Source organism: Amycolatopsis lurida (assembly GCF_900105055.1).
In the GTDB taxonomy this organism is placed as follows: domain Bacteria; phylum Actinomycetota; class Actinomycetes; order Mycobacteriales; family Pseudonocardiaceae; genus Amycolatopsis; species Amycolatopsis lurida.
The window spans coordinates 5,073,372-5,524,781 of record NZ_FNTA01000004.1; the positions used below are offsets into that span (position 1 = coordinate 5,073,372).

At 68.7% G+C, this 451,410-nt stretch carries 440 protein-coding genes, 4 tRNA genes, 3 pseudogenes and 1 riboswitch (1 of these 448 cut by a window edge); of the genes and pseudogenes, 248 read left to right on the plus strand and 199 right to left on the minus strand.

Going from position 1 to position 451,410, the window contains the following annotated elements:
- Positions 1-64 precede the first annotated feature (64 nt).
- Both mihF and BLW75_RS29405 read left to right on the plus strand, forming a co-directional pair.
- The gene (mihF, locus tag BLW75_RS29400) at positions 65-376 is read left to right on the plus strand and encodes an integration host factor, actinobacterial type (RefSeq protein ID WP_005155963.1); all 312 of its coding nucleotides are present in this window, start codon (positions 65-67) and stop codon (positions 374-376) included.
- 107 nt (positions 377-483) lie between these two features.
- Complete coding sequence (locus BLW75_RS29405) at positions 484-1,623, plus strand: isochorismate synthase (RefSeq protein ID WP_034308625.1); 1,140 nt, start codon at positions 484-486, stop codon at positions 1,621-1,623.
- Between the two features lie 85 nt (positions 1,624-1,708).
- Here the strand turns inward: BLW75_RS29405 and BLW75_RS29410 are convergent, their stop codons facing one another.
- Both BLW75_RS29410 and BLW75_RS29415 read right to left on the minus strand, forming a co-directional pair.
- A complete protein-coding gene (locus tag BLW75_RS29410) occupies positions 1,709-2,398 on the minus strand; it encodes a 4'-phosphopantetheinyl transferase family protein (RefSeq protein ID WP_034308627.1) in 690 nt (229 codons plus the stop codon).
- On the minus strand, positions 2,395-3,735 hold the full coding sequence (locus BLW75_RS29415; protein WP_034308629.1) for a cation:dicarboxylate symporter family transporter: 1,341 nt from the start codon (positions 3,733-3,735) through the stop codon (positions 2,395-2,397). The genes BLW75_RS29410 and BLW75_RS29415 overlap by 4 nt, the downstream gene beginning before the upstream one ends.
- Positions 3,736-3,872: 137 nt before the next feature.
- On the opposite strand from BLW75_RS29415, the gene BLW75_RS29420 reads away from it, so the two are divergent.
- Complete coding sequence (locus tag BLW75_RS29420) at positions 3,873-5,042, plus strand: acyl-CoA dehydrogenase family protein (RefSeq protein ID WP_034308631.1); 1,170 nt, start codon at positions 3,873-3,875, stop codon at positions 5,040-5,042.
- Positions 5,043-5,137: 95 nt separating this feature from the next.
- Here BLW75_RS29420 and BLW75_RS29425 read toward each other — a convergent pair whose 3' ends face one another.
- Genes BLW75_RS29425 through BLW75_RS29440 form a run of 4 tightly spaced genes read right to left on the minus strand, consistent with a single transcriptional unit; the run spans position 5,138 to position 8,448 of the window.
- On the minus strand, positions 5,138-5,473 hold the full coding sequence (locus BLW75_RS29425; RefSeq protein ID WP_034308634.1) for a hypothetical protein: 336 nt from the start codon (positions 5,471-5,473) through the stop codon (positions 5,138-5,140).
- Between the two features lie 58 nt (positions 5,474-5,531).
- The gene (locus tag BLW75_RS29430; protein WP_034308635.1) at positions 5,532-6,167 is read right to left on the minus strand and encodes a TetR/AcrR family transcriptional regulator; all 636 of its coding nucleotides are present in this window, start codon (positions 6,165-6,167) and stop codon (positions 5,532-5,534) included.
- Positions 6,164-7,708, minus strand: coding sequence for an ATP-dependent acyl-CoA ligase (locus tag BLW75_RS29435; protein WP_034308638.1), 1,545 nt, complete (start codon positions 7,706-7,708; stop codon positions 6,164-6,166). The genes BLW75_RS29430 and BLW75_RS29435 overlap by 4 nt, the downstream gene beginning before the upstream one ends.
- Positions 7,705-8,448 (minus strand): enoyl-CoA hydratase/isomerase family protein, encoded by a 744-nt coding sequence (locus tag BLW75_RS29440; RefSeq protein WP_034308640.1) that lies wholly within the window; start codon positions 8,446-8,448, stop codon positions 7,705-7,707. The genes BLW75_RS29435 and BLW75_RS29440 overlap by 4 nt, the downstream gene beginning before the upstream one ends.
- Positions 8,449-8,495: 47 nt before the next feature.
- Here BLW75_RS29440 and BLW75_RS29445 point away from each other — a divergent pair, with 47 nt between their 5' ends.
- From BLW75_RS29445 to BLW75_RS29475, 8 genes are all read left to right on the plus strand, one after another.
- The gene (locus BLW75_RS29445) at positions 8,496-10,124 is read left to right on the plus strand and encodes an amidohydrolase (protein WP_034308642.1); all 1,629 of its coding nucleotides are present in this window, start codon (positions 8,496-8,498) and stop codon (positions 10,122-10,124) included.
- A gap of 5 nt (positions 10,125-10,129) precedes the next feature.
- Positions 10,130-10,579, plus strand: coding sequence for a GNAT family N-acetyltransferase (locus BLW75_RS29450; RefSeq protein WP_034308645.1), 450 nt, complete (start codon positions 10,130-10,132; stop codon positions 10,577-10,579).
- A 35-nt stretch (positions 10,580-10,614) separates the two neighbouring features.
- On the plus strand, positions 10,615-11,298 hold the full coding sequence (locus BLW75_RS29455; protein WP_034308648.1) for a metal-dependent transcriptional regulator: 684 nt from the start codon (positions 10,615-10,617) through the stop codon (positions 11,296-11,298).
- A 180-nt stretch (positions 11,299-11,478) separates the two neighbouring features.
- Positions 11,479-11,859 (plus strand): hypothetical protein, encoded by a 381-nt coding sequence (locus BLW75_RS29460; protein WP_034308650.1) that lies wholly within the window; start codon positions 11,479-11,481, stop codon positions 11,857-11,859.
- A gap of 9 nt (positions 11,860-11,868) precedes the next feature.
- Positions 11,869-12,927 (plus strand): alcohol dehydrogenase catalytic domain-containing protein, encoded by a 1,059-nt coding sequence (locus BLW75_RS29465; RefSeq protein ID WP_034308653.1) that lies wholly within the window; start codon positions 11,869-11,871, stop codon positions 12,925-12,927.
- 86 nt (positions 12,928-13,013) lie between these two features.
- Positions 13,014-13,151 carry a hypothetical protein gene (locus tag BLW75_RS42960; protein ID WP_158005370.1) on the plus strand — a complete coding sequence of 46 codons (138 nt, stop codon included), beginning with the start codon at positions 13,014-13,016 and terminating at the stop codon, positions 13,149-13,151.
- Positions 13,139-13,768, plus strand: coding sequence for an alpha-ketoglutarate-dependent dioxygenase AlkB family protein (locus BLW75_RS29470; RefSeq protein ID WP_034308656.1), 630 nt, complete (start codon positions 13,139-13,141; stop codon positions 13,766-13,768). Before BLW75_RS42960 ends, BLW75_RS29470 begins: the two co-directional genes overlap by 13 nt.
- A gap of 125 nt (positions 13,769-13,893) precedes the next feature.
- A complete protein-coding gene (locus tag BLW75_RS29475; RefSeq protein WP_091598546.1) occupies positions 13,894-15,150 on the plus strand; it encodes an HNH endonuclease signature motif containing protein in 1,257 nt (418 codons plus the stop codon).
- A gap of 226 nt (positions 15,151-15,376) precedes the next feature.
- On the opposite strand, the gene BLW75_RS29480 is transcribed toward BLW75_RS29475, so the two are convergent.
- The 5 genes from BLW75_RS29480 to BLW75_RS29500 are packed head-to-tail and all read right to left on the minus strand — an operon-like array spanning position 15,377 to position 19,659.
- Positions 15,377-16,234 (minus strand): 5-oxoprolinase subunit C family protein, encoded by an 858-nt coding sequence (locus tag BLW75_RS29480; RefSeq protein ID WP_034305883.1) that lies wholly within the window; start codon positions 16,232-16,234, stop codon positions 15,377-15,379.
- Complete coding sequence (locus tag BLW75_RS29485) at positions 16,231-16,836, minus strand: 5-oxoprolinase subunit B family protein (protein ID WP_034306038.1); 606 nt, start codon at positions 16,834-16,836, stop codon at positions 16,231-16,233. Before BLW75_RS29485 ends, BLW75_RS29480 begins: the two co-directional genes overlap by 4 nt.
- On the minus strand, positions 16,836-17,594 hold the full coding sequence (locus BLW75_RS29490) for a LamB/YcsF family protein (protein ID WP_034305881.1): 759 nt from the start codon (positions 17,592-17,594) through the stop codon (positions 16,836-16,838). Before BLW75_RS29490 ends, BLW75_RS29485 begins: the two co-directional genes overlap by 1 nt.
- Positions 17,594-18,388 (minus strand): putative hydro-lyase, encoded by a 795-nt coding sequence (locus BLW75_RS29495; RefSeq protein WP_034305879.1) that lies wholly within the window; start codon positions 18,386-18,388, stop codon positions 17,594-17,596. The genes BLW75_RS29490 and BLW75_RS29495 overlap by 1 nt, the downstream gene beginning before the upstream one ends.
- 26 nt (positions 18,389-18,414) lie before the next feature.
- On the minus strand, positions 18,415-19,659 hold the full coding sequence (locus BLW75_RS29500; protein ID WP_034305876.1) for an MFS transporter: 1,245 nt from the start codon (positions 19,657-19,659) through the stop codon (positions 18,415-18,417).
- A 182-nt stretch (positions 19,660-19,841) separates the two neighbouring features.
- Between BLW75_RS29500 and BLW75_RS29505 the strand changes: the two genes are divergently transcribed.
- Entirely contained in the window at positions 19,842-20,489 is a 648-nt protein-coding gene (locus tag BLW75_RS29505) for a GntR family transcriptional regulator (RefSeq protein ID WP_091599994.1), read from the plus strand.
- A 72-nt stretch (positions 20,490-20,561) separates the two neighbouring features.
- Here the strand turns inward: BLW75_RS29505 and BLW75_RS29510 are convergent, their stop codons facing one another.
- The 3 genes from BLW75_RS29510 to BLW75_RS29520 all read right to left on the minus strand — a co-directional run bounded on the left by BLW75_RS29510 (position 20,562) and on the right by BLW75_RS29520 (position 25,000).
- A complete protein-coding gene (locus BLW75_RS29510) occupies positions 20,562-22,400 on the minus strand; it encodes a ricin-type beta-trefoil lectin domain protein (RefSeq protein WP_241783271.1) in 1,839 nt (612 codons plus the stop codon).
- Entirely contained in the window at positions 22,397-23,623 is a 1,227-nt protein-coding gene (locus BLW75_RS29515; RefSeq protein ID WP_034305871.1) for a glycoside hydrolase family 16 protein, read from the minus strand. The genes BLW75_RS29510 and BLW75_RS29515 overlap by 4 nt, the downstream gene beginning before the upstream one ends.
- Before the next feature lie 132 nt (positions 23,624-23,755).
- Positions 23,756-25,000, minus strand: coding sequence for an ROK family protein (locus tag BLW75_RS29520; protein ID WP_198935656.1), 1,245 nt, complete (start codon positions 24,998-25,000; stop codon positions 23,756-23,758).
- An 85-nt stretch (positions 25,001-25,085) separates the two neighbouring features.
- Between BLW75_RS29520 and BLW75_RS29525 the strand changes: the two genes are divergently transcribed.
- Both BLW75_RS29525 and BLW75_RS29530 read left to right on the plus strand, forming a co-directional pair.
- Positions 25,086-26,474 (plus strand): GH1 family beta-glucosidase, encoded by a 1,389-nt coding sequence (locus BLW75_RS29525; protein WP_034305866.1) that lies wholly within the window; start codon positions 25,086-25,088, stop codon positions 26,472-26,474.
- 112 nt (positions 26,475-26,586) lie between these two features.
- On the plus strand, positions 26,587-27,300 hold the full coding sequence (locus BLW75_RS29530) for a DUF2306 domain-containing protein (RefSeq protein ID WP_241783269.1): 714 nt from the start codon (positions 26,587-26,589) through the stop codon (positions 27,298-27,300).
- Here the strand turns inward: BLW75_RS29530 and BLW75_RS29535 are convergent.
- On the minus strand, positions 27,272-28,414 hold the full coding sequence (locus tag BLW75_RS29535; RefSeq protein ID WP_034305861.1) for an acyl-CoA dehydrogenase family protein: 1,143 nt from the start codon (positions 28,412-28,414) through the stop codon (positions 27,272-27,274). The genes BLW75_RS29530 and BLW75_RS29535 overlap by 29 nt on opposite strands.
- Positions 28,411-30,762, minus strand: coding sequence for a bifunctional salicylyl-CoA 5-hydroxylase/oxidoreductase (locus BLW75_RS29540; protein WP_034305859.1), 2,352 nt, complete (start codon positions 30,760-30,762; stop codon positions 28,411-28,413). Before BLW75_RS29540 ends, BLW75_RS29535 begins: the two co-directional genes overlap by 4 nt.
- A 48-nt stretch (positions 30,763-30,810) precedes the next feature.
- Here BLW75_RS29540 and BLW75_RS29545 point away from each other — a divergent pair, with 48 nt between their 5' ends.
- A complete protein-coding gene (locus BLW75_RS29545) occupies positions 30,811-31,212 on the plus strand; it encodes a RidA family protein (RefSeq protein WP_034305855.1) in 402 nt (133 codons plus the stop codon).
- 86 nt (positions 31,213-31,298) lie between these two features.
- Here BLW75_RS29545 and BLW75_RS29550 read toward each other — a convergent pair whose 3' ends face one another.
- On the minus strand, positions 31,299-32,147 hold the full coding sequence (locus BLW75_RS29550) for a PaaX family transcriptional regulator (RefSeq protein ID WP_034305853.1): 849 nt from the start codon (positions 32,145-32,147) through the stop codon (positions 31,299-31,301).
- A gap of 73 nt (positions 32,148-32,220) precedes the next feature.
- Here BLW75_RS29550 and BLW75_RS29555 point away from each other — a divergent pair, with 73 nt between their 5' ends.
- Genes BLW75_RS29555 through BLW75_RS29565 form a run of 3 tightly spaced genes read left to right on the plus strand, consistent with a single transcriptional unit; the run spans position 32,221 to position 33,736 of the window.
- Complete coding sequence (locus BLW75_RS29555) at positions 32,221-32,892, plus strand: cytochrome P450 family protein (protein WP_091598549.1); 672 nt, start codon at positions 32,221-32,223, stop codon at positions 32,890-32,892.
- A gap of 37 nt (positions 32,893-32,929) precedes the next feature.
- The gene (locus tag BLW75_RS29560; protein ID WP_034305851.1) at positions 32,930-33,280 is read left to right on the plus strand and encodes a PLDc N-terminal domain-containing protein; all 351 of its coding nucleotides are present in this window, start codon (positions 32,930-32,932) and stop codon (positions 33,278-33,280) included.
- Between the two features lie 39 nt (positions 33,281-33,319).
- Positions 33,320-33,736: a nitroreductase family deazaflavin-dependent oxidoreductase gene (locus tag BLW75_RS29565; RefSeq protein WP_034305849.1), complete on the plus strand. Its 417-nt coding sequence runs from the start codon at positions 33,320-33,322 to the stop codon at positions 33,734-33,736.
- Positions 33,737-33,811: 75 nt separating this feature from the next.
- On the opposite strand, the gene BLW75_RS29570 is transcribed toward BLW75_RS29565, so the two are convergent.
- Positions 33,812-35,146 carry an FAD-binding oxidoreductase gene (locus BLW75_RS29570; RefSeq protein WP_034305847.1) on the minus strand — a complete coding sequence of 445 codons (1,335 nt, stop codon included), beginning with the start codon at positions 35,144-35,146 and terminating at the stop codon, positions 33,812-33,814.
- A 70-nt stretch (positions 35,147-35,216) separates the two neighbouring features.
- Between BLW75_RS29570 and BLW75_RS29575 the strand changes: the two genes are divergently transcribed.
- On the plus strand, positions 35,217-36,101 hold the full coding sequence (locus BLW75_RS29575) for a LysR substrate-binding domain-containing protein (protein ID WP_034305844.1): 885 nt from the start codon (positions 35,217-35,219) through the stop codon (positions 36,099-36,101).
- Here BLW75_RS29575 and BLW75_RS29580 read toward each other — a convergent pair.
- From BLW75_RS29580 to BLW75_RS29590, 3 genes are all read right to left on the minus strand, one after another.
- Positions 36,070-37,134 (minus strand): methyltransferase, encoded by a 1,065-nt coding sequence (locus BLW75_RS29580; protein ID WP_034305843.1) that lies wholly within the window; start codon positions 37,132-37,134, stop codon positions 36,070-36,072. The genes BLW75_RS29575 and BLW75_RS29580 overlap by 32 nt on opposite strands.
- A 125-nt stretch (positions 37,135-37,259) precedes the next feature.
- Complete coding sequence (locus BLW75_RS29585) at positions 37,260-38,084, minus strand: NAD(P)H-binding protein (protein ID WP_034305841.1); 825 nt, start codon at positions 38,082-38,084, stop codon at positions 37,260-37,262.
- Positions 38,081-38,689 carry an antibiotic biosynthesis monooxygenase gene (locus BLW75_RS29590; RefSeq protein WP_241783266.1) on the minus strand — a complete coding sequence of 203 codons (609 nt, stop codon included), beginning with the start codon at positions 38,687-38,689 and terminating at the stop codon, positions 38,081-38,083. The genes BLW75_RS29585 and BLW75_RS29590 overlap by 4 nt, the downstream gene beginning before the upstream one ends.
- Positions 38,690-38,741: 52 nt before the next feature.
- On the opposite strand from BLW75_RS29590, the gene soxR reads away from it, so the two are divergent.
- Complete coding sequence (gene soxR / locus BLW75_RS29595) at positions 38,742-39,188, plus strand: redox-sensitive transcriptional activator SoxR (RefSeq protein WP_034306027.1); 447 nt, start codon at positions 38,742-38,744, stop codon at positions 39,186-39,188.
- On the opposite strand, the gene BLW75_RS29600 is transcribed toward soxR, so the two are convergent.
- The 3 genes from BLW75_RS29600 to BLW75_RS29610 all read right to left on the minus strand — a co-directional run bounded on the left by BLW75_RS29600 (position 39,178) and on the right by BLW75_RS29610 (position 42,345).
- Positions 39,178-40,395 (minus strand): RNA polymerase sigma factor, encoded by a 1,218-nt coding sequence (locus tag BLW75_RS29600; RefSeq protein WP_034305839.1) that lies wholly within the window; start codon positions 40,393-40,395, stop codon positions 39,178-39,180. The genes soxR and BLW75_RS29600 overlap by 11 nt on opposite strands.
- Positions 40,386-40,751 carry a YciI family protein gene (locus tag BLW75_RS29605; protein WP_034305837.1) on the minus strand — a complete coding sequence of 122 codons (366 nt, stop codon included), beginning with the start codon at positions 40,749-40,751 and terminating at the stop codon, positions 40,386-40,388. The genes BLW75_RS29600 and BLW75_RS29605 overlap by 10 nt, the downstream gene beginning before the upstream one ends.
- 76 nt (positions 40,752-40,827) lie before the next feature.
- Complete coding sequence (locus BLW75_RS29610; RefSeq protein ID WP_034305834.1) at positions 40,828-42,345, minus strand: S1 family peptidase; 1,518 nt, start codon at positions 42,343-42,345, stop codon at positions 40,828-40,830.
- A gap of 173 nt (positions 42,346-42,518) precedes the next feature.
- On the opposite strand from BLW75_RS29610, the gene BLW75_RS29615 reads away from it, so the two are divergent.
- A complete protein-coding gene (locus BLW75_RS29615) occupies positions 42,519-43,277 on the plus strand; it encodes an SDR family oxidoreductase (RefSeq protein WP_034305831.1) in 759 nt (252 codons plus the stop codon).
- Here BLW75_RS29615 and BLW75_RS29620 read toward each other — a convergent pair whose 3' ends face one another.
- Positions 43,278-43,814, minus strand: a complete 537-nt coding sequence (locus BLW75_RS29620) for a TetR/AcrR family transcriptional regulator (protein ID WP_034305828.1) — start codon at positions 43,812-43,814, stop codon at positions 43,278-43,280.
- An 80-nt stretch (positions 43,815-43,894) separates the two neighbouring features.
- Between BLW75_RS29620 and BLW75_RS29625 the strand changes: the two genes are divergently transcribed.
- Both BLW75_RS29625 and BLW75_RS42965 read left to right on the plus strand, forming a co-directional pair.
- On the plus strand, positions 43,895-44,389 hold the full coding sequence (locus BLW75_RS29625) for a DoxX family protein (protein WP_034305825.1): 495 nt from the start codon (positions 43,895-43,897) through the stop codon (positions 44,387-44,389).
- Between the two features lie 51 nt (positions 44,390-44,440).
- Positions 44,441-44,602 carry a hypothetical protein gene (locus BLW75_RS42965; protein WP_158005348.1) on the plus strand — a complete coding sequence of 54 codons (162 nt, stop codon included), beginning with the start codon at positions 44,441-44,443 and terminating at the stop codon, positions 44,600-44,602.
- A gap of 2 nt (positions 44,603-44,604) precedes the next feature.
- Here BLW75_RS42965 and BLW75_RS29630 read toward each other — a convergent pair whose 3' ends face one another.
- The 3 genes from BLW75_RS29630 to BLW75_RS29640 form a co-directional block, all read right to left on the minus strand.
- On the minus strand, positions 44,605-45,312 hold the full coding sequence (locus tag BLW75_RS29630; protein ID WP_034305823.1) for a hypothetical protein: 708 nt from the start codon (positions 45,310-45,312) through the stop codon (positions 44,605-44,607).
- A 704-nt stretch (positions 45,313-46,016) separates the two neighbouring features.
- Positions 46,017-47,240, minus strand: a complete 1,224-nt coding sequence (locus BLW75_RS29635; protein ID WP_034305821.1) for an HNH endonuclease signature motif containing protein — start codon at positions 47,238-47,240, stop codon at positions 46,017-46,019.
- A gap of 258 nt (positions 47,241-47,498) precedes the next feature.
- A complete protein-coding gene (locus BLW75_RS29640; RefSeq protein ID WP_198935652.1) occupies positions 47,499-48,353 on the minus strand; it encodes a DUF4394 domain-containing protein in 855 nt (284 codons plus the stop codon).
- Positions 48,354-48,481: 128 nt separating this feature from the next.
- On the opposite strand from BLW75_RS29640, the gene BLW75_RS29645 reads away from it, so the two are divergent.
- Positions 48,482-48,904 (plus strand): hypothetical protein, encoded by a 423-nt coding sequence (locus tag BLW75_RS29645; RefSeq protein ID WP_034305815.1) that lies wholly within the window; start codon positions 48,482-48,484, stop codon positions 48,902-48,904.
- On the opposite strand, the gene BLW75_RS29650 is transcribed toward BLW75_RS29645, so the two are convergent.
- The 5 genes from BLW75_RS29650 to BLW75_RS29670 all read right to left on the minus strand — a co-directional run bounded on the left by BLW75_RS29650 (position 48,901) and on the right by BLW75_RS29670 (position 59,092).
- Positions 48,901-51,900: an AfsR/SARP family transcriptional regulator gene (locus tag BLW75_RS29650; protein ID WP_091598555.1), complete on the minus strand. Its 3,000-nt coding sequence runs from the start codon at positions 51,898-51,900 to the stop codon at positions 48,901-48,903. The two genes, BLW75_RS29645 and BLW75_RS29650, sit on opposite strands and share 4 nt — an antisense overlap.
- An 87-nt stretch (positions 51,901-51,987) precedes the next feature.
- A complete protein-coding gene (locus BLW75_RS29655; protein WP_091598558.1) occupies positions 51,988-55,971 on the minus strand; it encodes a TIGR02680 family protein in 3,984 nt (1,327 codons plus the stop codon).
- Entirely contained in the window at positions 55,968-57,188 is a 1,221-nt protein-coding gene (locus BLW75_RS29660; protein ID WP_034305810.1) for a TIGR02678 family protein, read from the minus strand. The genes BLW75_RS29655 and BLW75_RS29660 overlap by 4 nt, the downstream gene beginning before the upstream one ends.
- Positions 57,185-58,678 carry a TIGR02677 family protein gene (locus BLW75_RS29665; RefSeq protein ID WP_034305808.1) on the minus strand — a complete coding sequence of 498 codons (1,494 nt, stop codon included), beginning with the start codon at positions 58,676-58,678 and terminating at the stop codon, positions 57,185-57,187. The genes BLW75_RS29660 and BLW75_RS29665 overlap by 4 nt, the downstream gene beginning before the upstream one ends.
- Positions 58,679-58,765: 87 nt before the next feature.
- Complete coding sequence (locus BLW75_RS29670; protein WP_034305805.1) at positions 58,766-59,092, minus strand: hypothetical protein; 327 nt, start codon at positions 59,090-59,092, stop codon at positions 58,766-58,768.
- Between the two features lie 108 nt (positions 59,093-59,200).
- On the opposite strand from BLW75_RS29670, the gene msrA reads away from it, so the two are divergent.
- Positions 59,201-59,695 (plus strand): peptide-methionine (S)-S-oxide reductase MsrA, encoded by a 495-nt coding sequence (gene msrA, locus BLW75_RS29675; RefSeq protein WP_034305803.1) that lies wholly within the window; start codon positions 59,201-59,203, stop codon positions 59,693-59,695.
- Positions 59,674-60,144 carry an MOSC domain-containing protein gene (locus BLW75_RS29680; protein ID WP_034305801.1) on the plus strand — a complete coding sequence of 157 codons (471 nt, stop codon included), beginning with the start codon at positions 59,674-59,676 and terminating at the stop codon, positions 60,142-60,144. Before msrA ends, BLW75_RS29680 begins: the two co-directional genes overlap by 22 nt.
- Here BLW75_RS29680 and BLW75_RS29685 read toward each other — a convergent pair.
- On the minus strand, positions 60,115-60,693 hold the full coding sequence (locus BLW75_RS29685) for a TetR/AcrR family transcriptional regulator (RefSeq protein ID WP_034305799.1): 579 nt from the start codon (positions 60,691-60,693) through the stop codon (positions 60,115-60,117). The genes BLW75_RS29680 and BLW75_RS29685 overlap by 30 nt on opposite strands.
- Before the next feature lie 78 nt (positions 60,694-60,771).
- On the opposite strand from BLW75_RS29685, the gene BLW75_RS29690 reads away from it, so the two are divergent.
- The 6 genes from BLW75_RS29690 (at position 60,772) to BLW75_RS29710 (ending at position 64,004) form a co-directional block, all read left to right on the plus strand.
- Complete coding sequence (locus BLW75_RS29690; protein WP_034305796.1) at positions 60,772-61,158, plus strand: cupin domain-containing protein; 387 nt, start codon at positions 60,772-60,774, stop codon at positions 61,156-61,158.
- Between the two features lie 144 nt (positions 61,159-61,302).
- Positions 61,303-62,022: a hypothetical protein gene (locus BLW75_RS29695; protein WP_143055367.1), complete on the plus strand. Its 720-nt coding sequence runs from the start codon at positions 61,303-61,305 to the stop codon at positions 62,020-62,022.
- 59 nt (positions 62,023-62,081) lie between these two features.
- A complete protein-coding gene (locus tag BLW75_RS29700) occupies positions 62,082-62,378 on the plus strand; it encodes a hypothetical protein (protein WP_034305792.1) in 297 nt (98 codons plus the stop codon).
- Entirely contained in the window at positions 62,378-63,202 is an 825-nt protein-coding gene (locus tag BLW75_RS29705; protein ID WP_241783262.1) for a hypothetical protein, read from the plus strand. The genes BLW75_RS29700 and BLW75_RS29705 overlap by 1 nt, the downstream gene beginning before the upstream one ends.
- Positions 63,199-63,555: a DUF6973 domain-containing protein gene (locus BLW75_RS43640; RefSeq protein ID WP_241783260.1), complete on the plus strand. Its 357-nt coding sequence runs from the start codon at positions 63,199-63,201 to the stop codon at positions 63,553-63,555. Before BLW75_RS29705 ends, BLW75_RS43640 begins: the two co-directional genes overlap by 4 nt.
- Before the next feature lie 2 nt (positions 63,556-63,557).
- Positions 63,558-64,004: a hypothetical protein gene (locus BLW75_RS29710; protein ID WP_241783258.1), complete on the plus strand. Its 447-nt coding sequence runs from the start codon at positions 63,558-63,560 to the stop codon at positions 64,002-64,004.
- Here BLW75_RS29710 and BLW75_RS29715 read toward each other — a convergent pair whose 3' ends face one another.
- Both BLW75_RS29715 and BLW75_RS29720 read right to left on the minus strand, forming a co-directional pair.
- A complete protein-coding gene (locus BLW75_RS29715) occupies positions 64,005-64,715 on the minus strand; it encodes a hypothetical protein (protein WP_241783256.1) in 711 nt (236 codons plus the stop codon). It lies immediately after the preceding gene.
- 70 nt (positions 64,716-64,785) lie between these two features.
- Positions 64,786-64,858, minus strand: a tRNA-Arg gene (locus BLW75_RS29720).
- 371 nt (positions 64,859-65,229) lie between these two features.
- Here BLW75_RS29720 and BLW75_RS29725 point away from each other — a divergent pair.
- The 5 genes from BLW75_RS29725 to lspA all read left to right on the plus strand — a co-directional run bounded on the left by BLW75_RS29725 (position 65,230) and on the right by lspA (position 69,237).
- Positions 65,230-65,883 carry a response regulator gene (locus BLW75_RS29725; RefSeq protein ID WP_034305786.1) on the plus strand — a complete coding sequence of 218 codons (654 nt, stop codon included), beginning with the start codon at positions 65,230-65,232 and terminating at the stop codon, positions 65,881-65,883.
- Positions 65,883-66,497: a trimeric intracellular cation channel family protein gene (locus BLW75_RS29730; RefSeq protein ID WP_034305784.1), complete on the plus strand. Its 615-nt coding sequence runs from the start codon at positions 65,883-65,885 to the stop codon at positions 66,495-66,497. The genes BLW75_RS29725 and BLW75_RS29730 overlap by 1 nt, the downstream gene beginning before the upstream one ends.
- Before the next feature lie 85 nt (positions 66,498-66,582).
- A complete protein-coding gene (locus BLW75_RS29735) occupies positions 66,583-67,275 on the plus strand; it encodes a response regulator transcription factor (RefSeq protein WP_034305782.1) in 693 nt (230 codons plus the stop codon).
- Positions 67,272-68,696, plus strand: coding sequence for a HAMP domain-containing sensor histidine kinase (locus BLW75_RS29740; RefSeq protein WP_091598561.1), 1,425 nt, complete (start codon positions 67,272-67,274; stop codon positions 68,694-68,696). The genes BLW75_RS29735 and BLW75_RS29740 overlap by 4 nt, the downstream gene beginning before the upstream one ends.
- A gap of 22 nt (positions 68,697-68,718) precedes the next feature.
- Entirely contained in the window at positions 68,719-69,237 is a 519-nt protein-coding gene (lspA, locus tag BLW75_RS29745) for a signal peptidase II (RefSeq protein WP_034305780.1), read from the plus strand.
- On the opposite strand, the gene BLW75_RS29750 is transcribed toward lspA, so the two are convergent.
- Positions 69,215-69,598 (minus strand): VOC family protein, encoded by a 384-nt coding sequence (locus BLW75_RS29750; protein WP_034305778.1) that lies wholly within the window; start codon positions 69,596-69,598, stop codon positions 69,215-69,217. The genes lspA and BLW75_RS29750 overlap by 23 nt on opposite strands.
- Positions 69,599-69,691: 93 nt before the next feature.
- On the opposite strand from BLW75_RS29750, the gene BLW75_RS29755 reads away from it, so the two are divergent.
- Both BLW75_RS29755 and BLW75_RS29760 read left to right on the plus strand, forming a co-directional pair.
- On the plus strand, positions 69,692-70,492 hold the full coding sequence (locus BLW75_RS29755; RefSeq protein ID WP_034305775.1) for a DeoR/GlpR family DNA-binding transcription regulator: 801 nt from the start codon (positions 69,692-69,694) through the stop codon (positions 70,490-70,492).
- Positions 70,493-70,577: 85 nt separating this feature from the next.
- Positions 70,578-71,996, plus strand: a complete 1,419-nt coding sequence (locus BLW75_RS29760) for a S1C family serine protease (RefSeq protein ID WP_034305772.1) — start codon at positions 70,578-70,580, stop codon at positions 71,994-71,996.
- A gap of 123 nt (positions 71,997-72,119) precedes the next feature.
- Here the strand turns inward: BLW75_RS29760 and BLW75_RS29765 are convergent, their stop codons facing one another.
- Genes BLW75_RS29765 through BLW75_RS29785 form a run of 5 tightly spaced genes read right to left on the minus strand, consistent with a single transcriptional unit; the run spans position 72,120 to position 75,532 of the window.
- The gene (locus BLW75_RS29765) at positions 72,120-72,560 is read right to left on the minus strand and encodes a hypothetical protein (RefSeq protein WP_241783275.1); all 441 of its coding nucleotides are present in this window, start codon (positions 72,558-72,560) and stop codon (positions 72,120-72,122) included.
- A 5-nt stretch (positions 72,561-72,565) separates the two neighbouring features.
- Positions 72,566-73,633, minus strand: coding sequence for a molybdopterin-dependent oxidoreductase (locus BLW75_RS29770; protein ID WP_034305770.1), 1,068 nt, complete (start codon positions 73,631-73,633; stop codon positions 72,566-72,568).
- Positions 73,630-74,238 carry a class I SAM-dependent methyltransferase gene (locus BLW75_RS29775; protein WP_034305767.1) on the minus strand — a complete coding sequence of 203 codons (609 nt, stop codon included), beginning with the start codon at positions 74,236-74,238 and terminating at the stop codon, positions 73,630-73,632. The genes BLW75_RS29770 and BLW75_RS29775 overlap by 4 nt, the downstream gene beginning before the upstream one ends.
- Positions 74,235-74,879: a TIGR04282 family arsenosugar biosynthesis glycosyltransferase gene (locus BLW75_RS29780; protein ID WP_034305765.1), complete on the minus strand. Its 645-nt coding sequence runs from the start codon at positions 74,877-74,879 to the stop codon at positions 74,235-74,237. Before BLW75_RS29780 ends, BLW75_RS29775 begins: the two co-directional genes overlap by 4 nt.
- Positions 74,876-75,532 (minus strand): glycosyltransferase family 2 protein, encoded by a 657-nt coding sequence (locus tag BLW75_RS29785; protein WP_034305763.1) that lies wholly within the window; start codon positions 75,530-75,532, stop codon positions 74,876-74,878. Before BLW75_RS29785 ends, BLW75_RS29780 begins: the two co-directional genes overlap by 4 nt.
- A gap of 131 nt (positions 75,533-75,663) precedes the next feature.
- Here BLW75_RS29785 and BLW75_RS29790 point away from each other — a divergent pair, with 131 nt between their 5' ends.
- From BLW75_RS29790 to BLW75_RS29805, 4 genes are all read left to right on the plus strand, one after another.
- The gene (locus BLW75_RS29790; protein WP_034305761.1) at positions 75,664-77,016 is read left to right on the plus strand and encodes a hypothetical protein; all 1,353 of its coding nucleotides are present in this window, start codon (positions 75,664-75,666) and stop codon (positions 77,014-77,016) included.
- Between the two features lie 185 nt (positions 77,017-77,201).
- Positions 77,202-77,900 (plus strand): response regulator transcription factor, encoded by a 699-nt coding sequence (locus tag BLW75_RS29795; protein ID WP_034305757.1) that lies wholly within the window; start codon positions 77,202-77,204, stop codon positions 77,898-77,900.
- Positions 77,897-78,946: a sensor histidine kinase gene (locus BLW75_RS29800; RefSeq protein ID WP_034305754.1), complete on the plus strand. Its 1,050-nt coding sequence runs from the start codon at positions 77,897-77,899 to the stop codon at positions 78,944-78,946. The genes BLW75_RS29795 and BLW75_RS29800 overlap by 4 nt, the downstream gene beginning before the upstream one ends.
- Before the next feature lie 54 nt (positions 78,947-79,000).
- Positions 79,001-80,167, plus strand: a complete 1,167-nt coding sequence (locus tag BLW75_RS29805; RefSeq protein WP_034305752.1) for a serine hydrolase domain-containing protein — start codon at positions 79,001-79,003, stop codon at positions 80,165-80,167.
- A 1-nt stretch (position 80,168) separates the two neighbouring features.
- Here BLW75_RS29805 and BLW75_RS29810 read toward each other — a convergent pair whose 3' ends face one another.
- Together BLW75_RS29810 and BLW75_RS29815 are read right to left on the minus strand one after the other, a co-directional pair.
- Positions 80,169-80,972 carry an MBL fold metallo-hydrolase gene (locus tag BLW75_RS29810; protein WP_034305749.1) on the minus strand — a complete coding sequence of 268 codons (804 nt, stop codon included), beginning with the start codon at positions 80,970-80,972 and terminating at the stop codon, positions 80,169-80,171.
- Between the two features lie 70 nt (positions 80,973-81,042).
- Entirely contained in the window at positions 81,043-82,104 is a 1,062-nt protein-coding gene (locus BLW75_RS29815; protein WP_034305747.1) for an NAD-dependent epimerase/dehydratase family protein, read from the minus strand.
- Between the two features lie 128 nt (positions 82,105-82,232).
- On the opposite strand from BLW75_RS29815, the gene BLW75_RS29820 reads away from it, so the two are divergent.
- Positions 82,233-82,733, plus strand: coding sequence for a MogA/MoaB family molybdenum cofactor biosynthesis protein (locus BLW75_RS29820; RefSeq protein ID WP_005155592.1), 501 nt, complete (start codon positions 82,233-82,235; stop codon positions 82,731-82,733).
- A 19-nt stretch (positions 82,734-82,752) separates the two neighbouring features.
- On the opposite strand, the gene BLW75_RS29825 is transcribed toward BLW75_RS29820, so the two are convergent.
- On the minus strand, positions 82,753-83,037 hold the full coding sequence (locus tag BLW75_RS29825) for a hypothetical protein (RefSeq protein WP_034306014.1): 285 nt from the start codon (positions 83,035-83,037) through the stop codon (positions 82,753-82,755).
- A 55-nt stretch (positions 83,038-83,092) separates the two neighbouring features.
- On the opposite strand from BLW75_RS29825, the gene BLW75_RS29830 reads away from it, so the two are divergent.
- Positions 83,093-83,266 (plus strand): hypothetical protein, encoded by a 174-nt coding sequence (locus BLW75_RS29830; RefSeq protein ID WP_198935651.1) that lies wholly within the window; start codon positions 83,093-83,095, stop codon positions 83,264-83,266.
- A 6-nt stretch (positions 83,267-83,272) separates the two neighbouring features.
- On the opposite strand, the gene mscL is transcribed toward BLW75_RS29830, so the two are convergent.
- The 3 genes from mscL to BLW75_RS29845 all read right to left on the minus strand — a co-directional run bounded on the left by mscL (position 83,273) and on the right by BLW75_RS29845 (position 84,840).
- Entirely contained in the window at positions 83,273-83,677 is a 405-nt protein-coding gene (mscL, locus tag BLW75_RS29835) for a large-conductance mechanosensitive channel protein MscL (protein WP_034306011.1), read from the minus strand.
- Positions 83,678-83,770: 93 nt separating this feature from the next.
- On the minus strand, positions 83,771-84,412 hold the full coding sequence (locus BLW75_RS29840; protein WP_034305742.1) for an SAF domain-containing protein: 642 nt from the start codon (positions 84,410-84,412) through the stop codon (positions 83,771-83,773).
- A 116-nt stretch (positions 84,413-84,528) separates the two neighbouring features.
- Positions 84,529-84,840, minus strand: a complete 312-nt coding sequence (locus tag BLW75_RS29845) for an FmdB family zinc ribbon protein (RefSeq protein WP_034305740.1) — start codon at positions 84,838-84,840, stop codon at positions 84,529-84,531.
- 918 nt (positions 84,841-85,758) lie between these two features.
- Between BLW75_RS29845 and BLW75_RS29850 the strand changes: the two genes are divergently transcribed.
- The 3 genes from BLW75_RS29850 (at position 85,759) to BLW75_RS29860 (ending at position 88,467) form a co-directional block, all read left to right on the plus strand.
- On the plus strand, positions 85,759-87,183 hold the full coding sequence (locus BLW75_RS29850; protein WP_091598570.1) for an AAA family ATPase: 1,425 nt from the start codon (positions 85,759-85,761) through the stop codon (positions 87,181-87,183).
- A gap of 73 nt (positions 87,184-87,256) precedes the next feature.
- Complete coding sequence (locus BLW75_RS29855; protein WP_158005347.1) at positions 87,257-87,814, plus strand: RloB family protein; 558 nt, start codon at positions 87,257-87,259, stop codon at positions 87,812-87,814.
- Between the two features lie 29 nt (positions 87,815-87,843).
- The gene (locus tag BLW75_RS29860) at positions 87,844-88,467 is read left to right on the plus strand and encodes an HD domain-containing protein (RefSeq protein WP_091598577.1); all 624 of its coding nucleotides are present in this window, start codon (positions 87,844-87,846) and stop codon (positions 88,465-88,467) included.
- Here the strand turns inward: BLW75_RS29860 and BLW75_RS29865 are convergent.
- Entirely contained in the window at positions 88,458-88,931 is a 474-nt protein-coding gene (locus BLW75_RS29865) for an NUDIX hydrolase (RefSeq protein ID WP_034305738.1), read from the minus strand. The two genes, BLW75_RS29860 and BLW75_RS29865, sit on opposite strands and share 10 nt — an antisense overlap.
- 10 nt (positions 88,932-88,941) lie before the next feature.
- Complete coding sequence (locus BLW75_RS29870; protein ID WP_143055368.1) at positions 88,942-89,826, minus strand: hypothetical protein; 885 nt, start codon at positions 89,824-89,826, stop codon at positions 88,942-88,944.
- A gap of 161 nt (positions 89,827-89,987) precedes the next feature.
- Between BLW75_RS29870 and BLW75_RS29875 the strand changes: the two genes are divergently transcribed.
- The 14 genes from BLW75_RS29875 to BLW75_RS29930 all read left to right on the plus strand — a co-directional run bounded on the left by BLW75_RS29875 (position 89,988) and on the right by BLW75_RS29930 (position 101,864).
- A complete protein-coding gene (locus tag BLW75_RS29875) occupies positions 89,988-90,458 on the plus strand; it encodes a hypothetical protein (protein WP_034305736.1) in 471 nt (156 codons plus the stop codon).
- A 295-nt stretch (positions 90,459-90,753) separates the two neighbouring features.
- Positions 90,754-91,017, plus strand: coding sequence for a hypothetical protein (locus BLW75_RS29880; protein WP_091598584.1), 264 nt, complete (start codon positions 90,754-90,756; stop codon positions 91,015-91,017).
- Positions 91,001-91,258: an AMED_5909 family protein gene (locus tag BLW75_RS42415; RefSeq protein ID WP_034305732.1), complete on the plus strand. Its 258-nt coding sequence runs from the start codon at positions 91,001-91,003 to the stop codon at positions 91,256-91,258. The genes BLW75_RS29880 and BLW75_RS42415 overlap by 17 nt, the downstream gene beginning before the upstream one ends.
- A gap of 176 nt (positions 91,259-91,434) precedes the next feature.
- On the plus strand, positions 91,435-91,563 hold the full coding sequence (locus BLW75_RS44220; RefSeq protein ID WP_425266435.1) for a helix-turn-helix domain-containing protein: 129 nt from the start codon (positions 91,435-91,437) through the stop codon (positions 91,561-91,563).
- A gap of 349 nt (positions 91,564-91,912) precedes the next feature.
- The gene (locus tag BLW75_RS29885; protein WP_091598587.1) at positions 91,913-93,496 is read left to right on the plus strand and encodes an FtsK/SpoIIIE domain-containing protein; all 1,584 of its coding nucleotides are present in this window, start codon (positions 91,913-91,915) and stop codon (positions 93,494-93,496) included.
- Positions 93,493-95,163: a replication initiator gene (locus tag BLW75_RS29890; RefSeq protein WP_395766726.1), complete on the plus strand. Its 1,671-nt coding sequence runs from the start codon at positions 93,493-93,495 to the stop codon at positions 95,161-95,163. Before BLW75_RS29885 ends, BLW75_RS29890 begins: the two co-directional genes overlap by 4 nt.
- Before the next feature lie 13 nt (positions 95,164-95,176).
- Positions 95,177-95,380, plus strand: a complete 204-nt coding sequence (locus tag BLW75_RS29895) for a helix-turn-helix transcriptional regulator (RefSeq protein ID WP_034306001.1) — start codon at positions 95,177-95,179, stop codon at positions 95,378-95,380.
- Positions 95,377-96,765, plus strand: coding sequence for a tyrosine-type recombinase/integrase (locus BLW75_RS29900; RefSeq protein WP_034305729.1), 1,389 nt, complete (start codon positions 95,377-95,379; stop codon positions 96,763-96,765). Before BLW75_RS29895 ends, BLW75_RS29900 begins: the two co-directional genes overlap by 4 nt.
- A 448-nt stretch (positions 96,766-97,213) precedes the next feature.
- Positions 97,214-97,522 (plus strand): ANTAR domain-containing protein, encoded by a 309-nt coding sequence (locus BLW75_RS29905; protein WP_034305726.1) that lies wholly within the window; start codon positions 97,214-97,216, stop codon positions 97,520-97,522.
- Positions 97,523-97,663: 141 nt separating this feature from the next.
- Entirely contained in the window at positions 97,664-98,896 is a 1,233-nt protein-coding gene (locus BLW75_RS29910) for a sensor histidine kinase (RefSeq protein ID WP_158005346.1), read from the plus strand.
- Complete coding sequence (locus tag BLW75_RS29915; protein WP_034305724.1) at positions 98,893-99,537, plus strand: response regulator; 645 nt, start codon at positions 98,893-98,895, stop codon at positions 99,535-99,537. The genes BLW75_RS29910 and BLW75_RS29915 overlap by 4 nt, the downstream gene beginning before the upstream one ends.
- 80 nt (positions 99,538-99,617) lie before the next feature.
- Complete coding sequence (locus tag BLW75_RS29920; RefSeq protein ID WP_091598594.1) at positions 99,618-100,070, plus strand: DUF6463 family protein; 453 nt, start codon at positions 99,618-99,620, stop codon at positions 100,068-100,070.
- On the plus strand, positions 100,067-101,431 hold the full coding sequence (locus tag BLW75_RS29925; RefSeq protein ID WP_091598597.1) for a pyridoxal phosphate-dependent decarboxylase family protein: 1,365 nt from the start codon (positions 100,067-100,069) through the stop codon (positions 101,429-101,431). Before BLW75_RS29920 ends, BLW75_RS29925 begins: the two co-directional genes overlap by 4 nt.
- A gap of 25 nt (positions 101,432-101,456) precedes the next feature.
- Entirely contained in the window at positions 101,457-101,864 is a 408-nt protein-coding gene (locus BLW75_RS29930) for a VOC family protein (protein ID WP_034305988.1), read from the plus strand.
- A gap of 2 nt (positions 101,865-101,866) precedes the next feature.
- Here BLW75_RS29930 and BLW75_RS29935 read toward each other — a convergent pair whose 3' ends face one another.
- Positions 101,867-102,424 (minus strand): helix-turn-helix domain-containing protein, encoded by a 558-nt coding sequence (locus BLW75_RS29935; protein ID WP_034305722.1) that lies wholly within the window; start codon positions 102,422-102,424, stop codon positions 101,867-101,869.
- Between the two features lie 77 nt (positions 102,425-102,501).
- Between BLW75_RS29935 and BLW75_RS29940 the strand changes: the two genes are divergently transcribed.
- The 4 genes from BLW75_RS29940 to BLW75_RS29955 are packed head-to-tail and all read left to right on the plus strand — an operon-like array spanning position 102,502 to position 105,433.
- Positions 102,502-103,662, plus strand: a complete 1,161-nt coding sequence (locus tag BLW75_RS29940; RefSeq protein ID WP_034305718.1) for an MFS transporter — start codon at positions 102,502-102,504, stop codon at positions 103,660-103,662.
- Between the two features lie 9 nt (positions 103,663-103,671).
- Entirely contained in the window at positions 103,672-103,833 is a 162-nt protein-coding gene (locus BLW75_RS29945; protein WP_034305716.1) for a hypothetical protein, read from the plus strand.
- Positions 103,830-104,177 carry a VOC family protein gene (locus BLW75_RS29950; RefSeq protein ID WP_034305713.1) on the plus strand — a complete coding sequence of 116 codons (348 nt, stop codon included), beginning with the start codon at positions 103,830-103,832 and terminating at the stop codon, positions 104,175-104,177. Before BLW75_RS29945 ends, BLW75_RS29950 begins: the two co-directional genes overlap by 4 nt.
- Positions 104,174-105,433 (plus strand): MFS transporter, encoded by a 1,260-nt coding sequence (locus tag BLW75_RS29955; protein ID WP_034305710.1) that lies wholly within the window; start codon positions 104,174-104,176, stop codon positions 105,431-105,433. The genes BLW75_RS29950 and BLW75_RS29955 overlap by 4 nt, the downstream gene beginning before the upstream one ends.
- 1 nt (position 105,434) lies before the next feature.
- On the opposite strand, the gene aroF is transcribed toward BLW75_RS29955, so the two are convergent.
- Complete coding sequence (gene aroF, locus BLW75_RS29960; protein WP_034305708.1) at positions 105,435-106,484, minus strand: 3-deoxy-7-phosphoheptulonate synthase; 1,050 nt, start codon at positions 106,482-106,484, stop codon at positions 105,435-105,437.
- 211 nt (positions 106,485-106,695) lie between these two features.
- On the opposite strand from aroF, the gene BLW75_RS29965 reads away from it, so the two are divergent.
- Both BLW75_RS29965 and BLW75_RS29970 read left to right on the plus strand, forming a co-directional pair.
- Positions 106,696-107,877, plus strand: a complete 1,182-nt coding sequence (locus tag BLW75_RS29965) for an acyl-CoA dehydrogenase family protein (protein WP_091600006.1) — start codon at positions 106,696-106,698, stop codon at positions 107,875-107,877.
- Between the two features lie 28 nt (positions 107,878-107,905).
- Entirely contained in the window at positions 107,906-108,322 is a 417-nt protein-coding gene (locus tag BLW75_RS29970; protein ID WP_034305703.1) for an SgcJ/EcaC family oxidoreductase, read from the plus strand.
- Positions 108,323-108,370: 48 nt separating this feature from the next.
- Here BLW75_RS29970 and BLW75_RS29975 read toward each other — a convergent pair whose 3' ends face one another.
- The 5 genes from BLW75_RS29975 to glp all read right to left on the minus strand — a co-directional run bounded on the left by BLW75_RS29975 (position 108,371) and on the right by glp (position 112,564).
- Complete coding sequence (locus BLW75_RS29975) at positions 108,371-109,366, minus strand: phage baseplate protein (RefSeq protein WP_034305701.1); 996 nt, start codon at positions 109,364-109,366, stop codon at positions 108,371-108,373.
- 130 nt (positions 109,367-109,496) lie between these two features.
- Positions 109,497-109,569 (minus strand) — tRNA-Ala (locus tag BLW75_RS29980).
- 72 nt (positions 109,570-109,641) lie between these two features.
- Entirely contained in the window at positions 109,642-110,460 is an 819-nt protein-coding gene (gene sepX / locus BLW75_RS29985) for a divisome protein SepX/GlpR (RefSeq protein WP_034305697.1), read from the minus strand.
- A gap of 161 nt (positions 110,461-110,621) precedes the next feature.
- Positions 110,622-111,293: a GNAT family N-acetyltransferase gene (locus BLW75_RS29990; protein ID WP_034305695.1), complete on the minus strand. Its 672-nt coding sequence runs from the start codon at positions 111,291-111,293 to the stop codon at positions 110,622-110,624.
- On the minus strand, positions 111,293-112,564 hold the full coding sequence (gene glp / locus BLW75_RS29995) for a molybdotransferase-like divisome protein Glp (RefSeq protein ID WP_034305692.1): 1,272 nt from the start codon (positions 112,562-112,564) through the stop codon (positions 111,293-111,295). Before glp ends, BLW75_RS29990 begins: the two co-directional genes overlap by 1 nt.
- Before the next feature lie 218 nt (positions 112,565-112,782).
- Between glp and BLW75_RS30000 the strand changes: the two genes are divergently transcribed.
- Both BLW75_RS30000 and BLW75_RS30005 read left to right on the plus strand, forming a co-directional pair.
- On the plus strand, positions 112,783-113,355 hold the full coding sequence (locus tag BLW75_RS30000) for a 5-formyltetrahydrofolate cyclo-ligase (RefSeq protein WP_091600008.1): 573 nt from the start codon (positions 112,783-112,785) through the stop codon (positions 113,353-113,355).
- A gap of 205 nt (positions 113,356-113,560) precedes the next feature.
- The gene (locus BLW75_RS30005; RefSeq protein WP_034305985.1) at positions 113,561-114,934 is read left to right on the plus strand and encodes a UTP--glucose-1-phosphate uridylyltransferase; all 1,374 of its coding nucleotides are present in this window, start codon (positions 113,561-113,563) and stop codon (positions 114,932-114,934) included.
- Here the strand turns inward: BLW75_RS30005 and BLW75_RS30010 are convergent.
- Together BLW75_RS30010 and BLW75_RS30015 are read right to left on the minus strand one after the other, a co-directional pair.
- On the minus strand, positions 114,931-115,653 hold the full coding sequence (locus tag BLW75_RS30010) for a class I SAM-dependent methyltransferase (protein ID WP_034305688.1): 723 nt from the start codon (positions 115,651-115,653) through the stop codon (positions 114,931-114,933). The two genes, BLW75_RS30005 and BLW75_RS30010, sit on opposite strands and share 4 nt — an antisense overlap.
- A gap of 41 nt (positions 115,654-115,694) precedes the next feature.
- The gene (locus BLW75_RS30015) at positions 115,695-116,447 is read right to left on the minus strand and encodes a GNAT family N-acetyltransferase (RefSeq protein WP_091598600.1); all 753 of its coding nucleotides are present in this window, start codon (positions 116,445-116,447) and stop codon (positions 115,695-115,697) included.
- Between the two features lie 50 nt (positions 116,448-116,497).
- Here BLW75_RS30015 and BLW75_RS44225 point away from each other — a divergent pair, with 50 nt between their 5' ends.
- A complete protein-coding gene (locus BLW75_RS44225) occupies positions 116,498-116,785 on the plus strand; it encodes a CPCC family cysteine-rich protein (RefSeq protein ID WP_241783248.1) in 288 nt (95 codons plus the stop codon).
- Here BLW75_RS44225 and BLW75_RS30025 read toward each other — a convergent pair.
- The gene (locus BLW75_RS30025; RefSeq protein ID WP_034305686.1) at positions 116,782-117,516 is read right to left on the minus strand and encodes a DUF2786 domain-containing protein; all 735 of its coding nucleotides are present in this window, start codon (positions 117,514-117,516) and stop codon (positions 116,782-116,784) included. The genes BLW75_RS44225 and BLW75_RS30025 overlap by 4 nt on opposite strands.
- A gap of 95 nt (positions 117,517-117,611) precedes the next feature.
- Here BLW75_RS30025 and BLW75_RS30030 point away from each other — a divergent pair, with 95 nt between their 5' ends.
- Positions 117,612-119,045, plus strand: a complete 1,434-nt coding sequence (locus tag BLW75_RS30030; RefSeq protein ID WP_034305684.1) for a phytoene desaturase family protein — start codon at positions 117,612-117,614, stop codon at positions 119,043-119,045.
- Here BLW75_RS30030 and BLW75_RS30035 read toward each other — a convergent pair.
- The gene (locus BLW75_RS30035; protein WP_034305682.1) at positions 119,033-119,590 is read right to left on the minus strand and encodes a TetR/AcrR family transcriptional regulator; all 558 of its coding nucleotides are present in this window, start codon (positions 119,588-119,590) and stop codon (positions 119,033-119,035) included. The two genes, BLW75_RS30030 and BLW75_RS30035, sit on opposite strands and share 13 nt — an antisense overlap.
- Entirely contained in the window at positions 119,569-120,369 is an 801-nt protein-coding gene (locus BLW75_RS30040; protein ID WP_034305680.1) for an SGNH/GDSL hydrolase family protein, read from the minus strand. Before BLW75_RS30040 ends, BLW75_RS30035 begins: the two co-directional genes overlap by 22 nt.
- 94 nt (positions 120,370-120,463) lie before the next feature.
- On the opposite strand from BLW75_RS30040, the gene BLW75_RS30045 reads away from it, so the two are divergent.
- A complete protein-coding gene (locus tag BLW75_RS30045) occupies positions 120,464-121,051 on the plus strand; it encodes a DinB family protein (protein ID WP_034305677.1) in 588 nt (195 codons plus the stop codon).
- Here the strand turns inward: BLW75_RS30045 and BLW75_RS30050 are convergent.
- Positions 121,014-122,504 carry a helix-turn-helix domain-containing protein gene (locus BLW75_RS30050; protein ID WP_091598603.1) on the minus strand — a complete coding sequence of 497 codons (1,491 nt, stop codon included), beginning with the start codon at positions 122,502-122,504 and terminating at the stop codon, positions 121,014-121,016. The genes BLW75_RS30045 and BLW75_RS30050 overlap by 38 nt on opposite strands.
- Before the next feature lie 105 nt (positions 122,505-122,609).
- Here BLW75_RS30050 and exaC point away from each other — a divergent pair, with 105 nt between their 5' ends.
- Both exaC and BLW75_RS30060 read left to right on the plus strand, forming a co-directional pair.
- Complete coding sequence (gene exaC, locus BLW75_RS30055) at positions 122,610-124,133, plus strand: acetaldehyde dehydrogenase ExaC (protein ID WP_034305675.1); 1,524 nt, start codon at positions 122,610-122,612, stop codon at positions 124,131-124,133.
- Positions 124,133-124,516 (plus strand): DUF779 domain-containing protein, encoded by a 384-nt coding sequence (locus BLW75_RS30060; RefSeq protein WP_034305673.1) that lies wholly within the window; start codon positions 124,133-124,135, stop codon positions 124,514-124,516. The genes exaC and BLW75_RS30060 overlap by 1 nt, the downstream gene beginning before the upstream one ends.
- Here BLW75_RS30060 and BLW75_RS30065 read toward each other — a convergent pair.
- Complete coding sequence (locus tag BLW75_RS30065) at positions 124,470-125,042, minus strand: TIGR03086 family metal-binding protein (protein WP_034305671.1); 573 nt, start codon at positions 125,040-125,042, stop codon at positions 124,470-124,472. The two genes, BLW75_RS30060 and BLW75_RS30065, sit on opposite strands and share 47 nt — an antisense overlap.
- A 40-nt stretch (positions 125,043-125,082) precedes the next feature.
- Between BLW75_RS30065 and BLW75_RS30070 the strand changes: the two genes are divergently transcribed.
- Together BLW75_RS30070 and BLW75_RS30075 are read left to right on the plus strand one after the other, a co-directional pair.
- Entirely contained in the window at positions 125,083-125,778 is a 696-nt protein-coding gene (locus BLW75_RS30070; RefSeq protein WP_034305669.1) for an MOSC domain-containing protein, read from the plus strand.
- Entirely contained in the window at positions 125,768-126,376 is a 609-nt protein-coding gene (locus BLW75_RS30075; protein ID WP_034305668.1) for a TetR/AcrR family transcriptional regulator, read from the plus strand. The genes BLW75_RS30070 and BLW75_RS30075 overlap by 11 nt, the downstream gene beginning before the upstream one ends.
- 52 nt (positions 126,377-126,428) lie before the next feature.
- Here BLW75_RS30075 and BLW75_RS30080 read toward each other — a convergent pair whose 3' ends face one another.
- Entirely contained in the window at positions 126,429-128,009 is a 1,581-nt protein-coding gene (locus BLW75_RS30080; protein ID WP_034305666.1) for a family 20 glycosylhydrolase, read from the minus strand.
- 109 nt (positions 128,010-128,118) lie between these two features.
- Positions 128,119-129,990, minus strand: coding sequence for a propionyl-CoA synthetase (locus BLW75_RS30085; protein WP_091598606.1), 1,872 nt, complete (start codon positions 129,988-129,990; stop codon positions 128,119-128,121).
- 185 nt (positions 129,991-130,175) lie between these two features.
- Here BLW75_RS30085 and BLW75_RS30090 point away from each other — a divergent pair, with 185 nt between their 5' ends.
- Positions 130,176-131,957 (plus strand): serine/threonine-protein kinase, encoded by a 1,782-nt coding sequence (locus BLW75_RS30090; RefSeq protein WP_034305663.1) that lies wholly within the window; start codon positions 130,176-130,178, stop codon positions 131,955-131,957.
- Positions 131,958-132,036: 79 nt separating this feature from the next.
- Here the strand turns inward: BLW75_RS30090 and BLW75_RS30095 are convergent, their stop codons facing one another.
- The gene (locus BLW75_RS30095) at positions 132,037-132,378 is read right to left on the minus strand and encodes a hypothetical protein (protein WP_241783245.1); all 342 of its coding nucleotides are present in this window, start codon (positions 132,376-132,378) and stop codon (positions 132,037-132,039) included.
- Positions 132,379-132,388: 10 nt separating this feature from the next.
- Between BLW75_RS30095 and BLW75_RS30100 the strand changes: the two genes are divergently transcribed.
- Positions 132,389-132,646 (plus strand): hypothetical protein, encoded by a 258-nt coding sequence (locus tag BLW75_RS30100; protein WP_034305976.1) that lies wholly within the window; start codon positions 132,389-132,391, stop codon positions 132,644-132,646.
- Between the two features lie 37 nt (positions 132,647-132,683).
- Here BLW75_RS30100 and BLW75_RS30105 read toward each other — a convergent pair whose 3' ends face one another.
- Entirely contained in the window at positions 132,684-133,727 is a 1,044-nt protein-coding gene (locus BLW75_RS30105; protein ID WP_034305658.1) for a DUF3558 domain-containing protein, read from the minus strand.
- Positions 133,728-133,811: 84 nt separating this feature from the next.
- Entirely contained in the window at positions 133,812-135,383 is a 1,572-nt protein-coding gene (locus BLW75_RS30110) for a dolichyl-phosphate-mannose--protein mannosyltransferase (protein WP_034305655.1), read from the minus strand.
- Between the two features lie 68 nt (positions 135,384-135,451).
- Here BLW75_RS30110 and rsmI point away from each other — a divergent pair, with 68 nt between their 5' ends.
- Entirely contained in the window at positions 135,452-136,288 is an 837-nt protein-coding gene (gene rsmI, locus BLW75_RS30115; RefSeq protein WP_034305653.1) for a 16S rRNA (cytidine(1402)-2'-O)-methyltransferase, read from the plus strand.
- Here the strand turns inward: rsmI and BLW75_RS30120 are convergent.
- Positions 136,285-136,761 (minus strand): QsdR family transcriptional regulator, encoded by a 477-nt coding sequence (locus BLW75_RS30120; RefSeq protein ID WP_244175789.1) that lies wholly within the window; start codon positions 136,759-136,761, stop codon positions 136,285-136,287. The genes rsmI and BLW75_RS30120 overlap by 4 nt on opposite strands.
- 177 nt (positions 136,762-136,938) lie before the next feature.
- Between BLW75_RS30120 and BLW75_RS30125 the strand changes: the two genes are divergently transcribed.
- Positions 136,939-137,898 carry a quinone oxidoreductase family protein gene (locus BLW75_RS30125; RefSeq protein WP_034305972.1) on the plus strand — a complete coding sequence of 320 codons (960 nt, stop codon included), beginning with the start codon at positions 136,939-136,941 and terminating at the stop codon, positions 137,896-137,898.
- Positions 137,899-137,908: 10 nt separating this feature from the next.
- On the opposite strand, the gene BLW75_RS30130 is transcribed toward BLW75_RS30125, so the two are convergent.
- The 5 genes from BLW75_RS30130 to BLW75_RS30150 form a co-directional block, all read right to left on the minus strand.
- Complete coding sequence (locus tag BLW75_RS30130) at positions 137,909-139,186, minus strand: aminodeoxychorismate synthase component I (protein WP_034305648.1); 1,278 nt, start codon at positions 139,184-139,186, stop codon at positions 137,909-137,911.
- 109 nt (positions 139,187-139,295) lie between these two features.
- Complete coding sequence (locus BLW75_RS30135; RefSeq protein ID WP_091598614.1) at positions 139,296-139,916, minus strand: glycoside hydrolase family 25 protein; 621 nt, start codon at positions 139,914-139,916, stop codon at positions 139,296-139,298.
- A gap of 86 nt (positions 139,917-140,002) precedes the next feature.
- Positions 140,003-140,767, minus strand: coding sequence for an ABC transporter permease (locus tag BLW75_RS30140; protein WP_034305645.1), 765 nt, complete (start codon positions 140,765-140,767; stop codon positions 140,003-140,005).
- Entirely contained in the window at positions 140,757-141,767 is a 1,011-nt protein-coding gene (locus BLW75_RS30145; RefSeq protein ID WP_034305643.1) for an ATP-binding cassette domain-containing protein, read from the minus strand. Before BLW75_RS30145 ends, BLW75_RS30140 begins: the two co-directional genes overlap by 11 nt.
- A gap of 87 nt (positions 141,768-141,854) precedes the next feature.
- Positions 141,855-142,448: a PadR family transcriptional regulator gene (locus BLW75_RS30150; RefSeq protein ID WP_034305640.1), complete on the minus strand. Its 594-nt coding sequence runs from the start codon at positions 142,446-142,448 to the stop codon at positions 141,855-141,857.
- Between the two features lie 62 nt (positions 142,449-142,510).
- Between BLW75_RS30150 and metG the strand changes: the two genes are divergently transcribed.
- From metG to BLW75_RS30165, 3 genes are all read left to right on the plus strand, one after another.
- Positions 142,511-144,304: a methionine--tRNA ligase gene (gene metG / locus BLW75_RS30155; protein WP_167373537.1), complete on the plus strand. Its 1,794-nt coding sequence runs from the start codon at positions 142,511-142,513 to the stop codon at positions 144,302-144,304.
- A gap of 7 nt (positions 144,305-144,311) precedes the next feature.
- Entirely contained in the window at positions 144,312-145,148 is an 837-nt protein-coding gene (locus BLW75_RS30160; RefSeq protein WP_034305634.1) for a TatD family hydrolase, read from the plus strand.
- A gap of 413 nt (positions 145,149-145,561) precedes the next feature.
- Positions 145,562-146,941, plus strand: coding sequence for a resuscitation-promoting factor (locus BLW75_RS30165; protein WP_034305632.1), 1,380 nt, complete (start codon positions 145,562-145,564; stop codon positions 146,939-146,941).
- A gap of 56 nt (positions 146,942-146,997) precedes the next feature.
- Here the strand turns inward: BLW75_RS30165 and BLW75_RS30170 are convergent, their stop codons facing one another.
- Positions 146,998-148,002 (minus strand): DUF222 domain-containing protein, encoded by a 1,005-nt coding sequence (locus BLW75_RS30170; RefSeq protein ID WP_091598617.1) that lies wholly within the window; start codon positions 148,000-148,002, stop codon positions 146,998-147,000.
- 146 nt (positions 148,003-148,148) lie between these two features.
- Positions 148,149-148,733 carry a GNAT family N-acetyltransferase gene (locus tag BLW75_RS30175; protein ID WP_091598620.1) on the minus strand — a complete coding sequence of 195 codons (585 nt, stop codon included), beginning with the start codon at positions 148,731-148,733 and terminating at the stop codon, positions 148,149-148,151.
- Between the two features lie 40 nt (positions 148,734-148,773).
- Here BLW75_RS30175 and rsmA point away from each other — a divergent pair, with 40 nt between their 5' ends.
- The 5 genes from rsmA (at position 148,774) to BLW75_RS30200 (ending at position 155,815) form a co-directional block, all read left to right on the plus strand.
- Complete coding sequence (gene rsmA, locus BLW75_RS30180; RefSeq protein ID WP_034305628.1) at positions 148,774-149,610, plus strand: 16S rRNA (adenine(1518)-N(6)/adenine(1519)-N(6))-dimethyltransferase RsmA; 837 nt, start codon at positions 148,774-148,776, stop codon at positions 149,608-149,610.
- A 221-nt stretch (positions 149,611-149,831) separates the two neighbouring features.
- Positions 149,832-149,922: riboswitch (SAM riboswitch) on the plus strand.
- Between the two features lie 212 nt (positions 149,923-150,134).
- Positions 150,135-151,145, plus strand: coding sequence for a methionine ABC transporter ATP-binding protein (locus BLW75_RS30185; protein WP_034305962.1), 1,011 nt, complete (start codon positions 150,135-150,137; stop codon positions 151,143-151,145).
- Positions 151,146-151,265: 120 nt separating this feature from the next.
- Entirely contained in the window at positions 151,266-152,231 is a 966-nt protein-coding gene (locus BLW75_RS30190) for a 4-(cytidine 5'-diphospho)-2-C-methyl-D-erythritol kinase (RefSeq protein WP_034305626.1), read from the plus strand.
- Between the two features lie 68 nt (positions 152,232-152,299).
- Entirely contained in the window at positions 152,300-154,072 is a 1,773-nt protein-coding gene (locus BLW75_RS30195) for an ABC-F family ATP-binding cassette domain-containing protein (protein WP_034305623.1), read from the plus strand.
- Positions 154,073-154,123: 51 nt separating this feature from the next.
- Positions 154,124-155,815 carry a fatty acyl-AMP ligase gene (locus BLW75_RS30200; protein WP_034305621.1) on the plus strand — a complete coding sequence of 564 codons (1,692 nt, stop codon included), beginning with the start codon at positions 154,124-154,126 and terminating at the stop codon, positions 155,813-155,815.
- Positions 155,816-155,876: 61 nt separating this feature from the next.
- On the opposite strand, the gene BLW75_RS30205 is transcribed toward BLW75_RS30200, so the two are convergent.
- From BLW75_RS30205 to BLW75_RS30220, 4 genes are all read right to left on the minus strand, one after another.
- A complete protein-coding gene (locus tag BLW75_RS30205) occupies positions 155,877-156,206 on the minus strand; it encodes a DivIVA domain-containing protein (protein ID WP_034305619.1) in 330 nt (109 codons plus the stop codon).
- Positions 156,206-156,565, minus strand: a complete 360-nt coding sequence (locus BLW75_RS30210) for a DivIVA domain-containing protein (RefSeq protein WP_034305616.1) — start codon at positions 156,563-156,565, stop codon at positions 156,206-156,208. The genes BLW75_RS30205 and BLW75_RS30210 overlap by 1 nt, the downstream gene beginning before the upstream one ends.
- A 159-nt stretch (positions 156,566-156,724) precedes the next feature.
- The gene (gene pth, locus BLW75_RS30215) at positions 156,725-157,321 is read right to left on the minus strand and encodes an aminoacyl-tRNA hydrolase (protein WP_034305613.1); all 597 of its coding nucleotides are present in this window, start codon (positions 157,319-157,321) and stop codon (positions 156,725-156,727) included.
- Positions 157,322-157,331: 10 nt separating this feature from the next.
- Positions 157,332-157,943 (minus strand): 50S ribosomal protein L25/general stress protein Ctc, encoded by a 612-nt coding sequence (locus tag BLW75_RS30220; protein WP_034305960.1) that lies wholly within the window; start codon positions 157,941-157,943, stop codon positions 157,332-157,334.
- Between the two features lie 340 nt (positions 157,944-158,283).
- Here BLW75_RS30220 and BLW75_RS30225 point away from each other — a divergent pair, with 340 nt between their 5' ends.
- Both BLW75_RS30225 and BLW75_RS30230 read left to right on the plus strand, forming a co-directional pair.
- Positions 158,284-159,405 carry a hypothetical protein gene (locus BLW75_RS30225; protein WP_091598623.1) on the plus strand — a complete coding sequence of 374 codons (1,122 nt, stop codon included), beginning with the start codon at positions 158,284-158,286 and terminating at the stop codon, positions 159,403-159,405.
- 96 nt (positions 159,406-159,501) lie between these two features.
- Positions 159,502-160,119: an NAD(P)-dependent oxidoreductase gene (locus BLW75_RS30230; protein WP_034305610.1), complete on the plus strand. Its 618-nt coding sequence runs from the start codon at positions 159,502-159,504 to the stop codon at positions 160,117-160,119.
- Here the strand turns inward: BLW75_RS30230 and BLW75_RS30235 are convergent.
- The 5 genes from BLW75_RS30235 to BLW75_RS30255 all read right to left on the minus strand — a co-directional run bounded on the left by BLW75_RS30235 (position 160,113) and on the right by BLW75_RS30255 (position 165,489).
- Positions 160,113-160,988, minus strand: coding sequence for a TIGR03621 family F420-dependent LLM class oxidoreductase (locus BLW75_RS30235; protein WP_034305608.1), 876 nt, complete (start codon positions 160,986-160,988; stop codon positions 160,113-160,115). The genes BLW75_RS30230 and BLW75_RS30235 overlap by 7 nt on opposite strands.
- 128 nt (positions 160,989-161,116) lie before the next feature.
- Positions 161,117-162,097: a ribose-phosphate diphosphokinase gene (locus tag BLW75_RS30240; protein WP_007028782.1), complete on the minus strand. Its 981-nt coding sequence runs from the start codon at positions 162,095-162,097 to the stop codon at positions 161,117-161,119.
- Complete coding sequence (gene glmU, locus BLW75_RS30245) at positions 162,094-163,581, minus strand: bifunctional UDP-N-acetylglucosamine diphosphorylase/glucosamine-1-phosphate N-acetyltransferase GlmU (protein WP_034305604.1); 1,488 nt, start codon at positions 163,579-163,581, stop codon at positions 162,094-162,096. Before glmU ends, BLW75_RS30240 begins: the two co-directional genes overlap by 4 nt.
- A 44-nt stretch (positions 163,582-163,625) precedes the next feature.
- On the minus strand, positions 163,626-165,374 hold the full coding sequence (locus tag BLW75_RS30250; RefSeq protein ID WP_034305602.1) for a GGDEF domain-containing protein: 1,749 nt from the start codon (positions 165,372-165,374) through the stop codon (positions 163,626-163,628).
- Positions 165,375-165,417: 43 nt separating this feature from the next.
- Positions 165,418-165,489, minus strand: a tRNA-Gln gene (locus BLW75_RS30255).
- A gap of 173 nt (positions 165,490-165,662) precedes the next feature.
- Here BLW75_RS30255 and BLW75_RS30260 point away from each other — a divergent pair.
- Positions 165,663-166,613 carry an acyl-CoA desaturase gene (locus tag BLW75_RS30260; RefSeq protein ID WP_034305599.1) on the plus strand — a complete coding sequence of 317 codons (951 nt, stop codon included), beginning with the start codon at positions 165,663-165,665 and terminating at the stop codon, positions 166,611-166,613.
- A 98-nt stretch (positions 166,614-166,711) separates the two neighbouring features.
- A complete protein-coding gene (locus tag BLW75_RS30265; RefSeq protein ID WP_034305955.1) occupies positions 166,712-167,305 on the plus strand; it encodes a TetR/AcrR family transcriptional regulator in 594 nt (197 codons plus the stop codon).
- A gap of 1 nt (position 167,306) precedes the next feature.
- Here the strand turns inward: BLW75_RS30265 and BLW75_RS30270 are convergent, their stop codons facing one another.
- Together BLW75_RS30270 and BLW75_RS30275 are read right to left on the minus strand one after the other, a co-directional pair.
- Positions 167,307-167,699, minus strand: coding sequence for an NUDIX hydrolase (locus BLW75_RS30270; protein WP_034305597.1), 393 nt, complete (start codon positions 167,697-167,699; stop codon positions 167,307-167,309).
- A gap of 3 nt (positions 167,700-167,702) precedes the next feature.
- Entirely contained in the window at positions 167,703-168,224 is a 522-nt protein-coding gene (locus BLW75_RS30275; RefSeq protein ID WP_034305595.1) for an isochorismatase family protein, read from the minus strand.
- Between the two features lie 31 nt (positions 168,225-168,255).
- On the opposite strand from BLW75_RS30275, the gene BLW75_RS30280 reads away from it, so the two are divergent.
- Positions 168,256-168,981, plus strand: coding sequence for an SDR family NAD(P)-dependent oxidoreductase (locus tag BLW75_RS30280; protein WP_034305592.1), 726 nt, complete (start codon positions 168,256-168,258; stop codon positions 168,979-168,981).
- Here BLW75_RS30280 and BLW75_RS30285 read toward each other — a convergent pair.
- On the minus strand, positions 168,978-170,162 hold the full coding sequence (locus BLW75_RS30285; RefSeq protein WP_034305589.1) for a PQQ-dependent sugar dehydrogenase: 1,185 nt from the start codon (positions 170,160-170,162) through the stop codon (positions 168,978-168,980). The two genes, BLW75_RS30280 and BLW75_RS30285, sit on opposite strands and share 4 nt — an antisense overlap.
- Before the next feature lie 47 nt (positions 170,163-170,209).
- The gene (locus tag BLW75_RS30290) at positions 170,210-170,974 is read right to left on the minus strand and encodes a helix-turn-helix transcriptional regulator (protein ID WP_034305952.1); all 765 of its coding nucleotides are present in this window, start codon (positions 170,972-170,974) and stop codon (positions 170,210-170,212) included.
- Between the two features lie 86 nt (positions 170,975-171,060).
- Here BLW75_RS30290 and BLW75_RS30295 point away from each other — a divergent pair, with 86 nt between their 5' ends.
- The 9 genes from BLW75_RS30295 to BLW75_RS30335 all read left to right on the plus strand — a co-directional run bounded on the left by BLW75_RS30295 (position 171,061) and on the right by BLW75_RS30335 (position 181,876).
- Complete coding sequence (locus BLW75_RS30295; RefSeq protein ID WP_034305586.1) at positions 171,061-171,975, plus strand: LLM class flavin-dependent oxidoreductase; 915 nt, start codon at positions 171,061-171,063, stop codon at positions 171,973-171,975.
- A gap of 56 nt (positions 171,976-172,031) precedes the next feature.
- A complete protein-coding gene (gene mfd, locus BLW75_RS30300) occupies positions 172,032-175,586 on the plus strand; it encodes a transcription-repair coupling factor (RefSeq protein ID WP_034305584.1) in 3,555 nt (1,184 codons plus the stop codon).
- A 103-nt stretch (positions 175,587-175,689) separates the two neighbouring features.
- The gene (locus BLW75_RS30305; RefSeq protein ID WP_034305582.1) at positions 175,690-176,694 is read left to right on the plus strand and encodes a hypothetical protein; all 1,005 of its coding nucleotides are present in this window, start codon (positions 175,690-175,692) and stop codon (positions 176,692-176,694) included.
- Positions 176,691-177,614 (plus strand): nucleoside triphosphate pyrophosphohydrolase, encoded by a 924-nt coding sequence (locus tag BLW75_RS30310; RefSeq protein ID WP_034305579.1) that lies wholly within the window; start codon positions 176,691-176,693, stop codon positions 177,612-177,614. Before BLW75_RS30305 ends, BLW75_RS30310 begins: the two co-directional genes overlap by 4 nt.
- Positions 177,615-177,761: 147 nt before the next feature.
- Positions 177,762-178,304: an RNA polymerase sigma factor gene (locus BLW75_RS30315; RefSeq protein ID WP_034305577.1), complete on the plus strand. Its 543-nt coding sequence runs from the start codon at positions 177,762-177,764 to the stop codon at positions 178,302-178,304.
- Entirely contained in the window at positions 178,301-179,116 is an 816-nt protein-coding gene (locus tag BLW75_RS30320) for a zf-HC2 domain-containing protein (RefSeq protein ID WP_034305575.1), read from the plus strand. The genes BLW75_RS30315 and BLW75_RS30320 overlap by 4 nt, the downstream gene beginning before the upstream one ends.
- A 17-nt stretch (positions 179,117-179,133) precedes the next feature.
- A complete protein-coding gene (locus tag BLW75_RS30325; protein ID WP_034305949.1) occupies positions 179,134-179,937 on the plus strand; it encodes an ABC transporter ATP-binding protein in 804 nt (267 codons plus the stop codon).
- On the plus strand, positions 179,934-181,307 hold the full coding sequence (locus BLW75_RS30330; protein WP_034305573.1) for a hypothetical protein: 1,374 nt from the start codon (positions 179,934-179,936) through the stop codon (positions 181,305-181,307). Before BLW75_RS30325 ends, BLW75_RS30330 begins: the two co-directional genes overlap by 4 nt.
- Entirely contained in the window at positions 181,304-181,876 is a 573-nt protein-coding gene (locus tag BLW75_RS30335) for a hypothetical protein (protein WP_034305570.1), read from the plus strand. The genes BLW75_RS30330 and BLW75_RS30335 overlap by 4 nt, the downstream gene beginning before the upstream one ends.
- Positions 181,877-181,927: 51 nt before the next feature.
- On the opposite strand, the gene BLW75_RS30340 is transcribed toward BLW75_RS30335, so the two are convergent.
- Positions 181,928-182,338 carry a PPOX class F420-dependent oxidoreductase gene (locus tag BLW75_RS30340; protein WP_034305568.1) on the minus strand — a complete coding sequence of 137 codons (411 nt, stop codon included), beginning with the start codon at positions 182,336-182,338 and terminating at the stop codon, positions 181,928-181,930.
- 142 nt (positions 182,339-182,480) lie between these two features.
- On the opposite strand from BLW75_RS30340, the gene BLW75_RS30345 reads away from it, so the two are divergent.
- Positions 182,481-183,185 (plus strand): lysozyme family protein, encoded by a 705-nt coding sequence (locus tag BLW75_RS30345; RefSeq protein ID WP_034305565.1) that lies wholly within the window; start codon positions 182,481-182,483, stop codon positions 183,183-183,185.
- On the opposite strand, the gene BLW75_RS30350 is transcribed toward BLW75_RS30345, so the two are convergent.
- On the minus strand, positions 183,158-184,078 hold the full coding sequence (locus BLW75_RS30350; protein ID WP_034305563.1) for an NAD(P)/FAD-dependent oxidoreductase: 921 nt from the start codon (positions 184,076-184,078) through the stop codon (positions 183,158-183,160). The genes BLW75_RS30345 and BLW75_RS30350 overlap by 28 nt on opposite strands.
- A 55-nt stretch (positions 184,079-184,133) precedes the next feature.
- On the opposite strand from BLW75_RS30350, the gene BLW75_RS30355 reads away from it, so the two are divergent.
- Positions 184,134-184,703, plus strand: a complete 570-nt coding sequence (locus BLW75_RS30355) for a helix-turn-helix domain-containing protein (protein WP_034305561.1) — start codon at positions 184,134-184,136, stop codon at positions 184,701-184,703.
- Between the two features lie 30 nt (positions 184,704-184,733).
- Here BLW75_RS30355 and BLW75_RS30360 read toward each other — a convergent pair whose 3' ends face one another.
- Positions 184,734-185,147 (minus strand): tetratricopeptide repeat protein, encoded by a 414-nt coding sequence (locus tag BLW75_RS30360; protein WP_034305947.1) that lies wholly within the window; start codon positions 185,145-185,147, stop codon positions 184,734-184,736.
- 71 nt (positions 185,148-185,218) lie between these two features.
- Between BLW75_RS30360 and BLW75_RS30365 the strand changes: the two genes are divergently transcribed.
- From BLW75_RS30365 to BLW75_RS30420, 12 genes are all read left to right on the plus strand, one after another.
- Entirely contained in the window at positions 185,219-185,707 is a 489-nt protein-coding gene (locus BLW75_RS30365; protein WP_034305558.1) for a VOC family protein, read from the plus strand.
- A gap of 162 nt (positions 185,708-185,869) precedes the next feature.
- Positions 185,870-187,156, plus strand: coding sequence for a phosphopyruvate hydratase (eno, locus tag BLW75_RS30370; protein WP_034305556.1), 1,287 nt, complete (start codon positions 185,870-185,872; stop codon positions 187,154-187,156).
- A 186-nt stretch (positions 187,157-187,342) separates the two neighbouring features.
- The gene (locus tag BLW75_RS30375) at positions 187,343-187,705 is read left to right on the plus strand and encodes an FtsB family cell division protein (protein WP_091598626.1); all 363 of its coding nucleotides are present in this window, start codon (positions 187,343-187,345) and stop codon (positions 187,703-187,705) included.
- An 18-nt stretch (positions 187,706-187,723) separates the two neighbouring features.
- Positions 187,724-188,239, plus strand: a complete 516-nt coding sequence (locus BLW75_RS30380; protein WP_370641842.1) for a DUF501 domain-containing protein — start codon at positions 187,724-187,726, stop codon at positions 188,237-188,239.
- A 183-nt stretch (positions 188,240-188,422) separates the two neighbouring features.
- On the plus strand, positions 188,423-189,586 hold the full coding sequence (locus tag BLW75_RS30385) for a lytic transglycosylase domain-containing protein (RefSeq protein ID WP_034305550.1): 1,164 nt from the start codon (positions 188,423-188,425) through the stop codon (positions 189,584-189,586).
- Positions 189,587-189,609: 23 nt separating this feature from the next.
- Positions 189,610-190,563, plus strand: a complete 954-nt coding sequence (locus BLW75_RS30390) for a Ppx/GppA phosphatase family protein (RefSeq protein WP_034305548.1) — start codon at positions 189,610-189,612, stop codon at positions 190,561-190,563.
- Between the two features lie 257 nt (positions 190,564-190,820).
- A complete protein-coding gene (locus tag BLW75_RS30395; protein ID WP_034305943.1) occupies positions 190,821-192,440 on the plus strand; it encodes a peptide ABC transporter substrate-binding protein in 1,620 nt (539 codons plus the stop codon).
- Between the two features lie 87 nt (positions 192,441-192,527).
- Positions 192,528-193,454, plus strand: coding sequence for an ABC transporter permease (locus BLW75_RS30400; protein ID WP_034305545.1), 927 nt, complete (start codon positions 192,528-192,530; stop codon positions 193,452-193,454).
- Positions 193,447-194,400 (plus strand): ABC transporter permease, encoded by a 954-nt coding sequence (locus BLW75_RS30405; protein ID WP_034305542.1) that lies wholly within the window; start codon positions 193,447-193,449, stop codon positions 194,398-194,400. The genes BLW75_RS30400 and BLW75_RS30405 overlap by 8 nt, the downstream gene beginning before the upstream one ends.
- A gap of 6 nt (positions 194,401-194,406) precedes the next feature.
- Positions 194,407-195,399: an ABC transporter ATP-binding protein gene (locus tag BLW75_RS30410; protein WP_034305540.1), complete on the plus strand. Its 993-nt coding sequence runs from the start codon at positions 194,407-194,409 to the stop codon at positions 195,397-195,399.
- Positions 195,392-196,390 (plus strand): ABC transporter ATP-binding protein, encoded by a 999-nt coding sequence (locus tag BLW75_RS30415; protein WP_034305538.1) that lies wholly within the window; start codon positions 195,392-195,394, stop codon positions 196,388-196,390. The genes BLW75_RS30410 and BLW75_RS30415 overlap by 8 nt, the downstream gene beginning before the upstream one ends.
- 53 nt (positions 196,391-196,443) lie before the next feature.
- On the plus strand, positions 196,444-198,189 hold the full coding sequence (locus BLW75_RS30420) for a S8 family serine peptidase (RefSeq protein ID WP_167373539.1): 1,746 nt from the start codon (positions 196,444-196,446) through the stop codon (positions 198,187-198,189).
- 124 nt (positions 198,190-198,313) lie between these two features.
- Here the strand turns inward: BLW75_RS30420 and BLW75_RS30425 are convergent, their stop codons facing one another.
- Positions 198,314-198,814 (minus strand): hypothetical protein, encoded by a 501-nt coding sequence (locus BLW75_RS30425; protein WP_034305535.1) that lies wholly within the window; start codon positions 198,812-198,814, stop codon positions 198,314-198,316.
- 430 nt (positions 198,815-199,244) lie between these two features.
- On the opposite strand from BLW75_RS30425, the gene BLW75_RS30430 reads away from it, so the two are divergent.
- Positions 199,245-202,907 carry a chemotaxis protein gene (locus BLW75_RS30430; protein WP_158005345.1) on the plus strand — a complete coding sequence of 1,221 codons (3,663 nt, stop codon included), beginning with the start codon at positions 199,245-199,247 and terminating at the stop codon, positions 202,905-202,907.
- A 2-nt stretch (positions 202,908-202,909) separates the two neighbouring features.
- Positions 202,910-203,233, plus strand: coding sequence for a hypothetical protein (locus BLW75_RS30435; RefSeq protein ID WP_034305532.1), 324 nt, complete (start codon positions 202,910-202,912; stop codon positions 203,231-203,233).
- A gap of 75 nt (positions 203,234-203,308) precedes the next feature.
- Here BLW75_RS30435 and BLW75_RS30440 read toward each other — a convergent pair whose 3' ends face one another.
- The 3 genes from BLW75_RS30440 to BLW75_RS30450 form a co-directional block, all read right to left on the minus strand.
- Positions 203,309-204,376: a glycoside hydrolase family protein gene (locus BLW75_RS30440; protein ID WP_034305530.1), complete on the minus strand. Its 1,068-nt coding sequence runs from the start codon at positions 204,374-204,376 to the stop codon at positions 203,309-203,311.
- A gap of 19 nt (positions 204,377-204,395) precedes the next feature.
- Positions 204,396-205,895 (minus strand): S1 family peptidase, encoded by a 1,500-nt coding sequence (locus BLW75_RS30445; RefSeq protein ID WP_167373540.1) that lies wholly within the window; start codon positions 205,893-205,895, stop codon positions 204,396-204,398.
- A 258-nt stretch (positions 205,896-206,153) separates the two neighbouring features.
- On the minus strand, positions 206,154-207,650 hold the full coding sequence (locus BLW75_RS30450; RefSeq protein WP_034305527.1) for a S10 family peptidase: 1,497 nt from the start codon (positions 207,648-207,650) through the stop codon (positions 206,154-206,156).
- 28 nt (positions 207,651-207,678) lie between these two features.
- Between BLW75_RS30450 and BLW75_RS30455 the strand changes: the two genes are divergently transcribed.
- The 5 genes from BLW75_RS30455 (at position 207,679) to BLW75_RS30475 (ending at position 211,130) form a co-directional block, all read left to right on the plus strand.
- Positions 207,679-208,359 (plus strand): endonuclease V, encoded by a 681-nt coding sequence (locus tag BLW75_RS30455; RefSeq protein ID WP_034305525.1) that lies wholly within the window; start codon positions 207,679-207,681, stop codon positions 208,357-208,359.
- Complete coding sequence (locus tag BLW75_RS30460) at positions 208,356-209,048, plus strand: uracil-DNA glycosylase (protein ID WP_034305522.1); 693 nt, start codon at positions 208,356-208,358, stop codon at positions 209,046-209,048. Before BLW75_RS30455 ends, BLW75_RS30460 begins: the two co-directional genes overlap by 4 nt.
- A gap of 84 nt (positions 209,049-209,132) precedes the next feature.
- Complete coding sequence (locus BLW75_RS30465) at positions 209,133-210,461, plus strand: NAD(P)/FAD-dependent oxidoreductase (protein ID WP_007028829.1); 1,329 nt, start codon at positions 209,133-209,135, stop codon at positions 210,459-210,461.
- Between the two features lie 77 nt (positions 210,462-210,538).
- Positions 210,539-211,030, plus strand: a complete 492-nt coding sequence (locus tag BLW75_RS30470; RefSeq protein ID WP_034305936.1) for an SLATT domain-containing protein — start codon at positions 210,539-210,541, stop codon at positions 211,028-211,030.
- A 23-nt stretch (positions 211,031-211,053) separates the two neighbouring features.
- Positions 211,054-211,130: transfer RNA gene (locus BLW75_RS30475), tRNA-Leu, on the plus strand.
- 18 nt (positions 211,131-211,148) lie between these two features.
- Here the strand turns inward: BLW75_RS30475 and BLW75_RS30480 are convergent.
- Positions 211,149-211,535, minus strand: coding sequence for a tyrosine-type recombinase/integrase (locus BLW75_RS30480; protein ID WP_241783239.1), 387 nt, complete (start codon positions 211,533-211,535; stop codon positions 211,149-211,151).
- An 11-nt stretch (positions 211,536-211,546) separates the two neighbouring features.
- On the opposite strand from BLW75_RS30480, the gene BLW75_RS43980 reads away from it, so the two are divergent.
- The 5 genes from BLW75_RS43980 (at position 211,547) to BLW75_RS30500 (ending at position 216,495) form a co-directional block, all read left to right on the plus strand.
- Complete coding sequence (locus BLW75_RS43980) at positions 211,547-211,681, plus strand: hypothetical protein (RefSeq protein ID WP_277814935.1); 135 nt, start codon at positions 211,547-211,549, stop codon at positions 211,679-211,681.
- Positions 211,682-212,423: 742 nt separating this feature from the next.
- A complete protein-coding gene (locus BLW75_RS30485; protein ID WP_103746160.1) occupies positions 212,424-213,365 on the plus strand; it encodes a phosphotransferase family protein in 942 nt (313 codons plus the stop codon).
- 489 nt (positions 213,366-213,854) lie between these two features.
- Entirely contained in the window at positions 213,855-215,102 is a 1,248-nt protein-coding gene (locus BLW75_RS30490; protein ID WP_034305931.1) for a sulfite oxidase, read from the plus strand.
- Between the two features lies 1 nt (position 215,103).
- Positions 215,104-215,619, plus strand: a complete 516-nt coding sequence (locus BLW75_RS30495) for a winged helix-turn-helix domain-containing protein (RefSeq protein WP_034305517.1) — start codon at positions 215,104-215,106, stop codon at positions 215,617-215,619.
- A 39-nt stretch (positions 215,620-215,658) separates the two neighbouring features.
- Entirely contained in the window at positions 215,659-216,495 is an 837-nt protein-coding gene (locus BLW75_RS30500; protein ID WP_034305515.1) for an alpha/beta fold hydrolase, read from the plus strand.
- A 15-nt stretch (positions 216,496-216,510) separates the two neighbouring features.
- Here BLW75_RS30500 and BLW75_RS30505 read toward each other — a convergent pair.
- Positions 216,511-216,921: pseudogene (locus BLW75_RS30505) on the minus strand (response regulator transcription factor); the annotation flags it as partial.
- A 237-nt stretch (positions 216,922-217,158) separates the two neighbouring features.
- Positions 217,159-217,605 (minus strand): heavy metal-responsive transcriptional regulator, encoded by a 447-nt coding sequence (locus tag BLW75_RS30510; RefSeq protein ID WP_034305512.1) that lies wholly within the window; start codon positions 217,603-217,605, stop codon positions 217,159-217,161.
- A 129-nt stretch (positions 217,606-217,734) separates the two neighbouring features.
- On the opposite strand from BLW75_RS30510, the gene BLW75_RS30515 reads away from it, so the two are divergent.
- Together BLW75_RS30515 and BLW75_RS30520 are read left to right on the plus strand one after the other, a co-directional pair.
- Positions 217,735-218,532: a TIGR03084 family metal-binding protein gene (locus BLW75_RS30515; protein ID WP_034305510.1), complete on the plus strand. Its 798-nt coding sequence runs from the start codon at positions 217,735-217,737 to the stop codon at positions 218,530-218,532.
- A gap of 95 nt (positions 218,533-218,627) precedes the next feature.
- Entirely contained in the window at positions 218,628-219,269 is a 642-nt protein-coding gene (locus BLW75_RS30520; protein ID WP_034305508.1) for a histidine phosphatase family protein, read from the plus strand.
- Here the strand turns inward: BLW75_RS30520 and BLW75_RS30525 are convergent.
- From BLW75_RS30525 to BLW75_RS30540, 4 genes are all read right to left on the minus strand, one after another.
- On the minus strand, positions 219,266-220,471 hold the full coding sequence (locus BLW75_RS30525; RefSeq protein WP_034305506.1) for a cytochrome P450: 1,206 nt from the start codon (positions 220,469-220,471) through the stop codon (positions 219,266-219,268). The genes BLW75_RS30520 and BLW75_RS30525 overlap by 4 nt on opposite strands.
- A 35-nt stretch (positions 220,472-220,506) precedes the next feature.
- The gene (locus tag BLW75_RS30530) at positions 220,507-221,211 is read right to left on the minus strand and encodes a TetR/AcrR family transcriptional regulator (RefSeq protein ID WP_034305504.1); all 705 of its coding nucleotides are present in this window, start codon (positions 221,209-221,211) and stop codon (positions 220,507-220,509) included.
- Positions 221,212-221,319: 108 nt separating this feature from the next.
- On the minus strand, positions 221,320-222,258 hold the full coding sequence (locus BLW75_RS30535; RefSeq protein WP_034305500.1) for a CE1 family esterase: 939 nt from the start codon (positions 222,256-222,258) through the stop codon (positions 221,320-221,322).
- Positions 222,259-222,430: 172 nt separating this feature from the next.
- Positions 222,431-223,666, minus strand: a complete 1,236-nt coding sequence (locus BLW75_RS30540) for a glycoside hydrolase family 3 N-terminal domain-containing protein (RefSeq protein WP_034305498.1) — start codon at positions 223,664-223,666, stop codon at positions 222,431-222,433.
- A 267-nt stretch (positions 223,667-223,933) separates the two neighbouring features.
- Here BLW75_RS30540 and BLW75_RS30545 point away from each other — a divergent pair, with 267 nt between their 5' ends.
- From BLW75_RS30545 to BLW75_RS30555, 3 genes are read left to right on the plus strand one after another with little or no spacing between them, the layout of a single operon-like run.
- A complete protein-coding gene (locus BLW75_RS30545; protein ID WP_034305496.1) occupies positions 223,934-224,284 on the plus strand; it encodes an ArsR/SmtB family transcription factor in 351 nt (116 codons plus the stop codon).
- Positions 224,285-224,313: 29 nt separating this feature from the next.
- Positions 224,314-224,808 (plus strand): SRPBCC family protein, encoded by a 495-nt coding sequence (locus BLW75_RS30550; protein WP_034305494.1) that lies wholly within the window; start codon positions 224,314-224,316, stop codon positions 224,806-224,808.
- Complete coding sequence (locus tag BLW75_RS30555; RefSeq protein ID WP_034305491.1) at positions 224,805-225,380, plus strand: TIGR03086 family metal-binding protein; 576 nt, start codon at positions 224,805-224,807, stop codon at positions 225,378-225,380. Before BLW75_RS30550 ends, BLW75_RS30555 begins: the two co-directional genes overlap by 4 nt.
- Positions 225,381-225,386: 6 nt before the next feature.
- Here BLW75_RS30555 and BLW75_RS30560 read toward each other — a convergent pair whose 3' ends face one another.
- The gene (locus BLW75_RS30560) at positions 225,387-225,800 is read right to left on the minus strand and encodes a MerR family transcriptional regulator (RefSeq protein ID WP_034305489.1); all 414 of its coding nucleotides are present in this window, start codon (positions 225,798-225,800) and stop codon (positions 225,387-225,389) included.
- Between the two features lie 66 nt (positions 225,801-225,866).
- On the opposite strand from BLW75_RS30560, the gene BLW75_RS30565 reads away from it, so the two are divergent.
- The gene (locus BLW75_RS30565) at positions 225,867-226,961 is read left to right on the plus strand and encodes an alkene reductase (protein WP_034305487.1); all 1,095 of its coding nucleotides are present in this window, start codon (positions 225,867-225,869) and stop codon (positions 226,959-226,961) included.
- 28 nt (positions 226,962-226,989) lie between these two features.
- A complete protein-coding gene (locus BLW75_RS30570) occupies positions 226,990-228,315 on the plus strand; it encodes an amidase family protein (RefSeq protein ID WP_034305484.1) in 1,326 nt (441 codons plus the stop codon).
- Between the two features lie 84 nt (positions 228,316-228,399).
- Here the strand turns inward: BLW75_RS30570 and BLW75_RS30575 are convergent, their stop codons facing one another.
- The 4 genes from BLW75_RS30575 to BLW75_RS30590 all read right to left on the minus strand — a co-directional run bounded on the left by BLW75_RS30575 (position 228,400) and on the right by BLW75_RS30590 (position 233,904).
- Positions 228,400-229,521 (minus strand): coiled-coil domain-containing protein, encoded by a 1,122-nt coding sequence (locus BLW75_RS30575; protein ID WP_034305928.1) that lies wholly within the window; start codon positions 229,519-229,521, stop codon positions 228,400-228,402.
- A gap of 118 nt (positions 229,522-229,639) precedes the next feature.
- The gene (locus tag BLW75_RS30580; protein WP_034305482.1) at positions 229,640-231,631 is read right to left on the minus strand and encodes an SDR family oxidoreductase; all 1,992 of its coding nucleotides are present in this window, start codon (positions 231,629-231,631) and stop codon (positions 229,640-229,642) included.
- A 99-nt stretch (positions 231,632-231,730) separates the two neighbouring features.
- On the minus strand, positions 231,731-232,423 hold the full coding sequence (locus tag BLW75_RS30585) for a class F sortase (RefSeq protein WP_034305479.1): 693 nt from the start codon (positions 232,421-232,423) through the stop codon (positions 231,731-231,733).
- An 11-nt stretch (positions 232,424-232,434) separates the two neighbouring features.
- Positions 232,435-233,904, minus strand: a complete 1,470-nt coding sequence (locus BLW75_RS30590; RefSeq protein WP_034305476.1) for a SpaA isopeptide-forming pilin-related protein — start codon at positions 233,902-233,904, stop codon at positions 232,435-232,437.
- Positions 233,905-234,218: 314 nt separating this feature from the next.
- Between BLW75_RS30590 and BLW75_RS30595 the strand changes: the two genes are divergently transcribed.
- From BLW75_RS30595 to BLW75_RS30610, 4 genes are all read left to right on the plus strand, one after another.
- Positions 234,219-235,055 carry a Bax inhibitor-1/YccA family protein gene (locus BLW75_RS30595; RefSeq protein WP_034305474.1) on the plus strand — a complete coding sequence of 279 codons (837 nt, stop codon included), beginning with the start codon at positions 234,219-234,221 and terminating at the stop codon, positions 235,053-235,055.
- A 72-nt stretch (positions 235,056-235,127) separates the two neighbouring features.
- The gene (locus BLW75_RS30600) at positions 235,128-235,661 is read left to right on the plus strand and encodes an LppU/SCO3897 family protein (RefSeq protein ID WP_034305471.1); all 534 of its coding nucleotides are present in this window, start codon (positions 235,128-235,130) and stop codon (positions 235,659-235,661) included.
- 138 nt (positions 235,662-235,799) lie between these two features.
- Positions 235,800-237,068 (plus strand): YeeE/YedE family protein, encoded by a 1,269-nt coding sequence (locus tag BLW75_RS30605; RefSeq protein WP_034305469.1) that lies wholly within the window; start codon positions 235,800-235,802, stop codon positions 237,066-237,068.
- A gap of 229 nt (positions 237,069-237,297) precedes the next feature.
- Positions 237,298-238,830, plus strand: coding sequence for a DHA2 family efflux MFS transporter permease subunit (locus tag BLW75_RS30610; protein WP_034305467.1), 1,533 nt, complete (start codon positions 237,298-237,300; stop codon positions 238,828-238,830).
- A 97-nt stretch (positions 238,831-238,927) separates the two neighbouring features.
- On the opposite strand, the gene BLW75_RS30615 is transcribed toward BLW75_RS30610, so the two are convergent.
- The gene (locus BLW75_RS30615; protein ID WP_034305463.1) at positions 238,928-240,148 is read right to left on the minus strand and encodes an acetyl-CoA C-acetyltransferase; all 1,221 of its coding nucleotides are present in this window, start codon (positions 240,146-240,148) and stop codon (positions 238,928-238,930) included.
- A 178-nt stretch (positions 240,149-240,326) separates the two neighbouring features.
- Here BLW75_RS30615 and BLW75_RS30620 point away from each other — a divergent pair, with 178 nt between their 5' ends.
- From BLW75_RS30620 to BLW75_RS30640, 5 genes are all read left to right on the plus strand, one after another.
- Entirely contained in the window at positions 240,327-241,697 is a 1,371-nt protein-coding gene (locus tag BLW75_RS30620) for a cystathionine beta-synthase (RefSeq protein WP_034305925.1), read from the plus strand.
- A 233-nt stretch (positions 241,698-241,930) separates the two neighbouring features.
- A complete protein-coding gene (locus BLW75_RS30625) occupies positions 241,931-243,337 on the plus strand; it encodes a DUF4064 domain-containing protein (protein WP_034305462.1) in 1,407 nt (468 codons plus the stop codon).
- 113 nt (positions 243,338-243,450) lie between these two features.
- On the plus strand, positions 243,451-244,047 hold the full coding sequence (locus tag BLW75_RS30630) for a hypothetical protein (RefSeq protein ID WP_241783235.1): 597 nt from the start codon (positions 243,451-243,453) through the stop codon (positions 244,045-244,047).
- Between the two features lie 43 nt (positions 244,048-244,090).
- Positions 244,091-244,687, plus strand: a complete 597-nt coding sequence (locus BLW75_RS30635) for a hypothetical protein (RefSeq protein ID WP_034305460.1) — start codon at positions 244,091-244,093, stop codon at positions 244,685-244,687.
- Positions 244,688-244,738: 51 nt separating this feature from the next.
- Positions 244,739-245,896 carry a cystathionine gamma-synthase gene (locus BLW75_RS30640; RefSeq protein ID WP_034305458.1) on the plus strand — a complete coding sequence of 386 codons (1,158 nt, stop codon included), beginning with the start codon at positions 244,739-244,741 and terminating at the stop codon, positions 245,894-245,896.
- A 131-nt stretch (positions 245,897-246,027) separates the two neighbouring features.
- Here BLW75_RS30640 and BLW75_RS30645 read toward each other — a convergent pair whose 3' ends face one another.
- The 8 genes from BLW75_RS30645 to hppD form a co-directional block, all read right to left on the minus strand.
- A complete protein-coding gene (locus tag BLW75_RS30645; protein ID WP_034305455.1) occupies positions 246,028-246,306 on the minus strand; it encodes a hypothetical protein in 279 nt (92 codons plus the stop codon).
- A 109-nt stretch (positions 246,307-246,415) separates the two neighbouring features.
- Entirely contained in the window at positions 246,416-247,282 is an 867-nt protein-coding gene (locus tag BLW75_RS30650) for a ferredoxin (RefSeq protein WP_034305453.1), read from the minus strand.
- A 27-nt stretch (positions 247,283-247,309) separates the two neighbouring features.
- Complete coding sequence (locus BLW75_RS30655; protein ID WP_034305450.1) at positions 247,310-247,765, minus strand: hypothetical protein; 456 nt, start codon at positions 247,763-247,765, stop codon at positions 247,310-247,312.
- 63 nt (positions 247,766-247,828) lie between these two features.
- Positions 247,829-248,269 (minus strand): hypothetical protein, encoded by a 441-nt coding sequence (locus BLW75_RS30660; protein WP_034305449.1) that lies wholly within the window; start codon positions 248,267-248,269, stop codon positions 247,829-247,831.
- Positions 248,266-252,291 (minus strand): hypothetical protein, encoded by a 4,026-nt coding sequence (locus BLW75_RS30665; protein WP_241783233.1) that lies wholly within the window; start codon positions 252,289-252,291, stop codon positions 248,266-248,268. The genes BLW75_RS30660 and BLW75_RS30665 overlap by 4 nt, the downstream gene beginning before the upstream one ends.
- Positions 252,291-252,605: a type VII secretion target gene (locus BLW75_RS30670; RefSeq protein ID WP_034305447.1), complete on the minus strand. Its 315-nt coding sequence runs from the start codon at positions 252,603-252,605 to the stop codon at positions 252,291-252,293. The genes BLW75_RS30665 and BLW75_RS30670 overlap by 1 nt, the downstream gene beginning before the upstream one ends.
- A gap of 32 nt (positions 252,606-252,637) precedes the next feature.
- On the minus strand, positions 252,638-253,195 hold the full coding sequence (locus tag BLW75_RS30675; RefSeq protein ID WP_034305445.1) for a YbaB/EbfC family nucleoid-associated protein: 558 nt from the start codon (positions 253,193-253,195) through the stop codon (positions 252,638-252,640).
- A 240-nt stretch (positions 253,196-253,435) separates the two neighbouring features.
- Positions 253,436-254,635: a 4-hydroxyphenylpyruvate dioxygenase gene (gene hppD, locus BLW75_RS30680; protein ID WP_034305918.1), complete on the minus strand. Its 1,200-nt coding sequence runs from the start codon at positions 254,633-254,635 to the stop codon at positions 253,436-253,438.
- A 122-nt stretch (positions 254,636-254,757) separates the two neighbouring features.
- Here hppD and BLW75_RS30685 point away from each other — a divergent pair, with 122 nt between their 5' ends.
- Positions 254,758-255,231 (plus strand): Lrp/AsnC family transcriptional regulator, encoded by a 474-nt coding sequence (locus BLW75_RS30685; RefSeq protein ID WP_034305441.1) that lies wholly within the window; start codon positions 254,758-254,760, stop codon positions 255,229-255,231.
- On the opposite strand, the gene BLW75_RS30690 is transcribed toward BLW75_RS30685, so the two are convergent.
- The 3 genes from BLW75_RS30690 to BLW75_RS30700 form a co-directional block, all read right to left on the minus strand.
- Positions 255,228-256,031, minus strand: a complete 804-nt coding sequence (locus tag BLW75_RS30690) for an MBL fold metallo-hydrolase (RefSeq protein ID WP_034305439.1) — start codon at positions 256,029-256,031, stop codon at positions 255,228-255,230. The genes BLW75_RS30685 and BLW75_RS30690 overlap by 4 nt on opposite strands.
- A gap of 195 nt (positions 256,032-256,226) precedes the next feature.
- Positions 256,227-256,727, minus strand: a complete 501-nt coding sequence (gene greA, locus BLW75_RS30695; protein ID WP_016337198.1) for a transcription elongation factor GreA — start codon at positions 256,725-256,727, stop codon at positions 256,227-256,229.
- A gap of 199 nt (positions 256,728-256,926) precedes the next feature.
- Positions 256,927-257,382 (minus strand): DUF4307 domain-containing protein, encoded by a 456-nt coding sequence (locus tag BLW75_RS30700; protein ID WP_034305436.1) that lies wholly within the window; start codon positions 257,380-257,382, stop codon positions 256,927-256,929.
- Between the two features lie 145 nt (positions 257,383-257,527).
- Here BLW75_RS30700 and mca point away from each other — a divergent pair, with 145 nt between their 5' ends.
- Both mca and BLW75_RS30710 read left to right on the plus strand, forming a co-directional pair.
- Entirely contained in the window at positions 257,528-258,424 is an 897-nt protein-coding gene (gene mca, locus BLW75_RS30705) for a mycothiol conjugate amidase Mca (RefSeq protein ID WP_034305434.1), read from the plus strand.
- Complete coding sequence (locus BLW75_RS30710) at positions 258,421-258,747, plus strand: hypothetical protein (RefSeq protein WP_034305432.1); 327 nt, start codon at positions 258,421-258,423, stop codon at positions 258,745-258,747. The genes mca and BLW75_RS30710 overlap by 4 nt, the downstream gene beginning before the upstream one ends.
- Positions 258,748-258,805: 58 nt before the next feature.
- On the opposite strand, the gene BLW75_RS30715 is transcribed toward BLW75_RS30710, so the two are convergent.
- Together BLW75_RS30715 and BLW75_RS30720 are read right to left on the minus strand one after the other, a co-directional pair.
- Entirely contained in the window at positions 258,806-261,298 is a 2,493-nt protein-coding gene (locus BLW75_RS30715) for a polynucleotide kinase-phosphatase (protein WP_034305430.1), read from the minus strand.
- The gene (locus BLW75_RS30720) at positions 261,295-262,662 is read right to left on the minus strand and encodes a 3' terminal RNA ribose 2'-O-methyltransferase Hen1 (RefSeq protein WP_034305427.1); all 1,368 of its coding nucleotides are present in this window, start codon (positions 262,660-262,662) and stop codon (positions 261,295-261,297) included. The genes BLW75_RS30715 and BLW75_RS30720 overlap by 4 nt, the downstream gene beginning before the upstream one ends.
- Before the next feature lie 63 nt (positions 262,663-262,725).
- On the opposite strand from BLW75_RS30720, the gene BLW75_RS30725 reads away from it, so the two are divergent.
- Positions 262,726-264,744: a thioredoxin domain-containing protein gene (locus BLW75_RS30725; protein ID WP_034305424.1), complete on the plus strand. Its 2,019-nt coding sequence runs from the start codon at positions 262,726-262,728 to the stop codon at positions 264,742-264,744.
- Here BLW75_RS30725 and BLW75_RS30730 read toward each other — a convergent pair.
- A complete protein-coding gene (locus BLW75_RS30730; RefSeq protein WP_034305422.1) occupies positions 264,725-265,267 on the minus strand; it encodes a hypothetical protein in 543 nt (180 codons plus the stop codon). The two genes, BLW75_RS30725 and BLW75_RS30730, sit on opposite strands and share 20 nt — an antisense overlap.
- Positions 265,268-265,447: 180 nt before the next feature.
- Here BLW75_RS30730 and BLW75_RS30735 point away from each other — a divergent pair, with 180 nt between their 5' ends.
- The 3 genes from BLW75_RS30735 to BLW75_RS30745 all read left to right on the plus strand — a co-directional run bounded on the left by BLW75_RS30735 (position 265,448) and on the right by BLW75_RS30745 (position 269,385).
- Positions 265,448-266,008 carry a hypothetical protein gene (locus tag BLW75_RS30735; protein WP_034305916.1) on the plus strand — a complete coding sequence of 187 codons (561 nt, stop codon included), beginning with the start codon at positions 265,448-265,450 and terminating at the stop codon, positions 266,006-266,008.
- A 69-nt stretch (positions 266,009-266,077) separates the two neighbouring features.
- Positions 266,078-267,433 carry a glycoside hydrolase family 28 protein gene (locus tag BLW75_RS30740; RefSeq protein ID WP_034305418.1) on the plus strand — a complete coding sequence of 452 codons (1,356 nt, stop codon included), beginning with the start codon at positions 266,078-266,080 and terminating at the stop codon, positions 267,431-267,433.
- 65 nt (positions 267,434-267,498) lie between these two features.
- Complete coding sequence (locus tag BLW75_RS30745; RefSeq protein ID WP_034305416.1) at positions 267,499-269,385, plus strand: acyl-CoA dehydrogenase family protein; 1,887 nt, start codon at positions 267,499-267,501, stop codon at positions 269,383-269,385.
- 5 nt (positions 269,386-269,390) lie between these two features.
- On the opposite strand, the gene BLW75_RS30750 is transcribed toward BLW75_RS30745, so the two are convergent.
- Together BLW75_RS30750 and trhA are read right to left on the minus strand one after the other, a co-directional pair.
- Positions 269,391-269,840 (minus strand): pyridoxamine 5'-phosphate oxidase family protein, encoded by a 450-nt coding sequence (locus tag BLW75_RS30750; protein ID WP_034305914.1) that lies wholly within the window; start codon positions 269,838-269,840, stop codon positions 269,391-269,393.
- Between the two features lie 189 nt (positions 269,841-270,029).
- The gene (trhA, locus tag BLW75_RS30755; RefSeq protein WP_034305414.1) at positions 270,030-270,671 is read right to left on the minus strand and encodes a PAQR family membrane homeostasis protein TrhA; all 642 of its coding nucleotides are present in this window, start codon (positions 270,669-270,671) and stop codon (positions 270,030-270,032) included.
- Positions 270,672-270,803: 132 nt separating this feature from the next.
- On the opposite strand from trhA, the gene BLW75_RS30760 reads away from it, so the two are divergent.
- The gene (locus BLW75_RS30760; RefSeq protein ID WP_034305410.1) at positions 270,804-271,580 is read left to right on the plus strand and encodes an isoprenyl transferase; all 777 of its coding nucleotides are present in this window, start codon (positions 270,804-270,806) and stop codon (positions 271,578-271,580) included.
- A 60-nt stretch (positions 271,581-271,640) separates the two neighbouring features.
- On the opposite strand, the gene BLW75_RS30765 is transcribed toward BLW75_RS30760, so the two are convergent.
- On the minus strand, positions 271,641-271,889 hold the full coding sequence (locus BLW75_RS30765; RefSeq protein WP_016337182.1) for a hypothetical protein: 249 nt from the start codon (positions 271,887-271,889) through the stop codon (positions 271,641-271,643).
- 727 nt (positions 271,890-272,616) lie between these two features.
- Between BLW75_RS30765 and phoH2 the strand changes: the two genes are divergently transcribed.
- A complete protein-coding gene (gene phoH2 / locus BLW75_RS30770; protein ID WP_091598642.1) occupies positions 272,617-273,903 on the plus strand; it encodes an RNA 5'-3' helicase PhoH2 in 1,287 nt (428 codons plus the stop codon).
- Positions 273,904-273,955: 52 nt separating this feature from the next.
- On the opposite strand, the gene guaB1 is transcribed toward phoH2, so the two are convergent.
- The gene (gene guaB1 / locus BLW75_RS30775) at positions 273,956-275,395 is read right to left on the minus strand and encodes a GMP reductase (RefSeq protein ID WP_034305402.1); all 1,440 of its coding nucleotides are present in this window, start codon (positions 275,393-275,395) and stop codon (positions 273,956-273,958) included.
- 35 nt (positions 275,396-275,430) lie between these two features.
- Here guaB1 and BLW75_RS30780 point away from each other — a divergent pair, with 35 nt between their 5' ends.
- A complete protein-coding gene (locus tag BLW75_RS30780) occupies positions 275,431-275,901 on the plus strand; it encodes a DUF309 domain-containing protein (protein WP_034305400.1) in 471 nt (156 codons plus the stop codon).
- Here BLW75_RS30780 and BLW75_RS30785 read toward each other — a convergent pair.
- Positions 275,887-276,291, minus strand: coding sequence for a winged helix-turn-helix transcriptional regulator (locus BLW75_RS30785; protein WP_034305396.1), 405 nt, complete (start codon positions 276,289-276,291; stop codon positions 275,887-275,889). The two genes, BLW75_RS30780 and BLW75_RS30785, sit on opposite strands and share 15 nt — an antisense overlap.
- Between BLW75_RS30785 and BLW75_RS30790 the strand changes: the two genes are divergently transcribed.
- Positions 276,283-276,657 carry a YybH family protein gene (locus BLW75_RS30790; RefSeq protein WP_034305393.1) on the plus strand — a complete coding sequence of 125 codons (375 nt, stop codon included), beginning with the start codon at positions 276,283-276,285 and terminating at the stop codon, positions 276,655-276,657. The genes BLW75_RS30785 and BLW75_RS30790 overlap by 9 nt on opposite strands.
- A gap of 74 nt (positions 276,658-276,731) precedes the next feature.
- Positions 276,732-277,961: an NADH:flavin oxidoreductase/NADH oxidase family protein gene (locus tag BLW75_RS30795; RefSeq protein ID WP_034305392.1), complete on the plus strand. Its 1,230-nt coding sequence runs from the start codon at positions 276,732-276,734 to the stop codon at positions 277,959-277,961.
- On the opposite strand, the gene BLW75_RS30800 is transcribed toward BLW75_RS30795, so the two are convergent.
- Complete coding sequence (locus BLW75_RS30800; protein ID WP_034305391.1) at positions 277,905-278,606, minus strand: Pr6Pr family membrane protein; 702 nt, start codon at positions 278,604-278,606, stop codon at positions 277,905-277,907. The genes BLW75_RS30795 and BLW75_RS30800 overlap by 57 nt on opposite strands.
- A 117-nt stretch (positions 278,607-278,723) precedes the next feature.
- Between BLW75_RS30800 and BLW75_RS30805 the strand changes: the two genes are divergently transcribed.
- The 3 genes from BLW75_RS30805 (at position 278,724) to BLW75_RS30815 (ending at position 280,429) form a co-directional block, all read left to right on the plus strand.
- Positions 278,724-279,533, plus strand: a complete 810-nt coding sequence (locus BLW75_RS30805; RefSeq protein ID WP_034305389.1) for an NBR1-Ig-like domain-containing protein — start codon at positions 278,724-278,726, stop codon at positions 279,531-279,533.
- Between the two features lie 180 nt (positions 279,534-279,713).
- Complete coding sequence (locus BLW75_RS30810) at positions 279,714-280,055, plus strand: hypothetical protein (RefSeq protein WP_034305388.1); 342 nt, start codon at positions 279,714-279,716, stop codon at positions 280,053-280,055.
- Complete coding sequence (locus BLW75_RS30815) at positions 280,052-280,429, plus strand: hypothetical protein (protein ID WP_034305385.1); 378 nt, start codon at positions 280,052-280,054, stop codon at positions 280,427-280,429. Before BLW75_RS30810 ends, BLW75_RS30815 begins: the two co-directional genes overlap by 4 nt.
- 56 nt (positions 280,430-280,485) lie before the next feature.
- Here BLW75_RS30815 and BLW75_RS30820 read toward each other — a convergent pair whose 3' ends face one another.
- On the minus strand, positions 280,486-282,003 hold the full coding sequence (locus BLW75_RS30820) for an ATP-dependent DNA ligase (RefSeq protein ID WP_034305382.1): 1,518 nt from the start codon (positions 282,001-282,003) through the stop codon (positions 280,486-280,488).
- A gap of 114 nt (positions 282,004-282,117) precedes the next feature.
- Positions 282,118-282,960 (minus strand): helix-turn-helix transcriptional regulator, encoded by an 843-nt coding sequence (locus tag BLW75_RS30825; RefSeq protein ID WP_034305380.1) that lies wholly within the window; start codon positions 282,958-282,960, stop codon positions 282,118-282,120.
- A gap of 229 nt (positions 282,961-283,189) precedes the next feature.
- On the opposite strand from BLW75_RS30825, the pseudogene BLW75_RS30830 reads away from it, so the two are divergent.
- A pseudogene (locus BLW75_RS30830) lies at positions 283,190-284,020 on the plus strand (DMT family transporter); the annotation flags it as partial.
- Here BLW75_RS30830 and BLW75_RS44230 read toward each other — a convergent pair.
- A complete protein-coding gene (locus BLW75_RS44230) occupies positions 284,018-284,518 on the minus strand; it encodes an SRPBCC family protein (RefSeq protein WP_425266431.1) in 501 nt (166 codons plus the stop codon). The pseudogene BLW75_RS30830 and the gene BLW75_RS44230 sit on opposite strands and share 3 nt — an antisense overlap.
- On the opposite strand from BLW75_RS44230, the gene BLW75_RS30835 reads away from it, so the two are divergent.
- Complete coding sequence (locus BLW75_RS30835) at positions 284,517-285,098, plus strand: TetR/AcrR family transcriptional regulator (protein ID WP_034305375.1); 582 nt, start codon at positions 284,517-284,519, stop codon at positions 285,096-285,098. The genes BLW75_RS44230 and BLW75_RS30835 overlap by 2 nt on opposite strands.
- On the opposite strand, the gene BLW75_RS30840 is transcribed toward BLW75_RS30835, so the two are convergent.
- On the minus strand, positions 285,095-286,492 hold the full coding sequence (locus tag BLW75_RS30840; RefSeq protein ID WP_034305372.1) for a class II fumarate hydratase: 1,398 nt from the start codon (positions 286,490-286,492) through the stop codon (positions 285,095-285,097). The genes BLW75_RS30835 and BLW75_RS30840 overlap by 4 nt on opposite strands.
- A gap of 114 nt (positions 286,493-286,606) precedes the next feature.
- On the opposite strand from BLW75_RS30840, the gene BLW75_RS30845 reads away from it, so the two are divergent.
- Complete coding sequence (locus tag BLW75_RS30845; RefSeq protein ID WP_034305370.1) at positions 286,607-287,596, plus strand: NAD(P)/FAD-dependent oxidoreductase; 990 nt, start codon at positions 286,607-286,609, stop codon at positions 287,594-287,596.
- Between the two features lie 2 nt (positions 287,597-287,598).
- Here BLW75_RS30845 and BLW75_RS30850 read toward each other — a convergent pair whose 3' ends face one another.
- The 6 genes from BLW75_RS30850 to BLW75_RS30875 all read right to left on the minus strand — a co-directional run bounded on the left by BLW75_RS30850 (position 287,599) and on the right by BLW75_RS30875 (position 292,071).
- On the minus strand, positions 287,599-288,366 hold the full coding sequence (locus tag BLW75_RS30850; protein WP_034305367.1) for a S1 family peptidase: 768 nt from the start codon (positions 288,364-288,366) through the stop codon (positions 287,599-287,601).
- 9 nt (positions 288,367-288,375) lie between these two features.
- A complete protein-coding gene (glpX, locus tag BLW75_RS30855) occupies positions 288,376-289,446 on the minus strand; it encodes a class II fructose-bisphosphatase (RefSeq protein WP_034305363.1) in 1,071 nt (356 codons plus the stop codon).
- An 84-nt stretch (positions 289,447-289,530) separates the two neighbouring features.
- Positions 289,531-289,752, minus strand: a complete 222-nt coding sequence (locus BLW75_RS30860) for an exodeoxyribonuclease VII small subunit (RefSeq protein ID WP_034305361.1) — start codon at positions 289,750-289,752, stop codon at positions 289,531-289,533.
- Entirely contained in the window at positions 289,749-290,150 is a 402-nt protein-coding gene (locus BLW75_RS30865; protein WP_034305358.1) for a hypothetical protein, read from the minus strand. The genes BLW75_RS30860 and BLW75_RS30865 overlap by 4 nt, the downstream gene beginning before the upstream one ends.
- Entirely contained in the window at positions 290,147-291,412 is a 1,266-nt protein-coding gene (gene xseA / locus BLW75_RS30870) for an exodeoxyribonuclease VII large subunit (RefSeq protein WP_034305355.1), read from the minus strand. The genes BLW75_RS30865 and xseA overlap by 4 nt, the downstream gene beginning before the upstream one ends.
- Complete coding sequence (locus tag BLW75_RS30875; RefSeq protein WP_034305352.1) at positions 291,409-292,071, minus strand: lipid droplet-associated protein; 663 nt, start codon at positions 292,069-292,071, stop codon at positions 291,409-291,411. The genes xseA and BLW75_RS30875 overlap by 4 nt, the downstream gene beginning before the upstream one ends.
- A gap of 152 nt (positions 292,072-292,223) precedes the next feature.
- Between BLW75_RS30875 and BLW75_RS30880 the strand changes: the two genes are divergently transcribed.
- Positions 292,224-293,237 carry a 4-hydroxy-3-methylbut-2-enyl diphosphate reductase gene (locus tag BLW75_RS30880; RefSeq protein ID WP_034305349.1) on the plus strand — a complete coding sequence of 338 codons (1,014 nt, stop codon included), beginning with the start codon at positions 292,224-292,226 and terminating at the stop codon, positions 293,235-293,237.
- Between the two features lie 107 nt (positions 293,238-293,344).
- Here the strand turns inward: BLW75_RS30880 and BLW75_RS30885 are convergent, their stop codons facing one another.
- Positions 293,345-294,232, minus strand: coding sequence for a DUF6542 domain-containing protein (locus BLW75_RS30885; RefSeq protein WP_034305347.1), 888 nt, complete (start codon positions 294,230-294,232; stop codon positions 293,345-293,347).
- Positions 294,233-294,479: 247 nt separating this feature from the next.
- Positions 294,480-295,394: a DNA recombination protein RmuC gene (gene rmuC / locus BLW75_RS30890; RefSeq protein WP_016337155.1), complete on the minus strand. Its 915-nt coding sequence runs from the start codon at positions 295,392-295,394 to the stop codon at positions 294,480-294,482.
- A 179-nt stretch (positions 295,395-295,573) separates the two neighbouring features.
- Here rmuC and BLW75_RS30895 point away from each other — a divergent pair, with 179 nt between their 5' ends.
- Entirely contained in the window at positions 295,574-296,725 is a 1,152-nt protein-coding gene (locus tag BLW75_RS30895; RefSeq protein WP_034305341.1) for an exonuclease SbcCD subunit D, read from the plus strand.
- A complete protein-coding gene (locus BLW75_RS30900; protein ID WP_034305338.1) occupies positions 296,722-299,673 on the plus strand; it encodes an AAA family ATPase in 2,952 nt (983 codons plus the stop codon). The genes BLW75_RS30895 and BLW75_RS30900 overlap by 4 nt, the downstream gene beginning before the upstream one ends.
- Before the next feature lie 59 nt (positions 299,674-299,732).
- Here BLW75_RS30900 and BLW75_RS30905 read toward each other — a convergent pair whose 3' ends face one another.
- Entirely contained in the window at positions 299,733-300,233 is a 501-nt protein-coding gene (locus BLW75_RS30905) for a methylated-DNA--[protein]-cysteine S-methyltransferase (RefSeq protein WP_034305336.1), read from the minus strand.
- A complete protein-coding gene (locus BLW75_RS30910; protein ID WP_034305334.1) occupies positions 300,233-301,690 on the minus strand; it encodes a DNA-3-methyladenine glycosylase 2 family protein in 1,458 nt (485 codons plus the stop codon). The genes BLW75_RS30905 and BLW75_RS30910 overlap by 1 nt, the downstream gene beginning before the upstream one ends.
- Before the next feature lie 105 nt (positions 301,691-301,795).
- Here BLW75_RS30910 and ychF point away from each other — a divergent pair, with 105 nt between their 5' ends.
- Genes ychF through BLW75_RS30925 form a run of 4 tightly spaced genes read left to right on the plus strand, consistent with a single transcriptional unit; the run spans position 301,796 to position 304,767 of the window.
- Positions 301,796-302,878: a redox-regulated ATPase YchF gene (gene ychF / locus BLW75_RS30915; protein WP_034305330.1), complete on the plus strand. Its 1,083-nt coding sequence runs from the start codon at positions 301,796-301,798 to the stop codon at positions 302,876-302,878.
- A gap of 53 nt (positions 302,879-302,931) precedes the next feature.
- Positions 302,932-304,026, plus strand: a complete 1,095-nt coding sequence (locus BLW75_RS30920) for a hypothetical protein (RefSeq protein WP_034305327.1) — start codon at positions 302,932-302,934, stop codon at positions 304,024-304,026.
- A gap of 31 nt (positions 304,027-304,057) precedes the next feature.
- Entirely contained in the window at positions 304,058-304,204 is a 147-nt protein-coding gene (locus tag BLW75_RS42970; protein WP_158005344.1) for a hypothetical protein, read from the plus strand.
- Positions 304,201-304,767, plus strand: coding sequence for a hypothetical protein (locus BLW75_RS30925; protein WP_034305325.1), 567 nt, complete (start codon positions 304,201-304,203; stop codon positions 304,765-304,767). The genes BLW75_RS42970 and BLW75_RS30925 overlap by 4 nt, the downstream gene beginning before the upstream one ends.
- Before the next feature lie 240 nt (positions 304,768-305,007).
- Here the strand turns inward: BLW75_RS30925 and BLW75_RS30935 are convergent, their stop codons facing one another.
- Positions 305,008-305,376, minus strand: coding sequence for a hypothetical protein (locus BLW75_RS30935; RefSeq protein ID WP_034305320.1), 369 nt, complete (start codon positions 305,374-305,376; stop codon positions 305,008-305,010).
- A 42-nt stretch (positions 305,377-305,418) separates the two neighbouring features.
- Here BLW75_RS30935 and BLW75_RS42430 point away from each other — a divergent pair, with 42 nt between their 5' ends.
- Together BLW75_RS42430 and BLW75_RS30945 are read left to right on the plus strand one after the other, a co-directional pair.
- Positions 305,419-305,754 carry a hypothetical protein gene (locus BLW75_RS42430; RefSeq protein ID WP_143055371.1) on the plus strand — a complete coding sequence of 112 codons (336 nt, stop codon included), beginning with the start codon at positions 305,419-305,421 and terminating at the stop codon, positions 305,752-305,754.
- A 10-nt stretch (positions 305,755-305,764) separates the two neighbouring features.
- Positions 305,765-306,826 carry an ankyrin repeat domain-containing protein gene (locus BLW75_RS30945; protein ID WP_034305315.1) on the plus strand — a complete coding sequence of 354 codons (1,062 nt, stop codon included), beginning with the start codon at positions 305,765-305,767 and terminating at the stop codon, positions 306,824-306,826.
- Positions 306,827-306,872: 46 nt separating this feature from the next.
- On the opposite strand, the gene BLW75_RS30950 is transcribed toward BLW75_RS30945, so the two are convergent.
- Positions 306,873-308,234, minus strand: coding sequence for a M20/M25/M40 family metallo-hydrolase (locus BLW75_RS30950; RefSeq protein WP_034305314.1), 1,362 nt, complete (start codon positions 308,232-308,234; stop codon positions 306,873-306,875).
- 104 nt (positions 308,235-308,338) lie between these two features.
- Positions 308,339-308,971 carry a TetR/AcrR family transcriptional regulator gene (locus BLW75_RS30955; RefSeq protein WP_034305311.1) on the minus strand — a complete coding sequence of 211 codons (633 nt, stop codon included), beginning with the start codon at positions 308,969-308,971 and terminating at the stop codon, positions 308,339-308,341.
- Positions 308,972-309,092: 121 nt separating this feature from the next.
- On the opposite strand from BLW75_RS30955, the gene BLW75_RS30960 reads away from it, so the two are divergent.
- The 3 genes from BLW75_RS30960 to BLW75_RS30970 are packed head-to-tail and all read left to right on the plus strand — an operon-like array spanning position 309,093 to position 311,666.
- Positions 309,093-310,469: a DHA2 family efflux MFS transporter permease subunit gene (locus tag BLW75_RS30960; protein WP_034305308.1), complete on the plus strand. Its 1,377-nt coding sequence runs from the start codon at positions 309,093-309,095 to the stop codon at positions 310,467-310,469.
- Complete coding sequence (locus BLW75_RS30965; protein ID WP_034305306.1) at positions 310,466-311,296, plus strand: SDR family NAD(P)-dependent oxidoreductase; 831 nt, start codon at positions 310,466-310,468, stop codon at positions 311,294-311,296. The genes BLW75_RS30960 and BLW75_RS30965 overlap by 4 nt, the downstream gene beginning before the upstream one ends.
- Before the next feature lie 31 nt (positions 311,297-311,327).
- A complete protein-coding gene (locus BLW75_RS30970) occupies positions 311,328-311,666 on the plus strand; it encodes a winged helix-turn-helix transcriptional regulator (RefSeq protein ID WP_034305911.1) in 339 nt (112 codons plus the stop codon).
- Positions 311,667-312,051: 385 nt separating this feature from the next.
- Here the strand turns inward: BLW75_RS30970 and BLW75_RS30975 are convergent, their stop codons facing one another.
- Positions 312,052-312,342, minus strand: a complete 291-nt coding sequence (locus tag BLW75_RS30975; protein WP_034305303.1) for a 4a-hydroxytetrahydrobiopterin dehydratase — start codon at positions 312,340-312,342, stop codon at positions 312,052-312,054.
- Between the two features lie 75 nt (positions 312,343-312,417).
- Between BLW75_RS30975 and BLW75_RS30980 the strand changes: the two genes are divergently transcribed.
- From BLW75_RS30980 to BLW75_RS30990, 3 genes are read left to right on the plus strand one after another with little or no spacing between them, the layout of a single operon-like run.
- Entirely contained in the window at positions 312,418-313,470 is a 1,053-nt protein-coding gene (locus tag BLW75_RS30980) for a thiamine ABC transporter substrate-binding protein (RefSeq protein ID WP_034305301.1), read from the plus strand.
- Positions 313,446-315,092: an ABC transporter permease gene (locus BLW75_RS30985; RefSeq protein WP_395766724.1), complete on the plus strand. Its 1,647-nt coding sequence runs from the start codon at positions 313,446-313,448 to the stop codon at positions 315,090-315,092. Before BLW75_RS30980 ends, BLW75_RS30985 begins: the two co-directional genes overlap by 25 nt.
- On the plus strand, positions 315,092-316,117 hold the full coding sequence (locus tag BLW75_RS30990) for an ABC transporter ATP-binding protein (protein WP_034305299.1): 1,026 nt from the start codon (positions 315,092-315,094) through the stop codon (positions 316,115-316,117). The genes BLW75_RS30985 and BLW75_RS30990 overlap by 1 nt, the downstream gene beginning before the upstream one ends.
- Before the next feature lie 100 nt (positions 316,118-316,217).
- On the opposite strand, the gene BLW75_RS30995 is transcribed toward BLW75_RS30990, so the two are convergent.
- Genes BLW75_RS30995 through BLW75_RS31005 form a run of 3 tightly spaced genes read right to left on the minus strand, consistent with a single transcriptional unit; the run spans position 316,218 to position 319,173 of the window.
- Positions 316,218-317,099 carry an ABC transporter permease gene (locus tag BLW75_RS30995; protein WP_034305297.1) on the minus strand — a complete coding sequence of 294 codons (882 nt, stop codon included), beginning with the start codon at positions 317,097-317,099 and terminating at the stop codon, positions 316,218-316,220.
- On the minus strand, positions 317,096-318,091 hold the full coding sequence (locus tag BLW75_RS31000) for an ABC transporter ATP-binding protein (protein WP_034305294.1): 996 nt from the start codon (positions 318,089-318,091) through the stop codon (positions 317,096-317,098). The genes BLW75_RS30995 and BLW75_RS31000 overlap by 4 nt, the downstream gene beginning before the upstream one ends.
- Entirely contained in the window at positions 318,088-319,173 is a 1,086-nt protein-coding gene (locus tag BLW75_RS31005) for a LolA family protein (protein WP_034305292.1), read from the minus strand. The genes BLW75_RS31000 and BLW75_RS31005 overlap by 4 nt, the downstream gene beginning before the upstream one ends.
- A 144-nt stretch (positions 319,174-319,317) precedes the next feature.
- On the opposite strand from BLW75_RS31005, the gene BLW75_RS31010 reads away from it, so the two are divergent.
- The 3 genes from BLW75_RS31010 to BLW75_RS31020 all read left to right on the plus strand — a co-directional run bounded on the left by BLW75_RS31010 (position 319,318) and on the right by BLW75_RS31020 (position 321,890).
- Positions 319,318-320,046, plus strand: a complete 729-nt coding sequence (locus BLW75_RS31010) for a response regulator transcription factor (RefSeq protein ID WP_034305291.1) — start codon at positions 319,318-319,320, stop codon at positions 320,044-320,046.
- On the plus strand, positions 320,043-321,371 hold the full coding sequence (locus BLW75_RS31015) for an ATP-binding protein (RefSeq protein ID WP_034305288.1): 1,329 nt from the start codon (positions 320,043-320,045) through the stop codon (positions 321,369-321,371). Before BLW75_RS31010 ends, BLW75_RS31015 begins: the two co-directional genes overlap by 4 nt.
- Positions 321,372-321,500: 129 nt before the next feature.
- Positions 321,501-321,890, plus strand: a complete 390-nt coding sequence (locus BLW75_RS31020) for a (deoxy)nucleoside triphosphate pyrophosphohydrolase (RefSeq protein ID WP_034305286.1) — start codon at positions 321,501-321,503, stop codon at positions 321,888-321,890.
- Positions 321,891-321,941: 51 nt separating this feature from the next.
- Here the strand turns inward: BLW75_RS31020 and trpS are convergent, their stop codons facing one another.
- Positions 321,942-322,907, minus strand: coding sequence for a tryptophan--tRNA ligase (trpS, locus tag BLW75_RS31025; RefSeq protein WP_034305283.1), 966 nt, complete (start codon positions 322,905-322,907; stop codon positions 321,942-321,944).
- Between the two features lie 278 nt (positions 322,908-323,185).
- Between trpS and BLW75_RS31030 the strand changes: the two genes are divergently transcribed.
- Positions 323,186-323,485, plus strand: coding sequence for a YciI family protein (locus BLW75_RS31030; protein WP_034305281.1), 300 nt, complete (start codon positions 323,186-323,188; stop codon positions 323,483-323,485).
- A 7-nt stretch (positions 323,486-323,492) separates the two neighbouring features.
- Here BLW75_RS31030 and BLW75_RS42975 read toward each other — a convergent pair whose 3' ends face one another.
- A complete protein-coding gene (locus tag BLW75_RS42975; RefSeq protein WP_007028942.1) occupies positions 323,493-323,651 on the minus strand; it encodes a hypothetical protein in 159 nt (52 codons plus the stop codon).
- Between the two features lie 195 nt (positions 323,652-323,846).
- Between BLW75_RS42975 and typA the strand changes: the two genes are divergently transcribed.
- The 5 genes from typA to BLW75_RS31055 all read left to right on the plus strand — a co-directional run bounded on the left by typA (position 323,847) and on the right by BLW75_RS31055 (position 332,294).
- Complete coding sequence (gene typA, locus BLW75_RS31035) at positions 323,847-325,769, plus strand: translational GTPase TypA (protein WP_034305906.1); 1,923 nt, start codon at positions 323,847-323,849, stop codon at positions 325,767-325,769.
- A gap of 600 nt (positions 325,770-326,369) precedes the next feature.
- Entirely contained in the window at positions 326,370-328,079 is a 1,710-nt protein-coding gene (locus tag BLW75_RS31040) for an ABC transporter family substrate-binding protein (RefSeq protein WP_034305278.1), read from the plus strand.
- A gap of 287 nt (positions 328,080-328,366) precedes the next feature.
- A complete protein-coding gene (locus tag BLW75_RS31045) occupies positions 328,367-330,172 on the plus strand; it encodes an ABC transporter family substrate-binding protein (protein WP_034305276.1) in 1,806 nt (601 codons plus the stop codon).
- Positions 330,173-330,352: 180 nt separating this feature from the next.
- Complete coding sequence (locus BLW75_RS31050) at positions 330,353-331,369, plus strand: ABC transporter permease (protein ID WP_034305904.1); 1,017 nt, start codon at positions 330,353-330,355, stop codon at positions 331,367-331,369.
- Positions 331,362-332,294 (plus strand): ABC transporter permease, encoded by a 933-nt coding sequence (locus tag BLW75_RS31055; RefSeq protein ID WP_091598657.1) that lies wholly within the window; start codon positions 331,362-331,364, stop codon positions 332,292-332,294. The genes BLW75_RS31050 and BLW75_RS31055 overlap by 8 nt, the downstream gene beginning before the upstream one ends.
- A gap of 389 nt (positions 332,295-332,683) precedes the next feature.
- Here the strand turns inward: BLW75_RS31055 and BLW75_RS31060 are convergent, their stop codons facing one another.
- A complete protein-coding gene (locus BLW75_RS31060; RefSeq protein ID WP_167373543.1) occupies positions 332,684-334,462 on the minus strand; it encodes an ABC transporter ATP-binding protein in 1,779 nt (592 codons plus the stop codon).
- Between the two features lie 158 nt (positions 334,463-334,620).
- On the opposite strand from BLW75_RS31060, the gene mshB reads away from it, so the two are divergent.
- The 3 genes from mshB to BLW75_RS31075 are packed head-to-tail and all read left to right on the plus strand — an operon-like array spanning position 334,621 to position 336,666.
- Complete coding sequence (gene mshB, locus BLW75_RS31065) at positions 334,621-335,463, plus strand: N-acetyl-1-D-myo-inositol-2-amino-2-deoxy-alpha-D-glucopyranoside deacetylase (RefSeq protein ID WP_034305268.1); 843 nt, start codon at positions 334,621-334,623, stop codon at positions 335,461-335,463.
- Positions 335,460-335,867: a hypothetical protein gene (locus BLW75_RS31070; protein ID WP_034305266.1), complete on the plus strand. Its 408-nt coding sequence runs from the start codon at positions 335,460-335,462 to the stop codon at positions 335,865-335,867. Before mshB ends, BLW75_RS31070 begins: the two co-directional genes overlap by 4 nt.
- On the plus strand, positions 335,860-336,666 hold the full coding sequence (locus BLW75_RS31075; protein WP_034305264.1) for a hypothetical protein: 807 nt from the start codon (positions 335,860-335,862) through the stop codon (positions 336,664-336,666). Before BLW75_RS31070 ends, BLW75_RS31075 begins: the two co-directional genes overlap by 8 nt.
- Here the strand turns inward: BLW75_RS31075 and BLW75_RS31080 are convergent.
- A complete protein-coding gene (locus BLW75_RS31080; RefSeq protein WP_034305261.1) occupies positions 336,650-337,411 on the minus strand; it encodes a site-2 protease family protein in 762 nt (253 codons plus the stop codon). The genes BLW75_RS31075 and BLW75_RS31080 overlap by 17 nt on opposite strands.
- Positions 337,412-337,582: 171 nt before the next feature.
- Between BLW75_RS31080 and BLW75_RS31085 the strand changes: the two genes are divergently transcribed.
- Positions 337,583-337,966 (plus strand): WhiB family transcriptional regulator, encoded by a 384-nt coding sequence (locus tag BLW75_RS31085; RefSeq protein ID WP_007028952.1) that lies wholly within the window; start codon positions 337,583-337,585, stop codon positions 337,964-337,966.
- A gap of 133 nt (positions 337,967-338,099) precedes the next feature.
- Positions 338,100-341,372, plus strand: coding sequence for a glycosyltransferase family 2 protein (locus BLW75_RS31090; protein ID WP_034305259.1), 3,273 nt, complete (start codon positions 338,100-338,102; stop codon positions 341,370-341,372).
- Between the two features lie 409 nt (positions 341,373-341,781).
- On the opposite strand, the gene BLW75_RS31095 is transcribed toward BLW75_RS31090, so the two are convergent.
- On the minus strand, positions 341,782-342,213 hold the full coding sequence (locus tag BLW75_RS31095) for a metallopeptidase family protein (protein WP_007028954.1): 432 nt from the start codon (positions 342,211-342,213) through the stop codon (positions 341,782-341,784).
- Positions 342,214-342,329: 116 nt separating this feature from the next.
- Between BLW75_RS31095 and BLW75_RS31100 the strand changes: the two genes are divergently transcribed.
- The 6 genes from BLW75_RS31100 to BLW75_RS31125 all read left to right on the plus strand — a co-directional run bounded on the left by BLW75_RS31100 (position 342,330) and on the right by BLW75_RS31125 (position 347,443).
- On the plus strand, positions 342,330-342,683 hold the full coding sequence (locus tag BLW75_RS31100; RefSeq protein ID WP_073848429.1) for a DUF3499 domain-containing protein: 354 nt from the start codon (positions 342,330-342,332) through the stop codon (positions 342,681-342,683).
- Between the two features lie 72 nt (positions 342,684-342,755).
- Positions 342,756-344,111 (plus strand): phosphomannomutase/phosphoglucomutase, encoded by a 1,356-nt coding sequence (locus BLW75_RS31105; protein WP_034305253.1) that lies wholly within the window; start codon positions 342,756-342,758, stop codon positions 344,109-344,111.
- Positions 344,112-344,162: 51 nt separating this feature from the next.
- Positions 344,163-344,384, plus strand: coding sequence for a Trm112 family protein (locus BLW75_RS31110; protein ID WP_034305251.1), 222 nt, complete (start codon positions 344,163-344,165; stop codon positions 344,382-344,384).
- Positions 344,368-345,459, plus strand: coding sequence for a hypothetical protein (locus BLW75_RS31115; protein WP_034305902.1), 1,092 nt, complete (start codon positions 344,368-344,370; stop codon positions 345,457-345,459). The genes BLW75_RS31110 and BLW75_RS31115 overlap by 17 nt, the downstream gene beginning before the upstream one ends.
- Positions 345,460-345,525: 66 nt before the next feature.
- A complete protein-coding gene (manA, locus tag BLW75_RS31120; RefSeq protein ID WP_034305249.1) occupies positions 345,526-346,749 on the plus strand; it encodes a mannose-6-phosphate isomerase, class I in 1,224 nt (407 codons plus the stop codon).
- Between the two features lie 190 nt (positions 346,750-346,939).
- A complete protein-coding gene (locus BLW75_RS31125; RefSeq protein ID WP_034305246.1) occupies positions 346,940-347,443 on the plus strand; it encodes a hypothetical protein in 504 nt (167 codons plus the stop codon).
- Positions 347,444-347,501: 58 nt separating this feature from the next.
- On the opposite strand, the gene BLW75_RS31130 is transcribed toward BLW75_RS31125, so the two are convergent.
- On the minus strand, positions 347,502-350,501 hold the full coding sequence (locus tag BLW75_RS31130) for an AfsR/SARP family transcriptional regulator (protein ID WP_034305244.1): 3,000 nt from the start codon (positions 350,499-350,501) through the stop codon (positions 347,502-347,504).
- 143 nt (positions 350,502-350,644) lie between these two features.
- On the opposite strand from BLW75_RS31130, the gene BLW75_RS31135 reads away from it, so the two are divergent.
- From BLW75_RS31135 to BLW75_RS31145, 3 genes are all read left to right on the plus strand, one after another.
- Positions 350,645-351,559: a cation diffusion facilitator family transporter gene (locus tag BLW75_RS31135; RefSeq protein ID WP_034305241.1), complete on the plus strand. Its 915-nt coding sequence runs from the start codon at positions 350,645-350,647 to the stop codon at positions 351,557-351,559.
- Between the two features lie 481 nt (positions 351,560-352,040).
- The gene (locus BLW75_RS31140) at positions 352,041-353,561 is read left to right on the plus strand and encodes an amino acid permease (protein WP_034305238.1); all 1,521 of its coding nucleotides are present in this window, start codon (positions 352,041-352,043) and stop codon (positions 353,559-353,561) included.
- 224 nt (positions 353,562-353,785) lie between these two features.
- Positions 353,786-354,490, plus strand: coding sequence for an LPXTG cell wall anchor domain-containing protein (locus BLW75_RS31145; RefSeq protein ID WP_091598660.1), 705 nt, complete (start codon positions 353,786-353,788; stop codon positions 354,488-354,490).
- 81 nt (positions 354,491-354,571) lie between these two features.
- On the opposite strand, the gene BLW75_RS31150 is transcribed toward BLW75_RS31145, so the two are convergent.
- A complete protein-coding gene (locus BLW75_RS31150; RefSeq protein WP_167373647.1) occupies positions 354,572-356,866 on the minus strand; it encodes a hypothetical protein in 2,295 nt (764 codons plus the stop codon).
- A 92-nt stretch (positions 356,867-356,958) separates the two neighbouring features.
- Here BLW75_RS31150 and ahcY point away from each other — a divergent pair, with 92 nt between their 5' ends.
- Positions 356,959-358,431 carry an adenosylhomocysteinase gene (gene ahcY / locus BLW75_RS31155; RefSeq protein ID WP_034305234.1) on the plus strand — a complete coding sequence of 491 codons (1,473 nt, stop codon included), beginning with the start codon at positions 356,959-356,961 and terminating at the stop codon, positions 358,429-358,431.
- A gap of 67 nt (positions 358,432-358,498) precedes the next feature.
- Here ahcY and BLW75_RS31160 read toward each other — a convergent pair whose 3' ends face one another.
- Positions 358,499-359,467 (minus strand): hypothetical protein, encoded by a 969-nt coding sequence (locus BLW75_RS31160; RefSeq protein ID WP_034305898.1) that lies wholly within the window; start codon positions 359,465-359,467, stop codon positions 358,499-358,501.
- 355 nt (positions 359,468-359,822) lie between these two features.
- Between BLW75_RS31160 and BLW75_RS31165 the strand changes: the two genes are divergently transcribed.
- From BLW75_RS31165 to BLW75_RS31175, 3 genes are all read left to right on the plus strand, one after another.
- Complete coding sequence (locus BLW75_RS31165; protein WP_034305231.1) at positions 359,823-360,392, plus strand: papain-like cysteine protease family protein; 570 nt, start codon at positions 359,823-359,825, stop codon at positions 360,390-360,392.
- Positions 360,389-361,156 (plus strand): hypothetical protein, encoded by a 768-nt coding sequence (locus BLW75_RS31170; protein ID WP_034305228.1) that lies wholly within the window; start codon positions 360,389-360,391, stop codon positions 361,154-361,156. The genes BLW75_RS31165 and BLW75_RS31170 overlap by 4 nt, the downstream gene beginning before the upstream one ends.
- Positions 361,157-361,239: 83 nt before the next feature.
- On the plus strand, positions 361,240-361,872 hold the full coding sequence (locus tag BLW75_RS31175; protein ID WP_198935654.1) for a dTMP kinase: 633 nt from the start codon (positions 361,240-361,242) through the stop codon (positions 361,870-361,872).
- Positions 361,873-361,901: 29 nt separating this feature from the next.
- On the opposite strand, the gene BLW75_RS31180 is transcribed toward BLW75_RS31175, so the two are convergent.
- From BLW75_RS31180 to BLW75_RS31195, 4 genes are all read right to left on the minus strand, one after another.
- Positions 361,902-363,014, minus strand: a complete 1,113-nt coding sequence (locus tag BLW75_RS31180) for an aromatic ring-hydroxylating oxygenase subunit alpha (RefSeq protein ID WP_034305224.1) — start codon at positions 363,012-363,014, stop codon at positions 361,902-361,904.
- The gene (gene solA, locus BLW75_RS31185; protein WP_034305221.1) at positions 363,011-364,156 is read right to left on the minus strand and encodes an N-methyl-L-tryptophan oxidase; all 1,146 of its coding nucleotides are present in this window, start codon (positions 364,154-364,156) and stop codon (positions 363,011-363,013) included. The genes BLW75_RS31180 and solA overlap by 4 nt, the downstream gene beginning before the upstream one ends.
- Positions 364,153-366,591: a GcvT family protein gene (locus tag BLW75_RS31190; RefSeq protein ID WP_034305219.1), complete on the minus strand. Its 2,439-nt coding sequence runs from the start codon at positions 366,589-366,591 to the stop codon at positions 364,153-364,155. Before BLW75_RS31190 ends, solA begins: the two co-directional genes overlap by 4 nt.
- A 228-nt stretch (positions 366,592-366,819) precedes the next feature.
- Positions 366,820-367,605 (minus strand): IclR family transcriptional regulator, encoded by a 786-nt coding sequence (locus BLW75_RS31195; protein ID WP_034305217.1) that lies wholly within the window; start codon positions 367,603-367,605, stop codon positions 366,820-366,822.
- Between the two features lie 153 nt (positions 367,606-367,758).
- Here BLW75_RS31195 and BLW75_RS31200 point away from each other — a divergent pair, with 153 nt between their 5' ends.
- From BLW75_RS31200 to secA, 8 genes are all read left to right on the plus strand, one after another.
- Positions 367,759-368,076 carry a bifunctional 3-phenylpropionate/cinnamic acid dioxygenase ferredoxin subunit gene (locus BLW75_RS31200; protein WP_034305214.1) on the plus strand — a complete coding sequence of 106 codons (318 nt, stop codon included), beginning with the start codon at positions 367,759-367,761 and terminating at the stop codon, positions 368,074-368,076.
- Positions 368,073-369,209 carry an NAD(P)/FAD-dependent oxidoreductase gene (locus BLW75_RS31205; protein ID WP_034305212.1) on the plus strand — a complete coding sequence of 379 codons (1,137 nt, stop codon included), beginning with the start codon at positions 368,073-368,075 and terminating at the stop codon, positions 369,207-369,209. Before BLW75_RS31200 ends, BLW75_RS31205 begins: the two co-directional genes overlap by 4 nt.
- A gap of 222 nt (positions 369,210-369,431) precedes the next feature.
- Positions 369,432-370,109, plus strand: a complete 678-nt coding sequence (mtrA, locus tag BLW75_RS31210; RefSeq protein ID WP_005150760.1) for an MtrAB system response regulator MtrA — start codon at positions 369,432-369,434, stop codon at positions 370,107-370,109.
- 7 nt (positions 370,110-370,116) lie between these two features.
- Entirely contained in the window at positions 370,117-371,832 is a 1,716-nt protein-coding gene (gene mtrB / locus BLW75_RS31215) for an MtrAB system histidine kinase MtrB (RefSeq protein ID WP_034305210.1), read from the plus strand.
- Positions 371,829-373,556, plus strand: coding sequence for an LpqB family beta-propeller domain-containing protein (locus tag BLW75_RS31220; protein WP_034305208.1), 1,728 nt, complete (start codon positions 371,829-371,831; stop codon positions 373,554-373,556). Before mtrB ends, BLW75_RS31220 begins: the two co-directional genes overlap by 4 nt.
- Positions 373,557-373,988: 432 nt before the next feature.
- Positions 373,989-374,627 (plus strand): ComF family protein, encoded by a 639-nt coding sequence (locus tag BLW75_RS31225; protein ID WP_034305206.1) that lies wholly within the window; start codon positions 373,989-373,991, stop codon positions 374,625-374,627.
- Positions 374,628-375,179: 552 nt separating this feature from the next.
- A complete protein-coding gene (hpf, locus tag BLW75_RS31230; RefSeq protein WP_007028981.1) occupies positions 375,180-375,869 on the plus strand; it encodes a ribosome hibernation-promoting factor, HPF/YfiA family in 690 nt (229 codons plus the stop codon).
- A 234-nt stretch (positions 375,870-376,103) separates the two neighbouring features.
- The gene (gene secA, locus BLW75_RS31235) at positions 376,104-378,935 is read left to right on the plus strand and encodes a preprotein translocase subunit SecA (protein ID WP_034305201.1); all 2,832 of its coding nucleotides are present in this window, start codon (positions 376,104-376,106) and stop codon (positions 378,933-378,935) included.
- Between the two features lie 66 nt (positions 378,936-379,001).
- On the opposite strand, the gene BLW75_RS31240 is transcribed toward secA, so the two are convergent.
- Positions 379,002-379,505 carry an Rv3235 family protein gene (locus BLW75_RS31240; protein WP_034305200.1) on the minus strand — a complete coding sequence of 168 codons (504 nt, stop codon included), beginning with the start codon at positions 379,503-379,505 and terminating at the stop codon, positions 379,002-379,004.
- Between the two features lie 112 nt (positions 379,506-379,617).
- Here BLW75_RS31240 and BLW75_RS31245 point away from each other — a divergent pair, with 112 nt between their 5' ends.
- Positions 379,618-380,022: an HAD-IA family hydrolase gene (locus BLW75_RS31245; protein ID WP_034305198.1), complete on the plus strand. Its 405-nt coding sequence runs from the start codon at positions 379,618-379,620 to the stop codon at positions 380,020-380,022.
- On the opposite strand, the gene BLW75_RS31250 is transcribed toward BLW75_RS31245, so the two are convergent.
- Complete coding sequence (locus BLW75_RS31250; RefSeq protein WP_034305196.1) at positions 379,997-380,776, minus strand: TrmH family RNA methyltransferase; 780 nt, start codon at positions 380,774-380,776, stop codon at positions 379,997-379,999. The two genes, BLW75_RS31245 and BLW75_RS31250, sit on opposite strands and share 26 nt — an antisense overlap.
- A gap of 34 nt (positions 380,777-380,810) precedes the next feature.
- Between BLW75_RS31250 and BLW75_RS31255 the strand changes: the two genes are divergently transcribed.
- Positions 380,811-382,217 carry a WS/DGAT/MGAT family O-acyltransferase gene (locus BLW75_RS31255; RefSeq protein ID WP_034305194.1) on the plus strand — a complete coding sequence of 469 codons (1,407 nt, stop codon included), beginning with the start codon at positions 380,811-380,813 and terminating at the stop codon, positions 382,215-382,217.
- Positions 382,214-382,705 (plus strand): DUF6912 family protein, encoded by a 492-nt coding sequence (locus tag BLW75_RS31260; RefSeq protein ID WP_091598663.1) that lies wholly within the window; start codon positions 382,214-382,216, stop codon positions 382,703-382,705. The genes BLW75_RS31255 and BLW75_RS31260 overlap by 4 nt, the downstream gene beginning before the upstream one ends.
- Before the next feature lie 76 nt (positions 382,706-382,781).
- Here BLW75_RS31260 and BLW75_RS31265 read toward each other — a convergent pair whose 3' ends face one another.
- The 5 genes from BLW75_RS31265 to rsgA form a co-directional block, all read right to left on the minus strand.
- Positions 382,782-383,666: an NAD-dependent epimerase/dehydratase family protein gene (locus tag BLW75_RS31265; protein WP_034305192.1), complete on the minus strand. Its 885-nt coding sequence runs from the start codon at positions 383,664-383,666 to the stop codon at positions 382,782-382,784.
- Positions 383,667-383,727: 61 nt separating this feature from the next.
- Positions 383,728-384,522, minus strand: a complete 795-nt coding sequence (locus BLW75_RS31270; protein ID WP_034305190.1) for an SCO4651 family lipoprotein — start codon at positions 384,520-384,522, stop codon at positions 383,728-383,730.
- A 71-nt stretch (positions 384,523-384,593) separates the two neighbouring features.
- A complete protein-coding gene (locus BLW75_RS31275) occupies positions 384,594-385,274 on the minus strand; it encodes a hypothetical protein (protein WP_034305187.1) in 681 nt (226 codons plus the stop codon).
- A gap of 184 nt (positions 385,275-385,458) precedes the next feature.
- A complete protein-coding gene (locus tag BLW75_RS31280; RefSeq protein WP_034305185.1) occupies positions 385,459-386,358 on the minus strand; it encodes an SCO4651 family lipoprotein in 900 nt (299 codons plus the stop codon).
- A 60-nt stretch (positions 386,359-386,418) separates the two neighbouring features.
- Positions 386,419-387,429 carry a ribosome small subunit-dependent GTPase A gene (rsgA, locus tag BLW75_RS31285; RefSeq protein ID WP_034305184.1) on the minus strand — a complete coding sequence of 337 codons (1,011 nt, stop codon included), beginning with the start codon at positions 387,427-387,429 and terminating at the stop codon, positions 386,419-386,421.
- Positions 387,430-387,530: 101 nt separating this feature from the next.
- Between rsgA and BLW75_RS31290 the strand changes: the two genes are divergently transcribed.
- Complete coding sequence (locus BLW75_RS31290; protein ID WP_034305182.1) at positions 387,531-388,289, plus strand: SOS response-associated peptidase; 759 nt, start codon at positions 387,531-387,533, stop codon at positions 388,287-388,289.
- A complete protein-coding gene (locus BLW75_RS31295) occupies positions 388,286-388,894 on the plus strand; it encodes an alpha/beta hydrolase family protein (RefSeq protein WP_034305179.1) in 609 nt (202 codons plus the stop codon). The genes BLW75_RS31290 and BLW75_RS31295 overlap by 4 nt, the downstream gene beginning before the upstream one ends.
- Here BLW75_RS31295 and BLW75_RS31300 read toward each other — a convergent pair.
- Together BLW75_RS31300 and ybaK are read right to left on the minus strand one after the other, a co-directional pair.
- Positions 388,844-389,407 carry a hypothetical protein gene (locus BLW75_RS31300; protein ID WP_034305177.1) on the minus strand — a complete coding sequence of 188 codons (564 nt, stop codon included), beginning with the start codon at positions 389,405-389,407 and terminating at the stop codon, positions 388,844-388,846. The two genes, BLW75_RS31295 and BLW75_RS31300, sit on opposite strands and share 51 nt — an antisense overlap.
- Before the next feature lie 143 nt (positions 389,408-389,550).
- Entirely contained in the window at positions 389,551-390,027 is a 477-nt protein-coding gene (ybaK, locus tag BLW75_RS31305) for a Cys-tRNA(Pro) deacylase (protein WP_034305175.1), read from the minus strand.
- A 190-nt stretch (positions 390,028-390,217) separates the two neighbouring features.
- Between ybaK and BLW75_RS31310 the strand changes: the two genes are divergently transcribed.
- A complete protein-coding gene (locus tag BLW75_RS31310) occupies positions 390,218-390,856 on the plus strand; it encodes a sigma-70 family RNA polymerase sigma factor (protein WP_026466946.1) in 639 nt (212 codons plus the stop codon).
- Entirely contained in the window at positions 390,853-391,176 is a 324-nt protein-coding gene (rsrA, locus tag BLW75_RS31315) for a mycothiol system anti-sigma-R factor (protein WP_034305173.1), read from the plus strand. Before BLW75_RS31310 ends, rsrA begins: the two co-directional genes overlap by 4 nt.
- Positions 391,177-391,244: 68 nt before the next feature.
- On the opposite strand, the gene BLW75_RS44235 is transcribed toward rsrA, so the two are convergent.
- Positions 391,245-391,319, minus strand: a complete 75-nt coding sequence (locus tag BLW75_RS44235; RefSeq protein ID WP_369299112.1) for a 50S ribosomal protein bL37 — start codon at positions 391,317-391,319, stop codon at positions 391,245-391,247.
- 106 nt (positions 391,320-391,425) lie between these two features.
- Between BLW75_RS44235 and BLW75_RS31320 the strand changes: the two genes are divergently transcribed.
- Positions 391,426-392,949, plus strand: a complete 1,524-nt coding sequence (locus BLW75_RS31320) for a sensor histidine kinase (protein WP_034305170.1) — start codon at positions 391,426-391,428, stop codon at positions 392,947-392,949.
- Positions 392,950-393,245: 296 nt separating this feature from the next.
- On the opposite strand, the gene BLW75_RS31325 is transcribed toward BLW75_RS31320, so the two are convergent.
- Both BLW75_RS31325 and BLW75_RS31330 read right to left on the minus strand, forming a co-directional pair.
- On the minus strand, positions 393,246-393,500 hold the full coding sequence (locus tag BLW75_RS31325; RefSeq protein WP_007028999.1) for a WhiB family transcriptional regulator: 255 nt from the start codon (positions 393,498-393,500) through the stop codon (positions 393,246-393,248).
- A 273-nt stretch (positions 393,501-393,773) separates the two neighbouring features.
- The gene (locus BLW75_RS31330) at positions 393,774-394,700 is read right to left on the minus strand and encodes a diacylglycerol/lipid kinase family protein (protein ID WP_034305167.1); all 927 of its coding nucleotides are present in this window, start codon (positions 394,698-394,700) and stop codon (positions 393,774-393,776) included.
- 282 nt (positions 394,701-394,982) lie between these two features.
- Here BLW75_RS31330 and BLW75_RS31335 point away from each other — a divergent pair, with 282 nt between their 5' ends.
- Positions 394,983-395,486, plus strand: coding sequence for a hypothetical protein (locus tag BLW75_RS31335; protein WP_091598666.1), 504 nt, complete (start codon positions 394,983-394,985; stop codon positions 395,484-395,486).
- 84 nt (positions 395,487-395,570) lie between these two features.
- Here the strand turns inward: BLW75_RS31335 and BLW75_RS31340 are convergent, their stop codons facing one another.
- Positions 395,571-396,053, minus strand: a complete 483-nt coding sequence (locus tag BLW75_RS31340) for a GNAT family N-acetyltransferase (protein WP_034305165.1) — start codon at positions 396,051-396,053, stop codon at positions 395,571-395,573.
- A gap of 2 nt (positions 396,054-396,055) precedes the next feature.
- A complete protein-coding gene (locus BLW75_RS31345) occupies positions 396,056-396,649 on the minus strand; it encodes an acid phosphatase (RefSeq protein WP_034305163.1) in 594 nt (197 codons plus the stop codon).
- A 62-nt stretch (positions 396,650-396,711) separates the two neighbouring features.
- Here BLW75_RS31345 and BLW75_RS31350 point away from each other — a divergent pair, with 62 nt between their 5' ends.
- Complete coding sequence (locus BLW75_RS31350) at positions 396,712-397,182, plus strand: hotdog fold domain-containing protein (protein WP_034305160.1); 471 nt, start codon at positions 396,712-396,714, stop codon at positions 397,180-397,182.
- Positions 397,183-397,490: 308 nt separating this feature from the next.
- Here the strand turns inward: BLW75_RS31350 and BLW75_RS31355 are convergent, their stop codons facing one another.
- The gene (locus tag BLW75_RS31355; RefSeq protein WP_034305159.1) at positions 397,491-398,168 is read right to left on the minus strand and encodes a hypothetical protein; all 678 of its coding nucleotides are present in this window, start codon (positions 398,166-398,168) and stop codon (positions 397,491-397,493) included.
- A gap of 168 nt (positions 398,169-398,336) precedes the next feature.
- Here BLW75_RS31355 and BLW75_RS31360 point away from each other — a divergent pair, with 168 nt between their 5' ends.
- Positions 398,337-399,944, plus strand: coding sequence for a GMC oxidoreductase (locus BLW75_RS31360; RefSeq protein WP_034305157.1), 1,608 nt, complete (start codon positions 398,337-398,339; stop codon positions 399,942-399,944).
- Position 399,945: 1 nt separating this feature from the next.
- On the opposite strand, the gene BLW75_RS31365 is transcribed toward BLW75_RS31360, so the two are convergent.
- Positions 399,946-400,551: a dTDP-4-dehydrorhamnose 3,5-epimerase family protein gene (locus tag BLW75_RS31365; RefSeq protein WP_034305156.1), complete on the minus strand. Its 606-nt coding sequence runs from the start codon at positions 400,549-400,551 to the stop codon at positions 399,946-399,948.
- A gap of 377 nt (positions 400,552-400,928) precedes the next feature.
- Between BLW75_RS31365 and BLW75_RS31370 the strand changes: the two genes are divergently transcribed.
- Complete coding sequence (locus BLW75_RS31370; RefSeq protein WP_034305154.1) at positions 400,929-402,104, plus strand: NAD(P)-dependent malic enzyme; 1,176 nt, start codon at positions 400,929-400,931, stop codon at positions 402,102-402,104.
- A 97-nt stretch (positions 402,105-402,201) separates the two neighbouring features.
- Here BLW75_RS31370 and BLW75_RS31375 read toward each other — a convergent pair whose 3' ends face one another.
- Together BLW75_RS31375 and BLW75_RS31380 are read right to left on the minus strand one after the other, a co-directional pair.
- Positions 402,202-402,936, minus strand: coding sequence for a DUF4190 domain-containing protein (locus BLW75_RS31375; RefSeq protein ID WP_034305151.1), 735 nt, complete (start codon positions 402,934-402,936; stop codon positions 402,202-402,204).
- Between the two features lie 46 nt (positions 402,937-402,982).
- Positions 402,983-404,386 carry a bis-aminopropyl spermidine synthase family protein gene (locus BLW75_RS31380; RefSeq protein ID WP_034305149.1) on the minus strand — a complete coding sequence of 468 codons (1,404 nt, stop codon included), beginning with the start codon at positions 404,384-404,386 and terminating at the stop codon, positions 402,983-402,985.
- Positions 404,387-404,477: 91 nt separating this feature from the next.
- On the opposite strand from BLW75_RS31380, the gene BLW75_RS31385 reads away from it, so the two are divergent.
- From BLW75_RS31385 to BLW75_RS31400, 4 genes are all read left to right on the plus strand, one after another.
- Entirely contained in the window at positions 404,478-405,566 is a 1,089-nt protein-coding gene (locus tag BLW75_RS31385; RefSeq protein WP_034305147.1) for an ABC transporter ATP-binding protein, read from the plus strand.
- Positions 405,566-406,249, plus strand: a complete 684-nt coding sequence (locus BLW75_RS31390; protein ID WP_034305146.1) for an ABC transporter permease — start codon at positions 405,566-405,568, stop codon at positions 406,247-406,249. The genes BLW75_RS31385 and BLW75_RS31390 overlap by 1 nt, the downstream gene beginning before the upstream one ends.
- Entirely contained in the window at positions 406,246-406,935 is a 690-nt protein-coding gene (locus BLW75_RS31395; protein WP_034305143.1) for an ABC transporter permease, read from the plus strand. The genes BLW75_RS31390 and BLW75_RS31395 overlap by 4 nt, the downstream gene beginning before the upstream one ends.
- 92 nt (positions 406,936-407,027) lie before the next feature.
- Positions 407,028-407,927: an ABC transporter substrate-binding protein gene (locus BLW75_RS31400; protein ID WP_034305889.1), complete on the plus strand. Its 900-nt coding sequence runs from the start codon at positions 407,028-407,030 to the stop codon at positions 407,925-407,927.
- A 27-nt stretch (positions 407,928-407,954) separates the two neighbouring features.
- Here the strand turns inward: BLW75_RS31400 and BLW75_RS31405 are convergent, their stop codons facing one another.
- Positions 407,955-408,470, minus strand: a complete 516-nt coding sequence (locus tag BLW75_RS31405) for a GNAT family N-acetyltransferase (RefSeq protein ID WP_034305140.1) — start codon at positions 408,468-408,470, stop codon at positions 407,955-407,957.
- Between the two features lie 393 nt (positions 408,471-408,863).
- On the opposite strand from BLW75_RS31405, the gene BLW75_RS31410 reads away from it, so the two are divergent.
- Entirely contained in the window at positions 408,864-410,429 is a 1,566-nt protein-coding gene (locus tag BLW75_RS31410; protein WP_091598669.1) for a S8 family peptidase, read from the plus strand.
- A 132-nt stretch (positions 410,430-410,561) separates the two neighbouring features.
- Positions 410,562-411,278, plus strand: a complete 717-nt coding sequence (locus BLW75_RS31415) for a hypothetical protein (RefSeq protein ID WP_034305138.1) — start codon at positions 410,562-410,564, stop codon at positions 411,276-411,278.
- On the opposite strand, the gene BLW75_RS31420 is transcribed toward BLW75_RS31415, so the two are convergent.
- Together BLW75_RS31420 and BLW75_RS31425 are read right to left on the minus strand one after the other, a co-directional pair.
- Positions 411,275-412,063: an SMP-30/gluconolactonase/LRE family protein gene (locus tag BLW75_RS31420; protein WP_034305135.1), complete on the minus strand. Its 789-nt coding sequence runs from the start codon at positions 412,061-412,063 to the stop codon at positions 411,275-411,277. The two genes, BLW75_RS31415 and BLW75_RS31420, sit on opposite strands and share 4 nt — an antisense overlap.
- A gap of 125 nt (positions 412,064-412,188) precedes the next feature.
- Positions 412,189-415,920, minus strand: coding sequence for a multifunctional oxoglutarate decarboxylase/oxoglutarate dehydrogenase thiamine pyrophosphate-binding subunit/dihydrolipoyllysine-residue succinyltransferase subunit (locus tag BLW75_RS31425; RefSeq protein ID WP_091598672.1), 3,732 nt, complete (start codon positions 415,918-415,920; stop codon positions 412,189-412,191).
- A 361-nt stretch (positions 415,921-416,281) separates the two neighbouring features.
- On the opposite strand from BLW75_RS31425, the gene BLW75_RS31430 reads away from it, so the two are divergent.
- Positions 416,282-416,548: a hypothetical protein gene (locus BLW75_RS31430; protein WP_034305130.1), complete on the plus strand. Its 267-nt coding sequence runs from the start codon at positions 416,282-416,284 to the stop codon at positions 416,546-416,548.
- Here BLW75_RS31430 and BLW75_RS31435 read toward each other — a convergent pair.
- From BLW75_RS31435 to ald, 5 genes are all read right to left on the minus strand, one after another.
- The gene (locus tag BLW75_RS31435; RefSeq protein ID WP_034305129.1) at positions 416,545-417,114 is read right to left on the minus strand and encodes a DUF4291 domain-containing protein; all 570 of its coding nucleotides are present in this window, start codon (positions 417,112-417,114) and stop codon (positions 416,545-416,547) included. The genes BLW75_RS31430 and BLW75_RS31435 overlap by 4 nt on opposite strands.
- A 499-nt stretch (positions 417,115-417,613) precedes the next feature.
- Entirely contained in the window at positions 417,614-421,336 is a 3,723-nt protein-coding gene (locus tag BLW75_RS31440) for an ABC transporter ATP-binding protein (RefSeq protein ID WP_091598675.1), read from the minus strand.
- Between the two features lie 124 nt (positions 421,337-421,460).
- Positions 421,461-422,345 carry an ABC-2 transporter permease gene (locus tag BLW75_RS31445; RefSeq protein ID WP_034309250.1) on the minus strand — a complete coding sequence of 295 codons (885 nt, stop codon included), beginning with the start codon at positions 422,343-422,345 and terminating at the stop codon, positions 421,461-421,463.
- Positions 422,345-423,508 carry an ABC transporter ATP-binding protein gene (locus tag BLW75_RS31450; protein ID WP_034309248.1) on the minus strand — a complete coding sequence of 388 codons (1,164 nt, stop codon included), beginning with the start codon at positions 423,506-423,508 and terminating at the stop codon, positions 422,345-422,347. Before BLW75_RS31450 ends, BLW75_RS31445 begins: the two co-directional genes overlap by 1 nt.
- A gap of 595 nt (positions 423,509-424,103) precedes the next feature.
- The gene (ald, locus tag BLW75_RS31455) at positions 424,104-425,219 is read right to left on the minus strand and encodes an alanine dehydrogenase (RefSeq protein WP_034309245.1); all 1,116 of its coding nucleotides are present in this window, start codon (positions 425,217-425,219) and stop codon (positions 424,104-424,106) included.
- Between the two features lie 166 nt (positions 425,220-425,385).
- Between ald and BLW75_RS31460 the strand changes: the two genes are divergently transcribed.
- From BLW75_RS31460 to BLW75_RS31470, 3 genes are all read left to right on the plus strand, one after another.
- Positions 425,386-426,327, plus strand: a complete 942-nt coding sequence (locus tag BLW75_RS31460; protein ID WP_091598678.1) for a zinc-binding dehydrogenase — start codon at positions 425,386-425,388, stop codon at positions 426,325-426,327.
- Entirely contained in the window at positions 426,327-426,746 is a 420-nt protein-coding gene (locus BLW75_RS31465) for a pyridoxamine 5'-phosphate oxidase family protein (protein WP_034309243.1), read from the plus strand. The genes BLW75_RS31460 and BLW75_RS31465 overlap by 1 nt, the downstream gene beginning before the upstream one ends.
- Positions 426,747-426,838: 92 nt before the next feature.
- On the plus strand, positions 426,839-427,066 hold the full coding sequence (locus BLW75_RS31470; protein ID WP_034309241.1) for a hypothetical protein: 228 nt from the start codon (positions 426,839-426,841) through the stop codon (positions 427,064-427,066).
- Between the two features lie 122 nt (positions 427,067-427,188).
- On the opposite strand, the gene BLW75_RS31475 is transcribed toward BLW75_RS31470, so the two are convergent.
- The 3 genes from BLW75_RS31475 to BLW75_RS31485 are packed head-to-tail and all read right to left on the minus strand — an operon-like array spanning position 427,189 to position 429,563.
- Entirely contained in the window at positions 427,189-428,742 is a 1,554-nt protein-coding gene (locus BLW75_RS31475) for a helix-turn-helix domain-containing protein (RefSeq protein WP_034309238.1), read from the minus strand.
- 36 nt (positions 428,743-428,778) lie between these two features.
- Positions 428,779-429,216 (minus strand): VOC family protein, encoded by a 438-nt coding sequence (locus BLW75_RS31480; protein WP_034309236.1) that lies wholly within the window; start codon positions 429,214-429,216, stop codon positions 428,779-428,781.
- Positions 429,213-429,563 carry a PadR family transcriptional regulator gene (locus BLW75_RS31485; RefSeq protein WP_034309234.1) on the minus strand — a complete coding sequence of 117 codons (351 nt, stop codon included), beginning with the start codon at positions 429,561-429,563 and terminating at the stop codon, positions 429,213-429,215. Before BLW75_RS31485 ends, BLW75_RS31480 begins: the two co-directional genes overlap by 4 nt.
- 56 nt (positions 429,564-429,619) lie before the next feature.
- Here BLW75_RS31485 and BLW75_RS31490 point away from each other — a divergent pair, with 56 nt between their 5' ends.
- From BLW75_RS31490 to metX, 3 genes are all read left to right on the plus strand, one after another.
- Positions 429,620-430,018: a VOC family protein gene (locus tag BLW75_RS31490; RefSeq protein ID WP_034309232.1), complete on the plus strand. Its 399-nt coding sequence runs from the start codon at positions 429,620-429,622 to the stop codon at positions 430,016-430,018.
- A gap of 78 nt (positions 430,019-430,096) precedes the next feature.
- A complete protein-coding gene (locus BLW75_RS31495) occupies positions 430,097-431,398 on the plus strand; it encodes a bifunctional o-acetylhomoserine/o-acetylserine sulfhydrylase (RefSeq protein ID WP_034309229.1) in 1,302 nt (433 codons plus the stop codon).
- Complete coding sequence (metX, locus tag BLW75_RS31500; protein WP_034309227.1) at positions 431,395-432,489, plus strand: homoserine O-acetyltransferase MetX; 1,095 nt, start codon at positions 431,395-431,397, stop codon at positions 432,487-432,489. The genes BLW75_RS31495 and metX overlap by 4 nt, the downstream gene beginning before the upstream one ends.
- 141 nt (positions 432,490-432,630) lie before the next feature.
- Here metX and BLW75_RS31505 read toward each other — a convergent pair whose 3' ends face one another.
- On the minus strand, positions 432,631-433,128 hold the full coding sequence (locus tag BLW75_RS31505) for a hypothetical protein (protein ID WP_034309225.1): 498 nt from the start codon (positions 433,126-433,128) through the stop codon (positions 432,631-432,633).
- Positions 433,129-433,185: 57 nt separating this feature from the next.
- On the minus strand, positions 433,186-433,776 hold the full coding sequence (locus BLW75_RS31510) for an SACE_7040 family transcriptional regulator (protein ID WP_034309221.1): 591 nt from the start codon (positions 433,774-433,776) through the stop codon (positions 433,186-433,188).
- Positions 433,777-433,927: 151 nt separating this feature from the next.
- Between BLW75_RS31510 and BLW75_RS31515 the strand changes: the two genes are divergently transcribed.
- The 8 genes and pseudogenes from BLW75_RS31515 (at position 433,928) to BLW75_RS31550 (ending at position 442,819) form a co-directional block, all read left to right on the plus strand.
- Positions 433,928-434,737, plus strand: coding sequence for an SGNH/GDSL hydrolase family protein (locus BLW75_RS31515; protein ID WP_091598684.1), 810 nt, complete (start codon positions 433,928-433,930; stop codon positions 434,735-434,737).
- Positions 434,738-434,913: 176 nt separating this feature from the next.
- Positions 434,914-436,527, plus strand: a complete 1,614-nt coding sequence (locus BLW75_RS31520; RefSeq protein WP_034309219.1) for a carboxyl transferase domain-containing protein — start codon at positions 434,914-434,916, stop codon at positions 436,525-436,527.
- 2 nt (positions 436,528-436,529) lie between these two features.
- Positions 436,530-438,515, plus strand: coding sequence for an acetyl/propionyl/methylcrotonyl-CoA carboxylase subunit alpha (locus BLW75_RS31525; protein ID WP_034309216.1), 1,986 nt, complete (start codon positions 436,530-436,532; stop codon positions 438,513-438,515).
- Positions 438,512-439,666, plus strand: coding sequence for an acyl-CoA dehydrogenase family protein (locus tag BLW75_RS31530; protein WP_034309213.1), 1,155 nt, complete (start codon positions 438,512-438,514; stop codon positions 439,664-439,666). Before BLW75_RS31525 ends, BLW75_RS31530 begins: the two co-directional genes overlap by 4 nt.
- Positions 439,667-439,773: 107 nt before the next feature.
- Positions 439,774-440,180 (plus strand): annotated as a pseudogene (locus tag BLW75_RS31535) (M24 family metallopeptidase); the annotation flags it as partial.
- A 9-nt stretch (positions 440,181-440,189) separates the two neighbouring features.
- Positions 440,190-440,696: a GNAT family N-acetyltransferase gene (locus BLW75_RS31540; RefSeq protein ID WP_034309210.1), complete on the plus strand. Its 507-nt coding sequence runs from the start codon at positions 440,190-440,192 to the stop codon at positions 440,694-440,696.
- 86 nt (positions 440,697-440,782) lie between these two features.
- Positions 440,783-441,646 carry an SDR family oxidoreductase gene (locus BLW75_RS31545; RefSeq protein ID WP_034309207.1) on the plus strand — a complete coding sequence of 288 codons (864 nt, stop codon included), beginning with the start codon at positions 440,783-440,785 and terminating at the stop codon, positions 441,644-441,646.
- 117 nt (positions 441,647-441,763) lie between these two features.
- On the plus strand, positions 441,764-442,819 hold the full coding sequence (locus tag BLW75_RS31550; protein ID WP_034309206.1) for an alpha/beta fold hydrolase: 1,056 nt from the start codon (positions 441,764-441,766) through the stop codon (positions 442,817-442,819).
- Here the strand turns inward: BLW75_RS31550 and BLW75_RS31555 are convergent.
- The 5 genes from BLW75_RS31555 to BLW75_RS31575 all read right to left on the minus strand — a co-directional run bounded on the left by BLW75_RS31555 (position 442,783) and on the right by BLW75_RS31575 (position 449,097).
- Positions 442,783-443,787: an MASE1 domain-containing protein gene (locus BLW75_RS31555; RefSeq protein ID WP_034309204.1), complete on the minus strand. Its 1,005-nt coding sequence runs from the start codon at positions 443,785-443,787 to the stop codon at positions 442,783-442,785. The genes BLW75_RS31550 and BLW75_RS31555 overlap by 37 nt on opposite strands.
- Before the next feature lie 120 nt (positions 443,788-443,907).
- Positions 443,908-445,116 carry an acyl-CoA dehydrogenase family protein gene (locus BLW75_RS31560; RefSeq protein WP_007033833.1) on the minus strand — a complete coding sequence of 403 codons (1,209 nt, stop codon included), beginning with the start codon at positions 445,114-445,116 and terminating at the stop codon, positions 443,908-443,910.
- Positions 445,117-445,134: 18 nt separating this feature from the next.
- On the minus strand, positions 445,135-446,439 hold the full coding sequence (locus BLW75_RS31565; protein WP_034309199.1) for an acyl-CoA dehydrogenase family protein: 1,305 nt from the start codon (positions 446,437-446,439) through the stop codon (positions 445,135-445,137).
- A 223-nt stretch (positions 446,440-446,662) separates the two neighbouring features.
- On the minus strand, positions 446,663-447,871 hold the full coding sequence (locus BLW75_RS31570; RefSeq protein WP_091598687.1) for a low temperature requirement protein A: 1,209 nt from the start codon (positions 447,869-447,871) through the stop codon (positions 446,663-446,665).
- A gap of 38 nt (positions 447,872-447,909) precedes the next feature.
- Complete coding sequence (locus BLW75_RS31575) at positions 447,910-449,097, minus strand: TetR/AcrR family transcriptional regulator (protein ID WP_034309192.1); 1,188 nt, start codon at positions 449,095-449,097, stop codon at positions 447,910-447,912.
- Between the two features lie 145 nt (positions 449,098-449,242).
- Here BLW75_RS31575 and BLW75_RS31580 point away from each other — a divergent pair, with 145 nt between their 5' ends.
- Positions 449,243-450,454 carry an acetyl-CoA C-acetyltransferase gene (locus tag BLW75_RS31580; protein ID WP_034309190.1) on the plus strand — a complete coding sequence of 404 codons (1,212 nt, stop codon included), beginning with the start codon at positions 449,243-449,245 and terminating at the stop codon, positions 450,452-450,454.
- A gap of 10 nt (positions 450,455-450,464) precedes the next feature.
- Positions 450,465-451,410, plus strand: the beginning of a protein-coding gene (locus BLW75_RS31585) for a 3-hydroxyacyl-CoA dehydrogenase NAD-binding domain-containing protein (protein WP_034309188.1). It continues 1,226 nt past the right edge of the window; the window shows 946 of its 2,172 coding nt (coding positions 1-946); its start codon is at positions 450,465-450,467; its stop codon lies off the right edge, out of view.

The window sequence follows — 451,410 nt, forward strand, 5'->3', positions numbered from 1 at the left end:
TGCAAGCATGGTTTAAAGGCCGTCGGCCGCGAAAGCGGAGACCTGAGATGAAAGGACTACTACGTTGGCTCTGCCCACGTTGACTCCGGAGCAGCGCGCCGATGCCCTCGCCAAGGCGGCTGAGGCTCGCAAAGCGCGCTCCGAGCTGCTTGCGTCGATCAAGTCCGGCAAGGAGAGCATCGACAAGGTGCTCAAGCAGGCCAAGGAGAACAAGACCATCGGCAAGACGAAGGTCACGCAGCTGCTGAAGGCCGTGCCCGGCCTGGGCGCGGTCAAGGTCGCCGCCCTGCTGGAGCAGGCCGGGATCGACCCGGACCGGCGTGCCGCCGGCCTGGGCGAGCGGCAGCGTGAGGCCCTTCTCGAGGCGCTGAAGTAACGCTTCCGCCCAGGTCACGGGCTGTCCGGGGGAAGGTGTTGCCTGAGAGGCTGTTGCCCGGGCAACACTTTCCCCTGGTCTCAGCCGGAGCCTGGGACGCTGGTGGGGTGACGACCAGTACCGCACCGGCGACCCCGGCAGACCTGGCCGCCCGCTACGAGCGGGGCGACTTCCTCCTGGCCACGGCACGGCACGCGCTCCTCGCGAGCGGAGTCGTGGCCACCGCGACCGAGGCCGAGCCGTCGCGGCTGTCCGGGGTGCTCCCCGGGCTGTTCACCGACTCGGGCGCGTCGATCGCGGTTGGTGTGCTGCCCTTCGACACCACCTCGATGCCGGGGCATCTGGTCCTGCCCCGTGCGATCCATCGCGCGTCTTCCGAGCACGCGGCCGTCCCGCCGCGCACCGCGCTTCCGCGGCCGGTCAAGGTCACTCCCGTGCCCGAGCCGGAGGCGCATCTGGCCGCCGTCCGCGCGGCCGTCTCCGCACTGAGCGACCGTGACCTGCGCAAAGTCGTCCTGGCCCGCGCGCTCGATCTCGACTTCGACGACGCCGTCCCGGTCGCCGAGGTGGTCCGGAACCTGGCGAACGGGAACCCCCGGCACACCACCTATGCCGCGCAGCTGCCCGGCGGGCGCACCCTGGTCGGCGCCACTCCCGAACTCCTGCTCTCCCGCACCGGCGGCGCCGTCGTGTCCCGCCCGCATGCCGGGTCGATGCCCCGGTCCGCGGACCCGGCGATCGACAAGGCGAACGGTGAGGCCCTGCTGGCGTCCGAAAAGGACCACGTCGAACACGCCGTCGTGGTGGAGTCCGTCGTCGAGATCCTGCGGCCGTTCTGCCGCACGCTCGACGTCCGCGGCCCGGAACTCGTCTCGACCCCGGCGATCTGGCACCTCTCGACCACCGTCACCGGTGAGCTGATCGACCAGGACGTCACCGCGCTGGACCTCGCCGCCGCTTTGCATCCGACCCCCGCCGTCTGCGGTACGCCGACCGAGGCCGCGCGCTCCCTGGTCCAGGAGCTGGAGCCGTTCGACCGCGAGTACTACGCGGGCGCCGTCGGCTGGGTCGACGCGGCCGGGGACGGCGAATGGGCCGTCGGGATCCGGTGCGCGGAGATCGCCGACACCTCCATGCGGCTGTACGCCGGCGGCGGCATCGTGCCCGCGTCCGACCCCCGGACCGAACTCGACGAGACCTCGGCGAAGTTCCGCACCCTGCTGGCCGCCATGGGCCTGGAGATCTAGAACCCCGCAATTCGTCACCTACTTGCGCCCGATCGATGCCCGGCGCCGGTAAGCGCCCACGCGAGTAGGTGACGAATTGCGAGGGTCAGAGGGTCGCGAAGGTTTCGGTGACCGCGATGTCGTCCGAGGTCAGCAGCGCGACGGCGGCCCGGTAGCCCTCGGCCGCCTTCAGGTCGGCGAGCCGGGTCCGGTCCGGGTCGAGGGCCTGGTGGCTCGACCGCACCAGCCGCGCCTGTTCGTCGTGGCCGGAGAACGTGATGCTCTGCAGCGGGATCTTGAGGCCCTTCCCGGTCGCCTTCATGACGGCTTCCTTGCGCGTCCAGTAGGTGAAGAACGCCGTCGTGCGCTCGTCGTCGGGGAGCCCTGAGATCGCGGCCAGCTCGGCGGGGGTCAGCGCGTACTCCATGAGCGAGTCCTCGGCCCGCCTGGCCGCCGTCTCGACGTCGAGGCCGACCGGGGTCCCCGCGGTGGCCGCGACGCCGATGAGATCGCCGGAATGCGAGATCGACAGCATCAGCGGCGCGCCGGGGACCCTGGGGCGTCCGTGCGGTTTGCCGCAGTCGTCACAGGTCGCGTCGAAGCTCACGTCCTCGACGGCCATGCCGAGCCGCTCGGCGGCGACCGTCTTCGCCAGGACCCGGCCGGTCAGGAACCGGCGTTTGTCGATGTCCTGGCGGTAGTTTCCGAATCGGCCCTGCTCCAGCTCGTCGAGCAGAGCCAGGAACCGGGGTTCGGCGGACAGGGGCTCCGACCAGCGGACCGCACATTCGATCACGTGTCCTTCATACCCGATCCGGCACTGGCATCACTCGCGTTTTCGTCGAGCAGCGTCGCTTCATCGAACGGCGATCGGCCGTTCAGGGTCCGGTCCAGCTGCTCGCGGTCGATCTCGTTGGTCCAAGTGCCGATCAGCACGGTCGCGACGGCGTTGCCCGCGAAGTTCGTCAGCGCGCGGGCCTCGGACATGAACCGGTCGATGCCGACGATGAACCCGACGCCGTCCACCAGCTCCGGCCGGTGCGAGGACAGCCCGCCCGCCAGTGTCGCGAGCCCCGCGCCGGTGACCCCGGCCGCGCCCTTCGACGCGATGATCATGAACACCAGCAAGGAGATCTGCTCGCCGATGGTCAGCGGTTTGTCGAGCGCGTCCGCGATGAAGATGGACGCCATCGTCAGGTAGATGGCGGTGCCGTCGAGGTTGAACGAGTACCCGGTCGGCACGGTGATGCCGACGACCGGTTTGGAGACGCCCGCGTGCTCCATCTTCGCGATCAGCCGCGGCAGCGCCGACTCCGACGACGACGTCGACAGGATCAGCAGGAACTCACGGCCGAGGTATTTCAGCAGTTTGAAGATGTTGACCCTGGCGAGCAGGCCGAGGATCAGCCCGAGCACCACGAACACGAACAACGCGCAGGTGATGTAGAAGCCGAGCATGATCACCGCGAGGCTCTGCAGCGCCTTCCAGCCGGTCTCGCCGACGACGGCGGCGATCGCGCCGAACGCGCCGACCGGGGCCGCCCACATGATCATCGCCAGAATGCGGAACACGAGCCGCTGGATGTGCTCGATGCCGCGGCGGATCGGCTCGCCCTTCGTGCCCAGTTTCTGCAGCGCGAACCCGGCGAGCAGCGCGACCAGCAGCGTCTGCAGCACCTCGCCTTCGGTGAACGCCGAGACCAGCGTCTTCGGGATGATCCCCAGCAGGAAGTCGACGGTGCCTTCGCTCTTGGCGATCTGGTCCTGTCCCTTTTCGGCGATCTCGGGGGTCAGGTGCAGCCCGGTGCCGGGCTGGAGGATGTTGCCGACGACCAGGCCGATGACCAGCGCGACCGTCGACATGATCAGGAAGTAGCCGAGCGCGAGCCCGCCGACGCGGCCGACCTTTGCCGCCTTCGCGACCGAGCCGACGCCGAGCGCGATCGTGCAGAAGATGATCGGCGAGATCATCATCTTGATCAGGTTCACGAACCCGGTCCCGAGCGGCTTCAACTCCTTGCCGACCTCGGGGAACAGGATGCCGACCGCGATGCCGAGCGCCACCGCCGCGATGACGGCGATGTAGAGGTAATGGGTGCGATCCCGCTTCGCCGCGGGTGCTGCCGTGCTCATGGGTGCCCTTCGACGAGGTGGGGACGGATTGCGAAAACTTATGACAACTCCTCGGCGAACGACAACCGAAGCGGTACGCTGGACTAAGCGAGCGCTTAGTCAGCGCTAGGGCACTGTCGAACAGGAGCGGGCTGACCATGGATTTCTCTCTGAGCGTCGAGGAACGCGAGGTGCGCGACTGGGTCCGCACGTTCGTCCAGCGTGACCTCATGCCGCGTGAGCAGGAGGTGCTGCGCCGCGAACGCGCCGGTCAGCCCGGCCTGACCGCCGACGAGCTGCGCGAACTGCAGCTGAAGGCCAAGGAATCCGGCTTCTGGGGGGTGCAGACGCCCGAGGAGTACGGCGGCATGGGCCTGTCCGCGGTGATGACCGCGCTGCTGGAGGCCGAACTCGGCCGCACCTTCGTGCCGTTCCGCTTCGGCGGCGCCGCGGACAACATCCTGTACTACGCCAACGACGAGCAGAAGGAGCGCTACCTGCTCCCGACGATCTCGGGCGAACGCAAGTCGTGCTTCGCGATCACCGAACCCGGCGCGGGCTCGGACGCCAAGGCCATCCGGACCTCCGCCCGCAAGGACGGCACCGACTGGGTGATCAACGGCGAGAAGACCTTCATCACCGGCGGTAACGAGGCCGACTTCGTGATGGTCTTCGCGATCACCGACCCGGAGAAGGGCGCGAACGGCGGCGTCACGTGCTTCCTCGTCGACCGCGACGCCGGCTGGAAGTCCGAGTACATCGACACCATGGGCGAATGGGGCCCGGCGTCACTGGTCTTCGAGGACGTCCGCGTGCCGGAGACGCAGATCCTGGGCGAGCTCGGCCACGGTTTCGACCTGGCCATGCAGTGGATCGGCGCCGGCCGCTACCTGCTGCCCGCCCGCGCGATCGGCTCCTGCGAGCGGCTGATCTCCATGGCCATCGAGCACGCGAACACGCGGGAGACGTTCGGGCAGAAGATCGCCGAGCGCCAAGCCATCCAGTGGATGATCGCGGATTCCGGCACCGAACTGGAGGCCCTGCGCTGGCTGGTGCTGCACGCCGCCTGGCAGGTCGACCAGAAGCTGGACTCGCGGCACGCGCAGTCGATGGCGAAGCTGTACGGCGGCGTGAAGGCGAACGAGATCGTCGACCGCGTCCTGCAGATCCACGGCGGGATGGGCTACACGCGGGAACTGCCGGTCGAGCGGTGGTACCGCGAACTGCGGCTGCTGCGGATCTACGAGGGCACCGACGAGATCCAGCGCCGGACCATCGCGCGCAACCTGCTCAAGGGGCACGTCAAGGTCGGCGGCACCTTGGGCTGACACTGCCTGACGCCGCCTGAGGCTGCCCGCATGCGATGAAGGGGCCTTTCCTCGCAGATTTCGCGAGGAAAGGCCCCTTCATTGCGTCGGTCTCTCTAGTCCTCGTCCTCGTCCTTCTGGTTCCGCATCGCGATCGGGACCCCGGCGAGGTCCTCCTCGTTGCAGAGAAGTTTCACGTCGTAGTACGGCGAACCCTTGCGGTCGTCGTAGTCGAGATGGACGGCCAGCACATCGACCGGTTCCCCGAGCCACTCCTGAGCCTGGCGTAGCCATGTCGCGCACCGTTCGAGCGCCGTGGGCAGGTCGTCGTCGCGGAAGCCCACCGGGCGGTAGGGGACGTCCTGCACCTGATCACGGGGGTTCGAAGGCACCGGCAACGCCGGCGAGAGACCCGAGTCGTCCAGTTCGAGTTGGATCGTTTGCTCAGTCACCCTTCGAGCGTCCCCCAGAGAAGCCGTCTGAGCAAGGCGTACGGGGTATGAGTCGCCGCTAAACGGGCACTCGCCACACTCCTGAGACCACTTCACGGCAGTTTTGCAACGCCCTGACGTCCAGCCGGCCTTCGCAGGCGAGCGCCCGCAGCGCCAGCTCCGCGTAATGCGCGGCCAGCTGATCCAGGGTGAGCGGTCCCGACGGCGAATACCAGCGCGCGACCCCGCTGCACATCTCCACCAGTGCGAGCCGGGTGACCGACGGCTGGTCGGTGTGGAAGACGCCGGCCGCGACACCGTCCTCGATGGCGTCCGCCCACAGCCTTTCGTAGGCGTCGCGCAGCCCCACCACTTCGCTCCTGGCGCCGGGGGTGAGCGCGTGGACCTCGTTGTCCACCACGCGGGTGTCATCCGGCTGGATGGCGTGCGCGAGCACGTGCAGCGCCACCAGCGAGCCGAGCCGTGACACGGGATCGGTGAGCCCGGCGGTCGCCCGCTCGGCCGCGTCGAGCAGGCGCCGCAGGGACTCGTTCATGATGGCGACCAGCAGATCCTCTTTGGTGCCCATGTAGTGGTACAGGCTGGCGGACGACAGCTCCGCCTCCTGCGCCAGATCCCGGATGCCGGTGCCGTGGAACCCCTTGGCGGCGAACAGTTTCACCGCCGCCTGCCGGACGCGTTCGCGGGTGTTCACAACCAGGTCTCCGTGGTCCTGTCCCAGGTACCGGCGCGGAGGTCGCCCGCCTTCTTCAGCTCGCCCTTCGCGACCCGTTCCGACGGTGTCATCGGCAGTTCCGCCGCGATGGCCCAGAACCGGGGAACCTTGAAGTAGGCCAGTTTCGCCGAACAGAACTCCGCCAGTTCGGCCGGTTCACACCGGTGCCCCTCGTTCTCGTCGAGGACGATGTACGCCTTGACCTCCTCGCCACGGATGTCGTCCGGCACCGCGATGACGGCGGCGAGTTCGACCGCCGGATGCAGCTGCAACGCTCGTTCGACCTCGTCCGCGGAGATGTTCTCGCCGCTGCGGCGGATCATGTCCTTGGTGCGGCCCACGTAGTACACGCGGCCTTCGGCGTCCATTGTGGCCAGGTCGCCGGTGTGGAACCAGCCGCCGTCGAACGCGCGCCTGGTCGCTTCGGGATCGTCGTGGTAGCCGTGCATCAGGCCGACCCCGCGGATCAGCAGCTCGCCGGTTTCGCCGCGCGGCAGCGGTTTCCCGTCCTCGCCGGCGATCACCACCTCACGGGCGGGCGTCGGCCTGCCGAGGCAGCCGGTCCCGACGGTCTCGTCGTGATCCGCCGGGTACATCCGGATGTCGCCGCCGGTCTCGGTCATGCCGAAGGCCTCGTACCACGGCACGCCCCAGCGTGCTTCGAGCGCGGCGTGCAGGTCGCGCGGGATGGCCGAAGCGCAGATCGCGCGGACCTGGTGCGCCTTGTCCAGCTCGCTTTCCGGCTGCCGCAGCAGGAGGGTGGGCATCAGGCCGAGGCAGTAGAACCAGGTGACGCCGTGTTCGCGGATCTTGTCCCAGAACGTCGACGGGTGGAACCGGTCGAGTACCACCAAGGTCGCGCCGCCCGCGAGCCCCAGCGCGACGTTCCACTGTGGATCGATGTAGTGGAACGGCTGCGCGGTCAGGATGACGTCGTCCGTGCCGACCGACGGGTAGTCCGAGGCCAGGCCGATCGCGAGGGTCGTCCAGTACCGGTTCGGCAGTACGCAGCCCTTGGGCGCGCCCGTCGTTCCCGAGGTGTACTGGATGTTGACCGGGCGTTCGGCTTCGGTCGCGAAGACCGGGGTGGCGCCGGACGCGGTGAGTTCGCCGGGCGTGAGCACGTGTTCCAGCGAGGTCTCCGGCGCGATCTTGTTCAGCAGCTCCAAGAATTCCTCGGCGGCCACGGCGAACCTGGCGCCGGAGTGCCGGAGCACGTGGGCGCCGTCGAACTCGCGGTACCCGGTGTTGACCGGGACGAGCACCCCGCCGATCTTGGCCAGTGCCAGCCACAGCAACGGGAACTCGGGCTGGTTGCGCAGCATCACCGCGACCCGGTCGCCCGGTTCCACGCCGAGCTCCAGCAACGCGCGGGCGAACTCGGTGCTGCGCGCGTCGACGTCGGCGAACGTGAAGCTCTCCCCGGTGGAGTCGAAGATCCACGCCGTCTTGTCCGGCCAGAGCGCGGCGGCCCTGGTGGTCAGGCCGAGGAGGGTGTCGATCCCGGCGAGCGACGTCATGTCCGGCTCCGGAACGCCTCGGCCGAGGCGGCGACCTCGGCGGAGTGCTCGGTGATCAGCGCGTGGCTGACTTCGAGTTCGAGGGCGGCGTCGAGGGAGCTGTCGATGCCGGAATCGAGGGCGCGTTTGGCCATCGTGGCCGCGGCCGCCGGATGCGCGGCGATCTTGGCCGCCCAGGCGAGGGCGGTGTCCATCAGGTCGTCGACGGGTAGGGCGGCGTTGACCAGGCCGAGCCCGGCCGCCTCCGTGCCGCTCACGCGTTCTCCCAGCAGCAGGAGCTCCTTGGCCTTCAGCGGGCCGACCAGCAGCGGCAGCAACCGCGACGCCGCGCCCGTGACGCTCAGGCCCAAGGAGACCTCGGGGAAGGCGAACACGGCGTCCTCGGCGGCGAGGATCAGGTCGCAGCCCATCGCGAACTCGGCGCCCGCTCCGATCGCGTAGCCGTGGACCGCGGCGATGACGGGCTGGCGCAGCCCGCGAAGGCGGCGGGTCACGTCCTGTAGCCGGTCGAGCCGCGGGCGTGAATCCCCCTCGGGGGTGGGTTCCTTGAGGTCATGACCGGCGCAGAACGCCCGTCCCCGCCCGGCGAGCACGACGGCGCGCGCGTCCGACTTGGCGGCCGCGTCGAGCGCCTCCAACAGGTCGTCGACCAGTTCGGCGACCACCGCGTTGAGCCGCTCCGGGCGGTTCAGCCAGATGACCGCGATGCCGTCGTCGAGTGCGTAGTCCACGGTGCTCATGACGCCGAGCCTAGACGACCGATCGATCGATCGATAGGGTCGGATCCATGCGGGTCGACACGGTCTACGAGAACGCCCGGTTCCTCACCGGAACGGAGGACTCCGTAGCGCTTGCGGTGCTGAACGGACGAATCGTCGCTTTAGGCGACGACGCGGCCGCACTTTCCGCGAAGCGACGCGTGGATCTCGGTGGGTCGGTGGTGGTGCCCGGATTCCACGACGCGCACAACCACATGGCCTGGTTCGGCATGGCGCTCGACGACGTGGCCCTCTCGGATTGCCGCAGCGTCGACGAGGTGTACGACGCCGTCGCGCGGCGCGCGGCCGAAACGCCGCCGGGTGGCTGGATCATCGGCAGCGGCTATGACCAGAACAAGCTCGTGGGCGGCCATCCGACGAGGCAGGGGCTGGATCGCGCCGCCCCGGGGCACCTCGTGCGGCTCAAGCACACGTCCGGGCATATGACCGTGGTCAACTCCGCGGTACTGGAGCGCCTGGACCTGGAGAACGTGCCGTTGGGCGGCGACGTCGTCCGCGACGAGGACGGTTCGCCGACCGGACTCCTGCGGGAACAGGCCCAGCTCATGCTGCGGCCGCTGACCTACCCGACGCCGGTGGAGCGGGTCGTCCGCGGGCTGGACAGGGCGAGTGAGCGATACCTGGCCGAAGGCATCACGAGTGTCCAGGAGGCCGGGATCGGCGGGGGCCTCGTGGGGGAGACCCCCGCCGAGCTCGCCGCGTACCAGCTGGCACGCGAGCGCGGGGTGTTGCGCGTGCGGAGCACGGTGATGGTCGCGGCGAGCGTGCTCCACGACCTCGACGCGGGGGCACGCTCCGAGGCACGCTTTCCCGCCGAGGAGCCATCAGCGCTGTACGGTCTCGACCTGGGGATGCGCACCGGGTTCGGTGACGAATGGCTGCGGATCGGCGCGATGAAGCTGTTCGCCGACGGATCGCTGATCGGCCGGACCTGCGCGATGCACGAGCCGTTCGCGGGTGAGCCGGACAACGTCGGCTACTTCCAGGTGCCCGAGGACGAGATCGCGCGGACGATCGCCGCCGCGCACAAGGCGGGCTGGCAGATCGCGACGCACGCCATCGGCGATCGGGCGATCACCGTCGTCCTCGACGCCTACGAGGCCGCGCTCAAGGCCGACCCGCGGCCCGATCACCGGCACCGCATCGAGCACTGCGCGGTGCTGCGGCCAGGGGAGCTGAAGCGGCTGGCGTCACTGGGGCTGATCGCGTCGCCGCAGGGCCGGTTCGTCAACGAGATCGGCGACGGCATGCGGGCCGCGCTGGGCCCCGAGCGCGAGCCGTGGTGCTACCGCCTCAAAAGCCTGCTCGACGCCGGATGCGTGCTCCCGGCCAGCTCGGACCGCCCGGTCGTCGAGGGCGCGCCACTGCTCGCGCTGGCCGACATGGTGCGGCGGAAGACCGCGTCCGGTGTCGTGCTGGGTCCCGATGAGCGGCTCACGCCCGCCGAGGCGCTGCGCGCATACACGTACGGATCGGCGTACGCCGCTTTCGCCGAGAAGGACCTGGGCACGCTGGAGATCGGCAAGCTCGCCGACTTCGCCGTCCTCTCGGCCGACCCGACCGACGAGTCCACTTGGGATTCGATCCACGTCGTCGCCACCGCCGTCGGCGGCGACATCGTCTACGAACGGAGCTGAGACCCATGCCGGTGCGGGACGCGGTCGCGGACGACATCGAGGAGATCTGCGCGCTCATCGAGGAGCACGCGGTCTACGAGGACAAACATGATCTGAAGCTCGACAGGCAGGAGATGGCCGGGTTCCTCTTCGGACCCGACCCGAAGGCCTGGGTGCTGCTGGCCACCCCTCCGGGTGAGCCGGGCAAGGTCGCGGGCTTCGCCTTCTGCAGCTGGAACTTCTCCACCTGGGAGGCCAGGCCGGGGATCTGGCTCGACGACCTCTTCGTGCGCCCGGAACACCGCCGCTTCGGCCTCGGGAGGGAACTGCTCGACGAGCTGGCCGCGCGGTCGCCCGGCCGGGTCGAATGGGACATGCAGGAGGGCAACGAGAAGGGCGAGGCGTTCTACGCCCAGCTCGGCGCCGAACCCGTCCCTGGCTGGATCCGGTACCGCTGGCGACCGCACGCTGGGTGAGTCGCACGGGAGCGGCAAGCCGTAAACTCGCACCCATGGGTGAAGGGGCAAGCCGCAGGTCGTCGTCCGTGGAGGACTACGTCCGGGTGATCTACGGGCTGGTGGAACGCGGTGAGGCCGTCACCAACACGTCGCTGGCCGGACGGCTGGAGGTCAGCCCGTCGTCGGCGTCCGGCATGGTCACCAAACTGTCCCAGCTAGGGCTGGTCGCGCACGTCCCGTACCGGGGGATCGAGCTGACCACCGACGGCAGGCTGCTCGCCCGCTCGGTGCTCCGCCGCCACCGCCTGATCGAGACCTACCTGGTGTCCGAACTCGGCTACACCTGGGACGAGGTCCACTCCGAGGCCGACGCGCTCGAACACGCCGTGTCGGACAGGCTCGTCGAACGGATCGCCGCGAAGCTCGGCAACCCGGTGCGCGACCCGCACGGCGACCCCATCCCCGCGCCCGACGGCAGCGTCGAGGAGATGCCGATGCGCATCCTCGACGACCTCCCGCCCGGCGCGGTCGGCGAGATCGTCCGCGTCTGGGACACCGATCCCGAGCTCCTGCGCTACCTCACCGAGCACTCCATCGGCCTCGGCGAGCGCATCGAGGTCGTCGAGCGCCAGCCGTTCGGCGGCCCGATGGTGGTCAAGGTCGGCTCGCCGCCGGACGCGGCGACCCACGCGATCGGCAAGGAGATCGCGCAGGCGCTGTCGGTCGCGCTGCGCTGAGCCCCGGCAAGTCCACTGTGGACACCTATCGGCCGGGGCGCGCGGTGGGAATTTTCCCTACGTCTCTGCATAATTACGTCACCCGCCTGCCGCGCCGATAGGTGATCGAAGACCCTTCCGATCATGTGATCCCGCGCCTAGGCTGCGCTATTCCGGGTGGCTAGCGAGCGTGCGAAGGCGATGACGATGACCGGTCAGCGGACACACACCATCGACCGGGGGGTGGCGGAAGGACGTGAGCTCAGGCGGCTGCTGGAGACGGGGCCGTTCGCGAACGCCCTCAGGGCGGCGATCAGGGCGAGGGGCCTCGGTCTCGATCGGATCCGGTACCGGCTCAGAGGGCGGGGGTGTTCGGTCAGCCTCGCGACATTGAGTCACTGGCAGTCCGGCCGCTGCCGTCCGGAACGGCCGGAATCCCTGCTGGTGCTCAAGAATCTCGAGGAGATCCTCGGGGTACCGCCGGAGTCCCTGTCACGGCTTCTGGGACCGCCGCGAGGGCGGGCGGCCCGGTGTACGGTGCCCGGCGAGGGCATCGTGATGCAGCGAGGCCGGGAGACGTAGGGAGTACGGGTGCGGGCGGTCGTCTTCGAGGAGTTCGGGGTGCTGCCCGAGGTACGCGAGGTGCCGGATCCGGTCGCACCACCGGGCGGGGTGGTGATCGCCGTCGAGGCGACCGGGGTGTGCCGCAGCGACTGGCACTCCTGGCAGGGGCACGACACGTCGGTGAAGCTGCCGCACGTCGCCGGGCACGAACTCGCCGGCCGGATCGCGTCCCTCGGCGAGGGCGTCCGAGGCTGGTCGGCCGGCGACCGGGTGACGGTGCCGTTCGTCTGCGCCTGCGGCACCTGCGCCCAGTGCGCGGCCGGTGACCAGCAGATCTGCGACCGCGAGTTTCAGCCGGGCGCGACCCATTGGGGCTCGTTCGCCGAGTACGTCGCCATCGAAAACGCCGAGGTCAATCTCGTGGCCCTGCCCGACTCGCTCTCCGCTGCCGAAGCGGCGGCGCTGGGCTGCCGGTTCGGCACGGCTTTCCGGGCCGTGCTGCGCCAGGGCGGGGTCCGGCCGGGGCAGCAGGTCGCGGTCTACGGCTGCGGTGGTGTCGGCGTCTCGGCGATCCTGCTGGCCGTCGCGGCCGGTGCGTCGGTCGTCGCCGTCGACCCGTCCCCGCAGGCCAGGGCGCTCGCTGTGCGGATGGGGGCTTCTTCGGTCGTCGATCCGTCCGCGTTCGACGGCCACGAAGCCGTCGCTCTTCATGTCCGGGAGTTGACCGGCGGCGGTGCGCACGTCTCCCTCGACTGCCTCGGTTCGCCGACCACCTGCGCCGCCTCGATCGGCAGCCTCCGGAAGCGGGGGAGGCACGTCCAAGCCGGGTTGATGCCGCCGGCGCAGGGCGTCGCGCCGATCCCGATGCACCGGGTGATCGGCGGGGAACTGGAGATCGTCGGCATCCACGGGCTGCAAGCGCACGAGTACCCCGAGATGCTGCGGGTGGTGGAGACGGCCGGAATCGACCTCGAAGGCATGATCGGCAGGCGGGCCGGCCTCGACGACGTCCCCGCGGTACTCGCGGAGATGAACGACCCGGTGCCCGCGCGCGCCGGGGTGACGGTGGTCGAATTCGGACGGTGACCGGGTGAACGCGGTGCGGTCAACCGGCCGATCGGAGTAGTCCGAAAGGTGGCTTCCGCCGGCAGTTTGTGGCAGCTTCCTAGGCCGTGACAGTCATGGATGCTCCGTCCCGGCCGCGGTTCGGCCGGTCCATGCTGCGCTGGTTCGTCGCGGCGGGTGTCCTGGTACGGGGCCACCGGATCGTCGGCGCGCGCCCTGGCAAACTCGACGTGTGGACGCGCTGATCCCTCGCCCGCGTAACGAAGTCGCGCCCGGTGCGGTGCATGTTCCCGACTGGCTCGACCTCGACGAACAACGCCGTCTGGTCGAAGCGTGCCGAGGTTGGCGTGGCTACCGGCGGACGCGGTTGCCCAACGGCGGTGTCATGTCGGTGCGGACGGTCTGCCTCGGCTGGCACTGGCACCCGTACCGGTATTCGAAGGTGACCGCGGACGGCTCGCCGGTGCTCCCGTTCCCTTCGTGGCTGGGCGATCTGGGACGGCGGGCGGTTTCGTCCGCTTATGGCCCGTCGTCGTACGAGCCGGACATCGCGCTGGTGAACTTCTACGACTCCGCGGCGAAGATGGGGCTGCACCAGGACAAGGACGAGGCCTCGCTGGAGCCGGTCGTGTCGCTGAGCCTGGGGGACGCGTGCGTCTTCCGGTTCGGGAACACGGTCGATCGCGGGCGGCCGTATACGGATGTGGATCTGCGGTCGGGGGATCTGTTCGTGTTCGGCGGGGAGTCGCGGCTGGCCTTCCACGGGGTGCCTCGGATCTTGCCGGGGACCGCTGATCCGGCGCTGGGGCTGGTGGGGCGGCTGAACATCACTTTGCGGGTTTCGGGCCTTCCTGCGCCCTAGGGGTCATTCCGGCGCGGTTGGTCTTTTGCTCATTGGCGGCAATGAATCTTTATTCATATTCGGAGTGTGGCCTAGTCTGAATATGCTATAGCACGGGTGTTCGATTCAGGGGTAACGTCGACGTCGTGGCCAGCGACGATGCATCCCAGAGGACGTCCACCGAGTGGTGGCGCGTCGATACCGCGACGCTGCATGCCCGTAAACAAGAGCTGGAAGTCTTGAAGCGCCGGTTGGATGCGGAGCAGAACGCGATCCTGGCGGAAATCAATTCCCGCGGGGTTCGCGGGTGTAGTGGTCATTCGACGTTGGCGGCGCTGATTTTCGAGGACTTCCTGGTGACCGACAAGGAAGCCTCCGCCCGCGCTGACCGGGTGCTGGCGTTGCATCCCGGCCCGTCCATCGGCGGGGACCCCGAACCACCCTTGGCGCCCCTCACGGCCGAGGCCGCGGCGGAGGGCGCGATCGGCGGGTCGCAGATCGACGCCATCATCAAGACTCTCGCCCGTATCCCGTCCACTGTGCCGGAAGAAGACGTGCGGGCGGGGGAAGCGATCCTGGTCGAGTTGGCCCGCCGCGCCGGACCCCGCCAGATCGCCCGCGCCGGACGCCGTCTGCTCGACGAACTCGACCCCGACGGGAAAGAACCCCGTAACGAGGACCCGAAAGACACCCGCCCGGAGTTGCGGTTCGTCAAGCACCGCGACGGCACCCTCGGCCTGAAAGGCACCCTCGATCTGGAGACCTACGCCCGGTTGAAATCCGACCTGGATCCGATGGCCAAACCCCATAAGGCGATCGACGGGGTGCGGGACTCCCGCAGCCAGGACGAACGCTATGGGGACGCGTTCACCGACTACGTCCGGTTGAAGACCACCAGCCGCAACCTCCCCGGCCAAGCAGGCGAAGCCACCCACATCCTGGTCACCATGTCCTACGACGACTTGATCCGGGACATCGGCGAAGCGCACCTGGACCTCGTGGGGCCGATCAGCGCCACCGACGCCCGCATCCTCGCCTGCGACGCCCGCGTCCGACCAGGTGTTCTCGGCACCGCAGGCGAGCCCTTGGACATCGGCCGGTCCAAACGGACCGTGTCCCTGGCCCAGAAATACGCGTTGACCCTCCGCGATGGCGGTTGCGCGTTCCCGGGCTGCGACATGCCCGTACCCCGCTGCACCGCACACCACATTGTCTTCTGGCGACACCACGGCGAAACGAAAATCGACAACCTCGTGTTGCTGTGCACCAAACACCACCGGTTGATCCACCACAGCGAATGGAAAGTCCAGATCGCCCAAGACGGACTCCCCGACTTCACCCCGCCCAGCTACCTCGACCCCACCGGGACGCCGAGGCGGAACACCATGCACCTCAGGACATAGGCCGACCCCGTGAACGCATTCAGCTGACTAAATGCGAGACAGGCGCCGGTCCCTCTAACGAGCCGGAACCGCACCCGCTGCCCCGGCCGCACCTGCGCGGCCAGGGCCAGTTCGCCCCGCTCGCCTACCCACCGGGACGCCGAGGCGGAACACCATGCACCTCAGGACATAGGCCGACCCCGTGAACGCATTCAGCTGACTAAATGCGAGACAGGCGGCCGGTCCCTCAAACGAGCCGGAACCGCACCCGCTGCCCCGGCCGCACCTGCGCGGCCAGATCCAGATCCGCTTCCTCCACCACCGCGATCACCGGGTAGCCCCCCGTCACCGGATGGTCGGCCAGGAACAGGATCGGCCGGCCCGAAGGAGGGACCTGCACCGCGCCCGGCACGGCGGCCTCGGGCGGCAGTTCGCCGTCCCGCCCCCGCGACAGCACAGGGCCGTCGAGCCGTACCCCCACCCGATCGGCGTCGGACGTGGCGACATAACCGGAAGAGACCAAAGTGGACAGTGCGCCGGGAATGAACCAAGAAACCCGAGGCCCTGGAGCGGCCCGCAGAACCGGTTCGCCGGGCAATGAAGCAAGAGGAGCGAGATCCACTCCGGGATGGGTCAGCACCTCCTGCCCCACCGGCAAGGTCATCCCCGCCGAAAGCGCGGGCGGGCCGAGTTTGCCGAGGGTGTCCGTCGCTCGCGCCCCCAGCACCGGAGGGACGTCGATGCCGCCGCGCACCGCGACATAGCAACGCAAACCGTGAGAGGCCATCCCGAGAACGAGTTCTTCGCCCGCTCGCAAGTAAATCGGCGAGCCGGGACCGAAAGCCCGCCCGCCGGCGGTGACCGGGCAGGGCGCGCCGGTGACGGCGACGGTCGCCGGAGCGGAGAACCGCAGGACGAGACCGCCGAGAACGCATTCCAGGGCCGCGTGGCTCTCGGGGTTCCCGACCAGCCGGTTCGCCAGCCGCAGCGAACCGCGGTCGGCGGCGCCGGACCGGCCGACGCCGATCGCGGCCAGTCCCGGTCGCCCGAGATCCTGCACGGTGGTGAAGACGCCGGGCTGGATCACTTCGATCTTCGCGGTCATGAAGTGAACCGGATCCGGGTGCCGGGTGCCAGCAGGTTCGGCGGCTCCCGCTCGACGTCCCACACCGGCAGCGAGGTCCGCCCGATGAGCTGCCAGCCGCCGGGCGAGGCGTTCGGGTACACCGCCGTGTACTCGCCCGCGATCGCGACCGAACCGGCGGGGACCCGCGTGCGCGGGCTCGTCCGGCGCGGCAGGTGCAGCGCGGGGTCGAGCCCGGTCAGGTAGGCGAATCCGGGGGCGAAGCCGCAGAACGCCGAGACGTAGGTCCCGTCCTCGTGCCGCCGGACCACCGCTTCCGCCGACATGCCGGAGGCGGCTGCGACGTCGGCGAGGTCGGGGCCGTCGTAGCGCACCGGCACGACGATCTCGGCGGCCTCGCGCGGTTTGACGTCCACTGTGGACCGATCGAGGACGTCGCCGGCGAGCCGGTCGTGGTGGGTCCGGCCCGGGTCGAAGCGGATGAGCAGGGTCCGCGCGGCGGGGACCAGCTCGACGACCCCGTCCGGCGGGTCCTGCTCCAGTGACGCGTGCAGCCCGAGCACCTCCGACGGATCGTCGAAGTCGACCATGGCCGCACGCGCCCCGTAGGGCAGCACGCGCATCATGCGGCCTCGATGAAGGGGCCGATGTGGACACCGGCGCCGTCGAGTCCCGCACGGATCCGGCGCGCCAGTTCGACGGCGCCGGGAGTGTCGCCGTGCACGCACAGCGAATGCGGCTGAAGGGCCAGCTCGGTCCCGTCGGCGGCGACGACCTTGCCGGTGGTCGCCATCGCGACCGCCCGCGTGGCCACTTCGTCGGCGTCGTGGAGGACGGCGCCGGGCAGTTTCCGGGAGACCAGCAGGCCTTCCGGCGTGTACGCGCGGTCCGCGAACGCCTCGGCGTACGCGGGGAACCCGGCCTTTTCCGCTTGCTTGGCCATTTCCGACCCCGGCGGGCACAGGAGCGCGAGCCCGGGGTGGAATCGCCGGACCCCTTCGACCACCGCGGCCGCTTGGTCCGGATCCACCGCGGCCGTGTTGTACAACGCCCCGTGCGGTTTGACGTACCGCACCCCCGAGCCCGCCGCGCGGGCGAACGCCTCCAGCGCGCCGATCTGGTAGAGCACGTCGTCGGCCAGGTCGGCGGGGGCGACGTCCATCGCCCGCCGCCCGAATCCGGCGAGATCGCGGTAGGCGACGTGGGCGCCGATGACGACACCGCGCTCCGCCGCGCGCTCGCAGACGCGCCGCATCACCGACGGGTCGCCGGCGTGGAAGCCGCAGGCGACGTTCGCGCTGGTGACGATGTCGAGCATGGCGTCGTCGTCGCCCATCTTCCAGGCGCCGAAACCCTCGCCCAAATCGCTGTTGAGATCCATCAGGCCACCCTGAACTCACTGTCGAGCTTGTCGGTCACGAACATGTAGCCCGGCGCGTGCGTGATCGCGAACGGCGGCCGCGAGGCCATCAACGCCGCCTGCGGGGTCACGCCGCACGCCCAGAACACCGGCACGTCACCGGGTTCCGCGTCGACCGGGTCACCGAAATCGGGTTTGCCGAGATCGGTGATGCCGAGTGCGGCCGGGTCGCCGATGTGCACCGGCGCACCGTGCACGGCGGGCATCCCGCGGGTGATGCGCACGGCGTCGTCGACGCGGTCTTCGGGGATCTGCCGCATCGAAACGACCATGGGCCCGTGCAGGCGCCCGGCCGGGACGCACTCGCGGTTCGTCACGTACATCGCCACGTTGCGGCCCTGGTCGACGTGCCGCAGCGGGATGCCCTCCGCGGCCAGCGCCGATTCGAAGGTGAAACTGCACCCGATCGAGAACGCCACCATGTCGCTGCGCCACAGCCCGCTCGCGTCCGTGAGCTCACCGGACAGCGCGCCGTTCTGCCAGACGCGGTACCGCGGCAGGTCGGTGCGCAGATCCGCGCCGGGCGCCAGCCGGGTCGACGGGTCGCCGGGGTCGCTGACGTCGAGCACCGGACAGGGCTGCGGGTTCCGCTGGCAGAACAGCAGGACGTCATAGGCCCAGTCCTCGGGGACGGCGATCAGATTTGTCTGGGTGAACCCGTTCGCCCAGCCGGTGGTCGGGCGGGCCGTGCCCGCGCGGAACAGGGCGCGGGCCTCGCCGGGGGACAACGTCGCCGGTTCGTCGAAGGTGGTCATCGCGGTGCCTCCTCTTCCGATTGTGGTCACAGCAGTTCGCGGCCGCGAGTCTCGGGCAGGCCGAGCAGCGCCAGCACGGCGATGCCGTAGCCGACCGCGCCGAACACCATCGCGCCGCCCGCGCCCAGGAAACCGACCACGGCGGGGAAGGTGGCGCCGATGGCCCGGCCGAGGTTGTAGGTGAAGCCCTGCCCGGTCCCGCGCAGCGCCGACGGGTACAGCTCGGCGAGGAACGCGCCGAACCCGCTGAAGATCGCGGACATCGAGAATCCGAGCGGGAAGCCGAGGAACAGTACGAGCGTGTTCGCGCCCGCCGGGATCTGCGTGTAGGCGACGATGAGACCCGCCGACAGCACCGAGAACAGCAGGAACGTCTTCTTCCGGCCGAGGAGATCCGTCAGATAGCCACCGGTGACGTACCCGATGAAGGCGCCGGAGATCAGGAACGCGAGGTAGCCGCCGGTCCCGATGACGGTGAGGCCGCGGGTGGTCTTCAGGTAGCTCGGCAGCCAGGTCGCGAGGGTGTAGTAGCCGCCCTGGACACCGGTGGCCAGCAGCGCGGCGAAGAACGTCGTGCGCAGCAGGTCCGGCTTGAAGATGCCCGCCAGCGAACCGCGTTCCTTCTTCGTGGCGCGGGCCGCTTCGGCGACCGGCGCGTCCTGGACGTTGCGGCGGACCCACAGCACCAGCAGCGCCGGGATGACGCCGGTCCAGAACATGACGCGCCACGCGATGTCCGGGCTCCAGATACTGAAGACGACCGTGTAGACGACGACCGAGAGCGCCCAGCCGACCGCCCACGCACTTTGCACGAAGGCGACCGTGCGGCCGCGGTACTTCGCCTGCGAGTACTCCGCCACCAGTGCGGCGCCGGCGGCCCATTCGCCACCGAAGCCCAGGCCCTGCAGGGCGCGGAAGATCAGGAGCGTCTCGAAGTTCGGCGCGAACCCGCAGAGCACGGTGAAGATCGTGTACATCGCGATGGTGAGCTGGAGGGTGCGGACCCGGCCGATGCGGTCGGCCAGGATGCCCGCGCCGATCCCGCCGATCGCCGAAACCACCAGCGTGGTGGTGCCGAGCAGGCCCGCCTCACCCCCGGAGAGGCCGTAGTAGGCGGTGATCGCGGCCAGGCCCAGCGGCAGGGTCTGGTAGTCGAACGAATCGAGCCCGTATCCGCCGAACGCGCCGACGAAGGCCCGGCGGCCTCGCGAACCGAGCGTGCGGAACCAGGCGAAGGGGCGTGTGTCTTCGGTAGTGGCTGTCGCGTTCATCGGCACCTCCAGAGGGTGAATCTCAGGGTGGCACGGGTCACATGGCTAGCAACTGTAGGTATTGTTCAACAATTCCACAAGAGGATCCTTGGCTGAGTCTCTTGTGCCTAGGTAGGATCGGTCACGTGACGATCGCGGAGGGTGGTCCTGCCTCGGTAGAAGGACTCGAGGCGGATCGCGGCATGATCAGCCGGACCAGCACGGCCGAAAGGGTCGCGGGCGTCCTCCGCACGCGTATCGCGGAAGGTTTCTTCCTGCCCGGCGTCCGGCTGTCGGAGCAGGACATCGGCTCGGCGCTCGGCGTCTCCCGCAACACGCTGCGCGAGGCGTTCCGCCTGCTCACGCACGAACGCCTGCTGACCCACGAGCTCAACCGCGGTGTGTTCGTGCGGGTGCTGCCGGTCGAGGACGTCGTCGACCTCTACAAGGTGCGCAAGGTCGTCGAGTGCTCCGCGGTGCGGGCGGTGACGGAGAAGCCGCCGACGTTCGGGAAGCTCGCGCGCCTGGTCGAGGACGGCAGGATCGCCGAGCGGGGTGAGCGCTGGCAGGACCTCGGCACCGCGAACATCCGGTTCCATTCGGCGATAGCGGAGCTGAGCGGCAGCGAACGGATCGACGAGCTGATGCGCGGCATCCTCGCCGAGCTGCGGCTGGTGTTCCACATGATGGCCGACCCGCGGCGCTTCCACGAGCCGTACCTCAAACGCAACGCGGAGATCCTCGAGCGCATCGAAGCCGGCGACGGCCTTGGCGCCGAAAAGCTCCTCGCGCAATACCTCACCGACGCCGAAAATCAGCTCGTCGAGGCCTACGCCGAGCGCTCCTCCTGACGCGATTCGTCCTCTGAACGCGGTGGTTCGCACCCGAACTACCGCATCCAGAGGACGAAATGCGAGGCGTTGCTAGGGAATGACCCACTTCTGATTCGCGGCGCCGGTGCAGGACCAGATCTGGAGGCGGGTGCCGTTGGCCGAGGAGTTCCCGGTCGCGTCCAGGCATTTGCCCGAACCGGAGTTCACCAGGTCGCGGGCGGCGTTGGCCGCCCATCGCTGATTCGGTCCGCCCGCGCAGTCCCACAGTTGCAGTTGCGCGCCGTCCGCCGTGGACATCCCGGTGACGTCGAGACATTTGCCCAGCGCGCGCACCGTGCCGTCGGCCTGGAACGACCACTGCTGCGCACTGGAGCCGTTGCAGTCGTAGAGCTGCACCGCCGTCCCGTTGGCACTGTTCGCCCCGGCGACGTCGACGCATTTGCCGCCGGGCCCGGTGATCGCGCCGGTGCGGACGCCGCCGCCCGACTGCGTCCCCGACCACGTGAACGTCGCCGACGTCGACGCGGGCAGCGTGTACGTGAAGGACTGCCCGCCCCAGTTGACGCGCACGTTCTGGCTCGCGCCACTGGTGTTGTAGGCGATCAGCGCCTTCGACCCGTCCGGGTTCTTCCACGCCACGTTCCGTACGGCGGAATTGTCGTTGGACGAGATCCGGTACGCGCCCGGCTTCACGAACTTCGTCAGGTGACCCATCGTGTAGTACTCGACGGTGTAGTCGACCTGGCCGTGCCGTGAATCTCCATTGTGGACGGTGATGAGGCCGGTGCACGTACCGCAGCCGCCGTTGTGCGGCCCCATGTTCTGGTCGACCGCGAGGCTCCACTTGATGAAGCTCTTGCTCCAGTTCCGCGTGTAGTCGACGATGTTCGCCATGTCTTCGGCCTGCTGATGGCTCACCCACGTCCCGCCGGAATGCTCCGTGCTGTACGCGGGCACGTTCGGGTACTGGTTGTGCACGACGGTCTGCTGAGCGACGTCGCCGCCGTAGCCGTGCCAGGCCATCCCGCCGAAGTTCGGATCGGTGCGGATCGCCGCGTCGTCCATCGTGGGCGCGCCGAATTCCGTGTACTTGTCCCAGTTCCAGTCCAGTGCGAGGACCTTTGTGGACAGTCCCTTCAAAGCGGGCAACAGGTTGGTCTTCGTGAAGTACTGGAGGCCGGCACCGTTCCAGTTCATCGACGGATAGCTCGCGCAGCACGTCGGCTCGTTCTGCACCGACACGTAGTGGATCGGGACGCCTTGCGCCTGGTACGCCTGGATGTACTTGACGAAGTACTGCGCATAGGCCGGGTAGTACTCGGCCTTCAGCCAGCCCAATTTGAAGTCGCCGTTGTCCTTCATCCACGGCGGCGCGCTCCACGGCGACGCCATCACCTTGGTCGCCGGATTGATCTCCCGCGCCTGCTTGGTCAGCGGCAGGATGCTGTCGAGGTCGTGGGCGATCGAAAACTTCGCCAGGCTCGGATCGGTCTGCCCGGCGGGGAGATCGTCGAACGAGTAACTGAACCGCGCCAGATCCGAGGAACCGAGCGGATTGCGGATGAAGGTGACGCCGATCCCCGAAACCGGATCGAACAGCTTCCGCATGGTCTCGTCGCGGGTCGCCTGCGACAACGCGCCGCTGCCCTTCATCAGCCACGCCGCGGTGTCGGTGAACGACGCGCCCGCGCCCTCGAACTGCTGGTACGTCGTGTTCTCGTCGACGGTGATGGTCTGCTGGCCGGTCCCGGTGCCCGCGGCGAAGGTGATCGGCGACTGCTGCTGGAGCCCGCGCGTGACGTTCACCCCGCGCGAGTCGTTCGTGGTGGTGAGCCAGATGTTCACGGTCTCACCGGCGGCCTGCGCCGGGGTCGCGACGAGCGTGGCCGCCGCGATCACCGCGGCGCCGAGCAGCGGAAGCCTTTTCACGGCGTCGTCCACTTCTGGTTCGCGCCACCGCCGCAGGTCCAGATCTGGAGTCTCGTCCCGTTCGCGGAGCTGTTCCCGGTGGCGTCGAGACATTTGTTCGCCTGCGGGTTCACGATGTCGCGTGCGCCGCTGATCGCCCATTTCTGCGCGCCGGAGCCGTTGCAGTCCCACAGTTGCACGGCCGTGCCGTCCGCGGTCCCGCCGCCGGAGACGTCCAGGCATTTGCCGAGCGCGCGGATCGTGCCGTCGCCGCCGACGGTCCAGTTCTGGGCGGCGTTGCCGTTGCAGTCGGTGATCTGGATCGGGGTGCCGTTGGCGGTGTTCGCGCCCGCCACGTCGACGCACTTTCCGCCGATCCCGGTGATCCGGCCGGTCCGCCCGGCCGTGTCGCTGGAATTCACGTGCACGTAATCGACGACGAGACGCTGCGGGAAGACCGTGCTGGAGTTCGGGTCGCCGGGCCAGTAGCCGCCGACGGCGAGGTTCAGGATCAGGTAGAAGGGGTGGTCGAAGACCCAGCGATTGCCGTTGAGGTCGGCGGGTGTGCGGGTCTGGTAGAGGTTCCCGTCCACATACCACTTGATCTGGTTCGGTGCCCAGTCGACGGCGTAGGTGTGGAAGTCGTCGGAGAAGTTCGGGCCGTTGTAGGCCGCGCCGATGCCGCCCGCGCCGGAGTAGCCGGGGCCGTGGAGGGTGCCGTGCACCGTGTTCGGCTCGAAGCCGACGTTCTCCATGATGTCGATCTCGCCGCTGTCGGGCCAGCCGACGTTGCCGATGTCGGCGCCGAGCATCCAGAACGCGGGCCACATCCCCTGCCCGCGCGGAAGTTTCATCCGCGCTTCGAACCGGCCGTAGGTCTGGGTGAACTGACCCTGCGTGGACAGCCGCGCGGAGGTGTACTCGCAGCGCCCGTACCAGCAGTTGTAATTCCCCGGGTTCTCCTTCTTCGCGGTGATGACGAGGTTGCCCTGGCCGTCGAGCGCCGCGTTGTTCGTCCCGGACGTGTACCACTGCCGCTCGTGGTTGTTGACGTTGTCGCCGGTCTCGAAATGCCACTTCGACGTGTCGATACCCGCGCCGGCGGGCCCGTTGAAGTCATCGGTGAAGGTCGCGGCCATGACCGCGGCCTCGGAGGCCGGGGCCTGGGCCGTGGCCGGGAGCGAGCCGAGGAGGACGCCGACGGCGAGGAGTGCCGTCCAGCGGAAACGAGCTGAGATGGACATCGTTGTCGCCTCTCTGACCGTGGGGGACCCGAGGAGAAGGCATCCGGCGGAACTACTTTGTTGCGCCTGGCAACAAAGTATGCATGGTCTCCACCACGGCGACAAGACGTATTTTTCGACCTCGAATTAAGGTCAGGCGGCCGTGCCCCGCTTCGACCCGGCCGTGCGCGGGTCCGCGCCCTGCTCCAGGAGGGCGGCGACCGGGAGGGTGGCGGCTCCTATGGCGACGGCGTCCGGGCCGAGCTGTCCGAGCTCGATCTCGGTCTGGTCGAACACGTGCGCCAGGGCGTGCTCGCCCGCCACCCGGCGGATCTCGGGCAGGTACTTCTCGCCGAGCGTCAGCCCGGCCCAGCCGCCCACCACGATCCGCTCCGGGTTGAACAGGTTGATCAAATTGCCGATGCCGGCGCCGAGATAGCCCGCGGTCTCTTCCAGTACCTTGGCCGCGGTCTTGGACTTGCCCGCCGACTCCAGCAGCGCGGCGAACTGCGTCTGCTCGTCCTCGTCCGACGCCTTTCCGCCGCGCGCCTTGCGATAGCGGGCGAGGACGCCCTCCGCGCCGACGTAGGACTCCAGGCAGCCGCGGGATCCGCAGCGGCATTCCTGCCCGCCGAAGACGATCGTCGTGTGGCCCCATTCGCCCGCGCTGCTGGTGGAACCCCGGTAGGTGGTGCCGTCGGCGACCACGGCCGCGCCGACGCCGGACCCGATCAGGGCGATCACCGCGTGTCGCGCGCCGCGGCCGGCGCCGAACCACATTTCGCCCTGGCCCTGGGTTTTCGCGCCGTTGTCCACGAACAGTGGCAGCTCGACGCCCTCCGCGCGCAGGAGGTCGGTGAGGGGGACCTCCTGCCAGCCGATGGTGGGCGCGTGCACACGCAGCGCCTCGCCCTGCTCGACGGTGCCCGGGACGCCGACGCCGACACCGAGCACGGTCGCTTCGTCGATGCCCGCCTCCGTGATCACTTCCCGGAGCCCGGACGCCACCTGGGTCACCGCCGCGGCCGCGTCCGGCCGGGGCGAGGCGAGGGGATGCTCGACGGTGGCGAGCCGGTTCATGGTGAGGTCGAACAGTTCGACCTTCACCCCGGTCTCGCCGATATCGACGCCCGCGACATGCCCGTACGCCGGGTCGACGCGGAGCAGGACGCGCGGCCTGCCGCCGTCGGACTCGACCAGTCCGGCCTCGATGATGAGGCGTTCTTCGCCGAGTTCGGCGGTCACGTTGCTGACGGTCGCGGCGCTCAAGCCGGTCAGACCGCTCAATTCGTGGCGGCTGAGCGGGCCGTCGAAGTAGAGTTTCGACAGCAGGAGGGAACGGTTGTGCCGCCGCAGGTCACGGACGGTGGTGCGCTTGGCAGGCATGCGGATACCCATCTTGTGGCGGCGGACCTTTCCAGGATGCCCCACGACCTTAGCCTCCGCCATGTATCAACTGGTGAAATAAGGGGGAAGAGGGGCCATGACCGGGGATGACGAGCTCATCGGCACCTTGCCGCCGGACTTCCGGTGGGGTGTCGGCAGCTCGGCGTACCAGGTCGAAGGCGCGGTCGCCGAAGACGGAAGAACACCGTCCATTTGGGACACCTGGGCCCGGTCCCCGTGGTCGGTCGACAACGGGGACACCGGCGAGGTCGCCTGCGATCACTACCACCGCATGCCCGCCGACGTCGCACTGCTCAAGGAACTCGGCGTCGACACCTACCGCTTCTCCGTTTCCTGGCCCCGTGTGCAGCCGCGCGGGCGCGGCGGCGTCAACCCGGCAGGGATCGCCTTCTACGACCGGCTGGTCGACGAACTGCTCAACAACGGCATCGACCCCTGGCTGACGCTGTACCACTGGGATCTGCCGCAGCACCTCGAAGACGCGGGCGGGTGGCCCGCGCGCGACACCGCCGTCCGGTTCGCCGACTACGCGATGCTCGTGTTCGAGCGCCTGAGCGACCGGGTCCGCCACTGGACCACGCTGAGCGAGCCGTGGTGCACGGCCATGCACGGTTACGTCCACGGGGTGATGGCGCCCGGCCGCCGGGACGCGAAGGCGGGTATGGCGGCGGCGCATCACCTGCTGCTCGGCCACGGCCTCGCCGTGCGGCGGATGCGGGAACTCGCCCCGGCCGGGACGAAGTTCGGGATCACGCTCAACCTGAGCACCGCCGACCCGGCCACTTCGAGTGAGGCCGACCGGGCCGCCGCCCGCTTCGAGGACGGGCTCGGGACGAGGTTCTACCTCGACGCGCTCGTCCACGGCCGGTACCCCGAGGACGTCCTCGAGACCCTCGCCCGGCAGGGCATCCGCCTGCCGTCCGAGCCGTGGGATCCGTCGATCATCGCGGCCCCACTTGATTTCCTCGGCGTCGACTACTACTTCGGGACGCGGTACTCCGGGGTGGAGGAGAACGGGGACGCGGTGGAGCATTTCGGGATGCCCGCGTTTCGCAAGGTCCCGTTCGGGGCCCCGTCGACGGTGCTGGGCTGGGAGATCCTGCCGCACAAGCTCACCGAACTGCTCGTCCGGATCAGCCGGGACTATCCCGGCCTTCCGCTCTACGTAACGGAGAACGGGGCCGCGTTCGCCGACGTCCCCGACGAGACCGGCTTCGTCCGCGACGACGACCGCGCCGGCTACCTGTCCGCGCATATCGCCGCCACGGCCGCCGCGCGGCAGGCGGGCGCGGACGTCCGCGGCTGTTTCGCCTGGTCCTTTTTGGACAGTTTCGAATGGGCGTACGGCTACGAGAAGCGGCTCGGCCTGGTGCGGGTCGACCGCGAGACGCAGGCGCGGACGATCAAGCAGAGCGGGCTGGCGTACCGCGACATCGTCGAGCGGGTGCGTGGCGGACGGCGGTAGGGCCTGCTCCACCATCGAACCGGCGGCCCGCTCCATTCTTCCCGGCCACCCCGCGTCCTAGGTTCGGCAGCGGAAAGTTGTTTGCCGCTACCGGAAAACGTGGGGGACAGTGATGACCGTCAGGCTCGAACAACGTGACCAGCGGGAGGCGCCACGGAAAGCGTGGTGGCGGAGGCCGTGGGTAGGGCCGTTGGCCGTCGTCGTCGTGGTCTTCCTGGCCTTTTCGATGCCGCCGTATCTGTCGTTGGATCCGGCGCGGTCACGGGTTCCGCAGCCGCCCGGGTTCACGACGCACTACTGGTTCCTCGCGGCGCACGTGCTGTTCGGCTCGATCGCGATGGTCGGCGCGCTGCTGCAGATCTGGCCGTGGTTCCGGGCGAAGTATCCGGCGGTGCACCGGAAGATCGGCCGGGTGTATGTCTTCGCCGGGGTGCTCCCCGCCGGGCTGCTGGCGCTGACCGTCGGCGCGATGAGCCCGTTCGGCCCGGCGACGCGGGTGGCCAACGTCGTGGCCGGGGTGCTGTGGCTGGCGTGCACGTTCGCCGGCTGGCGCGCGGCGAGGCAACGCCGGTTCGGCGACCACCGGCGCTGGATGATCCGCAGTTTCGCGCTGACCATGTCGATCATCGTCAGCAGGGTGGTCGGGCCGATCGCGCTGATCACGTTGCAACCGCAGCTGGAGACCACGTTCGGGGGCAGCGAGATCGCCTTGACCCAGTCGGTCGCCGCGATCACGGCCTGGCTGAGCCCGACGCTGGTCATCATCGCGACGCAGTGGTACCTGGATCGCCGCCCGGCTAAGAAGAAGTCAGCGATCGCGCGATGATCGTCCGCTGCACTTCGGACGCGCCTTCGTAGATCCGCGGCGCGCGGACCTCGCGGTAGAGGTGTTCGAGCAGATGCCCTCGCCGCAGCGCCCGCGCGCCGTGAATCTGCACGGCCGAGTCGACGACGTACTGCGCGGTCTCGGTGGCGAACAGTTTCGCCATCGCGGCCCGGCCCGCGAGGTTCCGCTCGCCCGCGTCGTAGGCGGCGGCCGCGGCGTAGACCAGCAGGCGGGACGCCTCCGTGCGGGTCGCCATTTCGGCGAGGGTGTGCGCCACGGTCTGCTGCTTGAGCAACGGCCCGCCGAACGCGACCCGGGACTGGGCGTGGGCGACGGCGGCGTCGAGCGCGGCCTGCGCCATCCCGACGGCGAACGCTCCGACACTCGGCCGGAACAGGTCCAGGGTCCGCATCGCCACACCGAAACCGCGATCCTGCTCGCCGAGCAGTTCGTCCCGTTCGACACGGACGCCGTCGAAGACCAGGGTGCCGATGGGATGCGGGCTGACGAGGTCGAGGTGCTCGCCCGAGAGCCCGGCGCGGTCGGCCGGGACGACGAACGCGGACACGCCGCGAGAACCCGCGTCCGGGGTGGTGCGGGCGAAGACGCTGTAGAAATCGGCCTCGGGGGCGTTGGAGATCCACATCTTCTCGCCGGTGAGACGCCAGCCGTCGCCGTCGGGCTCGGCGGCGAGCTCCAGTGCCGCCGCGTCCGAGCCCGCGTTCGGCTCGGTGAGCGCGAACGCGGCGACGGCGTCGCCCGCGGCCACGGCGGGCACCCACTTCGAGACCTGCGAATCCTGCCCGGACTGCAGTACCGGATACGTGCCAAGGCCCTGGAGCGCCAAAGCGGTCTCGGCTTCGGTGCTCTGGCTGGCCAGGGATTCGCGCAGGATGCAGAGATCCGTCGCGGCGGCCTCCCGGCTCGGGCTGCCGCCCTCGACGCCGGGGAACAGCCGGGAGAGCAGGCCGAGTGCGCCCATTTCCTTGAGCAGAGGCCGGTTCACCGCGCCTTCGGTACCGGAGCCGGCCAGCGGGCGGAGCTTTTCGGCGCCCAGCCGCCGGACCTCCGCGGCGAAGATCTGCTGTTCGGGACTCAGCGCGAAGGCGGTCATCGGTCGCTCCCAGGTCGCCAGCGGGCGTGCGCGGTGCCGGTTTCGCCGGAGCGAAGGAGTTCCAGCCGTGGTTTCGGCCCGTCGGCCCGGCCGCCCTGCGGTTTCCGGCTGCCCGCCGCGAACTGCTTCGGCCACGGCATCGGATAGCCCTGTTCGGCGGCCGCATGCAGTGTCCACTGTGGATCGTAGAGATGTGTCCTGCCGAGTGCGCAAAGATCCGCACGGCCGGCCAGGATCAGCGAATTGACGTCGTCGTAGGACGAGATCGCGCCGACGGCGATCACCGCGATCCCGTACTCGCGCCCGATCTCGTTGCGGATCCGGTCGGCGTACGGCGTCTGGTAACTGCGGCCGTACGCGGGTTTCTCCTCGCTGACCACCTGACCGGTCGACACGTCGATGCCGTCTGCCCCGTGCTCGGCGAACGCGCGGGCGATCTCGACGGCGTCGTCGACGTCGATTCCGCCTTCGTGCCAGTCGGTCGCCGAGATGCGGACCGTCATCGGCCGTTCGGCGGGCCACGCCGCGCGGACGGCGTCGAAGACTTCGAGCGGGAAACGCAGCCTGTTCTCCAGAGAGCCGCCGTACTCGTCGGTGCGCCGGTTGGTCAGTGGCGACAGGAACGAAGACAGGAGATAGCCGTGCGCGCAGTGCAGTTCGAGGAGGTCGAACCCGGCGCGCGCGGCGGCTCGGGCGGATTCCGCGAACTGTTCGCGGATCTCTTGTAGCTCAGTGACCGTGAGTTCACGTGGGGTCTGATTCGCTTCGCTGTACGGGATCGCCGACGGCGCGCAGATCTCCCAGTTGCCCTCGGGGAGCGGCTGGTCGATGCCGTCCCACATCAGTTTCGTGGAGCCCTTGCGTCCCGAATGTCCCAGCTGGACACCGATGCGCGCGGGAGTGTGGCCGTGGACGAAGTCGGTGATCCGTGCCCAGGCGCGCTCCTGCTCTTCGGTGTACAGGCCGCCGCAACCCGGCGTGATGCGGCCGGTTTCGGAGACGCAGACCATCTCCGTCATCACCAGCCCGGCGCCACCGAGTGCCTTGCTTCCCAGGTGTACCAAGTGGAAATCGGTCGGGACGCCGTCTTCGGACGAGTACATGTCCATCGGCGAGACGACGACGCGGTTCGGCAGGTCGAGGTTCCCGATCCGGAACGGCTGGAACATCGGGGGCCGGGCGCCGGAGTCCAAAGTGGATGCGAACCAGGTGTCCAGTTCCGCGGCGAACTCGGGGTCGCGCAGCCGGAGGTTGTCGTAGGTGACGCGGCGGCTGCGGGTGAGGATGTTGAACGCGAACTGGGCCGGATCCTGGTGGGTGTACTGGCCCATGTTCTCGAACCACTCCAGGCTCGCCTGCGCGGCGCGCTGAGTGGAGTCGACGACAGGGCGGCGCTCGGCTTCGTAGGCTTCCAGCGCGGTGTCCATATCGGACTGCTCGTGCAGGCAGGCGGCCAGCGCGAGGGCGTCCTCCATGGCGAGCTTCGTGCCGGAGCCGATGGAGAAATGCGCGGTGTGCGCGGCGTCGCCGAGCAGGACGACGTTCTCGTGCCGCCAGCTCGCGCAGCGCACGGTGGCGAACGCGGTCCACTTCGAGTTGTTGGCGAACACCTGATGGCCGCCGAGGACGTCCGCGCACAGTTCGCGGATGACCTCGATGGACTTCTCGTCGCTTTCACCCGGCGCCAGCGTCGTGGCGGCGATCTCGCCGAAAGCGCGCTCCCAGACGTCCTCGTGCAGTTCGAGGATGAACGTGCTCGCGGTGTCGCCGTACGGGTAGCCGTGGATCTGCATGATCCCGTGCGGGGTTTCGAGGACGTAGAACTTGAAGGCGTCGAAAACAAGATCCGTGCCGAGCCAGATGTACTTGCAGCGCCGGGTCTGGAGGCTCGGCCTGAAGCTTTCGGCCAGGGCGTTGCGGGTCGGGGAGTTGACGCCGTCCGCCGCGACGACGAGGTCGTACTCGGCGCTCGCGGCCGCCGCGCTCGGCGCCTCGGTGCGGAAACGCACGTCCACACCGAGTTCCGCACAGCGTTCCTGGAGGATGCCGAGCAGCCGTTTGCGGCTCATCGCGGCGAAGCCGTGCCCGCCCGAGGTGTGCACCGTGCCGCGGAAGTGGACGTCGATGTCGTCCCAGCGCGCGAACTCGCGGCGCATGGCGGCGTGGATCACCGGGTCGGCGTGTTCGATCCCGCCGAGCGTCTCGTCGGAGAACACCACCCCGAACCCGAAGGTGTCGTCGGGCGCGTTGCGCTCCCAGACGGTGATCTCGTGATCGGGATGGAGCTGTTTCGCCAGCGTGGCGAAGTAGAGCCCCGCCGGGCCGCCGCCTAACACCGCGATACGCACGTCGCTCAGGGTATGTCGCGGTATGTACGATCGTCAACGATACGGGATATGCTGACCCGTATGGAGCGCATCAACCCGCCCGGACTCGGCCGTCCCTCCGGCTTCTCGCACGCCGTCGCCGCGACCGGGAGATTCGTCTTCCTCGCCGGTCAGACGGCGTTGGACGAGGAGAACCGCATCGTCGGCGAAGGCGTGGTCGAGCAGTTCGAACGCGCGCTGTCCAACTTGCTCACGGCGTTGCGCGCGGCGGGCGGGACGCCGTCGGACCTGTGCAGCGTGACCGTCTACATCGTCGACATGGACGACTATCGTGCCCACGCGCGCGAGATCGGCGCGGTGTGGAAGCGCCTGGCCGGGAGCGAGTACCCCGCCATGGCGGGGATCGGCGTCAGCCGGCTGTGGGACGCGGAGGCGCTGGTGGAGGTGCAGGGCTTCGCGGTGGTGGCGTAGGCCCGCCGGTGCCGTGGGTCGTGAGTGGTAAGTGTCGTTCTAACGACACTTACCACTCACGACCCCACCGCCCCCCGGCACGTGCGTCAAGGCAGTGTGCGTGAGACGTGCGCGGCCGCGGCCTCGCCCAGCCGCGCGTGCAGCGTGAAGAACAGGTCCGCCGCGCGGATCCCCGCCCAGCCCGGTGGCAGCAGTTCGGCGGGCAGACCGGGGTCGAGGTAGGGCAGCCGGCGCCAGTCGGTCAGCACGCGGACGTAGTCGGCGAACGCTTCGGCCTCGTCCGTGGTCTTGCGCCGCTGCCACCGCCGCAGCGCGGCCGCGTGCTCGTCGAGGAACGCGGTGTACAGCGACTCGAGCTGATCGAGGTCCCACCATTCGCGGATCTTCTCCCGCACGTCGCCGAACGCGAGGTGCTCGGCGTGGAAGAGATCGGCGTAGCCCTCGAGGTCGAGCCGTCGCAGCATGTCGGAGGTCGCGTCGCGCAGATGCGCGGGCGCGATCCAGACCCCGGACGACGCCGTCCCGAAGCCGAGCCGGGCGAGCTGTGTGCGAAGAACGTGCCTTTTGTGCCGTTCGGCTTCCGGGACGGAGAACACCGCGAGCAGCCAGCCGTCGCCGGGGGTGGCGCGTTCGCGGCGGAAGATCCGCTCGTCGCCTTCGCGCAGGATCGCCAGCGCGGTTTCGGAAAGTTCGTAGCCCGCGGCCCCGTTCCGGCGTACCGCGGAAAGGATCCCGCGCCGTTTCAGCCGGGAGATAGACGACCGGACGGCCGGTTCCTCGACGTCCACGCCCGCCAGCAGATCGATCAGGGACCGGACGGAGAGCCAGCCGCCCTCGCCGCGGGAATAGAGTCCGTACACGGTCACGATCAGCTGGCGCGGTTGCGCCGTCCGCCCCGCGCCGTCGACTTCGGTTGCCTCCGACACGGCCGTCACCCGATCACCATAACAACGACGCCGTGCTCATGTTTCGGCCGTGACCGAAGCGTTCCGCACTTAGCGTCACGGTATGGAGAATCCGCTGATCGAAGCCCCCGTCCCGCCGGTGCCCCAGGACGTCGAGCCGGGTGGTGTCCGGTGGTTGCGGGCGAACGTCGCCCGGTTCAGCCGGCCGGAGGACCACGCGCGGCGCCGGACGCTGGTGCTCGCCGAACTCGCGCCAATGGATTCCTTGCGGGACAAGGCTTTCGCGCTCGCCAGGGAAATGCGGGACGCGCCGGTGGAGCGGACTGTGTGGACGGTCCCGGTGGCCGTGCTGGCCGCCGAGCTCGGCCTGCCGGACGTTTCCCGCGACGTCGCGACGGTTTCCGGCGCCTACCATCCGCACACGGAGATCGGGGCCGACGCCGAGGAGGCCATGCGGCGGCTGATCGAAACCTGCGGCGAAGTCGACGAGCGGACGGCCGCGCGGATCGGGCTTCTGGTGCAGGCCTGTGACGCGACGGCCAAGCTGCTCGGCAAGGCGCTGGCCGCCCACCTGCCCGGTGAGGACGTCGAAGATCTGCTCGACCGGGTCCTGCGTGAGGATCCGCCGGTCCGGGTCACCCGGCGGTGGTCCGGTGGCGAAGTGGTCGAGGTGGACCTGGCGGAACGTCCGTTCGGAGCAGGGCCCAAGCGGTGCCCCGGGGAAACGCAGGCGCGGCAAGTGGCCGCGGGGATTCTCGACGCGCTCCTGTGCTAAGACTTACCCCGGTCATCTGGAACTGGGGAGTCTTTCGATGCTGTATTTCAATGGTTTCTTCGGCGTTCTCACGCTCGGTCTGTGGATCTTCTGCATCGTCGACGTGATCACCACCGACGAGGGATCGTGCCGCAACATGCCGAAGGGGATGTGGCTGCTGCTGGTGCTGCTCGTCCCGTTGATCGGCTCGATCGTCTGGCTGGTCGCCGGTCGTCCGCAGCACGCCGCCCGCGCCCCGCGCGGCCGCTTCGAGCGTGAGACCCCGGCGTTCCCGGAGTACGACCGGCCGGGCCGCTTCGCCGCGACGAGCGCCGAGGACGACGAAGAATTCCTGCGCAAGTGCCGGGAGCGCGCCGAAGAACAACGCCGCAAGGCCCGTGAAGGCTGAGTAGCCTCGGTATCGAGAAGATCGACACTGGAGGAAAAGTTGTCCGAAGCGCTCGACTGGAACAAGAACATCATCAAGGAGTTCCGCGAGAACGAGGGGAAGGTCGGCGGTCCGTTCGAGGGCGGTTCGCTGCTGCTCCTCACCACCACCGGGGCGAAGAGCGGCGAGCCTCGCACGTCGCCGCTCGCGTACGCGGAGGAGGACGGCAAGTACGTCGTCGCCGCGTCGTACGCCGGGGCGGACAAGAACCCGGCCTGGTACCACAACATCCTGGCGAACCCGAAGGTCACCGTCGAGGTCGGCACGGAGAAGTTCGAGGCGACCGCGACCGTCGTACTCGAAGACCGCGCCGAGCGTGACCGGCTCTACGCCAAGATGGTCAGCCTGATGCCGGGCTTCGCCGACTACGAGAAGAAGACCGATCGGGTGATCCCGATCGTCACGATCTCCCGCTGATCTCCCGCATTCAGCCCTCTGGATGCGGTACTCGCGCCGGCGACTACCGCATCCAGAGGACGAAACGCGGGAGGATCACCCCGCGTCACGCGCCGGTGCGACGTTATGGGTCAGCCGGAACCGGTTCGCCGGGTCGACGGCCGCCTTGACCTCGGCCAGCCGCCGCAGATCGGCCGGGGAGTACACCTTGGCCGCCTCCTCGCCCGCCGCGCTCTCGCCGTAGACGAAGGTCAGCAGCTTGCCTGTCGACCAGGGCTTCAGCGCGTCGAACAGCTTCGCGTGCGCGCTCCGGATCTCGGTGATCGAAGCGTCGTCCACCACGGACAGCGCCCGGACGGTGAAGCTCGCCTCACGGTCCCAGCCGACGCCGGGGTGCTCAGGTGCGTCGGACAGCGCGCCGCCGAGCAGATCCAGCAGGACGACGGTCGGCACCGGGGCGTCCGGGCCGGCGTGTTCGAGGATCGCGTCGAGCATCGTGTCGTTGAGTTCGGACACGGTGGCGTTGTCGGCGCGGTAGCCGTGCGGGAAGGGCGGCTCGTTCGCGATCTTGCCCGATTCGGTGAACGGGATTTCGGCGAGCGTGTCACCCAGCACGGGGGCGGCGGCGCGCAGCGGGGCGACGAGGCGCTCGCCCTCGGCGGCGTCGCCGAGATAGGCGACCCGGATCTGCGCGACGTGCTGCCCGCGCAGCGGTTCGGGCACCATCGGCAGGTCTGGCATCGGGACCATGCCCAGCGACGACGTCATCTCGCGCGGCATCCCCGCCGCCCAGTCGCGCCACGCGTGGAGCACCGCGGACAGCGATTCGGTGCCGAATTGCAGGCTGCCGCCGTACAGCCGGGTGACCGGGACGAGCCGGAACTCCAGCGCCGTGACGATCCCGAAGTTGTCGCGACCGCCGCGCAGTGCCCAGAACAGGTCGCTTTCGGTGTCCGGCGTGGCGCGGCGCAGCTGTCCGTCGGCGGTCACCACCTCGATCGCGGTCACCTGGTCCGCGGCCAGGCCGTACTTGCGGCCGAGCAGGCTGAACCCGCCGCCGAGGGTGTAGCCGACGACTCCGACGCCGGGGAAGGAGCCGCTCAGTGGCGCGAGCCCGTGCTCCGCGGCCGCTTCGATGACCGCACCCCAGCGCACGCCCGCTTCGACGCGTGCGACGCCGTCTTCGATCCGGATCCCGGTCATGCGGGGCGTGGTGACGAGGACACCACCCGCGAAGGGGACGCCCACGCCGTGCCCCGTCGAGTGGACCGCGATCGGGAGGTCGTGCTCGACGGCGTGACGGACGGCCTCGACGACGTCGGCGGCCGAAGCGGCGGGCACGATGACGTCGGGACGGCGGGGCACTGCGGTCTGGAAACCGGCGAGTTCGTTGTCGTAATCCGGGTCGCCGGAGCGGAGCATCGTGGTCATGTCCCCAGCTTGATCCCGATTCGGTCAGAAGTCCAAGATCTGGTTCATCTGGCAACTAGAATCATCGGTTATGGAACTTCGCCAGCTCGAATACTTCGTCGCGGTGGCCGAGGAAGCGAACTTCACCCGAGCCGCCGAGCGGCTGCACGTCGCGCAACCCGGCGTCAGCGCCCAGATCCGCCGCCTCGAACGCGAACTCGGGCAGCCGTTGCTCGACCGGTCGGCCAGGGCGGTGCGGCTGACCGAGGTCGGCGCCGCCGCGCTCCCGCACGCCCGGGCCGCGCTCGCCGCCATCGCCGGCGTGCGGCAGGCGGTCGACGATCTGACCGGGCTGGTCCGCGGTCAGGTCGCGATGGGCATGGTGTCCTCGCGTGGCCCGGTCAACCTGCCGGATCTGCTCGCGCGGTTCCACGAGCGTCACCCGGCGGTCGACATCACGCTCGCCGAGGCGACCTCCGACATCCTGCTCGCGGGGGTCGCCGACGGCCGGTTCGACGTCGCGCTGATCGGGGTCTCCGGCGAACCGCCGCCGGGGATCGGCCTGGAGGTCGTCCTCGACGAGCCGCTCGTCGTCATCTCCGGGCCGGAGGATCCGCTCACCGGGCAGGCCACGATCACGCTGTCGGAGCTGGAAGGCCGTTCCCTGGTGAGCCTGCCGAAGGGCACCGGCATGCGCGCGATCGTCGACGCGGCGTTCCTCGCCGACAGCGCCCAGCCGAGGGTGACCCTGGAGGCGGGCGACCCGAACGTCGTCGCCGAACTGGTCGGGCGCGGGCTCGGTGTCGCCGTGGTGCCGATGTCTCTGGCGACGCACTACACGGAACTGCACGCCATGGAGATCACGCGGCCCGCCGGGCTGCGCGCGAAACTGGCGCTGGCTTGGCGGACGGAGGGGCCGGTCAGCCCCGCCGCCCGCGTGTTCATCAGTCAGGCACGGGCGCTGCTCGGGTTGTGAGCCGCCACAGCGATGTGACCTCCTTCGCGTCGGCTCGCGGATGCCGCGGGCGGATGTCCTCCCGCCCCCGGACTTCGAGGCCGGACCGCTCGAACCCGCCGAGGAGTTCTTCGCGCGTGCGCAGACCCAGCAGTTCCGCGAGGTCGGACAGGATCAGCCACGCCTCCCCGCCGGGTTCGAGGTGCCGGGGAAGCCGGTCGAGGAAAGCCTTGAGCATCCGGCTTCCCGGGTCGTAGACGGCGCGTTCGAGCGGGGTGTGCGCGCGGACGGGCAGCCACGGCGGATTGCAGACGACCAGCGGCGCGCGGCCCGGCGGGAACACGTCCGCGTGGCGGGTTTCGATCCCGCCGAAACCGAGACGCGCGAAGTTCTCCCGCGCGCAGGCTAGCGCCCGCGGCTCGTTGTCCGTCGCGACCACGCGCTCGACCCCTCGACGCGCGAGGACCGCGGCGAGCACCCCGGTGCCGGTGCCGATGTCGAACGCCAATCGCTTGGCGGGCAACGGAGTTCTCGCCACCAGATCGACGTACTCGCCGCGGACGGGGGAGAAGACCCCGTGATGCGGATGGATCTTCGCGCCGAGCGCCGGGATCTCGACGCCCTTCACCCGCCACTCGTGCGCGCCGATGACGCCCAGCAGCTCACGCAAGGAAACCAGCGACGGGGTTTCGGACGGGCCGTACACCTCGGCGCAGGCTTCGCGCACGTCGGGCCCGCGGCGCAACGGCAGGACGTGGCCGGGGTCCAGCGGGACCAGCAGCCTGCCGAGGATCCGCGCCCGGCGCGCCCGATGGTTCAGCTGGTCCCGAAAGGGTTTCCCGGCGGCCGTGCCGCAACGCCGGGACATCGCGGCGAGGAGGTTCCGCGCGCCGGGGAAATCGCCGTGCCAGGCGAGACCGGTGCCGGACGCGGCGAGCCGGAACGCCTCGCCGGCGGTGATGCGATCGTCGACGGCGACGACGGGACGGGGCATTTTCGTGCCGACGGTGGTCAGCCAGCGCCGACCACCGTCCTTTGTGGACAGGGGGTTCATGATTTCCGTTCCTGGATCCGCCCGCGGCGAAGTAACCCCGCGGGCGTGGCTCGTCGGGGGACAAGGTCAGGAACGGCGGCTAGCGGACCACCGCGGCATGAACCGGTGTCGACACGAACCCGAGTTTACCGGAACGCCGCGGCGTGCTCGGCCACCCAGACCTCGAAGTCCAGCCCCGGCCTGCCGGTGACGTCCTGGACGGTGGAGGTGACCTCGCCCGGTTTCGTCACCAGCTCCCGCAATCCGGCCAGCATCGTTTCGACGATGAACTCCGGCATCTTGGCGAGCATGGCCGCACGTGCTTCTTCGAGCGGGATCTCTTCCCAGCGCGCCGGGCGTCCCGCGGCCTCGCCGATGATCCGGACCTGCTCGGCCTGCGTCATCGGGCGGGTGCCGGTGAGCGTGTACTTCGCCCCCGCGTGCCCGTCGCCGGTCAGCGCTTCGACGGCCACCGCGGCGATGTCCTTCTCGTGGATCAGCGGCATCGACGCCTCGCCGTACGCGCCGCGGACCACGCCGTCCGCGCGGATCGACGACGCCCAGCCGAGGGTGTTGGCCGCGAATCCGTGCGGCCGCAGGAAAGTCCATTCCAGCCCCGCGGCTTCGATCGACTCCTCGACGGTGCGATGCCAGGCGCCGATGGCGTTGTCCTGCTCCGCCGGCGAATCGTCGACTGCGCCCGAGGAAAGGAACACCACGCGCTTCACGCGCTCCCCGAGCAACGACACCGTGGGGACCAGGGCCTCGGCGGAGCCGGAGAGCATCAGGAACACGGTGTCGACGCCGTCGAGTGCCGGTGCGATCGTTTCCGGTTTCGCCAGGTCACCGCGGACGCCGTCGGCAGGCGGATTCCGGCTCAGCGGCCGGACCGGGACGTCTCGCGCCCGCAACTGGGTTACCACCTGCGAGCCGACGTTGCCCGTGGCGCCCGCGACCAGGATCGGCTTCATGCCGCCACCGCCGAGAAGACCGGGCGGTACCGCTTGACCGACCCGCCCGACATCCCCGGGTAGGTCTGCACCTTCTTCCACAGGTCCGTCGTCCCGATGCCGTCGGCGCCGGGTGCCGCGAGCGCGGCGAGGTGGGCTTCGGCGCTGGCCCATTCGGCGTAGTTCAGCACCCTGGTCCCGTCGGTGCTCACGTGGAAGAACCCCGAGATCCCGCCTTCGGGACGCGCGGGTTCGGACGCCAGCGCTTCGAAGACGAGGTCGATCCAGTCGCGTTGCCGCTGCTCGTCGGGTCCTTCGAACTCGACCGAGACGATCACGAGGCAGCCGGGCGCGCCCTCGCCGCGCTGTCCGCGGTAGAGGCGGAACACTGGCGCGCCATCCAGGCCCTGGATGGCGTCTTCGCTGGTCCACTGCTCGTAAGTGAAGGCGCCGTCGTGGTCGATGCCTTCGTACGCGGTGAAGGAAACGAGTCCGTCGTGGCTCTTGAACGCCGCCCGTGCCGCGTCGGCGTCCGGCCATTCCCGCGCCACCACCACCGTCGACTCGTCCGGTGTCGGCCAATGTCCGTTGTGGATGGTCATTTCGGAGGTCCCCTGTGCGGTCATGGCTCCAGCATGAAACTTAAACAAGGGTTCAAGTCAAGCTAGGATCGTGACCATGTCCGAACTGCCGGCCGAACTCACCATCGGCGAGCTGTCCCGGCGCAGCGGCGTCGCCACCTCCGCCCTGCGGTTCTACGAACGCCAGGGCCTCATCAGCAGCAGGCGGACCAGCGGGAACCAGCGCCGCTACCCCCGCAGCGCGCTTCGTCTCGTCGCGTTCATCCGCGCGTCGCACCACCTCGGCATCCCGCTGGAGGTGATCGGCGGCGTGCTCGACTTCCTGCCGGAGGGCGCCGCCCCGGACCAGGCGTTCTGGCAGCGGGCCTCCCAGTGCTGGAGCGCCGAACTGAACAAGCGCATCGAGCAGCTGGAGTGCATGCGGGACCGGTTCACCGAATGCATCGGCTGCGGCTGCCTGTCCTTCGAACAGTGCGTGCTGGTGAATCCCGGTGACGTCCTCGCCGCCAAGGGGCCCGGCGCGGCCCGGCTGATCACGGACTGACCGCGGCCAGCTTCCGTTCCAGCAGCCGCCGTTCGGTGCTGTTTTCCGCCCGTCGGATCGCCGCTTCGTAGGACCGCGCCGACTCCTCCCGGCGGCCGAGACGATGCAGCAGATCCGCGCGGATGGCGTGGTACAGGTGGTATTCCTCCAGCTCGAGGCCGTCGATCACGGTGAGCGCCGCGTCGGGGCCGTCCACCTCGGCGACCGCGACGGCCCGGTTGAGCGCGACGATCGGCGTCGGATTCGCCGCCAGCAACAGGTCGTACAGCTGGACGATCTGCGACCAGTCCGTGCTCGCCGCGTCGGCGGCGTCGCTGTGGACGGCGTTGATCGCCGCCTGGATCTGGTACGGACCCGGCTGGTTCCGCCGCAGGCAGGCACGGACCAGCGCCTGCCCTTCGGCGATCAGCTCGCGGTCCCACCGCGACCGGTCCTGCTCCGCCAGCAGCACGACCTCGCCGTCCGTGCCGGTGCGGGCGGCACGGCGGGACTCGGTGAGCAGCATCAGCGCCAGCAGCCCGGTGGCCTCCGGTTCGTCGGGCATGAGGCCGGTCAGCAACCTGCCGAGCCGGATCGCTTCGGCGCACAGGTCTTCCCGCACCAGCCGATCGCCCGACGTGGCCGTGTACCCCTCGTTGAACACGAGGTAGATCACGGCGAGCACCGAACGCAACCGGTCCGGCAGGTCGGCGTCGTCCGGGACGCGGTACGGGATCTTCGCGGCGCGGATCTTGCCCTTCGCCCGGACCAGCCGTTGCGCCATCGTCGTTTCGGGGACGAAGAACGCGTGCGCGATCTCGCCGGTGGTCAGCCCGCCCAGCAGTTTCAGCGTCAGCGCGACCTGCGCGGTGACGGCCAGCGCGGGGTGGCAGCAGGTGAAGATCAGCCGTAACCGGTCGTCACGCACGGGACCCTCCTCCACCGGTTCCTCACTCGCGCTGATCAGCGCGGCCTGGGCGTGTTTGTCGTCGCGCGCGGCTTCCCGGCGCAACCGGTCGATGGCCTTGTTGCGCGCGGTCGTGATGATCCAGCCCGCGGGGCTGGGCGGTGGACCGCTGGACGGCCAGCGGTCCACCGCCTCGGCGAAGGCGTCCTGCACCGCTTCCTCGGCGATGTCGATGCTGCCGAAGACCCGGACCAGTACGGCCACCGCACGGCCGTACTCCTCGGTGAAGACGCGTCCGATTTCCTCGGTGGTCACACGCACGAAGGGCCTTCGTCGCCCTGGAACGGCCGGACCTCGACCGGAAGGTAGGTGATCTCGGTGACGCGGCGGCCCCATTCGAGCGCGGCGTCCAGGTCCGGCGCCTCGATGATGGTGAAACCGCCGAGATGTTCCTTGCCCTCGACGTACGGCCCGTCGGTCATCGCGATCTCGCCGTTCTCCTTGGCCCGCAGCACGGTCGCCGTGGTCGGCGGGTGGAGACCGCCGGCGAAGACCCAGACACCCGCGGCCTTCATCTCGTCGTCGAGCGCCTGGATCTTGCGCGCGATCGGCTCCAGGAACTCCGGCGGCGGAACGGGACCGTCGGGCTGGTACAGGCTGATCAGGTACTGGGTCATGGCGTCCTCCTGAAGTCGGAGCGGCTTGTCATCACCTACACGAAGAGCGTCCCGCCGATTCGACAGCCGGTGGGAATTATTTTTCGTGGCCACATCGTCGCAGGTCGAGCCGGGATCCCTGGATGAGACAGGCCGCGATCCGGTGGACCTGCTGGCCGTAGCTGCGGCCCTTCAGCACCTTCACGGTCCCGTTCCGGCCGACCTCGCACGGGTTGCCTTCGGTGCAGCGCTCACCGTCACGGTTGTGGGTGTTGTTGATGCCCATGACCGTGTTCCCGTCGCGGGACAGCAGCACGGAACCGGAGTAGCCGGGGCCGCTCACGCAGGTGTCGCCCGGGGCGTAGCGAACCGCGTCGTCCTGCTGGTATCCGGCCTCTCGCAGGTGCGGCACCACGGCCTCCACGGTGCAACTCGGCCTGCTGCTGGAGTAGGCCATGAGGAGCCGGTCTCCGGCGCGCATCGGGGTGGTGGTCAGCCGGAAGACCTTCGCGCCCTCCCTGGCCAGCTGCGCGTAGGTCTTGTCCAGCCGGTAGAGCGCGATGTCGGTGCCGGTCATCGTCGCGTAGACCAGCCGGGTGGCGCGGGCGCTGGTTTTCGGATAGCCCTCCCGGTCGGCGATGGTGACCGGACGCGGCAGGTCGGCGGGCCGGTCGACCAAGGCCTTCCCCGGTGCGGGCCGCCCGCTCGGCACGCAGTGGCCGTTGGTCAGCGCCAGCGCCGGGTCTTCGGGACGCGCGGTGGCGGCCCGTACCACCGCGCCCTTGCAGTCGCCCACCGCGGCCGTGCCCTCCACGTTCGGGACCGGGGTGTCCGGGGGAACGTCGGTCCCGGTCACGATGCCGTTGATCCACGCGGCGTTCTTCGAGACGTCGGTGTACATGTCGGGGAAGTCGGCGCCCCTGATGCCGGGGCCGATGACCGTTCCGGCCAGCGCCCAGCCGTCGCCCGAACGGATCAAGGCGGGTCCGCCGGAGTCCGTCGTGCCCGGGCCGACGGGCGGCTCGGCGCGGCCGACGCACAACGGCAGGGTGTGCCCGTCGTCGTCCCAGCACCGGTCGAGCGGCACGACCTCGGTGTCCGCTTCACGCAGCTTGCTCGGAAAACACTTCGGGTCCTTGAAGTCGTCGCAACCGGTCGCGGCCGCGCCCCAGCCGAGGATGCGGACCGGGGTGCCGACGCCGGGAGTGGCCCCGGCGAGGCGAATGGGCTTGGCGCGCACCGGGTTTCGCAGATGCAGGACCGCGATGTCCTCGCCGGCCGGGTTGTACGAGTTGTGGCGCCGGTAGAACTTGTCGACCACGGTGACTTCGCCGCCGGTGGTGGTGTCCAGCGAACCGACGCGGACCTTCCAGCCGCGCGGGACCCCGGCCGTCGAACCCGTCGGAGTGTTGGCGCAATGCCCGGCCGTGACCGCCCATTGGGGCGCGATGAGCACCGCCCCGCACCGGTGTCCGTCCGGGCGGGGCGAGTCGTACTGGAGCGAGACCATGAAGTCGTAGGGCCGGGTGGACTCGGTGCCGCCGATGACGGCCGACGCGGGGGCCGCCGTGGCCGTCATCATGGCCAGCGCGAGCGCGAGGGATCGGATTCGCATACCGATCACGCTGGCCGGTCCGTGTCCGCGGAACTCGATGAGCGCGTAACAGTTCCGTGCCCGCCCTGGCTGGTACTGCCGGACCCAGGCTGAACAGACCGTGCCATCTCCGGGCGGGGCCCGGTTTTCTGGACTCGTCACCTCGTGAATGAGTCCACTTAGGAGAAAAAGAAATGTCGAACTCGCACGCGAACAGGGTCGCCGTCGTCACCGGAGCGTCCAGCGGCATCGGCGAGGCGGCCGCTCGGCGGCTCGCCGCCTCCGGTGCTTCGGTCGCGCTGATCGCCCGCCGGGCGGACCGGTTGGAAACGCTGGCCAAGGAGATCGAGCGCGACGGCGGTACCGCGCTCGTGCTCGCCGCCGACGTCGCCGACGCCGCGGCGATGCGGGCCGCGGCGGCCGAGGTCGAAGCGAAACTGGGCCGCGCGGACCTCTTGTTCAACAACGCCGGCGTGATGCTGGCCGCGCCGATCGACGAACTCGCCACCGACGACTGGCAGCGCATGATCGACGTCAACATGACGGGCCTGATGAACGCGATCGGGGCGTTCGTCCCGCATCTCGTCGCTTCGGCGGACGAGAAGGGCGTCGCGGACCTGGTGAACACCTCGTCCATCGGCGCGCAGGCCATCTTCCCGTCCTTCGCCGTGTACGTCGCCTCGAAGGCTTACGTGACGCACCTGTCGAAGAACCTTCGCGCCGACCTCGGGCCGAAGGGCGTGCGGGTCGCGGCGATCGAGCCGGGCCTGGTCGAGACCGAACTGCAGGGTCATGTCACCGACGCCGGCGCTCTGCAGTGGCTGGACGGCGTGCGGGAGTCGCTGACCTGGCTGAAGCCCGAGGACATCGCCGAGACCGTGGCGTTCCTGACCTCGCTACCGGCTCGGGTGAACCTTCAGCAGGTCACCGTCATGCCCACGGCGCAGGTCTGATCACGGGAACAGGATCCGGGCGATCGCGCGGGCGGCGGTGTCCGGATCCTCGAGGAGCTCGGCACGAAGTGCGCCGGTGAGCCACAGGTTCGCGAAGCCGTGCATCAACGACCACGCGGCGACGCCCGCCATCGCGTCGTCGCTCACCGACGACGCGCCGCTGGTCAGCAAGGCTCCCGCGCGGTCACGAGCGGCGGCCAGCGCGGCGTCGTCCGCGCGGTGGAGTTCGGGGCGGAACATCACCTCGAAATGCGCGCGATGCTCGATCGCGAAGCGCACGTAAGCCACCCCGACCTCGACGAAACCGCGATCGCCCTCGGCCGCGAGCGCGTCCGCGAGCAGGTCGAAGCCCTCGGCCGCCAGCGCGGTCAGCACCCCGGCCTTGTCGCCGAAGTGGTGCATCGGCCCGGCGTGCGAGACCCCCGCGCGCCGGGCGAGGTCGCGGAGGCTGACCCCGGCCGGGCCGTGTTCGGTGATGGCCGCGACGGCGGCGTCGAGCACGGCCCGGCGGAGGTCGCCGTGGTGGTACGGACTCATGCCGATGAATCTAGTCATTGACAAGATGGCCCGCAACGGCGCATCTTGTCAGTGGAAAGATTCGCTGCTGCTCGGAAGGCATGGTCATGGATCCCGGTCTCGCGCCCGTTCTGATGCTGATCGCCGTCACGGCGACGTTGTTCCTGCTGGGCGTCTTCGGCGTCCAGCGGTTCAAGCCCTGGCCCGTCGCGGTGCGTGGTGGTGTCGCGGCACTGTTCGTCACCACCGGTCTCGCGCATTTCATCGGCATGCGCGAGGAACTCATCGCGATGGTGCCGCCCGCGCTGCCCGCCCCGGGACTGCTGGTCACCGTCACCGGCGTCCTGGAACTCGTGGGTGCGGCGGGCGTGTTGTGGTCGCGCACGGCGCCGTGGGCGTCCGCCGGGCTGACGCTGTTGTTGCTGGGGATGTTCCCGGCGAACGTGTACAAGGCACTGCACGGGCCGGTGACTTCGACGATGGACGAACTCGTGCCGCGGAGCCTGATGCAGGTGGTGTTCCTCGCCGCGACGGTGTCGCTGGTGGTGTATTACGCGCGTACTCCGGACAGACCCTTTGCCCAAAGGAGACCTTAAGTCTTTCCCAAGTTCGGGCCCCGCTCTCGGGAACGGCACTACTCTCTGAGAATGAAGATCTCATTGTGGATCGGATTCTGTGGGCTGTGCATCCTCGCCGGGCACATGCTTCTCGGTGCGGTCGGTCTCGTACTGCTGATGAGCTGTCTCCCGGCGGGGCGCGAACACGAATCCGGTGACAGAAAAGGGAAAACGTCCGCGCGGCTGGCCTGACGTCAGCCCAGTGTGCTCGCGAAGGCGAGCGCGCCCAGAACCGGAACGGTGATCGCGGTGAGCATCATCGTCCGGCGGCTCGGTTTGGGACTTTCCAGTAATGCCCGGATACCGGCCGGAATCAACGCGACACAAAGCCCGGCGGTGCCGATGATCGACACGAATTCGGTACCTTTCAGAACGCCGAGTGGCAGAAGTCCCATCGTCGCCAGCCCGATCGACCCGACGACGCCGAGCACTTTCGCCCGATAAGCGGCGAAGGCGAGGACGTACCAGCCGAACATGATCGTGAACGACAGAAAACTGAACAGATGCAGGTCCTGATACGACTCGCTGACCACGCCCTCGGCGAATCCGGCGCCGCGGCGTTCGGCGAGTCCCAGCGCCGCCTGATCGATCCCGGCATGGAAGGTCCGCCCGAAGAGTCCGAAGAGGACGAACAGCCCACCCCAGGCGGCCAACGCCGGCCTGGTACGGCCGATTCTCGTGGCGAGCGCGACGATCGCGGGCCACAGCACGACATTGCCGGCCAGGAAACACGTGTACGCGGCGGTCATCAGCGCGGGATGCTCGCTCATCGCCCTGAGCTGGCTCGGGAAGAAGAAGTCGAAGCGCGCCCGCAGCAGCGTCCCGATGAGCAACAAGACCGGGCCGAGGACCATCGAGACCGCGGCGACGCGGCGGCCGGGGAAGACGTAGTCGGTTTCCATACCCGGTGAGCCTGCCGATCGCGGTGATGGTGCGGATCGGATCACGGTCCGGTCTTCGGGCTCAGCCCGTGGGTGGAGTCTTGGGGTTCTGGAGGGGACTGGTCGGGTTTCGGCTGGAAGCGGGGCGGGTGGCAATCTCGCCGTGGCATGGGCGGGTGGTTGCCGCTTTTCGGCGAGGTTGCTGGGACTCGGGCTGTACTCGCATCAGAGGGCGTGGACGGGCTGTCTCCGTCTTTTGGCTGGGTGCGGGGGTGTGTGTCGACAATTCGGCAACTGACGAGCGCTCCCGCCGCATACGGTGCTGTTGCTGCTGGTGGGCGCCCGTGTAGTTCGGCACCTGGGAGACCTCTGGGGCGTGACTGGGCCGTCGCCGTTTCCTGGCGAGGGGTGGGGCGGGTGGTGACAATCCCGGCACTGGCGAGCGCGTCACCGTGCTGGCAGGGCTGTCGCCGGTTTCCGGCAACGCTGTTGGCGCCCGGACTGCGATCGCCCCCTGGACGGGGGCCGTTGCCGGTTTTGGTCAGGGCGAGGTGTCTTGTTGCCGCATGGCTGAGTTGTTGTCGTTTTCCGGCAACGCGGTTGCCGGCCACCGCCCGAATGCGGCATCGCCGGTTTCCGGCAGGTGATGGTGTGTGGCGGCAGCCCCAGGCGCTCGGGGAACTCACCGCCCGGTGGGGATTGTTGCCGTTTTCTGGCGACAGTGCTCAGAACGGTGGCGGTTGGTCGGCTGGTGGCCGGGGTTGGTGGAGCGGCGGAGGCGTGCTGTCGTAGGCCTGGCCGGTGGGGGTGATGATGGTGAGGGTGCCGTCCGATGCGAACTGGTAGGTCCAGCCAGGTTCGTCTTTCAAGCGGTGGTCGCGGCGGCAGAGATCGATCAGTTCGGTGTCGGCGGTGTGACCGCCGTGCTGCCACGGCAGCGAGTGGTCGAGGTCGCAGGCTTGGGCGGGGCGGTGGCAGCCGGGTCTTCGGCATTCCCGGTCTCGCACCCGCACGAACTCGTCCAGCCCCGCTGTCGGCCGATAGCGGTCCCGGCCGAGATCGAGTACTTGCCCGGAGAGCGGGTCGGTGATGATCCGCCGCAGCACCGTGTTCTCACCGCGGGCGATGTGGCGGGCCAAGCCCGCGGGAACAGCACCGTGCCCGGCCAGCTCTGCCGGCTCGTCGTTCAGGCCGAGATAGGTGAACAGATCCATGTACAGAAACACCTCGCTGCGTTCACTCGCACCACCCTGGCCACCAAGGAGGAGAACGAGAGCGACATCGGCACGCAACTGGTCCAAAGTACGGCTCTCGCCACCGGTTTTCAGGGCTCGCGCTTCACGGTCGATGCGCTGGTAGGCGGCGGCCGCCTTCTCGGCAGGAGCGTCTTCGACCTCGATCGAGGCGACCCCGGTTTCGCCGTGGCGCAACGTGAGACGACGGCCGTCCCGATGCCCCTCGGCCCGCCTGCCCGCACCGTCCGGATCGATGGTGTTCGCCGCGTGATTGGCGGCTTTGCGGATCTGGCCGGGGTTCTTGTCCGCGATCCGGTCCTCCAGGACCGCGTCAACAGCGCGCGCGTCGGTATCCGACAGCCACGCGGTGGCCGCGGCGACCTTCATCGCACCGAAGCCGCCGAGTTTCCCTTGGTCCATCAACCCGAGGGTGCGGGGCAGGCGGGTGGTCAACGCGTCGGCTGCGGCGACCACCGCACCCGCGTGATTGTCCACAAAGGACAATGCGAACGCCACCTCCTGAACAACGCTGCGGGCGCCGGAACGGTGCCGGTTCAGCTGCGCCACAGCCCGGAACCGGATCGCTTCCAGCCGTGCGATCCCCGCCGACGCCGCCTGCGCGACAGCGACGGAATCCTTGTCGTCCAAGGAATCCACCACATCGTTCACCGGGGCCAGCACGGCCGGGTCGGTGAGATTTTCCAGAAGCGCCACAGGCGCGGAATGAGTGTCCACCTCACGAACATACGACTCGCCACCGACAAATCCCGGCCCCGCGGACACGGAGGGCATCGCCGATTTTCGGCGACCAAGCCTCGGTCGGGCAAGCGAGGCTCGGTAGAAGAGCTACGCCGGCCGACAAGGCATCTCGACCTCCGAAGGTTCTATGGCATTGCCGTTTCCCGGCGAAACCCGAACACCGCTGTTCGGTGCCCGGCCAAGACCGGGCACCGAACAGTGGCGTTCCCCGCCTCAGTTGGTATCGAGTGCGACGGCGATATCCCCGATCGGCAAGGGGAATTCGCCGACCTTGGTCGCCGCGCCGGTCAGCAGATTGACCGTGTGGAAGGTCGACGGGCCGGAGGCCGGGTTGAGCACGGCGAACGCGCTCACTGAACTCGTCTTGCCGTTGGTCAGGTCGCTGTAGATGTCGAAGCCCGCGATCGGGCCGGTGTCGACGCCGAGCGCGCCGGTCGGGCTGAGGAGTCCGGCGTTGGCGGGTGACTGGATGAGCACCTGGTCGGTGGCCGTGCCGATGTCGAAGAGCGTGGTCGCGGTGTCGGGGTTGAGGTCGTTGTTCGTGTAGGCGGCGGCCGTGACGCCCCTGGTCGGCCCGCCGGCGGGTGGCGTGGTCAGGATGGTGTCTTCGACCGTGACGTGGTCGGCGAGGTTGTGCCGCAGGTTCTGGCCGTAGTCGCTGATCACCCGCAGCCGATCGGCGGCCGGGTTGAAGTCGACGCCGAAGTTCGTGCCGTACAAAGGAACACTCAGTTGCGAGACTTTCGTGACGATGACGTCCGCTGCCGCGGGCGGGAATTTGATCGTGTAGATACAGCCTTTCTCGCCCACGCCGTACAACAAACCGTTCTGTACCCGGAAATCGATCCCGATCAGACGGGGCTCCCCGCAGGTGAGGCCCTGTACGACCCGGACCCAGTCGAGGACATGGGGCTGGGCGGTGGTGAAGGTGGCCATCAGCTTGCCGTCCGACGAGATCGCGAACGCCCGCGGCGTGGCCGCCTGTGCCGAGCCGGCGCTCGCGGTCCCGACGACGAGCGCCGCCGTGGTGGCCGCCGCGATCATGGCCTTCATGAGTCGTGCCCTCATCCGTACTCCCCTCAGCGGAAACTGTGCGAGCACAAGCTATTCGGCGGCACTGGACGGGCATTGGACGTCGGTTGGATCCGGCGTCCGGCGGCTTGCGGGCAGTGGGTACCGACGGAACAGTGTGAGTGATGACGGCCAAGAAAATCCTTGCCTGCTCGGCGGTCCTCTGCGCCGGTTTCGCGATCACCACACCGGCCGAGGCGCACGCGGCCCCGGACTGCGCTTCCGGCGTCAAGGTCATCAAGCCGGTGGTGCTCGAAGACCCGGGGAGGTGGACCTACACGTTCGACCTTTCGTGGTGCGCGGACGGCGGGACGATCAGCTGGGCCGAGCCGTCGGTGACGGCGCGGGTGCACAGTCCGGCCTGTCGCTGGGTCGGCCGGATCGAGGAGTCGCTGACGAAAACACCGGACAAGGCGTGGAGCGCGTTCGACATGAGCGAGTTCTCCTGCCGGGACGGCGCGGGCAAGGAGCACGGCGTCAACCCGTGGGTCGTCGTCACGTTCCATCCGGCGGGCGCGTACGACACCAGCAGCGACATCGCGGCTTAAGTCCGGCGAATTGCTTCGATCGTGGCCGCCGCCCGTTTCCGCAACGCGCCATACCCCGCCCGCTCGGCCAGGGCGAGCGCCCGGCGGGCCTGCCCGAGGTCGCCGGTCGCGGTGGCGAGCCCGATGATCGCGTCGACCTCGGGGTACCGGTCGCCGGTCTCCCGCAGCAGGGTCACCGCCTGCCGGTACCGGCGGACGGCGTCCTGCCGGTGCCCCACGCGCTGATGCACGCCCGCGAGCGCGACGAGCGCCTCGCCCTCACCCCGCGGCTCACCGGTCTCCCGCGCGAGCCGCAGCCCTTCGCGCGCGTGGTCGAGCGCGTCGGTGAGACGGCCGAGATCGCAGTACACCGAGGCGAGCCTGCCGAGCGTTTCCGCTTCCCCGGCCCGGTTCCCCGCCTCTCGATGCAGCGCGAGGGCCTTGGCGAGCAGGCTGGCCGCCTCGCCGGCCCGGCCGCGGGCCTGGTGCGCCTGCCCGAGGTTGGACAGGTTGATCGCCTCCCCGTAGCGGGAGCCGATTTCGCGATACCGGCGCAGCGCCTGGCCGTACTGCCTCGCCGCACCGGGCAGATCGCCCATCTCCCAGTGGACGAGCCCCAGATTGCCCAGCGCGACGGCTTCCCCGGCCGGGCTTCCGGCGCGTCTGCTCAGCTCCAGACCCCGGGAGAACCGCACCGCCGCGGCCGGGAGCCGCCCCGACTGCCAGTACACGCAGCCGAGGTTGCCCAGCACCGCGGCCTGCGCCTCTACCCATCCGGCCCGCCGGGCGAGCACGAGCGCGCCGGTGTGCTCCCGGACGGCCTCCCGGTACCGCCCTTGGCGAAAACCCAAGTCCGCCAAGCTGAACCGGGCGGACACACGGGCGCGGAGATCGCCGTCTTCCTCGGCGGCGGACAACGCCGCCGCGGCGGCCGCCCGCCACTCCACTTGCCGTGACGACATCCAGAAATAGCCGCGCAGGGCGTCGGCCAGCAGCCAGGCCACCGGACGCGGACCGGTCCGCGCCGCGTCCTCGACGACGGCGACGAGGTTGCCCAGTTCGGCTTCCAGCCATTCCGCCGCGTTCTCCTTGGCCCCGGCGGGAACCGGGCCGTCCGGCACGGACAGCGGGAAACGGAACATGTGCGGGTAAACGATTTTCGCCGCCTGGTCGGCTCCACGCAGATACCACTCGTGCAGGCGGCGCCGGGCGGATCCGGTCTCGGCCGGGGATTCCCGCAGGCGATCGGCGGCATAACGGCGGAGCAGGTCGTGGAAGTGGTAGCGGTCCGGCGCGTGTTGTTCGACGAGATGCGCGCTCGCGAGGGTGTCCAGCATCGGGCCCGCCCGTTCTTCGCCGGTCAGGATCTCGACCGCTTCGACGCCGATGTCGTTGCCCGGCACCAGGCTCAGCAGCCGGAACAACCGGCGCGTGGCGGTGGGCAAGGCCGCGTACGACAGATCGAAGGCGGTCCGGACGGCGATCTGCTCGTCGCCCGGCACGGCCAGCGCGGCGAGCAGATTGCCTTTGCGCAGCTCGATGGCGTAGTCCTCGATGCCGCTACCGGGATCTTCGGCCAGGTTCGCCGCGGCGATCCTCAGCGCCAGCGGCAGATACGCGCACAGCCCGGCCACCTCGGCGGCCGCTGCGTATTCGGCTCGGACCCAGTCGGCACCGAGCACACGCGCGAGCAGTTCCAGCGCCTCGCCGGGTTCGAGCATGCCCAGCGTGAGCCGCCGGGCGCCGTGGAGGGCGACCAGCCCGGCCATCCGGTCCCTGGCGGTGACCAGCACGAGGCATCCCGGCCCGGCGGGCAGCAGCGGCCGGACCTGATCGACGTCCACGGCGTTGTCCAGTACCACCAGCGCCTTCCGGTCGGTCATCAGCGTCCGGTACAGCGCGGACGCGGTCTCCGTGTCCGCGGGCAGGCGTTCGGCGGGGACGTCCAGCGCGGCCAGGAACCGGGTGAGCACTTCGAGCGCCGTCGCGGGCGCTCCGGCGGAATGGCCGCGCAGATTCGCGTAGAACTGCCCGTCCGGGAACCGGTCCTTCACGCGGTGACCCCAGTGCACGGCCAACGCGGTCTTCCCGGCCCCCGCGGGCCCGGTGACGGCCGCCAGTGCCACGGCGCCGCCGGAGTTCCCGGCCCGTGGCATCAGTTGGTCCAAAATGGACAGTTCGAGTATCCGGCCGGTGAACCCGGACGGTTCGGCGGGCAACTGCCGGGGAACGCGGGCGGCCGGGCGCGGATCCGGAAGCGGTTCCCCGTCTTCGAGCAGCGCGGCATGCGCCGCGGCGAGTTCCGGCCCGGGTTCGACGCCCAGTTCCTCGACGAGCCGCTCGCGAACCTCCTGGAAGAGCCGGAAAGCCGTCGCCCGCTGGCCCGTGGCGTGGTACGCGCGGATCAACCGGGCCTGTGCGGGCTCGTCCAGCGGCTGGTCCGCCGCGGCTTCGGCCAATTCGGTCACTACGTCGTCGGCGGCGCCGATCGCGAGCATGGCGTCGCCGTAGCGGGCGAGCAGCGCGCGGCGTTCCGCGAGTAACGCCATGACCTTCGGATGCGTTGCGAGCGAAGGGATATCGGCCAGTGGCCTGCCACGCCACCAGCGCAGGGCCTCGCCGAACAACGCCGCGGCACGGCCGCTCTCTCCGTCGCGCTGGGCGTCGTTCGCCTCGGCGACAAGCCCGCGCACGTGGGGCAGGTCGATCTCGACGGCGTCCCAGCGCACCGCGTAGCCACCGCCGACATGCGGCAGGATCTCGCTCCCGGACCGCGACGGACGGCCGGGTTCCAGCAGCCGCCGCAGGTGTTTGACGTGCGTCTGGAGCACGTTCACCGCGCTGCGCGGCGGTCGTTCGCCCCACAGCGCGTCGAGCAGTTCCTGCTTGGACATCGCCTCGCCACCGGCGAGCACCAGCAACCCCAGGACGGCACGGCGACCCGGTGGGCCGAGGTCGACTTCCTTCCCGGCCAGCCAGACGCGCAGCGAGCCCAGTACCTGGATCCGCACAGCCACCGGCAGGAACGTAGCGAGCGGTCCCGCGCCGCACAAGGACGAACGGCGGAAAGAACCCCGCTGCGCCCGGCTTTGGGGCCGCTCAGGCTAATGCCCCGCGGGCGCGAGGTCGTGACCGTTCCAGGTGAACCGGGCCGTGGTGACCGCGTCGTCACCGTCGCCGCCGGTGATGAGCTGGTGGATTCCGACGCCGCCGAGTTCGGCGTAGGTGCACCATTCGTGGTCCGACGTCAGCATCAGGTCCAGGTCGAGTTCGGACAGCAGGCCGAACACCTGCCCCCGGTTGGTGGTGTCGACGCCGACGAACACCTCGTCGAGCAGGATGACCCTCGGTGCTTCGGGCGCGGCCTGGTAGTGCGCGGCGACGGCGGCGAACAGCGGCAGATGCAGCGCGATCGCCTTCTCCCCACCGGAAAGCGCGCCGTGCAGTTTCTTGGTCAGCAGCTGCCATCCCGCGCCGTTCGCGCGGTCCACCTTGACCACGAACCGGTGCCAGGACGTGTAGTCGAAGACCTGCGCGAGCTGCTGTTCCCAGCTGGTCGCCGTGTCGTCCGCCTTCGCCTGTTCGACGCGTTCCCGGAAGAACTTGTGCAGGGACGCGCGATCCTCGGCGGTCAGCTGATCCGGATCCTTCAGCAGCAGATCCCGCGCGGTCTTGGTGCCCGGCGGCAGATCGGGGGAGACCTGCCAGACCAGCCGGACGGCGACCCTGGACGCGGTCCGCACGCGTTCCAGCCGCGCGTTCATGCCGTCGACGAGGTCGTTGGCCTGCCGGATCCGGGCCGCGAGATGGCGGCGCGTGTCGCCGGTCAGCGTCTTGTCGAACAGGTCGCTTTCCCGGTCGGTGATCTCGTGCCTGCTCTGTTCCGCTTCCGCGTAGAGGATCTTCAGCAGTTCGGCCGCGCCGACCCGCAGCCCGTCGACGACGGCGGTGAAGATCTGGACGTCCTCGTCGGTCTCCAGATCGAGTTCCGCCCGCGAGCTGAGAGTGTTCCGGCAGGTGTGCACGGCCTCGGAGAGCCGGTGCAGCGCCTCGCCGAGGTTCCTCGGCGCGTGTGGCACGGACGGCCACGCCGCGGCCACCAGCCGCGCCGTTTCGAGCGCCGACCGCACCCCGTCGGAGGCGGACAGGGTGGCCTGGAACTTCGGCAGATCCTCGATCCCGCCGTCGGCGGGGAAGACGCCGGTCGCGAGCTTCCGGAACCGGTGCGCGGCCGCGTCCTGCTTCTTGGCGGCGTCCTCGCGGGCCCGTGCGTCGGTCGTGCGGCGGACGCCGAGCGCGCCCAACGACACCGCGAGCTCCTTGGCGTCGGCGTTCGCGGCGCGGAGTTCGCCCGAGAGTTCACGCAGTTTCGTGCGAAGCCCCTCGATTTCGGCGAGCACCTCGCGCTGACCGCTGCCCGCGGTTCCTTCGATCGCTTCGAGCATCGCCGTGAGCTTGACGCGTTCGGCCTCCGCCTCGGAAGCCTCGTCCTCGCGCCGGGCCGCGTTCGCCTCCGACCGGTCCGCCTGTTCGGCGCACAGCTCGGCCCGTTGGGTCGCGGTGAGCAGGTTCCCGTGCTCGTACAACCAGTTCTCGCCCTGGTCGGAGTAGGTGCGCAGGGCCGGGGCGAGCGCGGCCAGCGGCGCGCGTTCGGAGGGCAGCCCGCTCTCCGACGCCTGGGCGGTCAGCTCGTGCAGCGCGGTCTTCGCCTCGATCTCCAGCGCGGAGACGGCGGTCTCCAAGTGCCGGACGGCGGCGTCGGCGGCGGTCAACTCGGCCTCGGCCGCGGTCAGTTCTCCCGTCGCGGCAAAGAGATCTTCGTGACTGGGGCGGGCGGCGCGTTCGATCTTGATCAGCTCGCGCCTGCCGCGCAGCGCGGCCAGCTCACTCTCCAGCTCGGCGATGGTCTTCTCGCGGAGAGAGATTTTGTCCCGCAGTCCGGCGATCCGGCGCTCCCGCGCGCGAAGGCGGACGGGCGCGCCGATGTACGCCGGGGCGTCCTTCGCCCAGCTGCCCGACAGGCCGCCCATCCGCCAGGCGCCGTCCGCCCCGATCGCGGCGGGCCCGGCGGGGAGCGTGTCGTCGAAGGCGATCACTTCCAGGATCCGGCGGATCTTCGCCGGGGAAAGCTCCGCGTCGGGTTCGGGTACGAGGACGTCGGCGAGTGACCTGCCGGTGGCCACCGGCAGCGTCCCGGTCTCCGCGAGCACGTCGTGTCCGTCGACGACGCCGTGGGAGTTCACCCAGGCGTCCAGCAGGCCGGCGCCTTCGAGCGCGGCCTCGATCCCCGCCCGGGCGCTTTCCGGGACCGTGCCCGCGAAATCGACCAGGCGCCACAGCGGCGCGCCGCTCATCTCGGTGCGGTCCGTCGTGCGGGTGCGCGGCGGTTCGGGCGTGAGGACGTCCTCCGTTTCGAGCACGCCGGCCTCGACGAGGAGTTCGTCGTGCTCGGCGCGCGCGGTGGCCAGCGCGGCACCGGTCGCCGTCTCCCGCCGGACGATGTCTTCGAGCACCGTCTCGGCGACGACGCCGAGCCTGCTCACCAGCGAAACCTCCGCCTCGGCATCCCGGACGACCGCTTCCACGTCGGGGAACCGCAGCTCGCGGCAGCCGATCGCCCATTCGGCGAGCCGGGTGCGCAGATCGCTCAGCGCGAGTTCCCGCGTCGCCGTCGTGAGGTCCAGCCGCTCCTGCGCGGCCGAGAAATCCGACCGCGCGCGGTCGAGATCCGCCTCGGCCGCGTGACGCCGCCCGACCGCGAGTTCGTGCCTGTCCAGCGCCCGGCCGAGCGTTTCGACCTGGTCGCGCTTGCCGCGGACGGCGGCCTGCAGCAACGGACGGAGCCGGGCCGGTTCACCCAGCCCGGCGACGAGTTCGTCGTGCACCCCGGCCAGGTTCGCGCGGGTCGCGGCGGCACGGACCTCGGTCTCCAGCGAGCGCACGAGATCGGCCTGCCGTTTCGCGACCTGCTTCGCCGCCCGTGAACGCTCCTCGTCGGCGTCCGCCTCGGCACGGAGCCGATCCGCGTCCGCGCGCAGTGCTTCCGCCTTTTCGCGCGTGGACAGGGCCCGTTGCCGCAGCTTGTCGAGCTCCTGGCCCTTGCGGTACGACTCGGATTCGGTCAGCCCGGACAGGCGGGCTTCGGTCTCCTCGACGTCCTTTTCGAGCTTCGCCGCCCGTTCCTCGGCGGCTTCCTTCTTCGCGGCGACCTCGTCGTACTCCTCCGCCGAACGGCGGGCGGCCGCGGCGAGTTCGTCGAGTTCGGTGGTCGCGGCGATGAGGTTCGCGGCGCCCGCGCGCAGCACACGCTGGGCGTAGGTCTTCTGCCGCGCGGCGAGCGCGCGGGTCGCGTCGACTTCGGTCTCCAGCGAGCCCAGCCGTTCGCGTTGCGCGTCGAGCCGCTCGAAACCCTCGGCGAGATCCGCGATCTCCTGCTGCCCCAACGGAGGAAGCGCGCGGGAGAGCAGATTGGACAGCAGGCTCGGGTCGAGCCGCTGCGAGAGCTTGGGCATCCGCAGCTGGAGCAGCGCGGTGATCAGCGCGTCGTAGCGCTGTTCGCTCAAGGTGGGGAACAGTTTCGCGCGGATCGCCGCGCGGTACTCGGCCGCGCCGTCGTGCACGGTGCCGTGGTCGCCGAGGGCTTCCTCCAGCGCGTTCTTGGTCAGCGGCTGGCCTGCCTCGTTGACCAGCGGCAAACCGTCGCCCACGCGCAGATCGGTGGTGAAGAAGTCGGCGTGCACCGTGCTGGTGTGCGTGCTGGCCTGAAGCCGCGCGCCGCAGGTGAACCATTTCTCGCCCGCCATGCCGAATTCGAGCCAGACGTACCCGACGCGGGTGGCGCCGGAAGCGCCCTCGCCCATCAGGTTCCAGTGCATGCTGCGTTCGCTGGTGCCGAAGGTCGACAGCCGGTTGGCGCGCAGGCTCGCGTCGAACAGGAACGGCAGCAGCAGCTCCAGCGCCTTCGACTTCCCGCTCCCGTTGGGCCCGCGCAACAGCAGGCGCCCGTCGTGGAACTCGAAGATCTCGTCGTAGTAGCGCCAGATGTTGAGAATGCCCGCACGGGAGGGCATCCACCTCGTCACGGTCACGGCGCCTCCTCGGTGCGGTCGGTGTACCTCGCGGCGGCCGGGAGCGGCCGGACGAGTTCGGCTTCGGTGCGGATCAGGCCGAAGCCGGTCAGCACGGCGAGCGCGTCGACGGTCAGCCGCCGCACACCGTCCTTGCCCCGGTACGTCTTGGCCCAGCGCGGGAAGCGTTTCAGCAGCTTGGCGGTGGCCTTCTGCAGGTAATCGGTGGTCCTCGGCTCGTCGAGCGCGTCGAGCAGGAGGAGCGCGGCGACCTTGGCGTTGCTGCCGTCGTCCGGGAACCGCTCGTCGGTGGCCAGCCCGTCGACGTCGACGAGCAGCACCCCCTCCGCGCGTTCTTCGAGGACGAAACCGCCTTGCTCCGCGGCTCGCCGCAGCAACTGGCGTCCGGTCGGCGTCCCGAGGTACGCGCGCTCTTCCGCGGTCAGTTCGGCGAAGTACAGCACCGGGTCGTCGACCAGACGGCGGAAGACCGTGTGCCGGAGCCACAGGTTCCGCTGGACGTCCGACGCGCTCGGCGTGTCCTCGTGGCGGCCCGACGAGAGGCCGTAGCGCTGCTCGTGCGACACCGCCTCCAGCAGTTCCTCGAACCGCAGCGCGACGTCGTCGGCGGGCACGGCCAGCTGCGACGGTCCGACCGGCGCGGCGAGCAACCGCAGCAACAGGGTCGCGTCCACCCGGAACAGCACCTTCGCCGCCGGATCGTCCACAAAGGACTCCGGATCGCCGTCGGCGGCTTCGAGGACGCCGTAGGACTCCAGCAGCTTGAGGACGTCCACGAAGGCGAGGCGCTCCGCCCTGGTGGCGACGTCGAAGGTGGTGACGAGATCGTCGGCGGCGCTCGCCTGCGCGACGCGGCCGGCGAGCAGGCCGATGGTGGTCACCGGCACGGTCAGCAGTTCGGCGGCCACCACGCACAGCAGGACGTAGCGGCGGCGGTCGAACGCGGCGCGCCCGGAGCGCAGCCGCCTCGCCGGACGCGTGGGATCGGTGGCCGCGCGGACCTTGACCAGCCGCGCGTAGCCGAGCCGCGGTTCGACGGTGAGCGTCCAGCCGCAGTAGTAGTCGAACCACTGCCGGATGGGCTCGCGGCGGCGGCGGATGAGGTCGAAGGTCTCGGGGGAGCCGCGTTCGCCGATCAACGGGGTGGCCAGCAGGGCCCGGATCCCGCGCGCGACCTCTTCGCGCTCCGCGATGACCAGTTGGTTGGTGAGGCTCACGCACCGCCTCCGGCCGTACTGATCTCGATCTCGTAGTCGGGGCCCCGGAAGACACCGCTCGTGGTGGTCAGGCGCGCGACCGCGCCGTTCTGCGGCGGCCGCAGGACGATCTCGATCTGGCCGTCGGACGTCGTGCTCCGCCGGGTGCCGTCCGCGCCGACGGCACTGCCCAGCGCTTGACCCAGCAGGTCGAGCAGCCGCTCGAAAACGCTGTGGTCCAGCTTCTCGAACGCCGAAAGCCGCACGACGCCGCCGGTGTCGAGCATGTTCCACGCCGCTTCGAGTTCGGCGCGCTCCGCGATCGCCTGCTGGACCCGTGCCGCCCTGATCGCGCTGACGTCGCGGACCCGTCCGGTCCTGGTGAACCGCTCGGTGCGGCCCGCGGAGCGCAGCAGTTCCGACACCTCGACCGGCGGCGCGTCGAGCCACGACGCCGTCGTGCTGACCACTTCCGGATCCGCGTGGGCGAGATGCGCGTGCCGCGCGGAGCTCAGCCCGAACATCGTGGACCACAGGCGGTGCAGGTCCTCCTGCGCCGGGACGACGGTGAACCATCGCGCCAGCTCGCGGAAATCCGCGACCGCGCTGCTCGCGCGCCGCCTCGATTCGGTGATCCGGTCCAGGACCTGGAGAAGCGTGATGATCGCCCGCCGCGCGAGGCGATGAAGGTCCTCGACCCGCGGCGTCGCCCCGTCCTCGGGCAGGAACCACGCGCGAAGGCCGTCCCAGCGCGCCTTGCGGACGTCGATCCAGCGCGCATCGGGGTTCGGCAGCGACGCTCCGTTGAGCGCCCGCCGGTGCACCCGCTCGACGCCGTGGTCGTCGATCTCCTTGATCCGGGTGGCGATCGTGTGCGTGTGATGCTCCAGGTCGTTCAGGAACTCCTGCAGATACGTGACCGTGGCCGCCTTGACCTCGTGGAACGTCGCGAGGTCGGCTTCGGCGTGCAGGAGGCGCTGGAGGTCGCCGTTGAAGCGTTTGGTGTTGTCGCGGAACGCTTCGAGGTGGCTCTCGACCTCGGTGAGCGTGCTGAACACACGCCGGTCCGTGCCGTCTTCGAGCTGCTTCGCGAGCTCGCCGAGCCGCTCACCCAGCGCCTCGAGCGTCGCCGTCTGGAGCGCCCCGGACGCGTTGAGCACCTCGTTCGCACGGACCACCCCCGCGTACGCCGCTTCGCCCTGCCGGCTGAGCGAGTACTGGAGGTTGCGGCGCTCGTACTCCGACGCGGTCCGATAGTCGCCCGCGTGGCTCTGGACGACGTCGAGGTGGCCTTGGCTCCTCAGCTGGTCCAGCGCTTTGACGAGGTCTTCGTCGTCCAGCGTCTCCAGCCAGCCGACCTCGCGCAGCCTCGTGCGGACGTCGTCGATCCCGAGCGCCGTCTCGAGCCGCTCGTTCGCCTCGCCGAAGGCGTGCAGGATCGCCAGGGGGAGCCCGGATCTGCTGCCGTCGGTGAAACGGAACATCTCGGGCGGAACACGGATCGGATCCATGCGTCCTCCGGCGGCTGGTGCGTGGAGCTACACGTTAGGGGGTCACCCAGGCGAGTTCGAATGGCCCATCTTTTTCACGCAGAGTGCTCACGTCGTGAACATCTCGAGGCGCACTGTGGTCCCCTCGACGGTGACCTTGCGGTAGACGTGGCGACCGTCGACGACCCGGTCGTCCTCCAGGTCACCGGGCGCGAAGTTCGACGCTTCGAGCAGCTTGGGCACGTCCTCCGCCGGAAGGGTGAGGATGACGACGTATCTCGAGTCGATGCCGCGGTCGTACTGCGTCTCCAGCACCTTGCCGCTCGACGGCATGGAGATCCCGCCGAACCGGAAGGCGTCTTCCGGTGTCGGGCTTGGCGGGGTCGTCGCACAGCCTGCGAGAAGGAGGGCAAGGACCGCGAGCAGGGTTTTCACCTACCGTGAGACGCACGGTGGACGTAAGCGTTCCGTCACACTCGGACGGGGATGACAGGGACGGTGCGACACGTTGTACTGGGTGTCAACGACCGAAGGAGATCCACAGTGACGGAAAAGGCTGTTCTCGCGGGCGGCTGCTTCTGGGGTATGCAGGACCTGTTCCGCCGGCACCCCGGGGTCGTCTCCACCAGGGTCGGCTACACCGGCGGCGACGTGCCGAACGCGACCTACCGCAACCACGGCTCGCACGCCGAAGGCATCGAGATCGTCTTCGACCCGGCGCAGCTCTCGTACCGGCAGATCCTGGAGTTCTTCTTCCAGATCCACGACCCGACGACCCGCAACCGCCAGGGCAACGACATCGGCACGAGCTACCGGTCGGCGATCTTCTACACCGACGACAAGCAGAAGCAGGTCGCCGAGCAGACGATCGCGGACGTCGACGCCTCCGGCAAGTGGCCGGGCAAGGTCGTCACCGAGGTGACCCAGGCCGGTGACTTCTGGGAAGCCGAACCGGAGCACCAGGACTACCTGGAGCGCATCCCGAACGGCTACACCTGCCACTACGTGCGGCCGGAATGGCAGCTCGGCGAGCGCTGATCGTCGCGCTGCACGTCTCTTCGGTGCATGCGTACGAGGGCCGTCCCTCCTCGGGGCCGCGCCCTGATCCGTCCCCGGTCTCGCGCGACCATGTCGAGGTTCGCGCGGGACTGGGGCTGGTGGGGGACCGGTACTTCAACCACCCCGCGCATCGTTCCGCCGCGGTCACGCTGTTCTCCGCGTCCGTGCCTGGTGATCCGCTGCTGGCTAGGCGGAACATCGTGCTTTCGGGGTTCGACGTCGATGCTCTGCCGCGGGGTTCGGTGGTGGCTTTGGACTCGGGCGACGGTCCGGTGCGCTTCGAGGTCCACCGGCCCGCGAATCCCTGCGCTTGGATGGACGTCGTCTACCCTCGCGGGACTTTCGCCGCTTTGCGGGGCCGCGGCGGGAAGCGGTGCGAGCCACTGGACGACGGCGTCTTACGCGTTGGGCCGGTAGAGATCTACTAGGCCCCTTTTGATCTGTTCCGTTGTCATGCTTTGCCGCTGGTAGGCGTACTGCGCCGCCGCCAGTGGCGCGAGCAGCGCGTCGGCCCTGAAATGCGCGTCCGTTTCCGGCTCGATTTCGCTGATCAACGCGACCAGGTGACTGTGGTGCAGCCGGTACGCGCCGGTCACGAACCGGGCCATCGGCGTCTCGGTCTCCGCGACCATCAGCAGCTCGCCATGAGTCTCGAGCCTGTCGACGTACCTTTCGAGAAACGCCCCGAGCCTCTCGGCTGCCGGCGCTCCGGGCCCCAGTGGCGGCGGCCCGCTGATGAACGCCTCCTGGAACTCGCGCTCGTTCTCGTCGAGCAGCGCCTGCGCCAACGCGCCCTTGTCCGGGAACCGGCGATACACGGTCCCGATCCCGACGCCCGCCTCCGCCGCGACCTCGTCCAACGCGAGCCCGTCGATCCCTTTGGCCGCAACGAGCTTGGCCGCCGCGCGGACGATCTTCTGCCGGTTGCGAGCCGCGTCCGCCCGCTCTATCGGCCCGGAGCCTGCGATGGGAAGCACTCGGTCAGCCTAACCGGTGGACAAGTGGAACTTTCTCCAGTTAACTAAGTGGAAGAACTTCCACTTAAGGAGATGCGGATGCCCGTCGAACACTTCACCAGCGACGACGCTTCGACCTGGTTCCAGCGGCTCGACCAGCAGATCTTCCTGGCCGACGTCCTCGCGCAAGACAGCGGCGCGGCCATGTCCGTCGGCTTCGCCCGCTACGGGAAGGGCGAGAAGAACCCGTGGAAGATGACCTACGACGAGACCCTCGTCATCACTTCGGGCGTCTTCACTGTCGAGGGCCCTTCGGGTTCGGTGACGGCTCGCGCGGGCGAGGTGATCTATCTGCGGGCGGGGACCGAGCTCATCTACGTGGCCGATGAGGACACGGAACTGGTCTATGTCACCTATCCGCATTGGTTGGCGGCTACGGAATCTTCAGCCGAAGCCCATCGCCTCGACGACTTCCACAAGGCCTGAAGTTTCGAAAATCGTGGTATCGGTCGCTGTTTCTTGCGGATTCATATGATTTCGACACCCGCTTGGCGTACCTGGAATACCTGATCCGAGCTTGTGACCCATTGCTATCCTGCGGCGTACGTTGATCGCCGGAGGGGGTTCGGAATGAGGAAGAAAACGAAAGCAAGCGGCCCTCCTCCGTGGACCCAACGCGACGAGGTGCTGCGCTACACCTGCTATCTCGCGGCCATGCTGGCGGGCGGCCACGATCTCAGTCAGACGCCCGAAGTGCTCGCTCCCTTTCCGGCGGTCAACGCCGATGACGAACGGCTGTGGGCGGTAGGGCAATTCATTCTGTCCGACTTTCGAGCGCTGGGCGACGGGAGCTGGCAAGTCAATACGCCGATGGTCTTCGGTACTGGAGCGGTGGGGCTGGGTTTGGTCGCCGGCTCGCTGATCGGTGGCGCCGTCGCCAAGTCTCGGGCACGTACGGCCGCGCAGGCGGCTGCGGTGCCCCGATGGGTGCCGATGACCCGGGGTTCCCTCTATGTCAGCAGTTACGGCTTCTACATGTACACGCCACAGGTGCTCAGGTGGCACTGGAGCGCTATCACCTCGGCGAGCATCGTGGCCCCGGCGACTTTGCATTTCACGGGGGAGAGCACCCAAGGCCCCATTTCGCGGCTTCTGCAGTCGGACTATGCGGAGCTGGTGTTCGTCAGCTGGGCGCTCGATCAGCATCGGCAGCATCCGCAACTGGTGACGGGTGGCTGGCTGCCGCAAGGCTGGCTCCACCACGCCGATTTCCACGGCAGGCAACCTGACGCGGTTCCAGGGCTCCTGCCCGCTTTGCCGTCGGCGGAAACTTCGGTGACTGCCGACTGAATCGAACCCTTGAACCTCTCAAACAGGACAAGTAGCCTCAAATCGAGGGGGAGGGGTAAATGACGGGGTTCGAAGCTGATCCAAAAGCCCTGCGCGACGCGGCCGATCAGGCCAAACGAGCCGCGGGAATCGTTCGCGAGCTGGATCTGGAACGCGTGGCGGCGCTTTCCGGCGCATTGACCGGAAGCGAGTCGGCGAAGACCGCCGCCGAGCTCGGTCCACATTGGGAGAACTCGATCGGTGTCTGGGCGAAGGGGGTGGATTCCTACGCGGCATCGCTGACCACCGCCGCGACCGCGTACCGGGTTCGGGACGACGCCGGTGAACAGGAATTCGACGGGACAGGTGGTCGATGATGGTCACGTGGGCCGATGTCAGCCAATGGAAGGCTGATGGGGTAGGACAGATCGGTGACCACTTGGCCGCGCAGAACCGCCAGGTGCTCGGGTTGCAGGACGAGATCGACGGTGCCAAGCCCGTCGGTTGGGCCGGGGAAGCAGCGGACGCGGCGGCCGAGAACCTTCGCGCCCGATGCCAGGAACTCGAGGATCTGGCGGCGCGCTTGTCCGCGGCCGTGAAGATCATCGACGACACGGAGCAGGCTGTGCGCGATCTGGTGCGCAGCGTCGAGACGACCGAGGACTTCGCCGCCAAGAACGGTTTCCGGATCGACAACGGCAAGGTCGTCGAGACCGAGGAAGCCACCGGGTTTCTCTCCAGCGTGCTCCTGCAAGTCGAGGTGGAAGCCATCCTGGCCCGCGCCGGCCAGATCGACACCGAACTGAACTCCGTGCTCAAGCGCATCATGGCAGGCGAGATCGGTGACGCCGGCGCGACAACCTTGGCTGCGGCCGCCGCGGCAGGCGAAGACCGCATCGCCGACGAACAACGGCATCGAGATCTCCTGGCGAAATACCAGGTCAAGACAGACGGCACGACTGTGTGGCCGAGCGGCTTGACCGGCTGGCTCGCGGAACGGGCGGGTTTCTCGAAGGAGAAGATCACCCAGTCCGAAGCCAAGTTGCTCGACGACCTGCAAATGCGCAAGGGCTTGCTCGGGCTCAAGGAATTCGCTGACATCCGGCAGGACGCCCTGCACGTCGCCGAAGGCAAGTTCGAGGGCAAAGGCCTGACCGACGGCCACGCCGACGCGTTCCGTCACCTTATTGGAACGCGATGATGACGCAGCGGTACGGAGAAGAATGGGCCCGCGACTTCGCCACCGCGCACGAGCGGAACCCGAGCAGCCACCATGTCCCGGTGGCCATGGACCTGCACAACAACGAAGTCGGCCGCGCGATCGCCCGGGCCAACCCGGACGCCAGTCCCGAGCAGATGGCGACCCTGATCGAACAAGCCGTCAAGGACGGCAAAATGGTGGTCCTCGACAAGAACGACACACTGGTATCGTCCAACGAATCGCCTCCAGGCGAGACCCGCGAAACCAAGAACAAGCCTTGGCCCACGGACAATCCGGGGCGCAACGACGACCACGACCCCGGCGACCCGTCGGCGTATCCGGACCAATACTGACCATGCGCTTGATAGTGACTCTGCTCGCCCTGCTCGCCTTCATGGCGGGCTGTGGCCCGAGCACCCCAGGAGTGACAGTGGAATTCGACGAAGGTCTCGAAAAGGCGATCGGCGATCTCGCCAGGACAGACGGCTCGCGACCGCTCAAGGAGCTGGCACCCGGCGACTGGACGTCGGTGCACATACTCACCGGCCCCGCTTCAGGCGCGCGAATCGAACGCGAGCTCGGCAGGCCCGTCACCGTCGAGGGCGATGGCACGCACAGCGGGGACTACGTTCAGGACGGCAATCTGCTGGTGTTCGACCGGGACGGTGCCACCACTCGGATGGTCAGCCTCGGCACTCTCGCCGCTCTCGGTGAGGGGAAGTATCGGGCCGATGTCGTGCTGCGGGCGCAGGGTGGGGCGATCACGATGACGGACCCGGACGGGCGTCCCGCAGGCGGCTGATCAGAGCGCGTCAGGGTTCGGAAGCCAAACCGCGACTTCGGTCAGCACATCGAGATCAGTGTTGTCGAGGTGGCCGTTCATAATCTCCGCTTCCGCCACAGTCACCACACGGCCGTCTCGACAGGAGTCGAAGTGGTGTCCGGTGAAGCGGACGTCGGCCAGATTCAGCGCCGTGGGGGCCAGCGGTTTTATGTCGCCGTTTCCATGTACCCTTTCCACTCGCTCGAAGGCCGTTGCGTCGGCTCGGTCGTGAAAAGAGACCCAGACGACCGAGATCGCCGCGGTGTTGCCGCGGTCATCGCCGACCAGCAGCAGAGATCGGGTGAGCGACTCACATGGTGTGCGCAGGAGGAATTCCCGGACCTTGTCAGTGGACGCAGCAAGGCATTTGACATCGCTCTTCAGGGTTTTCTTGATTGATCGCAAGCCAAGACGATTCCATGCCTCGTCCGCTCTCCCTTTCTTGGCGGACTTCTTGCCTGCATTCTTGCGAGTGTTCAGATCGCGTGAGAAGGCACTGTCGACCGCGGTGCCGCTTCCGGTTGCTCCGCCGCCGATGCTGATCGCTCCGGTGGTGCCCCCCGCGACAACGAGAACGAATGCGGTCGCCGCGACAAGCGTTCCCGTGCCCTTGCCTTTTCCCGGATCCGAACCGCCGCCCGCCCCGCCGATTCGTCGGCCCACTATTCCACCCTCCGCGACCATGGTCACGTTCCCGAAGAGAGGCTATGTAAGAGGAAGCCGTCTGGCTGCCGCCGATCGGGCAATCAGTTCAGCGATGTGCCCCCGGCAGGATTCGAACCTGCGACACCCGCTTTAGGAGAGCGGTGCTCTATCCCCTGAGCTACGAGGGCATGTACTGCCACGCGCAGCCTACCGGGTGGCCGGAGCCGCCCGAGCGCGAGGTCGCAAGTCACACCCGGGCGGAGCAGCGGCCGGCTCGGTGAAACCCCCGAATGCCCCGAACGGCGGTTGCCCAAGAGCCCGCAAGCGGGCATGTGGCCGAACCGCGACACTGGCCGCTCAGTGACACTCGACCTGCGGATCCATCCAGGAGCAGCGACACTCAAGCCCGGCAAACCAGGGTCTGAATCGAGCGCTAGATCGACACAGATGACCCGCGCGGGTCACTCGTCCGTGTCTGGTTTCGAAACCCTGAACAACAGTAGGTAATCTTCGTTAACGGGACGCGAGACGCCGCTCCCCCGGCTGCCGGAGGGCTTCGTTGATCAAGCTCATGTTCGCCGACGACGAGGAACTGGTCCGTTCGGGCCTGCGTGCCATGATGTCGGGCGCTGCCGATATCGAGATCGTGGGCGAGGCGAGCGACGGGAGATCAGCGGTCGAGGTCGCCCGGCGGTACCACCCCGACGTCGCGTTGCTCGACATCAAGATGCGGGCGCCTGACGACGGCATTCGCGCGCTGCGGGCCATCCTCGCGCTGCCGGATCCGCCGACCGTGGCCATGTTGACCACGTTCGACATCGACGACTACGTCAGTCTCGCGCTCAGGCTCGGGGCCAACGGCTTCCTCCTGAAGGACATCGACCCGGCGGCGCTGCTCAGGGCCGTGCGCGATCTCGCCCGCGGCGGCGCGGTGCTCGACCCTGGTGTCGCGGCGCGCATGGTGCAGTCGCATCGGGACGAGCAGCGGGCCGCGCAGCCGGCGCGCAAGCTGCTCGCGTCGCTGTCCGACCGGGAGCGTGAGGTCGTCGGGCTGATCGGGCAGGGGCTGTCCAACGCGGAGATCGGCGGGCGCCTTCACCTGTCCGAGGCCACGGTCAAGGGTTACGTCTCGGCCGTCCTGTCCAAGATCGGCGCGGCGAACCGGGTGCAGGCCGCGCTGCTGGCCTACCGCGGTGGCCTGCTCGACCAGTAATGATCCTCACCGCGCTCGAGTTCCTCGGCTTGATCGCGTTCGCGGCTTCGGGGGCGCTCGCGGCGGTGCGGTCCAGGTTGGACGTCTTCGGGGTGGTCGTCGTCGGATTGACGACCGCGCTCGGTGGCGGGGTCATCCGTGACGTCCTGCTCGGGATCACGCCGCCCACGACGCTGCGGACCTGGCCGTATCTCGCGGTGTGCGGCGGCACGGCGCTGGTCGTGTTCGTCTTCCATCCGCAGATCGCGAAGCTGCGGCGTGCCGTCCTGCTGGCCGACGCGCTCGGGCTCGGGGTGTTCGCGACGGCGGGGACCACCATCGCGTTGAACGCGGGCGCCACTCCCTACGCGGCGTGCCTGATCGGCATGACGACGGGTATCGGTGGCGGCGCTGTGCGTGACCTTCTGCTGCGGGAAATCCCGCTCGTGCTGCGGAAGGAGATCTACGCGGTCGCGGCGCTCGCGGGGGCCGTGCTCGTCGTGATCGGTCACGCTCTGCGACTGCCGCCGGGGGCGGTGACGCTGGTAGCAGCCGCCGCCGTGGTGGGGGTCCGGATGCTCGCTTTGTGGCGGAGATGGAACGCACCTGTTGCGAAAGGACCCGAGACCGGCTGAAACGTCTTCCGGATCGCCGGATTTCCTTTGTTGGTTCTGTGTGTGTTCTTAGGCGAGTCTCAGCACTCTGCGTAAGACTGTCGCCATGCGCATCCTCGTAGTGGACGACGACAGGGCCGTCCGTGAATCACTCAGGCGATCCCTTGAGTTCAACGGCTACCAGGTGGAGCTGGCCGGGGACGGCGCGCAGGCCCTTGAAGCGATCATCGCCAACAGACCCGACGCGATGGTGCTGGACGTGATGATGCCGCGGCTCGACGGCCTGGAAGTCGCCCGGCGGCTGCGAAGCACCGGAGACGACCTGCCGATTCTCGTCCTCACCGCGCGGGACACCGTCTCCGACCGGGTGTCCGGCCTCGACGCCGGCGCCGACGACTACTTGCCGAAGCCCTTCGCGCTCGAAGAGCTTCTCGCGCGCCTTCGCGCGCTTCTGCGCCGGGCGGTCCCGGATCCGCAGGCCGCACAGAACGCCGAGGTCCTCTCGTTCGCGGACCTCACCTTGGACCCGGGGACGCGCGAGGTGCGCCGGGCTGGGCGGGAGATCAGTCTCACGAGGACCGAATTCGCCCTGCTGGAGCTGTTCCTCTCCTACCCGAAGCACGTTCTGACCCGCAGCCGGATCCTGGAGGAAGTGTGGGGATACGACTTCCCGACGTCGGGCAACGCGCTGGAGGTCTACGTCGGTTACTTGCGCCGAAAGACCGAGGCTGGGAACGAACCGAGGCTGATCCACACGGTGCGGGGAGTGGGCTACGTGCTGAGGGAAACCCCGCCGTGACCGAACCGGTCCCGGTCGTCGACGTGTCCGAAAAGGATCCGCGCGGCGACCGCTGGAGCACGCGACGCTTCTCGCTCCGCGGCCGGGTTACGTTGCTCGCGGCCGCTTCGGTGGCGGGCGCGGTGGCGTTGGTGTCCCTCGGTGCTTATCTCGTCGTGAAGGACAACCTCTACCAGCAGGTGGACGACAACCTGCTCGCCCGCGCGCAGGCCGCGGTCGATTCGCCGCAGGTGCAGACCGAGTTGCAGCAGGTGCCCGGCGCCTTCCTGGCCAGCGCGGACCTGCAGATCGGCCAGCTGACGGTCGGCGAAAAGATCCGGCTGACCTTCCCGCAGTCCGGCAGCCGCCCGCCGTACGGCGCGGACGAGATCGCGGTCGCCACCGGCGACAAGGCGTTCTCCCTGCGCACCGACCCGAAGACCGACAGCCGCGTCGTCGCCCTCCCGCAGGGGGACGGCCAGGCGATGGTGCTCGCCCAGTCGCTCGGGCCGACGAAGCGCACCCTGAACGAGCTTTCCGTGGTCCTGTTCCTGATCGGCGGCGCCGGGATCCTGGTCGCCGCGGCCGCGGGAACGGCCGTCGCGAGAGCGGGCCTACGGCCGGTCGATAGACTCACGTCGGCGGCGGAACGCGTCGCCACCACGGGTGATCTGCGCCCGATCCCGGTCAGCGGCGACGACGAACTCGCCCGCCTCACCCAGACTTTCAACACGATGCTGGGCACGGTCGCCGAATCGCAGGAACGGCAACGGCAACTCGTCGCCGACGCGGGCCACGAACTCCGCACCCCGCTGACGTCGCTCCGCACCAACCTGGAGCTGCTCCTGTCCGCGAGCAGGCCGGGCGCGCGGACGCTGTCCGACGAGGACCGCAGCGACATCGAGGCCGACATCCGCGGCCAGCTCGACGAGCTGACCCAGCTGATCGGCGACCTCGTCGAACTGGCGCGCCAGGACGAGCCGCGGATCGAGCACGAGCGGGTCGAGATGGTCGACGTCGTCGAGCGCGCGCTGGACAGGGCGCGTCGCCGCGCGGGCGAGATCGAATTCGACGTCTCGCTCCAGCCGTGGGTCCTGACCGGTGACACGAGCGCGCTGGAACGCGCGGTGCTGAATCTGCTGGACAACGCGGTGAAGTTCTCGCCGGAAGGATCGACGGTCGGGGTCCGGCTGTACCCGATCGGCGACGGCACCGCGGTGCTCGAAGTCGAAGACTCCGGGCCGGGGATCGCCGACGAGGACCTGCCGAAGGTGTTCGACCGCTTCTACCGCTCGTCGGAGGCGCGGACGCTGCCCGGTTCCGGGCTCGGTCTCGCCATCGTCCAGCACGCGGCGCAGCGGCACGGCGGCGACGTCTACGCGGGCCGCGCGGCCACCGGTGGCGCGCTGATGACCTTGCGGCTCCCGGGAGCTCCCGCCTGACAGGTGATTACTCTGACGGGTGATGAGCACCGAGAACGCGCCTGAGCTGCCGCCCCGCCGTCTGCTGTGGACACTGCTGGTGGCCGCGGTGCTGCTGGCCGCCGACCAGCTGACCAAATGGTGGGCCGTCGACGCCCTCACCGACCGGGCGCCGATCCCGGTGATCGGCGACTTCATCCGGTTCCGGCTGCTCTACAACCCGGGCGCGGCGTTCTCGCTGGGCGCCGGCTCCACCTGGATCTTCGCGATCCTGGCGGCGGCCGCGGTGGTCGCGCTGCTGTGGATCTCCCGGAAGGTCCGTTCGGCGGGCTGGGCGATCTCGCTCGGGCTGCTGCTCGGTGGCGCGACGACGCATCTGGGTGACCGTTTGTTCCGCGAGCCCGGCTTCGCGCGCGGCCACGTCGTCGACTTCATCGACTACAACGGCTGGTTCGTCGGGAACGTCGCCGACATCGCGCTGTTCTTCGGCGCCGTCTCGCTTTTCGTGCTGAGTTTCCGCGGTGTCCCGATCGAGGGTGTCAAGGAGACGGCGGAGGAGTAACGAGGCAGAACTCGTTCCCTTCCGGATCCGCGAGCACGACGAGCCCGTCTTCGGGACGCGCGAGTACGCGCGCACCCAAGAAAACGAGGCGTTCGACGTCGTCTCCGGTCAGGTCCAGGTGCACCCGGTTCTTGACGACCTTGGATTCCGGGACCAAATTGAAGAAGAGCCGCGGTCCCGACGGCGCTTCGACCAGGACCGAAGGATCGTCCTCGGGGCCCGAAAATCCCAGCGAACGAAGGCGATCAAGCTCTTCTTCGTCATAGGGTGCGACCTCGTAGCCGTCGAGCACGGACGCCCAGAAACGGGCGAGCGAAGCCGGATGACGGCAGTCGAAGACGATGTCGCGAAGCCTGGCCATGGCCCTCATGGTGGCAGGGTGCTCAGCTCGTCTCGCCATGTTTGATCGTGTAGGATTTTGTGTAGTTGATCCAGTGTGGTTATCGGAGGCTTCGTGCTCGCGCGGCAACGACAGGCGGTGATCCTCGAGGAGGCGCGCCGGACCGGCGCGGTCCGGGTCAGCGATCTCGTCGCGAGGCTCGGCGTCTCCGATATGACGGTGCGCCGCGACCTCGACGTGCTCGCCGGCCGCGGACTGGTCGAGAAGGTCTACGGCGGCGCCACCTCCGTCGTCGGCAAGAGCACCGACGAGCCCGGGTTCGAGGCCAAATCCGTGCGCCAGCGCGCGCAGAAGGAGGCCATCGCCGCCCTCGCCGCCGGGCTGGTCCGGCCGGGCACCGCGATCGGTATCTCCGCGGGCACCACCACGTGGACGCTGGCGAGGGCGCTCGACGAGGTCCCTGGCCTGACGATCGTCACGAACTCCATCCAGGTCGCCGACGTGCTGCGCGGCGTGAACCAGCCGGATCGCACGGTGGTCCTCACCGGCGGCGTCCGCACCCCGTCGGACGCGCTGGTCGGGCCGGTCGCCGTGCAGAGCCTGCGGTCGCTGCACCTGGACCTCGTCTTCCTCGGCGTGCACGGGATGGCCGAGGGGCCCGGGTTCACCACACCGAACCTGACCGAATCCGAGACCGACCGCGCGCTGGTCGAAGCGGGCCGCAAGCTGGTCGTGCTGGCCGACCACACCAAATGGGGCATCGTCGGCATCTCCACGATCGCCGGGCTCGAAGAGGCCGACGTCGTCGTCTCGGACGACGGTTTGTCCGACAAGGCAAGGGAAACGCTCACCGAGCAGGCGGGTGAGCTGATGATCGCCGAAACAGGAGAGGCGGCAGAAGCCGAAGAAGCGTGAAGTCGACGGCCGGGGACGCCATACTCATGTGCGATGCACAGCTTTGGCTCAGGAACTTCTCAGGACCATCCCGCAAGGTGAAGACATGACCGAGAACGACCCCAGCGGCCAGGACGCCGAGAAGGCGCGGCCCGCCGGCGCTCAGCCGGACGCGGAGCAGAGCGCGAGCTGGGCGGCCCAGCCCACGTCGCAGCAGCCTGACGCGACCGGCCTCGGCGGCCATGCCACTCCGCACACCGGAGCGCAGCAGGCCTACAACCCGTGGGCTCCCCAGTCGCAGACTCAGACTCAGCAAGCGCCCGCCCAGGAGCACCACACCCCGGGCCAGTACACCCAGGGACACCAGATCCCCGGCCAGCAGACGCCGTTCACCCAGCCGGGGCCGTCGATGTACGCGGTCCCGCAGCAGCGGCAGGCGCAGAAGTCCACGCCGGGCAAGCTGCTCGCCGGTGTCGCGGCGATCGCGCTGGTCGTCGGCGGTGTCGCGGGTGGCACGGTCGGCTACCTGACCGGTGACGCGTCCGGCGGCTCTTCCGTGAACGCGCTCGACGCGCCGAAGCCGGCCCAACAGACGGGCAATCTGCCCGCTGGTTCCGTCGAGGCGGTGGCACAGAAGCTGTCGCCGAGCGTCGTGGAGCTCCAGGTGTCCGGGCGATCGGGCGCGGGTGAGGGATCCGGCTTCGTGCTCAGCACCGACGGCTACGTGCTGACCAACAACCACGTCGTCGAGGTCGCCGCCGGTGGCGGGCAGATCCAGGCGGTGTTCCAGGACGGCAAGAAGGGGACGGCGACCGTCGTCGGCCGTGACCCGACGACCGATATCGCCGTGGTGAAGGTCAGCGGCGTCAGCGGCCTGACCCCGGTGGAACTCGGCCGCTCCGACGATCTGCGCGTCGGGCAGCCGGTGGTCGCCATCGGTTCGCCGTTCGAACTGACGGGCACGGTCACCTCGGGCATCGTCAGCGCGCTGAACCGGCCGGTGAGCGCCGGCGGCAACGGCGACCAGACCACGGTGATGTCGGCGGTGCAGACCGACGCGGCGATCAACCCCGGCAACTCCGGCGGCCCGCTCGCGAACATGGCGGGCCAGGTCATCGGCATCAACTCGGCGATCTACAGCCCGAAGTCCGCGCAGGGCCAGGGCGGCGAGAGCGGCGGCAACGTCGGCATCGGCTTCGCGATCCCGATCGACCAGGCGCGCCGCACGGCCGACGACATCATCAACACCGGCCAGGCGACGCAGACCTTCATCGGCGCGCGAGTGCAGACGGCGCCGACCGGCGGAGCGCAGCTCGGGGAGATCTCGCCGGGCAGCCCCGCCGAGAAGGCGGGCCTCAAATCCGGTGACGTCGTGACGAAGCTGGACGACCGCTCGATCCCCAACGCGGACGCGCTCGTCGCCGAGATCCGCACCCGGGCGCCGAACGACAAGGTGAAGTTCACGCTCAGCGGGGACAAGGTCATCGAGGTGACCCTCGGCGGGCAGCCCGTCACCCCGAACTAGCCCTTCCAGAAACGCTCGGCCGCAGTGCGCGGCCGAGACCAGCTCCGGCTCGAACCCCCAGCGGGCCGGACCCCAAGAGGCCACGCGCGACCGGCTGCCAATCCCGGTCGCGCGTGGCCCCTTTCAGTCTCGTGAGTGGTAAGGACGGTTAGAACCGTCCTTACCGCTCACGAGACGCTTCCAGAAGACGGCCACGAGCACGCCGAGCCAGACGACCGCCAGGCTCACGAGCAGGCCGGTGACGGTGTCGGCGTCGTGCAGGCCCGGGTTCCGGGCGGCGCCGAAAGGCCGCCACAGCAACGGGAACGCGAGCAGCGTCAGCACACCGGTGAGCACCGCGCCCGTCGTGACCGGCGTCTTCCAGCGTTCCGGGAGGAACCTGCTCAGGGCGAATCCCACGGCGCCGACCAGCGGCGCGATTAGCAGGTCGTGCGCCAGCGGGCCGCCGACCAGCCACCCGAGGGTCCCGAGGACGTCCGGGCGCAGCGGGAAGGCGTACTCCGAGAACAGCACGGCGCCCCACGCGAGCGCGGCGAGGCCGGGCAGGAAAAGCAGTAGCCGCATCGTCTTCACAGCGTCTCCAAGCGGGTGACCCATTTCGTCTGCAGGACGCCGGGCCGGTTCGGGGCGATGATGCGGCACGGGAAGCCGTGGTCGGCGTCGAGCACTTCACCGTTGAGTTCCAGCGCCAGCAGGGTGAGGTCGTCCGCGGTGTGCTCGCCGGGGAGATCGCTGATGCCGTAAAGCCCGGCCTTCTCCAGCGAGAACACGCGGACCGGAGCGCCCGGGGTGCTTCCGGCGTGCCGCAACAACTCCGGTAGGGAGACGCCGCTCCAGCGCGCGGATTCGCTCCATCCTTCGACGCACGCGATCGGCAGCTCGGCCGAAGTTCGCGGGAGGGCACGGAGTTCTTCCAGCGAATAGACCTTCGTGCCATTCGGGGTCACCACCGAAAGCCGCCAGCCGGGGTCGTTCACCGCGCCCAGGACGCCCGCCGCCGCGGCGGTCCGGTTCACCGGCAGGCCTTGCGGCCCCTTGTCACTGCGCCACGAAAGGCCGGAAACTCCGCGCAGCGAAGGAACCGTGGCCCCGGCCGTCGCCACGACGCCGACGCCCGCGGCCAGCCAGGTCGTGCGGAGGAAGGCGCGCCGTGAGGGGTCCGGCCTCCGAGTGAGCGAGCGGCGGACGATGGGGAGTTTCACCGCGACGTGCACCAGGATCGAACCGATCGCCACCCACGCGACCGCGTAGTGCACCTGCGGGAAATAGAACGTCCACGGATAGTTCTGCGCGACGTTGAACAGGCCGGTGACGAGTTCGAAGAAGGCGGCCGCGGACAGCAACAGGATCGACAGGCGTTCGAGCGCGTGCGGCAGGGAACGGATCACCGGACGCTCGAACAGTTTCGGGTAGACACTCCACAGTTTGGCCAGCAGCAAGGGAATCGACGCGATACCGGAGATCACGTGCGTGCCCTGTGTGACCCGGTACAACCAGACCGGGCGGCTCGGCCAGCCGAACCACGACGGCGGATGCTGGATGAGATGACTGATCAGTCCGGTGACGAAGCACAGCGTGAACGTGACGGCGAGCGCGAGCCCGATCCGCGACGTCACCCGCTCCGAAGGGGTGTTCATGCTTTCTCCAGGCAGGCGAACCAGCGGTGGCCGTGGCTGGTGGACCACGCGACGCGGAAGGCGGTGCGGGCGGCGAGGTCCGCGATCGCCTCGACGCCGACCCAAGCCCAGGTGAACCAGGCGCCGTCGTCGGGACGCAACCGGACCCGGTCCTGGCGGAGTCCGCGGCCCGGCGGGTCGAGTTCGACGAGCACCGTCCCGCCGTCGGTGATCAGTTCCGCCATCCGGGCGAGGAGACGGTGCGGATCGCCGCCGATGCCGATGTTCCCGTCGGCGAGCAGGGCATGCCGCCAGCGCCCTTCGCCGGGGAGCCGGTCGAACACGTCCCGGTGGAGCGCGGCGGCGCCACGGGCTTGGGTGAGCCGCACGGCGGTGGCCGAAATGTCGACGCCGAGCGAGGCGACGCCGCGTTCGGTCAGCGCGGCGGTCAGCCTGCCGGGCCCGCAGCCGACGTCGAGGGTCGGGCCGTCACAGGCGGCGAGGAGGACGTCGTCGCCTTCGCAGGGGATGGCGGTCCAGCGGTCGACCGGCAGGTCGACGCGTTCCCCGGTCGCCAGTTCCAGCCAGCAGCGGTGGCCGAGCAGGCCGCGGTCGAAGGCGGTCACCGGACTTCGGCCACCACTCGGGCGAACCGGCCGTGCGGAGCCGCCGCGGCGACCCGGTGCGCGTCCGGGACAGTGTCCACATCGGACAGTTTGGGCAGGATGCCGGGATGTAGTCCGATGTCGGCCAGTGCGCGCAGGGTCTGCCTTCCGGTGTCGTCCCGCGACATCGGAACCCCGGCGAGAACCTTGGCGTGCAACGGATCCTTGAGGCCCAGCGCCCACCAGCCGCCGTCCTCGGCAAGCCCGAGGACGGAGTCTTCGGGCCGGTCGGCGGCGTCGGCCAGGAGCGCCGGGGTGACTTGCGGGGTGTCCATCCCGATCTGCAGCACCGGTTCCCCCGGACGGGGCGCGTCGGCGTGGGCGTTGACGAGCCGCGTGTCGAACCCTTCCCCGCGCTGGGAGATCACCGCCGTTTTTCGGAGCACTGAAGCGATTTCCGCGCCGCGGGTGGCCCTGCCGAGTTCGCCGGTCATGGCGACGACCACGCGTGCCTTCGGGGTCAGGAGGGCGGCTTCGAGGGTGTCGAGCAGGGACGCCGCCGCGATCTCGGCGGCCTGCTCCGGCGTCGCGGGTGGGCACAGGCGCGTCTTCGCGAAACCGGGCACGGGCGCCTTGGCGACGATCAGCAGGCAGAAGGTCATCGGCTCAGTACCCGCCCAAAATCCCGCGCCGCGCGGAGCGTTCCCCGCAGCGAGCCGGAGACCTTCGACTTGGTGCCTTTGGCGCGTTCGCCGTAGGACACGTCGAACTCGGTGACCCGCCAGCCCGCCCGCCTCGCCTTGATCAGCAGTTCGAGCGGGTAGCCGAAGGCGCGATCGGTGACGTCGAGATCGAGCAGCGCCCGCCGCCGGACGGCTCGCAGCGGTGCGATGTCGCGGACCGGCAATCCCTTGTACCGCAAGAGCGACGAGATCACGGCGTTGCCGGCTCTCGCGTGCCACGGCCAGACGCCGGGACCGGTCGGCATCCGCCGCCCGACCGTCAGATCGGCGTCGGCGAGGCCGCCGACCAGCATCGGCAGTTCGGCGAGGTCGAGGGAACCGTCGGCGTCGGCGAAGCAGACGACGTCCGCCGTGGCCGCCTCCAGCCCCGTGTGCACCGCGGCGCCGTAGCCGCGCCGGGGTTCGTGGACGACCTTCGCCCCGAGCCCGGCCGCGATTTCGGCGGACCCGTCCGTGGAGCCGTTGTCGACCACGATCGCCCGATACCGCTCGGGCAGGGCCGCCAGCACCCCGGGGAGGGCGCCGGCCTCGTCGAGACAGGGGAGCACGACGTCAACCTGGTCATCGTTCACGCAACGCACGTTAAGTCCGGGGTGGACGGACGAAAACCCTTGCGCTGCTTACCGAATTCTGACGTCGGGGCAGTTCTTACCGAGTTCTGACGGACCGTGCCGCCAGGCCGCCGGGCAGCGGAAACGCGGTTATGGTGCCGGTGATGTCCACTGTCACCGCCCCTTCCCGCACCGGCCGCCGGGCCGATCTGATCGCCGTGGGGCTGGCGATGCTCGTGGTCGCCGCCGCGATCGCGGTCGGCCTCCACTACAACCGGCCCGGTTCCGGCGTGGTGATCTACGCCTTCGCGCCACCGCTGTTCGGGTTGTGGCTGCCGCATGTGGGTCCGGGATCGGTGGCCGCGGTCGTGCTCGCGCTCCTGGTCGTCACCAAAGGTCCCTTGCTCGCCGCCCGGCTGAGCTGGCGTCCGCTGCTCGCGCTCGGCTACGTGACCGCGCTGGCGTGGACGTTCTCGCTGGCGATGATCGACGGGTGGACGCGCGGATTCACCGGCAGGCTCGCCACGGAACACGAGTACCTGCACGAGGTCCCGGGGATCACCGACATCCCGAAGATGCTGGGCGAGTTCTCCTCGCGCATCCTGGATTTCCAGCCGGACTCGTGGACGACGCACGTTTCCGGGCATCCACCGGGAGCGACGCTGGTCTTCGTCTGGCTCGACCGGCTCGGTCTGCAGGGCGGCGCGTGGGCCTCGACGGTCGTGGTGCTGGTCGGCTGTCTCGCGGTGGTCGCGGTGCCGGTGACGCTCTCCGCGCTGGGCAGGCAGGACGCCGCGAGGACGGTCCTGCCGTTCGCGGTCCTGACCCCGGGCGCGATCTGGATCGGGGTGTCCGCCGACGGTCTCTTCGCCGGTGTCACGGCGACCGGGATCGCGCTGCTCGCGCTCGCCACGCGACGGCGGATCCTCGCGCTCCCCGGTGGCCTGCTGCTCGGGTTCGGGCTCTTCCTCTCCTACGGTCTCGTGCTGCTCGGCGTGATCGTGCTCGCCGTCGTCGTTTTGACCCGCGAGTGGCGGATCCTCTTGACGGCCACGGTGGGGGTGGCCGTGGTCGTCGCGTCGTTCGCGCTGGCCGGGTTCTGGTGGCTGGACGGCTATCACCTGGTGGTCGAGCGCTACTACCAGGGCATCGCGACCCTGCGCCCGTACTCCTACTGGGTGTGGGCGGATATCGCGGCGGTGCTGATCGCGCTCGGCCCGGCCGTGATCGCCGGGACGCGGCGAGCCGGCGCGGAGTTCCTCGCCGAGCCGAAACGGTCGTTCGGCGAGCCAGTCACGCTGATCGTACTGGCCGCGGTGCTGACGATCGCCTTCGCCGACCTGTCCGGCCTGTCGAAGGCGGAGGTCGAACGCATCTGGCTACCGTTCGAGGTGTGGCTGCTGCCCGCGGTGGCGCTGCTGCCGTCGAAGGGGCGGCGGTGGTGGCTCGCCGCGTCGGCGGCCACGGCGCTGATGGTGAACCATCTGGTGCTGACGAGCTGGTGAGTTCCTGTTGGCGGAGCCGCGACGAATTCGGAAAGGTGACAATACGCGTGAACCCGCCCGGCCGAAGGCCCCGCTATCGCGGTGGCAGGGCGCCCTCGCGGTCCGACGTGAGTTGCTCGACCAGGCAGCGTCCTGCCGACGTCGATCGCGGCCGCGGGTTCACTGACAGACGATGAGGTGGCTGCATGACAGAGCAAGGGCGGGTGCTCGTCGTCGACGACGACGAGACCGTGCGGGACGTCGTCCGGAGGTACCTGGAGGTCGCGGGCTTCGAAGTCGACGTCGCCGGTGACGGCACCGAGGGGCTCCGGCTGTTCTCGGCGACCGGGCCGGATCTCGTGGTCCTCGACGTCATGATGCCGGGGCTCAACGGGCTCGAGGTGTGCCGCCGCCTGCGGCAGGTGAGCCAGGTGCCGGTCGTGATGCTGACCGCGCTCGGCGAGGAGGAGAACCGGATCGCCGGGCTCCAGCTCGGCGCCGACGACTATGTCACGAAACCGTTCAGCCCCAAGGAACTCGCGTTGCGCGTGGCGTCGGTCCTGCGGCGGGCACGGATGCCGCGGCCCGAACCGGCGGCGCGCGTGATCACCGACGGCGACCTCGCGTTGCAGATGTCCGCGCGGCAGGCGGCCCTCGGTGGCGTGGAACTTCCCCTGACCAGCCGGGAATTCGATCTGCTCGCGTTCTTCCTCACCCATCCCGGGGTGGCGTTCTCCCGCGCCGACCTGCTGGAGAAGGTCTGGGGCTGGGACTTCGGCGACCAGTCCACGGTGACCGTCCACGTGAGACGGTTGCGGGAGAAGATCGAGAAGAATCCGGCGAAACCCGTCCGCGTCGCCACCGTGTGGGGCGTGGGCTACCGGTATGACCCGGTGCGGCGATGATCGGCTCCGGTGAGTCGTTCGGCGAGATGCTGGCGCACGCCTGGCATATCCTGCCGTTCGCGCTGATGTTCGCGTTGCCGGTGATGCTGCTCGGCGGTTTGGCGCTGTACCTGCTCCGGCGCGGTTCGCTGGCCAGCACGATGACGATCCTCGTGCTGATCCCGGTGCTCGCGACGCTGATCGCCGTGCTCGGGATCAGCGGGTTCATGTTCACCCCCGCGCTGACCACGATGACGCTGGTCTGTGTGCTGGTCGCGCTGGTGATCGTGCCGACGGCGCTCGTGTTCGGCCGCGCGATCGCGCGCCGCAGCGTGTGGGAACGGGAGGCGCGGGAACGGGAGCGCGCGGCCGAGGCGTCGCGACGCGAACTGGTCGCGTGGATCAGCCACGACCTGCGAAGCCCGCTGGCCGGGATCCAGGCGATGGCCGAGGCCGTCGCGGACGGCGTCGTCGCCGACCCGATCGAGGTCACCGGCTACGCGCGGCGGATCAGCGGCGAGACCACGCGACTGTCCGGCATGGTCGGCGACCTGTTCGAGCTCTCGCGGATCACCGCGGGCGCGCTCCAGCTGACCATGGCCGCCGTGCCGCTGCGCGATGTCGTGAGCGACGCCGTCGCCGCGCAAGCGCCGCTCGCCGAGCAGAAACGCGTGCGGATGATCGAATACGCCGAAGTGTGGCCGGTCGTCTCGGGCAGCGACCCGGAACTGGCGCGGATCGTGCGCAACCTGGTGTCCAACGCCGTGCGGCACACACCGCCGGACGGGACGGTCGCGGTCCAGATCGGCATCGACGGAGGCGAGGCGCTGCTCGCGGTCTCCGACGGCTGCGGCGGGATCCCCGACGACGAGATCGGGCGGGTCTTCGACGTCGCGTTCCGCGGGACGACGGCGCGCACCCCCGAGCGCGGCGGGCTGGCGAGCGGCGGCGGGCTGGGGCTGGCGATCGCGAAAGGCCTTGTCGAAGCCCATCGCGGCCGCATCGGCGTCCGGAACGACGGGCCCGGCTGCCGGTTCGAGGTCCGGCTTCCGCTCGCCATGCCCTGACCGTGTCAGCGGCGTGTCACCGCGGTGTCAGCGCGGGCCGCGATCGTTGCCGCCATGACGACTTCAGCGAGCACATTCTTCCGGCGGGCGGGGATCACCGCGGTGGCGGCCGCGCTGCTGGCCGGGGTCATGCCCGGCGTGGCCGCCGCGGACAGCGGACGGGACCGCCCGGATCTGCGGGCGATGGTCGAGGAGATCGCCGGCTCCGGTTTCGCCGGGGCGCAGCTGCGGGTGCACGACGCGCGGGGTGACTGGACCGGCAGCGCGGGGGTGCGCGAGCTGGGCTCGGCCGCCAAGCCGCCGACGAACGGGCGGTTCAGGATCGGCAGCAACACCAAGACCTTCGTGTCCACCGTCGTGCTGCAGCTGGTGGGGGAGGGCAAGGTCGGCCTGGACGCGCCGGTGGCCGGGTATCTGCCCGAGTTCGGCCTCGACCGGCGGATCACCGTGCGGATGCTGTTGCAGCACACCAGCGGTCTGGTGGACTACACCGGCGCGATCCGGCCGGACGGCACCGTGGTGCCGGGAATCCCCTTGATGGGTAAGGAATTCCTGGACAATCGCTACCACACGTACCGGCCGGAGGAGCTGGTGCGGTTCGGGCTGTCCAAGCCGCCGCTGTTCGAGCCGGGAACGGACTGGACCTACACGAACATCAACTACGTCCTGGCCGGACTGGTGATCGAGAAGGTCGCAGACCGCCCCTACGGCGACGAGCTCCAGCGGCGGATCCTGCGGCCGCTCGGACTGCGGGACACCCTCGTACCGGGCACGTGGCCGGGTATCCCCGGGCCGCACGCGCATGGCTACTACCGCTACGAAGAGAAGCCCGGGCAGTGGAAGACGGTCGACATCACGAACCAGAACCCGTCCTGGGCGTCGAGCGCCGGTGAACTGATCTCGACCACCAAGGACCTCCACATGTTCTTCTCCGCGCTGCTGGGCGGAAAGCTCCTGCCCGCCCCGCTGCTCGCCGAGATGCGCAAACCGCATCCGAAGGGCGGCTACGGACTTGGCCTGTACGTCCAGGAAGCGAGCTGCGGCACCGTCCTGAAGGGCATGGGCGGATTCCACGGCTACGGGACGCTGATGGCCAGTACCCCGGATGGCAGCAGGACCTACGAGCTGTCCATGACCTACGGGGACTCCGCGGCCGATCTGGGGCAGGCCTACTACAAGGCGGATCAGCTGCTCACCGACAAGGTGCTCTGCGGCAAGTAGCTCAGAGCCGCAGGAATCCCATGTCCGGGAAGTGGGCCGGCGCGATGATCGCGCCGGTCTCTTCCGCTTCCGCGAGGAACCGCTGCCGGGTGCGGAGCGCGAGTTCCGGGTCGACGTCGCCGAGGAAGCCCACTCGCGTGTCCGTCAGCTGCGCGGGCGTGTGCAAGACGTCGCCGAGCAGCAGCAGGCGCTCGTCGTCCGCGGTGATGTCGAGGACGTAGTGGCCGGGCGTGTGACCGGGGGCGTGCCGCGCCACGATCCCGGGCGCGATCTCGACGACGTCGCCGCTGATCGCCTCGGTCAGTCCCGCGCCGCGGGCGGCCTCCATGCCGACACGGCTCCATTCGCCCGTCCCGGCCGGCGCGATCAAGGCGTCCCAGTCGAGTTGGCCGAAGACGACCTGAGCACTGGGGAAGGTCAGGTCGCCTTCGGGGGCGATCCAGCCGATGTGGTCGTTGTGCAGGTGTGTGAGGAAGACGGTGTCGATCTCGTCGACCGGGCAGCCCGCCTTGTCCAGCGCGGCGGCGAGGTCGCCGCCCGCCCCCATCGGCGGGGTGGGGTCGCCCTTGGCGGGCGTCATCCCCGGCGGGAAGGCGAATTCGCGCGGGCCGAGGCCGGTGTCGACGAGGATGGTGCGGCCGTGGCCGCGGATCAGGTACGCGCCGGTGGGGACGTGCACGGTACCGTCCTCGTCGAAGACGTCCGGGTGGGCTTCGGGGTCGAGACCCGGGAAGAACGCGAGCGGCAGCCTGATCAGACCGTCCCCGATCGCTTCGATCTCGATGTCTCCGACGGTGATGCCCACCAAAACCCCCAAAAAGTCGATTCCGCTGCCGGGAACGACAACTCGTCGGGGGCCCGGTCTGTTCCCGGTTTCAGAGACCGACCGGTTCCCGCAGCTCAGCGGTGGCGAATCCGGCGATGCCCTCGGCGAACCCGGTTCGCGCGGTGAAGCCGAGCAGCCGCCGGGCGCGGGCCGGGTCGGCGACGACATGCCGGACGTCCGCCGGCCGGGCACCCCCGGCGATCTTCGGAGCCGGTCCGCCGCAGGCCTTCGCGAGTTCCTCGGCGAGTTCGCCGACGGAGTGGGGTCGCCCGGAACAGATGTTCAGCGGGGTCAGGTCACCTTCGGGCCCGTCAGTGCGCAGCGCCAGGATGTTCGCCCTCGCCACGTCGTGGACGTGCACGAAGTCGCGCTGCTGTTTCCCGTCCTCCAGCACGATCGGCGCCTCACCGCGCAAAAGCGAGGACCGGAACAACGACGCGACGCCCGCGTACGGGGTGTTCTGCGGCATCCGCGGCCCGTAGACGTTGTGGTAGCGCAAAGCCCAGACCGTTCCGCCGGTTTGCCGAGCCCATGCCGCCGCCAGATGTTCCTGCGCGAGCTTCGTGGCCGCGTAGGTGCTTCGCGGCCGCAGCGGCGCGTCCTCGGGGACCAGCCGCCAGTCGAGTTCGGCGCCGCAGGCCGCGCACGCGGGCTCGAAGCAGCCGGCGTCCACATCGGACTGTTTCCGCGGCGACGGCGGCACGATCCCGTGGATGGGACATGCGTAGCGGCCTTCGCCGTAGACGACCATCGACGAGGCGAGCACCAGCTTCCGGACTCCGGCCCGGTGCATCGCGGCGAGCAGGACCGCGGTCCCGTAGTCGTTGTTCAACGCGTACGACGGCGCGTCGGACGGATCGACGCCGTGTCCGACGACGGCCGCCTGGTGACAGACCGCGTCGACGCCGTCCAGCAGCTCGGCGACCAGCTCCGTGTCGGTGACGTCGCCACGCAGGAACCGGTGGCGGCCGGTGTACCCGGGCGGTCGCGACGAACCGTGCGCGGTGCTCAGGAGGTTGTCGAGGACCACCACCTTGTCGCCTCGGTCGGACAGCAGGTCGGCGATGTGGGAGCCGATGAACCCGGCCCCGCCGGTTACCAGTGTTCGCACCGTTCCGAAGCTAAGGGCGATCGACGGCGGCGGCGCCGGATCGCGGGCTCATGTCAGGGAATCGTCACAAGTCGTGGCCCTCGGCACCGCGGGAGCGAAGATCGACGGAAACCGGATACGGTGTGCCTATGGAACGGAGCGCACAACGGCTGGGCCGCGCACTGGTGGTCATCGTGGACGATCGGGTCGCCCACGGCGAACACGAGGACAACACGGGACCGCTGGTCACGGAGCTGCTCGAAGAGGCCGGGTTCATCGTCGACGGCGTCGTCGTGGTCGAGGCCGAGACGGCCGCGATCCGCAACGCGCTCAACACCGCGGTGATCGGCGGTGCCGACCTGGTGATCACCGTCGGCGGCACCGGGGTCTCCCCGCGCGACCGCACCCCCGACGCGACGGCCGGTGTGCTCGACCGCCCGATCCCGGGCATCGGCGAAGCGCTGCGCGCGTCCGGCCTGGCCGCCGGCGCGGTGGACGCGGGCATCTCCCGCGGGCTCGTCGGCGTCTCCGGCAGCACGCTGGTGGTCAACCTCGCGGGTTCCCGCGCGGCGGTCCGCGACGGCATGGCGACGCTCTCGTCGCTGGTGCCGTACGTGATCGACGAGCTGTCCGGGCTCGAAGAGGCCTAGTTTTCAGAGGGCCTGGCCTTCAGGCCTGGTTCTTCGGGGCGGGTCCGGGTTCGGTCCCGGGCTCGCCCTTTTTGTCCTGGTGCAGCACCCCTTCCACCTTTTCGGTGACCTGGCCGATCTTGTGCTCGAACCGGCCGCCGGTGACCTTGTTCGCCCCGGCCGACGCCGCCGAGACACCCTTGGCCGCGACGTCGCCCGCCTTCTCGGCCAGCGGCCCGGCCTTCTCGCGGACCTCGCCCGCGACCTCTTCCGCTTTGTGGATGGCCTGCGCGGCCAGCCCTTTCGCTTTGTCGACGATGCTCATGCGCTGATGGTCCCACCGGCGGGCGGCCCCCGCGACCGGTGCGAAAATGGGTGTCATGCCAGGTGAAGACGAGGACAAGCGTTCCTCCGCGGCGGAGAAACGGCGGGCCGACGAGATCTTCGGCGACGTCCTGCCGGACACGACCTCCGACGAGCGAGAGCCGGGGCAGCGCTCCCCGGACTCCGACTCGTGGTTCCTGGAGAACCGGCCGCCTCACCACGACCGGTGATCCGGATCAGCTCGCGCGGTTCTGCTGCGCGCGCAGCAGGTCGCGGATCTCGGTGAGCAGTTCGACGTCGGTCGGCTCCGCGGGGCCCGCCTCTTCACCGCGCTTGCGCCGCTCCTGGACGTGCTTGACCGGCAGCACGATCACGAAGTAGACGACGGCCGCCACGATGACGAAGTTGATCGCCGCGTTGATCACGCCGCCGAAATCCATGAACGTCGAGTCGTTCGCACTGAGGATGTTGAAGCCCAGCCCCTTGGCGGCGTCCGAACCGCCGATGGCGTTGATCAGCGGTTTGATCAGGCCGTTCGTGAAGGCCGTGACGATCGCCGTGAACGCGGCGCCGATGACCACCGCGACCGCCAGGTCGACGACGTTCCCGCGCATCAGGAAGTCCTTGAAGCCCTTGATCAAGACGCTCTCCTCTTTCACCTGGGACGGTTCGCCGACCGTCCCTTTTCCGTACCGGGGGGACGCAGGCGCCCGCCGCCACAGGGCAGGCGCGAGCTAGCGGAGGGTAACCGTTATGGACCGTTCCAGCGAGGTGGCCGCGACCCGTGTCGCGATCGCGGACGGCAGGGAAAGCAGCACCAAAGGTCCCTTGCTCCCGGCACCGGAGGCCTTCGGATCACGAGTGCCCTGATCGCCGACCGCCGCCACGACGGCCGCGCTGGCCAGCACAGACGCCTCGTGCCCCGCTTCGGTGGCCGCGACGACGTCGACCCGACGCCCCGGCCTGAGCAGCTCCGCGACACCGGCGTCGGCGAGCCTCACCGGGACAGTCGAACTCTCGGGATCACCCGATCCGGGGATGCCCGCGTCCAGCAGACGGACGTCCGTCAATGGTTCACCCGCCCGCGCCGCACCGACGAGCATCCGTCCCTCCACCGAGGACGGCAGGCCGGTGGCGCCCTGTGGACGGACGTCGTCCGGGAGGTCGACGAGGCTGACGTCCTCGGCGCGGAGCACTGAGCCTGCCGGGAGGTCGCGGGCGGAGACGACGGTCGCGGTGCCGGGCGTGCCGCGGGCGGACGCGGGCAGGAACAGCGTGATCAGGCCGCTGAGCAGCAGGGACAGGGCCAGCCAGCGGCGGAGCAGCCGGGCGGGCCTGCCCTGGAGTCTTCGCGGGACGGGCAGATGATGGAGCACGGGATTCCCCCTCGTCGATCGGTGATGATCTCGACGTTAGGGGCGGGCGCGCTGCCTTGGAAAGAACGAAAACCCCCGGCTGTGGATAACCGGGGGCCTGTGGACAACTCGGGACGTCAGGAAGCGGCGGCGGCCGTTTTCGTCGTACCCGTGGACGAGGATGCGGCGCTCTTGGTCTCCGACTTGGACTCGGTCTTCGACTCCGACTTGGTCTCGGTCTTGGCCGGGGCCGAGGTCGTGTTGGCCTTCGAGTCGCGCGAATCGTTGCGGTAGAAACCGCTGCCCTTGAAGACCACGCCGACCGAGCTGAAGACCTTGCGAAGCGGGCCCGAGCACTGCGGGCACACGGTCAAGCTCGCGTCGGAGAACGACTGCACGGCCTCGAAAGCGTGGTCGCATTCCTTGCAGGCGTATTGGTAGGTGGGCACTGCTGCTCCTTCGTGCATTGGCACTCAGCCGACAAGAGTGCTAACGCCTAACGGTACCGGGGCATTCCGCCGCAGGTCAAACAAGGTTTCCCAAGGTCACATGAGGACCTGGTCACGCCCTCTGTTCCGTACCTGTTCCGTGCCGGACCGAGATCGGCTCTGGTCCAGGGTACGAGCCGTCATGAGCTGGGCGGTCTCCGAGCGTGCTGCCTGACGGCCTCGCCTTCCTGCTCCGTGCTCACTCTGGCGGCCTCTCCGGCTGCCCCGTGTGCCTGTTTGCTCCGCTTCCCTCGCCCCCGCCATCTCTAGCGCCGGGTCGGTCGTGTCAAGGCACGCTTTCCCGCCTTGATGCGGGCGGGCCGGTGTTAGACGCTGAGAAGCGAGGGACCACCTGGTGACCACTGCGCGTCGGCTGGGTGGGTCGGGTGATCTGGTCGTGTGGCTCCTGGGTCTCCGTCGTCGTTGGCGGCGCGCTGCGGGTGCTGCCCTGCGGCGGGCTCGCCCGGCGGCGCCTGCCGGAGCGGAGCGGGAGGCCGGCGTCGCCTCCTGGGCGTAGCCCGCCGGACGGGCGGTGACCCGCGCGCCGCCAACGGCGGCGCCTTGATCCCATAGAGCCAAATTCGGCAAGGCTACGAGAGCGTTCTACAGTGTCCCGAATGTCCGGAGAAAGACGCGAATCTGTCACGCGGCCATTACGGTGTGGTCACAGTTCTTAGTAAGGTGTTGCAGTCCGAACGGGACGACACTGCCGCCTGTGTCGCTCTACCTGCACATCAAGTGCTTGTGGGCAAGGTGACCTGGGTGTCGACGGTGCTGCATCCGACAGTCATCATGCAGTTTAAAGGTGGTTTACGGCAAGTTTTGTACCTATCCTAGCTTGTGACTGCATGCTAAGGGCTACTGACAGGGGTGTAAGAGATGTTGCTCCGCTTTCGGGTGGCCAACCATCGATCGATCAGGGACGAGCAAGAGCTCTCGCTCGTGGCAGTGCCGCGTCAAGGCGCTGAGGGGTCGGCAGACAAGGTTGTTCCTCCTGCCGTGCGAGTAGCGGCAATATATGGGCCAAACGCTTCGGGTAAGTCGAGTGTAATAAGCGCGATGTACTATATGATCGTTGCGCTTAGGGACTCTTATCGATCATGGGATCCGTCTAACGAGATTCCGCGCCAACCTTTTTTGCTCAATATTCACTCGCGCAAACAGCCGAGCCTATTTGAAGTTGACTTTCTTATTGATGATGTTAGATATAACTATGGCTTCGAGCTTGACTCGCATAAAATTCTGTCCGAGTGGCTCTTCTCGTACCCGTACGGCAAGAAGCGTGCGCTCTTTGAGCGGTCTGAGGGAAACCATTTTCGATTTGGTCGCAGTTTAAGGGGTGAGAATTCTACAACCGCCCGCCTGACAAGGCCAAACGCACTTTTCCTATCTGTGGCAGCCACGACGGCGCATGAGGTTCTGACTCCGGTATTTGATTACCTTACAAGGTCAATAGTGTATGCGGACAGTACGCATAATCAGGAGACTTCGAGGCTGCATTGGCTTAGGGATAAGCTCGCTGACCCAGAATTTGCTCGTGATGTCGGCGACATGCTGCGGCTTGCAGATCTTGGCCTAGTCGGAATCGAACTAGTTCCGGATGCAAATTTTGCAGATCTGCCTCACCCTGAAGATGGTGAATCTGATGAGCCCTTCTCGACTATCGAACTTGATTTCGGTGACTTCGCTCAGACTCCTAAGGGGGCAGTCGAGGCGCTGAAGAAATTTGTAAGCGTATCGGGTGGCAGGATACGAACGAGTCGAATGAAAATTGAGCTACTTCATTCGGCCGAAGATCCAGAGTCTAGATTTTCTGTGCCACTTTCGCAGGAAAGTGCGGGGACTAGGTCGTGGCTTTCGCTTGCTGGGCGCATTCTATTCGCGCTGCGATACGGAGAGGCTTTGATTGTTGATGAGATTGACGCAAGTCTTCATCCTAGATTGAGTGCCACGCTGATTCACATCTTTAAAGATGAAGAGTTCAACAGGTATGGCGCTCAGTTAATATTCACTACTCATGATGTAACCTTCTTGGGTGGCCTTGTTGACGATAACCTCCTCTCTCGTGACGAGGTATGGTTTACTGAAAAGGATCACTACGGTGCAACCTCGCTCTATTCGCTAGTCGAATTTAAGCCACGGAAGGCTGAAAATATAGAGCGAGGTTATATGCAGGGTCGATATGGCGCCTTACCAATTATTGATGTGCATCAGATCAAAAAGGTTCTATCACGCATAGCATGGCCCGACCGCGATGACTATATGAAGGCTGGTCACCGCGGAGGTGCGCGTGTCGAGTCGTAGAAGTCCGGGAAAGCGTGGCGATGACCTCTCAAGAAGAAGCGGATTTCGTAATCGCAAACCTCGCATACTTATTGTGTGCGAAGGCAAGAAGACTGAGCATCAGTACTTTAGCAGGATTGCGGCCTTCTTTCGTGCAAGCTCCGTGAATGTTGCAACTTGTGATATTGAGGGGATGGGAAAGGATCCTGTTAGTGTAGTGAAGCGCGCTATTGAAAAGCGTGACAAAGCTGCTAAGAATGTGGATGAGAAGTATAGTCAGGTCTGGTGCGTAGTCGATGTCGACGAGCACAAAAACCTTGAAGATGCTTTGCTGTTAGCAAAGCAAAATCGTATCGGCGTCGTGGTTTCAAACCCCTGTTTTGAAATTTGGGCACTTTGGCACTATGAAGATCATAATGCGCATATCACGACGAAGGCGGTGCAGCGGAAACTAAAGCGTTGGATACCAGAATACGATAAGGATCTTCCGGGGAACTTCCCGTATGCTAATTGTGATGAAGCGAAGAAGCGTGCGGTAGCTCGGCAGAAAAATACCGAAGGCTCGATTAGTCAAAACCCTGGTTCGGCCGCATGGCTTGTCGTGGACGCTGTGAAAAGAGCAAAGTCCTTCAACTTCAAGCAGCGTCGGTAGCTCGCTGACTACTTGTAGTTCGTTACTAGATGCGTCCGGAATACCGATGGGCTTACTTGAGAGGGTCTTGCTGCGGTCGATACCGTAAACGAGTGGAGCTAACAACATGGGCCGGTGAGTTAGCGGCTAGACGTCTCAGTCAGAGGTTGCCGCGCCGGTGGGCGCATGTCCAGGGGGTTTGTCGGCGGGTGCGAGCGGCAGGTCGATTGTTCGCCCCGACAGACGCGGACTTGCTCGCTGCGGCTGGGCTGGTACATGACATTGGATACGCGCCGGAGCTGGTGGATACAGGGCTGCACTCGCTAGACGGTGCGCGATACTTGAGGTCGGTTGAAGCTCCGCAGCGGCTGTGTGCGTTAGTGGCACACCACTCAGCGGCCTATCTCGAAGCAGGCTTACGCGGGTTGGGCGATGAGCTGGCTGATTGGGCTGACGAGCGGACGGCGCTAAGAGACGCACTTTGGTGGGCTGACATGACCACTTCGCCAGATGGAGACGTGGTCAGCTTCGAGGAGCGTGTGATCGAGATCCGGCAGCGCTATGGACCGGATGAGGTCGTGTCGAGGTGTGTCCAACTGGCGCGACAGGAGTTAGAAGGTGCGATCAATCGGACGGAAGATCGGTTGTGGGAGGCAGGTGTCGACTATGTGTAGAACGGCTGGTCAAGACCCTCGAAGCCGCGGGCGATCCTGAGCTGGATGGCGGGGTGAATGTTGAGGTCGTCCAGCTCAGCTGGTTCGACCCACAGAACCTCTTTGCTCTCGCTGCTCGTGCGCAGCTCGCCGGAGACCGGCCGAGCGCGGAAGCAGAGCGAGAACTCCTGACGGACCTCGCCGTCGTCGTACTCGATGACGTAGCCGGGGTCGGAGAAGATCCCGATGAAGCCGGTGACCTCGACGACCAGGCCGGTCTCTTCCTGGACTTCACGGACCACTGCCTGGGTCACCGACTCGCCGAACTCCTGCCCGCCACCGGGGATGGCGTACCGGTCGTTGTCGGTGCGCCGGATCATCAGCAGCCGGCGGCCAGCCTTGTCCAGGACAAACGCGCTGACGGCGACCCTTAGTGAGTTCGCCTTTGGCGCGTTCGGTTCGTGGTAGTGGTCTCGGCGTGCCATAGCTCCTTGCTTACCAGGTCAGCGGCTTGGCGGCACTCCAGACGGTCTCGAAGCTCTCCATGTAGGTCTCGAACATGTCGCCCTTTGGCGTGTGTCGGATGTGCAGCGCGGGGGCATGCGCACCCGGGAGTCCGTACACGTGTGTGTTGATGACCATTTCATGGTCGAACCGGAACACCGAGTTGTAGAGCGTGGCTGTGTGCAGCCGTGCTTCTATGCCGGGTACGCCATCGAGCGGACGCAGGAACGCTAGGGCATTGCGGATGCGAGCGGAGACGGTGCGCGCGTCAAGCTGTTCTTCTTTGCTGCGCTTGGTGGCCTCGTCTGCTTCAGGATCGCCAAACAGGAGTCGGATCTTGGCTCCTTCGCTGGCTTTTTGCCTGATCTGCTTCGCAAAAGTGGGTCGCTCGACGAGAAACAGGGCGGCCAGGCACAGAATGTCGATGCGTTCACAGCAGTTGTCTAGTAACCGGGTCCATAGGTTGGCCGGGATTGCACTGCGGTGGGGGAAAACCTCGAAGACTTCCGGGTTGCCGTTCGGCTCCATTGCGGAGCTCGGCGGGGTCGCGGTTTCGGTTGTTGGAGACGTGTGCGGTTCGGGTACGAACTCGATTCCACCATCATGTAACTCAAAGAGCTGTTCGGCCTGCCAGCCGGGAAGCATTGCTTCAAGGATTCGGCAGTGGTCGGCGTAGGGCAGGCCGACGAGTTCTCCGGATAGCCATCGGTAGAACTGGGCTTTGCTGGGAAAGCTGCCCCTGAGGCTCTTGTCGATCTTCTCGGCCACCTTGTCGTACTCGCGGCAGAACGCGCGGTAGCTCTGCAAGTGTCGTCCTCTGAGCAGGACTTTGAGGACGATCGGCCGGGCTTCCTGAGCTGCGGTGTCGGGGCTCATGAGACCAAGCTAGCACGGGAGACGAGACAAGACGAGACAAGGTGAGTGCGAGACGCTGTGAGGCGAGACCGAGACGGTGTCGTGACGGGACACTCATTTGGCCGATTGTTGTAGGTACGCCGGTAAAGGCGTATCCGACAAGCGGGAAGGTTCAACACGATATGGCGATCGAAAAGGGCATCCGATTCAGCGTTGAGCACGACGATGCGTTTCCCCAGGGGCTGGTGATGGTGGGCGAGGTGTCGCCGGACAACGAGTATCAGTCGCGTGAGGACAAGGCGCAGGGGCGCCCGGTGCGGCAGCGAATCGACGAGACCACTGGAAAGCGGCAGTGGAAGTTCATGGCGACGGACCTCGGGGAGACGAAAGCGAAGCGCGCTTCGTTTGAGATCACGCTGTTGGCCGATGTGCAGCCTGTGCCGACGACGGCTGAGGTGATGCCGGGAATGCGGCCTGTGGAGCTGGACGGGCTGACGGCAGAGCCGAAGGTGACCGGGCAAGGTGAGTTCAAGTACCTGTCCTACGTGTTCCGCGCGACCGGGTTCAAGGCGGCGGCGAGTGGCGCGGGCTCGGCCTCGGGCGGGAAGGCGCCTCGGTCGACGGCGGGTGAGTCCTCGGCCAAGGCCGCGTGACGGCACTGACTTCTACAGGGAAGCGATGTCGTGATGCCGAACAAGCAGGTGTCAGCGTGGGAGGCGGCTTACCGCGCCTATCGGGACGCGTCGGACGCGGATGCGCGGTCGCGGGGTGCGAATCCGGATGTGGCGCGGGAGATGGCAGCGGCGTCGCGGGCGGTCGCTCAGGCATGGCGTGCTCTGGCTGGTGATCATGACCAGCCGTGGTGGGTGGTCGCTGCCGTGGGGTCGGCTGCGCAGGCGTTCGAGGAGCAGGCGCGTGTGTGGGAGCGCAGGGCGGGAGGTGACGAGTATGCGGGAGGCGCTCAGTTCTACATGGGTGATGAGTCCGTGGGACGAGGTGACGGTGGAGGAGACTGGTTCGGGTCCGGGATCGCCCCCGGTGCTGGTGCTGTCGGGCACGGCGGGATTGCTGACGATCCGCCCGCCCGAACATCGCGGCGGCTGGCCGGACCGGGCGGCCTTCCTTCGCCGACTCCGCGATTGCGCGGACGAACTGGCGGCACTGCTCGAAAGCCGCGCACGGAACGGGGCCTGTGATGGCGACCCCGGGTAGGAATGAGCCGCAAACACTCAAGGATGCACACAACATCGCGGCGGCCACTCGACCTCAGCCTGGCGCGAGTCTCGCAACGTGGCTGAAATGGCGGAAGGCCAACGCAAAGATGTACCGCGCGGTGTCCGATGTGGACCGTTTCCATCATCACGAACTGCGGTACTGGGTCGCGCACGAGGACAGCGAAGCGGAGGCACTGACGGCGCAGATCGCTAAGGAAAAGACGGAAGGCCGCTCATGACACTTGACCGGGAGGTGGTCGCTGACCTTGTCGACCGTTATGTGAATGAAGGCAGAACGATCGAGGGCCTGGCCGCGCAGTATCAGTTCAGCTATCGGGCGGTCCGTATCGCTCTCCTGGGGGCAGGAGTCACGCTCCGTCCCCCAAAGATCCCGCTGCCACCAACGCCTCCGGGAATGGTCAACGCCTACAACGCTGGCCGTTCGATCCGGCAACTGGCTGCCATGCATGGCATGAGTTATTGCCAGACCCGGCGGGTTCTGCTGGCTGAGGGGGTTCAGCTTCGCCCGCGCGGTCGGCAGTAGAAAGCTGGCGGTAAACAACAGACGAAAATCGATATAGAAACAAGAAACGCACGTGGGACGTGTGGCGAACAAACACGTCCCCACGTGGCTAAAAGTGTCCCTAAAAACGCAGAACCGGCCGTCTGGCTACCAACCTAAACCGGTTCTGCGCCTGTCCACTGGAGCAGTGAACAATGACGAAGATAAATGACGGCACACAGTGCGAGTCAACGGGGGTCACCCGAACGCGCTGTCCGGAATGCAAACGGTTCGCTCGGCTGCTGCCGGGTGAGGAGAAGTGCTCCCCGTGCATGGGGATGCTGCCGCTGCCGATCGTGGTTCCCGCCGCTGGTAAGCGGGGTGGTCGGCGATGAACGCACAAGAGATCATGGCCACCCTTGTCGTGGGTGGCGGCCTGGCGGTGGTGCTGTGGGTGCTGGCCAAGGTCGGTCGTGTCCTGGCGAGTGTGTTCGAGGCGCTGGCCGCGTTGGCGGTGCTCGGCGTGGCGCTGTGGGGCCTGCTGCGGGCGGTCGGCTGGGCTGTTCGGCAACTCGTCACGCGCTGGCGAACCTGCCTGGCACTGCTGGGATTGTGGGCCTGGTGCACGGTGTTGGGCTGGGTGTCTCTCGTCGTCACGGTCGGCGTGCTGGCGGTCGTGCTGCTGGCGTGGTGGCGGCTCGACGCGGTCGGCTATGACCAGTGGTGCGGGCGGTGGCTGCGGGCGTGGTGGCTGCGTTGGGCGCTCTACGGTCGAAAGCTCGCCGGTTGGCTGCACGCCTGCGGGCTGACGGTCCGGGACGACGCGATTCCCGTTGATGTGACGGTGAACCTGGTGTCCCGACGTCGTCGGCGTGAGGCGGTCGCGAAGGCTCGTCAGGCGTCCGGGGTGGCGGTGCCGAAACTGCTGTCGGTCCGCTCGGGTCCGTCGTGGGATGAGGTCCGCGTGCGGCTGGTTCCGGGTCAGAAACCGGAAGACTTCGACGAGGTCGCGCGGGAGCTGGCGGTGGCGCGCAAGGTGTCCCGCTGTCAGGTGCGGGAGCTTGAGCCGGATGTGGTGTCCATCGACTTCATGCGGCGGGATCTGCTCGACGCGGCGGTGACGTGCCTGCCGGTTCCGGAGATGGTGTCCGTGGACGGTTCGGGGGTGGATCTGCGGGCGGTCTATGCGGGTTCGACCGAGTACGGCACGCCGTGGACGCTGCCGCTGGTCGGTGGTGGGGCGCACACGCTTGTGGCTGGTGCGTCGGGGTCGGGGAAGGGCTCGGTCCTGTGGGCTCCGCTGGTGTCGGCTGCGGCACCGATCCGCGCCGGTCTCATCCGGGTGTCCGGGATCGACCCGAAGGCGGTCGAACTTGCCTATGGGCGCGGGATCTTCGCCCGCTACGGGGTGTCCGGCAAGGAAGCGCTGGAAGTCCTGGACGCGCTGATGGAGGAGCTGGAGAACCGGAAGCGCGTCTTCGCCGGGAACACTCGTCAGGTCCCGGTCTCGACGGAGTATCCGGTGGAGCTGCTGGAGTTCGACGAGATCGGCGCTCTGACCCGCTACACCGACCGCAAGACCCGTGACGCGATCGTGGAACGGGTGGCGATCCTGACCACGCAGGGGCGGGCGCTCGGGTTCGCGGTCCGGGGCTATGTCCAGGAGCCGACCAAGGAAACCGTTCCGGTGCGGGAGCTGTTCACTCGCCGTATCTGCCTGCGGGTGACCGCGAAGAGTCAGGTCCCGATGGTCCTCGGGGACGGCGCGTACGAGCGTGGGGCGTGGGCGAACCGGATTCCGGAGTCGGCGGCCGGTGTCGGCTACGTCTGGGGCGAGGGCATCCGCGAACCCCTGCGTGTGCGGGCCGGGTGGGTTCCGGACCAGACCATCAAGCACCTGGAGCACTACGTCACCAACGGCGGCGCCTCGGTGATCCACCTGTCAGACCGGCGCGGCGAGAGGGGGACGGCATGACCAGCACAACCACAAATCCCCAGGTCGAAGCAGGTGCGGTTGCCCGGCCGGCACCCCCGAATGGAGTAGGGATCAAGGTAAGCCGCGGGGCGCTCTCTGCGGAGGTCGTGAAGGCCACTGCGGAGAAGCACGGCGTGTGTGTTCGGCCGTTCACGATGGAGGTCGGGGACACCGAAACCGGCGAGATCCGCTACGTGCCCGTGCCCTGTGGTTCGACGGTCGAATCGGTGTGCCTTCCCTGTGCTCGCAAGGCAAAGGCGCTCCGGCAGGCGCAGTGCCGTGAGGGCTGGCACTTGACCGAGGAACCCGTCATCGAACGGGAAAACCCGTCGGAGACGCAAACGGAGTTGCTGGAGTTCCGGGCTGATCTGGCGGCGCACTACCGGGACGCTGTGGCGGCCGGTGATGAGGTCGAAGTGGAGGAGCTGCGCGCGGAGGTCGCGTCGGTGGATGAGGAGTTGCGGGCGTCCGGGATGACGGGTCGCCTGCCTGCTCTCGACGTCCCGGAGAAGCGTCCGGTGAAGCGGTCCACGAAGCGGCGGCAGGACGCACCGAACCTGCCACGCCGCAAGGTCGCCAAGACCACCGTGGGCCGTGAGTACGCGGGGAAGTTCCGGCCGTCGATGTTCGTCACGCTCACCTGTGACACCTACGGCCCCGTGCGGTCCGATGGTTCGCCGGTGAACCCGTCGACGTATGACTACCGGCGGGCGGCTCGGGACGCGGTGCACTTCTCGGCGCTGGTGGACCGGTGGTGGCAGAACCTGCGGCGCGTGGTCGGCTGGGATGTGCAGTACTTCGCCACCGTGGAGCCCCAGCGGCGGGCGGCTCCGCACCTGCACACCGCGCTCCGTGGCTCCATCTCTCATGAGGTCATCAGGATGGTCACGGAGGCCACCTATCACCAGGTGTGGTGGCCCAACCATGACGAGATCGTCTACACCGACCGGGAACCGTTGTGGGACATGGATTCCCGCTCCTTTGTGGACCCGGATACGCGGGAACCTCTGCCGTCGTTCGACGAAGCTCGGGAGGCGGTGGAGGAACCCGCGCACGTCGTCACGTTCGGCCGTCAGGTGCACTCCAAGGGCATCCTGGGCGGCACGGAAGAATCCGGCCGTCACATCGGCTATCTCACCAAGTACCTGACCAAGTCCACGGGTGAGGTGGTCGAGGCCGATTCTGCGGCGCAGCGGGATCACCACGACCGGTTGCACGCGGAGCTGTCGGTGACCCCGTGTTCGCCTCGGTGCGCGGTGTGGCTGCTGTACGGCATCAACCCCCAGGGAGCCAACGGAAAGACCGTCCCTGGACGCTGCAAGGGCCGTGCTCACCGCCGAACGACGCTCGGACTGCCGGGGCGGCGAGTGCTGGTGTCCCGCAAGTGGTCGGGCAAGACCGTGGCCGATCACAAGGCGGACCGGAAGGGCTTCGTCCTGGACGCGCTGGCCGCTGTCGGGATCACCAAGGAACAACCCGAACCTGACCGGTTCGTCTGGCGCAAGGTCGAACCTGGCGACACCCATTGCCCGCCACGGGATCACCTCGTGATGCGCGCCATCTCCGAACGGATCACCTGGAGAGCGGAGTACGACCGAGCGCTACTCGCTGCACAAGGGCCACCTAGCGACCGTCCGGAAACTTCGGCAACTCCGCTAGCGGCCTGAATTGGGGGACAACATGAACAACCACGCGATTCAGCTAGAAACTCTTCTCAGCACACCGGAGCTGTGCAAGTTCCTGGGTATTAGTCGAGACACCTTGTACGAGTGGCGGGAGATCAACACGGCGCCTCCGGCTATCAAGCTGCCTAACGGTCACCTTCGCTTTTCGCTCACGGCGGTGCGAGAGTGGCTGAACGGCAGGCAGGAGCGTGCGGCATGAAACCGACGCGCCAAGTCCGGCTGTGGGAGATCAAGACCATGCCGCCGGACAAGAAGACCGGCAAGAAGCGTCGGCGGCCTTACGGTGTCCGCTGGATCACGGCGGGCAAAGAACACTCGGAATGGTTTGCCACCAAGGCATTGGCGAAGGCTGAACTGTCCAAGCTTCAGCAGGCTATGAATCGTGGCGAAGCCTTCGACATTGAGACCGGACTACCCGAATCGATCTACCGGGAGGAACGATCTCCGACGTTGCTGCGGGTGGCGCGTGAGTACCTTGCGCAGGTCTGGCCGGACATGTCGCCTCGCTCACGTGATCGGCTCGTAGATGGCCTTGCTGTTGCTGTACAAGGGTTTCTGTCCGATGAACCGGGGATTGAACCGGCCTTGGTGCGGCGTGCGCTGACAACGTTTGTGCTGCCGCCTGAGGTTTCCCGGGTTGAGCCGTCGGACGAGATTCGAGACGTAGCGGCCTGGCTTGAGGGTCACTCGCGGAAGGTGGGTGACCTTGCGAGTGAAGACGGGATCTTGGAGCTTGGGCGGGCGCTTCGACGGAAGCTCGATGGTCGGCAGGCGGCTACGCGGACAGTCGACACCCGTAAGAGCGCGGTGCTTCCGGCTCTCGACTTCGCCGAGCGGCGTGGCTACCTCGGAGGGAATCCGCTGTCTGGGGTGAAGTTGGTTCACTTCGGTAGTGAGCGAGAGGTTGACCCTGGAGTGGTCGTGAACCCGGTCCAGGCTCGAGAGTTGCTGACTGCGGTCACCTACGTTCGCCCGCGCGGCGGGAACCGGTCGTGGCGGCCCTTCTTCGCCACGCTCTACTACGCCGCGCTTCGGCCTGGTGAGGCTCGCTTTCTTGCTGACGTGCATTGCAAGCTGCCCCAGTCGGGTTGGGGTGAGTTGGTCCTGCCGAGTTCCCTAGGGAGTTCCGCCGCGCGGTACAGCGACGACGGCGAGACGTACCAGGTTCGATCGTTGAAGCACCGTCCGGAGGAACATCGGCGAACCGTCCCGATCCCTCCGGTACTTGTTCGGATCTTGTCCGAGTACATCGACAGGGAGGGCCTGGCGGCGGATGGTCGGCTGTTCCGAACCAGCGAGGGCGGTCCGATCAGCCAGTCTTCTTACAGCGACATTTGGAGGTTGGTCCGGCCGCTGGCGCTGCTGCCGGGAGAGGTCGCCTCGCCGCTGGCCGCTCGGCCGTACGACCTTCGCCATGCGGCGGTCTCGTCGTGGATCGCTGCGGGTGTCGCTCTGCCTGACGTCGCGGAGCGAGCTGGGCACACGGTCGACATGCTGACGAAGATCTACGCGAAGTTCGTCCACGGGACGCGAGACGCCGCGAATCGCCGGATCGAAGGCTTCCTGGACGATGGCGGCGAGTAGCGAGCTAGAGTGGATATGCCCTCGGACAAACACCAGGTCCGGGGGCATATCCGCGTTCCGGATCTGTTCCGTACCTGTTCCGTGGACGCCACCAAGCCGCCGGAGACAGTCACAGACGGTGCCAGACGCTGATACTTCGGCAACGGGGCGCTTCTGTTGCGAGACAAGGAAATGTGCCCTGAACCTGCTGGGCGGGCGGTCGCAGAGTGTAACTGGATTTTCGTCGGGACTCTGCCGACAAGAGTGCTAACGCCCTACGGTACCGGGGCATTCCGACGCAGGTCAAACAAGGTTTCCCAACGTCACATGACGGCCTGGTCACGCGGTTCGTCCCGTACCTCTTCCCCGCCGGGCGCGGCCAGGGATGTGATGTGGCCGACCGAGCGAGAGTTGATCTTCACTGGCGTGGGATGTGGTGTTGCGAGTCCGGCTGCGGTGAGATGACCGCATGAGGTCGCACGACGAGTTCGAGGGGGCGGCGGAACTCGGGCAACTGAGAGAAGCCATGTACTCACTGCCCGTGATCGAGCAGGCCAAGGGCATGTTCATGGTGTTGCGTACGTGGGGGCCCGATGAAGCCTTCGAAGCGCTCGTGGACATCTCTCAGCACACGAACGTGAAGCTGCACGACGTAGCGGCGGTAGTGGTAGCCGCGGGTAGCGGCAGCGGGGCGTCCGGGCTTGATCCGCGCGTGTACGACCGCGTTCTCGCAGAGGTCAGGCCGTTCTTCGGCGGACTGTCCGAGGGCAGTGCGTAGCTCGCCAGTTTGCGGACCACAGGCTCGTGTGGACGACTCCCAAGCTGTAGTGGTACAAGGGTTGGGATAGCTGTTTCGGTTCAACCAGTAGCCGGGCAGCTATCCCGTCGTGAGCCTGCTGCGATGTCTACGATCGTGGCCGTGACGTGGACCGACCGCGTGGACCGGTGGACGCGCACACACCCGCTCGTCTTGGACGTCCTTTTCGCCCTGGCCGTCGCGGCACTGCTGGGGCCGCCTTCGCTCGACATCCTCCTGGTGGCCGATTCCCCGGCCTGGGTGCTGTGGGTGGCCGGCCTTTGCGGATGCGCGGTGCTCGCTGGCGTCGCGGTGCGGCGGATCGCCACCGTGCCCGCGTTCGCCGCCGCCGGACTCGCGATGGCGGTGACCGTCGCGTTGCCGAACACGGTGGTCCGGCCCGCGCCATTGGGGCTGGCCAGTGACGGCGACAGCATGGAGATCCCGCTGTTCTTTCTCCCGGCGTCAGCGGCCTATCTGGTGCTCCTGTACGCCGTCGCCGCGCGCCGCCCGCGGCGCGAGAGCCTGCTCGCCCTCGGGATCAGCGTGCTCGGCGCGTTGCTGTGCACCGCTCGGACGGCGACGGCCTACGGCGCGCTCCCCGCGGGGTGGCTCACGCTGCTACTGGCCGTTCTCGCACTGGTCGCGGCGGTGGCGGGCACCTGGGCCGTCGGCCGGTTCCGGTTCGACCGGCGGCGGCGCCTCGCCGACGAGGCCGCGGAAGCCGCCGAGCGTGCCGCGGCCGGCGAACGACAGCGCATCGCCCGCGACATGCACGACATCGTCGCCCATTCACTGGCGGTCATCGTGCGTCAGGCCGAAGGCGGCTCCGCCATCGCCTCCCGAGCGCCGGACCGCGCGGCGCAGGCGCTTTCCGTCATCGCCGGGACCGCCCGCGAGGCGCTGGCCGACATGCGGGACACGCTGCGGGTGTTGCAGGAGACCGAGCCGCGGCCCTCGCTCGCCGGGATCCCGGCGTTGGTGGACCGGGTCCGCGCGACGGGCGTCGATGTCCGGCTGACCGAGCGAGGGCGGCCCGGCGCGCTGACGGCGAGCGCCGCCATGGCCGCGTACCGGCTGGTCCAGGAGGGTTTGACCAACAGCGTCAAGCACGCGGGCCCCCGCACGGGTGTCTCTGTCACGATCACGCACACTCCGCAGGCGTCGGTGTTCGTCGTCGAGGACGACGGAGCCGGCGCCGGCGAACGGCCGTCGCTTCCCGGCACGGGCGCCGGCCTGAGTGGCGTCCGGGACCGCGTGCGCGCCGCGGGCGGTACGTTCGAGGCCGGTCCGGTCGACGGCGGTTTCAAGGTGCGCGCGGAGTTCCGCGTCGGCGAACAGGGAGCTTCGAGATGACGATCGACGTGGCACTGGTCGACGACCAGGAACTGGTCCGGACCGGCTTGGCCATGGTCGTCGACGCGACCGACGACATCCGGATCGTCGTCCAGGCCGCCGATGGCGTGGAGGCGGTCTCGAAGCTCGCCGAGACCAAGGTCGACGTCGTGCTGATGGACGTCCAGATGCCGCGGATGGACGGGGTCGAGGCCACCGGAGTGGTCGCCGCCCGCGAGAACGCGCCCAAGGTGATCCTGCTGACGACGTTCGACCTCGACGAGTACGCCATCGCCGGTCTGCGCGCCGGCGCGAGCGGGTTCCTGCTCAAGGACGCTTCGGCCGGCGAGGTGCTGCACGCCATCCGCGCCGTCCATGCCGGCGATGCCGTGATCGCGCGCTCCACGACCCGGCGCATGCTGGATCAGCTCGCGGTCGCACGCGACACTTCTTCGTTGCTGAAGCGGCTCACCGCGCGCGAACGCGACGTGTTGCTCGAGATCGCGCAGGGATACTCCAACGCCGAGACCGCGCAGCGGCTCTTCCTCTCCGAAGCCACGGTCAAAACGCACGTCGGTCATCTGCTCGCCAAGCTCGAGGTCCGTGACCGGGTGCAGGCGGTGATCTTCGCGTACGAGAACGGACTCGTGCGTCCGAGCTGAGCCGATCTCATCATTTCGGTGGAGGTACCGGCGACCTCAGGGCGAGGATTCCCGCCGAACAGGCGAGCAGCCTGATGCGCATGACGACAACAGACACAACCGCCGAAGCGACCATCACCCGCGCCCGGTGGCGCGACCCTGCCACCTGGGGCGGGATTCTCGCGCTGGGCGGCGGCCTCTTCCACACCGTCGTCGCCGGCTTCATGCGCCAGGACGTCTGGGCGCGGATCTTCGACGAAGGATTCTTCAACACGGTCACGCTGGACCCCACGCCCGACCGGCTGCCCATGGCCGAGGCGTTCTGGCTCAGCCCTGGCAGTTTCGGGGTGCCGCTGCTTCTGCTCGGCGGGCTGGTGCTCCGGCACACGCGGCGCGGCGAACGCGTGCCCGCCTGGCTGGGCTCGGGCGTCCTCGCGTGGGCGGTCCTGCTCGGACTGCTGGGCGGTTTCGACGCCGGAACGATCGCCCTGCTGCTCGTCGGCTCGCTTTTTCTGGCAGGAGCCCGGCGCGGTCGTGGAATCATGAACGAATGACCGAACTGGGGGATCTGCTGGCCGATGTCGCCGCCCGTGTCACCCGTTACCGCGAAAGCGTCGCCGACGTCCCGGTCTTTCCCGAAGACACGACGGGCGTCCGGGAGAAGCTCGGCGACCTGCCCGAGAAACCCGCCGCGCCCGCCGACGTGATCCGGCGGCTGGCCGACGCCGTCGAGCCGGCGCTGGTGGCGAACACCGGGCCGAGGTACTTCGGTTTCGTCACCGGTGGCGCGCTGGACGCCGCGACGGCGGCCGACATGCTGGCGACCGGCTGGGACCAGCCCGCGTTCAACAAGATCACCTCACCGGCCGCCGCGATCGTCGAGGAGGTGGCGGGCGAATGGCTCAAGGACGTCCTCGGCCTGCCGTCCGGCGCCTCGTTCGGTTTCGTGACCGGCGGGCAGGGCGCGAACACGGTCGGCCTCGCCGCCGCCCGGCATCACGTCCTGGCGCGGGCCGGGTGGGACGTCGAGCGCCGCGGGTTGCACGGGGCGCCGCCGCTGCCGGTCGTCGCCAGTGAGGAGCGGCACGCGACGATCGACCGATCGCTCCGCTTGCTCGGCCTGGGCACGGACGCGGTCAGGCCGGTGCGCGCGGACGGCCAAGGCGCCATCGACATCGCCGATCTCGAACGGAAGCTCGACGGGCCCGCAATCGTTTGCCTCCAGGCCGGGAACGTGAACACGGGCGCGTTCGACGACGTCGCCGCGGCGACGGAGATCGCCCACCGTCATGGAGCTTGGGTGCACGTCGACGGCGCGTTCGGGCTCTGGGCGGCCGCCGCCCCCTCACTCCGACGGCTGACCACGGGGCTGGCGAAGGCCGACTCCTGGGCGGTCGACGGGCACAAGTGGCTCAACGTGCCCTACGACTGCGGGTACGCCTTCTGTGCCCATCCCGAGTCGCACCGGGCCGCGATGGCGCTCACCGCCGCGTACCTGACCGGCCAGGGGGAGGGTGGGGTGCGGGCGCCGAGCGACTTCGTGCCGGAATCCTCCCGCCGGGCGCGAGGGTTCGCGACGTGGGCGGCGCTCAGCGAACTCGGCCGCTCGGGGATCGCCGAGCTGATCGACCGGTGCTGTGCGCTGGCCAGGAGGTTCGCCGAGAAACTCGATGCGTGCGAAGGCGTCACCGTCGTGAACGACGTGGTGCTGAACCAGGTGCTCGTCAGCTTCGGCGACGACACGGACCGGGTCGTCGAGGCCCTTCAGCGTTCCGGCGAATGCTGGATGGGCGCGACCACCTGGCACGGCATGCGCCTGATGCGCGTCTCCGTGTCCAACTGGAGCACGACCGAAGCGGACGTCGACCGCAGTGTCGCCGCGATCGAGGCGATCAGGAATCGAGAAGCGTCGTGAACCGGCCTCACCTAGCGTGACCGTCATGGACATCGCCATTCACGGGAGCTTCCTCCCGCAGACCGACCCCGAAGCCGCACTGGCCTTCTACCGCGACACCCTCGGCTTCGAGGTGCGCAACGACGTCGGCTACGACGGCATGCGCTGGATCACCGTCGGCCCGCCGGGACAGGCGGTGTCGATCGTGCTGCACCCGCCCGCCGTCGACCCGGGTATCACCGAGGACGAACGCCGCGTCATCGGCGAGATGATGGCCAAGGGCACCTACGCGAGCATCCTGTTCTCCTCCGACGATCTCGACGGTCTCTTCAAGCACCTGCAGGAGTCGGGCGCCGAGGTCATCCAGGAGCCCACCGACCAGCCGTACGGCCTGCGTGACGGCGCCGTCCGCGACCCGTCGGGGAACTTGATCCGTATCCAGCAGCGCGTCTGAGCTCACCGGGTGCGGGCGCGGACGTGGACCCGTTCGCCCTGTTCGCCGAACAGGCTGAGCACCTCGACCCGCCCGCGGCCGGTGGCGCCGAACCAGTGCGGCGTCCGGCAGTCGAACTCGGCGGCCTCGCCCGCGCCGAGCACGACGTCTTGGTCGCCGAGCACGAGCCGGAGCCTGCCCCGCAGCACGTAGAGCCACTCGCGTCCGCCGTGCGTTCGCGGATGGGGTTCGTCGTCGCTCGCCGGAATCGTCATCTTGTAGGCGCGGGGCCCGTCCTCGTGCCGGGTGAGCGGGATGAGAACCCGGCCGTCCGCGGGTGCTTCGAGCACTCTCGGTGAGAAGACGATCTCGTCGACGCGCAGGCCCAGCGCGGCGATCACCGGCAGCAGCAGTTCGAGGCTCGGTTTGCGCTGCCCGGATTCGAGACGGGACAGGGTGCTGGTGGAGATGCCGGTGGCGCGGCTGAGTTCCACGAGCGTGGTGCCCTTCTTCTCGCGGGCGCGGCGCAACCGGGGCGCGATCTGTTCGATCGCCGCGGTGACGGTGGGTTGGCTCTCCATGCCGCCAGCTCAGCATCTCGTCCCGATTCCGGCAAAGTTCTTTGCCGAAACAGCCAGAATCTTCCGATGCTGGCGGCATGATCGAGACGAAACGCCTTCCCGCCGGGGTCTACCTCCTGGCTTTCAGCCTGTTCGCGATGGGGAGCGCCGAGTTCCTGATGGCCGGCGTCCTGCCCGCGGCCGCCGCCGATCTCGGCGTCTCCCTGTCGTCCGCGGGCGCGCTCATCACCGCGTTCGCCCTCGGGGTCGTCCTCGGCGGCCCGCCGTTCGCCGTGCTGAGCCTGAAGTGGCCGCGGCGGACGGCCTTGCTGACCACGCAGGCCGTCTTCGCCGCCGCCATCGCGGTCGGCCTGCTCGCCGACGACTACTGGATCCTCCTGGTCACCAGGTTCCTCGCCGGTCTCGCCTACGCCGGTTTCTTCGCCGTCGCCGCCGTGACCGCGATCAGCCTGGTGACACCCGACCGCAACGCCCGTGCCTCGGGGGTCGTCGTCGCCGGGCTCAGTGTCGCCATGGTGGCCGGGGGACCGGCGGGCACCCTGCTGAGCAACCTCACCGACTGGACCGGCGGCTTCTGGGGTGTCGTCGCGCTCACCGCACTGGGTGTGGTCGCCTGTGCCGTCGGCCTGCCTGCCACCACGTCCGCCGCCCCGAGCCTTTCGGGTGAACTGCGCGCCATGCGGACGCCGCGCCTCTGGGGCGTTTACGCGGTCACCATCCTCAGTACGGCCGCGTACATGGTGTCCTTCAACTACCTGGCGGCGATGCTCGCGGACGTCTTGCCCGCGGTCTGGATCCCCGCGGTCCTCGCGCTGTTCGGGACCGGCGCCTTCGCCGGACTGTCGCTCGGCGGCCGGATCTCGGATCGTCGTCCGCACCACGCGCTGCTGGGCGGCGGCGCCGGTATCGCGGTCTTTTCGGTACTGCTCGCGCTTTTCGCGACTTCCGCCTGGGTGGTCGTGCCGACGGTGTTCCTGCTGGGTGTCGCGGCCTTTGTGCTCAATCCGGCGCTCTACGGGCGGGTCTTCACGATCGCCGCTTCCGCTCCGACCCTCGCCGGCGCGACCACGGTCTCGGCGTTCCAGCTGGGCATCAGCCTCACCCCGGCCTTCGCCGCCGGGGCGCTGAATCTGGGGGCCTCGCTGACCGCGATCCCGTGGATCGGCGCGGCGCTGGCGCTGGCCACGATCCCGCTGGTCCTCCTCGATCGCTCGCGTGATCGCATGCTCACTTGCTAGCATGCGAGCATGGCTGAGGTCACCAAGCGGCAATTCAACGTCTACCTGCCGAACGACCTCATCAAGCGGGTGAAGCACGCGTCCGTCGACGCCGACGAGTCGCTCTCGTCGTTCGTCGAACGGGTGCTGGAGGAGTACCTGCTGCGGACCAGTGAGGAACGTGAGCGATGAAGGTCATGCCGATCCGCTACAGCGCGGACGTCGAGGCGATGACGCGGTTCTACGAGGCGCTCGGCCTCGGCACCGGGCCCGTGTCGCGGCCCGGCGGCTGGGTCGAGATGCCCGCCGCGGGCGGGATGCTGGCCATCCACCGGTCCTCCGGCGACGACGTCGGCCGTTGCGAGCTGGCGTTCGAGGCCGAGGAACCGTTGGAGGAGGTCGCGGAACGCCTGCGGGCGGCCGGGTTCGAGCCGGGACCGCCGATGGACGAAGGTTTCGGTCACTCGATGCGCGTCCAGGACCCGGACGGGGTGTGGGTGCAGCTCAACCTGTACGACCGCGACCTCTACACGTGACCGAGACCCGGCGCGCGGGGCCGCTGTTCCTCGCGGTGGGCATCGTCGCGCTCGAGTTCGCGGCGGCAGTCACCGGTTTCGTCGCTTCCAGCCTGCTGCCGATCGTCGCCGCCGATCTCGACGCGAGGAACGATCTCGGGCTCCTGATCGCCGGCTCGACACTGGGGTTGTTCGTCGCGCTTCCCTTGGCGAGCCGCGTTCTCGGCAGGCTGGGGCCGCGCGGCACGCTCGCCGCCGGGATGGCCGCGTACCTCGGCGGGCTGCTCCTGGCCGCGACGGCGAGGACGGCGTGGATGTTCGCCCTCGGCCAGTTCTCCGCCGGGCTGGCCAGCGGGCTGTTGGCGATTTTCGGCATCAGCTCGGCGATCCGGCATCTCGACGACCGGTTGCGGATCCGCGTGGTCGCGGCGGCCTCGGCGATGTGGATCGTGCCCGCACTGGTCGGCCCGGCCGCGACCCTCGGCCTGGAACAGCTCGTCGGCTGGCGGTGGACCCTGCTGGTCCCGGTGCCGTTCGTCCTTTTCGGACGATTGCTGGTCGTGCGCGCCGCCCGCGGCGAACCGTCCACAGAGGACGGGCAGCGGCCGCTCGCGAAGACACTGACGGTACCGCTGGGAGCGGCGCTCGTCGTGTTCAGCGGGGGTTCCTGGCCGCTCGCGCTCGCCGGGGCGGCGATCACCGTCGCCGGGATGATCGCGATCCTGCCGGCGGGGACCGCGCGGCTCCGGCCGGGAACCCCCGCCGCGCTCGGCGCGATGGTGCTGTTCGCCATCGGTTATTTCGGCGCGGACAGTCTCATCACCGTGCTCCTGACGAGCGGGTTCGGGGTGAGCCTCGGGCAGGCGGCGATCGTCCTGAGCGCCGCCCCGCTCGGCTGGGCGGTGACGAGCCTGGTGGCCGCCAAGTTCACGTCGGCCCGCTTTCCCGTCGTGGGCTTGGGCATGACCGCGCTCGGCACCGCCGTCTTGACCTTCGGCGGTTCGTTCGCCACGGCTCTCGCCGCCTGGGCCGTCGCCGGGATCGGCGTCGGACTCGCTTATCCCGGCCTGTACATCAGAGCCACCACCGCGGGTTCGAGCGGTTTCACCGCCGCGGAACTGGCGACCGCCGTCATCACCGCGGAATGCGTCGGGCAGCTGCTGGGCCGGGCCGTCGGTGGCGCGTTGAGCTCCTCCGGCACCGGCTTGTTCGCCTCGTACGCCCTTTTCGCGGCCTCGCTGGCGGCCGCCGCCTACGCCGCGGCCCGCCGGGAATGAATCAGCTGGCTCGAAGATGGCGCCACGGCTCGATCATCGAACGCCTGCCCATCAGCGTGCCCAGCGCGTCCAGCGCCTGCGACAGTTCCTGAAGATCCTCGGTCACCAGCGCCTGCGGCCCGTCGCAGAGTGCCTCCTCCGGGTGCGGATGCACGTCCACGAGCACGCCGTCGGCGCCGACGGCGATCGCGGCCCGGCTCAGCGGCAGCACGAGATCACGGCGACCGCCGGAATGCGACGGGTCGATCATCACCGGCAGATGCGAAAGACGCTGGACCACCGGCACCGCCGACACGTCGAGCGTGTTGCGCGTCGAGGTCTCGAAGGTCCGGATCCCGCGCTCGCACAACACGATGTCGAGACAGCCGCGCTGCGCGATGTACTCGGCCGCCATCAGCCATTCCTCGATGGTGGAGTTCATCCCGCGTTTGAGCAGCACCGGTTTCCCGGCCCGGCCCGCCGCCTGCAGCAGCCCGAAGTTCTGCATGTTCCGGGTGCCGATCTGCAGCATGTCGGCGTACTCGGCGACCATGTCGACGTCGTGCGGCGCCACCACTTCGGTGACCACCGGGAGCCCGGTCTCTGCTCGGACGTCGGCCAGAATCCGGAGCCCGAGTTCCCCGAGCCCCTGGAAGGCGTACGGCGACGTCCTGGGCTTGAAGGCGCCGCCGCGGAGGAGAGTGGCACCCGCTTTCTTGGCCATCAGCGCGGCTTCGAGGGTCTGCTCCGGTGTCTCCACCGCGCACGGCCCGGCGACCAGGGTCGTGGTGTCCGGCCCGATCGACACCCCGCCGACCACGACCGTCGACCGGCCTTCCGGCCGGTGTTCGCGGCTGACCAGCTTGTACTTCGCGGAAATCCGCGTCACCCGTGCGACGCCGGGGCGCCCGCTGAGATTCAGGGTTTCGAACAGGTCGACATCGCCGATCAGCCCGATGATCGTCCTGCTCACCCCACGGCTGACGAAGGCGCTTCCACCGACGGATTCCACCTGGTCGACGATCGCCCACACCTCTTCGTCGGTGGCGTCCGGCGTCATCACGATGACCATATCCACGATCTCCTCTGGGTCGGCGGGCGAGCCTGAAGTTCTCCCGGCCCGACTCATGGTCTCCGTGCCGCCGGGCACCCCACGTCCTCAAACCTGCCGCAATCGGAGAGACGTCACGCCGTCGTCCGGCTGGGATCGTCGGAACAGGTTCACGCGAGGACCGGTGTCCTCCCGCTACCAGCTCACCCGGTTCCACGGCTAGGAGGAAATGGTGTCGAACACCGAGAACCCGACTCGCGAACAGCTCGTCCAGCGGGCCACCGATCTGGTTCCGACGCTGCGGAAGCACGCGGCCTGGACGGAGGAGAACCGGCGGCTGCACGACGAGTCGATCGAGGCGATCACCGAGGCCGGTCTCTTCCGGCTGCGGGTGCCCCAGCGGTACGGCGGCTACGAGGCCGACACCCGCACACTCGTCGAGGTCGCCGCGGAACTGGGCCGCGCCGACGCGTCCCCGGCCTGGACGACCGCGGTCAGCTGGATCACCAGCTGGATGACCGGTCTCTTCCCGGACGCGGTCCAGGACGAGGTCTTCTCCCGGCCCGACATCCGGGTGTGCGGGACGCTCAGCCCGACGGCGATCGCCGGGCCCGCCGAGGGCGGCATCGTCGTCAACGGCAAATGGGGCTTCATCAGCGGCGCGCGGCACGCCCACTGGCAGGTCGTCATCGCGGTCCTCGTCGAGGAAGGCGCGGAGCCGTACCCGGTCATGGGCGTCGTCCCCATGACGGATCTGCTGATCGTCGACGACTGGACGACCAGTGGCCTGCGCGGCACCGGCAGCGTCAGCACGGTCGCCAAGGATCTGTTCATCCCGAGCGAGCGGATCATCAGCCTGCCGGCGGTCCTGCAGGGGCAGTACTCCTCGACGGCCAACGCCGGGCTGGAGATCTTCCGCGCACCCCTGCTCCCGGTCGCCGCGGCGTCGTCGGTCGGCAGTGTCCTCGGTCTCGGACGGGCCGCGAAGGAGCTGTTCCTCAAGCGCCTGCCGAACCGCAAGATCACTTACACCGCCTACGAAAGCCAGCGCGAAGCGCCGCTGACGCACCACCAGGTCGCCGACGCGACGCTGAAGCTGGACGAGGCCGAGTTCCACGCCACCCGGCTGACCTCGCTCGTCGACGGCAAGGCGGCCGACGGCACGCCGTGGAAGCTCGAAGAGCGCGTGCAGGCGCGCGCCGACATGGGCGCGACGGTGAAGCTGAGCAAGGAAGCCATCGACATCTTCGCCAACGCCAGCGGTGGGTCGTCGATCTTCTCCGACGTCCCGATCCAGCGCATCGTCCGCGACATCCAGGCGGTCAACCTGCACGCGCTCATGCACCCCGACACCAACAACGAGCTGTACGGGCGCGTGCTGTGCGGGCTCGAGCCGAACACCCTCTACATCTGACGCCCAGAGACCTCCAGGAAGGAAAGTCATGACGACCACCGAAACCGCCAAGGTCACCGACGCGGACAAGGCGGCCATCGCGGCCCTCACCCAGAAGGTCATCGCCGCTTGGGCCTACCACGACGCGGACGCGTTCGCCGACGTCTTCACCGAGGACGGCACGATGATCCTCGCCGGCAGCTTCGCCAACGGGCGCGAAGAGATCCGGGCATTCCTCAAGGACGCTTACGCCACCAACTACAAGGGAACGCAGGTGACCGGCAAGCCCGTCAGCCTTCGCTTCCTCTCCGCGGACTCCGCGGTGCTGCTGACCCAGGGCGGCGTGCTGTACAAGGGCGAGTCCGAGGTCGCCGACCACAACGCGATCCGCGCCTCGTGGACCGTTGCCCGCCAGAACGGCGAGTGGCGTCTCGCCGCATACCAGAACACCCCGCGCGACAAGTGATCGTCCGAAGAGGCCTGTCCTTCCCCGGGGACAGGCCTCTTCGATGTCTCAGTCGATGAGGACGTTCTTGTAGAAGAGGTTCGCGTAGCGATTGATGTTCTCCATGCTGCTGCGCGACCCGAAACCCATGTACAGCCGGGTCTCCCCGGCCAGGCTGCGGTAGATCCCGAGCCCCTCCGGCTCGCGGAACACCAGCGACTTCCCCGCCCTGGTCAGCGCGCGGCTCTTCACCGTGCCGGTGTTCATGTCGATGCACGTGACGTAGGAGTTGATGTCGGCGGGATCGGCGTGTCCTTCACCGTCCAATGTGTACAGATACTGGCCGTAGATGGCGTACCCTTGGAAGGTCACCGGCACGGTGGACAGCGCGGGCTGAGCGAAATGCGCCAGTGGTGAGCTGAAGTTGCCCGCGGCGGCGGACGCGAGCGGGTAGACGCTGTAGAACATCTTCCCGCCTTCCTTGCGGCGTACCGCGATCCGCTTGTTGATCGGGTCGGTGGCGCAGGTGATCGTGTCGCTGCCGGTGAGGAACTTCTTCACCGACGGCGTGCCACCGTTGACGAACTTGAACCTCGCCAGCGCCGTCCCGCGGCCGGTGCCGGTCGGCCCGTCCGAGTCGCATTCCATCCAGATGTAGGAGTCGGTGCCCACCGGTTCGACGCCGATCGACACCCCGTGCCCGGCGTTGTTGAGATGCATCGAGCCCTGGATCTCGCCGGAGAAGTTGACCTGCGTGACACACAGGTCGTCCCCGGTCCCGCCGTTGCGGGCGTTCACGATGAAGATGCGCACATTCTGGTTGTCGAAGGTGAAGCCCTGCATCACGTGGTGCGACTCGTGCAGGATCTTGCTGCGGAACTCGTCGTAGGACGGCTGGGTGAGGTCGAACCGCTTGGACGCCGGCACCGCGGCCGAAGCCGGCCCGGCGAACACCGCGCCCGTGCCGAGCAGTGCCGTCGTCGCGGCGAGACCACCGCCGGCGCGCAGCAGCGAACGTCGGGAGAACGGGGATCGGGGAAGATCCGGGGGCACCTGCTCGGACATGAGCGCTCGCCTTCGTCGGGTTTCGGTCCGATCGAAGGTTGTTCACGCTCATACAAGATCCGTACAACGCGGCAGTGCGGACAGCAAAAAGGCCCTTCCCATATCCCTGGAAAGGGCCTTCGAACTGCTGTGGAGCTGAGGGGAATCGAACCCCTGACCTTCTCGATGCGAACGAGACGCGCTACCAACTGCGCTACAGCCCCTGGCGAATCTTGCCCCTCATTTGAGGCTCCATGAGCTTAGCAGTGGCTCACGGAGCCTCGAACGAGGGGGGGTCACTCTCCGGAGGCCCGGCGGAAAGGCCTGGTCCCGGGCTCGTCGAGCTCGTGGAAGGCCGGGTCCTCGTCGTCGAGGTCGACGACGACGGCCTGGCGCCGGAGGCGGGACATCGGGGACGGCTTGCGCTCCACGACGGCCGGGCGTTCGGTGGCGACGACCTCGATGTCCTCGGGGGACTCACCGGACTCGTGGATTTCGTCGTCGCCGACCGCCGGGCGGCGCGGGGCGCGGGTGCTGTTGAAGCGGGCGAGGCGGCGCTGCCGGATCTCGTTCTCGATGCGGACCTGGCGGCGCAGGTACACGAGGTAGCCGATGAGGACGGCGTCGACGACACCGTTGGCCCACCAGACCGTCGGGGTCAGGAAGCCGGCGACGGCCGCGGTGGTGACCACCAGCACCAGGAGGGCGATGACGATCCGCTGCCGGAACGCGTATTTGGCGCGCGCGGCGATGTCCGCCGCCTCCGGGTCGAATCCGCCCCGGCCGGGCCGGTAGCCGGTGGCTTGGCGTTCTCTTTCGGGCCGGGCCGTGCGCGAGGGCTGGGGAAGCGGCTCGGCCTCCGGTGCCTCGTCTTCGAGGTCGGCGTCGAGCTCCGCCTCGAGTTCGGCCAGGTCGTCTTCTACCGATGGTTCCGTGTTTTCCGCCATCGCGAACTCCTCCGGTCCCTCGTGGCGTGTGCTCCCGCTCCGCACGACTCGCGCCGCCAAGGCCGAGTCCGTCGTCCGTGCGACCTGCTGGCGCTTGCGGGCGACCATGGGCACGAGAACGACGAGCCATGCCGCTGCGAGCGCGACGATGATCACCGAACTGGGCATCTCCCGTCACCTCCCCCGATCCACTGCTGTAGTCACGCTAGCCACAACAGTCACACACGCCGCGCAGACTCGCCGGTTTCGATCACGGAAAATGCATCACCAAATTAGGTGAATCTCACAGCTTGTGGTAACGCGGTCACCGGAACGACCCGGTGACGGGGTCAAACGCGCTCCGCGAGGCCCTTCGCGACGAGCCGTGAGACCAGTCCGTCACCGGTCTCCTCCTTGGTGACGGCGTAGCAGAAATGGTCCCGCCAGCCGCCGGCGACATCGAGATAGCGCTCGAAAAGACCCTCTTGCCGATAGCCCGCTTTGGCGAGAACCCGCAGGCTGGGGGTGTTTTCGGGGCGGACGGTCGCCTCCAGCCGGTGCAGCCCGCCGAAGTCGAAGACATGGTCGGTGACGAGGGCGACGGCGCCGGTGGCGACACCGCCGCGGACGATGTCCGACGACACCCAGTAGCCGATCCAGGCGGATCGGAGCGACGCCCGGATGACGTTACCCACAGTGATCTGTCCGGCGAAGCGTCCATCCACCGTGATGGTGAACGGGAGGCATTGCCCGCGCCTGGCGAGGCCGCGCAAGGCCAGCCACTGGGACGGCCACGACCAGTACGCATTGCGATCCGGCCACGGTCCGACGCCGGTCGGTTCCCACATTTCGAGGTGTTCGCGATCCCGCAGCCGGACGCGGCTCCAGTCGCCGGCGTCCCGCAACCGGACCGGCCGGACGGCGAGGATCCCGGCGGGCACCCGGAGCGGGCCCAGCTTCGCGGGCCACCCCGGATGCCTGCTCTCGATCGGATACGCGACGCCGGAAATCGGTGCGCCCATTACGCCCGCTGGGCGAGAAAGGTCACCTTGACCTGCTCGCCCGCGGCGACCTCGGTGAGGTCTTCGTCGATGTTGATCAGGCAGTTCGCCTCGGCCAGTGACGCGAGCAGATGCGCGCCGGAGGTACCGAGCGGCTGCACCAGGTATTCGCCGTTGCCCTCGTCACGCAGCAGCTGGCCGCGCAGGAAACCCTTGCGGCCCTTGGTGGAGGTGATCGGGGAGAGCAGCCGCGCGCCGACGATGCGGCGGTGCGGGTTGCGGGTGCCGCGCGCGGCGCGGATCAGCGGGCGGACCAGGACCTCGAACACCACCAGCGCGCTCATCGGGTTGCCGGGGATCAGGAACGTCGGCACCGAATCGGGGCCGAGCCTGCCGAAGCCCTGTACGGAACCGGGGTGCATGGCGACGCGGGTCATGTCGATGTGGCCGAGGTCGGACAGCGCCGCGTGCACCTCGTCACCCGCGCTTCCGCCGGCGCCGCCCGCGACGACGACGATCTCCGACATCAGCAGGCGGCCTTCGACGACCTCCCGCAGCCGTTTCGGGTCGCCGGGGACGATGCCGACGCGGCTCACCTCAGCGCCCGCGTCCCGTGCGGCCGCGGACAGCGCGTAGGAGTTGACGTCGTAGACCTGCCCGACCGACGGGGTGCGGTCGATGTCGACCAGTTCGTCGCCGACGGACACGATCGAAACCCGGGGCCGCGGGTAGACCAGCACCTTCGCCCTGCCGACCGCGGCGAGCAGGCCGACCTGGGCCGAGCCGATGGTGTCGCCCTTGCGTACCGCGACGTCACCGATCTGCACGTCCTCGCCGGTCCGGCGGACGTAGCCCGCCGACGGTACCGACTTGTGCACGGTGACCTTGGCCTGGTGGCCGTCGGTGTAGGCGGTCGGGACGACGGCGTCGGCGAGCGTGGGCAGCGGCGCGCCGGTGTCGACCCGCACGGCCTGACCCGGCTGCAACCGGCGCGGCTGGCGTGAGCCGGCGGCGATCTCACCGACCACCGGCAACTGCACCGGCTCCTGTCCCGCGGCGCGGACGTCGACGCTTCGCACCGCGTAGCCGTCGACGGCGGCCTGGTCGAAACCGGGCAGCGCGTGTTCGGCGACGACCTCTTCGGCGCACAGGAGGCCTTGGGCCTCGGAGATGGCGACCCGGACCGGGCGCGGGCGCACCGCGGCGTCCAGGGTCAGCGCGATCTGATCCTCGACGGAACGGAACTGTCCCGCGTCTTCGGTCTCGGCCGCTTCGGCGATGGGCTCCGTCATGACTGGGGGATCTCGATCCGTTCGTTCGACCAGGCACGCGATGTGGGCCCGTCGGTGAACTGAAGTTCACCACCGTTACCAGGAGTGATGCGGTCCGAAGCCGTGGAAATCGCCCGATCGGGCAAGCTCCTCGTGGTCCGTGCCGCCGGGGTGGTCGCTGCGCCTGTCATAGGCGTGAAGCCTAACCTGACCGCGTGGTCGAGCCTGGCAATGAACACCTGAGCAAAGCGGAGTGGCGTTCCCGGATAACCGCCGAACGACGTTCGCTGGTGTCCGAAGTGCGAGTGCGGGAGGCGGTGGCGCTCGCCGCCACGGCCGCCCGGTTGCCGGGGGAGGTCGTGTGCGCCTACGTCCCCTTCGGTACCGAGCCGGGTTCGACAACGCTGCTTGATCAACTTGTCGACCAGGGGAAACGCGTGCTGCTGCCGATCGTCCCCGACACGCCGGGGCCGCTGGAATGGGCCGCGTTCGAGGGGCCGTCGAGTCTCGGGCCCGGCAAGCTGCGGGGTCTGCTCGAACCGACCGGGCGGCGCCTCGGTCCCGACACGCTGGGGACGGCCGATGTGGTGCTGATCCCCGCGCTCGCCGTCGACGACGAAGGAATTCGGCTCGGCCGGGGCGCCGGGTACTACGACCGGTCGCTCTCCTTCGCCGCGCCCGACGCCGCGCTGATCGCCGTCGTCCGCGACGCCGAACTCGTGCGGGAGTTGCCCGCGGAACCGCATGACGTCCGCATGACCGGGGTACTGACCCCGGAGCGCGGCCTGGCGCCGCGACCGGTAATAGACTGACGCCTGTTCGCGGAGCTGAGACGTAGCCGGGAAAGTGACCCTGAGCGTGAACCCGCCCCGGCCGCAGGCCCCGCTATCGCGGTGGCAGGGCGCCCTGCTCGTCACCGTCACAGGTATGACGAGGCCGCGTCCCGCCGACGTCGATCGCGGTCGCGGGTTCACCAACGACACTGACGCCCCGACGCAGTGGTTCAGAAAGGGCACAATGAGCTCTGACGCGCACCTGTCCGATCAGTTCGCCGAAACGCTGTCGAAAATGCGTTCCGCGGGGGCCCACGCCATGGAGCTGGCGGCCCTGCGGCGGCGCCTCGAGCAGTTGTCCGAACCCGGCGCCGGCCAATTGCCGGGCAGCGAACTCGAACCGCTCGAGGACATCAGCAGGCTCGTCGACCTGCCCGAGCCGAACGCCGAAGAAGGGCGCCGCGTCCTGGACCGCACCGCGGTTCTGAAGCTCAACGGCGGGCTCGGCACGAGCATGGGGCTCACCGGGCCGAAGTCGCTGCTGGAGATCAAACCGGGCAAGACGTTCCTCGACGTCATCGCCATGCAGGTGCTCTCCATCCGCGAGAAGTACAGCGCGCGGCTTCCGCTGATCCTGATGAATTCGGCGGGCACCCGCGGACCTTCGCTGGAGCTGCTGAAGAAGTACCCCGATCTCGCCGACGATGTCATCCCGGCCGACTTCCTGCAGGGCCGCGAGCCGAAGATCACCGCCGACGGCAGGCCCGCCGAATGGCCGTCGAACCCGGAACTCGAGTGGTGCCCGCCGGGGCACGGCGACATCTACATCGCGCTCGCGGTGAGCGGGATGCTCGAAACGCTGCTGGCGGAGGGCATCCGCTGGTGTTTCGTGTCCAACGCCGACAACCTCGGCGCGCTGCCGGACGCGCGGATCGCCGCGTGGCTGGCGAAGGAGAACATCCCGTTCGCGATGGAGACGGTGCTCGGCACGGCGGCCGACCGCAAGGGCGGGCACCTCGCGCGGCGCGCGGGCCGGATCGTCCTGCGGGAATCCGCGCAGGTCCCCGATGGCGACGACTCGTTCGGCGACGTCGGCAAGTGGCGGTTCTACAACACCAACAACATCTGGGTCGACCTCGAACGGCTGAAGGGGCTCCAGGACACCGACCCGGCCGCGCCGCGGCTGCCGCTGATCGTGAACCGGAAGACCGTCGATCCGGCCGACGCGGCCAGCACGCCGGTGATCCAGCTCGAAACGGCGATGGGCGCGGCGATCGGCTCCGTCGAGGGCGCGCGGGCCATCGAAATCCCGCGGACCCGGTTCGCGCCGGTCAAGACCACCGACGACCTGCTCGTCGTCCGGTCCGACGCGTACGTGCTCGACGAGAGCGGGGAGATGATCCCGGAGTTCACCACCACCCCGCCGGTCGTGTCGCTGAGCAAGGAGTTCTACAAGCTCCTGCCGGACTTCGACGCGCGTATCCCTTCCGCGCCTTCGCTGAAGGAGTGCTCGAGCCTCTCGGTGGACGGTGACGTCACCTTCGGGAAGAACGTCGTCGTCCGCGGAGACGTGAAGATCACCGGGTCGAAAACCGTTCCGGACGGCGAAGTCCTCTAGCGCCGCTGGGCGATGAACACGTATTCGCGTCCTGGACGATCCGGGGCGTCCCGGACGTCCAGGACGCGAAAACCGTGCTCCGCCAGCAAGGTTTCCAGTTCTTCGCGTTCACGGAACCACAGCGTCGAGTCCGAGGTGACGACCTCGCCGTCGGGGAACCGGTAGCTGTACCGGAACGACACGAACGGGAGGTTCACCTCGGTGACCTCGCGCCACTGCTCGACCTCGCCGACGCCGGGGACGTCGATGACGTCGTGCGCGGTGTCGGCGGCCCAGTCCTCCCACACGCGGCGCCCGGGGCGCCGGATCTCGAAGACCAGGTGACCGCCCGGCACCAGCGCGGTGCGGATGCCTTCGAGCGTCCGGCGCCATTCGACGTCGGTCAGGAAGACCTGGGCCACGTTCCCGGTCATCACCGCGAGATCGGCGCCGGCGTCACCCGCCGCTTTCGCGTCGCCGTGGATCCAGGTGATCTTCCCGCCCGGGTCTTTGGCCCTCGCGATCTCCAGTGACGCTTCCGCGGGATCAACCCCTACGACCTCTATCCCGCGTTCGGCGAGGAGAACGGCCAGGCAGCCGGTGCCGCAGCCGACGTCGAGCACTCTCTTCGCCCCGAGTTCGCCGATGATGCCGAGGTAGTGCTCCAGATCGTCGCGAGCGCCGTCGAAGGCGTCGTAGATCGGTGCGAGCCGGGCGTGGGCGAAGAGCGCGTCAGGCATTGGACGACGATAGTTCCGGGACGGGTTCGCGGGCCACGGATTTACGGTCTCGCCGGACCCACCAGGTGCTCGAACCAGACATTCGGTTCGACGTAGACGCCGATGTCCAGCGCCGAGGAGGCGAGAACCGGCGCGATCCCGCCCGGCACAGCCGTGAGGCCGTCCCGGAGTTCGACGCCGGTCCACGCCTTCCACTGAGCGAAGGTGCCCGTGACCGTCATCGCGAACGGCGCCACCTTCATGAACCGTGCGCCGAGCCGTTCATGCGTGCGCAGCCACGGATCCTCCGGCAGCCCGTCCGCGCGACGGCGGGCGATGTAGTCCTGAAAGGACAGTCTTGGTTCGTTCTCCTTCCCGGCCGGGCGGACCGGCACGACGAGCTTGCGCATACCTGTTTCTGAGGCGCGTTTTTTCAATGCCTGCAACGCTTTGGCGGCCAGGCCGCCACCGCGGCGGCCTGGCGCGACCAGTACTTCGAGTGCGACCAGTGTCTTCGTCTCACGGGTGCTCATCAGATCTTCCGCGGCCCAGATCAGGGCTGCGTCCCAGCCGTGGTCCGGCAGCTCCGGGCGTTCGGCCGTCGGGAAGCCGACCGGGACGGCGGCGGTTCTCGCCACCGGTACGCCGTCTTCCAGCAGTACGAGGAAGTACTCCGGCCAGCGGGCCGCCAGGTGGGACGATTTCGCCAGCAGGCCCGCCAGGCCGTGCTGGAGGAATTCGCCGCCGACACCGCCGAGGGCGAGCGCGGGTTCACGCAAGTCGGGCCGGGTGGCCAGGTCTTCGATCACGATCATGCCCTCAGTAGACCCGAGGACACGCTTTTCTCACGAGATAGATTTCAGGTATGCGAGGGGAGCGCGGGTCAGGCGACGGGGTGCACGCCTGTCCTTGCTGTGGCTGTCTCACGGTGGGCGAGCGCGGTGCGTATGAGATCTGCCCTGTCTGCTTCTGGGAGGACGATGGGCAGGATGATCACGACGCGGACGTCGTCCGAGGCGGCCCCAACGGACGCCTGTCACTCACGGTTGCTCGGCTGAACTTCGAACTTCACGGTGCCTGCGAAGAGGCGCATGTTCACCATGTCCGGCCGCCGGAACCGGACGAGTTCTCTCCCGGCGGAAGCGCTGACTAGCGCACGGGCAGCGCGCGGCGCCGTCCTGCGATACCGGTGGTGTTGAGGTTGGCGCGCTCGCCGGCGGAATGCCCGTCGAGGTAGCCGCTGCCGGACAACCGCCTCGGCGGCGCCGAGCGCAGATCTCCGTATTGCTCGTCGTACGCCTGCTTGACCATCGCCGTCCGGTCCCGGATCACGAGTTCGGCCGACCGGTGACCGGCGGCGGCCGTATGCGTCCTGGCGGCGGTGTCCTCACTGTTGCGAAGCCGTTCGTAGACCGCGCCGGAGAACCCGTGCAGCCAGGTGCGCCGGTACGCCGCCAGCGATTCGCCCGCGAACACCCGGTTCTCCGGGCGGACCCGGGTCAGCTGGGTGGTCGCCTGCAGCAGCAGGCTCGTGTACAGCAGCTCCGTGCGTTCCAGATCGGAGCGGAAACCGAACACCGTCACCGCGGTGACCGACTGGCCGAGCCGGTGGAGCAGGGCCCGGCAGCGCAGCGGATGCGCGATGTTCGTGAGCAGCCCCGCCTTGTCCCGGCTGTACGGGTTGTCGAGCGGGATCATGATCTGGGTGATCTCGTCCGCGGTCGCCCCGGAGGCGGCCAGCAGCGCCTGATCGATGCCGTACCGGGCGATCAGTTCGGCGGCCTTGGTGTTGTACGACTCGGCTTCGGCCTCGGTGACCGCCGGGTCCTCCGCCTTCGCGAGGAGTTTCCGGACGCGCGCGAGCAGCGTGTCATGGTCGGGCATGGCCCTCCTTCCTGATTGGGTTGGAACGGATCAATCTAGGAGAGAGGTCCGACAATATTCGGGTGAGCTGTCGCCGATCCCGGCAAGGGGGCACTATGGCGGTCGACGTGTCGGTGGTCGGTTCCGGTCCGAACGGGCTCGCGGCGGCGGTCCTGCTGGTCAGAGCGGGGCGGACGGTCGAGGTGCACGAGGCGGCGGAGGAGATCGGCGGCGGGACGCGCACGGCTTCGCTGTTCGATGACGAGGTCCGTCACGATATTTGCGCCACCGGGCATCCGCTGGCCGCGGCGTCCCCGTTCTTCCGCTGGTTCGATCTCGCCGCGCACGGTGTCGATCTCCTGCGGCCGGAGATCGCGTACGCGCATCCTCTGGACGGTGGCCGCGCCGGGCTCGCCTACGAAGATCTCGACCGGACCTGTGACGCTCTCGGCACGGACGGCCCCCGATGGCGTCGTCTGCTGGGGCCGCTGGCCGAACACAGCCGCGAGCTGGCCGAGCTCCTCCTCGGGGACCTTCGCCATCCTCCCCGCGATCCTCGGGCCGCCGCCCTTCTCCCGGCCAGGATCGCGATGCTCGCCGCCGGTCTGGAGCGCCACCTGTTCACCGGCCCGGAGGCGCCCGCCCTTCTTGCCGGAGTCGCCGCGCACGTGATGGGCCGCCAGCCCTCGCTCGCCGCGGCGGGCGCGACACTCCTGCTCGGTCATCTGGCGCACTCGACCGGCTGGCCGATCGCCCGTGGCGGCAGCCAGACCATCACCGAGGCGCTCGCCGCCGACGTCCGGGCGCATGGCGGACGGATCCACACCGGCAGCCGGATCACCGATCTGCGGCAACTCGCGAAATCGCGCACGGTGATCCTCGACATCGCCCCGCGCGGTTTCCTCGAAATCGCCGGCGATCTGCTGCCGCCGCGATACCGGAAGGCGCTGGTGTCCTATCGCTACGGACCCGGCGTGGCGAAGGTCGATTTCCTCGTTTCCGAACCGGTCCCGTGGGCGGTGCCGGAGGTGGGCAAGGCGGGCACCGTCCATCTCGGAGGCACGCGGGACGAGGTCTACGCCGCCGAAAACGCCATCGCGCGCGGGAAGGACGCGGACGACCGGTTCGTGCTCGTGTCGGATCCGATGGCGCTCGACCCGTCCCGCGGGCTGCCGGGCAAACGGCCGGTGTGGGCGTATTGCCATGTGCCGCGAGGGGATCCGCGAGACGCCACGGAACTGATCCGGCGGCGGATCGAACGCTTCGCGCCCGGATTCTCCGACACGGTCCTGTCGAGCCGTTGTCTCACCGCGCCGGAACTCGAGGCGTACAACGCGAACTATCCCGGCGGTGACGTCGCCGCCGGCGCGGTGGATCTGCGGCAGATCCTCGGACGGCCGGTCACCCGGTGGAATCCGCATCGCACTCCGCTCGACGGGGTCTTCCTGTGTTCGGCGTCGACGGCGCCGGGGCCGGGCGTGCATGGCATGGGTGGCTGGCATGCCGCGAAATCCGTCTTGGGCAAGGACTTCCCGGTTCAGCCCAGATAGGCGTCGAGGGTGACGGCCAGTGCCCTTTCCGGTGACGGCGCGAAGCTCGCGCCGGCCAGCCCGCCCCACAGCCACAGCTGGGCGAGACCGTGCAGCGACGCCCACAGCGAGGAAGCGAGCAGCCGCGGATCGGTCGTGGGATGCCAGCCTCCTTCCTGGAGTTCGGCGACCATTCCGGCGAAGAAGTCGAACACCGCGCTACTCACCCGGGTGAGTTCGGGATCGTCCGCGTCGATGAGGTCGCGGCGGAACATCAGCTCGAACATCGCCGGATTGGCCAGCGCGAAATCGAGGTAGCCGTGGCAGGCCGCGATGAGCCGTTCGCGCGGTGTCCCGTCCGGCAGGCCGGTGCCGCGATCGAGCAGTTCGGTGTAGCCGCGAGTGGCGACCGCCGAAAGCAAGGCCGCGCGGCCGGGGAAATGCCGCAGCGGCGCACCGTGCGAAACGCCGGCGGCCTTGGCGATCCCGCGCAGTGTCACGGCGCCGACGCCCTCTTCGGCCAGCAGGTTCGCCGCGGTGTCGATCAGGCGGGTTCGGGCGCCCACGCCAGGGTCTCCTCGTGGACGGGAAGGAGTTCGGGGCGCTTCGGCAGGAAACCGTCGCCCGGCTGACGCCCGATGAGCCGGTTGCGGAACCGGCTGACCGCCACCGGGAGGACCTCTCGCGTCAGCCACCGCAGATCCGCGCGCACACCGGGGCGTCCCGCCGATCCGGGCAGCGGGGCGAGCCAGGCCGGGTCGTGGGAGACGCCGAGCCTGCCGAGGACGTGCCCGGCCAGGCGTCGATGGCCCTCCTCGGACAGGTGCAGCCGATCCGGGCCGAAGTAGCGGGAATCGTGCGCGGCGTCGTCCGGCCAGAGGTCGACGAGGGTCGCGCCGTAGCTGACGGACGCCTCGCGGACGGCGTCGTTCAGCGCGGTGAGCCGCGGGCGCATGCGGTGGCCCATCGGCATGCGGTGGGAGATGTCGCTGAGGGTGAAGGTGACGACGCGCGGCGCGATCTCGGTGCAGGCGCGGACGGCCGTGTCGACGCGGCGGGCGACCGTGCGCGCGTCCCAGCCGCGGCTCATCACGTCGTTTCCGCCGCCGAACAAGGCGATCAGGTCCGGCTGGAGCCTGCTCGCCGCCGGGGTCTGTTCGGTGTGGATCTGGTCGAGCCTGCGGCCGCGGACCGCGAGGTTGGCGTAACGGAAACCGGGCTCTTCCTCGGCGAGGCGTGCCGCGACGAAGTCGGCCCAGCCACGGTAGAAGCCGCCCGACGGATGCGGATCGGCCAGCCCTTCGGCGCAGCTGTCGCCGAGCGCGACGAAACGTTGATAGCCCATCCAGATCTCCGTAACCACGAGTTCACCTTGTGGACACTGTCTATCAAACTGATGTAGACGCTGTCTACTCAGCCCGGTCTGGCAGGCTCGGGTCATGATCGATGACGTCGCGAAGGAGCACTTGCACGGCGATCTGCGAGAGCTCCGCGAGGTGCTGCTCCAGAAGATCGAAGGGCTGGGTGAGTACGAGATCCGCCGTCCGCTGACCCGGACCGGGACCAACCTTCTCGGTTTGGTCAAGCATCTGGCGCTCTGGGAATCCCGGTACTTCGGGGAGGTTTTCGACCGCCCCTTCCCTGAGCCGCTGCCCCGGTGGGATGACCTCGGGCAGCGGGGCGCCGACCTGTGGGTCACCGAGCACGAGACCCGCGAGGAGATCGTCGGCCGCTACCGCCGCGCTTGGGCGCACTCGGACGCGACGATCGCGGCTCTGTCCCTCGATTCGCCTGGTCACGTGCCCTGGTGGCCGCGACCGGGGGTGACGTTGTTCGCCGTCCTGGTCCACATGCTCACCGAGACCGCCCGCCACGCCGGGCACGCCGACATCTTGCGCGAACAACTGGACGGCTCGATCGAGGCGGCCACCGGGGAGCGCGACGAGGCCTTCTGGGAGGCCAGGCGCGACCGGATCGAGCGAGCAGCCGTCAAGGCCGCCCGGACAGAACGCGGGCACGATGCGTAAAGGCGACGGCGCGTCGTGGATCGCCCTCGGGGAGGATCCGGCACAGCGCGTCGACGATCTCCAGGTCGTCGGCTCCGCTGGGGGTCTCCCAGTACGACCACAGCGCAGCCGCGTCCCCGCCGCCGAGCACGACCCGGCGAACCGACGCGGTGACCGACTCGCGCTCTTCGCGCACGGCCGGTGACTCCGATTCGGGCAGTAGCGGCCCGCGGAACGCGTTCGCGGCCACAGTGACGTCGCCCCGTTTGAGCGCCGCGCGGACGCGCAGGAAGTCGGCGTCGACCTCGGCGGAAAGCCGGTACGGCCGGGTCTGCACGATGTCGGAGCCGAGCTGCGTCCGCAGCCGGTGGATCTCCGCGCGGACGGTCACCGGGTTGCCGCTCTCGCCGTAGAGCAGCAGGGCCAGCCGCTCCGCCGAGAGGCCGCCAGGATTCAGCGCGAGCAACGTGAGGATCTCCGCGTGCCGCAAGGTGAACGGCACCTCGCGACCGTCCACTGTGGTCGATGGTGGCCCGTCGGTGAGGAACTCCAGCGCGAGCCGTGGGCGCCTCGACGGGCCCCGGCTTCGCAGGCGCAGCAGGTAGCCCTCGCGCAACGGCTCCACCGTGCCGAGCCGTCCGTCGGGCAGGGTGACCGCGCCGCCGCCGGGCCGGATGTCCACAGTGGAGGGAAGATCGCCGCAGGCTTCGGCCGCCAGCACGCGTCCCTTCGCGGAAAGCAGGGCACCCGGCGCGCCGCGCAGCGCCTCCAGATGGGACATGTTCGCGGCCCGCAGCCGCTCGTCGCGCATCGCGAGCCGGGCCCGCAACTGGCCTTCGGCGAGCTGCGCGGCCGCCGTGACCAGCGCGAGCATCGCGGGATGGACCGTCCGCAACGGGCCGCTGACGTCGATCGACCCGAGCAGCGCGCCGGACTCCGGGTCGCGCACGGGCGCGGCCGCGCAGGTCCAGCCGTGATAGGTGCGCACCAGGTGCTCGGCCGAGTAGATCTGCACCGGTTCCCCGGTGGCGAGCGTGGTGCCCATCGCGTTCGTCCCGATGACGTCTTCACTCCACCGGGTGCCTTCTGCGAGCATCACGCCGTCCGCGCGCCGCAGCACGCCCGCCGCGCCCTCGCGCCACAGGATGTGCCCGGCGGCGTCGGTCACGATCATCATGTGCTCGGCGTCGTCGGCGATGCTCACCAGCGTCTGCCGCAGGGTCGGCAGCACCGGCGCCAGCGGATGCTCCTCCCGGAGGCCGCTCACCTCGCCGGAGTCGTAGACCAGGGGCGCGACCCCCTTGTCCGGGTCGACGCGCGCGGCGAGCGAGCGATTCCACGAAGCCGACACGACCGACCTGGGGGAACGCGGCGCGGGAACACCGGAGAGGACGGCGTCGTGGACGTCTTTCAGCAGCCGCGCGTACGCCTGAGGGTCACGCGGCGACGCTTCACCTCCGGGCAGCTCCGCCACGTTTCCGAGAATAGGTGACCGCGCTCACTTCGGTGCAACGTGCGTGCAACCCCGCCAGCCCTAGCTTCGCCGTCATCCGTCACCCCTAGCGATGAGGCAGGAAAGATGGCCAAGTACGCGGCACCGAACACCGAAGGCAGCGTCGTCAGCTACGAATCGCGCTACGACCACTACATCGGAGGCGAGTACGTACCGCCCGCGAGCGGTCAGTACTTCGAGAACCCCACCCCGGTGACCGGACAGGTGTTCACCGAGGTCGCCCGCGGCACCGCCGCCGACATAGACCGCGCGCTCGACGCGGCCGAAGGCGCGGCCGCGGCCTGGGGCCGGACGTCGGTGGACGAGCGGTCGAACGTGCTGCTCCGGATCGCCGACCGGATGGAACAGAACCTCGAGGCGATCGCCGTCGCCGAATCGTGGGAGAACGGCAAACCGGTCCGTGAGACCCTCGCCGCCGACATCCCCCTCGCGATCGACCACTTCCGCTACTTCGCCGGCGCCCTGCGCGCCCAGGAGGGCGGCATCTCCCAGATCGACGACAACACCGTCGCCTACCACTTCCACGAGCCGCTCGGCGTCGTCGGCCAGATCATCCCGTGGAACTTCCCGCTGCTGATGGCGGTCTGGAAGCTCGCGCCCGCGCTCGCCGCGGGCAACGCGATCGTGCTCAAACCCGCCGAGCAGACCCCGGCGTCGATCCACCTGCTGATGTCGCTCATCGGCGATCTGATCCCGCCGGGCGTGCTGAACATCGTCAACGGTTTCGGCGTCGAGGCGGGCAAGCCGCTCGCGTCGAGCAACCGCGTGCGGAAGGTCGCCTTCACCGGCGAGACCACCACCGGACGGCTGATCCTGCAGTACGCCAGCGAGAACATCATCCCGGTCACCGTCGAACTCGGCGGCAAGAGCCCGAACATCTTCTTCGACGACGTCGCCGCGGCCAACGACGCGTTCTACGACAAGGCGCAGGAAGGGTTCGCGCTCTTCGCGTTGAACCAGGGCGAGGTCTGCACCTGCCCGTCGCGGACGCTGATCCAGTCCGGTATCTACGACCGGTTCCTCGGCGACGCCGTCGAGCGGGTCAAGAAGATCAAGCAGGGGCACCCGCTCGACACCGAGACGCAGATCGGCGCGCAGGCCTCCAACGACCAGCTGGAGAAGATCCTTTCCTACATCGACATCGGCCAGAAGGAAGGCGCGAAGATCCTCACCGGCGGCGAGCGCAGCGACCTCGGCGGTGACCTGTCGGGCGGCTACTACGTGCAGCCGACGGTCTTCGAGGGCGACAACAAGATGCGGATCTTCCAGGAGGAGATCTTCGGGCCGGTCGTCTCGGTGGCGAAGTTCGACGACTACGCCGACGCGCTGAAGATCGCCAACGACACGCTGTACGGCCTCGGCGCCGGTGTCTGGTCGCGCGACGGCAACACCGCCTACCGCGCCGGCCGCGACATCCAGGCGGGCCGGGTGTGGGTCAACAACTACCACGCCTACCCGGCGCACGCGGCCTTCGGCGGCTACAAGGCGTCCGGGATCGGGCGCGAGAACCACAAGATGATGCTGGACCACTACCAGCAAACCAAGAACATGCTCGTGTCCTATTCGGACAGTGCGCTCGGGTTCTTCTGATGGCCGAGCGGGTCGGCTTGACACCGGCCGCCGCGGAGCTGCTGCGGCGGCTGGTGTCACTCCACGGGCAGGTGATGTTCCACCAGTCCGGCGGATGCTGCGACGGGAGCGCCCCGATGTGCTACCCGGCGGGCGAATTCCGCATCGGGGCGTCCGACGTCCACCTTGGTGACCTGAGCGTCGAGGGCATCGACGACGTTCCGGTGTGGATGTCGGGCCCCCAGTTCGAGTACTGGAAGCACACGCATCTGACCATCGACGTCGTTCCGGGCCGGGGGAGCGGATTCTCCTTGGAGGCGCCCGAAGGGGTCCGCTTCCTGGTCCGGTTCCGGCTGTTCAGCGATGCGGAGTCGGCTGAGCTGAACGGCCCAGCAACGCGATGAGCCGGTCGCCCGGTCCGGCGCCCGGCGGTGCCTCGACAGCGTGGTCGAAGGCGCCGCCGGGCCCGCGCACCGGCATCACGTCGGGGTAGCGGGTCGCCACTTTCAACGCGGCCTCGGCGAGCTCGTCGTCCCAGTGGTGTTCGCGGCCCAGGGCGGTGTCGAGGTCCCAGTGGTGGGTGAGGGTGTCGACGAACAGCACAGCCAGCGCGTTCTTCCCGGGGAGCGTGCCGAAGCTCCCGAAGTCGAAGGTCTTCTCCAGCGCTTCGCCGTCGAAGGCCGCGAGGAACTCGGCGGAACTCTCTTCGTAGGACCTGGCGAGGTCGTCGTCGGCTGACGGCCGGCTCTTCATCGGGTGGCCGGTCGCCTGCGCGGTGCGGGAATCGTGCCCTTCGATCAGGTGTTTCACGATGTCGCGGACGGTCCACTCGGCGCAGGGGGTCGAGCGGTCCCAGTCGTCCGCGCCGATTCCGGCGATTGTGGTCCCGGTGGCGCGATGTGCCCTTGTCGTGAGCGAGATGAGATCCATGGCGGCAATGTATACGAACGGTCGTGCTATCTTCTAGGGTGTGAGCACTCTCGAAGTGAACGAGGTCTTCGTCGGGCGACCGTCGGTGCTGGGGATGAAGCGCGACGTCCCGGTGTACAGCGCCATCGCGAAGTCACGGGTGGAAGCGCCGTCTTTGAAATTGGACGAGATCAACTTGGCCGGTGACGACCAGTCGGACCGCACGGTCCATGGCGGGGTCGACAAAGCGGTTTACGTCTATCCGGCGACGCACTACGCGGCCTGGGCCGAGCAGGGCTTCCCGGTGGGCGCGGGCGATTTCGGGGAGAACGCGTCGGTGACTGGCGCCGACGAACACGACGTGCGCGTCGGTGACATCTGGGCCTGGGGAGACGCGCTGGTCCAGGTCTCGCAGCCGCGCACGCCGTGTTTCAAGCTCGCGATGAAGACCGGGCGCAAGGACGTCATCCCGGCCATGATCGATTCCGGGCGCAGCGGCTGGTACCTGCGGGTACTCCGGGCCGGCGAGGTGCCCACTACGGGGCGCATGACGCTCGAAGAACGCGATCCGGTGAATCCGACGATCGCCGAGGTCTACGTCGCCTCGTTCACCAATGTCGCCCAGCTGGATGACGACCGTCGCGACGCGTACTGGTCGCTGCTGGACCGGGTGCTCGCGGCACCGGCGCTTTCCCGGCAGTACCGTGACGGCCTGGAATCGGCGAAGAGGCGGCGAGAGGAACGGAATGCCGGTTGACGGCCGGGTGGCCCGAGGCGACGCGACGAGGCGGATCGTGCTTCGGCGCGCCGTCGACATCGCGTCCGTCGAAGGGCTCGACGGGTTGTCCCTCGGCAGGCTCGCCGCCGAACTGGAACTGAGCAAATCCGGCGTGTTCGCGTTGTTCGGTTCCAAGGAGGAACTGCAGCTCGCGGCGGTCGAGACGGCGAGCGCGATCTTCGCGGAGAACGTCGTCGAGCCGACATTGCGCGTCGAGCAGGGGATCGCGCGGTTGCGCGCGCTGTGCGCGAACTGGCTCGACTACTCGGAACGCCGGGTGTTCCCGGGCGGCTGTTTCTTCTTCAACACCGGCGCCGAGTTCGACGCGCGGACCGGCCGGGTCCACGACGCGGTCGCGAACGCGAGCCGGGCCTTCGCCCAGTTCATCCGGTCCACCGCGGTCGAAGCGCGGAAAGCCGGGCATCTGCGCGAGTCGGTCGACGTGAACCAGCTGGCCTTCGAACTGAACGCGCTCGGGCGGGCCGCGAACGCCGATTCGGTGATGTTCGGCGGGACCGAGCCCTACGCGCTGGCCCGGGCCGCCATCACCGCCCGTCTCGACGCCGCTGCCGTGTGATGAGAGGCCCCTTCATCGCAAATTTCGCAATGAAGGGGCCTCTCATGGCGCGCTACTTCCAGTCGACCTGCGTGGACCGATAGAAGTCGATGTCCTGCTGAACCCAGCGCGGGCTCTGCTTCGCCAGCCGGAGCCGGTAGGCGTCCCAGGTCCGGGAGTCCTTCGGCGACCAGCCGATCTCGGCGTACCCGGGAAGTCTCGGGAACGCCATGAATTCGATGTGGTCACTGGTGATCAGCGTTTCCGACCACAGCGGAGCCTCGACGCCGATGACGTTCTTCTCCGACACACCCTGCAGATACGTGGCCGGATCCCAGTCGTAACCGGTCTTGACCTCGATCAGCCCGGCCCAGCTCAGCCCGAGCGGCGTCTGCGGGTGGTACTTCATGTCCAGGTACGCCTTGTTCGCGGGCGACATCAGGATCTTGTTGCCGCGCGCCGCCGCCTCGGCCACGTGGGCGTCCGTCCCGGTCGTGCCCCAGAACTGCGGGACGGCCGAAACCGGCGGTTTCGTCTTGGCGATGTCGTGCCAGCCGGTGATCGTCTTGCCGTACTTCGCGACGATCGGGTGCACCTTCGTGGCGAAGGTCTGGTAGTCCTCCGGCGTGGTCGAGTGGGCCTCGTCGCCGCCGATGTTGATGTACTTCCCGGGGGTGATCGCCGACAGTTCGCGGATGACGTCGTCGACGAACTTGTAAGTGATGTCCTTGCCGATGCACAGCGAGCTGTAGCCGACCTCGATATCCGTGCGCGGCGGTATCGGCTTGCCGTCGCAGTTCAGTTCGGCGTAGGAATACTGCGCCGCGTTGGTGTGCCCCGGCATGTCGATCTCGGGAACGATCGTGATGTGCCGCGAAGCCGCGTAGCGCACCAGGTCCTTGTACTGCTCCTGCGTGTAGTAGCCGCCGGGAGCGCCGCCGACGGCCGTCTGGCCGCCCACGGTCGCCAGTTTCGGCCAGCTCTTGATCTCGATCCGCCACCCCTGGTCGTCGCTCAGGTGCAGGTGGAGGTTGTTGATCTTGTACTGGGCGATCTGGTCGATGTAGAGCTTGACCTGGTCCGGCGTGAAGAAGTGCCGGGCGACGTCGAGCATCGCGCTGCGGTACCCGAAGCGCGGATAGTCGAGCACCGTGCCGCCCGAAACCACCCACGATCGCTTCTGGACGGTCTTCGCCTCGATCGCGGACGGGAGCAGCTGGCGCAGTGTCTGCACGCCGAGGAACAGGCCCTCGTCGGTGTTCGCCTTCAAGGTCACGCCGGATCTCGACACCTTGAGCTGGTAGCCCTCGGTGCCCACGCGGCCGCTCGCGTGGCCGGTCTCGAGCGAGATGGCGGGGCCGCCGCCGCGGTGACCGCTGACGACGGGCAGCCGGTAACCGGTGGCGGGCCGGAGCAGGCCTGCCAGGTACTCGGCGACCTGCCTGCCTTCGCGGTCGGTGCGGATGACGGTCGCGGGACCGAGCCGGAAGTCGGAGCGGGGATCGGGTTTCGCGTCGACCGGCGCCGGGACGACGTCGGCGACGGTCCGTTCGGCCTTGACGTGCTGCCCCGCGCTCGCCGTCGCGGGCAGGCCGAGCGTCACGAGGCTCAGGACCGCCACGCCGAGCACGGTTCTGGACAGGCGTTTACTCATGGAGCACCTCCGGTCGGATACCTGGAGACTCTCTTCCCTGAGAAGGTATAGACCAATAGGGCAAACACGACAACACCCGATCGGACCAGTACGCCGTACCGATCACCGGTCACTCGCCGCGCAGAACCGCTTTCAGGGCATCGAGAACGCTCGCGTCTTCGATCGTCGAAGGCACCTGCTCGTCGCGGCCGTCGGCGATCCCGCGCATGGTCTTGCGCAGGATCTTCCCGGACCGTGTCTTCGGCAACGCGTCCACAATGGACACGTCGCGGAACGCGGCGACCGGGCCGATGTCGCGGCGTACCAGCGCTACCAACTCGGCCTTGAGCGTTTCCGCGTCGACGTCGGTGCCCGATTTAAGCACCACGAAACCGCGCGGAAGCTGCCCCTTCAGCTGGTCCCGGACCCCGATCACCGCGCATTCGGCGACGGCGGGGTGCGACGCCAGCACGGCCTCCATCGAACCGGTCGAAAGCCGGTGGCCGGCGACGTTGATGACGTCGTCGGTGCGGCCCATGACGAACAGATAGCCGTCTTCGTCGACGTATCCGGAGTCACCCGTCAGGTAGTGGCCTTCGTACCGTGAAAGGTACGCCTCGAGATACCGCTCGTCGTCCTGCCACAACGTCGGCAGCGACCCCGGCGGGAGCGGCAGTTTGAGGGCGATGGCACCTTCCCGCCCGGCGGGGAGTGGGTCACCCGCCTGGTCCAGGATCCGCACGTCCCAGCCCGGCACCGGCTTCGTCGCGGAACCGGGTTTGACCGGCATCGGTTCCAGTCCGCGCGGATTCGCCGCGATCGGCCAGCCGGTCTCGGTCTGCCACCAGTGGTCGATCACCGGCACCCCGAGCTTCCCATGCGCCCAGTGGTAGGTCTCCGGGTCGAGCCGTTCACCTGCCATGAACAACGTCTTGAATCCGCTGAGCTGGTATTTTCCGATTTCGGCCGCGTCCGGATCGACCTTCTTGATCGCCCGCAACGCCGTCGGCGCGGTGAACAACGCCTTCACCCCGTGATCGGCGATGACCCGCCAGAACGCGCCCGCGTCCGGGGTCCCGACCGGCTTGCCCTCGTACATGACCGTGGTCGCCCCGATGACGAGCGGCGCGTACACGATGTAGGAATGGCCGACGACCCAGCCGACGTCGGACGCCGTCCACCAGACGTCACCGGGCCGGATGTCGTAGATCGCGCCCATCGACCAGGCCAGCGCGACCGCGTGCCCGCCGGTGTCGCGCACGACGCCTTTCGGCTTTCCCGTGGTACCGGAGGTGTACAGGATGTACAGCGGATCGGTGGCCGCGACCGGCACCGGGTCGGCGGGGGAGGCCTTCGCGACGAGTCCGGCCCAGTCCGCGTCGCGCTCTCCCATCTCGGCGCGAGCACGCTCCCGCTGCAACACCACGACCTTGTCCGGTTGATGGACGGTGCCCGCGAGCGCCTCGTCGATGATCGGCTTGTATTCGACGACCCGCGTCGGTTCGATCCCGCACGAGGCGGCCACGATGACCTTGGGTTTCGCGTCCTCGATCCGCGCCGCGAGCTCCTTGGGCGCGAAGCCGCCGAACACCACCGAATGCACCGCGCCGAGCCGGGCGCACGCCAGCATCGCGACCGCGGCCTCGGGGACCATCGGCATGTACACGATGACGCGGTCGCCCTTCCCGACGCCGAGAGACGCGAGTGCGCCGGCGAACCGTGCGACTTCGTCCAGCAGTTCCGCGTAGGTGAACCGGCGTACCGAATCGGTGACGGGAGAATCCCAGATCAGCGCGGTCTGCTCGCCGCGGCCGTCCCGCACGTGCCGGTCGAGCGCGTTGAACGCGGTGTTCAGCTCCCCGTCCGGGAACCACCGGTAGAAAGGAGCCTTCGACGCGTCGAGCGCCCGCGTCGGCCGACGGGTCCAGTCGATCGCCTGCGCGGCTTCGAGCCAGAAACCCTCCGGGTCATCGAGGCTCCGCTGGTACGACTCGGCGTGCATCGAATGCTCCTTCGCGTTCGGGTACCGGACCCCATCATGGACTTCCGGCAGGGCCGATGCCCGGTGGTAACGGCGGAGAGACGGCCGCGACAACCCGGCAACCCTGTGCGGGCATGGAGCGTCCTAAGCTGGACTAAGGGAAAAACCGCCGGAAACGGCCTAACCGAGCGAGGGGAGCAGGGTCCATGGGACTAGCGAGCGCGCTGCTTTCGTTCGCGCACAGCCTGTTCGGACCAGGGATCTGGCCTGGGGACTGGGTGTGGGCGACGAGCACCGCGGGAGCGCTGGTCGCGCTGCTGCCCGCACTGGGAGCGATGGTCGTCGCGATCATCCGCAAAGGCACCGGCAACCGCTACGACGTGGTGACCCTGTCCATCTTCGGCGGGATCGGCGTCGTCGCCGTCTTCCTGCTGCCGTGGCTGCTGGCCACCGGGGTTTCGCAGACGTACCAGGAGGCCGCGTCCAAATCGGGCGGTAAGTCCGGCTTCTCCAGCAGTGACCTGGCGACCTTCAATGCCGACTACAGCCCGCTGATCGGGAAGCAGAGCGAGTACCTCGGCCGCGGCCAGAACGTGTACGAGGTCCTGTTCTACCCGAACGGGATGCAGCTCAGTTACATCTTCTACCTGATCCTGCTGGTCGGGCTGCCGGCGCTGTCGCTGCTGTTCGTGATGCTGCAGGCGCGCACCGCGTTCCGTCGCGGCCCGAAGTGGCCTTCGCGGTTCTTCTGGATCCCGTTCGTGCTGATGGTGCTGGCGAGCGTCGGCATGGGCGCGAACACGGCCGTGCACTTCTGGCTCGGTTTCCTCCCGTTCAGCGTGCTGGGCTTGATCCCGGTCGCGCTCGTCGGCCCGCCGCCGTGGTCGGTGATCAACCGGCCCGACCCGCAGCCCCGGCAGAAGATCGAGCCGTACCGCCCGGAGCCGCCCGCCCCGAAACCGCAGCCGCAGCTGCCGCCCCCGCCCGCCAAGCAGTACCCGGCGACCGCGCTGGCACAGGCGCCCGAACCTCCCGCGCTGGCCGCCGTTCCGGGTCCGGTCCCGGCGCCGCCGGGATCCCGCAACTCCGGTGGCAGCCGCTACAAGCGGGTCCGCCGGCTCGGCCACGGTGGCTTCGGCACCGTGTGGGAAGCGGTCGACACCCAGCTCAACCGCACGGTCGCGCTGAAGATCGCGCACGCGCCGGACCGGGACACCGAAGAGCGCATGCAGCGTGAGGCCAGGGCGCTGGCCGTGGTGAACCACCCCAACTGCGTGAAGGTGTACGACCTCGTCGAGGAACCCGACGGGCTCGCGCTGGTCATGGAGTACCTCGAAGGGCGCTCGCTGGCCGAGATCGTCGACTCGCAGGGCCCGCTCGACGACATCGCCGCCGGACGGCTCTGGTCGACCATGGCCGGCGCGCTCGCCGCGGCGCACGAGAAGGGCGTGCTGCACCGGGACCTCAAGCCGTCGAACATCATCCTCGACCGCAACGGGCTCGCCCACCTCATCGACTTCGGCATCGCCCGCAGCCAGGGCGATTCGAAGATGACCGCGACCGGGATGATGATCGGCACGCCGGACTTCGTCGCTCCCGAGCAGGCGATGGGCTCACCGGCCAGCCCGGCTTCGGACGCTTGGCAGCTCGCCGCGACGGTCAGCTACGCGCTCTCGGGCCAGCCTCCGCGCGGCACCCGGGAGACCCCGATGGCCGCGCTGATGGCCGCCGCCCGCGCCGAACCGGTGTCGAAGCTGCCGAACCGCAGCGCGCACGCCCGGATCCTCATCGCGTCGCTCGACCAGGAGCCCCGCCGCCGTCCGACGCTCACCGCCGTGCGGCGTGACGTCGAAGGCTGGCTCGCTCGCGCGGGCAAGTCGCCGGACGGCCCGGTGACGCAGATCGTGCCGCGCCGCCCTCCGCAGCAGCAGCCGCAGCCTCACCAACAGCCCCAGAAGCAGGCCCAGCCCCAGCGTCACCCACGCTGACCTGCGAAAGAGAGCAAGGGACCTTTGCTCCCGTTAGTTAGCGTGCTAACGAACGCGAGCAAAGGTCCCTTGCTCTCCCTCAGTCGATGATGACCCAGGTCCCGCCCCGCCAGCCCATGGTGAAGATCTTCGGGTCCCCGTCCATGATCGTCGCCTTCGGCGCGATCGCGTTGGGCGGGATGGTCACCTGGTCGGGCCCCTTGCTCTTCACCTTCGCGCGGTCGACCCGGGTGGCCTTCAGGTTCTTCAAATCCGCGGGTGTGAACATCTCGAACAGCATCGGCGTGAGGCTGCGGCATTCCTTCATCCCGCCGTCGTAGGCGGGCGCCGAAATCCGGCACACGGTATCCAGGTCCTTGGCGCCCAGCGCGTGATGGAACTCCTCCATCACGCTCGCGGCGCCGTCCGGTGTGTGCGCCACCGCTCCGCCGGTGGCGGGTTTGGTGACCGTCGCGGCGGTCGCCGAAGGGGCTGTAGCGCTGGCGCTCGTAGTCGACGTAGGCGCGCTCGAGCTGCTGCTCGGCGCTTCGGAAGTGCTCGGAACGGCCGAAGTCTGCGGCGCCGCTGTCCCCGGCGTCTGCTCCTCACACCCCGCGATCAAGAACAACGCCGCGGCCGCGCAGGCCGCTCCGAGCGGTCGGATCGTCATGATGCCCCCTGTCGAACTGCTGTTGACCAGGGAAGAGTAACAACTCGGAGGCAAGTGTCACATCCGAATCCGGAAAATCAGGAGTCTCCGGTGATCAGGGCCAGCATCGAAACGGACAAGATGAGCTGAGCGGAGACGCAGGTCCGCGGCATCGCTTCCTTCTTCTTGCCCACGAAGTCGACCTGCACGACCTGGCCGTTGCTCAGCTGGACACTCAGGGTGCAGGCCTCCGCGGTCTGCTCGAACCTGGCCTTCAAGGTGCCGAACTGTCCGCTCCGGACTTCCGCGCCCGCTTTCGGCGGCACGGCTTCGAGACCGCCTGTGCCGTTCGTGTACATGCCGACAGCCCTCGCGTACGGGACTTCGTGAGTGCAGGTCGGTCCCAGCGGTCCTTCGCCCTTTTGAGCGCCTTCGCGGCCCGCGTTGACTCCGGCGTAATTCGCGTGAGTGAACTTGACGACTTCGCAGATGTCCGCGTTCTTCAGCGCTTCGGCCGGAGGCTCCTGAACGGTGCTCGGCGCCGGTGTGCCGCCGGCGAGCGGGACGAACTTCTTCAGCACCACTTCGGCGACCTTCTTCGCCAGCTCGCAGTGTTCCGCACGAGCGCCGCCTTCGTCATTGTCGACGTCGTAGGCGTCGACGGCGATCGAGGCGTAGGCGCGGACGTCCATGTTGACCGAACAGAACGTCGCAGGTTCCGGGTCGAAGGCGTAGGTCCGGCCCTTGATCCCGGCGATCTCCACCGGCTCCATCACCGGGGAGTCCTGGGTGATCCAGCTGTACGGACTGTAGGCGTGCACCTGCGCGCCCTTGTTGTTCGGGAACACGAACTGGCAACCGCTGAGCGTGCCCTTGGTGCTGACCAGGCCGAGCGGTTGCAGATCGGGTTTGATCGACTCCAGCCAATCACAGCCTTCCTCGCCCTGTTCGACAGGCAGGGCCAGCGGCTGGTCGAGCACCTGATCACTGAAACCCGACCCGTCGGCGGGCGGGGTGTAGCGCGGAAACTTCGTATCGCTCGCACCCGGTGCCGAGCCCTCGCGGAAAGCCTTCCCGTCGATGGCGCCGGAACACCCGGTGAGCAGCAGGGCAACGGCCACGAAAACCGGCCAACGAGACATGACGACCCCCAGAAATCCTCAATTCGGACGGGAGTCTAAGTCGCTTCCGGGCGCCTCGCTGGATCTTCGCTCAACCGGGCGAGGTCACTTCCAGGACGGAAGCCACAACTCGGCGTTCCAGTGATCGTTGGTGATCGCGTTGCCGTTGAGAATCGGCCACAACCAGGCGAAATTGGCCACGACGAGACCCACGTAGAGCGCGACGACGAGCATGCCGGTGCCCCGTCGTTCGAAACCGCGTTTCGCGCTGCCGAGGATCTGCCCGAGGACCAGCGTCAACCCGAGTACCAGGAACGGCGCCAGCGGCGTCGCGTAGAAGTAGTACATCTGGCGGTCGAGGTTGGTGAACCACGGCAGGAACCCGGCGAGGTAACCGACGAGCACGGCTGCGTAGCGCCAGTCCGCTCGGAAGACCGACCGCCACACGCTCCAGCCGAGCATCGGCAGGGCCAGCCACCACATGGCGGGCGTGCCGATCAGCATCGTCGCCCGCACGCAGGTCGACTCGCCGCAGCCGGTCGCGTCGGTACCGCCCGCGTACGCGTAGAGCATCGGCCGCAGGCCCATCGGCCAGGTCCACGGCTTCGACTCCCATGGGTGCGGTTTGTCCTTGGGCGTCACCAGGTTCGCGTGGAAGTCGAGGACGTTCATCGTGTAGTCGCCGAGCGACCGCAACGCAGGCGGCATCCAGGCCCAGAAACCGGGATCGATGTCCTTGATGGCCACGTAGTTGCGGTCGGTCGCGGTCTCGCTCGCGAACCAGGCCCAGTAGCAGGCGAGGTACACCAGGATCGGGATGACGACGATCGCCCACAGCGCGGGCAGCACGTCGCGGCGCAGCGTGCCGACCCAAGGCCGCTGCACCCCGGCCGCCCTGCGCGCGGCGACGTCGAAGAAAACGGTGAGCAGGCCGAACGCGGCGATGTAGTAGAGCGCCGACCACTTGACGCCGAAGGTCAGCCCGATCATCAGGCCGCCGGCGAACCGCCACCACCGGAAACCCAGCTTCGGTCCGAACCGCGACTCGTCGATCCAGCCTTCGCGGACGGCCACGGCGAGCCGCTGCCGCACCTGGTCCCGGTCGCAAAGCACGCAGGCGAACGCGGCGAGGACGAACAACGCGATGAAGATGTCGAGCATCCCCATGCGGGACTGCAGGTGCAGGACGCCGTCACTGATCACCAGGATCCCCGCGACCGCGCCGAGCAGGGTCGAGCGGGTGAGGCGCCGGGCGATCCGGATCGTGAGGAACACGATCAGCGTGCCCGCCAGCGCGGGCATGATCCGCCAGCCCCAGGCGTTGTAGCCGAACAGCCATTCGCCGATCGCGATGAGATGCTTCGCCAGCGGCGGGTGGACGATCAGCTCGTAGCCGTAGTTGTCCTCGTAACCGCCGTTGCGCAGCATCTGCCACGCCTGGGGGACGTAGTGCTTCTCGTCGAAGACGGGTGTGCCCTTGTCCGTGGGCGTTCCCAGGTTCTGGATCCGGACGATGCCGCCGATGAGCGTCAGCACCAGCGTGACGATCCAGCCGCGCAGGCGATCGGTCGGCATGCCGCGGCCGAGGAGGGTGGCCTCCCGGTCACTCGGTGGCCTGAGCGCGTCGACCGGATCCGGCCGCACGCTCTCGTTGTCCCGGGTCAGCAGTGCGGTCACGGGGCATGATCCTACGGGCGGAAGAGTGAACTCGGTGTCCGGATCTGCGAACCGGTTAACCTTCGGGAATGACCGAAGGACGCCTCGTGCTGGCAGCCACCCCGCTCGGAGACGTCCGTGACGCTTCGCCGCGCCTGTCCGAAGCCCTCGCGACGGCAGACGTGATCGCCGCCGAAGACACCCGGCGCCTGCGCTCCCTCACCACGGCTCTCGACGTCTCGCCGGTCGGGCGCGTCGTCAGCTTCTACGAGGACGTCGAGACGGCTCGTCTGCCGAAACTGCTCGAATCGCTCCAGTCGGGCGAAACGGTCGTCCTGGTGACCGACGCCGGCATGCCGAGTGTTTCGGATCCCGGATTCCGCCTGGTGGCGGCCTGTGTCGAGGCGGACGTGCCGGTGACCTGCCTGCCCGGCCCGTCGGCGGTGACCACGGCACTGGCGCTGTCCGGCCTGCCTTGTGACCGTTTCTGTTTCGAAGGTTTCGCCCCGCGCAAGCCCGGCGAACGCGCGAAATGGCTCGGTTCGCTGAAGGACGAACCCCGTACGGCCGTGTTCTTCGAATCTCCGCACCGCCTCGCGAGCACGCTCGCCGATGCCGCCGAAGTCCTGGGGCCCGACCGTCGCGCCGCCGTCTGCCGTGAACTGACCAAAACCTACGAAGAGGTCAAACGGGGCACTCTGCCGGAGTTGGCGGGCTGGGCCGCCGACGGGGTCAAGGGCGAGATCACCGTCGTTCTGTCGGGTGCGCCGCCGCGTTCGGTGAGCGTCGAGGACCTGGTCTCGGAAGTCTCGTCGCGGGTCGCGGCCGGTGAACGCCTCAAGTCCGCCGCCGCCGAGGTCGCCGAAGCGACCGGTGTGTCGAAGAAGGAGCTTTACGACGCAGTGCTCGCGTCTCGTAAGAGCTAGGACAGCAAGGCCGTCACGGCCGCGTGCGCCTTCCCGGCATCGGGCTCCGCGCCGGTGATGACGTCCGTATAGATGAAGGACTCGCCGATCCGCACGAGCAGGTAGGCGAGGTCCTCGACCGGCAGTGGCGGGGAGAGCCGACCCGCCATGACCTCCTCGTCGAGGAACTCGCGCATTTTCGCGATCGCGCGACTCTGCACCACGCTGGCCTTCGTCGTCAGGATCCGCAGCGCCCGCTCGGGCTCGGTGCGCAGGAACTCCCGGAACGGTTTCGAGCCGTTCACGGTCCGGACGAAGGTGCCGACGAGGTCCGCGATCCCTTCCGCGCCGCGGCCGAGCTTGCCGGAAACCCGCGCTTCGAAGACCTCGACGGTCATCGACCACAGGATCTCGCCGAGCAGCTGATCCCGGCCGCCGACCCACCGGTGCAAGGTCGCCCGGCTGATCCCCAGCTCACCGGCGAGTTCGCCCATGTCCACCCGGCGCCCTTCCAGAAACCGGGCGCGCGCGATCGTGAACGCGCGCAGGGCGTCCGGGCGCGGCGAGGTCAGCTGGCGTTCGAGTGCGGTTTCGATGGGTGAAACATATCACGCCATGTCTCAGGGATGAGACATATGCAAGAATGTCTCATCTCGACGAGGAGGATGCGGATGCGCGCAGTACAGGTGACCGAATTCGGCGGACCCGAGGTGCTCAACCTCGTCGATCTCCCCGATCCCGTCCCGGGCCCAGGTCAGCAGCTGGTCGAGGTCGACCGGATCGGCGTCAACTACGCCGACACCCACCAGGCCGAGAACTCGTACCTCGCCCCGAGCAAGCTCCCGCTCGTCCCCGGCGGCGAGATCGTCGGCCGCACCGCGGACGGCAAGCGAGTCGTCGCGCTGCTCAATGGTGGCGGTGGTTACGCCGAGCGTGCGGTCGCCGACGAGGTCACCAGCTTCGGCGTGCCGGACGGCGTCGACGACCTGACCGCGCTCTCCTTCATCGTCCAGGGCACCACCGCCTCGCTCCTGCTGCGCAAGAGCGCCCACCTCGAACCCGGCGAATCCGTCGTCGTGCACGCGGCCGCGGGCGGGGTCGGCTCCATCGCGGTACAGCTCGCGAAAGCCTGGGGAGCGGGCCGGGTCATCGCGACCGCCAGCAGCGACGAGAAGCGTGCCCTCGCCCTCGAACTCGGCGCCGACGTCGCCATCGATTCGCGCGCCGAGAACATGACGGACGCCCTTCGCGAGGCGAACGGCGGCAAACGCGTCGACATCGTGCTCGACATGACCGGTGGCACGGTCACTGACCAGAGCATCGCCGCCCTCGCGCCGTTCGGCCGTCTCGCGTTCTACGGGATGGCCAGCCGCGAGAACCCGAAGCCGATCGAAGCCCGCAACCTGCTCGGGCACAGCACCACCGTTGCCGGGATGTGGCTGCCACACGCATTCAAGCTCCCCGGAAACGTCTTCGGGCGCGCGCTCGACGAGCTTTTCGAGCTGGCTCTCGCCGGCCGGGTCCGCGCCATCGCCGGCGGCGAGTACGCGCTGTCCGACGCGCGCGCCGCGCACGAGGCCCTGCGCTCGCGCGGCACGATGGGCAAGCTTCTGCTCGACCCCGCCAAGTAGTACCGAGTAGTCAGCCGAGCAGGCGCTCCAGCGGAGCGGACTTGTGCAGGCATTCCTGCCATTCCGCGTCGCTGTCGGAGTCGGCGGTGATCCCGCCGCCGACACCCAGCTCGATCGTGTCTTCGTGGATTTCGAAGGTTCTGATCGCGACGTTCAGTTCCAGCCCGGCGATCGGCGAAGCGAGCCCGATCGCGCCGGTGTAGACGCCACGCGCGGCCGGTTCCAGTTCGGCGATCAGATCCAGCGCGCGGATCTTCGGCGCGCCTGTGACCGAGCCCGGCGGGAAGGTGGCCGCCAGCAGGGCCGCGTCGTCGAGCCCATCGGCGAGCGATCCCTCCACAGTGGACTCCAGATGCCAGACGCCCGGTGCTGGCCTGACCGCGAGAAGTTCGGGCACCCGTACGGTGCCGGTGGCGCACACCCGCCCGAGATCGTTCCGGACGAGATCGGTGATCATCACGTTCTCGGCGACGTCCTTGGTGGATTCCCGCAGTCGCTGCGCAAGATGCGTGTCAGCGGCGTTCCGCCGCGGCAGCGTGCCCTTGATCGGTGTCGACCGGACTTGCCGCCCATGCCTGGCAAGGAAAAGCTCGGGGGAGAACGACACGATCGATCCCCAGTCGCCGCTGAGGAACGCTGCCCGGCGTGCTCCCAGGCGACGCGCGCCCTCGGCGAACAACGCGATCGGGTCGCCGGCGAACTTTCCGCTGAAGCGAGCGCAGATGTTCGCCTGGAACAGCTCGCCGGCCTCGATGGCGTGCACACACGCTTTGACCGCGTCGTGGTGCTCCGATGGAAGCGGGCGCGACAACGGGCCGGAACTCCAAGTCGTCGCTTCGGGAACCTCGGCGAGCGCGGATTCCACCGCGGCCAGTTCGCCGACCGGATCCGGGGCACCGTCGGGAACCAGGGCTTCGAACCACCACGAGCCGTCGGTGTCCAGCCGGAGAACCCGATCGACCCAGCCCCACGCGGCCGGAGGAAGCGCGCCGGACCGGCCAGAGGGATCGGTCAGGTCATAGCCCAGGTAACCGAACCAGCCGCCGCCGACCGCGCCGGGGATCGCGTCACGAACGTCAGGCAGCCGAGTGGGGATCGCGAACGCTTCCGCCACGTTCCGGACAGGAGCCAGGGAAGCGTTGAGCGCGATGACCACGCGCGAAGAGAACCACTCTCCGCACAGTGCGGCGGGCGGTGCGAGTCCGAGTTTTTCGGCGCGTACCCCGAGGACCGCCAGCGCCCGTTCGGGCCCGACGTCCGTCCGCAGCCTCCGGCACATCAACCGCACGCGACATTGTCACCGTCCGGGCGGCCGGAAACGCAACCCGCGCCGGGCGGAAAGTGAGATCCGCGACGACGCGGTGACGTCTTGCACACCCGTCGTCACGCAGTGGGCACTACAGAAGCACATCCGTGAGCTTGAACGGGTAGACCACGGCGTCCTGCGCGATCGGCCCGTCCACCCCGGGCAACCCGGTACCGAAACCGTGCTGATGCAGGCCCAATCGCGAGTGGAACCATCCCGGCCGTCCCGGGATTTCGTTGTGCCTGACCAGCCACAAGATCACTTCGCTGTCCGCCCACTTGTCCGGGTGCAAGCGGTTCGTCCAGCAGTCGAGCCCCGCGTACACCAGCACGCGTTCGACGCGCGCCGCGTTCCGGACGTGCTTGATCCACGCCTTGATGAAACGGTCGTCGACGCTCGGTGCCTCCACTTCCAGCGCGGGCGCGAGAGAACCGGGCGCGAAGGCGCCGAGCACGCTCGCCGTCCGCACGAAATGGTCGGCCTGGTCGTGGACGGCGCCGGGACGGGCGTAGTGCCGTGCGCCGGTGTGGATGCCCGCGTGCTGCGCGCCGGTCAGATTGCGTTCCGCCGCGGCGTCCCGCCAGTTGGTGTTTTCGGTGATGGTGACCGAAGCGAACCGGATGTCGGCACCACGCACCGCCGCCCAGTCCGTCACCGTCTCTCGGTGGGACAGGGTGACGCCGTGCTCACCTTCCGGATCGATCGAACTCACCTGCCTCGAATTTCGCCCCAGAACGACCGAAAGGTCACCCTACGTCCGCGGAGCGGCCGCAAGGTGACCTTTCGGTTCAGCGTGTCTCAGGCGTTTTCGCGTTGGAACGTCCGCGAGCCCCACCAGATGGCCAGAACGGCCATGACCAGCACCACGGCACTCCCGGTGAACAGGGCGTCCATCGAGAAGTCGCCGCGGAAACTGTTCCGCTCGACATCCACCACGTGCCGGAACGGATTGATACGGGAAATCGTGTACAGCCACTCCGGCGCCGAGCCCGCGGTGATCGGGATCAGGATTCCGGAGAGCAGCAACAGCGGCATGAGAACCGCGTTGAGCAAAGCCGGGAAGGAATCTTCGCTCTTGAGGGTCAACGCCAGCGCGTACGAACACGACGCCAACGTGATGGACAGAAGAAAGACGATCACCAGGCTGAGCACGACACCACCGAACGGCGCGTTCAGGTCGAAGACCAGATACGCCAGCGCGATGATGAGCAAGGCCTGGACGACGGTCTGCAGCGCGTTGGCGAGCACCTTGCCCAGTAACAACGCCACCCGGCTCACCGGTGTGACCCGCATCCGCTCCACCACGCCCGAGTGGTATTCCGCGAGGAGCCCGAACCCGACGAAAGAGGCGCCGAACAGCGCGAGCTGCGCGATGATCGCCGGGGTGAAGATCATCCAGCCGTCCACATCGGACAGCCCTTGCGCGTTGAGCGATTTCACCAGAAGCGGCCCGAAGAAGAACAAGTAGAGCAGCGGCTGCATGATGCCGATGGCCAGCCACGTCGGGTTGCGCAACGCCGTGAGCATGTCGCGGCGGAAGATCAACCAAGTGTCATGCAACACGCGTGGCCTCCTTCTCCGTGTCGGCGCCGACCGACTCGCTCGCTTCGGCGTCGCGCAGGCTCCTGCCCGTCAAGGTCAGGAAGACGTCGTCGAGTGTCGGCCGGTGCACCTGCATGGACGCCGTCGCGATGCCACGGGCGTCCAGCGCCCGGAGCAGTTCGGGCATCGCGGTGTCACCGCGCGGCACCCGGAACCGCACGGCGCCGTCGGTGACGGTCAGCTCGTGTGCCCCTTCGAGACGGCCCGCGACCTCCGCGGTCTCATCCGCCGATTCCGGTGAGACCCCGATGACGACACTGTCCCCGGACACCCTCGCCTTCAACGAGTCCGGTGTTCCTTCGGCGACGATCCGCCCGTCGTCGATGACGATCAACCGGTCCGACAGCGCGTCGGCCTCGTCGAGGTAGTGCGTGGTCAGGAGGACCGTGACACCCTGCTCGTCGCGCAGCCGCCGGATGTGGTCCCAGAGGTTCGCCCGGCTCTGCGGGTCGAGTCCCGTCGACGGTTCGTCGAGGAAGACGAGGCCGGGTGAGTGGATCAGCCCGAGTGCGATGTCGAGCCGGCGGCGCTGCCCGCCCGACAAGGTCGCGGTCGTGCGCTGGTCGAGCCCGGCCAGGTCCAGCTGTTCGGCGAGGACGGCTCCGCGCGCGAGCGCGTCCGCCTTGCTCATCCGGTACAGCCTGCCCTGGAACTCGATCTCCTCGATGACCTTGCTCGCTGGCGCGGTGCCGCCGCCCTGGGCGACATAGCCGATTCGCCGACGCACCCCCAGCGGGTCGGCGAGCAGGTCGCAGCCGCCGACCGTCGCCTCGCCGGCGGTGGGCTTGAGCAGCGTCGTCAGCATGCGCAGGGTCGTCGTCTTCCCCGCGCCGTTCGGTCCGAGGAAGCCGACCAGTTCCCCGGCCGACACGTCGAGATCGACGCCTTTGACGGCGTGGACCTCACCCCCATTGCGGCCCTTGCGGCGGAAGCGCCGCTCAAGGCCGCGTGCCTTGATCATGTCTACTCCTTTCGGTGCCCAGCTAGTCAAGTTTGACTAGTGGCAGGACGCACTGTGCCTCAGGAGTCGTTCCGTAGTCAAATTTGATTACTTGGGTGGCGCGCCGAACACGGCTTCGTCGCCGCCTTCGCCCGCCATCACGTACTCGCCGGCTTCGAGCCGTCCGATCAAATCCCGCATCCAGGTCACGTTCGCATCCGCGTGCGCGCTCCACAGGCGGTACAGCTCGCTCACGTGCGGCGGTTTCCCCAGGTCGACGGCGTGTTCACGGGCGTAATGAGTCGATTGGGCGTGCGCTTCCATGTTCGCCAGCTGCTGTTTCAGCAGGGCCAGTACCTGTGCGCGGGGCAGGGTCGGCATGAATATGACCGCCGCCGACAGCGCATACCCGGTCGTGTCGTCGCTCGACAACGCCCTGCCGAGTTGCACGAGGAACTCGGTCTCCCCGTCCTCGGTCAGCCTGTAGGCGACCCGGTCGGGCCCGCTTCCTGTCTCGGCGTCCTCGACCTGTTCCAGCAGGCCTTCGGTGGTCATCTTCTTCAGCGCGTGATAAATCGAACCCGGCTGGACATTGCCCCACTTGTCGGCCGCCCACGAGAGAAGCTCGCGCCGGACCTGGTAGCCGTGTGCCTTCCCGTACATGCGCACGACACCCAGCACCAGCAGACGCGTGGCGGACACCGAGGCCTCCGATCCTCTCCCGGACAACAATGCCTTGGACGACGTCCGTAGGCTAAACAAGCATGAGCACCCCAGTGTTGACTGCGGTGGCCTGGCCCTACGCCAACGGCCCCCGCCACATCGGCCACGTGTCCGGATTCGGCGTCCCGTCCGACGTCTTCTCCCGCTACCAGCGAATGGCCGGCAACCGGGTGCTCATGGTGTCCGGTACCGACGAACACGGCACCCCGATCACCGTCCAGGCCGACAAAGAAGGCATGACCTCCCAGCAGACGGCCGACAAGTACACCCGCCAGATCGGCCAGGACCTGCAGGGGCTCGGCCTCACCTACGACCTGTTCACCCGCACCACCACGGGCAACCACGCCGAGGTCACACAGCAGATCTTCCTCGCGCTGCACCGCAACGGCTATGTCGTCCCCAAGACGACCCGGGGCGCGATCAGCCCTTCGACCGGCCGCACCTTGCCCGACCGGTACATCGAAGGCACCTGCCCGATCTGCGGCTACGACGGTGCCCGCGGCGACCAGTGCGACAACTGCGGCAACCAGCTCGACGCCGCCGAACTGATCAACCCGAAGTCCCGGATCAACGGCGAAACGCCGAAGTTCGTCGAGACCGAGCACTACTTCCTCGATTTGACGGCGTTCGTCGAAACACTGGGCAAATGGCTGTCCAGCAAGACCGACTGGCGTCCGAACGTTCTCAACTTCACGAAGAACCTGATCGACGACATGCGGCCGCGGCCGATCACCCGCGATCTCGACTGGGGCGTGAAGATCCCGCTGGACGGCTGGCGCGACCAGCCGCTCAAGCGCTTCTACGTCTGGTTCGACGCGGTCATCGGCTACTTCTCGGCGAGCGTCGAGTGGGCGCGCCGGTCCGGTAACCCGGACGCCTGGCAGGAGTGGTGGAACAACCCGGACGCCCGCTCCTACTACTTCATGGGCAAGGACAACATCACCTTCCATGCCCAGATCTGGCCCGCTCTGCTCTTCGGCCACAACGGCGAGGGTGATCGAGGCGGCGTGGCAGGCAAGTACGGCAAGCTGCACCTGCCCGACGAGATCGTTTCCAGCGAGTTCCTCACCATGAGCGGCTCGAAGTTCTCGACCTCGCGCGGCACGGTCATCTACGTCCACGACTTCCTGCGCGACTTCGGCCCGGACACGCTGCGGTACTTCATCTCGGTCGCGGGCCCCGAGACCCAGGACACCGACTTCACCTGGGACGAATTCGTCCGCCGGACCAACTTCGAGCTGGCCAACGAATGGGGCAACCTCGTCAACCGGTCCATCTCCATGGCCCACAAGAACGTCGGCGCGATTCCGCGTCCCGACGCGCCCACGGCCGCCGATGAGGAGCTCAAGGAGCTCTCTCGCAAGGCATTCGACACCGCCGGCGCCCACTTGCAGCGGTCCCGGTTCAAGGCCGCGGCGAGCGAGGCCATGCGCGTCGTCACCGCCGCGAACCGGTACCTGTCGGACCAGGAGCCCTGGAAGCTCAAGGACGACCCTGCCCGGCGTGACAGCGTTCTGCACACCGCTCTGCAGGTCGTCTCGGACGCCAACACCTTGCTGACCCCCTTCCTGCCCCACTCGGCGCAGAAGGTGCACGAGGCGCTCGGCGGCACCGGCGTCTGGGCGGCGCAGCCCGAACTGCAGGAAGTCGAGGACCTCGACATCCCCGGCCGGATCAACCCCATCATCACCGGGGACTACAAGGCCGAGCAGGCACGCTGGAAGTCCGTGCCGATCGAGGTCGGCAAGCCGCTGGAGAAGCCGACCCCGTTGTTCGCCAAGCTGGACCCGGAACTCGGCGAGACCGGTCCCGAATGGGCGCCGATCTCGAAGTGATCAGCTGATGGGTGCGGAGAAGAAGGAACTGCCGCCGATCCCGGACAGGTTGCCGGTATCGGTGGTGGACGCGCATACCCACCTCGACGCGTGCGGCGCGGTCACCGCGGCTGATGTGTCAGCCATGGTCGACCGCGCCGAACGCGCCGGTGTTTCGAGGGTGATCACCGTCGCGGACGATCTCGCGTCCGCTCGCTGGGCCGCGCAAGCGTCCACTTGGGACCCGCGGGTCTGGGCCGCCGTCGCGATCCATCCCACGCGCACCAAGGATTTCGGTGAGCCCGAGAAGTCCGAAGTGGAGAGTCTCGCCAGAGAGTCCAGAGTGGTCGCCGTCGGCGAGACCGGCCTCGACTATTACTGGGACTACTCGCCCCACGACGCTCAGCAGGACGCTTTCCGCTGGCATATCGATCTCGCCAAGCGGATCGGCAAACCGCTGATGATCCACGATCGGGACGCCCACGACGACGTCCTCCGAATCCTCGAGGAAGAGGGAGCGCCCGAACAGGTCGTCTTCCACTGTTTCTCCGGAGACGAGCACATCGCGCGCCGGTGCGTCGACGCGGGATACGTGCTTTCGTTCGCGGGCACGGTCAGCTTCCGCAACGCCCGCGGGCTCCACGAGGCGGCACGGATCGTTCCGGCGGACCAGTACCTCGTCGAAACGGACGCTCCGTTCCTGACCCCGCATCCGTTCCGTGGGCGCCCGAACGAGCCCTACTGTGCCGCCTACACGGTTCGGCACCTCGCCTCGCTCAGGGGTGAGGCGGTGCACGAGGTGGCCGAATCGGTGCGAACGACCGCTGAGCGGGTCTTCGGATTGCCGACAGTCACCACCGGTTGAACGGATTGCGACATTAGTGATCAGCAATGGTCCACTCTGATGAGTGACCAACGTCACGACACTCCGGGCGGTGTTTGCGCAACCCGGCGAGGTTCGTTACTGTCCCGTGATCGTGCCGGTCGGGACCCGCTCATGCGGTTTCCGGCTGTTACGCCCACAGTCACGTCAGTGCACGTCGGGGAAGCGGAACCAGGAGAGGTACGGCCTGGAACCGTGACGATGGCGCTGGCTGCGGGTGTCGGACTTCTAGAGGTGTGCCGAAGCGCGCATCGAGACGAAGGACGTAGTGGAGTGGTTGTCGAGCTCCTCGACGTCTTGGGAAAGGGAACGACCCAGTGACTGGTAGCAGTAGGCAGGATGGCTCGCGCCTCGGCGCAGAGACGAACACCTTCGCTTCCGCCGGTTCGGTTGCCGTGCTCGACCGCGACACTCAGTACGGCGAGCTGGACTACTCCGACGATCCGCGCATCACGCACCAGGACGTCCTGGCGGCGCTCGGCCCCGACGCCGACATGCTGATGGCCGAGATCGACGTCGATGTCGACGAGCTGATCCGCCTCATCAGCGCCGAGACCACCATGCTCCCGCCGATCATCATCCCGGACGAGCTGGCCGAGGACCGCACTGCGGGCGCGCCGATGAAGGCCGCGACCAAGGACGAGGTCATCGCGAACTCGACCCGGGTCTGGAAGAAGCGTTTCCTCAAGGGAACCGTCATGGCGGTGCTGCTCACCCTCGGTGGTGGCGGCGCGGCCGCGATGGCGATGAACAAGAGCGTCACCCTCGACGTCGACGGCAAGCAGCAGACCGTCCACAGCTTCGGCGACACCGTCGGTGAGGTCCTCGAAGACGCCGGCCTCTCCGTCGGCGCCCACGACTCGCTCTCGCCCTCGCCTCAGGCCGAGGTGGGTGACGGCGGCGTCATCAAGCTGGAGCGCGGCCGCAAGCTGAACCTGATCGTCGACGGCGCGCCGCAGCAGGAGTCCTGGGTCCGCGCGACCAACCTCGGCGAAGCGCTGAACCAGCTCGGTCGCGCCGACCTCGCCAAGGCCGGCACCTGGACCTCGCTCCCGCAGAACGGCGAGCTGCCGCTCGAAGGCGCCACCGTCGAGGTCAAGACCCTCAAGAACGTCACGGTCTACGACGGCGCGAACGAACCGCGCAAGGTCCAGACCAACTCCGTCACCACCAAGGAATTCCTCGGTGAGCTCCGGATGACCCTCGGCCCGGACGACGAGGCCGTCGGCGGTCTCGACGTCAAGCTGGTCGACGGCGCCGAGGTCCACATCAGCCGGACCGGCGTCACCATGGTCAAGCAGAACGAGGAAATCGCGCCGCCCGAGCAGAAGGTCGACGATCCGAACCTCGAAAAGGGCAAGACCAAGGTCGAGGACCCGGGCACGCCGGGCCAGAAGACCGTGACCTACAAGGTCACCAAGCGCAACGGCAAAGAGGTCGGCCGCGAGAAGGTCTCGGAAGAGGTCATCACCGAGGCCAAGCCCAAGATCGTCAAGGTCGGTACTAAGAAGCCCGCCGACCCGGTCATCGGGGACGCCGGCGCCTGGGACCGCATCGCGCAGTGCGAGTCGACCGGGAACTGGTCCGCCAACACCGGCAACGGCTACTACGGTGGCCTGCAGTTCAACAAGAGCACCTGGGATGCCTACGGTGGCGACGAGTACGCCGCGTACCCGCACCAGGCCAGCAAGGCCCAGCAGATCGCTGTCGCCGAGAAGGTCCGCGAGGACCGTGGTGGCTACGGCGCTTGGCCGCACTGTGGCAAGAAGGCCTGACGCAGATCATCCTCTTTCCTGAAGGTCACTCTGTGGGTTCGCTCGCAAGGTGGCCTTCAGGCCGTTAGGGGCTTCGGAGGCTGAGCCGGGTTCCCGGCTCTCGGTCTCGAGAGTCTCGCCCACCAGCGCGCAGGCCGTAAGTGAGCCACGTTCCTGGCCGGGTCTTGAACGCCACCGCTACGGGATGGGCCTTGGCGGCCCTGAGGCGGCGCCTGGGCGGGCTTGGGACGGTTTGCGGGCTCCTCGGCGGGCTCGGCTGCCTGAGGCTGCTCGGCGACCTGCTCCGAGCTCTTCCGGGGCATGGGGATGTCCGGGCCGGTTTCCGCGAGCTCGACGATCTCCGAGAACGCGTCCCCGCGCCTTTCGGCCGGCGAACGGTCGTCGGCTCCTCCATCGGGAGCCGGATAGGCCCGCGGCACCAGGAGCGCGTTCAGGCGGGCGCCCGTCTCGGCATCGAGGTCGCCGCGCATGTCCCAGCGGCCGGTTCGTTTCTGGCGCAACCAGAACTCGCTCCGCCGCCGTTGCGGGGCGGGGTCGTCTTTGGGTTTTCCATCAGGGTCCAGTTGTGCGAGCAGCTCTGTGCCCGCCACCGTGACGTCACGCGGTCTCGCGACGCAGGCGAGCTCGACCAAGCCCTTCTCGGCCTCGAGGCGCGCGCTCGCCGTGACGTGCTCGGGCAGCCTCTTCATGACCGTGACGATCCGATCGATACTGGCCTCGGCCAGCGCGCCGGTGGCGGCCGCGGTACCGGTCAGGGGCGCGACGGGGGCGATCGACGTGCCGTCGCGCGCCCGTCTCGAATTGAGCGCCAGCGCTCTGCCGGTCACTCTCTGAGCCTCTGCTCGAGGTACCCGGGCCACATGCTCGTAGAAGACGGCGATCGAGTTGTGTCCGTAGAGATCGCGGACACCACGTGACTCGATCTCGGCCAGGATCTGGCCGACTTCGGCGACAAGACGTCGCCCTTCGCGTAGCCGCGTCTGCAACTCCTCGAGAAGCAGTTCGGCGTCACCTTCCGGCAGATTGAGCGGGAAGGCCTTGGGAATGTTTGTGCTGGTCATCCTTCGATTGTCGAGGCAGATTCGAACGAATGCACGGTATCGATCGGGTGGATGATCATCACGCTCCGGCGGCGCCGACCTGCGCCGATCACCCTTGAGTGGGATGCGTGTCGCTGGGGAAAAGCCATCCGGATGGTGGGGTCGGATCAGGCCGGCCCCATGTCTGAGCGATGCCTCCGGTCCCACTCCTCACGGAGCACCCCGTAGACGACGGCGTCATGGACGCCGCCGGACCAGCGCCGGGCGCTCCGGAACCGGCCTTCTTCGACGAACCCGAGCCGCCGCCCGACGGCGATCATCCCCGGGTTCCCCGAGAACGTGGCGAAGTCCAGGCGGAGCGCGTCGGTGCGGGAGAACAAATAGGTCGTCCACATGCGCAAGGCCTCGGTGCCGAATCCACCGCCCCAATACCGTTCGTCGTAGATGACCAGCCCCATCCGCCGCCAGTCGGTCTCCCTGCTTTCCCAATACCAGCTGACCCGGCCGATCAGCCTTCCGTCGCTTAGATCGCACACGGCGAGGCTGGTGCGAGGATCGGGCGGTTCGGCTTTGATCGTGGTGAGTTCGCGCGCTGTGGATTCGGCGGCGGCCGTGCTCGGGGTGCCGAAGTAGGGGCCGTTCGTTTCGTGCCAAGGCCGCGCGGGATCGAGTAGGTCACGGAGCGGCCCGAGGTCGGACGGGCGCCAATCGCGCAGCCGGACTTTGTCTCCATCGAGTACGACGTCGTCCACCGGCCAATCGTGGCTTACCGGACATGGTTACGATCGTCGGGTGACTGAACTGCTCGGTCCTGCGGAAATCAGGGCGCTGGCGGCCGAGCTGGACGTACGTCCGACCAAGAAGCTCGGCCAGAACTTCGTGCACGATCCCAATACGGTGCGCCGCATCGTCGACCTCTCGAAGATCGGCGAAGGGGACGTCGTCCTGGAGGTCGGGCCGGGCCTCGGCTCGCTGACACTCGGACTGCTCGCGACCGGCGCCGAGGTCGTCGCGGTCGAAATCGATCCTGTGCTGGCGGAACGGCTGCCGAGCACCGTGGCCGAGCGAGGCGGGGCCGAAAGGCTGACGGTCGTCGGCGCGGACGCGTTGCGGATCACCGCGAACGACCTGCCGGCACGGCCGACGGCGCTCGTCGCGAACCTGCCGTATAACGTCGCCGTTCCCGTCGTGCTCCACCTGCTGGCCGAATTGCCGTCGCTGACCAGCGGCCTCGTAATGGTCCAGACCGAGGTCGCGGACAGGATGGCGGCGGGTCCGGGAAGCCGGACTTACGGCGTACCCAGCGTCAAGCTCGCCTGGTACGGAAAGACGCGCAAGGTCGCCGCGGTGCCCAGGGCGGTGTTCTGGCCGGTTCCGAACGTCGACTCCGCCTTGGTCGCGTTCGAACGGGGCGACGTGGTGTCGTCCGTGGAGCGGGAGCGGCTGTTCGCGGTCGTCGACGCCGCCTTCTCGCAACGGCGGAAGACCTTGCGGGCAGCGTTGGCGTCGTGGGCCGGTTCCGCCGAACGCGCGGGGGAACTACTCGAAAAGGCGGGTATCGACCCCAAAACCCGCGGGGAGCAGCTGGACGTCCACCAGTTCGCCCGGATCGCCGCGGCTGCCGGCTGACCACCCTGGCGCAGGTGACCGGGGCCGCGCGACTGCGTGGTTCCTCCCCTCGATTTGGCGCGGGCGAACCTTGTCTTAGCAGGCAGCGCGCCTGCCGGAGGTCGGATACGCCTGTCCGCGTCCCATAATATGGGCGGCCCATCCTGTATAATGGACGCGACCAGACGTGTGATCTGCGCCTACGCGCTTGCTTTCATCCAGTGGGATCGGTTTTACTCAGTAAGCCATCCCGAGCGACTGAGAGACCTGGCTCGCCGAAGTCGCAGCAACCACCCTCCACAGGGCAGGTGCTACAGCCAGGACCGATGGAGGCTGTGCCTAATGAACAGGGTCACCCACCCGCTCCTGCTGACCAGGCGACGTGTCGTCGATGAAGGTCGCCGCACGGTAAGTGCGTGTCGACGCTCCACCGTTACTGCCTGAGTTCATTCCCTTATCTCTGAATCCGTCCGTTTCCCGGACGGTTACTCGGTGACGGTTGGCGCGCTCGCAAGAAGCAGCGCCCCATGTGCATGGAGCCTTTCGTGATCACTGTTGAAAACCTGTCCAAATCCTTTCCCCTCAACGGAAATCCCGTCGTCGCACTGCGCGATGTGAGCGTGGACATCCAAGCAGGCTCGCTGTTCGGAGTCGTCGGTCCGGCGGGCTCCGGCAAATCGACCCTTGCTCGGTGCATCGGTCTTCAGGAGCGTCCCGACCGCGGTGTCGTCCGCCTCGACGGACTCAACACCGGAACCCTCGACGGACGCCGTCTCCGCGAAATCCGGCGCCAGGTCGGCGTGGTGAGCACCAAGCCGGAATTGCTCGCCGAACGCACCATCGCCGGCAACATTGCTTCGCCGCTCGAGCAGCTCGGCCTCGACGGGCCGCAGCGCCGCAACCGGGTCGGCAACCTGCTCGACCTGGTCGGGCTCACCCCCCGTGCGGGGCAGCGGCCGGGCGACCTGTCCGAGGGGCAGCTGCGCCGGGTGGCCATCGCCAAGGCACTGGCCGCCGGGCCGTCCGTGCTCCTGGCCGACGACCCGACCGCGGGCGTGCAGCCCGAGGAGTCCGGCGCGGTCCTGACCGTGCTCGACCGGGCGCGCGCCGAACTCGGTGTCACCGTGCTGCTCACCACACCCGACGCCGGCGTGGTCCGCCGTGTCTGCGACGACGTCGCGGTTCTGGAGGCCGGCGCGATCATCGAACGCGGAACCGTGCTCGACCTGGTCTCCGACCCCAACAGCCGGACCGCGCAGGCGCTGCTTCCCGCCATCGAAACCGGGCGGGCACAGGCCTCGAAGTACGACCGTGCGGTGGACGTAGTGCTCGTCGGCTTCGCCTCGGTCGGTGCGCTGCTGCCGGAGGCCGCCGGTCGCTTCGACGTCGAGCTCGCCACCATCGGGGGCGGTCTGACCCGGATCGGCGACACCCCGGTCGGCCGGTTCCGCCTCGGGGTGCGCGGTGAGCGCGCGGACGCCGCGCTCGCCTGGATCGCCGAACGTGGCGGCCACGTGACCCACCCGGTCCGCGGCCCGCAGGGCGTCGCCGCCTGATTTCTCCGCGAACGGGCCGTCCAGGACGAATTGCGTCCAAGGCGGCCCGTTCGCGTCTGCCCCTTCCATTCTCTTTCTCCTGATGGCAGCGCAAGTGGAGCGGCCACGTAGGCTTGACGCGTGCTCGCCGTCGTACCGCCCCCAGTGACCGTCAGGGTCCCCGCCAAGGTCAACCTGCACCTGTCGGTCGGAGATGTACGCCCGGACGGCTACCACGAGCTGGTGACCGTGTTCCAGGCGCTTTCCCTGACCGACGAGGTGACCGTCGCGGTCACCGAGGACCCCGGCGTCGAGGTCTACGGTGAAGGTGAAGGTTCCGTACCGACAGGAGCCAACAACCTGGCCTGGAAGGCAGCGCAGGCGTTGGCGGCCCACATCGGCAAGGCGGACGGCGAGTCCAAGGTCAGAGTCGTGTTGCGCAAAGGCATCCCGGTCGCGGGCGGGATGGCCGGTGGCAGTGCCGACGCGGCCGCGACCCTGGTGGGGCTCGCGTCGCTGTGGAAGCTCGACATCTCCCGGGACGAACTGGCGGGTATCGCCGCGAAACTCGGGAGCGATGTTCCTTTCGCGCTCTACGGCGGGACGGCGTTGGGCACCGGCCGAGGCGAGCAGCTGGTGCCTGTCCTGTCGAGGCACACCTTCCACTGGGTCCTGGCCTTCGACCAGCGTGGGCTTTCGACTCCGCGGGTGTTCGGCGAGCTGGACAAGTTGCGTGAAGAAGGCAGCCCACCGCGGATCGGCTCGCACACTCCGGTGGTGGAGGCGCTGGCATCCGGCGACCCGCGTCAACTGGCGCTGCTTCTCGGCAATGATCTGCAGGCGGCCGCTGTCTCGTTGCGTCCGGGGCTGCGCCGCACGTTGCGGGCGGGAGTCAACGCGGGTGCGCTCGCCGGCACCGTGTCCGGATCCGGGCCGACCTGTGCCTTCCTGTGCGCGGATGCCCAGTCGGCCGTCGAGGTCGCCGCGGAGTTGTCCGGCGCCGGTGTCTGTCGCACGGTGCGCGTCGCGCACGGGCCCGTCCCCGGAGCCCGGCTGGTCGGCGGGGATGACGCGCCGCGGCCGTCGCCGCCTCGGGTGCACGCATGAGGGTGTCCGAAATGGACACCGACTAATTCGTTTGTGATGCGAGCTTTTTGGAAAGGATCGGCTGAGGCATGGCCAACTTGGTCAACCTGGAGTCGGTGAGCAAGTCCTTCGGGGTGCGCCCGCTGCTCGACGGTGTTTCGCTCGGTGTGGCGGAGGGGCAGCGTATCGGTGTCGTCGGTCTCAACGGGGGCGGGAAGACGACGTTGCTGGAGGTCCTCGCGGGGATCAGCGAGCCCGATACGGGACGCGTCAGCCAAGTCCGGGGCTTGCGGATGGCCGTGGTCACCCAACGGACCGAACTTCCCGAAGGCAGCACAGTCGGAGATGTCGTGCTGGAGCGCTACGGCGCGGAGCACGAGTGGGCCGCTGACGCGCGTGTCCGGTCCATTATGGACGGTCTGGGCATCACCGCTCTCGGCATCGACAAGGAAACGGCGAACCTGTCCGGTGGCGAACGCCGCCGGGTGGCACTGGCGGCCGCTCTCACCGGTGAACTGGACCTCGTGGTCCTCGACGAGCCGACCAACCATCTCGATGTCGAAGGTGTGCGCTGGCTCGCGGATCACCTGCTCAACCGCAGGATCGCGGTCGTGGTCGTCACGCACGACCGGTGGTTCCTCGACACGGTCGCGAGTGTGACCTGGGAGGTCGCCAACGGTCGCGTCGAGCAGTACGAAGGCGGCTACGCGGACTGGATCTTCGCGCGGGCCGAGCGGGCGAGGCTGGCGGCGACGGCCGAGGAAAAGCGGCAGAACCTGGCGCGTAAAGAGCTCGCATGGCTGCGCCGCGGCCCGCAGGCCAGGACCTCGAAGCCCCGCTACCGCGTCGAAGCGGCTGAAGCGCTGATCTCCGACGTGCCGGAGCCGCGTGATTCGGTCGAGCTGCAGGCGTTCGCCCGCCGTCGGCTGGGTAAGACCGTGCTGGAGATCGAGGACGCCACGTTGACCGTGGGCGACCGCACCCTGCTCGATCACGTCACCTGGCGGATCGGGCCCGGCGATCGGATCGGCCTCGTCGGCGTCAACGGATCCGGTAAGACGACGCTCCTCAAGCTGCTCGGCGGTGACAGGGAGCCTGAGACGGGCCGACGTATCCAGGGCAAGACGGTCAGCCTCGCGCACCTGCGGCAGGAGCTCGACGACCTACCTGGCGATCTGCGCGTGCTGCAGGCGATCGAAGAGGTCTCCGGCCGGGTCGTGTTCGGAAAGCAGGAGCTCACCGCTTCGCAGCTGGCCGAAAAGCTGGGGTTCCCCGCGGCGAGGCAGTGGACGCCGGTCGAGGACCTGTCCGGTGGTGAACGGCGCCGCCTGCAGCTGTGCCGGCTCCTCATGGCCGAGCCCAACGTGCTGCTGCTCGACGAACCGACGAACGATCTCGATATCGACACCTTGCAGCAGCTCGAAGATCTGCTGGATTCCTGGCCGGGCAGTCTCGTCGTCGTTTCGCACGACCGATACCTGGTGGAACGCGTCTGCGACACGATCGTGGCCTTGTTCGGGGACGGCCAAGTGACCCACCTGCCGGGCGGGATCGAGGAATACCTCGACCGGCGAGCAAAGAGCCTTGAGAAGGCCGGCGGCGACCGTAAGGCGGGCGGCGCGCAGACCTCCGCGCCCAAGAAGAGCGCAGCGGAACAGCGGGCGGCTCAGAAGGAACTGTCCCGCCTCGAGCGCAAGCTCGACCAGCTGCACACGAAGGAAGAGAAGCTGCATGCGGCGCTGCTCGCCGCGGCGACCGATCCGACGAAGCTCATCGAGCTGAACACCGAATTGAAAGCCGTCGAAACGGAGAAGGAGGAGGTCGAGGCCCAGTGGCTCGAGACCTCCGAAGCGATCGAATGAGTTCACTCGACGGCGAGCGGGCGGTTCAGCGCGGACAGTAGTGTGACGCGCATGAGTCGGTTCGTGGACACGCTCGTCGCCACCGCGGCGGGGCGAGGTCAGCAGCGGGGAATGGTCACCGGGGAGCCCAAGGAGCCGGTTCGGCGTACGTGGGCCGAGATTCACGAGCAGGCCAAGCGGGTCGCCGGGGGTCTGGTGACGGCCGGGCTGGAGCCCGGCAAAGCGGTCGCGGTGCTGGCGGCGGCGCCGTCATTGATCGCGCCGACGGTTCAGGCGGTCTGGCTCGCCGGCGGCAGCGTGACGATGCTGCACCAGCCGACGCAGCGCACCGACCTGGCCGAATGGGCCGAGGACACCGTTCGCGTGCTGCGGATGATCGGGTCCGGCCTGGTTCTGCTCGGTGAGCCGTTCGACCAGCTGGCGCCGGTACTCACGGAGCACGGCATCGCCTTCCAGGTCATCACCGAGCTGCTCGAGGCCGAACCGTTGGCGGAGCCCGTGCCGACGGCCGAATCGGATACAGCGCTCCTGCAACTGACCAGCGGGTCGACAGCCGACCCGAAGGCCGTTCGGATCACCTACGGGAATCTGTATTCGAACGTCAAGGCGATGGTCGACCGGGCCGAGTTCGATTTCGACGTCGACGTGATGGTCTCGTGGCTGCCCACCTTCCACGACATGGGGATGGTCGGCTTTCTGACGGTGCCGATGACGTTCGGCGTCGAGCTCGTCAAGATCACGCCGCTGGAGTTCCTGTCGGGACCGTTGATCTGGCCGCAGCTGATCAGCAAGTACAACGGCACGACCACCGCCGCGCCGAACTTCGCGTACGCGATCGTGGGCAGGCGGATGGCCAGGGTCGAGGACGACGACGCGTACGACCTCTCGAAGCTCCGGATCGCACTGAACGGTGCCGAGCCGATCGACGAAACGGCTGTGAAGACGTTCGTCGAGGCGGGGGCGCGCTTCAAGATGCCCGCCGAGTGCGTGTTCCCGGCGTACGGCATGGCGGAGGCGACTCTCGCGGTTTCGTTCGCACCGTTGTTCACCGGCTTGACGCTGGACGTCGTCGAGGCCGACGCGCTCGAGACGGACAACCGCGCGGTGCCGGTTCCCGAGGGCGACCCGCGTCGGGGGACCGACGAAGTCCGGTCATTCGCGGTGCTCGGGCCGCCGCTCGACGGGCTCGAGGCCGAGATCGTCGACGACAAGGGAGCCGTGCTCGGAGAACGCGAGGTCGGGGAGATCCGCCTGCGAGGCGAGGCCGTGACACCGGGCTACCTGACCATGGAAGGTCCGCTCGCGACGCAGGACGAGGACGGGTGGCTGCTCACCGGTGACCTCGGCTACCTGGTCGACGGCATGATCGTGATCTGCGGCCGTCGCAAGGACGTCATCATCATGGGCGGCCGGAATCTGTACCCGACCGATATCGAACGCGCGGCGACCTCGGTCGAGGGGGTCCGGGCGGGGAACGCCGTGGCCGTGCGGCTCGACGCCGGCAGCCGCCGGGAACGGTTCGCCGTCGTGGTCGAATCGAAACTCGCCGGGGATCCGGAAACGGAAAAGGCGCTGGCGAAAGAGGTCGCGGCCAAGGTGCGCGGTGCCGTCGACATGCGGCCCTTCGCGGTGGTGGTGCTCCCGGCGGGGAGTCTGCCCAAGACGCCCTCGGGCAAGGTGAAGCGGGCCGCGACCGCCGTCCAGTTCGCGGACAAGATCGCCAAGAACGCGGCGACCAGCTGACACGAAAGGGCCGGGCCCGCGAATATCGCGGGCCCGGCCCTTTCGCTGCACCTCCCGGTGGTCAGCGGCGTCGCCAAGGTGGCTTGCGGGTATGGGTGTGCTCCAAGGCAGGCGCTATGTAGTAGCCGGCGGACTGGGACAGACCGGCCAGCGTTCCCTCGACGTCTCGCAGGAACGCGTCGACGGCTGCCGGGTCATAGCCTCGTTTCGACAGCGGGGCTTTGGCGAACGCCACGTTGTGGACGTCCGAAACCGACAGGTCGTCGTCACCGTCGAGGGTCGCCGCGACCCGCTCGAGGAAGGCGTCGACCGCGGGTTCGTGATAGCCGCGGGCACCGATCGGCGCCCGGTCGAACTGCCGGGTTCTGGCCTCGAAGGCGGTGACGGGCACTAGCGCTCCCGCAAGAATTCGACGGGACCGCGGTCCGGGACGGCGCGTTCGGCGGTCGCTTCATCCTCTTCGCGGGCGCCGGGCACACCGAGCACGTGCTGGCCGGTGCGGTGGGCGAGCTGCGTTTCGACCTTGTCGAGGAAGTCGTCGACTTCGCGTTCGTCGTAACCGCGTTTACCGATCAACGGACGCGAGAACATGACGTGGTGGACCTCGGCGGCCGTCAGGTCGTCCCGGTCCGAGATCGTGTCGGCGATCCGTTCCAGGAACGCGTCGACCTCGTGTTTGGCGTATCCCCGCCGCCCGATCGGGGCGTTCGGGAAAGTGGCGCCGGTGATGTCTTCGGCCGTGAACGACATGAAACTCTCTCCGGTTTCGGTGGGGAATGCGATCTCCGCATCCCGTCCTAACGGGTTTGAGAGTTCCCCGGAAGAGCTCGCCCTATTCCACGACTCGATCAGGGGCGTGGTGAAACGCCTTCGAGTGACGGGGTGTAACGCACTGCCATGTGAGCGGGTTCACCCAGCGTGGAAGGTGTTCTGGGCTGCGGCGAGACCGGTGCTGATAAGCGCTTCAACGGCGTCGGCGCAACGATCGACCTCGAAAGCGAGCTCTTTGCGTTCGACCGTCGAGAAGTCTTTCAGCACGAAATCCGCCGGATCCTGCCGTCCCGGAGGGCGGCCCACGCCGAAACGGACACGGTAGTAGTCCTTCGTGCCCAGTGACTTGGTGATCGAGCGGAGACCGTTGTGCCCGTTGTCGCCGCCGCCCAGCTTCATCTTGAGCGCGCCGAAGTCGACGTCCAGCTCGTCGTGGATGACCACGACACCGGCCGGGGGGATCTTGTAGAACCGGGCCGCGCCCACCACGGGCCCACCGGAGAGGTTCATGTACGAACGCGGCTTGGCCAGGACCACCCGCCGGCCCGCGAGCCGTCCTTCGAGGATTTCGGCGCCGCTCTTGTGGGCCTTGAACTTGCCGCCGACACGATGTGCGAGCTCGTCGAGCACCATGAAGCCGACGTTGTGCCTGTTGCCCGCGTATTGGGGGCCGGGATTGCCGAGGCCGGCGAGCAGGATCTGCTCGCCGGCCCCGGGAAGTACTGCTTCGGTCACACCAGTGACTTTATTCGGCGTCCTCGGCGGAGGTCTCGGCCGCCTCGGAAGCGCCTTCTTCACCCTCGAGCGCGGACTCGGACGGCGACTCGTTCACGGCGACGACCAGGGCGTCGGGGTCGGTGACCAGCGTGGCGCCCTTCGGCAGCGCGACGTCCGAGGCGTTGATCTGGGTGCCGGCGACGACGCCCTCGACCGAGACCTCGACCTGCTCGGGGATGTGCAGCGCCTCGACCTCGATCTGGATGGCGTCGAGGTCGGTGGTGACCAGGGTGCCGGGGCCGGGGGTGCCGGTGACGACGACGGGGATGTCGACGGTGACCTTCTCGCCGCGGATGACGACCAGCAGGTCGACGTGCTCGATGTAGTTCTTCAGCGGGTGGACGACGATGGTCTTCGTCAGGGCCAGCTCGCTCTTGCCCTCGAGGTCGAGGGTGATGACGGCGTTGCTGCCGTTCTCACGCACGACGCGGGCGAACTCGATGGCGGGCAGGGCGTAGTGGCGCGGTTCCGAGCCGTGCCCGTACAGCACCGCGGGGATCTTGCCGGCGCGACGCGTGCGGCGCGCGGCACCCTTGCCGAATTCGGTGCGGGGCTCGACGGACAGGCGTACCTCGGACACGGTGTAGCACTCCTTCAATTCACCAACATGTTCAGCGAAATCATGCTGAGGTGGGGATGGTTCGGGGCGGTTCTGGTGTTCGGCGGCGAATTCCACAGGCGTGCTCGACCGCGTGTGGCCACTCAAGCCGCCGCGTCGATCACGTCGGGCACCAGGTGCTCACGGAACCCGCCTCGCCGAGACCGGGAAAGTGTAGACCAACCGGTCGCGTGGTGGTCCCGCCGGGTGCCTCGTACAGGTGACAAGTCGGTGACAGCTGCTTCGCGAACCCGCGGATGCGGTGGTGCGCGACCCCTTTTCTAAGGTGTGATCTGCTCGCACGCGAGACTAAGGGGACGGGATGCCGGCACGACGGTCGAAGATCGGCGCGATCGCCGCGTTGTGCTGCCTCGTGGCCGGTTGTGACGTCGCGATCGACGGGGCGGCCGGGATCTCGCCCGCCGAACAGCAGCGGGTGGACCGGCGCGCGGAGCTGCGCGGCGCTGTCGAGAGCGCGTTGAAGGCGCTGGAACAGGCTCCAGCCGTTGTCTACAAGGCGACGATCAAGGACGCGTCGGGTCAGCCCGCGGAACTGCAGTTCCGGATCACCCGGAACGGGAGCGCCCACGGCGCGCTGCCGGTCGACGGCCAGACCATCCAGGTCATCTCCGCCGACAAGCAGTTGTACCTCTCGGCGACGCCGGAGTACTGGAAGGCGCACGGGCTCGGCGACAGCGACCAGTACGGCACCAGCTGGGTCCGCACGGACAGCTCGGACCTGCCGGTGAACGCCGTCGAGGTGCTCAGCCCGCGCAAGGCCGCGTCGACACTGAGGACCGCGGTGTCCGGGATGAACCCGTTGACCGATCCGGTCCGTTCGAAGTTGCCTGACGGGACCGAGGTCTACGACGTCGGGAGCGGGCTCGGAACACTGCGGGTGACCACGGCGGCGCCGCACCGTGTCGTCAGTTTCGCGCCTTCCCTCGTCGCCGCTGCGGGCGGCAAGACGCTCGGCGCCGAGATGCGGGTCGAGCCGCTCACCGGGGAAGCGCTGAAGAAGCTCCAGACCGATCTGGACGGCGCGATCGGCGGGATCGGACAGCCGTTCGACGCGCTGACCCAGGTCAGGGTCAGTGTCGTCAACGACAAGCTGGACTGCACGGACTTCGTCGGGACCTGCCGGGCGACCATCGACGTCGCCAACTCCGTCATCGGCGGCATGAACGGGACGCCCGTGCACCTGAAGCTGACGGTCGACTTCACCGCGCAGTCCCTCGGCGCGCAGAGCTGCACGGCGGACGCCGACGCGGCGCCGGACACCACGACGAGCATGTCCTGCGAGGTCAAGTTCAAACTGCCGAATCGGAACGCCAGCTATCAGGTGCAGGCGAAGCCGTCGGCCAAAGGTGAGGTCCGGGCTCCGGTCGACGTCAACGGCGTTCGCGAAAAGCTCAAGTCCGAGTTCGCCACGCTGGGCGGCTGACCTGCACGCTCACCTCGGGGTGCGTTGCATACGTTGAAGTAGCCGATCTCGCGTTCTTAGCATCGGCGTAGTCGCCGATGAAAAGGGAGAAACGCGATGGCGAAATTGGTTGTGTTCGGAGGAACCGGGTACGCGGGCGGGAAGATCGCCGCGGAGGCACGCGGCCGCGGTCACGAAGTCTTGGTGGTGTCCAGGACCGCCGAAGGTGAGGGAACCAGGGCCGGCTCGCTCTACGATGAGGCATTCCTGGCCGATGTCGCCAAGGGCGCCGATGTCCTGGTCATCGCGGTTCACGGGCAGAGCGGCCTGCTCGACGCGGTGCCCTCGATCGCGCAGGTCGCGAAGGACAACGGCGCACGGATCGGCGTGGTCGGCGGGGCGGGCAGCCTGCACGTGGCCGAAGGCGGACCGCGACTGATCGACACCCCCGAGTTCCCGGACGAATACAAGGGTGAAGCGGGCGCGCACGCTGAGGTGCTGGAAGCGTTCCGGAAGCTTCCCGAGGACATCGACTGGTTCTACGTCAGCCCGGCCGCGGAGTTCGGCGCGTGGGCCGAGGGCGAGCGGACCGGTGAGTTCCGGCTCGGTGGCGACGTGCTCCTGACCGACGAGAACGGCGGTTCGAAGATCGGCGGTGCCGACTACGCGATCGCGTTCGTCGACGAGATCGACAAGCCGGAACACCGCCGCCAGCGTTTCTGCGTCGCTTACTGACCGGACAGTTCCCGCACGACCGGCGCGAACGTTTCCAGCATCGGTTCGAACACCGTGATGTAGGAGAAGCCGTACCGTTCGCGACGCTCCTGCAGCTGCCGGACGATCTCGGCGACGGTGCCGAAAAGCAATTGGGGCGTTTCGAGCAGGGCGTCGACGTCGAGGCCGTCCTGGTCTTTGACCTCTTCACGCCAGGCCTCGGCGGCCGCGCGCCGGTCGTCCGCGACGACGACCCGCTGGACCAGCATGTTCAGTTCGGGATCGCGGCCGTTCGCCTGTGAACGGAAGAAGGCGACACGTTCGTCCATGCGCTCGGCATCGTCGAGCCGGAACGTTCCCGGCGGTTTCCCCGGTGCTTGACGAAGACCCGCGAAGCCGGCGATGTCGGCTTCACGGGCGGCGAGGGACAACACGCCGTCGCTGTTGCCCGCGAGGAGCAGCGGCGGGGGCGTGATTCCTTCGTCGGCGAAGTGTCCGCGCAGGTGGTCAAGGCTCTTGGCGAGGTACTCGATACGTTCCTTGGCCGGGATCCACGGCAGGCCGGCGTCGTCGAATTCCGATTTCATGTGGCCGGAGCCGAGTCCGAGGTCCAGCCGGTCGCCCGTCATCTTCGCCGTCGTGACGACTTCGCGTGCGAAGAGTGCGGCGTTGTAGAAGGCCATATTGGAAACAAGAGTGCCGACGCGGGGCCGTTGGGTCACCGCGGCGGCCATGGTCAGCGCCGGGAAAGGCGCGTTCCGTCCCGGGCCGAGATGGTCGGGCACGGAGATGACGTCGAATCCGAGGGCCTCGACGCGGCGGCACTTCGCGACCCAGTCTTCACGGTTCTCGGCGCCCCACAGGTTCACGCCGAATTTGAATTTCCCCATGAACGGAACCTAGCCATGCCGGGCGACCGGCCGCGCGTCGTTTCGCGAGGAGCCGAAAACGAAGCAAGGGACCTTTGCTCTCACTCTCTTGCGGAGAGTGAGAGCAAAGGTCCCTTGCTTCGGCTGGATCAGGCGTTGCCGTCGAAGAGGGACGTGACCGATCCGTCCTCGAAGACCTGCTGGATCGCCTGCGCCAGCAGCGGCGCGATGGACAGCACGGTCAGCCCGGGGAACCGCTTCTCCTCCGGGATCGGCAGCGTGTTGGTGACGATGACCTCGCGCGCCTTGCAGTTCGACAGCCGCTCGGTGGCGGGGTCGGACAGGATGCCGTGGGTCGAGGCGATGACGACGTCGGACGCGCCTTCGTCGAGCAGGGCCTCGGTGGCCTTCACGATCGTGCCGCCGGTGTCGATCATGTCGTCGATCAGCACGCACAGCTGACCGCGGACCTTGCCGACGACGCGGTTGGCGACGGCCTGGTTCGGCTTGTCGGGGTCGCGGGTCTTGTGGATGAAGGCGATCGGCCGGTCACCCAGCTGCGCTGCCCACTTCTCGGCGAGTCGCACACGGCCCGAGTCCGGCGAGACGACGGTGATGTTCTCGTCCCGATAGGTCTTGTTGATGTGCGCGGCCAGCACGTTCTGCGCGAGCAGGTGGTCGACCGGGCCGTCGAAGAAGCCCTGGATCTGCGCGGTGTGGAGGTCGACCGTCATGATCCGGTCGGCGCCCGCGGTCTTGAACAGGTCCGCGATCAGGCGCGCGGAGATCGGCTCGCGGCCCTTGTGCTTCTTGTCCTGCCGCGCGTACGGGTAGAACGGCATGATCACGGTGATCCGCTTGGCGCTCGCCCGCTTGAGGGCGTCCACCATGATCAGCTGCTCCATCACCCATTCGTTGATGGGAGCGGGGTGGCTCTGAATCACGAAAGCGTCGGTCCCGCGCACCGATTCGTTGAACCGGACGAAGATCTCCCCGTTGGCGAAGTTGTGCGCGGTCTGCGGAACGACCGACACGTTGAGGTGCTTGGCGACCTCTTCCGCGAGTTCCGGGTGGGCGCGCCCGGAGAAGAGCATCAGGTTCTTCTTCGGTGTTCCGGACTTCGAGCTCATGCTGGCGACTCCCCGTCGTTTCCCTTGTTTGAATCGGACACGGCGGTGGTGTCCTGCTTCGCGGCGGAAGCTGCTTCCGCCGCGGGTGTGCCCGGCCTGCGCCGGGACACCCAGTCTTCGATGTTGCGCTGCGGCCCGGTGGACACGGCGAGCGCGCCCGGAGGCACGTCTTGCCTGATCACGGTGCCTGCCCCACTGTAGGCGCCATCACCGATGGTCACCGGGGCGACGAACGTGTTGTCCGCGCCGAGCCGCACATGGGAGCCGATCGTGGTGTGGTGCTTGTTCACGCCGTCGTAGTTGACGAAGACGCTGGAGCATCCGATGTTGCTGTTCTCGCCGATGGTCGCGTCGCCGACGTAGGTCAGGTGCGGGACCTTCGTGCCGGCGCCGATGTCGGCGTTCTTCGTCTCGACGAACGCGCCGAGTTTGCCCTTGGTCCCCAGTTTGGAGCCGGGACGCAGGTAGGTGAAGGGACCGACCTTCACCCCGTCGCCCAGTTCCGAATCCGAACCGTGTGTCCGCACCACCGACGCGCCCGCGCCGACGGTGACGTTCTCCAAGGTGCTGTCCGGGCCGATCTGCGCGCCTTCGCCGACCGACGTCGAACCCTTCAGTTGCACGCCGGGCTCGATGACGACGTCGCGCGACAAGGTCACGCCCGCGTCGATCCAGGTGCTCGCGGGGTCGACGACGGTGACGCCCGCCCGCTGCCAGCCGCGGACGATCCGGCGGTTCAGTTCGGCGCCGAGGACGGAGAGCTGAACGCGGTCGTTGACGCCTTCGGTCACCCACGGGTCGTCGATGACGAGGGCGCCGACGCCCTTGCCGTCGCCGCGGGCGATGCCGAGGACGTCGGTGAGGTAGAGCTCGCCCTGCGCGTTGTCCGTCGAGAGCCGCGAGAGCCCGTCGACGAGGACCGAAGCGTCGAAGGCGTAGACGCCGGAGTTGATTTCGGCGATTTCGTGCTGTTCGGGGGTGGCGTCCTTCTGCTCGACGATCGAGGTGACGACGCCGTTTTCGTCGCGGACGATCCGGCCGTAACCGGTCGGGTTCTCGACGACCGCGGTCAGCACGGTGACCGCGTTACCGGTGGAGGTGTGCTCGGCGACCAGAGAAGCGAGCGTTTCGGTGTCGAGCAGCGGGACGTCGCCGTAGCTGACGACGACGGTGCCGGTCAGCCCGCCGGGCAGCGCGGAGAGCGCGCACGAGACGGCGTGCCCGGTGCCCTTCTGCTCTTCCTGGACGGCCGTGACGACCTGGCGGCCGAGAGCCTCGCCGACCTTTTCCAGCCGGGCGCCGACCGAGTCGCGACCGTGGCCGACGACCACGACCAGGTGCTCCGGGTTCAGTCCCGCGGCGGCCCGCACCGCGTGCTCGACCAACGGGCGGCCGGCGATCGGGTGCAGCACCTTCGGGGTGGACGAACGCATGCGGGTGCCCTCACCCGCGGCGAGGATCAACGTGCTCAGCGGGCCGGTCACGGCTCTCCCAACATTTCACCAACGGTGGTTGTCGGGCATTGATCCTACGTGGGCTGCTCGGAGTCCCACGCGGGGTCGGTCGGAGCATCCTCACCGGGCCATCCGGTCGCCGGGTCGATGGCCATCGAGTTCACCGACGAAACCTGGTTCCCGCCGCCGCGTTTCGCCTGGTACATGGCCGCGTCGGCGCGCGCGAGGACCTGCTCGGCCCGTTCCTGCGGGCGGAGCGAGACGAGGCCGACGGAGAGGGTGACACCGTGCGAAAGATGGTGCGGCAGAGATGCGACGGCATTCACAGAACGACCCAGCGCCTGCTTCGCCGCGGAGGCCGGAGCCCCAGGTAGGAGCACGATGAACTCGTCTCCGCCGTACCGGGCGACCACGTCGTCGCCGCGCAGGGCGTCGCGCAGTGTGCTCGCGATGACACGGAGCACGTTGTCGCCTTCGGCGTGCGACTGTTTGTCGTTGACGTCCTTGAATCCGTCGAGGTCGACCAGCGCGACCGCGAGCGGCTGGGCGTCGGCGGAGGACGCCAGCGAACGCAGCTTTTCGTCGAGCGCGCGCCGGTTCGGCAGCCCGGTGAGCGGGTCCTGAAGGGCTTGCTGGGTGATCGCGCCGTGCTCGGCGGACAGGCGTTCGTGCTCCCGGCGCGCGTTGAGCGTGGCGATCTGCGATTCCCGCAGCGACCACATCTCCGTTTCCAGGATGGTCGCGTAGTCGATCAGCGACTGGCTCGCGCCGGACGCGTAGTCGGGGGTGGTGTCGAGCCTGGCGAGCTCGCGGGCGAGGTTCAACCGCATCGACGGCAGCGAGCCGTCCTCGTTGTCCTCGCGGACCTCTTTGAGCACCTGCAGGGCGTCCTCGCGGCGGCCGTCGTTGTCCAGGCAGCGGGCCAGCGCGATGGCGATGATCTCGCGTTCGTGCGGGAACACCAGTTCCGGGTGCACCAGCGAGTTGAGGCGTTCGATATGCGACGAATCGGGCGACGCCAGCGCGGCGGCAGCGGCGAGCACGCCGACCTGGTCGATCGCGGGCACGCCGGCCTTGCGCGGGAAGAGCGACTCGGTGAACGGGCCTTCGGCGGCCTGGGCCATCGACGCCGCGGTGCGGAACTTGTCCGCCCCCTCGTCGTAGCGCTCGATGCGTTCGAGCCGCAGGCCCCAGCCCAGCAGCATCTTGACCCGGTTGATCAGCTGGAGCGCGATCTCGTGCGGGCTCGCGCTGTCGCGGATCGCCTGCGCGGCGCGGGCGATGGCCTCCTCGGCCGCCTCGTAGACGCCGAGCTGGTTCAGCACCAGCCAGCAGTCGACCAGGGTGGTGGACAGCATCCGGTCCCAGTTGCGCCTGCCGACCTGGCGGTCCGGGACCGCGGAGTCGTCGAGGATGGCCAGTGCCCTGGCGATCTCGGTGAGGGCGGCGTCCTCCTGTTTGGCGATCACCAGCCGTCGGCCGCGCATGGCGTGCGCGTCGGCGCGCATCAGCGCGAGACCGTGCCGCCTGGTGTGCGCGAGCATCTCGTCGAGCCGGGGCTCCGCTTCGGCGGCGAGGCCGCGGGTGACCAGCCTGGCCATCGCCGAGTAGCGCAGCAGCTGGGCGACCAGCAACGGTTCGCCGCGGCGCTGTGTCTCGTCGAGGAGTTCGTCGAGGCTGGTGACGATGTCCAGCTGTTCGGCGTAGCTGACGCGCTGGATGGCTGCCCCGAGTTCGCGCGCGCGACCGTGGAGCCAGGCGTCGGACATCTCCGCAAGCGCCGGCCGCCTGCCACTGGTCGTCGCGTCCTCGGTCAGCCGCACACACCCCCACCGTTGAAAACGCCGCTGGTCATCTGTTCGTCTGCTCCGCCGCCAGGATTCGAACCTGAACTGTCAGAACCAAAATCTGAAGTGCTGCCGATTACACTACGGCGGATCGATCCTGGTCAGGATAGCCATGCCGGAGACCTCCACGTGCGCCCGGGGGTTGTCTCACCTTCGCGGGCACTCCACAGGGGACCAAACCTCCTGTACCGTAACTTACGGCATCGTAGGTAAGGTCACCCTTAGGGAAACCCTCGGGGTTGCGCATAGAAAAGAAGTGACTGCATGACGGCTACCCTGGACCGTTCCCAGAAGCCCGCGAAGGGCCCCAAGCCGGTAATCGAAGGACATCGATCGAGCGGCGTGCAGCTCTCGGTCTACCTCGGGGTCATCTTCCCGCTCGCCGCCTTGCTCGCGGCCGTCCCGTTCGCCTGGGGCTGGGGACTGACCTGGGTCGACGTCGGCCTGTTCGTGGTCTTCTACGCGATCAGCGGGCTCGGCATCACCGTTTCGTACCACCGCTACTTCACGCACGGCTCGTTCAAGGCCAAGCCGTGGCTGCGCGTCGCGATGGCGATCGCCGGCAGCATGGCCGTCCAGGGCCCCGTGATCACCTGGGTCGCCGACCATCGGCGCCACCACGCCTTCTCCGACCGCGACGGCGACCCGCATTCGCCGTGGCTGTTCGGCACGACACCGGTCGCCATCGCCAAGGGGTTCTGGCACGCGCACATGGGCTGGCTGTTCGATCGGGACCAGACCAACGCGGAGCGATTCGCGCCGGACCTGGTGAAAGATCCGGCCATCAAGAAGGTCGACGAGCTGTTCTGGCTGTGGAGCCTGCTCACCCTGGTACTGCCCGCGATCCTGGGCGGACTGATCACCTGGTCGTTCTGGGGCGCGGTGACCGCGTTCTTCTGGGCCGGGCTGGTGCGCGTCTGCGTGCTGCACCACGTGACCTGGTCGGTCAACTCGGTCTGCCACATGATCGGCGAGCGCCCGTTCGCGGCGCGCGACAAGTCGGCCAACTTCTGGCCGCTGGCGATCTTCTCCTTCGGCGAGTCGTGGCACAACCTGCACCACGCCGACCCGACTTCGGCGCGGCACGGCGTGCAGCGCGGTCAGATCGACATTTCCGCGCGGCTCATCTGGATCTTCGAAAAGTTCGGCTGGGCCTACGACGTGCGCTGGCCGACCCCGCAGCGCCTCGCGCGCATCGCCACTGAAAGCAAATAGCGAGGTCACGTTAGTCTTCTGCGATGGCGGGGAGAAGGCGGACCAAACGTGAAGCGGTCACCGGGGTGCGTCCTGTCGCCCCGGTGACCCGGGTGCGGATGACGGGGACCGAGCGCAGGCAGCAACTGCTCAACGTCGCCAGGGCCCTGTTCGCGGAGAAGGGTTTCGAGGGCACGTCCATCGAGGAGATCGCGCACCGCGCGAATGTCTCCAAACCGGTGGTGTACGAGCATTTCGGCGGCAAGGAAGGCATCTACGCCGTCGTCGTCGACCGCGAGACGCAACTGCTGCTCGACCGGATGATCTCCACCCTCCACGGTGGACACCCGAGAGCGATGTTGGAGCAGGCGGCGATCGCCTTGCTCTCCTACGTCGAGGACTCGCACGACGGCTTCCGCATCCTGGTGCGGGATTCACCCGTCGCGAGTTCGACGGGCACGTTCTCGACGGTGCTGAACGACATCGCCAGCCAGGTCGAGCACATCCTCGCGCAGCAGTTCGCCGCGCGGGGTTACGACGAGAAGCTGGCCGCGCTGTACGCGCAGGCGCTCGTCGGGATGGTCGCGCTCACCGGGCAGTGGTGGCTCGACGCCAGGAAGCCGAAACGCGACGAGGTCGCCGCGCATCTGGTCAACCTCGCCTGGAACGGTTTGTCCAATTTGGAGCACAAACCCAAGCTGCGGCTGTACTGAGTCAGCGCAGGAGGCCGGTCTCCCGCAGGTGATCGAAGATGATCTTGTCCACCGCGGAGACCCGGTCCCTGTCCGCGTAGCCGAGCCACACGACCTCGTCGATCTCGCTGCCGGCCTTGAGCGTTCCGCTGAATTCGGCCGTGTAGCAGGTCATCCGGACCAATAGTCCCGTCGCGTGGCCGTCGGCCTGCGCGTCGAAGACCCCGGCGGGCTCGATGCTCGCCGGATCGATTTCGACGGTCAGTTCCTCACGGATTTCGCGGATCAGTGTCTCCGTGTCGGTTTCGCCGGGTTCACGTTTGCCACCGGGCAGGTAGAACACGGATTTGCCGCGCGACCGGGTGCTCAGGATCCGGCCGTCGCGCAGGTGCAGCCAAGCGATCTTGTCGATCACGGGTCAGCCCAGCGCCGCGGCGGTCTCGGCGGTGGTGAGCACTTCGCCCAGCCGCGGGAACACCTTCGTGATCGCCGATTCGTGGGAGATCGCGGCGATACCCGTCATCGCGTCCGAAACGGCGATGGTCTCGTAGTCGTGGTCGATCGCGGCCCGCAGCGTCGATTCGACACCGTATTCCGTGGCGATCCCGGCGAGCACCAGTGTCTTCACGCCGAGTCCGCGCAGGAGTTCGTCGAGTCCGGTGCGGTAGAACGCGCCGATCGTGTGCTTGGTGATCAGATGCTCGCCTTCGCGAGGCGTCAGCTCGGTGACCAGTTCGCTGCCGGGTGGCTGCTCGTCGACCCCCGGCCGGTGCGCGCGCACGTGGACGATCGGTGAGCCGGCCGCGCTGAAGGACTCTCGCAACAGGACGGCGTTCGACACGACCTCGGTGCCTTCGATCGGGACGGTCTCCAGTGCGACGATCCGCGTCTGGAGGTCGATCAGGACGAGCGCCGTCGTCGGCGGGTCGATCTTCGTCATGCGGGAAGCCTAGTGTCCCTATGCTGAGGTCATGGGGCAGAACAGGGAAGTCGTGGTCACCGGCGGCGGAACGGGAATCGGTTACGCGGTCGCGGCGGCGTTCGCCGCGCGGGGTGACCGGGTGACGATCACCGGCCGCCGCGAACAGGTCCTCACCGAGGCCGCCGCGCTGCTCGGCGCGAACCCGGTCCCGTTCGACGCGGCCGATCCGGACGCGGTGGAACGGGCACTGGCCGAGCTGCCGGAGCGTGTCGACGTCCTGGTCAACAACGCGGGCGGGAACACCGATTTCCGCAACGGGCCCGCCGAAGATCTGAAATCTTTCGCGGCGAACTGGCGGGCCAACCTCGACGCGAACGTGTTCAGCGCCGTGCTGGTCACCCGTGCCTTGCGGGACAGGTTCGCCGACGGCGCGCGGATCGTCACCGTCGGTTCCATCGCCGCGCGGACGGGAGCGGGTTCCTACGGTGCGGCCAAGGCCGCGCTGGAGGCGTGGAACGTCGACGTGGCTAGGGAATTCGGGCCGCGTGGGATCACCGCGAACATCGTCGCGCCCGGACTGGTCGGGGACACCGAGTTCTTCCGGGACAAGCTTTCCGACGAACGCCGGAAGTGGCTGATCGGCAACACCCTGACCAAACGTGCCGGCGAGCCCGCGGACGTCGCCGAAGTGGTGGCCTTCCTGGCGAGCCCAGAGGCCCGGCACGTCACCGGCCAGATCATCCACGTCAACGGCGGCGCGTATCTCGGCCGTTAGGCGCCGGGTGTGACCTTCAGCAGTTTGTCGTCCTGGCCTTCCGAAGTCGTGATGTAGAGCGCGCCGTCGGGCGCGCTCCGGACGGCGCGAAGCCTGCCGAACTTGTCGTCGAACTCGGGCGGCAGCGTCACTTCGGTGACCTTGCCCGCGTCGTCGAGGCGGAACAGCAGGAGTTTCTGGCCTTTCAGCGCGGTCACGGCCAGTGAGCCTTCGAGCGCTCCCCACCGCGATCCGGTGAGGAACTCCGCGCCGCAGATCGCCTCGGTGATCTCGCCGGTCGTCCACAAAGGACTGACGGCGTCCGGGAAGCGCTGCTTGTCGGTCATCGGGACGCTTTCGTCGTAGCTGGTCTCGGTGCCACCCTTGGACGGGTCCCAGCCGTAGTTCGCGCCCGCGGTCTCCAGGTTGACCTCGTCGTCGATGGTCGGCCCGTGCTCGGCGGTGAACACCTGCCCGGTGCCGGGACGGACCGTGACGCCCTGGACGTTGCGGTGCCCATAGGTGAACACGCGCTGTTCGTTCGGGTTCGCGGACTTGATGAACGGGTTGTCCGGCAACGCGTTCCCGGTCTTCGCGTCGACGCGCAGCACCTTGCCGCCGAGGCTCGTCCGGTCCTGCGGATGCCGCGGGCGGGCGGTGTCGCCGGTGCCGACGAGCAGGGCGCCGTCCGCGCCGAACGCGGGACGGCAGCCGGAGTGCCTGCCGCTGGGGTTCACCGGCAGCCCGGTCAGAAGGTCCTTGACCTTCGTGGCGCTCGCGCCGTCGTCCGACAGCCGCCAGGTGACCAGCCGGATGTCGACGGCGGTGTCGCCCTCCTTGTGGGTCTGGCAGGTGATGAACTCGCGCGACGTCGCGAAGTCCCTGCTGATCACCATCCCCATCAAGCCACCTTCGCCGCGTACGTGAACGTCGGAAAAGTCGGCGGCGACGTCGCGTTTCGTGCCGCCGTCGACCAAGGCCAGCTTCCCGGGACGCTGGGTGACGAGGATCTTCCCGTCCGGCAGGAAACCGACGTCCCAGCCGTGTTCGAGCCCGGCCGTCACCTGTTCGACCTTCAACGCCGCCGCGGAGGGCTTCGAAGTGACCGGTGGCGCGCTCTGCACCATCTCGCTCGAAGCCCCGGAACAGGCCGTGGCCAGCAAGAACAGGAAAGCGAACGCGACGACGGCGGTAGTGCGCATGACATCAGCATGCCACCGGGCTCAGCCGCTCACTAGGGACGAACCGGTCAACGCGCCAGGATCGCGGCCGTCTCGGCGTCGGCGGGAAGGAAAGTCTCCAGTTTCAGTTCCGACAGCGTGACGTCGGCGGCGGTCGCGAACGTCGTGATGGCCGTGATCAGCCGCAGCTCACCCGCCGAAGTGGACAGGCGCATCGGCACGGCGAACCCGAGATGGTCCGGGCCGGGCGGCCCGGGCTCCGGAACGTAACCTTCGAGTTCGGTCAGCAGCGCGGTGAGCCGCTCGTCGGGCGCGTGCGCGATCTCCTGCGTCAGCCGTTCCAGGATGTGCCGCGCCCAGTCCGCGAGGTTCAGCACCCGCGGCGCCATCCCCTTCGGATGCAGCGCGAGCCGCAGGGTGTTGACCGGTTCCTCCAGCAGTTCGGGCGCGACGTCCTCGAAGAGCAGGTCGAGCGCGTCGTTGCGGGCGACGAGCACGCCGTAGCGGTCGACGACGATGGCCGGGTACGGCCGGTGCCCGTCGAGCAACCGCCGCATACCGTCGAGGACCGGCTTCACCCTGGGATCGTCGAGTTTCGTTTCGGGGAAACCGGGGGCGTACCCGGCGGCGAGCAGCAGGCCGTTGCGTTCCCGGAGCGGGAGTTCGAGCGATTCGGCGACGCGCAGCACCAGGCCGCGGCCGGGGATCGAACGGCCGCCTTCCAGGAAACTGACGTGTCGTTGGGTGGTCCCGGCCCGGAGCGCCAGTTCCAGCTGGGACAGCCGCCGCCGCTCGCGCCAGCCCTTCAGCGCGGGGCCGAATCCGGAAACCATGGTCGTCATCTTGGCCGAGCCGTCGCCGGTGCCGCCATTCCCTCGAAGGAATTGAGACGATTCCCCGCCGCGGAGAGGCTTCCGGCATGAAATTCGGTCTTGTCGTCCCCACTTATCGGTCCACCCTCGACGCCGGGCGCACCGCACCGGAAATGGTCGCCATCGCGGTCGAAGCCGAACGCCTAGGTTTCGATTCGGTCTGGGTCGGTGACACGCTCGCGAAGGCGCCCATCGATTCGTTGACGTTGCTCGGCGCGTTCGCCGCCAGAACCGAGCGGGTCACCCTCGGCACCGCCGCGCTGCTTCCGGCGTTGCGGGATCCGCTGCTTTCCGCGAACACGATCCTTTCGCTCGACCTGCTCAGCCAGGGCCGGATCACGCTCGGCGTCGGCGCGGGGTTCGCCGGCCGCAGCGAACCCGAGTTCGCGTTCACCCGCGTTCCGTGGGAACGCCGTCGCGCCCGGCTCGACGACATCGTCGCGCTGTGGCGGCACGTCTGGAGCGGGAACAGCGGTCCGTTCCACGGCGACGTGCTGCATTACGACACGCTTCCGGAGTACCCGGAACCGCACCGTCCGGGTGGTCCGCCGGTATGGCTGGCCTCGTTCACCCCGGGCGCGCTCGAACGAGTGGGCCGGCTTTACGACGGCTGGCTGCCGTATCCGCCCGACGTCGCGGACTACGCCGACGGGCTCGCGAAGATCCGCGAAGCGGCCGTACGCCCAGTGACGCCCGCGTTGTTCGCGACAGTGCTCATCGAGGAGGACCCGGTCCGGGCCCGCGAGCGGCTGGAGGACTACGCGCGGCGGAATTACGGCGTTCCGCTGGACTTCGTCGAGAAGATCCAGGTGTACATCGCGGGCAGCCCGGCGGAGGTCGCCGACAGGCTGCGCGAATACCAGGACGCGGGTGCCGAACACGTGCTGATCAGGGTCGCGACCCAGGAACCGGCCGAGTTCGACGAACAGCTTCCGAAGCTCGCCGGCGTCCTGCCCCGGTAATCGCGCGGCGGACTGTCGGTGCCCCCACGTAGGCTGGGACGGTGACAAACGCTCCATTGTCCGGACTCCTTCATTCCATCCTTCCCGATCCGGCCCTGCGCGGGGTCGTCGAGCGGGCCAGTGCCCCGGTGCTCGAACTCCAGGGCGCGATCGCCACCCGCCAGCTGGTCGTGGGCGCCCTCGCCGCGGACGAGGGCGCCGGCCGTCCCGTGCTCGCGGTGACGGCCACCGGCCGCGAGGCCGACGAACTGACCGCTTCGCTGAAGTCGTTCCTCGGCGAAGAGGCCGTGGCCGACTTCCCGTCGTGGGAGACGCTGCCGCACGAGCGGCTGTCGCCCCGGGCGGACACCGTCGGCCGTCGGCTGGAGGTGCTCCATCGGCTCAAGACGGGCGCCGACGACCTGCGTGTCGTCGTCGCGACCGTCCGCAGCCTCATCCAGCCGATGGCGCCCGGGCTCGGTTCGCTCGCGCCGATCGACCTGGTGGTCGGCGAGGAACAGAGTTTCGAAGGCCTGCTGGAGCGGCTGGTCGAGCTCGCGTACACGCGGGTGGACATGGTCGAGAAACGCGGCGAGTTCGCCGTGCGCGGCGGCATCCTCGACCTGTTCGGGCCGACGGCGCAGCATCCGGTGCGGGTCGAGTTCTGGGGCGACGAGGTCAGCGAGATCCGCGCGTTCGCCGTGTCGGACCAGCGGTCGCTGCCGGGGGAGATCCGGCACGTCAGCGCGCCGCCGTGCCGTGAGCTGCTGCTCACCGAGTCTGTGCGCGCGAAGGCCGCCGAGCTGGCGACGACGTACGAGGCGGACGCCCAGCTCACCGAGATGCTCACCAAACTTTCCGGCGGGGTACCCGTCGAGGGCATGGAGGCGCTCATCCCCGTCCTGTGCGAGGGCGAGCTCGACCTGCTGACCGACGCGATGCCCCAGGGCGCGCACGTGCTGCTGGCCGATCCGGAGAAGATCCGCGCCCGCGCGGCCGACCTGGTCCGCACCGGGCAGGAGTTCCTCGAAGCGTCCTGGACCACGGCCGCCGCGGGCGGTCAGGCTCCGATCGACCTCGGCGCTTCCGCGTACCGGGACCTAGCGGGGATCGCGAAGCACGCTCAGGAGACGAAGCGCCCTTGGTGGACGCTCACGCAGCTGGCCAGCGACGATCCCGACGTCTACCGCGTCTCGATCGAAGCCGCGCCGAACTATCGCGGCGAGGTCGAGCGCGCGACGACGGACCTGCGCGCGCATACGGCCGCGGGCGGGACGGCCGTCCTCGTCGTCGCCGGGCACGGCACCGCGGCCCGCGCCGTCGAGCAGCTGTCGGCGGGGGAAGTGCCCGCCGCGCTCGCCGAAGGCATCACCGGTCCGCTGACGCCCGGCGTCGTGACGGTGACATGCGGGGGTCTTTCGGACGGTTTCGTGTCGCCGGAGCGAGCCCTCGTGGTGCTGTCCGAATCGGACCTCACCGGCCGGGGCTCCGGCGCGGGGACGTCCACAAAGGACTTCAGCACCAAAATGCCGTCGCGGCGCCGCAACGCCGTCGATCCGCTCGCCCTCAAGACGGGTGATTACGTCGTGCACGACCAGCACGGCATCGGCCGGTTCGTCGAGATGGTGCAGCGCACCGTGGCCGGCGCGACCCGGGAGTACCTGCTGCTGGAGTACGCCTCCTCCAAACGCGGGCATCCGGGGGACCGGCTGTTCGTCCCGACCGACCAGCTCGACGAGGTCTCCCGCTACGTCGGCGGCGAGCTGCCGACGCTGAACAAGCTCGGCGGGTCGGACTGGAAGAACACCAAGGCCAAGGCGAAGAAGGCGGTCAAGGAGATCGCCGCCGAACTCGTGCAGCTCTACGCCGCGCGGCAGTCCGCGCCGGGGCACGCGTTCGGGCAGGACACCCCGTGGCAGGGCGAACTCGAGGACGCCTTCCCGTTCACCGAGACCAACGACCAGCTCGCCGCGATCGACGAGGTCAAGGCGGACATGGAACGCGGCGTCCCGATGGACCGCGTCATCTGCGGCGACGTCGGCTACGGCAAGACCGAGATCGCGGTGCGCGCGGCGTTCAAGGCCGTGCAGGACGGCAAGCAGGTCGCGGTGCTGGTGCCCACGACGCTGCTCGCGCAGCAGCACCTGAACACCTTCACCGAACGGATGAGTTCGTTCCCGGTGAAGATCAGGGGCCTCTCGCGGTTCACGAACAAGACCGAGTCCGACGCGATCCTCGAACAGCTGTCCTCGGGTGACGTCGACATCGTGATCGGCACGCACCGCCTGCTGCAGACCGGGGTCCGGTACAAGGACCTCGGCCTGGTGATCGTCGACGAGGAACAGCGCTTCGGCGTCGAGCACAAGGAGCACATCAAGGCGCTGCGGACGCACGTCGACGTGCTGACCATGTCGGCGACGCCGATCCCGCGGACGCTGGAGATGTCGCTCGCCGGGATCCGCGAGATGTCCACGATCCTGACCCCGCCCGAAGACAGGCACCCGATCCTGACCTACGTCGGCGCGTACGACGACAAACAGGTCGGCGCCGCGATCCGGCGCGAACTGCTGCGCGACGGCCAGGTTTTCTACGTGCACAACAGGGTCTCCTCGATCGAGAAGGCCGCGAAGCGTATTCGCGAGCTGGTGCCCGAGGCGCGTGTCGTCACCGCGCACGGGCAGATGAACGAGGACAAACTCGAGAAGATCATCCAGGGTTTCTGGGAGAACGAGTACGACGTGCTCGTCTGCACCACGATCGTCGAGACCGGGCTGGACATCTCGAACGCCAACACGCTGCTGGTGGAACGCGGCGACCTGCTCGGTCTCGCGCAGCTGCACCAGTTGCGCGGCCGGGTCGGGCGCGGGCGTGAGCGGGGGTACGCGTACTTCCTGTATCCGCCGGAGGCCCCGCTCACCGAGACGGCGCACGACCGGCTGGCGACCATCGCGCAGAACACCGAACTGGGCGCGGGCATGGCCGTCGCGATGAAGGACCTCGAGATCCGCGGCGCGGGCAACATCCTCGGGGCGGAGCAGTCCGGGCATATCGCGGGCGTCGGTTTCGACCTGTACGTGCGGCTCGTCGGCGAAGCGGTCGACGCGTTCCGCCGTCACGCGGGTGCGGAGACCGCCGAAGAGGAGGAACTCGCCGAGGTCCGCGTGGATCTTCCGGTGGACGCGCACATCCCGCACGACTACGTGCCGGGCGAGCGGCTGCGGCTGGAGGCGTATCGCAAGATCGCGGCCGCGCCCGACCAGGCCGGGCTCGACGCCGTCCGCGAGGAACTGGTCGACCGCTACGGCCAGCCGCCCGCCCCGGTGCGGAGGCTGCTCGCGGTCGCCACGTTCCGGCACACCTGCCGCGCGGCCGGGGTCACCGAGGTCTCCGCCCAGGGCACCTCGATCCGGTTCGCGCCGCTGCCGCTGGCGGATTCGCAGATGGTGCGGCTGAAGCGCTTGTACCCCAAGGCTCTCTACAAGGCGGTCACGAACACGGTTTCCGTGCCGAAGCCGACCGAGGGCCCGGCGGGCGGGCGCATGGGCGCCCCGGCGCTGCGAGACGAGGAACTGCTGGACTGGTGCGCGAAGCTGCTGACGAATCTGATGAAGTCGCCGGCGCCCGTCGCGTGATCCGGCTCCGGACACGCGTGTCACGGGCTCACGAGCCGAGCCCGAATCGCGACTTACGACCTGGTTCTCTCGCCGGGGCCGGTATGAGAGGGTAGGCCCTGTGATGCGGATCATGGGGCGCCGTCGCGCGCTGGTCGGGGTTCTTGCCGGTTCTCTCCTTCTCGCCGGATGCAACGCCGGACCCGGGCAGGTCGGTGCGGCGGTGATCGTCGACGGCAGGACCGTCTCGGTGGATCGCGTGCAGCAGCTGATCGACAAGGCCGTTCGTGAGCACCCGTACGGACAGCAGCTCGCCAAGGAGCACAAGCTCGACCTCGTCGGCCGCGAGATCGTCCGGCAGGAGATCCTGCACGTCCTCACCAAGCGCGCCGCTCAGCGGGAAGGCATCGGGGTCGACGAGTCCCTCGTGGTGAACGCGTTGCGGAACGATCCGCTGGCGAAGCCGATGGAGGCCAATCCGCAGGACGATCCCGAGCTCAGTGTCGAGCAGCTCGTGGCGCGGGTGCGGGACCACCGCGAGGCACTGATCGACGCGGCGCTGCAGACCCAGCTCGCGATGAAGTACCTGGACAAGCTCAGCGTCACGTTCGATTTCAGCTCGGTCTCCTCGACCGACGCCACCGGCGCCGATTCGGACAAGCTGCGCGAGCAGGCGATCGAGAAGGCCCGCCGCTTCGCCGCTTCGCCGAACGCGGCCGCCGAACTGATCGCGCAGGACCAGCAGACCTCCGACACCCAGGCGGGCACCGGCCAGAAGCTGCCCGCCATGCAGTCGCCCGCGACCGCGGCCACCGTCCTGTTCGGTCTCCAGCCCAACACCGTCGCCGCCTTCAAACCGACACCGCAGCAGCCGCTTTGGGTCGTCGTCGTGATGCGTGAGCGGACCGCGGACAAGCCCGTCGCGTCGGATCAGGCCGCGCAGCCCACCGCCCAGCAGCTGGCCAAGATCGGTGTCCGGCTCCTCCAGCCGGACCTCGGCCAGGTCGACCTCAAGGTGAACCCGCGCTACGGCGTGTGGGATGTTGTCGAGATGGACCTCGCGCCCAACGAAGCTTCGAAGAAGGGCATCGTGCTGCCTGTGCACGGTGCCGCCCCGCAAAACCCGTGACCGCTGCCGTCGTCGTGATCGCCCGCGGGGCGACACTGCCCGCCGCGGCGCTCCCGGTCTTGCGGGCCAGCGCGGCCGTGTACGCGGCATCCGATGTCGATCCCGAGGTCGTCGGGGTGCCCGCGCTCGGTGACACGCAGGTGCGGGACCTCGTGCTCATCGCCGGTTCGCGAAGGGAATCGAAGGCCGCGGCGCTGATCAGGTCGGGCGCGCGCGTGATCGAAGCGCCCGTTCCGCCGCTGGTCGAGGCCGCCGAGGTGATGGACCGGCTCCGCTCGCCGGGTGGCTGCCCGTGGGACGCCGTCCAGACACACGAGTCGCTGCGTCAATATCTGGTCGAGGAGACCTACGAGCTGCTCGACGCGATCGAGGAGGGCGACCGCGTCGCCTTGCGCGAGGAACTCGGCGACGTCCTGCTCCAGGTGCTGTTCCACGCGCGCGTCGCGGTCGAGGACGCGGACGATCCGTTCGGGATCGACGAGGTCGCTTCGGAACTGGTCGCGAAACTCGTCGGACGTCATCCGCATGTCTTCGCCGACGCTCCCCGGGTCGAGACCGTCAGCGACCAGAACCTCAAATGGGAAGAACTGAAACAGGCCGAGAAGAGCCGCCAGTCCATTGTGGACGGTGTCGCGCTCGGTCAGCCCGCCGTGGCGCTCGCCGGGAAGCTCGGTCAGCGCAGCGGCCGGGCCGGGATCCCGCTCGACCTGTTCCCCGACGGTTCCGAAGCGGCCGCCCAGCTGTTCCGGGTGGCCGCGACCGCGCGCCGCGCGGGGATCGATCCCGAAGGCGAGCTCCGCGCCGTCGCGAAGCGGTTCGCCGGCGACATCCGGGCCGCCGAGCAGGCCGCACGTGACGCAGGTCTGGAGCCGACGACGCTCGAGGCCGACGGCTGGCGCAAGTTCTGGCCGAGTTCCTGAGGGCCGAATGTGTCGCGATGCCACCTTCGCGGCGCCGTGGCTGAACGCCGTGTGAGATGAGCCGCCGACCTACCCCCGCCCGAGGCCCTGTGACACAGGACACAATCGAGTGAGAACCGTTTCGGTGATCTCGGCGTCTTGCCGAATGTGAAAGGAACGGAACCGGACGAAGAGCAGCTCGTCCGCCGCACGGCCAAAGGTGACCGCGCGGCGTTCGAGGAGCTCTACCGCCGCACGTCGCCGTGGCTGGCCGTCCGCCTGCGCCGTCGCTGCGCCGATGACCAGATCGTCGCCGAGGTGATGCAGGAGACCTACCTCGCGGTCTGGCGTGCGGCGGGCGCGTTCGCCGGTTCCGCCGTCGGCGGGAGCGCCGTGGGCTGGCTGTGGACGATCGCCGCGCGGCGGCTGGTCGACGCCTTCCGCCGCCGGGCGCGGCACGCGCAGCCGTTGCCGGTCGCGGAAACCACCGTCGCGCCCGCCGCCGAGGAGGAGGCGCTGGCCGGTGCGGTCGGTGACCACGTCGGCGACGCGCTGCGACGCCTCGCTCCCGAACTCCGTCAGGTCCTGCAGGCGATGGTGCTCGACGGGCTGACCGTCCGTGAGACCGCGGTCCTGCTCGGCCTGCCGGAAGGAACCGTCAAAACCCGCGCCAGGCGGGCTCGGATCGCGATGCGGGAGGCGCTGTCGTGAACAAGGAACACGTGTCCGAACAGCTCCTCGCCGGTTACGTCCGCGGGGACGACGGGTTGGCCGGTGACGAGGTCTGGGCGGTCGAAGCCCATCTCGAAGCGTGCGCGGAATGCCGGGGGAGGCTGTCCGCGCTCAGCCTTCCGACGGTGTCGGCGCTGGTGGACGACGTCTGGGCTGGGCTGGGGCCGAAGCTCGCCGAAGCGGGGCCGAGCCCGATGCGGAGGCGGTGGACCGGACGGTTGCACACCTGGGTGACGCCGGTGATGTTGCCGTGGCTGGTGATGATCGTCCTGATCCCGGCACTGGGCTTCCTGCTGGACTCGCTCGGGTTCACCGGGTCCAGGGGCTACTCGTTCGTCCAGCTCTTCTCACCGGTGCTGCCGGTGCTCGGCGTCGCGGTGTCGTGGGCGAAGGGGCTCGATCCCGCGTACGAACTCGTCACTTCCACGCCGAGGGCCGGGCTCTACCTGCTGCTGCGCCGGACGACGGCGGTCCTGGCCGTCGTGTTGCCGATACAAGGCTTTTCGAGCTGGCTCGGCGGCGGCGGATTCGGGCTCGGCCTCCTGCCGAGTCTCGCCTTCACCACCGGGACGCTCGCGCTCGGCGGCGTGATCGGGGTGGTGCGGGCGGCCTACGTCCTCACCGGGGTCTGGATGGCGGTGATCCTGGCGCCCGCGGTGGCTTCGCAAGGGCGCGCCACCGCGCTCGAACCCCGGCTGCTCCCGGTGTGGGGCGCGATCTTCGCGCTGACCGCGGTCGTGGTGGTGCTCCGGCGGAGCGTCTTCGGCCTGCTCACCGGATCCGAACGATGAACGAAGGGGAGAACATGATGCGTGCTGTCGGGGCCGCGGAGGTCGCACCGACGACCTACGCGTGGCAGATCAAGGCGGAAGGACTGAAGGTCCGGGTCGGCAAACGCAAGTTCGCCGTGAACGGGCTCGACCTGGAACTCGGCACGGGGGTGCACGGTCTGCTCGGCCCGAACGGGGCCGGGAAGACCACGCTGATCCGGGCACTGGCGACGGTGCTCCGGCCGGCGGAGGGAGGGCTGGCGCTGCTCGGTGAATCCGTCGGGGGATTCACCGATCAGCGCAGCCTGCGCCGCCGTATCGGCTACCTGCCGCAGAACTTCGGTTTCTACAAGCGATTCACCGTCCGCGAGTTCGTCGAGTACATCGCCTGGCTCAAAGAGATGTCCAAAGAGGACATCCCGGCCGCGGTGCAGCGGTCGATCGAACGGGTCGGCCTCGCCGACCGGGCCGACGACCGGATGAAGACGCTGTCCGGCGGCATGGTGCGACGGGTCGGGATCGCGCAGGCGATCGTGAACGACCCGGACATCCTCCTGTTGGACGAGCCGACCGCCGGGCTCGACCCGGCACAGCGCGTCCGCTTCCGCGATCTCCTGCAGGAAATCGGCCGCGACGCCTGCGTCGTCGTCTCGACGCATCTCGTCGAAGACGTCGCGACCGCCTGCACCGACGTCGTCCTGTTCGAAAACGGGAAACTCGTCTTCCAGGGGACACCGGACGAACTGGCCGCGGCCGGGAGCGAGGAGTACGTCGGCGACAGCCCGATCGAGCGCGGTTACTCGGCGCTGCTCGGGCACGAGCCGGGGAGGGGGAACTGGTGAACACGCGTGTCCTGCGGACCGAGCTCCGCCGTTCCATCGCCCCCTGGGCGACGCTCGCCATTCTCGTCGTCGCGTTCGGGTTCCTGTATTCGTTCAGTGGTCCGTGGTCGAAGCCGCCGCTCGCCTGGGACGAGAACTGGGTGCCCGCCGCGAAGTGGAGCCGGTTCCTGCTGGTCTTCCTGGTGCCGATCGCGATCGGTGCGGGGGTCATCCAAGGCATGCGGGACAGCCGGTCCGGGATGGCCGAACTCCTCACCACGATGCCGCGGCCCGGCCGGCACCGCGCCGCGAAACTCGCCGGTGCGGTGGGCGGCCTGCTGGTGCTGGGCTATCTGCTGATCTTCGCCGCCGGCGCCGTGCAAGTGCTCTTCAGCGGCGCGTTCTTCACCTTCGGCTGGCTGCCGATCGTCGTGGTCGGCGTGCTCGCGATGCTCGCGGGGGCCTGGATCGGGTTGGGGATCGGCCGGTTGCTGCCGCATCCGCTGACCGCGCCCGCGGTGGCCGTCGCCGCTCTCGTGACCATGCTCTTGCTGCAGATCGGTGGGTCGCAGGGCAGCGTGCTCGTGGGCGCTTTTCCGGCCTGGGCCCACTCGCTCTCTCCCGCGATGGACGTCACCAACGATCCGTTCACCACCACCGCGAGCCGGGTGGATCTCGGCCAGGGGGTCTGGCTCGCCGGGCTGGCCGCGACCGGATTCCTCATGCTGGCGGCTCACTCCAGGCGGTCGAAGGCGCTCTCCGTCGTTCCCGCGCTGGTGGCGGTCGCGATCGCGATACCCATCCTGCCCGCGACCTACGCCGAGGCCAAGACCGTCGACCCGCGTGCGACGGCGATGGTCTGCGACGGCCCGGTCTGTGTTCCTCGTATGCTCGAACCCGACCTCGCCCGTATCGCCGGGCCTGGCAAAGAAGCGTTGCGGCTCTTGGGAACACTGCCGGACGCACCGGTCAGGGTCGCGGCCTTGAACCGGTGGCTGGACTACGACGAGATGCCGCCGCGCACCGCCGACACCATTTATGTGGACCTGGTGGATTGGTCCATTCGTTCGGTCGTGAATTCGGACGACCTGACTCGGACACTGGTCGCCGGCGCCGGGACACCGACCTGTTACAGCCTCCATAGTGGCGACAGGTCCTTCCTGGACGAACTGATCGCGAGGTCGATCACGTCGAGCTGGTTCCTCGGTGAGTGGAAATTGCTCAGGGGCTCGTGGCTGAGCGAAGAGAAGAAGAACGAGGTCCTCCGCGCTTGGGAGACCTTCCGTGCCCTTCCGCCCGATGTCCAGCGAGAGCGGATCATCGCACAGCGGAAGGCCGGTCTGACCTGTCAGGGCAACCAGCTCGACATCCTCCTCGGCGGCGCCCGATGAGGTGGGCGGCGCTGTACGCGCGCTCGCGCGCCATGCCCGCGTCGTTCGCGGCGCTCGTGGTGAGCATGGCGGTGATCTGGTTCTTGGCGCGCGACCGCTGGTCGGAGATCCCGGTTTCCCTGGCGCTCCTGGTGGCGATCGCGGTGACCGCCGTCGGCCTCGGCGGGCAGGACATCGATCTCGACCGGACCGCCGCGATCCGCTGGGCGCCTCGTCGCGTCGTCCATCTCCTGCTGATCGGCGGCCTCGGCATCGGTGCCGTGCTGCTGCCACGGCTGTGGGAAGCGGAGCGGGTCCCGGTGGAGATCATCGTGCGGAACGCGAGCGGACTGCTCGGTCTCGCCGGGATCGCCGCGGTGCTGTTCGGCGGGGCCTTCGGGTGGACGTTGCCGCTGGCCGGGTTCGCGGTCGCGTTCGTGGTCTCGGCCACCACGTCGAGTACGGAGAGCGCGCAGCTGGTGATCACTTGGCCCTTCCAGCCCGCCGGAGTCGCCGAAGCCACGTGGACCGCCGTGGTGCTCGCCGTGACCGGTTTGGGGACCTATTCGGTCTACGGTGCCCGTCGCTGAAAGGGTCGTTCCTGACGTTCTTCGTCAGGAACGACCCTTTCACTTCCCCGGTCAGACGTTTCGGTTGTGCGGAACGAGATCGAGCGGGTCGTGGTCCGGGTCGTCGACACCGAGGCTGATGATCCGCGACGGGTGGATCCGGATCACCGCGCCGTCGAGATGGCCGTCGGGGGTCCGGGCGCCGGTCAGCGCCTCGGCGCGGCCGCGGATCTCGAGGCAGCGGATCCTCGGCGGGTCCTGCGAGGGCATGTCGTCCACCACGAACGCGGCCTGCCCGTTGGCGGCCACGTTCCGGAACTTCTTGCTCTTCGCCAGTTCGTAGCCGGTGATGTCGATCGTCCGGGTCTCCGGGTTGTAGGCGTAACCGACGGGGCTGACCTGCAGCGTGCCGTCCGGCTGCGCCGTCGCGAGCCGCCCGAGACCTTGGGTGGCGAGGTAGTCGAGTTCCGCTTCACTGAACATGGAAATCAGTGTGCGACCTCCACTTTGCTAGAGGTCAAGAGCCAATCCTGCTGCGCGCCGGTCGCCGATCGGTTCTCCCGTCGGTCGGTTTCGTAAGCCGATTGGGGCATCGCCCGGAAGTGTGGCGAAGTAACCTGACCGGGTGGCCGAAACCGCCCAGAGCACCGAAGCCCCGGAGCATGCTGCCCGCCCTCTGCCGCCGTACGTGCCCAGGCTCGCTTTCGCGGGCGGACTCGTGCTCACGGGCGTGGTGCTGATCATGACCGTCGGGATGAACCGGCCGGGAGGCGAGGAGCCCCCTCCGCCGGCTCAGCCCCAGCCCGCGCTCGCGGTTCCCGACCAGAAGCCGCAGCCGGGGGTGGCGACGCCGCGTGCGGGGCTCGCCGCGCCACCCGACCGGCCCACCGTTTCCGACGCGGCCGAATTGGAGACCTGGGCGAAACGGGTGGCGGCGAAGACGCGGCTCTCCTTCGCCGACCTGTCCGCCTACGGCCGGGCCGAGATGTGGCTCCGGCGGCAGAAGCCGGGTTGCCACCTCTCGTGGGCGACTCTCGCCGGGATCTCCCACGTCGAAACGGCGCAGGGCAGGCCCGGCCCGATCACGCTCCCGGCCGACGTCTGGGCCAAGCACTCCGCCCGGGCCAGGAGCGACGGGAAGCACCCGGATCCGAAGGACCTCGACGACGCCGCCTTCGCCACCGCCCGCTACCTGTGCGCCGCCGGTGACGACGTCGCCACCCCGGACGGCTGGTGGAAGTCGATGCGGGTGTTCAACCCGTCGGTGCCCTACGTCCAGGAGGTCTTCAGCGCGGCCGACACCTACGCGGACGCCAGCGTCGCGCCCTGATCCTCGAGCACCAGATCGAAGTTGAGCGCCGCCGCCATCCGGTAGGCGTCGCCCGCGGCGACGACCAGCTGCGCCATCGGATCGACGACGTTCCCCGCCGCCCAGACACCGTCCACGTTCGTGCGGCCCTGCGCGTCCACCGCGATCGAGCCGCTTTCGGTGCGCGCGCAGCCGATCTGGGCGAGAAGCCGGTCGTGCGGGACGAACTTCGGGCCGACGAACACGACATCGCGTTCGACGAATTCCCCGTCGACGAGCCGGACGCCGGTCAGCCGGTCGTCTTCGACGGCGAGCTCGGACACCTTCCCGTCGACGATCCGGATGCCCAGCCCGGTCAGCTTCGCCCGGTCTTCGGCCGAGAGCTGCTGCGTATGCGTGAAGAAGGTCAAGTCCTTGCTCCACTGCCAGACGATCAGCGCCTGGTGGACCGATTTCTCCGAGGTGGCGAGCACCCCGAAACGCTGATCGCGCACCTCCCAGCCGTGGCAGTACGGGCAGTGCAGGACGTCGGCGCCGAACCGCTCCGCGACGCCGGGGATCTCCGGCAGTTCGTCGGACAGCCCGGTGGTCACCACGATCCGGCGACCGCGGATGACCCGGCCGCTCGCCAGTTCCACCGCCTTGTCGTGGCGTAGCCGGTGGACGACGTCCTCGACGATCTCAACGCCGTACGCGCGGACTTCGTCACGGCCTATTTCCAGGAGTTCTTTGGGGGGAATGCCGTCCCTGGTCAGGAAACCGTGCGCGTGCGCGGCGGGCGCGTTGCGCGGGGTGCCGCCGTCGATCACGACGACTTCGCGCCGTGCCCTGCCCAGCACCAAAGCCGCGCTGAGACCCGCGACGCCACCACCGATGATCACCACGTCGTATTCGTTGTTCATGGTGCCGAGCATCCGGATTTCCGGCAAAGTTGGCAAAGTTCATTGCCGATTTGGCAAACTGATAGTCATGCAGGACATCGAACGGCGGCTCGCCGAGGTCGGCCCGAAGCTCAAGCAGCTCCGCAAGGAACGCGGCACCACCCTCTCCGCGCTCTCGGAAGCGACGGGGATCTCCGCCAGTACGCTCTCGCGGCTCGAATCGGGCACCCGGAAGGCCACGCTGGAACTGTTGCTCACGTTGTCGGCGGCGCATCAGGTGCCGCTCGACGAACTGGTCGGCGAACCCGAGCCCGCCGACCCGCGAGTCCGGATGAAACCGCAGAAATTCGGCAGGTTCACCGCCTGGGCGCTGACCGCGCAGCCCGGCCAGCCGCAGGCGTTCAAACTGTTGATCCCGGTCGAAGACATCGAGCCCGTACAGCGCACGCACGAGGGCTACGAGTGGATGTACGTCCTCAGCGGACGGCTGCGGGCGCTGCTCGGCGACCGCGACTTCACGATGGGGCCCGGCGAGGCCGCGGAGTTCGACACGCGGGTGCCGCACTGGTTCGGCAGCGCGGGGCCGGGGCCGGTGGAGCTGCTGGTGCTGTTCGGCAAGCAGGGCGAGCGGGCCCACCTGCGGGCCAGGTCGAAGTGAGAGCAAAGGTCCCTTGCTCCCGCCGCCGGGTCAGTCGCGCAACGCGATCCGCGCGCTGACCTCGCTGATCGCTTCCAGATACTCCGGGATCGGGTGCATCGCCGACGCTATCCGCATCTGCGCGAGCGCCTCGGTCAGCCTGCCGAGGCGCTGGAGTGTCCGCCCGAGCACGAACCGCGCGTAATGATCGGTGGGGTCCAGCTCCAGCACCCGGGTGAAGGCGCGTTCGGCCCGCCGTAACTGCGCGGAGTGGAAGTACGCGCGGCCTGCCAGCAACTGAACACTCGGTTTGTCGGTTTCGTCCTCCAGCAAGGGCTCGAGGGCCTTGAGGGCGTCGAGCGGCCTGCGGCTTTCGACCAGGGCTTCCGCCCGTCGGAAGGCACGGAACCGAGACTCGCCGGACGAGTCCTCACCGGGTTCTGGGGCGGGTTCGGCATCCATCATGGTCCGCTCCACGATACGCCTGGGCAGGGTCGATCTCGACTGCTGAAACGGTCATGGTGGACTGTCCTGCCATGAGCAGTGCCGAAGCGGATAGGCCCGAAAACGAGCCCGGCTACCTCGGGCTCGCGCCGTACCTCTACTACGCCGACGCCACCGAGGCGGTCGCGTGGCTGGTCAGAGTGTTCGGGTTCACCGAGGAAGTGCGCTTCGCCGACGCCTCCGGAGAGGTGTTCCAGGCCACTTTGTGCGCGGGTCCGGCCAAGATCCAGCTGGCCGGGGTCGGCCCCGAGTACTGGCAGGCGAAAGGCGTCGACGGCCCGGTCGGGCAGCTGAACATCGTGTACGTCCCCGACGTGGACGCGCAGTACGAGCGCGTCCGGGCCGCGCTCGGCGACGACGCCGACCTCGACGCGCCCCAGGATCAGCCCTACGGTGCCCGCGTGTTCACCGTCTCCGACATCGGCGGCAACAGCTGGACCTTCTGGCAGCAGTTCTCCGACACCGTCGAGCTTCCGTCGGGCTGGAAGGAAGTCCGGGCGGACGAACCGGCCACCGAATAGGTACTGCGGAGCGCAGCTCCTCGGTTGAGGGTGGCGGTGGGGAGGAAGGCCGGAAAGGTCCGGTCGGCGGGCTGATGTGGCGCGTGCCTCCAACGGGTGAACTGCGGTGACGGCTAGGCTGGGCGCGGTCACCGCAGGCACAACCCACATGAGGAGCATGGCGTGGCGCTCATCGAGCAGGTAGGCGCTCGCGAGATTCTGGACTCGCGAGGCAACCCGACGGTCGAAGTGGAGGTGGCTCTCGACGACGGCACGCTGGCGCGGGCCGCGGTCCCCTCGGGTGCGTCCACCGGCGAACACGAAGCCGTCGAGCTGCGTGACGGCGACACCGGCCGGTACAACGGCAAGGGTGTCGAGCGCGCGGTCGCGGCCGTCCTGGACGAGATCGGCCCGGACCTGGTCGGTACCGACGCCGTGGACCAGCGCATCGTCGACCAGAAGCTGGTCGACCTCGACGGCACGCCGGCGAAGTCCCGCCTCGGCGCGAACGCCATCCTCGGTGTTTCGCTCGCCGTCGCGAAGGCCGCCGCGGAGTCGGCCGAGCTGGAGCTGTTCCGCTACCTCGGCGGGCCGAACGCGCACGTGCTGCCGGTGCCGATGCTGAACATCCTCAACGGTGGCGCGCACGCCGACACCGATGTCGACATCCAGGAATTCATGATCGCGCCGATCGGCGCCGAGTCGTTCCGCGAGGCCCTGCGCTGGGGCACCGAGGTCTACCACTCGCTGAAGTCGGTCCTGAAGGGTCGCGGCCTGGCCACCGGTCTCGGTGACGAAGGCGGCTTCGCGCCCAGCCTGAAGAACAACCGCGAGGCGCTCGACCTGATCCTTCAGGCGATCGAGAAGGCCGGGTACGCCCCTGGCCGCGACGTCGCGCTCGCGCTCGACGTCGCCGCGACGGAGTTCTTCTCCGACGGCGCGTACACCTTCGAAGGCGCGAAGAAGAGCGCCGAGCAGATGTCGGTCTACTACGGCGAGCTCGTCCGCGACTACCCGCTCGTGTCCATCGAGGACCCGCTGAGCGAGGACGACTGGGACGGCTGGGTCCAGCTGACCACCGAGATCGGCGAGAAGGTCCAGCTGGTCGGCGACGACCTGTTCGTCACCAACCCGGACCGCCTCGAAGAGGGCATCACCCGCCGCGCCGCCAACGCGCTGCTGGTGAAGGTCAACCAGATCGGCACCCTGTCGGAGACCCTCGACGCGATCTCGCTGGCCACCTCGTACGGCTACAAGTCGATGATGAGCCACCGGTCCGGCGAGACCGAGGACACCTTCATCGCCGACCTCGCCGTCGCGACCGGTGTCGGCCAGATCAAGACCGGCGCCCCGGCGCGCGGCGAGCGGATCGCCAAGTACAACCAGCTGCTCCGCATCGAGGAGACCCTCGCCGACGCGGCGCGCTACGCCGGCGACCTCGCGTTCCCGCGGTTCAGCGCCGAGGGATAACGAACGATGGCGGACCGGGGGAGGGCGCGGACCCGTCGTAGCGGGCGCGCGGACGGCGGCGGCTCCAGCAGGGGCCGCCGACCGGAGAGCGCCCGTCGTACGACGACGACGGAGGTCCGCGCCCGAACCCGGCTGCGCCGCAGCCTGGCGGCGAAACGGGCATCGGGTGCCGCGAAGGTGCTCGGCATGTCCACCACCCGCCGGGCCGCGGTGGTGGCGATCGTGGTGTGCGCGCTCGCGTTCACCATCGCCGTCCCGCTGCGCACGTACCTCAGCCAGAAGTCCGAGGTGACCGAGCAGCAGCAGTTGCAGTCCGAACTGCAGCGGAGTGTCACCCAGCTGGAAGGCCGCAAGGCCGAGCTGAGCGACCCCGCGCAGATCGAGGCGGAGGCGCGTAAGCGGTTCGGTTTCGTGAAGCCCGGCGAGACGCCGTACATCGTGCAGCTCCCCGAAGACAAGGCGCCCGAGCAGGGGCAGCCGCAAGGTCAACAGCCGGTGCCCGCGGGCTCCTGGTACGAGAAGCTGTGGGATCAGGTCGCGGGCGGCTGAAGTGCGCCCTTTAGCCTTATGGGTGTGAACAGCACGGAAAAGTCTTCTTTTGAGCCGGTGACCGACGCCGACCGCGAGATCATCGCGGAACAGCTCGGCCGGGCCCCCCGTGCGCTGCGCGCCGTCGCCGCGCGCTGCCCGAGCGGCCACCCGTCGGTCGTGCAGACCAGCCCCCGCCTCGACGACGGCACGCCGTTCCCCACCCTCTACTACTTGACCTGCCCGAAGCTGACGTCGATGGTCGGCACGCTCGAGGCATCCGGGCTGATGAAGGAGATGACCGACCGGCTCGCGGAGGACCCCGAGCTGGCGGCCGCCTACCAGCGGACCCACGAGAGCTACCTCGCCGAACGCGACGCCATCGATTCGCTCGGCCACGAGGTCAGCGCGGGCGGGATGCCCGGCCGTGTGAAATGCCTGCACGTCCACCTGGCGCACACGCTGGCCGTCGGCCCCGGCGTGAACCCGTTCGGGGATGAAACGCTCGAGCTGCTCAAGGCGAACGGCTGGCCGTCCGGCGACTGCCAGGGGTAACACCCGCCCGGGGTGTACAGATAGTTCCTCCAGGTGGGTTAATTCACCCGATGTCGGTCAACTGGTCCTTCGCTATGGGGTGAATCCGGTCACCGTATGCGGCAGGCTGGGCACGGCCGAGGGTTGACGGGGTGGGCAAATACCGGATCGCCGAGTCGTGATCCGCCGGGAGGGTTCTGAGGTATGCGCGTGAGGCACGTGCCAGGCGCGGTGACCGGTCATGTGCGGAGACTCTGTCTCCGGCACCGCACGATAGCCGCGGTGGCCGGTGGGGTCCTCGCCGTCGTGCCGGCCGGTGCCGCGGTCGTCGGTGCCGGCAGCTGGGCGGCGACGGCGAGCACGGTCCATACCGACAACGTCGCCCTGGTCGGCGGCTACGACCCGAAGAACCCTCTCGTCCAGCAGATCGGCGTCGACGGCAGCCTGCCGAACGCTCCCACTCCGCTCCCGCTCCCCGCGGACGAACTCCCCGAAGGACCGCTCGGCATCCCGGTCACCGCACTCGCCGCGTACCGCAACGCCGCCGACATCCTCATCGCCGAACAGCCCGGTTGCCACATCGACTGGGCTTTGATCGCGAGTATCGGCCGCATCGAGTCCAACCACGCGCGCGGCGGCTACGTCGACGCGAAGGGCAACACGCTCGAACCGATCCTCGGCCCGCAGCTCAACGGCGCGGGGCCGTTCGCCGCCATCCCGGACACCGACGGCGGCAAATTCGACGGCGACACGGTGTGGGACCGCGCCGTCGGCCCGACGCAGTTCATCCCGTCGACGTGGAAGGGCTACGCCTCCGACGGCAACGGCGACGGCGAGTCGAACCCGAACAACATCTTCGACGCGGCGCTGGGCACCGGCCGGTACCTGTGCTCCGGCGGGCTCGATCTGTCCAAGCCCGACCAGTTGCGCGCGGCCGTGTTCCGCTACAACAACTCGGACACCTATGTGAACACCGTGCTGATCTGGGCCGAGGCGTACCGCACGGGTGTGCTGCCGACGCCGGACAGCAAGGTGCCCATCGGCGCCCCGAACGCCGGCGCCGCTCCGCCGCCCGCGTCGGTGCCGCCGCCTCCGGTGCCGTCGACGCCGCCCGGTTCGGTGACGCCGCCGCCGTCGAATTCGCTGCCGCCGACCAATTCGGGTTCGTCGTCTTCTTCGAAGTCGTCGTCGAGCTCGAAGCCGCCGGCCTGCCCGACGGTCACCGAGACGGAGACGGTGCCGAACACGAACACCAGCACCAGCCCGACGACCACGACGCAGACTCCGGGGTCGACCTGTACCTCGCCGACGACGACCACAACGACGACGACGGTGTCGTCGCCGAGCAAAGCCCCCGACCCGACTTGATCGGCGTTGTCTAAGCTCGGGGCATGCCTCGTGTTGCCGCGATCGACTGTGGGACCAACTCCATCCGCCTGCTCGTCGCCGAGCTGACGCCCCGCCACGACGGGACGGTGGACCTGCGCGATCTGCACCGCGAGATGCGGATCGTCCGCCTCGGCCAGGGCGTGGACGCCACCGGCAAGCTGGCTCCCGAGGCGCTCGAGCGCACCCGTAAGGCGCTGGCCGACTACACGATCGCCGCGCGCCGCAAGGGGGTGGAGAAGGTCCGCATGGTCGCGACGTCCGCGACCCGTGACGCGAGCAACCGCGACGAGTTCTTCGCGATGACGCGCGAGGTGCTCGGCACCGAGGCCGAAGTCATCAGCGGGGACGAAGAGGCACGCCTGTCCTTCACCGGCGCCGTCGGCGAGCAGGATCCCGACGACGGCCCCTTCGTGGTGGTCGATGTCGGCGGCGGTTCGACCGAGCTCGTGGTCGGTACCTGGGACGGCCGTCAGGCCGAGGTCCTCGCGGCCAAGTCGGTCGACATCGGCTGTGTGCGCATCACCGAGCGCGCGCTGAAATCCGACCCGCCGACCGCCACCGAGATCGCCGAAGCTCGTGAGCTGGCCGCCAAGGTCCTCACCGAGGCCTTCGACGTCGTGGACGTGTCCACCGCCAAGACGTGGATCGGGGTCGCCGGGACGGTCACGACCCTGACCGCCGTGGCGCAGGGCCTGTCGGAGTACGACTCCGAGCGCACTCATCTCTCGAAGCTCTCCCACGCCGACATCGACCGCGTCGCGCAGTCGCTCCTCACGGCCGACCACACGACCCGTGCCGCGAACCCGGTGATCCATCCCGGCCGGGTCGACGTGATCGGTGGCGGCTCGGTGATCGTGCAGGTGCTGGCGGAGCAGTTCGCCACGCGCGGTGGTCCCGGCGAACTGGTGATCTCCGAGCACGACATCCTCGACGGGATCGCGCTGTCGTTGGCCTGACAGTCGGGTTTTCTCTTACAGGAAGCCATTTCTTTAGGTGATCAAGCGGTGACCTCCAGTCCGGATTGGGCCGTTCGGCGCAGCTTCGTTCCTACCAACGTTGTGCTCTGACCGGGTGGTCCGGGAGACCGTCACACATTTGCAACACCAACGCACTGTGATCGGCTTCACCTGTCCCATAGCGTCGTCTCACCTTCTGGACGGTGGGGCGCGACCAGCGCTCGCCGGACTATCCGACGACGAGAGTTGGAGTGGACATGCGGGCTTCACGCGGGTTCTGGGGAGCGACGGCGGTGGTGGCCACGGCGGCCCTGCTGCTGACGGCCTGTGGAGGTGGTGGCTCCAGCGAGAACAAGGGGTCCGGCGCCGTCGACGCCAACGCGTCGGTTTCGGTCTACGGCACCGAGCCGGAGAACTCGCTGATTCCCGCCAACACCAACGAGCTCGGTGGGTCCAAGGCCCTCAAGCCGGTCTTCTCGGCGCTGATCGGCTACAAATCCGACACCGCCGAGCCGTACAACCTGATGGCCGAATCGATCACCACGACCGATTCGAAGGTCTTCGACATCAAGATCAAAAAGGGCTGGAAGTTCCACGACGGGACCGAGGTCAAGGCCAAGAACTTCGTCGACGCCTGGAACTACAGCGCGAACGGCAAGAACGGCATGCAGAACGCGTCGTTCTTCGAGCAGATCCAGGGCTACGACGAGATCAGCGCCAAGGAACCGGCCGTCAAGGAGATGTCCGGGCTCAAGGTCGTGAACGACTACGAGTTCCAGGTCACGCTCAAGGGACCGTTCTCCGTGTTCTCCACCAAGATCGGGTACCTCGCCTTCGCGCCGCTGCCGGACAAGTTCTTCGCCGACCCGGAGGCGTTCGCCAAGGCCCCGATCGGAAACGGGCCGCTGAAGTTCGTTTCGCGCACGCCGAACCAGAACATGAAGCTCACCCGGTTCGACGAGTACCAGGGCGAGGACAAGGTCAAGTTCAAGGACCTGGAAGTCCGCATCTACACCAGCCAGGAGACCGCGTACCAGGATCTGCTGAGCAACCGCCTCGACTTCATGGAGGCGCTCCCGCCCGCGGCGAAGGCCGGTGGCAAGTACAAGACCGACCTCGGTGAGCGTCTGGTCGAAGGGAAGCTGCTCGGTATCAGCGCGCTCGCCCTCCCGTACTACGTCCCGGGTTACAACAACCTCGACCTGCGCAAGGCGATCTCGCTGGCCATCGACCGCGAGCAGATCGTCAAGACCGTCATGAACGACACCTACGCGCCCGCCGACGGCTACGTGTCGCGCGGTATCGAGGGCTACCGGCCCGGTGTCTGCGGCGAGTTCTGCAAGTTCGATCCGGTGAAGGCCAAGGAGTTCTTCGCGAAGTCCGGTTTCACCGGCAAGCTGACCATCGCTTCGAACGCCGACGGTGGCCGCAAGGAGCCGCTGGTCGCGGCGTGCAACAGCATCAAGAACGCGCTCGGCGTCGAATGCGACTTCGTGCCGGCGACCGACTTCGGGCAGTGGCGCAGCATCGTCAACAACCGCCAGCTGACCGGCATGGGCCGCTCCGACTGGTCCGCCGACTACCCGTCGATCGAGAACTACCTGAACCCGCGCTACAAGAGCACCGGTTCGTCGAACGACTCCACGTACAACAACCCGGCCGTCGACGCGCTGCTGACCCAGGCGGACCAGACCGCCGACAAGACGGCCGCGATCAAGCTGTACCAGCAGGCCGAGGACCTGATCGCAAAGGATCTGCCGCAGATCCCCGTGTGGGAAGAGAAGGGCGTCGGCGGCAAGTCGAACCGGCTCAAGGTCGCGAAGCTCGACTTCGGCCGTCTCGCGGACTACTCGTCCATCGAGGTCGCGGCGAAGTAATCGCGTGGTCGTGCCGGCCGGGAGCGCACCGCACCCGGCCGGCCGGACCCACGGCTCCCACCACGCGATCCCCAGGACGGCACGCCCATGTCCCAGTACATCCTCCGACGACTACTTCAACTCATCCCGGTCTTCTTCGGCACGACGTTCCTCATCTACGCCCTCGTGTGGGCGGTGCCCGGTGACCCGTTCGCCGGCAAATGCGGCCAGGTCGCCTGCCCGCCCGCCTACATCGAGATGATGACGGCGAAGTTCAACCTCGACGATTCGATCTTCGTCCAGTACTTCAAATACCTCGGCAACCTGTTCACCGGCGACTGGGGCGAGACCTTCAACGGCGTCTCGGTCGGCGAACTGATCGGGAACGCCTATCCGGTGACGGTCCGGCTCGCCCTCATCGCGGTGGCCATCGAAGCGATCATCGGCCTGTCCGCGGGCATCCTGACCGGCCTGCGCGGCAAGGGTTTCCTCGACAACCTCGTGCTGATGTCCACCACGTTCCTGATCTCGATCCCGGTGTTCGTCACCGCGATCGTGCTCCAGATCGTCCTCGGTTCGGAACTGGGCATCATCGACGCGAGCGTGTCCGAGGACGCCACGATCGGCGAGCTGATCGTGCCAGGGATCGCGCTCGGCAGTCTTTCCATGGCCTACATAGCCCGGCTGACCAGAACGAGCATCGCGGAGAACCGGCACGCCGACTACGTCCGCACGGCCGTCGCGAAGGGGCAACCGCGCAGCCGGGTCGTCGGCGTGCACCTGCTCCGGAACTCGGTGATCCCGGTGCTGACCTTCATCGGCACCGACATCGGCGCGCTCATGGGCGGGGCCATCGTCACCGAAGGCGTGTTCAACATCAACGGCATCGGCGGGCTCATCTTCCGCGGTATCCAGAACCGGGAGGGCGCCACCGTCACCGGTGTCGTCGTCCTGCTGGTAGTGGTCTACCTGCTGGTGAGTCTCATCGTCGACCTGCTCTACGCCGTTCTCGACCCGAGGATCCGTTATGACTGACCCCAATGTGGCCGGCGGTGTGTCCTCTGTGGACGTCGCGGGCGCCGGTGTCGCCGACGATTCCGCGGAGGCGCACAAACCGCGCAGCCTCGGCGGCGACGCCTGGCGGATGTTGCGCAAGCGGCCGTCGTTCATCATCTCCGCCGTCATCATCACGCTCGTCGTGCTCATCGCGATCGCGCCCGACCTGTTCAGTTCCCGGCCTGCCGGGTTCAGTGATCTGCTCCACGCCAACGAAGGTCCGTCCGCGGACGCCTGGTTCGGTTACGACAACCAGGGTTACGACGTCTACGCGCGGACCATCCACGGCGCGCGGGCGTCGCTGCTGGTCGGTGTCTTCGCGACGGTGCTGACGATCCTGATCGGCTCGGTGGTGGGGATCGTCGCCGGGTACTACGGCCGTCTCGTCGACAGCCTGTTCTCGCGGGTGGGCGACATCTTCGCGGCGCTGCCGTTCGTGCTCGGCGCGATCGTCATCCTGACCACGTTCAACGCGCCCGGCTCGAACCCGGGGGTGGTCACGATCATCGTGCAGGTGGTCGTGTCGATCGCCGCGCTGAGCTGGCCGGTGGCGATGCGCATCATGCGGTCGGCGACGCTGGTGGCCAAACAGCTGGACTACGTCAAGGCCGCGCGCGGGCTCGGCGCGAGCACGCCGCGCATCGTGTTCCGGCATCTGCTGCCGAACACCGTCGCGCCGGTGCTGGTCTACGGGACCATCGCGCTCGGCGCGTTCATCGGCGCGGAAGCGACGCTGGCGTATCTCGGCGTCGGCGTGCGGCCGCCGGTCGTTTCGTGGGGTGTGATGATCAGCGACGCGCGGGACTACTTCCGGGTGAATCCGCACATGTTGTTGTTCCCCGCGGGGTTCGTGACCATCACCGTGCTCGCGTTCGTCATGCTCGGTGACGGTATCCGCGACGCGCTCGACCCGAAGGCCCGGTGATCGTCCGTGACCGACGAACTGCTGCTGGAGGTGGAAGACCTCCATGTCGAATTCCGCACGTCCGACGGCGTCGCGACCGTGCTCAACGGCGTCGACTACTCCGTGCACGCCGGGGAAACCCTTGCCGTGCTGGGAGAATCGGGCTCCGGCAAGAGTGTGACCGCGCAGACGGTGATGGGCATCCTCGACAGCCCGCCCGCCGTCGTCACCGGCGGCGCGGTCCGGTACCGGGGCGAGGATCTGCTCACGGCCACCGAAGAGCGGCGGCGTGAGATACGAGGCGGGGAGATCGCGATGATCTTCCAGGACGCGCTGTCGGCGTTGAATCCCGTGTTCACCGTGGGATTCCAGATCGAGGAACAGCTGCGGGTCCGGCTCGGGATGTCCAAAAAGGATGCGCGGAAACGGGCCATCGAACTGCTCGACATCGTGCGCATCCCCGCCGCCTCCCGCCGGGTGCGTGAGTACCCGCACCAGTTCTCGGGCGGGATGCGGCAGCGCGCGATGATCGCCATGTCACTCGCGCTCGATCCGGATCTGCTGATCGCGGACGAGCCGACGACCGCGCTCGACGTCACGGTGCAGGCGCAGATCATGGACCTGCTGGCGGAGATCCAGGCCGAACGGCGGATGGGGCTGATCCTGATCACCCACGACTTGGCGGTGGTCGCCGAGGTCGCCGACCGGATCGCCGTGATGTACGCGGGCCGGATCGTCGAACAGGCCGACGTCGCCGAGCTGTTCCGTTCGCCGGGACATCCCTACACCGAGGCGCTGATGGCCTCGCTGCCGCGGCTCGACCTCAAAGGACAGACGCTGGAGACCATCAAGGGCCTGCCGCCGAGCCTGCTGAACATCCCGTCCGGCTGCCCGTTCCATCCGCGCTGCCCGCGAGCGCAAAGCCGGTGCGAAACCGAACGACCCGCCCTGCACAACCTCGGTTTCGGCCGGGTCAGCGCCTGCCACTTCGCCGACGAGGTGGTGAGCGACCGTGTCTGAGCCCATTCTGAGCGTCGAAAACCTGGTGAAGTACTTCCCGGTGCGCGCCGGGATCCTCTTCAAACGCACCATCGGGCACGTGAAGGCCGTCGACGGTGTCTCCTTCGATCTCATGCCGGGCGAAACGCTCGGTGTGGTGGGGGAATCCGGGTGCGGCAAGTCCACTTTGGCCCAGGTGCTGATGCGGCTGGAAGAACCCACCGGCGGGCTCGCGACCTTCGAGGGTCGCGACATCTTCGCGTTGCGGGGAGCCGAACTGAGGAGGCTGCGGCGCGAGATCCAGATCGTGCTGCAGGATCCGTACACCTCGCTGAACCCGAGGATGACGGTCGGCGACATCATCGGCGAACCCTTCGAAATTCATACCGAAGTGGCGCCGAAGGGATCGCGGGCGGCGAAGGTGCGGGAGCTGCTCGACGTCGTCGGGCTGAATCCGGAGCACATCAACCGCTATCCGCACCAGTTCTCCGGCGGGCAGCGTCAGCGCATCGGGATCGCGCGGGCGCTGGCGTTGCGGCCGAAGGTGATCATCTGCGACGAGCCGGTTTCCGCGCTCGACGTTTCGATCCAGGCGCAGGTGATGAATCTGCTCGGTGATCTGCAGAAGGAATTCGGCCTTTCCTATGTGTTCATCGCACACGATCTGTCGGTGGTCCGTCACCTTTCCACGCGCGTGGCGGTGATGTACCTCGGCAAGATCGTGGAAATGGGGACCGAAGAAGAGATCTACGAGCGTCCTTCGCATCCTTACACGCAGGCGCTGCTGTCCGCGGTGCCGGTCGCGGATCCGGCGTTGCGCGGGCAGCGGCAGGTGATCCGCCTGGAAGGCGACGTGCCGAGCCCGCTGGATCCGCCGTCCGGCTGCCGGTTCCGCACCCGGTGCTGGAAGGCGCAGGACATTTGCGCCGATCAGGAACCCGAATTGATCATCCGGTCCGGCGGGCATTTGTCCGCCTGTCATTTCGCGGAGGAGAAAACCGTCGTCCCCTGACTTTCGTAGGGACTTCGTTGATACACAGGGATCGCTGACGTAGTTTTGCCCGAATGGTTTTCTTCAGGAGGCAGGAAGTGAAAAAGCCCAGATCTCTCGTGGTCGCGCTCGCGGTACCGCTGTTCGGCGCGATCGTCGCTGCTCCGGTGGCATCAGCGCAACCGGCGCTTTCCGGCGCCACGACCGAATTCTCGGTACTGGCCCGCGACGGCCAAAGTGTCGCATCGGTGGAAAGGGCGGTCCGCGCCGCCGGGGGCACCGTCGTGACGAGCAACGCCGCGGTCGGCCTGATCACCGCCACCGCGCCCGCCAACGGTTTCGCCGAGCGGGTCTCCGCGGACCGGTCGGTCTTCGGTGCCGCCAAAGCGAAGGCGATCGGCACCGCGCCGAAGCAGGGCAAGGCGAAGGTCAAGCCGGGCGTCGTCGAAAAGGAAGGCCGCGGCGCCGCCTCGGCCAAGAAGCCGGTGCAGGCGAACGCCGTCGGCATGGACCCGCTCGACGACCAGCTGTGGGGCCTCAAGTCGGTCCGGTCGGACCTCTCGCGCACCAAGCAGCCGGGCGACAAGCGGGTGAAGGTCGGCGTCATCGACACCGGCGTCGACGGGAGCCACCCGGACATCGCGCCGAACTTCGACCGCGCGGCGTCGCGGAACTTCACGAAGGACATCGTCTCCGACGTCAACGGCGCCGTCGTCGACGGACCTTGTGAATACCGTAGCTGTGTCGACCCGGTGGACCACGACGACAACGGGCACGGCACGCACGTCGCCGGCACCATCGGCGCCGCCGCGAACGGTTTCGGCGTCTCGGGCGTCGCGCCGAACGTGACGCTGGTGAACCTGCGCGCCGGGCAGGACTCGGGCTTCTTCTTCCTGCAGCCGACCGTGGACGCGATCACCTACGCCGGCGACGCCGGTGTGGACGTCGTGAACATGAGCTTCTTCACCGACCCCTGGCTGTACAACTGCACCGCGAACCCCGCGGACACGCCCGCGCAGCAGGCCGAGCAGCGCACCATCATCGAGGCGACGACCCGCGCGCTGAACTACGCGCACCGCAAGGGCGTTACCCAGGTCGTCTCGCTGGGCAACCAGCACAGCGACCTCGCCGCTCCGCAGCCGGACGCCTCCAGCCCCGGCTACCCGTCGAACAGCACGCACCCGCGGCAGATCGACAACGCGAGCTGCCTCTCGCTGCCCATCGAAGGCCCGCACACGATCGGTGTCTCGTCCTTCGGCCCTTCGCAGGCGAAGGCGGACTACTCGAACTACGGCGTCGAGCAGATCTCGGTGTCCGCGCCCGGCGGATACTTCCGTGACTACTTCGGCACCCCGTGGTTCCGCACGGTCGAGAACCAGATCCTCTCGACCTACCCGCGCAACGTGGGTGTCGCGGAAGGCATGATCGACGCGGACGGGAACATCACTCCCGACGGTGTCACCGCCGGCATCAAGAAGGCGACCGCCGCGGACGGCCGAGTCGGCTACTACCAGTGGCTGCAGGGGACGTCGATGGCGTCGCCGCACGCCAGCGGTGTCGCGGCGCTCATCGTTTCGCAGTACGGCAAGGGTTCGCGCGACTTCGGGATGAACCCGGACGCGGTGCAGCGGGTGCTCGAAGGCACGGCTTCGGACATCGCCTGCCCGGTGCCGCGGACCGTCGACTACCTGAAGGAAGGCCGGGACGCGTCGTTCACCGCGACCTGCACCGGTGACGCCTCGTTCAACGGCTTCTACGGTCACGGTGCCGTGGACGCCTGGTCGGCCGTCACGCGGGGTTCTCAGTACCTGCGAGGCTGATCGGAACGAATTCAACCGGCCGAAGGGGCGTCACCTTCCCGATTTCGGGGTGGTGGCGCCCCTTTCGTATTCCCGGCGCCGACGTTCTCCGACGACCGGCAGGGGAATCGTCCTTCCGTGCGGCTCAAGGAGTGGCGCGCAGTTCCAGCAGAGTGGCCGGGTGGTTGCCACCCGCGCCGTAGCCGATACCCGTCCAGCCGTTGCGGTCGACGGCGACCGTGCTGGTCTGCCCTTGGACCTGAATGGTGGCCTGGACTGCGTGGCCGTCTCCCTTGACCTGGTAGGCGTTGTCCAGCTTCAGCTTGAGCACTCCGGTCGGTCCGGTCGCCTGGAAGCAGTAGTGGCCGGGGTCCGGGTCGTGGTCGTTGGTGCCCGACGCGCGCACTTCGATGAGGCCGGCCTGCCCACAGGCGATCAGCTGGATGTGCCCGTCACCGCTGACCAGCAGAATTCCCCGGTTCGCGAGGATCTGTTCGGCGCCCGGGTACGAGAAGTCCTCGACGACAGGCGGCGGCACGTCAGCGCTCTCGCCGGCCGAGGAGAGTCCGGCCGAAGCGGCCACCGCGCCGAGAGCCGCGGCGGCCACGGCCGAGGAGGCGAGGAATGTCCGGGTATACGCCCGCATGGCTTGTTCGCTCCATCCTGGTGATCGTCGGCAGGCCGCGCGGGAGAAGACAGCAGAAAAGGAAATGTGGTCGATTCCCCCATGCGGACGCGTGATCTTGCCGCGTTGCCTAGGCGACGTTAGAGGCGAAAGTCCAGCGGCGTCAAGGAAAACGGTTCGCGTTGCGCCGTATGGAGGCTGATCTTCGTGACCACCCGAATGGCCACTAGGCGACGCGGCGACGCTGTCTCTAGGGTCGGTGTCGTGCTTGGGGGAGAAGCCAATCGGTATCGCGCGCCCGTTTCACCGTGCCCGTCACGCCGTTGAAAGTCCGATTTGCGGAATTTCGCGAATTCTTTCCTGGACACCATTCCTCATGTCCCGTGCTCACACTGTGCGGCCAGGCGACGGTCGCGTGTTGCTGGAAGGGGTTGCCACCACGATGAGATCGATGACATCTCGAGCGAGTGGGTTGCGGGCTCTGGTCATCACCTTCGTGACCATGGCGTTGACCATGGGTGCGGTCACTTCACCACCCGCCTCGGCCGAAGATCCACCGGCGCCCACCGACCGCCAGCGCGTCGTCGCGCTGATGACGACCGGAGACGCCCTGGTGGCTCGTGCGGCGGAGGACGCGCTGGTGGGTTCCGAGCAGGATTTCCAGGCGTTCATCTCCACCGGGCTCGACCGGGCGATGGAGATGAACGACCGGGTCACCCTGCAACAGATGATCGCCACCGGCGGCCCGGCCACCAAACAGGCCGCGAACACCGCTCTGAGCGGGGACATCGCGCAGGTGCGGCAATTCCTGACCGCCAATTGGCGGCAGCCATGGCGTGACGACCTGCGCATCCAGGTGACCCGGCTCCTGGCGGCCGCGACCGGGCCGACGGTACGGGCCGCGGCGAATTCCGCGCTCGACGGGGACGAGAACGCGCAGCTGGCGTTCCTCGACGGCGGCTGGCAGCGAGCACAGAACGACGACGACCGGATCACCGTGCAACGGCTGATGGTCGCCAGTGGCCCGGAGGTCACGAAGGCCGGGAACTGGGTACTGTCCGGCACGGCCGAGGACGTACGCGAGTTCCTGCGCATGGGTTACCAGGTCGCGGTGCAGCGTGATCAGGAGACGATGTCCGTCAAGCAGCTGGCCGGACTCGCGCAAAGCTCGCAAGCCCGGTCCGCGGTCTTGACTCAAGAGGCGAAGGACGCCGCGGACCAAGCGGTCGCGGCCGCGGCGGCGGCCAAGGTGGCGGCGCAGACCGCGGCAGAGGAAACGCGACTGGCGCAGAATTCCGCGGCTCAGGCGGCGGGCGCCGCCGCGCGGGCCGCCGATGCGACGCACCGGGCGGCCGCAGCGGCACAGACCGCGATCAACGCGGCGGTGGCGGCGAGCAACGCGGCACGGGAGGCGTCGCACGCGGCTTCCCAGGCAGCGTGGGCGGCGTCGATGGCGGGGAAGGCCGCCGCGAATGCCCGCAACGCGGCCGCCGCGGCGGCCACCGACCGCGGGAAGGCGGACGCGGCCAGGGACGCCGCGAGACTGGCAAGGGACGCGGCTCAGGGAGCGCAAAGCGCCGCTGACGCCGTGACGCACGCGATCGAAGCCATTCGTCAGGTGACTCACGCCGCCACGGCCGCTGCGGCGGCCGCGAGCGACGCGGCTACCGCGGCTGCCGCGTCGAACGAAGCGGGGAACTGGGCTCAGCGAGCGGGCGCGAGCGCCGGTCAGGCCCGTGCGGCGGCGGCACGCGCGCAACGCAACGCCGATGAGGCTCGTCGTGCGGCCGGTGCCGCGACCGCGATCGCGAACGAGGCCGCTACCTATGCTGAACAGGCACGGCAAGCCGCGGCGAGCGCGGCGGATCACGCCACTCTCGCCGCCGCAGCGGCGGAAGAGGCGGCGGACCGGGCCGGTGAGGCGGAAGGGGCCGCCGCCCGGGCCCAGGCCGCGGCCGATGAGGCCAAGAACGCGGCCGCCGTCGCCCAGACCGCGTCTGACCAGGCGGTGCACACCGCGGATTTGGCTCGCCGGACCGACGCCGAGCGGCTCGCCGTGCAGCAGTCCGAGGCGACGCGCGGCGCGTTGGACGCCGCTCAGGCGGAACGGGACCGGGTCGCGGAGCCACGCTGGACCCCTGGGGTCGCCCAACAGTTCGATCCCGAGACGCAGCGACTGCTGACCGAGGCACGCGATCCCGCGACTTCGCCGCCCACCGCGGTCGGCAGCGCCCGCAAGGCCGCGGTGCGGTTGTGGCACAGCGGTGGCCCCAAGGTCAAGCAGGCGGCGATCGCGGCTCTCGGCGGCTCCGAGGCGGATGTCCTCGTGTTCGCCAATGCCGGGCTAGCCGCCGCGACGGAGCAGGACGACCGGCTCAGCCTGTCTATTGTGGTCGGTGCCAGCGTGGTGCAGGCACAGCGGGACGCGGGCAACGCCGTGAAGAACGGCACTCACGATCAGGTGAAGGAGTGGCTCGCGACGCGGGCCTATCCGGGAAAGGACGACGCCGACCGTCTCGCCGTTCAGCGCATTCTCGAGAAAGGGGGCCCGCTCACCAGGGCGGCGGCCAACCGGGCGTTGAGCGGCACGATCGCGGACGTGCGGACCTTCCTCGCCACCGGCCAGTACGCCACCGCGCAAGACGACGACCGCGCCGCCGTGCAGGTGCTCATCGATCACGGTGGCCCGGAGATGAAGGCCGCGGGCAACGCCGCGCTGGCCGGCCCGTGGTCGTATGTGAAGGAATTTCTGCGCATCGGCCAGCATCAGGCCGAGCACCGGGACGCCGACACGGCCCTGCACGTCGCCCAGATCACCGGCTATCTGGCCGACACCGCGCAAGCCGCGGCTCTGGCCAAGCAGAATGCCGCACTGGCCGCCCAGCACGCGGCGACCGCGCGCGGCGCCGCCGACGAAGCCACCGAATGGGCGCGGCAGGCGACGAACTCCGCTAACCAGGCGAAGATCTACGCCGACCAGGCCAAGGTCTCGGCGGAGCAGGCCGGCGCGTCCGCGGCGTCCGCCGCCGCGTCCGCCCGACAGGCTCGTGACGCCGCGGCCCGTGCCCAGGGCGCCGCCCAGGCCGCGAAGAATTCCGCCGCACAGGCTTCACGGTCGGCCGCGCTGGCCAACCAGTACGCGGCCATCGCCAAAACCGCCGCCGCGTCGGCACTCGCGGACGCCATCGCGGCGGGCAAGGCGGCGACCGAGGCCGGTCAGTACGCGGCCGAGGCACAGGCCGCCGTCGTGCACAAGCAGCAGGAGGAAAAGGCTCGTAAGAGCGTGCTCGACACCCGTGCTTCGGTCCAGCAGATACGGGACGCCGCCGCGGCCGGGATGAAGGATCACCCGGAACTCAAGGAGATCAAGGATCTCGCCGACCGGTTACTGGCGCTCATCGATCAGCTGGCCGGGGCGACGCTGGACTTCGTCCGGGACCACGCGGGCGATCTGCTCGAACTGATCCTGCACCTGCTGGAGGCCGCTGGTGGGATCGGACTGGCCGTGGGAGGCATCGCGATGGTCGGTAGTGGCATCGCGATCTGTGCCGAGGCGATCAGCGGCGGTGCCGCGATCGGCGCGGTCGGCGGGGCAGCGGGTGCCGGGGTCGGCGCAGTGCCGGGCGGCATCGCCGGGGGCGTCGGTGGCCTGATCGCGTGCGTGTTCACCGGTGGCCCGGCCATCGCCGGCGGGATTCTCGCCACCGCCGCCGGGCTGGCGATGGCGATGGACGGGCTCAATGGTGCCGCCGGCGACATTGCGGACATGGGCAAGAATCGTTCGCTGTCGGCGTCCGAAGCGGAGACCCTCAACCGGCTGAACGCCGACCCGCGGTTCGCCGACCGCGGCCTCAAGCCCAGTAAGGCCGAGCGCGACGGGGAGTACGTCGACAATGCCGGACGAACCTACGATCAGATGGGAGATCCGCGGGCATCGCTGTACTGGAACCCCGGCCAGTTCACCCGTGCGATCCGAGACCACTTGAACAAGAGCATGGACTACACCGTCGTCGACCTGACGGGGTTCAAACCGGAGCAGATAGCGCAGGTGAACGAATTCTTGCGGACGCTGCCGCCGGGGGAGCTCGCGAAGATCATCAAGATAGGGTTCTGACCATGGCGGTCATCTCGGTTCCCGGACAGGCTCCCCTGCGGCTCCGCAAGCATACGATGCGGGAGCTGTGCACGCGGGCGAACACGCTCTTGACCGCCGACGCCGACAAGTACGTACTCGATCAGGCGACAGCGCTGGAAAGCCTCTACTTCGACACTTTGCCTGGTGATCAGCGTAAGCGGATCGCGGCCGCCCTCATGTCGGCGGCCGACGCCTACCGTGCGGAGTTGCTGGCCCTACCCGAGGAGGACGCGGACGAACGTAGCCGCGCGGAGGTCCTGGGTGAGCTCTCGTTGAGCCTGCAAGAACTCGCTACGACCGCATAGCCGACGACGACAGGGATCCCTGGCACGTGACCTGGGATCCCTGCCGTCGTCCGAATTGGTTTCACCTCTCCGCGGTCATCGAAGTCTTCCGGTGATGCGCCAGAGATCGTAACTCCACAAGGAATCCGGGAAGCCGCCTGTTCTGCTCTTGGTGAAGACCACGGTCAATTCCGTTGTGGACGGCAGCATTCCATAGATGTTGCGGAGGATCCCAGGATTGTGGTTGCGGGGGAATCCGGTCGTTTCCGGTGATATCCGTGCCTCGTTCCTCCACTTTCCCCGGCCGTTCCAGATGCTGGCGCCGTCGATGCTGTCGATTTCGAGGCTGCGGGAAATGTAGCTGGGCTGGCCGCCGGGATAAGGACCCAACTCCCGCACAGCGTAGAACCTGTCCCGGGGAGGGTCGTAAACGACGTCGAAGTTGTGCAGGACGTCGGCGCCGCCGTCGGACCCCGTTATTCCATCGTTGGTGACCTGTAGCGCGGATCCGATCGTCGGATCGTCCAAATCGCCGAGGGTTAGATGCCGGCGCCAGGCTGTCGTCGTGGGGCCTCCTGCGGTGTAGAACAGGAGCACCTCGCCGGCTTCCGGGTTCACGGTAGTCGCGCTCGGCTGACCGACACCCCACATCCCCGGCTCGAAAGGGTTGGCCACGATGGGCGCCGGATACTTTGTCCACGGTCCGGCGAGATCGTTCGCCAGCGCCAGCCCGATCTGATTGCCGGTGTTGTCCTGGGCCGTACCCAGGAAGAACATCAGATATTGGTAAGTCTGGCCACGATAGGCGGTTTTGGCCGCCACCACGGTCGGATCACAGACATGGGTGGAATCCCAGGTGCCGCCGCCTCCCGGCCCGAGGACCGCGAAGTCCCGTTGCGGTGTGCCGCTCGCGACATCGACCTGGCTGAAGAAGACGTGGTCACGGATCAGGCCGGGCGAGGAATTGTGACAGGTGTAGTAGTAGGTGTGGCCAGAGTCGACCACAGCCGACGGCGCATACGCGTACTGCTGTCCGGAGGCAGGCGAGTAGACATGGTGGACGCCGTCCGCCTGGACCCAATCCGTGGTCGTCGCATCCAACGCGTGCACATAGGGCGAGTGCACGATCGTCAGTGTTAGAGCGGTCAGCGAAACAGCGGCCATCCGGGCGTGGAACCGTGTCCTACTGGCCAAGATTTGTCCAGGCTGCCTCGAAGCCACCGGCCTTGAGCAGGGCTTGCCCGTCCTGGAGCACGACGATCCGCTTGGCGCCGAGGCCGAACGTGGTGACTCCGGCGGCTTGGGCAGTCCAGGGCTGATTTGGGCTAGCGTCGTCCTTCGCCCAGAGGACACCGGTGTCCAGGAGAACGCCGAGACGGGTGCCCGCGATGTCGAGCTTGGACACCTTGCCGTACTGGGGATCCCACTGTGTGGTCCAGCCGGCGTCGAGGCCGCCCTCCTTGAGTTGGACGAAACCATCGCGCAACGCAGTGACCCGATTTCCCGACAGGTCGAATGCTGTGGTCGCATCCGAAAGGTCGGTCCAACCGGCGGGGACGGCGTCGTCCTTGACCAGGAGATGCCGATCGGCGGTCAGGACGCCGACCCGGCCGCCGTCGATACCGATCGCGGTCGCGGCGCCGTAGCGAGCGTCCCACTGGGTCGTCCACGGGGCCTTTAGGTCGCCGTCCTTGAGATAGGCGCTCCCCCCGGACAGTATGGCGATCCGGCTGCCGGAAAGCGCGAAGTCGGTGACGGCGTCACGCTCGCGGAACCAACCCGTCGCCGGTTCGGTGTCGTCCTTGACCCACAGATCCCCGGTGGATAGCAACACGCCGATCCGGGTGCCGTCGACGCGAAGTTTGGCCACGGTGCCATATTGGGCCTCCCACTGAAGTGTCCACGTACCGCCGTCGAGAAGGTACGCGGATCCGTTCTGCAGCCTGGCGACTCGGCTGTCGGACAGTGAGACATCGGTGATCTGGGTGATCTGCTTGAGCCAGGGGCCGAGGTCGTCCACTCGGGTTCCGGTGCTTCCCCGGCGGGATTCTGTCACCCCGAGACATCCGTGCTGCCACGAAGCGCTACTGACCCCGACGAGTTCCGCTTTTCCGGCGGTCTCGCGAATCGCCGGGCCTCCGGCGTCACCGAGACAGGTGTCGGAGTCGCCGGTCAGCATAACCGTCGTGGGTGTGAGGGATTCGACCGAGAACGGACCGCTGTGCAGCAGATTCGGCACCCATTCCGTTTTCGTCCTGCCGAAACCGGCTACGCGTATTGTTTCCCCCGCTGTCGGCGCCGCGCCGATTTCGACGGGTGCGGTGCCGGTGGCCGTCGACGCCAGCTTGGCCAGCATCAGGTTGCGGTCCGGACGACGCACCAGCGACGTGACCTGGGTGACCAGACCCGTGGTGGTGGTGAGGTCCGGTCGTCCGACCACGACGGTGGTCGCCTTGGCCGGAACGCCGCCCTGTGGGTTCTCGGGGAAGCAATCGGCCGCGGTGACGATCCAGTTCGGCGACACGAGGCTGCCACTGCATGCGCGCCCCTCCATCGTGACCTTCGCGGCGAAAGCGTAGGTTGCCGGAGTGCTACCGGACACGGCCATCGCCGGATAGACGAACAACAATGGAGTCAAGGTCATCGCGGCCGCCGTGGTGGCTATCCGTCGCGCATATTTCACAGGAACGATCCTTCGGGTGGGGTCGTCGGAACCCGAGGGCGCCCGGCCGGAAACCGCGCGGAACGGTGAATGGAACAAAGCGTTTGATTCCCCCAGGTGGACGCGCGACCTCGCGTCGTCAAGTCGACGATAAAGGCGAAAGTCCTGGGGCGTCAAGAAAGCCGAGAACTTTGCGCCGTTTGGCGGCGGTCGTCGCGACCCTCGAGAGTAAGCGGGAGGGATGTCCTTGCGTGGTAAGGGCACCCCTCCCGTCTCGAATCACTTCCCGGAAGCGTTCTTGATGAACTTCGCCAGGTCCTTCGCCTGCCGCACCCGCGACTCCTCGTGCACGTACATCATGTGCCCGGCCGGGTAGTACGCCGTGTCGATGTTCTCCCGCAGCTCCTCGGGAATCTGCAAGCGCGCCAGCACGTGCTCCGAAGCGAAATACGGCGTCGCGCCATCGTAGTGGCCGAAGGCGACGTGTACCTGAAGGTGCGGGTTCGCCCGCATGGCCGACGCGAGCGAGTCCACAGAGGACACCGAGCGGCCCTCGAAGTCGGAGTACGACCAGGCCTTGAAGACGTCCGTCGACAGGACCTCGTACGGCAGGTCGTTCTCGTAGCCGAGTTCGGCCCGCACGTAGTGGTTGAGCCCGCCGGTGTAGGCGCCGATGATCCGCGAGATCGACGGGTCGTCGCTCATGTGCTCGCGGCCGCCGTCGGGTTCCCAGGTGGTGAACCGGCCGTCCATCCGGCCGACGACGAGACCCTTGTCCCGCAACAGCTCGGTGAAGTACCGCACATGTTCGATCCGCAGGTTGACGCGGTCCACATAGGACTCGCTCAGGCCGGTGAGGGAAGCGAGCGTCGCCACGGCCTCGGCGCGGTCCTGGGTGGACAGGCGGGCGCCGCGAGCGAGAGCCCAGGGGAGTTCCTTGGCCGCGAAGTCCTCGGCGTCGGCGAGGACGTCGTCGAGCGGCCGGTCGCCGTGGAGGCCGTGGTAGTGCGCGATCGCCGCGTACGTCGGCACGTAAAGCGAGTACGGCAGATCGTTGCCCTCGGTGAACCGCAGCGTCCCCATGTCCAATACGGACGAGATCAGCAACAGTCCGTTGAGGTACATGCCGTGGCGTTCCTGGAGATGCGACGCCAGCCCGGCCGCGCGGAGCGTGCCGTACGACTCGCCCGCGAGGAACTTCGGCGAGAGCCAGCGCTGTTTGCGCGAGACCCACAGCCGGATGACCTCGCCGATGGACTCGATGTCGGCGGTGTACCCGTGGTACTCCTTGGCCGCCTCGCCGTCCACGGCGCGTGAGTAGCCGGTCGACACCGGGTCGATGAACACCAGGTCGCTGTGCACCAGCAGGGTTTCCTGGTTGTCGGTCAGCCCGTAGGGCGGCGCGACCGGGTCGTCGACATCGCCCGAAAGCACCCGGCGCGGGCCGAGCAGGCCCATGTGCAGCCAGACGCTCGCCGAGCCGGGGCCGCCGTTGAACGCGAACGTGACCGGGCGCGAGCCGGGCTCCGCGTCGTCGAGCGTGTAGGAGGTCATGAACACCTCGGCCTTGGCCTTGTAGCCCTCGGACTTGCCGTCGGTGATGACCTCCTTCCGCAGCACGATCCGCCCGGTCTGGGCGGTGTAGGCGAGCTTCTTGCGCTTGAGCGTCAGCGTGTGCTTCGTGGTGACCAGGTCGTCGGTCGGCTCGACCTTGGTTTCCACCGACGGGGTGTCCTTCTCGTCGGTGACCTTCGAATCGGGATTGGTGTCCGGCATGCCTCCAACTTACTGGCAGTCTGTAGGAGTGGACATCGTCACGGCGCATGATCGCCCGAGCACGCCCCAGGAGGCGATCGGGATCCAGGAAACCCTGCGTGGCCTGGTCGAACTCGAAGATCGCTGTCCACAAGAGATCGTCACGGTCACCGGGCTGGACGTCGCCTACGACGAGGACAGCGGTCTCATCGCGGCCGCCGCGGTCACCCTCGAAACCGGCGGATTCCGCGTCGTGGAAAAACGAACCGTCGTTTCCCGGATCTCGTTCCCGTACGAACCTGGCCTTTTCGCTTTCCGCGAGCTGCCCCCGTTGCTCGACGCCCTCCGCGCGCTCGACCACGTCCCGGATCTGCTGATCTGCGACGGCCACGGCCTGGCGCACCCACGCCGGTTCGGGCTCGCGTGCCACGTCGGTGTCGTCACCGGGCTGCCGTCCGTCGGCGTCGGCAAGACGCGGTTCGTCGGCGAGCACGATGAGCCGGGCCTCGGACGCGGCTCGCGGGCGCCCTTGCTGGACGACGGCGAGATCGTCGGCGCGGTCCTGCGCACCCAAGACGGCGTGAAGCCCCTCTATGTCTCCGTCGGCCACAAGATCTCGCTGGACAACGCGTGCCGTCAGGTGCTGCGGCTGTGTCCCGCGTTCCGTCAGCCGGAGACCACCCGGCAAGCCGACCGGCTGGCCCGGGACGCGCTGAAAGAGGCGTTATGAGGTTCCGCTCGCTCGCCGAACTCGACGCCGAGGTCGTCGGCTGCCGCGCCTGCCCGCGGCTGGTCGCGTGGCGCGAGGAGATCGCCGTGGTCAAACGCGCGGCCTTCGCCGGCGAGACCTATTGGGCCCGGCCGGTGCCCGGCTTCGGCCCGCCGGACGCGTCTCTGGCGATCGTCGGACTCGCTCCTTCGGCGCACGGCGCGAACCGGACCGGCCGCCTGTTCACCGGCGACCCGTCCGGTGACGTCCTCTTCAAGGCACTTCACCGGGTCGGGGTCGCGTCGCAGCCGACGTCGACCCATATCGGTGACGGCCTCGAGCTCCGCGGGACCCGGATGGTCTCCCCGGTGAGATGCGCGCCACCCGCCAACAAGCCCACACCTGAGGAACGGGAAACCTGCCGATCGTGGCTCGCGGCGGAACTCGAGTTGCTGAAACCGACGCTGAAGGCCGTCGTGGTGCTCGGCGCGTTCGGCTGGCAGGCGCTGCTGCCGGTGCTCGCGGAGGCGGGCTGGCCGGTGCCCGCGCCACGCCCGAAGTTCGGCCACGGAGCCGAACTGGAACTCGGCGACCTGCGCCTTTTCGGCTGTTATCACGTGTCGCAGCGCAATGTCCAGACCGGCCGCCTGACCCTTGACATGGTGTGCGACGTCCTCGCCTCCGCGACCTCGGCGGCCGGCCTGAACTGAATCGTTGCGGAAACCGTGGCGACGCTGGTCACAGCCGGATGGGGTCTCCGAGCGATCTCAGCAGATGGGTGCGACTATAGAAATATGGCTGGTGTTAAGTCGGAACCGACACGGATCCTCGTCCTTGGTGGTGGGTACGTCGGGCTCTACACGGCGTACGGGCTCCAGAAGATGCTCCGGGCCAACGAAGCGTCCGTGACGGTCGTTGACCCGCAGCCGCACATGACCTATGCCCCCTTCCTGCCCGAGGCGGCGGCCGGTGCGATCGAACCGCGGCACGTGGTCGTGCCGCTGAGGCGCGTGCTCAAGCGCTGCCACGTGCTCACCGCGCGCGTGACGAAGATCGAGCACGAGCGCAAGGCCGTGACGGTCGAGGCCGCCGACGGGCACGTCGAGCAGCTGAACTACGACGTCCTCGTGGTCGCTCTCGGCGCCGTCGCGCGCATCCTGCCGATCCCGGGCCTGGTCGAAGAAGGCATCGCCTTCAAGACCATCGGCGAGGCCATCTACCTGCGCAACCACGTCATGACGAAGCTGGACGAGGCCGCCAGCACGCTCGATCCCGAGCAGCGCAAGCGCCTGCTGACGTTCACCGTCGTCGGCGGCGGGTTCGCCGGTATCGAGGCGCTCGCCGAACTCGAGGACATGACCCGGTTCGCGGTGGAGAACTACTACCCGAACCTCAAGGTCGAGGACATCCGCTGGGTGCTCGTCGAGGCGGCCGGGCGGATCCTCCCCGAGGTCCGCGAGACGCTCGGTGTGTACACCGTCGAGCAGCTCGAAAAGCGCGGCATCGAAGTCTATTTGTCGACAGCGGCGAAGTCGTTCGAGAACGGTCACGTCGTGCTCTCGGACGGCACCGAATTCGACACCGACACGATCATCTGGACCGCCGGGGTGAAGGCGAACCCGGTGCTCGCCAGCTCGGATCTGCCGCTCGACAAGCGCGGCCGCGTCGAGGCCACCGCCGCGATGCAGGTCGTCGGGCACCCCGACGTCTGGACCGCCGGTGACAACGCCGCCGTGCCGGACCTCTCGCGCACCGAGCAGGACCCGACCGCGACCTGCCCGCCGAACGCGCAGCACGCCGTTCGCCAGGCGCGTCTGCTGGCGAAGAACATCATCAAGGTGATCCGCGGCGGCAAGCCGAAGGACTACTACCACAAGAACCTGGGTGCGGTGGCCAGCCTCGGCCTGCACAAGGGTGTCGCCGACGCGCTGAACCTGAAGATCAAGGGCTTCCCGGCCTGGCTCTTCCACCGCGCGTACCACCTCAAGGCGATGCCGACGTGGAACCGCAAGATCCGCATCCTGTTCGACTGGATGCTCGGTGGCCTGTTCCGGCGCGAGGTCATCTCGCTCGGACAGATCAACAACCCGCGCGAGGAATTCGACCGGCTGTCGAAGTCCTGAGGTCTCAAGTCCGTGAAGGCCTCCTTCCCTACCTTGAACGTAGGGAAGGAGGCCTTCACGGCGTTTAAGGTGTGCCGGTGCAGGCATTCCGGAAGTCCGTACCCGCCGTTCCGCTCGCCACCGGCCTGGCTCCGGCCGAACTGGCGAAGCACGTTCTGGAGCGGATCGAGCGCGACAACGCGCACGCCCGCTCCCGGAAGAGGCGTTTCCGCTGGCGTGCGGTCTCCATCAGGGTTCTCCTGCTCGCGCTCTCCGCGGCGTCCACGATCATCCTCGGTCTGCAGAACCTCAACGGCTGGACCGGTGTGGCGTTCGCCCTCGTGGCCGTGACGACCGTCATCGGCGCGCTCGAGCCGTTCTTCGCCTGGCGCTCCTTGTGGGTCCTGATGGAAGAGGTCCAGTTCCGGCTCTACCGGCTGCGTGACGAGCTCAGTTTCTACATCGCGTCGACCCCGCCCGATCGGATCGATCCCCGGCTGGTCAACGAGAAGTTCGCGGAGTACCAGGCCGTTTGGAACGAGCTCGGTCTCCGTTGGCTCGAATATCGGCGTACTGAAGCGGCGAACTGAAGGGCATCGCTTAGGCTGTCGGTGCCCCGGTAGCCCAACTGGCAGAGGCAGTCGACTTAAAATCGACACAGTGCGGGTTCGATCCCCGTCCGGGGCACCATTCGTGCAGGTCAGGGCTCTATCTGCTTTTGCTGGTCCTGGCCGGCCCCGATTTACCCCCGGAATTGGCCGAACCGTCGTCATCCCACATGCCTTCCAGCGCGACCGCGTTGTCCCGGGAGACCGCCATCCTGCCCATGTACACGTCCTGAGTGATCGACGGCCGGGCGTGGCCGAGCTGGTCGGCGATCTGCCGGGAACTGAGTTTCGCGTCGTCCAGCACCGTGGCCGCCGTCTTGCGGAAGACGTGCGACTTGACCCCTGCGAAATCCTCCGTGCCGCGTGCCTGTCGAAGATCTCGCCGGGTGTTCGACGGGTCATGTGGCCCACCGAGCGTATCCGGGAAGACCAGAGTGGCCGGATCACGCCCAGCCTCCTCGGCGAGGCGGCGACGCTTCCGCAGCACGGACAACGCCCATGACGGAAGTGGTGACTCCGGGCGAGTTCATCACCGAACCGAGCATGCTCTATCGGAAGCACCTTGCCCAGACCACCGCCTCTGCCGACTACTGGAAGCCGCAGGACGATGAGGCACGCAGGCGTCTCATTTAGATGCGCGTCGATGCGATCCACGCCCACGGAACGCGGTACCTGCCGGGCCGATCGATGATGACGATTCGGCTGTGGACCCGTTGGTTCCGCCGGAGGCGTGTCAGGCGCAGGGCTTTCGCGTACGACACGGGGCCGCCGACGAAGGGAGCAAGCTCGTGGTTGGACCGGCATACGCCCGGATCACGGATGCCTACGCACGTCGTATCCATGCCGGAGAACTTCGGTCGGGGACTCGGCTTCCAAGCCACCCGGAGATTGCGAGCGAGCATGGGGCTCGGCATGGCTCGTGGGCCCCTGCAAAGTCAAGGCCTGGTTCGGCCCGTCCGACGTCGTGGCGTCCTCGTGCTGATCTTGAAGCCCTGCCGTCTGCCGACCGTCGATCACCTCCCGAAGCGATGTTCGGCAACGAGTCCGATCAGGCCAGGAATCAGGAGGCACTGAGCGCCTGCACGCGCGCGCTCGACGCCCTTCGGGAGATGCAAGCCAAGCATCATGCGGAGACGCGCCGAAGCTTTGCCGAGGTTGATCAAGGCCGGTCGCCCGTCATGACGCTTGTCGAGGTTCAAGTGACGGTTGACGTTTTGGTTTCACCGGTCACTTGCCCTTATTCCTGGACAGCATAGTTCCGTGCGGCAGGAAACGCGTTTCTACGAGATAGAAGGTTTCTCAATCCCAACGTGAAACCGACACGACCGAGAGATGTGGTTCGGAAATTGGTTGCGCCTGAGACTATGGTTTGTTCATGAGTAAAGCCCCGGAACCTGCCCGAGGGACCGAATCCCTGGTTCGCGCGCTCATCGCCGATCACTTCGGTAGGCCAGTGACGGCCGCATCACAGATGACCTACGGACACGGCAGCGTGACCTACCGAGTTGATCTCGACGGCCAGGCCGGGGAGAGCGGCAGCTTCATTGTGCGCACCTCCGTTGACAGCACCATTTACCGAGGAACTCGGCACAACATCGACGTTCTTCGCGATCTTGGGTTGCCTGTCCCGGTGGTGGTCGATGCCGATCTCACGCAAAATCGGTATCCGTTCGCATACATGATCATGGAGGTCATTGCCGGCCGCGATCTGCGTTACGAGCTCGACACGATGAGCCGAGACCAAATGTCTGAACTCGCTGGTCGCATCGTCGGGTTCGAGCGCGACGTGATGTCACTGGCGCCCGGCGGCGGATACGGCTTCGTGCCCATTGGATGGCCAGGCCGGCACGCTCGGTGGGTAGATGCCGTCCGCGCGGACCGGATAGAGGTACTCAAAACAACTGAGCCCGACCTGATGCCTTTTGCCCGCAAACTGACCGAATTATTGAGCCACGCCGAATCGCGGTTGGACGGTGTCCCGCCCACGTGCTTTCTCGACGACTTGACCACCAAAAATGTCATGGTCCGCGATGGTGTCCTGCAAGGACTCGTCGATTTCGACGTGGTCTGTTATGGCGACCCTGTGTATTGGCTCGCGTTGACCCAAGTTGCCGTGCTCAGTGACACCTCGCCGAAGTGTCAGTTCTACGTTGACGAGCTCATGCGATTCTGGCAAGCAACGGACGCCGACCGCGCCAACTTCGCCCTGTACTGCGCGTTGCACGCGGTGGAATTCGTCCGCCATGACAACGCCGACTCCGTCTGGAGGTCCCGACTAATCGAGGCCTCGGAAAAATGGCTGGCCGAGGCACGATAAGCCAGTTGACGTTGTCCACCGCGAGCGAACCCGCGGCCGGCGGTGTCCAGCGTCAGTCGAACCACGACAGCCCGTCATGACGCTCGCGTGTTCAAGGCGGCCCCTCCGAGGCCGCTGGCCAGGGTGTTTGATCCACGGGCAAGCTCCGCCGGGGCGTGCGGCCCGCGCTTCGGAGGGGCCGTCGACAAGGGGGTGAGATGTCGACCAGGGGATACGGCAGTGTCGGCGTGATGTCGCGGTTCGCTTCCGCCAACCTGGGCGATGTCCTCGCCGGACGGGCAGGTCTCCGGGGTGACGAAGAGGCCCCCCGCTTGTAGGTCGAGGTCGAAGATCAAATCCTCGACTTTCCCCGGAAATGATCACCGCAGGTCATGCGAAAGCGCGGCAGTGAAGACAAATGTCGATCACTGCCGCGCCAACGGGGCACCACACGTTCCGCTCTGTGGACGTCCTGGTCCGCGCGGTCCGCCGCTGCCGACAATGACCCGCATGACCGGAACCGGCCTGACCGACGAAGCCACCTACGACCGCGCTCGGCTCGCCCAGTGGCGCGCGGGGGAGGCGCGGGGTGACGGGTTGTCCAGGCGCGGCCTGCTTCGGCTGGCGGCCGGTGGATCACTCGCGCTGACCGCGTTCGGCACGCTTCCGGCCGGAACGGCGTCGGCGGCCCCGCCGATCGTGAAACCCTTGCCGCCGGAGATCTTCGAGGTCTACGGCACCAACGCCGAGACGCGTTGGGAGGCGCTGAGCGGGCAAGGCTATCTGACCCCGGTCGAACGGTTCTTCGTGCGAAACCACACCACCACACCATCGATCGACGCCGGCACCTGGCGGTTGAAGCTGTTCGGGACCGGGCTGCGTGGAGGGCCGGTCGAGTTCAGCTACCGAGACCTGCTCGAGTTGCCTGCGGAGACGATCACTTCCGCCATCGAATGCGCGGGCAACGGACGGAGTTTCTTCAGTAGCCAGCAAGGGCAGGTGGTCTCCGGCACGGCATGGAAGCTCGGCGCCGTCGGCGTCGCGCGCTGGCGCGGTGTGCGGCTTTCCACCGTGCTGGCCAAGGCGGGCTTGACCCGGCACGCGGTGGATGTCCTGCCGGAGGGACTGGACGCCGACTATGTCACCGGCGGGGTCAACCTGGGGAAGGTGCGCCGTCCGCTGCCGATCGCGAAGGCCTTGCAGGACGTTTTGCTGGCGTACGAGATGAACGGACGTCCGCTCCCGCCGGACCACGGCCATCCCGTGCGGCTCGTCGTGCCGTCCTGGGTCGGGATCTCGTCGATCAAATGGCTGGGGCGCATCGAAGTCTCGGACACGCCACTGGTGTCGCCGTGGAACACGCAGTACTACCGGCTGCTCGGGCCGGACTATCCGGCCGACGGCACGGTCGTCACCCGGCAGGTGGTCAAGAGCGCGTTCGAACTGCCCTGGAACGCCGAATTCGCGGCAGGTGGCAAGCAGGTGCTGCGCGGCCGTTCGTGGTCGGGAAACGGCCGGATCCGGCGCGTCGAAGTCGACACCGGTGCCGGTTGGCGGCAGGCGAAGTTCGTGGGCGCGGCGGCCGATCGAGGCTGGCAACGCTGGGAGATCCCTTGGCGCTCCGGCGTTCCCGGCGGCCACACCTTGCGCGCGCGGGCCACGGACATCACCGGTGTCACCCAGCCGGACGTCACCCCGCACAATTCCCAGGGCTACCTGTTCGACGCCGTCGTCCGGCATCCGGTCCGGGTGGTGTGAGATGACGCGGCCGGTCGCGGTGAGAGGGGAACAGGCCGTCGAATTGACTCTGGAGTTACGGGTGAACACCGACCCGGACCACGCCGCCGCGATCGCCGCGCGCCTGCTTGAGTCCTTTGAGGACACCATTGGGGTGACCCTCACCGCGAGGACCGTTCAAGCGGATCCCGGCCAGATCATCGAACTCGCCGGACGACGACGACGATTCGGCGGATCCGCGCCACCGCTACGCATCGAACCCGACTCGCGACGAGTGCTGTTGAGTGGCGAGGTGCTGGAGTTCACCAGGCTGGAATTCGATCTCCTGCTGTTCCTGAGCCGGAATCCGGACCGCGTTTTCGACCGCCTCACCCTGATGGCGCAGGTGTGGGGGCTGTCCGGCGGTAACGGGCGGACGGTGGACGTCCACGTCCGCAAGATCCGCGGGAAACTCGAACCCGTGCTGACGCCGATCACGACGGTGCGTGGGGTCGGCTACCGGTTCGACGGGGCGGGCCAGGTCCTCATCGCGGACTGAGTGCCGTCCGGGCAAAGCCGGGATGCCAGGATACGAACCGTGACTTCGACCTACGTTTTCGTACACGGTTCGAGCAGCGCCTCGTTCACCTGGGGTCCGCTGCAACGCGAACTCGCTCTGCTCGGCCACCGCACGCTGGCCGTCGACCTCCCCGGCCACGGCTTCGCCGCCGGTTTCCAGGCCGCCTACCAGGCGCCCCAGGATCTCGAAGCGCTGGCCACGGCGCCGTCGAACCAGGCGGGCGCCACGCTGGCCGAGGCCGTCGAGCAGGTGGTGGCCGTCGTGCGCAAGGTCGCCGAGCACGGACCGGTCATCCTGGTCGGGCACAGCCGCGGCGGGCTCGCGCTCACCGGCGTCGCGAACGCGGTCCCCGAACTGATCGACCGGATCGTCTACATCTCGGCGTGGTGCTGCGTCGACGCGACGGTGGGCGAGTACATGCAGGGACCCGAGTACGCGAGCAGCGCGCTCAACGACGTCGGCGGGGTCGTCGTCGCGAATCCCGCCGAACTCGGCGCGCTCCGGATGAACTGGCGCACCGCCGATCCCGAGCTGCTGGCCGCGTTGAAGACCGCGATGCTCGAAGACGGCACCGAGCAGGAGTTCTTCGCCTACCTCAACACACTCGAGCCGGACGAGAGCCTCGACGCCGGAACCGAACTCGCCGACGCCGCCACCTGGGGCCGGATCCCGCGCACCTACATCCGGCTCACCGAGGACCGGTCGATGCCGCTCGCGCTGCAGGACCGGTTCATCAAGGAGGCGGACGCGCTCACCCCGGACAACCCGACCGACGTGCGGTCGCTCGCGAGCAGTCACGTCCGGTTCCTCATCCACCCGCAGGAGGCCGCCGCCGTCCTCGCCGGGCTCGCGTAGTTCATCAAAGGGACCTCAGGGAGCGACAAGCCCGGCTTCGTAGGCGAAGATCGTCAGCTGGACCCGGTTGGCCGCGTCGAGTTTCGCGAAGATCCGGGTGATGTGGGTCTTCACCGTCGCTTCGCTCAGGTGCAGTGCCGCGCCGATTTCGGCGTTGGTGCCGCCTTGAGCGACGGCGGTGACGATCTCGCGTTCGCGTCCGGTCAGGGTGCTCAGCCCGGCTCGTGCCCGATGGCGGCGAGGGCTCGTCCTGGCCGCGACGAAGTGCCCGATGAGTTTCCGCGTCGTCCGCGGCGAAAGCACCGCCTCGCCCGCCGCGACCACCCGCACCGCGTCGATGATCTCCTGCGGCGAACCCTCTTTCAGAAGGAAGCCGCTGGCACCCGCGCCGAGCGCGTCGAAGACGTACTCGTCGAGGTCGTACGTCGGGCTTCCTGCGCACGTCGCCGATCCAGCGGCTGTTCCGGGACGCGCAGGCGGGCGGCCTGATGGCCTATTCGGCGGAAGTCTGCAAAGACCGGATCGGGAAGACGGTGCTCCTGCCGCAGGAATGACCTCGGATGGCCGGCCGGGTGACGTCAAGCCCGGCCGGTCCCGCCGAAGCGGGTCAGCAGCAGCCGCTGCCGCAGCAGTCGCAATCGCACCAGTCGTCGTTCCGCATGGTCATCCACCTCCTCCCTCGGGGTCGCAGCCGGGCGGGCACCAGGCGCCGGGAACCGGATCGGCGCAGTTCTCACCGGACATCCCGGACAGCATGGAAGTGAGTTCGGCGCGCAACTCGCCGAGCCGCGCCATCTCCGCTTCGATCTCGGCGAGATGGCGTTCCAGCATGGTTTCGGCGGGTTCGCACGGGCACACGCCGGTGTCGCGCACGCTCAGCAGGTCACCGATCTCCGTCAGCGTCAGCCCGAGCCGCTGGGTGCCGCGGATGAACCGCAGCCTCTCGATGACGCCCTCGTCGTAGCGCCGGTGGGCCCCGGTCGTCCGCGCGGGTGTGGGCAGCAGGCCGATGCGCTCGTAGTAACGCACGGTGTCCGGCCGCACTCCGGCGCGGGAGGTCACCTCGGACATGGTCAACGCCGTCAGCGCCTTCGTCGCTTCGGTTCGCATGATGCGAGCGTAGAACTTGGACCCGGCTCCAGAATCAAGTCCGGATTCCGACGGGGCTCACGAAGAGAAGACGACCGACTGGCGCTTCCGCATCATTCGAGAGGGTGGAAACGGCGAGAGGACGGCACGGTGACTGACTTCCGGAACGTGATCAGGGACCTCACCACGGAAGGTGAACAGGTCGACGCCCTGGTGGCCGGCCTCGACGACGCGGGGTGGGAGCTGCCCACGCCCGCGACGGGCTGGTCGGTCAAACACCAGATCGCGCATCTCGCGTTCATCTTCAAGATCGCCGGGTTGTCCGCGGCCGAGCCGCGCGCCTTCGCCGAACTCGCGAAGTCGTCGATGGCGCGCGGGTTCGACGCCGCCGTCAACGCGGCCCTCGACGACTACCTCGGTGACCCCAACGAGGTCCTGCTGAGCCGCTGGCGCGCCGAACGCGACGCCGGTATCAAGGCGCTCGCCGCGGTCCCGGCGGACCAGGTCGTTCCGTGGCTCGTCAACCCGCTGCCGCCGGCCATCCTCGCCTGCGCCGGGATGATGGAACTGTTCGCGCACGGCCAGGACGTCGCGGACGCGCTGGGTGTGCGGCCGGAGCGGACGGACCGGCTCGCGTACCTCGTCGGCTTCGCCGTCCGGGTGCGGGACTTCGGCTACGAGGCGCGTGGCCTGACCCCGCCGGAGCAGGAGTTCCGTTTCGAGATCACCGCGCCGTCCGGCCAGTTGTGGACGTTCGGTCCCGAGGACTCGCCCGAGCGGATCACCGGGAGCGCCGAGGACTTCTGTCTCCTGGTCACGCGGCGCCGTCACCGCGACGATCTCGACGTCCGTGCCGAGGGTGCGCTGGCCGACCAGTGGCTGGACATCGCACAGGCGTACCGCGGCCCCGCGGGTGAGGGGCGCTCTCCGGGACAATTCGGTCGTTGAGTCCCTCCGCTTCCGCGGTGGATAGGGCATCCTGGAAGTCGCGATCAACTCCGCTCGGTGCGATCGTCGACGCACAGGGGGTCTAGGAGGCGATCGTGACGCGAGTGTGGCTGATCAGGCATGGGGAAAGCGAGTCCAACGCGGGGCTTCCCGGCGGGGAGCCGGGAACTTCGGCGCTGACCGAACTCGGCAGACGCCAAGCCCTCGAAATCGCGGATTCGCTGGCCGAACCGCCACGGTTGATCGTGACGTCGCCGTTCCTGCGGGCGCGGCAGACCGCCGAGCCGACGATCGAGCGGTTCCCCGGCGCGGAGCGTGAGGAGTGGCCTGTCCAGGAGTTCACCTTCCTCGGTGAACTCCATGGACAGGTCACCAACACCGCCACCCGTAAGCCGTACACGGAGGCCTACTGGTCCCGTGCCGATCCGCATCACGCGGTGAACGGCGCGGAATCCTTCGTGGCGCTCTTCTCCCGGACCCAGGATTTCCTGGCGCGGCTGGGTGAACGCGAACCCGGGCCGATCGCGGTCTTCACGCACGGGCTCTTCATCCGCGCCGTCATGTGGTCATTGCTGACCGGGATCACCACGCCGGACAGCGAGGCCATGCGCGGATTCCGCACGTTCGCCGACACCTATCTCGTGCCGAACGGCAACATCACCGAACTGCGGTACACGCCCGGGAAGCGGGTTCCGCGAGTGGTGGTCCCGCTCGCCTCCCGGTACGCGGATCGCTAGGGCTTCAGCAACAGCTGGAGCTTGTTCACCCCGGTCATGTTCGGGCTCGGGATGAACGACGGCGGAGCGGCCGGATCGGTGCGCAGATCCGGGAAGCGGTCCAGCAGGATGTTGAGCGCCGTCTTGCCTTCCAGCCTGGCGAGCGGAGCGCCGATGCAGAAATGGATCCCGCGGCCGAAGGCCAGGTGCGGGTTGTGCGCCCTCGCCGGATCGAAGGTGCCCGGATCCGTGAACGTACGCGGATCCCGGTTCGCCGCCGCGACCCAGATACCGAGCATGCTGTCCGGCGGGATCGTCTGGCCGCCCAGTTCGACCTCGGTCGTCGTGGCGCGGGCGACGAGTGCGAACGGGCTGAGGAAACGCAGCGATTCCTCGATGGCACCGGGCAGCAATGCCCGGTCCTCGCGGACGCGCCGGTACTCGTCCGGATGGGAATCCAGGCACAGCACCGTGTTCCCGAGCAGCATCGTGGTGGTGATGTGCCCGGCCAGCAGCAGCACGTTCGCGAAGTTGACGACTTCGTTCTGCGTGAGTTTCGCGCCGTCGACCTCGGCTTCGACGAGTTTGGTCAGCAGGTCCTCGCGCGGGTTCCGCCGCCGGTCGTCGACATGCTCGGCGAGGTAGTTCACCAGGTTCTTCACCTGGGCGGCCGTTTCCTCGGCGGCCTTCTTGTCCTCTTCGGTCTGCTTGATCAGTGACCGCTGCTGGCTGTTCCGCAACAACGTGTCGACCCATTCCTTGAACAGGTCACGATCGCTCGCCGGGATGCCGAGCAGTTCGGCGATAACGATCACCGGCAGCGGGTAGGCCAGATGGGTCACCAGTTCCATCGAGTCCGCCCCGTCGACGGCGTCGAGGAGTTCGTTCGTCAGCGCAGCGATCCGCGGTTCGAGATCCGCGACGACCTTCGGGGTGAAGGCGTGGCTCACCAGCGTGCGCAGTTTCTTGTGATCCGGCGGGTCCATCACGAGCAGGTTGCCCTCGACGAACAGATCCTTGTCCGGTGAGAGCTCCTTCGGGATCAGCCGGGTGGTGTCGGAGGAGAACACTTTGGGATCACTCAGGGTCTTCAACGCCTCGGCGTGGCCGTAGACGTTCCACATGCCTGTCTCGGTGTCGAAACTGACCGGCTCGGCCGGGAATTCGCCTCGAAGCCAGAACTGGCCTTCGTGGACGCCCCAGTTTTCGGCGATCGTGGTCATGGCTTGCCCCCTTCTTCAGTGGTGGAGAACCCGGATCAAGCGGGCTCCTCGGGGCCGTCCTTCCGGTAGATCCAGGCGCGATAGGACGAGATGAGATCCTGGAACGCCTGGGTCACTTCGGCCGCGGTGGCGGCCACGTTCGCCGGGGACGGCGGCTCCGGCGGCTCGAACGCCGTCCGGATGATGTGCGCGAGAGCGTCGGCCTTCTCCTCGGATTCGAGGTCGGCGCCGTCGGCGATGAAGCTGTCCATCAGGTAGAACCCGAGCGCCGAGGCGCGCAGGGAAAAGAGCAGGTTCGGGATGTCGTCGCGCAGCAGGCCCCGGTCCGTCATCGTCTTCAGGTACCGCTCGGTCACGACCGTGTCCTGGTCCTGCAAAGGATGTTTCTTCAACCTGCCCAGCAGTTCGGTGTTGCCGGTGATGAGCGCACGGAGCAAAGGGCTCTGTTGGGTATGAAGGAAAACCGCCCGGTGGAGCCGGTGCGGAACGACTTCCGCCGGATCTTCGTCCAGCCGGGCGAGGAGATTCTCGGCGGCCCGGAGGGATTCACGCAGGAGCAACGCGTGGAAGAGGGTTTCCTTGGTGGGCCAGTGCAGGTAGATCGTGCCCTTCCCGATGCCCGCCTGACTCGCGATGTCCTCGATGGTCACCTTGCGATAGCCCAGCCGCGTCAGCAGGACGCCGGCCGCGTCGAGGATGCGATCGGCGCGGCCGGCGGTGCGGTCCGGACGTTCTGCCACGTGCGCTCCCCTGTCTCTGACTTCGTGACCAGATTTGCTCATCTGGTCATCCGGTCAGTTCGACAGTAGCGCCGGGTCTACCGGTCCGGCAAGGGAATCGACGAGTTCTTAACGCAGACGGTGGGCGAGCAGGAACTTCCAGATGACCGGAGTCGCGTCGATGACGGACGGCGTGGCGGAGTCGTTGTTCGGTGTGGTGCTCGGCCAGACGTGCCCGGCGCCTTCGACCCGGTAGTGCTGCAGCGAGCAACCGAGCCAGCGCTGAACGGTGACGTCGGTTTTCGGCGAATACCGGATCGGGCGCGGGAAGCATCCGTTCCGGTCTGCCCACGCGGCGAGCCAGACCGGCAGCGACGGCAGGCCCTTGGCGGGATTCCCCGTATAGGGGATCGTCGCGTCGGCCGTGCCGTGGAAATCGAGAATCGGAGCGGGACGCGACGGATGGCAATCGCCGCCTTGCGGGTAGAACGCGCCGGCGACGGGAGCGAACGCCGCGATCCGGCCCGGCATCCGGCAAGCGAGGACACCGACGAACCCGCCACCGTTCGACTTGCCCGTCGCGTAGATCCGGCGGGAGTCGACGCACAGGTCACGCTGGAGCGTGTTCAGCAGGTCGCTGGTGAAGAGCACGTCGTCGGCGGCCGCCGAGTACGGCGCGCCGGTCCATGCCGATTCGCCGTCCGTGCCCGGAAGTCCTTGCGGATAGACGGAAATCGCGTCATAGGCGGAAAATCCGGACAGTTCTTCCTGATATTTCGACGTTCGTTTGTGGCCGTGGAACGACAACACCAGCGGGTACGGCCGTGACGGCCGGTACTGGGCGGGCACGTGCACCGTGTACTCGCGGACCAGCCCGCCGGACGTCAGCGTCCGCAGCGTCGTCGTCCCGGCGGGTACCGGAGACGGACGCCGGCAGCCGGTCGTCCGCACCGGATGATCGATCGCCGACGGCGCGGCAGAGGCCATCGGGGCGTCGAACAGGCTCAGTCCGGCAGCGACGGTGGCCGTCAGCGCGAGACGGCGCAGGAACTTCGTGAGACCAGGCACGCGATCCTCCTTGATCGGGCGGCAGGGCGGTGATCAGGGTCACTCCTGTCGCGGGCCTGGTCTGCATTGTGTTCATTGAGTTTTCGGACCGCTTGTCACCTCACGCTGCCGGGCCTGGCGATCGGGCTCGTCGCTGACCCGCCGTGCTCCGGCGGGTCAGTCGTCCGGCCGGTCAGCCGCAGGCGCGTTTCGCCGTGAGTACCCGGGTCAAGGCCTCGTTGACCCGGGCGGCCGGCAGATCACCAGACGCGAGCGCTTGCTCCAGGGTGGTCAGCACCGTCCCGACGTTGCCGCCGGAGGACCACAACGCCTGATCCGCCCCCGCCTGCAGGGCTTTGAGCACGGCCGCCGGGAGCGGGTACTGCGCCGTGATCGCCTTCATCGCCCCGAGGTCGTCCGTGATCACCGGGCCGTCGAACGCGTAGTCCTTCCGCAGCAGCCGGTACGCCGGTGCCGACAGGGTCGACGGAGTGCCGCCGGTCAGATCGGGTACGTCCAGGTGCCCGACCATGACGCCGATCTCGCCGTATTCGCCGATGTCGCGGTACGGCACCAGGTCGACCTTTCGCAGCGAGGCCAGCGGCGGCGTTCGCACCAGTCCCTTGTGGGAATCGCCGGTGGCGTGCCCGTGCCCGGGGAAGTGCTTCAGTACCGGCTGCACCCCGGCGTCCCGCAGGCCCTGAGCGAACGCCAGAACGTACTTGCGAGCGACCTCCGGCTCCGCGCCGAACGATCGGTCACCGACGATGTCGCGGTCCGGCTGGTCGGTGATGTCGGCGTCGGGCGCGTAGTCGACGGTGACACCGCGGGCTCGCATCTGCCGTCCTCGCTCGGCCGCCTTCGCCCGCACCTGCGCCGGGGTCAGCGTCGAGGCCATCTTCCGGGCGCTCGGCATATCGCCGTCGAGGGCGTCGATCCGCTGGACACGACCGCCTTCCTCGTCGATCGCGACCGACACCGGGACCTTCGCGGCGCGTTGGACCTCGTCCAGTGCGCGGTTCTGCAGCAGGGCCGTCTCGTTGCCGCCGAGGAAGATCCCGCCGACCTGCTGGTCGCGCACCAGCTTCACCGCCGCCTGCGGATCACCGGCGTTCACGCCGACAACCACCAGCTGGGCCAGCCGCTGCCGGGGGCTCATCCCGGCGATGACGGTTTCGCAGCCTGGAGTCGGCGCCTGCTCCGCCCTCGGTGACGGCGAGGGCGTGCTGGAGCTGGGCCGGCTCGAAGCGGCGCTGCTGTGAGGTGGAGGTACGGATCCCGCCGGCTGTGCGGAACCGGCCTCGTCGTTCGCGGTTCCGCACTGCACGCTGGTGGCCAGGACGGCAGCGGTACCCAGGATGACGGCCGCCCACCGCTTCGTCGTCTTCGGTCGCCCGGAGTTCATCAGCTCGTTTCGTTCGTCGTCCATGCCGCTGTCGACGGTAACCCCAGTTGCCCTTTCGTACGCGCTCGCGTGCCCTTTGGTGCGTGGCGCACCTTCGGCCTCACCTCCTTCCGATCCGTGTTCTCTCTGGTCAAAGCGGTGTCCGTGCTTGACAACTCGATCTGCTGCGCCGTAGATTACCACATGGTTATGGAACCGCAAGGTTATCCAGCCCTTCCCGGCAAGCACCTGGAGAGCCGGGCGTGAGAACTCGAACTCGTGAGAACTTGGGAAACAGAAAGGCGGGCGACTGTGGCACAGGATCTGCTCGATGTCACCTTCGCGGCACTCGCCGACCCCACCCGCCGCGCCATCCTCGCGCGGCTCGCGCGCGGCGAGGCCACGGTGACGGAGCTGGCCGAACCCTTCGCGATGAGTCAGCCCGCCATCTCCAAGCATCTGAAGGTGCTGGAGCGGGCGGGGCTGGTGGCAAGGGGGCGTGATGCCCAGCGTCGCCCGTGCCGGCTGGTGGCCCAACCGCTGAAGAACGCGAACGAATGGCTCGGCGGCTACCGCCGCCACTGGGACGAGACCTTCTCGCAGCTCGACCTCGTCCTGGACGAAGAAATGAAGCACCCGGAGCGCCGGGAAGAGACCGAGTGACCACCGCACGAGCGGAAAGGAACAGCACGATGGGACGCACTCTCAGCGTGACGAAATCCGGCGATCTCGAGATCGTCATGACGAGGTCCTTCGACGCGCCGAGGGCGTTGGTGTTCGACGCGTGGACCAAACCGGAACTGGTGCGCCGCTGGTTCGGCCCGCGCGGCTGGGAGGTCGTCGAATGCGAGATCGACCTGCGAGTCGGCGGCGGATGGCGCTATCGGCTGCGCCGCGGCGACGGGAAGGCGATGGTGCTGCAGGGCGTTTACCGGGAGATCGACCGTCCGGAGAGGCTCGTTTCCCTCGAGACGAACGAGGACTGTGATGCGTCGGAAGGTCAGGCCTTGGCGACTCTGACGCTGGTTGAGCGGGAAGGGGTCACCACTTTGACCCAGGTCGTGCGGTACGACTCGAAGCGGATCCGGGACGCCGTGCTCGAATCCGGAATGGAGCGGGGCGTCGGCGAGGGCTTCGACAAGCTGGCCGAATTCATGGCCGCTCCGGTGGAGGCGGGAACACGATGACCGCCATCGCGGACCGTTATCGCGCCCGGGCCGACGCCTTCGAGAGCAAGGTCTCCGCCGTCCGAACCGGCCAATGGGAGAGCAGATCCCCGTGCGAAGAGTGGAACGCCAGGGATGTCGTCGGGCACATCGTCGACATGCACGGCGCGATGCTGCGTCCCGTCGGGCGTGATCTCGGGCCGGCGCCGTCGCTTCTGGAAGACCCGCTGGGCGCCTTCCGTGCCGCTCGGGCCGATGTGGAAGCCATCCTCGCCGATCCCGTGCTCGCGGCCACGGAACACGAGACACCCACAGGGAAGATGACCGCGGAACAGCACATCGACCAGGTCGTCAGTGCCGACATGGTGATCCACGGCTGGGATCTGGCCAGGGCCACCGGGCAGGACGACACGATCGATCCGGAGGAGATCGCCCGGATGTGGCCGGCGGCGCAGGCGATCCCCGATGAGATGAGGATTCCCGGAGCGTTCGGGCCCGGCATCGTCGTCTTCGGTCCCGAAGTGAAAGTGCCCGAAGACGCGCCCCTGCAGGACAGGCTGCTCGGGCTGATGGGCCGGGATCCGAACGCCTGACACGGATCAGACGTGGATCCCGCGGTGTCGCCGGACGGGCCGGGGAGGAACCGGTACTTCGGCGGTATCGGTTCCCTTGGCCGCGGCCAGGACACGTTCCAGAACCGACAGAGAGGTGGTGAGCAAAGAGATCTGGTTCTGGATCCGAGTCTTGGCGATCTCCAGTTCGCCGGTCATCTCCGGCGAGGGCACCAGATGCGTGTGGTCCCCGGAGACACAGGGAAGGAGTTCCGCGATTTTGCCACTGCACAATCCGGCCGAATAGAAGAGCTGGATCTGCAGGACCCTGGCGATGTCGTCTTCGGCGTAGGTCCGGTAGCCGTTGCCGCATCGAGCAGGACTCAGCAGGCCTTCCGTTTCGTAGTACCGCAACGAGCGGACACTCACCCCGGTTCGCTTCGCCAGTTCGCCGATCCGCATGAGTCCACAGTAGCCGCGGAAACCGAGGTTGACCGTGACGTCGGTGTCAGGGTTTAGCTTCGCGTCATGAGGTTGCTCGAAGCATTCCGCGGTACCGCGCTCCAGCTGCCGAACCGGGTGGCGATGGCCCCGATGACCCGGGGGCGCGCGGACGATGTCACCGGTGTGCCGCATCCACGGACGGCCGAGTACTACGCGCAACGCGCGAGCGCCGGTCTGATCGTGAGTGAAGGCGTCTGGGTGAATCGGACAGGCAAGAGCGGTCCGGGCATTCCAGGGCTCGCGACCGAGGAACAGGCCGAGGCATGGCGTGCGGTGACGGCGGCCGTGCACGAGGAAGGCGGCCGCATCTTCGCGCAGCTCTGGCATGCGGGCCGGGTCTCTCACCCCGGGGTGATGGGCCGGACGCCGGTGGCGCCGTCGGCGGTCCGGCAGGCCGGCCGGATCTTCTCGGCCGAAGGCTGGACGGACACGGTCGAACCTCGTGCGCTTGGTGAAGAGGAGATCGGCGAGGTGGTCCAGGACTTTGCCGCGGCGGCCCGGCGGGCCATCGAGGCGGGTTTCGACGGCGTGGAGCTCCACGGCGCCAACGGCTACCTCATCCAGGAGTTCCTCGCAGGCAACACCAACCGAAGAGAGGACCGCTACGGCGGTTCGGTCGCCGCCCGGCTTCGCTTCCCGCTCGAGGTGGTGGCGGCCGTGGTCCGGCAGATCGGTGCCACCAGGGTCGCCCTGCGGATCTCGCCGGGTAACCCCGAGAACGACATCGTGGAAGAGGATAGGAAGGAGGTGTATTCACGACTGGTCGCGGAATTACGCCGGTACGAGCTCGCGTACCTGCACGTCATCGACACTCCTGAGGTCGACATGCTGTCGCACCTACGGCCCTTGTGGCCAGGGACGCTCATCGCGAATCTGAGATCCGCGGAGCCGACCACCCAGGACGAGGGTGAGTCCTTGATCAAGTCCGGGCTGGCCGACGTCGTCGCTTTCGGCAGGTTGTTCATCGCGAACCCGGATCTGCCCGCCCGTTTCGCTCTCCACGCCCCGCTGGCTCGGGCGGACCACGCCGTCTACTACGGCGCCAGGCTCGACGGCTATACCGACTTCCCGGCGTTCGATCCGGACTCGGCGAAGTTCGCCTGTTCGGCGCGCAGCTGATCTTCGCCACCCGCTCTACAGTGCGGGGATGGTCAAGACGGCGGTGGAGATCGCGGCGGCTGTGCGTGCCAAGGAACTCGATCCGGTCCAGGTGACGCGCGAGGCGCTTGCCCGGATCGCGGCGGCGGACGGGGTGGTCGGCGCGTTCCGCCGGGTGAGGGCAGAGGAGGCGCTCGCCGAGGCCGCCGCCGTCGCCGAGCGCGCGGACCTGGCGGACCTGCCCTTGGCCGGGGTGCCGATCGCGGTCAAGGACGTCGCGCCGGTCGAGGGGGAGTACGCCTCGTGGGGGTCGTGTGCGGGTTCGTCGACGCTGTCCACAGAGGACGGTGAGATAGCTCGGCGGTTACGCGCGGCCGGAGCGGTGATCGTGGGCCTGACCCGGGTGCCGGAGTTGTGCATCTGGCCGTCGAGTGACGATCCGGACGGGACAGCACGCAATCCGCGCAATCCGTCCTATGCCGCCGGCGGTTCGTCGGGCGGGAGCGCCGCGGCCGTCGCGGCCGGGATGGTGCCCATCGCGCACGGCACGGACGGGCTGGGGTCGATCCGGCTGCCGTCCGCGATGTGCGGGATCGTCGGTCTCAAACCGGGTAAGGACGTGGTCCGCATACCGGGGGAGAACGGCTGGTTCGGCTTGTCCACGCACGGGCCGATGACGACCACCGTGGCCGACGCCGCCGTGCTGATATCGGTCCTCGCCGAACAGCCCGGGCTGGCCGACCTCGCCGCCCCGAAGCGATCCCGGATCGCCCTGTCGACTCAGGTCCCGTTGACGAGGGCGCCGTTGCCGCGCGCGTTCAGCCGGGCCGTCACACGAGCCGGAGAGCTGTTCCGTGCGGCCGGGCATACCGTCGCGCCCGGCACGCCCCGGTACAGCGCCGGAGCGATCGGTGGCCTCTTGGCGCGCTGGGTCGCGGGCCCGGCGGAACAAGCGGCCGAGTTCGATCTCGCCGCGCTCCAGCCCCGGACACGCACCCACGTCCGGCTCGGGCGGCTGATGGCCCACCGTGTCCGGGAGAGCACACGGGAGCGCTGGCTGGAGCGTGCCGGGGAGTTCTTCACCGACCACGATGTCCTCGTCACGCCCATGATCGCGACGCTCCCGCTCAAGGCCCGCACCTGGCACGAAAGCCGGTGGATCGCCAACGTGTTGCCGTCCGTGCGCGTGGCGGGTTTTGCGGGCCTGTGGAATCTCGCGGGCTATCCGGCGATGTCCGTGCCGGTGGGGGTGCATCCTTCCGGCATTCCGGCCTGCGTCCAGCTCGTCGCCGCGCCTGGCGGGGAAGCGCTCCTCTTGGGCCTCGCCGCCCAGCTCGAAACGGCCAACCCCTGGCCGCGCACCACCGCCTCCTGACAGCTTCCGGAACAGAACAAGGGACCTTTGCCACCACTCTCCGAAAGAGAGCGATAGCAAAGGTCCCTTGCTAATTCGCGCTGGTCAGGAGCCAGTTTTGGCGGGTGACGGCTTCTGCCCGTTCGCCTTCGGGCCGTTCTGCTCGCTCTGTCCGTTCTTCGGCGCAGCGGCGGCAGGCGCCGAGGGAGCGGGCTTGGCGGGAGAAGGTTTGGCGGCGGCCGGAGCGGCGGCCTTCGAGGCGGGCGGCTCGGCGGGCTTACCCGCCGGCTTCTTCTCCTCGGCCTTGCTGTCGCCACCGACGAGCTTCGAAGCGTGCGGGATCACCGACTCCTCGGGCAGCGCCGCGAGCATCGCCTCGCTGCCCTTCAGGACTTCGTCGGCCTGCATGAGGCTCTTGCGGGCCTGCTCCCGGATCTCCGCCAGCCGCTCGACCTTGCGCTGGGCGGCGGTCGTGCGCTGGGCGGCGGTCGTCGTGGCCTCGTCGAGCCGGCGCTTGGCCTCGGCCGTGGCCTCGTCGATGCGGCGCTTGGCCTCCGCGGTGGCCTCGGCGATCCGGCGCTCGGCCTGGTTCTTGCTGGCCGTCTGCTGGTCGGCGATGTGCTTCTCGTGCGCGGCTCGCTGAGCCGCGATCGTCTGATCGAATTCGCGCTCGATCTTCCGGCGCTTGCGCTCGGCCTCGTTGTCCAGCAGTTCCCGGCGCTGGGCGGCTTCGACGGTCAGCCGCTGGACCTCGGCCCGCGTCTCGGCGAGCGCCGATTCGTGCTCCGAGTGCAGCGCGTCCGCCTGCTTGTCCAGCTCGGCGACGAGGCGCGTGTAGCGCTCACGGAGCTTCTTCGAAGCCTCGCTCGACGACGCCCAGTGCTTCTCGGCGGCAACCTCGGCACGCTTCGTGATCTCTTCCGCACGCGCCTGCGCGAGCGTGACGGTGCGCTGCATCCGCTCGTCGAGGTCTTCGAGCCGCTCCGGCGGTTTCTTCAGCTCCTCGATCCTGGCGTTCAGCTTCGCCACCTCGTGGCGGACGGTTTCGAGTTCGCGCGTGGCCGACGTCGCCTGCGCGATCGCGGCGTCGCGGTCGGTGATCACGCGATGCAGCTGGGCTTCGAGATGATCCAGATACTGGCGCACTTCGTTCCGGTCGAAGCCGTGCCAGGCCTGGGTGTACTCGCGCCGCAGGGGCAACAGGCCGTTGTCTCGCTCGGGAACCATGGTCACGACGGTACCTGCGTACCCGGTGTCGCCGTTGTCAGGCTTCGTGATTCACCGACGTGTGTCGGCTCTCAGCTGCGATCCCTCACCTGAACGGCCGCCACCCGTGTGCGCAGTGTCACCAATGGAAGCCGCGGCTGAGCCGAGCGAGCGCCATCGCCGCACGGGACAGATGCTGCTCACCCTTCCCGATCTTGAGCCCGCCTTCGCCGCCCGCCGCCGCGGAATCCGGGAACACCCGGAATCCTTGGTAGGCCACGGCATCCGTGAGTCCCGGCGTGAGCGTGTACGCGAGCCCGATCGCCTGCCCGGCGGGAGTGCCGATGTGCTTCGGGCGTTCCCTCAGCGCCTTCATCACCATGTCCGCGGCCTGATCCGGGGATTTGGTCGGAAACGCGTCATAGATCTTCGTCGGCCGGATCATCGGCGTGCGCACGAGTGGCATGTGGATGGTCGTGAAGGTGATTCCGTCGCCGTGGGTCTCGGTGGCGGCGATCCGGGAGAAATAGTCCAAAGCGGCCTTCGACGCCGCGTACGCCGAAAAGCGCGGCGCGATGCCCTGGACACCGATCGACGAGACGTTGACGATATGCCCGAACTTCCGCTCGGACATATGCGGCAGCACCGCGAGGATCAGCCGCACCGCGCCGAAGTAATTGATCGCCATCGCACGTTCGTAGTCGTGGAAGCGGTCGTAGGACAGTTTGATCGACCGCCGGATCGACCGGCCGGCGTTGTTCACGAGCATGTCGATCCGGCCGTGCTCGGCGAGCATCGCGTCGACGGCCTTGTGCACCGATTCCTCGTCGGTCAGATCGGCCGGGTACACCGACGCCGTGCCGCCCGCGGCGATGATCTCGTCCCGCACTTCTTCGAGCTCGTGCTGCCGCCGCGCCACGAGCAGGGGCACCCCGCCCGCGGCCGCGACCTTGATCGCGGTCGCGCGGCCGATTCCCGAGGACGCGCCGGTGATGATCACTCGGCGGCCGTCCAGTTCGCCGCGAGGCCCGTGCTTGCGGGCGCGGAACGGGTCCAGGTGCTCGCGCCAGTAGCGCCACAGGGTGGGCGCGTAGTCCTCGACCCGGGGCACCTCGACGCCCGAACCGATGAGTGCCTTGCGCGTCGACGCCGACGAGAACACCGAGGGGAACGCCATGGTCTCGAGCAGCACCGGCGGGATCCCGAGCCGCTCCAGCACGGCGTCACGCGCGATCGTGAAGCCGGGGATGTGCTCGCTCAGTTTCACCAGGCTGACGATGCCCTTGGACAAGCGGTCGTTGAGCTGCACGGAGATCGTCGGCGCGCCCGCCGCCTTCGCGAAGGCGTTGTACACCGAGACGACCGGTTGCGGTTCCGGGTTGACCAGGTGGAACGCGCGCCCGTCGAGCCCCTTCGTGGTGATCAGGGCGTTCAGCGATTCGGCGACGTAGTCGACCGGGACGACGTTGGTGTCGCCGAGGTCGGGGCCGACGATCGGCACGTCGGGCAGCCCGGCGAGCCTGCTGATCGCGGGGAACAGGTAGTACGGGCCGTCGATCTTGTCCATTTCGCCGGTCTCGGAGTTCCCGACGACGACCGAGGGCCGGTACACCCGCCACGGCACGTCCTGCTGTTCGCGCACGAGGCGCTCCGCTTCGAACTTCGTGCGGTGGTACGGCGTGATGAGCCGCTGGCCGACGTCGAACATCTCCTCGGTGAACATGCCCTCGTGGTCACCGGCGACGGCGACCGAGGACACGTGGTGCAGGCAGCCCGCGTTCAGGTCGGCGGCGAGCGCGATCACCTGCGCGGTGCCTTCGACGTTGGCCTTGATGCTGGCTTCGTCGTCGGCGGTGAGGTCGTACAGGGCGGCGAGGTGGACGACGTGATCGACGCCGCGAAGCCGCTCTCGGTCTTCCTGGCCGACGCCGAGCAGCGGCTCGCCGAGGTCACCGGTGACGAGGGTGACGCGTTCCGGATGCGGCCAGGCGTTCACGAGTTTCGCGAGTTTGTCCCGCGAGGACGCCCGGACGACGAGCGCGACCTTGTCGACGTCGTCCCTGGTGAGCAGCAGCCGGGTGAACTGGCGCCCGATCAGTCCGGTCGCCCCGGTCACCAGAAAAGTCGCCATCAGCCTCACCCTTCACCGTGCTCGCCCGCGTCCCCCGGCATTCTGCTGCATCGGCACGGCTGGGACCACCACGGCACCCGTGAAGTTACTCACGGGTAACTAGACGGGGTCGGCGATGACGACCCGGTTCTCGGCGTATCCGGTCTCCCCGCCGACCCATCGGCCGCCGCAGGTGACCAGGACTATCCGATGGGGGCCGGACTGGCCGAACAGCTCGTCCGCGCGCTGTGGCAGTTCGTTCTTCTTCAGCGTGATCAGCTGGGAGACCTTGTACTGCCAGGACTTCCCGGCCTTGTCGACCACGGTGACGGTGCCGCCGATCCGCTCGGTCCACAGCTCCGCGAAAGGACCCGTCGCGCCCTTCCAGTTCACGTGGCCGGCGAACACACTGGCGCCGGTGGCCGCGCTCAGTTCGGCGCCCCACCAGGTCACCTCACCGAGGTTCTCCGGCACGGGAAGCTCCGCCCCCGGTCCGAGTTCCTTGCGCACGAGTTTCGCCGCACCGCCCGCGGGCAGCCGGATCGTCCCCGGGCCCTGTGGTTTCGGTGCTTCGGGCGCCTTCGACGACGACGGCGGCGGTGAGGCAACCGTCGGAGTCGTGGGGACGATGTCCGGCGGAGGCGGGGTCTCCTGCTGCGCGGGAGCAGCGGGCGCGCCGCCCGCGACTGAGACGGAGACGGCCTGGGCCGTCCCCGTCACCACTGTCGTCGGCGGCCAGATGAGCAGGGCCGCGACGAGGTCCGCGCACAGGACCGTGACGGCTCCCAGCGCGAACCCGCGTCGTACTGACATTCCAGAACCTCTTAGCGTCGCGAAGACCGCCGCGCGGCCACGCCCACCATCAGCGAACCGAGGAGCGCGAGCGCGCCGACACCGAGGATGCCGGCGGTCGACGCCGAGTTCTCGACGGTGCCCTGCATCATCGCCACCGGCCGGTCGCCGGCGGGAATGGTGCGCGGTACCTCGTTGGGCGTGTTGGCGACCTTGAGCGTCAGCGTCTCACCCGGCTTGACCTCACCGCAGGCGGACGGCGGATTCTTCGGATCGAAGGCGTTGGTGTAGCCCGGCGGCGCGCTGACCTCGACCACACAGATCTCCTGCGGGGTCCGCAGGTTCTCCACGGTGACGGTGCCGTTCTCGCCTTCGGTGGTGACGACGGCGGGTTTGCCGTCGGCGCCGTTAAGGGGTTTGCCGTCGTGGCCGACCGCAGCCGTCGACTTGTCCTTCGCGGTGATCCGCAGCACGGCGCCCGCGACTCCCTTGTCGGTCTTCGCGTCGACCTTGGTCACCTGGACCTTGCCCGGCTTCGAAACGACCGCGACCCCCTGGGCCTTCAGTTCCTTCTCGCCGCCGGTCGAGACGACGTTCTGCACCCCGGTCGTGACGGGGAACTGCACGTACGGCCGGTCCGCCGGGGCCGACAGCGAACTGGACAGCTTCGGCTGGTCACCGGTCGGCGTGACCTTGACCGTGACGGTGCCGTCCTCGCCGGTCTTCACCGTGGCGGCTTTCTCGGCCTTGGTGTTCGAGGTCGACGCGGGCTTGGTGCTCTCACCGCTGTCGACGGTCGCGTTCGATGGCGTGAGCCGCACGGGCACCCCGGAGATGCCCTTGCCCTTGGCGTTCTTGACGCTGATCGTCCACTCGCCCGCGGTGCCGATGTGCTGGTCTTCCTTCGGCGGCGTGATCGCGGTGGTCCACGGGCCGCGGTTCGCTTCGGCGTCCTTGGTCATCTTCTCGAGAGCTGTGGCGGCATCGGCGTGCTGCGTCTTCAGCTTGCCGAGGGCGCCCTCGATGTCGTAGCCGATCTTCTCCGGCTCGAGGTCCGGCTTGAGGTCGGCGTCGGAACGAGGCTTCGACGTCCACGAGTGCAGCAGGTGCGCGAGCGCCGCCGCCTCGGCGTTGTCCTGCGTGCCGCCGTAGCGCAGGAGCAGATAGGAGATGTTGGCCGCGACGTCCTCCGGCAGCTTCTGTCCCCACTTGTCGAGGAGTTCGTCGCCGGGCTTGTACTTCTCCGCCGAGTCCGGCGCCTTCAGCTGGAAGCTGACACAGAAGACGTGCTTGCCGTTGACGACGTAGGAACCGAGCCAGTCGCGGTCTCTTGGCTTGCTGTCGACCGTCTGGCCGGGCGTGATCTTGTAGCCGACGCCTTCGTTCTCGGCGGCCGAGGCCGGTGTCACCGCGACGGTGGCGGACAAGGCGCCGAGCAGGCACGTCGCGATCAGGCTGGTCAAGGTGCGCGAACGCACGCTCGGGCGTGTGGTCCACCCCATGGTGTGTTGACTCCTTTGGCCGTGCTCTGCCCCGGCGCATTTACGTCGGCGCAGGCCACACGATCGATAGGTTCCCCGACACGCCTTCGGTGAGAATCCGAACACGCAACGTGGAGAGTGGCGGGTGATCAGCGGTTTTGGCAATACGGCATCAGGTGGGGTATCGGTGAACGGTCGGTGATCTCCGCCGCATACGGTGTGGGGGATGGGCGTCGCGCCGATTGTGAGTAAAGTCGTCTTTACTTCGACGGGAACCGGGCGGCCCCCGCGGTCGTTGAACCCGATGCAGGTGCCAGTAGATCCAGGAGGATCAGGTGCGATCCAGTAGCAACCCGGCGTTCCGGAATCTGCCGCGTGGCGCGGCGCAGTACGGACCCAACGTAGGCTTCAACCAACCCCAGGGCGGCGTGCCCGGCTACGGCCCTCCGCAGACCTCCGCCGGCGCCGGCGACCGTCCGATGACCGTCGACGACGTCGTCATCAAGACGGCGCTGAGCCTCGGCACCGCGCTGGTGACCGGTGTGCTCACCGCGATCTGGGCGATCAGCCAGCTGCCCGTGGACGCCGCGGGCCGGATCACCGGTATCAGCGGCGGTGTGATCGGCGCGCTCGTCGGCGGCATGCTCGTCGGCCTCGTGATCTCGCTCGTGATCATCTTCAAGCAGAAGCCGAGCGGCCCGCTCACGCTGGCGTACTCGGCCGCCGAGGGCGTCTTCCTCGGTGCGATCAGCGGCCTTTTCGAAGCGCTGTACCCCGGTATCGCGCTGCAGGCGATCATCGGCACCGCGGGTGTGTTCATCGCCATGCTGGTCGTCTACAAGACCGGTGCGGTCAAGGTCACCCCGAAGCTGACGAAGTGGATCATCGGCGCCGTCGTCGGTGTCGCGATCCTGATGCTGGTCAACCTCATCACCAGCTTCTTCGGCTTCAACCCGCTGCGTGACGGCGGGCCGATCGCGATCATCTTCAGCCTCGTGGTGATCGGTGTCGCGGCGTTCAGCTTCCTGCTCGACTTCGACCAGGCCGACCGGATGATCCGCGAAGGCATGCCGTCGAAGTGGGCGTGGTTCGCCGCCTTCGGTCTCATGACCACACTGGTCTGGCTGTACCTCGAGATCCTGCGGCTGCTGTCGTACTTCCAAAACGACTGACGCCGATTCTCCGGGAAGGGCGCTCCGAGCGATCGGGGCGCCCTTTTTCGTCGCCGCGAATACGCTGGCCCCATGACCGAGCACAGTGGCGAACCCGCCAGGCCGAAGCGTTCCAAGTGGTTCTGGGCCGGCCTCCTGGTACCGGTCGCGATCGTGGTGCTGAGCGCGTCGTCGTGGATCGTCGGCTACCTCTCGAACACGGACGACGTCCGGGTGGGGGACTGCTACGCGATCACCACTTTCGGTGACGTCGGCGAGGATCCGGCGAAGGCGGATTGCGGCTCGGCCGAGGCCAACGTGAAGGCCGGGGCGAAGACCGACGCGGGCGGCGCTTGCCCGGCGGGCGAGTACGACCAGCTCACCGTCGACAAGACCTTCGCCTCGTACAAGCTCTGCATGATGATCAACGCCAAGCAGGGCGACTGTCTCGAGAACTTTTTGGCCGACAGCGTGGCCTATCAGAAGGTCCCCTGCTCGGAGCCCGCGCGGGACGCGGAGGTTCTGAAGGTGGTCGACAGCGTCGCGACCTGTGACGACACGGACGCGACCCACCTCAAGAGCTATTCGACACCGCCGTCGACGGTTTGCGTGAAGAGCACCAGGTAGCAAGGGACCTTTGCTACCGCCGCCATCCGGCCGTGCGCGCGCCGCCGTTCGTCGCACAGTGTGGGACGGGCTGCGACCGGGCGGTCACCGGTCCTAACGTTGCTCGTCCCCCACCCCGCCGATCGACCTGGAGTCCTGGTGGCGACGACCGAAACCCAAGCCGGTGAGAAGAAACTCCTCGACTTCCCGACGTCCTGCGCCGCCCCGGTCCCGCAACCGGGGGAGCCGGTCAAGGTGGTGCCGCTGGCGGTCGCGGGTGCCCTCGCGGTCGGACTGACCTGGTACGTCTGGGCCGCGCACGGAGCGAAGTTCGGTGTCCTGCTCATCCTGGGTCTGCTGCTCGGCCTCGCGCTCTTCCACTCCCGTTTCGGGTTCACCTCGGCTTGGCGCCAGCTGATCGCGGTCGGGAACGGCCAGGGGCTTCGGGCGCACACGCTGCTGCTCGGAACGGCCGCGACGTTGATCGCGCTGATCGTGGGTACCGGATCCGGGCTCTTCGGCAGCACGCCGAATCCGACGGCGGGCGGGCTGGGGCTCGCGCTGTTCGTCGGCGCGACGATCTTCGCGATCGGTATGCAGCTGGGTGGCGCGTGCGCTTCGGGGACGCTGTTCGCGGTCGGTTCCGGTCAGTCGACGATCGTGCTGACCCTCGGCGGCTTCATCACCGGATCCGTCCTCTACACGTGGGCGTATCCGCTGCTGTCGGGCTGGCCCGAGTTCAAGGGGGTCCTGCTCGCCGACCATGTCGGCTGGTTCGGTTCGTGGGCGATCACCGTCGCCGTCCTCGCCGCGATCGTGCTGGGGACCCGGTTCGTGCAGAAGCGCCGCAACCCGCCGCCGGTCGACGTCGTGCCGACCGCGCGCGGTTTCGCCCGGATCTACCGCGGCTCCTGGCCGATCCTCGTCGGCGCCGTCGTGCTCGGGGTACTGGCGGGCGCGGTCTTCCTGGTCTCCGGCGGGATCTGGGGCGTGACGAGCGCGTTCAGCCTGTGGGGCGCCAAGATCCTTCAGGTGTTCGGCCTGCACCCCGAGACCTGGGAATTCTGGCGGATCAAGGCGAACGCGGCGTCGCTGGCGGGGCCGATCTGGAAGGACAAGAACAGCCTCACCGACATCGGCATCATGATCGGCGCGGGGGTCGCCGCCGCGGCGGCGGGCGCGTGGAAGATCCACAGCTCGATCCCGTGGCGGACCGCCGTCGCCGCGGTGCTCGGCGGCATCCTGATGGGCGTCGGCGCGCGGATGGCGGGCGGCTGCAACATCGGCGCCTACCTCGGCGGCATCTCGGTCGGCAGCCTGCACGGCTGGCTGTGGGGCGTCTTCGCGCTCGGCGGCACCTGGATCGGGCTGAAGCTGCGACCGCTGTTCGGGCTCGGCAACCCGACCCCGACGGACAGCGTCTGCTGATCACTCTTCGTGACATGTCGTACGCGGGTCTGCCCATTAGGCCCGCGTACGGGAAAAAGTTGGCAGACAAAACCTGTGTTCGGCTACCCTCGGCTACGTTCTGAGCTTGCGCATTAATGCACAAGCTCGATTGGGGAAGGCTCGGCGCGAGGCCGGGCATCGATTCCGTAGTCGCGACCGCGGGGGTCGTCGCGTCCCGGGGACACTGAGCATCAGGGACGGATTTTTCATGTCAACGCAAAGCCCGGCCGCACCGGGCGGCGACAAACTCGACGCGGGCGTGCTCAAGATCGCCGGCGTCGTCATCCTCGGCGCGATCATGGCGATCCTCGACACGACGGTCGTCAACGTCGCGCTCCAGAAACTGACCATCGAGTTCCAGACCTCGTTCGACACCATCCAATGGATCGCGACCGGCTACATGCTCGCCCTGGCGACGGTCATCCCGATCACCGGCTGGGCTTCGGACCGGTTCGGCACCAAACGCCTCTACATGACCGCGATCGGGCTGTTCCTGATCGGCTCGATGCTCGCGGGCATGGCCTGGGACGTCGAATCGCTGATCGTCTTCCGGGTCCTGCAGGGCTTCGGCGGTGGCATGCTGATGCCCGCCGGCATGACGATCCTGACCAGGGCCGCCGGACCGCACCGGATCGGGCGCGTGATGGGCGTGCTCGGGGTGCCGATGCTGCTCGGCCCGATCGGCGGGCCGATCCTCGGCGGCTGGCTGGTCGACGCGGTGAGCTGGCGCTGGATCTTCTACATCAACGTGCCGATCGGCCTGATCACCATGGCCATGGCGTGGCGCCTGCTGCCGAAGGACCGGCCGGAGCCCAGCGAGCGGTTCGACTTCCTCGGCATGCTGATGGTCTCGCCCGGCCTGGCGGCGCTGATCTTCGGTGTTTCGAACATCCCGTCGGCCGGCGGTGTCGGCGCGGTGGACGTCTGGCTGCCCGCGCTGGCGGGGGTCGCGTTGCTGGTGGCGTTCGTGGTCAGGGCGAACCGGGTGACCAACCCGCTGCTCGATCTGAAACTGTTCAAGAACCCGTCGTTCTCCGTCGCCATGGTGACGATGACGTTCTTCTGCGTCGCGTTCTTCGGCGCGATGCTGCTCCTGCCGACGTATTTCGTGCTGGCGCGAGGCGAATCGGCGATGAACGCCGGTCTGCTGCTCGCTCCGCAGGGTGTCGGCGCGATGCTGACCATGCCGATCGCGGGCCGGTTCGCGGACAAGATCGGCGCGCGGAAGATCGTGCTGCCCGGCCTCGTGCTGATGCTCGCCGGCCTGATCGCCTTCACTCAGATCACCGCGGCGACGCCGTACTGGCTGCTGCTTTCGGCGCTGTTCGTGATGGGGCTCGGCATGGGCGCGACGATGATGCCGATCACCTCGGCCGCGTTGCAGACGCTCAAATCGGAGGACATGGCGAAGGCATCGACGGCGACGAACATCCTGCAGCAGACCGCGGGCGCGATCGGTTCGGCGGTGCTGTCGATCATCCTCGCGGCGCTGCTCGCCGGGAAGTTCGGCGTGCCGACCGCGGAGGGACAGCTGGCCGCGACGGCCGCGGTGATGAACCCGGCGACGCGCGAAGCGGCCTCGGGGCTGACCGCGGACGCGTTCTCGACGACGTTCCTGTGGTCGATGATCCTGCTCGCGCTGTGCTTGATCCCGGCGGCGTTCCTGCCGAAGACCAAGCCCGCCCTTCCGGAGGGCGCGGACGGCGAGGTCGCCCCGGCCCCGCCGATCATGACCCACTAGGCGCCAGAAGAGAGCAAGGGACCTTTGCTGCCACTCGCTTAGCCTGGCTAAGTAAGCGGTAGCAAAGGTCCCTTGCTCTCTTTTGCAGGTCAGAGGATCAGGAGAGACGCTCCAGAACCATCGCCATGCCCTGGCCGCCGCCGACGCACATCGTCTCGAGGCCGAACTGCTTGTCGTGGTGCTGAAGCGAGTTGATCAGCGTCGAGGTGATCCGCGCGCCGGTCATGCCGAACGGGTGGCCGACGGCGATCGCGCCGCCGTTGACGTTCAGCTTGTCGAGGTCGATTCCGAGGTCCTTGTACGACGGGATGACCTGCGCGGCGAACGCCTCGTTGATCTCGACGAGGTCGATGTCGCCGATCGACATCCCAGCGCGGGCGAGCGCCTGCTTCGACGCTTCGACCGGGCCGTAGCCCATGATCTCCGGCGACAGCCCGGAAACACCGGTGGAGACGACGCGGGCGAGCGGCGTCAGCCCCAGTTCGCGAGCCTTGGTGTCGGACATGATGATCACCGCGGCGGCGCCGTCGTTGAGCGGGCAGCAGTTACCCGCGGTGATCCGGCCGTCGGGGCGGAAGACCGGCTTGAGGCCGGAGACACCTTCGAGGGTGACGCCGGCGCGCGGACCGTCGTCCTTCGAGACCACGGTGCCGTCCGGCAGGGTGACCGGCGTGATGTCCTTGGCCCAGAAGCCGTCCGCGATGGCCTTCTCGGCGAGGTTCTGCGAGCGGACGCCGAACTCGTCCATCTCCTCACGCGACACGTTCTTCAGTCGCGCCAGGTTCTCGGCGGTCTGGCCCATCGCGATGTAGACGTCCGGCAGGGCGCCGTTCTCACGCGGATCCGTCCAGCTGTCGGCGCCCTCGGCCGCGACCTGGGCGGTGCGGGCCTCGGCGTCGGCGAACAGCGGGTTGTGCGTGTTCGGCCAGGAGTCGGAGCTTCCGTTGGCGAAGCGGGACACGGTCTCGACGCCGGCGGAGATGAACACGTCGCCTTCGCCCGCCTTGATCGCGTGCAGCGCCATGCGGGTGGTCTGGAGGCTGGACGAGCAGTACCGGGTGATCGTGCAGCCGGGCAGATGGTCGTAGCCGAGTTCGACGGCGACGGCGCGGCCCATGTTGAAGCCCTGCTCGCCGCCCGGGAGACCACAGCCCAGCATGAGGTCTTCGATCTGCGTCGGGTCGAGTTCGGGGACCTTGTCGAGCGCGGCGCGGACCATCTGCGCGGCGAGGTCGTCCGGGCGGATGCTCACCAGCGATCCCTTGCCGGCGCGGCCGATCGGGGATCGGGCGGTGGAGACGATGACGGCTTCGGGCATGGAACGACACTCCCTTGTTTTCGATCCAGACGCGCTAAGCGGTTGCTCACCTCGCATCCTCCACCGGAGGGGGGTGCGGGTCAAAGGCGAAGGCGATCCACGCCACTCTTTTCCAGGGACACATCATCGTGCGCAGTTGAGTGGGCACATCGCGACCTGCGGCGTTTAGGCTGTGGGAGTGGAATACGTCGAGCACATCGTGGACCTCGTGGGCAACACCCCTCTGGTCAAGCTGAACGCACTGGCCGAGGGGCTCCAGCCGCTCATCCTGGCCAAGGTCGAGTACGTCAACCCCGGCGGCAGCGTCAAGGACCGCATCGCGCTGCGGATGATCGAAGCCGCGGAGCGTTCCGGCGAGCTGAAGCCCGGCGGCACCATCGTCGAGCCGACCTCCGGCAACACCGGCGTCGGGCTGGCCATGGTGGCGCAGCGCAAGGGGTACAAGTGCGTGTTCGTCTGCCCGGACAAGGTCAGCGAGGACAAGCGCAATGTGCTCAAGGCCTACGGCGCGCGCGTCGTGGTCTGCCCGACCGCGGTGGCGCCGGAGCACCCCGACTCCTACTACAACGTCTCCGACCGCCTCGTGCGCGAGATCGAGGGCGCCTGGAAACCGAACCAGTACGCCAACCCGGAGAACCCCGCCAGCCACTACCACTCGACCGGCCCGGAACTCTGGCGCCAGACCGAAGGCAAGATCACGCACTTCGTCGCGGGCGTCGGCACGGGCGGCACGATCTCGGGCACCGGCAAGTACCTCAAGGAGGTCAGCGACGGCCGCGTCCAGGTCATCGGCGCGGACCCCGAAGGCTCGGTGTACTCCGGCGGTTCCGGGCGGCCGTACCTGGTCGAAGGCGTCGGCGAGGACTTCTGGCCGGACACCTACGACCGGAACATCGCCGACCGGATCATCGCGGTGTCGGACGCGGACTCGTTCGACATCACCCGCCGCCTCGCGCTCGAAGAGGGGCTCCTCGTCGGCGGTTCGTGCGGTATGGCCGTCGCCGCGGCGCTCAAGCTCGCCGAGGGCCTCGGCCCGGACGACGTCGTCGTCGTGCTCCTGCCCGACGGTGGCCGCGGCTACCTCACCAAGGTGTTCAACGACAGCTGGATGTCCTCCTACGGCTTCCTCCCGCCGGACTCCAGCGGCAGGACCGTCGGCGACGTCCTGACGAAGAAGAGCGGCTCCCTCCCCAACCTGGTGCACAGTCACCCGAACGAGACCGTCGCCGAAGCGGTGGCGATCCTTTCCGAGTTCGGCGTCAGCCAGATGCCCGTGGTCAGCGCGGAACCGCCGGTCATGGCGGCCGAAGTCGTCGGCGCCGTCAACGAGCGTGATCTCCTCGAGGCGCTCTTCACCGGCAAGGCGCAGCTGGCCGACCGGCTCGAGCAGCACATGTCGCCGCCGCTGCCGACCATCGGCGCCGGTGAACAGGTGAGCGTGGCGATGAACGCGCTCTCGGGCGCGGACGGCGCGCTGGTGCTGGTCGACGGCAAGCCGGCGGGGGTCGTCACCCGGCACGACCTGCTCGCGTTTCTCGCGGGACGGTAAAGAGGCATTTCATCGGATGGTCGGGCCGGGGCGTTACGAGCGGCCCGACCCGCTATCCGATAGCGTGTCCGGTGAGTTGAACTTTTATGTCCTCGTCAAGGGGGTTCAAGACCCAAATGAGTGCTCCGCAGCCACCGAATCAGCCTTGGGGTGGCGCCCAGCCACCGCAGGGACCCCCGAGTGGCCCTCAGCCGCAGCAAGACAACCCGTTCGGTTCCCCGGAACCGACCCAGGTGGTCCAGCCCGGCCAGCCCGCTCAGCCCGACTACGGGCAACCGCAGTACGGGCAGCAGCCCTCCTATGAGCAGCAGCCCCAGGGAGGCGGGTTCGGCGACACGCCGGAGCCCACGCAGGTCGTGCAGCCGGTCCAGCCGGGTTCCGGTGACGCGAACGCGACCCAGGTCGTGCAGCCGGTGAGCGGCGGCGGGGAAAGCCCCACCGCCGAGTCCACCCAGCTCGTGCCGCCGGGTTCGCAGCCGCCTGCCATCCCGTACGCCCCGCCGCCGAGCGCGGCCGACAACCCGTCCGCCGGTGCCTACGGCGCCCAGGGCGGCGGTTTCGGTCAGCAGCAGGGCTTCGGCCAGCCCCAGCAGGGTGGCTTCGACCCCTCGCAGGGCCAGCAGCAGCAGGGCTTCGGCCAGCCGCAGCAGGGCTTCGGCGGACCGCCGCAGGGCGGCTTCGGCCAGCAGCCCGGTTTCGGCGGACCGCCACAGGGCTACAGCCCCGCCGCCGCGGGCGGTGGCGGCGGGAACCCGATGTTCGGGTTCATCGCCGGTGGCGTCGTGGCGTTGCTCGGCCTGATCGCCTTGATCGTGTCGTTCGTCTACTTCGGTGACGCCAGCGACTATTCGAAGGTCTTCGACGGCGCTCCGAACCAAGAGCAGATCGAAAAGTTCCTGGACGAGGCCGGTGTGGTCGGTCCGGGGGCGACCTGGTTCTACGTGATCATGCTTCTGGTCGGGTCGCTCGTCTCCCTCGCCGGTGGCGTGGGGCTGGCCCTCGCGGGCAAGCTCCCCGGCACGGTGAAGAAGATCGCGCCGATCGTCGTCGCCGCCGGTGGTGCGCTGCTGGTGCTGTTCGGCGTCCTCCTGCTCAGCGGTTCGACCCCGTCGTCGGACTTCCTGGACAAGCTGCCGCCGTCCGCCAGGGAAGGCGCCGGTATCGGCGGTGGCCTGCTGCACCTGCTCCTCGGCATCGTGATCCTGATCGTCGGTGTGCTGGGCCTGATCCCGGCGACCGCGCAGTTCGTGGGTCTCGGTGGCGGCGGTTCGGTGCTGGGTGCCCCGCAGGGCGGCCAGCCCGGCGGTTTCGGTGGCCCGCCGCAGGGTGGCTTCGGCCAGCCCGGTCAGTCGGGCCAGCCCGGTCCGTACGGTCAGCCGCAGGGTGGCTTCGGCCAGCCCGGTCAGCCGTCTTCGGGTGGTTTCCCGCAGCAGGGGCAGCCCGGTGGTTTCGGGCAGCAGCCCGGGCACCAGGGTCCGCCCAGCGGTGGTTTCGCTCAGCCGGGTCAGCAGCAGGGTGGCTTCGGCCAGCCTCCGCAGCAGCCCGGCGGTTTCGGGCAGCAGCCCGGCCAGCAGGGTCCGCCCAGCGGTGGTTTCGGCCAGCCGGGCCAGCAGCCCGGTCAGCCCCCGCAGCAGTGGTGATTCGCCGCCACTGAACGGTTTCACTCGGAACACCCCCGGCCCGCGGCCGGGGGTGTTCCGTTTCGCCCGGGTATCCCCGATTCGCCTGCCACGGCCAGGTTCCGGAGGCTAGGGTGAGCGCCGTCAACCCACACCTGGCCGACGGGAGCGACGTGACCGGTCCGTACGGATATCCCGCACAGCAGCCCGGACCGGCTTATGGGTATCCCGCGCCGCAGGCCCGGCCCTCCGGGGCGACGGCGATCATCGCCGCGGTGCTCGGCCTCGTCGGTGCCCTCGCGTCGGGCTTCATCCCGATCCGCTACTTCATCGAGCTCCCGTCGGGGTTCAGCCTCTCGAACCTGCCGGGCTTCGCGCTCGTCGAGCTGGTGCTGTACCTGCTCGCCGCGTTGTTCCTGCTGATGGGCGCGTTGACCACGTTCTTCCGCTCGTTGATCGGCGCCATCCTGCTGATCCTCGGTTCGCTGCTCGCCATCGTGGCCGTCGTGCTGGAACCGATCGCCTTCCGCGTGCCGTACCGGATCCACCTCGACTTCCTGCTCCGGTTCGCGACCTTCGACGGCGTCCTCCGCCTGGCCATGGTCGTGTTCGGACTGCTCGCGCTCCTGCTGGCGGTCCTCCCGCCGACTTTCAGGTATCTGCGCTGGCGGCCCGCGCCGGTGCAGCCGTACCGGCCGCAGAACCAGTCCCCCCAGCAGGGCGGATGGTGAGATCCGGCGTACTTTTCGGGCAAGGAATTCGACAGGGGGAGACATGACCTTCCAGCAATACCCGCCGCAGGGATACCCGGCACCGGGTGCCTACCCGCCGGGGCCGATGCGGCAGCCGAGCGGCGCGACCGCGATCATCGCCGGGATCCTCGCGATCCTCGGCGGGCTCTGGTTCCTCGCCGGGCTGGTGTCCCACATCATCGAGCTGTCCGACTACTTCATTTCGTTCCTGCTGGTCGGGGCGGCGCTGGACCTCGTCAGCGCGGCCTTGCTCTTGGGCGGCGGGATCATGCTGCTCCTGCGCAAGCGGGCCGGACGGGTGCTCACCGTGATCGGAGCCGCGTCCGCCATCGGGTTCGTGGCGCTGACCTTCCTGCTCCGGGCGTTCGACGTGCATTACCACTTCTCGTACAGCGGGGTGACCCTGTTCTTCGGCTTCGGCTGGCTCCTCTTCGTGGTCCTCATCCCGGCGATCGCGACCCTCGTGCTGGCGCTGGTCCCGCCGACGGTGCGCTGGCTGGCGGCGAAGCCACAGGCCGGCGCCGCGCAACCGCCGAACTTCGGATATCCACCGCCGCAGCCCGGATACCCGCCGGCCCCCGGTGCCCAGCAGCAGGGACAGCCGCCCGGGCAGTGGTGAGTTCGATCCCAGACGATGGGATCGCGCAGGGGTGGTCGTACCCTTGACGGTATGGCCGACGATTACTCTCTGCTGGGCTTCGAGACGCGCGCGATCCACGCCGGGCAGACCCCTGATCCCCGGACCGGCGCGGTCATCGTGCCGATCTACCAGACCTCGACTTACGCGCAGGACGGCGTCGGCGGCACGCGCGAAGGCGACTACGAGTACTCCCGCACCGCGAACCCCACGCGCACCGCGCTGGAGGTCGCGCTGGCGGCGCTCGAAGGCGCGCGGCACGGTCTGGCGTACGCGTCGGGGATGGCGGCGAGTGACGTCCTGCTGCGGGCGACCCTTCGGCCCGGAGACCACCTCGTGCTCGGCAACGACGCGTACGGCGGCACGTTCCGCCTGATCGACAAGGTGCTGAGCCTGTGGGGCGTCGAGCACACGGTCGCCGACCTGGGGAACATCGATGAGGTCCGCGCGGCGATCCGGCCGGAGACGAAGCTGATCTGGTGCGAGTCGCCGACGAACCCCATGCTGGGGATCGCCGACATCGCCGCGCTGGCCGAGGTCGCGCACGGCGCCGGCGCCCGCCTGGTCGTCGACAACACCTTCGCCACCCCGTACCTGCAGAACCCGCTTTCGCTGGGTGCCGACGTCGTCCTGCACTCGACGACCAAGTACCTCGGCGGGCACTCCGACGTCGTCGGCGGCGCGATCTTGACGAACGAGGACGAGTTGCGCGAGCAGCTGTTCTACCTGCGCAACGCGGCGGGCGCGGTGCCCGGCCCGTTCGACGCGTGGCTGACCCTGCGCGGGATCAAGACGCTCGCGCTGCGGATGGAGCGGCACAGCGACAACGCCGAACTGATCGCCCGGATGCTGCTGAAGCACCCGAAGGTCGAGCGCGTCTACTACCCGGGCCTGCCGGAGCACCCCGGGCACGAGGTCGCCTCGAAGCAGATGCGGCGCTTCGGCGGGATGATCTCGTTCACCCACATCGACGGCGAGCAGGCCGCGCTCGACGTCGCGTCGAAGACGAAGCTGTTCATCCTCGCCGAGTCGCTGGGCGGGATCGAATCGCTCATCGAGCATCCCGGCAAGATGACCCACGCGAGCACCGCCGGGTCCACCCTGGAGGTGCCGGACAACCTGCTGCGCCTGTCCGTCGGCATCGAGGACGGCAGCGACCTGGTCGACGATCTGGCCAAGGCCCTGGGCTGACCGCCGCCGAGCCCAGGGAGTGAGCAAGGGACCTTTGCTTCCACTCGCTTAGCCGAGCTAAGTAAGTGGGAGCAAAGGTCCCTTGCTCTGTTCGCGCTGGTCAGCGCGGTGTGGTGGGAGGAATCGCCCGGTTATGGGCGGTAGTTGCTGGGCGTGACGCCGCTCTTCGAGTCGGCCTCGTGCGAAGTACCCTTCGGCACGGCGGACAGCTCGGAGCCGTCGACGCAGCCGCCGACGAGTTCGATGTGGTTGTCGTGCCGGATGTACTGGCCCGGATCCACGCAACCGGCGCGGTCGACCGTGTAGACGGCGGCGCCGGTCAGCAGCGCGGCCGAAGTGAGAGCCAGCACGACCGGGAGCATCCCGGCGGAGCGGGTCGCCCGGACCCTGCCGATGTTCCCCCGTGCCATGTGCGCTCCCTGGTCGCCTTCGCCGCCGTCGTCAAGAGTACCCGGACCGTGAACTTGTCACGTGACGTATCCGTCAGGTGGCATCATCCGGCCGTGAAATCGGCGAGTCCTAAGTGGACGGTTGGCCGGTGATCGCGGCGACCGCGAGTGCGCGTTCGGGCTCTCCGACCTCCGGCGGGGTGAACCGTAGCGCCCGGATGTGGCCGAGCAACTCGGGATCGGGCGCCACGTCGTGCTCGCGTAGGTAGTAGGCGACCGCACCCGGCCAGTACCACCGGCCGTCCGTGCGGAAGTTCAACGGCACCAGCGGTTCCCGGTCGGGATCGAAGGCGTCGGCGTCGTAGCTCCGTGACGCCAGCACGACCGGGGCGGCGTCGAGATACGCCAGCACGCGATCCCGCTCGGCCGGGGAAAGCGGCTCACGGTTCACCACCGGGCGTCCGGACTCGTCGAGACCGTCGTAGACGCGGGGCGACTTCAGCGCCTCCGGGGTCTCGGCGAGCGGAGTCGCCACCGAAGGCGCGGTCGCCGGCACGACGTCGAGCCCGGCGCGCTGCCGCAGCCACGGCGGGATGCTCTCCTCGGCGCGCGGGAAGAAACGCAGTTCGTCCTGGAAGCCGATCGGAGGCGGCGCCTGCCGCCACGGCGGCTCCACATCCGCGAGGAAGTCCGTACTGAGCACGGTCGCCGAGCCGTAGACCAGGATCGCGCTCAGCCAGGTCCCGCGGCCGGGCTGGTACATCCCCGCCCGCAGGTTCCCGAGCAATTGCACGGCATCCGGGCTCGGCTGTGCCGGTCGCGGCAGACCGTCCGGACCGGTGACGAGCAGGTCGACCTCGACATGCCTGCCCGCCGCCCGGTATTCGACGCGCATCTGCTGCCAGCCAGGCGGCAGCGGTGTGGCGAGGGCATGGCCGATCTGCCAGACGAGCTGCTGTTGCTGCTGCTGGTTCAACGGCACCTGTGGTCGGCTCATGTCCCCTCACTCACGCGACTGACGAACTCACTGGGGCTGGGCACCCGAGGCGGCCAGACCGCGTTTGAACCAGTCCGGCATGTACTCCTCGCCGCGGGGGAACCGTTCCTGCTCCAGCGCGAACTCGTCCGGGGACGGGTACGGCTGGAAGTCGGGCTCGTTCTGCCAGTTGTACTGCACCCGGAATCGCGACGGAGGTTCGATGACGAGCCTGGCCGAGAACCAGGTTCCTTCGCCGTCCTGGTACATCCCGCCGCGCAGGCGCTGGAACATGCGCCACGTCTCGACGGACGGTTCCCACACCTGATAAGTGCCGTTCGGGTCGAGCACGCCGACCGCGACGTCGATGTTCTTGCCGACCACCCGGTAGTCCAGCACCACCTCACGCCAGCCCGGCGGCAGCGCACCGACCACGGACAAGGTGATCTCGCCCAGAAGCTCGTTCTGGGCGATGGGGTCGAGCTGAGGCCATTGAGCAGCCATCCGGTAAAACCTCCTCGTGGTCACCGCCTCGGTAGCGGCGACCCATCATGGCACGGTGCGGGTTCAGGCCGGTGTTTCCCGTTCCTGCTCCAGTTGTACGCCTTGGGCGACCAAATCCCGCAACCACTGCGGCACGTGTTCCTCGTTCCGCGGGAAGGCTTCCAGGTCGCGGGTGAAGGTGGTCGGATGCAACGGCGGCCACCAGTTCGGGTCTTCGTCGAAGTTGAACGTGAACTCGGGTGCCGCACCGGACGTCAGCACGAGCTTCGCCGAGAACCACGTTCCGCGACCTGGTTCGTACATCCGGGTCCGCAGTTCGCGGAAACCGCCGCGCACCGCGGCGGGCAGGTCGATGTCACCGCTCCGCCCGTCGGCCAGCCGGATCTCCGTGGCGTAGTCGTAGGCCAGCACGGTCGCGGACACGGTGAGGCTGATCTTCGCCCAGCCGTCCGGCGCGGCCTCCGTCAGCGCGGACGCGATACCGGTGGTCAGCTCGTCCGTCATGAGTTCGCTCCGTAATGGGTGTCCGGGCCGTAATTGACCTTGGAAGGATCATTCGGGAAGTCGCGTTGCCTGGTCACCCGCGACACCTCGACCGGCCCGGGGAGAAGCTCACCCCGACTGTCGACCGCGTAGACGACTTCCTGCCAGCGCATGGTCACGTTCTCCGGGATGCCGTTGCTGTCGCCTTCCATCCGGACCTGATAGTTCTCGATCTTCTGGCCGGGCACGTCGGCGAACTTGCCCAGCTCCGCCTCTTGCGCCCGCCAGGACGCGTCATGGATCCAGCCGTCCTTGTAGTGGCCACTGTTGGAAGCGGCCATCTGCGGATGCATGTTGACGTATTCGCCCGGGCCACCCATCTCATGCGCCGAGAAATGCCCGCCCGCCCATTCGACGTGCGCGTACTTGTCTTGGTACACCGGGTGATCCTGGTAGGCCGCCTTGCCTTCCTTGCCCGACCTGCCCTGCGACGTGTCGTCGCGGAAGTCGTCGTGTTTCCCCTTGAAGACCGGATCGCCGGTCATCGCGCTCGGCTTCCCGTTGTCACCGACTTCGAAGGTCCAGTGCTTGCTCGGGTCGTGGAAGTTGGGGACCCGGTACTGCGTGTTGGGCTGCAGGGGGTAGCGCAGGTCGGGGTTGTGGAAGGGCTTCGACGTCGGCAGCGTCGTCTCGACGTGCGTCACCCTGCCGGTGTCGTCGGTGAAGAACCGGCTGGTGGCACCGTTCTTGTACTCCACCTTGTACTCGGCGTTCATCGCCAGCGGCTTTTCCCCGCGCAGAGCCTGCGGAACCCCTTCGGGATCCGGCTGGCGGTTCCGGGTGCGCGGGTGGACGTCCTCGATGACCTTGGGCGAGTCGATCGGATCGTGCCCGCCGCCCACACGATCCCGCGGCCCCGAGAAGTCCGAGTCGGCCCCGCGGTCCCAGGTGGCGAACCGCTCGTTGAACTCCGGCGAGTCGCGGCTGATCGTCCGGGGCTTGGGAACGTCGTCGTACGGCGGATGACCGGCGTCGTCGCCGTCGCCGCGGCTCTGGGCGCTGTCGGCGTCCACGTCCTGCTTGTCCGCGTGCGAGGTGTCCGGGGTGAAGCCGTCGTCGCTCGCCCGGCGGGCGGTGCCGTCGGGGCTGTGGACGTCCCATTCGCCGTTCGGCGGGATCTTGGGCCGGGGGCGCCCGTCGGGGCCGATCTCGTAGTCGGACGAGAAGACGCGGCCGTTCGAGTCGGTCCACGCCGGCTTGCTCGGCGCCATCACCTCGGTGTCGAGTTCCCGCGACAGGCGGCGTGCGAAGTCGTTCGAGCCGGCGTCGCAGCCGATGAGGCGGATCGGGCGGCCGTCGTAATCCCCGTTGCGCCGCAGGATGTCCGCGAACTCTTCCGGGGTGTAGGTGCGGTTGCCGATACGGGCGTGCCCGTCCGGCGTGACGTGCACGTCGACGGTGTAGCGGCCGTCCGGATCCGGCTGGACCCGGTGCGGCAGGTCGCCCATGTCCGAGTCGCCGCGGTGGTACGAGCTGCCCGCAGGAGTGCTCTCGGAATGCCGTTGGTTGACCTCGTCCGGCGTGAGCGGACGATCCGGCTCGCCGTCGGGCGCGCGGTCGTGCGGTGTGCCGTCGGGATGACCGTTCGGGTCCTGGCGCAGTCCGTGCCCGTCGGGGCCGTGACCGTCCGGCGAATGCGGCGGCCCGGAATGCCCACCGGGGCCGCGGCCGCCCGGACCGGTGTTGCCGGGACCCGTGCCGCCGGGCCGGTTGCCGGGGCCGTGCGTGCCCGGCGCGCCGGTGTGCGGCTGGGCGCCGGGACCGAAGTCGTTGCCCCGGGCGACCGGCTGAGGCTGGTTCGGCCGTCCGCCGGGACCGGTCTGGCCGGGACCGCGGCTGGGGCCGGTGTGGGTGTCGGGTGTGCGGGGGGCGTTCGTGTCCGGGGTGCGCGGAGAACCGGGCGTTCCCGTCCAGCCGCCACCCTGCGGCCTGCCGCCGGGCGAACCCGGGGTGCCGCCGGGCGTGCCACCCGGAGCGCCTTGCGGAGGCATACCGCCGGTCATCGGCTGGCCCTGCGGCGGGACACCGTGCGAGGCGTCGCCACCGGGACCGCCGCGCTGCGAAGGCAGGTGGGACGGGCCGGCGTCGCCGAGTCGCGGTGCCGTGGGCGCGGTGCCGCTGGTCGTCGTTCCGCTGTCGGTCGGCCGGGTGGGGCTGCCGCCGTCGTTGCCGCCGTGGTGGCCGGGCGACGGGTCGGACCGAGGGGTGGGCGAGCCGCCACCGTCACCGCCGTGTGTCCGGGGCGAGCCGCCGCCGTCGCCGGCGTGGCTGGACGAGCCGCCGGTGTCCGCGCGGGTGTGTGGTGCCGGGGAGCCGCCGTCGGGAGTGTGGCTCGGGGAGCCTGTGTCCGTCCGTGTGTGTGGTGCGGGCGAACCGCCGTCGGGAGTGTGGCTCGGGGAACCTCCGCTGTCCGTCCGCGTGTGCGGAGCGGGCGAGCCGCCGTCAGGGTTGTGGTTCGGGGAGCCGCCGGCGTCAGTGCGGGTGTGTGGTGCGGGGGAGCCGCCGTCGGGAGTGTGGCTGGGCGAGCCGCCGGTGTCCGTCCGCGTGTGCGGGGCGGGCGATCCGCCGGTGTCCGCGCGGTTCGGGGTGGGCGAACCGCCATCTGACGCGCGGTTCGGGGTGGCGGAATCTCCAGGAGCGCCACCGTCGGACCGGGTGTGCGGCGTCGACGTGTCGGAACGGGCGGTGCTGGGGGAACCATCACCGCCGGCGGGATTTCCGTCCGAAGTGGACGGTCCGTCGCCGGTACGGTTGGGGGAGCCGCCGTCGGAGCGGGGGGACGAGCCGCCACCGTCTCCGCCACGAGTGGTGTTCGACGGGGTGTCTCCGCTGGATCCGCCGTTCGAGCCCGAACCGCTGGTGTCTCCGCCGGAGCCGTCGTTGGGACCGCTGTCGGTATCGCCGGAATTGCCGCCGGAGCCGTCGTTGGGACCGCTGTCGGTATCGCCCGAGTTGCCCCCGGAGTTGTCGCCGTTGGAGCCGCTGCCGGAACCGTCGCCACTGCCGGAACCTGAGCCGTCGCCGTCCGGGCCGTCGCCGGAACCTGAGCCGTCGCCGTCCGGGCCGTCGCCGGAGCCCGAGCCGCCACCGCCGGTCCCGCCGGATCCGCCGCCGCTGCCGCCGCGCTGGACGAACCCGCCCGGCTTGATGTTCTTGGTGTTGATGACGTCGAGGCCGGTGACCTTGCCCGCGATCTTGCCGAAGATCTTGATGATCTTCTCGAAGACGTCGACCAGTTTGCCCAGCAGCGGCGAGACCCGCCGCATCGCGTCGCAGAGTTCCTTGAGCTTGTCGGCGATCTTCGCGGCCCACTTGGCGATCGCGGTGACGGCCTGCGCGACCACCACGGGGGTGCCGAAGCCCAGGGAGAACACCGTCTCCATGACCCATGCGATGAGCTTGCCGACCGCGTCCGCGATCAGCTGGCGGATGAACTCGCGGACGAACGCGACGATCTCGCCGAAGATCATCACGACGGTGCTGATCCCGCCCGCGACCGTCGCCGCGCCGCTGATCGCCTCGGCCTGTTCCGCGGCCTGCTTGCGGTACTGGTCGGCCGCGTCGCCCGTCCAGCCGGACGTGCCGTTCTTGACCGCGTTCGAGAACTCGACCTGGGTGTCTTCCAGTTTCTTGGCGACGTTGCCCCAGGTTTCGGAGTATGACTGGATGACCGGCGGATCGCCGGCGACCGCGTCCAGCATGTCCTTCAGCGGCTGCATGTGTTCCATCAGGAACGACGCCACCGACGACATCAGGTAGCCGAACGGGTCGATCGCGGCGCTGGCCATCTCGCCGGCGAGGCTCAGCACACCGAGCCCGCCACCGATCCAGTCACCGTTCGAGATGCCGTTGAAGGCGTCCATGGCCGACTCGGCGACGCCGATGCCCGCCGCGTAGCCGTACTCGCTGTTCCCTGCCGTCAGCGGTCCGGGGCCGTCGCCATCGGTCGGTGCCTTCGCGACGAGCGGGTTTCCCTCGGGCATCAGTCAGGTACCTGCACGTTCTTGAATTCGGCGGCGAAGTTCTCGTCCTGCGTCTGGTAGGCGTTCGACGCGGACCGCACGTTGTTCGCCACCGCCATCGCGGCCTCGACGGCCTTGTTCAGCGCGTTGATGCCGAACTCCTCGACCGGGTCGAGCATCATCCGGAACGGCTGGCAGATGATGCCGTACGCGTCGGTCGGCATGCTCACCTGCTGCGCGGCGTCGACCGCCGTGCGCAGGCCGTCGGCGATGCCGTCGATCTGCTTGGCGTGCGCGTCGAGGTCGGCGCCGAGCTCATAACCCTTGCCTGCCATGGTTTCTCCCCTCTACCAGGCCGGATGGACGTCTACGAAAGGATGCTGCCGCCGAACTCGTCGTCATCGTCGTCCTGTGTGCGGCGGCGGCGTGGGATCGGCTTCGGCTGAGGTGGATTCTGAGGCGAGTTCGCCTGCGCCGGCGGCGTCGGGGGCTCTTCCTCTTCCGGCCCGAAGCGGTGGTGCCGCTCGGGAACCGGCGGGGTGAGGTTCTCCTCCGGCGGGGCTTCCGGGAAGGTGCTCTGCGCCTCCGCGATGACCCGGTTCGCCGTCTCGTCGGTGGTTCCGACCGTCTCGGCCATCGCCGCCTGCAGCAGCTCTGGGATCCGGGACTGCGCGAGCTGGACGAGGCGCATGACCTGCGAAGAGACCTCCGCCATCCGTTTGCCGCTCGCGGCTTCGGAGATGACCAGGTTCGTGAGCAGGCCCTTCGAGTCGATCGTGACCTCGATGGTGTTGTCCTTCGACCGCTCGGTCACGGTCTGGCCCTGCATGCGGGCGGCCATCGCCTGATAGCGCGCGGCGGTCTCCTGGATCTGCTTCGTCCAGTTGTCCACCATTCGTTCGCTGGCGTCGACGTTGTCCGGCATCGGGACCCTTCCAAAAGCTGCGTGCTGACGTCTTCACACTGACGGTCCGAAGAAGCCTTCGGTTCCGGAGTGCTCGAAGTTTAGTTCCCGTCCGGTGTACCACCCAGCGCCGACGAAGTCGGCCCCATCACGCAGTGAAAGGGCCCCTCACCACACGAAGTGCGATGAAGAGCCCTTTCACGCCTTGCGAACTGCCGGGGTCAGAGGTTGCCTCGGCGCCGCGCCCATGGCGCCTCGCCGTTAAAGATTGCCTCGGCGCTCCTGCTCACGCTCGATGGCCTCGAACAGGGCCTTGAAGTTGCCCTTGCCGAAGCCGAGCGAACCGTGCCGCTCGATGAGCTCGTAGAACACCGTCGGGCGGTCGCCGATCGGCTTGGTGAAGATCTGCAGCAGATAGCCGTCCTCGTCGCGGTCGACCAGGATGCGGTGCTCCTTGAGCAGCTCGATCGGCACCCGGACCTCGCCGATCCGCGCGCGCAGCTCGGGGTCGTCGTAGTAGGAGTCCGGGGTGTCGAGGAACTCGACGCCCGCGGCGCGCATCGCGGTCACCGTCGCGACGATGTCATTGGTGGCCAGCGCGATGTGCTGGCAGCCCGCACCGCCGTAGAACTCGAGGTACTCGTCGATCTGCGACTTCTTCTTCGCGATCGCCGGCTCGTTGAGCGGGAACTTGACGCGGTGGTTGCCGTTGGAGACCACCTTGCTCATCAGCGCCGAGTACTCGGTCGCGATGTCGTCGCCGACGAACTCCGCCATGTTCACGAAGCCCATGACGCGGTGGTACCAGTCGACCCAGTAGTCCATCTTGCCGAGTTCGACGTTGCCGACGCAGTGGTCGACGGCCTGGAACAGCCGCTTCGGCGCGCCTTCCGGGCGGACGACGCTGCTCTCGCGCGGCTCGTAGCCGGGAAGGTAGACGCCGGTGTACTTCGACCGGTCGATCAGCGTGTGGCGGGTCTCGCCGTAGGTCGCGATCGCGGCGATGCGCACGGTGCCGTGTTCGTCGGAGACGTCGTGCGGCTCCTCGAGAACGGTGGCGCCCTGCGAGCGGGCGTGTTCGATGCACCGGTCGACGTCGGCGACCTCGAGCGCGAGGTCGATGACGCCGTCGCCGTGGCGGCGGTGGTGGTCGAGCAGCGGGGAGTCGGGCTTGACGCCGCCGGTGATCACGAAGCGGGCCGAGCCCGACTTCAGCACGAACGACTTGCGCTCGAAGTTCCCGGTCTCGGGGCCGGAGTACGCGACGAGCCGCATGCCGAAAGCGACCTGGTAGAACCACGCGGTCTGCGTGGCGTTGCCCGCGATGAACACCACCGCGTCCATCGACTTCACCGGGAAGGGATCGGTCGAAGAGTCGTGATCGACGAGGCCGACGAGCTGACGCAGCTGGTCGTAGCTCACGTCGTCAAGAGCACCCTGGGGTTCCACTGTGTGCGTCATGCCCAGAAGCATCCGAGCGCGTGACAAAATGCGCAACGGTCAAAGATTTCACTGCGCACTATGTCCAGTCGGAGACCGGGTGACGCAGTCAAAGTGGACAACCTGTGTAGGAGGTAGGCCCGATGTCGGAAGCACTCGACGCGCTGGACGCGCGGCTGCTGCTGTTGCTCACCGACTCGCCCCGGCTCGGCGTGCTCGAATGCGCCCGCCGCCTCGGTGTCGCGCGGGGCACCGTGCAGGCCAGGCTGGACCGGCTGACCGAACGCGGCATCCTCGGTGGCTTCCCGCCCGAACTCGACCTCGCGGCGATGGGGTACGGCCTCACCGCGTTCGCCGTCCTCGAGATCGCGCAGGGCCGCCGGGCCGAGGTCGCCGAGGCGCTGTCCGCGATCGACGAGGTGTGCGAGGTCTACGCGACGACCGGCCAGGGCGACCTTTTCGTGCGGATGGTGGCGCGCAACAACGACGACCTGCAACGTGTGGTCGACGAGGTGGTCGGCGCGCCGTACGTGCGGCGGACGTCGACGTCGATCGCGTTGTCGACGCCGGTTCCGCCGCGCGTACGGCCGCTGCTGGAACGGCTGGCGCGGAGCTAGCCGACCTGGCTCAGGTACCGCTTCGCCGACCGCTGGACCGCCTCGTGCCCATCGGTGCGGATGATCGCGTCCCACCAGGCGCCGTAGATCGCCTCGAATTCGTACGGGTCGAGCATCTCGGCGGCGCGGCGGACGACCTCGGGACGTTCCGGGATCAGATTCGGGTAGCTGTACATCATGCCGACGAAGCGGCGGTCGGGGATGACCTGCAGGATGTCGCCCGAGAGCACCGCGCCGCGGCCGTTCTCCCCGCCCGGCCAGTGCAGCACGGTCCCGCCGGCGAAATGCACGCCGAGGTTGATCAGTCGCAGGTCGGGGGCGACGTCGAGGGTCGCGCCGCTCCACAGCTTGATCGCCGGATCCGGCCTCCCGATCCACTGCCGGTCGCCCTCGTGCAGGTAGACGGGCACGTCGAAGGCGTGGGCCCACTCGACCATGGTGGTGTAGTAGTGCGGGTGGCTGATCGCGATGCCGGTGATCCCGCCGAGTTCGCGGACCTTCGCGACCAGATCGTCGTCGATAAAGCCCGCGCAGTCCCACAGGAAGTTGCCGGATTCGGCCTTGACCAGCAGGGCACGCTCGCCGATGGCGAAGTTGGGAGTGGATCCGACCCCGATGAGGCCGGGTCCCTGCTCCTCGATACGAGCCGTGTACGTCCCGCTCGCGCGGACGGTGTTCAGATCGGTCCATCGTTGCCCGGCCCGCGGGACGTACTGACGTTCGTCCTCGCAGATCGGGCAGTCGGACCTGGGTTCCGCGTACTGCATGCCGCAGGCGACGCAGATCGGTAGCTCGCTCATCGTTCCCTCCAGAATTCTCCGGAGGTCACGCTAACGGCTCGTATGCGCGCCCGGCCATATCGGGCCGGGCACACAGTGTTCCTTCTCGCGCGCGGACGAAAATTCGCCGAAGAGGCGCCGGTTCGCAGTCAACTCACGCTGCGTGCGGAGGGCGCCCCTTCATCGACTCGGCCGCGAAGCGGTGCGCGGAGTGGCTCACTTGCCGGTGTACGGCACGGCCTTGACGAGCGTCACCTTCTGGATGCTGCCGTTGGGCAGCTCGTACTCGCGGGTCTCGCCCTCTTTGGCGCCGAGCAGCGCCTTGCCGAGCGGGGACTCCGGCGAGTAGACGTCCAGGTCGCCCTCGGTGCCCTCTTCACGGGTCGCCAAGAGGAAGTTCTCGTCTTCGTCGTCACCGTCGTAACGCACGGTGAGGACCTTGCCCGGTCCCGCGCTGCCGTCGTTGGCGGGCGGCTCGCCCACCTTGGCCGAGCGGAGGAGCTCCTGGAGGTGGCGGATGCGGGCCTCGTGCTGGCCCTGCTCTTCGCGGGCGGCGTGGTAACCGCCGTTCTCCTTGAGGTCGCCCTCTTCCCGGCTGTCGTTGATCTTCGCAGCGATGACCGGGCGGAGCTCGATGTAGTGGTCGAGTTCCTGCTTGAGCCTGTCGTAGGCATCCTGGGTCAGCCAGGTCACCTTTGTGTCGCTCACGGTCACCATCTCCTAGTAGGGCCTGCCAGGCTTGGGTGTACAAGCCGGCCACCGGGCCGGCATGGCGCGCCGGCCTGGCTGAGATAAAGGAAAAACACGGCCCGTCTTGGGCCGTGCCGGTAGATCAGAGTAACACGGCGCGAGGCATCGCCGCCGGTGGAATTCGGTCGCGCCTCGGCGTTGGGCGCCCGTTTCACCCCGTTGGCCGCTATGGCCTTGACAGGTACCGTGGTACGTCGTACGAGCACCCGAAGATATCAGCCGTGACCGGCCTTCCGATGCTCTTGATGGTGGTTGTCACCCTGCTGTTCTTCGAACCAGGCTGAATCAGGACTTCTTTACGGCCGCTCTCCGCGCCCGCCTTGTCACGGACCCGGACGACACAAACGCCCGGACGGTTCACATCGTCCCTGGTCACGTTGATGGTGATCTCCATCGCGTCGCCCGGCTTCTCGTCGAACGAGACGCGTTCGCCCTCGATGGGCGCGCTGCCGAAGTTCGTGTACGCGACATAGGCGATTCCGCCGCTGACCAGCAGCGCGACCACACCGAACACCAGGCGCCGCCAGCGGGCGGGCTTGGCGGCGCGGGTCTTGCCGTAGCGGTCCTCGGGCACGTCCGTCCGGGTGCTTTCCGCGCTGGGAGCGTCCTGTCCCGTGCTCAACCCGGGCCTCCCGGTAGGTCTCGTCGTGCTCGCAGGGACAATGGAGTCGTATGCGAGTGGTTCCCCTCGAGTATCCGCGCCCGGCCGGGCGGGCCGTCAGGCAGGGTCGCAGGGGAATAGGGAACGAGAAGGGGACGTTCGGAGCATGGTGGCAGCCAATGAACCGCCGAAGTCACGCCTCCGCCTGATGGCGGTGCACGCGCACCCCGACGACGAGTCGAGCAAGGGTGCCGCCACGATGGCCAGGTACGCCGCCGAAGGGCACGAGGTCATGGTCGTGACCTGTACCGGCGGCGAAGCGGGCAGTGTGCTGAACCCGGCCATGGACCGTCCCGAGGTAGTGGCCAACATGACCGAGATCCGCCGGGAGGAGATGGCCCGCGCGGCCAAGATCCTCGGCGTGAGCCACGCCTGGCTGGGGTTCATCGACTCGGGCCTGCCCGAGGGCGACCCGCTGCCCCCGGTCCCGGAGGGCTCGTTCGCGGTCATCCCGCTCGAAGAGTCCACCGGTGCGCTGGTGAAGGTCATCCGCGAGTTCCGCCCGCACGTGATCGTCACCTACGACGAGAACGGCGGATACCCGCACCCCGACCACATCCGCACGCACGAGATCTCGGTCGCGGCCTTCGACGCCGCCGGCGAGAAGGAGCGCTACCCGGACGCGGGCGAGCCGTGGCAGCCGATGAAGCTGTATTACGTGCACGGGTTCTCGCGCGCCAGGATGACGGTGTTCCACGAGGCCCTGCTCGCGCGCGGCCTGGAGTCGCCGTACGAGGAGTGGCTCAAGTCGTGGGACCCGGAGAAGGCCGACGTCATGGAGCGGGTGACCACCCGCGTCGAATGCGGCGACTACTTCGAGCAGCGTGACGAGGCCCTCAAGGCGCACGCCACCCAGATCGACCCGAACAGCCGCTGGTTCGCCGTCCCGCGCGACCTGCAGCGCGAGGTCTGGCCGACCGAGGAATACGAGCTGGTCCGCTCACTGGTGGACAGCACCCTGCCGGAGGACGATCTGTTCGCCGGCTTGAAGGAGGGCCAATGAGTTTCGTGGTGCCGGCGTTCGCCGTCGTCCCGGTGACGGTGTCGTCGCAGTTCCTGGCGCAGCAGCCCGGAAACGGCGACAACGGCGGCCAAGGTGAGGACTTCGGCAAGTCTTCGCCGGTGGGTTTCCTGATCCTGATCCTGTTCCTGATCGCCGTCGCGCTGCTGGTGCGGTCGATGACCAAGCACCTGAAGCGGCTGCCGGAGAGCTTCGACGAGCCCGCCGCTTCTGCGGAAGCGCCTGCCGAGGAGGCTCCCGAAGCCCCGAAGGCCGAGAGCGAGCCGGTCGCGAAGACGGAGAAACCGAGCGCCAAGTCCGACTGACGCTCGTGAGTGGTAAGGACGGTTAGAACCGTCCTTACCACTCACGAGCCGAAGCGCGTCAGAGGCGCGGGTCGACCGGATCCGACTCCAGCGCCAGTACGGCGAACACGCATTCGTGCACCCGCCACAGCGGTTCCCCGCGCGCCAGCCGCTCCAGCGCCTCCAGCCCCAGCGCGTACTCGCGCAGCGCCAGTGCCCGCTTCCTGTTGAGACCCCGCTTGCGAAGGCGCGAGAGGTTTTCCGGCAGCGTGTAGTCGGGCCCGTAGATGATCCGCAGGTACTCCCGCCCGCGCACCTTCACCCCTGGCTGCACCAGCCCGCGTGCGCCCCGCGTCAGGTTCGCCGCCGGTTTGACGACCATGCCCTCGCCGCCCGCGCCGGTCAGCTCCAGCCACCAGTCGACGCCGCGCGCCACCGACGCCGGGTCGGTGGTGTCCACGGCCAGTGTCCGTGTGCGGGTGAAGAGGTCACCGGTGAGCCGGTCCAGCAGCGAAAGGTGCCATTCGTGCGGCCGGTCGTGGTACGCGTGTCCCTCCGACGCCAGGATCTGGAACGGCGCCAGCCGGACGCCGTCGAGGCCGTCGGTCGGCCAGCAGTAACGCCGGTACGCCTGCCGATACGCGTCCACAGTGGACTCACGAACCCTGGTCCGCTCCACCAGTTCCGACACGTCGACCCCGCGAGCGGCGGCCGCGTCCAGTGCGGCGACGGCGGCGGGCAGCACGGCTTGGGCCGCCGCGCCCACGGCCGCGTACTGCCCCGAGATCAGCGATCCCGCTTTCGCGCTCCACGGCAGCAACTCGGTGTCGAGCAACAGCCAGCCCGTGTCCAGTTCCTCGAACAGTTCCGACGCCGCTTCCCGCACCCCGGCGATCAGCCGCGCGTTCTCCTCCGGGGTGAAGAACGGCCGCCCGGTGCGGGTGAACACCGCGCCCGGCCCCTGGATCCCGAATCGTGCGGGGGCCACGGCGTCGTCACGGCACACGAGCACGACGGCACGCGAGCCCATGTGCTTTTCTTCGCACAGGACGTGGTCGACACCCGCGGCGCGGAACTCGGCGAAAGCCTCCTCGGGATGTTCGAGGTAGCCGTCCGCCTCGGACGTCGAACACGGCGCCATGGTCGGCGGCAGGTACGGCAGCCAGCGCGGGTCGACGGCGAAGCGGCTCATCACCTCGAGCGCCGCCGCCGACTGTTCGGCGGAGACGCCGACCCGGCCGTGGTGCCGCGTCTCGACGATCCGCTTGCCGGTGACGTCGCCGAGCTCCAGCACCGCGGGCTCGCGTCCGCCCAGCGGCCGCGCCGGTTCGAGCGGGCGTGAAGGCTCGTACCAGACCTTCTTCGCCTTCACCGAGACGACTTCCCGCTCCGGGTAACGCAAAGCGGTCAGCTTGCCGCCGAAGACACAGCCCGTGTCGAGACACATGGTCCCGTTGATCCACTCCGGTTCCAGCGTCGGCGTGTGTCCATAGAGGACCATCGCCTTGCCGCGGTAGTCGCGTGCCCACGGCAGCCGCACCGGCAAGCCGTATTCGTCGGTCTCGCCGGTGGTGTCGCCGTACAGCGCGGTGCTGCGCACCCGGCCGGACGCGCGCCCGTGGAACTTCTCGGGCAGGCCGGCGTGCGCGACGACGAGCTTGCCGCCATCCAGGACGTAGTGCGCGATGAGCCCTTCGCAGAAGGCGTGCGCCTTGGCACGGAAGTCCTCGTCCTGCGCGGAAAGCTGTTCCAGCGACTCCGCGAGACCGTGCGTCGTCTTGACGTTGCGCCCGTTCAGCGCGCGGACCAGTTTCTGCTCGTGGTTCCCGCAGACGACCAGCGCGCTGCCCGCCTCGGCCATCGCCATCACGCGGCGCAGCACGCCGGGTGTGTCGGGGCCGCGGTCGACGAGGTCGCCGACGAACACCGCGGTCCGGCCCTCCGGGTGCACGCCGTCGACGTAACCCAGTTCGGTGAGCAGTTCGTCCAGTTCCTCCCGGCAGCCGTGGACGTCGCCGATCACGTCGAACGGCCCGGTCAGGTCGCGCCGGTCGTTGCGCAGCGGCTCGACGACGATCTCCGCTTCGGCGACCTCGGCGTCGCTCCGCAACACGTGCACGCGACGGAAACCCTCGCGCTCCAACGACTTCAGCGAACGGTGGAGTTCGCCGCGCTGCCGCCGGACGACGTGCTCGCCGAAGTCGCGGTCGGGCCTGGCCTCGTTGCGTTCGTGACAGACCTTCACGGGCAGATCGAGCACGATCGCCGTCGGGAGGACGTCGTGTTCCTTCGCCAGCTTCAGCAGGCTCGCCCGCGACGCGCGCTGGACGTTCGTCGCGTCGATCACCGTGATCCGGCCCGCTTCGAGCCGCTTCGCCGCGACGTAATGGAGCACGTCGAAAGCGGCGGCCGACGCGCTCTGGTCGTTCTCGTCGTCGGCCACCAGGCCGCGGAAGTAGTCGCTGGACAGTACTTGGGTGGGCGCGAAATGCGTCCGCGCGAAGGTCGACTTGCCGGAGCCGGAGGCCCCGACGAGCACGACGAGGGACATGTCGGGAATGGTCAGTTTCATGCCACGGCCTCCTTTCGAGACGTGAAGACCGCCATTTGGGTCGGCGGTCCTGATTCCTGGGACTCCTGTCCCACCGGCAGGTGGCGGACGTCGTAGCCCTGTCGTGCCGCGACGCCGTCGGCCCACGAGCGGAACTGCTCGCGGGTCCACTCGAAACGGTGGTCCGCGTGCCGGAACCGGCCTTCTTCGAGGAATTCGAAGTGCCGGTTGTACTCGGCGTTCGGTGTCGTGACGAGCACGGTCCGCGGCGCGGCGACCCCGAACACGGCGTGCTCCAGCGCGGGCAGGCGCTCCTCGTCGACGTGCTCGATCACCTCCATCAGCACGGCCGCGTCGTATCCGGCCAGCGACGGATCCGCATAGGTCAGTGCGGACTGCTTCAGGGTGATCCGTGTCTTGTCCTTCAGCCGCTTTTCGGCGATGTCGAGCGCGCTCGCGGAGACGTCGACACCGACGATCTCGGTGAACGAGGGCTCCTTCTGGAGCACGCGCAGCAGCGCGCCACCGCCGCAACCGAGGTCGAGAACGCGCCGTGCACCCGCCGCCCGGAGCGCCGCGAGCACGCTGCCCTGACGCTGGACGGCCAGCGGTTCGGGCCGGTCCGGCAGCTCGGTGACCCGGGCTTCGGCCTCGGCGGGCACGTCGTCCGCTTCCGCCAGCCGGGCGAGCGCGTACGAGACGATCGGACGGCGTCGTTCGAGATACCGGTTGGTGATCAGGTCGCGTTCCGGATGCTCCGCGAGCCAGCCCTCACCGGCGCGCAGCAACTTGTCGGCCTCGTCCTGTCCGATCCAGTAGTGCTTGTCGCCGTCGAGAGCGGGCAGCAGGACGTACAAGTGCCGCAACGCGTCGACGACCCGCTGGGTCCCGGTCAGCCGGAGATCGACATAGCGGGAATCACCCCAATGCGGGAACTCGGGGTCGAGCGAGATCGCCTTCGCTTCGACGTGCCAGCCGAGCGGCTCGAACAGCTTGTGGACGACCTCCGCGCCGCCGCGCGCGGTCAGCGACGGGACGCGGATCTCCAGCGGGAACGGCTCGTCGACCAGCTCCGGCCGGTTCGCGCACCGGCCGGACAGCGCCGTGGTGAAGACCGCCCGCAGCGCCACCGCCAGATACGAGCCGCCCGCGTACGGCCGGTCGTTGACGTACTGGGTCAGCGACGTGCCACCGCCGCGCACGAGCTCGACCGGGTCGAGCTCGACCAGCAGTGCGACGGCGCAGCGTTCGTCGGACGCCTCGGGGTAGAAGACGTGCGCCGTCCCGGCCGAGAGCGTGAAGGATTGCGCCTTCTCCGGATGCTTGTGCAGGAGAAAGCCCAGGTCGGTGGCGGGGTTCCGGGTGGTCGTCATGGTCAAGAGCACCGGATGAGTGTCGCGCAGACGGCCGTTCTGCGCGCCCGCTTTTCCGCGTGCGACCCTGGTGACATGTCGAACCGCCTGAAGGCCGCGACCAGTCCGTACCTGCTGCAGCACGCCGACAACCCGGTGGACTGGTGGCCGTGGGGTGAGGAAGCGCTGGCCGAGGCGAAACGGCGGAACGTGCCGATCCTCCTTTCGGTCGGCTACGCGGCCTGCCACTGGTGTCACGTCATGGCGCACGAGTCCTTCGAGGACGAGGCCACGGCCACGCTGATGAACGCGAATTTCGTCAACATCAAGGTGGACCGCGAGGAGCGCCCGGACATCGACTCGGTGTACATGGCGGCCACCCAGGCGATGACCGGCCAGGGCGGCTGGCCGATGACCTGTTTCCTGACGCCGGAGGGTGAGCCGTTCCATTGCGGCACTTACTATCCGCCGTCGCCGCGGCCGGGGATGCCGTCTTTCTCGCAGTTGCTCGTCGCGGTCGCCGAAGCCTGGGGTGAACGCCCGGACGAGTTGCGTTCCGGTGCCCGGCAGATCATCGCCCACCTCACCGAGAAGAGCGGCCCGCTGCCGGAGTCCGTTGTGGACGGTGCCGCGCTGGATTCCGCGGTCGCCACGCTGCGCAAGGAGTACGACACCGGGAACGGCGGCTTCGGGGGAGCGCCGAAGTTCCCGCCGACGATGGCCTTGAACTTCCTGCTGCGTCACCACGAGCGCACCGGCTCCGGCCTCGACATGGTCGAGCACACGGCCGAGGCCATGGCGCTGGGCGGGCTGAACGATCAGCTCGGGGGTGGGTTCGCGCGTTACTCGGTTGACGCGGGCTGGGAAGTGCCGCATTTCGAGAAGATGTTGTACGACAACGGTTTGCTGCTACGGTTCTCCGCGCAGTTCCACGGTGTGACCGGGTACGAGTACGCGCGGCGGACGGTCGAGGAGACCGCGGAGTTCCTGCTGCGCGACCTCGGTACGGCCGAAGGCGGTTTCGCCGCGTCACTCGACGCGGACACCGATGGCGTCGAGGGGCTGACCTACGTCTGGACGCCCGCGCAACTGGCCGAAGTGCTCGGCGAGGAGGACGGCGCCTGGGCGGCCGAGCTGTTCCAGGTGACCGAACGGGGGAACTTCGAGCACGGTGCTTCGACCCTGCGGCTGCGTGAGCCGCATCCAGAAGACGAAATGCGTTACGAGCGGGTTCGTCGTGCCCTGCTGGCGGCGCGAAACGAGCGCCCGCAGCCCGCCCGTGACGACAAGGTCATCGCCGCGTGGAACGGGCTCGCGATCGGCGCGCTCGCCAAGGCGGGCGCGCGGTTGAACCGTCCACAGTGGATCGACGCGGCCGCCCGTGCGGCGGCTTTCCTGATGGGCACTCATTTCGTGGACGGACGGTTGCGCCGGACTTCACGCGGCGGCGTTGTCGGCACGACGGCCGGTGTGCTGGAGGACTACGCGTGCCTCGCCGAGGGTTTGCTCGAACTCCACCAGGCGACCGGCGAGCCGCGCTGGCTCACCGACGCGCTCACCTTGTTGGACCTCGCCTTGGCCCATTTCGGTGTGCCGGACGCGACGGGGGCCTACTATGACACGGCCGACGACGCGGAAGTCCTGGTGCAGCGGCCTTCCGACCCGACCGACAACGCGAGCCCGTCAGGGGCTTCGGCGCTGGCGAACGCTTTGCTGACCGCGTCCGTGCTGGCCGGGCACGATCGGGTGGGCCGTTATCGCGAGGCGGCCGAGCAGGCCTTGGCACGTGCGGGACGGCTCGCCGCCCACGCGCCGCGGTTCGCCGGGCACTGGCTCACCGTCGCCGAAGCAGCTGCCGCCGGCCCGGTTCAGGTGGCCGTCGTCGGGCCGGATGCGGCGTCTCGCGCGGATCTGCTGGCCGCCGCCCTCGCTTCGTCGCCGGACGGCGCCGTCGTCGTGAGCGGTGTCCCGGACGCCGAAGGAGTGCCGTTGCTGGCCGATCGGCCGCTGGTCGACGGCGCCGCCGCCGCGTACGTGTGCCGTGGGTACGTGTGCGAGCGGCCCGTCACCACCGCGGAGGACCTGCGTTCTCAGCTCACCAGTCCCACGCCATAGGGGCGAAGGCGCCGCCGCCGGTCTGCGGTGCGCCGACCGGCTTCACCGCGACCTGCGGCTTCGACTTGGCCGGAGCGGGCTTGGCCTTCGCCGGCGTGGCCGGAGCGGGCTTGCTCTTCGTCGGCGTGGCCGGTTTGGTGCTGGTCGTCGGCTTGGGTGTGGTACTGCCCGGCGGCGTGCCGATCACGGTGAAGGTGAGCGTCTCCCCCTTCCTGCCGTCGTTGCAGGTGAAGTTCGCCGTGTACTTGCCAGGTGTCGTCACCGCTTTGCCGTAGCCACGGTGCCCACCCCACATTCCCGCGGCCTTCCAGTCGATCGGCGCGGCGAAACCGGCCGAGGTGGCCGGAGTCGCCGGCGTGCAGCCGCCCTGAGCGGCCTTCGTCTCGATAGCCAGGTCTCCGCCGGGCTCGACCTCCACCGGCCAGATACCCCAGAAGACTTCGGTGGCCGCCGTCGCCGGGGCGACCAGGGCGAGCTGGGTGGCGCCGAGCAGAAGCGCGCCGATCATGGCTTTCTTGAACATTTCCGTTCCTTCCCCATCTGTCTTGCTGGGAGTACGCGTGCGCTGGTCTTTCGGTTGCCCTGGGGTTCGCCGGGGGAGAACAAGCCTGACTCTTGCGTGAAACGCGCGTAGCTTCGGTAGCGTTGTAATCATGTAATCGCGGAGGCGAGCATGCACACCTACTTCAGGACGGCGAGGCAGATGGGACGTGGAGGCTGGAAGGGCCGGGGCGGCCGGCAGCAGGCGGACATCCCGTCGGGGGACGACGCGGCCGCGTGGTTCGGCGGACGGCTTCCGGAGGGCTGGTTCACCGGAGATCCCGAGGTCACGGTGGACCGCGAAGAGATCGTGATCATCGGCGAGCTCCAGCCGCTCACCGGTGAGTACGCCGACGACGCCGCCCGTGCGGCGGCCGAAGACGGCCGGATCAGCCGGTTCCGTGAGGAGACCCGCGACGAGCGGATCGAGATCGCACGCCAGGCCGAGCACCGGTATCAGCGCAAGGTCGCCTGGGGCGCGAGCCTCGGCGGCACCAGGCACCTGTTCACCACGCATTCGGCGCCGGTCATGACCAGGCTGCGGCAGCCGGAACGCCTGGTCCTCGACACCCTCGTCGACGCCGGCGTCGCGCGGTCGCGGTCGGAGGCGCTCGCCTGGGCGGTCCGGCTGGTCGGGGAACACGCGGACGCCTGGCTCGCCGAGCTCCGGGAGGCGATGACCAAGGTGGACGATCTCCGCTCACAGGGACCGGACCTTTCCTGAGGCCGGGGTTCGCCCTTAGAGTCGGGATTCCGCCGTCTTCACCGAAGTCCTCTTGCGAAAGAAGGCGTCATGGACGGCAGATTCTCCCGGCGTTGGCTCATCAAGGGCGGTCTCGTGGTGGCCGCGAGCCCGCTGCTCGCGCCCACCGCCTCGGCGGCCCCGGTTCTCCCGTGGCCGGCGGCCAACGACATCGTCGCGCGGACGAAACGCCCGGTCTTCCCGGACCGAAGGTTCTCGATCCTCGATTTCGGCGCGAAGGGTGACGGCAAAACCGACAACACCGTCGCGATCAAGAAGGCGATCGACGCGGCCAACGCGCGCGGCGGCGGACACGTCGTCGTGCCGAAAGGCACCTTCGTCACCGGTGCCGTGTACCTCAAGAGCAACGTGGACCTGCATCTCTCGGCGGGCGCGGTGCTCGCGTTCGGTTCCGACGCCTCGAAGTTCCCGAACGTGCTCACCCGTTACGAGGGCATCGAATGCGTGAACCGGTCGCCGATGATCTACGCGTACCGGGAATCCAACATCGCGGTGACCGGGAAGGGCACGCTCGACGCGGCGGGCACGGCGTCCTGGAACAAGGGCAAGGACCGTGAGTACCTGGAAGCGCTGGTGGCCGAGGGAATCCCGCCGGAGAAGCGGATCGTTCCCGGCTCCGGGCACACCATGCGGTCCACGTTCGTCGAGCCGTACTCGTGCGACACCGTGCTCATCCAGGGGATCGCGCTGAAGAACCCCATGTTCTGGCAGCTGCATCCCACCCTGTGCCGGAACGTCACGATCGACGGCGTCCGCACGGACGCGAGCACCGCGCGCTCCAACACCGACGCCTGCGATCCGGAGTCGTGCGACCACGTGGTGATCGTGAACTCCCACCTCGGGGCGCACGACGACAACATCGCGCTCAAAGCCGGCCGGGACGACGACGGGCGCAGGGTCGGCGTGCCGTGCCGGAACATCGTCGTCGCGAAGTGCGTGATGGACGGGAACTGGGGCGCGATCACCTGCGGCATCGAGCAGACCGGCGGCATCCGCGACGTCTACGCGTACGACCTCACCGTCACCGGCGAGACGAAATACGGGCTGTACGTCAAGTCGAACACCCTGCGCGGCGGGTTCACCGAGAACGTCAACCTCCATGGTGTCTCCGGCACGTTCGTCCGCTCGGTCGCGTACGTCCTGCCGGACTACAACGGACAGACCGGCCCGAACGTCCCCCGGTTCGGGCCGTTCACCATCAGCCACTCGACGAGCACGAGATGCGGGCAAGCGGCGTTCAACGTCCGAGGGTTGCCCAACTCACACGTTCGGGGGCTGCGGGTGAGCGAGTGCCGCTTCGACGGCGTCGCGAACACGGAAAACGTCCTGAAACACGTCGATGACCTGCGCTTCGAGAACACGACGATCAACGGGCGGCCGGTCTGATTCGTGCTGCGCCCCCCGATGCGGTGCGGCAGGCTGAGCGCAGACCGCACCGCATCGGAGGAATCGTGGACACACCAGGACTTCCCGCGAAGATCGACCCGGACGCGCTGACCACCGTCCTCGATGGACGGTGGGCCGGACTCCGCCGCGCGGTGCGTGCCCAGATGGCGGCGGAGGTCTTCGAAGACCCGGTCGACGCCGACACCGAAGCCCATCGCGCCCAGGTGCTCGAATGGCTGCGGCTGCTCGCCCGCACCGACCGGCCGGGGCTCGGCTTCGACCCGGCGTACGGCGGTGGCGGCGACGTCGGCGGCGCGTTGACGTCGTTCGAGATGCTGGGCTTCGGCGACCTCTCGCTGATGGTGAAGGCCGGCGTCCAGTGGGGCCTGTTCGGCGGCGCTGTGCAGCTGCTCGGCACCGAACGCCACCACGAGCGCTACCTGCGGAAGATCATGGACCTGGAGCTGCTGGGCTGTTTCGCGATGACCGAGCACGGTCACGGCTCGGACGTCCAGCACCTGCGCACCACCGCGACCTACGACCCGGCGACGCGCGAATTCGTCGTGCACACGCCGGACCGGGACGCGATGAAGGAGTACATCGGCAACGCCGCCCGCGACGGCGAACTCGCGGTGGTGTTCGCGCAGCTGATCACCGGTGGCGAGTCGCGCGGCGTGCACGCGTTCCTGGTGCCGATCCGCGGCGAGAACGCGAGCGGTGTCGAGATCGAGGACTGCGGCCGCAAGGCCGGTCTCAACGGCGTCGACAACGGACGGCTCACCTTCACCCAGGTGAGGGTTCCGCGCGAGGCGCTGCTCAACCGGTTCGGTGACGTCGCCGAGGACGGCACGTACAGCAGCCCGATCGAAAGCGACGGCCGCCGGTTCTTCACGATGCTCGGAACGCTCATCCGCGGCCGGGTCAGTGTCGCCGGCAGCGCCGGCAGCGCGACGAAGCGCGCGCTCGCACTGGCCATCGGCTATGGCGAGCGGCGGCGGCAGTTCGCGCGGCCTGACGGCGAGGAGGTCGTGATCCTCGACTACCGCGCCCACCAGCGGAAACTGCTGCCCGCGCTGGCGACGTCGTACGCGCTGCACTTCGCGCAGGAAGCACTCGTTTCGAAGCTGAACGACCTCGCCGAGGACGCGCCGGAGGAAGAGCAGCGAGAGCTGGAATCGCGCGCCGCCGGCATCAAGGCCGTCTCGACCTGGCACGCGACCGCGAGCATCCAGACCGCCCGCGAGGCGTGCGGCGGCTCCGGCTATCTCTCGGAGAACCTGCTCGCCGGGCTGAAAGCGGACACGGACGTCTTCACCACCTTCGAGGGTGACAACACCGTGCTGCTGCAACTGGTCGCGAAGGGCCTGCTGACCAGCTACAAGGATCATTTCGAGGACCTCAGCCCGCTCGCGACCGCGCGGTTCGTGGCGGAGCAGTTCGTCGAGGCCGTGATCGAACGGACTTCCGCGCGCAAGGTCGTCGAACGGCTCACCGAAGCCGACGATGGCGACGTCCTCTACTCGCGCGAATGGCACCTGAAGCTGTTCGAAGACCGCGAAGAGCACGTACTCGGCGGCGTCGCGCAACGCCTGCGTAAGGCGGGCTCGGACCCCTTCGGCGTCTTTAACGACGCCCAGGACCACGTGCTGCGCGCCGGGCGTGCGCACGTCGACCGGGTGGTGCTGGAAGCGTTCGTCGACGCCATCGAGCGCTGCGCCGACGCTGACGCCCGTGAGCTGCTGGAGCGGGTCTGCGATCTCTACGCGCTCGCGAACATCGAGGCCGACCGGGGCTGGTTCCTCGAACACGGGCGCCTGACCTCCGGGCGTTCGAAGGCCGTCACCGCCGCGGTGAACGCGCTGTGCGCCGACCTGCGGCCGCACGCACGCACCCTCGTGGACGCCTTCGCCATCCCCGAGCAGTACCTGGCGGCTCCGATGCTGCGGGACTGACCGCGTCAACCGATGTCGAGGGCCGTTCCATAGAGTTTGTCGGTTTTGAGGGTGATGTAGAGCCTTCGCTCCGCGGCGATGGTCTCCAGGAACTCGGCCTCGTCTTCGGGCTTCTGCCGCTGCGCGGCGAGATATTCGAGGCCCGCCGCGTCGCCGGGTGTCCGCGTGACTTCGGAGAGTTCGGCTTTCCCTTCCACGACAGCGAACTTCCAGTGGTCGGCGCTGGAGACGTAGAGGGAGGCGGTGGGGTTGTCGCGGATCTGCTTGACCTTCAAGCGGTCTTCGGTCGTGCTCACCCGGATCTCGCGGCTCTCGGGATCCCACGTGTAGACGACGGTGGAGAGATGCGGGCGGCCGTCACGCTTGAGGGTCGCGAGGGCGCCGAAGGTGTGCTCGGAGAGGAAGTCGCTGAGGGCCGCGTCGTCGAGGCGGCGGGGCGGTGCGTTCTTGGCCATGGGGGTGATCATGGCTCCCCGGCCGAGGCGCCGGAAGAAGGCACTTTCTTGTGCCAGAGGGAACACGCGTGTGTCCGTCCTGGTCACGCCGGTGCCGCACTCGTGATCAGAGACGTAACTCGCGTGATCAGGCGCGCCACACGTGAGTTACGTGTCCAATCACGTGAGTTACGTGCTCGATCACGCGAGTTACGCGTACATCGCCAGCCAGATCGCGACGTAGTGGGACGTCGCCGCGAGAACCGTGCAGGCGTGGAAGTACTCGTGGTAACCGAACGTCTCCGGGAAGTGGTTCGGCCACTTCACCGCGTAGAACACCGCGCCCAGTGTGTAGAACAGCCCGCCCACGCAGAGCAGGACGAGCGCCGCGACGCCGGCGTGCGTGGCCAGTTCGGGCAGGACGAAGACGGCGACCCAGCCCAGCGCGATGTAGATCGGCACGCCGAGCCAGCGTGGCGCGTTCGGCCACAACATCTTCAGGGTGACGCCGCCGATCGCGCCGCCCCACACGATCGCGAGCACGATGTACCCGGTCGGCTGGGACATGGCCAGAAGGGTGAACGGCGTGTAGGTGCCGGCGATGAACAGGAAGATCATCGAATGGTCGGCGCGCTTCATCCATTCGTATGCTCGTGGGCTCCACAAGCGACGGTGGTACAGCGCGCTGACGCCGAAGAGGCCAAGCACGGTCAGCCCATAGACCGAAGTGGACAAAGCGGCTATAGGCGACACGGTGGACGCCGCGAGACTGATCAGTGTCACAGCTCCGGCGACCGCGACGAAGAAGGACCAGAAGTGGATGTGCCCACGCAGACGAGGACGGGTGTCCACCAAGGGCGCGGGGCCGGACGGCTGCTGTTCGGACTCTACGCTCACCCCTCCCAGGTTACGGCACCGTAGGTTTTTGGCCAGTGTCCGTGGCGCGTCCCACTGAGACTCGCGAGGTGACTACTCTCCAGTGGCGTGAGTCTTCGGTCCTTCTTGTCAGACGTCGTGTACAGCGCCTACGGCAGGCGCCTGATCCAGCAGGCCAAGGGGCGCCATCCACGTCACATCGCCATCATGCTGGATGGGAACCGCCGCTGGGCGCGCGAAGCGGGCTTCACCGACGTCGCCGACGGGCACCGGGCGGGCGCCAAGAAGATCGCCGACTTCCTGAGCTGGTGCAACGAGGCGGAGGTCGAGGTCGTCACCATGTGGCTGCTCTCGACGGACAACCTCGGCCGCGCGGCCGAGGAACTGAGCCCGCTGCTGAAGATCATCACCGACGTCACCGACGAGCTCGCCGCGCCGCATACGCCCTGGCGGCTCCGCATCGTGGGAGCGCTCGACCTGCTGCCCCCGGAGGTCGCGAAGGCCCTCAGCGCGGCCGCGGAGCGCACCGAGGGGCGCACCGGGATGGAGGTCAACGTCGCGGTCGGTTACGGAGGGCGTCAAGAGATCGCCGACGCGGTCCGCAAACTCCTGCTCCAGCACGCCGACGAGGGCACTTCGATTCGCGAACTCGCGAAGATATTGGACGTCGACCACATATCCGAACACATGTACACCTCGGGCCAGCCGGATCCGGATCTGATTATCCGCACCTCGGGTGAGCAGCGGCTTTCCGGATTTCTGCTCTGGCAATCGGCGCATTCGGAATTCTGGTTCACCGAAGCTTATTGGCCCGCGTTCCGCCGGGTCGATTTCCTGCGCGCCATGCGCGATTACGCGTGGCGGCACCGGCGCTTCGGTTCCTGATCCTTGACATGACGAAGGCCCCGGCGTGCACTCCGGGGCCTTCGACGTCTTCACTGAAGATCAGTGGTGGTGGTGCTCCAGCGAGTGGAGGATCAGCGCCGGGGTGGTGGCGATGCCCGTGTAGGCGCCGGCGACCAGGGAAGCCGCACCGTAGCCCAGCGCGCCCCCGCCCTCGATGAACGTGTTGTAGGCGTCGCCGAACGTGGGGTCCGGGGTGCCCGAGGTGTCACCCGTGGCGGCGAACGCGGTCCCGCCGACCATCATGATGCCCGCGGCGACGGCAGAAACGAAACCAGCCTTCTTTAGCACTTCGCACTCCTTGGTAGAGATATTCAGGGATCGGGGCACCTAATTCCGGTGGGGGTGTCCCGCTAGTGAGAAAATTACTCGCTATTCAGGAGTCGTGACCGTCTCGTAAGCCGATTGTGTGAGGCGAAAAAGGTGCGTTTCACTCGGTCCGGTTCTCTGTCTCGGGCACAAAATGCGTGCGGCGACGATGCGTGGTAGAACCTGCCGTCTCTTCAGGTGAACGCCCTGCGTCGCGTTAATCCATCCGGGTCGCATCGACGAGCGTCCCTGAATGGTGATCATTATTACGCACTGTGACGGTGACCAGGTGTTGATGTCACGCGACCGACAGTGAGATGACGGTTTGGCGAATCACCGTGGTGGCTGCCTGCGCGATCGGCCGGACGCAGGTACCTTCCGGAAGTGAGGGTTCGCGTCCCATGCGGACTCTCACGGGAGGCCCTGGTCGTGGCGGTTGTCGACAGGGCGGCACAGCCGCCCAGTGGATGCACGAGGGGGCCGGCACCCGGCCCTCGTGGCCGTGCCGACTGACGTGGATCACGTCGGAAGGAACGGTTGGCCAGGGAAGTGCCCGGCCCAGCGAGTGCGGGCGTGGTGCCACGCCCACGAGGGAGATGCCGTCGTGACTGCGCAGCGTTCACCCCGCAAGGCCTCTGGCCGTTCTTCGACCGGTGCCTCTGGCCCGGAGAAAGCCTCGATCTCGCCCGAATCCCAGCGGTCCACTTACGTGCTCGACACGTCGGTCCTGCTCTCTGACCCCTGGTCGGTGACCCGTTTCGCCGAACACGCGGTCGTGCTCCCGCTGGTCGTCATCAGTGAACTGGAGGCGAAACGTCACCATCCCGAACTGGGGTGGTTCGCGCGCGAAGCGCTTCGCATGCTCGACGACCTGCGTCGTCAGCACGGCAGGCTCGACGCGCCGATCCCGATCGGTGAGCACGGCGGCACCCTGCAGGTGGAGCTGAACCACTCCGACCCGACGGTGCTCCCGGTCGGCTTCCGCACCGACTCCAACGACCACCGCATCCTCGCCTGTGCGCTCAACCTGGCGGCGGAACGCGCGTCGGTCACGCTGGTGACGAAGGACATCCCCTTGCGCGTCAAGGCGGGCGCCGTCGGCCTCGAAGCCGACGAGTACCGCGCGCAGGAGGTGACGCCCTCGGGCTGGACGGGCATGGCGGACGTGGACGTCCCGCAGACCCTGGTCGACGCGCTGTTCAGCGGGCCGTCCGTGGATCCGGCGGAATTCGGGATGCCCGAGGTGGGTGAGCTGCCCTGTCACACCGGGCTCCGGCTGCTCGCGGGCAGTTCGAGCGCGCTGGGGCGGGTCACCGCGGACAAGCGGATCCGCCTCGTGCGGGGTGACAAGGAGGCGTTCGGCCTGCACGGGCGGTCGGCCGAGCAGCGGATCGCGCTGGATCTCCTGCTGGACTCCGACGTCGGCATCGTCTCCCTGGGCGGACGCGCCGGCACGGGCAAGTCGGCGCTGGCGCTCTGCGCGGGCCTGGAGTCGGTGATGGAACGCCGCCAGCATCGCAAGGTGGTCGTGTTCCGGCCGGTGTACGCGGTCGGCGGCCAGGATCTGGGCTACCTGCCCGGTTCCGAGAGCGAGAAGATGCAGCCGTGGGCGCAGGCGGTGTTCGACACGCTCGGCGGGCTGGTCAGCCAGGACGTCCTCGACGAGGTCTTCGACCGCGGCATGCTCGAGGTGCTCCCGCTGACCCATATCCGCGGCCGGTCGCTGCACGACACGTTCGTCATCGTCGACGAGGCGCAGTCCTTGGAGCGCAACGTGCTCCTGACCGTGCTCTCACGGCTCGGCACGGCTTCGCGGGTGGTGCTCACGCATGACGTCGCGCAGCGCGACAACCTGCGGGTCGGGCGGCACGACGGCGTTTCGGCGGTGATCGAGAAACTCAAGGGTCACCCGCTGTTCGCGCATGTCACGCTGACCAGGTCCGAGCGTTCACCGATCGCGGCGCTCGTCACCGAGATGCTGGAGGACCACGGATAACCGGAACCGAAGGAGTCCACTTGGGACAGTCCCAAGTGGACTCCTTCGGGGTTCACCAGCCCGAGGGCAGGGGACGTCCTTCCGCGAAGCCGGCGGCGGACTGGATCCCGAGCAGTGCGCGCTCGTGGAACTCCTCCAGCGTGCGCGCGCCCGCGTACGTGCAGGCGGAGCGGACACCGGAGCCGATGGAGTCGAGCAGGTCTTCGACACCGGGGCGAGCCGGGTCCAGCGCCATCCGCGACGCCGAGATGCCCTCTTCGAACAGGCCCTTCTTGGCGCGCTCGAAGACGTTGTCCGTGCGCGTGCGGGCGCCGACGGCGCGCTTGGACGCCATGCCGAACGACTCCTTGTACGGCTTGCCCTGCTCGTCGTAGCGCAGATCGCCGGGCGATTCGTGGGTGCCCGCGAACCACGAGCCGACCATGGCCGCCGACGCGCCCGCGGCGAGCGCCAGCGCGACGTCGCGCGGATGCCGCACGCCGCCGTCCGCCCAGACGTGCTTGCCCAGTTCGCGCGCCGCCGCGGCGCATTCGGCGACGGCGGAGAACTGAGGGCGCCCGACGCCGGTCATCATCCGGGTCGTGCACATGGCGCCGGGGCCGACGCCGACCTTGACGACGTCCGCGCCCGCGTGGATCAGGTCGCGCGTGCCCTCGGCCGTGACCACGTTCCCGGCGGCGACCGGCACTCGCGGATTCACCGACCGGACGGCCTTGAGCGCGGAGATCATCTTCTCTTGGTGGCCGTGCGCGGTGTCGACGACCAGCACGTCGACGCCCGCCGCGAGGACGGCCTCGGCCTTCGCCGCGACGTCGCCGTTCACGCCGATCGCGGCGGCGACGCGCAGGTTGCCGCCGTCGTCGACGGCCGGGGTGTAGATCTCCGCGCGCAGCGCCGCGATCTCGGTCAGGACTCCAGCGAGCCTGCCGTTTTCGTCGATGCCGAGCGCGAGACGGCCTCCGTGGTCGTGCAGGCGCTCGAACACCTCACGCGGCGGCGTGTCCAGCGGGACCGTGACGACCGCGGGCTCCGCGACGTCGGCGAGGCGCGCGAAGCGGTCTACGCCGGCGCAAGCCGCTTCGTCGACGACGCCAACGGGCTTGCCGTCCTCGTCCACGACGACGACGGCGCCGTGGGCGCGTTTGCCGACTAGGTTCAGCGCGTCGGCCACCGCGTCTCCGCCGGTCAGCACGAGCGGGGTGTCCCAGACGGTGTGACGGCTCTTGACCCAGGTGACGATGTCGGCGACCGCGGCCACGTCGACATCCTGGGGCAGGACGACGAGCCCACCGCGCCGGGCGACCGTTTCGGCCATCCGGCGGCCCGCGACGGCGGTCATGTTGGCCACCACGATCGGGATCGTCGCGCCGGTGCCGTCCACGGTGGACAGGTCGACGTCGAAGCGGGACTCCACGTCCGACCGGTTCGGCAGGAGGAACACGTCGTCGTAGGTCAGGTCGTGAGCGGGCCGATGCCCGTCGAGAAAGCGCACGAGGCCCCAGGATACCCGCGTGGGACAATGACGGCATGACCGACCGGGACCGTGACGAAGCCGGACGAGCCCGCAACGCGCGCCCGCGGGACGGCCTCGGCAGGCCGCTCCCGTATGGCGCCGATGGTGTCGAGCGCCAGCCCGAGGGCATCGAACGGAGCCCCGAGGACACCGTTTCCGAAGCGCAGCGCCTGCTCGACGCGGGCCGCCCGTTTCATGCGCACGAGGTGTTCGAGGACGCGTGGAAATCCACCGACGGGCCGGAGCGGGAGCTGTGGCGCGGTCTCGCGCAGCTCGCGGTGGGCCTGACCCACGTGGCCAGGGGGAACGGGAACGGAGCGGCCTCGCTGCTGGAGCGCGGCGCCGAGAACATCGAACCCTTCCGCGAGGCCCGCCCGCACGGGATCGACATCCCGGGCTTGCAGGCTTGGGCACGGACCATGGCCGAAGAGGCGAAGGCGCGCGTGCGGGTGGAGCCGGTCGCGCCGCGCTTACTCGGCCAGTAACACCGAACCCGAGCGGTACAGCTCGATCAGTAGCGGCCGCAGCGAGAGCCCCGCCTCGGTGAGCCGATAGCTGGTCCGGCTTGGGAAGCCCGGCAGCTCCTCGCGGACGGCGAGGTGGCGCGCGGTCAGGTCGCCGAGGCGTTCTGTCAGCACCTTCGCGGACAGGGCGGGTAATGCCGCGCGTAGGTCGCTGAAGGAGCGGGGGCCGCCCATCAGCTCCCGCAGGACCAGCGTCGTCCAACGGCCCGAGATCGCGGCGAGCGCGACCTCGACCGGACAGTCCGGCTCCGGACGCCGCGTGCGGCCGCGCGCGTCGGGGACGAGTTCGCCGTCGAAGGTTTCCGTTTGGTGACCTGCTTCGCGGTCGGTTTCGCTGTCCGCATGACGCATTACTCCAGTGTGCCGTTGACCGCTGACGCCGCCGAACATCCCTTCGTCTTCCAAGCCGCTTTCAACACCGGATCCGCCGAAATCCTCGACACCGTCTACGAGCCGGACGCCGTGTTCGTCCGCCGGGACGGCGTGCGGGTCAGCGGCGCGGAACGCCGGGCCGCGAACGGCGGGATCCTCGCGCTCGGGCAACCCATCAAGGTCACTCCGCGCCAGGTGCACGTGGCCGGTGACCTGGCGTTACTGATCGTCGACTGGGTCATCGAGGGCCACCTCGCCGCGACGGCCACCGACGTGGCGAGGCGTGGTGAGGACGGGCTCTGGCGCTACGTGATCGACAACCCCTTCGGACTCGGCGCACCTTGAGTACTCGACATACCGAGAGTATGTTACTCCGAGTAGGAATACTGCCCAGTAGGTAACGGTGGGAGGAAGCGCGGATGAGCGAGCCCAAGGAACTGCTGGCCGAACCGCTGAAACTGCGGTGCGGCGCGATCCTGCCGAACCGGCTGGCCAAGGCCGCGCTCAGCGAGCAGCTCGGCGATCGCCGCAACCGGCCGACCGCCGAACTGGCCGAGCTGTACCGGACATGGTCACGTGGCGGTGCCGGGACACTGATCACCGGCAACGTCATGGTCGATCCGGGCGCGCTGGGCGAACCGCGCAACGTCGCGGTGCCCCGGGAGCCGGACGCGACCGAGTTCGAGCCGTGGGCGCGGTCGGCGGACGGGACCGAGAGCCGGTTGTGGGTCCAGCTCAACCATCCCGGCAGGCAGAGCCCGCGTTTCCTGTCCCGGCAGCCGGTCGCGCCGTCGGCGGTGCCGTTCGGCGACCGCGGCATCCGCTCGGTGTTCGCGACGCCGCGGGCGCTGACCGCCGACGAGATCGAAGCGATCATCGACCGGTTCGGCGTGGCCGCGCGAACCGTCGTCGACGCCGGGTTCGCCGGGGTGCAGATCCACGGGGCGCACGGCTATCTCGTCTCTCAGTTCCTGTCGCCGCTGACCAACCGGCGCACCGACGGCTGGGGCGGTGACGCGCTCCGGCGGCGCAGGTTCCTGCTGGAAGTGGTCGCCCGCGTGCGCGCCGAGGTCGGCGACTCGATGCCGATCGCGGTCAAGCTCAACAGCGCGGACTTCCAGCGCGGCGGCTTCAGCGAGGAGGAATCCCTCGAAGTCGTCCGCGAGCTGGGCGAAGCGGGGATCGACCTGCTGGAAGTCTCCGGCGGAACCTACGAGAAGGCCGCCATGATGGGTTCCGCCAAGGCGAGCACGCTCAGCCGCGAGGCCTACTTCCTCGACTACGCCGCGAAGGCGCGGCAGGTCTCCGACGTCGCGCTGATGGTCACCGGCGGCTTCGCCAGTGCGCGAGGCATGGCGGAGGCGCTGCGCTCCGGCGCGCTGGACGTCATCGGTCTCGGCAGGCCGCTGATCGTCGACCCGGCACTGCCCGGGCGCCTGCTGGACGGCGAGGACGTCCGTGCCCAGCGCACGGCACCGAAGACCGGCATCCGGCTGGCCGACAGCCTGCTCGAGATCCAGTGGCACACCCAGCAGATGCACCGGGTGGCCGCCGGGAAACCGGTGGACCGGCGGCTCGGCGCGGTGCGGACGCTAGTACGTGCCGGCGTCGCGGATCCGCTCAACGCTTTCCGGCGGGTCCGGGGCTAAATAGTCGTCCACGTCGTCGCGGCCGCTGAAGGTGCGGTCGAAACCGACGGCGGCCGCCGCGAGACCGATGAACAGCACCCCGATCAGCACGCAGTTGAACGCGACACCGCCGTAGCCGTTGATGCCCGGATCGACGAACGGATACGGGTAGAACCCGATGATCGCGCCGCGCACCAGCGTGACCACGAGCCAGACCAGCGGATACAGCAGCGACCACCACAGGACCCGCCACGACAGCTGCCCGCGCGGCCCGAACAGCAGCCAGCCGGCGACGCACATCAACGGCGACACCTTGTGCAGCATCGTGTCGGCGAAAACGGCCCAGCCGTGCAGTTCGTAGAGATCGGCGAGCGCGACCTGGAAGACGACACCCGTCACGGTGATGCCGACGAGGCCGGTGAGCCGCAGCACGCCGAACAGCGTCGAGCGGCCCGCGACACCGAGCGCGAGCAGCAGGCTGCCGACGCCGACCAGGATGTTCGAGTCGATGGTGAAGAAGGCCAGCAGGTTGGCCACCCGGCCGGCCGGAGTGTGGAAGGTGCCGCCGGTGGTGCCCGCGGAGACCGGGATCTGGGCGGCGAGACCGGCGATCACCACCAGCGCCGTCGCGCCGAACCAGGCACGCGCGATCTTGGAAGCCTGCATTCGCCTACTTTATGGGTGATCGAGTGGGGACGTCCCGTCACCACCGCACGCCTCCACTCGATCGGGGGCGGGACGCCGCCGGGGCTTCCCGGCCATCGGGTCATATCGTGGGAAGCGATGGACGTCGAGCGGAGGCCCGGACGCCGCGGCCGGGTCGCGCGGGGTCCGGCGGAGGACAGTGGACCCGTCGCCGAGTTCGCGCGGCGGCTGTGGGAGCTGAAACGGGCCGCCGGTGACCCTTCCTACGACCGCATGCGCGACGAGTACGGCGCGCTCGCGTCGAAATCCGCGCTTTCGGCGGCCGCCCGCGGAGAGCGGCTGCCCAGCTGGGAGACGGCCTGGGAGTTCGTTCGCGTGCTGGCCGCCGGGGTGCTCGGCGGTGACGAGGACGAGGTCCGCCACGAATGGCGCGGTGCGTGGGAACGCGCGCGGGACGCCTTGACCGCCGGCCCCGGACCTGTCGCCGTGAAGCCGCGCCGGACGGCGTTCCTGCTCGCCGGAGCCGTGGCGGTCGTCCTCGTCGCGGCGCTGGTGTTCGTCTTCGCCGCGCCGTTCGGCGCCGAGCCCGCCGCCCCGGTCGGCGACGCGTCGGAATTCGTCGCCGACGTCACCGTGCCCGACGGCAGCGAGGTCGCGGCCGGATCGACCTTCGTGAAGACCTGGGAGTTCCGCAACGCGGGAACGGTCGGATGGGTCGGCCGCTATCTCGTCCGCGCCGGTTCGTTCGGGAACCCCGGCGAATGCGGCACACCCGAACGCGTGCCCGTCCCGCAGACCGCGCCCGGTGAACGGGTGCGCGTCTCCGTCGAGGTGCGTGCGCCCGACGCGCCCGGGCATTGCCAGGTGTATTGGAAGATGGCCGACGAACAAGGACACATCCTGCTGCCGAACGCCCGCGCGGTGTTCTTCTCGGTCCGCGTCCTTTGACCATCCGGGCCGATGGCCAAAGCGCTGACCTGCGTGGACATCGACCTGCCGACCATGGCCATTTCCCGGCCGTGAATGGCTTCCGGAGTGGCTTCGGCGGCTTTTAACGTCATCGGCGTCCGGGAATTCCGGATGGGGATTTTCTGAAACACTCTCACATTAATTGCGGAAAGGGAATCCATGCGTCCGTACGTCAAGGTCGCCGCATTGGCCGGGGCCGCGCTCACCGTGGCGCTCCTGCCGGCCACCGCCGCGCAAGCGGCTCCGGCGCCCGTTTCGGGCAGTGATCCGATCATTACCTGCGAATCCGGCTACCACGGCTGGATGCGCCGGGCCGGGAAGGACGCGATCTGCCTCAAGCCGGGCACGCGCACCTGGGACGTCAAGGTGTTCGAATGCGCCGGGGATCTCACCGTGCATTTCAAGAACGGCCAGAAGGCCTATTGCGGGGGAAACATGAAGATCGGCCTCGATCTGGCCGTCCAGTCCACTGTCGTCAAGACCGTTGTGGGGAACCGATGAAGAAGAAGCTGTTCGCCGTCGTCCCGGTCGCGCTGGCCGGCACCCTGCTGGTGGCACCGTCCGCTTCGGCGGCGTCGAAGGTCTGCGAGGGCGGGCCGCTGATGGGCGGGAAGACGAAGGTCGTCGAGGTGAGCGCGGGGCAGAGCATCGACATCACCGTGCACAACCACGACTACCGGGGAATGCTCGTCCAGATCATCGACGACGTCTTCGACAAGGGCCTCTGGAGCGGAGCGATCGCGCCGGGCAAGGAGCGCACGGTCAAGCACGGCGTGCTCGGGGAGCCGCCGGTCTACCACAAGATCCGGTTCGAGGTGACCTCCAACCTGTCGAACAACTACACGTACAAGATCTCTTCGGACCGCTGCTACTGACGCGTTCCGTCACCTGCTTGCGGTCGTCGCGCACACGAGAGATCGCAAGCAGGTGACTAATCGCCGGGCTTGAGGAGGCCGCGGACGGTGTCGATGGTGTCGGCGTCGGCGGCCTCCTTGTCCGGCCGGTATCGCACGACACGCGCGAAGCGCAACGCCAGCCCGCCGGGATAGCGCGTGCTCACCTGAGCCCCGTCGAGTTCGATTTCGACGACGAGTTCCGGCCGCACGTGCACCACCCAGTCCGTGCGGTGGGTCTCGATCTCCTGGAACGTCTTCGTCTGCCAGGCCAGCAGCTCGTCGGTCATGCCCTTGAACGTCTTGCCGACCATGATCGGCGGCCCTCCGTCGGGATCGCGGGCGCCGAGATGCAGATTCGACAGCGTGCCGGTGCGCCTGCCGTGCCCCCATTCCGCCGCGAGCACGACCAGGTCGATCGTGTGCACCGGTTTCACCTTGAGCCACGCGCGCCCGCGGCGGCCCGCCGCGTACGGCGACGTGAGGTCCTTGACCATCACGCCTTCGTGCCCGGCGGCCATCGCCGCTTCCAGCACCGCCTCCGCCGAGGCGGGCGCAATCTCGCCCGGAATGACGTGCTCGCCCGCGACCTGCCGCAGGGCGGCGTTCCGTTCGGACAACGGCGCGTCCAGCAGGTCGACGCCGTCGAGGTGCAGGCAGTCGAAGAAGTACGGCCGCAGCAGCAGCGCCTTGACCTGCTCCTCCCGGGTGCTGCCGAACCGGCTCATCGTCTCCTGGAACGGCCTTGGCCTGCCTTCGTCGGTCAAGGCCAGGGTCTCCCCGTCGAGCACCACCGAGGTGCAGGGCAGCGAACGCACGAGGGCCACCAGTTCGCCGACGCTGCCGGTGATCTCCCGCAGCGTCCGCGTGTAGACGTGCACCTCGTCGCCTTCGCGGTGGACCTGGATCCGCGCACCGTCCATCTTGTACTCGACGAGCGCCTCGGCGTGCTCGGTGATCGCCTCGTCCAGCGACTCCGCCGGGGAAGCCAGCATCGGCCGGATCGGCCTGCCCAAGGCCAGCTTGAACTCCGCCAGCCGCTCCTGACCGCCGGTCATGGCCGCCAGGCCCGTCACCGGGAGCTGTCCGGACAGCATGAACGCCCGCCGGACGGCTTCGGCCGGGATCTCGGACGCCGCGGCGATGGCGTCCACCATGATCCCTTCGAGCGCGCCCTGCCGGAGCTCGCCGGTGAGCAGCCGGATCAGGAAGTCCTGCTCCTCCTTGGTCATCTTGCCGAACAACGCCCGCAACGTCTCCGCGCGCAGCTTCACCGAACCCGAACCCGACGCCGCCCCCACCGTGCCGAGTGCCGTGTCGACCTCGGCGACGGTCAACGACGGCTCGGCGGCCGGGGCCGTCTTCAGCTCGGCCAGCGTCCGCCACCCGGCGCCGATGCGGCCCTGCGTCGGCTGCCCGGTGAGGAACGCGATGACCGCGGGCAGTTCCAGCTCGCCCGCGGCGCGAAGGACCGCGGCCAGGGTGGCGATCTTCGCCTTCCTGGACCTCGTGGCGGCCAGTTCGGCCGACGCGGTCACCACCTCGGTGAGCAACATGGATCCATCATGGACCCGGACACCGACAGTTTCGCGCCGAGCGGGCGTCGGCGACGAAGTGAAGGCCTCCTCTCCTGCTCTCAAGGTGGGGAAGGAGGCCTTCACGGACTCGGCTCAGGCGTCCGCGGGATCGGCGACCCAGCTGGCGAGCAGACGGAGCGCGCGTTCGCTGTCGGAGCCGGGCTCGGCGGTGTAGATCACCAGGGCCTGGTCCGGATCGGCGGGCAGCCGCAGCGTCTCGTAGCGCAGCTTCAACTCACCCACGATCGGGTTGATCATGACCTTCCACGCGTGCGCCTTCTCGCGCACGGTGTGCTTCGCCCACAGCTTCCGGAACTCTTCGCTGGCCAAGGAGAGTTCACCGACCAGCTGGGCGAGGTACGGGTCGTCCGGATACTTCCCGCTCTCGGACCGCAGGTTCGCCACGACCTCCTTGGCCACGGTTTCCCACTCCGGATGCATCTCGCGGGCGCTTTCGTCGAGGAAGAACAACCTCGGGATGTTCCGCTCGCGGGGCGGGCACGCGGCGAAGTCGAAGGTGAGCGCGGCCCCGAGCGGATTCCAGGCCAGCACGTCTCCGTATCGGCCGAAGACGAACGCCGGGGAGTGGATGGCGTTCATCATCGACTGGAGTTCCGGCCGGATCCGCTGCACCCGCGGCCGCGCCATGCGTTTGCGTTTCGGGGCGGCCAGATTGCGCAGGTAGGACTCCTCGTCGCGGTGCAGCCGCAACGCCCGGCTCAGCGATTCGAGGACGGAATCGGACACGTTGCGCGCGCGGCCCTGCTCCAGGCGCGTGTAGTAGTCGACGCTGATTCCGGCCAGCTGTGCCAGCTCCTCGCGCCGCAGCCCGGCGACCCGCCGCTGGTTGAACCCCGTCGGCAGGCCGAGGTCCGCCGGGTCCAGCGCGGCCCTGCGTGCCTTGAGGAAATCGCCCAGTTCGGCCGTCTCGGTCATGGCGTCGAGTATCCCGGAACGCGAAGGGTGCGTGCCTGGTCCTGACAGACCCAGGCTGGTCGTCGTGGACCGAGCGGGATGCCGCCGATGGGAGGTGGCGTGCTGGTCGAAAGGTGTCCCCAATGCCGCGTTAGGACGCCCTGACCCCCTCACACCGGTCTTTATGGTCCTGTCCGGAAAGCGTGATTTGGCTCTTCGGTTCGGGCCAAAAAGCGGCCATCGTGAAGGCATGGACAACGAACGAAGAGGCGTGACGATCGGCGTACTGGGGGTGCTGATCGTCGGCGCGTCCGTGCCGGTGACGGGAATGCTCGACGCCTACCCGGTGATCACCGGGCAGGCGCTGCGGTACGCGCTGGCGGGCGTGCTCCTGCTGGGGTGGGCGCGGTTGAGCGGGCGCCCGCTGCCGTTGCCGGGCGCGCGCGACGTGCCGGCGCTGATCGCCCTCGCGGCGACCGGCATGATCGGGTTCCAGGCCTGTCTCCTGTTCGCTCAGCGCTACGCCGAGCCGGGTCTGGTCGCCGCGTTCCTCGGTGGCACACCGCTCGTGCTCGCGCTGGCGGGCCCGCTGGCCAAGGGGAAGCGGCCCTCGTGGGCGCCGGTGACCGGCGCGGTCCTCGCCGGACTCGGCATCGCCGTGCTGTCCGGTGGCGGCGCGGCGCGCTGGCAAGGGCTGGTGCTCGCGGCGTTGGCCATGGTGTGCGAAGCGCTCTTCACGCTGCTCGCCGTCGGCGTGCTCGAGAGGATCGGGCCGCTGGCGACCGCGACCTGGGGGTGTTTCGCCGCGGGGGCGGGCGGCGCTGTCGTCGGGACGATCGCCGACCCGTCCGGCGCCTGGGCGTGGCCGGACGGGCGTGAACTGATCGCGCTCGGCTACCTGACGGTCGTCGTCACCGCGATCGCGTTTCTTCTTTGGTACTCGGCGGTTTCGGCGCTGGGCGCGGATCGGGCCGGGGTGCTGGTCGGGCTGATGCCGGTCTCCGGCCTCGCCGTCTCTCTCCTGCTGGGCATGCAGGATTTCCGTGTCTCCCAAGTGATCGGAGTCGCGCTGGTGTCCTCAGGCGTCGCGATCGGCCTGCGCCGCCGCGAGCTCGGCGAGCCTCGCGCATTTGACGTCGAAGTGCTTGACGACGTCACCGCCGATGATCGCGACCATGACCGAGCGCAGCGGCCCGCCCATGGTGACCTTCTGGACGAATTCCGTCCCGCCGCCGACCTCGGTCAAGGTCAGCACGAGATCCATGGCGCCCAAGGGAATCGGCTGGCGGAAGGCGATCTCGCGGTGCTCGGTCAGGGCCGTGATCGTGAACGGCTCGGCGACCCGTGAGTGCACGCGGCCGCGGAATCCGTTCGGTACGAGGAAACCGGTCGTGCCCACCGCCGCGGGGCCATGCAGTTCGAGGCCGGCGAGGTCGGGATCCCAGTCGGGCCACCGGGTGAAGTCGGCCAGCGGCGCCCAGAGCGCGGACGGCGGGCAGGGGAGGATTTCGCGGGAGGTTCTGGTCCAGGTCATACCCGGACGATATACGGAACTGACAGTCTCGTAAACTGTGGACATGGCGAGAGGCAGGCCGAGGGAAGAAGGAATCGACGACGCGGTCCGCGAGGCCGTGCGGGCGTTGCTGACCGAAACCGGTTACCAGCGCTGCACGATCGACGCGGTCGCGGCGCGGGCGGGCGTCGGCAAGGCGGCGGTGTACCGGCGGTGGCGGTCCAAGGCGGAACTCGTGTTCGCCGCGGTGGTCCATCCCGTCGAGCTCGAACCGCCGTCGGACACCGGCTCGCTGCGGGGCGACGTGGCCGCGGTCCTCACGGTGATCCAGTCCTCTTTGGACAGTACGGAGCTCCGGCAGGCGCTGCCTTCGCTGCTCGCCGACGTCCGGGCGGATCCGGCGCTCGAAACGCGGTTCGGCGAGGTGTTCCTCGGCCGTGAACGCGGCTATCTGGTCCAGATGCTGGATCGAGCCGTCGCGAGAGGGGAACTCTCGCGACGGCCCGATCCGGCTCTCGTGCACGCGATCCTGCTCGGCCCGGTGCTGACATGGCTGCACCTGTTCACCGAGACACCGCCTTCCGGTGGGCTAGCGGCTTCGCTCGCCTCACCGCTCCATGCGGCTGTGGTCGCTCTCGGCGCTTAGCGGCCTCCGCGCGCCATGCGGAGTACGTCGAGAGCCTCGTCCAGCTGGGCTTCGGTGAGCTTGCCGTTCGCGACGTGACCGCGTTCGATCACGACCTCGCGGATCGTCTTCAGCTCTTTGAGCGCCTGCTTCGCGATCGCGGCGGCCTCTTCGTAGCCGATGTACTTGTTCAGCGGAGTCACGATCGACGGCGAGCCTTCGGCGTACTCGCGCGCGCGGTCCGCGTTCACCGTCACGCCCGCGAACACCTTGTCCGCCAGCAGCCGCGAGACGGCCGCGAGCAGCCGCGCCGATTCGAGCACGTTGCGCGCGATCACCGGCAGGTTCACGTTGAGCTGGAAGTTGCCAGCCGCGCCCGCGAAGGCCACCGCGGCGTCGTTGCCGATCACCTGGGCGACCACTTGCAGCGTCGCCTCCGGGATCACCGGGTTCACCTTGCCCGGCATGATCGACGAACCCGGCTGGAGATCCGGCAGCGCCAGCTCGGCGAGCCCGGTGCGCGGCCCGGAACCCAGCCAGCGCAGGTCGTTCGCGATCTTGTTCAGCGACACCGCGACCGTGCGCAGATGCCCGGACGTCTCGACGACGCTGTCCTGCGTCGCCTGCGCCTCGAAGTGGTCGCGCGCCTCCGTCAGCGGGAGACCGGTCACCGAAGCCAGCTCCTGCGAGACCGCCGCGCCGAAGCCCTCGGGCGCGTTCAGCCCGGAACCGACCGCGGTCCCGCCGATCGGCAGTTCACCGAGCCGCGGCAGGCCCGATTTCAGCCGCTCGACCCCGAACCGGACCTGCGACGCCCAGGCGCCCGCCTCCTGGCCGAAGGTGATCGGCACGGCGTCCATCAGGTGTGTGCGGCCCGACTTCACGATGTCCGCCCATTCGCCCGCCCGCGTCTCGATCGCGGCGGCCAGGTACTCCAGCGCCGGGATCACGTCGGACAGGACGGCTTCCGTCGCGGCGACGTGGATCGTCGTCGGGAAGGTGTCGTTCGAGGACTGCGAGGCGTTGACGTGGTCGTTCGGGTGCACGTCGCGGCCAAGGGCCTTCGACGCGAGCGTGGCGATGACCTCGTTGGCGTTCATGTTCGACGAGGTCCCGGAACCCGTCTGGAACACGTCGATCGGGAAGTGCGCGTCGTGCTTGCCTTCGGCGACCTCGTCCGCGGCCTTCGCGATGGCCTCGGCGACCTCGGCGTCCAGCACGCCGAGCCGCGCGTTGACCCGTGCCGCGGCGGCCTTCAGCAGGCCGAGCGCGCGGATCTGGGCGCGTTCCAGGCCCCGGCCGGAAATCGGGAAGTTCTCGACGGCGCGCTGTGTCTGCGCGCGGTAGAGGGCGTCGACGGGGACGCGCACCTCGCCCATGGTGTCGTGTTCGATCCGGTATTCCTGTTCAGCCATACCCCAAGTCTCGCGCAGGGCCTCCCGGCGCGCTCCGTGTCTTTCGGCACGCGAGGGCTAGGATCGAATGTGTTCTCGATCACGCCGCCCACCACCGGCCGGGGAGAGTGCCGAATGAGCGAGTCCGCTGGGGAAACGTCGTACGACCTCGTCATCATCGGGGCCGGTCCGACGGGTCTGTTCGCCGCCTACTACGCGGGATTCCGCGGCCTTTCGATGGCCGTCGTGGATTCACTGCCGGAGGCGGGCGGACAGGTCACCGCGATGTATCCCGAAAAGATGATCTACGACGTCGGCGGGTTCGCCGAGGTCCGTGGCCGCGATCTGGTGCGGGGCCTGCTCGATCAGGCCGCGCCGTTCGAACCCGCGTATCTGCTCGGGCGCAAGGCCGAGAAACTCGAAAGCGTCGACGGCGGGGTCGCCATCACCCTCGACGGCGGGCAGACCCTGCGCGCCGGCGCGGTGCTGATCACCGCCGGGATCGGCGAATTCACCCCCCGGCCGCTGCCCGCCGGCGACGGCTGGCTCGGCCGCGGCATGGTCCATTTCGTGCCCGCGTTGAAAGCGCACGAAGGGCAGCACGTGGTCGTCGTCGGCGGCGGGGACTCGGCGTTCGACTGGGTGCTCGCGCTGCACCCGGTCGCCGCGAGCGTCACCCTCGTGCACCGTCGCGCGAAGTTCCGCGCGGCCGAGTCGATCGTGCGGCAGGCGCGGGAACTCGGCGTGCGGATCGTCACCGACGCCGAGGTCACCCGGTTCTTCGACCGCGACGGCACGCTGGCGGAGGTCGAGGTCCAGGTCAAGGGTGCCGAACCCGAGGTGCTGCGCGCCGACACGGTCGTCGCCGCGCTCGGTTTCACCGCGGATCTGGGGCCGATCGAAAGCTGGGGACTTCAGATCGACCACCGCGCGATCGCCGTCGACTCGACCATGGCGACGCCTCGGGAGCGGGTGTACGCGGCGGGCGACGTCGCGGCGTATCCGGGGAAGGTGAAGCTGATCGCGACCGGATTCGGGGAAGCGGCGACGGCGGTGAACAACATCGCGGTCATGCTGGACCCGGACGCGCATCTGTTCCCGGGGCACTCGAGCAACGCCGAGTAGCGTCACGCCGCGGGCGGCGTGATCTTCTCCGCGATCCACTGCGCGTACGCCACCACCGAAGTCGCGATCGACGGCGAAGTCGCGCACACCGGATCCGCGTTGCCCGGACGGCTGATCACGCCCAGCAGCATCCACTTCTCGTCGACCTTGGCGATCTCCGGCCCGCCGGAATCGCCGTAGCACGAGCCCGTGTTCCCGCCGGGGTTGTCTGTGCACAACTCGACGGCACCGTCGAACTTCGCGGTGCACCGCACGCCTTCGACGATCTTCGTGTCCAGTTGCTGCAGCTTCGCCGGACCCTTGCCACAACCCGAAGTCGGGCACATCTGGCCCCAGCCGAGCAGCCGCGTCGGCGTCCCGGGCGCCACGACGGCCCCGATCGTGATCGGCGCCGCCTTCACCGGGGCGGCCAGCCGCACCAGGGCGAGATCACCGCCCGCGTGCTCGGGCTCGGGGTTGTAGGACGGGTTCACGACGATCTCGGCGAGCTTCGCGATTTCGCCGCCCTGGGTGTTGTCGGTACTGCCGATCCGCGCGCTCAGGTTCGCCGGGTTCTTGCCCTCGACACAGTGCCCGGCCGTCACCAGCCAGTCCGCCGCGATCAGCGTTCCGGCGCAGAAAGCCTTGCCGGAGGCCGAATGCAGGGACGCGATGAACGGATACGGCTCGTCGGCCTCTCTGCCGCCGACGAGGTCGCCCGCGCCCGTGGCCTGCCCGGCCGGCGTGAGGAGCATCGCCGCGAGCAGGACCACGAGCACGCGCTTGAGCACGGTTTCTCCTTAGGGGAGCGGGGGAACTACGTCGTCTTCCAGCGAATCGTCGAGGTGGCCGTCGAAGTTGACGGACGAGTACGAGCGGAGCTTGGTCAGCCGGTGGTAGCCGTCGATCATCCGGACCGTGCCGGACTTCGACCGCATCACGATCGACTGGGTCGTCGCGCCGCCCGCGCGGTAGTGCACGCCGCGCAGCAGGTCGCCGTCGGTGACGCCGGTGGCGCAGAAGAACACGTTGTCACCGCGGACGAGGTCGTCGTTGCCGAGCACGCGGTCGAGGTCGTGGCCCGCGGCCAGCGCCTTCTCGCGCTCCGCGTCGTCCTTCGGCCACAGGCGGCCCTGCAGTTCGCCGCCGAGGCACTTCATCGCGCAGGCCGCGATGATGCCTTCGGGGGTGCCGCCGATACCGAGCAGCATGTCGACGCCGGTGCTCGGCCGGGCCGCGGCGATCGCGCCCGCGACGTCGCCGTCGGAGATGAAGCGGATCCGGGCGCCCGCCTCGCGGACCTCCTTGATCAGCTTTTCGTGCCGCGGCCGGTCGAGGATGCACACGGTGACGTCGGAGACGCTGGAGTTCTTGGCCTTCGCGACCCGGCGGATGTTCTCCGCGATCGGGGCGGCCAGGTCGACCTTGCCCGCGGCGTCCGGGCCGACGGCGAGCTTCTCCATGTAGAAGACCGCCGACGGGTCGAACATCGCGCCGCGTTCGGCGACCGCGAGCACGGCGAGCGCGTTCGGCATGCCCTTGGCCATCAGGGTCGTCCCGTCGACCGGGTCGACCGCGACATCGCAGTCCGGCCCGTCGCCGTTGCCGACCTCTTCCCCGTTGAACAGCATCGGGGCTTCGTCCTTCTCGCCCTCGCCGATGACGACGACACCGCGCATCGACACGGTCGAGACCAGCTGGCGCATCGCGTCCACGGCGGCACCGTCCCCGCCGATCTTGTCCCCGCGCCCCACCCAGCGGCCCGCGGCCATCGCGGCGGCTTCGGTCACTCGGACCAATTCCATCGCGAGGTTGCGGTCGGGCGCTTCAGGGCGTCGAGAAGAGCTGGCGGACGAGGTGGGGGTGGGCATGAGGCCTCCCGGGTCAGGAACTCGGCGGGGTCACAGTCTCTCAGATACCCACGGCGGTTCGGTGGCTCAGGAGCATGGTGAACGTCACTGACCGTTGTCAGTCGCGTCTTCGACCGAAGACAGCGCGGCCTCGATCCGCTCCCGCGCGCCTTCGAGGTGGTGTTCGCAGACCTTCGCCAGCTGCTCGCCCTTCTCCCACAGGGCGAGCGACTGTTCCAGGGACAGCCCGCCCGCTTCGAGCTCGCGGACGACCTCGACGAGCCTGTCGCGGGCCTGTTCGTAGCCGAGTTCGGCGGTCTCGCTCACGCTGTGCTTCCTTCTACCGGACGTCGGTGCTTGCCGATACCCGCGCACACTACCGCGCCGGCCATGGCGTTGTCGTAACCCACGAAGGCGAGAGCGAACTCCTGGCCATCACCCTCCGCGATCGCCGTGACGAGGTTCTCCTGGGCCCGTGCCACCCGTTTGCGATGCACGGTGCCGTCCGCGAACCACCATCGGGTGCCGACGTGCTCGGCCGTCGCTTCGGAGAGTTTGCGCAGCTGGGCGTCGAGACCGCGCTTGGTGGCGAAGTCGCACCCGGCCAGCAGCACCGTCCAGCACTCTCCGGCGGCCCGGTCGGTCAGCAGCGCGTTGCGCAGCACCTCGGGCGCGTCCGCACGGCTCGCGGCGTCGATGGTCAAAGGCAGGAAACTGGCCGTCAACGCTCCTCCTCCGGCGTGCCCGACACGACGGCGCCGAGCGCGCCGTCGACCACGCGGACGCGCAGTTTCGCGCCGTCCGCGACTTCGGAGACGGACCGGAGTACCTGGAGGTTGCCTTCCGCGTCGGTGTACTGCACCACGGCGTAGCCGCGTTCGAGGGTCGCCGCCGGGCCGAGCGCGGTCAACCGCGCGCGGGCGCTGGCGATCTCGGCCTGGTCCTTCGCGAGCAGGGTGAGCATCGCGCGCCGCCCGCGTTCGCGGTGGATCTCGACGTCGTCCGAGCGCCGCTGGATCGGGCCGAGCGGGTCGGCGAGCACGGGGCGGCTGCGCATCTGGTTCAGCAGTCTGACCTGGGTGTCCACCCAGCCGTGCAGCGCGCGGCGGCCGCGATCACGCATCTGGTGGACGCGCTGGGTCTCCTCGCGCACGTCGGGCACGATCCGCTTGCTGGCGTCGGTCGGCGTCGAACAGCGGAGATCGGCGACGTGGTCGAGCAGCGGGGTGTCCGGCTCGTGCCCGATGGCGCTGACCACCGGTGTCCCGGCCGCGGACACGGCGCGGCACAGCGCTTCGTCGGAGAACGGCAGCAGGTCTTCCACGCTGCCGCCGCCGCGCGCGATCACGATGACGTCGACGTCCGGGTCACGGTCCAGTTTGGACAGTGCCTGGAGGATCTGCGGGACGGCCAGCGAACCCTGCACGGCGGTGTTGATCACCTTGAACGCGACATGCGGCCAGCGGGACTGCGCGTTCACCAGCACGTCGCGTTCGGCGGCGGACGCGCGTCCGGTGATCAGTCCGATTCCCCTGGGCAGGAACGGGATCTTGCGTTTGCGCTCCGGCGCGAACAGGCCCTCGGCGGCCAGCAGCCGCCGCAGCCGCTCGATCCGGGCGAGCAGTTCGCCGATGCCGACCGCGCGGATCTCGTTGGCGCGCAGGCTCAGCGAGCCGCGGTTCATGAAGAACGTCGGCTTCGCGTGCACCACGACACTGGCGCCCTCACGCAACGGAGGTTCGATCGTGCGCAGCAAGCCTATCGGGCAGGTCACCGACATCGAGACGTCCGCCGACGGGTCACGCAGCGTCAGGAACGCGGTGTTGGTGCCCTGCCGGGCCGAGATCTGCGTGACCTGACCTTCGACCCAGACCGCGCCGAGCCGGTTGATCCACTCGCCGACCTTGCGGGCGACCGTGCGGACCGGCCACGGGTTTTCGGCGGTGGTGGACGGACCCGCCGCCGCGGAGGTGGGTTCGGCGCTCACTGGCCTTCCGCGCTGTCGCCGTCGCCGTCGGCCTTCTTCACGTTCCCGATGCGGCGCGCGAGCATGCCGACGAACGACGGCCTGTCGGCGTTCGCGCGTTCGTAGGCCAGCAGCTCTTCCAGCTGCGCGAGGTCGAACCGGCGCAGGCGGGCGCGCAGCTGCGGCAGGGTGAGCGTGTCGTAGTCGTCCAGCCCGGCGGGCTTCGCATCGACGAGTGCCGCGGAACTGTCGAACTCGCCGTCGGCGTGGTCCTCGGCGAGCGCGCGCTCCTCCTCGGCCCACGGGTCCTCGGTGAGGGCTTCGAGGTCGTGCAGGCGCCCGTTCGTCTCGGCGCGCGGCTCGGGCACTTCGGGGTCTTCCCTCAGCGGGACGACGCACGAGTCGCGTTCGTAGCGGCGTTCGCCGACGTCCGGCGGGAGATCCTCGTCGAAGGTGGCCCAGCTGGGCGTGTCCTCGACCGGGCGGAGGCCCGACAGCACGTCGTCGCCCTTGATCGCGAGTTCGGTGACGTGCTGCTGGACGCGCATGGAGAACTGGAGCACCTGGCTGACCACCGTGACGGGGAGCCCGGTGAGCTGCTGGGGGAGTTCGCGAACCCGCTCGGCGGTGGTGACGGCGAGGCCCGCGGCGACCCTGAGGGGGAGCGGGAGAGGCTTCATGCGTCTAGCCTGCCGTATTTGGTCCATCCTGCCCAACCGAACGGGTGGGTCGGCTCACCGGACGTGACTCCACGCACATCCTTTCGAGGGGTTCCCTGGTCACCTGAACGTGAGTGCGAGGAGCCCCCAGGGGAGCCCGTACCCTGGGGGTCATGAGTTCTGCGAGTCCCGGAATCACGCCCGCCGGCAGTCCGACGATCACCGAGTCCGGTGTGCCGGCAGGTGGCAAACGTGTCCTGCTCGCCAAGCCACGCGGCTACTGCGCGGGTGTCGACCGCGCGGTCATCGCCGTCGAAAAGGCGCTCGAGCTCTACGGCGCACCGGTGTACGTGCGCAAGGAGATCGTGCACAACCGGCACGTCGTGGAGACCCTGCGCGACCGTGGCGTGATCTTCGTCGACGAAACCTCCGAGGTGCCCGAGGGCGAATTGGTGGTGTTCTCCGCGCACGGCGTCTCGCCCGCGGTGCACGCCGAGGCCGCCGAGCGCAACCTGCGGACCATCGACGCGACCTGCCCGCTCGTGACGAAGGTGCACAAGGAAGTCAACCGGTTCGCGAAGGACGACTACGACATCCTGCTGATCGGTCACGAAGGCCACGAAGAGGTCGAAGGCACGGCCGGCGAGGCGCCCGACAAGGTGCAGCTCGTCGACACCGCCGAGGACGTCGACAAGGTCGAGGTCCGCGACCCGTCGAAGGTCATCTGGCTGTCGCAGACCACCCTTTCGGTGGACGAGACCATGGAGCGCGTCGATCAGCTGCGGGACAAGTTCCCCGGCTTGGCCGACCCGCCCAGCGACGACATCTGCTACGCCACCACCAACCGCCAGGTCGCGGTCAAGGCCATGGCCGCCGAGTGCGACCTGGTCCTGGTGGTCGGCTCGACGAACTCGTCCAACTCGAAGCGGCTGGTCGAGGTCGCGCTGAAGGCGGGGGCGCGTGCGTCGCACCTGGTCGACTTCGCGCACGAAGTCGACGAAGCGTGGCTCGAAGGTGTCGAGACCGTCGGCGTCACCAGTGGCGCTTCGGTGCCGGAGGTGCTGGTCATGGACCTGTTGGCGTGGCTGGCCGAGCGTGGCTGGGACAACGTCGACGAGGTCACCACGGCCAACGAGAAGATCGCGTTCGCGCTGCCGCACGAGCTGCGCAAGGCCGCCAAGGCCTGACGCCCGCTACGGAAAAGGGCCGTCCGAGGAGTTCCTCGGGCGGCCCCTTCTTTTGATCGGGCTCAAGCGCTGGTCAGCGGCTCAAGTGAGAGCAAAGGTCCCTTGCTTCACCGCTCGTCGTCCCACGGGCGGCGGCGCGGCGGCTGCCCGCCACGGCGTGGATCGTCCGCGCGCGGCGGACGGCGGCGCGGGGCACCGGGGGCGCTTTCGCCACGGGGATCGCGACGGCGCGGTTCGCCGTCTTCCGGCCGCGGCCGCCGGGGCTGACGTCCCGGAGGCGGCGGTTTACGGGCGCCGGGTTCGGCATCGCGGCGGGGGCGGCGTTCGTCGTCGACCGGGCGGCGGCGGGGCGGCGCACCGTCACGCGGCGCGCTGTCTCGCGGAGCGCCGCGGCGGGAAGGCGGAGGCGGGGTCTGGCCGGTCCGGGACGCGGGACGGCCACGGCCCGGCACGGCGGCCGCGGCGGGCCGGGCAGCGGATTTGCCCTCGTCACGACGTTCCGGTTTGGTACCCGGCTTCACCTTCACCGGAGCGTCGGGATCGCGCTCACGGTAGATCCGGAACATGCCGATCGCCAAGGTGACGCCGGTGGTGATGGCCATCGTCGGGAAGCCGTTGATCAGCGGCGTGCCGACGTCGAAGGCTCTCGACAGCAGATCCGTGCCCTTGCTGCCGTCCGAGGTCAGGAGGATGACCCCCGGGACGGTCACGGCGAGGACCAGGGGCGGCTGCACCATCGGGCCGAACAGCCCGCGGCGCTGGACGGCCACCACGGCGGCCACCGCGCCGAGCGCGTAGCACGCCTTGAACAGCAGGCCCAGGTCCTTCTGCAGCATCATGTCGACGAAGGCGCCAAGGATGGCGAGCCCGAAGCCCACCAGGACGGCCGCCCACCAGGGCAGCCCTCGCCTGGCGCCGACGAGCGGACGCTCGTCCCAGGCAACGGGGACGTCGTCGGCATCAGGATCGCTCTGGCGATCGCGAATCGCGGTCACAGGTCCCACCGTATATCCAAGCTGCGGGCATACCGCCAACAGGCGGTGTGTCTATCGCCTGGTAGTGGTCATTCCGGACCACCCGGACGGACTGTCCGGATGCTTACCGGAAGTACTACGAGTGAGGGGCGGACAAGGTTGCCACGCCCGGCGAAATGGAGCCTCCGCTTCCGGAAGTCGCAGGTGGAGAGGTGCGGTTCGCATCCGGCTCGTGAGTGGTTAGGACGGTTCTAACCGTCCTGACCACTCACGAGGCCGGGAGCTCGTCCGCCTTCCTGATCAGGGGGACCGGCGCGGGGCTGCCCGCGGCGTCGGTCAGGGGCGAGACCGTGCTGCGGAAGCTCTCGAGCGCCTCCAGTTCCCGCCGCCGGGCCGAGATGAAGCGCTGCAGGTGGGTGCTCGACAGGTTCAGCGCGTCGACCGCGTTGCCCGCGGCCCGGTGCGCGGCCGCGGCGCCCGCACGGACCTGCTCGACGTCCTCGACCAGCGCCCGTTCGGTCGCGGCGAACAACGCGGCGGAGGCCAGTACGGCGAACCCTGTCGGCCCGCAGAGGAAGACTCGCCGATCCAGCATCCAGCGCAGCAATTCCGGGTCGGTGTCCAGCGCGGCGACCACGGCCGCGTCGGACGGGACGAACATGATCGTCCCGTAGATCGCGTCGGCCCAGCGCTGATAGCCCTTGCCCGCCAGCTCGGCGGCCCGCGAACGGAGCTGCCGGACGTGGACGCGCAGCGCGTCCAGCCGTTCTTCGGGGTCGTCGGTCTCGACGGCCTCGGCCCAGCAGGCCATGCTCGCCTTCGCGTCCACCGGCACGGTCCGGCCGCCGCCGACCCGCAGCACCATGTCCGGTTTCGCGGCGCCGCCGCCCGCCAAGTCCGTCTGCAGCGTGAAGTGCAGCTCCTCGCGGAGCCCGAGCGCGCGTGCGGTCTCCAGGAGGACCTGCTCGCCCAGCTCGCCCCGGCCGCTGATCGAGGCGAACGCGACCTCGTACCGGCGCAGCGCGAGCTGCTGCTGATCGGCCTTCGCCCGCTCGGCCGCGACCTGTTTCGCCGCCGCGTCCGCCCGCCGCATTCCGTCGTTGTACAGCCGCCACAACAGCGCGACGGCCGCGAGCAGCAGCAACGCGAGCACGACGGCCGCGGTGGTGATCACCGTCGCCACCGGTACCTCCCCTCCGGATCCGAGTCGGAGGACATCATGGCGGAACCCACCGACAAAACCGGAACGGCGCGGTCGCGCTCCGTATCTGACCTGCGCCGTCCCCGGCGTGTCGGAAAGCGCAGTGCCGTCAAGGGCGCGCCTCCCCTCTCCGGCCGGTGCGCGGCCCTACCTTGGGCTGCGTGAAGCTCCTGCACACGTCCGACTGGCATATCGGCCGTACCTTCCACGGCGCCGATCTGCTCGCCGAGCAGGAAACCGTGCTCGGCCACCTCGCCGACCTCGTGGCCGCCGAGTCGGTCGACGTCGTGCTCGTGTCCGGGGACATCTACGACCGCGCGGTGCCCTCGGCGGAGGCCGTCCGCGTGGCCACCACCGCGCTGGGCCGGATCCGCCAGGCAGGCGCGGAACTGGTGATGACACCGGGCAACCACGACTCCGCGCCGCGGCTGGGCGCGTTCGCCGAGTTCGCCGCGGCGGGCGGGCTGCACCTGCGCGCCACGATCGACGGGCTCGCCGAGCCGGTGCTGCTGCCCGACGAGCACGGCGAGGTCGCCCTCTACGGGATCCCGTATCTCGAACCGGAGCCCGCGCGGCACGCCCTCGGCGTGCCCGAGGCCCGCGGTCACACCGGCGTTCTCACCGAAGCGATGCGGCGGATCCGTGAGGATCTCGCCGGACGGCCGCCCGGAACGCGGTCGGTGGTGCTCGCGCACGCCTTCGTCACCGGCGGCGAGCCGACCGAATCCGAACGGACCATCGCGGTCGGCGGCGTCGAGCAGGTGCCGGGTTCGGTGTTCGACGGCGTCGACTACGTCGCACTCGGCCACCTGCACGGTCCGCAGACCCTCGCCGAGCACCTGCGCTATTCGGGCAGCCCGCTGGCGTACTCGTTTTCCGAGACGCGCCAACGGAAATCGGTCTGGCTGGTGGAGCTCGGCGCCGGCGGGCTCGCCGAGGTCCGGCGCCACGAACTGCCGGTGCCGCGGCAGCTCGCGATGCTGCGCGGCGAGCTGGCGGATCTCGTGTCGGATCCGGAGCACGACGGCCTCACCGAACACTTCCTCTCCTTCACGGTCACCGACCGGGTCCGCCCGATCGACGCCATGCGCAAGCTGCGTGAGCGGTTTCCGTACGCCGTGCACATGGACTGGCAGCCGGAAGGCGGGCACGACGGTGCCGCGCTGAAGTACGCCGAAGCCGTCCGCGGGCGATCCGACGTCGAGATCACCCGGAGTTTCCTGGAGGACTGCCGCGGATCCGCGCCGTCGGAGAGCGAGGAGCGGCTGGTGCTGGCGGCGCTGGGCGCGGCGGGCAGGGAGCGCGAAGTATGAGATTGCACCGGTTGGAGGTCGCCGCTTTCGGTCCGTACGCGGGCCGCGAGGTGGTGGACTTCGACGTGCTGGGCGCCGACGGGCTGTTCCTGCTGCACGGTGACACCGGCGCGGGGAAGACGACGCTGCTCGACGCGATCGCCTTCGCGCTTTTCGGCACCGTCCCGGGCGCGCGGGGCGAGGTCAAACGGCTGCGCTGCGACCTCGCCGAGCCCGACCAGGTCACCGAGGTCGTCCTGGAACTGACCGTGCAGGGTCAGCGGATGCGGATCGCGCGCAGCCCCGAGTACCAACGGCCGAAGCGCCGTGGCGAAGGGATGACCGTCCAGCAGGCGAAGGCGGTGCTGAGCTGGGTCGGCACGGTCCCCGCCGGGCACGTGGCCGAGGGCATCACGCGGATCGACGAGGTCGCGCGCACGGTCGAGCGGCTCATCGGCATGACGCACGAGCAGTTCTTCCAGGTGGTGTTGCTGCCGCAGGGCGAATTCGCGCGCTTCCTGCGCGCGAACACGGCCGAACGCGAGGAGCTGCTGGAGCGGCTTTTCGGCACCGAGCGCTTCTCCGACGTCGAGAACTGGTTCGCGAATCTGCGGGCCGAACGCGGACGCGAGTTGCAGGCGCGGCAGCAGACGCTGCGGGAGTGGGTCGCGCGCTTCGCGCAGGTCGCGGGGCAGGAAGCGCCCGAGGAAGGGCAGTCCGAATGGGTCGGTGAGGTGCTCGCCGAGTCGGCACGGCGCGTCGCCGAAGCACAGGAACGCGACACGAAGGCCCGCACAGCGGCCAAGAAGGCTGAAGCGGTCTGGCAGGAGAACCGGTCCACCGCCGAACGGATCCGCCGGGTGCGCACGGCGTACACGCGGCTGTCGGTGATCGCCGAGCAGGCGGATCAGCGCGCGGAGTGGGCGGAAGAGGTCGAGGCGGCTCATCGCGCGGCGGCTGTCGTCGCGGAGGCGGATCTCCTTGACCGCAGACTGGATCAGCTCGCCGAGGCCGAGGCCACCGAAGCGCTCCGGGCTCAGGACGTGCCGGACGCGGCGGAGAGTTCGGCCGTCGAGCTTCGCGCTCGCGCCGGCGGGTTGCGTGAAGACGCGGGTGCGCTCGCCGAACTCGTGGCGGAAAGCGAGCAGCAGCAACGGGATCTGGTCCGCCGTGAGCAGCTGAACGCCGCCGCCGAGACGGCGAAGAAACAGGCCGAGAACTTCGCCGCCGAGCTGGGCGCGGCGCCGGAGAGGGTCACGTCGTTGCGGACCGAAGCGGCCGCTGCCGCCGAAGCCGAAGCGAAGCTGGACGGCGCCCGCGCTCGCGTCGACGAGCTGACCGCGCTGGCTCGCGACGCCGAAGAGGTGCCCAAGATACGTCAGGCCGTCGAGCGGGCACGTGCGGCGGTCAGCGAGGCCGTGGACGGCCATCAGCAGGCCCGTCAGCATCGGCTGGACCTGCGGGAACGGCGTCTCGAAGGAATGGCGGCCGAACTCGCCGCCGGTCTCCACGCGGGCGAGGACTGCCCGGTCTGCGGGTCGGCGGAACACCCGTCGCCGGCGACGCACACTGGCGGCTTGGTCGATCCGGCGGACGAACGCCGCGCCGAAGCCGCGGAGCAGCAGGCGCACGCGCGGCGGGAGAAGACGAAGGCCGCGTTGCAGGAGGCGGAAAACCGCCTGGCCGTCCTGGTCGAGCGGTTGGGCGAGCACACCGCGGAGACGCTGCGGGCCGGGCTCGCCGAAGCGCGAGACCTGGTCGCCACGCTGTCGGAGAACGCTCGTCGGAAGCCCGCGCTCGAGACGCGGCTCCTCGAACTGGAACGGAAGATCGAGCAGCTGACCGAACAGCGCGGCGCGGCCGAACGCCGCGCGGTCGAGGTCGCGACCGAGGTGCGCGGGCTGACCGAGCGGCTGGCCGAGCGCGAGCGCCGGTTGGAAGCCGCGCGTGGCGAGTTCGCCGACGTCGCCGCCCGTCGGCGTCATCTGCTCGGCTTCGCGACCCGCCTCGACGCGTTGGCCGAAGCTCGGCTGGCTGTCGCGGGTGCCCGCGAGCGGCGTGACGAGCAAGCAAAACTGGTCAAGGAAGCGTTGCGGGCCAAGGGTTTCGCGGACCTCGACGAGATGCGCGCCGCGGCGCGGCCGGACGAGCAGATCACGAAGCTGGAAGCCAGTCTCGCCGACGCCAAGGTGATGGAGCGGGCCGCCAAAGAGGAACTCGCGCAGCCCGAGTTGTTCGGCATCTCGCCGGAGGACGAGATCGACGTCGCCGCTTCGGCGGACGCGGCGCAGGACACGCGAGCCGAGGCCGAGCAGGCTTTCGCGGCACTGCGGACGGCGAAGACACGGCATACGGACCTGACCGGGCTGGCCGAGCGGATGACGTCCTTGATGGCGGAACTGGCGCCGGTCGAAGAGGGATACCTCGAACTGAAGGCGCTGGCCGAGGTGGTCAACGGACGCGGGCAGAACGCGCGGAAGATGTCGCTGCGCTCGTACGTCCTCGCCGCGAGGCTGGAGGAGGTCGCGGTCGCGGCGACGGCTCGCCTGCGGACGATGAGCCAGGGCCGCTATTCCTTCGTGCATTCCGACGCGGCCGGGGCGCGGGGCACCCGCGGCGGGCTCGGCCTCGACGTGCTCGACGACTACTCCGGCACCATCCGGCCCGCGAAGACGCTTTCGGGCGGTGAGTCCTTCCTCGCGTCACTCTCGCTGGCCCTGGGCCTCGCAGACGTCGTCGCCGCCGAAACCGGCGGAGCTCTACTGGACACGCTGTTCATCGACGAAGGCTTCGGCACTCTGGACGCCGAGACGCTCGACATCGTCATGAACATCCTCGACGAGCTTCGCGCCGGCGGTCGTGTGGTCGGGCTGGTCTCGCACGTCGAGGAGCTGCGGCAGCGGATCCCGACGCGGCTGCGGATCCGGAAGTCGCGTACGGGGTCTTCGGTGGAGATCCACGCCGCCTGACCGGTTCTCTCGTGAGTGGTAAGGACGGTTCTAACCGTCCTTACCACTCACGAGGTGGTTCAGGCGGCTTCGTGCGTCAGCAGCCACTGCTTCGCCGGGACACCCCACCGGAAGTTCCCCACGCCACCGCCGGTCCGCACCACCCGGTGGCACGGCACGAACAACGCCGCCGCGTTCTTCGCGCACGCCGACGCGGCCGCCCGCACCGCCGCCGGATTCTCCGCCAGCGCCGCGTACTCCGCGTAGCTCACCGATTCACCGGCGGGCACCTTCCGCAGGATTTCCCAAGCGTGCTCCCGGAAAGCGCCGGACCGCTGCCGCACCTCGACGTCGGCGACAGCGTCCAGGTCGCCGTCGTGGTACCGGCGGATCGCGGTGCTCACCGGGCCCAGGTCTTGTCGCTGATGCACTTCGCCAGGGGCCAGTGAAGGCGAGATCAGCGGCGTCAGTTCGCCGACGTCAGCGGTCCAGCCCGAGGCGAGCACGGCCCCGTCACCCGCCACCACGGCGGTGAACGGGCCGATTTCGGTGTCCATTGTGGACCAATACGCGATGCTCATCATTCTCCCTTTTCGGCTCGCCACAGGTACATGCCGGCGTACGAGGACCAGGGCTGCCAGGCCCGTCCGCGTTCGGCCAGCGTCTTTTCGTCGTCCGTGATGCCCAGCGCGGCCGCGCCCCGGCGCAGTGCCGGATCACCGGTCAGCAGGACGTCCGGCGCACCCAGCACGCGCATCAGGACGTAGTCCGCGGTCCGCGGCCCGATGCCCGGGACGGCCAGCAGTTCCGCCCGCAGCTCCACGGGATCGCGGCCGACGTGGACCGCCACCCCGCCCGCCAGCGCGCGGGCCACCGCGGCCACTCTTTCCGGGCCGTGTTCGGCGACCTGGGCCGCCGTCGGGAACAGCGTGGTCAGCCCGTCCAGTGACTCGTCGCAGCGAGGCAGGCGTTCGCCGAGTCCGCCGGCGAGCGACGCCGCCTCGGCGGGGGACAGCAGCGCGCGCAGCACGAGCTCGTCGCCGTCGACGGCGCCGGGCACCCGGACGCCGGGCATCGCCTCGACCAGCGGCGCGAGGGAGGGGTCGGCCCCGAGGACCCGCGCGACCGCCTCCGGGTCGGCGTCGAGGTCGAGCAGTCGCCGCACCCTGGCCACCGCGCTGCTCAGGTCGCGCAGGTCGGTGAGCCGCAGGTCACAGCGGACGTGGTCGTCCTTCGCCGTCAGCCACACGACGCCGGGGCCGTGCGCGAGCCGTAGCGTGCGCCCGTACCCGGTCACCCCGTAATCGTCGCGTGTCATGTGCTCGACGCCGGCGATGGCCTGGCCGGCCAGGAAGTCGAGCACCCCGTCCGCGTCGAACGGCTTGCGGAACGGCAGCCGCAGGCTCAAGCGGGTCCCGGTCGGCAACTCCTCGGCCTTGCGACGGCGCAGGCTCGCGGCGCGAAGCTGCGAAGGCGTCGTCGCGAAGACCTCGCGGATCGTCTCGTTGAACTGGCGGACGCTGGAGAAGCCCGCCGCGAACGCGACGTCGGTCAGCGGGAGCCCGGACATCTCGATCAGCAGGCGCGCCGAGTGTGCCCGGTGGGCCCTCGCCAGCGCCAGCGGTCCGGCACCGAGTTCCGCGGTGAGGACGCGGCCGAGCTGCCGTTCGGAATAGCCGAGCCGCCGCGCGAGCCCCGGGACGCCGTCGCGTTCGACGGTCCCGTCCGAGATGAGCCGCATCGCCCGTGCGGCGAGGTCGGCCCGGATATCCCAGTCGGGGGAGCCGGGCACGGCGTCGGGCAGGCAGCGGCGGCAGGCGCGGAAGCCGTTGGCCTGCGCGGCCGCCGACGTCGGGTAGAAGCGGACGTTCTGCTGCTTCGGCGTCGACGCGGGGCAGGACGGGCGGCAGTAGATCCCGGTGGTGGCGACGGCCATGATGAACTGGCCGTCGAACCGGGAATCACGGGCGGCGACGGCGCGGTAACACCGTTCGGTGTCGCGCCAGACGGCCCGTTCGGCCAGGGTCTGCTCGGTCATGACCTCGATCGTGCCACCAGGTCGGAGGCGTGGCTGGCGGAAATCCGACACGGCGATCAAGGCCTCGGCGGATGGGGCGGCGGGCGGCACGTAGACTTCTGGCCCGTGAGTCTCACCCTCGGCATCGTCGGCCTGCCCAACGTCGGCAAGTCCACCCTGTTCAACGCGCTGACCCGCAACGACGTGCTCGCGGCGAACTACCCGTTCGCGACGATCGAGCCCAACGTCGGTGTCGTCCCGCTGCCGGACCCGCGGCTGGACCAGCTCGCCGAGGTCTTCGCCTCCGAGCGGACCGTGCCCGCCGTCGTGTCCTTTGTGGACATCGCGGGCATCGTGAAGGGTGCCTCCGAGGGCGCCGGCCTCGGCAACAAGTTCCTCGCGAACATCCGCGAGGCCAACGCGATCTGCCAGGTCGTCCGCGTCTTCGACGATCCGGACGTGATCCACGTCGACGACCGGGTCGATCCGGGCAGCGACATCGAGACGATCAACACCGAGCTGATCCTCGCCGACCTGCAGACCCTGGAGAAGGCCCTGCCGCGGCTGGAGAAGGAAGCGCGGACGAAGAAGGAGAACAAGCCCGCGCTCGACAACGCCCAGAAGGCGAAGGAGATCCTCGACGCCGGGCGGACCCTCTTCCAGGCGCAGAAGGAGGTCGACTTCGAGGCGCTGCGCGAGCTGAGCCTGCTCACCACGAAGCCGTTCCTCTACGTCTTCAACGCCGACGAAGGCATCCTCACCGACGACTCGCGCCGCGAGGAGCTGGCCAAGCTGGTCGCCCCGGCCGACGCGGTGTTCCTCGACGCCAAGGTCGAAGCCGAACTGCTCGAACTGGACGACGAGGAGTCCGTGCGCGAGCTGCTGGAGTCCGTCGGCCAGCACGAGCCGGGTCTCTACTCGCTCGCGCGCGCCGGTTTCCACACCCTCGGCCTCCAGACGTACCTGACCGCGGGCCCCAAGGAATCGCGCGCCTGGACGATCCCGCAGGGCGCGACCGCCCCGCAGGCCGCGGGCGTCATCCACACCGACTTCGAGCGCGGCTTCATCAAGGCCGAGGTCGTGTCCTTCGCCGATCTGATGGAGCACGGCTCCATGGCCGCCGCCCGGTCCGCGGGCAAGGTGCGCATGGAGGGCAAGGACTACGTCATGGCCGACGGGGACGTCGTGGAGTTCCGCTTCAACGTCTGATCCTTCCCCGGTGCAACTGCTGCCTGTGGTTCGCTGCATAGGGTGACTGTTCGGTGTTCGGTATTGACCGAACACCGAACAGTATGGAGCATATCCTCGTGGATCCCCTTCAGCGGTCACACAATGCTCTGGACGCCCTGACCAGCGCGGTCGGCTCACTGGGGCTTGCCGTGCGTCAGGGAGACGTCGACGCACCCCCCGGCTGGGATCTCGCCATCGTGTTTCCTGACGGCAGAGAGATCGGCCTTCAGGTCAAGACGGTCGCGTTGATCACGACCGACAGCTTGCCCGGTCTGCTCCGTCGCTGGTCGGCTAGCGGGACCGAGGGAGGCAGAGTGGTGGTGGCGGACAGGATTACGGCGGAAGCGCGGACCACCCTCAATCAGGCTGGTTGGGGATGGCTGGACCTACGCGGCCATCTGAGGCTTACCGGTCCCGGGCTGTTCATAGACTCGGATGTTCCCGTCTTCGTGGGGCCGGAGACGGATCGGCAGGGGATCATCGGCCGGGTCGGCATCGAACTCGCCGCTCTGCTGCTACTCGATCCCGCTCGGCGGATCGGTGTTCGTGCTGCCGCTGCCGCGTTGTCTCGCGCGCCCAGTTCGATCTCCGAAGCGTTCGCGGCATTGCGAGGCGCAGGACTCGTGGATGAAGACAGCAAGCCGGTCCTGCCCGCACTTTTCTGGGAACTCGCCGAGCACTGGAAGCCGGTCAGCCGTGATGTGGCGAGCGTCCCGATGCCGGGCGGAGGACGGGACAACGCCGCGCTCCGGTTAGGCATGGACGACGTCGAATCGAACGTTGGATGGGCCCTGACCGACACCGTCGCGGCCGCGGTCTACGGCGCACCTGTATCCATCCGTGCCGATCACCCGCCGGATTTCTATGTTCCTGATCAGGGCACGCTAAGACGCTCCGTGCAACTACTGGGAGCGGCCTCGACGGCCACCGTGCGGGCGGGTCGTGTCCGTATCGCCCCAGTGCCGCTGGTGTGCGCTCGTCGTATAGATGCCACAGAGTGGTCGGACGAGGAGTGGCCTCTGGCGAATCCGCTGTTCGTCGCCCTGGATCTGGCGCAGGATCCGGGCCGGGGCACGGAAATCCTTGACGGCTGGACTCCCGAGAGGGTCGGGGCCCGTGTCTGGTGAACCGGCGGTCTTGGTTCTCGCTGGAAGGTCGATGACCCAGATCGTCAGCGCGATTCCTGTGGTCGCCGAGCAGACGGGACGTCCGGTAGTGCTCGTGGGCGGTCTTGCCGTCATGTGCCGGCTGACGACGCCGTACCGGGTGACGACCGACCTCGACACGGTTGATCGCCGGCCGTGAACGAGGACTCTCAACTGCAACTCCTCGTGGCAGCCGGTGCGACGCCGAGCGGGCCGGCCGGCGCCCTGGTCCGTACCCCGTGGGGTGAGGTGCAGGTCGACGTCCTTGAGGTTACCGACGCGGACCTCGATGATCTTCCGGATGATCCGACCGATCGCCTTCATGTCCAAGCTCATGCGTGGGCGGCGTCTACCGCGTCGGAGCTCCTGCTCGGCGCGGAGGGGATCCCGCCCCTCGCGGTGCGAGTTGCCGAGCCAGGTCCCATTATCGCGATGAAACTGCAGTCGATCATGAATCGTGGTGCCGCCAAAGAGGGAACGGATCTCCTGGACATAGTGCGCATCACGCTCGACCGAATCTGCGGACCGTTGTCGCGAGATCAGCTCGAATCCGCTGAAGCGCAGTTACGCGCCGACGCACTCCTGCATGCCCGACAATGGTTCGATCGTTTTGACGCGCAATCGCTGAGAAAGATCAGGGCCGTGCCCGAGGGGCGGGATGTGGAGCTCGACGACTTGAGGTTGGTCGGTGACCTGCTCGCCGGGGCGCTCGACCGTCGATGAGACCGCTTTGGTCGATGGCTGGTTGACGCTGTGGTGCGGAGCGGCGCGTCAGTGCTCAAGCAATCGGACTATATCTTCGAGTCGAGCTCTGAGGTGCTCCCACGGTCGGTTGAGGTCAAGGGTCTTCGCGCCGATCCGGTTATCTTGGACTACGACGTCCGGGTCAGGTTGCTCCGCGGCGTCGGTCCGCGCGTAAGGGGGCAGAAGCCTGCGCCTCGAAGCTTCCGCTTCACCGGCTGATCACACGCCGTAGCGTTCCTGGAACATCGTCGCGGGTGCCTCGCCGTGCCGCGCCCTGTATGCCGCCACGATCTCGTCCGCCACGTCCTCCCCGGCCTGGAGGCGGACGAGGTACGGAACCGCCCAGTGCAGCTCGGCGGCGTCGAAGTCCTTCTCCCAGAGCGGATCGAGCCCGGTCCGGGACTCGTCGAGCACCGCGGAGAGCGCGACCTGCCCACCCGCGTTCACCGGATGCGGGCCCACCGAGATCGAGACGCGGGAAGCGGCGCCGGCCGGGTGCACGGCCACCTCCATGGGGTGTGGGTGACGCCCGGGTGCCGTGCGGGCGATCACGAGGAACCGCAGTGGCCCTCGTTTCGTCTTCTTCATGCGGCCATTCGAGCACGCCGCCACGGACCGAGGATGAACCGCATGACGAGCACCGCTGGCCCGTGTCCTGGCGAGTACCTCCGAGGAAGACTCCCTGCTCACCGCGAGCGAGTTCATGCGGCCGACCCGCTCGACCGGGGCCGAGGTCTCGCCGGGATCCTGGCCTGCAAGTGGTCGAGTATCGAAGCCGCGGTGGACGCGTACCTGGGCGGCCGCTACCGGCCCGGTGAGAGGTTTCCGGTGAAGGTCCTCGTGCAGTTCGACCGGACGGCCGGGAAGCACGAGGTGACCTTCGAGGACATCGACGAGGACCGCTGGGCCGTGAAGCCGAAGAACTTCCGGCAGACGCGCGAACAGCTGCGCCCGAAGTTCGACTGAGGAGAGCACGATGGCACGAAAGCGAAAGACCCTTCCCAAGGACTTCGAGGAGATGCTGACCTCGGCCTCGGTGGAGGAACTCAAGGCCGTCTTCGGCAAATGCGAGATCGACGCGCGGGGCGGCTATTCCAAGGGCACTGCCATCGGCTTCCCGGCGTGCCCGGACGAGCTCGTCGTCTGGCTGACCGGGCAGGGGCTCGGCGTCGACACCCCGGACAGCTACGGCAGGACGCCGCTTCACGCGCGGGCTTCCCGCGGTGCTCCGAAGCAGATTCCCTTGCTGCTCTCGCTCGGCGCGGACGTCGATGCGGCCGACACCTACGGGCAAACACCGCTTGGGGCCGCCGTGGGCAGGCTGAGGGTCGAGGCGGCGCGAGTACTGATCGAGCACGGGGCCTCGACCGAGGTCGTCGACAGGCGCGGCCACACCTTGCTGATGTGCTGCCTGATCAGTACGGAGAACGCCTATCTCCGGGAGTCCGCCGAGATGGCGAAGCTGCTGCTCGAACGCGGGGCGAGCATCACGCCCGAGATGCGCCGGAAGGTCGAGCGGATCGGCAGCGGGTTCGAGTTCCACCGCGAGACCTTCAACCGCGACCTTCTCGAAGAGACCGACGCCGCGCTCAGTGAGCTGTACCGGATCTTCGAGGTCGAGCCGGTCGCCCGGCGGTCGAAGCACGACGGGGTTTCGCCGATCGTCGTTCCCGACGGATCCTGGCAGGAGCGGCACAAAGCGCTCTGGGAGTTCCTCGTGCCGTCGAGCGGCGCGGGCGAGACGGTGCAGTGCGAGGCCATTCGCGTCACCGGCCGGATCACCGACGAGATGTTCCGGAACGGCGGGGCGAACTGGGACCGCGATTATCGTGCGATGGCCGACGCGTTCCCGGGTTTCCTGGCGCAGGGCGAGCCTCTCGGCGAGGAAGAACTCCAAGAGGCCAAGGAGATCGCCAAGCAGGTCAGGTCGGGCCGCGGCGGGGACGAACAGCTCGATCGCTTGAGCGAACTCGCCGTCGCCTGGGTCGCGAGGAATCCGGCCCCGATCGCCTTGGAAGCGGTGGACTACTCACGCTGAGGGGCGCCGGGTGTCCTCGATGAGCATCGAGGACACCCGGCGAGCCTCACTTCCGCAGCAGGCTGTACGCCGCCGAACCGATCAGCTCCAGCGAAACCTGAAGCCGCTCGAGGGAAACGTTGTCCTTGATGGTGTCTTCCGGCGTGTGATACGTCGGCTCCAGCAGCGCCGGACCGGTTTCGCCGCGCCAGCTGAAGTTGCCCGACGCGATCCCGCGCTCGAAGAACGGCACGTGGTCGCTCGAACCACGCGCCACCGGGCCCTTGACCTGAGGGTCGTAGCCGAGCCGCTTGGCCGCGGCGTTGACGGCCGCGGTCGTGGCGTTGTCGGCGCCGTCGACCGAAAGCAGCCAGTAGGTCACCGCCGGGTCCCAGCTGGTGGCGACCATGTCGTTCTGGAAGCAGCCCGCGATCCGCTTCGCTTCCGGGTCGGACAGGTTCTTGACGTAGTGCCGCGAACCGATCAGCCCGTACTCCTCCGAGCCCCACAGCGCGAACCGCAGCGTCTTGTTCGTCGGCAGGTGGCGCAGGACGCGCGCCAGTTCCAGGCACAGCACGGTGCCGCTGCCGTCGTCGTTGGCGCCGGGGGAGCCGGGGACGCTGTCGTAGTGCGCGGTCACCATGACCACGCCGTTGTCCTTGCCGGGGAACGTGGCGGGCCGCTCGGCGATGACGTTGTACGAGGTCAGGTTCTTGTGGTGGGTGGCCGTCGCCTTCACCGTGACCGAGCCCTTGGCGAGCCGTTCGCGCAGGCGCTCGACCTGCACCTGGGCCAGGCCGAGCACCGGAATGGTGACCGGGGTGGCGAGCGTCGGGGAGAACGCCGACAGCTTGCGTGCCGGATCGGCGCCGATCCGGCCGAGCAGCACGGCGTCCGCTCCGCGCTGCGCGGCCGTCAGGTAGGCGTCGGCCTTGTTGGTCACGGCGGCGATCAGCACGATCTTGCCGGTCAGATCGTCGGGCAGCGTGCTGCCGTCACCGGCGTCGACGACGACGGCCTCGCGCGTGACGTCCTGCAAACCCTGCGGCGACGAGCCGGTCTGCCAGCTGTCGCGCCCGATCGACAGGCCGCCCAGGAACTTGTCGGCGATCGGGAACGGCTGCAGCGTGACCTGGTAACGCAGGTCCCGAAGCACCTTCGCGATGTAGTCCCTGGCTCGCAGTTCGCCTTCGGTGCCGGCGATCCGGGGGCCGATCTTGTCGCTGAGCACCCGCAGGTGCTCCAGCGCCCGCCGCGACCGCACTCGCGCGATCACCGGGTAGTCGCCGAAGTCCAGCGACGGCGGGAACTGCGCGCCCGGACGTTGCTGCGTGGCCGCGGCGGCGGAGCCGGGGTTCAGCCCGATCGTCGCCGCGCCCGCCAGTGCCACCGCGCCCGCGAGCACCTCACGTCTGCGCAGACCTGCCATGGAACACCCCTCACTTCTCGAAGAAACTCGTTCGAGTAGCTAAGAGTCGCGAGGCTCGGAGAGCAACCTCCGATCGTCCCCTTTTTCCTTTCCGTGACGTTTCCTCAGCCCTGGGCGCCGAAGGCCTTCAGGAAGGTGTCGACGGCGGCCTCGGCGATGGCGCGAAGTTCGGCGTCAGGAGTGCGGCGGGTGCCGAGCCTCGCCCGCTTGTCGGCCGGACCGGACAGCAGCGCGAAGAACTGGTCCGCGGCCAAGAGCGGGTCCGCGGTCCGAAGGTGCCCGGAGACGGTCAGGCGGGCGAGCCGGTCGGCCAGTGCTTCGGCCACGCGGTCCGCCGCGCGCGTGTGGATGACGTCGAGCAGGTCGGGGAACTGGCCCGTCTCGGCCGCGAGCAACCGTCGCAGCGCCCATGAGCGGTCGGCGCAGTAGCACTCGAGCAGTTTCGAACCGACCGTTTCCAGCGTGGCCCGGAGATCGTCGCCCGCTCCGGTGAGCCGCTCGACCACGGCCAGGTTCTCGGCAAGGGCCCGGTCCGCCGACGCGGAGACCGTCTCGCGAAACAGGCTCTCCTTGTCGCCGTAATGGCTGTACACGGTGGCTTTGGCGACGCCCGCTTCGGCCGCGATCACGTCCACGCCCGCCTGCGCGTATCCCTCTCGCGCGAAAACGGTGAAAGCCGCGTCGAGGATCGCTTGCCGCTTGTCGATCCGGCCTCGGGCCGTAGCAGTTCCACTCATGTCCTCAGCGTACCGGGAAGGCCGGATAACCAGACTTGCCAGTCTGGCCAAATAGACCTGCTAGTCTCGAACTCGCCGGTCTGGAAAACCAGACTGACAAGTCTGATTCGAGAGGAAGAGCATGACAATCACCCGGGACGATCGGCTGGGCTCCGCGCTGCGGCTGCTGATCGGCGTGATCCTGCTCGGCGGGGCGCTGGGCATCCTGAACAGCACGATGGTCGCCGTCGGGATCCGCGACCTCGCCGAGGACTTCGAAGCCTCGCTGGGCACCGTGGGCTGGGTTTCGACCGGGTTCCTGCTCGCGGTCACCGTCACCATCCCGGTGACCGGCTGGGCTGGTGAGGCCTTCGGCGGCAAGCGGATGTGGCTCGCCGGGCTCGGCGTCTTCCTCGCCGGTTCGCTCGGATGCGGACTGGCGTGGGACATCGAAAGCCTGATCGCCTTCCGCGTGCTGCAGGGGATCGGCGCGGGCATCCTCGATCCGCTCGTGCTCACTCTGCTCGCCCGCGCCGCCGGGCCGCGGCGCGCGGGCCGCGTGATGGGGCTGATGGCCGCCGTGCTCTCGCTCGGTCCCGTGCTCGGCCCGGTGCTCGGCGGCGTGGTGCTGCAGGGTCTCGGCTGGCGGTGGATGTTCCTGCTCTGCGTGCCACTCGGCGCGCTGGCGGTGCTGCTCGCGGTGCGCGTCATGCCCGCGGATCCTCCTGTCGAGCGGCGGGCGCGGCTCGACATCCTCGGTGTCGCCCTCCTCGGGCCGGGTTTCGCGGGCCTGCTCCTGGTGCTGTCCCAGGCCGCGAACGGAGGGGACCTTCTCTCTTCGCCGGTGCTCGTCCCGCTGGTGGCCGGCGTTCTCTTGCTGGCCGGTTACCTGGTGCACGCACTGCGCGGCGAGGCGCCCCTGGTCGACGTCCGGCTGTTCGCCCGTCGCGGGTTCGCCGCGAGTGTGACCGTCATGGCGCTGACCGGGCTGGCGATGTTCGCGAGCCTGATCGTGCTCCCGCTGTACTTCCAGCAGGCCGGCGGCCACGGGGCGCTCGCGGCCGGGCTGCTCGTCGCGCCGCTGGGCGTCGGGGCCGCGGTCGCCGCCCCGCTGGCGGGACGCGTCAGTGACCGGGTCGGTTCACGCAACCTGGCACTGGCAGGCGGTTTCGTGGCCGCCCTGAGTGCGGTCCTCTTCACCACGTTCGACGCGGGGACCGGCGACGCGGCGGTGGTGCTCGCCGGGCTGGCCCTCGGCACCGGACTCGGTTTCGTCGGCCCGCCCGCGATGGGGGCGGTGTATCGCACGCTGCCGGGACCTCTGGTGCCACAGGGAAGTTCGGTGCTCTACATGCTCAACCAGCTCGGCGGTTCGATCGGTGTCGCCGTGGTCGCGTTGATCTTCGCCACCACGACCGGCCCGGTCGCGGGTCTGCGCGCCGTGTACTGGTTCGTCGCGGGCACCATGGTCGTCCTGCTCGCCGCCGCCGCGCGCCTGCCGGGCAGGGGTGACCGGTGAAGACGATCGTGATCTCCGGCGGTACCGACGGGATGGGCAAGGCCCTCGCGATGGAGTACCTCGGCCGAGGCGACACCGTCGTCGTGCTCGGCCGGGACGCGGCGAAAGGCGCGGTGTTCGGCGAAGCGGGCCGCGCGACGTTCATCCAGACGGACCTCGGCCTCATCGCGCGCAATCGTGAGGTCGTCGAGCGGATCACCACGACATTCCCGGTCGTGGACGCGCTGGTGCTGTGCGCCCGCCACTTCCGTTCGACCAGGGCCGAGACGGCCGAAGGCATCGAAAGCACCTTCGCGTTGGAGTACCTCAGTCGTTATCTGCTCAGCCACGGACTCGCCGACGCCTTGGGCCGGGCCGAACGGCCCGTCGTGGTCAACGTGTCCGGTCCGGGGGTGACCAAGCCCGAGATCCGCTGGCACGACCTGTCGCTGACGCGGGGCTATGACGGCGTCACCGCGCAAATGCAGGCGGGGCGGGCCAACGACCTGCTCGGCGTCGCGTTCGCCGCCGAACACGCCGCGAGCGGGATCTCGACCGTGCTGCTCAACCCCGGCGGTGTCTCGACGAGCTTCTCCGGGGAGTACGACGCGGCGACCGCAGCCCACGTCGAAGCGTTGAAGAGATACGGGAAACCCGTCGAGGAAGGCATCGTGCCGATCATCGCGCGGATCGACGACCCGCCCGCCGAACCGCTCAGCGCGTTCGTGGAAGGGCGGCGGATCGCGGTGACCGGCCCGGGATTCGAACCCGCGGCGGCGAATCGGCTGGCCGAGGTCACTCGCCGGTTGCTGGCCGACGAACGACGGCGGAGGGGGTCGCACGGGTAACTTCGGACGGGTGAAGCCGCTGAGTCCCGACATGTTCGCGCCCGGTTGCCCGTCGAACCTGACCCCGTTCCGGATCGGTGACAAATGGGCGGGCCTGGTCGTGCTGTGCCTGGAAGAAGGGCCGCGCCGGTTCTCCGAACTGCGGGTGCCCTTGCGGGGAGTCACGCCGAAGGTCCTCACGGAGACCCTGAGGGCTCTGGAGCGCGACGGCATGATCACGCGGAGGGCGTACGACGAGACGCCGCCGCGGGTGGAGTACGAGCTCACCCCGCTCGGCCGGACGTTGTTCGAGCCGATGGAGGCGTGCCGTGAATGGGCGGCGAAGCACCTTCCGGAGCTGGTCGCCGCCCGCGAGGCCTACTCGGGCTGAAGGACTAACCGAGCAGGCCGAGCACGACGATCGTCAGCAGCGTGATGGCGGCGGCGAACGTGGTCACCCAGGCGCGCTGGGCGGTGGTGATGGAGGCGTTGTTCACGGCGGTTCCCCGGGGGAGAGAAGCGACAGGTCCGCCGGGAACAGCGCGTTGATCAGGCTCCGCGTTACGCGCCGGACGCCGGTGTGATCAACATCACTGATCGTGCTGGTGATGCCGATCGCGCGCCGTGTACCAGAGCACTCCGGCAGCGGCCGCCACCATCGCGCCGAACGCCGAGAACCCCACCACGATCGCTTGCGTCATCACTCGTCCTTTCTCGTTGTGTCCCTACTGGGAAGACGTCCGAGAAGCCGGGTCGTGGCGCGATCGTCGCGGACGTCACATGCCGTCGAGTACCCCGTCGATCTGCGACGCGAGCGAGAAGTCCTTCTCCGTCAGCCCTCCGGCGGAGTGCGTGCTGAGCCGGAACGTCACCGTCCGCCAGCGGATGTCGATGTCGGGATGGTGGTCGGCCGCCTCCGCCAGTTCGGCCACCTTGTCCACCGCCTCGATGGCCTTGGGGAAGCTCGGCAGCTTCGCCGTCCGCTCGATCGTCACGCCGTCACGGGTCCACCCGGAGAGCTTGGTCACGGCTTCGTCGGCCTGCCGGTCGTTCAAGATTTCCGCCATGACTCCATGGTGGTACGCCGTCGGCTACGCTGCACTTTTGCCACGGGTCCCCCCTTGAAGAACGCAGGAGGCTAGATGAAACGCGCCCTCCGCACGGTCGTTGCGGCTGGCACGGTGGCCGCCCTCGTCGCGGGCTGCTCGCTCTCCGGGAACACGGGGAACGACCCGCAGGCGCCGGCGACGGTCACGCTCGTGACACACGACTCGTGGCTCGCCCCCCAGGAGGTCCTCGACGCGTTCGAGCGGCAGTCCGGGATCAAGATCTCCGTGCTCAAGCAGGGGGACGCGGGCGCGCTGACCAACAAACTGGTGCTGACCAAGGCGAACCCGATCGGGGACGTCGCGTACGGCATCGACTCCACGTTCGCCTCGCGCGCGCTCACCGAGGGCGTTTTCGAGCAGTACACCAGCCCGGAGGCCGATCGCGGCCCGCAGCGCTACTCCGTCGACCCCGAACACCGGCTTTCCGCGGTCGACCTAGGCGACGTCTGCGTCAACATCGACGCCCGGTACTTCGCGGACAAGGGGATCCCGGAGCCGAAGTCGTTCGCGGACCTGGCCGACGCCAAGTACAAGGACCTGATGGTCGCCGAGAGCCCCGCGACGTCGTCGCCCGGCCTGGCGTTCCTGCTCGGCACCGTCGCCCAGTTCGGCGAGCAGGGCTGGCAGGGGTACTGGACCCAGCTGAAGGCCAACGGTCTCAAGGTGGTCAGCGGCTGGGAAGAGGCCTATTCCAAGGAATTCTCCGGTTCTTCGGGCAAGGGCCCGCGCCCGATCGTCGTCTCCTACGCCTCTTCGCCCGCCGCCGAGATCGGCGACGACGGCAAGCCGCGGACGAAGGCGCTGCTGGACACCTGCTACCGCCAGGTCGAGTACGCGGGGGTGCTGAAGGGCGGCAAGCAGGTCGAGAAGGCCCGCAAGGTCGTGGACTTCCTGCTGTCCCAGCAGTTCCAGGTGACGGTGGCGAGCAACATGTACGTGTACCCGGCCCGTCAGGGCGTCGAGCTCCCGCAGGGCTGGGCGCAGGCCGCGCCGCAGCCGCAGCAGCCGAAGACGCTCGAACCGGCCAAGATCCAGGCCGGGCGCGAGCAGTGGATCGCCCAGTGGCGCACGCTACTCGAAGGCTGACCTCCACGCCGACCTTCCGCGGAGCCGGGCTGGCCGCACTCGCCGTGCTGCCGCTCGGTTTCCTCGTGGTGTTCTTCGCCTGGCCGGTCGCGGCGATCGTCGCGCGCGGATTCGGCTCCGGCGGGGTCGGCACGGCCATCGGCGACCCGCTGACCTGGGAACTGGCCGGGTTCACCGTCGCCAGTGCCGGGGTCTCGACGATCGTGGCGGTGCTGGCGGGACTGCCGGTCGCGTTCCTGCTCGCGAGGGTGCGGCTGCCGGGGGTTTCGCTGGTCCGGACGCTCGTGCTGGTGCCGTTCGTGCTGCCGACCGTCGTGGTCGGCCTGGCGTTCCGCGCGCTCTGGCCCGACGGCGGGCTGCTGCCCTTGGTGCTGGCGAACGCCTTCTTCAACGTCGCCGTCGTCGCGCGCACGGTCTCCGGGCTGTGGAGTCATCTCGATCCGCGCACCGTGGACGCGGCGCGGGCACTCGGCGCGTCGCCGTGGCGTGCCTTCCGTTCGGTGACGCTGCCCGCGCTCGCCCCGGCCGTCGTCTCGTCGGCCGCGGTGGTGTTCCTGTTCTGCGCCACCAGCTTCGGAGTCGTGCTCATCCTCGGCGGGGCGAAGTACCGCACCCTGGAGACCGAGATCTACCTGCGCACGGTCGAACTGCTCGACCTCTCCGGCGCGGCCGCGTTGTCGCTGGTGCAGTTCGCCGCCGTCGTCGCCGCTCTGGTCGTCGGCGCACTGGCGAGGCGGCGCCGGGAGAACGCGGTGCGGCTGCGTTCACGGAGCGAGACCGCGCGGCGGCCGAGGGGTGGCGAGTGGTGGGCGGTATCCGCCGGGTTCGTGGTGGTCGCGCTCCTGATGACGCCGATCGTGGCGTTGCTGGTCGAGTCCGTGTCCACTTCGGACGGTTGGAGCCTCGCCGGATACGAAGCGCTCGCCGGGCACGGCTCCCGTGGTGCCCTTCAGGTCTCGGGCTGGGACGCGGCGTCGATGTCGCTGCGGACGGCGTTCGATGCCACGACGCTCGCGATGATCGTCGGTGTCCTGGCCTCGGTCGTGCTGGTGGCGTTGCGCCGCACGCCGGGCAGGCTGGCGCGGGGGATGGGCGAGACGATGGACGCCGCGCTCATGCTGCCGCTGGGCGTGTCCGCGGTGACCGTCGGTTTCGGCTATCTCGTCACGCTCGACGCGCTCCCCGGCGACCTGCGGACGTCGCCGCTGCTGGTGCCGCTCGCGCAGGCGCTGGTGATCATCCCGCTGATCGTGCGGATGGTGCTGCCGGTGCTGCGATCGGTCGACGTCCGGCTGCGACAGGCCGCGTCGACCCTCGGCGCGAGCCCCGGCCGGGTGTGGCGGGAGATCGATCTCCCGCTGACGGCGCGTTCGCTGGTCGCGGCGGCCGGGTTCGGGTACGTGGTCGCGCTCGGCGAGTTCGGCGCGACGAGCTTCCTGGCCAGGCCGGACGCGCCGACGCTGCCGGTCGCCGTCGCGACGCTGATCTCGCGGCCGGGGGAGCTGAACAACCAGATGGCCTACGCGGCCTGCGCGCTGCTCATGATCGTGACCGTGGTGGCGGTGGTGCTGATCGACCGGTTCGGCGCGGTCCGCGGGCAGAATTCGGTAGGGGAGTTCTAGTGTCGCTGTCGGTACGGGATCTGACCGTCCACTATGGATCCTTCGCGGCGGTGAAGGACGCCGGGCTGGACATCGCCGACGGCGAGGTGCTGGCGCTGCTGGGCCCGTCCGGTTCGGGGAAGTCGACCTTGCTGCGGGCGATCACCGGCTTGGAGCCGCTGACGTCGGGCACCGTGCGGTGGGACGGCGAGGACCTCTCCGGTGTCCCGGTGCACCGGCGGGAGTTCGGGCTGGTGTTCCAGGACGGGCAGCTGTTCCCGCACAAGGACGTCGCCGCCAACATCGCGTTCGGGCTGCGGATGCACGACGTCCCCCGCGCCGAGCACGCCGAACGGATCCGGGCGCTGCTCGATCTGGTGGGGCTGGCCGGTTACGAGCGGCGGAGGGTGACCGAGCTGTCCGGCGGGCAGGCCCAGCGGGTGGCGCTGGCCCGCGCGCTGGCACCCGAACCGCGGCTGCTGCTGCTGGACGAGCCGCTGTCCGGTTTGGACGCCGGGCTGCGGGAACAACTGGCGATCGACCTCGCGGCCCTGCTGCGGCGCAGCAAGATCACCGCGCTCCTGGTCACGCACGATCAGGAGGAGGCGTTCACGCTCGCCGACCGCGTCGCCGTGCTCGACGACGGGGAGATCCGGCAGGAGGGCGCGGTGCGCCGCGTCTGGCGGCAGCCGGTGGACGAGGACGTCGCACGGTTCCTCGGCGTGACCACCTTCGTCGACGGCGAGGCGTCGGGAGGGACGGTGCGGACCGTGCTCGGCGAGGTCACGCTGCCCGACGTCGAGGACGGCGCGGTGCGGCTGGGCCTGAGGCCGCACGGTCTGCGGGTGGCTCCGGAGGGTGTCGAGGGCGAGGTCGTCGCAGTGGTGCACCGGCGGGAGCACGTGCGGCTCGTGATCGCCCCCGGCGGCGATCTGTCCACTGTGGACGCGGTCGCGCCGGTCACCGCCGATCTGCGCCCCGGTGACACCGTGCGGCTCGCCCTGGACCCGGACGGCGTCGCCCGGCTCCCGCAATTCGGCACCTGATTGCGATGCTTCGCCCACCCAAACAACGCAATTCGGCACCTGATTGCGGTGGTTCGCAGCGCGAGCTATCGCAACCAGGTGCCGAATTGCGTGAGTGCGGTCAGCCGTCCCGGGTGGTCAGGCGCGCGTAGGCGATCGAGAGCCCGATGGCGATGTAGCAGGCGGCGCGCAGCGCGCCTTCGCCGAGCATCGCGGTGTCCACCGGGTCCATCAGCACCGAGGCGGGCGCCTGCGTCCAGTTCTCGTTGAGCAGGAACGGATGCAGCCAGGAGACCGCGTCCAGGAAGCCGAGGATGGTGAACACGATCGTCCCGGCCAGCACCGAGGCGACGACCAGCATCGGATGTTCGGTGAACGCCGAGATCGCCAGCGCGACCGCGCCGACCGCCCACAGTTGCAGGACCACCCACGCGGCCACGAGCAGGATGCGGCCCAGCGCGTCCCAGACGCTCAGCGTCGAGCCGGTGAGGGTGAACATCGAGTCGGTGCCGCTGATGACCAGTCCGGTGACGAAACCGGTGAACGTCATGGCCAGCACGGCGATCGTCGAAACCGTCGCGACGCCGAACGCCTTGATCGCGAGCAGCCTGCCCCGGCCGACCGGCGCGATCAGCCAGCCGCGCAGCGTCCCGTGGGCCGCCTCGCCGGCGATCGCGTCCGCCCCGGCCATCGCCGAAGCGAGCGGGAGCAGCAGCCCCAGCGTCATGGTCAGCGCGGCGACCGGCAGGATGAACCCGTTGCTGACCGCGGACGCGAGCAGCGCGCCGTCCCCATCGCCGCCACCGCCGCCGCTCGTCTCCGCCGGGTCGACGAGTGTCAGCGCGACCCCGATGATCACCGGGATCAGCGCGAGCAGGCCCAGTACGGCGAGCGTACGGGGCCGCCGGAAGATCCAGCGCAGTTCGGCGCGGTACAACCGGAGCAGGCCGACACTGTCCTGCCCGGTCCGTGCCGCGGGTGCCGCGGCCAGAGCGTGGGTCACGACTCGCCCTCACCGTCTACAGTGGACTCCGGCTGGGTCAGCCGGGCGAACAGGTCTTCGAGTCCGGTCCGCGCCCTCGCCGCCTCGTGCACGGCCACCCCGGCCGTCACCAGATGACGCAGCACGTCGGGGGCTTCGGCGGCGGTCAGGTCGACACGGACGCCGTCGGGCGTGAGCCTGCTGCCGATCCTGTTCTCCCGCAACGTCTCCACCGCGAGTTCGGCGTCCGGCGTCCGCACCAGCAGCGCCGCGTTCCCCGACTCCAGCAGTTCCGAGAGCTCGCCCTGGGCGATCACGTTCCCGGACTGGAGCACCGCGACGTGCGTGCAGGTCGCCTCGACCTCCGCCAGCAGATGCGACGACACCAGCACGGTGACGCCGTCGGCGTGCAGTTCGCCGATGATCCGGCGGATCTCCCTGGTGCCCGCCGGGTCGAGGCCGTTCGTCGGCTCGTCGAGCACGACCATCCGCCTCGGCACGAGCAGCGCGCTCGCCAGGCCCATCCGCTGCTTCATCCCCAGCGAATAGCCCTTGTAGCGCCGGGTGGCGGCGCCGGTCAGGCCGACGCGCTCAAGGGCCGCGTCGACCGCTCCGGGGATTCCCGCCGAGGCCAGCCGCGGTTCGGCCGCGGCCACGCGCAGCAGGTTCTCCCGCCCGGAGAGAAAAGGGTGGAAGCCCGGCCCTTCGACCAGCGCGCCGACGTCGGGCAACGCGTGCGCCGCCTCGTCGGGCATCCGTTTGCCGAAGAGTTCGACCTCGCCCTCGGTCGGCCGCACGAGACCGAGCAGCATCCGGATGGTCGTCGTCTTGCCCGAGCCGTTGGGGCCGAGCATCCCCAGCACGGCGCCTTCGGGAACGTCGAGATCGACGTGGTCCACGGCCACCGTGCGGCCGTAGACCTTGCGCAGGCCCCGGGTGCGGGCCGCCATGGGTACCGCCGGAGCGGACGCCTCCTGAGAAGCGTCCGCTCCGGCTTCGAACGTGGTGGTCACTTCGCGGCCAAAGCCTCGAAGAGGACCTGCTCCGGCACCGCGCCGGCGGCGTAGCGGCCGTCGTCGGTCAGCACGCCGCTGCCGACCTTGGTGGTCACCAGCCAGCCGCTGCCCCAGGCACCGCTGACCGGCTTGGCGAACCGCGAAAGCAGCGCCTTCGGGTCGACCTGGCGGCCCTGCTCGTCCTTGGCCTCGCCGGCCTTCGCGAGCGCGTCGGCCGGGATCTTGCCGGTGATCGCGGTGTCCCAGCCGTCGCCGACGACCTTGATCTCGGACTTCGCCTGCTCGGCGAGCTCACGGTTCTTCGGGTCGACCTCGGCGGTCTTCTCGGTCACCTTCGCGCCCTTGGGCGGGGTGAACTCGAAGTTCGACGCGGGCTGCGCCGCGAAGTTGATCTCGCTGAACGAAGCCTCGAACGCCGGGGCGGACGTGCCGTTGGCCAGCACCGTGACCCGCAGCGGCATCCGGGTCTGCTCGTCGATCGCGACGCGGATCTCGCGCAGGAGGGTCCGCTCGGTCGGCTTCGGGGTCAGCACCAGTTCGTACGCGGCCCGGTTCGCCACCGAGGCCGTCCCGTCGACGGCGATCGTGCTGCTCTCGCGCACCTTGCCGAGCAGTTCGGAGGCGACCGTGGCCGGGTCGACGGCCTCGGCCTTGTCCTGGTGCTCCTTGGCCAGCTCGGCCGGGACGGTGATCTTGGTGGCCGAGTTGTCCTTGGAGTTGTACTCCCAGACGGTCTGGCCGTTCCGGACGATGGTCTGCTGGCTGGAGCCCTCGGTGAGCGAGATCTTGCTCTTGCCCGCGCCGTCGGTCGACACCTGCGCCGAGTCGACGTCGAGCGCCGAGACGCCGGGCATGGCGCCGCCGACCTGCGGCAGGCCGAGGTCGTTGCTGACCTTGACCTTCCCGTCGAACGCCGGCGGCTTCGCGTTGAGCGTCGACTGCACCAGCTCTTCGGCGCTGACCTGCGGCAAGACGGGCGCGTCGCCCGCGGTGGCCGGCATCGCGACGACGACGAGCCCGCCGACGCCGAGCGCCGTCCCCACCACCGCCGCGGTGATGGCCTTCCTCTTCGGATCCATGCTGTCTCTCCCTGTTTCCCCGAACCCCAGTGTGCTCGGGTCTTGGCGACAACGCTTCCCCGGAAACGCTGAGACACCACTCAGACTCCGCCGCCGGAGCTGAGATGGCGCTGAGAGGTCGCGCGTGAGCTGGTCGAAGCGTGAATGATGAGGGACGTGAAACCTCGAGTACTGGTGGTCGACGACGAGCCCGGCGTGCGCAAGGCGTTGCAGCGGGGGCTGCGCGCCGAGGACATGGACGTGGTCACGGCGGCCGACGGGCCCAGCGGCCTGCGGCTCGCGCAGACGGGCTCCTTCGACGTCGTCCTGCTCGACATCATGCTCCCCGGTCTTTCCGGCTACCGCGTGCTCGAACGCCTGCGCGCGCTCGGCGTCACCACGCCGGTGCTGATGATCTCCGCGAAGGACGGCGAGGTCGACCAGGCGGACGGCCTCGACCTCGGCGCCGACGGCTACCTCGTGAAACCGTTCTCGTTCGTCGTCCTGGTCGCGCAGGTGCGCGCGGTGCTGCGGCGGACCTCGCCGGACGCCATCCGCGGGCCGCTGCGCATCGGCGCGCTCGAAGTCGACCGGAGCCTGCGGCAAGTCCGCTACGACGGCGTCGAAGTGGCGTTCAGCCCCCGCGAGTTCGCGTTGCTGGAGGTGCTGGCCGGCCGGGCGGGAACGGTCGTCACCAAGGACGAGCTGCTGCGCGCCGTCTGGGGTGACGAGCAGGCCGCGACCCGGAACGTCGTCGAGGTCTACGTCGGTTACGTGCGCCGCAAACTCGACGCGGTCGGTGCCGGCGCGCTGGTCCGGACCGTGCGCGGACACGGTTACCTGGCATCGGACCCGCAGCTCGACGAAGTGATCGCCCCGGCGGGACAGGGGTGATCGGCTCGCCGTCTTGGTGGCGCCGCCGTTCGCTCCAGGTCCGGATCACCCTGCTCACGGCCACGGTCACGCTCGGCTTCCTGCTCGGGCTGGCGGCGGTCGCGGGGGACAACCTTCAGCCGCTGCTCATCGGCTCGGTCGATGACGAGCTGAGTACCCAGCTGGACACCGCGAAGGCCGACGTCTCCGCGGGACGGGTGCCGTCGGGATCGGCGGTCACCGTCCGCGTCCTCGACACCGCCGGCGGCCCGGCGGACGGCCTCCCGCCCGCGAACCTCGGCCCCGCGGACGTCCGCGCGCTGAAGGCGGGCGAACCGGTCACGACCGGCGGTGAGCACAGCTGGCGCTGGGCGGGCACCGTGGTCACCGCCCCCGACGGGCAGCAACGGCTCGTCGTCGCGGGCGCGGGTCTGGTCGGCTTCGCGACCGCTGTGCACTCCGGCGGGCTGTGGCTGTTCGTGGTCGCGTCCGTCGGCGCGGTGGGCGCCGGGATCGCGACATGGCTGCTGGTGCGGTTCGCCCTGCGGCCGGTGGCGCGGATGCGCGGGTCGGTGCGGGCGCTCCCGCCGGGCGCGCGGCTCCCGCTCCCGGATTCGCACGACGAACTCCGCGCGCTGGCCGAGGAGTTCAACGCGTTGCTGGCGCGACAGGAAGAAGGTGCCGAACGGCTTCGCCGGTTCACCGGGGACGCCGCGCACGAGCTGCGGTCGCCCGTCGCGTCGATTCGCGTGCAGGCCGAGGTCGCGGTCGCCAACCCCGATCCCGACCTGTCACAGGAGACCCTTTCCGACATCCTGGAGGAGGCGGAACGGCTCTCCGCGCTGCTCGACGGGCTGCTGGCGCTGGCGAGGTCGGACGCGGGGGAGGTCCCGCCCGCGGAACCCGTCGAGCTGGTGAGCGAGGTACGGGCCGCGGTCGCGCGGATGCCCGCCGGCGCGCCGGAGATCCGGGTGAGCGGGACGGTCGGGGCCGCATGGGCGCTGGCCACGCACGCCGAGGTCGAACTGGTGCTGAGCAATCTGCTGCGCAACGCCTGCCGGTACGCGCGGGGGCAGATCGTGGTGTCGGTGCTCGCGGCGCGGTCCACCGTGCGGGTGGTGGTCGACGACGACGGGCCGGGTATCGAGCCGGAGCACCGCGAGCGGGTGTTCGACCGGTTCTACCGCGTGTCCGATTCGCGGGCCCGGTCGTCCGGCGGCACCGGGCTGGGGCTGGCGATGGTCGCCGAGGCCGTCCGGCGCCGAGGAGGCCGCGTCCGCGTCGGTGAGTCACCCGATGGCGGGGCGCGTTTCCAGGTCGTCTGGCAGGCGGCGCGGCCTCAGTAGGTGATTCGGTCCGCCCGACGCGTGCCGTCCGTCTGATCACGTGTGTCGTCTGCCTGATCACGCGTGTCGTCCGTCTGATCACGCGAAACCGCCGTCCGCGAGCGGCACATTCGGTCGTAGGGTGAGCGCGTGGTGATCGTGGGCGCCGCCATCGTGCGGAACGGACAGTTGCTGGCGCAGCAGCGGGCTTGGCCCGCCGACCACGCGGGGCAGTGGGAACTGCCGGGCGGGCGGGTCGAGGACGGGGAAAGCGACGAAGCCGCCTTGGCCCGTGAATGCCTGGAGGAACTGGACGTCGCCGTGACGGTCGCGGGCCGGGTCGGCGAAGATGTGCCGCTGCCGAAGGGCAAGGTGCTGCGGATCTACGCCGCTTCGCTGGTCAGCGCGGGGGACGAGCCGCGAGCAGTGGAGCACAAGGACGTCCGCTGGATCTCCGCGCGAGACCTCGACGACCTCGACTGGCTGCCCGCCGACCGCGTCCTCCTGCCCGCCCTGCACACCCTGCTCGCGAGTCCGTGAAGGCCTCCTTGAGGGACCCTGAGTCCCTCAAGGAGGCCTTCAGGGACCTCTTCAGCCGGCGCCGATGAGCCGCAGCGCGGACTGCAACCGGTGCGCACCCCGTTCCGCCGCCCGGACGGCGCCCGCCTTGCGCACCCGCTCCAGCTCACCGGGGTCGCTCAGCAGCGCCAAAGCGCCTTCCCGGACCGGCCGCAGCTCCTCGATCAGGGCCTCGGCGACGACCTCCTTGACCTGGCCGTAGGAATCGAACCGGTCCGCGAGGACTTCGGGCTTCTCCCCGACACACGCCGCGAGGATGTCGAGCAGGTTCGCCATCCCCGGCCGGGTTTCCGGCGCGTAGGCCGGTTTCGACCCGCCGTCGGTCTTCGCGCGCTTGACCTTCCGCCGGACCTGGTCGGGCTCGTCGAGGACGAAGACCACTCCGGCCTCTTCCTTCGTCGACTTCGACATCTTCCGCGTCGGCTCGGCGAGGTCCATGACCCGCGCGCCGGCAGGCGGCAGCACCGCCTTCGGCATGGTGAACACGTCGCCATAGGTGGAGTTGAACCGCTTCGCCAGCGTCCGCGCCAGCTCCACGTGCTGCCGCTGGTCCTCGCCGACCGGCACCTCGTCCGCGCCCTGCAGCAGGATGTCCGCCGCCATCAGCACCGGATAGGTCAGCAGGGACAGCCGCACCCCGGCCCGCCCCTTCGACTTCTCCTTGAACTGGATCATCCTGGCGGCCTCGCCGTAGTTGCAGGTGCACTCCAGGACCCAGTTGAGGGCGCCCAGCTCGCGGGCGATGTCGGATTGCACGAACACGCGGTCCGGCTCGATCCCGGCCGCGATCAGCACGGCCAGCTGCTCCGACGCCATCGAACGCAGCTTCGCCGGATTGTGCGCGTTCGTCATGGCGTGCAGGTCGGAGACGAAGTACAGGTCGTCCGGCCCGCCCTCGTCCGCCCAGCGCCGGATGGCCCCCAGGTGGTTCCCGACGTGGACGTGGCCGGACGGGGTGATCCCGGACAACCTGATCATCTGCCTTCTTCCTTCCGGATTCGGGCCGCCCCAGGGTCCGGGCACGAAAAAGGCCGCCCGGTGGGGCGGCCTGGTGGTGCGCTCGTCTGGTTCAGCGCAGGACTTCGGGGCCGCCGGAGGGCGGCCACCACTGTGCGTTCTGCGCGCGCATGCCGGTGATCCTACCGCAACCGGGAGAGCAGGCGCGGATCACTCATTACGGGCATGAAGCGTCAACACTTCATATCAGGCGGGGCAGTACATCCGTCATATTGGCGATGCGGGTCTACCTTCGACTCATGTTCGTCGTCCTGTTGACCTATACCGCGCCCATCGAAGAAATCGACTATGTGCTCCCGGACCATGCCGACTGGCTGACCAGACAGTACGAGCACGGTAATTTCCTCGCCTCCGGCAGGCGCAACCCGCGGATCGGCGGCGTGATCATCACCAAGCCCATGGCCAGGGGAAAGCTGGACGCGATCCTCGCGACCGACCCCTTCTCGATCAAGCACATGGCCGCCTACGAGGTGATCGAGTTCTCGCCGACCCGGACCGCGCCGGAACTGCGGGCGATCAACGAGGCGGTGGTGCATTGACGATCTTCTAAGCGGCCTTCGCGATCTTCGTCTTCGCCTTTTTCAGGGCGAGGACGGGGCATTTGCCGCATCTCGACTTCGACCGGCAGCATTTCTTCTTGACCTTGCCGGACTTCATCCATTTGCGCACGAGCTTGTGCGGGTCGTCGGGTAGTTTCTTGCCCACTCGCGCTCCTTGTCCGACCGTGTCGGCGACCTCTACACGTTAGGTGAGCCTAATCGATCTGGGGGCGTGGGGCTGCTCACAGTCGGGCTACAGGTATCCTGGTGTGGTCCGCGTATGGCCAAAGTCGGCCAGGCGTGTCTCGAACGCGCGAGCGTGGGCACCACACCCGAACTTGAAACCCTTTGGAGCCTTCGCGTGCCCGCAGCCAGCGCCACCGCAGTCGATGCCGGCCGCTCGTCCGGCAAGACCCGGCCCGACCTGCGCAACGTCGCCATCGTCGCACACGTCGACCACGGCAAGACGACCCTCGTCGACGCGATGCTCCGGCAGTCCGGCGCCTTCGAGGAACGCGCCGAACTCGTCGATCGCGTGATGGACTCCGGGGAGCTCGAGCGGGAAAAGGGCATCACCATTCTCGCGAAGAACACCTCCATCCGCCGCAAGACCGACGAGGGCATGGTGACGATCAACGTCATCGACACCCCCGGTCACGCCGACTTCGGCGGCGAGGTCGAGCGCGGCCTGTCCATGGTCGACGGGGTGGTGCTGCTGGTCGACGCCAGCGAGGGCCCGCTCCCGCAGACCCGGTTCGTGCTGCGCAAGACCCTCGAAGCCGGCCTGCCGGTGATCCTGGTCGTCAACAAGACCGACCGTCCCGACGCCCGGATCTCCGAGGTCGTCGAAGAGACCCACGACCTCCTGCTCGACCTGGCCGGTGACATCGAGGACGCCGACCTCGACGCGATCCTCGACCTGCCGGTCGTCTTCGCCTCCGCGCGTGCGGGCAAGGCGAGCCTCGAGCAGCCCGCCGACGGCGCGGTGCCCGAGAGCGAGAACCTCGACCCGCTGTTCGAGACCCTGATGCGCCACGTGCCGCCGCCCTTCGCCGACCGCGAGGGCCCGCTGCGCGCGCTGGTCACCAACCTCGACGCCTCCAACTTCCTCGGCCGGATCGCGCTGATCCGCATCCACTCCGGCAGCCTGCGCAAGGGCCAGACGGTGGCGTGGATGCGCGAGGACGGCACCATCCAGAACGTCCGCATCTCCGAACTGCTGGTCACCGAGGCGCTCACCCGCGTCCCGGCGACCGAGGCGAGCGCGGGCGAGCTGGTCGCCATCGCCGGTATCCCGGAGATCACCATCGGCGACACCCTCGCCGACGTGGAGAACCCGGAGGCGCTGCCCCGGATCGCCGTCGACGAGCCCGCCATCTCGATGACCATCGGTGTCAACACCTCGCCGCTGGCCGGCCGCAGCGGCGGCGACAAGGTCACCGCCCGCCTGGTGAAGGCGCGCCTGGACCAGGAGCTGATCGGTAACGTCTCGATCCGCGTCCTGCCGACCGAGCGCCCCGACACCTGGGAGGTCCAGGGGCGTGGCGAGCTGGCGCTGGCCATCCTCGTCGAGCAGATGCGCCGCGAGGGCTTCGAGCTGACCGTCGGCAAGCCGCAGGTGGTCACCAAGATGATCGACGGCAAGCTGCACGAACCGTTCGAGCGGCTGTCGATCGACTCCCCGGAGGAGCACCTCGGCGGCATCACGCAGCTGCTGGCCGCTCGCAAGGGCCGCATGGAGCACATGGGCGGGCACGGCACCGGCCGCATCAAGCTCGACTACGTCCTCCCGGCGCGCGGCCTGATCGGCTTCCGCACCGACTTCCTCACCGAGACCCGCGGCACCGGTATCGCGAACCACGTGTTCGAGGGGTACTTCCCGTGGGCCGGCGAGATCCGCACCCGTCACTCCGGTTCGCTGGTCGCCGACCGGTCCGGCCCGATCACCGCGTACGCGATGATCCAGCTGGCCGACCGCGGCACCTTCTTCGTGGAGCCGGGCGCCGAGGTGTACGAGGGCATGGTCGTGGGCGAGAACCCGCGCGCCGAGGACCTCGACATCAACATCACCAAGGAGAAGAAGCTGACCAACATGCGTCAGTCCTCCGCCGACGTGATGGAGACGCTGGCCCGCCCGCGCAAGATGGGCCTGGAGGAGGCGCTGGAGTTCTGCTCCGTCGACGAGTGCGTCGAGGTCGCCCCCGACGTCGTCCGGATCCGCAAGGTCACGCTGGACGTCAACCAGCGCGCCAAGGAGCGCAACCGCAACAAGAACCGCGGCTGACCCGCCAAGCGAACGCCGGAGGGCGCCTGCTCACTCACCGTGAGTAGGCGCCCTCCGGCGTTTTCGCGTCCCGATGCGGTCACGCACCGTATTCGGCTGGGCGTTCTTCGTTAAAGAAAGGTCCTTTCTCGACAATTCCGCTGGAAAGTCGAACTCCTTTTCGGACGGTGTTCACAACACCGGAACACCCCGGACCGAACGGCGCCGGAGCGGCCGCGCGTGCCGTGCGGAGAACGCGGATCCGGGCGGGCGCGAAACAAAAGACCCTAAATGCGTCCGGATAGGACTCGCGGTCGCGATCGTTTCGGTCATCAATCGTGCGGTGGCGAACATTCCGGCGGCCGTTCCGGAATGTTCCGGGTTGCGGAACCGATTGCCGGACCGGCGTGTTCAGGCGTCTCCGAAAAGCCGCGGTCCGGCAGGAACCCCGGGGGCCTCCCGGACGTCCACCGGAGGAGGACGGCATCCGGTCGGGCGACGACCGGGCCGATATGGGAATCTCGCTGCCGAGGCCATGGCGCGCGTGATAGCTCTATGGCGACCAGGCGAGGGACAAACCGGGAGGATCAAGGCGTGCGGTCACCGACCACAGCGGCGTCCATGCTGGCGTGCGCGGCCGTGCTTCTCGCCGCCTGCAGCAACACCCCGCCCCCGCCCGTGGTCAGCTCCTCGGCCTCCCCGGTGAGCACGTCGACCACGAAGGCGCCTTCCCAGGTGGTCGTGGGTGTCGACGACGTCCTCGGCGGCTACAACCCGCACAACCTCGCTGACGCCTCCCAGGTCACGTCGGCGCTTTCGCAGCTGCTGCTCCCGTCGGTGTTCCGCCCCAAGGACGACGGCAGCTTCGAGCTGGACAAGAACCTGATGAAGTCCGCCGAGGTCGTGTCCCAGCAGCCGTTCACGGTCGCGTACACGATCCGCCCGGACGCCTCCTGGTCCGACAGCGCGCCGATCGCCGCCGAGGATTTCGCCTATCTCCGCGAGGCGATGCGCGACCAGCCGGGCGTCATCGGCGCCGCCGGCTATCGGCTGATCTCGGACATCCAATCGCGTGAAGGCGGCAAGCGGGTCGAGGTCACCTTCGCGAAGCCGTATCCGGGCTGGCAGACGCTCTTCGGCAACCTCCTGCCCGCGCATCTGCTCAAGGACGCCCCGAACGGGTGGCAGGGCGCACTGGCGACGACGTTCCCGGCGGTCGGCGGCCCGTACTCCATCAAGGGCCTCGACACCGCGCGCGGAGAGATCACCCTGGAGCGCAACGAGCGCTATTGGGAGAAACCCTCCGCCCTCGACCGGATCGTGCTCCGTGCGGCCGATCAGGACGGCACACTGGCCGCTCTGCGCAGCGGCAACGACCAGTTCGCGATGACCAGGACCGACGGCACCGGCCTCAAACGGCTCGGCGAACTCGGTTCGGCCGTCCAGCTGCACACGGTCGCGCGTCCCACGGTCGCGCAGATCCTCCTGCGGCCGGTGAGCTCGACGCTGTCGGATCCCAAGGTGCGCGAAGGGGTCACCGCGCTGATCGACCGCGGCAAGCTGATCACCGAGGCGACCGAGGGCGGCCCGTCCGACAAGCTCCGCGCCGACGCGCAGGTCCGCGTCCCGTCGGCGCCCGGTTTCCAGCCGACGATCCCGGCCCCGGGTCCGCCGTCGGCGGCGGATCCCGCGAAGGGCGAGGAACTGCTCAAATCCGCCGGATACACCAAGGAAGCGGGCACCTGGCGGAAGAACGGGAAGAACCTTTCGCTGGTCGTGGCCTCGCCCGCCAAACAGGAGCCGTACGCGACGATCGCCAAGGAGCTGACGGCGCAACTGGTGGCCGCGGGGATCGAGGTCAACGCGATCGCCCCGCAGCCGAGAGAACTCTTCTCGACGATGCTGGCCATGCCGGTACTCGACGGGATCCAGCAGACGACCCCGGAGGGCGCGGGCAACGTCGGCATCGACATCGCGGTGATCGGCCAGGTCACCGGCGGTGCGGACGTCGCTTCGGTACTGGCGTCCACCTTCGGCTGCCGCCCCGATCAGCTCACCGACAAGACCAAGGCCGTCGTCCCGGGGAACCCGCTGGGCTTCTGCGATCCGGCACTGCAGGCCCCGATCGACGCCGCGCTGACCGGCGCCACCCCGGTGGCCGACACGCTTTCGGCCCTGGAACCGGAATTGTGGCGTCGGAATGTTGCCATTCCGTTGTTCCAGCTGGCCGATACCCTCGCCATCGGCTCTGGTATTTCCGGAGTAACCGCAGGTCCTCCTATGGTGGGCCCTTTCGGGTCCGCGGTGAACTGGACACGGGGTCCGAAGTAGCCGTTTCGCGGCCGAGTCGGACCCTGGCGGGTGACCTTTCCCGGCACGTTCGAGTGGTGGACTGATTCCTCAAGGTAACCACTGTATTTCTTGATGTCAGCCGCAAGTTACCCTTTGGTCACGATCGCCCCGGAACTGGTGACTGTTCGTGCATTTCCTTTCTAGCGTGCACCCGCAGTGCGCCAAATGAGTGTTGCTTGGCGTGTCATAGGCTCCGGGCCATCTCACCGGAGCGGTGTGGGGTCCTGTTCCGATCTCAGGAACCCAGTGCTAGGAGGGCACACTTCATGAGGAAGTCCAAGGCAGTCTCCGCCTGGTCGCTGGTCGCGGCCTCCGCGCTTGTGCTGAGCGCATGCAGCGGTGGCGACAGCGGCAGTACCGACCCGAACGGGTCGTCGACCGACATCAAGAGCATGGCGACCGGCAAGGCGCAGAACGGCGAAAACTTCAAGCTCGCGGACACCCCGGGGTACGAAGGCACCGTCACGGTGGGTATCGACGACGGGTACTCGGGCTACAACAACGACACGCCCGACACCAACACGTCGTACAACACCTACATCCTGACGGCCGTGCTCGCCGGTGCCGATGTGCTCGACGGCAACAACAAGGTGCTGCTGAACAACGACGTGTTCGACTCCTGGGAGGTCACCTCCAAGTCGCCGCAGACCGTCGTCTACAAGATCAAGCCGAACGTCAAGTGGTCCGACAACGAGGCGTTCGACTGCGACGACATGTACCTGTCGTGGCTGGCGCACTCCGGCAAGGCGAAGACCTCCGACGGCAAGCAGGCCTTCCTCGCCGCTTCGACGACCGGCTACCAGCTGATCGACCAGGCGACCTGTAAGGACGACCTGACCTTCGAAACCAGGTACACCGAGCCGTACCTGGACTACAAGGGTCTGTTCAACTCGACCGCGATCATGCCCGCGCACATCGTCGAGAAGAACTCGGGCGTCGCCGACATCACCAAGCTGACCCCGACCAGCGACGCGGCCCAGCTGGCGAAGGCCGGTGACTTCTGGACCAACGGCTTCAAGGGCTTCAAGGCCGAGCACATGCCGGCTTCGGGTCCGTACAAGATCACCGCGTTCGACGCCAACCAGAAGGCCGTCACGCTCGAGAAGAACCCGAACTGGATCGGTGGCAAGGGTGGCCCCTCCAAGATCGTCGTGAAGGCGATGGAGGACACCAAGGCCATGGCGACCGCGCTGCAGAACGGTGAGATCGACATCGCCGCTTCGACCCAGCCGGACGCCACCGCGGCGAACACCATGAAGGGCCTCGCCGCCCAGGGCATCACCTACGGTTCGGCCTCGCAGCTGACCTTCGAGCACATCGACCTCAACTACAAGCGCATGTTCAAGGACAAGGACCTGCGCAAGGCGTTCTTCGAGGTCGTCAACCGCCAGGAGATCACCGACAAGCTCCTGAAGGAGGTCCAGGCCGACGCGACCCCGCTGAACAGCATCGTGTTCATGCCGGGCGAGCAGGGCTTCAAGGACCTGTACAGCAGCAAGGCCGGTCTCGGCGCCGAGGCCGCGGCCAAGACGCTGACCGACGCCGGCTGGGTCAAGGGTGGCGACGGCATCTTCGCCAAGAACGGCCAGCGTGCGTCGTTCAAGATCTCGCACAACCAGAACACCCGCCGTCAGCAGACCGTCGAGATCATCATCTCGCAGGCCAAGGCCGCCGGTATCGAGATCACGGACGACCAGGACGCCAACTTCCTGAAGGGTGGCCGTCTCGCGGCCAGCGACTACGACGCCGCGCTCTTCGGCTGGTCCGCCGCTCCGTTCAAGGCCGAGCAGAAGTCGATCTACATCACCCGTGTCGACGACAGCAGCCAGAACTACCAGGGCCTGTCGAACCCGACGATCGACTCGTCCTTCGAGGCGGCCGTGAAGGCCACCGACGAGGCCGTGCAGCTGGAGAACTACCAGAAGGCCGACCAGGCGATCGCGGACGAGTACGCGACGCTGCCGCTGTTCCAGACCCCGTCCATGTGGGCGTTCAAGGGCATCGACCGCACTTACATGCAGTCGTACAACGGTGTCCTGTGGAACGTCGGCGAGTGGGAGCAGAAGAAGTAGGGCTTCCGCCCCGCTTTTTCACCACTCGCTTACGCGATCCTGGTGGTACGGGGTCCGGCCACAAGCCGGGCCCCGTACCCGCCGGAAGTAGCTGTTGACCGTAGGGTTACCGCCACTACGGTGGACAACCGGGCAGCGGTCCAGCACTTCGGCGGCCAGGCCCGGATGAGGAGCAGTTCGTTGAACCTGGTGATCTACATTCTTCGCCGTCTGGCGATATCGATTCCCGTCCTGCTGGTCGGGACTTTCCTGTGTTTCGTCATGGTCGCCGGCACCGGTGACCCGCTCGCCGAGATGAAGAGCAACCCGGCCATGAGCAAGGAAGCCATCGCGCAGATGGCCTCGCAGCTCGGGCTGGACCAGAGCATCGTGCCCCGGTACTTCACTTGGCTCGGCAACTTCGTCACCGGCGACTGGGGCGTTTCCATCGCACAGGGCAACGCGCAGGCCCCGGTGTTCCCGAAGGTCATGGACGCGTTCGAGGTCACCTTGAAGCTCGTCGTCGGCGCCGAGATCCTCGCGCTCGTCCTCGGCGTCCTCGTCGGTGTGGTCGCGGCGGTCAAGCAGTACTCGATCATCGACTACATCGCCACCACGCTGGCCTTCCTGCTGTTCTCGATGCCGATCTTCTGCGTCGCCATCGTGCTCAAGCGCTACGCGATCGAGTTCAACGGCTGGGTCCGGGACCTGGGACTGTCCGATGTGCTCGGTAACCCGTGGATCCGCACCACGAGCCCGGAATCGCTGAATTTCGACGGTCCAGGCGGGTTCCTGGCCAGTTATGTCGGCGCGTATCTGCTGCCGACGTTGTCCATCATGGCGATCAGCTTCGCCGCGTACAGCCGGTTCCAGCGCGCTTCGATGCTGGAGACGCTGAACGCGGACTACGTGCGGACCGCGCGTGCCAAGGGGCTCGCCAACGGCCGGGTCATCTTCCGCCACGCCTTCCGGAACGCGCTCATCCCGGTGACCACGCTGTTCTCCGTCAACTTCGGTGCCGTGCTCTCGGGCGCGATCATCACCGAGACGGTGTTCAACTGGAATGGCATGGGCAAGCTGCTCGTCGAAGCCGTGACCAAGAGCGACACGCAGGTGATGATGGGGTGGCTGGTGCTCATCGCCAGCAGCATCATCGTCGCCAACCTGATCGCCGACCTGATGTACGGCATCCTGGACCCGAGGATTCGCGTTGGCTGACTTGAACTCCCTTATCGCGGCGGAAGGTTCCAAGCCCGCCGACGGCGCGCTCCCGGCGGAGGCGCTGCCCGAGCCGCAGAGCCAGGGCAAGCTGGTCCTGCGCAAGTTCCTGCGGCACAAGCTGGCGATGATCTGCACGGCGGTCCTGCTGCTGCTCGTGCTGACCGTGCTGATCATGCCGATCTTCTGGCCGTACAGCTACGAGGACAGCTCCTTCCCGTCCTTCGCCAAGCCCAGCGCGGAGTATCCGCTGGGCACGACGCAGGTCGGCAAGGAAATGGTGTCGCAGATCCTGCGCGGCACCCAGTACTCGCTGCTGATCGCGCTCATCGTGTCGCTCGTCGCCACCACCATCGGAACCGTTTTCGGTGCCATGGCGGGGTACCTCCGCGGCTTCACCGACTCGGCGATCTCCCGCGTGACGGACCTGTTCCTGATCGTCCCGCAGATCGCGGCCGCGGCCATCCTGGCCAAGGTGTTCGGCGGCGGTACCTGGTACATCGTCGCGATGGTGCTGGCGGCCTTCGGCTGGATGCCGATCGCCCGTATCGCCAGGGCCGAGTCGATGTCGCTGTCCCAGCGCGAGTTCGTGGACGCCGCCCGCGCGTCCGGCGCCGGGACGTTCCACATCGTGTTCAAGCACCTGGTGCCGAACATGGTCGGCCTCATCACGGTCAACGCGACCCTCGCGATCGCGCAGGCCGTGCTGATCGAGGCGGCACTGTCGTTCATCGGGCTCGGGGTGCAGCTGCCGGACACTTCGCTCGGCCGCGTCATCCTCGAGAACTACGCGCAGCTCCAGGCGCGGCCGGCGCTGTTCTTCGGCCCGTTCGTCGTGCTGGTGCTGATCTCGCTGACGATCAACTTCATCGGTGACGGCCTGCGGGACGCTTTCGACCCGCGTCAGCGCCGTCAGAAGGCGTAAGGCCCTCTTCAACGCGTGAAGGCCCCCTTCCCTCGGCTCAGCCGAGGGAAGGGGGCCTTCACGCGCTTCAGGCCTCCGCGGGGCTTTCGTCGTACGGTGACGCGCTCCGGGCTGCCAGGGTGCTTGCCGCACCGGTACTTCCGCGTGACCGGGCGGACGACACGCGTGACTGGATGGACGACACGAGTGCCGTCCGTCTGATCACACGTGTCGTCCACCTGATCACACGTGTCGTCCATCCAGTCACGCGAGATACGGCTCCAGACACGCGAGTTACGCCTTCAAGCACGCGAGATACGGCTCCAGACACGCGAGTGTCGCCCAGACACACGAAGGCCCCCTTCACCGCGTCCAGCGCGGTGAAGGGGGCCTTCACGTACCTCCGAGGGTCAGTCGGCCACCGGGGCCAGCTTGCCCGCTTCCCAGGCCGCACGCCGCTCGGCCTGCAGCACCGGGTCCGCGACCGGGGCGGCCGACAGCAGACGACGGGTGTAGTCCTCGCGCGGCGAGTGCAGCACCTGGTCACGCGTGCCGACCTCGACCAGCTTGCCGTGCTGCATCACCGCGACGCGGTCGGCCAGCAGGTCGACGACGGCGAGGTCGTGGCTGATGAACAGGCAGGCGAACTGCAGCGAGCGCTGCAGGTCCAGGAACAGGTCCAGCACCCGCGCCTGCACCGACACGTCCAGCGCCGAGGTGGGCTCGTCCGCGATCAGCAGCGCCGGGTCGAGCGACAGCGCCCGCGCGATGGCGACGCGCTGACGCTGACCGCCGGACAGCTCGTGCGGGTAGCGGTTGCGGTAGTGGCCGCCGAGCTCGACCTTGTCCAAAAGGGACGCCACGCGCTCGTTCAGGGCCTTGCCCTGCAGGAACTTGTGCAGCACCATCGGCTCGGCGATCGATTCGCCGATGGTCATCTTCGGGTCCAGTGTGGACGCCGGGTCCTGGAACACGATCGAGAAGTACCGGCGCAGCGGGCGCAGGTCCTTGTTCGACATGTTCGTGATGTCCTTGCCCGCGATCGAGACGGTGCCCGAGGTCGGGGTCAGCAGGCGGATCGCGCAGCGGCCGACGGTCGACTTGCCGGAACCGGACTCGCCGACCAGGCCGACGATCTCGCCCTTGGCGATGCTCAGCGAGACGTCGTCCACCGCGCGGTTCTTCGCCTGGCCGCGACGGCCGGGGTACTCCAGCACGAGGTTCTTGATCTCGAGCGCGGGCGCGTTCTCCTCGATCACCGCGGCGAGCTCGGAGTCCTCGAGGCGGATCTCCTCGGCGATCTTCGTGGCCTCGTCGCTGTCGGCGGAGATGCCCTCTTCGAGCAGGCGGCGGCCTTCCGGACGCTGGCCCAGCACGGGGACCGCGGCGAGCAGCTTGCGGGTGTACTCCTGCGACGGCGACGCGAACAGGTCGCGCACCGGCGCCTCTTCGACGATGTTGCCCTGGTACATCACGACCACGCGGTCGGCGAGGTCGGCGACGACCCCCATGTCGTGCGTGATCAGCACGATCGCGGTGTTGAGGGTGTCGCGCAGCTTGCGCAGCAGGCCGAGGATCTCCGCCTGCACGGTGACGTCGAGCGCCGTGGTCGGCTCGTCGGCGATGATGACCTTCGGGTCGCAAGAGATCGCCATCGCGATGACGACGCGCTGCCGCAGACCGCCGGAGAGCTGGTGCGGGTACTGCTTGAAGCGCAGCGGCGGGTTCGGGATGCCGACCATCTCCAGCAGCTCGATGGCGCGCTTGTCGGCGGCTTCCTTCGAGATGTCCTGGTGCGAGCGGAGCGCCTCGCGCAGCTGCCAGCCGACGGTGTAAACCGGGTTGAGCGCGGTCATCGGCTCCTGGAAGATCATCGCGACCTGGTTGCCGCGGATCTTCTGGAGGTCCTTCTCCTTGAGATCGGCCAGGTTGCGGTCCCCGAGGCGGAGTTCGCCCGCGATCCGGCTCGTCTTCGGGAGCAGCCCGAGCACCGACATCGAGGTCACCGACTTGCCGGAACCGGACTCACCGACCACCGCGACGATCTCACCCGGTTTGACGTCGAATCCGATGCCCTTGACGGCGTTGACCACGCCCTCGTCGGTCGGGAACGAGACGCTCAGGTCGGAGATGGACAGAACCGAACCCGACACGCCGCCGAGGTCCGACGATGCTGCTTCAGTGCTCACCAAGATGCCCTTCGTGGGGGTACATATGGTCACGACGCAGTGCCCGTGACTCGCGCGAGGATAACCGAGAGTCGCCCGACTAAGGTCGGTGCTCTCCGGCTTCCGTTCCCGACACCCTATAAAGGAAAGCGCGCCGTGTTCGAATTAGTCTTCAAGCCGTGATCTCCGATCTGCCCAAATTGCTGCTCGTGCACGCCCATCCGGACGACGAGAGCATCACCACCGGTGGCACCATCGCGCGTTACGCCGCCGAAGGCGCCGAAGTGACCGTCGTCACGTGCACGCTCGGTGAGGAAGGCGAGATCATCCCGCCGTCCCTCGACGGTCTCGGTTCGTGGGCTTCGGACCAGCTCGGCGGCTACCGCGCGGGCGAGCTGGCGTCGGCCTGCGCGGCGCTGGGCGTCACCCGGCACCGGTATCTCGGCGGCATCGGCCGCTGGCGTGACTCGGGTATGGCCGGGACGCCGTCCGCGGCGCATCCGCGCGCGTTCTCCGGCGGCGACCTCGGGGAGCAGGCGGCTCAGCTCGCCGAGATCCTCGACGAGGTCCGGCCACAGGTCGTCGTCACGTATGACGCCTTCGGGGGTTACGGGCACCCTGACCACATCCGCGCGCACGAGGTCACGATGGCCGCGGCACCGAAGGCCGCGTCGGTCGAGCGGGTCTTCCACACGGTTTCCTCCCGCGACGCCGTCGCGGCGGGCCTCGCCGCGCTGCGCGGACGCTCTCCGTTCCGGGTCCCCGAAGACGGCGAACTGCCGGTGACGCCGGACGAGACCATCACGACCGTCGTCGACGTCGGTGCGCACATCCCGGCGAAGGCGGCCGCGCTGCGGGCGCACGAGACCCAGGTCAGCGTGCCCGCTCCGCCGCATCTCGCGGATCACTTCGCGCTGAGCAACGACATCGCGCAGCCGATCACCCCGAACGAGTACTTCGTGCTCGCGCACGGACCGGCCGAAGGCGCCGCGGCCGATCTGTTCGGGGGCCTCGCGAGGTGAACCCGCCGCTCACCTCGCGGCAGCGTCTGCTGCTGGCCTTGCTGACCTTCGACGCGTTCCTGCTCGGATCGCTCGAACTGTTCTTCCTGCCGCTCCGGCTCGACGGGATCGTGTTGCCGAAGCTCGGTGACGCGCCCCTGCCGGTGACCGTGGTGCTCGCGGTGATCACCACCCCGCTGCTGGTGCGGACGACCGCGAAAGTGGTGCGGCCCTCCTTTTCGGTGATTCCGCTGCTCGTCTGGGTACTAGTCGTACTCGTGATGGGCGTGACCGGCCCCGGTGGTGATCTGGTGCTGATACAGGACTGGCGGGCCTTGCTGCTGATCGGCGGCGGGGCACTGCCGGGAGCGATGGCGCTGGGTGGCGGTCTCGGCAAGGCGGCGAAGGGAGTTAGCGGTGGGTGAAGCGATTTCGGACCGTCAGGTCGTGGCGGTGCTGCGACCGTTCGTCCGGGCCTGTGGGCCGATGGTCGACGCGCTGCGTGACGCGGATCCGTTCGGCCTCCAGGCCAGGGGACGCCGCCACGAGGACCTCGACGGCGTCGAGCCCAAACTGAAGGACAAACTGCTCGACGGGATCACGTCGGTCAAGGTGCCCGGCACCGCGGCCTGGGCGGAGATGTCGAACTACCAGCGGACCCATTGGTGGGTGAACCGGGTCGGCCGGGTCACCGCGCTGATCACCGCGATCCCCGGTCTCGGCGGCGCGCTCGCCGACCGGTTGCCCGTGCAGGACGCGCTCGGCTCGGCGTCGCAGGGGGTGCTGCTGTGCGCGATCGCGGGGGAGTACGGCGTGACCGACGTCGGCGCACGGGTCCGGCTGATCGCGTGGGTGCTCTTCGAACGCGACATCGACCCGGTGATCGCGGCGGGCAAACACGCCGAACACGACAAGGCTGCCGAAGACGACGAAGCGGCGAAGCTCACCGAAGAAATCGACGACGCCAAGAAGAAGCACGGCAAGGTCACCTTCAAGGCGGCCGCCGGCACGCTGTGGCGCCTCGGCCGGGGTCTGCTCGGCATCGTCGACGAACTGGAAAAGCGGCCTCGCGGCCGTCTTTTCCACCGTGCGCTCGGGAAACTGCCGGTCGTCGGCATGGCGGGCGACTACCTCGGCGAGCGGTCCGGCCTCAAACGCGTCTGGAAGCGGGCGCACGAGTGGTTCACCCAGCATCCTGAGGGCGAGCTCACTTCCAGAACATGAACGCGTCTTGTCCGTATTGCGCGGCGAGCGTGAATCCGCCGACGGCGTCGAAGATCGCGTAGGACACATCCCAGAACAAGGGGCTGGCTCCGGGGACGGCGATCAGCACGGCGAACAGCGCCAGCGGCGCCCACGGCCGGACCTTCGCGCCGAACTCCCGCGCGCCCGGCGAAAGGTACGGCTCGATCGCGCCCCAGCCGTCGAGTCCGGGGATCGGCAGGATGTTCAGGATGAACGTGACGACCTGAAGCAGCGCCAGGAACGAAAGCCCGATGACGAGACCGGAGGACATCGGCACCAGCGCGATGACGAGGGTCAGCAGGACACCGACGCCGAGGTTGCTCAGTGGTCCGGCGAGTGACACCCACGACTGGACCCCGCGTGACCGCAGTCGTCCGTGTTCGATCCAGACCGCGCCGCCCGGCAGCGGGATGCCGCCGATGACGAGGAATACCAACGGCAGGACGATGGACAGGATCGGATCCGTGTATTTCCGGACGTCCATGGACAGATAACCCTTGTGGGCGACGCTGTGGTCACCACCGCGGAACGCGACGACGGCGTGGCCGAATTCGTGGAGCGTCAGCGACGCCACCCAGCCGCCGGCGACGAGCAGGATCACGCCGATGGTGATCAGCGGGTCGTAGTCCTGCCGGGAAATCGTGGTGTTGTCACCGAAAGCCGCCAGCACACCGCCCAGGACGGTGACCGCGAGGATGCCGAGGAAGATCGGGCTTGGCCGCACTGCTGATCTCTGCACCCCTCCAGTCTTCCGTATGCCCGATGTGAAGTTCTCGGCGTGTCCCCTTGCGCGATGAGGCGCGGGTATCCCCCGAACTCGCTACTCCGCTTGACCTGACCGCACTACACGGGTGTAATCACAGTGATGTCATTCGTCGCTGGAAGGGGGCGGCGGATGGTGTTTCAACACCGCCAGCCTGGGGAGTGCGTGGACAGCGAGGAGGCGGACGTGCGGTTGGAAGCAGATGGAAGGGAATGGGGGCAAGTCGTGGGTTGGGGTGAGGTCCCGGAGCAGCAACTGGGCGATCTCACCGAGCTTTTCGACGATGCCTCCGCGGAAGAGCAGGACTGGCAGGAACGGGCCCTCTGCGCGCAGACGGACCCGGAGGCGTTCTTCCCCGAGAAGGGCGGCTCCACCCGTGAAGCCAAGCGGATCTGCCTCGGTTGCGAGGTCAAGGACGAGTGCCTCGAGTACGCCCTCGCGCATGACGAGCGGTTCGGTATTTGGGGCGGGCTCTCCGAACGTGAGCGTAGGAAACTGAAAAAGCGAGCTGTGTGACGGCGATCTCCGGCGGCCTGAGCGCGCCGGAGATCGCTTACGCCCGCTTCCACATCGTGGGGCCACCAACGGGTGACAGGGTCGCGTCGTAGGGTGGCGGCACTCGACTTCGCCGCCACATCTGGAGTGCCCGTTGTCCCGCACTGCCGCGTCACCTGTGTTGCGCACGGTCCCCGTTCTGGCCATTGTGGTCTGTCACAACGGCGAGAACTGGTTGCCACTGGCACTTTCCGCGCTGCGGCGCAGCGGAGTCCGGCCGCGGCACATCCTCGCGGTCGACACCGGATCCACCGATGGGACGGCGAAGATCCTCGCCGACGCGGCGTCCGTCGGCGAAGCGCCGGTCTTGGACGGAATTCTCACACTTTCCCGTGATGTCGGCTTCGGCGCCGCCGTCGGCGAGGCCGTCGAGCACGCCGTCGAACGCTGGGGTGATCCCGGTGGCTGGCTCTGGCTCCTGCACGACGACTGCGCGCCGGAACCCGACTGTCTCGAAAACCTGTTGGCAGCGGCCGAAAACGAGCCAGAGGCGACGGTGCTCGGCCCGCTCGCGGTCGACTGGAGCGATCCGCGGCTCATCGTCGAAGCCGGGTTGTCGACCGACGCCATCGGTCACCGGCAACAGGTCGCACCGGACGAGAGCGACATCGCCGTGCTCGCCGTGCCGAGCGCGGGATCGCTGGTGCGGCGGGAAGTCTGGCACGACCTCGGCGGCTACGACCCCCGCTTTTCCTTGCTGCGCGAGGATCTCGACTTCGGCTGGCGCGCCAACGCCGCGGGCGGCCGGGTGCTTTCGGTGCCGACGGCCCGGCTCCGGCACGCTCGCGCGCTCAGCACCGGGCAGCGCGAACCGGACGCCCTCGAGCTTCCCCTCGCGACGGCGAACCGCGCGCACGGGCTGCGGGTGTTCCTCGTCAACTGCTCCCCACTGTCCTTTTGGTTCGGACTTTTTCGAATCCCGGTGTTCGCGGTGCTGAGGGCGCTCGCGTTCCTGGTGCTGCGGCGCACCGGCGAGGCGGGCGCGGAACTCGCGGCCGCCTGGTACCTGCTGCGCGGGCGCGGCGGGTTGCGCGCGGCCCGCGCCGAACGCCGGAAGACCGGCAGGCCGGGCCATGTCCGAGGACTGTTCACCGGCCGGATGACGCGGGTGCGCAACGCGGTGCGCGCCGGTGTCGTCGGTCTCGTCCGGCGTGGCGTCGAACGGGATTTCGCCCTCGGGACGGTGCCGGAGAGCGTCGATCAGGAAGGGGCCTGGATTCCGCCGGAGGCGGTGAAGGCCGGACAGGAGCGGCCGGTCGGGCCCGGCGCGCTGCCGGCGGGAGCGATGCGCGGGGTCGGCTCGCGGGGGACTGGTCTGCGGCGGCCCAGCGGGGTCGTCGCGGTCGCGGTTCCCGAGAAACCCGCGGCGGCTGGGCCGAAACCGTCACCGGTGCCGCGGGACGGCGGGCGGCGGCCGGAACCCGAGCTCGTGTTCGTCGAGGTGGACCGGAAACGCGTCCTGGGCGCGACCGTGTTCGCCCCGCCGGTGCTCATGCTCGTGGTGCTGACGGCACTCGCGTTCGTGATCAACGGTTCGCGGCTCGGGCTGGACCTTTTCGGCGGGAAGCTGCTGCCGGTCGGCGGGCTCGGCGAGATCTGGTCGTCGTATCTCGCGCCGTGGCACGCGATCGCGGGCGGGACCGCGAGCCCCGCGCCCGCGACATTGCCGGTGCTGGGCACGCTCGGCGCGATCTTCACCCCGATCGGCGGGCCTGCGGCACTGGTCGCGATCCTGCTGATCGGTGACATCCCGCTCGCCGCTCTGAGCGCGTACGCCGCCACTCGTCACCTTCGCGTGCGTCGCTGGGTCCGGGCCGTCGTCGCGGCGGCATATGGCGTGCTCCCCGCGGCCACCGCTTCGGTCGCGCAGGGACGTGTCGACGTCGTCGTCGTGCACCTGCTGCTGCCCCTGGTGATCGCGGGCATCGTCGGGCTGCTGGTCCGTGCGGACTCGCGCTGGCTGCACGTTTCCGCGCTGAGCGCGATCGGCCTGGCGCTGATCGGCGCCTTCTCACCGCTGGCGCACGCGCTGGCATTGGTCGGGTTGCTCATCGGGTTCGTGGTGCTGCCGTCGCCGACCGGGCTCGCGCGGCGGATCGCGTCGGTCGGCATCGTGGTGTTCCTGCCGCTGGCGTTGCTGCTGCCGTGGCCGAGTGTGCTGCTGCGGCATCCGGAACTGCTGTTGCACGGGCTCGGCGGCGGCGCCACGGCGGCGTCCGGGGCCGACCTCGCCGGACTGGACCCGGGCGGTCCCGGCGCGTGGCCGATCGGGGTGGCGCTGGTCGCGGCCGCGATCGTCGCGCTGGTGGTCCGGCCGTCGAAGGGCGCGGGCGGCGGTGTCGCGGTCGTCGTGCTGGGTGTGCTCGGGCTCGTGGCGGTGCGGTTCGTCGCGGTGACGCCGATGTCGGGTGGCGCGCACGCGACCGGGTACGCCGGGGTGCCGCTGCTGGTGATCAGCGCGGGGTTGCTGTGGACGGTGCTGGCGACCTGGCAGCGAGGCGGGTCCGGGGTCGACCCCGCGCCGTGGCTGGCGAAGGTCACGGCCGTGGCCGGGGTGCTCGTGCTGCTGGCGTTGGCGACCGGTGCGGTCGTCGCCGGACGGGAAGGGCCGTTGCGGGCGGGTGAGCGTCCTTCACTGGCTCCGGAGATTTCCGCGGAGCTGGCTTCGAGTGGCCGCTCGGTGCTGGTGATCGGGCCTGTTCAGGACGGTGCCCGGCAGACCGGTGGGCGGTTGCCGAGTTTCGGCGACGACGAGTTCGCGCCGACGCCGGGCAGCGCCGATCGGCTCGCCTCGTGGCGCCGGGATCTCCTGCAAGGCTCGCCGGACGCCGTCAAACAGGCCTTCGCGGCTGCTTTGGCCTCGGGGGTGTCGTATGTCGTGCTGCCGAGCGGCGCGGATGGTGGCGCCTTCGTCGAACTCGCGCGTGATCTGGTGGCCCCGGCCGCGCCGACCTCCGACGGGCGGCCGGTGCTGCGGCTGCTGCCCGCCGGCGGACAGGTGGCGTTGATCTCGCCGGAACTGGCGCAGGCGGCCGTGACCGGGAAGGGCGCGCCGGGGGCGTCGCCCGGGGTGGCGCCGGTGCAGGCCGGGCTGCCGGACGTGCGGGTGCGCGTCTCGGAAGGCCCGACCGGGCGGCTGCTCGTGCTGGCCGCGGAGTTCGAGGCGGGCTGGCAGGCGAGTGTGGACGGCAAAGCCGTGCCGATCGTGCGGGCTTGGGGCCACCAGGTCGCGGTCTCGGTGCCGCCCACGCCCTCGGAGGTCGTGGTGGAGCACCAGGGGACCACGCGGAACCTGCTGCTGCTGGCGCAGATGGCGGCGGTGCTGTTCACGCTGCTGACCGCTGTGCCTACGCGGAGGCGCTCTTGAGGTTCTTTCGGAAGTCCTGAAGGCGCTCTTTGAGACGTTGAGCGTTCTCCACGCGGGCCTTCAGCGGTCGGCTGGGCTTCGGCTCGTGTCCCGAATGTGGCATTGGGGACACTCAACGTCCCTGACGCCACATTGGGGCCATCCCGCCTGCGACTGGGAGGCCTCAGGGTTCCCAATGTCGCATTAGGGTCGCTCAGCGTCTCAAATGCGACATTGGGAACCTTCTGAACCATCTGGCCCACACCTCGGCCCCTGAGTTGTCCACAGCCCGTTCCCCTTGTGGACAATTAGGCGCTCCAGCGCCGTTTCCGCAGGTCCCGTCGCTGTCCCGCGATACACTGGGCTGGGGACGCCCCCCGGGGAAGGGCGGGGGCTGGGGTGGGCGGGGGCTGGGGTGCGGAGGTGAGGGTTATTCGCCTTCGATGACGTCGGGTTCGACGCCGAGGTAGCCCGCCACCTGTTCCACGAGGACGTCGTGGACGAGTTCCGCGAGTTCGCCGGGGTCCTTCGCGCGCGCTTCGAGGGGGCGGCGGTAGAGGACGATGCGGGCCCGCGTCGGGAGGCCGGCGCGGTCGACGCCGGCGGGCACGAGCCGCGAGAGCGGGACGGCGCCGTCGTGCAACACGCCGTCCACTCCGGTCGGTGCGCCATCCGAGCGAACTTCGGGAACGTCGTCGACGGCGACGTCGAGCTTCGTCAGCTCGTGCCGCCACCGCGCTTCGATCGGTTCGAGCGCGTCCAAAACCAGCGCGTCGAACCTTTCCGCCCTGCTAGCGGCGGCGGGAAGGGTCGACGGATACAGCGCTCCGCGCAGGCCCCGGCCGTGCCGGTCCCGGCGCATCCGCCGTCGCTGTCGGGAATCACGAGCCGTCGCCACGAACCGAAGGGTACGCGCTCGGCGAATCAAAGCGCGTGTCGCCGGTGCGCCCGGCTCGCGACGCGCTATCGTTCTCGATCGTGCGGAGCGTACGAAAGTGTTCGCGAACGGGTTGTCTCGAACCCGCTGTCGCCACGCTCACGTATGCCTACAGCGATTCGACGGCCGTCGTGGGCCCACTGGCCACGGCGAGCGAGCCGCACTCCTATGACCTCTGCGAGGCACACGCCCTCCGGCTGACCGTGCCCAAGGGCTGGGAAGTCGTCCGGCACGAAGGGGCCTTCGCCGCCCCGGACCCGTCCGCCGACGAGCTGACCGCGCTGGCCGAGGCCGTGCGCGAGGCGGGCCGGTCGGACAAGCCCGCGCCCGAGCCCGAACCCGAGGGACCCTCGGGCAGGCGCGGCCACCTGCGCGTCCTGCCCGGCCGCGCCTGACGCGAGGGCTCGCCGGTAGGCTTTCGAGCGCGCCAGAGGGCGTTGTAACGAGACTATTGGCGGGGAGCAGGCGTGCCAGACCTTTCGGGCATCGTGAAGGCCTACGACATTCGCGGCGTGGTCGGTGAGCAGCTGGACGCGGCACTCGTCCGCGACCTCGGATCGGCGTTCGCCCTGTTGATCAAGCCGGAGTCCGACTCCGTGGTGATCGGCCACGACATGCGCGACTCCTCGCCCGAGCTGGCCGCCGCGTTCGCCGACGGCGTGACCTCGCAGGGCCTCGACGTCGTGTCGATCGGCCTCGCCAGCACCGACCAGCTGTACTTCGCGTCCGGGTCGCTCAACCTGCCGGGCGCCATGTTCACCGCCAGCCACAACCCGGCGAAGTACAACGGCATCAAGCTGTGCCGCTCGGGCGCCGCCCCCGTCGGCCAGGACTCCGGTCTCGCGGAGATCCGCGACACCGTCGAGCAGGGTGTGCCCGCCTTCGAGGGCCAGCGCGGTTCGGTGACCGAGAAGGACGTCCTCGCGGACTATGCGGCGTACCTGCGCAAGCTCGTCGACCTGTCGGGCAGCCGTCCGCTGAAGGTCGTCGTCGACGCAGGCAACGGCATGGGCGGCTACACCGTTCCGACGGTTTTCGCGGGCCTGCCCATCGAGGTCGTTCCGATGTACTTCGAGCTCGACGGCAACTTCCCGAACCACGAGGCCAACCCGCTCGACCCGAAGAACATCGTCGACCTCCAGGCGAAGGTGCGCGAGGAAGGCGCCGACGCGGGTCTCGCCTTCGACGGCGACGCGGACCGCTGCTTCGTCGTCGACGAGCGCGGCGAGCCGGTCTCGCCGAGCGCCATCACCGCGCTGGTCGCGATCCGGGAGCTGGAGAAGGAGCCGGGCGGCACCATCATCCACAACCTGATCACGTCGAAGGGGGTCCCGGAGATCGTCGCCGAACACGGCGGCAAGCCGGTGCGCACCCGGGTCGGCCACTCGTTCATCAAGGCCGAGATGGCCAAGACCGGCGCGATCTTCGGCGGAGAGCACTCCGCCCACTACTACTTCCGCGACTTCTGGCGTGCCGACACCGGCATGCTGGCCGCGCTGCACGTGCTCGCCGCCCTCGGCGAGCAGGCGGGCCCGCTGTCCGAGCTGACGGCGGAGTACTCGCGCTACTCGGCCTCCGGCGAGATCAACTCCACCGTCGACGACCAGGTCGCGCGCATGATGGCGGTCAAGGACGCGTTCGGCGCCCGCGACGGCGTCGAAATCGACGAACTGGACGGTCTCACCGTGCAGCTCCCGGGCGGCGGCTGGTTCAACCTGCGCCCGTCCAACACCGAGCCGCTGCTCCGCCTGAACGTCGAGGCCGCCGACGCCGAGGCCGTCCGGGCGCTGACCGAAGACGTATTGGCGATCGTCCGTGGGTAACGAATGTGTCGTGAAAACACACGTAGAGACGTCCCACAGGTAGGAGTAACCATGGCCGTCACGTTCGACGCACAGTTGCTGGAGATCCTGGCCTGCCCGTCCCCTGATCACGCGCCGCTGCGGCCGGGGACGCCGGCCGACCCGGAAGCCGACGCACTGACCTGCACGGAATGCGGTCGCGTGTATCCGGTCCGTGATGGAATCCCGGTATTGTTGCTGGACGAAGCCACCGAGCCGACGACCCCGGATGGCGCTCATGCCGACGGTCCCTGACGATTCACTCCTCGACGATCCCGCGAGGCTGGCCGAGGCCGACACCGCGGGGCTCCTCCGTGCCGCCGCGATGGCGGGCGCCCAGGTCCGGGCGACCGCCGAAGCCGCGGCCGAACTCGAGCTGAGCGATCGCCTGGACGTCGGGCGCCCGCGCTCGCTCGTGCTGATCGACCGGCCGGGGGTCAGCCGGACGCTGACCCGGCTGGTCGCCGCGCTCCTGACCCCGTCGTGCCCGGTGCCGGTGGTCGTCGCCGAGGTGGTGCCGAGCTGGATCGGCGCGCTCGACGTGGTCTTCGCGCACACCGACGACGCCGGCGACCGCGAGCTGGCGGCTTCCTTGGAACGCGCCGCCCGGTTCGGGGCGACCGTCGTGCTGTCCGCGCCCGACGAAGGCCCCGTCGCGGCCGCCGTCGCGGGCAAAGGCGTCCTGCTCGCGCCGAGGATCCCGGTTCCGCCGGAGATGGCGTTCCCGCGCGGGCTCGCCGCCGCCCTGCTGACCGCGAACGCGCTCGGCCTGCTGGTGGCCGACCTGGAGCAGCTCGCGGACCATCTCGACGCGGAGGCCGAGAAGGATTACCTGGCCAGGGATTCATTCGCGAACCCGGCCAAGGCGATGGCGCTGAAGCTGGCCGAGCGCCAGCCGCTGCTGTGGGGGCTGGACCCGGTGGCGGTCGCCGTCGGCGAGCACGCGGCCCACGCGTTCGCCGCGCACGCCGCCCTCGTCTGTGATGTCGAGGACTATCGCCAGGCACTGGCCAGGCCCGCTTTGCGGCGGGCGGCGTTGTCCGGGGGCGTCGAGCGCGATATCTTCGCGGACCCGGAGGAGGGGGCCGGTGCGACGCCGAAGGTCTTGCTCCTCTCTGTTCGCACGGGTCCGGCCGCCGAGGCGGCCCGCTATCAGGCGGAAGACCTGCTGCCCGGCGGCGACGTGATCGCCCCGGCCGAAGAGATCGAAACGGACGAGATCGTGCGTGCGGCCGTTCTCGCGCTCCGGTTCGAGCTGGCCGCGGTCTATCTGGGGCTGGCCGTCGGCAGCATCGGCGGCGCCGGGAGGTACACGCCCGCAACGGCGTGAGTCCCGAGCGCGACGTAAGCAATGAGGGCCGGCACCACCCGTGCCCGGCGAGGAGTTGAGGTGACAGTGGAGCTGCTGCGCAATGCCGTGCGGCCCTACGCGTGGGGGTCGAGAACGACGATCCCCGAGCTGTTGGGGCGCCCGGTGCCGGCGCCGCATCCGGAGGCGGAACTGTGGATGGGTGCCCACCCGGGCGACCCGTCCCACGTCATCGGCCCGGACGGTACCGAGCGGAGCCTGCTGGAGCTCGTCGAAGCCGATCCGGTCGGCCAGCTCGGCACGACCTGCGCCGGCCGCTGGGGCGGCAGGCTGCCGTTCCTGCTGAAGATCCTCGCCGCCGAAGAGCCGCTATCGATGCAGGCGCATCCGTCGGCCGCGCAGGCGGCGGAGGGCTACGCGCGCGAGGAGTCGGCGGGGATCCCGCGCGACGCTTCGAACCGCAACTACCCGGATCCGACGGCGAAGCCGGAACTCGTCTGCGCGCTGACGGAGTTCCACGCGCTGGCGGGCTTCCGCGACCCGGAACGCACGATCTCGCTGCTGAAGGCGATCGAGACGCCCGGGCTGGCGAAGTACGCGGTGCTGCTGGAGGCCCAGCCGGATCCGGCCGGGCTGCGCGCGCTGTTCACCACCTGGATCACCCTGCCGCAGGCGGCACTCGACGAACTGTTGCCCGAGGTCCTCGATTCGTGCGTGAAGCACGTTCAGGAACGCGGCGAGTTCGACCTCGAATGCCGCACCATCCTGGAGCTCGGCGAGTCGCACCCCCGTGACGCGGGCGTGCTCGCGGCGCTGCTGCTCAACCGGCTCACCCTCAGCGCGGGCGAGGCGATCTACCTGCCCGCCGGGAACCTGCACCTGTACCTCCACGGCACCGCCGTCGAGATCCTGGCGAATTCGGACAACATCCTGCGCTGCGGGCTGACCCCGAAGCACGTCGATGTGCCGGAGCTGCTGCGCGTCGTCGACTTCGCGTGCGGCGAGATGCCGGTGCAGAGCGGAGAACGCGAGGAGCGCATGTCGGTGTACCGCACCGACGCGCCCGAGTTCGAGCTGTCGCGGATCGATTGGGAGGCCGGGGACGGCGGGGAGGTCACCGTGCACGACGTCGGCCCGCAGATCCTGTTGTGCACCGCCGGTGGCCTGCTGGTGACGGCCGACGACGGCGAGCAGGTCGAACTCCGCCGCGGCCAGTCGGTGTGGCTCCCGGCCGCCGACCCCGCCGTCCGGGTGCGGCCGCTGTCCGGAGAGCGCACCCAGGTGTTCCGCGCCACCGCCGGCACCTGCTGATTCCTCGCATTTAGTCCTCTGGATGCGGTACTTGCGCGTGCAAGGACCGCATCCAGAGGACTAAATGCATGGGGGGCTTGGCCGAAGTGTGTGCGTTCCGTGTGGTGGGTTCCGCAACTATCGCCCGAAGGGGTGACCCGGCGCTTGGCGTCGGCTCGTCCCGGATGTCGATAGCCAAGGAGCAGCAGTAGTGACTTCCCATCCCGACACGGCGAGCGGACGCGCTTTCCGGGTGCCGGTCTCCGCGCGCCCCACCGTCTTGCTCGCCGTGCTCGGAGCCGCCGTGGTGACCGTGCTCGTCCCGGTCGTCGACCTCGTGCTCCCGCTGCCGAGCGGCCAGGACCTGGTCGGCTCCGCGCAGGCGCTGGCGGGGCCGGCCGGCGAAACGATCGAGTCCGTCAAGGCCGCGGGCTCCGGCCTGCACGGCCTCGCCTCCGGCGCGGAGAGCAGGCTGAGCCTTCCGCTGGTCGTGCTCGTCTCGCTCGGCGCGCAAGTGCTGCTCACGGCCGCGCTGGTGGTGACGGGCACCCAGCCCGTCCGCGTGACGCTGACCGTCGCCGGGCTGATCACCGTGTTCGCGGTCGCACGGCTCGGGCCCGCCACGCCGCCGGTGTGGGACGCCGCGGCCAACGGCGTGCTGGCGATCGTGCTGGCCTGGTTCTCCGCCGGACGCCGCGAACCACGGTTCGGGTGATCCACGGCCGATGGTGACTTCCGGGTGGTGCCCGTCTGAGGGGTCGGGCACCCCCCGGTCAGGCCGGGGCGGGTTCGGTGAGCGACAACAGCAACCGGACGAGGGTCGAAGCGTTGGCGTCGTGGGGGACTTCCAATCGCTTCGCCTCTTCGCCCGCCGCCTCGGCCGCCTTCGTTTCTCCGGTGGCCTCGTACGCCCTGCGCAACACGTGCAGGGTGAGGGCCGTCGCGGGTTTCCCGCCCATGGCGCGGAATTCGTCAAGGCACTGGCGCAGCACGGGAATCGCGCGATCGGCCCGCCCGTCGCCGATCCAGCTCGCGGCGATCGCGCGCGTGCAGGAAAGCTCTCTCGGCCGTTCTTCGAGCGCTCCTGCCAGCCGTCGCGCGTGCTCGTAGGCCTTCACCGCGCCGTCCCGCCGTCCGGCGCCCGCGAGGATGGCGCCCTGGGTGCGCAACGACTTCGCCAGCGCCGATTTCGCCGTCGTCCGGCCCAGCACCCGGACCGATTCCTCGATCGTTTCCAAGGCCTCCTCCGGGCGTCCGTCGAGCATCAACGACCACGAAAGCCCTTGCAGGGCAACACCGAGCTGACGTTCGTCGCCGCGTTCGCGCGCGTGTGCGAGGCTGCGCCTGTCGATCTCCAGCGCCTCGGAGATCTTGCCGAGGCGGTGCAACGCCGCGGACTCCGCCTGCCGCGCGTACGCCCCGCTTTCCTCCACAGTGGACAGTTCGCGGGCCTGGGTCGCGGCATGCAGGGATTCTCCCGCCCTGCCGAGCCCGACGAGGCAGCGGGCCAGGTTCGTCTCGACCCACGCCTGCGCGGAAATGTCGCCCAGCTCCGCCAATTCCTTCGAACACTCGCGGTAGCCCTCGGCGGCGAGCTCGTACTCGCCGCGAACGTGCAGCAGTACCGCCAGGTTCGCCTCGGCGATGACCACGATATGCCGGTCGCCCGCCTCGCGGGCGGCGTCGCGCAAGGTCTCGTACGCCGTCCGCATGTCGGTGTGATGACTGTGCAGGTACAGGTACGCGCTCAGCCTTTCCAGTATCCGCAACGCTTTCCGCCGCCAGCCGACGGCGCACAGCGACGAGACGGCGGTGACCAGGTTGGCCCGTTCCACGGAGAACCAGGTGCCTGGGTCGCGCAGCAGCCGCTCGACCAGTTCGTCCGCCAACGGCTGCGCGGGCACGTCGTGATCCGACAACGGCATCGGCACCGTCCTCGGCAGGCGGCGCGCCGCCGTGTCGGCGAGGCACAACGCCGCGTCCGACACCTTCGCGACCGACGCCACCCGCTCGGCGTGGGTCTCCAGCGCCCGGCCGAGTTCCGTGGCGAACACGCGCACGAGATCGTGGACACGGAACCGCTGCTCGCCCGTCGGATCGAGGCCGGTGGCTTCGAGCAGGCTGGCCTCGACGAGTTCGTCGATGGCCTCGTCGGCGCCTTCATCATCGATCAGCGTCGACACGGCCCAAGCGGGCAGGTCGAGGGTGCGGCAGCGGCCGATCAGCCGGAACGCGCGCCGCGCCGCCGGGCTCAGCGCCTGATAGCTCAGCGCGATACTGCCGCGGACCTGGAGATCGCTGACCTGGAGTTCGTCGAGGCGCGAGACCTCGTCCTCCAGCTTCCCGGCGAGCTTCCCGAGCGGCAGGCCGGGCCGCATAGCGAGCCTGCTGCCGGCGATCCGCAACGCCAGCGGGAGATTGCCGCAGGCCTTGGCGATCCGTTCCGCGTCCGCGCGTTCGGCGCCGACCCGGTCCGGCCCGGCCAGCCGTGCCAGCAGCGTCATCGCCTCGGCGCCGGTCAGCGGCGCGAGATGGAGCCGATCCGCGCCCGCGAGCCCGGAAAGCCGCCGCCTGCTGGTGATCAGCACCGCGCTGCCCGGCGTTCCCGGCAGCAGCGCGCGAACCTGCTCGGGGCTCGCGGCGTCGTCGAGCACCACGAGGACCCGCCGATCGGCGAGGCGGCCGCGATAGACCGCCGCCCTGGCCTCGACGTCGTCCGGGATGGCCGGACCGGTGACGCCGAGCGCGCGCAGCAGGTCGCCGAGGACGCCGGCGAGTTCGCGAGGGGCGGAGGCGCCCGCCAGCGGGACGAACAGCTGGCCGTCCGGAAAGGACCGGCGGAGCCTGTGCGCGGTGGTGACCGCGAGCGTGGACTTGCCCGCACCCGGTTCGCCGGTGATCACCGCGACCGGGACACCCTTGCTTTCGCCGAGCAGCGCGGAGAGCTTCGCGATCTCGCTCTCGCGGCCGGCGAGATCCGCGATGTCCGGCGGCAGCTGGCAGATCGGGAAGACCGGCGCGGTCTTGGCCGAGGGCACCGGATCCTCGCCTCGCAGCACGGCGGCGTGCACCCGGCGGACCTCCGCGCCGGGCTCCACGCCGAGCTCCTCGACGAGGGTGGCGCGCAGGTCGCGGTGGACGGCCAGGGAATCGGCCTGCCGCCCGGCGCGGTGCAGCGCGATCATCAGCTGCGCGGCGAGCCGCTCGCGCAGCGGATGTTCGGTGATCATCGCCTGCAGTTCGCCGGTGAGCTCGCCGTGCCTGCCGTCGGACAGTTCGGCGTCGACACAGTCTTCGAAGGCGGCGAGCCGCTCCGACTCGAGCCGGGCGATGTCCGCGTCGAGCCGGGGGACGTGCAGTCCGGAAAGGACCGGGCCGCGCCATTCCGCCAGCGCCCGGCGGTAGTGCCCGGCAGCGGCCGCCGGATCGCCCGCCCGCGCCGCCGCCTTCCCCGCCGCGGCGGCTTCACGGAAGGACAGCAGATCGAGGTCGGCAGGCTCGACCACCAGCCGGTAACCGTGCGGATCCCGCTCGATCTCCAGCCCCTCGAACCGGGCCCGCAGGCGGGAGACGTACGTGTGCAGATTCGAGGAGTACGACTTCGGCGGGGTGCCCGGCCAGAGGGTTTCGACCAGGGCGTCGACCGGGACGGACGAGTTCGCGTTCAGCAGCAGGACGGCCAGCAGGGCGCGCTGGTGATCGCCGCGCGGCGTCGTGCGCCGCCCGGGCGGGCTCTCGATCGTCAGCGGTCCGAGCACGCCGAATCGCGGCACGGGCACCTCCCCAGGTCATGAGAGGGGCGAGACTAGCGAGGAGGCCCGACAATTCTGTGACCTGTCCCGCCCGCCGTGTACGGGTTCATCTGCACTGCTAGCCTTCGAACCCGGCATATCGGGACACCATTGGGGAGTTGCACGTGTCTGCAGGTGGCGGAACCAAGGCGATCATCGCCGCGCTCGTCGCGAACGCCGGAATCGCGGCCGCGAAGTTCGCCGGCTACCTCATCACGGGGTCGTCCTCGATGCTGGCCGAGTCCGTGCACTCGCTCGCGGACACCTCGAACCAGGGGCTCCTGCTGCTGGGTCAGAAGACCTCGCAGCGCAAGGCGACCCGCACCCACCCGTTCGGCTTCGGACGGGACCGGTACTTCTACTCGTTCATCGTCGCGCTGATGCTCTTCACCCTCGGCTCGGTGTTCGCGCTGTGGGAGGGCGTCCACAAGATCACCGAGCCGGAGGACCTGACATCGCCGCTGGTGGCGGTCGGCATCCTGGTGGTCGCGATCGGACTGGAGTGCTACTCCTTCTACACCGCGATCCAGGAGTCGAAGAAGATCAAGGGCGACGCGGGCTGGTGGGCCTTCATCCGCCAGGCCAAGACGCCGGAACTGCCGGTGGTGCTGCTGGAGGACGCGGGCGCGCTGCTCGGTCTGATCTTCGCGCTCGCGGGCGTCGGGCTTTCGGTGCTCACGGGTGACCCGGTGTGGGACGGCATCGGCACCGTGACGATCGGTGTGCTGCTCGGCGTCATCGCGATCATCCTGATCATCGAGATGAAGAGCCTGCTGATCGGCGAAGGGGCCACCGAGTCCGATCTCGACGTGATCGTCGACGAGCTCGCCGCGGGCAAGGTCGAGCGGGTCATCCACATCCGGACGCTGTACATCGGCCCGGACGAGATGCTGGTGGCCGCGAAGCTCGCGCTGGTGCCTGGGCTGGAGACCGCGGACATCGCGCAGGCGATCGACGACGCCGAAGCGCGTGTGCGGGCGAAGGTGCCGACGGCGAAGCTGATCTACCTGGAGCCGGACCTGGACCGCGCGCTGGCCTGAGCCGGTCTCGTGGCGCCGGCGAGGCCGGGCAGCCTTCGGGACGTGGTCGGCAGGTGCGCGGGGGTCGTGAGTGGTAAGTGTCGTCCTAACGCTCTTTACCACTCACGACCCCCCGCACAGGCCGCCACAAAACGGACATCCGGTCACTGGACCTGTCCTATGTGGACTCTCGGTGTGCGGCGGGTCCCGGTCGGTCCCGCACGTCGCCGGAAGGCCTCATCGCACGTGACCCCGGCCGCGGCACCTTGCCGCACCCTCCGCGACATAGGCACCAGCCGTCGGAAATGCCCCTCGTGGACGGTCGGGAAACGTGCCGGGTGTTCTTGGCGGGTCCGGAGCGGCTACCGCCATTCGGAGCAACCGTCCGTACTCCGGCGATCACCGCCACGACCTCCGAGTACTTCGTTGCTCTCCCACCGCGCTGCCGTCACGGCCGGGCGATAGGGTCCCTTGAACCGCAGTCAGGTGTAGGAGGTCAAGGGTGCCCGGAAACGGTCTGTGGCGTACGAAATCCATCGAGCAATCCATCGCGGACACCGACGAACCGGGGACCAAGCTCAGGCGGAACCTGAGCGCGTGGGACCTGACCGTCTTCGGTGTCGCCGTCGTCATCGGTGCCGGCATCTTCACCCTCACCGCGCGGACGGCCGGTGACTTCGCGGGTCCGTCGGTCTCGCTCGCATTCGTGTTCGCGGCCATCGCCTGCGCGCTGGCCGCCCTCTGTTACGCGGAATTCGCGTCGACCGTCCCGGTGGCCGGGAGCGCGTACACGTTCTCCTACGCCACGTTCGGCGAATTCATGGCGTGGATCATCGGCTGGGACCTCATCCTGGAGCTCGCGGTCGGCGCGGCCGCGGTGTCGAAGGGCTGGTCCGCCTACCTCGAAACCGTGCTCTCCTACATCTTCGGCAAGGGCACGAAGACGACGTTCGAGCTCGGCCCGATCCCGGTCGACTGGGGCGCCTTGCTCGTGGTGCTGGTGCTCGCGACACTGCTCGCCGTCGGCACGAAGCTGTCTTCGCGGTTCTCCATGGTGATCACCGGGATCAAGGTCGCGGTGGTGCTGTTCGTGATCGTGCTGGGCATCTTCTACATCAAGGGGTCGAACTACACGCCGTTCATCCCGGACGCCCAGCCCGCCGCGGAGTCGGCGTCGACCGGTGTCGACCAGTCGCTGTTCTCGCTGATCGCCGGTGGCGGCAGCAGCGCGTTCGGCGTCTTCGGCCTGCTGGCCGCCGCGTCGCTGGTGTTCTTCGCGTTCATCGGGTTCGACATCGTCGCGACCACCGCCGAGGAGACCCGCAACCCGCAGAAGGCCGTGCCCCGCGGCATCTTCGGCTCGCTCGCCATCGTCACGGTGCTGTACGTCGCCGTGTCGCTCGTGGTCGTCGGCATGGTGAACTACAAGGAACTCGGCACCACGGCGGGTGACGGCGGCAAGAAGACGCTCGCGTCCGCGTTCGCGGCCAACGGCGTCGACTGGGCGGCCAACATCATCTCCGTCGGCGCGCTCGCCGGTCTGACGACCGTCGTCATGGTGCTGATGCTCGGCCAGATCCGGATCATCTTCGCGATGTCGCGTGACGGCCTGATGCCGCGCGGCCTGGCGAAGACCGGCTCGAACGGGACCCCGAAGCGCGCGACCATCGTCGTCGGCGGGCTGGTCGCGGTCGCGGCGACGTTCTTCCCGGCCGACAAGCTCGAGGAAATGGTCAACGTCGGGACGCTGTTCGCCTTCGTTCTGGTCTCGGCGGGCGTGCTGGTGCTGCGCAAGACCCGGCCCGATCTGCCCCGCGCCTTCCGGGTGCCGTGGGTTCCGGTGATCCCGATCCTGGCGATCGTCGCCTGCCTCTGGCTGATGCTGAACCTGACCGTGCTCACGTGGCTGCGCTTCCTGGCGTGGATGGCGCTGGGCGTCGTCATCTACTTCGCCTACAGCCGTCGCCGTTCGCTGCTCGGCAAGCAGAACAAGGGCGAGGTGCCGACGTCCGTTTCGGACTGATCATTCTCGTTTCGGCGGCCCACCATTCCTTTGTGGATGGTGGGCCGCTTTGTCGGGGCCCCCGGTTCCGGTGTGAAATCGGTGTGCGATAACGTCCGGGCTCTTGCCTCACCCCGACGGGTGAACGGGACTCGTGGAGAAGCACCGCGAGTTGACCTTCGTCCCTCAGAAGAGGCAACCGCGCTTCTCTCGTTTGTCCCCCGATCGGTACAGGAGAGCTCTGAATGCAGATCAAGCCCAGACGGCGCGTCCGTTCCGCCGTCACCGTCGTCGCCCTCGCCACCGCCGCCCTGCTGGGCACCGCGGGCACCGCGCTGGCGTGCCACACCGACGACCCCCGCGCCATCCCGACGCCGAAGAACGTCAGCACCTGTGAGAAGGCCAAGCTGCCGGGCACCGAGATCTCGACGAAGGACCTGACCTTCACCGGTGGCACGGAGAAGGACAAGTACCTCAACATCACCGCGGTCGGTGAAGGCGTCACCGTCACCGCGATCGTGGTCAAGGGCGGCGACGGCTACAACATCTACGAGCCCGGCAAGCGTGGCCTCGCCGAGACCCCGCCGTGGGAGAAGCTGCGTTCGCCGATGAACGGCGGCGGCAAGCAGGCCGACATCAGCCACTGGTTCGCCTGTGGCGAGAAGAAGACCAAGCCGAGCGAGCCGACGAAGCCGAGCGAGCCGACGAAGACCTCGACGGTCAAGCCGCCGACGACCGCGCCGACCACCACGGACAAGCCGTCCCAGACGTCGGAAGCCCCCAGCACCACCGCCCCCGCCCCGAACGTGGGCGGCAACGGCGGCAACGGCGGTGGCCTCGCGGACACCGGTTTCGACAACGCCTGGCTGCTGTGGGCCGGTGGCCTGCTGGTCCTGGCCGGTGCCGGCGTCCTGGTCCTGCTGCGCGTGCGTCGCGGCAAGGCCAACTGACGTAAGTTGCCGAAAGGGCCCTTCACCGCATGACACGCGGCGAAGGGCCCTTTCGCTGCGTGTCATGCGGGGAAAGTCCCTTCAGCGCATCTGCGGGAAGTCTCCGAACAGCGACCCCTGCTCGCCCCAAGGGTTCTTCGGGCGGGGCCTGCCGAGGCCGGCGGCCATCGCGACGGCGTTGTCCCATTCGGCGTCGACGACGTAGTCCGTGTGCTTGAGGACCCCGGGCGCCCAGCGATGCCGCCCGGTCGGCCCGCGCATCGGGTCCGGCAGCCAGTGGTCGCCGCCGAGCACCAGGACGCCCTGATCGTCGGCCTCGGCGGCCAGCGGCCCGGTCCCGCCGCCGGGCAGGTAGCCGTCGCCGAGCAGTTTCCCGGCCACCACGCGATGCCGCCACGTCGTGACGCCGCCGCCGAAGATGTCCGTGCCGCGGCACAGCGCGCGCCAGCGGCCGTCGAGGCCTTCGTACAGTCCGGCCAGCTGCGCCTGCGGCAGCATCGCGGGGAAGGCGCGCTGGTAACCCCATTGCAGAGGCGATCCCGCGGTCAGCAGCCCGACGCGGTCACGGTCCTCCGGTGGGAGATCGGCGATCACTCGGGCCGCGGCGAGCACGGTCAGCAGGCTGCCGAGGTTGTAACCGGAGAGCACGACCCGGGTGCCCGGATCGGCCAGATGTTCCTTGACCCGGTCCGCGAGTTCCGGGACGACCTTGAGCGCGTAACTCGGCGGGACGGTCGGATGGGCGGCACGCGGCCAGAAGCACACGAGATCCGCCAGCGCGCCGAGGTGACGGCTGCGTTTGGGGGTCGTCGCGGCGGCGAACACGACGCGCAGCAGCCCCGCCGCCATCGCGCCGAGCGCGAACACGCCGATCGCGGAGAGGGGTTTGAACCAGCCAGGCAGCGGGCCGAAACCGAAGCGCAGCACCAGGAGCGCCCCGCCGCCCGCCGCCATCGCCAGCGCCACCGTGAGCGCGAGATGGTGCAGATGCTTGCGTTCCCACGACGCGCGGGCCCAAGCGCTCGCGGCTTCCTCTTCCTGCGCCTCGTCGATCTCCATCAGCGCGACGATCTTCGGAATGCCGCGCCGCAGCCGTCGCAGCGGGACGGCGACCGCGAAGCCCAGCACACCGAGCACGACCGCGAGTGCGAGACCGGCACCCCACAGCACGGTCACGAGTGCGTAGGTGTCGGGCAGCCGGAGTTCGTTCGCGCCGACCAGCTGCCGTAGCGCGACCGCGAGCCCCGCGCCGAAGCCGCCGCCGAGCAGACCGGCCAGCGCGACGACCGGCGCCGCCGCCCATCCGCCGAGCCAGGGCCGCAGCCGGTGCGGCAGATGCTTCCACGTCGGCCGTCCGAGCAGGGCCGCCGGGACGAGGATCAGCGCGAACAGCACGGTCACCGCGACCATCGCCGCCCCCAGCGCCTCGACCGTCCCGTCCGCTCCGCCGAGCCCGCCACCGGGGAGCCCCGCGGGCAGCGGCGTCCGGCGCACGACGGCGATCCCGACCAGGACGACCGCCACCCCGATCAGCCCGCCCCGGATCACCGGCCCGGCCGAGAAACCGACCGTCGAGGCCGCCAGCGTGGCGAGGACGAGCGCCAGCGCGCAGATCCAGACGATCAGGTCGAACGTCGCGGACGGCAGCCGGAACGGCCCGCCGAGCAAGGGAAGCGCGACACAGGTCAAGGCGGCGACGGTGTGGAGAGTGCGCAGGCCGGGCGTCCGCGGCAGGTCCTGCGGTTGCAGCGGGCTCGAACTGGGGACGCGGTGCAGCCTGTTCCGCGATCGCCAGTCCGACGACGGGATCCGGTCGAGCACGAAGATCAGCGCCAGCAGCGGCAGCACCCCGATCGCCGTCCGCAGCGGCGCGAACTCCCGCAGGAAAGACGGCGCGCCTTCGAGACAGGTCGAACCCGGGGCGAGGCACTGCGCGGCGAAAAGATCGAGCGAGACCACGGCGAGCTGGCTGATCAGCAACATCGTCAGCAGCAGCGAGGCCACCCGCAGCAGACCTCGGCAAACCGTGCCGAGCAGGGCCGCGAACCGCTTGCCCTCCGGGACCGGCGGCAGCATCCAGTGCGCGACGTTCGCCAGCGAAAACGGGAACAGCAGTGCCCAGGTCGCCTTCGCGGCGCCCCCGGAGGTCATCCCGCTCCAGAGGTAGCCTTCGAGGATGCGCGGGATCGAACGGCCGAGCGCGGGCAGCACCGGACCGGGAGCGGGACGGCGCAGCCGATCCGACGGCCGGATCAGCCTGCCGATCCCGTCGCCCGCGACGTCGACCACCGACGTCGAATCCAGCAGGCTTTCACCGCTCGTGCCCACTAGCCCGGGTACGCGTATTTCGACGACGCGGGTATCGGGACCCGGCATGACCACGGTGAAGGCCTCCAAACCGTTCCAGTGGGCTTTGAGCCGACAACGGTACTGTTCCGATGTCATCCAACCTTGGAGGAAGCGCGCATATGACCCCCGAAAGCGTTGCCAAGCGGCACGACACCCGCAACGGCATCGAGTTCGCCGTCGCCGATCTCGAGGCCGCCGAGTTCGGCCGCAAGGAGATCCGCCTCGCCGAGCACGAGATGCCGGGCCTGATGGCGCTGCGCCGCGAGTACGCCGAGGTCTATCCCCTGCGGGGAGCCCGGGTTTCGGGCTCGCTGCACATGACCGTACAGACCGCGGTCCTGATCGAAACCCTCGTCGCGCTGGGGGCGGAGGTGCGCTGGGCCTCCTGCAACATCTTCTCCACCCAGGACCACGCCGCCGCGGCGGTCGTCGTCGGCCCGCACGGCACCCCCGAGGAGCCCAAGGGTGTCCCGGTGTTCGCCTGGAAGGGCGAGTCGCTGGAGGAGTACTGGTGGTGCACCGAGCGGATGCTGACCTGGGACGGAGAGGGTCCCAACATGATCCTCGACGACGGCGGCGACGCCACCATGCTGGTGCACAAGGGAACCGAGTTCGAGAAGGCCGGTGTCGTCCCCGCCCCGGACGAGAACACCTCGGACGAGTTCCGCGTGTTCCTGCAGCTGCTGAGCGCCTCGGTCGCGGCCGACACCGGCAAGTGGACCAAGATCGGCGAAGGCATCCGCGGGGTCACCGAGGAGACCACCACCGGCGTGCTGCGGCTCTACCAGCTCGCCGCGGCCGGTGAGCTGCTGTTCCCGGCGATCAACGTGAACGACGCGGTGACCAAGTCGAAGTTCGACAACCGCTACGGCATCCGGCACTCGCTGATCGACGGCATCAACCGCGGCACCGACGTCCTCATCGGCGGCAAGGTCGCGGTCGTCTGCGGCTACGGCGACGTCGGCAAGGGCGCCGCGGAATCGCTGCGCGGCCAGGGCGCGCGGGTGATCGTCACCGAGATCGACCCGATCTGCGCGCTACAGGCGGCGATGGACGGCTACCAGGTCAAGAAGCTGGAGAACGTCCTCGGCGAGGCCGACATCATCATCACGACGACCGGCAACAAGGACGTCGTGCTCGTCGAGCACATGGCGAAGATGAAGCACCAGGCGATCCTGGGCAACATCGGCCACTTCGACAACGAGCTCGACATGGCCGGCCTGCAGCGCTACCCGGGCATCCGGCGCATCAACATCAAACCGCAGGTCGACGAGTGGGTGTTCCCGGACGGCAAGAGCATCATCGTGCTGTCGGAGGGCCGCCTGCTGAACCTGGGCAACGCGACCGGGCACCCGTCGTTCGTGATGTCGAACAGCTTCTCCAACCAGGTGATCGCGCAGATCGAGCTGTTCACCAAGCACGAGGAGTACGACAAGGAGGTCTTCCGCCTCCCGAAGAAGCTCGACGAGAAGGTCGCGAAGATCCACCTCGACGCGCTCGGCGGTGAGCTCACGAAGCTGACCAAGGAGCAGGCCGAGTACATCGACGTGGACGTCGAAGGTCCGTTCAAGACCGACCACTACCGGTACTGACCGCTGCCGGCCTCGTGAGTGGCAAGGACGGTTCTAACCGTCCTCGCCACTCACGAGGCCCAACGCGCTACCGCCACTCGACCTCGATGCCGGCCAGCCCCGGCCCGGCGTCGCTGAAGAAACCACTGGTCACGCCGCCCATGTCGAGGGGCAGCTCCTCGGACTCGACGGGCACGGCGTCGTCGCGCGTCCGGAACTGCCGGGTGCAGCGGGCGGGCAGCGCGCCGAGCGCGAACTTCAGCTGCACCAGGTAGCTCGAGCACTGGTCCCGCAGCATCCGGAAGTAGCCGGGTGACGCGGTGCCGGAGTCGTCGCGGACCTCGAAGCAGAACACGTGGATCTCGCCCTCGGCGAGCTTCCGGTCGAAGAGCAGCTCGGTGGCCATCGTCTCGGCCGCGGCGTTGCGCCGGATGCGGCCGACGCGGCAGCCCTCGGCGGTGATCAGCTCGACGTCGCCGATGTTGCAGCCGGGGTCGCCGTTGTAGACGGTGACGTAGCGGTCCGGGCCGTGCCGCCGGGCCCGGCACACGAGCCGCGTCTGGAGGCCGACCTGCCGGTGCGCGGCGTCGAAGGTGATCGTGTCGTGCACCGAGAGCATCTCGAGGTCGGCGTTGTAGCGGTTGGACGACGGGTACGCGCCCAGTTCGGCCAGCAGCTGATCGACGATCGAACCCATGTCGCCGGACCGGATGTCGTGGAACGACGCGGCCATCTGGTGTCCGCGCGCTCGCGCAGTCCGTGGCCCGATCAGCACGACGAGCGCGTCCGCGGGCAGTTGCAGCACCGATTCCAGCGCGCGCACCGCGGGCAGCGCCTTGGGCACCTCGGGCTGCCGCAACCCGCGCTGCCAGTAGCTCAACGTCGACTGTCCGATTTGGACACCGCGGAGCCCGAGGTGGGCACGGAGCCGGGCGAGGGACAGGCCGCGATAGGCGATCGCCTGCCGGAGCGCGTGGTGGAATTCGCCGCTCCGGAGGGCCTCGACGAGTTCCTTGGGCAAGGCTTCGAGCGGCTGACGGCGCGTGCCGTCGATGATCGTCGGGGTGTCGTCGTTCGAGGCATGCTTTCCCGCCGTGGACGCGTCAGCGCGCGTCGAGGCGAGCTTTCCCGCCGAGAACGTATCGGCACCGTCTCGTGTCACCGCTCGTCCCTTCACCAGACCAGTGTGTGCGCTGAGCGTGAACACCGCGGAACGTTCACGTTAGCAGCGCACTGTGAACACTACGTCCCCCGTTCGGGGTGGTTGACCCCGGAAGAGTGACCGTTCCGGGGTATGGAAACGCCCCGGAACGGTCCGTTCCGCCGAGTGCCCATCTTGCTCTGTGTGAGCCTGCTGTTCACCGTTGTGACCACATTGGTTCGCCATGGTGACCAGGAGGCCCGTCGTGCCTGTGTTCTCGAGGAGGTTTTGCGCCGCCGGCGCCGCGAGTCTCGTGGCGTGGCTGGCGATCCAGACCCCGGCGAGCGCGCTGCCCTCGCCGGCTGCCCGCCAGCACCCCATCGCCATGCAGGCGCAGGAGAAGTCCCAGTGGTGCTGGGTGGCTTCCGGCAACACCATCGCGGCACACCACGGCGTGACCGTCACTCAGAACGAATTCTGCCGGATCGCCCACGACGAGCGACGCCGGGAGTGCGCCGACAAGCCGGGAACGCTGGGCGACGTCCGGCGCGCCTTCGGCAAGCTCGGCTTCTCCGCCCCGGGGAACTACCTCAAGGGCCGCATCCCCTACACCGCCGTCCAGGCGCAGACCGGTGACGGCAGGCCGGTCCAGACCCGGGTCGGCTGGGCCGCGGGCGGCGGCCACATGCACGTCCTCTACGGCCACGACGCCGGCCGGAAGTGGATCTCGTGGGGGGATCCACTGCCCACCGGCAACCGCCACAACTGGTCGACCTACGACTTCTACTCGGCCAACAAGTCCTTCACCTGGACTCACACGCTCACCGGGATCCGGCGATGAGCGCGCGGCGGTTCCTCGGGCTCGCCGGGCTGGTCGCGGTCGCGCTGCTGGTCTCGGCCCCCGGAGCGCGCGCGGATAACCTGTCCGGTGAAGATCTCGCGGCCGCGAAGGCGGCTGCCGACGACCCCACGCTGCGTGCCGAAATCGGTCGCTTCTTCACTCAGACGAGTGGTTCGAGCCAGACGCCGTCGGTGAGTGTCGTCGACGAATCTTTCCCCGTTTACGAGCTTTCGAGGGATTTCGTCGCCGGTGACGGCGCGGTCGCCGGGCGGCTCGCCTACGTCGCGGTGCCGGTGACGGCGTCCGACGGGCGGACCGCGACCGTCTGGTCGGTCCGCGGCGACGACGGCGTCTGGCGCGTCGGCAACATCGCGTCGGGTGACCGGGAAAGCGCATTGGCCAAGAGGCTGCCCGCCGGTGCGTCGCTGCTCCACGAACCCCAGGTCGACGCCTGGTACGCGCTCCGCGACGGCCGGGTGACCCTGCTCGACTCGGGTGCCAGCGGCTACGCGACCGGCGCTTCGCACACCCTCGCGGAGTACCAGAAGACCGTCTCCGGCCGGTACGGCGCCATGCTCGCGAACTCGCTGTACGCCCAGGAGGGCAAGGCCGGCGGTTACAACGCCCAAGTGATGCCCCGCGGTGACGGTGGCCCCGCGCCCGACGCGCAGGACACCGGCTTCGTGCCGCTGCTGATCTTCGGCGGCTTGCTTCTCATCGGTGTCGCAGGCTTCTTCCTGCACTCGAAGAGGCGCGTTCCCTAGCGGACCGGTGGGCCGGGCGTGAGCTGACCCGTCTGGCCCGCCGGTCGACCACCGCCCCGTAATCTGGGCGCGTGGGACGACTCGTGGTGATCGAAGGTCTGGACGGCGCGGGCAAGCGCACCCTCGCCGACGCGCTGACCGGCGCGCTGAACGCGGCCGGGGCGAGTGTCACGTCCATCGCGTTCCCGCGGTACGGCGAAAGCGTGCACGCCGACCTCGTGAAGGAAGCGCTGCACCGCGGCCACGGCGACCTCGCGGACTCCGTCTACGGCATGGCGATGCTCTACGCGCTCGACCGGCGGGGCGCGGCCGGCGAGATCCGCGTCCGTCTCGGCGACCACGACGTCGTGCTGCTCGACCGGTACGTCGCTTCGAACGCGGCGTACGGCGCGGCCCGGCTCCACCAAGGCGCGGACGGCGAGTTCGTTCGCTGGCTCAAGGAACTGGAGATCGACCGGTTCGGCCTGCCGGTGCCTGTCGCGCATCTGCTGCTGCGGGTCACCGCCGACGTCGCCGCCGATCGCGCGCAGCGCCGCGCGGAGAGCGACGCCGACCGCGCGCGGGATTCCTTCGAGACCGACGACGCGCTCCAGAAGCGGTGCTCGGTGGTCTACGACGAGCTCGCAGCGGCGGGCTGGCTCGCGCCCTGGCACGTCCTCGACGGCGTCGCCGGTGTGGACACCCCGGCTCTCGCCACCTCCCTCCTCCGCGATTAGTCCTCTGGATGCGGTCCTTGCGCGCGCGACTACCGCGTTTCGTCCTCCAAATGCGTGAGCAGCCAGGAGTGGAACTCGCCGATGTGGTGTTCGGACGGCATCAGCACCCCGCCGCCGCGGTAGGCGCGGGACGCCATCGCGGGCTGGCAGCGTTCGCAGGCGTCGAAGTCCTGTTCGTTGACGCGGTGGAACAACTCGACCGACCGTGACACGTCCCGCCCCGACGCCACGACGTCTTCGGAATAGAGCCAGTCGCATTCGACGACCGTCCGGTCCGGCGCGAGCGGGTACATCCGGTGGAAGATCACGTGGTCGGGCACCAGGTTCACGAACACCTGCGGCCGGATGGTGATCGCGTAGTACCGCCTGTCCTGTTCGTTCGCGACACCGTCGAGCCGGTCGAAGCCGGTCGTGCCGTCGATGGTGAAACCGTCCACGGCCTCGCCGAATTCGGCGCCGTGCCCGACGTAGTACTGGGCCGCGTACCCGTCGGCGAATTCCGGCAGCACCTCGGTCAGCTCCGGGTGGATGGTCGCGCAGTGATAGCACTCCATGAAGTTCTCGACGATCAGTTTCCAGTTCGCCTTGACGTCGTAGGTGATCCGGCGCCCGACCGACAGCCGGTCGAGCCCGTAGCGCTCGATCGACTCCAGATCGCCCAGCCGTTCCCGCACCGCGCCTTCGACGTCGGCCTCGAACGACGGCGGGTCCGCGGCGAGACAGACCCACGCGTAACCAAGCCATTCCCGCAGTCGCACGGTGTGCAGCCCGTACTCGGAACGGTCGATGTCGGGCAGGTTCGCCAGGTTCGGCGCCGCGATCAGCTTGCCGTCGAGCCCGTAGGTCCACGCGTGGTACGGACACTGGAACGCGCGTTTCACCGTGCCCGATTCCTCGACGCACAGCCGGGCCCCGCGATGGCGGCAGACGTTGAGGAACGCCCGCAAGCCGCCGTCCCGTCCGCGGCTGACGAGTACGCTCTCCCTCCCGACCCGGACGGTCCGGAAGTCACCTGCCGACGGCAGATCCGCCGACCGGACCGCGCAGAACCACTGGCGCTCGAAGATCTTCTCCTGCTCGGCCGCGAAGATCGCGGGATCGGTGTAGTAGCCGCCGCTCAGCGTGGGAATGAGGCTCGTCATCTCGCGACTCCGGCGAACCGGGCAGGATCGAACAGGGCGATCGGATGCCTTGTCGTGCCCTCCACGACCAGGTCGGCGACGATCTCGCCGACCACCGGGACGAACTTGAAGCCGTGCCCGGAGAATCCGCAGGCGACCACCACGCGTTCGTGCGCGGGATGGCGGGAGACGACGAAGTGCTCGTCGGGCGTGTTCGTGTACATGCAGGTCGCCCCGCGCAGGAAAGCGCCAGGCAGGGACGGCATCTTCCGTCCGACGAACTCCGAGATCTCTTCGACCTCCTCGGGATGCACCGTCCGGTCGATGGTCTCCGGCGTGCACGTCTCGCCGCCGCGGAAGAACGCGACCTTCACGCTCCCGGCATCGTCGTGCGAGGGGAAACCGTAGAACTGGCGGCCGCTCTCGCCTTCCCAGACGTAGATCGGATGCCGTCCGGCGCGGAACGGCGCCGCCCCGCCCGACGGCGCGAACCAGTACTGGACCTGGCGTTCGATGGTGAATTCGATCCCGAGTTCGGTAAGCAGGTCCGGTGCCCAGGCGCCGGGACACACCACGAGCCGGCCCGCCGTGTAGAAGTTCTGCGACGTCCCCACCCGGACACCGCCTGCCGTCTCCCGCCACGAAAGGACCTTCTCTTCGTGATGCAGCTCCGCCCCGGCTCGCGCGGCGAGCTGGAGATGCGCGGCCACACTGCTTTCCGGCACCACGAACCCGGCGTTCTCCTCGTACAGGGCGATCTCGTGGCCGTCCGGGTGCATCGTCGGGAACCGGCGCCGGATCTCCGCCGCGTCCAGCAGCTCGTGCGGCAGCTCCCATTTCCGGGCGCTGGCCAGGCTTCCCGACACCGTCCTGGACTCGGGGCCGCCGAGCATGATCCCGCCGCACCGGGTGAAGATCTTCCGGCCGGAGTCACGTTCGACCTCGTCCCACAGTTCGTGCGCCCGCAGCAGGAGCGGGACGTACGCGGGGTCCTCGAAGTACGCCTGCCGGGTGATCCGCGAGCCGCCGTGGCTGGACCCGAGGTTGTGCACGGGCGCGAAGCGGTCGATGCCCAGCACGCGCTGCCCTCGCCGGGCGAGCCGGTACGCCGCGGCGCTGCCCATCCCGCCGAGGCCGATGACGATGACGTCGTAGTGGCTCATGCGGCGCTCCTGATCCGGTTCATTCCGGGGTCGAACAGCGGTTCACGCGCGACGACGGCGGGGATCCGCTCGCCGAAGTACTCGATCTCCAGCGGCCTGCCCGGCTGCGTGAACTCCACCGGGAGCCAGGCGTACGCGATGTTCTTGCCGACGGTGTAGCCGTACGCGGCGCTCGTGACGTACCCGGCGGGGCGGCCGTCGGCGAACACCGGCTCCTTGCCGAGTACGACGGAGTACGGATCGTCGACGGTGAGACAGGTCAGTTTCCTGGTCACCGTTTCCTCCGAGCGGCCGGCCAGCGCGTCCCGCCCGATGAAGTAGCCCTTGTCCATTCGCACGGCGAAACCGAGCCCGGCCTCGTACGGATCGTGTTCGGCGGTGACGTCCGTTCCCCACAGCCGGTATCCCTTCTCCAGTCGCATGCTGGAGAAGGCCTCCCGGCCGGCGGCGATGATCCCGTGCGCCTGTCCGGCTTCCCAGAGCGTGTCCCACAAGCGGCGGCCGAGGTCGGCGCTCGTGTACAGCTCCCAGCCGAGTTCGCCCACATAGGACAGTCGCATCGCGGTCACCGGCACCAGGCCGACGTACGCCTGTTTCGTCTTGAAGTAGCCCATCGCCTGGTGCGAGAAGTCCGTTGTGGACAGTGGCTGGAGCACGGCCCTGGCGAGCGGGCCCCAGAGCCCGATGCAGCAGGTGCCCGGGGTGGTCTCGTGGATCTGCGCGGCGCCGTCGCCGGGGAGATGCCGCCGCAGCCAGTCGATGTCGATCGCGCTGTTGACGCCGACCTGGAACCTTTCGGCGCCGAGCCGGGCGACGGTCAGGTCGCTGCGCACGCCGCCGTCCTCGTCGAGCAGCAGCGTGTAGGTGACCGAGCCGGGCTTCTTGTCGAGCTGGTTCGTGGTCATCGTCTGCAGGAACGAGCTCGCGCCGGGGCCGGTGACCTCCACCCGCTTCAGCGACGTCATGTCGAACATCGCGACCCGTTGCCGAGCGACCAGCGCTTCGGCGCCGCCGATCGGCGACCAGTACCGCGCGGCCCAGTCGTTGCGCTCCGGGACGAGGCCGACCTCCGGGAGGTCCGCGTTCGCCTCGTACCAATGCGGACGTTCCCAGCCGCTCGCTTCGAGGAAGAACGCGCCGAGCTCCTGCTGCCTTTCGTGGAACGGGCTCGTGCGCAGCGGCCGCGGTTCTTCCATGGGCTGCAAGGGATGGACGACGTCGTAGACCTCGGTGAAGCTCTGGCAGCTGCGCGCCATGACGTACTCCGGGGCGAGCTGGACCCGCTCGAACCGGGCGAGGTCGCACCCGTGCAGATCCACACCGGGCTGGCCGTCGACGAGCCACCGCGCCATGGCGTGCGCGACTCCGGCCGAATGCGTGATCCACACGGCTTCGGCGACCCAGAACCCGTCGAGTTCCGGATGTTCCCCCAGCAACGGCATGCCGTCCGGGGTGAAGGAGAACAAACCGTTGATGCCTTCCTCGACCTTGGTCTCGCTCAGCGACGGCAGCAGGCCGACGGCGGCGGCCCAGGACGGCTCGAAGTCCGCGAGGGTGAACGCGAGCTCCGACGGCATCCCCTCGCCGGTGCCGATCTCGTGGGGCGGCAGGGGCATCGGCCGGTGCCCGTACGCGCCGATGCCGATCCGATCGACGTGCTCGCGGAAGTAGAGGTCGGCGTCCTGGTGCCGCAGGATCGGCCGGGTGGCCTCCTCGGTCACGCCGGCGAGAGACGGCAGCGGGCTGGTGCGCGCGTACTGGTGCGCCATCGGGACGAGCGGGATCGCGAGGTCCACCAGTTCGCCGAGCACCGGCCCCCACATCCCGGCGCACGAGAGCACGATGTCCGCGCGGAAACTCCCGGTCTCGGTGGTGACGCCGGTGACGCGGCCACCCGACCGTTCGATTCCGACGACCTTTTGACGCGCAAGGAACTTCGCGCCGCGACTTATCGCTCGGCGGGCCTGTGCCTCGGCGGCACGCAGGGGTTTGGCCAGGCCGTCGGAGGGGATGTGGAACCCGCCGAGCACCTTGGCCGGATCGAGCAGCGGATGCAGCGCGGCGCATTCGTCCGGTTCGACGAGCCTGCTTTCGACGCCGGACGCGGTGGCCCAGCCGTGCCGCCGTTCGAGGTCGGCGAGGCGCTCCGGTGTCGTGGCCACCTCCAGCCCGCCGACCGGCCGGAAGCACGGCTTCCCGTCGAGGTCGAGCGCGCCGTACTTCGCGACGGTGTACGTGGCGAACCCGGTCATCGTGCGGCAGGAGTTGGTCTGGAAGACCAGACCGGGTGCGTGCGAACTCGACCCGCCCGTGGTGAACAGGTCGCCCTGGTCCAGCACGGTGAGGTCGGTCCAGCCACGTTCGGTGAGCTCGTCGGCGAGCGCGCAGCCGACGATGCCGGCGCCGATCACGACGACGCGGGGTCCTGGGGGCATGGTTCGGGGTACCTCCTGCCCGCCCTGGAGAGTCCACAAAGGACACGAGGGCATCGGGGTGACAGGCGCTGTTGCGGATGAGGCACGTTGTTCCGTCTTCAGCAACAAAGTGCGGCACGTGCGGGCGCGCTGTCAAGAGCCTCGCAACCAGTCACCTACTTGCGACGGTCGAGTAGGCGTGCAACGCACGCCGGGTGTCGCAAGTAGGTGACTGGTTGCGGGGTCACGTCACTCGGTGAAGTAGCCCAGCTGCGCCGAAAGATCCGCCGAGGCCTCGGTCAGCGGCCGGACGATCTGCCGCACGCGCTGTTTCGAAAGCCGGTACGACGGACCCGAAGCGCTCATCGCCGCGACGACGTCGCCGCCGGGGCCGCGCACCGGCACCGCGACCGCGTGCATCCCCAGCTCCAGCTCCTCGAAGCAGGCCGCGTACCCGTCCTCGGCGACCCGCTCCAGCTCAGCGGCCAGCTCGTCGGGATCGACCGTGGTCCGCGGTGTGAAGCGTTCGAGTTTCCGCCGGAGCAAACGTTTGCGCTCGACGTCGCCCAGGTACGCGAGCAGCACCTTCCCGCTGGACGTCGCGTGCAGGGGAGTGCGCTGCCCGGTCCAGTTCTGCGTCGAGATCGCGGCCGAGCCGCGGGCCTGGCTGACGTTGATCGCGACGCCGTCGTCGGCGATCGCGATGTTGACCGTCTCGCCGAGCGTCTCCGCCAGGCCCTGGCAGGTCTGCCTGCCGAGTTTCGCCAGGTCCATCCGCCCGGTGGCGGCGCCGGCGAGCCGGACGACACCGAAGCCGATCGCGTACTTCCCGCGTTCGCCGAGCTGCTCGACGAGGCCGCGGTTCTCCAGGACGCTCAGCAGGCGCGACGCCGTCGACTTGTGCACGCCGAGTTCGACCGCGATCTCGGTGATCCCGGTTTCCCCGTTGCGCGCCAGCAGTTCCAGCACGCTGATCGCACGGTCGACGGACTGCACCTGACTGGGCGTTGCGTTCCCCGCGTCCTGGTTCCGCATGACGCAACAGTAGCCGTTTCGCCCGTATCCGCTCGGCTGAGTGGGCGAATCTCTTGACGTACCGGCCCTTCCGGGGTGATTGTTGCGCAGAGCACGTCCCGTCTCGTAATACGCAACATCAACAAACCGTCGGTCCTTTCCCCGGAGGCCCCGATGATCCGTGCCTGCACCGTCTCCGAACTGCCCGAAGGCGAAGCCCTCCGCTTGCCGGGCCCCGTTCCGGTCTCGGTCTTCCATGCCGAGGGCGCCTATTACGCCCTTGACGACACCTGCAGCCATCAGGACGCGTCACTCGCGGACGGCTGGATCGAGGGCTGCTATGTCGAATGCCCGCTGCACGCCGCGCGCTTCGATCTGCGAACCGGTGCCCCGGACTGCCTGCCGGCCAAGAACGCCGTGCGCACGTACCCGGTCGTGATCACGGACGGCGTGATCTACGTGGACACCGAGGCGCGCCGGGAAGTGGCTTGAGATCGGTCGCCGTCGTCGGCACCTCCCTGGCCGGGCTTCGCGCGGCACAGGAGTTGCGCGGGCGTGGTTTCGACGGGCGGCTGGTGATGATCGGCGCCGAACCGCCGTACGACCGGCCGCCGCTGTCGAAGGATTTCTTGCTGGGCAAGGTTTCCGCCGACGCCCTCGCGCTCACCGGGCAGGACGATCTCGACGCGCTGGCCGCCGAATGGCGTCTCGGTGTCCGCGCCGAGAAGCTCGGACGCGAAGGCGTGACGCTCGGCGACGGCAGCACGATCGCCGCCGACGGCTACGTCATCGCGACCGGTGCGGTGGCCAGAAACCTCGGTGCGGCAAGGAATCTTTCCGGCGTCCACACCTTGCGGACCCTCGACGACGCGGTCGGGCTGAAAGCCGCTCTCGCGGCGGGGCCTTCCTCGGTCGTCGTCATCGGCGCGGGATTCATCGGCGCGGAGGTCGCGTCCGCGTGCCGCCTGCTCGGGCACGAAGTGACCGTGGTCGAGGCGATGCCGGTGCCGCTCGCCTCCGTCCTCGGCGCTCGGATGGGCGCGGTGTGCGGGGAACTGCACGCCGAGAACGACGTCCGGCTGATCGCGGGCGTCCCCGTCGCGGGGTTCGCCGGCGACGGCCGCGTCACCGGCGTGCGGCTCGCCGACGGCCGCGAGTTGCCCGCAGATCTCGTCGTCGCCGGAGTGGGGTCGCGGCCCGCCACCGAATGGCTGGCCGGGTCCGGGCTCGCCGTCGACGACGGGGTGCTGGTCGATTCCGGCTGTGTCACAGCGAATCCCCGAGTGGTCGCGGTGGGTGACGTCGCGCGGTACCGCTGCCCTGTGCGCGACAGGCGGGTCCGCGCCGAGCACTGGACGGCGGCCGCGGAACAGCCGGGCGTCGCGGTCGCGAATCTGCTCGCCGGCTCGACCGTCACGCATTTCGCCCGACACGGTTACTTTTGGTCCGATCAGTACGGACGGCGGCTCCAATTCGCCGGAGTGGCCACGGAAGACGTGCGGATCGCCGAAGGCGACGTCGCTTCGAAGCGGTTCGTCGCGACCTATCACCGCGGCGACGTCCTGGCCGGGGTGTTCGCGATCGATTCCCCGCGGCCGTTCACCAGGCTCCGACGGGCGCTCTAGCGTCTGCCGGTGAACCCGCGTCCGCGATCGGCGTCGGCCGGACGCTGCCTGTCAGCCCTCACGCGTCGGTCACTTTTCCAGTACATCCCCAGCTCCACCGCCAGGCTCCAGGGTCTGAAGACCCTACTCGGATGGAGCAATTTGCCCGATTCGATGATCTTTCTGGTGGTCACATCGCCGGGTCGCGCGCTCGCGCGGGGAAACTAGTGCGAACATAGGTTTATGAAGGCACGTGTTCTGGTCGTCGACGACGACCCTGCTCTCGCGGAGATGCTCACCATCGTGCTGCGTGGGGAGGGGTTCGACACAGCCGTCGTGGCCGACGGCTCACGGGCGCTGCCCGCGCTTCGTGAGCTGAAACCGGACCTGGTCCTCCTCGACCTCATGCTGCCCGGGATGAACGGCATCGACGTCTGCAAGGCGATCCGGGCCGAGTCCGGCGTGCCGATCGTCATGCTGACCGCCAAGAGCGACACCGTGGACATCGTCCTCGGGCTCGAGTCGGGGGCCGACGACTACGTGGTCAAGCCCTTCAAACCGAAGGAGCTCGTGGCCCGCGTCCGCGCCAGGATGCGCCGCACCGAGGCCGAGCCAGCCGAGTCGCTGACGATCGGCGACCTCGCCATCGACGTCCCCGGCCACGAGGTGACGCGCGAAGGCAAGGCCATCCCGCTGACTCCGCTCGAGTTCGACCTGCTGGTCGCGCTCGCCCGCAAACCGCGTCAGGTGTTCACCCGCGAGGTGCTCCTCGAGCAGGTGTGGGGATATCGCCACGCCGCCGACACCCGGCTGGTGAACGTGCACGTCCAGCGGCTGCGTTCGAAGGTGGAGAAGGACCCGGAACACCCCGAGGTGGTGTTGACCGTTCGCGGTGTCGGGTACAAGGCCGGCCCGCCGTGATCACCCCATGAACGGACGCTTGCGAAGGCTCGCCCAAACCACGATGCGCCACTTCCGGCGCATCGTGGTTTTCGTGCGCCGCAAGGTCGTCTCGTTCAACGAACTGTGGCGGCATTCGCTGCAGTTCCGGGTCACGGTGTCCACGCTGGCGCTGTCGTCGGCCGTGGTGTTCGTGCTCGGCATGGTGTTGCAGAACCAGATCACCGAACGGCTGCTGGAGACCAAGCAGAACGCGGCGATCGCGCAGACGAGGGCGATCGTCGAGACCGCGGCCGGTGAACTGGTCGGCGTCGGCACCGAAAGCCCCGAAGCGCTGACCGCGCGGATGAAGAACGCGCTGAAGAAGATCTCCAGCACGACGACTTCGCAGGACAGCGCCGGATCGGCCGCGGGCACCTTCGAGCCGGTGCTGGCCGCGGGTGGCCGTGACCAGTCGGACAAGCCGGCGTTCGCGGGCCCCTACGAGCGGGTCCCGGAGCGGCTGCGTCAGTTCGTCGAGACCGAGCAGGTCAGCCACCTGATCCACACGGTCACCGATGCCGACGGCGGCAAGACGACGTATCTGATCGTCGGCGCGCCGGTGAGCACGATGATCAACCCGCTCCAGCTCTACCTGCTGTACCCGCTCACCAGCGAGCAGAACACCGTCTCGACCGTGCAGAACACGCTGCTCGTCGGCGGACTCGTCCTGCTGCTCCTGCTGGCCGGGATCACGAACCTGGTCACCAGACAGGTGGTCCGGCCGGTCCGGCAGGCCGCCGCGGCGGCCGAACAGTTCGCGGGCGGGGCACTCGACCAGCGCCTCGCCGTGCTCGGCGAGGACGATCTGGCCAAACTCGCCGTGTCCTACAACGAGATGGCCGCGAGCATCCAGCGGCAGATCCGCCAGCTGGAGGAGTTCGGCGGCCTGCAGCGCCGGTTCACCTCCGACGTCTCGCACGAGCTGCGGACCCCGCTGACCACCGTCCGGATGGCCGCCGACGTGCTGCACGCGTCGCGCGAGCAGTTCCCGGCCGGGCTCGCGCGCTCCACCGAACTGCTCGTCGACGAGCTCGACCGGTTCGAGGCGCTGCTCGGCGACCTGCTGGAGATCAGCAGGCTCGACGCGGGCGTCGAGGAGCTCTCCGCCGAGCTGATCGACGTCCGGCCGATCGCGACCAGGGCCGTCGAACAGGTCCGGGTGATCGCGGGCAACGCGGGCAGTTCGGTCGAACTGGTCCTCCCGGAGGAGGAGGCGTACGCCGAGGTCGACGCGCGCCGCGTCGAGCGGATCCTGCGCAACCTGCTGGCCAACGCGGTGGACCACAGCGAGGGGAACCCGGTGGTGCTGACCCTCGCGGTCAACGAGACCGCGGTCGCCATCACCGTGCGGGACCACGGTGTCGGGCTGCGGCCGGGCGAAGCGGAACTGGTGTTCAACCGGTTCTGGCGCGCCGACCCGTCCCGTAACCGCCGGACCGGCGGCACCGGGCTCGGCCTCGCGATCAGCCAGGAGGACGCCCGGTTGCACGGCGGCGTGCTCGACGCGTGGGGCGAGACCGGCCACGGCGCCTGTTTCCGGCTCGCGCTGCCGCGGCGGCAGGACACACCGATGGGGGAGAGCCCGCTGGTCCTGCCCCCGTCCGATCACACTCCGACGGACACGCACGGGTCGTCCGGGCTGCTCGAAGTCCGGCCCGCCCCCGACGCGATCCTCGCCGAGCCAGAGGAGGTCGGCCGGTGAAACGGCTGCTGTCCCTGCTCGCGGTGCTGCTGCTGCTCGCGGGCTGTGCGAACATCCCGCTCGAATCCCAGCCCGCCGTCGTCTCCGGGGACAAACCCGGGCAGGTGCCCGCCGACGTCGCCGAGCCGGCGGCCGGGATCGACCCGCTGACCGTCACCCGTCAGTTCATCCGCAACTCCGCGACACCGGGCACGGCGAACGCCAACGCGCGGGTGTACCTCGACGAGGAGGCCCGGCGCAACTGGAAGCCCTCGCAGGGGCTGACGATCATCGACGACACCTTCGGCACCGTTTACGACACCGCGTCGTCGTCGGGGAACCCGGACGAGCAGGTGGTGAACGTCCGCGGGTTCAAACTGGGCAACCTGAGCCCCGACAGCGCGTTCATCCCGGTGAAGGCCGAGTACTCGCAGCAGTTCAAACTGCGGAAGCAGCCGAACGGCCAGTGGCGGATCGTGGACCCGCCGCAGGAGCTCGCCGTCACCGACGAGGATTTCGCGCTCAACTACTTCCGGGTGCCGATCAGCTTCTACTCGCCCGACTCCGGAGCCTTCGTCCCCGACCTCCGGTACGTCGCGGCGAAACCGCAGGCCGGATTGCCCGGCCGGGTGATGGACCTGGTGCTGCAGGGACCGTCCGAAGGGCTGAAGGGCGCGGTCAAGGACCTGCTCGGCGACCAGGTCACCACCGAAAGCAACGTCCGCAGCACGGACGACGGGACACTGGACATCAACCTCACCGGTGTCGGCGGGGCCAGCCTCGCGGACCGGAACCTGATCGCCGCGCAGATCGTCCTCTCGCTGCAGACGGTGACGCTGAGCCGGATCCGGCTGCTGGCCGACGGCACCGCGCTGGTGCCGGACCGTGAGTACTGGCGCTCCAGCGAGCTGCCCAACTACAACGTGGACATCGCGCCCAACTCGGAACTGCAGGGACTGATGACCGTGAACGGCCGGGTCCGGTCGCTCGAGAACGGGCAGCCGGTCGGTGGGCCCGCGGGCAACGGCGGCTACAAGGTCGTCAGCGCCGCGCAGTCCGTCGACGGGAAACGGCTCGCGGTGGTCGAAGAACGCGACGGCAGGCAGTGGCTCCGGGTCGGCGACCTCGGGCACGACCTCGCTTCGGTGGATCTGTTCGGCGGGAGCCTGAGCCGCCCCACCTGGCGGCCGGTCGCCCGCGGCGGCGGGGTCTCCGGCGAGGTCTGGACGGTCGTCGACCACAACACCGTCGCCAGGGTCACCCTGGCCGCGGACGGCCGCTGGGTGAAGGCCGGCGTCGACGCGACCATGCTCACCGGCCTCGGCCAGATCACCGAACTGCGCCTTTCGCGCGACGGTTCACGGCTGGCCGCGGTGGTCAACGGGCAGCTGGTGGTCGCCTCGATCGTGCGGACGGCGGACTCGGTGGCCCTGCGGGCGCCGCGGAAACTGCAGGAGCGCGACCTCAAGGACGTCGTCGACGTCGACTGGGCGACCCAGGATCACCTGATCGCCGCGACGTCGTCGACCTCGCTGCCGGTGGTCAAGGTGCCGCTGGACGGGCAGCGGATGGACCCCTTCAGCGGCTCGAACCTGACCCCGCCCGTGCACGGTGTCACCGCGGCGCCGAGCAGGCAGAACCTGGTCGCGGACGCGGGCGGGCTCTGGGTCGCCTCCGAGCTGGGCGAAGTCTGGCGGCCGCAGGCGCACACCGTCACCGACGCGGACCCTTTCTACCCGGGCTGAGCGGTCACTGAAGGTCGCTTCGCGGCACTTCGGGCGGCACGCGCGTTGCGAAAGCCACTTTCGCAACGTTGAAGGTTGCGAAAGTGGCTTTCGCAACGCGCGCCCGGTGCCACAGGAGCCCCAGCAGCCCCTCCAGCGGGGAGCAAGGGACCTTTAGTAACGCTAGCTTTCCTAGCGGCGCTAGCGAGCGATCGGGCTGCCAGAGGTCCGTGAAGGCCTCCTTCACTACCTTGAGGGTAGGCAAGGAGTCCTTCACGGACTTCTACCCAGGCGTGCGAAGTCCCCGAAGCGTTGCGGAGGGAGCGAAGCACCCGGAGCCTTCTCCAAAACTGCGGTCATGACTGGTCCCCTTTGGACGAAAACGGTCCAAACCGGACCTCTCGCGACACAACGGGCTCCGGAACTGTCGGAGCTCCGGCCGACACTCGCCCCATGTCCAAACTCCTGGATCTCCTCATCCCCGCCCGCTGCGCGTCTTGCGGAGCGCCGGGCGCGCCTTGTTGCGCCACTTGTCAGGCCGTTTGGGGTTCGCTCGGCGAAATCGCCCGCGGCCCGACGGCCGGTCTTGTGCCCGTGTACGCCCTGGCCCCCTACGCCGATGAGGCCCGCCGCCTGATCCTCGCCTACAAGGAACGTGGCCGCCGCGACCTCGCCCCCTCCCTAGGGCGGGCGATCGCCGAAGCGCTCTCTCAGTTGCCCGATCCGGAGCCCGAGCCGTGTCTCGTACCGGTCCCTTCGCGACGGCACGCCTCGCGTGTGCGCGGCGGGCCGCATGTCCGGCGCATCGCCGACGAATGCGTGAAAGTATTGGCAGGCAAGGGAAAATTCGCGACCGTGGCGCCGGTCCTCAGGCTCGGAGCCGGTGCTCGTGACGCCGTGGGGCTCACTCGCGCCGAGCGGGCGTCGAATCTGGACGGACGCCTTCGCCTGGGCCCGGGAGCCTGCCGGGAGAAGGTCGTACTTCTTGACGACGTCATCACAACCGGAGCGACCGCCGCCGCTTGTGCACAGTTTTTGGACATAAGCGGAATTCACGTTTCGGCGGTGGTGGCGCTGGCCGCCGCCGGGTGATCGGGCTGTCACCTACAAGAGTGATGAATGATCGGGAACGGGAATGGGTACAAGGGCGTTGACGGGATATGAGGGAGCTTGAGGGGAACACTCCGACGGCCCGCCACTCCACCGGGGTGGCGGCGGATTCCCTTGGAGCCGGTGATCTAGGCACCCTCCGCTTTTTCCTGTCCGAAGGCTTGCGCCGTCCGCGTGAAAACAAATCACAGGGGCGACGCCCGGCAGGCCGGATTGTCGCGCTGGCCGCACGGTCTTCGTCGCGTGCGGTGACGAGGTCTCACGTCCTGATATCCCCCGGCTCGGGGGCTGTTGCTCGCGGCGTGATGCAGCTAACGTGCAGCGCTATCAGCAATCCCGGCAGGCAGGGAGGTGACCAGCCCATGTCCCTGGCGCCGGAGCCGCGCTGAGTCCGCGCTCGGACATCCGACACGAGACGTCGTGGCCGTATGCCGAGTTCCCTCATCGCCCGCGATCCGGGCTTCGTCCCCGCATTACCGGCGCCCTAGTGAACACATCTACAGCTCGCAGACATTTCAGCGAGGGAGGTCGTGTATGGACATCGTCGTTAAGGGCCGCAACGTGGAGGTGCCCGACCACTATCGGGCACTCGTCAGCGAAAAGCTGGCCCGGCTAGAGCGCTACGACAAGAAGGTCATCCGTTACGACGTGGAGCTCTTCCACGAGCCCAATCGCCGGCAGTCGAAGAACTGCCAGCGCGTCGAAATCACCGGTAAGGGCCGTGGCCCCGCCGTACGCGCCGAAGCGTGTGCCGGCGACTTCTACGCAGCGCTGGATTCCGCACTGAACAAGCTCGAAAACAGGTTGCGGAAGACACACGACCGCCGGCGCGTGCACTACGGCCGCAGCCGCCCGGAATCCGTCGCCGAGGCGACTTCGATGGCGGCCGCCGGTGGAATGACCACCGACACCCGACATCTGGCGGGTACCGCTGTGCTCGAAGCGCCGGAGGCCGAACCCATGGCCAACGGTTTCGCTGTCGAGAGCGGTGACTTCGAGATGCCCCAGCAGCAGCGCTGGGATGACGGGGTGACCGAACACCAGCCCGGTCGCGTCGTCCGCGAGAAGAAGCATGACGCGGAGCCCATGACGGTCGACCAGGCTCTCTACGAGATGGAACTGGTCGGTCACGACTTCTACCTGTTCAACGACTCCGACGCCGGGTGCCCGAGCGTCGTCTATCGGAGGCGAGGCTTCGACTACGGCGTCATCCGGCTGAGTTAGCCGGCCCCACGTCCAGACGGCGGCCCGCACGCGTCCCGTGCGGGCCGCCGTCATGTCCGGATCAGGCGTGGTGCGGCCTCGTCCCGTGAGGTACCGACAGACGGTGCGTGCGCGAACACCGAGGTGTTCCCTACGATGGGGGACGGACGGTGGTGCGGTACCAGGCACCACCGCGTACGAGATTGCCCGGGACCGGCTCGGGTGCGATCACAATCAGCTAGTGAGGTCGACCGGATGGTGCTGAACCGCCTGCTCCGCGCGGGCGAGGGCAAAATGGTGAAGCGGCTGCGACACATCGCCGATCACATCAACACCCTCGAAGACGACGTCAAGGACCTTTCGGACTCCGCACTGCGGGCCAAGACCGACGAGTTCCGTAAACGGCACGCGGACGGCGAGTCCCTCGACGACCTCCTGCCGGAGGCCTTCGCGGTGGCGAGGGAGGCGGCCTGGCGCGTGCTCGGTCAGCGGCCCTACGACGTCCAGCTGATGGGCGGCGCCGCGCTGCACCTCGGCCAGGTCTCCGAGATGAAGACCGGTGAGGGCAAGACCCTGACCCAGGTCCTCCCCGCGTACCTGAACGCCGTCTCCGGCAAGGGCGTGCACGTCATCACGGTGAACGACTACCTCGCCAAACGTGACGCCGAGTGGATGGGCCGCATCCACCGCTTCCTCGGCCTGGAGGTCGGGGTCATCCTGGCCGACCAGACGCCCGAGGTCCGCCGTCAGCAGTACGCCGCCGACATCACGCACGGCACGAACAACGAGTTCGGCTTCGACTACCTTCGCGACAACATGGCGTGGAGCCTCGAAGACTGCGTGCAGCGCGGCCACAACTTCGCGATCGTCGACGAGGTGGACTCCATCCTCATCGACGAGGCCAGGACGCCGCTGATCATCTCCGGCCCGGCCGACCAGTCCTCGCGCTGGTACGTCGAGTTCGCGCGGATGACCCCGCTGATGAAGCCGGACGTCCACTACGAGGTGGACATCCGCAAGCGCACCGTCGGTGTCACCGAGAAGGGTGTCGCGTTCGTCGAGGACCAGCTCGGCATCGACAACCTCTACGAGGCCGCGAACACGCCGCTGGTCGGCTACCTGAACAACGCGCTGAAGGTCAAGGAGCTCTACAAGCGCGACAAGGACTACATCGTCCGTGACGGCGAAGTCCTCATCGTCGACGAGTTCACCGGCCGCATCCTGCACGGCCGCCGCTACAACGAGGGCATGCACCAGGCGATCGAGGCCAAGGAAGGCGTCGAGATCAAGGCCGAGAACCAGACGCTCGCCACGATCACGCTGCAGAACTACTTCCGGCTCTACGACAAGCTCGCGGGTATGACCGGTACCGCCGAGACCGAGGCGGCCGAGTTCCACCAGACCTACAAGCTGGGTGTGGTGCCGATCCCGACCAACAAGCCGATGGTCCGCGCCGACCAGGCCGACCTGATCTACAAGACCGAGCAGGCCAAGTTCGAGGCCGTCGCCGAGGACATCGCCGAGCGGCACGAGAAGGGCCAGCCGGTGCTGGTCGGCACCACGAGTGTCGAGAAGTCCGAGCACCTGTCGAAGCTGCTGCTCAAGCTGGGTGTCCCGCACGAGGTCCTCAACGCCAAGCACCACGACCGGGAGGCGCTGATCGTCGCCCGCGCCGGGCGCAAGGGCGCGGTCACGGTCGCCACCAACATGGCGGGCCGCGGTACCGACATCGTGCTCGGCGGCAACCCGGACCTCATCGCCGACGAGGTGCTGCGCGAGCGCGGTCTCGACCCGGTGGAGCACTCCGAGGAGTACGAGGCCGCCTGGCCGAAGGTGCTCGAGGAGATCCAGGCGGAGACCAAGGCCGAGGCCGAGGAGGTTCGCGAGGCGGGCGGGCTGTATGTGCTCGGCACGGAGCGGCACGAGTCGCGCCGCATCGACAACCAGCTCCGCGGTCGTTCCGGCCGTCAGGGCGACCCCGGCGAGTCCCGGTTCTACCTGTCGCTCGGTGACGAGCTCATGCGCCGCTTCAACGCGACGATGGTCGAGCGGGTCATGACCACCATGCGGCTGCCGGACGACGTGCCGATCGAGCACAAGATGGTCTCCAAGGCGATCAAGAGCGCTCAGACGCAGGTCGAGCAGCAGAACATGGAGATCCGCAAGAACGTCCTCAAGTACGACGAGGTCATGAACGAGCAGCGCAAGGTGATCTACGCCGAGCGCCTGCGCGTCCTCGAAGGCGAGGATCTGCGCGAGCAGATCGAGCACATGCTGGTCGATGTCATCAACGCGTACGTCACCGAAGAGACCGCCACGGGCTACGCCGAGGACTGGGACCACGAGAAGCTGTGGACGGCGCTGAAGCAGCTGTACCCGGTCAAGGTCACCTGGGAAGAGCTCGCCGAGGACGACGACCTCGACGCCGACAAGCTGCGTGAGGCGCTGCTCGAAGACGCTCACCGCGCGTACGACGAGCGCGAGGCCGAGATCGACGCGAAGGTCGGCGAAGGCGCGATGCGCAGCCTGGAGCGCCAGGTGATGCTCACCGTGCTCGACCGCAAGTGGCGTGAGCACCTCTACGAGATGGACTATCTCAAGGAGGGCATCGGCATGCGGGCCCTGGCCCAGCGCGACCCGGTCATCGAGTACCAGCGCGAGGGCTACGACATGTTCCGCGCGATGCTGGAGTCGCTGAAGGAGGAGGCCGTCGGCTTCCTGTTCAACCTCCAGGTCGAGCAGGCCGAGCCCACCACCCCGGCTCCGGAGTCGGCGTCCGCGCTGCCCGCCGGTGTCGGCGCTGGGAACGGCCAGGCCGCCAACGGTGACGGCAGGCACGCCCGTCCGACGCCTCCGCAGGCGCCGGCGACCGACACCGAATCCGTGCCGTCCGCCTTGCGGGGCAAGGGACTCGGCGGCGGTTCGCAGTCCGGGCTGACCATGTCGGGCCCGTCCGAGGACGGTGGCGTCGAGTCGCATTCGGACAGTGCCGCCAGCGCCGGTGGTGACCAGGGCGGAACCCGCCGCGAGCGTCGTGCCGCGCAGCGCGCCTCGCAGAAGAAGGGCAAGAAGGGCCCGCGCCGCTAAAGGCCCCAAAGCGCGTGAAGGCCCCCTTCCCTCGGCTCAGCCGAGGGAAGGGGGCCTTCACGCGTATCAGGCCGCGAGCGCGGAGACCCGTCGTGGCGGCTTCAGCAGGTGGAAGCGGGTGCACACCCAGCCCGACGACGTCCGCTCGAAGCGGGCGGCCAGCGCGAGGCAGCGTCCGTTCTGCTCGACGGTCGCGCAGGCTTCGACGACGCCGTCCGCCGGATGCCCCAGGTGGACCGACTTCGGCCGGTAGCCGCCCGAGGGACGGCGGCGGCCGGGGTCGAGAAGCGCGCTGTGCAGCGCGGGGTCGAGGATGGGCCGCACCTGGACCGCGGGCCGGCGCCCGTCGCAGGCTTCGAGGATGGTGGTCAGCAGCCTGCCGACCTGCCGGCTGTCGGGAGTGTCCGGCCGCGGCAGTGGTTCCTCCACGACGCTTTCGCCGGCCAGCGGCAGGTCCAGCACGAGCTGGTTGTCCGGCACCGCCGCCCGGTGCACCAGGCTGTCCGGCCTGCCGGCGACCCGGTACGGCGGTTCGAACGGTTCAAGCCGTCTCAGTACGTACGACTTCATCTGACAGTCCCCCTCCGCGGCCCCCTCGGCCGCGCCCAGCAACTATGGGGCGGGCGGCGGGCGGAGCCGCGACAAGGACCGCCCGAGAGGATGAACCGGGCGGTGATCGCTTGTGTACGGTGGGCCGGTGCTGAAAGGGCTGGTCATCGACTACGTCGGCGTGCTCACGGACGCCGGCGCGGACGAGTTGTACGCCTTCCTGCTGGCGGCCAGGGAGCGCGGTATCAAAACGGCCTTGCTCTCGAACGCTCCCGGCGCGTCGGACGAGGCGAAACGGTCACTCGACCCGTTCTTCGACGCGCTCGTCTTCTCCGGCGAGGTCGGCGTGGCCAAACCCGAACGCGAGGTCTACCTGCTCACCGCGGGGCTGCTCGACCTGCCCGCCGACCGGTGCGTGTTCGTCGACGACGCCGCGCACAACGTCCGCGCGGCGGTGGCGGCCGGGATGGCGGGGGTGCACCACACGTCCGTCGAGGAGACGCTGACCGAGCTCAGCGCCTTGTTCCCGAAGCCTTAGCGCGCCGCACCAGCTCGAAGGACAGCACCGCGGCGGCGGCCGAGACGTTCAGCGACTCGACCTCGCCCGGCATCGGGATCGACACCCATTCCGTCACCAGTTCGCCGACCTCGGCGCCGACGCCGTTCGTCTCCCCGCCCAGCACGAAGGCCGCGCGCTGCGGCAGCTCGACGTCGAACACCGAGCTCCGGGCGGAAGCGCCCAGCGCGAAGATCCCGTATCCGGCTTCGGTGAGCATTTCGGCCGCCTCGCGCGCGCTGCCGCAGCGCAGCACCGGCGCGCGGAACGCGACCCCGGCCGAAGCCTTGACCACCATCGGGTCGAGGGCGGCGACCCCGCGCCGCGGCACCACGACCCCTTCCAGCCCGGCCGCGGTCGCCGTGCGCAGGATCATTCCGACGTTGGCCGGGGTGGTGATCCCGTCGAGCAGCAGCACCCGTGACGGCGGCCTGCCGTCGGACAGGGCCGCGTGCAGGGACCGCATCCGCGGGGCGACGACGTCGGCCAGCACGCCCTGGTCCTGTTTGCCGTTGCCCGCCAGCACTTTGACGCGATGCGCGCTCGCGCGCTGCACCGGCACCCCGGCGGCCTTGGCGGCTCGCTGGATCTCGGCGGCGTTCGGCCCTCGCACGGTATCGGCGAGGATCACCTTGTCCACCTCGAGCGCCGCGTCGTCCAAGGCCTCGAGCACCGGTTTGCGCCCGTACACCGTCAGGAACCGGTCCTTCGGCGAAATCACCGACTCATCACCCACACCGGCGAGTGTCCCACTGTGTAAGGATCGGCCCATGCCCGACCGCCTCTCCGCGCTGGACGCCTCGTTCCTGTACGTGGAAGACCATTCGACCCCGATGCACGTCGGTGGCGTGGCGATCTTCGAGCGACCGCGTGACGGCTTCACCCACGAGCAGCTGCTGGACCTGATCGGGCAGCGCCTCGCGTTCCTGCCGCGGTACCGGCAGCGGGTGCTGGAGGTGCCGGGGCATCTCACCCGGCCGGTGTGGGTCGACGACGTCGATTTCGATCTGAACTACCACGTCCGCCGGTCCGCGCTGCCGCAGCCGGGTTCCGACGGCCAGCTGTTCGACCTCGTGGCGCGGCTGATGTCGCGGCGGCTCGACCCGGGGAGGCCGCTCTGGGAGGCGTATTTCGTCGAGGGGCTCGCGGGTGACCGGGTCGCGCTGGTGACCAAGACGCATCAGTCCGTCGTGGACGGGATAGGCACCATCGAGATCGGGCAGCTGATCCTCGACGCCACTCCGCAGGAGCCGGAACCGTTCGACGACACTTGGCATCCCCGCCGGGAACCGAGCCGTGCGCAGCTGATCCTCGACGCGGTCGCGGAGACCGTGCAGCGGCCGACGGAGCTGGTGGAGAACGTCCGCTCCATCGCCCACGACGCCACCGCGATGGCGGGCAAGGTCACCGAAACGGTCGGCGACGTCGCGTCGGCACTGAAGACGATGGTGAATCCGGCGCCGTCCGGGCCGCTCAACGTCCGCACCTCCGGCGGGCGCATGTTCGCCGTGGTCCGTACCCGGCTGGAGGATTTTCGCGAAGTCCGCGCCGCGCACGGCGGCACGGTCAACGATGTCGTACTCGCGGCGATCACCGGCGCGCTGCGGGAATGGCTGCTCTCCCGCGGCTCGAACCTGACCGCGACGACCACCGTGCGCGCGCTGGTGCCGATGGCCGTCCGTGACGCCGAGACGGCCGAATACTCGACGCCGGCGCTGGTCGGGAACCAGGTCGACGCCTATCTGGTCGATCTCCCGGTCGGCGAGCCGAACGCGGTCCTGCGGTTGCAGCACATCGGCCACGCGATGGCGGACCACCTCGACTCCGGCCGATCGGTCGCCGCGCGCGGGCTGCTGACGGTCGGCGGGTTCGCCCCGGCGACACTGCATTCGCTGGGCGCACGGGCGGCCGGATCGATGTCGGGACGCATTTTCAACGTGCTGATCACGAACTCACCGGGCCCGCAGGTGCCGCTCTACGCGGGACAGGCGAAGATGGTGGAGATGTTCCCGGTCATGCCGCTGGTGCGCAATCAGGCGCTGGCGATCGGGGTCACCTCGTATCACGGGGGTGTCTACTTCGGACTGAACGGCGACCGCAAGGCCGTGTCCGATGTGGACCTGCTCGCCGGGATGATCGAGGAATCGTTGGAAGAGCTGAAGGGTGCGCACTGGTGAGGGTCTATCTACCGGCGACGATCGCGATGCTCCGTGAGCTCGAAACCGCAGGCGAGTTCCGGGCGCGGAGTGGCACGGGATTCGCGCTGACCCCGGCGCTGCGGGAGTCCTACGCCAGCGGATCCGACGAAGAGCTCGAGTACGCCGCGCTGCTCGACGCCGCGAGGGCGTCGCTCCGGCTGATCGCGGCCGAAGAGAAGCCCGAGCCGCGGCGCGTGGTGATCTCGGCGGACGTCGAGGAGGTCACGCTGCGCGCGGATCTCGACGCCGCCGTCGTCCGGCTGTCCGGGCCGGTGAAGATCGCCGACGTCGCCGCGATCCACGTCGACGCGGCCGAAGCGGCCGAGTCCGTGCAGGCCGCCGCCGCGGTGATCGACCAGGCCGACCTCGGCGACCCGGACGCGGAGTTCACCCTCGGCGACGCCGAAGACCACGAACTCGCCTGGTACGCGCCCCAAGAGCTGCCGTTCCTGCTGGAACTCCTCTAGCTCTCCTCGCAATTCGGCACCTGGTTGCGATCCTTGCCTGGTGCAACCATCGCAAGTAGGTGCCGAATTGCGGGGGTCAGAACCAGGACGGGCCGGGCACCGGACGTTCGGGGCGCCAGCCGGTCGCGTCGGTGAGCCTGGTCGAGACCACGCGCTGCGAACGCGCCAGCACCGACATCAGGCCCAGCCGGTTCGCCAGCCACTTCGGCAGCGCGCGAGGACGGCGGACACCGGCCGCGGCGGCCATCGCCTCGCCGAGTTCCTGCTTCCGCACCGGATCCGCGGCCAGGTTGTAGACGCCGCTCGGTGCCCGCAGCGCCGCGATCGCGCCCGCCGCCGCGTCGTCCGGATGGATCGCCGCGGTCCAGTCGGTCCGGCGGCCGAAGATCAGCGGCGAACCGCGCCGCGCGGCCGCCAGCATCGTCGTGGTCATCGGATCGTCGGCGACCAGGAGCCCGATCCGCAGCCGGATCGCGGTGCGCCCTTCCTCCGCCAGTTCCGCGATGTTCGCGTGCGCCACCGTCGAAGACGCGATGTTGCCGCGCAGCGCGAGAGGGGCGTCCTCGTCCAGTTCCTCGTCGCCACCGTCGGCGTAGACGAACGAGATTCCTTCCTGCACCACGATTGCCAGCTCGTCGACCCGTCGCGCGGCGGCGGCGAGGGTCCGGCTGCCGGTGATCCGCACGCGGTCGTTCTCGGCCCAGCCGGACAACGTCATCGCGTGGCGCGCGTCCGGGATGCGTGTCGCGACGTTCAGCACCGCGTCGTGCCCGTTCAGCGCGCCCGCCAGGGAATCGACGTCGAACAGGGAACCCGGCACCGGTTTCGCGCCGGTCGCGCGGACCGCCGCGACCCGGTCGACCCCGCGGGCCAGCCCGCTCACCTCGTGACCTTCGGCCAGCAGACGCCGCACCAGCGGACGGCCCAGCACCCCGGTCGCCCCGATCACCATCACCCGCATGTTCGCTCCTCCTGTCTTGGCTTCACGAGAAAGACGAGACGCGGGCGGGGAACGTGACGGGTCAGCCCGCCGGGATCTCCCCGATCTCCTCCGGCGGCGGCGCCTGGATGTCGGCCTGCGTGTCCCATTCGCTGTAGCGCGTGACGATCCGGGCCATCGCGCTGTCCGGGACCCCTGAAGCGGCGAGAACCGGCGCGAGGTCGAGCACGATCCGCAGCGGCCGGTGTGCGTCGTCGAGCCAGATCTCCATGGGGATCTTCCCGAGTTTCCCCCGCAGTCCCCCGATGGCCTCGGCCGACAACCCGGCGGGCAGATCACCGCCCAGTGCGGCCATGTCGACGTCCAGCCGGTAGCGCTCGGAAGGCACCCCGTCGAGTTCGGTGTGCCCGGATTCGACGAGCGTGCCCGCCTTCCGCACCTGGTCGAGCGAGCGGCCGGGGTCGTTCTGCTTCGCCAGCTGATCGATGCTGCCGCCGGCCACCTGCGAAAAAGGGTCCGCACCGTCGGGGGAGACCTTCACCCAGGGCTTTCCGCCGGGGACGTCCTCGCGGGCGGCTTCCGGGACCTTGGCGAAAACGATCTTGTCCACGAGGCGGAGTTCGAGGGGCTCGCCGAGGAAGTCCGTGGTCATGGCCAGCGCGGTGCCCGTCCCCGCGACCCTCGCCTGTCCCTGGCTCTTCGACCGCATCGTGCCCGCGGTGACCTCGGTGACGAACTTCGCGGCCTTGCCGTCCGTGGCGGACGTGGCTCCGTCGGCGAGCGCGCGGGCGTCGGCGAACGACACGGCTCCGCCGTCGCACGCGCCGAGCAGTGCACCGAGTACGAGCACGACGGTGGACAGAGCCGTTCTTCGCATGAGGACCTGCTTTCCAAGGCGGGCGCCCAAGCGAAACACAGCCGTGGTCCGCACCCCGATCGGGGGACGGCTCAGCGGCTGTCGCCGACCGCTTCGGGCGGCGGCGCGATGATCACCACATCCGAAGCCCAGCTGTCGTACTTGACCGTGGTCTTGCCGATGGTGACCCGCACCGGGCGCTGCTCGCCGTCCAGCCACAGTTCCGCCGGGGCGCCGCCGAGGTCGAGGACGTACCGAGTGGCGGCCGTGCCTTCCACCTCGGTCTGTTCGGACTTGGTGATCTTGCCCGACTTCGAGATCCGGTCGATCGTCCGCGTCGGATCCATCGTCTCGACGACGTTCGTCAGCAACGCGCCGTTGGCCGCGGAGAGCGAATCCTTGCCGTCGGCGGTGATCTTGACCCATTCCTTGTCGGTCTTGAACTCCTGGACCTGAGTGTCCGACAGGTGGTAGTAGAGGACGCCGTCGGCGAAGATCAGGTCCCGTTTCTCACCCGCGACCTCGGCGACCATGGAGAACCTGCTGTTCGGGCCCTCGTAGAGCCCGGAACTGGTGACCACGACCTTGCGGCCGTCTTCCGCGGTGGTCTCGAGCGCGATCTTGGATGAGCGTGCCTTCTGCGTGCCCGCGGCGGCGGCGGAGGCCAGTTGCGCCGCGTCGTTCACCGGCTGCGCCGCCGGTTTCTCTTCCCCGGAACAGCCGCCCAGCAGCAGGAGAGCGGTACAGACGACGGCGAATCCGGTGACACGCATGGGACTCCCTCGGGTGAATGGTCTGTACCACTACCGTAGCGCCTGTCGCGTGAATTTCCACCGTCCGATTGTCTGGGTACGTGAAGGTCCCCTTCATTGCGTCTAGCGCAATGAAGGGGACCTTCACGTACTTGCGGGAGGCTGGCCGCCCTCCTGCTGCAGCATTTCGGCGGAGTCGCCGCTCCTAGCGACCGGCCTTCTTCATGATCTCCGTCAGGTCGCCGACCTGATCGGCGGGCGGAGCGGTGATGTTCACCGGGCTGCCCCAGTCGGTGTACTTGACCGTGGACTTGGCGACGCCGTCCCCGGGCACGCCCATGGCCTTCATGAACGCGGTCTGGTCCGAGACGACCTGCAGCGGCAGCTGGTCGGCGTTGAGCCACAGCTCGGTGGGGATGGTGACGTTCTTGCCCTTGAGCTTCGCGTCGAGCTTCTGCTGGACATCCGCTGGGAACGGGATGCCCACCTCGCCCACGATGAGGGCGATGACCTTCTCGACCTCGATCTCGATGACGTAGTGGTTGGTGAGCTCACCGTTCAGCTCGACCTGGTCCGACTTCGTGATCTTGCCCGCTTTCGAGACCTGCTCGAGGGTGCGCGACGGGTCGCTCTCCTTGATGGCCTTCGACATCATCTTGCCGAGCACCTGCGAGATCGGGTCCTGGCCGTCGGCCGAGAGCTTCACGTACGCCTTGTCGGTCTTCAGTTCGGCTTTGTCGTCCGCGTCGAGCTTGAAGAAGAACGCGTTGTCGACCCAGAGGACTTCCGCTTTCTGGCTGACGTCGTCCAGGGTCATCGAAAACCTGGGGTTGTCACCGTCGTAGACGCCCTGCCCGACCACCTTTTCCTTTTCGGTGCCGGCGACGGTCTCCAACGTCATCTTGAACGATTTGGCCTTCTTGGTGCTCTCGCGGGTCAGGGTCGCGAGCTGGATCGGGTCGCCGAGCGGCGCCGAAAGCAGGCTCTTCTGCTCGGTAGGAGCAGGAGCGGGGGCAGCCGCGCCGGGCTGCTTCTCGCCACCGCAGGCGGACAGCGCCAGGACGGCGGCCGTGGTGATGGCGGCGAGTGTGGTTACGCGCTTCAAGAGGACCCCTCAGAGAAGTTGATCTAATCCGAACGGGTTATCGCGCGAAGCCGAATTTAGTTACCGATCGTCATCATGCCCGGCTCGGGAGCCCAAAAGACGCCGCAAGGACGTCAAGCGCTCCGCACTGGCGTGACCCTCGGTGACCACGTCGTCGAGTGCGCAGTCCGGGTCCGAAGGCGGCCCGAGGTGTCCGCAGCCGGAGGGACACTCTTCGGCCGCCTCGGCGAACTCTTCGAAGGCGAGCACGATGTCGTCGGCGGTCACGTGCGCCAGCCCGAAGGAGCGGATGCCCGGCGTGTCGACCACCCAGCCACCGCCGGGCAGGGAGAGTGCGACCGCCGCGACGGACGTGTGCCTGCCCTTGCCGACCGCGCTGACCACGCCGGTCGCCAGCCCGGCGTCGGGCACCAGCCGGTTGACCAATGTGGACTTGCCGACGCCCGAATGCCCGACCAGCGCGGTGACGCGGTCCTTGAGCCGCCCGGCCAGTTCGTCCGGATGCTCGTCGTGCCGGGTGACCACGGCCGGGATGTCGAGGCCCGCGTAGCCGGCGAGGAGTTCGTCCGGGCTGGCGAGGTCGGCCTTCGTCAGGCACAGGACCGGCTCGAGACCGCCGGCGTAACAGGCGACGAGACAGCGGTCGATGAATCCGGTGCGCGGCGGAGGATCGGCGAGCGCGGTGACGATCAGCAACTGCTCGGCGTTGGCGACGACCACCCGTTCGAAGGGGTCGGTGTCGTCCGCGGTCCGGCGCAGCACGCTGGAGCGTTCGTCCACCCGGATGATGCGGGCGAGGGTGTCGGGTTTGCCGCTCACGTCGCCGACGATGCCGACGGTGTCGCCGACGACGACCGAGACCCGGCCCATCTCGCGGGCCCGCATCGCCGTGACGACCCGCTCCGGATCCGAGTCGATCGCGCAGGTCCAGCGCCCGCGGTCCTTGCCGATGACCATCGCCGTGGAGGCGTCCGCGTGCTCGGGGCGGCGTTTGCTGCGCGGCCTGGTGCCCTTGCCGGGCCGGATCCGCACGTCGGATTCGTCCAGCCTGCGCCAGTCCTTGCCAGCCAAACCGCCTCCTGCTCTTCGCATACCGCGAAACTATGATCCCATGCTGCTCGCCAACACATCGGTAGCGTGTAACGATGGCTGTCGATCAGGGAGGTTTTCGCATGTGCGGGCGTTATGCCGCGACCAAGGACCCGGCGGCGCTGATCGACGAGTTCGCCGCGGTGGACCTGACCGAGGGCCGGGTCCGGACCGATCACAACGTGGCGCCGACCAAGGTCGTCCCCACCATCGTGCAGCGGCATCCGCGTGACGCCGACGGCGCGGTGCTCGAAGACGAGCCCGCCGTGCGGTCGCTGCGGATGATGCGCTGGGGACTGGTCCCGTTCTGGGCGAAGGACCCCGGCGTCGGCTCGAAGATGATCAACACACGCGCCGAGACCGCCAAGGAGAAGCCGTCGTTCAAAAAGGCGGTTTCCGCGCGGCGGTGCCTCGTCCCCGCCGACGGCTGGTACGAGTGGCGGCGGGACGGCAAGGAGAAGCAGCCCTTCTTCATGACCGGACCGGGTGACGAGTCGCTCGCGTTCGCCGGGATCTGGGAGACCTGGCGGCCGAAGGACGACAAGGAAGCCGACCCGCTGATCACCTTCTCCGTGATCACCACCGACTCGGTCGGCAGGCTCACCGACATCCACCACCGCATGCCGCTGCTGATGCCGCGCGAAAAGTGGGACACCTGGCTCGACCCGGATCTCGCCGACGTCACCGACCTGCTCGTCCCGCCGCCGGCGGACCTGGTCGACACGATCGAGCTCCGGCCGGTGTCGAGCCTGGTCAACAACGTCCGCAACAACGGCCCGGAGCTGGTGGACCGCGTCGAACCCGTCGCCGAAAGCCCGCTCTTCGAACTGCCGAACTCATGACGAAGCTGGAGATCGACACCGCCTACGGCCCCGCGCGGGCCGAGTTGCACTGTGCCGAGGAAGGCATCGCGGTGCTGATGCTCGGCCACGGCGCCGGCGGGGGGATCGGCGCGAAGGACCTGGTCGCGGTCACCCGCGCGGCGCAGGCGGCCGGGGTCCACGTCGCGCTCGTCGAGCAGCCATACCGGGTGGCCGGCCGCCGGGCGCCCGCTCCGGCCACCCAGCTCGACACCGCCTGGCTCACCGTGGCCGACGAGATCTCCGTGCGCTTCGACGACCTTCCGCTCGTGTTCGGCGGCCGGTCGTCCGGGGCCCGCGTCGCCTGCCGGACCGCCGCGGCGGGGCAGGCGGTGGCGGTGCTCTGCCTGGCCTTCCCCGAGCATCCGCCGGGGAAGCCGGAGAAGACCCGGCAGGGTGAACTGGACGCCGTCGAGGTCCCGACCCTGGTGGTGCAGGGTGACCGGGACCCGTTCGGCCTGCCCAAGGCGGGGCCGCATCACGAGATCGTGGTGCTCAAGGGCGACCACAACCTCAGCGCCGACCTCGAAGGCGTGTCACGCGCGGCCGCCGAGTGGCTGGAGCGTGTGCTGCGGCCGCTCACCTGAGAGCCGCCGCCGCGCGTAGTGCACGGTGACCGCGGCCAGCAGCGGGCCCCAGAGCAGGAGCGGCGCGTAACAAGCGGCCATGACGGCGCCGTAGACCGGCGAGCCTTCCCAGCTCCCCGGCGCCATCGAGGAACCGGCCTCCGCCCAGCCGAACAGCCCCTGCACGCCCAGCCCGGTCAGGGCGATCGCGCCCGCGGCGGCCGGGAGGATCGCCGCGAGCGGCGGGATCCGGCGGCCGCGCAGCCCCGGGATCCAGCGCGGCCACACCTCACCCCACGGCCGGACGAGCCCGAGGGTGAGGAACGCGAGCGCTTCGGAGAGCAGGCTCAGCCCGAAGACGTAGGCCGCGCCCCAGCCGGGGATGCCGAACTCGTCCAGTCCTTGGGCGGTGAACCCGACCGGGATGCCGAGGCCCATCGCGACCCGCCACAGCCCGGAGGGCAAGGTCACCAGCAGCGTCGCGTGGGCGGCGAGGTTCGCCCATCTCGGTACGCCGGGCACGGTTTCGGTCATTCTGTCGCTCCCAGGAGTCGTCGTTCGCTTGCCGACGACGATTCCCGAGTGCGGCCGCGTGTTCTTCCCGCTGGGGACCGACTCCGCTCCCTCGCGAGGGTGAACCCCTGCCCGCATCCAGAGGACTAAATGCGGGGGAGAACTCAGCCGGCGATCGGCGCGACCACGGCGCCGGTGAGCCGCGCCAGGTCGCCGGGCGCGAGTTCGACCTCCAGGCCGCGCCGCCCGGCCGAGCAGTGCACGGTCTCGAACTTCTCCGCCGACGAGTCGATCACCACCGGCAGCCTGCTCCGGTGCCCGAGCGGCGAGATCCCGCCGAGCACGTAACCCGTCGCGCGCTGGGCGGCGGCGGGGTCGGCCATCTTCGCCTTCTTCCCGCCCACGGCGGCCGCCAGCGCCTTCAGGTCCAGCTGACCGGTGACCGGGACCACGCCGACGGTCAGTTTCCCGTCGACCTCGGCGACCAGTGTCTTGAACACGCGCGCGGGGTCGAGCCCCAGCGCTTCGACGGCTTCGAGGCCGTACGACTCCGCCCGCGGGTCGTGGTCGTAGGCGTGCAACACGTGCGCCACTTTCTGCTTCGCCAGCAGCGCCGTCGCCGGGGTTCCCTTGCCTGCCATGGGCGGAGTCTACGAGCGCGCCGGGAATGCCCGGCCGGGCCTCACTGTTGGAAGACACGTGTCCACCACACTCGAAGCTCCCCGAATCCTGATCCCGCGCACGCCGGGCGGCCAGGTGATCCGCCCGCGCGTAAACTCGACGACGTCTCATGCGCACAAGCGCATCGACGCCGATCGGGAAGGGAACGGTTTGCCGAGCACGCAGAATCCCGCGCCGGACACGGGCACGGACGCCGAAGAGGCGGCCGCGCGGGCCGAGCGCTTCGAGCGGGACGCGATGCCCCTGCTCGACCAGCTGTACTCGGCCGCCATGCGGATGACCCGGAATCCCGCCGACGCCGAGGACCTCGTCCAGGAGACGTACCTGAAGGCGTACGCGGCCTTCGCGTCTTTCAAGGCGGGCACCAACCTCAAGGCGTGGATGTACCGCATCCTCACGAACACCTACATCAACGGCTATCGCAAGCGTCAGCGCCAGCCGGTGCAGCAGCCCACCGAGGAGATCACCGACTGGCAGATCGCCAAGGCGGAGAGCCACACCTCCAGCGGGCTGCGCTCGGCCGAGGTCGAGGCGATGGACAACCTGCCCGACGCCGACGTCAAGGAAGCGCTGCAGAAGCTGCCCGAGGAGTTCCGCCTCGCGGTCTACCTCGCCGATGTCGAAGGTTTCGCGTACAAGGAGATCGCCGAGATCATGGACACGCCCATCGGCACCGTGATGTCCCGGCTGCACCGCGGCCGTGCCCAGCTCCGTGACCTGCTCGCCGATGTCGCCCGCGAGCGGGGCTTCATCCGCGCGGGCAAACAGCAGGAGGTGGCGGGGCGATGAGCGAGGACTACTGCGCCGGCGCGGACGACAAGGTCAGGTGCGAGGAAGCCCTCGCCGACATCTACCTGCTGCTGGACAAGGAGTGCAGCGCCGAGCGCGACGCCGCCCTGCGCAAGCACATCGAGGACTGCCCGCCGTGCCTCGAGGAGTACGGCATCGACGAGCACATCAAGCAGCTCCTCGCCCGCAAGTGCGGCGGCGACCACGCCCCGGACGACCTCAAGTCCCGGCTGCGGGCCTCGATCCGCCAGACCGTGCAGACCAAGGGCGCGATCACCATCGAGCGTACCGAGGTCAAGATCGAGCAGACGTTCGAGTAAGCGGCTCAGGACACACGAAGGCCCCCGTACCGGATCGGTGCGGGGGCCTTCGTCGTCTGATCGAATGATCAGGAGTTGGGCTTCTTGCCGTGGTTCGCGCCGTTCTTCTTACGGTCGCGACGCTTGCGGGCGCGCTTCGACATGTTTCACTCCTCGTCCGAGTGGCCCTCGCGGGGTGATACGACACCGCTGGGCCAGGGTCAACCTCTCCAGTGTGTCATGCGGCCCTCACCCTGCTTGGATGGGGACGTGTCCACCCTTTCCGATCTGCTCGCGGAGAACACCGGCCTGTCCGGTGAAGCCGCGGACCATCTCCAGACCGTGGTCGCCGAATGGCAGCTGCTGGCCGATCTGTCCTTCGCCGACTTCCTGCTGTGGGTCGCCGTCTCGGAGGAGCTGCAGCCGGACGGCGGCGACTACGTCTGCGTCGCCCACGCACGCCCGACGACGGCGCCGACGGCCCATCCGGAGGACGTCGTCGGCTCCCGGTTCACCGTCGACGAGCATCCGCAGCTGGCCAAGGCGAGCCGTGAGGTGCGGATCTGCCGCGAAGAGGATCCGCACTGGTACCGCGACCTGCCGATGCGCCGTGAGGCCATCCCGGTGGTGTTCGCGGGCACGGTGATCGCCGTCCTCAGCCGCGAGACCAACCTGGCGGCCTCGCGGGTGCCCAGCCCGCTCGAGATCGCGTACCTCGGCAGCGCGGGCGACCTGTGCCAGATGATCGTCGACGGCACGTTCCCCAGCCCGGGGAACCAGACGGACACGCATACGAGCCCGCGGGTCGGCGACGGCCTGATCCGCCTCGACCCGACCGGCACGGTGGTCTTCGCCAGCCCGAACGGGTTGTCGGCCTATCACCGGATGGGGCACGAGTCCGATCTCGTCGGTCAGCGCCTCGCGCCGCTGACCAGGTCGCTCATCCGCGACCCGTTCGACGCGACCGAGGTGTCGCATCGGATCATCGAGGCGCTCGACGGCAAGCCCAGCAGCCGGACGGAGGCGGATTCCCGTCGCGGCGCCGTCGTGCTCTTCCGTGCGCTGCCGCTGCGTCCCGCCGGGCAGGCCGCGGGCGCGCTGGTGCTGGTGCGCGACGTCACCGAGGTGAAGCGCCGTGATCGCGCTCTCCTTTCGAAGGACGCGACCATCCGCGAGATCCACCACCGCGTGAAGAACAACCTGCAGACCGTCGCCGCGCTGCTGCGGCTCCAGTCGCGCCGGACCTCCAGCGAGGAGGCGCGGCTCGCGCTCGGCGAGTCCGTGCGCCGGGTCTCGTCGATCGCGATGGTGCACGAGGCGCTGTCCATCTCGGTCGACGAGCGGGTCGATCTCGACAAGCTGCTCGACAACGTCCTCCCGATGGTCGGCGAGGTCGCGACGGCGGAATCGCAGGTCGGGCTCTCGCGCACCGGTTCGTTCGGCGTCGTCGTCGCCGAGATCGCGACGCCGTTGGTGATGGTGCTGGCCGAACTCGTCCAGAACGCCATCGAGCACGCGTTCCCCGACGGACGGCCGGGCAAGGTCGAACTCGTCGTGGAGCGCTCCGCCCGCTGGCTCGACGTCGTCATCCGCGACAACGGGCGCGGGCTTCCCTCGGGTTTCTCGCTGGAACGCAGCGACGGCCTCGGCCTCCAGATCGTGCGGACACTGGTGGAGTCGGAGCTGCGCGGATCGCTGTCGATCCGGGGGCTGCGCGGGGAATCCGAAGAGACCGCCGGGCGACGGCTGGGAACCGAAGCGGCGCTGCGGATCCCGCTGTCCCGACGTCTCTAATGGACTGTCGCGTTTGATCGTCCACAAGGGACAGTCTTATCCGGACACGTTTTAGGGCCGGCGCCCGAAGAGAAGATGGCGCCGGCCCTGTAACGGTTCCGCGGGAGGACTTGGAAAAAGTCCGCTGAAGCCATACCCCCGTGATGGGCGTGTCGGCCTCGCTTGTTAAGCTCAAGTCGGGTACGTGTCACCTCGCAACGCAGGGCCATACAGCCACTGCGCCGCGGGAGTTTCCCGAAGCTTGGGGTCTTGCTCAGTTGTGAGTAATGCGATGAAGCGTGCTGAGTCCGAAAGACTCAGGCGGAGGTACGCGTGCCGATGTGCGTACGACGGCGCTTCAGGGCCCGTCGCTCGTCCTCGCTCATCCCGCCCCAAACGCCTGCGTCCTGCCCGCTGGCCAATGCCCAGGCCAAGCAGTCGGAAGCGACGGTGCAGCGGTGGCACACGGCCTTCGCCTGCGCTACCTGCGACAGAGCAGGACCGCTGGTTCCCACCGGGAAGAACAGCTCGGGGTCCTCGTCTCGGCAGGCCGCGTCGTGGCGCCAGTCCATGTTTCTGAGCTCCTTCATAACGGCGCGGTACTCCGCGCCATAGTCGTCATGGCGGTCGTTTTTTTGGGTGCTTGTGAATGCTTTCACGAAGCACCCGTTTCGACAAGGGTTTTCTGAAGATCGGTGAGTCAGCTCACCCGGCCGAGCGACGCTTCTGACCTGCGGTTTCGTTCCGAAACAGCCTTCCGATGGGAAGGCCGATGCGGTGAGCGGAGGTTCTGCGTCGATGAGCGGCAGTTCGTACTTTGCCGCAGGCGATCAGCGGTCCGGTCGTCAGACGATTACCGTCAGTGCTCCCGGGACACTGAAGAACTCCACCCGCTTCCGCTGGCCGACGAGGTCGCCGTCCACCTGGAAGTTTACCGGTTCAGCAGCGTCTATGCGGATCATCGGCAGGTCATCGTGACGAAGGAGACGTCGCCCGCGTTGGTTGCTCTTCGTGAGCAATGCCTGCCGTACATGCTTGAACACGGTGGGCAATCCCAGACCGTTCAACGCGAAAAGGCCCAATCCGGTGTCGAACGAGCTGCCCGGGTTCAGGTGGACGGGACGGTTGCCCAGGTAACTCCACGGATCGGTGTTCGACACGAAAGCGGTCAGCACTTCGGTGGGCTCTTCACCCGGGATCCTGACCGTGAGCGGCGGACGGCCGAGCGGAGGCCGCAGATGCGACGCCACCGCGGCCCTCAGGTAGAGCCCGGCGGTGGTCTGCTTGCCCCGGCGTTTGGCGACGCGTCCGACGACGTCGGCGTCCCAGCCCAGGCCGGCGTTGAAGGTGAACCAGTGGCCGTCGGCGATCCCGAGGCCGACTTTGCGGCTCCGGTCGTTCTCGATGGCGTTGAGGAGCTGATGGGTCGCTTCCACGGGATCGTGCGCGATGCCCAGTGCCCGGGCGAAGACGTTCGCCGAGCCGCCCGGCACGACACCGAGCATGGGGGCGCCCCCGACCTTCGCCGGATCGCCGTCGGCGTCCGCGAGCAGACCGTTGACCACTTCGTTGACCGTGCCGTCGCCGCCGTGGGCGACCACCAGGTCGATCCCGTCGCGGGCGGCGGACCGCGCCACGGCCATCGCGTGGCCGCGGTAGTCGGTCTCCACCACGTCGAGTTTGACCTGGCTGGCCAGTGCGTGCGCCAGCACGTCACGGCCACCGGCGGTGGTCGAGGTGGCCTGGGGGTTCACGACGAGGATGGCACGCACATACCGCAGGGTAAGTGACTCCGGCCCGAAGGTGTGAGCTTCACGTGACGCGAAGCTCAGCCGTGCGGAGCGTCCTCGAGGCAGCACCGTATGGCCCTGTGGCGGGCGTCCCTCCTCACCGTCGGCTGGTGACAGCGCGTCGTGACAAGTGCACCCGGGCCGACCGCCCGCTCATCGACGACACCGCCAATTCTTCCCCTGCGGCGGCGAGGGGAAACCGGCCGACCGGGTGGCATACGATCGAAAGTGCTCACGTACGGTGACCCGCCCTGATGGAGCACCGTGTCCGGAAGCCTGGAAGGCTGTTTCGCCGTGTCCATCGCCGACAAGCTCTCGCCCGCGCCCCGTGAAGTCCGCCTCGCCGGGGCCGTCACCGCGCTGCCGGGCCTTGCCCTGATCGTGTTCGCGATCCTGCTCCTGGTCAACGGCCAGGCCGGACCGGAGAACCTGCTGGCCGAGGTCGCCTATTACCTCGTGCTCGCCGCCGGAACGCTGGCCTGCGCGGCCGGCCTGATGATGGGGAAGACCTGGGCGAGGTCGCCCGGCGTGGTCGTCGCGCTGATCCTGGTCGGCGTCGGCTGGTACGGAGCGGGCCCGTCCGGGCAGCCGGTGTGGGGAGTGCCGCTCGCGCTGATCGGTGTCGCCGTCATCGTGCTGCTGTTCCGCCGCCCCTCGCGCGCGTGGGCGCTGGGGATGCAGGAAGGCGAGAGCGAGGAAGAAGCCGCCGAGCGGGACGGCGCCGCGGGTCGCGCCGCGCGTCGTGAGCGCGAGGAACGGGACTCCTGACTCCGCACTCGCGTGTTTGAAGGCGTAACTCGCGAGTTACGCCTTCAAACACGCGAGTTACGTCTCTGATCACGCGAGTTACGCCTAGACCTGGGCGGCCAATGCCTTCAGTGGTTCGTCGGTGAGACGGTCGACGGTCCATTCGTCCATCGGCACGGCGCCGAGTGACTTGTAGAACCCCTGTGCCGGGTTCCAGTTGAGCACCGACCATTCGAGGCGGGCGTAGCCGCGCTCGACGCAGACGGCCGCGAGAGTGGCCAAAAGCGCCTTTCCGAGGCCGGAGCCGCGCTGCTCGGGGCGGACGTAGAGGTCCTCGAGGTAGATCCCGTGCACGCCGCGCCACGTGGAGAAGTTGAGGAACCAGAGCGCGTAGCCGACGATCTCGCCGTCGACCTCGGCGACATGCCCGAACAGTCCTGGGGCCTCACCGAACAGTGCGACGCGAAGCTGCTCGGGCGTGAGGTGGCATTCGTCCGGGGCGCGTTCGAACTCGGCGAGGTCGTAGACGAGCTGGACGACGGCGTCCACGTCTTCTTCGCGGATGCGCCGGATGCGGTCGTCGGGCACGGTCAGTCCTCTGTGGTGGGGAGCAGGTTGAGGTGTTCGATCTGCGGCTCGCCGCGTTCGTCGCCGAGTACCGCGACGCCGGCCGGGTCGAGCCCGAAATGGACGCCCGCGGTCGACGGGAGACCGATCCAGCGGGCGACCAGGACGCGGCTGAAATGCCCGTGCCCGACGAGGATCACGTCACCCTTGCCGAGCGGTTCGCGGACTCGGTCGAGCAGCTTGTCCGCGCGGACGTCGACGTCCTCCGCGCTTTCGCCGCCGGGGATCGGATGAGACCAGACAGTCCATCCGGGAACGGTCTCGCGGATCACCGGCGTGGTGATGCCCTCGTAGTCGCCGTAGTCCCATTCGGCCAGCTCTTCGGTGACCTCGTCGACGCGCAGCCCGGCCAGTTCGGCCGTCCGCAGCGCGCGGGTGCGGGGGCTGGAGAGGACGAGCGCCGGGCTGCCGCCGAGCACCGCGCGCATGGTGCCGCCCGCCGCGCGGGCCTGCCCCTCGCCGGCGGCCGTGAGCGGGATGTCGGTGCGTCCGGTGTGCCGTCCGTTGACGGACCACTCGGTCTGGCCGTGCCGGAGGAGGAAGAGCCGATGTGCCACGTTGCGAATATAGCCTGCGGTCCGGTTATGCTACTGGTGAGTAACATGATGAGGAGACCGTGATGGCGCAGAATCCGACCTACGCGATGTGGAACCGGCTGGCGGGCAAGCCGGTCGGCAAACAGCTGTTCTCGGCGGCGATGTGCCTGCGTGTGCCGTACTTCCGGACGGTGCTCCCGTCGGTGCGCGAACTGCGCCCCGGCCGGTGCGAGGTGACGTCCCCGAAGTGGTGGGGTGTTTACAACCACATCAAGACTTTTCACGCGATCGCGGCATGCAACCTCGCCGAGATCGCCATGGGCATGCTCGCCGAGGCGACCGTTCCGACGACGCACCGCTGGCTGCCCAAGGGGATGACGGTCGAATACGTGGCGAAGGCCGAGACGAGCCTGCGCGCGGTCGCCGAACTGCCGGAGTTGCCGGAATTCGGTGACGAGGGTTTCGAGCTCCCCGTGCCGGTGACGATCACGGACACGAACGGAAAACCCGTCGTGACCGCGACCATCACGATCTGGGTGACCAAGAAGAAGTAGGCACCTTCGCGCCCGTGCTCGCGGATGCCCTTCACGTGATCTGACGGACGACACTCGTGTCCAGACGGACGACACGCGTGATTAGACGGACGACACGCGGCGGACTTCGGCGGCGAGGGAGGCGTCCGGCGGATCACATGTGTCGTCCACCTGATCACGCGAGTCGTCCGTCTGATCACGTGTGTCGTCCATCCGTGCGCCGGCGGTGGAGACCCGAGACGCGTTTGGCCCGGTTCTCGCGCAATCAGTCATCTGGATGCGGTCCTTGCGCGTGCAACTACCGCATCCAGATGACGAAACGCGGGTGGTCAGAGGGGCTTGAACTGGACGTAGGTCACCTGCTTGAAGGTGTTCTTCCCGCTCGGCGAGGGCAGCCCGAGTAGCTGATCCGCGACCGGCGCCAGCCGACCGCAGCCGGTCGTGCGCGGCAGGGCGAGCCGCGAGTCGACGACGCCGAACTTCACCGTCGTCGGGTTCTGGGAGATCACCTCGAAGGGCACCGCGGGATCGTCCTTCACCACCGAGTGCAACGGGTCGGCGAGGGTGCCGACCGCGCATTCCTTGGGGAGCAAAGGATGCCGCAGGGCGGCGTAGAGATCCAATTCGCCGCGGCGTTCGTCGTTCGACTGGAAGTCCGAGTAACCGCCGTACTTCAGCTGCAGGCTCGCGCCGAAAGCGCCGTGGATCCGGGCGGGAGCGTGCCGTAGTTCGCCGAACACCTGCGCGTACTTCCCGGCCACTTTGCCTTCGGAGAACGTCAGCCGCATCTCCCCGAGCGGGATCTCCCGGTCGCCGATGGTGAGGACTCCTTGGGAGACAAAGGCTTCGCATCGCCAGGTGCCAGGGTCGGCGTTGGCGGGCGGGGCGGGGCAGGCGGAGAAGTCGAAGTCGGGCAGCGGCGACGGTGCCGCGGTGGCGTGGCCGGGGAAGGCGATGAGGGCGGCTGCGGACAGTGCGGCCGCGGTCGCGGCGAGAAGGCGTCTCATGACCTGAAAGGGTGGTCTGTCCGGGTGGGGATCACATCGGGGAAGCCACCCAAGGGGCCCCTGGAATCGCCACGTTCGAGTGAAAATAAACGGTGTTTACCCAGCTGACGCGAATACGCTTCGGATTCGCTCTTGAAGGGGCCTCGGACAGCGGGCGATCATCGGCCCATGTCCCCACTGTCGCGCCGCGGGTTCCTCGGGTTCACCGCGCTCAACTCCGCCGCCGCTCTCGGGCTCACCACGATTTCCACCGCACAGGCCGGGGAATCGTCTCCGGGCTTCTCGACGGCCGTGGTCGTCGGCACGGGGTACGGCGCCGCGGTGACCGCGCTCCGGCTGGGCGAAGCCGGCATTCCCACGATCATGCTCGAAATGGGCAAACTCTGGGCCGACCCCGGCCCCGACGGCAAGGTCTTCTGCGACATGCTCCGGCCGGACCGGCGGGCCGCCTGGTTCAAGGACCGCACGCAGGCCCCGCTCGCGTCGTTTCTCTGGATGGACCTGGCGAACCGGGACATCAAGCGGTACCCCGGCGTGCTCGACCGGGTGGACCACGGCGACATGTCCGTCTACGTCGGACGGGGCGTCGGGGGCGGTTCGCTGGTCAACGGCGCGATGGCCGTGACGCCGAAACGGTCGTACTTCGAGGAGATCCTGCCCGGCGTCGACGCGGACGAGATGTATGGCAAGTACTTCCCCCTGGCCAACCGGGCCCTCGGCGTGAACCACATCGACCCGCGCTGGTTCGAAACCTGTCGTTCCTACCGCTACGCGAGGGTTTCCCGGAAGGCCGCGACGCGGGCGGGACTCAAGACGGTGTTCGTGCCCAGCGTTTACGACTTCGAGTACATGAAGCGGGAAGAAGCGGGCACGGTGCCGAAGTCGGCCCTCGCGTCCGAGGTCATCTACGGCAACAACCACGGCAAGCGATCTCTCGACAAGACCTACCTCGCGGCCGCGCTGGGCACCGGGAACGTGACCATCAAGACGCTGCACCAGGTCCGCGGGATCACCCGGCAGACCGACGGCACGTACGTCCTCACCGTGCACGAAACCGCCGAGGACGGCGCGGTCGTCGCGAGGAAACAGCTCGGCGCGAAGTACCTGTTCCTCGGCGCCGGCAGCCTCGGTTCGACGGAATTGCTCGTGCGGGCACGGGAAACCGGGACGCTGCCCGGGCTGAACGACGAGGTCGGCCGCGGCTGGGGCACCAACGGCAACGTGATGCTGGGCCGCGCCAACCACGCCTGGGATCTCGGCGGATCGCTGCAGTCGGGGATGCCCGCGCTCGGCATCGACGCGTGGGACGACCCGGTGAACCCGGTCTTCGCCGAGGTCGCGCCGGTACCCGCCGGAGTCGAGACCTGGCTGAGCCTCTACCTGGCGATCACGAAGAATCCCGAGCGCGGCCACTTCACCTATGACGCCGCCACCGACTCCGTGCGGCTGCGCTGGAACGCCGCGCAGGGGAAGCCGTCGATCGACGCGGCGAAGTCGTTGTTCGACAAGGTCAACCGGGCGAATCGCACGATCTACCGCAGTGACCTGTTCGGGGATACACGGTCGTTCGAGAACCGGTTCACCTATCACCCGCTGGGTGGACTGGTGCTGGGTGAGGCCACCGACCTGTACGGCCGGGTGAAGGGCTATCGGAATCTCTACGTCACCGACGGCTCGCTGATCCCGGGCAGTGCCGGAGTGAACCCCTTCGTGACGATCACCGCGCTGGCGGAACGGAACGTGGAACGGGTGCTGAGCGAGGACGTGGCGCGCTAGATCAGTTCGCGGCCCGCAGCTTCTCGTAGTAGGCCACGCAGTCGGCGTACTGCGGCAGCAGTCCCTGCTCCAAGGCCTCTTTCAGGTAGGGCGCCGTGGTGTCCTTTTCGGACACCACGGGTTCGATGTCCTGCGGCCATGGCAGCGCGAGATCGGCGTCCATCGGGTTGACGCCGTGCTCGCCCGTCGGGTTGTACGGCTCGGAGCAGAGGTACGCCATGATGGTTTCGTCTTCGAGCGCCATGAAGGCGTGACCGAGACCTTCGGCGATGTAGACCGCTTTGTACTCGGAACTGTCGAGCACCACGGACGTCCATTCACCGAAAGTCGGCGAGCCGACCCTGAGGTCCACGATGACGTCCAGCATCGAACCGCTCGGGCAGTAGACGTATTTCGCCTGGCCTGGCGGGGTGTCGGCGAAGTGCACGCCACGGATGGACCCGCGCCGCGAGACGCTGGTGTTGGTCTGCCCGAGGCGTAGCCGGTGCCCGACCGCTTCGACGAACGCTTCTTCCTGGTACGGCGCCACGAACAGGCCGCGGTGATCGGGGAAAACCCGCGGGGTGAACTCGAAACAGCCGGAGATGCTGAGGCGCCTTGCATGCATGGGCTCAATGCTAACGAGCCCTTCCCAAACCGGATGGACGTCTTGCGAAAGGTCTCTTGAGCTGCGGAAAGCCGGGCCCGTTTGTGACATCAACCGCACCAGAGGGGCACACTGGTCCGCATGCCTGTCACAATGATCTGACCGCTGCGTCCGCGGCCGTCGCCATACCCACGGCACCGATGGCCGATTGGACGCTTCGCCGACAGGCCGGCGCTACCGCGCTGGGCTGCCGTGTCGGAGGACGAGTTACCCCAGGTGGCCGGGCCATGCCCAGTTTTGGCCTGCTCACCGGCCAGTTCCCCCGCTCGCAGTCCCAGGAGAATCCCATGACCTTCGCTCGAATCGAGACTTCGCCGTCCTTAGACACGGCGGAAGCAATGACGGGAACCACGATGACCACGCCAGTGACGGACACCGAGATCTTCGAGGGCCACGAGGGCGGCAAGCTCTCCGTGGCCGCGACGCGCCCGATCTCCTCGCCCCGTGACCTCTCGGTCGCGTACACGCCTGGGGTGGCGAAGGTGAGCCGTGCGATCGCCGAGGACGCGGCCAAGGCGAAGCGGTACACGTGGGCGGACAGGCTGGTCGTGGTGGTCAGTGACGGTACGGCGGTGCTCGGCCTCGGTGACATCGGCGCGAGCGCCTCGCTGCCGGTCATGGAGGGCAAGTCGGTCCTGTTCAAGACCTTCGGCGGGCTCGACTCGATCCCGCTGGTGCTCGACACCACCGACGTCGACGAGATCATCGAGACCCTGGTCCGGCTGCGCCCGTCGTTCGGCGCGGTGAACCTGGAGGACATCTCGGCGCCGCGCTGCTTCGAGCTGGAGGACCGACTCAAGGAGGTCCTCGACTGCCCGGTCATGCACGACGACCAGCACGGCACGGCGATCGTCACGCTGGCCGCGCTGCGCGGGGCGAACCAGGTCCTCGGCAAGGACATCTCCGGCCAGCGCGTGGTCGTCTCGGGCGCGGGCGCGGCGGGGGTGGCCTGCGCCAGGATCCTGCAGAACGCCGGCGTCGCCGACGTCACCGTGCTCGACTCGCGCGGCATCATCCACTCCGGCCGCGAGGGCCTGAACCCGATCAAGCAGAAGCTCGCCGAGACCACGAACACGGCCGGCCTGCGTGGCGGCCTCGGCGAGGCGCTGAAGGGCGCCGACGTCTTCCTCGGCCTGTCCGGGGCGACCATCGACGAGACCCTGCTGGCCGGGATGGCCGACGACGCGATCGTGTTCGCGCTGTCGAACCCCGACCCGGAGGTTCACCCGGTCGCGGCGTCGCGGTATGCCAAGATCGTGGCGACCGGGCGCAGCGACTTCCCGAACCAGATCAACAACGTGCTGGCGTTCCCCGGTGTCTTCCGCGGCGCGCTCGACTCCGGCGCGCGGGCGATCACGGAGAACATGAAGCTGGCCGCGGCCGACGCGATCTTCGCCGTCGCGCAGGACGACCTCGGCCCGGACCGTATCGTCCCGAGCCCGCTGGACCCGCGCGTCGCGCCCGAGGTGGCCGCCGCGGTGGCGAAGGCCGCCGAGGCCGACGGCGTGGTGTGACAGTTCCTTTCACGCTCGCTCAAGCGCTATGAAAGGCCCCTTCATTGCAAAATTCGCAATGAAGGGGCCTTTCATAGCGTTCGGGGGCTGCGCACGGTCAGCCGGTAGGGACGGCAAGATCGGCACCGGGGGCGAGCACGGAACCGATCAGCTCCGCGCCGGGCGTGTGAATCGTGCAGAAGACCGTGCGCACACCGTTTTCCCAGGCTTCGCGCTCAGGCTTCAGGTAGCTCAGGTCGGCGCGGACACCGGCCGCGTCGAGTCGCGGACGGTCGACGTTCTTGGCCATGATCCGCTGACAGTGGGCCGAGGCTTCCGCTTTCAGTTCTCCGCCGCCCGGCCAGGGGCCGTCCGCCGCGATGAAGGTCCCGATCGCCTGGGTGTCGTGCGTGTCTCCGCACAAGGTGAGTTCGACGCTGGTGAAAGTCCCCGTGACCGCGGGCTGCCGGAAGCAATCGCCCGGCTTCAAGGTGCAGGCGTTGGCGTGGCCGGACGGCGGGGCCGCGCAACTCGCGCCCGGCGGGCTCGCGGTGTAGTTGTCCGGGTTTCCCATGGTGTTCCCGAGCAGGGCGACCCACCCGACGGTCCAGACCCCTGCGGCCACGAGACCGCCGATCGCCAGGCCGCGGCCCGGCCGCTTCCCCTGACCGGTCTGGGTGATCGCGATGATGCCCAGGATGATCGCGGGCAGCACGGCCAGCGGAAGGCAACCGGCCAAGCCGAGCACGAGCGCGGCGATCGCCAGGCCGCTGGTCTTGTGCTGCTGCGGTGGAGGGCCGTACGGCGGGGCGGGCGCGACACTTGCCATCGGCAGGCCGGGGTGTTCGTTCATGGGACCGAAACTAGGCAGCGGCCATGAAGTTCCGATGACACGCGCCTCAGGCGAGCAGTTCGGCCAGCCGGTGCCGAGGCAGGTCGATCAGCCGCGCGTCCGTCAGGTCCGGCGGTACGTCCAGTGAGACGTTCGCGAGCCGCGCGTGCGCCCGGGTCAGCAGTTCTTCCTGGTGACCGGCGGCGTCCGCCACGACGATGGCGTGCCGGTTGTCCGGAGTGCTCCGCAGCAGCCGCAGCTTGTACTTCGCGCCGATCAGCCGGTTCAGCGCGGCCTGCGCCTCGGCGTTCGTCAGATCGGGATGCGAATTCGGGACCAGCAGCGCCAGCCGCCGCGCGTTGGTGCCCAGCAGGGTCCGCAGCAGCCACGGCCCTGGGTCGGCCGAGAGGTCCATCGCGACCGCGTCGCCCTCCGGGCCGGAGACGGACCAGTCGACCGGGCGCGACTCGAGCGCCAGCCCGCCTTCGGTGGCGATCTCGTGCAGCTTGTCCAGCAGTGACGGCTTGGCCGCGCCGGCGGATTCCACCGACTGCGGGCCGTGCGTGTAGATCGCGGCCTTCCCCTTGCCGCCGCGGTTCTTCTTCGATTTCGCGGTCGGCTGGCAGACGTAGAGGTCGGCCGCGCTCCCGATCGCCTGCGCGCCGAAGTACCGGTTGAAGTCCGGCAGGATCGCCTCGAAGGTCAGCCCGAGCGTCGCGAGCGCCCGCTGCACCTGCGCGCCCAGCGCGGGATGCCGGGGGCTGTAGCCGTAGGCGAGCAGCAGCCGCCCGTCCGAGGGCTCGCTGAGCGCCTGTACCCCGCGCGCCGCGAACAAGCCCATTCCTTCGGGGGTGTAAGGCGGATCACTGAACACGAGATCCATCCGCCCGGCCACCGAGGGGGGAAGGCCGACGCGCAGATCCGTGTGCAGGGTGCGGATGGACCGCTCGCTGAGCTCGTCGATGTAGGCGAGAACACGATCGTCGAGGTCGACGACGGTGAGGTCCGCGTCGGGCCGCAACGCGCGCACGGCCAGCGAAGTGAGGTCGTGGTCGCCGAGGAACAGCAGCTTCGCCGTACCGAGGTCGTACCGCTCGTCGAGCCACAGCGCCCGGTTCAGCACCGTCTCCGGCGTCGCCTGCACGTGGTCCAGCGCGGCCAGCGGCGCGGGCACGTTCTCGACGTAGCTGGTGATGACCTTCAGCAGGTCAGGGTCTGATTTCCGGTCCCGTGCCTCGAAGCGCGCGTACTTCTCGCGCGCGGCGGGGGTCAGCCGGAAGCGGGACTCGGTCCGCTCCAGGTCGTCGCCGAGCGCGTTCAGGACGTCTTCGACACTCCGGCGTGGCGCGGTGCTGATCCGGACCAGTTCGCCGAGGTCACGCCAATCCGTCCGGAGCAGGGAAATCACCTGATGGAGCGGTCGCACGTGGACACCGTGCGCCGCGAGGACGTCATCGACGGAGGAACTCACGCCACGCAGCCTAGTGACCCGCCCCCTGAGACACCGTGCCAACAGGCAGGATCTGGGCTACGGTTTTTCGACCAGACATGGGGAGAGACACGTGACTATCGAGTTCCGTGGCGTGACCAAGCGGTATCCGGACGGGACGGTCGCGGTCGACGACCTGAACCTCACCGTGGAGGACGGCACCATCACCGTCTTCGTCGGGCCGTCCGGCTGCGGCAAGACCACGTCGCTGCGGATGATCAACCGGATGGTGGAGCCGACTTCGGGCACGGTGCTGCTCGACGGCAAGGACGTCAGCGACGGTGATCCGGCGTTGCTGCGCCGCGGCATCGGTTACGTCATCCAGCACGCCGGCCTCTTTCCACACAGGACGGTCCTGGACAACGTCGCCACCGTGCCGCTGCTGTCCGGCTGGGACAAGGGCAAGGCGCGTAAACGCGCGGCCGAGCTGCTCGAAACCGTCGGCCTGCCCGCGGAACTCGGCAAGCGGTACCCCGCCCAGCTTTCCGGCGGCCAGCAACAGCGCGTCGGCGTCGCCAGGGCGCTCGCGGCGGATTCGCCGGTGCTGCTGATGGACGAGCCGTTCTCCGCCGTCGACCCGATCGTCCGCGAGGAACTGCAGGACGAACTGCTGCGCCTCCAGTCACAGCTGGGGAAGACGATCGTGTTCGTCACGCACGACATCGACGAGGCCGTGCGGCTCGGCGACAAGATCGCGGTGCTCCGCGTCGGCGGGGTGCTCGCGCAGTACGGCACGCCCTCGGACGTGTTGCGTCATCCCGTCGACGACTTCGTCGCGTCCTTCGTGGGCAAGGATCGCGGCTACCGCGGGCTTTCCTTCCTTTCGGCGGACGGGATCGTCGTCGAAGAAGTGAAGCGGGTCGAGGTCGGCAAGCCCGCCCCCGGGCCGTCCGACGACTGGCGGGTCGCGGTCAACGCCGAGGGCCAGCCGCGCGGCTGGCTGCGGCCGGGTTCCACTGTGGACGGTGAGCTCGCGGAGACCGATCTCGTCGCGGGCGGATCCCTGTACGTCCAGGGTTCGCCGATCCGGGGTGCGCTCGACGCGGCGCTTTCGTCGCCCGCGAGCCTCGGTGTCGTGGTCGACGCCGACCAGAAGGTCCTCGGCGTGGTCAGAGCCCGGCAAGTCCTCGAGGTGATCGAAGCGCCGTCGCTGAGTTCCTGATGGGGGACTTCTTCGCGGAGCTCGGCCGCTACCTGGGCAGCGCCAACAACAGGTCGCAGTTCATCGGCGACCTGCTCGATCACATCTATCTTTCGCTGGTCCCGCTGGTGCTGGGCCTGCTGATCGCGGTGCTGGCGGGCTGGCTCGGCCACCGGTTCGCGGCGGTGCGTTCCGTGCTGCTGGTGGTGTCGAACCTGCTGTACACGATCCCGTCGCTCGCCCTGTTCGTGGTGATCCCGGGCATCATCGGTTCGAAGATCCTCGACAGCGTCAACGTCATCGTCGCGCTCACCGTCTACACCGCCGCCCTGCTCGTGCGCCCGGTGCTGGACGCGCTCGACGCCGTCCCGCCGCACGTCGTCGCCGCGGCCACGGCGATCGGCTACAAACCCGCGCGCCGCTTCCTCGCCGTCGAGCTGCCGCTTTCGGTGCCGGTGCTCGCGGCGGGCGTCCGGGTGGCCTCGGTCAGCAACATCAGCCTGGTCAGCGTCGGCGCGCTGATCGGCACCGGCGGGCTCGGCGTGCTGTTCACCGACGGCTTCCAGCGCGAGTACTTCTCGCCGATCGTCGTCGGGATCGTCGCGACCCTGCTGCTCGCGCTGATCGTGGACCTCGTGCTGGTCCAGCTCCGCAATCTCCTCACACCCTGGGACCGGGTGGCGACCACGGCGGGGGCGAAATGATCGGCGACGTCCTGAACTGGTTCGGCGACCCGGCCCACTGGCAAGGCGTGGACGGCGTCCCGGCCCGGCTGCTGCAGCATCTCGGCTACACGGCGCTGGCACTGGTCTTCGCGCTGCTCATCGCGATCCCGCTCGGCCTCTACGTCGGGCATACGGGTCGCGGTGCGGTGCTGCTGGTGAGCGGCGGCAACGCGATCCGCGCGTTGCCGACGCTGGGTTTGGTGACCTTCCTGTTCCTGCTCTTCACCGAAAGCGAGCTCTCGACGATCATCGGGCTCGTGGTGCTCGCCATCCCGCCGATCCTCGCCGGGACGTACGCGGGCCTTCAGGCGACCGATCACGGCGTGGTCGACGCGGCGCAGGGCATCGGAATGACCGGCTGGCAACGATTGTGGAAGGTCGAGGTGCCCATCTCGCTGCCGCTGGTGCTCGGCGGAGTGCGGAACTCGGTGCTGCAGCTGGTGGCGACGGCCGCCGTGGCCGCCTACGTCGGGCTTGGTGGACTGGGTCGGTTCCTGCTCGACGGACTGGCCATTTTGGACTATCCGCAGGTGGTCGCGGGCGCACTGCTGACGACGTTGCTCGCGGTCGTGCTCGACCTCGCGCTGGCGGGTGTCCAGCGAGTGCTGGTGCCCAAGGGAGTTCGGCTGGCACAGGCCGCGAGCGGGAAGAAGGCGAAGTCATGAGTGCCGGTAGGCGGAGCTGCGGAGGTACCGGGAAAAGCGACCGGACGCGTGAACCCGCTGTGCCGATCAACCGGCGGGTTCACCGGCAGGCTATGCGGCGGACGGTGGTGGCGTTGTTCGCCGGGATCGCGCTCCTGGCGGCGGGCTGCGGCAATCCGCTCGCCGGAGGCGCCGAGGGCGGTGCGACCGGCGACATCATCATCGGCGCGTCCGACGTCGGGGAAAGCCTTCTGCTGGCCCAGATCTACGCGGGCGCGCTGCGCAACGCGGGCGCCGAGAACGTGACGGTGCGCCCGCCGGTCGGCAGTCGCGAGGTCGTCGTCAAGGCGCTCCAGGACAAATCGCTTTCGGTGGTGCCGGACTACAGCGGCAACCTGTTGCGCTACTTCGACAAGGAGACACAGGCGACCACGCCGCAGGACGTCTACGCACAGCTGAAACAGAAGGTGCCGTCCGGGTTCGAGGTCCTCGAACAAGCACCCGCGGAGGACAAGGACCTGCTGGTGGTGCGGAAGGAACTCGCCGATTCCGGGATCCGGACCTTCTCCGATCTCGGCAAGCGGTGCGGGGAATTCGTCTTCGGCGGCCCCGGCCAGTGGAGCAGCCGCTGGAAGGACAAGATCGAGACGCTCTACGGCTGCGAGTTCGCCGAGATCCGCACGACCGACACCGGCGGCCCGGTCACGGTCGCCGCGCTGAAGTCCGGCGACATCCAGGTCGCCGATCTGTTCAGCACGTCGTCGTCGATCGCCGCGAACGGGTTCGTCCCGCTGGTGGACGACAAGAACATGTTCCCCGCGCAGAACATCGTGCCGCTCGTCGCGAAGGGGACGTTGTCGCCGAAGGAAGTCGACGCGTTGAACCGGGTTTCGGCGGTGCTCACGACCGACGAGCTGACCGAGTTGAACGTCCAGTTCAGCGAGGAGAAGCGCAACCCGCTCGACGTCGCCGAGGAGTTCCTGCGCCGGCACAACCTCCTCGCGCCCGCCTGACCATTCGTCCTCTAAATGCGGGAGGGGCTAGAGGCGGTCGAAAGCGGGCGAGTAGCGGAACTCGCCCTGGAGGCCAGGCGTGTACGCGCGAAGGGTGCGGACCTGGAAGTGCGGCGCCCATTCCGCGACCGGCGGCGTGATCCCGTGCCGCGCGGCGAGCACGAAGCCGAAGCGGGAGTAGTAGTTCGGGTCGCCCAGCAGGACCACGGCGCCGTAGCCGAGGGCGTCCGCCGCGCCGAGCACGGCGTGCACGAGCGCGGAGCCGACGCCCGAAGCGTGGTGCTGGGGCAGGACTCCGAGCGGGCCGAGACCGACCGTCGACTTCTCGTCCGAGCCGAGTTCGGCCGGGCTGCAGCAGACGTGCCCGACGACCTCCCCGTCCCGTTCGGCCACGATGGACAGTGCGCCGATCAGGTCGCCGTCCTCACGCAGTTCGTCGACGAGTTTCGCCTCGACCACCGGGACACTGAGTTTCTCGAAAGCGGCCAGATGGACGGCGTGGATCGCCTCGCGGTCGGCCGGGGTTTCCTGTCGGAGCAGCATGCGGCCGAGTGTGCTCCATCCGAAGGTAGGATGGAAATCGATTTCCGCGTCGCGAGGTCGCGACTTTAGTAGGCGGCCATCCGTGTGTACTTCCACGGCACTGAAACGGCCAGTGGGACGGAAAACGACCACCAGATGTGCGGATCCCCAATTCTTCGTGGGCCGTACGGGCGCAAAACGCGACTAAAGGCGGGGGCTGAACGGTGCCCGAACTGCGCCGACGCGACGTCCATTACTACCGGGATGTCCGTAATGCAAGGTCTTCCTTGGGGTGAAATCGCCACTTACTCTCAGCCTGCGCTCCTAAGTGGAACGCGCTTCACCTCTGAGTCACCCCAACGATCCGGCGGACTTCGCCATGTCCGTGGGTCGACCCTGCCTGGGAGGAATATCTTGAACAATTCCCTGGGAACCTTGAAGAGACGACTGCCCGCCTTCGGTGTGGCCGCGGCCGTCGCCGTGCTGACGGCGCTGGGCGGAACCACCGTCGCGTCGGCGGCCGAGGGCTCGATCGTCAACGCGGGTAGCGACAAGGCGATCAAGGACAGCTACATCGTCGTGCTGAAGGACGGCTCGTCGGTCGAAGCCACCGCGAAGAGCGTGACCCAGCGCCACGGCGGCACGGTCGAGAAGACGTTCGCGTCTTCGGTCCGTGGTTTCTCCGGTGCGCTGACCGAAAAGCAGGCGAAGCGCGTCGCCGCCGACCCCGCCGTCGCCTACGTGGAGCAGAACCAGACCGTCTCGATCTCGGCGGACCAGCTGAACCCGCCGTCGTGGGGCCTGGACCGGGTCGACCAGCAGAGCCTTCCGCTCGACCAGAAGTACAGCTACAGCACCACGGCGTCGAACGTGACCGCGTATGTCGTCGACACCGGCATCCTCACCACGCACCTCGACTTCGGCGGACGCGCGACCCACGGCCGCGACACCGTCGACAACGACAACGACGCCACGGACTGCCAGGGTCACGGCACCCACGTCGCCGGCACCATCGGCGGTACCGCGCACGGTCTGGCCAAGGGCGTCAAACTCGTCGCCGTCCGCGTGCTGAACTGCTCCGGTTCCGGGACGACCGCCGGCGTCATCGCCGGTGTCGACTGGGTGACCGCGAATGCCGTCAAGCCCGCCGTCGCGAACATGAGCCTCGGTGGCGGCGCTTCGACGACCCTCGACCAGGCCGTCCAGCGGTCGATCGCGGCAGGCATCACCTACGGTGTCGCGGCCGGTAACGACACGGGTGCCAACGCCTGCAACGTCTCGCCCGCCCGTACGCCGGAAGCGATCACCGTCGGCTCGACGACGAACACGGACGCGCGGTCGAGCTTCTCCAACATCGGCACCTGCCTCGACATCTTCGCGCCGGGCAGCGGTATCACGTCGACGTGGCTGAACAACGGCACCAACACCATCAGCGGTACCTCGATGGCGACCCCGCACGTCGTGGGCGCGGCGGCTCTGTACGCCTCCGCCAACCCGTCGGCCACGCCGAAGCAGGTCCGTGACGCGCTGGTCGCCAACGGCACCAAGGACAAGGTGACCAACCCGGGCACCGGCTCGCCGAACGTGCTGCTCTACACGGGCGCCGGCGGTGGCCCCGGCCCCGAGCCGACCCCCTGCGGCACGCAGACCAACAGCGGCGTCGTCGCCATCCCCGACGCCGGTGCCGCGGTGACCAGCACGATCACCGTCGCGAACTGCGCCCGCAACGCCTCGGCCACCACCAAGGTCGCGGTGAACATCACGCACACCTACGTCGGTGACCTCGTCATCGACCTGGTCGCGCCGGACGGCAGCTCGTACCGCCTGAAGGGTTCGAGCAACGACTCGTCCGACAACATCAACACCACCTACACCGCCAACGTCTCGTCCGAGGCCGCCAACGGTGCCTGGAAGCTGAAGGTCCAGGACGTCTACCGGGTCGACACCGGCTCGCTCAACAGCTGGTCGCTGACCGTCTGATCCACACCTGGAGTACGTGAAGGCCCCCTTCCTCCTGCTGGGAAGGGGGCCTTCCCGTCGCCGGAGAGTGATTCGGCGCCCAGTTGCGGTGTTCGTCCACTAAGGACCTTCGCGAGGCTTTACCCTCTCCGCATGCAGCCCGGACCGCCCTATCAGCAGGGACCTCAACAGCCGTACCCGCCGCAGGGATATCAGGGGTATCCGCCGCCCGGTTACGGACCGCCGCCCAAGAAGTCGAACACCGGGCTCATCGTCGGCCTCGTCATCGGCGCCGTGGTGCTGCTCGGCGGTGGCGGGGTCGCGGCCTTCCTGCTGCTGTCCGACTCCGGTTCGTCGTCGACCGCGGCGCCGACGTCGTCCAAGAAGACCGGGCCGCCGGACAAGTACACCGCCATGCCCGCCTGCGAGAAGATCGGGACCAAGGTGCGGAACCTGCCGCCGCTCGAAACCCCGAAGGGCGAAGAACCGGCGAGCACGTCGAACGACCAGATCACCTACACCCGTTCGTCCTGCAGCTGGCGTGAGCCCAACGCGCCTTCGGCGACCGTCTCGATGTACCTGTCGAAGTCGAAGGAACCGGGTTCGGGTGCCGGGGAAGAGTGGGCCAAGGCCGGGGTCGAGAACGCCGTGACCGATGGTGGCGTCCTCATCCCCAGCATGGCGAAGGCGACCAAGGCCGTGCACACCAAGCTCGGCTCGTCGAGCCAGTGCCAGATCAAGTTCTACCAGGGCAACGTCGAGGGCGAGATCATCGTGACCGGCCCCGACCCGTCCGGCACGGTCAACCAGACGGTGTGCAAGGAGAACGCCTTGAAGATGGCCAAGGCGACCTCCGAGGCGATCGGCTAGCCGATTTCGGTGACCTGGACCTGCCCGGTCGGCCCGTCGCCGAACGGGTTCTCCCAGCCGTGCCACTCCGCGGCGAGGACGTAGAGCGAACGCCCGTCCTCGCCGCCGAGCGTGCAGGAGAAGCAGCCCCGGTCGGACTCGACCTTCTGAAGTACTTCGCCTCCTTCGCGGACGCGGACGCAGTGCTTGCCGGCCACGTCCGCGTACCAGACCGCTCCCTCGGCGTCGAGGCAGATGCCGTCCGGGTGGTCGCCGCCGAGGTCGGCCCACACCCGCCTGCCGGACAGCGAGCCGTCCTCGGCGATGTCGAACGCGGTGAGCCTGCTGCCGTACGACTCGGCGACGATCAGTGTCGCGTCGTCGGGTGTGACGGCCATGCCGTTGCCGAACAGGATGCCGTCGGCGACCTGGCGCACCTCGCCGTCGGGGGTGACGACGGCGATGGCGCCCGGCGCCTGGAAGTCGTTCATCCCGTTGACGAAGGCGTTGCCGCGGCCGTCGACCACGACCTCGTTCCAGAGGGAGGCGACCGGGCTCAGATCCGCGTAGGTGCTCAGGTCCGCGTTGAGCAGGCGGGCGTTCGGGCCGTCGACGATGAGAAGGCGGCCGTCGGGGAGCCAATCGAAGGTGATCGGCATCGCGGTCGGCACGTTCGCGATCAGTTCGCTCTCGCCGCCGGGCGTGACGGCGAGGATCTGACCGCCACCCCAGTTCGCCAGCCAGAGACGGCCGTCGTGCCAGCGGGCGGATTCGGGGAGCTTGAGGCCGTCGAGCAGGGTCTTCATGGTGTCTCCTTCGTTCGTTTCCCCCTACACGAACGGGACCCGCCGGTTTCGACACCTCAACGCAGTGAAGGCCTCTTTCCCTACTTCGAGAGTAGGGAAAGAGGCCTTCACGGACTTCTAGGCGATCAGTCGAAGGCCCGCGCGATCAGCGCCTTCTGCTCGACCTCGTGCACCTTGGACGAGCCGGCCGACGGCGCCGCCATCGGACGACGCGACACGACGTCCAGGCTGGAGAACACCTCCGGGAGCTTCCGCGGCAGGTTCAGGCCGAAGAACGGCCACGCACCCTGGTTCTCCGGCTCCTCCTGGACCCAGACCGCGGGAGCGCCGTTGTAGCGCTCGAGCGCCGCCACCAGCTTCTTCTTCGGCAGCGGGTAGTACTGCTCGACCCGCACGATCGCGACGTCGTTCGCCTCGCGCTTCGCGCGCTCGGCGACCAGCTCCCAGTACAGCTTGCCCGAGGTCAGCAGGACCTTGCGCACCTTCGACGGGTCGACGTCGGCGTCGTCGATGACCGACATGAACTTCGACTGGCCGGTGAAGTCCTCGACCGCCGAGGTCGCGGCCTTGTTGCGCAGCATCGACTTGGGGGTGAAGACCACCAGCGGCCGGTTGACTCCGTCGAGGGCGTGACGGCGGAGCAGGTGGAAGTAGTTCGCCGGGGTCGACGGGACCGCGACGGTCATCGAACCCTCCGCGCACAGCGAGAGGAAACGCTCGATGCGGCCGGAGGTGTGGTCCGGGCCCTGGCCCTCGTGGCCGTGCGGCAGCAGCAGCACGACGTCGGAGAGCTGGCCCCACTTGGCCTCACCGGAGGAGATGTACTCGTCGATGACGGTCTGCGCGCCGTTGACGAAGTCGCCGAACTGCGCTTCCCACATGACCAGCGCTTCGGAGTTGGCCACGGAGTAGCCGTATTCGAAGCCGACCGCCGCGTACTCGGACAGCGCCGAGTCGTAGATCATCACGCGGCCCTGGTTCTCGGCCAGGCTGGCCAGCGGCGAGTACTCCTGGCCGGTCTTGCGGTCGATCAGCACCGAGTGGCGCTGGGTGAACGTGCCGCGGCGGGAGTCCTGGCCGGACAGCCGCACGAGGCGGCCTTCCATGGCCAGCGAACCGAAGGCGAGCAGCTCACCGAACGCCCAGTCGATGCCGCCTTCGCGGGACATCTTGTGGCGGCGCTCCATGACCGGCTTGACCCGCGGGTGCGGGGTGAAGCCCTCGGGCACGTTGAGGAACGCGTCGCCGATGTGCTCGATGACCTCGGTGGTGGTCGCCGTGGGCACCTTCGCCGGGACCTGCTGCTCCTCCTCGACCGAGGGGCTGGCCTTCGCCGGGTGCTTCTCCAGCTCGCGGACCTCGTTGAACACGTGCTCCAGCTGGCTGGAGAAGTCGCGCAACGCGGCTTCGGCCTCTTCGACGGAGATGTCGCCGCGGCCGATCAGCGATTCAGTGTAGGTCTTCCGGACCGAACGCTTCGTGTCGATGATGTCGTACATCGCCGGCTGCGTCATCGAGGGGTCGTCGCCCTCGTTGTGGCCGCGGCGGCGGTAGCAGATCAGGTCGATCACGACGTCCTTGTGGAACGCCTGGCGGTAGTCGACGGCCAGCTTGGCCACCCAGTGCGCGGCCTCGGGGTCGTCACCGTTCACGTGGAAGATCGGCGAGCCGATCATCTTCGCGACGTCGGTGGCGTACTGGCTCGACCGCGAGTGCTCGGGCGCGGTCGTGAAGCCGACCTGGTTGTTGACGATGACGTGCACGGTGCCGCCGGTGCGGTAGCCGCGCAGCAGCGCCAGGTTCAGCGTCTCGGCCACGACGCCCTGGCCCGCGAAGGCCGCGTCGCCGTGCATCAGGACCGGGAGGACGGTGAAGCCCTCGCCACCCTTGTCGAGGATGTCCTGCTTCGCCCGGACGATGCCTTCGAGGACCGGGTCGACGGTCTCCAGGTGCGACGGGTTCGCGGTCAGCGACACCTTGGTCTCGCCGTCGCCGAACATGCGGAAGTACTTGCCCTCGGCGCCGAGGTGGTACTTCACGTCACCGGACCCGTGCGCCTGGCCCGGGTCGAGGTTGCCCTCGAACTCCTGGAAGATCTGCGCGATCGGCTTGCCGACGATGTTCGCGAGTACGTTCAGGCGGCCGCGGTGCGGCATGCCGATGACGACCTCGTCGAGTTCGTGCTCGGCGGCCTTGTCCAGCAGCGTGTCGAGCAGCGGGATCGCCGTCTCGCCGCCTTCGAGGGAGAACCGCTTCTGGCCGACGTACTTGGTCTGCAGGAAGGTCTCGAACGCCTCGGCGGCGTTGAGCTTCGAGAGCACGTACTTCTGGACGGCGGGGTCCGGCTTCTCGTGCGGGATCTCGACGCGGTCCTGGATCCAGCGGCGCTCCTCGGGGTCGAGGATGTGCGTGTACTCGATGCCGACGGTGCGGCAGTACGAGTTGCGCAACACGCCGAGGATGTCGCGCAGCTTCATCCGCTCCTGGCCGGCGAAACCGCCGACCGGGAACTCGCGGTCCAGGTCCCACAGGGTCAGGCCGTGGGAGAGGACGTCGAGGTCGGCGTGGCTGCGCTGCCGGTAGTTCAGCGGGTCGGTGTCGGCCATCAGGTGACCGCGCATGCGGAAGGCGTCGATCAGCTCGATCACGCGCGCGGTCTTGTCGACCGGGCCGTCCGGGATGTCGGCGACCCAGCGGATCGGCTCGTAGGGCAGGCGCAGGCTGGTGAAGACGTCGTCGTAGAAGCCGTCCTCGCCGAGCAGCAGCTCGTGGATGCGCTTGAGGAACTCGCCCGACTCCGCGCCCTGGATGATGCGGTGGTCGTAGGTCGAGGTCAGCGTCATGATCTTCGAGACGCCGAGGTCGACCAGGGCCTTCTCGCTGGTGCCCTCGAAATGCGCCGGGTACTGCATGGCGCCGACGCCGATGATCGCGCCCTGGCCCGCCTGCAGGCGCGGCACCGAGTGGTTGGTGCCGATGCCGCCGGGGTTGGTCAGCGAGATCGTGGTGCCGGCGAAGTCGTCGGCGGTCAGCTTGCCGTTGCGGGCCTTCTTGACGATCTCCTCATAGGCCTGCCAGAACTGCATGAAGGTCATGTTCTCGGTGGCCTTGATGGAGGCCACGACGAGCGTGCGGGCGCCTTCCTTGCCCTTCATGTCGATCGCGAGACCGAAGTTCACGTGCTCCGGCGTGACCGCGAACGGCTTCCCGTCGATCAGCTGGTAGTGCCGATTCATGTTCGGGAAGTTCTTCAGCGCGCGGACCATCGCGTACCCGATGAGGTGCGTGAAGGAGATCTTGCCGCCACGCGTGCGCTTGAGGTGGTTGTTGATGACGATGCGGTTGTCGGCCATCAGCTTCGCCGGAACGGCGCGCACACTCGTGGCCGTCGGCACGGACAGCGAGGCGTCCATGTTCTTCGCGATCGCCGCCGCGGCGCCGCGGAGCTGCTTCGACTCCGGCTCGGCGTCCTTCTCGGCGGGCTTGGCGGGGGCCTTCTCGGCCGCCTTGGGCGCGGCCTTGGGTGCCGCCGCCTTCGCCTCGGTCTTCGGAGCGGCCTTCGCGGGGGCGTTCCTCGGAGCGGTCTGCTGCGCGGTGGACTCGGCGTTGCGGACTGTCTGCGGCGACGGCGTGGCGGCGGCCTGGCCGTTGGCGCCGGGGCCCTCATTGCCGGGGTCTCCGGAGTTCTGACGCGCGTCGTCGGCCTTCGTCTGCGCGTCCTGCGTTGGCTTGAAGTCCGCGAAGAAGTCGTGCCAGGCGGCATCGACTGAGCTGGGGTCGGCGAGGAACTGGTCGTACATTTCCTCGACGACCCACTCGTTGGGGCCGAATTGTGACGCAGGGCTGCTGCTGGACACGGCTTGGACTCGCCTCTATCCGTCTCGAGATCTTGAACACCGCTGATGCGCCTACCAGGCTAACCCCCTCGGTCGCGGCCGTGTGATGGAACTGGCCTGTGTGAGGCGTGGCGCACTAGGTGATGGGTCACTGTCTCGATCAAGAGACCGAAAACAAACCCCGTCCGCTTCCTGCGGGGGAGCAGGGGACCTTTGCTCTCGTTTTCACCGTCCGTGCAGGTCAGGTCACTGTCCCGTCGGTAAAGGTTGGCTGGGTCGTCGTGCGCGGACAGCCTGGAGTTCACGTCGGGCGGTTTCGCTGGGCGGAGGATGCGGCCGGTGTCGTGCCGGCCGCCGATCGCCCGCGAGGTGGTGGCAGCCGATGTGGCTCGACGAGTGCCCGTCGTTCTGGGACGAGGGGCGTGTGCGCCCGCTGGTCACCGAGTCCGGCAAGGTCGTGCTGATGTGCGACTCGTGCTCGGCGGTCTGGCCGACGCTCGCCGACTTCAAGGAGATGGAGCACGTCGAGCCCGACGAGCCGGACTGGGCGGTGACGGCCGGGGTGCACGTCCGGCCCGGGACCGTCCGCTGGGCTTCGCCTCAGGACCTCGAGGTCGCCGGGATGAGCGGCCTCAAGTGGCGGCCTTAGCCGGGGTACGGACGCTCCGCGGGTAGCAGCGCTTCGGCGTCTTCCATGCGGTTCGCCGCGACCAGGGCGCCCATCTCGCGCATGACCTCGGTGACGTCGGTGACCGCCGTGATCCATTTGTCGACATAGCGATCAACGGCTTCGCCGCTCAGACCCATCTGGAGCGAACGGTGCTTCAGGGCGCCGAGCCGGATACTGCGTTCCGGATCCCACTGGATGCGGACCGGGCTCGCCTTGACCTCGTTCTGCCACGTCTTCAGGTCGGGGTGGACGTCGGGGTCGTAGTGGCTGAGCGCGGCGTGGCCGAGCGCCCAGGCGAAACCCTCGCGAGTGATGTCGAGGGCGAGTACGCGCTCTTGGCCGGGCTTCGCGGCCCAGCCGCAGCGGTACGCCATCCAGAGGAAGGACGGCTTGATCCAGGTCATGCGTTCGCGTTTGAACGGCGGCACGAAAGTGCCCGCCTTCAGCGCGGCGTCGGCGATAAACGGCGAGTACGCCTGATAGACGCGGATCGTGGTCTCGGTGTACACGGCGCGGATCTGCCGCGCCGGGATCTCTTCTTTCATTTGCCGTACAGCGTGACAGGTGCTTTGGGTGCGCGCGACCGAAATTCCCTTGCCCTCGGGCATGCGTGCGGCATTGCCGCGCAAGGGATCGCGACGGATCTACGCACAAGAAGGCGGATATTTCCTTTCGTACGGGGTGGAATCGGAGGACGCGCGGGGTGCGGTACTGGTGGTCAGGACGGATCACGCGCATCCGTTGAATTACCTGGGGGGCGTCGAAGGCCGTGCTGCCTTCGGATGTCGAACGGGCGATCCGGCTGGCGCTGGCTCGTGGATGGGAGCCGTCGGGTCCGGGGGCGCAGTTCCAGCTGGACCTCGCCGCTGCGTTAAGACCCGCATTCAGAGGACTGAATGCGGGTCGGAACGCTCCACCGGAGCCGCGTTGCTGGGGGGTGACGGCGGTTTCGCGTGACTGAACGGACGACACGGGTGATCAGGCGGACGACACGTGTGATCAGGCGGACGACACGGGCGTGGCCGGGTTCCGCCACGTGTCGTCTCAGCCGAGGGACCACAGGCGCGCGTAATGACCGTCCGCCGCGACCAGTTCCGCGTGCGTGCCCTGTTCGATGATCCGGCCGTGGTCCAGCACCACGATCCGGTCCGCCTTGGCGGCGGTGGCGAGGCGGTGCGCGACCACGAACGTCGTGCGGCGGCGCGCGAGTTGTTCCGTCGCGCGCAGGACGGCGGCCTCGGTGGACGGGTCGAGGGCCGCTGTCGCCTCGTCGAGCAGGAGGACGTCCGGGTCCACGAGTTCGGCGCGGGCGAGGGCGACGAGTTGCCGTTGCCCGGCCGAAAGGGACCGTCCGCGTTCACCGACGGGCTGGTGGAAACCGGCCGGGAGCGCGGCGACCCCGTCGAGCGCACCGACGGACCGCACCGCTTCCTCGACCTCCGCGTCCGTCGCGGAAGGCCTGCCGTAGCGGACATTGTCCGCGACGGTCCCCGAGAACAGATGCGCTTCCTGTGGCACCACGCCCATCCTCGTGCGCAGGGCGCCCAGGTCGTACTCGCGGATGTCGGTGCCGTCGATCCGGACCACACCGCCTGTCGCGTCGTAGAAACGCGCGACAAGTTTCACCGCCGTGGACTTCCCGGCGCCCGTCGCACCGACCAGGGCGACGGTCTCCCCGGGGGCGACCTCCAGTGTCAGCTGCTTGAGCGCGGGATCATCCGTAGCGGTGTAAGCGAAATCGACGTCCTTGAAGGAGACCTCGCCGCGTAGCCGTTCCGGGACCGGCACCGGGTTCTCCGCCTGCGGAACGGAAGTCGGCGTACGCAGGAGGTCGCCGATGCGCGTCAGGCCGACCCGCGCCTGCTGATAGCCGTCGAACACCGAGGACAGCTGCTGGATCGGCGAGAAGAACTGGCCAAGGTACAACAGGAACGCCACCAGCACGCCGGCCGACAGCGTGCCCGCCGCGACGCGGTTCGCGCCGACGATCAGCACGACGACCTCGGCCAATCCGGAAAGCATTGCCGCGAAAGGGAAGTACGTCGCGACGTAGCGTTGGGCGCGCAGCCGCGAACGCCGGTACTCGTCGCTGCGGGAAGCGAACTTCTCCGCCGTCCGCTCCTCGCGGGTGTACGCCTGCGCGACTCGCAGCCCGTTCACGTTCTCCTGCATGTCCGCGTTGACGACGCTGACCCGTTCCCGGGCCTCGGTGTACGCCTTGGACGACGCCCGGCGGAAGATCACCGTCGCCACGACGAGGATCGGCAGCACCGCGAGCGCGTACGCCGCCAGCCCGATGTCGGTGATCATCAGCGCCGCCGCGATCCCGACCAGTGTCAGCGCGCTCACCACGGCCTGCGCGACACCGGTCTGCAGGAATGTCGAGAGCGCGTCGACGTCGGTCGTCATCCGGGTCATGATCTTCCCGGACAGTTCGCGTTCGTAGAAGTCCAGCCCGAGCCGTTGCAGATGGGCGTAACTGCGGACGCGCAGCGAATACAGCACCGTCTCACCGACCCGCGCGGTCATCCTGGTCTGGAGGTAGACCACCAGCCAGTCCGTGAGGATCACCAGCGCGCCGATGCCGGCGGCCAGCCAGATCACCGCCTCCGCTCCCGCGCGCACCCCGCCGTCGATGCCGTACTGGTACAGCGCGGGCATCGCGATGGTGGCCAGCGCGTCCGCCGCGACCAGCCCGATCACCACGGCCAGCGGGCCGCGCACCGGTTTCAGCAGGCGGCCCAGGCGGAACTTCGGTTCGGGCGCGGTGACGTCGGTGCCCGGCAGGCGGGGGACGTCCGTGGCGGGCGGCAGTTTCCGCACGCCATCGATGAGCTCCTGGCTCGGCGGCAGGTCGACGTCCCATTCGCCGCCGGAGCCCTTTCGCTCGCCCGCCAGTTCGTCGGCCTTGTCCAGCTCCGGCCACAAGGCCGGGGTGATTCCCGACGGGCCGCAGTCCAGGCCCTCGCAGCGATGTGGTTCCTCGACGTCGTCACCCGGACCGGCGACGAGCTCGCGGAACAACGGACAGCGTGCGAGCAGCTCCTCCTCGGTACCGACGTCGACGACGCGGCCCTTGTCGAGCACGGCGATCCGGTCGGCGAGAGCGAGGGTGGAGCGGCGGTGCGCGATCAACAGCGTCGTCCGGCTCGCGGTGACCGAACGCAGCGTGTCGTGGATCGCGGCCTCGGTGACCGTGTCGATGGCGGACGTCGCGTCGTCCAGCACCAGCACGCGCGGATCGGTCATCAGGGCCCTGGCGAGGCCCAGCCGCTGCCGCTGACCGCCCGACAACGTGAGACCGCGCTCGCCGACGAGCGTGTCGTACCCCTCGGGGAGGCGCTGGATGAACTCGTCCGCCTCCGCCGCCCGCGCGGCCGCGCGGATCTCCTCGTCGCTCGCGTCCGGCCTGCCGTAGGCGATGTTGTCGCGTACCGAGGAAGAGAAGAGGAACGCCTCCTCGAAGACCACGCCGATGACGCTGCGCAGGTCTCGCTGCCGGACGTCGCGGACGTCGAGGTCGCCGACCTGGACCGAGCCGCTGTGCACGTCGTAGAACCGGGGGAGCAGCAAGGAGATCGTCGACTTGCCGGAGCCGGCGGTGCCGACCAGCGCGAGCGTCTCGCCCGGCAGGGCCTCCAGGGTGAGCCCGTCGAGCACGGGATCCGACCGCGTGTAGCCGAAGGAGACGTCTTCCAGTCGGACGCCGAGCGGGCCTTCGGGCAGCGGCCGCGCGTCCGGGCTGTCGACGACGTCCGGCTGCGCGTCGATCAGTTCGTTGACCCGTTCCGCGCCCGCCCTGGTCAGCTGGGCCTGCACGACGAGGCTGGAGATCATCCGTGCCGGGCCGATCAGGATGGACAGGTAGGTCGCGAACGCCAAGAAGGTGCCGAGGCTGACTTCACCCTTCAGCGCGAGGACACCGCCGACCGCCAGTACCGCGACCTGACCCGCCGCGGGCAGCGCGGCCGTCGTGGCCGTCGGCAACGACGAGAGCCGGGCCGCGCGCATGCGTTCAGCGAAGAGCTTCTTCGCTGTCTTCTCCAGCTTCGCGACTTCGCGCGCTTCCTGGCCGAAGCCCTTCACGACGCGTACGCCGGTAACGGTCTCTTCGACCTGCTGCGCGACGTCGGCCGCGCGCTGCTGGGCCGCCCACGTCGCGGGGAAGAGCCGCTTCCGGCTCACCGCCATGATGATCGCGATCGCGGGGGCGACCACCATCGCGATCAGGGTCAGCGTCGGCGACATCCACAGCATCGCGCCGAGCGACAGCAGTGCGAAGATCACCGAACCCGCCGAAAGCGGCACCTGCATCAGGACCGACGTGACCAGCTGCAGATCCGAGATCGCGCGCGAGGCGACCTGGCCGGTGCGCAGCGCGTCCTGCTTTCCGCCGTCGAGCCGAGAGACCGCGTTGAACACCTGGCGGCGCAGGTCGTGCTGGACGTCGAGGGCCAGCCGCCCGCCGACGTACCGGCGGGCGAAGGCGTTGCCGAACGTCAGCACCTGCAGCACCGCCATCACCGTGGCGAGCAGGCCGAGCCGGGAGGTGTCGCCCGCGACGGCGTCGTCCAGCGCCTCGCGGATCAGCAGCGGACCGGCGGCCTGCAGCCCGACGCCGATGATGGCCGCGCCCAGCGAGAGCACGACCAGCCAAGGATGTTTCCAGCACGAAGCGGCCAGACGGCGGATCCAGCCTCCGGTGGGCGCGGGGGCGGTCTCACGAGCCGGACTGGCTTGACGCGGACGAGGTGGAGCAGTAGTCACCCCGCAAGCCTATGCGTCCGCACCGACAGGACCGGGCGGTTCGCGCAGGGCCGAACGCGATGAAAGGCCCCTTCATCGCGGATTTCGCGATGAAGGGGCCTTTCAGGTCACGTGCGAGTGTGACTCAGGTGATGTCCTTCTTCTGGTTCACGGCCCAGCCTGCCAGGAAGAAGATCATCGTCCAGCCGAAGAAGATCAGCGCCGAGGCCCACCACGAGAACGCGCCGGGCGCACCGGCCGCGTACTGGAGCGCCCAAGCCGTCTCGTCCTGCAGGCCGGGCACCTTCACGCCGGCGGCGCCGAACGCCTCGGCACCGATGGCGCCCACGATGCCGTTGACCGTGCCGTTCGGCAGGACGCCGCCCAGCCAGGTGATGTCGGCCGCGCCGAACATGACGAACACCAGCACGTTCTCGACCACCAGCATCCAGATGGTCAGCGTGATGATGCTGCCGACCACGCTGCGCCAGACCGCGCCGACCCCGATACCGAACAGGGTCGCCAGGATCGTCGCGAGGACACCCGCGCCGAGCACGCCCAGCCACTGGCCCGCCGTCGGCAGGCGCTGGCTGTCGACCGTGATCACGGTGCCGAGGCTCGCCGCGCCCACGATGATCACGCCGTAGATCGCGCCCCAGGCGATGTAGGTGATCATCTTCGCGCTCAACGCCGAAACCCGGTTCGGGGCGGTGAGGAACGTCGTGGTGATCGTCTTCTTCGTGTACTCGCCGGCGAGGGCGAAGACACCGAAGATGATCGGGATCATCGTGCCGATGTTGATGCCGTGCCCGAGGGCGAGCAGGCCCACGGGCAGCTCGCCGGTCGAGATGCCGAGCGCCTCGGTCAGCTCACGGGTGTCGGAGCGGCCGAGGAAGTCGCTGAAATCGTTGGTGATCATGCCCCAGAACAGGGCGAACGCGAAAGCGAAGACCACCGCGGGGATCATCAGCGCCCACCACGCCTTGAGCGTGAGCGTCTTGCGGAACTCCGCCTTGATCAGGTTGCCCATCAGCCCTGGCCTCCCCAGCCCTCGTTCTGGCCCTGCTGCTGCGCCTGCTGCTGAGGCGGCGCCTGCTGGTACTGCGGTTGCTGCGGCGGCTGACCCTGCTGCTGGAACTGCTGCGGCGGCGCGAAACCGGGCGGCGGCGTGTTCTGCGGCGCGTAGCCGGGAGGCGGACCCTGATAGCCGGGCGGCGGGCCCTGGTAACCCGGAGGCGGACCCTGGTAGCCCGGCGGCGGGCCCTGCTGGAACCCGGGCGGCGGCGCGGCGTACTGGCCCTGCGTCAGCTGGAAGAACATCCGCTCCAGATCCGCCGTCTCCTCCTGCATGCCGTAGACCGCGATGCTCGCCTTGGCGGAGATGTCACCGATCTGCTGCACCGTCGCGCCCGACACCGCGACCCGGCCGTCCGGCATCGGCGAGACCTGCGTGATGCCCGCCTCCTGCAACGCGGCGACGAGGCCGTTCGCGTCGGCGGACTGCACCAGCACCCGGGACTGGTTGCTCTTGCGCAACTGGTCCAGTGAACCGTTGTAGCGCGTCATGCCCTGGCTGATGATCACGACCTGGTCGATCGTCTGCTCCACCTCGTTCAGCAGGTGGCTCGAGACCAGCACCGTGCGCCCCTCACGCGCGTACGCGCGCAGGAAGTTCCGCAGCCACAGGATGCCCTCGGGATCGAGGCCGTTCGTCGGCTCGTCGAGCACCAGCACCTGCGGGTTCCCCAGCAACGCCGTCGCCAGCGCCAGCCGCTGCCGCATACCGAGCGAGAACCCGCCCGCCTTGCGGTCCGCCGCGGACGAAAGGCCGACCAACCCCAGAACCTCGTCCACCCGCTGATCCGGCATCCCGATCGCCGCCGAGTACACGCGCAGGTGATTCCGCGCCGTGCGTCCCGGGTGGAAACCCTCGTTCTCCAGCACCGAACCGACGACCCGCGCCGGATTCCCCAGCTGGTCGTGCGGGCGCCCGTTGATGGTCGCCGTGCCGTTCGTGGGCGTCACCAGCCCGAGCAGCATCCGGAGCGTCGTGGTCTTCCCGGCCCCGTTGGGCCCCAGGAAGCCGGTCACCGATCCGGGCTCCACCGTGAAGCTCAGATTCTGGACCGCGTTGACCGCACCGAACTGCTTGCTCAGGTTCTGCACCGCGATGCGGCCACTGCCGTCGTGCATACCGTCCCCTTTTGTTGACGAAGGCCGATCACGCGACATCCTGCCTCACGGGGTGAGTCCGCACCCGAGGAAGGGGTCAATCCGCCGAAAGCGACCTTCGTCACGTTCGGCACGGTGACGAGTCCGTCCTCCAGCGCACCCGTCACTGCGCCGAATGGCCGCTGACTACCTGATATGCGCGGTCGAGCATGGAAAATCACCGACCATCAAGGTGGCCCGTGAACAAATAATTCGGAAGACATGGCAACCCCATGCAGCGCGACGGCGACTTATTACCTACGATGTAGGAGGCGGCCCGCTCCCAGTGACCCCCAGGCTGGTTGAGCGGGCCGCCCTCAGCCCCTTTGCCCCACCTTGGTCGGTGCTTGCGCACCTTCCCCGAGGTGGGGCTTCGTCGTATCACCCCGGGGGCCGAGCCCCCGGACCCCCGCGGCGCGGTCGGCGGCGGTTGGCGAGGGGGGCGGCGGTTGGCGAGGGGCGCCCTGGCCTGGTGAGATGGATGACCAGCGGTGGGAAGCTCGCTCCATAAAAGGAGCGAGGGACCTTTGCGCACCGGGGTGGCATAGGTCCCTCGCGTGGGAGTGTGGCTCGGGGGTCAGGCCAGGACGTCGGCCAGGTCGGTGGCGGCCAGGCCGTGCGCGGCCGCGACCGGCGCGTTGGTCAGGGCGCCCGCGTGCGTGTTGAGGCCCTTCGCCAGCGAAGCGTCAGCCTGCAGCGCCTTCTGCCAGCCGTGCTCCGCCAGCTGGACGGCGTACGGCAGCGTCACGTTGGTCAGCCCGTAGGTCGACGTCCGGGGCACCGCGCCCGGCATGTTCGCGACGCAGTAGAACACCGACTCGTGCACCTTGTAGGTCGGCTCGTCGTGCGTGGTCGGCCGCGAGTCGGCGAAGCAACCGCCCTGGTCGATCGCGATGTCCACCAGCACACTGCCCGGGCGCATCCGCGAAACGAGTTCGTTCGAAACCAGCTTCGGCGCCTTCGCGCCGGGCACGAGCACCGCGCCGATGACCATGTCGGCCTCCAGCACGGACTGCTCCACCGACAGCGCGTTCGAGGTCACCGTGCGGATGCGGCCGCCGAAGTCGTTGTCGATCTGACGGAGCCGGTCGACGTTGGTGTCGAGGATCTCGACGTCCGAGCCGAGGCCGAGCGCGACCCGCGCCGCGTTGAGGCCGGCGACACCGCCGCCGATGACGACCACGCGCGCCGGGTGCACGCCGGGGATGCCGCCGGGCAGCACACCGCGGCCGCCGCTCGGCTTCATCAGCGAGAACGCGCCCACCTGCGGCGCCAGCCGTCCGGCGACCTCGGACATCGGCGCGAGCAGCGGCAGCGCGCGGTTCGGGGTCTGCACGGTCTCGTAGGCGATCGCGGTGGTGCCCGCGGCCAGCAGCGCGTCGGTCAGCGGACGGTCCGCGGCGATGTGCAGGTAGGTGAACAGCACCTGGTCGGCGCGCAGCCGCGGGTACTCCTCGGCGATCGGCTCCTTGACCTTGAGCACGAGTTCGCCCTCGGACCAGGTCTCCTCAGCCGTCGCGAGGATCTTCGCGCCCGCGGCGACGTACTCCTCGTCGGTGATGGAGGAGCCGAGGCCGGCGCCGGTCTCGACGAAGACGTCGTGGCCGCGCCCGGTCAGTTCGTGCACGCCCGCCGGGGTGAGCGCCACCCGGTATTCGTGCTTCTTGATCTCACGGGGGACGGCGATACGCACGGAAGGCCTCCTGGCGGCGGGTCTGCGAACTAAGGTGCTGCCACTCACGGTGAGCCACCCGGACGGCGGTGTCATCGTTTGCCCAGGACAGTGTTGGGAACCGATCATGGTTTCGTGAGCACAATCGCTTGACCTCCAGTCAAGTGGAGCTTGCACCTTGGAACACATGAGAGCCGTGTGGTTGAAAGAGTTCGGCGGGCCCGAAGTGCTCGTCGCGGGCGAGGCCCCGGATCCGGTCCCCGCCGCGGGGCAGGCCCTGATCGAGGTGGCGTTCGCCAACATCACGTTCGTCGAGACGCAGTTCCGTGCCGGCGGAGGCGGGCCGTTCCGCGCCGAACCGCCGATGATCCCCGGCAACGGCGTCGGCGGCGTGATCAGCGCGGTCGGGGACGGGGTCGACCTCGGGCTGGTCGGCAAACGCGTCGTGACCTCGACCGGCGGTTCCGGGGCGTACGCGGAACGGGTCGCGGTCGCCGCCGACGGTGTCTTCGAGGTGCCGGACGGCCTGGCCCTCGACGCCGCGGTGGCGATCCTCGCCGACGGCCGCACGGCGACCGCGCTGGTGACCGCCGCGCGTATCCGGCCCGGCGAGCGCGTGCTGGTGGAGGCCGCGGCGGGCGGCGTCGGCGGGCTGATCGTCCAGCTCGCCAGGGCCGCCGGCGCCGAGGTCGTCGGCGCGGCGGGTGGCGCGGCGAAGACCGAGCACGTCCGGGAGCACGGCGCGGACCTGGCGGTCGACTACCGCGAACCGGACTGGGCGGCGAAGGCGGGAGAGGTCGACGTCGTATTCGACGGGGTCGGCGGCGAGATCGGCCAGGCGTCGTTCGGGTTGCTGAGGCCGGGCGGCCGGATGCTGATCTACGGGCTGTCGAGTGGCTCGTGGACGGAGGTGTCCGAAGAGGACGCCGCCGCGCGCGGGGTCACGGTGATCCGGGGGCTCGGCGGGCCGGCCGAGATGCGGGCGTTCACCGAGTCGGCGCTCGCCGAAGCCGCCGCCGGACGGCTGGAACCCGTGATCGGCCAACGGTTCCCGCTCGAACGGGCCGCCGACGCGCACGCGGTCATGCAGTCGCGCGGCGCGATCGGCAAGACGGTGCTCGAGATCTGATGTTCGACGTCGACGAATTCCTCGCCGGTCCGCTCACGGCCAGGGTCGCCGCGGCGGGCCCGACCGTGCGCCCGGCCTGGTACCTCTGGGAGAAACAGGCCTTCTGGATCCTCACCGGACCGTGGGCGCGGCTGGCCGGCCTCGTCCGCGAGTCGCCGTCGATCGCGGTGACCGTCGACGTGTGCGACGTCGGCACCGGCCTGGTCCGGCAGGTGCTCGCGCGCGGGGAAGCGGAGGTGCTGCCGTTCGACGTTCCCCGTGGACGGCGGCTGTTGAGCCGGTATCTCGGTCAGGACGAACGCAAATGGGATCCGCGTTTTCGTTCTTACCTGCGCGATGATCCCGAGGTGAAAGGGACCGTGTGGGTCCGGATGGTGCCGAAGCGATTCGTCGCCGAAGACCTCGGGTATCGGGTATGACGAACGGCCGTGCAACCTGCGAAACGGTAAATGCAGCACGATCGAGTCAAGATGTTGATCTTACTGGCCGGTAAGCTGCCATTCTGTTCCGCATGACAAATCAGGACTGGCGACGGGAGCGGCGCGTCCGCACCGTCGACACCGAAGGCAATCCGGCAGATGTCATCGTGGGCCTGGTCGAAACCCCGGGAAACGGCTACGAAGCCGCACTGCGGGTCGACGGCGGCCCCGGTGTTCTTTTGCCGCTTTATCCCGGTGCCGATCTGCTCGCCGCGGTGCGGCAGACCATCGAGGACGGTTATCGCGCCAGCGCGCACTGAACCGTCGGATGTCAGGAAAGGGTCTTTCAAGACGTTCTTCGTCCTGAAAGACCCTTTCCTGACGTCTGGGCACGGTTTTGTCGAACTACAAAGTGTTCGTTTTCGAGCAGTTTGTAGTGGAATCAACTCCAGCGCAGGGAAACGAGTTGCGTGATCAGCGCCAGCCGGACATCGGGATCGTCGAGATCCAGCGGGACGAGGTCGAGCAGCCGCCGCATCCGGTATCGCAAGGTATTGGGATGGATCCGGAGTTCCTTCGCGGCCGCGCGCGGGTCTCCGGGATGCCGCAACCATTGATAGAGCGTGTCGACGTAGCCGCTCTCGTGGGCTTCGTCGTGCGCGCGCAGCAAGCCGAGCGGGCCGAGCTCCGCGACCCTCGCGGTACTGGCCGCCGTCGCCCCGCGGTGCAGCGAAAGAGCGGTCCAGGCCTCGTCGAAGACCACGACGCGACCAGGCACGAGCTTCGCGCGAAGCAGGCCAAGCGCCTCGTCGGCCTGAAGCCGTGACGTCGCGAGTTCGCCGATTTCGCAGGCCGACCCGGCGGCCGCCCGCGGTGTCCCGCCCTTCCTCGACGACGGCAGGGCTTCGAGCGCGGCCCGGAGTTCGTCCCAGCCGTCGCCGTCCGGGACGACCGCGTAGAGCACGCCCCCGAGTTCGGTGGCCACCGGCCGCCTGCCGACACCCTGCGAGATCCGTTCGAGGAGGGCGAGCCGCAGGCCCTCGTCGTCACGGCCGTCACCGCCGGCGACTTCGACGACCACGACGCGGTGCGGCTCCTCGGAGAGGTCGAGTTCCGCGATCGCCTTGCGCGGGCTGGCCTTCCCCTCCAGCACGGCGCGCAGGAGTTCGGCCGAGACCCGGCGTTGCGAATCGGTGTGCGCGCGGCGGCGCAGCAGGTGCAGGGCGACGACGGGCGCCGCGTCGGCGAAGGCGGCCGCGCGTTCGTCGGAGACCGGGCCCGCGACGACCGCCCACATGGATCCCAGCAGCTCGCCGCCCATCCGGATCGGCACGATGAGCCGGGGCAGGGTGCCGTCGCGCTGCGCGGGCACGAAGATCGTCTGCCGCCCGCGGGAAAGCTCGCGGAACACCCCTCGCGACCGGAACCGCGCGAGCACGTCGTCGGGGATGCGGCGGCCCATGATCGTGGACACGCGCGCCGAGTCGGTCAGGTCCTGCCGGGCCGAGTAGGCGAGCACCCGCGAGTTGGTGTCCTCGATGGTCACGGGCGCGTCGACCACCGAGGCGACGGCGTCCGCGAGCCGGAACAGGTCGCCGGAACCGGGGCCGCCGCCGTCCTCCAGCGCGTCCGACTCGTCGGCCAGCGCGTCGAGGACCGTTCTGAGCAGCCAGACGAGCTGCGCCCACGAAGTCGCCGAGCGCACCTCTATCAACGCGATGTCCGCCGATTTCGCCGCCCGTTTCACCGAGGGTTTCGCCGCGAGCGGTGGTTTCAGCAGGACGGCGGCGGCGCCTTTGGCCGCGCTGAGCCGGACGAGTTCCGCGGCGTCCGGCGTTTCGGTGATCGCGACACCGAGGACGAGATCCCCCGCGGCGAGGGTGTTGCCGGGTTCGGCGATGACGACGTCGCCGACGGCCGGGGACTCTTCGGGGACCTGGAGGGCGTGCAACAGCGTCGGCCCCACCCGGTCGACGACACTGCGCACGGAAACCATGGGGCGATTGTCCAGCAGGTGGGACCGCCGCACACGTCAGACCTCGCGTGGCGTCCGCGCCTCGATGTCTTCCGGCGTGAACCGCTCCCGTTTGGTCGTCAGCGCCCATCGGTGGCCGTCGGGGTCGGCGATCCGGCCGTAGCGCTCGCCGAAGAACATCTCCTCGACCGGCGCCTCCACCCGCGCGCCCGCGAACACCGCGCGCCGTACGAGGTCGTCGGGGTCGTCGGTCTCCAAGGTCAGGAGCATCGGCGTGCCGCCGAGGGTCGACGGCGCGAGGGCGTCCAGCTGCGGGATCTCCTGGCTCACCAGCAGCCGCGCGTCGCCGACGGCGAGTTCCACGAACAGCACGACACCGTTCGGCAGCACGTTGCGGAACAGCTCCACGGCGCCGAACGCCTTGGCGTAGAAGGAAAGCGACGCGTCGACGTCTTTGACGAACAGATGTGGCGTCAAGCCGAGCGCCCGGCTCACGCCGACTCCGCCCGCTTCAGTAGCCCGGCCTGACCGGCCACGGCGACGAGCCTGCTCAGGAACTCCGCCTCGCGGGCGGCGACGTCCCGGCCGGCGCGGGTCAGCCGGTAGTACCGGCGGCGCGAGTCGTGCGGCTGGTCCTCGCTCGCGTCCGGGGCCTCTTCGACCAGGCCGTCGGCGACGAGCCGGGCGAGCGTCCGGTACAGCGTGCCGGGACCGAGCTGGGCGGTACCTCCGCTCACCTCGTCGACGAAACCCATGATCGCGTAGCCGTGCGCGCGGCCTTTCGCGAGCGCCAGCAGGGTCTGGAACGCCGCGGGGGTGAGCTGCGGGTTGCCGTCGGCCATCCGGGAAGCATACACTCCGATCTCGTTATATCCATAATGGATACAAAGGAGTCGGTATGGCGATTCAGGGTGTGCACAAGATCGTCGTCGGGGTGCGGGACCAGGACCGGGCGAAGCGGTTCTGGTCCGAAGTCGTCGGGTTCGACATCACCACCGACGTGCCGTATGACGACGAAGGGAACCGGTGGGTCGAGGTCACTTCGGCCGATGGTGCGACGTCACTCGTTCTGAGTACCGCGCCGGAGGACCTCAAGCGGTTCGAGGTGCGTGATGAACTTCCGACGGGCAATTTCTTCTTCTACGCCGACGACGTCGAAAAGACGTACGAGGAGCTTTCGGCGAAGGGTGTCGACTTCCCCGCCCGGCCGGAGAAGCAGCCGTGGGGCTGGTGGGCGATGTTCACCGACTCGGAGGGCAACAGGTTCGCTCTTCAGGAAAAGAATCCCACCTCCTGAGAGCGGTTGGGTACTCCGTCCGGCGGAGCTAGCTTCGGTGACAACAGCCGAAACCCTTGAGCCGCTAGGAGAATCGCGATGAGCGCGGACGGATGGTCGTTCGAGACCAAGCAGATCCACGCGGGTGCGGCGCCGGACACCGCCACCGGCGCGCGGGCGACCCCGATCTACCAGACGACCTCGTACGTGTTCCGCGACAGCCAGCACGGCGCCGACCTCTTCAGCCTCGCCGAGCCCGGCAACATCTACACGCGGATCAACAATCCCACGCAGGACGTGCTGGAGCAGCGGCTCGCCGCGCTCGAAGGCGGCGTCGCGGCGCTGGCGTTCGCCTCCGGGAGCGCGGCGACGACGGCGGCCATCCTCAACCTCGCGAACGCCGGTGACCATTTCGTCTCCAGTCCTTCGCTGTACGGCGGCACCTACAACCTCTTCCACTACACACTGCCGAAGCTCGGCATCGAGGTCTCGTTCGTCGAGGACCAGGACGACATCGAGCAGTGGAAGGCGGCCGTCCGGCCCAACACCAAACTGTTCTTCGCCGAGACGCTGGCCAACCCGGGCAGCAACGTCCTCGACATCCGCGCGGTCGCCGACGCCGCGCACGAGTCCGGTGTCCCGCTGGTCGTGGACAACACCGTGCCGACCCCGTACCTCGTGCGCCCGATCGAGCACGGCGCCGACATCGTCGTCCACTCGGCGACCAAATACCTCGGCGGGCACGGCACCACGGTCGCCGGGGTGCTGGTCGACGGCGGCACCTTCGACTTCGGCAAGGACCCGGCGCGGTTCCCCGGGTTCACCGAGGCCGACCCGAGCTACCACGGCCTCAAGTACTGGGAGGCCCTCGGCCCGGGCGCGTTCGCCGCCAAGGCCCGCGTCCAGATCCTGCGCGACACCGGCGCCGCGATCGCGCCGTTGAACAGTTTCTTGATCCTGCAAGGTATCGAGACGCTTTCGCTGCGTCTGGAGCGGCACGTGTCCAACGCGCAGGCGCTGGCCGAATGGCTGGAACAGCGTGATGAGGTCGAGAAGGTGTATTACGCCGGGCTGCCGTCGAGCCCGTACCACGAGGCCGCGAAGAAGTATCTGCCGAAGGGGGCCGGCGCGGTGCTGTCGTTCGACCTGCGCGGCGGCGTCGAAGCCGGACGGGCCTTTGTGGACGGTACGGAACTGCACAGCCAGCTGGTCAACATCGGCGACGTGCGCAGCCTGATCGTGCACCCGGCCTCGACGACGCACAGCCAGCTCACGCCGGAGGAGCAGGCTTCCAGCGGTGTCACGCCGGGTCTCGTGCGCCTCGCCGTCGGGTTGGAAGGGATCGAGGACCTCAAGGCCGATCTCGAGGCCGGATTCCGGGCGGCCAAGGCCGCTCTGTGACCGGTGCGTGGCGAGAGGGAGAGCCGCCTGGGCGTCGCCGCTTCGCCGGCGGCGTCCAGGCGCTCGAAACCGGTGGGACGCTGCCGTTCACGCTCGCGTACGAGACGTGGGGAACGCTGAATCCCAGCGCCTCCAACGCGATCCTCGTCGAGCACGCGCTGACCGGGGACAGTCACGCCGTCGGCCCCGCGGAGGAAGGTCACGTCAGCCCCGGCTGGTGGGACGGGCTGATCGGGCCGGGCAAGGCGATCGACACCGACGCGTTCTTCGTGGTGGTCCCGAACGTACTCGGCGGCTGCCAGGGCTCGACCGGCCCGTCTTCACGGCATCCGGACGGAAGAGCTTGGGGTAGCAGGTTTCCCGCCGTGACCGTACGCGACCAGGTGGGCGCCGAAGCCGTTCTCGCCGACGCGCTGGGTATCGGCCGGTGGGCGGCGGTGGTCGGTGGGTCCATGGGCGGGATGCGCGCGCTGGAATGGGCGGTGAGCGAACCGGACCGGGTCGCGGCACTGCTCGTGCTCGCGTCGACGGCGCAGGCGTCGGCCGACCAGATCGCCTGGGCCGCGCCGCAACTGCACGCCATCCGCGCCGATCCGGGCTGGCACGGTGGCGACTACTACGACGTCCCCGGTGGCGGCCCGGACGCCGGTCTCGGCATCGCGCGCCGTATCGCGCACGCGACCTATCGCAGCGAAGCCGAACTGGCACAACGCTTCGGGCGTCGCCACCAAGACGGTGAAGACCCCCTGCGCGGCGGGCGGTTCGCCGTCGAGTCCTATTTGGACCATCACGCCGGGAAGCTGTCCCGCCGGTTCGACGCCGGCAGCTACGTGGTGCTCACCGAATCGATGAACACGCACGACATCGGCCGCGGGCGAGGCGGGGTCGCGAAAGCGCTCGGCCGGATCACCGCGCGCACCGTCGCGGCCGGGGTGGACAGCGACCGGCTGTACCCGCTGTACCAGTCGCAGGCCATCGCGGACGGGATCGACGGGGCGGAGTTCGCCGTCATCAGCTCACCGTACGGGCACGACTCGTTCCTGATCGAGACCGAGCAGATCGCGCGGCTGGTGAAGCTACTGCTGGGGTAGCCCTGGGGTTGCTGCTGCCCGCGGTGCTGAGGCGCCGTTGTCTTCCTGCGCTCGGTGTTCCCAATGTCGCATTAGAGACGCTCAGCGTCTCTAATGCGACATTGGGAACCTGGATGGCTCCCGATGCGCCGCGTGCGACCGCTAGTCCGCCACCGCGTCCGAGATCCAGGGCGCCACCGGCAGGTCCCGGTCCAGGCATTCCGCCGACAGCCGGATCGTCCAGCGCAGCGCCTGCAGCACCAGGCTGTCGACCTCGTCCGGCGCGGCGTTCGCGAGCGCGATCTCGACCTGTTCCTGCGCGGCCTCGCTGTTGCCGTGCACCTCGGCCAGCAGCGTGCGCACGGCCGTCCGCACGGGCGGGTCCGCCTGGTCGATCGAGACCTCTTCACCGTCCTCGTCGAACACCTGGACCTTGACCGGCGCGCTGCCGCCGTCACCGAGGGTCGACACCATGGCGCTGCACTCACCGAAGAGCATCATCACGAGCTCTTTGGTCTCTTCGGAGCGGGCTTGGGGCTCGACAGCGGTCGGCGTGAGCTCGTCGAGCGCCTCGGCGTCCTCCCCGAGGCTGATCGCCACGAGCGCGCGCTGCGCCTTTTCGACGAGCCTCCGCTCGTACTCGCTCCTGTCCGGCTCCACGTGCCTATCAAACACCAGAGGACGGAAAAGTGGGGATAGGCCGAAACCCGGACGTGGTCACTTGGCGGCGTGCAGTGCACCCAGCGCGAGGCGGCAGAGCATTTCGGCCAGTTCGCTGTCACCGAGATGGCGGTTGTACGGCGTCGAGTTGATCAACCCGAAGACCGCGTGCGCCGCCGATCGCGCCTGGCGTTCGCCGATCCCGGGGACGGCGTCGCTGATCGCGCGCACCCAGACCTCGACGTACTGCCGCTGCAGGGCGCGGACCTGCTTGCGGTCACTGTCGGTGAGATTGGCGAGGTTGCGCTCCTGGACGGTGATCAACGCGGGATGCGCGAGCGCGAAGTCCACGTGAAAATTCACCAGTGCTTCGAGAACCTCGCCCGGCTCGTCCCGCTGGCTCGCCCTCGCCGTCCCGCCGTCGAGCAGATAGCGGCTGATGGAGTTCAACATTTCGCCGAGGATGGCGTCCTTGCTGCGGAAATGCCGGTACAGCGCCGGGCCGGAGATGCCGACGGCCGCGCCGATGTCGTCGATGCCGACGCCGTGGAAACCGTGGTGGGCGAAGAGCTCGGCGGCGGCGGCCATGATCTGTTCACGCCTGTTCGCCTTCTCGCCGTTCACGAGTGGGGTGGGGTTCGCCGGCATCTGGCCATATTAAGGCCGCGTGTTAGCGAGCGCTAACACGCGGCCGTACTTCCAGCCTGGGCCAAGCGGGTTACCTGGGGAAATGACCCTTTTGCGTGTGGCTACCACCTGGTAATGCTGTGTCTCGTTAACTTGTCACGAAGGAGTGACCATGGCCGTCCCTGCTCGGATCAAAGCTCTTTCCTTCACTCGTTTAGGTGCGGCACTGGGGGTCGCTGTCCTCGCCACCTTCGGTCTCGCGGGCACCGCCCAAGCGGCGACCGACTACGTGGCGCTCGGCGACTCGTACTCGTCCGGCGTCGGTGCCGGCAGCTACGGGAACTCGGGCGACTGCATGCGCAGTGCCAACGCCTATCCCCAGCTGTGGGCCAACGCCCACGCCGGGACCACCTTCAAGTTCGTCGCGTGCTCGGGGGCGCGCACCGGCGACGTTCTCAACCAGATCGCGAACGTCACCTCCAGCACCACGCTGGTGACGGTCTCGGTCGGCGGCAACGACGCCGGGTTCGCCGACGTCATGACCACCTGCACCACCGGTAGCGACCAGACCTGCGTCAATCGAGTCAACACCGCGAAGACCTACGTGAACAACACGCTTCCGGGGTTGCTGGACAACGTCTACGGCAAGATCAAGGCGAAGGCGCCCGGCGCGAAGCTGGTCGTTCTCGGTTATCCGCGCTTCTACACGGTGCCGGGTTCGTGCTCGGTCGGGCTGAGCGACACCAAGCGCACCGCGATCAACTCGGGCTCCGACACGCTGGCGTCGGTGCTCTCGGCCCGTGCGTCCGCGCACGGCGCGAAGTTCGTCGACGTGCGGGGTGCCTTCACCGGGCACAACATCTGCTCGTCGGCCAGTGACTATCTGCACAGCCTCACCTGGCCGATCGTGAACTCGTACCACCCGACGGTCGCCGGTCAGCGGGGCGGCTACTACGCCCCGCTGGTCTCCGCGATCGGCTGATTTCCCGTAGCGAGGGCTGAAAGGGCCCTTCACCGCATGTCATGCGGTGAAGGGCCCTTTCGTCGCATGTCACGCGGGTATGGCGTCCTTCAGCCCCGGCCTGGTGGACAGAGCGGGTTAGTGGGCGTTAACCTACGAGAGCAAGTTAACGACGGCTAACTTGGCGACGAGGAGCCATGGACACACCCGTACTGAGCACTTCGGCCGATCCGGGCAGCGACGAGTACGCCCGCAGCGTCACCTCCCACGCCGAGCTGGTCGAAGACCTGCGCAAGCGGCTCGCCGCCGCCCGGCTCGGGGGCCCGGAGAAATCCCGCACCCGCCACGTCGAGCGAGGCAAGCTCCTGCCACGCGACCGGGTCGACACCCTCCTCGACCCGGGTTCGCCGTTCCTGGAGCTGTCCCCGCTGGCCGCCACCGGACTGTACGACGACGAGGCCCCCTCGGCCGGGATCATCACCGGGATCGGGCGGGTCTCCGGCCGCGAATGCGTGATCGTCGCCAACGACGCGACGGTCAAGGGCGGCACCTACTACCCGATGACGGTCAAGAAGCACCTGCGCGCGCAAGAGGTCGCGCTGCACAACAACCTGCCGTGCGTCTACCTGGTGGACTCCGGCGGCGCGTTCCTGCCGCGGCAGGACGAGGTCTTCCCGGATCGTGAGCACTTCGGCCGGATCTTCTACAACCAGGCGACGATGTCCGCGCGCGGTATCCCGCAGATCGCCGCGGTGCTCGGTTCGTGCACGGCCGGCGGCGCGTACGTCCCGGCGATGAGCGACGAAGCGGTCATCGTGCGGAACCAGGGCACTATCTTCCTCGGCGGCCCGCCGCTGGTGAAGGCCGCGACGGGCGAGGTCGTCACGGCCGAGGAACTCGGCGGCGGCGACGTCCATTCGCGTCAGTCCGGCGTCACCGATCATCTGGCCGAGGACGACGCCGACGCGTTGCGCATCGTTCGCTCGATCGTGTCGACTTTGGGCCCGCGGACGCCGCGTCCTTGGGACGTCCTCCCGACGGAGGCACCGGTCGCCGACCCGAACGAGTTGTACGGTGTCGTCCCGACCGACCCGCGTGTGCCCTACGACGTCCGCGAGGTCATCGCCCGGATCGTCGACGGCAGCCGGTTCGGCGAGTTCAAGAAGGAGTACGGCTCGACGCTGGTCACCGGGTTCGCCCGGATCCACGGCCATCCGGTCGGCATCATCGCGAACAACGGCGTGCTGTTCGCCGAGTCCGCGATGAAGGGCGCGCACTTCATCGAACTGTGCGACAAACGCTCGATCCCGCTGCTGTTCCTCCAGAACATCACCGGTTTCATGGTCGGCAAGGCCTACGAGGCGGGCGGCATCGCCAAACACGGCGCGAAGATGGTCACCGCGGTGGCCTGCGCGCGCGTGCCGAAGCTGACCGTCGTCATCGGCGGCTCGTTCGGTGCGGGCAACTATTCGATGTGCGGCCGCGCGTACTCGCCCCGGTTCCTGTGGATGTGGCCGAACGCGCGGATCTCGGTGATGGGTGGCGAGCAGGCGGCGTCGGTGCTTTCGACGGTCCGCCGCGACGCCATCGAAGCTCGCGGCGGCGAATGGTCCACAGAGGACGAAGAGGCCTTCAAGGATCCGATTCGCGACCAGTACGAGGCGCAGGGGAGCCCGTACTACTCGACGGCGCGGCTGTGGGACGACGGAGTGATCGATCCGGCGGACACCCGCACGGTGCTCGGTCTCGCGCTGTCCGCGACGGCCAACGCGCCTTTGTCCGATGTCAACTACGGCGTCTTCAGGATGTGAGCATGTTCGACACGGTTCTGGTCGCCAACCGCGGGGAGATCGCGGTCCGCGTGATCCGCTCGCTGCAGGGGCTGGGCATCCGTTCGGTCGCGGTGTACAGCGATGCGGACGCCGACGCCCGGCACGTCCGGGAGGCGCACACCGCCGTCCGTATCGGCCCGGCCGAAGCGGCGAAGAGCTACCTGTCCATTCCGGCGATCGTCCAGGCGGCGGTCGACACGGGCGCGCAGGCGGTCCACCCCGGTTACGGCTTCCTCGCGGAGAACGCGGAATTCGCGCGAGCCTGCGCCGACGCCGGTCTGGTCTTCATCGGCCCGCCGGTCGAGGCCATCGACGCCATGGGCGACAAGATCCGCGCCAAGGCGACGGTGTCCAAGGCCGGTGTCCCGGTGGTGCCGGGTGCGTCCGATGTGGACATCCCCGAAGGTGGTTTCGCGGCCGCCGCGGAGAAGGTCGGGTTCCCGCTGCTGCTCAAGCCGTCCGCCGGTGGTGGCGGAAAGGGTATGCGGCTGGTCACCGAACTGTCCGAATTGGACGCTGCCGTCGAGTCCGCGCGCCGTGAAGCCAAGGGCTCGTTCGGCGACGACACCCTGCTCATGGAGCGGTTCGTCACCACGCCGCGCCATATCGAGATCCAGGTGCTCGCCGACACCCACGGCAACGTGATCCACCTCGGCGAGCGCGAGTGCAGTCTTCAGCGGCGGCACCAGAAGATCATCGAAGAGGCGCCGTCCGTGCTCCTCGACGAAGCGACGCGCGCGAAGATGGGTGCGTCCGCGGTCGAGGCCGCGCGCTCGGTGGGTTACGTCGGCGCGGGGACGGTCGAGTTCATCGTGTCGGCCACCGCGCCCGACGAGTTCTTCTTCATGGAGATGAACACCCGACTCCAGGTCGAGCATCCGGTGACCGAACTCGTCACCGGGCTGGATCTCGTGGAGTGGCAGGTCAAGATCGCCGCGGGTGACGTGCTCACCGTGTCACAGGACGACGTCCGGCTGGACGGCCACGCCGTCGAAGCCCGCGTCTACGCCGAAGATCCCGCTCGCGGTTTCATCCCGACGGGTGGCACCGTGCTCGCGGTCCACGAGCCGTCGGGCGAAGGCGTGCGCGTCGACTCGTGGATGAGCGAGGGCGCGGTCATCGGCTCGAACTACGACCCGATGCTGGCCAAGGTCATCGCCTGGGGCCCGGACCGCGCGGCCGCGTTGCACCGGCTCGATCTGGCGCTCGCGGACACCGCGCTGCTCGGCGTCGGCACCAACGTCGCCTTCCTGCGCGGGCTGCTCGCCGACGGCGACGTCCGCGACGGCAAGCTCGACACCGGCCTCGTCGATCGGCGACTGTCCACTTTGGTCTCCGAGGAGGTGCCGCCGGAGTTCTTCGTGGCGGCGGCGCTCGACCGGCTGCTTTCCCTGCAACCACAGGGAACCGTCATCGATCCGTGGGACGTGCCGGACGGCTGGCGGCTCGGCGGGTCCGGCGGCATCGACTTCGCGCTGAAGTCGGGAAGTTCCGAAGTCGCCGTGCGGGTGCAGGGCACGCCGGCGAACGCGCTCGTGAGTGTCGACGGCGCCGAGCCGGCCCGGGTTTCCGCGCGGCGCGACGGTGATCTGCTGGAAGTCCGGCATCCCACCGGTTTCCACCGCTACCGGCACGCGGCCGGAAGCGGGAGGACGGTGTGGCTCGCGCGGGACGGCCACAGCTTCGCGATCGGCGAGCGCGAGCGGCTGCGCTCGGCGGCCGGTGCCGCGGGTGGCGCCGGACCGGTGACCAGCCCGATGCCCGGAACCGTGCTGGTGGTCAAGGCCGCCGCCGGTGACGTGGTGAGCGCCGGGACGCCGCTCGTGGTCGTCGAGGCGATGAAGATGGAGCACACGATCACCGCGCCGATCGACGGCGTGGTCAGCGAACTCCCCGTCCGGGCGGGCCAACAGGTCGCGCTGGACGAGACGGTAGCCGTGGTGACACCCCAAAAGGATGAGCAATGATCGACTTTCGGCTGGATGACGAGTACGAGGCGCTGCGCAAGACGGTCGAGGAATTCGCGCGTTCCGAGGTCGCCCCGGTCATCGGCGACCTCTACGAGCGGGAGGAATTCCCGTACGAGATCGTCGCGAAGATGGCCGAGATGGGTCTGTTCGGCCTGCCCTTTCCCGAGGAGTGCGGCGGCATGGGCGGCGACTATTTCGCGCTCTGCCTGACGCTGGAGGAACTGGCGCGCGTCGATTCCTCGGTCGCGATCACCGTCGAGGCCGGTGTTTCCCTCGGAGCCATGCCGATCTACCGGTTCGGCACCGAGGAGCAGAAGCAGAAGTGGCTTCCGGAGCTGTGCGCCGGCACCGCGCTCGGCGCCTTCGGGCTCACTGAACCCGGCGGCGGCTCGGACGCCGGCGCCACCCGCACGCGCGCGAAACTCGACGGCGACACCTGGGTGATCAACGGCAGCAAGTCGTTCATCACCAACTCCGGCACCGACATCACGAAACTGGTCACGGTCACCGCCGTCACCGATGTGAAGGAGAACGGGCGCAAGGAGATCTCGGCGATCATCGTCCCGTCCGGCACCCCGGGCTTCGCCGTCGCGCCGAAGTACTCCAAGGTCGGCTGGAACTGCTCGGACACGCATGAACTGTCGTTCGACGACGTCCGTGTCCCGGCCGAGAACCTGGTCGGCGAACGCGGCCGCGGTTACGCCCAGTTCCTGTCCATTTTGGACGAAGGCCGGGTCGCGATCGCCGCGCTGAGCGTCGGGCTCGCGCAGGGCTGTGTCGACGAATGCCTGCGGTACGTCAAGGAACGTGAGGCGTTCGGGCACAAGATCGGCGAGTACCAGGCGATCCAGTTCAAGATCGCCGACATGGAGGTGCGCACGCACACCGCACGGCTGGCGTACTACGCGGCGGCGTCGAAGATGCTGCGCGGCGAGCCGTTCAAGAAGGAGGCGTCGATCGCGAAGCTCGTCGCGTCGAACGCCGCCATGGACAACTCGCGCGACGCCACGCAGATCTTCGGCGGGTACGGCTTCATGAACGAGTTCCCGGTGAGCCGGTTCTACCGGGACGCGAAGATCCTGGAGATCGGGGAGGGGACCTCGGAGGTGCAGCGGATGCTGATCGCGCGGCACCTGGGCGTCGCCTGACACGTGTCTCGCGTAACTGGAGGCGTAACTCGCGTGATTGAAGCCGTACCGGCTCTGATCACGCGAGTTACGACTTTGAGCACGCGAGTTACGACTTGACGCACGTGATCGGCGTGAGCTTGAAAGAGCTGGACGAGATCGCTGCGCAGGCGATCAGGGACGCTGGCGCGAAACCGTCGTCCACGGCATCCCGTCGGAGTACGGCGACCTGGTCAGCATCGACGCCGGCGCCTGCAACGACGGCTGGCACGGCGACGCGGGGATCACCGGGTACGGCCTTCTCGCGCACCATGGCGGCCACGGCATCGGCCGAAGCATGCACGAGGACCCGCATCTGCCGAACGAGGGCAAGCCGGGGCTGGTGCCGGCGATCGAGCCGATGTTCGTCGCCGACGGCCGCGACGGCTACCGGATCGAGGACGACGGCTAGACGGTGCGCGGCACCAAGGCCGCCCACGTCGAGCACACCGTCGCGATCACCACAGAAGGTCCGCGCGTCCTCACGATGTTGTAGAACGGAAGAATGAGCGATTTCATCATCCGCCAGGGTGGTTCTGGGGACTTCCCAACGTTGCTGGACATGTTCGACGAGGTCGTCGCGTGGCTGGCCTCGCGCGGCAGCGAGGGGCAGTGGGGGAGCGAGCCGTGGTCCACGATCCCGAAACGGGTCGAGCGGGTCCGCGGGATGGCCGACGGGCCCGGGCTCTACATCGCCGAGATCGACGGCCAGGCGGCCGGGGCGATCATCCTCGGTGACCGGTTCCCGCATGTCTCGCCGGTCGACGAACCGGAGATCTACATCGGCTTGCTGCTGACCTCGCGCCGGTTCACCGGCCACCGCGTCGGCTCGCGGCTCATCGAGTTCGCGCTGGCCGAGGCGCGGGAACGCGGCATCGGCCTGGTGCGGGTCGATTGCTGGGCCGGCGGCGACGGCGACCTGCAGCGCTACTACGAGAGCCAGGGCTTCAAGCCGACGGAGCGCTTCGACGTCAAGGGCTGGATCGGGCAGGTGTTCGAGCAGCGACCGTAGGACTGGCGTCCTCACGGCTTCCGGTGCACCATAGTTGACACAACGCCAACAGTGCCCCGGACAGTGCAGTCGCAGAGGAGCCCAGCATGGCCAAGCGTGAACGTTCCCTGGCAGGCAAGGTCGTCGTGATCACCGGAGCGGCGCAGGGCATCGGGGCCAGTACCGCGACGGCGCTGTCCCGGCTCGGCGCCAAGGTGGTCATCGGCGACCTGGACCAGGTCCTCGCCGAGAAGACCGCCGCCGAACTGGGCGCGGAGGCGCTGCCGCTCGACGTCACCGACACGAAGGGCTTCACCGAGTTCCTCGACGAGGTCGAGCGGCGCGTCGGCCCGATCGACGTACTGATCAACAACGCGGGCATCATGCCGCTCGCGCCGCTCGACGAAGAGGACGACGCGGCGACCCGCAGGCTGCTCGAGATCAACCTCCACGCGGTCATCCACGGCACCAGGGAAGCCGTGAAGCGGATGCGCCCGCGTGGCACCGGCCACATCGTCAACATCGCCTCGATGGCGGGAAAGGCCGGTTTCCCCGGCGCCGCCACCTACTGCGCCACGAAACACGCTGTCGTCGGCCTGTCGGAATCGGTGCACCTGGAATTGCACGGGACGGGCGTGCTGGTGTCCTGCGTGATGCCCGCGGTGGTGCGCACGGAACTGGCCAGCGGGCTCGGCGAGGCGAAGTTCTTCAAATCGGTGCAGCCGGAAGATGTGGCGCAGGCCATTGTCGATGCGTTACGCCGTCCCAAGTTCGACGTCTTCGTGCCCGCGTCACTGGACGCCATGGGCAGGATCACACGGCTGCTTCCGCGTCGCTTCGGCGAAGGTCTGCTCCGCGCACTCGGCGGCGACAAGATTCTGTCCTCCGCAACGCATTCCAGTGCTCGCGCGGAGTACGAATCGCGGGCCGCGCGGAGTGCTCCAGCGGCGGAAAAGGGCACCGATTCTTAACTCGTACGGCCTAGCCACTGTCCGAAATGGACCGGCTGTGACGGCCGGGGTGTTGAGTCGTGCGCTCCCAGGCGGCAAGATTACGTCTTACCGCGTTGATTCCCCAGGAGGCACACCATGGCCACACCCCCGGCACGGCTCGCCGCCGCCGCGTCGAACGTCGTCGGGAAGGTGCTGCACGGTGGGGTCGCCGATCTTCGCCCGGTGCCGCGTGTCCTGATCGACCAGGGCCCGAATCGTTCGCTGTACCGGCTGACGAACGGCAAGGCCCCCGCGTCGGGCCCGCCGGTGCTGCTCGTGCCGCCGCTGGCCGCGCCCGCTCTGTGCTTCGACCTGCGCCGCGGGTGCAGCCTCGCCGAGCACCTGGTCGACGGCGGCCGCAACACGTACCTGGTCGACTACGGGAACGTCGCCTTCTCCGACCGGCGCCTCGGCATCGAGCACTGGATCGAAGAGGTGCTCCCGCGCGCGATCCGCAAGGTCAGCGAGGACGCGGGTGGCCAGGGCGTGCACGTCGTCGCGTGGTGCCTCGGCGGGATCTTCTCCCTGCTGACCACCGCCGACCAGCCCGATCTGCCGATCGAGTCGATCGCGACCATCGCGTCACCGTTCGACTTCACCGCGATCCCGCTGATCGCCCCGTTCCGCCCGCTGGTGGACCTCACCGGCGGCCACCTGCTGACCCCGTTCTACCGGGCGCTCGGCGGCGCACCGTCCTATTTGGTCAGCCGCGTCTTCCGGGCGACCGGGATCAGCAAGGAGATCACCAAACCCCTTGCCATCCTGAAGAATCTCGACGACCGGGACTACCTGGCGCAGATCGAGGCCGTCGACCACTTCATGGACAACATGATCGCCTACCCCGGGCGGACGTTCGGCCAGATCTACCACCGGTTCTTCCGCGCCAACGACCTCGCCGAGGGCACGGTCGACCTCAACGGCCGCATCATCGCGCTGTCCGGGATCAAGGTGCCGACCCTGGTCATCGCCGGGCAGAACGACACGATCGCCCCGCGCGCGGCCGTCGAACGGCTCACCGAACTGCTGGACAACTCGCCGTCGGTGACCTTCGAGACCGCGCCCGGCGGGCACCTGGGCGTGCTGACCGGCCGGAAGGCGCGCGGGACCACCTGGCGTTACCTCGACCGTTTTCTCGACGAACAGGCCGCCTGAGTCTCGTCGTCGCGCTGGGTCATGGCGCTGCGCAAGGACTGGCGTGCCGAGATCAGGTCCACCATTTCGGTGATCTGACGCCAGGCGTCGGCGATCTCGGCGGTCGCGCGATCGCGTTGCAGGACGATCGTGGACAACACCAGTGCCGTCAGCCCGACAGTGGCGTCGAAGGCCTGTACGTGCAGCATCCGCGCGGCCAGCTCGCTGGAACCGTAGGGGCCGAGTTCGCGTACCGCGGCGACGATCGTGAAGGTGCAGACGCACAAGGAACACAGCAGCGCCCCGGCCTGCCGGAAGCGCAGCGCCGCCCAGACGAGCACCGGGAAGACCAGGAACAGCTTCGACGTCGTCGTGGACGCGAGGATCGCCGTGCCGATGGCGAAGAGCGCGAGAGCCGCCGCCTCGCCCCAGCGAATGAGCGACACCTGCTTGGGCAGGCGGAACCTCGGCGCCAGGAGCAGCAGAGGTGTGATCGTCAGGACGCCCATCGCGTCGCCGGTCCACCACACGAGTGCGGTCGTCCAGAAGTCCCCGGGGCCCAGCGCGCCATCGAGGACCAGCACTCCGGTGCCCAGCGCCGCGCTGACGGCCGTGCCCCCGATGGCCCCGACCACCACGAGGAGGACGGCGTCGGGAAGCCGGTCGAGCCGATTGCGGCCACCCAGCCCCCGCATCACCGCGTAGGCCAGCAGCGAGCCGATCGTGTTGCCCGCGGAGATCACCAAGACCATGCCGAGGGAGGGGCCGAGGGCGACGTTCGTCAGAAGAGCGCCGAGGAAGATCCCCGGCCAGAACCGCGGCCCCAGGAGCATCGGCACCGCCAGCGCGACACCGGCAGCGGGCCACAGCGGCGAGATCTGTTCTCGCACGATCGCCCACTGGATCCCGATCCGGCCCGCCGCGAAGTAGCAGACGGTGACGCCGAGGACGATGAGGCACCAGCGCGCGGCAGGGGAAAGCGGTCTCATCGCGACTCCGGCCTTCGCTGGCTGGGGAAGCTAAGAGAGTACCCCGCTCGGTCACCCACGAAGGGCTCGTGAGTGGTGAGGACGGTTAGAACCGTCCTCACCACTCACGAGCGCCACGAACTACTTGAGCTCCGCCGACGTCTTGCCCAGGATCCGGCGCGCCACGATCAGCTGCTGGATCTGTTGCGTGCCTTCGAAGATGTCCAGGATCTTCGCGTCCCGGCTCCACTTCTCCAGCAGCGATTCCTCGGTGTAGCCCAAGGTCCCGGCCAGCTCGACGCATTTCAGCGTGATCTCGACGACCGATCGGCCCGCCTTCGCCTTGGCCATCGAGGCCTGCAGCGAGTTCGGCTTGCGGTTGTCGGCCATCCACGCCGATTCCATGGTCAGCAGGTACGCCGCTTCGTAGTCGGCCTCCAGCTGCAGGAACGTGGCGGCCGCCGCGTGCTGGCTGTGGACGGGCTTGTCGTAGTCGATGGTCACCCCGGCGTCGGTGAGGATCTTCCGGGTCTCTTCCAGCGCCGCGCGGGCGACCCCGATGGCCATGGCGGCAACGAGCGGGCGGGTGTTGTCGAAGGTCTGCATGACCCCGGCGAAACCCTTGGCGGTGTCGATCTCCGGCGTGCCGAGGAGGTTTTCCTTGGGCACGCGCACGTTCTCGAAACGCAGCACGGCGGTGTCGGAGGCGCGGATGCCGAGCTTGTGCTCGACGCGCACCACCTCGAAGCCGGGCGTGCCCTTCTCGACGACGAACGACTTGATCGCCGCGCGGCCCTTCGTCTTGTCCAGAGTGGCCCAGACGACGACGGCGTCGGCGCGCTCGCCGGCGGTCACGAAGATCTTCTCGCCGTTGATCACGTACTCGTCGCCGTCCAGCCGCGCGGTCGCGGTGATCGCGGCGGAGTCCGAGCCACAGTCCGGCTCGGTGATCGCCATCGCGGCCCACAGCCCGGAGAACTTCTTGAGCTGTTCGTCGGTGGCGACCGAGCCGATGGCGGCGTTGCCGAGCCCCTGGCGCGGCATGGACAGCAGCAGACCGACGTCGCCCCAGCACATCTCGATCGTGCCGAGCACGATGTTGAGGTTGGAACCGTTGCGGTTGCCCGGTTTCTCGTTCTTTTCGGACCGGCGGACGCCCGCCGCGCCGGCGCCGCCCTCGCCGGACGAGTTCAGCCCGTCCAGCAACGCGGCGAACATGTCGAGTTCGGCCGGATAGGTGTGTTCGGCGCGGTCGTACTTGCGCGAGATCGGCCGGAACACCTCGGCCGCGGCCTGGTACGCCTGGTTGATCAGGGTGCCGGCCTTCTTCGGAACCTCAAGGTTGATCATGATTGCCTTTCGAAAGTCCTAGAGAAGGACGGCGCCTTCCATCACGCCGATCGCACGGAGGTCTCGGTACCAGCGTTCGACGGGGTGTTCCTTGACGAACCCGTGCCCGCCCAGCAGCTGTACTCCGGCGCTGCCGATCTGCATTCCCTTGTCGGCGGCCAGTTTCCGGGCCAGCGCGACCTCGCGGGCGTACGGCTTGCCCTGTTCGGCGCGGGAAGCGGCGCGGAGCGTGACCAGCCGCAGCCCTTCCAGCTCGATGGCGATGTCGGCCACCGAGAACGCGACGGCCTGCCGGTGGCTCACCGGTTCCCCGAACGCCTTGCGCTCGTTGACATACGGCACCACGTAGTCGAGCACGGCCTTCGCGGTACCGGCGGCCAGCGCGGCCCAGCCGAGGCGCGAGAGCCGGACGACCTCGGTGAAGACTTCGGTCTTGCCGCCGCCGAGCAGCGCCCCGGCCGGAAGGGCGACCTTCTCCAAGTGCAGCTTTCCGGTCGCCGCACCCCGCAGGCCCATCGCCGGTTCGGACTCGATGGTGACGCCGGAATTCGACGACTCGACGAGAAACAGTGCCGGACTGGTGCCTGCCGGCCCTTCGAGGTCGGCCGACACGATGAACAGCTCGGCGTCGGCGGCCCTCGGGACCAGCGACTTCACGCCGTCGAGCTGGTAGCCCTTCGGCGTGCGGCGGGCCTTGGTCGCGGGCTTGAACGGGTCGAACAGCGCGGTGCGCTCCTGCAGCGCGAGCGCCGCGGCCGGGACGTTCTCGCCGACGAACGCGGGCAGGTAGTCCGCCTGCTGCTGCTCGTCGCCGTAGGACACCAGCGCGGTGCTGACCGCGGACGGCGCGAGCACCGCGACCGCGAGACCCAGGTCGCCGTGCGCGAGGGCCTCGGCGACCAGCGCGTTCGTGACGACCGACCGTTCGGTGCCGACACCGCCCAGTTCCTCCGGGATGCCGACGAGCGTGATGCCGAGTTCGGCGGCACGGCTCAACAGGCCCTCGGGCGCCTGAAGCTTCGCGTCGGCGTCGGCCGCTGCGGGCCGCAGCTGTTCGGCCGCGAATTCCGTCACGGTCTCGACGATGAGCTGCTGGTCCTCACTCGGGGTGAGATCGAACAGCCCGGTGTCCTCGGCAGGCGCGAGCCGCGCGGGCTTGCCGAGCTTCTGGGCGGATTTGAACGTCCGTCCCGCCGCGCCCGCGACCCGGAAGCCGTTGCGCGTCCCGGCACTGACCAGGTTCTGCACGGGCTTCCGAAGTCCGGCCCGTTCAATGACCTTGCTCCCGGCCAGCCGGGTGAGCGCGGACAGGCCAAGGCCCATCGCGTCTCGTTTCCTAGGCGCACCCACGGTGAGTCTCCCTGCCTCGCTTACCTACTCGTGAGTAGGTTAACTCGCCTTGGGCCGATGCGCCACTACGGGGGCGGCGAACGTCACGCCGGTGAGTGATCCGGGAGGCCGGGCAGGCCAGGATTACTCACAAGCCACCAGCTTTTCGAAGCCAGGGTCCCTCGAAGTTCCCTTCACCTTTCCGGAACGCACGCGGCTAAGGCTCTTCGGTTACCAGAGGTCGCTTCGCCAGTCCCGCCCGCTCGATGGCCACGAGGCCCACCGCCGCCAGCGCGACGATGCCGACGAGCACGATCGCCGGCACCAGCTCCAGCAGCGGAGTCGCGGCCAGCAGGGCCACCGCGAGCACCAGCCGCCGCACGTTCCACGAGCCCAGGTTCCGCCGCCGCAGCCCGCTCAACGCGATCAGGTACAGCGCGAGCCCGCCGGTGAGCGCCCAGATCGGGGTCCCGTGGAGGCCGTCGGCGAGGCTGTGGTGCTCGGTGTCGGACACGTACAGCAGCGACTTCTTCAATCCCAGCGCCACGAGCACGATCCCGGCGATGAGAGGGAGGTGCAGGAAGGTGTACGTGTCCGTCCCGATCCGCACCCGCTCCACGCCCTCCGCGCGCTTCAGGTTGTGCTCGGACACGTGCGCGACGACGGCGAAGTACATCCACCACATCGACGACGCGAGCGCGAGCCCGAAGACGGCGGCCAGCGTGATCGGCCAGGACATCGGGTAAGAGCTGATCCCGATGCCGATCGCCACGATCGATTCCCCGAGCGCGATGATCACGATCAGCCCGAATCGCTCGGCGAAGTGGCCGGGCTGGTGCAGCCGCCAGTCCGACGACCGGGTCCGGAAGACGTTGAGGTAGTCGGCGAGCAGCGCGACGGCCCAGATGCCGAGCTGCACCCAGCCGGAGAAGAACGCGGCGGTGGTCAGCAGCGCGACGCTCGGCAGCAGGCCGACGAACATCTTCAGGACGGTCTTGCGCAGCTCGGGGTCGGTTCGCGCGGCGCCGAAATACGCGGTCAAGTGCAGCAGGCGGACAAGGAAGTAGCAGCCGACGAACATCAGCGGCGCGTACAGGCCGCCGGGCAGGTCGGTGAACGCCTCCGGGATGGTCAGCGAGACCAGGAACATCGTCCCCATCGCGGCGAACATCGCCAGCTGGGCGATCCCCCGGTCGACGTGCAGGGTGTTGGCCAGCCAGGCGTAGGCGCACCAGCACCACCACAGCACGGCGATCATCGCGACGCCCTGCCCGATGCCGAGCGGGGTGAGGTGATCGGCCATCAGCTGCGTGGTCTGGGTGATGGCGTAGACGAAGACCAGGTCGAAGAAGAGCTCCAGCGTGGTGACCTTGTGGTCTTCTTCCCGGGTCACCAGATGCAGGCCGCGTTTCGTGGGCACGCGCATATCGTGCCCGTCGCGTCTTTGCGGGACACGGGAGTTTGCTAAGAGCTGACTTTCAGGACGGCGTGCGTCAGCGCGGTCAGCTCGGCCTCGAAGTTCGGGCGGCCGTTGACGCGCCGGGTGCGCGCGAGGTCGTTCGCGATGGTCAGCGCCGCGTGCACGGTGATCTTCACTTCGCGCAGGCTCAGTTCCGGATGGACTTCGGAAGTCAGCGCGATCCAGCGCGCGACGTAGTCCCGCTGGACCCGGATCAGGTCCGCCTTGTCGCGTTCCGGCAGTTCCATGGGGCTGCCGGAGAACGACACCAGCAGTTCGGGCGTGTGCAGCAAGGTGTGCACATAGGACGCCGCGAGCCTGCGGAGTGCGTCGCGTTCGTCGCCGGTCCGCAACGCGCGTTCCGCGGCGAGCGCCAGCCGGTCGGCCGCGCGATGCCCGATCGCCACCATCAGCGCGGCCTTGCTGGGGAAGTGCCGGTACACGCTGGGCCCGGCGATCCCGGCGGCCGCGCCGATCTCCTCCATGCTCACCGAACGGAAGCCGCGTCGCCCGAACAGCTCGGTCGCGGCGGCGAGGAGCTGCTCGCGGCGGGACGGCTCGCCGAGCGCCATCGACGGTGTCTCTTCCGCCGGCTCCGAGGGCTCGGGCAGTGTGACATGCAGCACCGACTCCGCCAGCTGTACCAGGATCTGCGCGAAGCGTTTCTTCGCCACGGACGTGTGATGCACGGAGACGCTGCCGAACACGCTCAGCCCCGCCCAGCACAGCAGCTCGGCGTCGTCGGGAGTCAGTTCGGGACGCAACGCGAGCAGCGCCTTCGACCACGCTTCGAGCACCGCGCCCGACCGGCGGCGGATCTCACGCCGCTCCTCCCGGGGCAGATGCCTGCCCTCCCAGCGCCACAGCGCGGCGACCTCACGCCGCTCCACCGCCTGCGCGGCGAGGGTGCCCAAGAGGGCGTTGACCTGGGCGGGGACGGGGAGACCGTCGGCGAGCGTCTCGGTGGTGGCCGCCTCCATGTCGTCGATGCCGGAGAGCACGACGTAGGACAGCACCGCCTGCTTGTCAGAGAAATGCCGGTACAGCGCGGGCCCGGTGATCCCGGCCGCGGCGGCGATGTCGTTGATGCCGACGCCGTGGAACCCGCGGGCGCGAAACAGCTCCGCGGCGAGGCCTGCCAGCTGGGCCTTGCGGTCGCGCGGTCGGGTCGAACGCTCGGTCGGGTGATCCATAGGTGAACCCACGATAGCGCCGGTTGCGTGCATCGCAACCCATTGACACCATGGGGTTATCGCGGTTTATGTTAATCGGCATTAGCATGGCTACCGGCCGGTACGTTTCACCCTGATACAGCGCCGTACGCGGAGGAGTTTTTCTGTGAGTAGCGAGGCCTACATCTACGAGGCGATCCGTACGCCTCGCGGCAAGAACAAGGGCGGTGCCCTCCACGGCACCAAGCCGGTCGATCTCGTGGTCGGCCTCATCGAGGAACTGAAGGTCCGGCACCCGAACCTCGACCCCGCCGTGATCGACGACATCGTCCTCGGCGTGGTGTCGCCGGTCGGTGAGCAGGGCGCCGTGATCGCGCGCACCGCCGCGCTGAACGCGGGCCTGCCGCAGTCGGTCGCCGGCGTACAGCTGAACCGCTTCTGCGCCTCCGGCCTCGAAGCCACCAACACCGCCGCCCAGAAGGTGCGTTCCGGCTGGGACCAGCTGATCATCGCCGGCGGTGTCGAGTCGATGTCGCGCGTGCCGATGGGCTCCGACGGTGGCGCGCTGTTCATGGACCCGGCCACCGCGTACGACAACTACATCGTCCCGCAGGGCACCGGCGCCGACCTGATCGCGACCATCGAGGGCTTCTCCCGCGAGGACGTCGACGCGTGGGCCGTGCGCTCGCAGGAAAGGGCCGAAGCGGCCTGGTCCGGCGGCTACTTCGCGAAGTCCGTCGTCCCGGTGAAGGACATCAACGGCGTCACGATCCTCGACCACGACGAGCACCGTCGCCCGGGCAGCACCGTCGAGGGCCTCGGCAAGCTCAAGCCCGCCTTCGCCGGCATCGGCGAGCTGGGCGGCTTCGACGCCGTCGCGCTCCAGAAGTACCACTCGGTGGAGAAGATCGACCACGTCCACACCGGCGGCAACTCGTCCGGCATCGTCGACGGCGCCGCGGTGGTGCTGGTCGGCAACGAGCAGATCGGCAAGGACTTCGGCCTGACCCCGCGCGCCCGCATCGTGGCGACCGCGACCGTCGGCTCCGAGCCCACGATCATGCTCACCGGCCCGACCCCGGCCACCGAGAAGGTCCTCAAGATCGCCGGTCTCACCCCGGACGACATCGACCTGTGGGAGCTGAACGAGGCCTTCGCCTCGGTCGTCCTCAAGTGGATCAAGGACCTGCACCTCGACGAGGAGAAGGTCAACGTCAACGGCGGCGCCATCGCGATGGGGCACCCGCTGGGAGCCACCGGCGCGATGCTGGTCGGCACCGTCGTCGACGAGCTGGAGCGTCGCCAGGCGCGCCGCGCCCTGGTCACCCTGTGCATCGGCGGCGGCATGGGCGTCGCGACCATCATCGAGCGGGTCTGAGGAAGAGACAATGACTGAAGCGAAGACCATCCGCTGGGAGCAGGACGCCGACGGCATCGTCGTGCTCACCCTGGACGACCCGAAGCAGTCCGCCAACACGATGAACGCCGACTTCCGCGAGTCGCTCGGCGTGGTCGTGGACCGCCTGGAGGCGGAGAAGGACAGCATCACCGGTGTCGTCCTCACCTCGGCCAAGAAGACCTTCTTCGCCGGTGGCGACCTCAACGACCTGATCCAGGCGAAGCCGGAGCACGCGGCCGAGATCACCCAGAGCAGCGCCCAGATGAAGGGCCAGATGCGCCGGCTCGAGCAGCTGGGCAAGCCGGTCGTGGCCGCCATCAACGGCGCCGCGCTCGGCGGCGGCCTCGAACTCGCGCTCGCGACGCACCACCGCATCGCGGCCGACGTCAAGGGCAGCCAGATCGGCCTCCCCGAGGTCACCCTCGGTCTGCTCCCCGGCGGCGGTGGCGTGGTCCGCACCGTGCGCCTGCTGGGCATCCAGAGCGCGCTGCTGAACGTGCTGTTGCAGGGCCAGCGGCACCGTCCCGCCAAGGCGAAGGAACTCGGCCTCGTGCACGAGCTCGTCGGCACCGTGGAGGAGCTGGTCCCGGCCGCGAAGGCGTGGATCAAGGCCAACCCCGAGGGCGGCGTGCAGCCGTGGGACGTCAAGGGCTACAAGATCCCGGGCGGCACCCCGTCGAACCCGAGCTTCGCGGCGAACCTGCCCGCGTTCCCGGCGAACCTGCGCAAGCAGATCAAGGGCGCCAACATGCCCGCCCCGCGCGCGATCCTCGCCGCGGCCATCGAGGGTTCGCAGGTCGACTTCGACACCGCGATCACCGTCGAGACCCGCTACTTCGTGCACCTCGCCACCGGCCAGGTCTCGAAGAACATGACGAAGGCGTTCTTCTTCGACCTGCAGAGCATCAACTCCGGCGGTTCGCGGCCGGAAGGCT

Bases quoted from the DNA above. Each gene is read 5' to 3' on its own strand.
- BLW75_RS30550 (WP_034305494.1), top strand. From the start codon at position 224,314: ATGGGACGCACTCTCAGCGTGACGAAATCCGGCGATCTCGAGATCGTC.
- BLW75_RS29990 (WP_034305695.1), bottom strand. From the start codon at position 111,293: ATGGGCGCACCGATTTCCGGCGTCGCGTATCCGATCGAGAGCAGGCAT.
- BLW75_RS30365 (WP_034305558.1), top strand. From the start codon at position 185,219: ATGAGCAGTGCCGAAGCGGATAGGCCCGAAAACGAGCCCGGCTACCTC.
- BLW75_RS29920 (WP_091598594.1), top strand. From the start codon at position 99,618: ATGACGACAACAGACACAACCGCCGAAGCGACCATCACCCGCGCCCGG.
- BLW75_RS30845 (WP_034305370.1), top strand. From the start codon at position 286,607: ATGAGCGAGTCCGCTGGGGAAACGTCGTACGACCTCGTCATCATCGGG.
- BLW75_RS31405 (WP_034305140.1), bottom strand. From the start codon at position 408,470: ATGCTGCTCCGACAGGAAACCCCGGCCGACCGCGAGGCGATCCACGCC.
- BLW75_RS30465 (WP_007028829.1), top strand. From the start codon at position 209,133: ATGGCTGGTGTTAAGTCGGAACCGACACGGATCCTCGTCCTTGGTGGT.
- BLW75_RS31265 (WP_034305192.1), bottom strand. From the start codon at position 383,666: ATGCGGGTGATGGTGATCGGGGCGACCGGGGTGCTGGGCCGTCCGCTG.
- rsrA (WP_034305173.1), top strand. From the start codon at position 390,853: ATGAGCGAGGACTACTGCGCCGGCGCGGACGACAAGGTCAGGTGCGAG.
- BLW75_RS30810 (WP_034305388.1), top strand. From the start codon at position 279,714: ATGCGTCCGTACGTCAAGGTCGCCGCATTGGCCGGGGCCGCGCTCACC.
- BLW75_RS30400 (WP_034305545.1), top strand. From the start codon at position 192,528: ATGTCCCAGTACATCCTCCGACGACTACTTCAACTCATCCCGGTCTTC.
- BLW75_RS30635 (WP_034305460.1), top strand. From the start codon at position 244,091: ATGACCTTCCAGCAATACCCGCCGCAGGGATACCCGGCACCGGGTGCC.
- BLW75_RS31225 (WP_034305206.1), top strand. From the start codon at position 373,989: ATGTCCAAACTCCTGGATCTCCTCATCCCCGCCCGCTGCGCGTCTTGC.
- BLW75_RS31290 (WP_034305182.1), top strand. From the start codon at position 387,531: ATGTGCGGGCGTTATGCCGCGACCAAGGACCCGGCGGCGCTGATCGAC.
- BLW75_RS29505 (WP_091599994.1), top strand. From the start codon at position 19,842: ATGATCAGCCGGACCAGCACGGCCGAAAGGGTCGCGGGCGTCCTCCGC.
- BLW75_RS30375 (WP_091598626.1), top strand. From the start codon at position 187,343: ATGTCCACCACCCGCCGGGCCGCGGTGGTGGCGATCGTGGTGTGCGCG.
- BLW75_RS31520 (WP_034309219.1), top strand. From the start codon at position 434,914: ATGGACACACCCGTACTGAGCACTTCGGCCGATCCGGGCAGCGACGAG.
- BLW75_RS31145 (WP_091598660.1), top strand. From the start codon at position 353,786: ATGCAGATCAAGCCCAGACGGCGCGTCCGTTCCGCCGTCACCGTCGTC.
- BLW75_RS44225 (WP_241783248.1), top strand. From the start codon at position 116,498: ATGCGAGGGGAGCGCGGGTCAGGCGACGGGGTGCACGCCTGTCCTTGC.
- BLW75_RS31170 (WP_034305228.1), top strand. From the start codon at position 360,389: ATGAGCGCGCGGCGGTTCCTCGGGCTCGCCGGGCTGGTCGCGGTCGCG.
- BLW75_RS30600 (WP_034305471.1), top strand. From the start codon at position 235,128: ATGACCGAGCACAGTGGCGAACCCGCCAGGCCGAAGCGTTCCAAGTGG.
- BLW75_RS30160 (WP_034305634.1), top strand. From the start codon at position 144,312: ATGGGTGCGGAGAAGAAGGAACTGCCGCCGATCCCGGACAGGTTGCCG.
- lspA (WP_034305780.1), top strand. From the start codon at position 68,719: ATGAGCACCGAGAACGCGCCTGAGCTGCCGCCCCGCCGTCTGCTGTGG.
- BLW75_RS29630 (WP_034305823.1), bottom strand. From the start codon at position 45,312: ATGGAAACCGACTACGTCTTCCCCGGCCGCCGCGTCGCCGCGGTCTCG.
- BLW75_RS30805 (WP_034305389.1), top strand. From the start codon at position 278,724: ATGGACGTCGAGCGGAGGCCCGGACGCCGCGGCCGGGTCGCGCGGGGT.
- BLW75_RS30280 (WP_034305592.1), top strand. From the start codon at position 168,256: ATGGGGCAGAACAGGGAAGTCGTGGTCACCGGCGGCGGAACGGGAATC.
- BLW75_RS29900 (WP_034305729.1), top strand. From the start codon at position 95,377: ATGAAACCGACGCGCCAAGTCCGGCTGTGGGAGATCAAGACCATGCCG.
- BLW75_RS30440 (WP_034305530.1), bottom strand. From the start codon at position 204,376: ATGGCCGCTGTTTCGCTGACCGCTCTAACACTGACGATCGTGCACTCG.
- BLW75_RS29730 (WP_034305784.1), top strand. From the start codon at position 65,883: ATGATCCTCACCGCGCTCGAGTTCCTCGGCTTGATCGCGTTCGCGGCT.
- BLW75_RS30875 (WP_034305352.1), bottom strand. From the start codon at position 292,071: ATGAAGCCTCTCCCGCTCCCCCTCAGGGTCGCCGCGGGCCTCGCCGTC.
- BLW75_RS30710 (WP_034305432.1), top strand. From the start codon at position 258,421: ATGAGTTTCGTGGTGCCGGCGTTCGCCGTCGTCCCGGTGACGGTGTCG.
- BLW75_RS30555 (WP_034305491.1), top strand. From the start codon at position 224,805: ATGACCGCCATCGCGGACCGTTATCGCGCCCGGGCCGACGCCTTCGAG.
- BLW75_RS29705 (WP_241783262.1), top strand. From the start codon at position 62,378: ATGGTCACGTGGGCCGATGTCAGCCAATGGAAGGCTGATGGGGTAGGA.
- BLW75_RS29690 (WP_034305796.1), top strand. From the start codon at position 60,772: ATGCCCGTCGAACACTTCACCAGCGACGACGCTTCGACCTGGTTCCAG.
- BLW75_RS31295 (WP_034305179.1), top strand. From the start codon at position 388,286: ATGACGAAGCTGGAGATCGACACCGCCTACGGCCCCGCGCGGGCCGAG.
- metG (WP_167373537.1), top strand. From the start codon at position 142,511: ATGAGCACCCCAGTGTTGACTGCGGTGGCCTGGCCCTACGCCAACGGC.
- BLW75_RS31475 (WP_034309238.1), bottom strand. From the start codon at position 428,742: ATGGTTTCCGTGCGCAGTGTCGTCGACCGGGTGGGGCCGACGCTGTTG.
- BLW75_RS31460 (WP_091598678.1), top strand. From the start codon at position 425,386: ATGAGAGCCGTGTGGTTGAAAGAGTTCGGCGGGCCCGAAGTGCTCGTC.
- BLW75_RS44220 (WP_425266435.1), top strand. From the start codon at position 91,435: ATGGTCAACGCCTACAACGCTGGCCGTTCGATCCGGCAACTGGCTGCC.
- BLW75_RS42965 (WP_158005348.1), top strand. From the start codon at position 44,441: ATGAAGATCTCATTGTGGATCGGATTCTGTGGGCTGTGCATCCTCGCC.
- BLW75_RS30090 (WP_034305663.1), top strand. From the start codon at position 130,176: ATGGGACTAGCGAGCGCGCTGCTTTCGTTCGCGCACAGCCTGTTCGGA.
- BLW75_RS29530 (WP_241783269.1), top strand. From the start codon at position 26,587: ATGACCGTCAGGCTCGAACAACGTGACCAGCGGGAGGCGCCACGGAAA.
- BLW75_RS30260 (WP_034305599.1), top strand. From the start codon at position 165,663: ATGACGGCTACCCTGGACCGTTCCCAGAAGCCCGCGAAGGGCCCCAAG.
- BLW75_RS43980 (WP_277814935.1), top strand. From the start codon at position 211,547: ATGACGGAAGTGGTGACTCCGGGCGAGTTCATCACCGAACCGAGCATG.
- BLW75_RS29450 (WP_034308645.1), top strand. From the start codon at position 10,130: ATGCCGGTGCGGGACGCGGTCGCGGACGACATCGAGGAGATCTGCGCG.
- BLW75_RS30125 (WP_034305972.1), top strand. From the start codon at position 136,939: ATGCGCGCAGTACAGGTGACCGAATTCGGCGGACCCGAGGTGCTCAAC.
- BLW75_RS31110 (WP_034305251.1), top strand. From the start codon at position 344,163: ATGGCCGTCACGTTCGACGCACAGTTGCTGGAGATCCTGGCCTGCCCG.
- BLW75_RS30485 (WP_103746160.1), top strand. From the start codon at position 212,424: ATGAGTAAAGCCCCGGAACCTGCCCGAGGGACCGAATCCCTGGTTCGC.
- BLW75_RS30580 (WP_034305482.1), bottom strand. From the start codon at position 231,631: ATGGCGACTTTTCTGGTGACCGGGGCGACCGGACTGATCGGGCGCCAG.
- BLW75_RS31560 (WP_007033833.1), bottom strand. From the start codon at position 445,116: ATGATCAACCTTGAGGTTCCGAAGAAGGCCGGCACCCTGATCAACCAG.
- BLW75_RS29605 (WP_034305837.1), bottom strand. From the start codon at position 40,751: ATGACCCAGTACCTGATCAGCCTGTACCAGCCCGACGGTCCCGTTCCG.
- BLW75_RS43640 (WP_241783260.1), top strand. From the start codon at position 63,199: ATGATGACGCAGCGGTACGGAGAAGAATGGGCCCGCGACTTCGCCACC.
- BLW75_RS30435 (WP_034305532.1), top strand. From the start codon at position 202,910: ATGGCGGTCATCTCGGTTCCCGGACAGGCTCCCCTGCGGCTCCGCAAG.
- BLW75_RS31030 (WP_034305281.1), top strand. From the start codon at position 323,186: ATGTTCGTCGTCCTGTTGACCTATACCGCGCCCATCGAAGAAATCGAC.
- BLW75_RS29895 (WP_034306001.1), top strand. From the start codon at position 95,177: ATGAACAACCACGCGATTCAGCTAGAAACTCTTCTCAGCACACCGGAG.
- BLW75_RS31555 (WP_034309204.1), bottom strand. From the start codon at position 443,787: ATGAGACCGCTTTCCCCTGCCGCGCGCTGGTGCCTCATCGTCCTCGGC.
- BLW75_RS29610 (WP_034305834.1), bottom strand. From the start codon at position 42,345: ATGCGAATCCGATCCCTCGCGCTCGCGCTGGCCATGATGACGGCCACG.
- BLW75_RS30075 (WP_034305668.1), top strand. From the start codon at position 125,768: ATGCCGGTTGACGGCCGGGTGGCCCGAGGCGACGCGACGAGGCGGATC.
- BLW75_RS30425 (WP_034305535.1), bottom strand. From the start codon at position 198,814: ATGCGGGCGTATACCCGGACATTCCTCGCCTCCTCGGCCGTGGCCGCC.
- BLW75_RS30360 (WP_034305947.1), bottom strand. From the start codon at position 185,147: ATGATGGATGCCGAACCCGCCCCAGAACCCGGTGAGGACTCGTCCGGC.
- BLW75_RS30910 (WP_034305334.1), bottom strand. From the start codon at position 301,690: ATGACCGAGCAGACCCTGGCCGAACGGGCCGTCTGGCGCGACACCGAA.
- exaC (WP_034305675.1), top strand. From the start codon at position 122,610: ATGGCCAAGTACGCGGCACCGAACACCGAAGGCAGCGTCGTCAGCTAC.
- BLW75_RS30525 (WP_034305506.1), bottom strand. From the start codon at position 220,471: ATGACCACGATCGCCGAAAACTGGGGCGTCCACGAAGGCCAGTTCTGG.
- BLW75_RS30905 (WP_034305336.1), bottom strand. From the start codon at position 300,233: ATGAGCATCGCGTATTGGTCCACAATGGACACCGAAATCGGCCCGTTC.
- BLW75_RS31540 (WP_034309210.1), top strand. From the start codon at position 440,190: ATGAGCGATTTCATCATCCGCCAGGGTGGTTCTGGGGACTTCCCAACG.
- ybaK (WP_034305175.1), bottom strand. From the start codon at position 390,027: ATGGCAGGCAAGGGAACCCCGGCGACGGCGCTGCTGGCGAAGCAGAAA.
- BLW75_RS30325 (WP_034305949.1), top strand. From the start codon at position 179,134: ATGCGTGCTGTCGGGGCCGCGGAGGTCGCACCGACGACCTACGCGTGG.
- BLW75_RS30285 (WP_034305589.1), bottom strand. From the start codon at position 170,162: ATGCGCACTACCGCCGTCGTCGCGTTCGCTTTCCTGTTCTTGCTGGCC.
- BLW75_RS29420 (WP_034308631.1), top strand. From the start codon at position 3,873: ATGGATTTCTCTCTGAGCGTCGAGGAACGCGAGGTGCGCGACTGGGTC.
- BLW75_RS30405 (WP_034305542.1), top strand. From the start codon at position 193,447: ATGACTGACCCCAATGTGGCCGGCGGTGTGTCCTCTGTGGACGTCGCG.
- BLW75_RS30980 (WP_034305301.1), top strand. From the start codon at position 312,418: ATGAAACGCGCCCTCCGCACGGTCGTTGCGGCTGGCACGGTGGCCGCC.
- BLW75_RS31415 (WP_034305138.1), top strand. From the start codon at position 410,562: ATGCAGCCCGGACCGCCCTATCAGCAGGGACCTCAACAGCCGTACCCG.
- BLW75_RS30145 (WP_034305643.1), bottom strand. From the start codon at position 141,767: ATGATCAAGGCACGCGGCCTTGAGCGGCGCTTCCGCCGCAAGGGCCGC.
- BLW75_RS31435 (WP_034305129.1), bottom strand. From the start codon at position 417,114: ATGAAAGAAGAGATCCCGGCGCGGCAGATCCGCGCCGTGTACACCGAG.
- BLW75_RS29515 (WP_034305871.1), bottom strand. From the start codon at position 23,623: ATGTCCATCTCAGCTCGTTTCCGCTGGACGGCACTCCTCGCCGTCGGC.
- BLW75_RS31195 (WP_034305217.1), bottom strand. From the start codon at position 367,605: ATGCGGAACCAGGACGCGGGGAACGCAACGCCCAGTCAGGTGCAGTCC.
- BLW75_RS29520 (WP_198935656.1), bottom strand. From the start codon at position 25,000: ATGGGTATCCGCATGCCTGCCAAGCGCACCACCGTCCGTGACCTGCGG.
- BLW75_RS29640 (WP_198935652.1), bottom strand. From the start codon at position 48,353: ATGAGGGCACGACTCATGAAGGCCATGATCGCGGCGGCCACCACGGCG.
- BLW75_RS31445 (WP_034309250.1), bottom strand. From the start codon at position 422,345: ATGGGCAACCTGATCAAGGCGGAGTTCCGCAAGACGCTCACGCTCAAG.
- BLW75_RS30210 (WP_034305616.1), bottom strand. From the start codon at position 156,565: ATGTCGTTCACGGCCGAAGACATCACCGGCGCCACTTTCCCGAACGCC.
- BLW75_RS30815 (WP_034305385.1), top strand. From the start codon at position 280,052: ATGAAGAAGAAGCTGTTCGCCGTCGTCCCGGTCGCGCTGGCCGGCACC.
- BLW75_RS29830 (WP_198935651.1), top strand. From the start codon at position 83,093: ATGCCAGGTGAAGACGAGGACAAGCGTTCCTCCGCGGCGGAGAAACGG.
- BLW75_RS29445 (WP_034308642.1), top strand. From the start codon at position 8,496: ATGCGGGTCGACACGGTCTACGAGAACGCCCGGTTCCTCACCGGAACG.
- BLW75_RS29945 (WP_034305716.1), top strand. From the start codon at position 103,672: ATGGCTGAGGTCACCAAGCGGCAATTCAACGTCTACCTGCCGAACGAC.
- BLW75_RS29625 (WP_034305825.1), top strand. From the start codon at position 43,895: ATGGTCATGGATCCCGGTCTCGCGCCCGTTCTGATGCTGATCGCCGTC.
- BLW75_RS30385 (WP_034305550.1), top strand. From the start codon at position 188,423: ATGCGCGTGAGGCACGTGCCAGGCGCGGTGACCGGTCATGTGCGGAGA.
- BLW75_RS31190 (WP_034305219.1), bottom strand. From the start codon at position 366,591: ATGCCCCCAGGACCCCGCGTCGTCGTGATCGGCGCCGGCATCGTCGGC.
- BLW75_RS30820 (WP_034305382.1), bottom strand. From the start codon at position 282,003: ATGTTGCTCACCGAGGTGGTGACCGCGTCGGCCGAACTGGCCGCCACG.
- mtrA (WP_005150760.1), top strand. From the start codon at position 369,432: ATGAAGGCACGTGTTCTGGTCGTCGACGACGACCCTGCTCTCGCGGAG.
- BLW75_RS29680 (WP_034305801.1), top strand. From the start codon at position 59,674: ATGGCAGCTCGGCGAGCGCTGATCGTCGCGCTGCACGTCTCTTCGGTG.
- BLW75_RS30105 (WP_034305658.1), bottom strand. From the start codon at position 133,727: ATGTCTCGTTGGCCGGTTTTCGTGGCCGTTGCCCTGCTGCTCACCGGG.
- BLW75_RS30560 (WP_034305489.1), bottom strand. From the start codon at position 225,800: ATGCGGATCGGCGAACTGGCGAAGCGAACCGGGGTGAGTGTCCGCTCG.
- BLW75_RS29460 (WP_034308650.1), top strand. From the start codon at position 11,479: ATGACGATGACCGGTCAGCGGACACACACCATCGACCGGGGGGTGGCG.
- BLW75_RS30660 (WP_034305449.1), bottom strand. From the start codon at position 248,269: ATGACGGACGAGCTGACCACCGGTATCGCGTCCGCGCTGACGGAGGCC.
- BLW75_RS29440 (WP_034308640.1), bottom strand. From the start codon at position 8,448: ATGAGCACCGTGGACTACGCACTCGACGACGGCATCGCGGTCATCTGG.
- BLW75_RS29940 (WP_034305718.1), top strand. From the start codon at position 102,502: ATGATCGAGACGAAACGCCTTCCCGCCGGGGTCTACCTCCTGGCTTTC.
- BLW75_RS31510 (WP_034309221.1), bottom strand. From the start codon at position 433,776: ATGCCGGCGAACCCCACCCCACTCGTGAACGGCGAGAAGGCGAACAGG.
- BLW75_RS30665 (WP_241783233.1), bottom strand. From the start codon at position 252,291: ATGCCCGAGGGAAACCCGCTCGTCGCGAAGGCACCGACCGATGGCGAC.
- BLW75_RS30950 (WP_034305314.1), bottom strand. From the start codon at position 308,234: ATGGCAGGTCTGCGCAGACGTGAGGTGCTCGCGGGCGCGGTGGCACTG.
- BLW75_RS29970 (WP_034305703.1), top strand. From the start codon at position 107,906: ATGACGACCACCGAAACCGCCAAGGTCACCGACGCGGACAAGGCGGCC.
- BLW75_RS31350 (WP_034305160.1), top strand. From the start codon at position 396,712: ATGGCGCAGAATCCGACCTACGCGATGTGGAACCGGCTGGCGGGCAAG.
- BLW75_RS30970 (WP_034305911.1), top strand. From the start codon at position 311,328: ATGTTCGCGCCCGGTTGCCCGTCGAACCTGACCCCGTTCCGGATCGGT.
- BLW75_RS31490 (WP_034309232.1), top strand. From the start codon at position 429,620: ATGGCGATTCAGGGTGTGCACAAGATCGTCGTCGGGGTGCGGGACCAG.
- BLW75_RS31115 (WP_034305902.1), top strand. From the start codon at position 344,368: ATGCCGACGGTCCCTGACGATTCACTCCTCGACGATCCCGCGAGGCTG.
- BLW75_RS31545 (WP_034309207.1), top strand. From the start codon at position 440,783: ATGGCCAAGCGTGAACGTTCCCTGGCAGGCAAGGTCGTCGTGATCACC.
- BLW75_RS30305 (WP_034305582.1), top strand. From the start codon at position 175,690: ATGCGGATCATGGGGCGCCGTCGCGCGCTGGTCGGGGTTCTTGCCGGT.
- BLW75_RS29560 (WP_034305851.1), top strand. From the start codon at position 32,930: ATGCTGTATTTCAATGGTTTCTTCGGCGTTCTCACGCTCGGTCTGTGG.
- BLW75_RS31375 (WP_034305151.1), bottom strand. From the start codon at position 402,936: ATGAACGAACACCCCGGCCTGCCGATGGCAAGTGTCGCGCCCGCCCCG.
- BLW75_RS30840 (WP_034305372.1), bottom strand. From the start codon at position 286,492: ATGGCTGAACAGGAATACCGGATCGAACACGACACCATGGGCGAGGTG.
- BLW75_RS31325 (WP_007028999.1), bottom strand. From the start codon at position 393,500: ATGGACTGGCGCCACGACGCGGCCTGCCGAGACGAGGACCCCGAGCTG.
- BLW75_RS30430 (WP_158005345.1), top strand. From the start codon at position 199,245: ATGACATCTCGAGCGAGTGGGTTGCGGGCTCTGGTCATCACCTTCGTG.
- BLW75_RS29890 (WP_395766726.1), top strand. From the start codon at position 93,493: ATGACCAGCACAACCACAAATCCCCAGGTCGAAGCAGGTGCGGTTGCC.
- BLW75_RS30450 (WP_034305527.1), bottom strand. From the start codon at position 207,650: ATGCCGGACACCAATCCCGATTCGAAGGTCACCGACGAGAAGGACACC.
- BLW75_RS29760 (WP_034305772.1), top strand. From the start codon at position 70,578: ATGACCGAGAACGACCCCAGCGGCCAGGACGCCGAGAAGGCGCGGCCC.
- BLW75_RS30570 (WP_034305484.1), top strand. From the start codon at position 226,990: ATGGTCAAGACGGCGGTGGAGATCGCGGCGGCTGTGCGTGCCAAGGAA.
- BLW75_RS30295 (WP_034305586.1), top strand. From the start codon at position 171,061: ATGAAATTCGGTCTTGTCGTCCCCACTTATCGGTCCACCCTCGACGCC.
- BLW75_RS29880 (WP_091598584.1), top strand. From the start codon at position 90,754: ATGCGGGAGGCGCTCAGTTCTACATGGGTGATGAGTCCGTGGGACGAG.
- BLW75_RS30420 (WP_167373539.1), top strand. From the start codon at position 196,444: ATGGTTTTCTTCAGGAGGCAGGAAGTGAAAAAGCCCAGATCTCTCGTG.
- BLW75_RS30725 (WP_034305424.1), top strand. From the start codon at position 262,726: ATGTCGAACCGCCTGAAGGCCGCGACCAGTCCGTACCTGCTGCAGCAC.
- BLW75_RS29800 (WP_034305754.1), top strand. From the start codon at position 77,897: ATGATCGGCTCCGGTGAGTCGTTCGGCGAGATGCTGGCGCACGCCTGG.
- secA (WP_034305201.1), top strand. From the start codon at position 376,104: ATGGTGCTGAACCGCCTGCTCCGCGCGGGCGAGGGCAAAATGGTGAAG.
- BLW75_RS30575 (WP_034305928.1), bottom strand. From the start codon at position 229,521: ATGGTTCCCGAGCGAGACAACGGCCTGTTGCCCCTGCGGCGCGAGTAC.
- BLW75_RS29485 (WP_034306038.1), bottom strand. From the start codon at position 16,836: ATGCGCGTGCTGCCCTACGGGGCGCGTGCGGCCATGGTCGACTTCGAC.
- BLW75_RS30200 (WP_034305621.1), top strand. From the start codon at position 154,124: ATGAGTCGGTTCGTGGACACGCTCGTCGCCACCGCGGCGGGGCGAGGT.
- BLW75_RS30010 (WP_034305688.1), bottom strand. From the start codon at position 115,653: ATGCCTGACGCGCTCTTCGCCCACGCCCGGCTCGCACCGATCTACGAC.
- BLW75_RS30265 (WP_034305955.1), top strand. From the start codon at position 166,712: ATGACGGGGACCGAGCGCAGGCAGCAACTGCTCAACGTCGCCAGGGCC.
- BLW75_RS31565 (WP_034309199.1), bottom strand. From the start codon at position 446,439: ATGGGCCTTGGCCTGTCCGCGCTCACCCGGCTGGCCGGGAGCAAGGTC.
- solA (WP_034305221.1), bottom strand. From the start codon at position 364,156: ATGAGCCACTACGACGTCATCGTCATCGGCCTCGGCGGGATGGGCAGC.
- BLW75_RS31010 (WP_034305291.1), top strand. From the start codon at position 319,318: ATGATGAGGGACGTGAAACCTCGAGTACTGGTGGTCGACGACGAGCCC.
- BLW75_RS31400 (WP_034305889.1), top strand. From the start codon at position 407,028: ATGCGGCGGACGGTGGTGGCGTTGTTCGCCGGGATCGCGCTCCTGGCG.
- BLW75_RS30685 (WP_034305441.1), top strand. From the start codon at position 254,758: ATGTCGGAAGCACTCGACGCGCTGGACGCGCGGCTGCTGCTGTTGCTC.
- BLW75_RS29870 (WP_143055368.1), bottom strand. From the start codon at position 89,826: ATGAGCCCCGACACCGCAGCTCAGGAAGCCCGGCCGATCGTCCTCAAA.
- BLW75_RS29435 (WP_034308638.1), bottom strand. From the start codon at position 7,708: ATGACGTCGCTCGCCGGGATCGACACCCTCCTCGGCCTGACCACCAGG.
- BLW75_RS29795 (WP_034305757.1), top strand. From the start codon at position 77,202: ATGACAGAGCAAGGGCGGGTGCTCGTCGTCGACGACGACGAGACCGTG.
- BLW75_RS29790 (WP_034305761.1), top strand. From the start codon at position 75,664: ATGGTGCCGGTGATGTCCACTGTCACCGCCCCTTCCCGCACCGGCCGC.
- BLW75_RS30225 (WP_091598623.1), top strand. From the start codon at position 158,284: ATGCCGGCACGACGGTCGAAGATCGGCGCGATCGCCGCGTTGTGCTGC.
- BLW75_RS29925 (WP_091598597.1), top strand. From the start codon at position 100,067: ATGACCGAACTGGGGGATCTGCTGGCCGATGTCGCCGCCCGTGTCACC.
- BLW75_RS30640 (WP_034305458.1), top strand. From the start codon at position 244,739: ATGGCCGACGATTACTCTCTGCTGGGCTTCGAGACGCGCGCGATCCAC.
- BLW75_RS29575 (WP_034305844.1), top strand. From the start codon at position 35,217: ATGGAACTTCGCCAGCTCGAATACTTCGTCGCGGTGGCCGAGGAAGCG.
- BLW75_RS29820 (WP_005155592.1), top strand. From the start codon at position 82,233: ATGGAACGGAGCGCACAACGGCTGGGCCGCGCACTGGTGGTCATCGTG.
- BLW75_RS44230 (WP_425266431.1), bottom strand. From the start codon at position 284,518: ATGTCCACAGTTTACGAGACTGTCAGTTCCGTATATCGTCCGGGTATG.
- BLW75_RS30120 (WP_244175789.1), bottom strand. From the start codon at position 136,761: ATGGGCGAACTCGCCGGTGAGCTGGGGATCAGCCGGGCGACCTTGCAC.
- BLW75_RS29620 (WP_034305828.1), bottom strand. From the start codon at position 43,814: ATGAGTCCGTACCACCACGGCGACCTCCGCCGGGCCGTGCTCGACGCC.
- BLW75_RS31085 (WP_007028952.1), top strand. From the start codon at position 337,583: ATGGTGTTTCAACACCGCCAGCCTGGGGAGTGCGTGGACAGCGAGGAG.
- BLW75_RS31300 (WP_034305177.1), bottom strand. From the start codon at position 389,407: ATGACCGAAACCGTGCCCGGCGTACCGAGATGGGCGAACCTCGCCGCC.
- BLW75_RS29735 (WP_034305782.1), top strand. From the start codon at position 66,583: ATGCGCATCCTCGTAGTGGACGACGACAGGGCCGTCCGTGAATCACTC.
- BLW75_RS29860 (WP_091598577.1), top strand. From the start codon at position 87,844: ATGCGTCCGGAATACCGATGGGCTTACTTGAGAGGGTCTTGCTGCGGT.
- BLW75_RS30835 (WP_034305375.1), top strand. From the start codon at position 284,517: ATGGCGAGAGGCAGGCCGAGGGAAGAAGGAATCGACGACGCGGTCCGC.
- BLW75_RS31095 (WP_007028954.1), bottom strand. From the start codon at position 342,213: ATGCGCCGGGACCGGCACGGCCGGGGCCTGCGCGGAGCGCTGTATCCG.
- BLW75_RS31495 (WP_034309229.1), top strand. From the start codon at position 430,097: ATGAGCGCGGACGGATGGTCGTTCGAGACCAAGCAGATCCACGCGGGT.
- BLW75_RS29975 (WP_034305701.1), bottom strand. From the start codon at position 109,366: ATGTCCGAGCAGGTGCCCCCGGATCTTCCCCGATCCCCGTTCTCCCGA.
- BLW75_RS31525 (WP_034309216.1), top strand. From the start codon at position 436,530: ATGTTCGACACGGTTCTGGTCGCCAACCGCGGGGAGATCGCGGTCCGC.
- aroF (WP_034305708.1), bottom strand. From the start codon at position 106,484: ATGGTCATCGTGATGACGCCGGACGCCACCGACGAAGAGGTGTGGGCG.
- BLW75_RS29930 (WP_034305988.1), top strand. From the start codon at position 101,457: ATGGACATCGCCATTCACGGGAGCTTCCTCCCGCAGACCGACCCCGAA.
- BLW75_RS31465 (WP_034309243.1), top strand. From the start codon at position 426,327: ATGTTCGACGTCGACGAATTCCTCGCCGGTCCGCTCACGGCCAGGGTC.
- BLW75_RS29885 (WP_091598587.1), top strand. From the start codon at position 91,913: ATGAACGCACAAGAGATCATGGCCACCCTTGTCGTGGGTGGCGGCCTG.
- BLW75_RS30490 (WP_034305931.1), top strand. From the start codon at position 213,855: ATGACCGGAACCGGCCTGACCGACGAAGCCACCTACGACCGCGCTCGG.
- BLW75_RS29695 (WP_143055367.1), top strand. From the start codon at position 61,303: ATGAGGAAGAAAACGAAAGCAAGCGGCCCTCCTCCGTGGACCCAACGC.
- BLW75_RS30670 (WP_034305447.1), bottom strand. From the start codon at position 252,605: ATGGCAGGCAAGGGTTATGAGCTCGGCGCCGACCTCGACGCGCACGCC.
- BLW75_RS30960 (WP_034305308.1), top strand. From the start codon at position 309,093: ATGACAATCACCCGGGACGATCGGCTGGGCTCCGCGCTGCGGCTGCTG.
- BLW75_RS42430 (WP_143055371.1), top strand. From the start codon at position 305,419: ATGACGAGCACCGCTGGCCCGTGTCCTGGCGAGTACCTCCGAGGAAGA.
- BLW75_RS31515 (WP_091598684.1), top strand. From the start codon at position 433,928: ATGGCCGTCCCTGCTCGGATCAAAGCTCTTTCCTTCACTCGTTTAGGT.
- BLW75_RS29850 (WP_091598570.1), top strand. From the start codon at position 85,759: ATGTTGCTCCGCTTTCGGGTGGCCAACCATCGATCGATCAGGGACGAG.
- BLW75_RS29490 (WP_034305881.1), bottom strand. From the start codon at position 17,594: ATGGATCTCAACAGCGATTTGGGCGAGGGTTTCGGCGCCTGGAAGATG.
- BLW75_RS30740 (WP_034305418.1), top strand. From the start codon at position 266,078: ATGGACGGCAGATTCTCCCGGCGTTGGCTCATCAAGGGCGGTCTCGTG.
- BLW75_RS29915 (WP_034305724.1), top strand. From the start codon at position 98,893: ATGACGATCGACGTGGCACTGGTCGACGACCAGGAACTGGTCCGGACC.
- BLW75_RS30240 (WP_007028782.1), bottom strand. From the start codon at position 162,097: ATGAGCTCGAAGTCCGGAACACCGAAGAAGAACCTGATGCTCTTCTCC.
- BLW75_RS30955 (WP_034305311.1), bottom strand. From the start codon at position 308,971: ATGAGTGGAACTGCTACGGCCCGAGGCCGGATCGACAAGCGGCAAGCG.
- BLW75_RS30195 (WP_034305623.1), top strand. From the start codon at position 152,300: ATGGCCAACTTGGTCAACCTGGAGTCGGTGAGCAAGTCCTTCGGGGTG.
- BLW75_RS31240 (WP_034305200.1), bottom strand. From the start codon at position 379,505: ATGAAGTCGTACGTACTGAGACGGCTTGAACCGTTCGAACCGCCGTAC.
- BLW75_RS31150 (WP_167373647.1), bottom strand. From the start codon at position 356,866: ATGCCGGGTCCCGATACCCGCGTCGTCGAAATACGCGTACCCGGGCTA.
- BLW75_RS30540 (WP_034305498.1), bottom strand. From the start codon at position 223,666: ATGGACGACGAACGAAACGAGCTGATGAACTCCGGGCGACCGAAGACG.
- BLW75_RS31040 (WP_034305278.1), top strand. From the start codon at position 326,370: ATGCTGGCGTGCGCGGCCGTGCTTCTCGCCGCCTGCAGCAACACCCCG.
- BLW75_RS31575 (WP_034309192.1), bottom strand. From the start codon at position 449,097: ATGGATCACCCGACCGAGCGTTCGACCCGACCGCGCGACCGCAAGGCC.
- mtrB (WP_034305210.1), top strand. From the start codon at position 370,117: ATGAACGGACGCTTGCGAAGGCTCGCCCAAACCACGATGCGCCACTTC.
- BLW75_RS30085 (WP_091598606.1), bottom strand. From the start codon at position 129,990: ATGCACGCCGAGTCGTACCAGCGGAGCCTCGATGACCCGGAGGGTTTC.
- BLW75_RS31360 (WP_034305157.1), top strand. From the start codon at position 398,337: ATGTCCCCACTGTCGCGCCGCGGGTTCCTCGGGTTCACCGCGCTCAAC.
- BLW75_RS31045 (WP_034305276.1), top strand. From the start codon at position 328,367: ATGAGGAAGTCCAAGGCAGTCTCCGCCTGGTCGCTGGTCGCGGCCTCC.
- BLW75_RS30025 (WP_034305686.1), bottom strand. From the start codon at position 117,516: ATGCCCGACCATGACACGCTGCTCGCGCGCGTCCGGAAACTCCTCGCG.
- BLW75_RS29415 (WP_034308629.1), bottom strand. From the start codon at position 3,735: ATGAGCACGGCAGCACCCGCGGCGAAGCGGGATCGCACCCATTACCTC.
- BLW75_RS30065 (WP_034305671.1), bottom strand. From the start codon at position 125,042: ATGGATCTCATCTCGCTCACGACAAGGGCACATCGCGCCACCGGGACC.
- BLW75_RS30975 (WP_034305303.1), bottom strand. From the start codon at position 312,342: ATGGCGGAAATCTTGAACGACCGGCAGGCCGACGAAGCCGTGACCAAG.
- BLW75_RS29500 (WP_034305876.1), bottom strand. From the start codon at position 19,659: ATGAACGCGACAGCCACTACCGAAGACACACGCCCCTTCGCCTGGTTC.
- BLW75_RS29555 (WP_091598549.1), top strand. From the start codon at position 32,221: ATGGAGAATCCGCTGATCGAAGCCCCCGTCCCGCCGGTGCCCCAGGAC.
- BLW75_RS30900 (WP_034305338.1), top strand. From the start codon at position 296,722: ATGAGATTGCACCGGTTGGAGGTCGCCGCTTTCGGTCCGTACGCGGGC.
- BLW75_RS31550 (WP_034309206.1), top strand. From the start codon at position 441,764: ATGGCCACACCCCCGGCACGGCTCGCCGCCGCCGCGTCGAACGTCGTC.
- sepX (WP_034305697.1), bottom strand. From the start codon at position 110,460: ATGCCCAGTTCGGTGATCATCGTCGCGCTCGCAGCGGCATGGCTCGTC.
- BLW75_RS31370 (WP_034305154.1), top strand. From the start codon at position 400,929: ATGACGGGAACCACGATGACCACGCCAGTGACGGACACCGAGATCTTC.
- BLW75_RS42415 (WP_034305732.1), top strand. From the start codon at position 91,001: ATGGCGACCCCGGGTAGGAATGAGCCGCAAACACTCAAGGATGCACAC.
- BLW75_RS31270 (WP_034305190.1), bottom strand. From the start codon at position 384,522: ATGCGAAGAACGGCTCTGTCCACCGTCGTGCTCGTACTCGGTGCACTG.
- BLW75_RS31485 (WP_034309234.1), bottom strand. From the start codon at position 429,563: ATGGCCGACGGCAACCCGCAGCTCACCCCCGCGGCGTTCCAGACCCTG.
- BLW75_RS29455 (WP_034308648.1), top strand. From the start codon at position 10,615: ATGGGTGAAGGGGCAAGCCGCAGGTCGTCGTCCGTGGAGGACTACGTC.
- BLW75_RS30340 (WP_034305568.1), bottom strand. From the start codon at position 182,338: ATGTTCAGTGAAGCGGAACTCGACTACCTCGCCACCCAAGGTCTCGGG.
- BLW75_RS30825 (WP_034305380.1), bottom strand. From the start codon at position 282,960: ATGACCGAGACGGCCGAACTGGGCGATTTCCTCAAGGCACGCAGGGCC.
- mca (WP_034305434.1), top strand. From the start codon at position 257,528: ATGGTGGCAGCCAATGAACCGCCGAAGTCACGCCTCCGCCTGATGGCG.
- BLW75_RS29750 (WP_034305778.1), bottom strand. From the start codon at position 69,598: ATGGCCAGGCTTCGCGACATCGTCTTCGACTGCCGTCATCCGGCTTCG.
- greA (WP_016337198.1), bottom strand. From the start codon at position 256,727: ATGGTGACCGTGAGCGACACAAAGGTGACCTGGCTGACCCAGGATGCC.
- BLW75_RS29700 (WP_034305792.1), top strand. From the start codon at position 62,082: ATGACGGGGTTCGAAGCTGATCCAAAAGCCCTGCGCGACGCGGCCGAT.
- BLW75_RS30275 (WP_034305595.1), bottom strand. From the start codon at position 168,224: ATGACGAAGATCGACCCGCCGACGACGGCGCTCGTCCTGATCGACCTC.
- BLW75_RS31570 (WP_091598687.1), bottom strand. From the start codon at position 447,871: ATGCGCGTGCCCACGAAACGCGGCCTGCATCTGGTGACCCGGGAAGAA.
- BLW75_RS30610 (WP_034305467.1), top strand. From the start codon at position 237,298: ATGTCAACGCAAAGCCCGGCCGCACCGGGCGGCGACAAACTCGACGCG.
- BLW75_RS29645 (WP_034305815.1), top strand. From the start codon at position 48,482: ATGACGGCCAAGAAAATCCTTGCCTGCTCGGCGGTCCTCTGCGCCGGT.
- BLW75_RS30060 (WP_034305673.1), top strand. From the start codon at position 124,133: ATGGCCGAGCGGGTCGGCTTGACACCGGCCGCCGCGGAGCTGCTGCGG.
- BLW75_RS30005 (WP_034305985.1), top strand. From the start codon at position 113,561: ATGAGCTCTGACGCGCACCTGTCCGATCAGTTCGCCGAAACGCTGTCG.
- BLW75_RS30380 (WP_370641842.1), top strand. From the start codon at position 187,724: ATGGGTGTGAACAGCACGGAAAAGTCTTCTTTTGAGCCGGTGACCGAC.
- glp (WP_034305692.1), bottom strand. From the start codon at position 112,564: ATGACGGAGCCCATCGCCGAAGCGGCCGAGACCGAAGACGCGGGACAG.
- BLW75_RS29535 (WP_034305861.1), bottom strand. From the start codon at position 28,414: ATGACCGCCTTCGCGCTGAGTCCCGAACAGCAGATCTTCGCCGCGGAG.
- BLW75_RS30615 (WP_034305463.1), bottom strand. From the start codon at position 240,148: ATGCCCGAAGCCGTCATCGTCTCCACCGCCCGATCCCCGATCGGCCGC.
- BLW75_RS30015 (WP_091598600.1), bottom strand. From the start codon at position 116,447: ATGATCGTGATCGAAGACCTGGCCACCCGGCCCGACTTGCGTGAACCC.
- BLW75_RS29805 (WP_034305752.1), top strand. From the start codon at position 79,001: ATGACGACTTCAGCGAGCACATTCTTCCGGCGGGCGGGGATCACCGCG.
- BLW75_RS30590 (WP_034305476.1), bottom strand. From the start codon at position 233,904: ATGGGGTGGACCACACGCCCGAGCGTGCGTTCGCGCACCTTGACCAGC.
- trpS (WP_034305283.1), bottom strand. From the start codon at position 322,907: ATGATCAGGTTGTCCGGGATCACCCCGTCCGGCCACGTCCACGTCGGG.
- BLW75_RS30510 (WP_034305512.1), bottom strand. From the start codon at position 217,605: ATGCGAACCGAAGCGACGAAGGCGCTGACGGCGTTGACCATGTCCGAG.
- BLW75_RS30040 (WP_034305680.1), bottom strand. From the start codon at position 120,369: ATGGGCTATCAACGTTTCGTCGCGCTCGGCGACAGCTGCGCCGAAGGG.
- BLW75_RS31255 (WP_034305194.1), top strand. From the start codon at position 380,811: ATGCCCGACCGCCTCTCCGCGCTGGACGCCTCGTTCCTGTACGTGGAA.
- glpX (WP_034305363.1), bottom strand. From the start codon at position 289,446: ATGCCCACCCCCACCTCGTCCGCCAGCTCTTCTCGACGCCCTGAAGCG.
- BLW75_RS30795 (WP_034305392.1), top strand. From the start codon at position 276,732: ATGAGCGAGCCCAAGGAACTGCTGGCCGAACCGCTGAAACTGCGGTGC.
- BLW75_RS30750 (WP_034305914.1), bottom strand. From the start codon at position 269,840: ATGGCCAAGAACGCACCGCCCCGCCGCCTCGACGACGCGGCCCTCAGC.
- BLW75_RS30785 (WP_034305396.1), bottom strand. From the start codon at position 276,291: ATGCGTCATGCGGACAGCGAAACCGACCGCGAAGCAGGTCACCAAACG.
- BLW75_RS30335 (WP_034305570.1), top strand. From the start codon at position 181,304: ATGAGGTGGGCGGCGCTGTACGCGCGCTCGCGCGCCATGCCCGCGTCG.
- BLW75_RS30045 (WP_034305677.1), top strand. From the start codon at position 120,464: ATGATCGATGACGTCGCGAAGGAGCACTTGCACGGCGATCTGCGAGAG.
- hpf (WP_007028981.1), top strand. From the start codon at position 375,180: ATGGACATCGTCGTTAAGGGCCGCAACGTGGAGGTGCCCGACCACTAT.
- BLW75_RS29905 (WP_034305726.1), top strand. From the start codon at position 97,214: ATGAGGTCGCACGACGAGTTCGAGGGGGCGGCGGAACTCGGGCAACTG.
- BLW75_RS30235 (WP_034305608.1), bottom strand. From the start codon at position 160,988: ATGGGGAAATTCAAATTCGGCGTGAACCTGTGGGGCGCCGAGAACCGT.
- BLW75_RS30395 (WP_034305943.1), top strand. From the start codon at position 190,821: ATGCGGGCTTCACGCGGGTTCTGGGGAGCGACGGCGGTGGTGGCCACG.
- BLW75_RS29950 (WP_034305713.1), top strand. From the start codon at position 103,830: ATGAAGGTCATGCCGATCCGCTACAGCGCGGACGTCGAGGCGATGACG.
- BLW75_RS30780 (WP_034305400.1), top strand. From the start codon at position 275,431: ATGACCGACCGGGACCGTGACGAAGCCGGACGAGCCCGCAACGCGCGC.
- BLW75_RS29765 (WP_241783275.1), bottom strand. From the start codon at position 72,560: ATGCGGCTACTGCTTTTCCTGCCCGGCCTCGCCGCGCTCGCGTGGGGC.
- BLW75_RS29770 (WP_034305770.1), bottom strand. From the start codon at position 73,633: ATGAACACCCCTTCGGAGCGGGTGACGTCGCGGATCGGGCTCGCGCTC.
- BLW75_RS30290 (WP_034305952.1), bottom strand. From the start codon at position 170,974: ATGGTTTCCGGATTCGGCCCCGCGCTGAAGGGCTGGCGCGAGCGGCGG.
- BLW75_RS30790 (WP_034305393.1), top strand. From the start codon at position 276,283: ATGACGCATTACTCCAGTGTGCCGTTGACCGCTGACGCCGCCGAACAT.
- BLW75_RS30735 (WP_034305916.1), top strand. From the start codon at position 265,448: ATGGGACGTGGAGGCTGGAAGGGCCGGGGCGGCCGGCAGCAGGCGGAC.
- BLW75_RS42970 (WP_158005344.1), top strand. From the start codon at position 304,058: ATGACCCAGATCGTCAGCGCGATTCCTGTGGTCGCCGAGCAGACGGGA.
- soxR (WP_034306027.1), top strand. From the start codon at position 38,742: ATGTCCGAACTGCCGGCCGAACTCACCATCGGCGAGCTGTCCCGGCGC.
- ahcY (WP_034305234.1), top strand. From the start codon at position 356,959: ATGACCCCCGAAAGCGTTGCCAAGCGGCACGACACCCGCAACGGCATC.
- BLW75_RS30880 (WP_034305349.1), top strand. From the start codon at position 292,224: ATGAGTTCTGCGAGTCCCGGAATCACGCCCGCCGGCAGTCCGACGATC.
- BLW75_RS30390 (WP_034305548.1), top strand. From the start codon at position 189,610: ATGCCTCGTGTTGCCGCGATCGACTGTGGGACCAACTCCATCCGCCTG.
- BLW75_RS30355 (WP_034305561.1), top strand. From the start codon at position 184,134: ATGCAGGACATCGAACGGCGGCTCGCCGAGGTCGGCCCGAAGCTCAAG.
- BLW75_RS29665 (WP_034305808.1), bottom strand. From the start codon at position 58,678: ATGGATCCGATCCGTGTTCCGCCCGAGATGTTCCGTTTCACCGACGGC.
- BLW75_RS30565 (WP_034305487.1), top strand. From the start codon at position 225,867: ATGAGGTTGCTCGAAGCATTCCGCGGTACCGCGCTCCAGCTGCCGAAC.
- BLW75_RS31355 (WP_034305159.1), bottom strand. From the start codon at position 398,168: ATGAGACGCCTTCTCGCCGCGACCGCGGCCGCACTGTCCGCAGCCGCC.
- BLW75_RS30030 (WP_034305684.1), top strand. From the start codon at position 117,612: ATGGCGGTCGACGTGTCGGTGGTCGGTTCCGGTCCGAACGGGCTCGCG.
- BLW75_RS29935 (WP_034305722.1), bottom strand. From the start codon at position 102,424: ATGGAGAGCCAACCCACCGTCACCGCGGCGATCGAACAGATCGCGCCC.
- BLW75_RS31530 (WP_034309213.1), top strand. From the start codon at position 438,512: ATGATCGACTTTCGGCTGGATGACGAGTACGAGGCGCTGCGCAAGACG.
- BLW75_RS31450 (WP_034309248.1), bottom strand. From the start codon at position 423,508: ATGCACGACGGCAGTGGCCGCATCGCGGTGCAGAACCTGAGCAAGCAG.
- BLW75_RS31470 (WP_034309241.1), top strand. From the start codon at position 426,839: ATGACAAATCAGGACTGGCGACGGGAGCGGCGCGTCCGCACCGTCGAC.
- BLW75_RS30945 (WP_034305315.1), top strand. From the start codon at position 305,765: ATGGCACGAAAGCGAAAGACCCTTCCCAAGGACTTCGAGGAGATGCTG.
- BLW75_RS31390 (WP_034305146.1), top strand. From the start codon at position 405,566: ATGGGGGACTTCTTCGCGGAGCTCGGCCGCTACCTGGGCAGCGCCAAC.
- BLW75_RS30715 (WP_034305430.1), bottom strand. From the start codon at position 261,298: ATGAAACTGACCATTCCCGACATGTCCCTCGTCGTGCTCGTCGGGGCC.
- hppD (WP_034305918.1), bottom strand. From the start codon at position 254,635: ATGACGCACACAGTGGAACCCCAGGGTGCTCTTGACGACGTGAGCTAC.
- BLW75_RS30690 (WP_034305439.1), bottom strand. From the start codon at position 256,031: ATGAGCGAGCTACCGATCTGCGTCGCCTGCGGCATGCAGTACGCGGAA.
- BLW75_RS31430 (WP_034305130.1), top strand. From the start codon at position 416,282: ATGTGGCTCGACGAGTGCCCGTCGTTCTGGGACGAGGGGCGTGTGCGC.
- BLW75_RS29615 (WP_034305831.1), top strand. From the start codon at position 42,519: ATGTCGAACTCGCACGCGAACAGGGTCGCCGTCGTCACCGGAGCGTCC.
- BLW75_RS29710 (WP_241783258.1), top strand. From the start codon at position 63,558: ATGCGCTTGATAGTGACTCTGCTCGCCCTGCTCGCCTTCATGGCGGGC.
- BLW75_RS29545 (WP_034305855.1), top strand. From the start codon at position 30,811: ATGCTGACCCGTATGGAGCGCATCAACCCGCCCGGACTCGGCCGTCCC.
- BLW75_RS30170 (WP_091598617.1), bottom strand. From the start codon at position 148,002: ATGACCAGCACAAACATTCCCAAGGCCTTCCCGCTCAATCTGCCGGAA.
- BLW75_RS30585 (WP_034305479.1), bottom strand. From the start codon at position 232,423: ATGTCAGTACGACGCGGGTTCGCGCTGGGAGCCGTCACGGTCCTGTGC.
- BLW75_RS30800 (WP_034305391.1), bottom strand. From the start codon at position 278,606: ATGCAGGCTTCCAAGATCGCGCGTGCCTGGTTCGGCGCGACGGCGCTG.
- BLW75_RS29480 (WP_034305883.1), bottom strand. From the start codon at position 16,234: ATGACCGCGAAGATCGAAGTGATCCAGCCCGGCGTCTTCACCACCGTG.
- BLW75_RS31420 (WP_034305135.1), bottom strand. From the start codon at position 412,063: ATGAAGACCCTGCTCGACGGCCTCAAGCTCCCCGAATCCGCCCGCTGG.
- BLW75_RS29585 (WP_034305841.1), bottom strand. From the start codon at position 38,084: ATGAAGCCGATCCTGGTCGCGGGCGCCACGGGCAACGTCGGCTCGCAG.
- BLW75_RS30650 (WP_034305453.1), bottom strand. From the start codon at position 247,282: ATGAGCCGACCACAGGTGCCGTTGAACCAGCAGCAGCAACAGCAGCTC.
- BLW75_RS30730 (WP_034305422.1), bottom strand. From the start codon at position 265,267: ATGTTCAAGAAAGCCATGATCGGCGCGCTTCTGCTCGGCGCCACCCAG.
- BLW75_RS29525 (WP_034305866.1), top strand. From the start codon at position 25,086: ATGACCGGGGATGACGAGCTCATCGGCACCTTGCCGCCGGACTTCCGG.
- BLW75_RS31005 (WP_034305292.1), bottom strand. From the start codon at position 319,173: ATGGATCCGAAGAGGAAGGCCATCACCGCGGCGGTGGTGGGGACGGCG.
- BLW75_RS29875 (WP_034305736.1), top strand. From the start codon at position 89,988: ATGGCGATCGAAAAGGGCATCCGATTCAGCGTTGAGCACGACGATGCG.
- BLW75_RS30675 (WP_034305445.1), bottom strand. From the start codon at position 253,195: ATGCCGGACAACGTCGACGCCAGCGAACGAATGGTGGACAACTGGACG.
- BLW75_RS30350 (WP_034305563.1), bottom strand. From the start codon at position 184,078: ATGCTCGGCACCATGAACAACGAATACGACGTGGTGATCATCGGTGGT.
- BLW75_RS31200 (WP_034305214.1), top strand. From the start codon at position 367,759: ATGATCCGTGCCTGCACCGTCTCCGAACTGCCCGAAGGCGAAGCCCTC.
- BLW75_RS31180 (WP_034305224.1), bottom strand. From the start codon at position 363,014: ATGACGAGCCTCATTCCCACGCTGAGCGGCGGCTACTACACCGATCCC.
- BLW75_RS29590 (WP_241783266.1), bottom strand. From the start codon at position 38,689: ATGACCGCACAGGGGACCTCCGAAATGACCATCCACAACGGACATTGG.
- BLW75_RS31365 (WP_034305156.1), bottom strand. From the start codon at position 400,551: ATGCATGCAAGGCGCCTCAGCATCTCCGGCTGTTTCGAGTTCACCCCG.
- BLW75_RS29865 (WP_034305738.1), bottom strand. From the start codon at position 88,931: ATGGCACGCCGAGACCACTACCACGAACCGAACGCGCCAAAGGCGAAC.
- BLW75_RS30935 (WP_034305320.1), bottom strand. From the start codon at position 305,376: ATGAAGAAGACGAAACGAGGGCCACTGCGGTTCCTCGTGATCGCCCGC.
- BLW75_RS29825 (WP_034306014.1), bottom strand. From the start codon at position 83,037: ATGAGCATCGTCGACAAAGCGAAAGGGCTGGCCGCGCAGGCCATCCAC.
- rsmI (WP_034305653.1), top strand. From the start codon at position 135,452: ATGACCGAAGGACGCCTCGTGCTGGCAGCCACCCCGCTCGGAGACGTC.
- BLW75_RS30655 (WP_034305450.1), bottom strand. From the start codon at position 247,765: ATGGCTGCTCAATGGCCTCAGCTCGACCCCATCGCCCAGAACGAGCTT.
- BLW75_RS31395 (WP_034305143.1), top strand. From the start codon at position 406,246: ATGATCGGCGACGTCCTGAACTGGTTCGGCGACCCGGCCCACTGGCAA.
- BLW75_RS30230 (WP_034305610.1), top strand. From the start codon at position 159,502: ATGGCGAAATTGGTTGTGTTCGGAGGAACCGGGTACGCGGGCGGGAAG.
- BLW75_RS31275 (WP_034305187.1), bottom strand. From the start codon at position 385,274: ATGCGTGTCACCGGATTCGCCGTCGTCTGTACCGCTCTCCTGCTGCTG.
- BLW75_RS29570 (WP_034305847.1), bottom strand. From the start codon at position 35,146: ATGACCACGATGCTCCGCTCCGGCGACCCGGATTACGACAACGAACTC.
- BLW75_RS30460 (WP_034305522.1), top strand. From the start codon at position 208,356: ATGAGGTTCCGCTCGCTCGCCGAACTCGACGCCGAGGTCGTCGGCTGC.
- BLW75_RS29780 (WP_034305765.1), bottom strand. From the start codon at position 74,879: ATGACCTTCTGCCTGCTGATCGTCGCCAAGGCGCCCGTGCCCGGTTTC.
- BLW75_RS30645 (WP_034305455.1), bottom strand. From the start codon at position 246,306: ATGGCACGGGGGAACATCGGCAGGGTCCGGGCGACCCGCTCCGCCGGG.
- BLW75_RS30080 (WP_034305666.1), bottom strand. From the start codon at position 128,009: ATGAGTAAACGCCTGTCCAGAACCGTGCTCGGCGTGGCGGTCCTGAGC.
- BLW75_RS29580 (WP_034305843.1), bottom strand. From the start codon at position 37,134: ATGAACCCCCTGTCCACAAAGGACGGTGGTCGGCGCTGGCTGACCACC.
- BLW75_RS30495 (WP_034305517.1), top strand. From the start codon at position 215,104: ATGACGCGGCCGGTCGCGGTGAGAGGGGAACAGGCCGTCGAATTGACT.
- BLW75_RS29495 (WP_034305879.1), bottom strand. From the start codon at position 18,388: ATGACCACCTTCGACGAACCGGCGACGTTGTCCCCCGGCGAGGCCCGC.